Origin of the sequence: Pseudomonas sp. MF6767, assembly GCF_016405475.1 — a bacterium.
Lineage (GTDB): Bacteria > Pseudomonadota > Gammaproteobacteria > Pseudomonadales > Pseudomonadaceae > Aquipseudomonas > Aquipseudomonas paracarnis.
Genome location: NZ_JAEKCY010000002.1, coordinates 230,377 through 669,709, shown reverse-complemented (window position 1 = coordinate 669,709; position 439,333 = coordinate 230,377). Strand labels below are relative to the sequence as shown.

The 439,333-nt window shown below is 60.7% G+C and carries 348 protein-coding genes, 1 tRNA gene and 4 pseudogenes (1 of these 353 cut by a window edge); 171 read left to right on the top strand and 182 right to left on the bottom strand.

From position 1 onward, the window contains the following. On the bottom strand, positions 1–2,821 hold a 2,821-nt coding region (locus JFT58_RS06120; RefSeq protein ID WP_198834320.1), incomplete at its 3' end, for a DUF6531 domain-containing protein. Positions 2,822–3,094: 273 nt separating this feature from the next. Here JFT58_RS06120 and JFT58_RS06115 point away from each other — a divergent pair. Continuing rightward, a complete protein-coding gene (locus JFT58_RS06115; protein ID WP_034127058.1) occupies positions 3,095–4,180 on the top strand; it encodes a DUF1615 domain-containing protein in 1,086 nt (361 codons plus the stop codon). On the opposite strand, the gene JFT58_RS06110 is transcribed toward JFT58_RS06115, so the two are convergent. Beyond that, positions 4,181–4,975, bottom strand: a complete 795-nt coding sequence (locus tag JFT58_RS06110; protein WP_034127059.1) for a DUF4349 domain-containing protein — start codon at positions 4,973–4,975, stop codon at positions 4,181–4,183. A gap of 157 nt (positions 4,976–5,132) precedes the next feature. On the opposite strand from JFT58_RS06110, the gene JFT58_RS06105 reads away from it, so the two are divergent. Then, positions 5,133–5,555, top strand: coding sequence for a PaaI family thioesterase (locus JFT58_RS06105; RefSeq protein WP_054895767.1), 423 nt, complete (start codon positions 5,133–5,135; stop codon positions 5,553–5,555). Positions 5,556–5,796: 241 nt separating this feature from the next. Here JFT58_RS06105 and JFT58_RS06100 read toward each other — a convergent pair whose 3' ends face one another. From JFT58_RS06100 to JFT58_RS06090, 3 genes are read right to left on the bottom strand one after another with little or no spacing between them, the layout of a single operon-like run. Then, positions 5,797–6,978: an acetyl-CoA C-acetyltransferase gene (locus tag JFT58_RS06100; protein WP_003190325.1), complete on the bottom strand. Its 1,182-nt coding sequence runs from the start codon at positions 6,976–6,978 to the stop codon at positions 5,797–5,799. A gap of 11 nt (positions 6,979–6,989) precedes the next feature. Further along, on the bottom strand, positions 6,990–7,649 hold the full coding sequence (locus JFT58_RS06095) for a CoA transferase subunit B (RefSeq protein WP_005786928.1): 660 nt from the start codon (positions 7,647–7,649) through the stop codon (positions 6,990–6,992). 31 nt (positions 7,650–7,680) lie between these two features. Beyond that, complete coding sequence (locus tag JFT58_RS06090) at positions 7,681–8,379, bottom strand: CoA transferase subunit A (protein WP_003190329.1); 699 nt, start codon at positions 8,377–8,379, stop codon at positions 7,681–7,683. Positions 8,380–8,512: 133 nt separating this feature from the next. On the opposite strand from JFT58_RS06090, the gene JFT58_RS06085 reads away from it, so the two are divergent. Continuing rightward, positions 8,513–9,415: a LysR family transcriptional regulator gene (locus tag JFT58_RS06085; RefSeq protein ID WP_034127061.1), complete on the top strand. Its 903-nt coding sequence runs from the start codon at positions 8,513–8,515 to the stop codon at positions 9,413–9,415. A 58-nt stretch (positions 9,416–9,473) separates the two neighbouring features. Here JFT58_RS06085 and JFT58_RS06080 read toward each other — a convergent pair whose 3' ends face one another. The 6 genes from JFT58_RS06080 to JFT58_RS06055 form a co-directional block, all read right to left on the bottom strand. Then, positions 9,474–9,803, bottom strand: coding sequence for a hypothetical protein (locus tag JFT58_RS06080; RefSeq protein ID WP_003190335.1), 330 nt, complete (start codon positions 9,801–9,803; stop codon positions 9,474–9,476). Between the two features lie 597 nt (positions 9,804–10,400). Next, the gene (locus JFT58_RS06075; protein ID WP_054895766.1) at positions 10,401–11,246 is read right to left on the bottom strand and encodes an NAD-dependent protein deacetylase; all 846 of its coding nucleotides are present in this window, start codon (positions 11,244–11,246) and stop codon (positions 10,401–10,403) included. Positions 11,247–11,255: 9 nt separating this feature from the next. Beyond that, positions 11,256–11,696 carry a CBS domain-containing protein gene (locus JFT58_RS06070; RefSeq protein WP_034127063.1) on the bottom strand — a complete coding sequence of 147 codons (441 nt, stop codon included), beginning with the start codon at positions 11,694–11,696 and terminating at the stop codon, positions 11,256–11,258. A 129-nt stretch (positions 11,697–11,825) separates the two neighbouring features. After that, positions 11,826–13,775 carry a DNA topoisomerase III gene (locus JFT58_RS06065; RefSeq protein ID WP_103299670.1) on the bottom strand — a complete coding sequence of 650 codons (1,950 nt, stop codon included), beginning with the start codon at positions 13,773–13,775 and terminating at the stop codon, positions 11,826–11,828. 221 nt (positions 13,776–13,996) lie between these two features. After that, positions 13,997–15,619, bottom strand: a complete 1,623-nt coding sequence (locus JFT58_RS06060) for an MFS transporter (protein WP_054895765.1) — start codon at positions 15,617–15,619, stop codon at positions 13,997–13,999. 91 nt (positions 15,620–15,710) lie between these two features. Beyond that, positions 15,711–17,378, bottom strand: coding sequence for a GMC family oxidoreductase (locus tag JFT58_RS06055; protein WP_054895764.1), 1,668 nt, complete (start codon positions 17,376–17,378; stop codon positions 15,711–15,713). Positions 17,379–17,506: 128 nt separating this feature from the next. On the opposite strand from JFT58_RS06055, the gene JFT58_RS06050 reads away from it, so the two are divergent. After that, positions 17,507–18,400, top strand: a complete 894-nt coding sequence (locus JFT58_RS06050) for a LysR family transcriptional regulator (RefSeq protein WP_034127066.1) — start codon at positions 17,507–17,509, stop codon at positions 18,398–18,400. A 132-nt stretch (positions 18,401–18,532) separates the two neighbouring features. Here JFT58_RS06050 and JFT58_RS06045 read toward each other — a convergent pair whose 3' ends face one another. The 4 genes from JFT58_RS06045 to JFT58_RS06030 all read right to left on the bottom strand — a co-directional run bounded on the left by JFT58_RS06045 (position 18,533) and on the right by JFT58_RS06030 (position 23,575). Further along, positions 18,533–20,392, bottom strand: coding sequence for a DUF3857 domain-containing transglutaminase family protein (locus JFT58_RS06045; protein WP_054895763.1), 1,860 nt, complete (start codon positions 20,390–20,392; stop codon positions 18,533–18,535). Between the two features lie 147 nt (positions 20,393–20,539). Further along, a complete protein-coding gene (locus tag JFT58_RS06040; RefSeq protein WP_054895762.1) occupies positions 20,540–21,640 on the bottom strand; it encodes a DNA alkylation repair protein in 1,101 nt (366 codons plus the stop codon). A 19-nt stretch (positions 21,641–21,659) separates the two neighbouring features. Next, a complete protein-coding gene (locus JFT58_RS06035) occupies positions 21,660–23,006 on the bottom strand; it encodes a glutamine synthetase family protein (RefSeq protein WP_054895761.1) in 1,347 nt (448 codons plus the stop codon). Between the two features lie 11 nt (positions 23,007–23,017). Beyond that, on the bottom strand, positions 23,018–23,575 hold the full coding sequence (locus tag JFT58_RS06030; RefSeq protein ID WP_054895760.1) for a helix-turn-helix domain-containing protein: 558 nt from the start codon (positions 23,573–23,575) through the stop codon (positions 23,018–23,020). Positions 23,576–23,844: 269 nt separating this feature from the next. On the opposite strand from JFT58_RS06030, the gene JFT58_RS06025 reads away from it, so the two are divergent. The 3 genes from JFT58_RS06025 to JFT58_RS06015 all read left to right on the top strand — a co-directional run bounded on the left by JFT58_RS06025 (position 23,845) and on the right by JFT58_RS06015 (position 26,144). Then, positions 23,845–24,336, top strand: coding sequence for an REP-associated tyrosine transposase (locus JFT58_RS06025; protein ID WP_054895759.1), 492 nt, complete (start codon positions 23,845–23,847; stop codon positions 24,334–24,336). 217 nt (positions 24,337–24,553) lie between these two features. Beyond that, entirely contained in the window at positions 24,554–24,862 is a 309-nt protein-coding gene (locus JFT58_RS06020) for an RcnB family protein (protein ID WP_054895758.1), read from the top strand. Positions 24,863–24,950: 88 nt separating this feature from the next. Next, positions 24,951–26,144 carry an MFS transporter gene (locus JFT58_RS06015; protein WP_034127072.1) on the top strand — a complete coding sequence of 398 codons (1,194 nt, stop codon included), beginning with the start codon at positions 24,951–24,953 and terminating at the stop codon, positions 26,142–26,144. On the opposite strand, the gene JFT58_RS06010 is transcribed toward JFT58_RS06015, so the two are convergent. Next, entirely contained in the window at positions 26,107–26,379 is a 273-nt protein-coding gene (locus tag JFT58_RS06010; RefSeq protein ID WP_003190355.1) for a DUF1652 domain-containing protein, read from the bottom strand. The genes JFT58_RS06015 and JFT58_RS06010 overlap by 38 nt on opposite strands. Before the next feature lie 102 nt (positions 26,380–26,481). Then, the gene (locus JFT58_RS06005; RefSeq protein ID WP_014717983.1) at positions 26,482–27,978 is read right to left on the bottom strand and encodes a PAS domain S-box protein; all 1,497 of its coding nucleotides are present in this window, start codon (positions 27,976–27,978) and stop codon (positions 26,482–26,484) included. Positions 27,979–28,181: 203 nt separating this feature from the next. On the opposite strand from JFT58_RS06005, the gene JFT58_RS06000 reads away from it, so the two are divergent. The 9 genes from JFT58_RS06000 (at position 28,182) to JFT58_RS05960 (ending at position 40,389) form a co-directional block, all read left to right on the top strand. Continuing rightward, entirely contained in the window at positions 28,182–29,150 is a 969-nt protein-coding gene (locus JFT58_RS06000) for a hypothetical protein (RefSeq protein WP_054895757.1), read from the top strand. Between the two features lie 78 nt (positions 29,151–29,228). Beyond that, entirely contained in the window at positions 29,229–29,849 is a 621-nt protein-coding gene (locus JFT58_RS05995) for a transglycosylase SLT domain-containing protein (protein WP_034127075.1), read from the top strand. A 255-nt stretch (positions 29,850–30,104) separates the two neighbouring features. Continuing rightward, positions 30,105–30,449, top strand: a complete 345-nt coding sequence (locus JFT58_RS05990; protein ID WP_034127076.1) for an FKBP-type peptidyl-prolyl cis-trans isomerase — start codon at positions 30,105–30,107, stop codon at positions 30,447–30,449. A gap of 11 nt (positions 30,450–30,460) precedes the next feature. After that, positions 30,461–31,060, top strand: coding sequence for a GNAT family N-acetyltransferase (locus JFT58_RS05985; RefSeq protein WP_054895755.1), 600 nt, complete (start codon positions 30,461–30,463; stop codon positions 31,058–31,060). A 650-nt stretch (positions 31,061–31,710) separates the two neighbouring features. Beyond that, a complete protein-coding gene (mgtA, locus tag JFT58_RS05980) occupies positions 31,711–34,416 on the top strand; it encodes a magnesium-translocating P-type ATPase (protein WP_054895754.1) in 2,706 nt (901 codons plus the stop codon). Positions 34,417–34,579: 163 nt separating this feature from the next. Then, complete coding sequence (locus JFT58_RS05975; protein ID WP_003190369.1) at positions 34,580–35,296, top strand: MgtC/SapB family protein; 717 nt, start codon at positions 34,580–34,582, stop codon at positions 35,294–35,296. A 288-nt stretch (positions 35,297–35,584) separates the two neighbouring features. Continuing rightward, positions 35,585–36,211: a response regulator transcription factor gene (locus tag JFT58_RS05970; RefSeq protein WP_034127079.1), complete on the top strand. Its 627-nt coding sequence runs from the start codon at positions 35,585–35,587 to the stop codon at positions 36,209–36,211. Positions 36,212–36,217: 6 nt separating this feature from the next. Next, a complete protein-coding gene (locus tag JFT58_RS05965) occupies positions 36,218–39,832 on the top strand; it encodes a transporter substrate-binding domain-containing protein (protein WP_054895753.1) in 3,615 nt (1,204 codons plus the stop codon). 134 nt (positions 39,833–39,966) lie between these two features. Next, positions 39,967–40,389: a hypothetical protein gene (locus tag JFT58_RS05960; RefSeq protein WP_054895752.1), complete on the top strand. Its 423-nt coding sequence runs from the start codon at positions 39,967–39,969 to the stop codon at positions 40,387–40,389. A 124-nt stretch (positions 40,390–40,513) separates the two neighbouring features. On the opposite strand, the gene JFT58_RS05955 is transcribed toward JFT58_RS05960, so the two are convergent. Beyond that, complete coding sequence (locus JFT58_RS05955; protein ID WP_054895751.1) at positions 40,514–41,593, bottom strand: 3-deoxy-7-phosphoheptulonate synthase; 1,080 nt, start codon at positions 41,591–41,593, stop codon at positions 40,514–40,516. A 617-nt stretch (positions 41,594–42,210) separates the two neighbouring features. Between JFT58_RS05955 and JFT58_RS05950 the strand changes: the two genes are divergently transcribed. Both JFT58_RS05950 and JFT58_RS05945 read left to right on the top strand, forming a co-directional pair. Beyond that, entirely contained in the window at positions 42,211–42,960 is a 750-nt protein-coding gene (locus JFT58_RS05950) for a carbon-nitrogen hydrolase family protein (RefSeq protein WP_198834318.1), read from the top strand. Next, positions 42,961–43,407, top strand: a complete 447-nt coding sequence (locus JFT58_RS05945; protein ID WP_054895749.1) for a GNAT family N-acetyltransferase — start codon at positions 42,961–42,963, stop codon at positions 43,405–43,407. A gap of 35 nt (positions 43,408–43,442) precedes the next feature. On the opposite strand, the gene JFT58_RS05940 is transcribed toward JFT58_RS05945, so the two are convergent. Further along, the gene (locus tag JFT58_RS05940) at positions 43,443–43,682 is read right to left on the bottom strand and encodes a DNA-binding protein (protein ID WP_082423322.1); all 240 of its coding nucleotides are present in this window, start codon (positions 43,680–43,682) and stop codon (positions 43,443–43,445) included. An 82-nt stretch (positions 43,683–43,764) separates the two neighbouring features. Between JFT58_RS05940 and JFT58_RS05935 the strand changes: the two genes are divergently transcribed. The 5 genes from JFT58_RS05935 to JFT58_RS05915 all read left to right on the top strand — a co-directional run bounded on the left by JFT58_RS05935 (position 43,765) and on the right by JFT58_RS05915 (position 47,477). Continuing rightward, complete coding sequence (locus JFT58_RS05935; RefSeq protein ID WP_054895748.1) at positions 43,765–44,130, top strand: helix-turn-helix domain-containing protein; 366 nt, start codon at positions 43,765–43,767, stop codon at positions 44,128–44,130. Between the two features lie 151 nt (positions 44,131–44,281). After that, on the top strand, positions 44,282–44,923 hold the full coding sequence (gacA, locus tag JFT58_RS05930) for a response regulator transcription factor GacA (protein ID WP_003190387.1): 642 nt from the start codon (positions 44,282–44,284) through the stop codon (positions 44,921–44,923). A 1-nt stretch (position 44,924) separates the two neighbouring features. Further along, positions 44,925–46,748, top strand: coding sequence for an excinuclease ABC subunit UvrC (gene uvrC / locus JFT58_RS05925; protein ID WP_019821446.1), 1,824 nt, complete (start codon positions 44,925–44,927; stop codon positions 46,746–46,748). 32 nt (positions 46,749–46,780) lie between these two features. Next, entirely contained in the window at positions 46,781–47,341 is a 561-nt protein-coding gene (gene pgsA, locus JFT58_RS05920) for a CDP-diacylglycerol--glycerol-3-phosphate 3-phosphatidyltransferase (RefSeq protein WP_003190391.1), read from the top strand. A 60-nt stretch (positions 47,342–47,401) separates the two neighbouring features. Next, positions 47,402–47,477, top strand: a tRNA-Gly gene (locus tag JFT58_RS05915). 209 nt (positions 47,478–47,686) lie between these two features. On the opposite strand, the gene yecR is transcribed toward JFT58_RS05915, so the two are convergent. From yecR to JFT58_RS05895, 4 genes are all read right to left on the bottom strand, one after another. Then, the gene (gene yecR, locus JFT58_RS05910; RefSeq protein WP_054895746.1) at positions 47,687–47,989 is read right to left on the bottom strand and encodes a YecR family lipoprotein; all 303 of its coding nucleotides are present in this window, start codon (positions 47,987–47,989) and stop codon (positions 47,687–47,689) included. A gap of 74 nt (positions 47,990–48,063) precedes the next feature. Continuing rightward, entirely contained in the window at positions 48,064–48,480 is a 417-nt protein-coding gene (locus JFT58_RS05905) for a hypothetical protein (RefSeq protein WP_054895745.1), read from the bottom strand. 42 nt (positions 48,481–48,522) lie between these two features. Further along, a complete protein-coding gene (locus JFT58_RS05900; protein WP_054895744.1) occupies positions 48,523–49,131 on the bottom strand; it encodes a hypothetical protein in 609 nt (202 codons plus the stop codon). A gap of 255 nt (positions 49,132–49,386) precedes the next feature. Further along, positions 49,387–49,686: a hypothetical protein gene (locus tag JFT58_RS05895; RefSeq protein ID WP_054895743.1), complete on the bottom strand. Its 300-nt coding sequence runs from the start codon at positions 49,684–49,686 to the stop codon at positions 49,387–49,389. Positions 49,687–50,008: 322 nt separating this feature from the next. On the opposite strand from JFT58_RS05895, the gene JFT58_RS05890 reads away from it, so the two are divergent. Beyond that, the gene (locus JFT58_RS05890) at positions 50,009–50,296 is read left to right on the top strand and encodes a helix-turn-helix transcriptional regulator (RefSeq protein ID WP_140915324.1); all 288 of its coding nucleotides are present in this window, start codon (positions 50,009–50,011) and stop codon (positions 50,294–50,296) included. Positions 50,297–50,390: 94 nt separating this feature from the next. On the opposite strand, the gene JFT58_RS05885 is transcribed toward JFT58_RS05890, so the two are convergent. From JFT58_RS05885 to tssB, 16 genes are all read right to left on the bottom strand, one after another. After that, a complete protein-coding gene (locus tag JFT58_RS05885; RefSeq protein WP_181125386.1) occupies positions 50,391–50,582 on the bottom strand; it encodes a hypothetical protein in 192 nt (63 codons plus the stop codon). A 272-nt stretch (positions 50,583–50,854) separates the two neighbouring features. Next, positions 50,855–51,421, bottom strand: a complete 567-nt coding sequence (locus tag JFT58_RS05880; protein WP_318836337.1) for a DUF6708 domain-containing protein — start codon at positions 51,419–51,421, stop codon at positions 50,855–50,857. A 322-nt stretch (positions 51,422–51,743) separates the two neighbouring features. Beyond that, positions 51,744–52,253 (bottom strand): DUF6708 domain-containing protein, encoded by a 510-nt coding sequence (locus JFT58_RS05875; RefSeq protein WP_308455335.1) that lies wholly within the window; start codon positions 52,251–52,253, stop codon positions 51,744–51,746. Between the two features lie 452 nt (positions 52,254–52,705). Continuing rightward, the gene (locus tag JFT58_RS05870) at positions 52,706–56,032 is read right to left on the bottom strand and encodes a T6SS effector BTH_I2691 family protein (protein WP_054895739.1); all 3,327 of its coding nucleotides are present in this window, start codon (positions 56,030–56,032) and stop codon (positions 52,706–52,708) included. Continuing rightward, positions 56,029–56,964 (bottom strand): hypothetical protein, encoded by a 936-nt coding sequence (locus JFT58_RS05865; protein WP_054895738.1) that lies wholly within the window; start codon positions 56,962–56,964, stop codon positions 56,029–56,031. The genes JFT58_RS05870 and JFT58_RS05865 overlap by 4 nt, the downstream gene beginning before the upstream one ends. Further along, complete coding sequence (locus JFT58_RS05860; protein WP_054895737.1) at positions 56,961–58,991, bottom strand: type VI secretion system Vgr family protein; 2,031 nt, start codon at positions 58,989–58,991, stop codon at positions 56,961–56,963. Before JFT58_RS05860 ends, JFT58_RS05865 begins: the two co-directional genes overlap by 4 nt. 26 nt (positions 58,992–59,017) lie before the next feature. After that, positions 59,018–59,275, bottom strand: coding sequence for a PAAR domain-containing protein (locus JFT58_RS05855; RefSeq protein ID WP_047710546.1), 258 nt, complete (start codon positions 59,273–59,275; stop codon positions 59,018–59,020). A gap of 76 nt (positions 59,276–59,351) precedes the next feature. Beyond that, on the bottom strand, positions 59,352–59,873 hold the full coding sequence (locus tag JFT58_RS05850) for an Hcp family type VI secretion system effector (protein WP_054895736.1): 522 nt from the start codon (positions 59,871–59,873) through the stop codon (positions 59,352–59,354). 101 nt (positions 59,874–59,974) lie between these two features. Beyond that, complete coding sequence (icmH, locus tag JFT58_RS05845; RefSeq protein ID WP_054895735.1) at positions 59,975–60,781, bottom strand: type IVB secretion system protein IcmH/DotU; 807 nt, start codon at positions 60,779–60,781, stop codon at positions 59,975–59,977. After that, positions 60,774–62,120 carry a type VI secretion system baseplate subunit TssK gene (gene tssK / locus JFT58_RS05840; RefSeq protein WP_054895734.1) on the bottom strand — a complete coding sequence of 449 codons (1,347 nt, stop codon included), beginning with the start codon at positions 62,118–62,120 and terminating at the stop codon, positions 60,774–60,776. Before tssK ends, icmH begins: the two co-directional genes overlap by 8 nt. A 37-nt stretch (positions 62,121–62,157) precedes the next feature. Beyond that, positions 62,158–63,507 carry a type VI secretion system lipoprotein TssJ gene (tssJ, locus tag JFT58_RS05835; protein ID WP_054895733.1) on the bottom strand — a complete coding sequence of 450 codons (1,350 nt, stop codon included), beginning with the start codon at positions 63,505–63,507 and terminating at the stop codon, positions 62,158–62,160. Further along, the gene (tssG, locus tag JFT58_RS05830; protein WP_054895732.1) at positions 63,504–64,526 is read right to left on the bottom strand and encodes a type VI secretion system baseplate subunit TssG; all 1,023 of its coding nucleotides are present in this window, start codon (positions 64,524–64,526) and stop codon (positions 63,504–63,506) included. The genes tssJ and tssG overlap by 4 nt, the downstream gene beginning before the upstream one ends. After that, positions 64,490–66,256: a type VI secretion system baseplate subunit TssF gene (tssF, locus tag JFT58_RS05825; RefSeq protein ID WP_198834317.1), complete on the bottom strand. Its 1,767-nt coding sequence runs from the start codon at positions 66,254–66,256 to the stop codon at positions 64,490–64,492. Before tssF ends, tssG begins: the two co-directional genes overlap by 37 nt. Positions 66,257–66,263: 7 nt before the next feature. Further along, positions 66,264–66,680: a type VI secretion system baseplate subunit TssE gene (gene tssE / locus JFT58_RS05820; protein WP_054895730.1), complete on the bottom strand. Its 417-nt coding sequence runs from the start codon at positions 66,678–66,680 to the stop codon at positions 66,264–66,266. Further along, on the bottom strand, positions 66,681–68,159 hold the full coding sequence (gene tssC / locus JFT58_RS05815) for a type VI secretion system contractile sheath large subunit (protein ID WP_054895729.1): 1,479 nt from the start codon (positions 68,157–68,159) through the stop codon (positions 66,681–66,683). Between the two features lie 30 nt (positions 68,160–68,189). Further along, positions 68,190–68,693, bottom strand: a complete 504-nt coding sequence (gene tssB, locus JFT58_RS05810) for a type VI secretion system contractile sheath small subunit (protein WP_054895728.1) — start codon at positions 68,691–68,693, stop codon at positions 68,190–68,192. Between the two features lie 329 nt (positions 68,694–69,022). Between tssB and vasI the strand changes: the two genes are divergently transcribed. The 9 genes from vasI to JFT58_RS05765 are packed head-to-tail and all read left to right on the top strand — an operon-like array spanning position 69,023 to position 84,310. Beyond that, on the top strand, positions 69,023–69,694 hold the full coding sequence (gene vasI, locus JFT58_RS05805) for a type VI secretion system-associated protein VasI (protein ID WP_229999933.1): 672 nt from the start codon (positions 69,023–69,025) through the stop codon (positions 69,692–69,694). Then, a complete protein-coding gene (gene tssA / locus JFT58_RS05800) occupies positions 69,682–71,100 on the top strand; it encodes a type VI secretion system protein TssA (RefSeq protein ID WP_054895727.1) in 1,419 nt (472 codons plus the stop codon). The genes vasI and tssA overlap by 13 nt, the downstream gene beginning before the upstream one ends. Before the next feature lie 4 nt (positions 71,101–71,104). Next, entirely contained in the window at positions 71,105–73,624 is a 2,520-nt protein-coding gene (locus JFT58_RS05795) for a type VI secretion system Vgr family protein (protein ID WP_054895726.1), read from the top strand. Further along, positions 73,621–75,417, top strand: a complete 1,797-nt coding sequence (locus JFT58_RS05790; protein WP_054895725.1) for an esterase/lipase family protein — start codon at positions 73,621–73,623, stop codon at positions 75,415–75,417. Before JFT58_RS05795 ends, JFT58_RS05790 begins: the two co-directional genes overlap by 4 nt. Continuing rightward, the gene (locus JFT58_RS05785; protein WP_054895724.1) at positions 75,405–76,658 is read left to right on the top strand and encodes a T6SS immunity protein Tli4 family protein; all 1,254 of its coding nucleotides are present in this window, start codon (positions 75,405–75,407) and stop codon (positions 76,656–76,658) included. The genes JFT58_RS05790 and JFT58_RS05785 overlap by 13 nt, the downstream gene beginning before the upstream one ends. After that, positions 76,655–77,947, top strand: coding sequence for a T6SS immunity protein Tli4 family protein (locus tag JFT58_RS05780; protein WP_054895723.1), 1,293 nt, complete (start codon positions 76,655–76,657; stop codon positions 77,945–77,947). Before JFT58_RS05785 ends, JFT58_RS05780 begins: the two co-directional genes overlap by 4 nt. After that, the gene (locus JFT58_RS05775) at positions 77,944–79,263 is read left to right on the top strand and encodes a T6SS immunity protein Tli4 family protein (protein ID WP_233095383.1); all 1,320 of its coding nucleotides are present in this window, start codon (positions 77,944–77,946) and stop codon (positions 79,261–79,263) included. Before JFT58_RS05780 ends, JFT58_RS05775 begins: the two co-directional genes overlap by 4 nt. 34 nt (positions 79,264–79,297) lie before the next feature. Next, positions 79,298–82,936, top strand: coding sequence for a type VI secretion system membrane subunit TssM (tssM, locus tag JFT58_RS05770; protein WP_198834316.1), 3,639 nt, complete (start codon positions 79,298–79,300; stop codon positions 82,934–82,936). 51 nt (positions 82,937–82,987) lie between these two features. Further along, a complete protein-coding gene (locus tag JFT58_RS05765) occupies positions 82,988–84,310 on the top strand; it encodes a hypothetical protein (protein WP_054895721.1) in 1,323 nt (440 codons plus the stop codon). 129 nt (positions 84,311–84,439) lie between these two features. On the opposite strand, the gene JFT58_RS05760 is transcribed toward JFT58_RS05765, so the two are convergent. After that, positions 84,440–84,667: a hypothetical protein gene (locus JFT58_RS05760; RefSeq protein ID WP_054895720.1), complete on the bottom strand. Its 228-nt coding sequence runs from the start codon at positions 84,665–84,667 to the stop codon at positions 84,440–84,442. A 220-nt stretch (positions 84,668–84,887) separates the two neighbouring features. Beyond that, on the bottom strand, positions 84,888–85,856 hold the full coding sequence (locus JFT58_RS05755) for an AraC family transcriptional regulator (protein WP_054895719.1): 969 nt from the start codon (positions 85,854–85,856) through the stop codon (positions 84,888–84,890). A 101-nt stretch (positions 85,857–85,957) separates the two neighbouring features. On the opposite strand from JFT58_RS05755, the gene JFT58_RS05750 reads away from it, so the two are divergent. Beyond that, positions 85,958–87,208 (top strand): MFS transporter, encoded by a 1,251-nt coding sequence (locus tag JFT58_RS05750; RefSeq protein WP_054895718.1) that lies wholly within the window; start codon positions 85,958–85,960, stop codon positions 87,206–87,208. 212 nt (positions 87,209–87,420) lie between these two features. On the opposite strand, the gene JFT58_RS05745 is transcribed toward JFT58_RS05750, so the two are convergent. Both JFT58_RS05745 and JFT58_RS05740 read right to left on the bottom strand, forming a co-directional pair. Continuing rightward, the gene (locus JFT58_RS05745) at positions 87,421–87,810 is read right to left on the bottom strand and encodes a tautomerase family protein (protein ID WP_034127089.1); all 390 of its coding nucleotides are present in this window, start codon (positions 87,808–87,810) and stop codon (positions 87,421–87,423) included. A 364-nt stretch (positions 87,811–88,174) separates the two neighbouring features. Beyond that, positions 88,175–89,449 carry a glycoside hydrolase family 68 protein gene (locus JFT58_RS05740; protein ID WP_198834315.1) on the bottom strand — a complete coding sequence of 425 codons (1,275 nt, stop codon included), beginning with the start codon at positions 89,447–89,449 and terminating at the stop codon, positions 88,175–88,177. Between the two features lie 288 nt (positions 89,450–89,737). On the opposite strand from JFT58_RS05740, the gene JFT58_RS05735 reads away from it, so the two are divergent. Beyond that, complete coding sequence (locus JFT58_RS05735) at positions 89,738–89,959, top strand: PLDc N-terminal domain-containing protein (RefSeq protein ID WP_003190416.1); 222 nt, start codon at positions 89,738–89,740, stop codon at positions 89,957–89,959. 14 nt (positions 89,960–89,973) lie between these two features. After that, the gene (locus tag JFT58_RS05730; RefSeq protein WP_054895717.1) at positions 89,974–90,489 is read left to right on the top strand and encodes a hypothetical protein; all 516 of its coding nucleotides are present in this window, start codon (positions 89,974–89,976) and stop codon (positions 90,487–90,489) included. Between the two features lie 15 nt (positions 90,490–90,504). On the opposite strand, the gene JFT58_RS05725 is transcribed toward JFT58_RS05730, so the two are convergent. Further along, positions 90,505–94,650 carry a CheR family methyltransferase gene (locus JFT58_RS05725; RefSeq protein WP_054895716.1) on the bottom strand — a complete coding sequence of 1,382 codons (4,146 nt, stop codon included), beginning with the start codon at positions 94,648–94,650 and terminating at the stop codon, positions 90,505–90,507. A gap of 308 nt (positions 94,651–94,958) precedes the next feature. Between JFT58_RS05725 and JFT58_RS05720 the strand changes: the two genes are divergently transcribed. Next, positions 94,959–95,816: an SDR family oxidoreductase gene (locus tag JFT58_RS05720; protein WP_014718015.1), complete on the top strand. Its 858-nt coding sequence runs from the start codon at positions 94,959–94,961 to the stop codon at positions 95,814–95,816. A gap of 276 nt (positions 95,817–96,092) precedes the next feature. On the opposite strand, the gene JFT58_RS05715 is transcribed toward JFT58_RS05720, so the two are convergent. The 5 genes from JFT58_RS05715 to JFT58_RS05695 form a co-directional block, all read right to left on the bottom strand. Then, positions 96,093–96,332, bottom strand: a complete 240-nt coding sequence (locus tag JFT58_RS05715; RefSeq protein ID WP_054895715.1) for a hypothetical protein — start codon at positions 96,330–96,332, stop codon at positions 96,093–96,095. After that, entirely contained in the window at positions 96,329–96,586 is a 258-nt protein-coding gene (locus tag JFT58_RS05710; protein WP_003190423.1) for a DUF6555 family protein, read from the bottom strand. The genes JFT58_RS05715 and JFT58_RS05710 overlap by 4 nt, the downstream gene beginning before the upstream one ends. Before the next feature lie 102 nt (positions 96,587–96,688). Further along, complete coding sequence (locus JFT58_RS05705; RefSeq protein ID WP_054895714.1) at positions 96,689–96,970, bottom strand: hypothetical protein; 282 nt, start codon at positions 96,968–96,970, stop codon at positions 96,689–96,691. A gap of 173 nt (positions 96,971–97,143) precedes the next feature. Next, positions 97,144–98,433: an SDR family oxidoreductase gene (locus JFT58_RS05700; protein WP_054895768.1), complete on the bottom strand. Its 1,290-nt coding sequence runs from the start codon at positions 98,431–98,433 to the stop codon at positions 97,144–97,146. 80 nt (positions 98,434–98,513) lie between these two features. Beyond that, the gene (locus JFT58_RS05695; RefSeq protein ID WP_054895713.1) at positions 98,514–99,278 is read right to left on the bottom strand and encodes an OBAP family protein; all 765 of its coding nucleotides are present in this window, start codon (positions 99,276–99,278) and stop codon (positions 98,514–98,516) included. Between the two features lie 192 nt (positions 99,279–99,470). Here JFT58_RS05695 and JFT58_RS05690 point away from each other — a divergent pair, with 192 nt between their 5' ends. After that, complete coding sequence (locus tag JFT58_RS05690; protein ID WP_054895712.1) at positions 99,471–100,532, top strand: M28 family peptidase; 1,062 nt, start codon at positions 99,471–99,473, stop codon at positions 100,530–100,532. Between the two features lie 34 nt (positions 100,533–100,566). Here the strand turns inward: JFT58_RS05690 and JFT58_RS05685 are convergent, their stop codons facing one another. Beyond that, positions 100,567–100,965 (bottom strand): low affinity iron permease family protein, encoded by a 399-nt coding sequence (locus JFT58_RS05685; RefSeq protein WP_014718020.1) that lies wholly within the window; start codon positions 100,963–100,965, stop codon positions 100,567–100,569. Positions 100,966–101,087: 122 nt separating this feature from the next. On the opposite strand from JFT58_RS05685, the gene JFT58_RS05680 reads away from it, so the two are divergent. Beyond that, complete coding sequence (locus JFT58_RS05680; RefSeq protein ID WP_054895711.1) at positions 101,088–101,588, top strand: CinA family protein; 501 nt, start codon at positions 101,088–101,090, stop codon at positions 101,586–101,588. 19 nt (positions 101,589–101,607) lie between these two features. Here the strand turns inward: JFT58_RS05680 and JFT58_RS05675 are convergent, their stop codons facing one another. Continuing rightward, positions 101,608–101,886: a hypothetical protein gene (locus JFT58_RS05675; RefSeq protein WP_020303212.1), complete on the bottom strand. Its 279-nt coding sequence runs from the start codon at positions 101,884–101,886 to the stop codon at positions 101,608–101,610. 5 nt (positions 101,887–101,891) lie between these two features. Continuing rightward, positions 101,892–102,146, bottom strand: coding sequence for a hypothetical protein (locus tag JFT58_RS05670; RefSeq protein ID WP_014718023.1), 255 nt, complete (start codon positions 102,144–102,146; stop codon positions 101,892–101,894). A 192-nt stretch (positions 102,147–102,338) separates the two neighbouring features. On the opposite strand from JFT58_RS05670, the gene JFT58_RS05665 reads away from it, so the two are divergent. The 11 genes from JFT58_RS05665 to JFT58_RS05615 all read left to right on the top strand — a co-directional run bounded on the left by JFT58_RS05665 (position 102,339) and on the right by JFT58_RS05615 (position 118,044). Continuing rightward, the gene (locus tag JFT58_RS05665; protein ID WP_054895710.1) at positions 102,339–103,553 is read left to right on the top strand and encodes an EAL domain-containing response regulator; all 1,215 of its coding nucleotides are present in this window, start codon (positions 102,339–102,341) and stop codon (positions 103,551–103,553) included. Positions 103,554–103,573: 20 nt separating this feature from the next. Continuing rightward, complete coding sequence (locus JFT58_RS05660) at positions 103,574–103,996, top strand: hypothetical protein (protein ID WP_032892354.1); 423 nt, start codon at positions 103,574–103,576, stop codon at positions 103,994–103,996. 137 nt (positions 103,997–104,133) lie between these two features. Continuing rightward, on the top strand, positions 104,134–105,468 hold the full coding sequence (locus tag JFT58_RS05655) for an EAL domain-containing protein (RefSeq protein ID WP_054895709.1): 1,335 nt from the start codon (positions 104,134–104,136) through the stop codon (positions 105,466–105,468). Between the two features lie 324 nt (positions 105,469–105,792). After that, a complete protein-coding gene (locus JFT58_RS05650) occupies positions 105,793–106,458 on the top strand; it encodes a response regulator transcription factor (protein ID WP_032892352.1) in 666 nt (221 codons plus the stop codon). Between the two features lie 151 nt (positions 106,459–106,609). Continuing rightward, positions 106,610–107,275 carry a response regulator transcription factor gene (locus tag JFT58_RS05645; protein ID WP_003190442.1) on the top strand — a complete coding sequence of 222 codons (666 nt, stop codon included), beginning with the start codon at positions 106,610–106,612 and terminating at the stop codon, positions 107,273–107,275. Between the two features lie 29 nt (positions 107,276–107,304). Beyond that, positions 107,305–109,665, top strand: coding sequence for an ATP-binding protein (locus JFT58_RS05640; protein WP_054895708.1), 2,361 nt, complete (start codon positions 107,305–107,307; stop codon positions 109,663–109,665). Then, entirely contained in the window at positions 109,662–112,004 is a 2,343-nt protein-coding gene (locus JFT58_RS05635; RefSeq protein WP_054895707.1) for an ATP-binding protein, read from the top strand. The genes JFT58_RS05640 and JFT58_RS05635 overlap by 4 nt, the downstream gene beginning before the upstream one ends. A gap of 924 nt (positions 112,005–112,928) precedes the next feature. Continuing rightward, positions 112,929–113,477, top strand: coding sequence for a fimbrial protein (locus JFT58_RS05630; RefSeq protein ID WP_003190448.1), 549 nt, complete (start codon positions 112,929–112,931; stop codon positions 113,475–113,477). A 71-nt stretch (positions 113,478–113,548) separates the two neighbouring features. After that, the gene (locus tag JFT58_RS05625) at positions 113,549–114,295 is read left to right on the top strand and encodes a fimbrial biogenesis chaperone (protein WP_054895706.1); all 747 of its coding nucleotides are present in this window, start codon (positions 113,549–113,551) and stop codon (positions 114,293–114,295) included. 33 nt (positions 114,296–114,328) lie between these two features. Then, positions 114,329–116,923, top strand: coding sequence for a fimbria/pilus outer membrane usher protein (locus tag JFT58_RS05620; RefSeq protein ID WP_233095382.1), 2,595 nt, complete (start codon positions 114,329–114,331; stop codon positions 116,921–116,923). A 2-nt stretch (positions 116,924–116,925) separates the two neighbouring features. Next, positions 116,926–118,044, top strand: a complete 1,119-nt coding sequence (locus tag JFT58_RS05615; protein ID WP_229999502.1) for a fimbrial protein — start codon at positions 116,926–116,928, stop codon at positions 118,042–118,044. 68 nt (positions 118,045–118,112) lie between these two features. Here the strand turns inward: JFT58_RS05615 and JFT58_RS05610 are convergent, their stop codons facing one another. Then, positions 118,113–118,295 carry a general stress protein gene (locus JFT58_RS05610; protein ID WP_003190457.1) on the bottom strand — a complete coding sequence of 61 codons (183 nt, stop codon included), beginning with the start codon at positions 118,293–118,295 and terminating at the stop codon, positions 118,113–118,115. A gap of 320 nt (positions 118,296–118,615) precedes the next feature. Between JFT58_RS05610 and JFT58_RS05605 the strand changes: the two genes are divergently transcribed. The 4 genes from JFT58_RS05605 (at position 118,616) to JFT58_RS05590 (ending at position 122,155) form a co-directional block, all read left to right on the top strand. After that, positions 118,616–118,846: a hypothetical protein gene (locus JFT58_RS05605; RefSeq protein WP_054895704.1), complete on the top strand. Its 231-nt coding sequence runs from the start codon at positions 118,616–118,618 to the stop codon at positions 118,844–118,846. A 165-nt stretch (positions 118,847–119,011) separates the two neighbouring features. Then, positions 119,012–119,896, top strand: a complete 885-nt coding sequence (locus tag JFT58_RS05600) for a manganese catalase family protein (RefSeq protein WP_014718025.1) — start codon at positions 119,012–119,014, stop codon at positions 119,894–119,896. A gap of 63 nt (positions 119,897–119,959) precedes the next feature. Then, positions 119,960–120,469 carry a ferritin-like domain-containing protein gene (locus JFT58_RS05595; protein ID WP_019821478.1) on the top strand — a complete coding sequence of 170 codons (510 nt, stop codon included), beginning with the start codon at positions 119,960–119,962 and terminating at the stop codon, positions 120,467–120,469. Between the two features lie 108 nt (positions 120,470–120,577). Then, the gene (locus JFT58_RS05590) at positions 120,578–122,155 is read left to right on the top strand and encodes a histidine kinase famiy protein (protein ID WP_169918794.1); all 1,578 of its coding nucleotides are present in this window, start codon (positions 120,578–120,580) and stop codon (positions 122,153–122,155) included. A 214-nt stretch (positions 122,156–122,369) separates the two neighbouring features. Here the strand turns inward: JFT58_RS05590 and cyoE are convergent, their stop codons facing one another. Genes cyoE through cyoA form a run of 5 tightly spaced genes read right to left on the bottom strand, consistent with a single transcriptional unit; the run spans position 122,370 to position 127,081 of the window. Then, positions 122,370–123,266, bottom strand: a complete 897-nt coding sequence (gene cyoE, locus JFT58_RS05585; RefSeq protein WP_054895702.1) for a heme o synthase — start codon at positions 123,264–123,266, stop codon at positions 122,370–122,372. Further along, on the bottom strand, positions 123,224–123,562 hold the full coding sequence (gene cyoD, locus JFT58_RS05580; RefSeq protein WP_054895701.1) for a cytochrome o ubiquinol oxidase subunit IV: 339 nt from the start codon (positions 123,560–123,562) through the stop codon (positions 123,224–123,226). Before cyoD ends, cyoE begins: the two co-directional genes overlap by 43 nt. 1 nt (position 123,563) lies before the next feature. Then, positions 123,564–124,178 (bottom strand): cytochrome o ubiquinol oxidase subunit III, encoded by a 615-nt coding sequence (locus JFT58_RS05575; RefSeq protein ID WP_054895700.1) that lies wholly within the window; start codon positions 124,176–124,178, stop codon positions 123,564–123,566. A 3-nt stretch (positions 124,179–124,181) separates the two neighbouring features. Continuing rightward, a complete protein-coding gene (cyoB, locus tag JFT58_RS05570; RefSeq protein WP_054895699.1) occupies positions 124,182–126,155 on the bottom strand; it encodes a cytochrome o ubiquinol oxidase subunit I in 1,974 nt (657 codons plus the stop codon). 2 nt (positions 126,156–126,157) lie between these two features. Continuing rightward, positions 126,158–127,081 carry a ubiquinol oxidase subunit II gene (gene cyoA / locus JFT58_RS05565; RefSeq protein WP_014718031.1) on the bottom strand — a complete coding sequence of 308 codons (924 nt, stop codon included), beginning with the start codon at positions 127,079–127,081 and terminating at the stop codon, positions 126,158–126,160. Between the two features lie 397 nt (positions 127,082–127,478). On the opposite strand from cyoA, the gene JFT58_RS05560 reads away from it, so the two are divergent. Then, positions 127,479–127,793, top strand: coding sequence for a hypothetical protein (locus JFT58_RS05560; RefSeq protein ID WP_034127106.1), 315 nt, complete (start codon positions 127,479–127,481; stop codon positions 127,791–127,793). Positions 127,794–128,195: 402 nt separating this feature from the next. Then, on the top strand, positions 128,196–128,465 hold the full coding sequence (locus tag JFT58_RS05555) for a DUF6555 family protein (RefSeq protein ID WP_198834314.1): 270 nt from the start codon (positions 128,196–128,198) through the stop codon (positions 128,463–128,465). Between the two features lie 55 nt (positions 128,466–128,520). Here the strand turns inward: JFT58_RS05555 and JFT58_RS05550 are convergent, their stop codons facing one another. The 5 genes from JFT58_RS05550 to JFT58_RS05530 form a co-directional block, all read right to left on the bottom strand. Continuing rightward, positions 128,521–128,730 carry a hypothetical protein gene (locus JFT58_RS05550; RefSeq protein WP_019821488.1) on the bottom strand — a complete coding sequence of 70 codons (210 nt, stop codon included), beginning with the start codon at positions 128,728–128,730 and terminating at the stop codon, positions 128,521–128,523. A 211-nt stretch (positions 128,731–128,941) separates the two neighbouring features. Next, on the bottom strand, positions 128,942–129,175 hold the full coding sequence (locus JFT58_RS05545; protein ID WP_054895697.1) for a DUF2934 domain-containing protein: 234 nt from the start codon (positions 129,173–129,175) through the stop codon (positions 128,942–128,944). A 29-nt stretch (positions 129,176–129,204) separates the two neighbouring features. Beyond that, positions 129,205–129,756, bottom strand: a complete 552-nt coding sequence (locus JFT58_RS05540) for an ATP-dependent Clp protease proteolytic subunit (RefSeq protein WP_054895696.1) — start codon at positions 129,754–129,756, stop codon at positions 129,205–129,207. A 53-nt stretch (positions 129,757–129,809) separates the two neighbouring features. Continuing rightward, positions 129,810–130,160, bottom strand: coding sequence for a general stress protein (locus JFT58_RS05535; RefSeq protein WP_054895695.1), 351 nt, complete (start codon positions 130,158–130,160; stop codon positions 129,810–129,812). A gap of 328 nt (positions 130,161–130,488) precedes the next feature. Next, entirely contained in the window at positions 130,489–130,665 is a 177-nt protein-coding gene (locus tag JFT58_RS05530; protein ID WP_003190478.1) for a general stress protein, read from the bottom strand. 418 nt (positions 130,666–131,083) lie between these two features. Between JFT58_RS05530 and JFT58_RS05525 the strand changes: the two genes are divergently transcribed. Continuing rightward, positions 131,084–132,607: a sensor domain-containing diguanylate cyclase gene (locus JFT58_RS05525; RefSeq protein ID WP_054895694.1), complete on the top strand. Its 1,524-nt coding sequence runs from the start codon at positions 131,084–131,086 to the stop codon at positions 132,605–132,607. A gap of 27 nt (positions 132,608–132,634) precedes the next feature. Here the strand turns inward: JFT58_RS05525 and JFT58_RS05520 are convergent, their stop codons facing one another. Both JFT58_RS05520 and JFT58_RS05515 read right to left on the bottom strand, forming a co-directional pair. Next, positions 132,635–132,784, bottom strand: coding sequence for a hypothetical protein (locus JFT58_RS05520; RefSeq protein WP_019821496.1), 150 nt, complete (start codon positions 132,782–132,784; stop codon positions 132,635–132,637). Positions 132,785–132,984: 200 nt separating this feature from the next. After that, positions 132,985–133,440 carry a GNAT family N-acetyltransferase gene (locus JFT58_RS05515; protein ID WP_054895693.1) on the bottom strand — a complete coding sequence of 152 codons (456 nt, stop codon included), beginning with the start codon at positions 133,438–133,440 and terminating at the stop codon, positions 132,985–132,987. 267 nt (positions 133,441–133,707) lie between these two features. On the opposite strand from JFT58_RS05515, the gene JFT58_RS05510 reads away from it, so the two are divergent. Further along, the gene (locus JFT58_RS05510; protein WP_054895692.1) at positions 133,708–134,547 is read left to right on the top strand and encodes a DNA/RNA non-specific endonuclease; all 840 of its coding nucleotides are present in this window, start codon (positions 133,708–133,710) and stop codon (positions 134,545–134,547) included. Between the two features lie 3 nt (positions 134,548–134,550). Here the strand turns inward: JFT58_RS05510 and JFT58_RS05505 are convergent, their stop codons facing one another. Continuing rightward, a complete protein-coding gene (locus JFT58_RS05505) occupies positions 134,551–134,769 on the bottom strand; it encodes a hypothetical protein (RefSeq protein WP_054895691.1) in 219 nt (72 codons plus the stop codon). 234 nt (positions 134,770–135,003) lie between these two features. Between JFT58_RS05505 and JFT58_RS05500 the strand changes: the two genes are divergently transcribed. Both JFT58_RS05500 and JFT58_RS05495 read left to right on the top strand, forming a co-directional pair. Further along, positions 135,004–135,447, top strand: coding sequence for a DUF421 domain-containing protein (locus tag JFT58_RS05500; RefSeq protein ID WP_034127111.1), 444 nt, complete (start codon positions 135,004–135,006; stop codon positions 135,445–135,447). A gap of 135 nt (positions 135,448–135,582) precedes the next feature. Further along, on the top strand, positions 135,583–135,732 hold the full coding sequence (locus tag JFT58_RS05495; protein ID WP_164919367.1) for a hypothetical protein: 150 nt from the start codon (positions 135,583–135,585) through the stop codon (positions 135,730–135,732). 150 nt (positions 135,733–135,882) lie between these two features. Here JFT58_RS05495 and JFT58_RS05490 read toward each other — a convergent pair whose 3' ends face one another. The 5 genes and pseudogenes from JFT58_RS05490 to JFT58_RS05470 all read right to left on the bottom strand — a co-directional run bounded on the left by JFT58_RS05490 (position 135,883) and on the right by JFT58_RS05470 (position 141,893). Next, entirely contained in the window at positions 135,883–137,223 is a 1,341-nt protein-coding gene (locus JFT58_RS05490) for a c-type cytochrome (protein WP_054895690.1), read from the bottom strand. Positions 137,224–137,239: 16 nt separating this feature from the next. After that, positions 137,240–139,477 carry a xanthine dehydrogenase family protein molybdopterin-binding subunit gene (locus tag JFT58_RS05485; RefSeq protein ID WP_054895689.1) on the bottom strand — a complete coding sequence of 746 codons (2,238 nt, stop codon included), beginning with the start codon at positions 139,475–139,477 and terminating at the stop codon, positions 137,240–137,242. Beyond that, positions 139,477–139,935: a (2Fe-2S)-binding protein gene (locus JFT58_RS05480; RefSeq protein WP_014718046.1), complete on the bottom strand. Its 459-nt coding sequence runs from the start codon at positions 139,933–139,935 to the stop codon at positions 139,477–139,479. The genes JFT58_RS05485 and JFT58_RS05480 overlap by 1 nt, the downstream gene beginning before the upstream one ends. A gap of 757 nt (positions 139,936–140,692) precedes the next feature. After that, a pseudogene (locus JFT58_RS05475) lies at positions 140,693–140,923 on the bottom strand (ABC transporter ATP-binding protein); the annotation flags it as partial. A gap of 40 nt (positions 140,924–140,963) precedes the next feature. Beyond that, positions 140,964–141,893 carry a LysR family transcriptional regulator gene (locus tag JFT58_RS05470; RefSeq protein WP_054895687.1) on the bottom strand — a complete coding sequence of 310 codons (930 nt, stop codon included), beginning with the start codon at positions 141,891–141,893 and terminating at the stop codon, positions 140,964–140,966. Positions 141,894–142,001: 108 nt separating this feature from the next. Between JFT58_RS05470 and JFT58_RS05465 the strand changes: the two genes are divergently transcribed. Next, a complete protein-coding gene (locus JFT58_RS05465; protein ID WP_198834313.1) occupies positions 142,002–143,501 on the top strand; it encodes a CoA-acylating methylmalonate-semialdehyde dehydrogenase in 1,500 nt (499 codons plus the stop codon). Between the two features lie 96 nt (positions 143,502–143,597). On the opposite strand, the gene JFT58_RS05460 is transcribed toward JFT58_RS05465, so the two are convergent. The 3 genes from JFT58_RS05460 to JFT58_RS05450 are packed head-to-tail and all read right to left on the bottom strand — an operon-like array spanning position 143,598 to position 150,819. Next, entirely contained in the window at positions 143,598–148,562 is a 4,965-nt protein-coding gene (locus JFT58_RS05460; protein WP_054895685.1) for an RHS repeat-associated core domain-containing protein, read from the bottom strand. A 42-nt stretch (positions 148,563–148,604) separates the two neighbouring features. Beyond that, positions 148,605–149,582 carry a hypothetical protein gene (locus tag JFT58_RS05455; RefSeq protein WP_054922103.1) on the bottom strand — a complete coding sequence of 326 codons (978 nt, stop codon included), beginning with the start codon at positions 149,580–149,582 and terminating at the stop codon, positions 148,605–148,607. 43 nt (positions 149,583–149,625) lie between these two features. Continuing rightward, positions 149,626–150,819, bottom strand: a complete 1,194-nt coding sequence (locus JFT58_RS05450) for a hypothetical protein (RefSeq protein ID WP_054895683.1) — start codon at positions 150,817–150,819, stop codon at positions 149,626–149,628. Between the two features lie 260 nt (positions 150,820–151,079). Between JFT58_RS05450 and JFT58_RS05445 the strand changes: the two genes are divergently transcribed. Continuing rightward, positions 151,080–151,856 (top strand): ABC transporter substrate-binding protein, encoded by a 777-nt coding sequence (locus JFT58_RS05445; RefSeq protein ID WP_054895682.1) that lies wholly within the window; start codon positions 151,080–151,082, stop codon positions 151,854–151,856. A gap of 155 nt (positions 151,857–152,011) precedes the next feature. On the opposite strand, the gene JFT58_RS05440 is transcribed toward JFT58_RS05445, so the two are convergent. The 7 genes from JFT58_RS05440 to xylA all read right to left on the bottom strand — a co-directional run bounded on the left by JFT58_RS05440 (position 152,012) and on the right by xylA (position 160,292). Beyond that, complete coding sequence (locus tag JFT58_RS05440; RefSeq protein ID WP_054895681.1) at positions 152,012–152,638, bottom strand: helix-turn-helix transcriptional regulator; 627 nt, start codon at positions 152,636–152,638, stop codon at positions 152,012–152,014. Beyond that, positions 152,638–153,771: an NAD(P)/FAD-dependent oxidoreductase gene (locus tag JFT58_RS05435; RefSeq protein ID WP_054895680.1), complete on the bottom strand. Its 1,134-nt coding sequence runs from the start codon at positions 153,769–153,771 to the stop codon at positions 152,638–152,640. The genes JFT58_RS05440 and JFT58_RS05435 overlap by 1 nt, the downstream gene beginning before the upstream one ends. Positions 153,772–153,888: 117 nt before the next feature. Continuing rightward, positions 153,889–154,830, bottom strand: a complete 942-nt coding sequence (locus tag JFT58_RS05430; RefSeq protein WP_054895679.1) for an ornithine cyclodeaminase family protein — start codon at positions 154,828–154,830, stop codon at positions 153,889–153,891. 223 nt (positions 154,831–155,053) lie between these two features. Then, entirely contained in the window at positions 155,054–156,190 is a 1,137-nt protein-coding gene (locus JFT58_RS05425; protein ID WP_054895678.1) for a sugar ABC transporter permease, read from the bottom strand. Beyond that, the gene (gene xylG / locus JFT58_RS05420; protein WP_054895677.1) at positions 156,191–157,735 is read right to left on the bottom strand and encodes a D-xylose ABC transporter ATP-binding protein; all 1,545 of its coding nucleotides are present in this window, start codon (positions 157,733–157,735) and stop codon (positions 156,191–156,193) included. 97 nt (positions 157,736–157,832) lie between these two features. After that, the gene (gene xylF, locus JFT58_RS05415) at positions 157,833–158,831 is read right to left on the bottom strand and encodes a D-xylose ABC transporter substrate-binding protein (RefSeq protein ID WP_054895676.1); all 999 of its coding nucleotides are present in this window, start codon (positions 158,829–158,831) and stop codon (positions 157,833–157,835) included. 144 nt (positions 158,832–158,975) lie between these two features. Next, positions 158,976–160,292: a xylose isomerase gene (gene xylA, locus JFT58_RS05410; protein ID WP_054895675.1), complete on the bottom strand. Its 1,317-nt coding sequence runs from the start codon at positions 160,290–160,292 to the stop codon at positions 158,976–158,978. A 281-nt stretch (positions 160,293–160,573) separates the two neighbouring features. Between xylA and JFT58_RS05405 the strand changes: the two genes are divergently transcribed. The 3 genes from JFT58_RS05405 (at position 160,574) to JFT58_RS05395 (ending at position 163,678) form a co-directional block, all read left to right on the top strand. Next, positions 160,574–161,989 (top strand): PAAR domain-containing protein, encoded by a 1,416-nt coding sequence (locus JFT58_RS05405; RefSeq protein ID WP_054895674.1) that lies wholly within the window; start codon positions 160,574–160,576, stop codon positions 161,987–161,989. Continuing rightward, entirely contained in the window at positions 161,986–162,375 is a 390-nt protein-coding gene (locus tag JFT58_RS05400) for a hypothetical protein (protein WP_054895673.1), read from the top strand. The genes JFT58_RS05405 and JFT58_RS05400 overlap by 4 nt, the downstream gene beginning before the upstream one ends. A gap of 127 nt (positions 162,376–162,502) precedes the next feature. After that, positions 162,503–163,678 (top strand): XylR family transcriptional regulator, encoded by a 1,176-nt coding sequence (locus tag JFT58_RS05395; protein WP_034127136.1) that lies wholly within the window; start codon positions 162,503–162,505, stop codon positions 163,676–163,678. On the opposite strand, the gene JFT58_RS05390 is transcribed toward JFT58_RS05395, so the two are convergent. From JFT58_RS05390 to JFT58_RS05375, 5 genes and pseudogenes are all read right to left on the bottom strand, one after another. Next, positions 163,675–164,937 carry a carbohydrate porin gene (locus JFT58_RS05390; protein WP_054895672.1) on the bottom strand — a complete coding sequence of 421 codons (1,263 nt, stop codon included), beginning with the start codon at positions 164,935–164,937 and terminating at the stop codon, positions 163,675–163,677. The genes JFT58_RS05395 and JFT58_RS05390 overlap by 4 nt on opposite strands. 57 nt (positions 164,938–164,994) lie before the next feature. After that, a complete protein-coding gene (locus tag JFT58_RS05385; RefSeq protein WP_054895671.1) occupies positions 164,995–167,403 on the bottom strand; it encodes a glucose/quinate/shikimate family membrane-bound PQQ-dependent dehydrogenase in 2,409 nt (802 codons plus the stop codon). A gap of 290 nt (positions 167,404–167,693) precedes the next feature. Beyond that, a pseudogene (locus JFT58_RS30720) lies at positions 167,694–168,230 on the bottom strand (methyl-accepting chemotaxis protein); the annotation flags it as partial. 327 nt (positions 168,231–168,557) lie between these two features. Then, a pseudogene (locus JFT58_RS30715) lies at positions 168,558–169,637 on the bottom strand (HAMP domain-containing protein); the annotation flags it as partial. 138 nt (positions 169,638–169,775) lie between these two features. Then, entirely contained in the window at positions 169,776–170,666 is an 891-nt protein-coding gene (locus JFT58_RS05375) for a bestrophin family protein (protein ID WP_054895670.1), read from the bottom strand. 329 nt (positions 170,667–170,995) lie between these two features. Between JFT58_RS05375 and JFT58_RS05370 the strand changes: the two genes are divergently transcribed. Then, complete coding sequence (locus JFT58_RS05370) at positions 170,996–171,847, top strand: hypothetical protein (RefSeq protein WP_169918793.1); 852 nt, start codon at positions 170,996–170,998, stop codon at positions 171,845–171,847. A gap of 2 nt (positions 171,848–171,849) precedes the next feature. Continuing rightward, entirely contained in the window at positions 171,850–172,878 is a 1,029-nt protein-coding gene (locus JFT58_RS05365; RefSeq protein ID WP_169918792.1) for a GGDEF domain-containing protein, read from the top strand. Positions 172,879–173,328: 450 nt separating this feature from the next. Here the strand turns inward: JFT58_RS05365 and JFT58_RS05360 are convergent, their stop codons facing one another. After that, positions 173,329–173,628, bottom strand: a complete 300-nt coding sequence (locus JFT58_RS05360; protein ID WP_003190545.1) for an ArsR/SmtB family transcription factor — start codon at positions 173,626–173,628, stop codon at positions 173,329–173,331. Positions 173,629–173,718: 90 nt separating this feature from the next. On the opposite strand from JFT58_RS05360, the gene JFT58_RS05355 reads away from it, so the two are divergent. From JFT58_RS05355 to JFT58_RS05345, 3 genes are all read left to right on the top strand, one after another. Further along, complete coding sequence (locus JFT58_RS05355; protein WP_054895667.1) at positions 173,719–174,810, top strand: NADH:flavin oxidoreductase/NADH oxidase; 1,092 nt, start codon at positions 173,719–173,721, stop codon at positions 174,808–174,810. A 205-nt stretch (positions 174,811–175,015) separates the two neighbouring features. Further along, a complete protein-coding gene (locus JFT58_RS05350; protein WP_054922115.1) occupies positions 175,016–177,145 on the top strand; it encodes a TonB-dependent siderophore receptor in 2,130 nt (709 codons plus the stop codon). A 433-nt stretch (positions 177,146–177,578) separates the two neighbouring features. After that, complete coding sequence (locus tag JFT58_RS05345) at positions 177,579–178,178, top strand: hypothetical protein (protein ID WP_034126738.1); 600 nt, start codon at positions 177,579–177,581, stop codon at positions 178,176–178,178. A gap of 7 nt (positions 178,179–178,185) precedes the next feature. Here the strand turns inward: JFT58_RS05345 and JFT58_RS05340 are convergent, their stop codons facing one another. Together JFT58_RS05340 and JFT58_RS05335 are read right to left on the bottom strand one after the other, a co-directional pair. Continuing rightward, positions 178,186–178,908, bottom strand: a complete 723-nt coding sequence (locus JFT58_RS05340) for a FadR/GntR family transcriptional regulator (RefSeq protein ID WP_034126739.1) — start codon at positions 178,906–178,908, stop codon at positions 178,186–178,188. Between the two features lie 48 nt (positions 178,909–178,956). Further along, positions 178,957–180,693 carry an IlvD/Edd family dehydratase gene (locus JFT58_RS05335; protein ID WP_198834312.1) on the bottom strand — a complete coding sequence of 579 codons (1,737 nt, stop codon included), beginning with the start codon at positions 180,691–180,693 and terminating at the stop codon, positions 178,957–178,959. Positions 180,694–180,884: 191 nt separating this feature from the next. On the opposite strand from JFT58_RS05335, the gene JFT58_RS05330 reads away from it, so the two are divergent. The 7 genes from JFT58_RS05330 to araH all read left to right on the top strand — a co-directional run bounded on the left by JFT58_RS05330 (position 180,885) and on the right by araH (position 189,338). Beyond that, positions 180,885–182,207, top strand: a complete 1,323-nt coding sequence (locus JFT58_RS05330) for an MFS transporter (RefSeq protein ID WP_003190554.1) — start codon at positions 180,885–180,887, stop codon at positions 182,205–182,207. A gap of 16 nt (positions 182,208–182,223) precedes the next feature. Beyond that, on the top strand, positions 182,224–183,216 hold the full coding sequence (gene araD1 / locus JFT58_RS05325; RefSeq protein ID WP_054895666.1) for an AraD1 family protein: 993 nt from the start codon (positions 182,224–182,226) through the stop codon (positions 183,214–183,216). A 10-nt stretch (positions 183,217–183,226) separates the two neighbouring features. Then, on the top strand, positions 183,227–184,807 hold the full coding sequence (locus JFT58_RS05320; RefSeq protein WP_054895665.1) for an aldehyde dehydrogenase (NADP(+)): 1,581 nt from the start codon (positions 183,227–183,229) through the stop codon (positions 184,805–184,807). A 16-nt stretch (positions 184,808–184,823) separates the two neighbouring features. Next, positions 184,824–185,687, top strand: a complete 864-nt coding sequence (locus JFT58_RS05315; RefSeq protein WP_054895664.1) for an SMP-30/gluconolactonase/LRE family protein — start codon at positions 184,824–184,826, stop codon at positions 185,685–185,687. Between the two features lie 169 nt (positions 185,688–185,856). Beyond that, positions 185,857–186,861: a substrate-binding domain-containing protein gene (locus tag JFT58_RS05310; protein WP_054898570.1), complete on the top strand. Its 1,005-nt coding sequence runs from the start codon at positions 185,857–185,859 to the stop codon at positions 186,859–186,861. Next, positions 186,858–188,360, top strand: coding sequence for an L-arabinose ABC transporter ATP-binding protein AraG (gene araG, locus JFT58_RS05305; protein WP_054898569.1), 1,503 nt, complete (start codon positions 186,858–186,860; stop codon positions 188,358–188,360). The genes JFT58_RS05310 and araG overlap by 4 nt, the downstream gene beginning before the upstream one ends. Positions 188,361–188,369: 9 nt before the next feature. Beyond that, complete coding sequence (araH, locus tag JFT58_RS05300; RefSeq protein WP_054898568.1) at positions 188,370–189,338, top strand: L-arabinose ABC transporter permease AraH; 969 nt, start codon at positions 188,370–188,372, stop codon at positions 189,336–189,338. Positions 189,339–189,453: 115 nt separating this feature from the next. Here the strand turns inward: araH and JFT58_RS05295 are convergent, their stop codons facing one another. Next, on the bottom strand, positions 189,454–190,602 hold the full coding sequence (locus JFT58_RS05295; RefSeq protein WP_054898567.1) for an aldose epimerase family protein: 1,149 nt from the start codon (positions 190,600–190,602) through the stop codon (positions 189,454–189,456). A gap of 138 nt (positions 190,603–190,740) precedes the next feature. Here JFT58_RS05295 and JFT58_RS05290 point away from each other — a divergent pair, with 138 nt between their 5' ends. Continuing rightward, entirely contained in the window at positions 190,741–191,508 is a 768-nt protein-coding gene (locus JFT58_RS05290) for an SDR family NAD(P)-dependent oxidoreductase (protein ID WP_054898566.1), read from the top strand. A gap of 60 nt (positions 191,509–191,568) precedes the next feature. Here JFT58_RS05290 and mug read toward each other — a convergent pair whose 3' ends face one another. After that, positions 191,569–192,102, bottom strand: coding sequence for a G/U mismatch-specific DNA glycosylase (gene mug, locus JFT58_RS05285; protein ID WP_054898565.1), 534 nt, complete (start codon positions 192,100–192,102; stop codon positions 191,569–191,571). Between the two features lie 95 nt (positions 192,103–192,197). Between mug and yghU the strand changes: the two genes are divergently transcribed. Then, the gene (gene yghU / locus JFT58_RS05280) at positions 192,198–193,025 is read left to right on the top strand and encodes a glutathione-dependent disulfide-bond oxidoreductase (protein WP_054898564.1); all 828 of its coding nucleotides are present in this window, start codon (positions 192,198–192,200) and stop codon (positions 193,023–193,025) included. 160 nt (positions 193,026–193,185) lie between these two features. Here the strand turns inward: yghU and JFT58_RS05275 are convergent, their stop codons facing one another. The 3 genes from JFT58_RS05275 to JFT58_RS05265 are packed head-to-tail and all read right to left on the bottom strand — an operon-like array spanning position 193,186 to position 195,927. Continuing rightward, on the bottom strand, positions 193,186–194,112 hold the full coding sequence (locus JFT58_RS05275; protein ID WP_054898563.1) for a sugar ABC transporter substrate-binding protein: 927 nt from the start codon (positions 194,110–194,112) through the stop codon (positions 193,186–193,188). Between the two features lie 19 nt (positions 194,113–194,131). Further along, on the bottom strand, positions 194,132–194,911 hold the full coding sequence (locus tag JFT58_RS05270) for a TIM barrel protein (protein WP_054898562.1): 780 nt from the start codon (positions 194,909–194,911) through the stop codon (positions 194,132–194,134). Further along, the gene (locus tag JFT58_RS05265) at positions 194,911–195,927 is read right to left on the bottom strand and encodes a Gfo/Idh/MocA family oxidoreductase (RefSeq protein WP_054898561.1); all 1,017 of its coding nucleotides are present in this window, start codon (positions 195,925–195,927) and stop codon (positions 194,911–194,913) included. Before JFT58_RS05265 ends, JFT58_RS05270 begins: the two co-directional genes overlap by 1 nt. A gap of 187 nt (positions 195,928–196,114) precedes the next feature. Here JFT58_RS05265 and JFT58_RS05260 point away from each other — a divergent pair, with 187 nt between their 5' ends. Next, the gene (locus JFT58_RS05260) at positions 196,115–198,076 is read left to right on the top strand and encodes a sigma-54 interaction domain-containing protein (protein WP_054898560.1); all 1,962 of its coding nucleotides are present in this window, start codon (positions 196,115–196,117) and stop codon (positions 198,074–198,076) included. An 18-nt stretch (positions 198,077–198,094) separates the two neighbouring features. Here the strand turns inward: JFT58_RS05260 and JFT58_RS05255 are convergent, their stop codons facing one another. Continuing rightward, positions 198,095–199,144: a LacI family DNA-binding transcriptional regulator gene (locus JFT58_RS05255; protein ID WP_054898559.1), complete on the bottom strand. Its 1,050-nt coding sequence runs from the start codon at positions 199,142–199,144 to the stop codon at positions 198,095–198,097. 161 nt (positions 199,145–199,305) lie between these two features. On the opposite strand from JFT58_RS05255, the gene JFT58_RS05250 reads away from it, so the two are divergent. From JFT58_RS05250 to JFT58_RS05230, 5 genes are all read left to right on the top strand, one after another. Further along, positions 199,306–200,388, top strand: coding sequence for a fatty acid desaturase family protein (locus JFT58_RS05250; RefSeq protein WP_054898558.1), 1,083 nt, complete (start codon positions 199,306–199,308; stop codon positions 200,386–200,388). 104 nt (positions 200,389–200,492) lie between these two features. After that, positions 200,493–200,819, top strand: a complete 327-nt coding sequence (locus tag JFT58_RS05245) for a MocE family 2Fe-2S type ferredoxin (protein WP_034127287.1) — start codon at positions 200,493–200,495, stop codon at positions 200,817–200,819. Next, positions 200,816–202,015 carry an NAD(P)/FAD-dependent oxidoreductase gene (locus tag JFT58_RS05240; protein ID WP_054898557.1) on the top strand — a complete coding sequence of 400 codons (1,200 nt, stop codon included), beginning with the start codon at positions 200,816–200,818 and terminating at the stop codon, positions 202,013–202,015. Before JFT58_RS05245 ends, JFT58_RS05240 begins: the two co-directional genes overlap by 4 nt. A 2-nt stretch (positions 202,016–202,017) precedes the next feature. Continuing rightward, positions 202,018–202,836, top strand: a complete 819-nt coding sequence (locus tag JFT58_RS05235) for a sugar phosphate isomerase/epimerase family protein (RefSeq protein ID WP_054898556.1) — start codon at positions 202,018–202,020, stop codon at positions 202,834–202,836. Between the two features lie 46 nt (positions 202,837–202,882). Next, positions 202,883–203,836, top strand: coding sequence for a Dyp-type peroxidase (locus JFT58_RS05230; protein ID WP_054898555.1), 954 nt, complete (start codon positions 202,883–202,885; stop codon positions 203,834–203,836). A gap of 106 nt (positions 203,837–203,942) precedes the next feature. On the opposite strand, the gene JFT58_RS05225 is transcribed toward JFT58_RS05230, so the two are convergent. Then, complete coding sequence (locus JFT58_RS05225; RefSeq protein WP_054898554.1) at positions 203,943–204,815, bottom strand: undecaprenyl-diphosphate phosphatase; 873 nt, start codon at positions 204,813–204,815, stop codon at positions 203,943–203,945. A gap of 48 nt (positions 204,816–204,863) precedes the next feature. Between JFT58_RS05225 and JFT58_RS05220 the strand changes: the two genes are divergently transcribed. Beyond that, a complete protein-coding gene (locus JFT58_RS05220) occupies positions 204,864–205,502 on the top strand; it encodes a GNAT family N-acetyltransferase (RefSeq protein WP_054898553.1) in 639 nt (212 codons plus the stop codon). A gap of 558 nt (positions 205,503–206,060) precedes the next feature. Here the strand turns inward: JFT58_RS05220 and JFT58_RS05215 are convergent. Continuing rightward, positions 206,061–206,999, bottom strand: coding sequence for a GlxA family transcriptional regulator (locus JFT58_RS05215; protein ID WP_034127293.1), 939 nt, complete (start codon positions 206,997–206,999; stop codon positions 206,061–206,063). A 173-nt stretch (positions 207,000–207,172) separates the two neighbouring features. Between JFT58_RS05215 and JFT58_RS05210 the strand changes: the two genes are divergently transcribed. The 3 genes from JFT58_RS05210 to JFT58_RS05200 all read left to right on the top strand — a co-directional run bounded on the left by JFT58_RS05210 (position 207,173) and on the right by JFT58_RS05200 (position 209,682). Beyond that, the gene (locus tag JFT58_RS05210; RefSeq protein ID WP_054898552.1) at positions 207,173–207,802 is read left to right on the top strand and encodes a TetR/AcrR family transcriptional regulator; all 630 of its coding nucleotides are present in this window, start codon (positions 207,173–207,175) and stop codon (positions 207,800–207,802) included. Further along, positions 207,799–208,476: a type 1 glutamine amidotransferase domain-containing protein gene (locus JFT58_RS05205; protein ID WP_054898551.1), complete on the top strand. Its 678-nt coding sequence runs from the start codon at positions 207,799–207,801 to the stop codon at positions 208,474–208,476. The genes JFT58_RS05210 and JFT58_RS05205 overlap by 4 nt, the downstream gene beginning before the upstream one ends. 78 nt (positions 208,477–208,554) lie before the next feature. Continuing rightward, positions 208,555–209,682: an alkene reductase gene (locus JFT58_RS05200; protein WP_054898550.1), complete on the top strand. Its 1,128-nt coding sequence runs from the start codon at positions 208,555–208,557 to the stop codon at positions 209,680–209,682. Positions 209,683–209,806: 124 nt separating this feature from the next. Here JFT58_RS05200 and JFT58_RS05195 read toward each other — a convergent pair whose 3' ends face one another. Beyond that, entirely contained in the window at positions 209,807–210,805 is a 999-nt protein-coding gene (locus JFT58_RS05195) for an NAD(P)H-quinone oxidoreductase (protein WP_054898549.1), read from the bottom strand. A 183-nt stretch (positions 210,806–210,988) separates the two neighbouring features. Between JFT58_RS05195 and JFT58_RS05190 the strand changes: the two genes are divergently transcribed. Continuing rightward, a complete protein-coding gene (locus JFT58_RS05190; protein WP_034127298.1) occupies positions 210,989–211,375 on the top strand; it encodes a DoxX family protein in 387 nt (128 codons plus the stop codon). 150 nt (positions 211,376–211,525) lie between these two features. Here the strand turns inward: JFT58_RS05190 and JFT58_RS05185 are convergent, their stop codons facing one another. The 4 genes from JFT58_RS05185 to JFT58_RS05170 all read right to left on the bottom strand — a co-directional run bounded on the left by JFT58_RS05185 (position 211,526) and on the right by JFT58_RS05170 (position 215,706). Next, positions 211,526–212,344: an alpha/beta fold hydrolase gene (locus JFT58_RS05185; RefSeq protein ID WP_054898548.1), complete on the bottom strand. Its 819-nt coding sequence runs from the start codon at positions 212,342–212,344 to the stop codon at positions 211,526–211,528. Between the two features lie 93 nt (positions 212,345–212,437). After that, positions 212,438–213,829 (bottom strand): alginate export family protein, encoded by a 1,392-nt coding sequence (locus tag JFT58_RS05180; protein WP_054898547.1) that lies wholly within the window; start codon positions 213,827–213,829, stop codon positions 212,438–212,440. Further along, entirely contained in the window at positions 213,826–214,722 is an 897-nt protein-coding gene (locus JFT58_RS05175) for a VOC family protein (protein ID WP_054898546.1), read from the bottom strand. Before JFT58_RS05175 ends, JFT58_RS05180 begins: the two co-directional genes overlap by 4 nt. Before the next feature lie 411 nt (positions 214,723–215,133). Continuing rightward, on the bottom strand, positions 215,134–215,706 hold the full coding sequence (locus JFT58_RS05170) for a LuxR C-terminal-related transcriptional regulator (protein ID WP_003190613.1): 573 nt from the start codon (positions 215,704–215,706) through the stop codon (positions 215,134–215,136). A 130-nt stretch (positions 215,707–215,836) separates the two neighbouring features. Here JFT58_RS05170 and JFT58_RS05165 point away from each other — a divergent pair, with 130 nt between their 5' ends. The 3 genes from JFT58_RS05165 to JFT58_RS05155 are packed head-to-tail and all read left to right on the top strand — an operon-like array spanning position 215,837 to position 219,901. Then, positions 215,837–217,015: an acetyl-CoA acetyltransferase gene (locus JFT58_RS05165; protein WP_054898545.1), complete on the top strand. Its 1,179-nt coding sequence runs from the start codon at positions 215,837–215,839 to the stop codon at positions 217,013–217,015. 3 nt (positions 217,016–217,018) lie between these two features. Next, positions 217,019–218,548 carry a class I adenylate-forming enzyme family protein gene (locus JFT58_RS05160; RefSeq protein ID WP_198834311.1) on the top strand — a complete coding sequence of 510 codons (1,530 nt, stop codon included), beginning with the start codon at positions 217,019–217,021 and terminating at the stop codon, positions 218,546–218,548. Between the two features lie 33 nt (positions 218,549–218,581). Then, the gene (locus JFT58_RS05155) at positions 218,582–219,901 is read left to right on the top strand and encodes an MFS transporter (protein ID WP_034127304.1); all 1,320 of its coding nucleotides are present in this window, start codon (positions 218,582–218,584) and stop codon (positions 219,899–219,901) included. A 62-nt stretch (positions 219,902–219,963) separates the two neighbouring features. On the opposite strand, the gene JFT58_RS05150 is transcribed toward JFT58_RS05155, so the two are convergent. Further along, on the bottom strand, positions 219,964–224,520 hold the full coding sequence (locus JFT58_RS05150) for a DUF6543 domain-containing protein (RefSeq protein ID WP_140915210.1): 4,557 nt from the start codon (positions 224,518–224,520) through the stop codon (positions 219,964–219,966). 216 nt (positions 224,521–224,736) lie between these two features. Between JFT58_RS05150 and JFT58_RS05145 the strand changes: the two genes are divergently transcribed. The 3 genes from JFT58_RS05145 to JFT58_RS05135 are packed head-to-tail and all read left to right on the top strand — an operon-like array spanning position 224,737 to position 226,819. Further along, the gene (locus JFT58_RS05145) at positions 224,737–225,291 is read left to right on the top strand and encodes a histidine phosphatase family protein (protein WP_054898542.1); all 555 of its coding nucleotides are present in this window, start codon (positions 224,737–224,739) and stop codon (positions 225,289–225,291) included. A 45-nt stretch (positions 225,292–225,336) separates the two neighbouring features. Next, complete coding sequence (cobF, locus tag JFT58_RS05140; protein WP_198834310.1) at positions 225,337–226,092, top strand: precorrin-6A synthase (deacetylating); 756 nt, start codon at positions 225,337–225,339, stop codon at positions 226,090–226,092. Positions 226,093–226,102: 10 nt separating this feature from the next. Next, entirely contained in the window at positions 226,103–226,819 is a 717-nt protein-coding gene (locus JFT58_RS05135; protein ID WP_054898540.1) for an alpha/beta hydrolase, read from the top strand. 648 nt (positions 226,820–227,467) lie between these two features. Here the strand turns inward: JFT58_RS05135 and JFT58_RS05130 are convergent. Together JFT58_RS05130 and JFT58_RS05125 are read right to left on the bottom strand one after the other, a co-directional pair. Then, entirely contained in the window at positions 227,468–228,022 is a 555-nt protein-coding gene (locus tag JFT58_RS05130; RefSeq protein WP_198834309.1) for a hypothetical protein, read from the bottom strand. A 72-nt stretch (positions 228,023–228,094) separates the two neighbouring features. After that, positions 228,095–229,906, bottom strand: coding sequence for a monovalent cation:proton antiporter-2 (CPA2) family protein (locus JFT58_RS05125; protein WP_054897037.1), 1,812 nt, complete (start codon positions 229,904–229,906; stop codon positions 228,095–228,097). A gap of 427 nt (positions 229,907–230,333) precedes the next feature. Between JFT58_RS05125 and JFT58_RS05120 the strand changes: the two genes are divergently transcribed. The 5 genes from JFT58_RS05120 to JFT58_RS05100 all read left to right on the top strand — a co-directional run bounded on the left by JFT58_RS05120 (position 230,334) and on the right by JFT58_RS05100 (position 245,645). Further along, a complete protein-coding gene (locus JFT58_RS05120) occupies positions 230,334–241,721 on the top strand; it encodes an autotransporter-associated beta strand repeat-containing protein (protein ID WP_198834308.1) in 11,388 nt (3,795 codons plus the stop codon). Positions 241,722–241,933: 212 nt separating this feature from the next. After that, on the top strand, positions 241,934–242,299 hold the full coding sequence (locus JFT58_RS05115; protein ID WP_034127312.1) for a type II toxin-antitoxin system RelE/ParE family toxin: 366 nt from the start codon (positions 241,934–241,936) through the stop codon (positions 242,297–242,299). Continuing rightward, positions 242,292–242,597: an XRE family transcriptional regulator gene (locus JFT58_RS05110; protein WP_054897039.1), complete on the top strand. Its 306-nt coding sequence runs from the start codon at positions 242,292–242,294 to the stop codon at positions 242,595–242,597. The genes JFT58_RS05115 and JFT58_RS05110 overlap by 8 nt, the downstream gene beginning before the upstream one ends. Positions 242,598–242,729: 132 nt before the next feature. Next, entirely contained in the window at positions 242,730–244,283 is a 1,554-nt protein-coding gene (locus JFT58_RS05105) for a DUF726 domain-containing protein (RefSeq protein ID WP_198834307.1), read from the top strand. Positions 244,284–244,325: 42 nt separating this feature from the next. Beyond that, positions 244,326–245,645, top strand: coding sequence for an Nramp family divalent metal transporter (locus JFT58_RS05100; RefSeq protein ID WP_003191984.1), 1,320 nt, complete (start codon positions 244,326–244,328; stop codon positions 245,643–245,645). A gap of 76 nt (positions 245,646–245,721) precedes the next feature. On the opposite strand, the gene JFT58_RS05095 is transcribed toward JFT58_RS05100, so the two are convergent. Continuing rightward, positions 245,722–246,654: a LysR family transcriptional regulator gene (locus tag JFT58_RS05095; RefSeq protein WP_054897041.1), complete on the bottom strand. Its 933-nt coding sequence runs from the start codon at positions 246,652–246,654 to the stop codon at positions 245,722–245,724. Between the two features lie 119 nt (positions 246,655–246,773). On the opposite strand from JFT58_RS05095, the gene JFT58_RS05090 reads away from it, so the two are divergent. From JFT58_RS05090 to JFT58_RS05065, 6 genes are all read left to right on the top strand, one after another. Beyond that, positions 246,774–247,262, top strand: a complete 489-nt coding sequence (locus tag JFT58_RS05090) for a DMT family transporter (RefSeq protein ID WP_014718846.1) — start codon at positions 246,774–246,776, stop codon at positions 247,260–247,262. 4 nt (positions 247,263–247,266) lie between these two features. Continuing rightward, positions 247,267–247,722: a DMT family transporter gene (locus JFT58_RS05085; RefSeq protein WP_003191976.1), complete on the top strand. Its 456-nt coding sequence runs from the start codon at positions 247,267–247,269 to the stop codon at positions 247,720–247,722. 88 nt (positions 247,723–247,810) lie between these two features. After that, a complete protein-coding gene (locus JFT58_RS05080; protein WP_019816816.1) occupies positions 247,811–247,981 on the top strand; it encodes a putative metallothionein in 171 nt (56 codons plus the stop codon). A 114-nt stretch (positions 247,982–248,095) separates the two neighbouring features. Beyond that, positions 248,096–248,872 (top strand): AraC family transcriptional regulator, encoded by a 777-nt coding sequence (locus JFT58_RS05075; RefSeq protein WP_054897042.1) that lies wholly within the window; start codon positions 248,096–248,098, stop codon positions 248,870–248,872. Positions 248,873–248,941: 69 nt separating this feature from the next. After that, positions 248,942–249,115 (top strand): DUF1427 family protein, encoded by a 174-nt coding sequence (locus tag JFT58_RS05070; protein WP_014718843.1) that lies wholly within the window; start codon positions 248,942–248,944, stop codon positions 249,113–249,115. 28 nt (positions 249,116–249,143) lie between these two features. Next, entirely contained in the window at positions 249,144–250,103 is a 960-nt protein-coding gene (locus JFT58_RS05065; protein WP_054897043.1) for a quinone oxidoreductase family protein, read from the top strand. Positions 250,104–250,253: 150 nt separating this feature from the next. Here the strand turns inward: JFT58_RS05065 and JFT58_RS05060 are convergent, their stop codons facing one another. Further along, on the bottom strand, positions 250,254–251,285 hold the full coding sequence (locus tag JFT58_RS05060) for a purine-nucleoside phosphorylase (RefSeq protein WP_054897044.1): 1,032 nt from the start codon (positions 251,283–251,285) through the stop codon (positions 250,254–250,256). 14 nt (positions 251,286–251,299) lie between these two features. Further along, entirely contained in the window at positions 251,300–252,250 is a 951-nt protein-coding gene (locus JFT58_RS05055) for a nucleoside-specific channel-forming protein Tsx (RefSeq protein WP_032872109.1), read from the bottom strand. Positions 252,251–252,462: 212 nt separating this feature from the next. Here JFT58_RS05055 and JFT58_RS05050 point away from each other — a divergent pair, with 212 nt between their 5' ends. Then, the gene (locus tag JFT58_RS05050) at positions 252,463–253,275 is read left to right on the top strand and encodes an aminoglycoside phosphotransferase family protein (RefSeq protein ID WP_054897045.1); all 813 of its coding nucleotides are present in this window, start codon (positions 252,463–252,465) and stop codon (positions 253,273–253,275) included. Here JFT58_RS05050 and JFT58_RS05045 read toward each other — a convergent pair. Beyond that, positions 253,257–254,204 (bottom strand): helix-turn-helix domain-containing protein, encoded by a 948-nt coding sequence (locus tag JFT58_RS05045; protein ID WP_054897046.1) that lies wholly within the window; start codon positions 254,202–254,204, stop codon positions 253,257–253,259. The two genes, JFT58_RS05050 and JFT58_RS05045, sit on opposite strands and share 19 nt — an antisense overlap. 254 nt (positions 254,205–254,458) lie before the next feature. Between JFT58_RS05045 and JFT58_RS05040 the strand changes: the two genes are divergently transcribed. Then, on the top strand, positions 254,459–255,232 hold the full coding sequence (locus JFT58_RS05040) for an L-iditol 2-dehydrogenase (RefSeq protein ID WP_054897047.1): 774 nt from the start codon (positions 254,459–254,461) through the stop codon (positions 255,230–255,232). A 222-nt stretch (positions 255,233–255,454) separates the two neighbouring features. Then, complete coding sequence (locus JFT58_RS05035; RefSeq protein WP_054897048.1) at positions 255,455–256,102, top strand: nicotinamidase; 648 nt, start codon at positions 255,455–255,457, stop codon at positions 256,100–256,102. A 63-nt stretch (positions 256,103–256,165) separates the two neighbouring features. Here JFT58_RS05035 and JFT58_RS05030 read toward each other — a convergent pair whose 3' ends face one another. Genes JFT58_RS05030 through JFT58_RS05020 form a run of 3 tightly spaced genes read right to left on the bottom strand, consistent with a single transcriptional unit; the run spans position 256,166 to position 258,483 of the window. After that, the gene (locus JFT58_RS05030; protein ID WP_054897049.1) at positions 256,166–257,254 is read right to left on the bottom strand and encodes a DUF3396 domain-containing protein; all 1,089 of its coding nucleotides are present in this window, start codon (positions 257,252–257,254) and stop codon (positions 256,166–256,168) included. A gap of 15 nt (positions 257,255–257,269) precedes the next feature. Then, positions 257,270–257,968 (bottom strand): VRR-NUC domain-containing protein, encoded by a 699-nt coding sequence (locus tag JFT58_RS05025; RefSeq protein WP_054897050.1) that lies wholly within the window; start codon positions 257,966–257,968, stop codon positions 257,270–257,272. Beyond that, complete coding sequence (locus tag JFT58_RS05020; protein ID WP_082423389.1) at positions 257,965–258,483, bottom strand: PAAR domain-containing protein; 519 nt, start codon at positions 258,481–258,483, stop codon at positions 257,965–257,967. Before JFT58_RS05020 ends, JFT58_RS05025 begins: the two co-directional genes overlap by 4 nt. 525 nt (positions 258,484–259,008) lie before the next feature. Between JFT58_RS05020 and JFT58_RS05015 the strand changes: the two genes are divergently transcribed. Further along, positions 259,009–259,581 carry a DUF2239 family protein gene (locus JFT58_RS05015; protein WP_054897051.1) on the top strand — a complete coding sequence of 191 codons (573 nt, stop codon included), beginning with the start codon at positions 259,009–259,011 and terminating at the stop codon, positions 259,579–259,581. A 19-nt stretch (positions 259,582–259,600) separates the two neighbouring features. Continuing rightward, positions 259,601–260,956 (top strand): MATE family efflux transporter, encoded by a 1,356-nt coding sequence (locus tag JFT58_RS05010; RefSeq protein ID WP_054897052.1) that lies wholly within the window; start codon positions 259,601–259,603, stop codon positions 260,954–260,956. On the opposite strand, the gene JFT58_RS05005 is transcribed toward JFT58_RS05010, so the two are convergent. Continuing rightward, entirely contained in the window at positions 260,940–261,527 is a 588-nt protein-coding gene (locus JFT58_RS05005) for a TetR/AcrR family transcriptional regulator (protein ID WP_054897053.1), read from the bottom strand. The two genes, JFT58_RS05010 and JFT58_RS05005, sit on opposite strands and share 17 nt — an antisense overlap. 132 nt (positions 261,528–261,659) lie before the next feature. Between JFT58_RS05005 and JFT58_RS05000 the strand changes: the two genes are divergently transcribed. Next, positions 261,660–262,832 (top strand): MFS transporter, encoded by a 1,173-nt coding sequence (locus JFT58_RS05000; protein WP_054897054.1) that lies wholly within the window; start codon positions 261,660–261,662, stop codon positions 262,830–262,832. Here JFT58_RS05000 and JFT58_RS04995 read toward each other — a convergent pair whose 3' ends face one another. Next, positions 262,833–263,198, bottom strand: coding sequence for a type II toxin-antitoxin system HicB family antitoxin (locus tag JFT58_RS04995; RefSeq protein ID WP_014718824.1), 366 nt, complete (start codon positions 263,196–263,198; stop codon positions 262,833–262,835). Further along, positions 263,195–263,446 (bottom strand): type II toxin-antitoxin system HicA family toxin, encoded by a 252-nt coding sequence (locus JFT58_RS04990; RefSeq protein WP_014718823.1) that lies wholly within the window; start codon positions 263,444–263,446, stop codon positions 263,195–263,197. Before JFT58_RS04990 ends, JFT58_RS04995 begins: the two co-directional genes overlap by 4 nt. Before the next feature lie 210 nt (positions 263,447–263,656). On the opposite strand from JFT58_RS04990, the gene JFT58_RS04985 reads away from it, so the two are divergent. Further along, positions 263,657–277,690 (top strand): non-ribosomal peptide synthase/polyketide synthase, encoded by a 14,034-nt coding sequence (locus tag JFT58_RS04985; RefSeq protein WP_054897056.1) that lies wholly within the window; start codon positions 263,657–263,659, stop codon positions 277,688–277,690. A gap of 3 nt (positions 277,691–277,693) precedes the next feature. After that, positions 277,694–289,549: a non-ribosomal peptide synthetase gene (locus JFT58_RS04980; protein ID WP_198834306.1), complete on the top strand. Its 11,856-nt coding sequence runs from the start codon at positions 277,694–277,696 to the stop codon at positions 289,547–289,549. Positions 289,550–289,694: 145 nt separating this feature from the next. Here the strand turns inward: JFT58_RS04980 and JFT58_RS04975 are convergent, their stop codons facing one another. Both JFT58_RS04975 and JFT58_RS04970 read right to left on the bottom strand, forming a co-directional pair. Further along, positions 289,695–292,136 (bottom strand): TonB-dependent siderophore receptor, encoded by a 2,442-nt coding sequence (locus JFT58_RS04975; RefSeq protein WP_080757696.1) that lies wholly within the window; start codon positions 292,134–292,136, stop codon positions 289,695–289,697. A 118-nt stretch (positions 292,137–292,254) separates the two neighbouring features. Further along, on the bottom strand, positions 292,255–293,907 hold the full coding sequence (locus tag JFT58_RS04970; protein WP_034127740.1) for a cyclic peptide export ABC transporter: 1,653 nt from the start codon (positions 293,905–293,907) through the stop codon (positions 292,255–292,257). Positions 293,908–294,108: 201 nt separating this feature from the next. On the opposite strand from JFT58_RS04970, the gene JFT58_RS04965 reads away from it, so the two are divergent. Then, positions 294,109–294,936, top strand: coding sequence for a formyltransferase family protein (locus JFT58_RS04965; protein WP_054897058.1), 828 nt, complete (start codon positions 294,109–294,111; stop codon positions 294,934–294,936). A gap of 123 nt (positions 294,937–295,059) precedes the next feature. Here JFT58_RS04965 and pvdO read toward each other — a convergent pair whose 3' ends face one another. Genes pvdO through pvdM form a run of 3 tightly spaced genes read right to left on the bottom strand, consistent with a single transcriptional unit; the run spans position 295,060 to position 298,598 of the window. After that, entirely contained in the window at positions 295,060–295,932 is an 873-nt protein-coding gene (gene pvdO / locus JFT58_RS04960; protein WP_034127738.1) for a dihydropyoverdine dehydrogenase, read from the bottom strand. A 29-nt stretch (positions 295,933–295,961) separates the two neighbouring features. After that, positions 295,962–297,230, bottom strand: coding sequence for a pyoverdine-tailoring periplasmic protein PvdN (pvdN, locus tag JFT58_RS04955; RefSeq protein ID WP_054897059.1), 1,269 nt, complete (start codon positions 297,228–297,230; stop codon positions 295,962–295,964). A gap of 18 nt (positions 297,231–297,248) precedes the next feature. Next, on the bottom strand, positions 297,249–298,598 hold the full coding sequence (gene pvdM / locus JFT58_RS04950; protein ID WP_054897060.1) for a pyoverdine-tailoring dipeptidase-like protein PvdM: 1,350 nt from the start codon (positions 298,596–298,598) through the stop codon (positions 297,249–297,251). Positions 298,599–298,740: 142 nt separating this feature from the next. Between pvdM and pvdP the strand changes: the two genes are divergently transcribed. Then, the gene (gene pvdP, locus JFT58_RS04945; RefSeq protein WP_054897061.1) at positions 298,741–300,369 is read left to right on the top strand and encodes a pyoverdine maturation tyrosinase PvdP; all 1,629 of its coding nucleotides are present in this window, start codon (positions 298,741–298,743) and stop codon (positions 300,367–300,369) included. Between the two features lie 8 nt (positions 300,370–300,377). On the opposite strand, the gene JFT58_RS04940 is transcribed toward pvdP, so the two are convergent. Next, positions 300,378–300,920: a thioesterase family protein gene (locus JFT58_RS04940; RefSeq protein WP_054897062.1), complete on the bottom strand. Its 543-nt coding sequence runs from the start codon at positions 300,918–300,920 to the stop codon at positions 300,378–300,380. A 109-nt stretch (positions 300,921–301,029) separates the two neighbouring features. Here JFT58_RS04940 and JFT58_RS04935 point away from each other — a divergent pair, with 109 nt between their 5' ends. Further along, the gene (locus tag JFT58_RS04935) at positions 301,030–302,019 is read left to right on the top strand and encodes a GlxA family transcriptional regulator (RefSeq protein WP_054897063.1); all 990 of its coding nucleotides are present in this window, start codon (positions 301,030–301,032) and stop codon (positions 302,017–302,019) included. Positions 302,020–302,070: 51 nt separating this feature from the next. On the opposite strand, the gene JFT58_RS04930 is transcribed toward JFT58_RS04935, so the two are convergent. Then, positions 302,071–303,501, bottom strand: coding sequence for an aminotransferase-like domain-containing protein (locus JFT58_RS04930; protein ID WP_054897064.1), 1,431 nt, complete (start codon positions 303,499–303,501; stop codon positions 302,071–302,073). A gap of 158 nt (positions 303,502–303,659) precedes the next feature. Here JFT58_RS04930 and JFT58_RS04925 point away from each other — a divergent pair, with 158 nt between their 5' ends. The 5 genes from JFT58_RS04925 (at position 303,660) to JFT58_RS04905 (ending at position 307,858) form a co-directional block, all read left to right on the top strand. Next, positions 303,660–303,842 (top strand): rubredoxin, encoded by a 183-nt coding sequence (locus tag JFT58_RS04925; RefSeq protein WP_014718115.1) that lies wholly within the window; start codon positions 303,660–303,662, stop codon positions 303,840–303,842. A 27-nt stretch (positions 303,843–303,869) separates the two neighbouring features. Next, positions 303,870–304,739, top strand: a complete 870-nt coding sequence (locus tag JFT58_RS04920; RefSeq protein WP_034127732.1) for a sugar phosphate isomerase/epimerase family protein — start codon at positions 303,870–303,872, stop codon at positions 304,737–304,739. A 69-nt stretch (positions 304,740–304,808) separates the two neighbouring features. Next, complete coding sequence (locus JFT58_RS04915) at positions 304,809–305,441, top strand: LysE family translocator (RefSeq protein ID WP_034127731.1); 633 nt, start codon at positions 304,809–304,811, stop codon at positions 305,439–305,441. Between the two features lie 79 nt (positions 305,442–305,520). Further along, positions 305,521–306,579, top strand: a complete 1,059-nt coding sequence (locus tag JFT58_RS04910) for a diguanylate cyclase (RefSeq protein ID WP_054897065.1) — start codon at positions 305,521–305,523, stop codon at positions 306,577–306,579. A 49-nt stretch (positions 306,580–306,628) separates the two neighbouring features. Then, positions 306,629–307,858 carry a M20/M25/M40 family metallo-hydrolase gene (locus JFT58_RS04905; RefSeq protein ID WP_054897066.1) on the top strand — a complete coding sequence of 410 codons (1,230 nt, stop codon included), beginning with the start codon at positions 306,629–306,631 and terminating at the stop codon, positions 307,856–307,858. A gap of 254 nt (positions 307,859–308,112) precedes the next feature. On the opposite strand, the gene JFT58_RS04900 is transcribed toward JFT58_RS04905, so the two are convergent. From JFT58_RS04900 to JFT58_RS04885, 4 genes are all read right to left on the bottom strand, one after another. Further along, positions 308,113–308,511 (bottom strand): hypothetical protein, encoded by a 399-nt coding sequence (locus JFT58_RS04900; RefSeq protein ID WP_371264142.1) that lies wholly within the window; start codon positions 308,509–308,511, stop codon positions 308,113–308,115. A gap of 25 nt (positions 308,512–308,536) precedes the next feature. Next, complete coding sequence (locus tag JFT58_RS04895; RefSeq protein WP_373458826.1) at positions 308,537–313,339, bottom strand: RHS repeat-associated core domain-containing protein; 4,803 nt, start codon at positions 313,337–313,339, stop codon at positions 308,537–308,539. Positions 313,340–313,473: 134 nt separating this feature from the next. Beyond that, positions 313,474–316,548, bottom strand: a complete 3,075-nt coding sequence (locus tag JFT58_RS04890; protein WP_198834305.1) for an efflux RND transporter permease subunit — start codon at positions 316,546–316,548, stop codon at positions 313,474–313,476. Positions 316,549–316,550: 2 nt separating this feature from the next. Continuing rightward, positions 316,551–317,657, bottom strand: a complete 1,107-nt coding sequence (locus JFT58_RS04885) for an efflux RND transporter periplasmic adaptor subunit (protein ID WP_054896620.1) — start codon at positions 317,655–317,657, stop codon at positions 316,551–316,553. 100 nt (positions 317,658–317,757) lie between these two features. Here JFT58_RS04885 and JFT58_RS04880 point away from each other — a divergent pair, with 100 nt between their 5' ends. From JFT58_RS04880 to JFT58_RS04865, 4 genes are all read left to right on the top strand, one after another. Further along, complete coding sequence (locus JFT58_RS04880; RefSeq protein WP_054896579.1) at positions 317,758–318,963, top strand: multidrug effflux MFS transporter; 1,206 nt, start codon at positions 317,758–317,760, stop codon at positions 318,961–318,963. Between the two features lie 76 nt (positions 318,964–319,039). Next, the gene (locus tag JFT58_RS04875) at positions 319,040–319,906 is read left to right on the top strand and encodes a pirin family protein (RefSeq protein ID WP_054896578.1); all 867 of its coding nucleotides are present in this window, start codon (positions 319,040–319,042) and stop codon (positions 319,904–319,906) included. Positions 319,907–320,085: 179 nt separating this feature from the next. Next, positions 320,086–321,531 carry a mechanosensitive ion channel family protein gene (locus JFT58_RS04870; RefSeq protein ID WP_057977153.1) on the top strand — a complete coding sequence of 482 codons (1,446 nt, stop codon included), beginning with the start codon at positions 320,086–320,088 and terminating at the stop codon, positions 321,529–321,531. A 93-nt stretch (positions 321,532–321,624) separates the two neighbouring features. Then, positions 321,625–322,062: a carboxymuconolactone decarboxylase family protein gene (locus tag JFT58_RS04865; RefSeq protein ID WP_054896576.1), complete on the top strand. Its 438-nt coding sequence runs from the start codon at positions 321,625–321,627 to the stop codon at positions 322,060–322,062. 128 nt (positions 322,063–322,190) lie between these two features. Here the strand turns inward: JFT58_RS04865 and JFT58_RS04860 are convergent, their stop codons facing one another. Then, a complete protein-coding gene (locus JFT58_RS04860; RefSeq protein WP_198834304.1) occupies positions 322,191–324,353 on the bottom strand; it encodes a TonB-dependent siderophore receptor in 2,163 nt (720 codons plus the stop codon). Between the two features lie 191 nt (positions 324,354–324,544). On the opposite strand from JFT58_RS04860, the gene JFT58_RS04855 reads away from it, so the two are divergent. Continuing rightward, a complete protein-coding gene (locus tag JFT58_RS04855; RefSeq protein WP_054896574.1) occupies positions 324,545–325,324 on the top strand; it encodes an acetoin reductase in 780 nt (259 codons plus the stop codon). 42 nt (positions 325,325–325,366) lie between these two features. Here JFT58_RS04855 and JFT58_RS04850 read toward each other — a convergent pair whose 3' ends face one another. Further along, positions 325,367–327,229 (bottom strand): sigma-54-dependent Fis family transcriptional regulator, encoded by a 1,863-nt coding sequence (locus JFT58_RS04850; RefSeq protein ID WP_054896573.1) that lies wholly within the window; start codon positions 327,227–327,229, stop codon positions 325,367–325,369. Positions 327,230–327,536: 307 nt separating this feature from the next. Here JFT58_RS04850 and JFT58_RS04845 point away from each other — a divergent pair, with 307 nt between their 5' ends. From JFT58_RS04845 to JFT58_RS04835, 3 genes are read left to right on the top strand one after another with little or no spacing between them, the layout of a single operon-like run. Further along, on the top strand, positions 327,537–328,514 hold the full coding sequence (locus JFT58_RS04845) for a thiamine pyrophosphate-dependent dehydrogenase E1 component subunit alpha (RefSeq protein WP_054896572.1): 978 nt from the start codon (positions 327,537–327,539) through the stop codon (positions 328,512–328,514). Between the two features lie 37 nt (positions 328,515–328,551). Further along, positions 328,552–329,571 (top strand): alpha-ketoacid dehydrogenase subunit beta, encoded by a 1,020-nt coding sequence (locus tag JFT58_RS04840; RefSeq protein WP_054896571.1) that lies wholly within the window; start codon positions 328,552–328,554, stop codon positions 329,569–329,571. Next, positions 329,568–330,671, top strand: a complete 1,104-nt coding sequence (locus JFT58_RS04835) for an acetoin dehydrogenase dihydrolipoyllysine-residue acetyltransferase subunit (protein WP_054896570.1) — start codon at positions 329,568–329,570, stop codon at positions 330,669–330,671. The genes JFT58_RS04840 and JFT58_RS04835 overlap by 4 nt, the downstream gene beginning before the upstream one ends. A gap of 59 nt (positions 330,672–330,730) precedes the next feature. Here JFT58_RS04835 and JFT58_RS04830 read toward each other — a convergent pair whose 3' ends face one another. Beyond that, on the bottom strand, positions 330,731–331,627 hold the full coding sequence (locus JFT58_RS04830; protein ID WP_057977162.1) for a helix-turn-helix domain-containing protein: 897 nt from the start codon (positions 331,625–331,627) through the stop codon (positions 330,731–330,733). Between the two features lie 137 nt (positions 331,628–331,764). On the opposite strand from JFT58_RS04830, the gene JFT58_RS04825 reads away from it, so the two are divergent. From JFT58_RS04825 to JFT58_RS04815, 3 genes are read left to right on the top strand one after another with little or no spacing between them, the layout of a single operon-like run. Beyond that, on the top strand, positions 331,765–333,123 hold the full coding sequence (locus JFT58_RS04825; RefSeq protein WP_014718136.1) for a glutamine synthetase family protein: 1,359 nt from the start codon (positions 331,765–331,767) through the stop codon (positions 333,121–333,123). 25 nt (positions 333,124–333,148) lie between these two features. After that, a complete protein-coding gene (locus JFT58_RS04820; protein ID WP_054896568.1) occupies positions 333,149–334,237 on the top strand; it encodes a polyamine ABC transporter substrate-binding protein in 1,089 nt (362 codons plus the stop codon). Continuing rightward, the gene (locus JFT58_RS04815; RefSeq protein WP_054896567.1) at positions 334,234–335,526 is read left to right on the top strand and encodes an NAD(P)/FAD-dependent oxidoreductase; all 1,293 of its coding nucleotides are present in this window, start codon (positions 334,234–334,236) and stop codon (positions 335,524–335,526) included. The genes JFT58_RS04820 and JFT58_RS04815 overlap by 4 nt, the downstream gene beginning before the upstream one ends. A gap of 130 nt (positions 335,527–335,656) precedes the next feature. Here the strand turns inward: JFT58_RS04815 and JFT58_RS04810 are convergent, their stop codons facing one another. Next, positions 335,657–336,541 (bottom strand): LysR substrate-binding domain-containing protein, encoded by an 885-nt coding sequence (locus JFT58_RS04810; RefSeq protein ID WP_054896566.1) that lies wholly within the window; start codon positions 336,539–336,541, stop codon positions 335,657–335,659. Between the two features lie 112 nt (positions 336,542–336,653). On the opposite strand from JFT58_RS04810, the gene JFT58_RS04805 reads away from it, so the two are divergent. From JFT58_RS04805 to JFT58_RS04795, 3 genes are read left to right on the top strand one after another with little or no spacing between them, the layout of a single operon-like run. Further along, positions 336,654–337,664, top strand: coding sequence for an aldo/keto reductase (locus JFT58_RS04805; protein ID WP_054896565.1), 1,011 nt, complete (start codon positions 336,654–336,656; stop codon positions 337,662–337,664). An 11-nt stretch (positions 337,665–337,675) separates the two neighbouring features. Continuing rightward, on the top strand, positions 337,676–338,473 hold the full coding sequence (locus JFT58_RS04800; RefSeq protein ID WP_054896564.1) for an SDR family NAD(P)-dependent oxidoreductase: 798 nt from the start codon (positions 337,676–337,678) through the stop codon (positions 338,471–338,473). Positions 338,474–338,497: 24 nt separating this feature from the next. Further along, on the top strand, positions 338,498–338,908 hold the full coding sequence (locus JFT58_RS04795) for an SRPBCC family protein (protein WP_198834303.1): 411 nt from the start codon (positions 338,498–338,500) through the stop codon (positions 338,906–338,908). Positions 338,909–339,015: 107 nt separating this feature from the next. Here the strand turns inward: JFT58_RS04795 and JFT58_RS04790 are convergent, their stop codons facing one another. Continuing rightward, entirely contained in the window at positions 339,016–339,513 is a 498-nt protein-coding gene (locus tag JFT58_RS04790) for an AAA family ATPase (RefSeq protein ID WP_034125769.1), read from the bottom strand. Between the two features lie 160 nt (positions 339,514–339,673). Between JFT58_RS04790 and dapF the strand changes: the two genes are divergently transcribed. After that, positions 339,674–340,477 carry a diaminopimelate epimerase gene (dapF, locus tag JFT58_RS04785; RefSeq protein ID WP_054896562.1) on the top strand — a complete coding sequence of 268 codons (804 nt, stop codon included), beginning with the start codon at positions 339,674–339,676 and terminating at the stop codon, positions 340,475–340,477. On the opposite strand, the gene JFT58_RS04780 is transcribed toward dapF, so the two are convergent. Together JFT58_RS04780 and JFT58_RS04775 are read right to left on the bottom strand one after the other, a co-directional pair. Further along, positions 340,474–341,610: a PAS domain-containing sensor histidine kinase gene (locus JFT58_RS04780; protein WP_034125767.1), complete on the bottom strand. Its 1,137-nt coding sequence runs from the start codon at positions 341,608–341,610 to the stop codon at positions 340,474–340,476. The genes dapF and JFT58_RS04780 overlap by 4 nt on opposite strands. Continuing rightward, on the bottom strand, positions 341,600–342,415 hold the full coding sequence (locus JFT58_RS04775) for an alpha/beta fold hydrolase (RefSeq protein WP_054896561.1): 816 nt from the start codon (positions 342,413–342,415) through the stop codon (positions 341,600–341,602). The genes JFT58_RS04780 and JFT58_RS04775 overlap by 11 nt, the downstream gene beginning before the upstream one ends. 131 nt (positions 342,416–342,546) lie before the next feature. On the opposite strand from JFT58_RS04775, the gene JFT58_RS04770 reads away from it, so the two are divergent. Continuing rightward, a complete protein-coding gene (locus JFT58_RS04770; RefSeq protein ID WP_054896560.1) occupies positions 342,547–343,743 on the top strand; it encodes a TPM domain-containing protein in 1,197 nt (398 codons plus the stop codon). A 146-nt stretch (positions 343,744–343,889) separates the two neighbouring features. Here JFT58_RS04770 and JFT58_RS04765 read toward each other — a convergent pair whose 3' ends face one another. From JFT58_RS04765 to JFT58_RS04755, 3 genes are all read right to left on the bottom strand, one after another. Next, the gene (locus JFT58_RS04765; protein ID WP_127881287.1) at positions 343,890–344,456 is read right to left on the bottom strand and encodes a hypothetical protein; all 567 of its coding nucleotides are present in this window, start codon (positions 344,454–344,456) and stop codon (positions 343,890–343,892) included. 305 nt (positions 344,457–344,761) lie between these two features. Next, complete coding sequence (locus JFT58_RS04760; protein WP_054896558.1) at positions 344,762–345,274, bottom strand: GNAT family N-acetyltransferase; 513 nt, start codon at positions 345,272–345,274, stop codon at positions 344,762–344,764. Between the two features lie 221 nt (positions 345,275–345,495). Then, positions 345,496–346,911 (bottom strand): purine-cytosine permease family protein, encoded by a 1,416-nt coding sequence (locus tag JFT58_RS04755; protein ID WP_054896557.1) that lies wholly within the window; start codon positions 346,909–346,911, stop codon positions 345,496–345,498. 250 nt (positions 346,912–347,161) lie between these two features. On the opposite strand from JFT58_RS04755, the gene JFT58_RS04750 reads away from it, so the two are divergent. Next, positions 347,162–348,073, top strand: coding sequence for a LysR family transcriptional regulator (locus tag JFT58_RS04750; protein ID WP_034125760.1), 912 nt, complete (start codon positions 347,162–347,164; stop codon positions 348,071–348,073). A 30-nt stretch (positions 348,074–348,103) separates the two neighbouring features. Here the strand turns inward: JFT58_RS04750 and tkt are convergent, their stop codons facing one another. Continuing rightward, complete coding sequence (gene tkt, locus JFT58_RS04745) at positions 348,104–350,158, bottom strand: transketolase (protein ID WP_054896556.1); 2,055 nt, start codon at positions 350,156–350,158, stop codon at positions 348,104–348,106. A 175-nt stretch (positions 350,159–350,333) separates the two neighbouring features. Here tkt and JFT58_RS04740 point away from each other — a divergent pair, with 175 nt between their 5' ends. Then, positions 350,334–350,558: a YdcH family protein gene (locus JFT58_RS04740; RefSeq protein WP_054896555.1), complete on the top strand. Its 225-nt coding sequence runs from the start codon at positions 350,334–350,336 to the stop codon at positions 350,556–350,558. 796 nt (positions 350,559–351,354) lie between these two features. Here JFT58_RS04740 and hglS read toward each other — a convergent pair. Beyond that, the gene (gene hglS / locus JFT58_RS04735) at positions 351,355–352,731 is read right to left on the bottom strand and encodes a 2-oxoadipate dioxygenase/decarboxylase HglS (RefSeq protein WP_054896554.1); all 1,377 of its coding nucleotides are present in this window, start codon (positions 352,729–352,731) and stop codon (positions 351,355–351,357) included. A gap of 198 nt (positions 352,732–352,929) precedes the next feature. On the opposite strand from hglS, the gene JFT58_RS04730 reads away from it, so the two are divergent. Continuing rightward, on the top strand, positions 352,930–355,566 hold the full coding sequence (locus JFT58_RS04730) for an MGH1-like glycoside hydrolase domain-containing protein (RefSeq protein WP_054896553.1): 2,637 nt from the start codon (positions 352,930–352,932) through the stop codon (positions 355,564–355,566). A 192-nt stretch (positions 355,567–355,758) separates the two neighbouring features. Here JFT58_RS04730 and JFT58_RS04725 read toward each other — a convergent pair whose 3' ends face one another. Both JFT58_RS04725 and JFT58_RS04720 read right to left on the bottom strand, forming a co-directional pair. Beyond that, a complete protein-coding gene (locus JFT58_RS04725) occupies positions 355,759–356,073 on the bottom strand; it encodes an SCP2 sterol-binding domain-containing protein (protein ID WP_054896552.1) in 315 nt (104 codons plus the stop codon). Between the two features lie 56 nt (positions 356,074–356,129). Beyond that, entirely contained in the window at positions 356,130–356,840 is a 711-nt protein-coding gene (locus JFT58_RS04720; protein ID WP_034135852.1) for a histidine phosphatase family protein, read from the bottom strand. 194 nt (positions 356,841–357,034) lie between these two features. Here JFT58_RS04720 and sohB point away from each other — a divergent pair, with 194 nt between their 5' ends. Then, the gene (gene sohB, locus JFT58_RS04715; protein WP_014718187.1) at positions 357,035–358,060 is read left to right on the top strand and encodes a protease SohB; all 1,026 of its coding nucleotides are present in this window, start codon (positions 357,035–357,037) and stop codon (positions 358,058–358,060) included. 148 nt (positions 358,061–358,208) lie between these two features. On the opposite strand, the gene dhaL is transcribed toward sohB, so the two are convergent. From dhaL to JFT58_RS04680, 7 genes are all read right to left on the bottom strand, one after another. Then, positions 358,209–358,853, bottom strand: a complete 645-nt coding sequence (gene dhaL, locus JFT58_RS04710) for a dihydroxyacetone kinase subunit DhaL (RefSeq protein ID WP_054896551.1) — start codon at positions 358,851–358,853, stop codon at positions 358,209–358,211. 3 nt (positions 358,854–358,856) lie between these two features. Continuing rightward, positions 358,857–359,858, bottom strand: coding sequence for a dihydroxyacetone kinase subunit DhaK (locus JFT58_RS04705; protein ID WP_034125751.1), 1,002 nt, complete (start codon positions 359,856–359,858; stop codon positions 358,857–358,859). Between the two features lie 96 nt (positions 359,859–359,954). Continuing rightward, positions 359,955–361,070, bottom strand: coding sequence for an MDR/zinc-dependent alcohol dehydrogenase-like family protein (locus JFT58_RS04700; RefSeq protein ID WP_198834302.1), 1,116 nt, complete (start codon positions 361,068–361,070; stop codon positions 359,955–359,957). Between the two features lie 27 nt (positions 361,071–361,097). Then, on the bottom strand, positions 361,098–361,853 hold the full coding sequence (locus JFT58_RS04695) for an SDR family oxidoreductase (protein WP_054896550.1): 756 nt from the start codon (positions 361,851–361,853) through the stop codon (positions 361,098–361,100). Between the two features lie 121 nt (positions 361,854–361,974). Further along, complete coding sequence (locus JFT58_RS04690; RefSeq protein WP_034125748.1) at positions 361,975–362,982, bottom strand: substrate-binding domain-containing protein; 1,008 nt, start codon at positions 362,980–362,982, stop codon at positions 361,975–361,977. Positions 362,983–363,016: 34 nt separating this feature from the next. Beyond that, a complete protein-coding gene (locus JFT58_RS04685; protein ID WP_014718193.1) occupies positions 363,017–363,994 on the bottom strand; it encodes an ABC transporter permease in 978 nt (325 codons plus the stop codon). Next, complete coding sequence (locus JFT58_RS04680; protein WP_054896549.1) at positions 363,991–365,478, bottom strand: sugar ABC transporter ATP-binding protein; 1,488 nt, start codon at positions 365,476–365,478, stop codon at positions 363,991–363,993. Before JFT58_RS04680 ends, JFT58_RS04685 begins: the two co-directional genes overlap by 4 nt. A 262-nt stretch (positions 365,479–365,740) precedes the next feature. On the opposite strand from JFT58_RS04680, the gene rpiB reads away from it, so the two are divergent. From rpiB to JFT58_RS04665, 3 genes are all read left to right on the top strand, one after another. Further along, positions 365,741–366,202, top strand: a complete 462-nt coding sequence (gene rpiB / locus JFT58_RS04675) for a ribose 5-phosphate isomerase B (RefSeq protein WP_034125746.1) — start codon at positions 365,741–365,743, stop codon at positions 366,200–366,202. A gap of 63 nt (positions 366,203–366,265) precedes the next feature. Beyond that, positions 366,266–367,246 (top strand): sugar-binding transcriptional regulator, encoded by a 981-nt coding sequence (locus JFT58_RS04670; protein ID WP_034125745.1) that lies wholly within the window; start codon positions 366,266–366,268, stop codon positions 367,244–367,246. 431 nt (positions 367,247–367,677) lie between these two features. Continuing rightward, the gene (locus tag JFT58_RS04665) at positions 367,678–369,246 is read left to right on the top strand and encodes a TerC family protein (protein ID WP_034125744.1); all 1,569 of its coding nucleotides are present in this window, start codon (positions 367,678–367,680) and stop codon (positions 369,244–369,246) included. A gap of 22 nt (positions 369,247–369,268) precedes the next feature. Here JFT58_RS04665 and JFT58_RS04660 read toward each other — a convergent pair. Continuing rightward, positions 369,269–369,550, bottom strand: a pseudogene (locus tag JFT58_RS04660) (thioredoxin family protein); the annotation flags it as partial. Between the two features lie 80 nt (positions 369,551–369,630). After that, positions 369,631–369,879 carry a hypothetical protein gene (locus tag JFT58_RS04655; RefSeq protein WP_034125743.1) on the bottom strand — a complete coding sequence of 83 codons (249 nt, stop codon included), beginning with the start codon at positions 369,877–369,879 and terminating at the stop codon, positions 369,631–369,633. A 281-nt stretch (positions 369,880–370,160) separates the two neighbouring features. Between JFT58_RS04655 and JFT58_RS04650 the strand changes: the two genes are divergently transcribed. The 8 genes from JFT58_RS04650 to JFT58_RS04615 all read left to right on the top strand — a co-directional run bounded on the left by JFT58_RS04650 (position 370,161) and on the right by JFT58_RS04615 (position 376,747). Then, the gene (locus JFT58_RS04650; protein ID WP_054896548.1) at positions 370,161–371,009 is read left to right on the top strand and encodes a transporter substrate-binding domain-containing protein; all 849 of its coding nucleotides are present in this window, start codon (positions 370,161–370,163) and stop codon (positions 371,007–371,009) included. A gap of 52 nt (positions 371,010–371,061) precedes the next feature. Beyond that, entirely contained in the window at positions 371,062–371,724 is a 663-nt protein-coding gene (locus JFT58_RS04645) for an amino acid ABC transporter permease (protein WP_054896547.1), read from the top strand. 11 nt (positions 371,725–371,735) lie between these two features. Then, positions 371,736–372,398 carry an amino acid ABC transporter permease gene (locus JFT58_RS04640; protein WP_034135844.1) on the top strand — a complete coding sequence of 221 codons (663 nt, stop codon included), beginning with the start codon at positions 371,736–371,738 and terminating at the stop codon, positions 372,396–372,398. Further along, on the top strand, positions 372,395–373,177 hold the full coding sequence (locus JFT58_RS04635) for an amino acid ABC transporter ATP-binding protein (RefSeq protein ID WP_054896546.1): 783 nt from the start codon (positions 372,395–372,397) through the stop codon (positions 373,175–373,177). Before JFT58_RS04640 ends, JFT58_RS04635 begins: the two co-directional genes overlap by 4 nt. 14 nt (positions 373,178–373,191) lie before the next feature. After that, positions 373,192–373,581, top strand: a complete 390-nt coding sequence (locus JFT58_RS04630) for a RidA family protein (RefSeq protein WP_003191822.1) — start codon at positions 373,192–373,194, stop codon at positions 373,579–373,581. A 134-nt stretch (positions 373,582–373,715) separates the two neighbouring features. Further along, positions 373,716–374,480: an IclR family transcriptional regulator gene (locus JFT58_RS04625; protein WP_198834301.1), complete on the top strand. Its 765-nt coding sequence runs from the start codon at positions 373,716–373,718 to the stop codon at positions 374,478–374,480. A gap of 9 nt (positions 374,481–374,489) precedes the next feature. Beyond that, positions 374,490–375,698 carry an amino acid deaminase gene (locus JFT58_RS04620; protein WP_054896545.1) on the top strand — a complete coding sequence of 403 codons (1,209 nt, stop codon included), beginning with the start codon at positions 374,490–374,492 and terminating at the stop codon, positions 375,696–375,698. Between the two features lie 143 nt (positions 375,699–375,841). Continuing rightward, entirely contained in the window at positions 375,842–376,747 is a 906-nt protein-coding gene (locus JFT58_RS04615; RefSeq protein WP_054896619.1) for a sugar kinase, read from the top strand. Between the two features lie 129 nt (positions 376,748–376,876). On the opposite strand, the gene JFT58_RS04610 is transcribed toward JFT58_RS04615, so the two are convergent. From JFT58_RS04610 to JFT58_RS04545, 14 genes are all read right to left on the bottom strand, one after another. Continuing rightward, a complete protein-coding gene (locus JFT58_RS04610; protein ID WP_003174397.1) occupies positions 376,877–377,152 on the bottom strand; it encodes a peptidylprolyl isomerase in 276 nt (91 codons plus the stop codon). 43 nt (positions 377,153–377,195) lie between these two features. Beyond that, positions 377,196–379,733: a PAS domain-containing hybrid sensor histidine kinase/response regulator gene (locus JFT58_RS04605; protein WP_034125737.1), complete on the bottom strand. Its 2,538-nt coding sequence runs from the start codon at positions 379,731–379,733 to the stop codon at positions 377,196–377,198. A 138-nt stretch (positions 379,734–379,871) separates the two neighbouring features. Beyond that, entirely contained in the window at positions 379,872–381,827 is a 1,956-nt protein-coding gene (locus JFT58_RS04600) for an acetoacetate--CoA ligase (RefSeq protein ID WP_054896544.1), read from the bottom strand. Positions 381,828–381,954: 127 nt separating this feature from the next. Beyond that, entirely contained in the window at positions 381,955–382,728 is a 774-nt protein-coding gene (locus JFT58_RS04595; RefSeq protein WP_054896543.1) for a 3-hydroxybutyrate dehydrogenase, read from the bottom strand. A gap of 7 nt (positions 382,729–382,735) precedes the next feature. Continuing rightward, complete coding sequence (locus JFT58_RS04590) at positions 382,736–384,127, bottom strand: GntP family permease (protein WP_054896542.1); 1,392 nt, start codon at positions 384,125–384,127, stop codon at positions 382,736–382,738. 286 nt (positions 384,128–384,413) lie between these two features. Next, complete coding sequence (locus JFT58_RS04585) at positions 384,414–385,814, bottom strand: sigma-54 interaction domain-containing protein (protein WP_054896541.1); 1,401 nt, start codon at positions 385,812–385,814, stop codon at positions 384,414–384,416. A 145-nt stretch (positions 385,815–385,959) separates the two neighbouring features. After that, a complete protein-coding gene (locus tag JFT58_RS04580; RefSeq protein WP_054896540.1) occupies positions 385,960–387,531 on the bottom strand; it encodes an ABC transporter ATP-binding protein in 1,572 nt (523 codons plus the stop codon). 10 nt (positions 387,532–387,541) lie between these two features. Continuing rightward, on the bottom strand, positions 387,542–388,564 hold the full coding sequence (locus JFT58_RS04575) for an ABC transporter permease (protein WP_034125731.1): 1,023 nt from the start codon (positions 388,562–388,564) through the stop codon (positions 387,542–387,544). Further along, on the bottom strand, positions 388,564–389,622 hold the full coding sequence (locus JFT58_RS04570) for a microcin C ABC transporter permease YejB (RefSeq protein ID WP_005788805.1): 1,059 nt from the start codon (positions 389,620–389,622) through the stop codon (positions 388,564–388,566). Before JFT58_RS04570 ends, JFT58_RS04575 begins: the two co-directional genes overlap by 1 nt. Continuing rightward, a complete protein-coding gene (locus JFT58_RS04565) occupies positions 389,622–391,481 on the bottom strand; it encodes an extracellular solute-binding protein (RefSeq protein ID WP_054896539.1) in 1,860 nt (619 codons plus the stop codon). The genes JFT58_RS04570 and JFT58_RS04565 overlap by 1 nt, the downstream gene beginning before the upstream one ends. A gap of 129 nt (positions 391,482–391,610) precedes the next feature. After that, on the bottom strand, positions 391,611–391,892 hold the full coding sequence (locus JFT58_RS04560; protein WP_034125729.1) for a peptidylprolyl isomerase: 282 nt from the start codon (positions 391,890–391,892) through the stop codon (positions 391,611–391,613). A 107-nt stretch (positions 391,893–391,999) separates the two neighbouring features. Continuing rightward, positions 392,000–392,494, bottom strand: coding sequence for a DUF1543 domain-containing protein (locus tag JFT58_RS04555; protein ID WP_034125728.1), 495 nt, complete (start codon positions 392,492–392,494; stop codon positions 392,000–392,002). A gap of 144 nt (positions 392,495–392,638) precedes the next feature. Next, a complete protein-coding gene (locus JFT58_RS04550) occupies positions 392,639–393,121 on the bottom strand; it encodes a copper chaperone PCu(A)C (protein WP_054896538.1) in 483 nt (160 codons plus the stop codon). Next, the gene (locus tag JFT58_RS04545) at positions 393,121–393,729 is read right to left on the bottom strand and encodes an SCO family protein (RefSeq protein WP_034125726.1); all 609 of its coding nucleotides are present in this window, start codon (positions 393,727–393,729) and stop codon (positions 393,121–393,123) included. Before JFT58_RS04545 ends, JFT58_RS04550 begins: the two co-directional genes overlap by 1 nt. 181 nt (positions 393,730–393,910) lie before the next feature. Here JFT58_RS04545 and JFT58_RS04540 point away from each other — a divergent pair, with 181 nt between their 5' ends. From JFT58_RS04540 to JFT58_RS04530, 3 genes are all read left to right on the top strand, one after another. Next, complete coding sequence (locus tag JFT58_RS04540) at positions 393,911–394,294, top strand: DUF2946 domain-containing protein (RefSeq protein WP_054918556.1); 384 nt, start codon at positions 393,911–393,913, stop codon at positions 394,292–394,294. Positions 394,295–394,356: 62 nt separating this feature from the next. After that, positions 394,357–394,902 carry a putative natural product biosynthesis protein gene (locus JFT58_RS04535; RefSeq protein ID WP_054896537.1) on the top strand — a complete coding sequence of 182 codons (546 nt, stop codon included), beginning with the start codon at positions 394,357–394,359 and terminating at the stop codon, positions 394,900–394,902. 129 nt (positions 394,903–395,031) lie between these two features. Further along, the gene (locus tag JFT58_RS04530; RefSeq protein ID WP_054896536.1) at positions 395,032–397,926 is read left to right on the top strand and encodes an RHS repeat-associated core domain-containing protein; all 2,895 of its coding nucleotides are present in this window, start codon (positions 395,032–395,034) and stop codon (positions 397,924–397,926) included. A 54-nt stretch (positions 397,927–397,980) separates the two neighbouring features. Here JFT58_RS04530 and JFT58_RS04525 read toward each other — a convergent pair whose 3' ends face one another. The 4 genes from JFT58_RS04525 to JFT58_RS04510 all read right to left on the bottom strand — a co-directional run bounded on the left by JFT58_RS04525 (position 397,981) and on the right by JFT58_RS04510 (position 410,418). Next, positions 397,981–402,411, bottom strand: coding sequence for a SpvB/TcaC N-terminal domain-containing protein (locus JFT58_RS04525; protein ID WP_054896535.1), 4,431 nt, complete (start codon positions 402,409–402,411; stop codon positions 397,981–397,983). Next, positions 402,408–407,087 carry a neuraminidase-like domain-containing protein gene (locus tag JFT58_RS04520; protein ID WP_054896534.1) on the bottom strand — a complete coding sequence of 1,560 codons (4,680 nt, stop codon included), beginning with the start codon at positions 407,085–407,087 and terminating at the stop codon, positions 402,408–402,410. Before JFT58_RS04520 ends, JFT58_RS04525 begins: the two co-directional genes overlap by 4 nt. 34 nt (positions 407,088–407,121) lie before the next feature. Continuing rightward, a complete protein-coding gene (locus JFT58_RS04515; RefSeq protein ID WP_054896533.1) occupies positions 407,122–409,758 on the bottom strand; it encodes a Tc toxin subunit A in 2,637 nt (878 codons plus the stop codon). 183 nt (positions 409,759–409,941) lie between these two features. Further along, a complete protein-coding gene (locus JFT58_RS04510; protein WP_003191732.1) occupies positions 409,942–410,418 on the bottom strand; it encodes a hemerythrin domain-containing protein in 477 nt (158 codons plus the stop codon). Positions 410,419–410,717: 299 nt separating this feature from the next. Here JFT58_RS04510 and JFT58_RS04505 point away from each other — a divergent pair, with 299 nt between their 5' ends. Next, on the top strand, positions 410,718–410,924 hold the full coding sequence (locus JFT58_RS04505; RefSeq protein WP_003191730.1) for a hypothetical protein: 207 nt from the start codon (positions 410,718–410,720) through the stop codon (positions 410,922–410,924). Between the two features lie 238 nt (positions 410,925–411,162). Here the strand turns inward: JFT58_RS04505 and JFT58_RS04500 are convergent, their stop codons facing one another. Together JFT58_RS04500 and JFT58_RS04495 are read right to left on the bottom strand one after the other, a co-directional pair. Then, positions 411,163–411,723 (bottom strand): type 1 glutamine amidotransferase domain-containing protein, encoded by a 561-nt coding sequence (locus JFT58_RS04500; RefSeq protein ID WP_003191729.1) that lies wholly within the window; start codon positions 411,721–411,723, stop codon positions 411,163–411,165. Positions 411,724–411,753: 30 nt separating this feature from the next. After that, on the bottom strand, positions 411,754–412,257 hold the full coding sequence (locus tag JFT58_RS04495; protein ID WP_020303039.1) for a DUF4142 domain-containing protein: 504 nt from the start codon (positions 412,255–412,257) through the stop codon (positions 411,754–411,756). A 196-nt stretch (positions 412,258–412,453) separates the two neighbouring features. Between JFT58_RS04495 and JFT58_RS04490 the strand changes: the two genes are divergently transcribed. Beyond that, positions 412,454–412,663 carry a hypothetical protein gene (locus tag JFT58_RS04490; protein WP_054897760.1) on the top strand — a complete coding sequence of 70 codons (210 nt, stop codon included), beginning with the start codon at positions 412,454–412,456 and terminating at the stop codon, positions 412,661–412,663. Positions 412,664–412,840: 177 nt separating this feature from the next. Next, on the top strand, positions 412,841–413,635 hold the full coding sequence (locus JFT58_RS04485; RefSeq protein ID WP_054897761.1) for a class II aldolase/adducin family protein: 795 nt from the start codon (positions 412,841–412,843) through the stop codon (positions 413,633–413,635). A gap of 124 nt (positions 413,636–413,759) precedes the next feature. Here the strand turns inward: JFT58_RS04485 and JFT58_RS04480 are convergent, their stop codons facing one another. Then, the gene (locus JFT58_RS04480; RefSeq protein WP_054897762.1) at positions 413,760–414,605 is read right to left on the bottom strand and encodes an AraC family transcriptional regulator; all 846 of its coding nucleotides are present in this window, start codon (positions 414,603–414,605) and stop codon (positions 413,760–413,762) included. Positions 414,606–414,714: 109 nt separating this feature from the next. On the opposite strand from JFT58_RS04480, the gene JFT58_RS04475 reads away from it, so the two are divergent. From JFT58_RS04475 to glsB, 3 genes are all read left to right on the top strand, one after another. Further along, positions 414,715–415,125, top strand: coding sequence for a hypothetical protein (locus tag JFT58_RS04475; protein WP_034125714.1), 411 nt, complete (start codon positions 414,715–414,717; stop codon positions 415,123–415,125). Between the two features lie 73 nt (positions 415,126–415,198). Next, positions 415,199–415,543 (top strand): hypothetical protein, encoded by a 345-nt coding sequence (locus JFT58_RS04470; protein WP_014718790.1) that lies wholly within the window; start codon positions 415,199–415,201, stop codon positions 415,541–415,543. Positions 415,544–415,598: 55 nt separating this feature from the next. Further along, on the top strand, positions 415,599–416,507 hold the full coding sequence (glsB, locus tag JFT58_RS04465; protein ID WP_014718789.1) for a glutaminase B: 909 nt from the start codon (positions 415,599–415,601) through the stop codon (positions 416,505–416,507). Positions 416,508–416,698: 191 nt separating this feature from the next. Here the strand turns inward: glsB and mddA are convergent, their stop codons facing one another. From mddA to JFT58_RS04440, 5 genes are all read right to left on the bottom strand, one after another. Further along, positions 416,699–417,466 carry a methanethiol S-methyltransferase gene (gene mddA / locus JFT58_RS04460; protein WP_054897763.1) on the bottom strand — a complete coding sequence of 256 codons (768 nt, stop codon included), beginning with the start codon at positions 417,464–417,466 and terminating at the stop codon, positions 416,699–416,701. A 120-nt stretch (positions 417,467–417,586) separates the two neighbouring features. Next, positions 417,587–418,855: an NAD(P)/FAD-dependent oxidoreductase gene (locus JFT58_RS04455; RefSeq protein WP_054897764.1), complete on the bottom strand. Its 1,269-nt coding sequence runs from the start codon at positions 418,853–418,855 to the stop codon at positions 417,587–417,589. Beyond that, the gene (locus tag JFT58_RS04450) at positions 418,852–419,604 is read right to left on the bottom strand and encodes an amino acid ABC transporter ATP-binding protein (RefSeq protein ID WP_054897765.1); all 753 of its coding nucleotides are present in this window, start codon (positions 419,602–419,604) and stop codon (positions 418,852–418,854) included. Before JFT58_RS04450 ends, JFT58_RS04455 begins: the two co-directional genes overlap by 4 nt. Further along, the gene (locus tag JFT58_RS04445; protein WP_003191710.1) at positions 419,601–420,269 is read right to left on the bottom strand and encodes an amino acid ABC transporter permease; all 669 of its coding nucleotides are present in this window, start codon (positions 420,267–420,269) and stop codon (positions 419,601–419,603) included. Before JFT58_RS04445 ends, JFT58_RS04450 begins: the two co-directional genes overlap by 4 nt. After that, positions 420,266–421,048 (bottom strand): ABC transporter substrate-binding protein, encoded by a 783-nt coding sequence (locus tag JFT58_RS04440; RefSeq protein WP_054897767.1) that lies wholly within the window; start codon positions 421,046–421,048, stop codon positions 420,266–420,268. Before JFT58_RS04440 ends, JFT58_RS04445 begins: the two co-directional genes overlap by 4 nt. Positions 421,049–421,263: 215 nt before the next feature. Here JFT58_RS04440 and JFT58_RS04435 point away from each other — a divergent pair, with 215 nt between their 5' ends. Continuing rightward, on the top strand, positions 421,264–422,043 hold the full coding sequence (locus JFT58_RS04435; RefSeq protein WP_054897768.1) for an IclR family transcriptional regulator: 780 nt from the start codon (positions 421,264–421,266) through the stop codon (positions 422,041–422,043). A gap of 214 nt (positions 422,044–422,257) precedes the next feature. Then, positions 422,258–425,563 (top strand): ATP-binding protein, encoded by a 3,306-nt coding sequence (locus JFT58_RS04430; protein ID WP_054897769.1) that lies wholly within the window; start codon positions 422,258–422,260, stop codon positions 425,561–425,563. A 50-nt stretch (positions 425,564–425,613) separates the two neighbouring features. On the opposite strand, the gene JFT58_RS04425 is transcribed toward JFT58_RS04430, so the two are convergent. Both JFT58_RS04425 and JFT58_RS04420 read right to left on the bottom strand, forming a co-directional pair. Continuing rightward, positions 425,614–426,858: a saccharopine dehydrogenase family protein gene (locus tag JFT58_RS04425; protein ID WP_032901677.1), complete on the bottom strand. Its 1,245-nt coding sequence runs from the start codon at positions 426,856–426,858 to the stop codon at positions 425,614–425,616. A 28-nt stretch (positions 426,859–426,886) separates the two neighbouring features. Then, positions 426,887–427,984: a carboxynorspermidine decarboxylase gene (locus tag JFT58_RS04420; protein WP_005787689.1), complete on the bottom strand. Its 1,098-nt coding sequence runs from the start codon at positions 427,982–427,984 to the stop codon at positions 426,887–426,889. Between the two features lie 344 nt (positions 427,985–428,328). Between JFT58_RS04420 and metE the strand changes: the two genes are divergently transcribed. Beyond that, the gene (gene metE / locus JFT58_RS04415) at positions 428,329–430,671 is read left to right on the top strand and encodes a 5-methyltetrahydropteroyltriglutamate--homocysteine S-methyltransferase (protein ID WP_054897770.1); all 2,343 of its coding nucleotides are present in this window, start codon (positions 428,329–428,331) and stop codon (positions 430,669–430,671) included. A 77-nt stretch (positions 430,672–430,748) separates the two neighbouring features. On the opposite strand, the gene JFT58_RS04410 is transcribed toward metE, so the two are convergent. After that, entirely contained in the window at positions 430,749–431,903 is a 1,155-nt protein-coding gene (locus JFT58_RS04410; protein WP_054897771.1) for a DUF1624 domain-containing protein, read from the bottom strand. Positions 431,904–431,974: 71 nt separating this feature from the next. Here JFT58_RS04410 and JFT58_RS04405 point away from each other — a divergent pair, with 71 nt between their 5' ends. Then, on the top strand, positions 431,975–432,517 hold the full coding sequence (locus JFT58_RS04405; protein WP_054897772.1) for a DUF924 family protein: 543 nt from the start codon (positions 431,975–431,977) through the stop codon (positions 432,515–432,517). On the opposite strand, the gene JFT58_RS04400 is transcribed toward JFT58_RS04405, so the two are convergent. Continuing rightward, complete coding sequence (locus JFT58_RS04400) at positions 432,514–433,953, bottom strand: hypothetical protein (RefSeq protein ID WP_034125709.1); 1,440 nt, start codon at positions 433,951–433,953, stop codon at positions 432,514–432,516. The two genes, JFT58_RS04405 and JFT58_RS04400, sit on opposite strands and share 4 nt — an antisense overlap. A 146-nt stretch (positions 433,954–434,099) precedes the next feature. Here JFT58_RS04400 and yfcF point away from each other — a divergent pair, with 146 nt between their 5' ends. Beyond that, on the top strand, positions 434,100–434,732 hold the full coding sequence (gene yfcF / locus JFT58_RS04395; protein WP_054897773.1) for a glutathione transferase: 633 nt from the start codon (positions 434,100–434,102) through the stop codon (positions 434,730–434,732). Here yfcF and JFT58_RS04390 read toward each other — a convergent pair. Beyond that, positions 434,691–434,975 carry a hypothetical protein gene (locus JFT58_RS04390; RefSeq protein WP_034125707.1) on the bottom strand — a complete coding sequence of 95 codons (285 nt, stop codon included), beginning with the start codon at positions 434,973–434,975 and terminating at the stop codon, positions 434,691–434,693. The two genes, yfcF and JFT58_RS04390, sit on opposite strands and share 42 nt — an antisense overlap. Positions 434,976–435,112: 137 nt before the next feature. Here JFT58_RS04390 and JFT58_RS04385 point away from each other — a divergent pair, with 137 nt between their 5' ends. After that, entirely contained in the window at positions 435,113–435,757 is a 645-nt protein-coding gene (locus tag JFT58_RS04385; protein WP_054897774.1) for a hypothetical protein, read from the top strand. A gap of 46 nt (positions 435,758–435,803) precedes the next feature. Beyond that, complete coding sequence (locus JFT58_RS04380) at positions 435,804–436,145, top strand: hypothetical protein (RefSeq protein ID WP_034125705.1); 342 nt, start codon at positions 435,804–435,806, stop codon at positions 436,143–436,145. A gap of 171 nt (positions 436,146–436,316) precedes the next feature. Here JFT58_RS04380 and JFT58_RS04375 read toward each other — a convergent pair whose 3' ends face one another. Both JFT58_RS04375 and JFT58_RS04370 read right to left on the bottom strand, forming a co-directional pair. Continuing rightward, entirely contained in the window at positions 436,317–437,063 is a 747-nt protein-coding gene (locus JFT58_RS04375) for a creatininase family protein (protein ID WP_020301789.1), read from the bottom strand. 30 nt (positions 437,064–437,093) lie between these two features. Further along, positions 437,094–437,822 (bottom strand): murein L,D-transpeptidase catalytic domain family protein, encoded by a 729-nt coding sequence (locus JFT58_RS04370; protein WP_054897775.1) that lies wholly within the window; start codon positions 437,820–437,822, stop codon positions 437,094–437,096. A 39-nt stretch (positions 437,823–437,861) separates the two neighbouring features. Between JFT58_RS04370 and JFT58_RS04365 the strand changes: the two genes are divergently transcribed. After that, positions 437,862–439,333, top strand: the 5' portion of a protein-coding gene (locus JFT58_RS04365) for a L,D-transpeptidase family protein (RefSeq protein WP_054897776.1). 130 nt of this gene lie beyond the right edge of the window; 1,472 of the gene's 1,602 nt are visible here — the first part of the coding sequence; it begins with the start codon at positions 437,862–437,864; the stop codon falls past the right edge of the window.

Sequence of the window (439,333 nt, the reverse complement as noted above, 5' to 3'; positions counted from 1 at the left end):
GGTAGTCGAGTTGGTAGGTTTCGCCGGCTTCGTTTTCGATCTCGGTGAGCAGCAGCCGGGCGTTGTCGTAGCGGTACTTGACCTGGGTGCCGTCGGCGTTGAGACGGCGGCTGATCAGGTGCAGGCCGTCGGCGTATTCATAGCGGGTGACGTGGCCGAGTTCGTCGCGTTCGGCGATGATTTTGCCGTAGGGGTTGTAGCTGAATTCTCGTGTGGCGCCGCCTGGCAAGACGAGGCGAATCAGCCTGCCGACGCAGTCCCAGTGATAGTGCGTCAGCGCACCATGCTCATCCTCACAGGCAACTTGCCGCCCCAGATCGTCATAGCGATAACGCTTGATCCCACCATTGGGCAATTGCTCCTCAAGCAACTGCCCACGTTCGTTCCACACCAGTCGATGGCAACTGTGATCCGGGTACCAAACTCCAGTCAGTTGCCCGTGCTTGTTGTAGCTGTAGTCAGTAACCTCACCATCGGGATCGGTCCTACGCGTAACATCGCCTTGCTCATTACGCTCGTATTTCCAGACCGCCTCCCCACGCCTGACAACCCGTACAAAACCGTTGTCATGCTCGTAGGACGTTGGCTCATCATCCCCCGGAAACAGCGCGACCAAGCGCCCGGCATCGTCGTACTGATAGGCCGTCACCGCACCCATCGGGTCTTGCTCGACGGTCAGTCGGCCTTTGTCATCGTAAGATTTGTAATGCTGAGCGCCGTCCGGATCGATGCGCTGCACCAAGCGCGCCCGGTCGTCATGGACATAGACTTCCTGGCTACCATCGGCGTTATGCACCGTGACACGCCCGTCATCGCCCCAGGCATAGCGCGTGTCCATCTGCGAAAAACTCGCCCAATGCCGCACGCAGCGAGCCGCCTTGCCCGCGCCTTCCCACGCCCAGAAGAAACTCGCCCCACCGGCTAACTGCCGCTCGACAATGACGTGCTGATCGTCGTACCGATAACGCTCGCTTTCACCGACGGCATTGGTCGCACACACCAGTCGGCCAGCTTCGTCATAGGCGTAGGAAACGATGTTCTGCTCGGTTTCCCAAACGTAGGGCTCACGCCCTTTGGCGCGATGCACCTGGTAGTCCACCGCGACAATGCGATCCAGCTCATAACGCAACAGCAACGAGCGCCCCGCGCCGTTATCCAGCCGTTCAATCCGCCCAGAACGATCCCGGCAAAGGCGCAGCCGGTTGTCATACGCATCGCTGATGGTTGTCAGCACACCGTCGCGGAAGTGGTAGAAACGCGAGGCTTGGGCCAGCACCAGTTCATCAGGCGAGGCTCCCAAATAGATCGCCGCTTCGGCCAGGCTATTGGTGATCGCCGGCCGAGAAACGGTGGGCAAGGGCAGGGTGGTCGAGCGGTTCTCATGGTCGGTCCACACCACCGAATCGCCCGACACCACCAGCCGATGAGCCAGCGCATGGCTCCAGCCAAACCCCAATCCACACTCGGCCTCCACCGCACTGGTGCGATACAGCCGCGTCCACTCAAACGGCAAGATCCCATCCAGCGCGCTATCGGTGAGGGTCAGCAATTCCTCGCCGGTGACCATCGACACCGGGCAACCGTGGGTGACGGTTTTATCCGCAGGCGCCGCCGCATCCCCCTTCGGGTTCGACGCCACAGCCGGCACATCATCGACAGGCTCCTGACGGACCAACGTCGTGCGCTGGGTCTTGCCACGCACCATTGGCACCGGGTTCGAAACCAGCGTGTCGCCTGCCTTCAACGGCACCACTGGCGCTACCTTGACCGGCGTCGCCGCACTGCTCAGCAACACCGGTTTGGCGACTTCGACATGGGTCTCCAGCCGAGGCCCCACCACTTGCTTGGCCAGCAATTCCAACAACGCCCGTGCCCGCCCGGATTTGACGTGGCTGAGCACACCAGCCCCCAATCGCGCCACCACGCCCATCCCACCCAAGACGCGAATCAGCAGTAGATTGATCAGCACCTCACCGGTAATTTCACCCCACAGTTCCGCCATCTCTGGCGGCGGGAGCATGCGCATCCAGCTGACCAGCGCCGACAGGTAGATAAACAGTAGCGGCTCGTCACTGAGCACCAACAAGCCCTGGGCTATCGCATCACTGCCCAGGGTCAGCAGTTCGTCGAGCTCAGTTTGCGAAAGGTAGTGCAGTAGCTTTTCGCTGTTGGGCTTGAGGTCCGCCAGCAGCGCAGACAGTTCGCCAATGTTGTCCCACAGGCTGTAAAGCGCCTTGCCCAATCCACTGACAAAGGCCGCCTCCAGCAGGCGGCGCCGCTCAAGCGGGCGGGCGTCTGTGTAGTTTTTCCACTGGGCCTGGAAGGTGTCGGTCCACTCTTTGCGCAGCCGGGCTTCCAACGCTGTGATCACTGAGTGGTAGGACGTATACAGCGCCTTGAGGTGATCCTGGGAAACGTTGGGGTAGAAACTCACCCGGTATTGCTGGTTGCGATCGCACTCGGTGACTTCGAGGATGCCACTGGGGCCGATGGTCTTATGGAGGGGCTCGCCCAGCGGGCCGCCGTTTGGATCAACGCGTTGCACGATCACCGGGGTGTTGCCGATGGGTACGAACCTCGTGCTCTGGAACATATGCACCAGGGTCAAGGTACCCGTGGCCTGGCAGGTGGCGACGGTGCTGCTGGGAAACAGGGAGCGATTGACCGGGGCAACCAGCGCGACGTCATCCCCGACCTTGAACACCTGTTCGACGTCCAGCGCGGAGAAGCTCCAAAAGCTTTTGGCCCACTCGTCAAAGGTGTTCAAGCAATCGCGAAAGTCACGGAAGACGCCCTCGACGTCGACCGTTTCCACGTTCATTGGCGTCAGCGCCAGCCTGCCAATGGCCGGGTTCAAGTGGCGGCCCCGTCAACCGCACGCGTCACGAAAAAAACCATCTGCACTCCCTCGCACTGTTTGATCAGGCGAGGGACTTTGCAGAGGTTTGCCGGGGTGAGGAGTAGAGCTTATCCGGCAGTTGTGTGGGATGTTTCAGTTACTGCCACGCACTGGGTTCGGCATGCCGACGAACCCCGGTTAGACTTACCTGTCGATATCAGCACTGCCCGGCCCGTCGTTAACCAAGGAAGCCTCATGTATTCAACGCGTCTGCTGCTCTGCCTTATTCCTTTACTGGTACTGGCCGGGTGCTCAACTTCCCGTGGCCCCCAGCAGCCCGAGCGCAGTGAAGCCGAGGTGAAGGCGCAGATCGTGCGCCTGCTGCCGGCCAAGGTCGCGGACCGCAACGGCTGGGCCCAGGACATCTACACCGCGTTCGACACCCAGAAAATCTACCCCAGCACCGAAAACATCTGTGCGGTGCTGGCGGTGACCGAGCAGGAGTCCACCTATCAGGTCGACCCGCCAGTGCCGGGCATGGGCAAGATCGCCCAGGATGAAATCTTGCGCCGCGCCGGCAAGGTGCACGTGCCGGCATTCGTGGTGCGCAGCGCCTTGCAACTGCGCTCGCCCACCGGCAAAACCTACGCCGACCGTTTGAATGCCGCCCGTACGGAAAAGGACCTGAGCGCGATTTTTGACGACTTCATCAGCATGGTGCCCCTGGGCAATACGCTGTTTGGCGGGTTCAACCCGGTACACACTGCTGGCCCCATGCAGGTCAGTATCGACTTTGCGCAGAAACAGGCGCGGGGTTATCCCTACACGGTGGACGGCACGATTCGCCGCGAAGTGTTCACCCGTCGCGGCGGCATGTACTTCGGCATCGCCCACTTGCTCGGTTACCCGGTGAGCTACGATCAGCCGCTGTACCGCTTTGCCGATTTCAATGCCGGTTGGTACGCCAGCCGCAATGCCGCGTTCCAGGCCGCGGTCAGCCGTGTTTCAGGCAAAGAGCTGGCGCTGGATGGGGATTTGATCCGCTATGGCTCATTGTTGCCCGGCACCACCGAGTTGGCGGTGCGTTCACTGGGGGCGAAGTTGGATATGCGCAACCCGAGCATCCGCAGCCAACTGGAGCAGGGCGAGCAGTTGGATTTCGAGGACACCACCTTGTACAAGCGCGTCTTCGCCTTGGCTGACCAGGCGGCCGGCAAGCCGCTGCCACGGGCGATCCTGCCGGGTATTGTGCTCAAGAGCCCGAAGATCACCCGCAACCTGACCACGGCCTGGTTTGCCAAGCGCGTGGATGAGCGCTACCAGCGCTGCATGAAGCGCTGATCAACTGCGGCGCTTGACGAACCGGCGCCACAAGCCCACCCACAACCACACCACCGGGAACGCCAGGATCACGAAGGGCAGCACATAGCTGGCACGTTCCAGGGCGTCTGCGGTGCCGTTCACCAGGTTGTCTCCCAGGTTGCTGAACATCCGGGTGAACCTTGACACCTGGTTGGCGCCGTCCGAGGAGCGGAAGTTCAAGGTCATGCGGTTGGTGTCGAGGCGGCGTTGCTGGCCGGCGGCAACCTGGGCCAGTTCCTGCAGCTCGTTTTCAATGCCGGCTTGCTCTTTGCTCAGGACGATCAGGTCGCTGACGGTGATGTCCTTGCGCTTGGCCAGTTCATCGAGGCGTTGCTGCTGGGCTTGCAGGCGGTCCTGGCGACGGCGCACATCCGCCACGGCATCGGCCAGGTCTTCGGCAGTGGTGATGCGCTGGCCGAGCTTACCGCCTTCGGCCGCCAGGGCGACCATCGGTTCCACACCCGTGGGCGCGATTCGCAGGATGATCTGGCCACCCTGGCCGTCTTCGGTAATGCCAAGGATATTGCAGGCACCAAAGCGCGCCGTTTCACACGCCTCACGAGTGGCCTGCATACGCGGCGCAAGCAGGGCGCCGGGCAGGGCCAGGGTCAATTCATGCTCATAGGCCAGTTGCGCCCCGGCCTTGCCCTGTTCGCCATTGATGACGGTGGCGCGAGAGTGGTCCGTGGGGGAACAACCGGCCAAGGCCAGGCCGGCGAGCAAGATCAACAGCGGCGCGCGAAGCGGGTGGGAGTTGCCGTCCAGGTGGCGCATGGCGTTTCCTTGAAATGTGCAGGAGAAATTGGCCGAGATTAAAGCGGGTCTGGCCCATTAACGCAAAGCATTGCCCGGGATTTGCCCGGCTGATGGTGGTGGCTGTCGGGTCGGGGCTGGCGTACACCTCAGGCCTCACCCCAGGGAAGCATCCGCCATGAACGCTCAGACTGTCCCCCAAGGCTTTGTCCCGTTGCCGCGCAGCAGTCCGTTGCTGGAACTGCTCGGCCCGGCGTATTGCCGTGGCGAAGGTTTGCAATTGGAAGTCGGCTTGCGCGCCGATCATCGTCACGCCAATGGGCGCGGTACGGTACATGGCGGGGTGCTGGCGACGCTGGCCGATATCGGCATGGGGTACGCCATGGCGTTTTCCAGTGAGCCGCCGTTGCCGTTGATTACCGCCAGCATGACCGTGGATTACCTGGGCGCCGTGCAGGTAGGGGAGTGGATGGTGGTGCGTCTGGAAAGCCACAAGCGCGGACGGCAGATGGCGTTCGCCACGTTGAGTTTGCAGGTGGTGGAGCGGGTGGTGCTGCGGGCGAGCGCGGTGTTCGCGGTGCCGCAAGCTGACAGGCAGTGAGATCAAATGTGGGAGCTGGCTTGCCTGCGATAGCGGTGTGTCAGTTAGCAATGATCTGACTGATAGACCGCTATCGCAGGCAAGCCAGCTCCCACATTTTTATCGAGTTCATTCAGGGGTATCGATAAAAGAAAAGGCCTGGCTTTTCGTGGAGCCGGGCCTTTTCTATGTTGCTCTATTGGCGTGGGGCTGCTACGCAGCCCAACGGGAGCAAGCTCCCTCGCCACAATAGCGATCCGATTCAGTTGCGTTCGAGCGCCAGGGCGACACCTTGGCCGCCACCGATGCACAGCGTTGCCAAACCTTTCTTGGCATCGCGCTTGATCATTTCGTGCAGCAGGGTCACCAGTACGCGGCAGCCTGAAGCACCGATCGGGTGGCCGATGGCGATGGCGCCGCCGTTGACGTTGACCTTCTGCGCGTCCCACTCCAGCTCTTTGCCCACCGCCAGTGATTGCGCGGCGAAGGCTTCGTTGGCTTCGATCAGGTCCAGGTCAGCCAACTGCCAACCGGCCTTGTCCAGGCAGCGGCGGGTGGCCGAGACCGGGCCGATGCCCATGATGGCCGGGTCGACGCCCGCGTTGGCGTAGCTGGCGATACGCGCCAGTACGGGCAGGCCGAGTGCCTTGGCTTTGTCGGCGCTCATCAGCAGCACGGCCGCAGCGCCGTCGTTCAGGCTGGAGGCGTTGCCGGCGGTGACGCTGCCGTCTTTCTTGAACGCAGGCTTGAGCTTGGCCAGGGATTCGGCTGTGGTGCCGGCGCGGGGTTGTTCGTCCACCGCGAAGGCCACCGGGTCGCCTTTGCGCTGGGGAATCAGGATTGGCGTGATCTCATCGGCAAAGCGCCCGGCTTCGATAGCGGCCGCGGCTTTTTGCTGGGAGGCGGCGGCAAAGGCGTCCTGGGCTTCGCGGCTGATGCCGTACTTGTCCACTAGGTTCTCGGCGGTGATGCCCATGTGGTAATCGTTGAACGCATCCCACAGGCCGTCGGTAATCATGCTGTCGATCATCTTCGCGTGGCCCATGCGCAACCCGGTGCGTGCGGCAGGCAGTACGTACGGGGCCAGGCTCATGTTCTCCATGCCACCGGCAATGATCACCTCGGCGTCACCGCAACGAATGGCTTGGGCGCCCAGGTGCAAAGCCTTGAGGCCCGAACCGCAGACCTTGTTCAGGGTCAGGCTCGGCACGGCGTGGGGCAGGCCGGCAAGGATCGAAGCCTGGCGGGCCGGGTTCTGGCCGCTGCCTGCGGTGAGCACCTGGCCGAGGATCACTTCATCCACTTGCGCCGGGTCCAGGCCGGTCTGCTCCAGCAGGCGACGGATTACGGCGGCGCCCAGTTCCGGGGCCGGAATGTTCGCCAGCGAACCTTGGAAGCTGCCCACGGCGGTGCGGGTGGCAGCAACAATCACGACGTCTTGCATGGAATCTGTCCTCACTGGAAGTGCATTTCTGGAACGTGGTCCGGGACGATCAGTTTACCGGCGGTCTTGCTCACAATCTCTTCAACGCTGACGCCAGGTGCGCGTTCCTTGAGGACAAAAGCGCCATTTTCGATTTCCAGGTACGCCAGGTCCGTGAGTACACGCTTGATGCAGTTGGCACCGGTCAGCGGCAGGCTGCATTGGCTGAGCAACTTGGACTCACCGTCTTTGGATGCGTGAGTCATGATCACAATGATGTTTTCTGCGCCGGCCACCAGGTCCATGGCACCGCCCATGCCCTTGACCAGCTTGCCGGGGATCATCCACGAAGCGATGTTGCCCTGTACGTCCACTTCGAATGCGCCCAATACGGTGAGGTCGACATGCCCACCGCGAATCATCGCGAACGACTCGGCGGAAGAGAAGATCGAGGCGCCGATGCGTGCGGTGACGGTCTGCTTGCCGGCGTTGATCATGTCGGCGTCGATGGTTTCTTCGGTCGGGAACGGGCCCATGCCAAGCAGGCCGTTTTCCGATTGCAGCATCACTTCCATGCCGTCGGGGATGTAGTTGGCCACCAGGGTCGGAATGCCAATACCGAGGTTCACGTAGTAACCGTCCTGCATCTCGCGGGCAACGCGTTGAGCCATTTGTTCGCGGGTAAGCGCCATGATTGTTTCCTCTTGTTGTTCTGGACGGGGATTATTTGCGGACGGTGCGCTGTTCAATGCGCTTTTCGAAGGTGCCGCAGATGATCCGGTCGACGTAGATGCCAGGGGTGTGGATCTGCGCCGGGTCCAGCTCGCCCGGTTCAACGATTTCCTCGACTTCGACCACGGTGATCTTGCCGGCGGTGGCGGCCAGCGGGTTGAAGTTCTGGGCGGTGTGACGGTAGATAACGTTACCGAAGTGGTCGGCTTTCCAGCCTTTGACGATGGCAAAGTCGCCGGTGATGGACTCTTCCATCAGATACGGGCGACCCTTGAATTCGCGGGTCTCCTTGCCTTCGGCAACGGGGGTGCCGACGCCGGTGGCGGTAAAGAAGGCCGGGATGCCGGCACCGCCTGCGCGCATTTTTTCTGCCAGGGTGCCTTGAGGGGTAAGCACCACCTCAATCTCGCCGCTGAGCAGTTGTTTCTCGAAGAGGGCGTTTTCACCCACGTAGGAAGCGATCACTTTGCTGATCTGCTTCTGTTCCAGCAGCACGCCCAGGCCGAAGCCATCGACGCCGCAGTTGTTGGAAACCACCGTCAGGTCGCGGGTGCCTTTGCGCTTGATTTCGGCAATGAGGTTTTCCGGAATGCCACACAGGCCAAAACCACCGGAGAGTACGGTCATGCCGTCTTCCAGGCCTGCCAGCGCTTCTTCATAGGACGCCACGCGTTTATCGAAACCTGCCATATGCACCTCTTTTATTGTTTGTGGTCCAGCCAGTGAGTTGAGTGTTGCGCCAGCGGATTGATTTGTTAAGTTGTTTTTTAAGGTTGATTGATTTAGAAAACAGCATAGTCCAATCGTCGTCCGGAGCTGCGTCATGACCGTTAAACAGATGCGTGCCTTTCTCGCCGTCGCGCAAAGCCTGAGTTTTGCCGCGGCCTGCGAGCGTTTGCACCTCTCTCAATCGGCGTTGAGCTTGACCATCAAGGGCCTGGAAGAAGGCTTGGGCGGGCGCCTGTTCAGCCGTAATACCCGTAACGTCGCGCTGACCCCTGAAGGTGAGTCCCTGCTGCCCCTGGCCCGCCGGTTGATTGCCGATTGGGACAACGCCGAAGATGAACTGCGCCAGCGTTTTACCTTGCAACGCGGGCGCGTCACGGTGGCCGCTATGCCGTCGTTCGCCGGCAACCTGTTGCCGCCGATCCTGAAGATATTCCGCGCCCGTTACCCCCAGGTGAACGTGACGGTGCATGACCTGATCAATGAACAGGTGCTGGAGATGGTGCGCGACCGTCAGGTGGAACTGGGGGTGGCGTTCGAGCCGTCCGATGGTTCGTCATTGGCGTTCACGCCGTTGTACCTGGATCGCTTTGTCGCCGTGGTCCCGGGGGATTCACCCTTGGCACAGCGTGCTGAAATCGACTGGAAAGCCTTGTTGGAGCAGCCGTTCATCACCCTGCAGCGGCCTTCCACTGTGCGGGTGATGCTGGAAGAACACCTTGGCGCCTTGCAGATGAAATTGCCCGTTGCCTTGGAAAGCCATCAACTGGCGACGGTGGGCAAGATGGTTGCCAGCGGTTTGGGGGTTAGTGCAGTGCCAGCGTTATGCGCCAGGCAGATGGAGGAGGCGGGAGCCCATTGCATTACCTTGACTGGCCCGGTGATCGAGCGGCCGATTGGGGTGCTGACCAAGCCGGGGCATGAACTGTCGGCGGCGGCGCAGGTGTTGTTTGATATCTTTCGGGATGAGGCGGGGAAGGGCAGGTTTCCAACTTTTTAAATCAGTAAATACACATGTGGGAGCTGGCAAGCCAACTCCCACATTGATTGAGTACTACTTAGTAGTAACGGTCGATCACTTTAACTTGCGAGCTGTCTTTGAAAGACGCCCAGGCATTGTTAAGTGTGTCGAACACTTGCTCGATAAAGTTGCGATCAGCGGCGGCCTTCTTGCCGACATAACCCTGGCCACGGCGGTACATCTTCAGGCGTGCCGCCAGCTCACGGTTGTTACGGTCAAACTCGGCTTCTTCGGTATGGGGCGCCAGGCAGTCAATTTGCACTTCGCCCGATTTGCCAATCCACAGGATATGGTCGTCGAGTGTGTCTTTCTGCGCTGCGAACATCTCAGCCAATTCATCGATAGTTGGTTGGTTGTTCAGATTCATGTGTAAGCCCCTTGACCAGTTGGCGATCTATCAGTTGATTCGTTAATACCAGTAAGTTGTCTCCGGTCACTAAAACCGGGCGTCAGCGACGGGCTGCCGAATACGGGCAGGGTCTTGAAGCTGATGCATGTAGTCTTGCTGATGAACTGCTACGCAATGCTCTGATTGCGAAGACAAGCCGCGTTTGAGCGCCTTGTACCTGCCCCTTCCGGGGCCGGTCAGCTTCATCGATCTGCCTTGTGGGCAGTGCACATCCGGAAAAACAGCTCGGCGGTCAGACGAGCCTGTTCGAAACGCTTGTTACCAACGCTCCCGATCCGAGAGACGTCTAGATCATGCAAGGACAAAAAGGTTACGTCAACGGTTATGTAGTGATTATTTTTGCTCACTACATAAATTGCCGTGGGGACGGGGGAATGCGCGAAAACGTGACTTGGGCGTCATTTTTTGTGCGGTGGGTCGCAGGGTTTTGGTGGCGAGTTTACGCAGATCCCCTGTGGGAGCTGGCTTGCCTGCGATGGCGATGTGTCAGTGAGTACATGTTCGCCTGACACACTGCTATCGCAGGCAAGCCAGCTCCCAGATGTTGATGCGTCGCTATCTCAATCTCTCGGACAGTAAGGGTAATAGCCGCTCGCACGAGGCCTGGATCTTCACCTGCAGCAGCTCATCCCCCCGAGTTTTGCCCAAGTTGATGGCAATCACCGGCTTACCCTGTTCAACCATCGCCTTGCACAGGCGAAACGCCGAATAGGCCATCAGCGACGACCCCACCACCAACAGCCCTTCGGCATGCTCTACCGCCGTCATTGCCTTGAGCGCCGTCGCCGGCGCGACGTTTTCGCCAAAGAACACCACATCCGGTTTCAGCCGTTCGCCATTGCAGTGCGGGCAGCGGGGTACCTGGAAGTGCTGTTCAAACGCCGGATCAAGCAAGGTGTCGCCATCCGGCGCTTGCACCGCATGAACCTGTGCCATGTACGGGTTATCGACCTCCATCTGCCGCTGGATCACGTCGCGCTCGCTGCGCAGTTGGCAATCCAGGCACAGCACCCGATGCAAGCTGCCATGCAGCTCGATCACATCCTGGCTGCCGGCCTGGTCATGCAGGGTGTCGACGTTCTGCGTGATCAGCCCGCTGATATGGCCACGGTGCTGCAGCGTCGCGAGCGCCAGGTGGGCCTTGTTCGGCTGGGCAATGCGCACCCGTGGCCACCCCAGCATCGCCCGCGCCCAGTAGCGGCGCCGCGCCTCGGGAGTGGCGAGGAACTCCTGGTACATCATCGGTGGCTTGCCCCGGCGTACACCTTCCCCGTCCCGGTAATCCGGGATACCCGAAGATGTACTTATCCCTGCGCCGGTCAGCACCAGGAAACGCCGGCCGGACATGGCCCGGTGCAGAGTATCGAGGTGGTCTTCCTGATGGTCCAGCGTGTCGAGCATGGGTTCCCCCTATTCGCCGCGGATGTACTGTTCCAGTTGCTGGATCAAGGCCGCTTGTTCGGCAATTGCTTCCTTGACCAGGTCACCGATAGACAGCAGGCCCAGCAGTTTGCCGTCTTCGACCACCGGCAGGTGGCGCAGGTGACTGTCGGTCATGATGTTCATGCATTCCTCGACACTCTTGTGAGTATCCACAGTGATCACCGGCGAGCTCATCACCTCATGGACCTTGGTGGTAACTGACGAGAGGCCCTTGAGCATGATTTTACGTGCGTAATCCCGTTCACTGATGATGCCGACCACCACGTCATCCCTGACCACTGGCAAGGCACCGACGTTTTTCTCCGACATCCGCACCAGCGCTTCAAATACGGTGTGGTCCCATTTGATCGTGTGGACGTCCTGGTTTTTCTGGTCCTTGGCTTTCAGCAGTTGTGCAACGGTCTTCATGGCGGCCACTCCGGTGTTGTTGTTGGTAGTCCAGATCCCCTACAGAATCCTAGACCGAACCCGCCGGAGCAAGGGCCAATGCGGCGTTAAACCTGTCGAAAAACGTCATGTGCCAGTCTTTTTTGGTATTTATCCCGCATTTGCCGGCTTTTTTCCGCGCTTGGGGTTGGTGCCAGCTTTACGTGGGGCGGCCTTGCGCTTCTTTTTCCACGGCGTCGCACCTCGGCCAGCCGGGCTGGCGGGGCCAGTGATAGTCATGCGCATGCCGTTACAGCGTGCCACCTGCTTGCTCATCCAAGCCGCTTGCTTGGCGACGAATTCCTCCAGGCTCATTTCGCCGCTTTGCACCATGTCCAGTGCCTGTTCCCAGATGGCGGTGGTGCCGGGGTCGGCGATGGCGCGGGGCACCGCGTCGATCAGGCTGAACGCGGCCGGGGTTGCCGACAGGGCCTTGCCGTTTTTCACCAGATAACCGCGATCCAGCAAGCCCTGGATGATCCCGGCGCGGGTGGCCTCGGTGCCGATGCCAGTGGTGTCCTTGAGTTTTTGCTTGAGCAACGGGTCCTCCACCAGCTTGGCGACGTTTTTCATGGCCTTGATCAGGTCGCCTTCGGTAAAGGGCTTGGGCGGCTGGGTCCACAGGTCTTTGAGGTTGACCTTGGCCACGGCATAGTCGTGGCCCTGCACCAGCGTCGGCAAAGCTTGGGGCGCAGGCGCTTCGCGACCTTTGGCGGGTGCCAGCGCTTCGGGCAAGGCGCGTTTCCAGCCCGGTTCAATAATGACTTTGCCCACCGCGCGCAACGCCTGGCCGGCACAGTCGAAATCGGCCTGGGTGCGGTCGTATTCATGGTTGGGCAGGAACTGCGCCAGGTAGCGCGCACGAATCAGCGTATAGACCGCACGGTGCTTGCCGGTCAGTTGGCTGACCTCCTTGCCGGCTCCGGTGGGGATGATGCCGTGGTGGGCGCTGACTTTCGCGTCGTTCCAGGCCCGCGAACGGCGCCGAGGGTCGATGTGCGACATCAGCTCGTTGACCGCCGTGTCCGCACGGCCCAGCGCCGCAAGGATCTTCGGCGCTTCACTGTGCTGGCTCAATGGCAGGTAGCCGCAATCGCTGCGCGGGTAGGTGATGGCCTTGTGGGTTTCGTACAGGGATTGGGCGATATCCAGGGTTTCCTGGGCACCCAGGCCGAGCTTCTTCGAACAGATCTCCTGCAAGGTGCCGAGGTCGAAGGGCAGGGGCGCCACTTCGCGCATGCGCTCGGTACGCAGCTTCACCAGCCGCGCCGTGGCGGCGTTGAGCATGGCGTCGGCGGTGTCCCGCGCCAGTTGCGGGTTGAGGCAACGGCCCTGGTCGTCACAGGCATCCTCAGGGGCGCGCCATTGGGCGGTGAAGGTCATGTGCTCGTGGCGCAGGTCGACATCAATGGCCCAGTAGGCCACCGGCACGAAGTCGGCAATGCTGCGATCACGGTCCACCACCAGGCGCAGGGTCGGGGTTTGCACCCGGCCTACCGGGAGTACGCCCTGGTAACCGGATTGGCGCCCCAGCAGGGTAAACAGGCGGCTCATGTTCATACCTATCAGCCAGTCGGCGCGCGAGCGCCCCAGGGCCGAGTGATACAGGCTGAAGGTTTCTGCACCGGGTTTGAGCGCCGCCAAGGCCTTGCGAATGGAGGCGTCGTCAAGTGCCGACAGCCACAACCGCTGGATCGGCCCGCGGTAGCGGCAGTGTTCCACCAGTTCACGGGCGATCATCTCGCCTTCACGGTCGGCGTCGGTGGCGATCACCAGTTCCTGGGCTTCCCCCAGCAAGCGCTTGACGGCCTTGTATTGGCTGGCGGTCTTGGGCTTGACCAGCATCTTCCATTTATCCGGGACGATCGGCAGGTCTGCCAGCACCCAGCGTTTGTATTTGGCGTCGTAGGCGTCGGGCGGGGCGGTTTCCAGCAGGTGGCCGATGCACCAGGTGACCGTGACTCCATTACCCAGCCAGCACCCATCGCCACGGCGGCTGGCGCCGAGCACGGCCGCGATATCCTTGGCCTGGGAGGGTTTTTCACAGAGGTACAGCCGCATGGTCATCACATCAGATCGGGTTGATGCCTTGCAGGATGCTTATTTGAAGGGGTTTGAGCAACCATTATCTGTATGGATGTACAGCAATTTGTGTGGGTGCCATACGCCGCTGTAGGAGCGAGCTTGCTCGCGAAGGTCGTTAACGATGACGCGGGGCGCCTGGTGCCCCGCGTTGCTCTCAGGTTCTTCGCGAGCAAGCTCGCTCCTACAGGGCAGAGGTATCAGTTGTTTTCGATATCCACATGCCGGGTTTCCTTGAGGCAGAACAACCCGACGATCAGGCTCACGCCCGTCACCACCACCGGGTACCACAACCCATAGAAGATATCGCCGGTGTACACCACCAAGGCAAACGACACCGTCGGCAGAAACCCGCCAAACCAGCCGTTACCGATGTGGTAGGGCAGGGACATCGAGGTGTAGCGGATGCGCGTCGGAAACAGCTCAACCATCAGCGCTGCCAACGGCCCGTAGCACATAGCAGCGATGAAGATCAGCACCACGATCAGCACCACCACCATCAGCTTGTTGACTTGGGCCACATCTGCCGAAGACGGGTAACCGGCCAGGGCCACGGCGCCACGCAGGGCCGCTTCATCAAAGCCGTCGATACGCACATCGCCCACGCTCACTTGCACCGGGCTGCCCGCAGGGGCGGCGGCGCTGCTGTAGGGCAGACCCTGTTTGACCAGGAAGGTCTTGACCTTGTCGCACGGGCTGTCAAAACGGGCCTTGCCCACCGGGTCGAACTGGAAGGTGCAGGTGGCCGGGTCGGCCAGTACGGTGATCGGCGCCTGTCGGCTGGCCTGGTCCATTGCCGGGTTGGTGTAGTGCGCCAGGCCCTTGAAGATCGGGAAGTACAGGGCGGTCGCCAGCAGCAGGCCGAGCATCAGCACTGGCTTGCGCCCGACCTTGTCCGACAGCCAACCAAACAGGATAAAGAACGGCGCGCCAATTACCACGCTGATGATCAACAGCATATTGGCCAGGGCCGGGTCCATGCGCAGGAATTGGGTGAGGAAGAACAGCACATAAAACTGCGCCGCGTAGAAGGTCACCGCCTGCCCGCCGTTGATACTGAACAGCGCGATCAGCACCACCTTGAGGTTTTCCCATTTGCCGAAGGACTCGCGAATCGGCGCCTTGCAGGCCTTGCCTTCCTCTTTCATCTTCAAGAAAGCGGGCGATTCGTGCAGGCTCATGCGGATCCAGGTCGAGATGCCCAGCAGCACGATGGAAAACAAGAACGGAATGCGCCAGCCCCACACTTCGAACTGATCGCCGGTGAAGTAACGGCAGGCCAGCACCACCAGCAGCGACAGCAGCAGGCCGAGGGTGGCGGTGGATTGAATCCAGCTGGTGTGCAGGCCGCGCTTGCCCGGTGGCGCATGCTCGGCCACGTAGGTGGCGGCGCCACCGTACTCACCGCCCAGCGCCAGGCCCTGCAGCATGCGCAGCACAATGAGGATGATCGGCGCAGCAATGCCGATGCTGGCGTAGGTCGGCAGCAACCCGACGCAGAAGGTTGCCACGCCCATCAGGATGATGGTCACGAGGAAGGTGTATTTACGCCCGATCATATCGCCCAGGCGGCCGAACACCAGCGCACCGAATGGCCGCACTACAAAGCCTGCGGCAAAGGCCATCAAGGCAAAGATAAACGCCGTGGTGTCGTTGACCCCGGCAAAGAACTGCTTGCTGATCACCGCCGCCAGGGCGCCGTAGAGGAAAAAGTCATACCACTCGAACACCGTCCCCAAAGAGGAGGCGAAGATGACCTTTCTTGATTCGTTGGCGGTACTTGCACTGGCCGCCGAGCCCAGGGGTTGAGCATGTTCTGACATCGGGTGTCCCTCACAGTGATTATTTATTGTTGTTCCACTGTCGGCGCTGACCTCGGCGCCGGTGTTTTTCAACTTCATATAGCGTTAATGGTTACGCGGGGTGCCCTGTGGTGCGCGGTGCTGGTGGGTTTTTCGCGAGCAAGCTCGCTCCTGCAGTGTTGGGTGACAGGATCAACTGCGCGGCCTTCTCCGCGATCATCAGCGTGGGTGAGCAGGTATTGCCGGAGGTGATGCGCGGCATGATCGACGCATCCGCAATGCGCAGGCCGGGAATGCCGTGTACGCGCAGCTGGCTGTCGACCACGGCGTCTTTGTCATCGCCCATGCGGCAGGTGCCCACCGGATGGAAAATCGTGGTACCGATCCGTGCAGCGGCCTCGTGCAGTTGTTCTTCAGTTTGCAGGGCTTCGCCGGGCAGGTATTCCACCGGTTTGAACTGGCTCAGGGCCGGAGCGGCGACGATGCGCCGGGTCAGGCGAATAGCGTCGGCGGCCACGCGCAAGTCTTCGGGGTGGCTGAGGTAATTAGGCTGTATCAGCGGCGCATCCGCCGGGTTGGTCGAACGGATATCCACCCGGCCGCGACTTTGGGGGCGCAGGTCGCAGACCGACGCGGTAAATGCCGGGAAGCCGTGCAACGGTTCGCCAAAGCGTTCCAGGGACAGTGGCTGCACATGGTATTGCAGGTTGGCGGAGGTTTGCTCCGGGCCGGAGCGGGCAAACGCGCCAAGCTGGCTGGGCGCCATCGACAGCGGGCCGCTGCGGTCGTACAGGTAGCGCAGGCCCATGCCCATCTTGCCCCACAATGTGCCGGCGATCTGGTTCAGGGTGCGGGCATTTTCCAGCTTGTAGATCAGGCGCAGTTGCAGGTGATCTTGCAGGTTGCCGCCAACGCCTGGCAGCTCGTGCACCACGTTGATACCCAGCGGCTTGAGCACATGGGAAGGGCCGATCCCTGAGCGTTGCAGAATGCCCGGCGAACCCACCGAGCCGGCGCACAGTACGATCTCTTTGCGCGCCTTCCAGCTCAGTGCCTGGCCGTGTTGGCGTCCCAGTACCTGCGAGGCACGACCGTTTTCCAGTAGCACACGCTCAACCTCTACCTCAGTCAGCACGGTGAGGTTGGGGCGCTGGCGGATCGGCTTGAGGAACGCCTTGGCCGCATTCCAGCGCACACCGGCTTTCTGGTTGACCTGGAAGTAACCGCAGCCCTCGTTGTCGCCCTGGTTGAAGTCATTGATATTGGCGATGCCGCTTTGGGCAGCCGCTTCACGAAACGCATCGAGGATCGGCCACGACAGGCGCTGTTGCTCGACGCGCCACTCACCGCCCTCGTTGTGGAATTCAGAGCCGCCGGCAAAATGGTTTTCGCTCTGTTTGAACAGCGGCAGTACGTCTTTCCAAGCCCAGCCCGCGTTGCCCGCCGCCGCCCAGCCATCGTAGTCCTGGGCCTGGCCACGCATGTAGATCATGCCGTTGATGGACGAGCAGCCGCCCAGCACTTTGCCCCGTGGGTAACTCAAGGCGCGCCCCTGCAGGCCGGCTTGAGGTTGGGTCTTGAAGCACCAGTCGGTGCGTGGGTTGCCGATGCAGAACAGATAGCCGACGGGGATATGGATCCAGGGGTAGTTGTCGCGGCCACCGGCTTCCAGCAGCAGGACACGGTGAGCCGGGTTGACGGACAGACGATTGGCCAGCAGGCATCCGGCAGGGCCGGCGCCGACGACGATGTAATCGTATTCAGCAGTTGCATTGGGCATCTGGGGTCTCGCTTGTTTTTCTTATTGGGCCCATCCTAGTTGTTAGTTTTCGTCTTAAAAATGTTAGTTTTTACCCACCCGCTGTGCGTTTTTAAACAACGCCGGCGGGCCCAGGCTCTGGAGGCGATATGTTCGACTGGAATGACCTGCGGTTTTTTCTCGAGTTGCAGCGCAGTGGCCGCCTGCTCACCGCCGCCCAACGCCTGAAAACCACGCATGCCACCGTGGCGCGGCACATCGACGCCATCGAGAAAAGCCTCGGCACGGCGCTGTTCGTGCAGCACGCCCAGGGCTATGAACTGACGCCTGCCGGCGAAGCATTGCTCAAACATGCCGAAGCTATGGAAAACGTGGCACTGCTGGCCGAAGACGAGCTCACCCACTCTGCGGCGCCCCTGGGCAAGATTCGCCTTGGTGTAGCCGAAGGGCTGGGCGTGATGTTTCTGGCCGCACGCATGGGCGGGTTGTTTGAACGCTATCCAGGTTTGGAGGTGGAGCTGGTCGCGGTGCCGCGTTTCGTCAGCATCCTCAATCGCGAAGCGGAGATCAGCATTCACTTGGAACGCCCCAGCGCCGATCAACTGGTGACGCGCAAACTCACCGATTATCGTCTGGCGCTGTACGCCAGCCGTGCCTACCTGGCGCGTAACCCGCCCATCGAAAAACGTGAAGACCTCTCTGCCCATGCCTGGATCGATTATGTCGATGACCTGCTGTTCAGCCAGGAATTGAAGTTCCTCAACAGCTTCTGCCGTAGCCCCCGGGTGGTGTTCCACAGCACCAGCGTGATCGCCCAGCACCAGGCGGCGCGTTCGGGGTTGGGCATTGCGGTGTTGCCATGTTTCATGGCGGCTGGGGATGGAGAGTTGGTGCCGTTGCTACCGGCGGAGGGTATCCAGCGCAGCTATTGGATCAGTTCGCGCCGGGAGCTGCACAAGTCGGTGCGGTTGCGGGTGTTGTGGGATTATGTGGTGGAGCTGTGCGCAAGGGAGCAGGGCTTGTTGCTCGGCGAATCCCGCTGACACACACGGATTAAAATGTGGGAGCTGGCTTGCCTGCGATGGCGGTGTGTCAGTCACCGATGGGCAAGCTGACCGGCCGTCATCGCAGGCAAGCCAGCTCCCACATTTGGATCGTGGTGTGTCAGGGACAGTCTAGAGCTTTACTACCTGATGCACCTGCTCGGCACAGGCCCGGGCCTCTTCAATCATCTTTCCGAACGCATCGCTGGTGACTTCGGCATGGGTCAGCCAGCGCTTTTTCTGGCTCAGGCGATAGTGATAGCGCAGCGAGCCGTTCTCCAGTTTTCCGTCCAGGTCGAGGTTGTACCAGGGCGAGCGTACCTTGCAGCCGGGGATGGCTTTTTCCATCTTCCCGCCTGCCAGGGTGTAGGTGTAGTCATAGGTTTCAGGATTGCCCAGATAAATGTCGGCCTGTTGCCCCTGGCGGCGATAGTTGATGTAGCCCTCCCAGCGGTCTTTCAAGGACGGGTCGGTGTAGACATAGTCATTGGCCAGTTTTTCCAGGGCGCGCTGATCGTTCATGCGGGCGGTGACGCTGTAGCCGTCATTTACCACAAAGCGGGTGGGTTCGCGGGTGATCTGGCAGTCGCTGATATCGTTGCCGAAGTTGGCGCAGATGTTCTGATCGGTGGCGGTGGTGCCTTGCTGGCGGTCTGCGACGCTCAGTTGCATCAGCGGCAGGCGGCTGAAGGTAATAGTCGCCTTGACCGCGCCATCTCCCTCTTTGCCGTACTGCACCTGTTTGTCCAGGCGTATCGAGACTTCGGGGCGCTCCAGTGGGATGTGTTCTTCGCGCACCTGGCCCTGCGCATCGTTGACCAACACCCAGCGGTCCTGAATATCGGGCATGGTCTGGCCAGGGGCGAAGACCGGGTTGGTCGGGTCAAGCCACCACACCTGGCCATTCACTTCGGCACGCACGATGGCGTGGTTCGGCGCCTGGGTGCCAGGAATCAGCAGGGCATCGACCACGTCGCCACGGCTGACCCACGCGGTCTCAGCCTTGATGCCACTGGCTTTGAGCATGGCCGTCAGCAGCGTCGCCAGGTCCTTGCAGTCGCCGTAGCCGTGCTGCTCGATTTCCGCCAGGCTGAACGGCACATAGCCGCGCTCGGTCGCGCGCCAGTCACCCAGGTAGCGGTAGTGATCATTGATGTGCTGCATCATTGCCGCGACTTGCTCAGCTGGCGCCAGGCTGCGTGCGGCGGCCACGGCGGCGGCGGCTTGCGCCGGCAGGGTGGCGCCGAGGATCTGGTTGTAACGCTGGGCGAAATCACCGAAGTACGCCTGGCGGTCCACGGCGCTCCCCACTTCCAGGCGTGGGACGCGCAGTAGTGCGGCGGCGGAGGATTCATTGATGTAGTTGAGGTAGGTCGGGGCTTTTTGCACCACATCCAGGGTCTTGCCGTTGCTCGAAGGCGTTACCTTGAAACCGTCGAACAATTCACTTCGCCACTGGATCGGCCGTTCGGCGGTAAAGCGCGCCTTGAAGCGATCGCGGCGGGCTGAGCTGGGCCCGAATTTGAGCACATAGTGGAACTGGGTCATCAGCGGTTTGGCCGGGTAATGCTGGCGTACCGTGTAGCGGATCTGCGTGCCCACGCGCAGGTTGGGGAAGGCCAGGGAGGTTTGTTTGTCGCGGCTGAAGCCTTGGTCCGGGTTGGGTGCGCTGCGGGTATCGATTTGCGTGGCGGCCAGGGCGACGGGCTTGGTGCCAGGCTGGGTGGACTGAGCGCTGACCACTTCAAAGGTGTCGGCTTCGGAGTAGTCGAAGTCGATGCGCGAAAGCATTTCGCGGCCGTTGGCCTTGAGGATCGTGTAGCGGTAAGTAGTGGTGCAGTCGGTGCTGGCGTCGCGGTTGAAGTGGCAGTGCAGCTCGGTGTCACTGGCCAGCGGGGCTTCGGCTATGGGTTGCAGGGCTGCGCTGACGGAATGGGAAACCAGCCCCAGGCTGATGGCAATCAAAGGGCGGTGAAACGAAAAACGGTACATGGGCGCCTCGGGTGACACATTGAAACAGCTACCCGGCGGGTAGCGAGAAGGCGCCGGATGATAATGGATCTCAACGGCAAAGGCCAGGATTGTTCGACAATTTATAGGGCTGAAAGGCCCGTGCTAGAGCCTTTTGCTTGATTTGTGTCAAGGTTTCAGCAGTTCGAACTCTGCACTGGCCAGGCGTTCACCGTTGATCAAAACATGTATCCGATGCGTGCCGGGGTAGTGCTTGCGCGTGGTCAATTCGCGGATGTGCTGCTCGCGGTTGATGGTCTGCCGTTCGCCGGCGCCCAAGGTAAAAGCCTTGAGCTTGAACACTTTGGATGCGCTGTGGCCAGCGCTTTTTACGTAGTCGATGGCGTAGTCCACCACCAGTTTTTGCGCGTGCGTGGCGGTGGATTCCAGCTGGAATGACAGATTGATCCGCTCGCCCAATCGGATCACGGCGGGGGTGACGCTCAGTCCACGGATCGTCACCTCAGCCTTGGCTCCGGCCCCCATGATCGTCAGCGCGCGGGTGTCGCCTTGCTTGATCAAGCTGCGCAACGCATGGCGAGCGATCCAGGCGGTGTGGGCGTTGGCCAGGTTCCAGCCTTCGATCACGTTGAGCACCCAGTCGGGGTGGTCCTTGGTGATGTCATTGAGGTGGTTGGCCACCGACTTGCGCACATAGAGGCTGCTGTCGGCCCTGAGGTTATCCAGGATCGACGCACATAACTTGGGGTTGGCCTGCACGTTGGCGAGGCGAAACGACCAAGGCAGGCGAGGGCGTGAGCCTTCACTGGCCAGGCGGCGTACGTGTTCGTTGCCATCCAGCGACCATTGCTGCATCACTGCCAAGGTGCGCTCGAAGTCGTGCAGTAAGAAGTGGCGAATGGCGAACTCGGCCGAACCAAAGGTGGTGAAAAACTTCAGCGCGGCCATTGAACGTTTGAAATCACCCAGGCCATAACTCGCCACGTAATGCGCCAGGAACAGGCTGACAAAGCCGCTGTTGATGCGCGGTGCCAGAGCGTAAAGCAGCTTGAGGGTTTGCGCATAATCCAGCGGGATCACCGCGTGCAGGCTCTCGCTGACCCGGGCCATGCGTTGCATCACCGATAACTCGGCCAGCCCGACGCAAGCGTGCTGGAGAAAACCCTTGGCGTCGAACGCCGGGTACACCACAGTCATTTCGGTGGCGATGTGTTGCAGGCGTTCGATGTTGAAGATTTCCTTGAGGGCCGGGGCGGCTTGGTCGCTCATCTGCATTTCCATGGTGGGGTCAGAGAAACCAGCGATATTCTCGCGCATGGATCTCTTGTTGAAATGCCAGGTGATCCTGGCGTTTGTTCTCGCAATACACTTCGACAAATTCTGCGCCCAGCTTGTCGCGCAGTATTGGTTGCTGCTGCATGGCGCGCACGGCGTCGAGCATTTCCACCGGGAAATCGGTGCCGCTGTTGCGGTCTTCGTTCAATGGCGCGATGGGTTCGCGCTTGGCCTCAAGCCCGTGCTCCAGGCCCACCAGGATTGCCGCCAGCACCAGGTAAGGGTTGGCATCGGCGCTGGCCAGGCGGTGCTCGATCCGCAGGTTGCGCGGGTCGGACTCGGGGATACGCACACAGGCATCGCGGTCTTCAAAGCCCCAGCTCGCCCGCGTCGCAGCGTTGACCGTGCCGCCCAGGCGACGGAAGGCGTTGTGGTTGGGCGAGAAGATCGGCATGCAGTGGGGCAGCAATTCCAGGCAACCGGCTACGGCGTGGCGCAATGGCTGCTGCTGATGGGCCGCTAGCAAGTTATTGCCCGCTGCGTCGTAAAGGCTGACATGCACGTGCATGCCGCTGCCGGGAAATTGCAGATAGGGTTTGGCCATGAAGCTGGCGCGGTAACCATGCTTGAGCGCGACGCCACGGGTGCTGCGGCAGAACAGGGCGGCCCAGTCGGCGGCGCGCAGGCCGTCATCGCAGTGGCCGAAGTTGATCTCGAACTGGCCGGGGCCGATCTCGGCGGTGATCACCGTGATGTCGATGCCTTGGTCCTTGGCGGTTTGCGCCATGTCGTCGAGCACGTCGCTGAAACGCGACAGCCGTTCGATATGCAGGTTGGGCTGGTCGTCGGCATCCCCACTGAGCGGGTCGCGGGCGAATTGCGGCAGGCCGTTTTCCAGCTGTTTATCGAACAGGTAGAACTCCAGCTCAAACGCCACTACGGGATGAATGCCCTGATGCTGCAAGCGTTCCAGCACCTTGGCCAGGACTTCACGGGGTTCGAATTCGATGGGCGCTTCGGTGCCGTCCGAGGTGATGAGCATTTGCCCCAATGGCTGCGACTCCCAGTTCACCGGTTTGAGCGTGCCGGGCACCAATCGGCGATTGGCGTCCGGGTCGCCATCGTTGAAGCAGTAGTCGCCAATCTTGAACAACCCCCCCTGGACCCCCAGCAATACCGCATTCTGCGGCAGCTTCAGCGGGCTGCCGGCGGCGACTTTTTCAAGCATCTCCACGGGGTAGCGCTTGCCGTAGAAATGCCCGGGAATGTCTAGGGCGATCAGGTCGACATAGCGCACGTCGGGGTGGTTCTGGCGAAAGCTGCGTACTTCGGCCAGCAACGTGGAGGAATGGCTTTTCACGGGTGCAGCTCCTAGTTGTAAACCCACAAGACGCGGGCGGGCAGGTCGGTCAGGTTGGCGTAGCGGCAGTGGGCGAAACTGGCGAGGTGGAAACTGTCGCCTTCGTAGAGGGTGACCGCATTGGGCTCACCTTCAACCCACAGCGTCAGCTCGCCCTCCAGCACAAAACCGGCCTGCTCGGCGCGGTCGCTCATGCTTTGCTCACCGCTGTTGGCACCGGGGGCCAATAGACTATCGAGCATCGAGAATGCGCCGTGCATGCTCGGCGACACCAGGATGTCGGTGATGCCATTGGCGTAATACACCGTGCGCCGCTCGTTGGGGCGGGTGACCCAGTCCACCGCCTTGGGTTTGGGCAGGCTGTAGAAATACGTGGTGGGCACGTCGAGGGCGTGGCTGATGGCGGTCAGGTCGGCTACGGTGGGTTGCGACAACCCACGTTCCACTTGAGACAGAAAGCCCACCGAGCGCTCGATCTTTTGCGCCAATTGCGCCAGGGTGAGTTTCTTGTGCTTGCGCAAGTCATGGATCAGGGTCGCGAGGGTGGCGAGTTCTTGTTGCTGGTTCATGAAATTTAATTCGAATAATTTCATGAAAAATTACACGATTATTTTCACGCTCGCAAACCCTATGCACAAACCCTTGTGGCGAGGGAGCTTGCTCCCGCTGGGCAGCGAAGCGGCCCCAACCCATTCACCGCATGCGTTCAGTGGATGCGCGGTGTGGCTTTTTGGGGCTGCTGCGCAGCCCAGCGGGAGCAAGCTCCCTCGCCACAAAGGATTGGGAAATATGGGGAAACTGTATTGGGCAGGGACATCTCAGGTGCCTGCTAGGTTGAATGGACCATTCAACCATTCAGGGGAGCAAAGGATTGCTTCACAAGCACAACTCTCATTTGTTGCGACGTGGCCGTTATTCAGAACCTGGTCGAGCTTATTTGGTGACTGCCGTGGTTTATCAACGTCGCCCGGTATTTGCCGATCTTTACCTGGGGCGGCTATTGGTTGCCGAGCTCAAACGAGCCCATGACCTTGGACTGGTCAACTCGCTGGCTTGGGGCATTATGCCGGACCACCTTCACTGGTTATTTGAATTGCGAGGCGCGACGCTGCCTGAAGTGATGAAACGGGTGAAGTCGCGCAGCACACTGACCATCAACCGAGCCCGTCGCACGCACGGTGCTTTTTGGCAGTACGGCTATCATGATCGTGCGGTGCGGGCCGATGAAGACCTTATCAAGGCTGCTCGCTACATCATCGCCAACCCACTGCGAGCCGGACTGGTCGAGCATGTTGGCGACTACTCGCTCTGGGACGCCGCCTGGCTATAACGGTGTACCCCCCTGTGGCGAGGGAGCTTGCTCCCGCTGGGCCGCGAAGCTGCCCCAAAAAGCCCGACCGCGTACCCACTGAAAACATGCGGTGAATGGATTGGGGCCGCTGCGCAGCCCAGCGGGAGCAATCTCTGGCCACAGGGAAATACGGCTGAATGATTACGCGCCGCCGCGGTCGGAATCTGGGTACGCACCATTAATTGAAGGAGCACCCATGAAGTCGAAAACCTTAGCCGCTTGCCTGCTGGTCGCTGCCAGCTTTTCCTCCGTCAGCGCTGTAGTGCAGGCCGGCGATACCCCTCAGGAAACCGTGCAACCTTCAAACATCAACGCTCGTGATTTGAAAGAAGGCGACCGCGCTCCGGATATCCTGATGCGCAAGGAGTCGGCCATCAGCGATTGGAAAAAGCGCGGCCTGAAGCAGCCCGAAGAAGAAAGCCAGTGGGCGCGCGTAGGCGACAAGTACGTCCTGCTCAAGACCACCAACGGCACCATCCTCGAGATTACGCCAGTCAAGAAATAATCCCGCCGGGGCATCTGCTCGTTTCATGTTTCTTGCGTTAAGGTAACCGACCGCAATGGTCGCGTTACCTTTGAAGAACGAGAGCAGGATGCTTGCCACCATCAGAAACTACCCCCGCACCGTGAACCTGTTGCTGTGCGCCACGTTGCTGCTTACGCTGGCCAAGGCCATCACTTTTCCTTATCTCGTGATCTACCTCACCAGCCATTTCGCCTTGGACATTACCCAGGTCGGCCTGGTAATCGGCAGTTCGCTGATCGTCGGTTCGCTACTCAGTGTCTACGGTGGTTTCCTGGTCGACCGCATCAATAGCTATCGCCTGTTGCTCGGCTTGAGCCTGGTGTTTGTGCTGGGGTTTATCGGCACGGTGCTGGCGCAAAATATCTGGTCGTTCTATGGCTGCCTGATCCTGATCAACCTGGCCTACGCCGTCATCGATATTGCGGTGAAAGCCGGCTTCGCCAGCCTGCTGCCCGAAGACGCGCGCAGCGAAGTGTTTTCCATCAAATACACGCTTACCAATATCGGCTATGCCGTGGGGCCGTTCTTTGGCGCGATGGTGGCCAAGCTGGATATCAGCCTGCCGTTTATTCTGTCGGCGCTGTTGGGGCTGGGGTTTTTTCTGCTGTACGGGCGCTGGGGTGACCGTAACTTGGCCACGGTGGACGCCACGCAAAAGCCGCTGCCGTTCCTTGCCGTCGCCCGCGTTTTGCTGCAGGACCGTCGCCTGGTGTGCTTCACCCTCGGCGGTTTACTCAGCGCGGTGGTGTTCGGCCAGTTCACGGCCTATCTGTCGCAATACCTGGTGACCACCACGACCGCCGAATACACCTACACCGTGATCAGCGCGGTACTGACCACCAACGCCGTGCTAGTGATCGCCTTGCAGTACTTGATTGGCCGGCGCATCTCGCACCGTTACCTGAGCCAGTGGCTGATCGCTGGCTTGAGCATGTTCATGCTGGGGTTGATTGGCTTCGGGCTGTCCACCAGCGTGGTGGGCTGGGTGCTGGCGATGGCGGTGTTCACCGTCGGGGAGATCATCGTGTTTCCGGCCGAATACATGTTTATCGACCGAATTGCCCCGGACCACCTGCGGGGCATGTATTACGGGGCGCAAAACCTGTCCAACCTCGGTGCGGCGCTGGGGCCGGTGCTGTGTGGGCTGGTGTTGGCCAGCCTGCCGGCCCATTACATGTTCTACATGCTGGGGGCGTTTATCGTTGCCGGCGGGGTGTTTTATTTCATGGGAGCGGCGATAAAGGCAAATCATCCAGCGTGAGCTTGCCGACGTTGTTGCTTTGCAGCTCGTAGCGCAATTCATCCACCATTTTCGCTACTTCCTGCGGGGTCTGCAGGCGGTTGGTGCTGATGCCAGTAACCACCAGGTCGACGCGGCCGGTCTCGGCATCGTAGACCTTGAGGGTCAAGGACGCGTCCCGGCACAGGGTGAATTCGCACGTCAGCGGTGACAGGCCTTCTTCGATGCAGTTGCGCAGCTGAGAGAGGGTAAACATGCGGGTTCCTTCTAGGCATAAATACGATCCCTTGAAGGTTATTGCTTGCACCGCCGCTCAATAAGGCGAATTCGCACTAGACGCACTAGTGCATTTGCAGGGTCAGGGCTTGTTTTTCAGGCGCAAATCACCGGCAAACAGCCCGCGTTCACGAGCCCAGACGATCGCAGCACTACGGCTGTGCACCCCCAGCTTGGAATACACCGTGGCCACATGGTTACGCACGGTGTTGGGCGCCAGTTTCAGGCGCGAGGCGATTTCTTTGTCCGCCAGGCCCTCGCAGATCAGGCCCAATACATCGCGCTCGCGGGCGGTGAGGTCGGTGAAGGAAACATTCGGCAGGTTGGGGCTGTTGACGCTCTTGGCGTTGGCCAGCTTCTCGATCAGGGTCTGGCTGAACCAGGACGCGTCCTGCATGACTTCCTCGATGGCCGCCACCAGTTCCAGCTCCGAGCGTTTGCGCTCGGTGATGTTCATCAGCACCATCAGGTAGCAGGGGACGTCCTGGATAATCACGGTGTCGGCGGATACCACGCAGTCGATCACCTCGTTGCCTTTCTTGCGCACCTTGAGGTCCTGGCCTTCAAGGTTGCCGGCTTTTTCCAGGGTGGCGAACAACTGCGCGCCGGCCTGGGGGCTGTCGATGAAGTTGATGTCTTCGATGGATTTGCCGATCAATTCCTCGCTGATGTAGCCGGTGATGCTCATGAAGGCTTCGTTGATGTCTACTACCTGGCGGTTGTCGGCACTGCATACCAGGGTCGGCACGGGCGTCAGGCGGAAGGATTTGGCGAAGCGTTCTTCGCTCTGGCGCAGGGCGATCTCGGCTTTGCGCCGAGGCTCCAGGTCGGTGAAGGAAAACAGCATGCAGTCTTCCTCGTTCATGTCCAACGGTTGGCCGGCGACGATCACCAGTTTGCTGCCACCTTCGGGCAGTCTCAGTTCGGCCTGCATCTGCGGGATGGTCGCGCCTTCGCCCAGGCGCTGGATCGCCAGGTCCTTGCGCTCGGCCTGTTCCAGCACATCCAGTTCATACACAGATTTGCCGATGACCTGGTCGCGGTTGTAGCCGGTCATCTCCAGAAAACCCTGGTTGACCTTGATGTAGCGCAGGTCGCTGAGGCGACAGATCACCGCGGGCGCCGGGTTGGCGTTGAAGGTTTTCTCAAAGCGTTGCTCGGCGCTGGCCCATTCGGTGGCGTCGCTGAGGATCAGTACCAGCAACTCAGGTTCACCCTGGGCATCGGTCAGCACCAGGCTGCGCAGGCGATGTACCCAACTGCGGTGTTCGTCGTCGGCGGGTGTGACTTCCACCACCACATCGCTGAACTCTTCGCCGGCAGCCACGCGGCTGAGGGGGTAGCTGTCCAGTGGCAAGGGATGGTTGTTGCGATAGCGCAGGGCAAAGCGTTTGGCGTACGCCTCGGTATTGGCGCCCAGTTCCTTGACCTCGCTGACCCCATGCATGGTCAACGCCGCTTCATTGGCCCAGAGAATGGTCTGGTCGACCTCGGCCAGAATCACACCGTCGGACAGCCCGGAGATGATGGTTTGCAGTTGGCGGCGGTTGGTTTCTTTGGCGAGAACATCCTGGGTCATAACGTCTCCGATTAGGGCAGGGCAAGGCACATTGGGTTACGACATCCTGGCTTCAGGATAGTGCAGAGTAATTACCCACGGGGCAGTGCGAATGCACCAGACCACCTGGTGCATATGGGCCAGGACTGAACGTATGTCGTTTCGCCACACTCACACCCATCAAGGCACATTGCCTTGCTCCTCAATTTGAAAAGGACCTTTGTATGACCACTGTCTATGAAACCAATCGATCGCTGTTTCGAGTGTCGTGGAGCTCGGTATTGGCCGGTAGTGCAATCGCACTGGTCACCTACCTGGTCTTGAGTGTGTTGGGCACCGCCATTGGCGCCAGTGCCGTTGACCCGATGGAAGCGGGCAACCCGTTGAGCGGTTTTGGCACGGGTGCGGGTATCTGGTTGTTTGTATCGACTCTGGTCGCCATCGCGTTCGGCGCGTTCGTGGCCGGCCGCACCGCGCCGGATCGTGGCGGCCTGCATGGGGTGCTGACCTGGACCTTGACCACCTTGCTCACCACTTGGCTGTTGGCGGGCCTGGCTTCCAGCGTGGTCGGTACGGCCGGCAACGTGGTGGGTAAAGGTCTGTCTGCTGCGGGCAGTGGCATTGCTGCCGCCGCGCCGGGGATTGGCAATAGCATCAAGCAACAGTTGAACGAGCAGGGCATCGAGTTGGACTGGAACAGCCTGCAAGGCCAACTGGATACCTTGCTCAAGCAGAGCGGCAAGGCTGAACTGGACCCTGCCAATGTCGAGCAGAAAGCCGATCAGGCAGCTGTCGATGGCAAGCAGTCGGCTACCGATGCAGCGACCAATCCTGCCCAGGCCGGTGATGAGCTCAAGCAATGGTTCGAACGTGTGAAAGCGTCCGGCGAGCCAGCATTGAATGCAGCGGATAAAGAGGCGCTGGTCAACATCGTCGCGGCCCGCACTGGCAAGAGCAAAGAAGAAGCCACGCAGATCGTCGACAACTATGCCCAGGCTTATCAGCAAGCCATGCAAAAGGTTGATGAGCTGAAAAAGCAGGCTGAACAGAAAGCCCGTGAAGCCGGTGAAGTCGCTGCCAAGCAACTGTCCCGCGCGGCCTGGAGCACCTTGGCCATGCTGCTGTTGGGTGCGGCGTTGAGCTTCTTTATTGGTCGTATCGCGCTGACTACCCGTCGCGTGCCTTTGGCTTAAAGATGTCTGCGGCAAGGACGCCGCCGGTGTGAAGGGGTAAAATGCTGGCATTTTACCCTTATCCCACAAAGGTGACCCTTGAGCGCAGGCAAAGCCGTCGGACTGTTATTACTCACTTCCCTGTTGGCGGCGTGCGGCACCTCGCCGCCACGCACGCCCAACGACCTCTGCGGTATCTTCCGCGAAAAAGACGACTGGTACGACGCCGCCAAGGTCACGCAAAAGCGCTGGGGCGTACCGATCCAGGTGCCGTTTGCCATCATGTATCAGGAGTCGGGCTTTCGCCACGACGCCAAGACCCCGCGTAAATACCTGCTGTGGATCATCCCATGGGGCCGCGTCTCCACCGCTTCCGGCTATGCCCAGGCCAAGGATGAAGTATGGAACGACTACCGCAAAGCCACCGGCCGCAGCGGCGCTGATCGCGAAGACTTCGACGACGCGATCGACTTTATCGGCTGGTACATGGACAAGACCTACACCATCAACGGCGTCTACAAATACGATGCCTACGGCCAGTACCTGAACTACCACGAAGGCTGGGGCGGCTACCGCCAGCGCACCTATGCCAGCAAAGCCTGGCTGCCGCCGGTAGCGAGCAAGGTACAGGCGCGTTCGCAGATGTATGCGCGCCAATATGCCGGGTGCAAGGATGAGTTGGGGCGCGGGTTCTGGAGCCGGTTCTGGCATTGGTTGTAAAGGGTCGACACGGCGACCTCTGAATGCATGCAGATTCAATGTGGGAGCTGGCTTGCCTGCGAAAGCGGTCGTGCAGTCACAGGTGCATTGACTGACACACCGCCTTCGCAGGCAAGCCAGCTCCCACATTGGATTCTGACGCGGCTGTATGCATTCCAGCGAACGGTCCACCATCACGTTGGCCATTTCCCTGCACTTGCCAAACCCCTCCGATTCTGGGAAAACCCCAGCCTTTGACCCTTCAATGAGAACCCCATGAGCAACGACGAACTGCAGGTCACCGACATCCGCCTGGGCGACGGCAAAGCCGTGGTCAAGGGCGCGCTGATCACCACCCAATACACCGGCACCCTGGAAGATGGCACGGTGTTCGATTCCTCCTGGGAGCGGGGCAAACCGTTCCAGTGCGTGATCGGCACTGGCCGCGTGATCAAGGGGTGGGACCAGGGCTTGATGGGCATGCAGGTTGGCGGTGTACGCTCGTTGTATGTACCGGCGCACCTGGCCTATGGCGAGCGCTCGATGGGCGCGCATATCAAACCCAACAGTAATCTGCGCTTCGAAATTGAATTGCTGGAAGTGCTGACACGGGATGATTGAAGAGGTTGAACATGGACGTTGATCCACAGGTGTTGCCTGGCAGTTTCCTCGAAGGCATTCGGGTGGTTGAGCTGCTTGGCTGCGATGAAGCTGAGCTGCAGCAGTTTTTTGAACAGGCGCCGGTTTACTTCATCGCGGTGAATGGCGAACCGGCTACCCCGTCCGAAGCACGGGAAGAATTACGCGGCCAATTACCCGCCGGCTGGCATTGCAGCCGCCTGTACTGGCTGGGTTACCGAGATGCGCAGGGCCACCTGGTCGCCGTGGTGAATATCGCCGCGGATTTGCTCGCCACCGGGGTGTGGCACATCGGGTTGCTGCTGGTGCATGCGCGCTGGCACGGCAGCGGGCTGGCGCAGCGCTTGCACGCGGACCTTGAGGCCTGGGCGGTGGCGAAGGGCGCCCAGTGGCTGCGGCTGACGGTAGTGGTGGGCAATACCAGGGCCGAGCGTTTTTGGCCCAGACTTGGCTATGTACAGGTGCGTACCCGCGAGGGCATCACGATGGGTCGGCAGGTGAATAAGGTGTCTATCCAGGTAAAGGGTGTTGCCAGCGTGAGCATTGAAGACTACGTGGCGTTGGTTGAAAGGGATCGACCTGATACGCCATAGCCAGGGATGTACATCAATCCCAGGTAGACGCTGATCGAGCTGACGCACCGCGATCCAAATGTGGGAGCTGGCTTGCCTGCGAAGACGGCCTGACAGTCAACACAGTTGGACCGTGTACATATCCATTCCTGCGGTAACGGCTACTCAGGGTTCCGCTTTTATAGCGGCTCACTTTTGAAAAGCCGGACTGCCGGCCCAGACAAAAGTAAGCAAAACGCTCTTTCCTGAACCCATCCTGAAGAATCTTCTTATTCACCAAGCTGGCACTTTCCTACGGTTTACTCCGCCAACATCGGGGCGTAAGCTTCGCGCGTTTTCATCAATAGCGGAGACCCTCAGTGGGTGCTTGTTCGAGTGACAGTCGTCGGCCGGTTTCGGTAACCGGCCTCTACTTGGCAAGGTAACGCGCATTTTCCAGATGCCGTTGTCTCGCCTCATAAAGCGAGAAGCGGCATCCCGGCGGTGGCCAGTCCTGGCAACTGCCTGATTCCCTCTCATCGACGCTGACCAGCACCTGGGTAACGCCTGGATGCTACGGACGCGCCTGCCTGTTACGGCGGGCGGGCCAGGTTCGGCTGTGCCTGTGTGACGGGCGCGGTGTGGACGGGCAGTACCTGCACGACGGTTTTTCCTCGCGCAGGAGTTACACCATGAACCTCACTTTGCTCAAAGAGTTCTTCGCCGGTTTCCTGCGGACCCGGCATATCGCCCGGCATTTTCGCCGCCTGGCGATGCTGGAAACCGTGACCGATGCCAGCGTCAGCCGCGAAGTACCGCCCAGCCTGGCGCAGACACTGGTGGCCTCTGCCAACCGCAGCACTGTGCAATTGCTGGGCGTGCTGGGCAGCCACGCCGAGGGCTTGAGCACTCAGGAAGCCGACGCCCTGCGCGTGCAATACGGCCTTAACGAAGTCGAGCACGAACAGCCGCTGCCGTGGTGGGTGCACCTGTGGCATTGCTACAAGAATCCGTTCAACCTGCTGCTGACCCTGTTGGCGGTGATCTCTTGGCTGACCGAAGACATGAAGGCCGCCACGGTGATTTTCTCCATGGTGGTGCTCTCGACCCTGTTGCGCTTCTGGCAGGAGGCCAAGTCTAACAAGGCCGCCGACGCCTTGAAGGCCATGGTGAGCAATACCGCGACGGTGCTGCGCCGCGAGTCTGCCAAGCGCATTGAACTGCCGATCAAGCAACTGGTGCCAGGCGATCTGATTGTATTGTCGGCCGGCGACATGATCCCCGCGGACTGCCGCGTGCTTAGCGCCAAGGACTTGTTCGTCAGCCAGGCGGCGATGACCGGCGAATCCATGCCGGTGGAAAAGTTCGCCCACCAGCAGGACGCCCACACGCGCAACCCGCTGGAGCTGGAGAACATTCTGTTTATGGGCACCAACGTCGTGTCCGGCGCCGCCACGGCGGTCATCCTCGCCACCGGCAACAGCACGTATTTTGGTGCCTTGGCGCAACGCGTCACGGCGACGGACCGTGCGACCACCTCGTTCCAGCAGGGGGTCAACAAGGTCAGTTGGTTGCTGATTCGCTTTATGTTCGTGATGGCGCCGCTGGTGCTGTTCATCAACGGCTTCACCAAGGGCGACTGGACCGAGGCGTTGCTGTTCGCGCTGTCGATTGCGGTAGGCTTGACCCCGGAAATGCTGCCCATGATCGTCACCTCGACCTTGGCCAAGGGCGCGGTGTTTCTGTCGCGCAAGAAGGTCATCGTCAAGCGCCTGGACGCGATCCAGAACTTCGGCGCCATGGACGTGCTGTGCACCGACAAGACCGGCACGCTCACTCAGGACAAGATTTTCCTGGCGCGCCATGTGGACGTGTGGGGCCAGGAGTCGGACGACGTGCTGGAAATGGCCTATCTCAACAGCTACTACCAGACCGGCCTGAAAAACCTGTTGGATGTGGCCGTGCTCGAGCATGTGGACATCCATCGTGAGCTGAAAGTCGGTACCGCGTTCCACAAGGTCGACGAGATCCCATTCGACTTCAACCGCCGCCGCATGTCGGTGGTGGTGGCCGAGGAGCACCAACCGCACCTGTTGATCTGCAAAGGGGCGGTGGAGGAAATTTTGTCGGTATGCAATCGCGTGCGTCATGGTGACGTCGATGAGGCACTGACCGACGAACTGCTGGCGCGCATTCGCCAGGTGACCGCGGCCTTTAACGAAGAAGGGCTGCGGGTGGTGGCGGTAGCGGCGCAGCCGATGCCGGCAGGACGTGACACCTACACCCTGGCCGATGAAAACAACCTGACGCTGATCGGCTACGTGGCGTTTCTCGACCCGCCCAAGGAAAGCACCGCGCCCGCCCTCAAGGCCCTGAAGGCCCACGGCGTGGCGGTGAAAGTGTTGACCGGCGACAACGAACTGGTCACGGCGAAGATCTGCCGCGAAGTGGGCCTGGAGCAACAAGGCTTGCTGATGGGCAACGACATCGAGTCGATGAGCGACGCCGAACTGGCCCTGGCCGTGGAAACCACCAATGTGTTTGCCAAGCTCACGCCCAGCCACAAGGAACGCATCGTGCGGCTGCTCAAGGCCAACGGACATGTGGTCGGCTTTATGGGCGATGGCATCAACGATGCTCCGGCGCTGCGCACGGCGGATATCGGGATTTCGGTGGACAGTGCGGTGGACATCGCCAAGGAAGCGGCTGACATCATCCTGCTGGAGAAGAGCCTGATGATCCTGGAGGAGGGCGTGCTGGAAGGCCGGCGCACCTTCGCCAACATGCTCAAATACATCAAGATGACCGCCAGTTCGAACTTCGGCAACGTGTTCTCGGTGTTGGTGGCCAGTGCCTTTATCCCGTTTTTGCCGATGCTGCCGATGCACCTGCTGGTGCAAAACCTGCTGTATGACATCTCGCAGATTGCGATTCCGTTCGACAACGTCGATGACGAGATGCTTGCCACGCCGCAACGCTGGCAGCCGGGGGAAGTGGGGCGCTTCATGTTGTTTTTCGGGCCGATCAGTTCGATCTTCGACATCACCACGTTCGCACTCATGTGGTATGTGTTTGATGCCAACACTCCAGACCACCAAACGCTATTTCAATCCGGCTGGTTTGTGGTGGGGCTGCTGACCCAGACCCTGATCGTGCACATGATTCGCACGCCAAAAATCCCATTCCTGCAAAGCCGCGCAGCGCTGCCGTTGATGTTGATGACCGGCGTGATCATGGCCGTGGGGATATTCCTGCCGATGGGGCCTTTGGCGCACTACTTCAAATTGCAGGCGCTGCCGTCGCTGTACTTCGTGTTCCTGCCGGTGATTTTGCTGGCTTACATGGCGCTGACTCAGGCAGTGAAGGGCTACTACATTCGCAGGTTTGGCTGGCAGTAACAGGTTCCATGCAACATCGCAAATCCTGTGGGAGCCGGGCTTGCCCGCGATGACGGTGTATCAGTCGCCAGATTCATTGGTGGTGTACCGCTATCGCAGGCAAGCCAGCTCCTACAGGGACCTGCGAGTTACCAATGTGCCGCTGCATTCATGGAGATTTCTTATGCAGGCAATCAACAACATCAACCTCAACTCCCTGGTCGACACCGTGGTCAGCCTCAGCGCTGCGTTTATTCTCGGTGGCCTCATCGGGTTCGAGCGCCAATACCGCCAGCGCACCGCCGGCTTACGTACCAATGTGCTGGTGGCGGTGGGCGCGGCGATCTTTGTGGACATGGCCAACCGACTGGGCGGTGCGGAAGGCGCGGTGCGCGTGGTCGCTTACGTGGTGTCGGGCATCGGCTTCCTGGGGGCGGGTGTGATCATGCGGGAGGAGGGCAATGTGCGCGGGCTCAATACGGCCGCCACCCTCTGGGCTTCGGCCGCGGTGGGTGCCTGCGCCGGCGCCGACCTGATCCTCGAGGCGTTGCTGGGCACGCTGTTTGTGCTGGCGGCCAACACCTTGCTGCGGCCGATCGTCAACAACATCAATCGTCAGCCCTTGGACGTGGTGTCGGCAGAGGTCACCAATATCCTCTATGTCATTGCGCGCCGCAGTCAGCAACAGGCCGTGATGGTGTTACTGGAAGCCGAGTTGGCACGCTGCAACTACCCTGCCAGCGACGTCGACGTGCGACCGTTCGGCAGTGACGAAGTGGAAATCGAGGCCATCCTCGCCGCCACGTCGGTGGATGGCGACGAACTGGACGCGCTGGTGGCGCGCCTCTCAACGTCAACCCTGGTGGTGCAGGCCTTCTGGAGTCCTAGCACCACCGACTGATCCTGATGGGCTGGCCAGGATTGGCTAAGCTTGCATGTGGAAAAATCCTACATGTTGTCCGGATTATCCCTTCGGTTGAAACATCATTGCATTGCTAAAGTTGGGTACTTGCGGCTGTTGCGCCGTTGAGGCCCGGCGTCCGTCGCTCTGTTGAGTTAATTGAAGAGGCCAGACACTGCTTGGTTACCGCTCCAAGGAAGCAGTGCCGCTTGTCGGAACTGTCATTTCTCACAGGTACCCAGGTCCGGCGTGATGTGTAAGGGTATTTTGTCCACATAAGGAAGTTTTATGAGCAAAGCATTAATTGTGGATGACCATCCGTTTATCCGGGCAACGGTCAAACACCTCCTGCAATTGGAGGGGTTTGATGAAATTTTTCAGGCGGGGGATGGCGCTGACGCCATGCAGTTGGCGAGGGAGCAACGTCCCGAGCTGATTATCCTCGACCTGGCGATGCCTAAATTAGGCGGGTTGGAGGTTATCAGCCGCATCAAGGCGTTGGGCTTGCCGTGCAAGATTCTGGTGCTGACCTCCTACCTGGCGGTATTTTTTTCTACTCGTTGCATGCGTTCCGGTGCGATGGGGTTCGTCGCCAAGACCGGTGAGCTGGATGAGCTGCAAAAGGCTATCAAAGCGATCATGTCGGGCTACAGTTGCTTCCCCAGTTTGCCGACCAGTTCGGTGCGCCGCGATGATCTGCAAGAAACGGAACGGCAGATGATCGAGTGCTTATCGGACCGTGAGTTAACCGTGTTGCAAATGTTGGCCCTGGGGCTGGGCAACAAGGAAATTGCCGAACAGATGCTGCTCAGCCACAAGACCATCAGCACTTACAAGACTCGACTCAAGGAGAAGTTACGCATGTCTTCGGTAGTGCACTTATCCAAGTTTGCCCAGCGCAACCATCTGATCTGAATTGAGATGATCACCACCGCGTTTATAAGGTTCACCACGATCTTCTGGATGAGCCTGTTACCTCAGATCGCGGTGGCCCTGGATGAGCCCCATGCTTTGCGGCTGTTGGGGCATTCACGTATTGACACCCCGCAAGTAGCACTGGACGAGTCTGATTGGCGCTGGCTGCGCGAGCGGCGCACATTACGGATGGGGGTTTCTGCTCCCGATTACGCGCCTTTTGACTTGACCAATAACAACGACGAGCTCGAAGGTATCACCGCCGATTTTGCCGCACTGGTGGGTCAGGCCCTGCATATCTCCATAGAGGTACGGCGTTACGATACCCGCGATGAAGTGATCGAAGCCTTGAAGCAGGGGGGCGTGGATTTTCTCGGTTCCGCCAATGGCTACGAAGCGGCCGACCCGCAACTGCTTTTGTCTCGCTCCTACGCCAACGATCAACCGACCCTGGTGACTCGCAGCGGCGATAGCCAGGTGTTGAACGACGACCTGGCGGGCAAGCGCGTAGCGATGCTGTATCACTATATGCAGCCCGACGCCGTTCGGGCGTTTTACCCCCAGGCCCAATTGGAGTTGTTTGCCTCGACTTTCGAAGCCATTGGTGCCGTAGCGTTTGGTCGCGCCGACGTCTATTTGGGGGATGCTATCAGCAGCAACTATCTGATCAATCGCAATCACCTCAACAATGTACGTATGGCGGATTTTTCCGGCTTGGAAGTCAACCCGTTTGCGTTTGCCGTCGCCCGCGAAAATACACGTTTACTGCCCATTCTCAATGCCGCGCTGGAGGCGATTCCCGCCAGCGAGCAGATGGAAATCCTGCGCCGCTGGAGCGGAGGTAACCTGGGGATAATCGGCGTTGACCGGTTGCATTTGAGTGCCAGCGAACAACGCTGGGTGCAAAAGAATCCAAGGGTCAGAGTCGCGGTACTCAATGACTTTCTACCGTTATCTTTTATTGGTGATCAAGGCCAGTTCGAAGGGTTGAGTGCCGAGGTACTATCGCGTATCAGCTTGCGTACCGGCTTGAAGTTCGATGTGGTCCCGGGCGGCTCATTGCCGCGCCAGATCAATATCGTCAGTGCGGGTACGGCGGACATGCTGGCGGTCGTCACGCCTAGCGCGGAGCGTGCTGAAAAAGTGCGCTTTACCCGGCCCTACCTGACCAATCCCTTTGTGCTGGTAACCCGTAACGGTCCCCACAGCCCGCTCACGCTGGAGGACATGGTCGGCAAACGCCTGGCCATGGTGGTCGGCAATGGCCTGCATGAGGACATAGCGAAAAATTTTCCAGGTGTGATGTTTGTCGACGTGGAGAACCCCCAGCAAGCCATGGCGCTGGTGGCCAATGGTGACGCCGACGGCGCGGTCAACTCGTTGATCAGCGCACGTTATCTGATCACCCGGTATTACCGCGACCGCTTGCGTGTCAGCAGCACGGTTGGCATTGAGCCTGCACGCGTGACCTTTGGGGTAAATCGCAGTCAGTTGGAGCTGTATTCGATCCTCGACAAGGCGCTGCTGAGCATCACCCCTCAGGAAATGGACGAACTGATTGGCCAGTGGCGTAGCGAGGTCATCATCGAGGACAGCTATTGGTTGCGTTATCGTAATGTGATTCTTCAGGGCTTTGGGTTGGCGGCGTTGTTGTTGGCCATCACGCTGGGCTGGGCCATTTACCTGCGCAGCCTGATTCGCAAGCGCCTGCAGGCCGAGCGAGCGCTGAGCGATCAGATGCGGTTCATGAGCGTATTGATCGACGGCACGCCGCACCCGATTTACGTGCGTGATCGCCAAGGGCGATTGATGGCCTGCAATAACGCCTACCTCGACGTGTTTGGCTACAAACTTGAAGACGTGATCGGCAGGACCGTAGTGGAAACCGACATCGAAAACCCGCCACAGGCCCGGTCGTTTCATGACGATTACCTGCGCTTGATGGCCGGCGGCGAGCCGCAGATTCATGATCGAATCCTCAAGGTGCCCAATGGCGATGTGCTGACCATTTACCAGTGGATGCTGCCGTATCGCGACGGCGACGAGAAGGTGGTGGGCATGATTGCCGGTTGGGTAGACGTAAGCGAACGGCACCGGCTGCTCGGCCAGCTACAGGAAGCCAAGGACGATGCCGACGCCGCCAATCGCGCCAAGACGACCTTCCTGGCGACCATGAGCCACGAGATCCGCACGCCGATGAACGCCGTGATCGGCATGATCGAACTGGCCTTGAAAAATGCCGAGCAGGGACGGGTCGACCGCGATGCTCTGGAGGTGGCCTCGGTGGCTTCGCGGGGTATGTTGGAGCTGATCGGCGATATTCTCGATATAGCGCGGATCGAGTCCGGGCATTTGTCACTGACCCTGGAGCCCGCCAACCTGCATGAGTTGTTGGCGTCGGTCGCACGCGTATTCGAGGGGCTGGCCCGAGCCAAGGGGTTGGCACTGCAGGTTGAGCTGGACCCGTTGATTGACCAGGCGGTGCTGGTCGACCCGCTGCGATTCAAGCAGGTGGTCTCGAATCTGCTGAGCAATGCCATCAAGTTCACTCCCCATGGGCAGGTCAGTTTGGTCGCGCAGGCGGTGGTCGAGGGCGATCGCTTGGCCGTGCAGTTATGGGTGCAAGATACCGGCATCGGAATCAGCGTCACCGACCAGCAGCGGTTGTTCAGTGTGTTCATCCAGGGCAGCAATAACCAGCAATCGGCACGCAGCGGGTCTGGGCTGGGGTTGGTGATCAGCCGCAGCCTGTGCGAAATGATGGGCGGCCAATTGCACTTGAGTAGTGTGTTGGGGCACGGCACTCGGGTGGACGTGACGTTGACCCTGGTCATGACCGCCACGCTGCCAGCCCCGATTGAGCCTGTGCAAGAGGCTGCGCCTGAAGGGCGCGCGCTGAGCATTCTGGTGGTGGACGACTACCCGGCCAACCGCTTGCTGCTGGCCCGACAGTTGAGCTTTCTGGGCCACCGTATCATCACGGCCGAAGACGGTGTCCAAGGGCTTGAACAGTGGCGAACGGGGCAGTTCGACGGCGTCATTACCGATTGCAATATGCCGTTCAAGAACGGCTATCAGTTGGCCCAGGAGATTCGCGCACAGGAGCGTGAGCGGGGTCTGGAGCCCTGCCTGTTACTCGGGTTCACCGCCAACGCCCAGCCGGAGGAGGCCGAGCGCTGTCGGCAGGCTGGCATGGATGGCTGCCTGTTCAAGCCAACCGGGCTTGACGACTTGCGGGCGGCATTGGCGTCGCGTTCAGTTGGCACGAGCCCGCGACCCTTGGTTGCCTTCAACTTGAGCACCCTGGTTGCGCTGACCGGGGATGATCATGCCGCGCTGGTCGAATTGCTGGCGCCGTTACTCGAAAGCCTGGAGGCGGATCGTGCCTTGCTGCCACGGCTGGCAAGCCAGGCAGACTTTGCCAAGTTGCACGACCTGGCTCATCGTGCCAAGGGAGGCGCGCGGATGGTCAAGGCCAACCCATTGATCAGTGTATGTGAGGCATTGGAGGCGGCGTGTGAACAGCGGGACCGTCAGGCATTGGGACCAGCGGTTGAAAGCGTGGGTGAGGCGATCGATGTTTTGCATCATGGCTTAAGCGCTTATTGCAATCAGCCCTGACTGTGGTTGATCGCCTTTCGGAGGATTTGGGAAAGTTCTTACATGAACGGGGAATAAGCCTGATTTTTTCGTCGGCATATGTCTGGAAAATGGGCGACGCTCACTGTCGAGCACTGCCTGCCCAGGGGTTTGCCATGCCGAACAAAGCATTGACCATCCTGATTGCCGATGAACAGCATCTGCAACGCCTGTACATCGAGAAAATGCTCAACCAGTTGGGCTATTACCGGATCGTGCCGGTGCAAACGTTCGAGGAGTTACGGATTCTCACCGCTATTCCTGCCGACCCATTCGATGTGCTGATTATCAATGCGGCGCTGATGGCCCAGGCTTACGAAGCTCAGCCTCAGGTGCGTCATGTGCTGGTCTACGATCACCTGGATCTGGGTGCGCCTTGCGGTCTAACGCCGGTAATACGGGTGCGCCTGCCGGGCGTGCCGGACAACGTCAATCTTGAACATTTCATGGGCATCGTCGACCCCTCGGAGGTCTTCCACGGCCTGCGAGTGTTGCCGTGGCTGCGGGAGTTATCCCGCATGCCGGTGGCCAGGGCCTAGCCGCGTCCCTTAGGGAGCTTGCCCCCGCTGGGGCGCGAAGCGGACCCGCTTTTTGTCTAAAATGACGGGGCCTGCACCCCGTCCAGCGAGAGCAAGCTCCCTCCCGAATTTTGATTTTCACCGATCAGTCGGCTTTGCGGTGTTCCCGCAACTGCTCAGCGGCACTGCGTAACAACTGCTCGGTCCCGTCCCAACCCAGGCAACCATCGGTCACCGAAACGCCGTATTTCATCGACGCGCTCAGCGGCTGGCAGCCTTCGAACAGGTGACTCTCAAGCATCATGCCGACCAGCGAGGTATCACCTCGTAGGCGCTGCTCCAGCACGTCATTGAATACCGCCGGTTGGCGCAGCGGGTTCTTGCCGCTGTTGGCATGGCTGCAATCGACCATGATTCGCGCCGCCACCTTGGACTTGGCCAGGTCGTGCTTTACGCCGGCCACGCTTTGCGCATCGTAGTTGGGCCCACGGTGGCCGCCGCGCAGCACCAGGTGGGTGTCGGGGTTACCGGGAGTCTGGATGATCGCCGGGTGGCCCTGGCTGTCCACGCCGAAATGGCGATGCGGGTGAGAGGCTGAGCGCATCGCATCGCAGGCAATGGCGACGCCACCGTCGGTGCCGTTCTTGAAGCCCACGGGCATGCCCAGGCCGCTGGCCATTTCGCGGTGAATCTGCGACTCGGTAGTGCGTGCGCCAATGGCGACCCAAGTGAGCAGGTCATCGAAGTAGCCGGCGGCCATGGGTTGCAGCAACTCGGTGGCCACCGGCAGGCCCAGGCGCAGCATTTCACGCATCAGTTCGCGGGACAGGGTCAGGCCGGCGGCCATGTCATCGCTGCCGTCCAAGTGTGGATCGTAGGCCAAGCCTTTCCAGCCCACAGTGGTGCGCGGTTTCTCGACGTAGGCACGGATCACCAGCAGCATCTGGTCGCTGACTTCAAGCGCGAGCTTCTTCAGATTGCGCGCGTATTCCATGGCCGATTCCGGGTCGTGGATAGAGCACGGGCCGACAATCACCAGCAAGCGTGAGTCTTCGCCATTGAGGATGGCGCGCACGGCTTGGCGATGGGCGTGGACTTGTTCGTTGAGGAACGGGCTGAGCGGGAGTTGGTGCTTGAGTTCAAGAGCGCTGGGCAAACGCTGGGTCAAGGCTTCATTGGCGCTGTTGAGGGTAGAGACGGGCAAAGCGGCGACGGAGGAGTTCATATTCAAGGCTTCCTGGGCAAGCGGCGGGCGATTCCCGCACGCTTGGCCTACTGGGGTGTTCGACAATTGGCCGTATCGGCTACGTGTGTTGGCTTGCCACCACGGGGTGACCGGTCGGAGGCGGCAGGCTGTCCCGAACGGAGCTGGCTAAATCGCCATGCAGTGCAAGTGTCGTAGCGGTAATAGGTGGCGTAGTTCATGGTGTGATTCCTTTAAGTGAGCGTGAAAAACAAGTTATCAGGCGCTGAAAAAACAAAACCCCCGGTCGGGGAGCCGACCGGGGGTTTAGATTTCTCTGGTAGGCGACCCCTTGAGTAGTGGGCGCCGATTTCAGGTATCAGGCGCGCCAGTGGCTAAACCAATACCCAAAATAAAAGCCGGCCAGTGCGCTCGAACCGTTCACACGGATAGCCGACACCGAGCGCAAGGCGCTGGCAGCAGGGCAAACCTGAGTGTGGGTGAGTGGCAACATGGGGCTCTCCAAATGATGGGGGGAGCTTACTAGAGGCGTGCGGGTGGATTCAATCAGTAATTTCTATTGCGTGGTAGTACTTACCGCTATGGGGTAAGTGTGGATATGCTGATAACTCTCAACCAGTGATTGCCAGGACGCGACCATGACTGCCTTGACCCTTGCTGCGGCGCAAACCGTTTCCATCCCGGGCGATGTCGCTGCCAATATCCAGCGGCACCTGGCGTTGATGCGGGCCGCGGCTGAACAGGGCGTGCAATGCCTGGTGTTTCCAGAACTGTCACTGACGGGCTACGAGCCGTTCCTGGCGGCCGACTTGGCCATCGACCCGCAAGACGCCGTGTTGACGCCGTTGCGTGAGTTGGCGCGGGAGCTGCGGTTGACGGCTGTGGTGGGCATGCCGGTGCGTCTGGCGCCACAAACAGGTGTGCTGATCGGCGCGCTGGTGCTTGGGGCGGACGGTTCAGTAGGCGTCTACACCAAGCAGCATCTGCACCCCGGCGAAGAGCTGGCATTTGCCGCGGGGCAGGGCGGTGAGGCCCTGGAATTGGCAGAGGAGCGTATCGCATTGGCAGTGTGTGCGGACTTTTCCCAGGCCAGCCATCCACGTCAAGCGGCGGCAGCGGGCGCCACGGTGTATGCCGCCGGCGTACTGATCAGCGAGGGAGGCTACGCGGCGGACAGTGCTTTGCTTGAAGACTATGCGGCCGAGCATGGCCTGTTGGTACTGATGGCTAACCACGGTGGCCCATCTGGAGGCTGGGCTTGTGCCGGTCGCAGTGCGATCTGGACCGCCGATGGCAACTTGCTTGTTGCCGCCCCCGGTGTCGGCGACGCGTTGGTGATCGCCCGTCGCGATGGCGGGCAGTGGACCGGCCAAGTGGTTGCCCTCTGAATGAGGTTTCATTTGCGCCGGGCCACCGAGCAGCACTTGCCGTTTGCCCGCACCCTGACCCAGCAGGCCATGAGCTATTACTACCGTCAGAACGGTTTGTTGTGGTCCAACGACGGCTTCGACGTGGCCTGGGCGGGCCGCGAGAACTGGCTGATCTGCAACGATGATGGCGTCATGGGCTTTATCAGCCTGAGCCGCGACGGCAAGGCCCTGTATATCCGCGAGCTGCACCTGCTGGAATGCTGCCGCAAGCAGGGCGCGGGCACATGGGTGCTGGAGCAAATGGCGCTCAAGGCACGCGTCGAGGGCCTGGGCTTTCTACGTTTGACGGTGTTCAAGACCAACCCGGCAAGAAGGCTGTATCAGCGCCTGGGGTTGAGCATTGTCGGTGAAGAGGATGGCTTCTGGCGGATGGAGCGTGAGTGTCGCGCACTCACATCGGACTAAAACAGGCACGTCCTACAAATAAGCGCATACTGCTGTCAGCTAGTGCTTTGTTCATCGTGGGATTGAGCTTCAGGTTTATCCACGATAACGCCCTCTTTCATGCCCAGAAGTACCGCCACTTTATGGGCTTCTCCACGCCTTCCCTTTTTTCGCCCGGCGAGCACTTGATAGGTGGTTGCCGGGTCTACGCCATGCTCCCGGGCGAACGCTTGAACTGACTTTCCTTGATGTTCCAGCCAGGCCTTGGCTTGTGCAGCAGTACGGATTCCGGGCATAGTTCAAAACCGTTCAAGTTTGTTTAACGAAGTGATGGTGTGACACCTCTTGGGGTGTGCCAATTTAGGATCATACATCCAAATGAGTGGAATCGGTTCGCGCTTAAGGCAAGAAAGAGAGCGACTTGGCCTGTCGCAGAAAGTTTTTGGAGAAATTGGAGGCGTTGAAGCGAACGCCCAAGGCAAATATGAAAGCGGTGGTCGTGCACCCAAGGCCGACTATTTGTCTCGCGTCGCCGAAAAAGGTGTGGATATCCTGTACGTATTGACCGGCAGCCCAACGCCGATCCAGCTGGATAACCTGAGCAAGATCGAAGAAAAAGTGTTGGGCAATTACCGAGCGATGTTCAAGGAAGACCAGGACGCAATCCGTCGCTTGACCAGTACCTTGGCTGAGCATTCATCCGTGGTGAACGGAAAAGCCAAGTCGCACCCCCAGGATTCCTGACCTTTAGCCCAGGAAACAGTGCTGTTCGCCAGCCGGCGAACAGCCGCAGCACGTTGAATCTCTATATATATGACACTTGCAACTAGGTCTGCGCCTTGGTTTTTTGCTAAGGTGTTCAGCAACCTATAAGACCATATCGCGAGGTGTCTGCTTGATTAGGGTGCTAGTAGTCGATGACCATGATCTCGTTCGTACAGGCATTACACGAATGCTGGCTGACATCGACGGCCTGCAAGTAGTCGGCCAGGCGGAGTCGGGGGAGGAATCCCTGATCAAGGCCCGGGAGTTGAAGCCCGATGTGGTACTGATGGACGTCAAGATGCCTGGGATTGGCGGTCTTGGTGCCACGACCAAGCTATTGCGCAGCCACCCGGACATCAAGGTCGTGGTGGTCACGGTGTGCGAGGAAGACCCGTTCCCCACCCGTTTGCTGCAAGCCGGTGCCGCCGGCTACCTCACCAAGGGCGCAGGCCTGGCCGAGATGGTGCAAGCCATTCGCCTGGTATTTGCCGGCCAGCGGTATATCAGCCCGCAGATTGCCCAGCAATTGGCGATCAAGTCGTTCCAGCCCACCAGCGATTCGCCATTTGATGCGCTGTCGGAGCGGGAAATCCAGATCGCCCTGATGATCGTCGGTTGCCAGAAGGTGCAGACCATCTCTGACAAGCTGTGCCTGTCGCCCAAGACCGTCAATACCTACCGTTATCGTATCTTCGAGAAGCTTGCCATCAGCAGTGATGTTGAATTGACCCTGCTCGCAGTGCGCCACGGCATGGTGGACGCCAGCGCCTGACATGACCACACCGTTTGATCCGAGTGCCTTTCTCTCCACCTGCAGTGGCCGCCCCGGCGTGTACCGCATGTTCGACAGCGAGGCGCGCCTGCTTTACGTGGGCAAAGCCAAGAACCTGAAGAACCGTCTGGCGAGCTACTTTCGCAAGACCGGCCTTGCGCCGAAAACCGCCGCTTTGGTGGCGCGTATCGCCCAGGTCGAAACCACCATCACCGCCAATGAAACCGAGGCGCTGCTGCTTGAGCAGACGCTGATCAAGGAATGGCGGCCGCCTTACAACATCCTGCTGCGTGATGATAAATCCTACCCTTACGTGTTTTTATCGGATGGCAACTTTCCGCGCCTGAGCATTCACCGCGGGGCAAAAAAGCAAAAGGGCAAGTACTTCGGGCCTTACCCCAGCGCCGGGGCGATTCGTGAAAGCCTGAGCCTGCTGCAAAAAACCTTTTTTGTGCGTCAATGCGAAGACAGCTTCTACAAGAACCGCACCCGGCCGTGCCTGCAATATCAGATCAAGCGCTGCAAGGCGCCCTGCGTGGGCCTGGTGGAACCTTCGGAGTACGCCGAGGATGTGCGCCATTCGGTGATGTTCCTCGAAGGGCGCAGCAACGCACTCACCGATGAGCTGTCCGGGGCCATGGAGCAGGCCGCCAGCACCCTCGATTTCGAAAAGGCTGCCGAACTGCGCGACCAGATCTCCCTGCTGCGCCGTGTCCAGGACCAGCAAAGCATGGAAGGCGGCACCGGTGACGTCGACGTGATCGCCGCGTTCGTCAACCCGGGCGGCGCCTGTGTGCACCTGATCAGCGTACGAGGCGGGCGGGTATTAGGCAGCAAGAACTTCTTCCCGCAGACCGGTATCGACGAAGACGTGGCAGAGGTCATGGCCGCGTTCCTTGGCCAGTACTACGTCAGCAGCCCTGAGCGCGACCTGCCGTCTGAACTGATCGTCAACGTGGTGCACGAAGACTTCCCCACCTTGATCGAGGCCATCCACGAGCTGCGCGGCCGCGAGCTGGACATCAGCCACCGCGTACGCGGCACCCGTGCTCGCTGGCAGCAACTGGCCGTCACCAACGCTGAACAGGCCCTGGGTGCACGCCTGGCCAATCGACAGCACGTTGCCGCACGCTTCGACGCCCTGGCCGAAGTCCTCAACCTGGACGAGCCGCCCCAGCGCCTGGAGTGCTACGACATCAGCCACTCCAGCGGTGAGGCCACGGTGGCCTCCTGCGTGGTATTCGGGCCGGAAGGGCCGATCAAGGCCGACTACCGGCGCTACAACATCGAAGGCGTTACCGCCGGCGATGACTACGCCGCCATGCACCAGGCGCTCACGCGGCGTTTCAGCAAATTGAAGGACGGGGAGGGCAAATTGCCCGATATCCTGCTGGTAGACGGCGGCAAGGGCCAGTTATCCATGGCCCGTGACGTGCTCAACGAACTGGCGGTGCCGGACCTGATCCTGCTCGGTGTGGCCAAGGGCACCACGCGCAAGGCCGGTTTCGAGACGTTGTATTTGAATGATGCCGCCCATGAGTTCACGTTGAAGGGCGACTCACCCGCACTGCACCTGATTCAACAAATCCGCGACGAAGCGCACCGTTTCGCCATTACCGGCCACCGCGCCCGCCGTGGCAAAACCCGGCGAACCTCAACCCTGGAAGGGGTTGCGGGGGTTGGCCCGACGCGGCGTCGCGACTTGCTTAAACATTTTGGTGGCTTGCAGGAGCTGTCCCGTGCCAGCATTGACGAGATAGCCAAAGCACCCGGTATCAGTAAAAAGCTCGCTGAATTGATTTATGCAAACCTGCACAGCGAATAGAATGCCTTCTCACCTCGTAGCCAGTTGTGCCGATGAATATCCCTAATCTGATCACCGTTCTACGCGTCCTGCTTATCCCGATTTTCATATTGTTGTTCTATTTGCCGTATGAATGGAGCTACGTCGCCTCCAGTTCGGTATTCGCCTTCGCAGCCGCCACCGACTGGCTCGACGGCTACCTGGCGCGTCGCCTGGAACAGAGCACGCCCTTCGGCGCGTTCCTCGACCCCGTGGCCGACAAACTCATGGTGGCCGTCGCCCTGGTCCTGCTGGTGCAGGAACACGGCAACCTGTGGCTGACCCTGCCGGCCGCCGTGATCATCGGCCGCGAGATCGTCGTCTCGGCCCTGCGCGAATGGATGGCCGAAATCGGCGCCCGCGCCCACGTGGCCGTCTCCAACATGGGCAAATGGAAAACCGCTGCGCAGATGCTCGCGCTGGTGATCCTGCTGGCCAACCCGTCGGACTTCTCGTTCTGGGTCCTCACAGGCTACGCCTTGCTGCTGGTCGCCGCAGGCCTGACCCTGTGGTCCATGCTGCAATATCTGCGCGCGGCCTGGCCCCATCTGCGAACCACCGTTGAAAAGAAATAAAACTTTTTTGAATCAAGGGGTTGACGGGTGCTGAGGATTCTATAGAATGCGCATCACCAAGCGGGAATAGCTCAGTTGGTAGAGCACGACCTTGCCAAGGTCGGGGTCGCGAGTTCGAGTCTCGTTTCCCGCTCCAAGCATAAAAGAAAAAGCCACTCTAACGAGTGGCTTTTTTTTGCTTGTGATTTACGGAATAGACGCTTAGGCGTCTTTTTTGTTTGTGCGCACAACCGTAGGGGACGCGCTCAAGTTCGTATGTTACCAGATCCGCTCAGTTCGCCTGGGTCGCCAGGCCAACTACTGTTCGCTCAACTTCCCGATGCGCCTCGACGCCTTGGGAGGGTGTCACTTCTGGCACCGATAATCCTGAGTAACGGTGGTTTCCAGGCAGTGGAATTGCCCCATCGTGCGGCACACGGATTTTTGCGCGCCTGCGCGCTCAGCGCGCGCGTAGTTCCAAAACTGGCAGCGCCCCGTGGCAATCGCCAACCCTTGGGACTCCCGGATCTGCGCGTACTCAAACGGCGTCCGTACGTAGAAGAGTTGCACAAGGCCGTCGGACGGGTTGCCGCCGGTGGCCTCCCAATATTTCGGCGTTGCGCAGCCTGCAAAGAGCGGTAGGGCGATGGCGACGATGATGGATTTCATTGTCGAGGACGATCCTTCATGGAAATGACATTTGTCAGGTGTTTTTTTGTTAGCCAGCCTTAGCGTAGGTCGCCTTAAGGCGGCCCAAACTTGACCGACTGGCAGCCACTGGACAGCAGCAATTCGCCTTCATCGGCTTCAAACCCGACAATTTTTCTGTCCTGATCGACGGTGATGGAAAGGATGCAGCGATTCGGGTTATTGACGGTTGCCCAATAGTTGGTGTGCACCATCACATTGCCCTGCCTTTCCGCGCTTTGTGCCACCACCTCATTGCTGTTGTAGGACGTGTCGCGGTACCACTGCATCACCACATGCTGGTCGTCCGCGGTGCGGTCCATTTTTTTGGGTGGACCAAAGAAATTGATGGCGTCCTGCGCCGGGCGGCCTTTCCATTGGCTGCGCGCGTACATTTCCGGGACGGTGTCAAAACTGACGCAGCCGGTCTGCAGCAGTACGAGGGCCAAGGCCAATGCGCCTGTGTATTTCATGTTGATCACTCATTATTCAAGCGTGCCGGTTGGCGCCGGAGGTCATTTTTTCTCAGGTGCGCCCAAGAGGAAATTGAGGTCGCGCATCACGTCCTCGGTGCTGCTCTTCTTGGACTCAATGCGGATCGGCTGATTACCCGGCAACTGATTGAATAGGCCTTGCTGCGTGATCGCTACCAGTTGTGCGTTGTCGATGGAGCCAACGCCCATTGGCATCATGGCGTTGGACTTGCGTTTGCCTGGTGCGCAGGCGAAGTCATAGCCATGCTCCAGCCAGCTCTTGGGCACCGGCACCCAGCGTTTAGGCGCCGGCAGCACCGTGGTGGCCCCGGCGCGCAGGTAGGCGGTGGCCGAGTTCACCCTGAGCTGTCGTTGCGCGCATTGCAGCTCCAGCGTGTAGCTCACGTAGTTGGGGCTGTTGGGACTTTCGAACACCTGCACGACCGTCAGCTGTGTGTTTTGCGGGTCTTGTTGTGTGGCTTTTACCGACTGTGCATCGGCGAAGAACAGGTCTCTGTTAGGCGTGTCGCCGGTGCCAAAGATCATCCACCAATCGGTGGCCAGCGCGGGGGCTGCGCTTAGCGATAAGAGGGCGAAGGTCGAACCTGCGAGCAGGCGCTTTCGCAAACCGAGGGTGATGTTGTTGTACATGGTCAATCGACTCCTGTCGTGGACGCTGGGAGGGCCAAGGCTCAATCAAATGAGCGAGTGGGCACATCCTAGGCAGTGTCATCCGTGGGCTTCAATAACGTGGGCGCAATCAGGACGCGTCCTGCGAGTCCATGCGTTTGGTCTGTAAGAAATATCTGTCACGGACGCTTTCCATGGCATGGGGCGACCGCTGGGCGCCCGCTTGCATCTATCTGCATCACCGGTGCACGAGGTGCCCGCACCGGAGTATCGGGCTTACTTGGTGCAGGTCAGTCGCGAGTACGTCGGCGGCTCAAGCAGGATGCCCGGGGTCATGAAGGTCGAGCAGTTGAATACGCGCCCCTTTGCTGTTGTGGCTTTAAACGTCAGTTCAGCACCGCCCAGGAAGTCTTCCTTGCCTTTGGTCACCGGGCCCATGGTCAGCTCATCCGTGGAGGCGAGGCCAATCGCTTCGGCGGTGACTTTATGCATCTGCAAAACATTGGGAGTGGTGGAGCAGCCTGTTAGCAGGCTGGCCAGTGCGAGTAGTAAGAGGGGCGTCGAGGACTTGGTCATGGGTGTGGCTCCTTGCAGTGGCGGCGGCAGGGCGAGGTGCGACGTGCCGGCCGTGGGAATCTTCGAGGGGCAGGGGATTGCCCTACGGCTGCGGAGTCTAGGAGCGCACAATTGCTCTCACAATCACCTGGAAGAAATCGAGATGGAACCCACGGCAGGCTGTTCTGGGGCTGAAGGAAATCGGCTACAGCAGGCGTGGCTGTCGCGTCGGGGTGGGCTTTGCGGCATAGGAACTGGACCTGATGGACGCCATGTTTATACTCAATGAGTCCGCGTTGTGAATGGGGCGAAGAAAGATATGGCGTTACACAAGGAGCAAGGAATGGTCTTTGAGCAAGGGAAAGAAGCGTGTGCGGGGCGTCGATCAATGACGCTTAGGGCGGTCAGCGCCGAATGTTCCGGCGTGCGTCTGCGGATGTTGTTGAGGGAGTGCAAGATCTCGCCAATGGATTTCGCCCTGTTCTTGAAGGTCACCCCTCAGCGGTTGACCAATTGGTTTTCGCGGGGCATTCCACATGCGTGGCTCGATAGGATTGCACGGTTGCTGAGCGTCAATGCCCAGTGGCTGGGGACGGGACTGGGGGAGAAATTTCGGGCGACAATCGAGTAGCGATGCTCATGCGGCTGGGGGCGGCAGGCTCTTTGGCAGCGTGCCCAACACCGCAGGTACCTCATCGTTCGCAGCTCCATGCTGGCGTCATTGTTCAGGGGTGAGGGTGTTCGGAGCGGCTGGTTTCCCTGACCGCAAACATCAGGCAGCGCACCGCTTCACGATCCTGTTCCGACAAGCAACGGTAATAGCGCACCAGTCGCTCTTCCTCTCGGCTGAGCTGTCGAGGACGCAGGGGTGTACCCGGGACGGTAGGTAATGAAGGAAAAAACGAAGTATCCAGCATGATGGTAGTTCCTCATGAGATGAATGGGGACGTGGGCTTCTTGCCCTGAACAACCGAATACATAACGTTAATTGCTGAAAAGGGCTCGTCATTTTTCGTGGCTGTTAGGATTTTCAGAAGGGGCCGTCGGAAGTAATTGGCAGCGGCGTAGGAGCTATCTCTCCAGGCTGACATCCATCTTTCGATTGGCGGTTGGCGTGCGACAGCGTGCTCAAGTGTTCAATCAACCCAACTGATTCGTCCGCTGTGGGCTGATTTGCATTGACGAAGTGTCAGGAGGCTGTGCGTGACTCCAGGTCTAGTTCGGCTGGCCATCGCACTTTGGGGGCCAAGCGACGCGCGAGATTGAAGGTCACGTCTTCGTTGTTCCAGTCACGAGGTGGGCGGGGAAAAGCGGGCAGGGCTTGCGGGCCTTGTTGCATGAAGAGTTGGGCCATGGCCCAGTACATTTCGCCTTGTTGAATTTCGTGGGCGAAATGAAAGCGATCTATGACCTGATGGGTGCCAGGTTTTACCACGGCAAGGGTGACGGTTTCGATGAGACCGCCGCTGCCCATGGGGCCGTACACGCTGCAGGCTTCGGCACGCAGGTTATCCCAATCATAGACTTCGGCCCGAACGCCCCAGGCGGTGCGGCTGAAGGGGCTGAGGCCGTCGTGGTGGAAGCGGTAGACATAGACTTTGCGTCGGAAACGGTTGAAGCGGATGGGTTCGTCGCGGGGGGCTTCAACGTCCATGCGCCAGAAGTAACTTCCTAGCCATAAGCCGATGCCTATCGGGATAAGCTCCAATAATTTGGATAACAAAGACGAAGGTGTTGGAGAACTGGCGTGAATCATTATTAGGAACATTGTTAAGGACAGTGTCATTGCAAATAGGAATGCGGCACACCAAATGCCCACGCCACGCATTCTCACTGTAGCGCGTGCCAGTTCGAGATACACATCGTCAACATGATTGGGCGGATTCGAAAGTACGGGAGGATACGGCTCATTGGAGGGCGACTCGTTTGGTCCCGGCAGATCGTGCTTCCAGCCAGGAGCAGGTTTGTCGAGTAAAGGTGTTTTAAATACCATGATGAGCAGTTCCAGTTCGGGGTGATCGCCGCTTGTATCTTTAGCCGTTCGTCGTATTAAGGCTGCTTCGGTTGATGGCTTGTATTCAAGGCGCGGTGCGTGACTCCAGGTCTATTTCTGCTGGCCATCGCACTTTGGGAGCCAGGCGACGCGCGAGATTGAAGGTCACGTCTTCGTTGTTCCAGTCGCGGGGTGGGTGGGGGAAGGTGGGCAGGGCTTGCGGGCCTTGTTGCATGAACAGTTGGGCCATGGCCCAGTACATTTCGCCTTGTTGAATTTCGTGGGCGAAATGAAAACGATCAATTACCTGGTGGGTGCCAGGTTTCACCACGGCGAGGGTGACGGTTTCGATGAGACCGCCGCTGCCCATGGGGCCGTACACGCTGCAGGCTTCGGCACGTAGGTTATCCCAGTCATAGACTTCGGCCCGAACGCCCCAGGCGGTGCGGCTGAAGGGTCTGAGGCCGTCGTGGTGGAAGCGGTAGACATAGACTTTGCGTCGGAAGCGGTTGAAGCGGATGGGTTCGTCGCGGGGGGCTTCGGTGTCCATTCGCCAGAAATAGACGCCACCCCACAGTGCAGCAGTAAATGCCAAGACCAAGAAAATGCTTGGGATAATCGGTGGCGCCCCCTCCTTTGATATGTAGGCGATACACATGACGGGGGCCGCTATTGCAAGCGAGAACATAAAAGGAGTTAACCAAACACTAACCCCGCGAACCCTTAAAGTGGCACGCGCCAGTTCAAGGTACACATCGTCAACATGATTGGGCGGATTCGATAGTACGGGTGGATACGGTTCGTTGGAGGGCGATTCGTAGGGTCCCGGCAGATCGTGCTTCCAGCCAGGAGCAGGTTTGTCGAGTAAAGGTTTTTTGAATAGCATTGGAGTAGTTCCAGTAGGGGGGTGAGGGCTGCTTTTAACCTTTGGCGTTTCAAGCGGGCAGCAGGCAACCAATAAGCAGGCACACTGTTGATGATCACCAGCGATTGTTGCCATGGGAAAAGTAGGCAAATGCCCATGTCAAGTTCATCCAAGGCTGTGGTTTACAAGCTATCCATCAAGATGAGCTCGGCGTAGGCATCGTGAATGTCGCGATCGGGCCAGTAGGTTACCGACAAGGTCGCCGCTTCAATGTTGTGCCGACGGCGGTCGGGCAACAGTACAACCGCGCCTTTGATATCGTGGACCTGCGAGGTACGGGCATCGGCCAACGAGACGGTGCGAACTTCCTGCGTGGGCAGGGTGCTGTCGGCCCGGTAGTCAGGCTTGTTCGGACGTTTGGGCACAGCCAGCGCCGCTCGGCGTTCGCTGGCGGCGGTTGCCAGGGTGGGGGGATTCAACTCGCCTTCGGCCAGCACTTCGCCGCCGGTGTACTCGTTGGCCGAGCCATCGCCGTGACGATGAACCGTCAGTGACCAGCGATAGGCCGACCGGTTGGCATCGAAGAACGGCAGAACCAGGCGATATTCGACGTGCTGTTCATGGACCTGTGCGCCCACACTACCCATGGGGCCGCCCCAGCCATGCGAGCCGCTATCGACGATTCGCAAGCGGAAGTTGACGCCCGCCTCTACACCCAAGGTTGCGGCATTCAGTTCGGCGATGGCGATGTGTGCGTGTTCAGGTTTGTTCCAATGAATGGGCGGATCTTCATTGTGTTTACCGAAATAACACCGGCGTGCCCAGCGATCGAGAGGTGTTGACTCTTCCCCCTCTGCCCATTTGTACACCCCATATCCAGCTAGACCGAGAAATATGGCTATGCCAAGTGGACCGAGCAGCGTGCTGGCTGCGGTGGCGGCAGCCCAGACACCAAACCCTGAGCCAACTGCTGAAAGCAGCGTGGAGATTCCATATCCCCAAGCAGCGGAAGTATCGCCGCCCTCCCAAGTACGATTAGCAGCAAACCCCGCTCGCGTCGCATCGTACAGCCCTGCCACAGCACCAATACTCCCCCCGGCCCGTACGAATACGTTGCCCACCCGTGCAGTCGCTCTTGCTGCAGTCATCGCCTGGGCAGACAAGCTGCCCGCCTTCTGCACCTGCACCGCCCCTTTTTCCAGTGAAATACCTACAATTTCCACCCCTCCACCCAACACCCCCAAACTACTGCCATACACCGCCAACCTGGCCTCAACGGCCTTTTCGCCCATGGCTTTCTCCGCTTCCTTGAGACTTTTGTTCAGCGAGTCGCTAAGCAGGTACATCCCGCCCATCGCCATCAATAACTCGCTACTGCCGACCGCGCCACGCAGCCCGGTAAAGCCGGTGCGAACCCATCCAGCCGCCAGGTATGAGGACACCTTGACCCCCTGCAGCACCTTGCGCGCCTGCGGGTCCAGGGTGCCAACCCCGACTGCGATTTCGACTAGCGCAGCTTGGGCACCTTTGCCCAGCTGATCCACGCCGAGGTTGGCCTGGCGCATCAGGCTGTCCTGCAGCTCGGTGACCTGGCCTTCCACCCAGACGCTGAGGGTCACGCTGAGGTTGGCTATTTTGGGGTCCAGCACCGCCAGGCTGAGCAGGCCGCCCTGAATCAACGGGCGCACCTGTTTGCGCACCTTGCGGGCCTCTTCGTCGGTTTTGCCCAACTCGTCCTTGAGGCCTTCCCAAGTGCGGTCGATGGCATCCGCGGCCTTGCGTTGCAGGTTGCGCAGGTGCTCGCATTGCAGGGCGTAGTATTCACCGAGCTTCATCTTCACCTTGAGTTCGGTCAGATGAATGCCGTTGTAGAGCAGTTGGCTGGCACTGTTGAGACGCGAAACCGCCCGCCCCACGCCAGGGCCGAGTGACGGTTGCAAGCGGGCGGCAGCGGCATTGAGGGCGCCGAGAAGCTGCGCCATGGCGTGCTGTAAACGGGGGCGGACATGCTGCTTGAAGTCGTCGTTGGCGATGAGCTTGGTAAGAGTGGAGTAGAGCTTTTCGCTGTCGTTCCAGTCGCCATCACCTGTTGCATTGAAACTGGGCAACAGATCCGCCAGCAAGCCTTTGTCACGCAAGAGAAGGGCGCGGTAGATCGGGCTCTGTGGGTCGTTCAGCCATTCACTCCACAGGGAGGCGGTATGGCCGTTATCTTGAGTCGCGGGCGCTTCACTGATACCACCTTCAAGGCACAGCGCCATGGTCTGGCTGTAGGCCCGTCCTGATGGGCGGTCATTACCGTCGTAGTCATTTTGCTCGACACACACGAACAGGCTGGAGCGGCACGCTGCCGCGTAGGCGTGTGCGCTTTGGTCGATATAACGCTGATAGTTGGCCCACTCCTGCTCATACAGTTGGTGAAACAGGGCGCGGCTCTGTTCATCGTAGCGTTCCTCCAGTTTCTGGTTGTGGGCGAGTGTGCGCTTCTGGACGATTCGCTCGCGTTGCTGCTCAGGGCTGGAAAATACCGGTGGGCCATCGCCGGTCATGGGCTCGACAGACGCCGCTAGGGGCGTCTGGCCTTCTGCCTGTTCGCGATGAACTTCGCGAATGGCCAGCAGTAACTGAGAGGTCTGGTAGCGATAAGCCCGGTCCGGGTCGTTCATCCAGGCCTGGCGCTGCTGCACCCAGCGGTTGCGCGTGTCGTTGAGTTCCTGCACCAGGCCAATGATGTCATCCAGTACAAACGCGAGGACGCCTTGTTGGAGCTTGTGCTGTGGGATGGCGCTGCGCAGGAAGCCCTTCAGCGCGCCCAGGCGATGGGCGCGGCTATGGAAACCGTGCACGCTGTCGAATCTTGGCGCTGCCTCTTGCGGGGGATGCTCATAAAAACGCCAGTCGGGTTCGGTAGGGATGGGCAATGGGCTCGTCGGGTGGTGTTGGTATTCGTAAACCTGCTTGTCCACCTGCAGGTTTTCATCGGTCATGGCCAGGCCAACGCTGGCTGGGTTGTCGCGTGCGCTGGCGAGGTCGAGTGTCTGGAACCGCTCTGAAGCCTGACCGGCCTTGTAGGCGTCCAGCACGCTGGCGGGCCACGGGTCATTGGCAAAGGCCAGCCACGCTTGGGTATGTTTGTCGGTGTCGATGTTGAGGAACGAGGCCGGGCAGTCGTGGTTGGCCGCGACGCAAGCATCGGACAGCGGGGTCTCGTTGGCAGGCGGCGGTGCGTAGGGGTTGAATTGACGTAGATAACCGTCCGGGCTGATCTGGTAAGCCTGCCAGATTTTGCGATCGAGCAAGACATACAGGTAGCCGGCGCGCAAGGTGCGCAAGCCCAGGCGCGTATCGATATGCACGGTATCCGGACGCACTGGCTCATTCGGTGAGCGCGGCACCAGTGCGTGGCGCAATGGCAGGATGGGCAACCCTTTACGTTGGCAGGCTTTGCATTGATCGTTTGAAACGGCGGTTTCGGCTATAACGATGCCCAGTTGTGTGCCCAAGGTCATTGAGGTGCTCCGGCATAGGTCAGGTCCGACACTGCCCTTTGCAAGGCGATGTCGTTGTAGGGGACCAGCAGTTGGCTGAGCGGCGCTTGCCCCTGAACCGCTTGTTCAATCACGGCGCGAAAGCCGGTGTGCTGGTGCAGATGCGGATGCAGCATCAGGCGATGCAAGGCGAGTGTCAGGATGTCGTCCTCGCGGCTAAGCCCAAGCTCACGGGCTTGCTGGATATGGATATAGGCTTGTGCCGCCGCTTGGGGCGGCAGCGCAGTAGGGCCGCTCCAGCGAGCCGGGGCATACGCCAGCGGCAAGTTGAGCGCGCGACGCCAACAGTTCAGCAAGGCTGCAACCATGGGGGCGTCCTGCTGTACCGCCGTCGTGTAAGGGCCCGGAACGCTACGACGTTCGGGCCCGCCCACCAATACGCTGCCGGCACCGCTGCTGGTGGGCAGGAACCAGCGTCGAATGGGCCACCAGGGCCCCTCATTGTTGCCAAAAGTGCCAGCCAACAACTCCAGCCGAACGGGCTCATGGATCGGGAAAAATATTCGCCCTTGCTCCAAGGGCAACCACCCGAGCGAAACGATGTGGGCACTTAGCGCCTGGGATGGGGCGCTGCTACTGAGCCAGCCGCACACGTAACGCTTGTGACGATCCACCTCCTCATGAGCGCGTAAGGCAGATAGCGCCAATAGCGCCTGCGACGGTGAGCTTCCAGGTGTTGCGAGGGTCACCAGCACTGGGCAGGCCGACGGCGTATGGATCAGATCGGGCCGATGCACAGGCGTGACGGCATCGTCGCCGAGCGTTTGGCGCAATACCTCTATGCGTAATGGATCGTCTGCGGCGCAGTCGGCCAAGGGGTCGAGTAATAAATACAGGGTGGCATCGGGCGCATGCTGTTCGGCCACGAACGCCTGGACGCTGGCCGGCCTCATCGGTTTTTCTCCACACAGGCCTGACCTGTTTCGGGCTGCAGCTGCAGCTTCAGGGCTTGGCCGTTGCCTGGGTTTGTGGCGTTGACCGGGCCACGCAGGGTTATCGCTATGCCATTGAGGTGAATGCCTTGCGCGTCGAGCGTGAGGCTACCTCCCGGGCTTTGGAAGACCACACGCTCACTGGCTTGCAGTTGGTAGACCGTGGTGGTGTGGTGTATGCCTTGGCCGGCAGTTAGACGATGTTGCCCCGAGATCGTTTGCTGGCAGTGACCGCCCACTTCGCTGTGATGGTTGGCCGTTGTGGTGTCGTAGCGGTTATTGCCGACCCGCTCACTGCGATCCCGACCGACAGTTGTCTCATGGTCACGTCCCGACGAGAGCGTGTGGTCCCGGCCGATCACGTGGGACTGGTCGTTCCCGATAGTGATCTGCTCGTCATTGCCTACTTCTTCTTTGCGGTTATTACCTACAAACGTTGTGTTGTCATGTTTGACATGAACGTTCTTGTCCTTTTCGGCATGGATAAACACCTCCTGATGGCCCAACTCATCCTCAAAGCGCAGCTCGTTGAAACCTGCACCCTTATGGGTTTGGCTCTTGATGGTCATCCGCGTCTTGTGTTTGGGCAGCTCATACGGCGGCAGATTGGTCTCGCGATAGGTACGGCCTGTGGCGATGGGCTGGTCAGGATCGCCATCCAAATAGCTGATCACCAGCTCTTGACCCACACGTGGAATGGCCATGGCGCCCCAGGTCGCACCGGCCCAACCCTGCGCCACTCGAATCCAGCACGAGCTCTGATCGTCGTTTTTGTCCGCACGATCCCACGGGAATTGCACTTTCACCCGGCCCCATTCATCGCAGTAAATCTCTTCCCCTGGCGGCCCGACCACGGTGGCAATCTGCGGGCCGTCGATGCACGGTTTGTCGCGCAGCGGGGCTTTCCAGTCGGAGGTCCAGCGGATGGCGGTCGCGGTCATTACATAAGAGGTGCCGTGGTCGCTGCCGAACGCCTCTTCCTCCAAGCTGGTGTGCTGTTTGCCTTCGTGGGTGATGGCGATGGTGCGCCAGCGGTCGTTGAAGTCTTCGCGGGGATGTTCGTTGAGGTCGAACGCCAGCCCCGGTTGCAGGCGCGCGTCGTCACCGGCCAGGTGCGCCAGTTTGGCGTCATTGCGCAGGGCGGTGAGCCGAGTCTTGGTGAAGGGCTTGCCGGCGATGTCGCGTTTGTAGCGGCCGGGGTAGTCGTAACGTTCGTAGTCCTTGTGCTGATTTTTCAAGTCCTGGTCGCCGGTGGCGGTGTGCTGTTGGTCGTAGCGCGGGTGGGTGAAGGTGTAGTCGCGCTGCACCTGGCGTGCGGTGCGTACTTGTTCGGTGTAGTGGAAGCGGTTTAACGCTGGTTCCTTGGAGTCGCCACCTCCCATGGGCTGGTAGATCACCGGGCAGTCGGTGTGGGTGCCGATGGTGCCGAGGCCGCCGACGCGGTCGGTGAGCACGAGGGTGTGGCCGTCGGCGCGGTGTTCGAAGGTGTAGAGCAGGCCTTCTTCGGCGGCGAGGCGGGCGATGAAATCGAGGTCGGTTTCGCCGGCCTGTACGCAGTATTCGCGGCGTTGGTGATCGAAGCAGATTTCGCGGCGGATGTCGGTCAGCCGGTGCTCGGCAAGCACGTTGGTGATGATGTCGGGCACGGTCTGGCCCTGGAAGATGCGCCAGTTGGAGCGCAGGTCGAAACGCGCCAGGGTCGGTTCGATGACGGCGGTGTAGCGGGTGCGACGGAAGCCGGTGTCGCCCTGAGTGAATAGGCTGACAAGGCCGTGTACGTAGCGCACTGGGGTTTCGTCGCGCCAGATGGTGAACAGCCCCGCCAGGTCGAGCACGTTATTGAAGTCGATGGCCGCGTTGTGGCTTGCCAGTTCCAGTTCCAGTTTGAACGGCTGGGACAGGCCTTCTTCAAGCGAGAAGGACACCACGTCGAAGGCATCGCCTTTCAAGGGAGCGAAGGTAAAACGCAAGTCGCATTGGCGGGGCATGGGGCCTCCATTTCAATGTGTAAGTGTCAGTCGATCAACCAGCTGCTATCACCGTTTTCCAGTTTTCCATCGTGGTCGGTGGTGTCGCCAACCCGGGCCACGGCTTTTCCTTCGACGGTCATAGAGCGTGAGCCGCTGGTGATCACGGCGCCGCATCCGAGGGTGTCGCCGACACGGGCGACGGCTTTGCCATTGACGGTCATGTTGCGGGCACCGCTGTCGACGGTGGTGGGGCCACATAAAGGGCAATCATGGTCGTGTCCGACCAGTACGACGGCAGGCATAGAGCCTCCTTATAGGTTTCAAGTCAGTGAAGGCTCCGCCGCTGCGCGAGCCGCAGCGGCGGAGCCGGGTACGCGCTTAGCCCGCTGCTGCCGGCTTGCGCCAGTCGTCCGAGGCTTCGGTACCGGCTACCACATGACTCCAACTGACTTTGCGGTAGGACAGGCTGGTTTTGATCAACTGGGTGTAGTTCTGGTTGTCGCTGTCCTGGGCGTGGGGCAGCACGGTATGGATATCAACGACGGTGGCCTCTTCCAGCTTGGTGGTGAAAAAGTGCTCCTGCTTGCCATCGAGGTTGGTGCGGAACCACTTGACCTCGACGGTCGGCAGCATTTCGCCGGTGGCCAGGGCTTGATAGAGCAGTGGCGAGGCTTTGTTAAGCGAGCTGGTGAAGGTCAGCGGTTTATGCACGCGCTGTCCGGTGGGTTGGCCGCTTTGCGGGTCGGTTGGGGCACCGATTTGATGGTCGATTTCCTGGGCGAGGATTTCGTCTTCGTGACCTTCCACAAAGACGTTGCCCACCGATTCAGCGGTGAACGCGCCTTTGGTGATATGCCCTTGATTTTTGCCGTGGATGCTGATGTACGCGGGTGTTGGCATGACAAGCTCCTTGTCGCGATGATTGAGCGACCACGCGGTCGCGGTTTATGGCCGGCGGCCATGGCTTTGCAGGCGCTCGACATGAGCGCGCTGAAATTCGATTACAGGTGCAGCACCCGCTCCAGCGACACCAGCACCTGCTGGGTGATGGTGTTCAGGCGGATCGAATAGATCGTGTAGGCGACGGTCAGCACGACGGCGGCCATGGCCCACGGCGTCCACAATGGCCAGGCGCGTTTGATTCGGTAGTTGCGCGGCGCGACGTTGGTCAGCGGGTCGGTAAGGCGCTTGGGTGTTTCGCCGCGAAGAGGGCGTAGTAATCCGTGCAACTGGTCGATGATTTTCTGGATCTCTTCATCGCCCTTGGCGTGGGCGCCGTATTTGCCTTTGAGGCCGGAAATCAGGCACTGGTACATGAACTCCAGCACATGCTGGTACCTGGCTGCTTCGGGGATCATGTTGTTCATGATGGTGAAGAACTTTTCGCCGCCTCGGGTCTCGCCGTGGAACTGGCTGAGCAGCGAGCGGGCGCTCCAGGTGGAGAGCCTGCCCCAGGTGGTGCGCATGACCACCTCGTCCACCAACAGGCACAGGCTGTAGGAGTATGCCTTGAGCATGCCTGCGTCGTAGTCGAGCTGGCGGACTTCTTCCATGATCGCGGTGATCTGGTTGCTGACGCTTTGGTACAACGCAGGCACGTCATGGTGGTGGTCCAGACGGCGCAGGCGGATGACCAGACCAATCAGCGGCGTGGCGGCATCGCAAAGTGGGTTCCAGGCTACGCCGCGTATGTCGAACTCTGGATCCGCCAAGTAGGTGCGGTTGCTGACAGTGATCGATTTGCCGCTAACGTCGATGGCGCCGGAGACTTCCTCGTGACGCCATGAATCTAATGTTTCCTTATTCATCTCTCTCACTCCTGATCGCCCAGAACTGCAATTCCAGCTCCGGGAATTCACCGGCAATATGGAAACCGAACCCGCTTCCACTGCTCAGGCTTTGCCAGGCGGGGTGATGGCGGTCGAGTTCGAAGTAGCTGAAACCTGCATGGAATGGCAGGTGCCGCGGCGCCACTGGCAGCGGCCGCAGTGGAATGCCCGGCAGTTGCAGGCTGACCAGTTGCTCAAGGCCTTCGGTGGAGCTGATCTTGATCTGTCGAGGCAGTTGCTGACGCAGGGTCTCCGCCGGCAGTTCGGCGCGCACGGCAAGGATGAATTCGGCGTTGTCCAGCAGACGCTTGTCGTTCAATGCGGCGTTGCGCACACCGTACTTCTGATCGACGATCGGCAACGACACCGCGCGCGGTTGCAGCACTGTGCCCAAGGCGCGGCGCAGGGTGTGCTCCAGGACCTGGAAGGATTCGCGCAGGTTGTCGTGCTGGTAGGCCGGGTATTCCTGGGGCAGGTGGCCCTCATCGGTGAAGGTCACCAGCTCGCCGCAGGCTTGCGCCAATGCGATGTACAGCCGCTCCGGGTGAACCTGGCGTTGGCGGGCCAGGTGCTGGAACAGCGGGAACAAGCGGTTGAGGGTTTGCAGCAGGTTGAAGTCGGTGACATCGGCCACCCCCGACTGCCCCGGTGAGCCGATACGCTGGGCCAGGTTCTTGGCGCGCTCGCGCATCAACCCGGCGATTTCGCCCAGGTAGCGATGCAGTGCTGGCACGGCTTGCAAGGATAGGCTGGTGGGGTAGAAATGTTCGTCCATCACCAGGCTGCCGTCGGGGCGCTTGTCTTTGATTCTGCCCAGGGCGATGCCGGTGAAGGCGCTGCGGTCGCTGCGTTCGAGCATCAGTTGCAGGTTGGGCACGGCCAGGTCCATGCCGACCTGATCGCCGTCATCGCTGTGTGTATCGCGGATTTCCTCGCGGCGGGCGATGTAGCGGCTGTTGCCATACTGGTCGGGCCAGCGCACTTCGAGGGCGCCGTTGGACCGCAGTGGCAGCGCCAGGTAAACGATCTGGTTGACCGCGCTGCTGTCGGCGATTTCCAGCGGGGAGGGTGGCGCCAGATCGTGGGGAATATCGAAGACACTGCCGTCGGGCATGATCCCGCGTGCCAGGGTAATGGCGACTTTCCCGAAGCTCAGGTATTCGGTGTTCAGCGTCAGTTCGCTGAAGCCGTAGAGGGCGTCGTTGAGGCTGTGCAGGCGCTGATGCACGGCGGCTTCGGCGGCGCGGGCCTGTTGCTGGAAGTGCTGGGGTTTGACGAACAAACCTTCATGCCAGATGACGGGGTTGCGTGAACTCATCAGTAATTACTCGGTGCAAAGGCGGCTGAAAGGGGCGTCATCGGGTTTCTCCCTTGAGGCTGACCTGGGTGGCGTCCAGCTGCACCAGCACTGCGTACTGGCGGCCTTTGGGCTCGACGCGCAGGCGCTGTTTCCACTGGCCGACATCGCTGCTGTGGTAGTTGGCGATCACCGCGATAAAGCGGGTGTCTTCATCCAGGGCGCGCAGGTCGATGAATTTGAATTGGCCGGGCTGGAGCAGGTAGTCGTCGGCCCGAATATAGGTGCTGCCCAAGGTCTTTTTCAGGTCCTCGGCCAGGGCTTCGGGGCTGGCGTTGACCAGCAGCGAGTCATCGGTGAGTTGCAGCACCTTGAAGGCGATCGGCGTGGCGACATGCTCCAGCGCCGGGCTGCCCCATGGGGTGGTCAGGCTCACGCCCTGGGCGTCGTAAGCGCCGAGCAGCGCATCTTCGATGGGCGACATTTGCTCCGCAGGCGTGGGCTCAACGGTCAGTAACGATTGCGCTGGCACGGCTTCGTAAAGATGGTTGAGCAGGGTTTGCACTTTGTCCGTCAGCGCCTGCGGGCTGGCGGCCTGAACGTTAAGCGTGTAAGGCGAGCGGTTTTCGTCCTCTACCGGTGCGGTGCCGGTGCTGATCAGGCGCGGGTTGACGTTGTCGCTGGCGTGCAGGCTGAGAGAGTAGCGGCTGGGCTGATCGTCGGGGCCGCCGACCGGGATAGAAGGGGTCCAGATCACCTGGCCGATCTTGCCGAGCATGGTGCAGCCGCCAAGGGCCAGGCAGGCCAACAACAAGGTGCATAGGCGCAGGTTGCTGAACAGGCTGAAGCTGCGCTTGTGTGCGCGCGCGCTAATATCCGCCAGCGGTTTGGGCGGCGGCGCTTTATGCATCGCCCGCAGCGGATCGCCTTGCTCGCTTAAATCAACGGGTTGGCAAAGGCGTTCGAATTCCGGGCAAACCACAGGTGCAACTTCGGCCGGCGGAAGGTTCGTTACGTCCTCCAGGTGCCACTCCAGCAGGCCATCCGGGCGACCACTGAACAGCGCTTCGAGCGAGCGTTGTCCTGGCGCATACTCGCCAAACTGCACGGTCACTCGATAGGCGCCCACTTGCAAGAAGTCGCCATCGTTGAGTGCTACCGCACTGTCGCAACCCACCGGCAGATCATGGCCATTGACGTAGGTGCAGCCACTGCGGTCGATCACACAAAAGCGCCCCTCGACCACGCGGATATCGCAGTGGTTAGGCCGCACACTGTTCTGACGATCCACCAGACGCCAATCCGCTGCGGCACTTCCAATGCTGCCGCCCTGCGGACCAAAGCGGTGACTGGGTAGATAGCCGTGCAGCAACTGCGCGGGATTACTGATAACCAGGGTCAGCTTCATGCGCGCCCCCGAATCCGCACTACGGCGCGATGGCGTTGTTGCTGGTGCTCGATAAAGCTGGTCCAGCCCAGGTGAGTGCCACTGGCGCGTTGCAGGTTGAACGGCGGTACATCTTCTTCGCGCAGCCCCAGTTCCAGGTCGTAGGCGGTGGCATCGCGCAGCAGAAAATCCATCAACTGGCGCAAGCGCCCGAACTGATCGCCGCTGGGCAAAAACTGCCGAAAGCGTGCCTGGGTCAGGTTGGGAATCACCAGGGTGAACTTGCTGGCGCGGGTATTGCTGCGATCACCCACCACAAAGTTGCTGCCCAAGGTGCCGTTGGCTTTGCCCAGCGCCAGGCGCTGGCGTTGTGCAAAACTCACCGAGCGGGCCTCGAACTCACGGATATGCACGCCGTGCAGGTCGAAACAATGTTCGACGATACCGGACACCACCGACGGCGAGCGGCTGCGGTTGGCGATCAAGCCGGCAAAGCTCAGCAATCGGCCCCATGGCAGCGGGGTGGCGCCGCGCAGGTCATTGTCATTCAGGCCGACCATCGAGAAGACGTAACGCGAAAAACGATCAGTGGCCTCGGCCTGGAAGCGAACGTAGTAGCGGTACTTGCGCCAGCTGATGTGCAGCAGCGTCAGCAAACGATGATTGAAAAAGTCCATGAACGCGGGTCGAATGCCGCGCTCCTGAGCCTGCTCGTAGGCCAGGCGATCAAGGTAGTAACCGGGCAGTGGCGAATCCGTACCGTGCAGGCCAAAGAAGCTGGTCTGCAAGCGATAGCGCACCTCTTCGTGATCTTCCTCAATGCGTGCGGCCTCCACGACGTCGGATGCCGGAAACCCCAGCCCCGCATGGCTTTGCAGACGTACGCGACGGCGCACCGCATCACTCGGGGGCCGTGCTTCCAGGTCATCGCCATGCAAGGCGTGCAGGTGCTCCAGCAGACGGTGAAACGAATAGTTTCGCGCGTCGGCCAGCAGCAGGTCAGCTAGATCACAGGTTGTCTGCCGGTCAACAGTGGCCATTCGTAGCGCTCGTTGTTAGTGGTATTGATCACTTCCAGGCGATGGAAGGAGTTGATGCTCGCGTACAGGGCGAAGAAGTGCGAAAGCACACTGGCGAACAGGTACAGCTCGCCCTCGCAGAGAAAAGCCTTCTGGTCCAGTTTTAAGCGCGTCTGCACGCCGCGTACCGGCAGGCCTTTCATCAGCCAGTCGATGGGCGTGGTTACCGCATCCTGGATGCCGTTGAGGCGTTTGCGCGTGGCGCGGGCCTGTTGCAGATCGTGCAGTGCGGCAAAGTCATAGGCACGGATGACCGCCTTGAGCGGCTCGGCCGACAGCAATGACAGGTAGTTGAGCGACAGGTTGGAAATCAGCGTCCAGTGCAGGCTGCTGTCCAACACCGGTCGGTAGCTGCGCGTTGGCGCAATCAGATTGGTATATGTGGCAAACGAGGGGGTGGCCTCGGTAGACCGCGACACATCCCCGACACCGAGCCTCTGCGGCAGGTCGCGGTTGGTACAGGTCAATTCGATCGAAGCTGCTTCGTTTTCGCCGATATACAAGCTTTCATCGCCGCGCACAAAGGCGATGCGATGACGCAAGCCTTCACGCCCGCGGGACTCCTCGATATGCGTGCGGAAATACAGCGCCGTGCGGCCCCGGGCATGTTCGATCTCATGCTGGAACGATTCGAACGGAGTGAAGCGCCGCAATGGATCGCCTTTACGCTCCTTGTCAGCGGCGTCCCAACCGGCCACGTGGTCGACACTGAAAATTTCATACGCATCCTGGCGGTTGCCAGTGGTGCTGATACGGCGTTCCTGGCTGCGCCCATCCAGCATGATGGGCTCGGCATCGTGGCGAAATAGATTGACTGCCGGCGCGCAGAACAGGTGCAGGTCGCTGGTGCGCAGGTGTGTATTGACCGGCATCGGCCGCGAGAACTGAAATTCGAAGCGAATCTGCCCGGTGGTGACGGCCGGCCAGACCTTGGCAAGTCGGGTCAGGCTGAAAAAGTGGAAGCGCTGCGGGAACACAAAATATTCCTGCAGGATGCGGTAGCCATCGAACACATTGCGCGGGTAGGGCAGCAGTGCCTCGTTTGGGGTGAAACCGGGAAAGCCCAGATCGTCGGGGTTCAGGCGATAAGGCGTGTTGTTGATGTACAACGTGATGCTTTTAAGGTAATGGGCCAGCCATAGGTACAGGGTCAGCGCGGTGGCATTGTCGCCGCCCAAGTGAAAGTCCAGCTGGTCGCACTCAAGATTGTCGAGCGGTTGTTGGGTCAATACGTTGAGGTCAATACGCAGTGTCGAGGCTTCGCGGCTGTGGGCATCGCTGACGGCGTGTAACGCCAAGGGGTACAGATTGACGTCGGTGCAGGTGCGAAACTCGCAGGAAATGCCGTCCACTGGGTTGGCAAACAGCCGCGTCCCTTTGGGAATCACCTTGCGCTGACTGATTGCATTCGGCAGCGGTGTAAAACGGATGATGGTCGCACTGGGCAGGGGCCGCAGGTAATTGGGCCAGAGCATCTGCAACAGCGGATGGGTCAGCTCCGGCAAGTCGTCGTCGATCTTCAGCCCCAGCTTGGCGGTGAGGAAGGCAAAGCCCTCCAGCAGCCGCTCCACATCCGGGTCACCGGCCTGATCGCCAAGAAACTGCGCCAGTTGCGGGTTGTCCTCGGCAAATTCGCGGCCGAGTTCGCGCAGGTAGCGCAACTCCTCGGCAAAGCGTTGTTTCAAGTCCATCGCATCCTCATCTCACGCGGGTGTAGCCGTCGCGGCCGTGCATGGCCACTTCGATCTGCACCTGTTCTTCCTTGTGGTTGACCTGCACCTGGCAATCCAGCCGAAAGTTCAGCTCCAGCGGCAGGTCCGGGTCGGGCTGATAGCGCACGCCAGTGACCTTGATGCGCGGTTCAAACGTTTCCACCGAACGCCGGATATCAGCGCTGATGGCCAACACCAGATCACTGCTGGCCTGGGTGACGCCGTTGAAGTCGCGCAGGCCCAGTTCAGGGCTGCTTTGTGAGCAGCCCTGGCGTGAGTTGAGCACCTGCTCCAAGTGACGTTTGATCGCCTCGACACGCTGGTGTGCCTGCTCATCCGCGCAGCCTTGGCGGTAGCGCGGTGCATCGGGTTCCAGGCGTTCGAACAGGCTGGCGCCGCGCATTTATTGGGTGTCCAGCCGACCGACCAGGGAGATTTCGAAGTTGGCGCCCATGTACTTGAAGTGCGGCCGTATCGCCAACGACACCTGGTACCAGCCCGGGTTGCCCTCGACGTCCTGCACTTGGATTTTTGCGGCGCGCAAGGGGCGACGGCTGCGTACATCGGTCGACGGATTTTCCTGATCGGCGATGTACTGCTTGAGCCAGGTGTTCAGCTCGCTTTCCAGGTCCTGGCGTTCCTTCCAACTACCGATCTGCTCGCGTTGCAGCACCTTGATGTAGTGGGCCAGACGATTGACGATGAACAGGTACGGCAATTGGGTGCCGAGCTTGTAATTGGTCTGGGCTTCCTGGCCTTCGCGGGTCTTGGGGAAGTTCTTGGGTTTCTGCACCGAGTTGGCCGAAAAGAACGCTGCGTTGTCGCTGTCTTTGCGCATGGTCAGCGGGATAAAACCGGCTTCGGCCAGCTCGAATTCCTTGCGATCGGAAATCAGCACTTCAGTAGGGATCTTGGCCTGCAACTGGCCGAAGGATTCGTACAGGTGCACCGGCAGGTCATCCACCGCACCACCGGACTGCGGGCCGATGATGTTCGGGCACCAGCGGTAGCGGGCAAAGCTGTCAGTGATGCGTGAGGCCATCAGGAACGCGGTGTTGCCCCACAGGTAGTTATCGTGGTTGCCGTCGACGGTTTCGTTGTAGCCGAAGCTGCGGGCCGAATTGTCTTCAGTGCTATAGGGCGTGCGCAGCAAGAAACGCGGCAAGGTCAGGGCCAAATGGCGAGCATCCTCGGACTCGCGCAAGCCGCGCCATTTGGTGTGGCGGGGGCCGTCGAAAATATCGTTGATCTCCTTGAGGTCGGGCAGGCCCTGGAAGCCTTCGAGGTTGAACAGTTCCGGCCCGGCCGCCGACACAAACGGCGCATGGGACATGGCACCGATGGAGGCTACATAGCTGAGCAACTTGATGTCCGGCGAACTGGGACCAAAGGTGTAGTTGCCGACAATGGCACCCACCGGCTCGCCGCCGAACTGGCCGTAGCCGGCGGTGTAGACGTGCTTGTACAAGCCGCTGCGAGTGATATCGCCGGCGTTGTCGAAGTCATCCAGCAACTCCTCCTTGGTGACATGCAGCATTTCCAGCTTGATGTTTTCGCGAAAGTCCGTGCGGTCCACCAGCAGTTTCAGCCCACGCCAGGCCGATTCCAGTTGCTGGAGCTGCGGCTGATGCAGGATCACGTCCATTTGCTTGCTCAACGCGCGGTCGATCTCGGCAATCATCTGGTCGACCCGGTGCTTGTTGACCGGCTGCTCGTGATCACCGCTTTGCAGAATCTCGCTGATGAACGCAGCCACGCCTTGGCGGGCGACGGCATAGCCTTCGTGAGACGGGCGAATGGTGGTGTTGGCCAGCAGTTGATCGAGCAAGGACGGCTGTTCATCGGCGACCAGCACTTGGGCGGCGGCACTTTCCCTAGGCATGAGGGCTACTCCATATGGAAGTAAAAGAAATCAGTTATTTGGCGCGTCAAGCACCAGGTTCAGTTCACTGGCTAGGCGTTGCCGGGCGGTTTCATCGGTCAGCAGATTCTGCAAGTGCTTGCGAAAGGCGGGTACGTTGCCCATTGGTCCCTTGAGTGCGACCAGTGCTTCGCGTAACTCCAGCAACTTGTTCAGTTCGGGGACTTGGCGAGCAATGGCGTCAGGGCCGAAGTCATTGATGGTTTTGAATTGAAGTTGCACATTCAAGTCGGTGTCGTGATCGTTGTTCAGTACCGACGGGACGGCCATGTCCAAGGCAACTTTTGCTTTGGTAAGGACTTCATTGAAGGTGTCTTTATCTATCCGAATGGAGGGTCTATCTTCAAGAGCGCTTAGTTCGCCGTGGCCTTTGAAATCGCCTGTGACCAGTAACTTCAGCGGTAGCTCGACTTCGGCTTGTTGGTCGCCTGTGGCCGGCACGTACTTGATATTGATGCGTTCTTTAGGCGCGACAGAACTTTGAGACTTCGACATGGGAAAAATCCTTTTTTGAAGGTGGCGCTATTTAAAGGCCATGTTTCGTAAAAAGTCATGTCGGACGAAGTCGATTCGTTTCGTGGTCTCGAGATGTAAGAAAAATCCTCGTTTAATGTTTATTTTGTTGCGTGGAAAATTCGTACGATAGTTGGTTTGAATGTCCGAAGGGTGTGTCTGGTATTTGAGTTTTTTTGCAGAAAATTGATGTCTGTAACTTGTCTCTTGGTTATTTATATTAAGTTCATGCCAAGTTGCTGCGTTCGAAGGTGAGCGCTCGCCTTGGTTCAATAGTAAAAGTTGAATTTATTAAATCTGGGGAGGCGTTGATGCGCAAAGGATGGCAACGTTGGTGCTGGGTAGGGGGGCTATGTGCGGTGCTGGCTGCCCCGCACATACATGCGCTGCCGATGGCGCAAGATTGCCCTGCGATCGTCTCGCCCTTGAAGCGCCTGGAGTGCTTTGATCTGGCGGCCGGCACGCCCATTCATCAGCCACCTGCGCCGTCACGTGCCCTGGGCCAAGTGTTGCCGATTGTCGATCTGGTCCAACGTAATGAGGCCAAGCGCCCGCCCGAAGACCAGCGCTTTCTGTTGTCGTCATTCCCGGCGCCGGACAACGACCAGCCACCACGGCTGGTGATCTCGGCGCCGGCCTTGGGAGCACTGCCGCCAAGGCCCTATTTGGCCATCAGCTGCGAGTCGAAAATCTCGCGCCTGCAATTGGTGCTGGATGAACCGGCCAAGCCCAACAAAATACGCATTCAACTGTTCAAGGATGAGCGCCCCGTCTCCGCAGCCTATCAATGGCAAGTGCTGGACGACGCCGGCCTGGTGGTCGATGCCGGGCGCGGGCTGCAGGCGATTTCCCTGTTGCGCAATATGGGCGGTGGCCAGCGCCTGCGGCTGGAGAGCGACTATCCCAGGCTGCACGGTCTGGTATTTGATGCCGAGGGGCTGGGCGAGCTGATCGAACAGGAGCGCCAGGCATGTCGTTGGTGATCGACGTTCCGGTCGACATCGTCGAGCGGCTGCTGGCCCCCATCGACCCCGGGCAACCTGCCGGGGATTTCGATGTAGAGGACGAAACCTACCAGGCCATCGACCAGGAGATGGTCAAGCTGGGCGGCTTGCGCGAGAGCGATATCGACTGGCCCTACATCGATGAAGCCTCCCGCGACTACCTGGCGACCCAGTGCAAGCACTGGCGCATTGTCGGCCATCTGCAAGTGGTCTGGTTACGTACCCGCCAGTGGGTGCGCTGGGCCGATGCCCTCGGGCTGATTGCGGGTATGGTCAAACAGTATTGGGACAACGCCTACCCCAAACCCGGCCCCACCGGTTACTTGAACAAGCGCAAGCAGGTGCAGCGGCTGCTGGAGGACCTGGGCCAGGTGCTGCCGGCCCTGGAGCGCAGCAGTTTTGAACCGGCTTACCAAGCAGCGGCGCAACGGGCGCTGGCCAGCCTGCAACAGTGCGTCGACAGCGCCAAGCTCGACCCCGCAGCGTTGGATGCCTTGCAACGGCAGTTGGATAAATACAGCGAGCCGGCCGCGGTGAACGCGCCTGCCCGTACGCCCACCGCCAGCGGCGCTCTGGACGCAGCCTTTTTCAGCCCGCCTAAACCGCAAGCGCCCAGTAACGAACGTGAACAACGCCGTGCGGTGTTGAACATGGCCGAGCAGATCAACCAGCAAGACCCTTACGACCCTACCGGCTACCAGTTGCGCCGCTTCGGTCTGTGGTCGCATCTGCGCACCGCGCCTTCAATCGTCCGAGACCGCCGCACCGAACTGACCGCCGTGCCCAAAGACATCGTCGACGGTTATCAGGACGCGCTTAACCACAACGCCATTGAGCCGAACCTGTTACTGCGCATCGAAAAAAGCGTCTGCGCCTCGCCGTATTGGCTGCGCGGCAGTTACCTCGCCGCCCATGTCGCCTCGCGTCTGGCGATGGAAGAGGTGGCCGGCGCCATTCGCCAAACCTGCGAACGTTTTGTCTGCCGTTTACCGGCCTTGCTGGAGTTGTGCTTCAGCGACGGTACGCCGTTCGTGGATGCGCAGACCCAGGCTTGGATCACCGGCGCGGACCAGGCACAAACGGCGGGCAGCCCCGTGCAGGAATACGCTGGCCTGCGCGACGAGCTGGCCGCTCAACTCAACACTGAAGGCGTCGAGCGGGTGCTGCTGCGCCTGCAGGAACTGCACGCCGCCCATAACGCCCCGCGCCAGCGCAGCTACGCCACGGTGATTGCCGCCGACCTGCTGGCATCCCGTGGCCTGTCGTGGCTGGCGGACGACCTGTACGCCAACGTTGCACGGTTGATGCGCGAGACCACGGCGCAGGGGTGGGAGCCGGAGTTGTATCAGAAGGTGGCAACCATTATCAGTGAACGTAAGGACTAGTCACGTGCCCCGCCAAAGCGACTTGCGTTTTACCTTCGAGCCCTTGAAAGGCGACACCTTCGACGTGGTCTCTTTCAAGCTCGATGAAAGCCTGTCCAAGCCGTTCAAGCTCACCCTGGAACTGGCCAGCCACAACGCCGCCATCGAGTTCAATAACGTGCTCGACCTGGCGGGGCTGTTCACGATCTGGCGCGGCGAAGCCCCAGTGCGCTACGTGCACGGCCTGGTCAGCCTGTTCACCCAGGGCGACACCGGCTTTCGTCGCACCCGCTACACCGCGGTAGTCGAACCGACCCTGGCGCGTTTCGACCTGCGTTCCAACTGGCGCATCTTCCAGGGCCAAACCGTACCCGAGATCATCACCAACATACTTACCGAGCATCGACTGACCGACATCCGCAGCGACATCTGCTTTGAGCATCAACGACGTGAATACTGCGTACAGGCCGGAGAAACCGACCTCGCCTTCATCAGCCGCCTCGCCGCCGAAGAGGGCCTGCTCTACGCCTTCGAACACCGCGCCGACGGCCACACCCTCGTCCTCACCGACCGTGTTGGTGGCCTGGGCACCATTGGGACCCATACCGATTGCCCAGTGATCTATCAGCCAATGGCGGGCGGTGACGCCACGGAACCGGCGTTAACCCGCTTCCACTACACCGAACAGGTACGCACCGCCGTGCAGGTACAGCGCGATTACACCTTCACCCACCCGCGCTACAACCAGCAACACACCGCCAGCGGCGATCAGGAGTTGCAAAACCAGCACAAGGACTACGAACGCTACGACTATCCCGGCCGCTACAAGCGCGACATCGCCGGCAAGCCCTTCACCAAAACGCGCCTCACCGCCCTGCGCAATGACGCCAAACTGGCGCACCTGGCCGGTGACGATGCACGCCTGCAACCGGGACTGGCGTTCGACCTCAACGAGCATCCCCGCGAAGACTTCAACGACCGTTGGCGCACCATCGCCATCACCCACGAAGGCAAACAGCACACCAGCTTGCAGGAAGAGGCGTTCGGCAGCGACCAAGGCACTTCTTATGAAATGACCGCCAGCGCCATCCGCTGGACCGCCGACTGGAAAGCCCCGCTGCGTGCCAAACCCTGCATCGACGGCCCGCAGATTGCCACGGTGGTTGGGCCGCCAGGGGAAGAGATCTATTGCGACGAATGGGGCCGGGTCAAGGTGCAGTACCCGTGGGATCGTTCGGACGAAAACAACGACCACAGCTCGTGCTGGATCCGCGTCACGCAAGGCTGGGCTGGCGCTACCTGGGGCTCCATGGCCATTCCACGTGTGGGTCAAGAGCTGGTGATCAGCTATCTGGACGGTGATCCTGACCAGCCCATCGCCACGGGCCGTACTTATCGCGAGACCAATTTGCCGCCCTACGAGCTCCCTAAGCTCAACGCCGTAGCGACAACCAAAAGTCGCGAATTCAAGGGGACCCGCGCCAATGAGCTGCGCATTGACGACACCACGGCGCAAATCAGCGCGGCGTTGATGAGTGATCACGAGCACAGCGCGCTGCATCTGGGTTACCTCACTCACCCCCGCCATTACGGTGGCGGTAAACCCAGGGGGGAGGGGTTTGAGTTACGTACGGATGGGCACGGTGCGTTGCGCGCAGCAAAAGGTTTATTGCTGACTGCTGAAGCACAACTGAAGGCCGCTGCGGGCCACCTGGAGCGCCAGCAAGCCATTGAGGTGCTGCAAACCGCCCTGGCGTTGGCCAAGCAGCTAGGCAGTTCGGCGGAGGTTGCCCAAGGCATTGCCCAGGATTGGCAACCGCAACAGGCGCTCACCGAGGCCGTCAACACCCTGGGGCAGGGCGCCAATGACCAGCCCAACGTTACGGGCACTGGCGCGCAGCCCATCATCGCTCTGAGCGGGCCCGCGGGTATTGCTGCCGCCACATCCCGCAGCATTGCCATAGGCGCAGGCGAACACATCGACAGCGTCGCGCAACAGAACCTGCAACTGACCGCCGGTAAAAAAGTGGTGATTAACGCGGGCGACGAGCTAGGCCTGTTCGCCCAGGGCGGTGACATGCGCCATATCGCCCAGAACGGTCAACTGCTGCTGCAGGCCCAGCACAACAGCATCCAGGTGCAAGCAGATCAAAGCGTGGAAATCAGCGCCAGCCAGCAACACGTGCTGGTGGCGGCGGACAAACACATCACCCTGCTGTGCGGCGGGGCCTACATCAAGATGCAGGGCGGCAATATCGAGCTGGGCATGCCCGGCGATTTCATTGTGAAGGCTGCGAACAAACACTTCATTGACCCCAGCCATGCCGCGACGCAACTCAACAGCTGGCCCAGCACCTCGTTCAACGAACGCTTTCAACCCTTTTTCAACGGTCAACCCATGCGCAACCGTGCCTACGCCTTGGTTCGCAAAGACGGCGCACGCTTCGAAGGCCGCACTGATGGCGAAGGCTACGTCACCCTGCAACAGGGCATGACGCTGGAAGGGTTGACATTGGAATGGCTAGAAAACGGAGACCCCACATGACCAATAGCCCGACGACGCCCCGTGTCGCCCCCATGCACTACAACGCGCGGGGCAATCCTGTGCATACCTGGACCCTCACGCCCAGCCATATGACCGACCCGGTGCACTGCATATTGCCGCCGGATGGCGTGCTGCCGGTGATCTTTGTGCCGGGGATTATGGGGTCGAATTTGAAGAGCAAGCCGGAGAAAGGAAAGGGAAATAAGAAGACGGGTCCCATCTGGCGGTTGGATGCGGGGTTCATGGGTAAGAATATGTGGCTCGCGAAAAATTGGATTTTCAAAACAGCAGGTGAACGTCAGAAAATCCTGCACCCACTTCGTGCGGAGGTTGATAGAGACGGGGCAGTGCCTAAGCTCGCCGTAGGCACGGTCATTACCCAGCCAGAATTGGACAGGAAAAAGGCCGCCTTGGCCTTGACCAAACGTTACAGAGAGCGCGGTTGGGGCGAAGTCAGCGAAACCAGCTATCACGCGTTTCTTCTTTGGCTGGAAGAAACCCTGAATAACCAGTTCCTGCCTCACCAATGGCCGCAATTCGACGTTCGGCCTGAGCACCTGCATACCGTCGCTGTCGAGCCTGGGCCGACTCATATCACACGGCTAAAACCCGAAATTCCCATTGCTATGCCGGGATTGGGGGCAAACCTGGCGAGTCAATTGCCGTCGATTATCTCGGATGAGTTGTTAGCGCGCGGTGACTATCGAATGCCGGTGCATGCGTGTGGGTATAACTGGCTGGACTCCAACAAAATCGCTGCACAGCGCCTGGCCGAACGCATAGACGAATTGATGCACCAATACGGTCGAAACTGCCAACAAGTCATTCTGGTCACCCACTCCATGGGCGGATTGGTTGCTCGACGATGTGCGCAGCTGCCCGGCATGAGTGCCAAGATTGCCGGTGTCGTGCATGGGGTCATGCCCGCCACTGGGGCTCCGGTCGCTTATCGCCGTTGTAAGGTCGGTATGAGCGATGAAGATCCGATTGCCGGAGCAGTGATTGGTCCGACCGGCCAGGAAGTGACCGCCGTTTTTGCGCAGGCGCCTGGCGCTTTGCAGTTGTTGCCGACACAAGATTATGCCCCAGGCTGGCTGAGGTTGATTGACAACCACGGTGTTTCGGCGATGCCGCGCCAGCCTGTGAAAGACCCTTACGAAGAGATCTATCTGCGCCGCGACCGTTGGTGGGGATTACTGCGTGAAGAGTGGTTGGCACCTAAGGATGGTGATCCGATTACGTGGGAAACATTTGCGGAAAACATATTGGAAGCGAAAGAGCTTCATCAGAAAATTTCAGGCTCTTATCACCCTCAAACTTACGTCTATTACGGCAGCGAAGCTAAGTACCCCAGCTTCGAATCCATCACTTGGCAAATGGAGCGCGGGTCTCGCCTCAATGGTCCTCATGGCTCATACCCCGATAGCTTCACAGTTTCCAATCTCGAGATGCATCAAGTCAGAGATGATGGCCGCAGCCCTGTGTATGTCGGCGGCCACGAGCAACCCATACCACCCATGCGTGGCGATCCCGATGCGCCCGTCAAAACCGTGAAGACCAGTTATTGGGAACTGCATTGCAAGATGCAGGACGGCTCCGGCGACGGCACTGTGCCGGTCAGTTCGGGCAGCGCACCGATAAAACACGCGCGCAACGGTGGCGTTCGCCAGCAAATCAAGGCGCCTGGGTTCGATCATGAGGCGTCCTATGCCAACCCGTTAACGCAGCAATTCACTCTCTATTCGATTATCAAAATTGCGGCGAAAGCCAAGAGGCCTCTATGCGCCGGTTGATCATTGTTTTTGTCTGCCTGGTGCTGGGCTCCCTTACTGCATGTACTGCGCTCAAACAGCCTAGCGAGAAGGAGAAACGTAACGTGAGCGAGATGACAAGCAACATGCGCACCTGGGCCTTGGGCCGAGGTTTGATTGACTTGCCGGCCAATTGGAGTGGTGGCGGCGACGTGAAGCTCTACTACGGGCTGGGCGCCGATCATGCGTCTGTTGAAGTACGTGTGCTGGGAGAGGGCGTGACGCGGGAACGTTTTGACGCAGCTATACGTGAGCGAGCCAGTAGAATCGCGGCGGTCAAGAATGATGAGATGAACGATATACCGATGTTGGTTTCGGCCAGGGCTGATACACCGCAAAGTGCCATGTTGCAGTACTACATGCGTAAAACCCAGCGCCAGACCTTCGTCCACGAACTCCACCTGCTGGTCGATGACGCTTACGTCATGCTTCGGGCTGACTCCTTTAAAGGAAACACCGCACCGGTTGAAGCGCGCCTGTCAAAGCTGTCCAGGGAGATATTCAAAATTGCACCTGAGAAAGCCGGTGCAGGCTTTGCCCTGGGGCCGATTGTGATCCGAAGTCACCACGATCAGGAGATCGCAAGCTTTGAGTTCAGTCCGCCTGCCTCTGATATTTCGCTGGAAATTTACATCAATGCTTTATCGCCTAGTCAAACGAAGAGCATAAAGACCCGGACCGAGGAAGGCGCACGGGTTTTCCTCGCAGGTGATTATGAAAATCTGCGCACGAAGAAGATCACTCTTGCGGGAATGTCGGCGGAAGAATCCCTGATTGGCTTCAGCGACGATACTCATCGTCAACTCCTCTTCGGGGCCGAAAACTATCGTGAGGATCCATCGCTAAGTCGCCCGAGCATGAACTTTCGCATGTCGGCTGGAGGTATGAAAGCCGAACCGAGCGGCCCCGACGAACCAGAGGATTTGGTTCGCTGGACCCTGCCCGAATTCGCGAACAAAGGCTACGAACTCCCACTCTGGCAACAACCCGCCTCACCAGACCCCGTCAACCCCTCCCTCACTGACTACGAAGCCATGGCCGTGTGGGACGCAATCCTCAAATCCGTACGCATCCGCTACGGCTCGGTCGCGCCCAAGCCGGACCCGTGGGCCAACATTCGCGGGCCCAGTGCCGAAGAAGCTGCCGAAAGCAAGCGCATCCTCGATGAGTTCATTGCCAGCTTGGAAAAACGAAGGTCATTGCCAGGGGATAGCGATCAATGAATAGCGCCCACCGGCTTTCTTTTGGCCGCCTTCATCCTAAAGCCTCCCAGCTTCTTTTCATGTGCTTGACGCTCGCGTTGCTCACGGGCTGCGCCGCCTTCAAACAACCCAGTGAACAAGAGAAACAAACCGTGCACGAATTGACCAGCAACATGCGCACCTGGGCGCTGGGCCGTGGGCTGATAGATTTGCCCGCCAGCTGGACGGGGGGCGGGGATGTGAAGTTGTATTACGGGCTGGGGGCTGATCATGCATCCGTTGAAGTGCGTGTGCTGGGCGAGGGGGTGTCACAGCAACGCTTTTCCGCTGCCTTGCAGGAACGGGCCAGCAGGATCGCCGCGGTCAAAAACTATGAGATGGATGACGTATCAATGCTGGTGTCAGCCAAAGCGCAGACACCGCAAAGTGTCATGTTGCAATACTATCGGCGTCCCACACCGCGTCAGACTTTCGTTCACGAACTCCACCTGCTGGTCGATGACGTTTACGTCATGCTCCGAGCTGACTCCTTCAAGGGTAATACCGCCCCTGTTGAAGATCGTCTGTTAAAACTCTCAAAAGAGATCTTCAAAGTCACCCCTGAAACCGCAGGAGCGGGCTTTGCGCTTGGGCCGGTTGTCATTCGCAGTCATCACGACCATGAGATCGCCAGTTTCTATTTTCGCCCCCCTGCTTCAGACGTATCGCTGAACGTCTACTACAACGCCTTATCACCTGATGATGGCGAACGTTTGCATGTTCGAACCCAAAAAGATGGGAAAATATTCCTCGCAGGCGATTATGAACAACTGCGGATGGGCCAAATCACATTAGCCGGAATGCAAGCCGAAGAATCCTTGATCGGCTTCAGTGATGACACACATCGTCAAATACTGTTCGTCAGCGAGAACTATCGAGATAACCCATCCCTAAGCCGTCCAGCTGTGAGTATTCGCCTATCGGCAGGCGGAAAGAAGCGTACCGCCATAGATCCTGATAAGCCCAGGGATCTAGTGCGCTGGACCCTTCCCCAATTCGCCAACAAAGGCTACGAACTCCCACTCTGGCAACAACCCGCGTCACCAGACCCCGTCAACCCCTCGCTCACCGACTACGAAGCCATGGCCGTGTGGGACGCAATCCTCAAATCCGTACGTATCCGCTACGGCTCGGTCGTGCCCAAGCCGGACCCGTGGGCCAACATTCGCGGGCCCAGTGCCGAAGAAGCTGCCGAAAGCAAGCGCATCCTCGATGAGTTCATTGCCAGCTTGGAAAAACGTAGGTCATTACCAAGGGATAGCGATCAATGAATAGCGCCCATCGGCTTTCTTTTGGCCGCCTTCATCCTAAAGCCTCCCAGCTTCTTTTCATGTGCTTGACGATCGCGTTGCTCACGGGCTGCGCCGCCTTCAAACAACCCAGTGAACAAGAGAAACAAACCGTGCACGAATTGACCAGCAACATGCGCACCTGGGCGCTGGGCCGTGGGCTGATAGATTTGCCCGCCAACTGGACGGGGGGCGGGGATGTGAAGCTGTACTACGGATTGGGAGCTGATCACTCAAGCGTTGAGGTCTTGATCTTGGGGGAGCGCGTGACGCAGGAGCGATTTGATGCAGCCTTGAATGAGCGGTCACGTCGGATTTCGGCAGTCAAGAACTATAAGAATTCAGATGTGCCGATGCTGGTGTCGGCAAAATTTGTCTCACCCAGGGAAACGTTGCTGCAGTACTACAAGCAGGCAACGCGCCGCCAAACATTCGTTCATGAGTCTCATCTGCTGATCGATGATGTCTACGTCATGCTCAGGGCTCAATCATACGAAGGCGATACGGATCCCGTTGAAGCCCAACTCTTAAAGCTGTCGAAGGAAATCTTCAAAGTCACCCCCGAAACCGCGGGCGCGGGCTTTGCGCTTGGGCCGGTTGTCATTCGCAGTCATCACGACCATGAGATCGCCAGTTTCTATTTTCGCCCCCCTGCTTCAGACGTATCGCTGAACGTCTACTACAACGCCTTATCACCTGATGATGGAGAACGTTTGCATGTCCGAACCCAAAAAGACGGGAAAATATTCCTCGCAGGCGATTATGAACAACTGCGGATGGGCCAAATAACATTAGCCGGAATGCAAGCCGAAGAATCCCTGATCGGCTTCAGCGATGACACTCACCGTCAAATACTCTTTGTGAGCGAAAACTACCGGGACAATCCTTCGCGGGCTCGGCCTGGCATGAGCATCCGTTTGTCGGCGGGTGGCATGAAAGGAGAGCCAGTTGATCCCAACGAACCCGAAGACCTAGTGCGCTGGACCCTTCCCCAATTCGCCAACAAAGGCTACGAACTCCCACTCTGGCAACAACCCGCCTCACCAGAACCCGTCAACCCCTCCCTCACTGACTACGAAGCCATGGCCGTGTGGGACGCCATCCTCAAATCCGTACGCATCCGCTACGGCTCGGTCGCGCCCAGACCGGACCCTGAGGCCAACATTCGCGGCCCCGTGTCAAGGAGGCTGCCCAAAGCAAACGCATCCTCCATGAATTCATCGCCAGCGTTGAAAACCCAAGCCATGCCCCTGGGCGTGGTTCAGCGGGAGCAACAGGGATGCGTTCACCGTGTGTAAGCAACGAACTCTAAAAAAGCGTTAGGAGCAATTCATGAAAACAGTCTGGGGTTACCTCAAACGCTGGGGCTTGCCGGTGCTGCGCCAATTCAATCAGGCATGGCCGGTGTTGGTGCTGTTGGGCGTGATGTTCTTGCTGGTCGCCATCTGGTGGCTGGGCGCGCAGTGGACGTGGCGTGAGCGCCAACCGTTGGGCGAGTGGGCGATGCGGGTCTCGGCCAGTGTGGCGGTGATCGTGGTGCCGCTGCTCATCTGGGCGTGGCGCGTGCGCGAGCGTTATCAGCGCTTGCAGGTTGAACGCCAGCATGAGGCCGCCGTGCAAGCCGACCCTTGCTTGCCTTATATCGAGGCTCAAGAGCGGGCGTTGGACCGCAGCCTGGGCAGCCTGCTGAATAATATGGAGCGCCGCCGTTCACTGTATCAACTGCCGTGGTACCTGGTGCTCGGTGAAGAGAATGCCGGCAAGACCAGTCTGATCACCCGCTCCAACCAGAGCTTTTCGTTGTCTCATGTGACCAAGGCTGGGGTCAGGGCTCAGGAAGAGCAACTGGCCTACCCGGTGGATTGGTGGATCGGGGACGAGGCGGTGTTGATTGACCCACCGGGTGAATTTTTCAGCCACCCGGATTCACCGGCTGAAAACGTCGAGCAGCAGGGCAAGCACAAACCGGTGTTGCCTACCGGCACTCATGCGCGCCTTTGGTCGCATCTGCTTGACTGGCTGACGCGCAACCGCAGCCGTCGCGCCTTGAACGGCGTGGTGCTGGTAATTGATATACAGGCCTTGTTGGCGCAGTGTCCCGAGCAACGCAAGGCCCACGCCAACCTGCTGCGCACCCGGCTGTTTGAGCTGACGCGGCAATTGGGCACGCGCTTGCCGGTGTACGTGACGCTGAGCAAGTTCGACCTGCTTGAAGGCTTCGAAGAATTCTTCGCCAGGTTATCGCGCAGTGGTCGCGAAGACCTGCTGGGCTTCACGTTCAGCCTGGCCGCGGTGGATGATTTTGATGCCTGGCTGGCGGAACTGGCGCGCCAATATCAAGCCTTTGTCGATTGCCTCTGCGAACAGGTTTTCAACAGCACCCGGGAGGCGCGCACGTTGGATGAGTGTGATCGCTTGCAGGCGCTGATGCATCAGATGGCGGGTTTGCGCCGCGCGTTGTTTGGCTTCCTGACTGAAATGCTTGGCAGTGATCGGTTCACCACACCCGCGTTGGTGCGCGGGCTGTATTTTTCCTCGGTGTTGCAGCAGGGCACTCTGAGCAACGCTTTCATCAAAGAAGCAGGGCAGGCGTATCAACTGCCGCCACCGCCACCGGAGGTCAAACCGGCCGGTGGTACGGTCATCTATTTTGCCCAGGAACTGTTCCAGCGGGTGATCTACCCCGAAGCGGGCCTTGCAGGCGACAACATCAAGGTGGCTCGCAGCAAACGGCGGCTGTTGATCGCCGGGTTCAGCGTTGCGTGCCTGGGCTGTCTGGTGGCGATGGGTACCTGGCAGTTTTACTTCAGCATCAACCGCGACAAAGCGGCCAACGTGTTGGCCAAGAGTCAGGAGTTCAGTGAGCGAGACATCGACGCCACGGTCGACCCTACGGGGCGCAACCTGTTGCTGCCTCTGGACCAGATTCGCGATGCGGTGTTGGTCTACGGTGATTACCGTGAAGCCTGGCCATTGCTATCGGATATGGGCTTGTACCAGGGCAGGGCGATTGGCCCGACGGTGGATGAAGCCTATTTGAATCTGCTGTCCAAGCGTTTCCTGCCGGCCATTGCCAGCGGGGTGCTGGAGGCTATTAACACCGCGCCCGCCGGCAGCAACCAGCAACTGGCAGCCTTGCGCGTGTACCGCATGCTCGAAGAGCGCCCCAACCGCCGCCCAGCGATTATCGAGGAGTGGGTCGCCAAGCAATGGCAGCGTGCCTATCCGGGCCAGGGCCAACTGCAGGCCGACTTGATGAGCCACCTGGGCTACGCGCTGAAATACGCCGATGCCGACCTGCCGAACTACCGCGAGCGCATCACCCAAGTGCAGCAGCAACTGCGCCAGTTACCCATGGCCGAACGGGTCTATATGAGCCTGAAACAGGATGCCCTGGAGCGTATGCATCGGCCGCTGGACCTGCGCACTGAGGTCGGCCCGGCGTTCGATATCGTCTACCGTCCGCTAAACACCGATCAAGCCGGCAGCGGTCTGCAATTGCCGCCGCTGCTCACCGCCAAGGGTTTCAAGGACTATTTCGAACCCGGCACCAAGGGCATTATCGAGCTGGCGATGATCGACCAGTGGGTCCTTGGCGAACGACAACGCCTGGACTACTCCGACGAAGACCGCAAAGTGCTGACCCAGCGTATCCGAGCCCTGTACAGCGCCGACTACGTCGACAGCTGGCGACGTGCGCTGAACCAGTTCGCGGTCACCGACTTTGACGACCTCAGCCACGGCGTGGCGGTGCTGGAACAAGTCACCGGCCCGGCTGCGCCGCTACGGCGGCTGTTGGAAACCCTGCGTGACAACAGCGTGATCTACCCGGCCGTGCCCCTGGCTGAGGGGCAAACGCCGCTCAAGCTGGACAAGGTGCCCGAGGAGCAACAACAAGCAGCAGGGATTCGGCGCGCATTCTCAAGTCTGTCAGAGCTGATCACCGCACGAGGCGAGCAGCCGTCCTATTACGAAGAAACCCTGCGTTCGGTCAGCGCCGTCTATGACTACGCCAAAGCCGTGCACGACAACCCGGACCCCGGTAAAGCCGCCCTTAAAACCGTGCTCAACCGCTTCTCCCTGGGCGGCGCCGATCCCATCGCCAACCTGCAACGCGTCGCCGTGGGGCTGCCCGAGCCGTTGAATCAGCAGGTCAGAAAACTCGCCGACCAAACCTCGCAAGTGCTGGTGATCGCCGCCCTGCGCGAGCTGGAAAAACGCTGGGACAGTGAAATCTACAGCTTCTACCGCGAGCGTCTGGCGGGCCGCTATCCGTTCAAGGCCAGTGGCGAGGACGCCTCGCTGGAAGACTTCGAAGCCTTCTTCGGTCCGCAGGGGCGTCTACAGCAGTTCCACGACCAATACCTGAACGTGTTCCTCAAGGACAACCTCGACGCCCTGTACTCCGACAGCCTCGGCGGCTACCTGGTACGCAGCGACGTGCTGGAGCAACTGAAAACGGCCGAGCGCATCCGCGAGACCTTCTTCAACCATCGCGGCCATCTGGCCGTGCAGCTCACCATCGAACCCCTGGCCCTGAGTGCCACTCGCCTGAGCAGCATGCTCAGCGTCGACGGCCAACTGATCCCCTACCAGCACGGCGCGCCACAGCGCACCGGTCTGGTGTGGCCCAACAGCCTGGGCAACAGCAATGGCAGTCAACTGACTCTGGTGCATAGCACCGGCAACACCGCCAGCCTGAGCTACCGCGGGCCGTGGTCGTTGTTCCGGCTGCTGAGTCGCGGGCACCTAAATGGCCGTACCGACACCAGTGTGGACCTGACCTTTTCAGTCGCCGATGGGTTGATGCGTTATCGGATTGGAGCGGAGAAGGCTAATAACCCGATTACACAGCGCAGTTTTGAAGGGTTTGTATTGCCCAGGACTCTGTTGGAAGAACGTCAAATAAAGAAAAAACCGAACAAGGTCGAGAGGCTCGCCGCAACAGCTCTCACCTATGAACGCCCATAAGTCAGCGATGACTGGGTGCGAAATAATCACACGCGGAACAGGACTGCTTACATGGCAATCAAGCTGCAAATGTTGACCGAAGACCCTAAAGAAATTGAGTTGATCGAGCGCTACTGGGCTGTCGATGAGTCAGGGCAGTACCTTGAAAAAGTGAGTGCTCTGACGGACGTTATTGAAATGGCCCCAGGCGTTACACTCGCCAGCTTCGTACGGCAACGTTGCAATGCATTCGATGATAATCAGGTCTGCTCCAAGTGTGCGGAATTGATCGAAATCAAAAATCGCTCAGAGGCCAAAAAGGTCCCTCAACGGTCCACGAAGCTTTGTACGCTTTGTCAGAACGACCATGACGCCATTGCGCTTGAGGCTAAAAAGACCAAAGCCGCAGAGCTTGAACGGCAGTTGGCCGAATACGTACGCAAGCAGTTAACCCGTACGGTGGACTACTCAGCGGTCCCGGATAATCAGGTGGTGCTTCTGCTGGCGTTGGACAGGGCTGTTACCCCGAGGTTGACCAATGGCGGCTTCAGACCGGGTGATTGTCGAGGGCTGGCGCCTCGATATGTCGATGACTTCATGCTGCAATTGCGTGAGGCTGGGCTCGTCCTTGATGACCCCAGTAAAGCAAGCCCGGGCACCTACTATTGGGAGGGCGATGAGATTTGGGTGTTGAGGGACCAGGTTGTCTATCGTTTGGCGCCAGATGTCGCATCAAGGCGTGCGGACGAGGTCATTCGTAACCTGTCGGATAGGGTGTATACCGATGCTGACGGGCTGTTCAACCTGTGGCTTGATTACGCAGTCGCCGATGTCATGCGCTATCTGGGCGCTCAGTGCGAACTCTATAACCATGATCTGTCGGAACAAGAGCTGGCAGAAATCAAAAGTACTATGCGCGCAGCTTTGCATACCTACAGTGTTTCACAGCTTTGGTCGGTGGCCTGGAAGGTTGTCAGGGATGCCGCAAGTTTAGCTAACCGCGAGTACTACAATCGCCCCAAAGCGGCGGCGACCATTCCTGGAAAGATTCGGCGGAACTTGGAAAAGGTGCAGCGAGAGTCAATTGAGCTCAAGACTTGGAGCCGCCCGGAACAACATCCTGCAGGCACACTGGGAATGGTGTTAGGCGAGATTTTGGGTGTTGATGAAGATACCCCTGGCCATAGGGTCTCGTCCCTTGTTGCCTGGCTCACAGGGCAGGCGTGTTCTCCCAGCGTCGAAGCAGCGCTTGATGAACCGATACGCGAACTGATGACCTTGGCGCTGTCCCACGATGTCGGCTCTTCAGTGATGCTGCGGTTCGCGGAGTTGATTCGTGCGGGGCATGACGTTGGTTTTGCTATTGAAGAAATTGGTGAGGCGCTGCGCTCGTAAAGGGGGCAGGGTGCTCCATCTGGGGCTGCTCAATGAGGCCGCGTTCTGCCTGCCCCCCCCATGGTGGTGAACAAACCGATCGCCAGCGTTACGCTGATGGCGGGTGAACGTACCTTCATGAGGGAAAGCTCAGGCAAGGCGTGGCCGCAGTTTTTTGGTCATGCGCGCGCACCTTGTAATCTGGTTGAACTGCACGTAATGGGCTTGCGCCGTCCATTCCTCGACCAGGATCAAATACTCGGCCGGCGGATTGATCTGGCGCAGATACCCGCACAGCAGGCGTGTGCGTCGCGCGTTCATCGGCTGCTTTAATGTCAAGATGACGTTGTCTGCGGCGCGGCATTCAGTGATCTCCATGACTGAGCCTCTCATCGAGTGCTGGCGGCAAACGTGCAGGCCCAGGATCAGAGGCTGGGATTCTTGCCGCGTGGCGTTCATTCTCAGGTGAGTCGTCGCAGGCGTCTACTGTCATACTTGACAGTCCTTTAGCCGGTGTTGCACTGCCGTGACCCATTACTCGACGTAACGGGCGTTAAATGATTCAGAGGCACAGATCGTCGACTACGTGCGCTCAGCGTCAAGTAACAATGGGCTGCCTCACCTTGCGACTTAACCCCGGTGTCTTGCCCGTAATGCGTTTGAATGCGCGACTGAAAGCGGCCTGGGATGTATAGCCCAAGCGCTGTGCTACCTCTTCAATCGGCAGCCTTTCCAGGGTCAGCCACTGGCTTGCAAGCCGCATTCGTAGTTCGGTGACATAGCGCAGCGGCGTCATGCCAATCGTCACCTGGAAGCGATCCGCGAAGGCTGAGCGTGAGGTATTGCATTGCTCTGCCAACTGGGCAACGGTCCAGTCGCGGCCCGGTTGTTGATGGAGCGCTAGCAGCGCACCGGCCAAGCGTGGATCGCGCAAGGCGGCGACCAGGCCAGAGGCATTACCGCAAGCGCACTCCACCCAGCCGCGAACGACCATGGCGGCCACCACGTCGGCCAACCGCGCGAGGATGCCGGCGAAGCCCACACGTGCGGCGCTGACCTCGCGTTCCATGGTGGTCAGGATAGGCACCAGTCCAGGGTAGCGCTGGCCGCCGGCATCAATCAACATCAGGCCCGGCATCAGTTTGCCAAGGCCATGGATACTGCCCAGTTCAAACTCCATGCAACCACTGAACAAAATAGTGCTCGGCGTTGGGCTAGCATCGGTTGCGGTGTGCACCGCGCTCACGGTGTCACCGAGGGGGACGCGGTCTAGGCGTTCGATGTCCTGAACGGGTACGTCCGCATGGGAAGACAGTTGATGGGCCGCGCCATGGGAGATGAGCACGGCGTTGCCGGCAGACAGCGCGTAGGTGGTGCCGTCCGCCATTCGCAGTACCGCATTGCCGACCGCCATGAAATGGAACCAGGCATGCCCAGTTTTTTCAGCGAAGCCCAAACCGAAAGTCGGACTCGTTTGTATACGCCGGTATTCGACGCCACGCAGGCGCATGCCGCGCAACAGCTCGTTGATGAGATCCGAGGAAAGAGCAAACTGTTCTGCAGACATTGTTCAGGTGTTTTAGTCAAAAAGTAGAGGTTTTTGATCATAGATCATCCAGTTTCCGGCGCCTAGACTGCGGCCTGAAATGAAGACTGGAGATCCCTGCAATGACTGACTGTATATGTAGTGCCGTATCCAACCGCCATCCCGGCGCCTTCTCGGAGGCAGAGCCTGCGGCCCCCGCGTGGATGGCGGTCTTCTCGCTGGCAATGGGGGTGTTCGGATTACTGACCGCTGAGTACCTTCCGGCCAGTTTGTTAACACTGATGGCGACTGATCTGGGAGTGTCCGAAGCACTGGCTGGCCAGGCGGTAACGGTGACAGCAGTGGTAGCGCTGTTCGCCGGTTTGTTGGCGCCAGGCCTGACCCGCGGTATCGACCGACGTTGGGTGTTGCTGGGGTTTTCAACGCTGATGGTTGCCTCCAATCTTCTGGTCGCCGTTTCCTCCAGCTTCGCGGTGCTGTTGTTGATGCGCATCTTGCTGGGGATTGCCCTAGGCGGGTTCTGGAGCATGGCTGCGGCGGTGGCGATGCGCCTGGTGCCGAGTGCTTTGTTGCCTCGGGCGCTGTCGATCATTTTCAGCGGGATTGCTATCGGGACGGTTGTTGCCGTGCCGCTGGGCAGCTATCTGGGTGGGCTATACGGCTGGCGCAGTGCGTTCTTTGCAGCGGCGGCGGTAGGCATGGTGACCCTGGCTTTTCAGTCATTGACTTTGCCGCGCCTCGCGCCGCGCCGGCCGACACGTCTGCGCACCGTTTTCGAAGTGTTGCAGCGCCCGGGCATCGCCATGGGGATGTTCGGTTGTGTGCTGGTGCATAGCGGTCACTTTGCGATGTTCACCTATGTTCGGCCATTCCTGGAAGGCACTACCGGCATCGGCCCGCAAGGGCTGTCGCTGATGTTGCTGGGGTTCGGTGTGGCGAACTTCTTCGGCACGCTGTTGGCTGGCAGGCTGCTGGAGCACCACCCGCTGGCCACTCTGGTGTTAATGCCTGCGCTGGTCGGGGTTGCAGCACTGGCGTTGGTGCTGTTGCCACCCTCGTTGCCGGGGCAGGCGGTACTGCTGGCAATATGGGGCTTGGCCTTCGGCGGTGTGCCGGTGGCGTGGTCGAACTGGGTCGCCAGCGCGGTACCTGATCAGGCGGAAAGCGCCGGGGGCATGGTGGTGGCCTCTGTGCAGTCCGCCATCGCCACGGGCGCCGCCGCTGGCGGAGCAGTGTTCAGCCTCGGTGGCAGCGCTGGCGTATTCATAGCGGCAGCGATGCTGATGCTGCTGGCTGCGTTGCTGATTGCGCTGCGTGTCCGGGTTCCTTCTGTCCATGGCGTTCGCGAGTCCACGCCCGCATTGCACCTTTGATTCGGTTTTCCAAACTGCCTCGTTGCGCTTTGGGTGGATGTCACATTTGGCACCGATAATCCTGAGTCACGGTGGTTTCCAGGCGAAGCATAGGCGCCCCTGCGCGAGCGCATAGCAGAAAATATCCGCAAGGCGGTATCAAGGGCACCGCGGGATTGCCGTGTGGGATACTCCTTTGGGGCCCAACTCGGAGCCAGACTCCACTGAGTGCCTCAAAGCTCCCCGGTTAGAAATTGTGCCCGTCCATAACCAAAGCTCCAGTCCGCATCTGTATTGGTTACTATTGAAACCACCAGTTCGGAGGCGGCAATTCCACATTTCTCCCGCAGGCCTTTCGCTAGCAACTGATAGAACAAGACTTTGGATTCCTCAGTCCTAGGACGACTGATCACAGTGATCACCACTACATTGTCCGTTCGATCGATACCGAGCCCTGTATCTTTGACAATCAATCTACTTGGGCGATGTTCGTTGACGATTTGATACCTATCCCCTTCGGGTACTTGAAATGCCTCCACGACTGCGCAGTGGGCAGCGTCGAGCAAGGTTTTTACTTGGTCATCAGAACGCCCATCTATAAGGTCGATTTTGATCAATGGCATGTCTTGATTCTCACTAGTCAAAGGTGCGTGCATTGCAGGAAGGATTCACACGATAAAGCTTTGGACTGTTCATAAAAAGGCCATATATTAAAATTCATTGTTTTCTTTTTAGAACAATTCACTTTCAAAAACGTTGGAAATTGATCGACTTAAGCCTCATGAATCACCCGCTCATTCTCAGCGGCATCGACGTCTACGACTGGCTTTGAGGCGCTGGCCTTCAACGGGCACAGCGCGCACCCCACCTCACTGGCTACATCCTTGTAGCCAGTGAGGTGGGGTGAGTTGCATCAGACGGGATATCTCGATGCTATCCACTACGGGTTTGTCATCGAATTCAAACCCGTTGTCTTACAGCCTCCGTTTACTTGAGCGTAACGTCGAGCATCGGCGGGATGTAGCCGTAGTCATACTCCGCGACTACGAACGTTTGCTGCCCTTTGATCTTGATACCCACCGTCGGTGCCTCGGTGCCGCCGATACGGATCTGCGTGCCGGTGTCGTCGGTCGGTACGCTGTCGATGAAGGAGGTCACCAGGCCGTTGGGCATGACGCAGTGCGAGTAGGTCTGGAACGGTTGGGAGGACGGGTTGCCCAGTACCAGGCCAGAGCCGTTCAACGGCACATACGGGCCGAACAGCGAATCGGCGACGAAACCGTACACCCCGTCTGGGCCGGTTACACCGTCGGCGTAGGTGAAGGTGTGGCTGATGGTGAACAGGTAGTACTTGCCGTCCTGGAACACGAAGTGCGGGCGTTCGGTCTGGTCGTTGACGCCGACCGCGGTCAGCAGCGGTGGCAGCATTTCCCAGTCGTCGCCGTCTTCGTCGCGGGCCACGGCGATCCCGACGCAGGCGGTCTGGAAGCGCGAGTTGCCGACGTCTTCATAGCCGGGTGGCACGTCGCCGATTTCGGCTTTACCGACCTTGTGCGAACCGCGCTCGCCGGCCACGTTGCCTTCGAACAGCATGTACAGCTTGCCGTCTTTCGGGTCGCGGAATGGCCATGGATCGCGAAAGCCCCAGAAGGCGTTTTGCGCTTCGGTCTGGTACATCTTGCCGTCCGCCTCGAACAGTGGCTTGACCTTCTCGAAGCCCACCAGGCTGACGCCGTGCTCGGTGGTCACCACGCGGCCACGCACCTTGACGATGGTCGCGCCGGGCGTGACGGCGGTGTAGTACAGGTCCACTTCGCCTTGTTCGTTCAGCAGGATCGGTGTGCCAGCCCATTCGCGCACGGTGGGCGAAACCCCTTCAGCCATTACCCGGCCGCCGAGTTTCCAGTCTTTGCCGGTGCGGGAGAACCAGTAGTACATCTTTGCCCGGCCATGGCGATCGTTCCAGTCGCGGATGACGTCGTAGTTGCCATTCTGATCGAGGTATTGCGGGTCGTTCGGATGGCGATCCGCGGTGAGGGTGAAGATCACCGACCAGCCGTCGACGGAGGTGATGTTGCCGTCGATATCACGCAGCGGCATGGTGTCCCAGATAAAAACCTCGTCATTCAATACCGGGAAGTTCGCACTGACCAGCGGCTGGGTGGTGGTGGGGTCGTCCGCATGGACTTTGAGCGCATCGGCGCGGGTCCACAGGCTGGGTTGATGGGGTGTTTTGCCAAATTTCGAAGGGGTGCTTTTCATAGTAAGCCTCGTCCATGAAGGGATTCAAAATACTGTATTCATATACAGTTATTTGAATTTAGAGGACTCGTCGCTATGGGTCAAGGTTAAAAATGCAGTTGTGCATAATTCGTGCTTTTTCCAAAGCTGATACGTTTCAGCGTGTCTTGTTTAAAGAGGTTCGTTCCTGAATGAATCGGCGAAGTTGTCCGCATGATGGCGGCAAACCAAGCGCCAGGCAGAAAGCCCAAAAATAATGAACCCTGCCTGCGCCTGCGCACCCAAAGTTACATAACCTGGAGGTGCATCATGCAAACCACTTACTTCTGGATAGGCCTGGCAGTGATCCTCGTACTGCTCGACGCGTGGATCATCAACAGCATCTGGCGCAGCGATAACGCATCGGCCAGCAAGGCAGGCTGGAGTGCTGTCGTCGTGGTACTGCCGTTCCTGGGCGCCGCGATATGGGCGATTGCCGGCCCAAGGGGTGTCACCAAGGGGCCGTCTTCTCCCGAGCACAGCAAGGGCTGAGTCCGGGCCGCGCTATGAACAACCCAGACCCCGACGACTTACAGAGCCGCAACTACCCGGTACCGGAAGATATGGCCTTGCAGCGCAAGGTCTGGCGCTTTGAAAGGGTGGGTTGGTACGCGCTGCTGGTGCTGATGGGGCTGAGCCTGGCGGGCCTGTTTTCCAGCGGGCCGCTGAGCACCCGCGAAGTGCGCAGTGCCGATGGGCAGTTGCGCGTGGAGTACCAACGCTTTTTACGCAATGGCGCCTCCGATGGGCTGGTGATTCATGTGCAAGGCAAGGCGCAACAACCCCTGGAGGTCGAGCTGAGCGGTGAGCTGCTGCGCGGTTTCAATATCGAGACGCTCCAGCCGCAGCCGCTCAAGGCCAGGGCGGCCGGGGAGGGTGTAAGCGTCTGGATGCTGAGTGACAGCGCCGGCCAGGCCGTGTTGTACCTGACCTTGCGCAGCGACACGGTGGGCAGCGTGGATACCCAGGTGTCGCGACTAACAGGGGCGTCCGTGCGCTTCTCTCAGTTCATCTACCCTTGACCGTCAGCCCAAACCCTAACGGCGTGAGCGGCACAGTTTTTCGATCAAGGAGATCAACGAGTCATGGCCCACGGGTTTGCTGACATGCGCATTAAAGCCCGATTCAGTCGCCTTTTTCTGGTCATTGCCAGCGCCATAGCCCGTTAAGGCGATGGCGGGAGCCTGTCGAAGGTGGCTTACTTTGCGCAGCTTCTGCATCAGCTCATGGCCATTCATTTTAGGCATGCCGATGTCCGAAATAATCACGTCGTACTGGGCATCCCGGGCTGTTTCAAGTGCGCTTAACGGGTCGCTGAAGGCGCTCACTTGGGCGCCTTCCATTTCCAGCAGCATGTTCAGCACCTCAAGGACTTCGGCTGAATCATCGACCAGTAAAACCTTGAGGCCATTGAGGCGCTGATCTTCGTTCTGGGTAGCGCCGCTATCCAGCAGATGATCCTGCTGTTCGCACAGCGGCAACCAGATCGAAAAGGTGCAACCGAAGCCCAACCCTCGCGAATGCACGCTCACCGAACCGCCGTGGGCCTCCACCAGCTGCCGCACCAACGACAAGCCAATCCCCAGGCCTTCGCGCTGGTGAGTCTGGTGCTGGTTTTCCGCTTGCCCGAACAGGTCGAAGATTTCTTCCAGGCTTTCTTGGGCCAGGCCCGCGCCGCTGTCGATGACGTCCAGTTGCGCGCGCCCGTCCGAGCGGCTGACCACCAACTGCACCTGGCCGTCTTCGGGGGTGAATTTCAGGGCGTTGTTGACCAGGTTCCAGATCACTTGCTCGATGCGCGTGGGGTCTACGTCAACGATCAACGGGCCCGGCACCGAAGGTGTCTGAAGGCTGACCTGGCGACGATGACCGTCGGCAAGGACCACGCTGTGAATGTCCTTGAGGGTGCGAATCAGGTCGATCGGTTGCTTTTTCAGCTTCAGTTTGCCCGTGCGAACCCGGGCGACATCCAGCAGGTCGTCAATGATCCGCGCCTGGCTGGACACCGCTTCGCAGATGGTATTGACCGCCTTGATGGCCGGGCCCGCGACCTTGGTGGCTGGCAAGCGCCGCAACAGTTCGGCGTTCAGCTGGATCAGGTTCAACGGATGCTTGAGTTCGTGGGACATCACCGCGAAGAACTCATCCTTGAGATGGCTGTTGGTCTGGGTTTCCTTCAAGCGCTGATTCTGTTCGTCCTGGGTGCGTTTGTGGCCGGTAAGGTCGCGGGCAATCTTGACGTAGCCGCGCAAGCTGTCGCTCTTGAGCTGCGTCACCTCGCCACTGCAATAGAAACGGCTGCCATCCTTGCGCACATGCCAGCGTTCATCTTCGCCACGCCCATGTTCGCGGGCGGTGCGCAGTTCGCTCTCCGGCACGCCAGCGGAGCGGTCTTCCGGGGAGAAAATCAGGTCGTAGTAAGCGCCCAGCACCTCGTCCTTGGTGTAGCCGAAGATCAGTTCGGCACCGGTGTTCCAGTCGGTGATGGCGCCGTGGTCATCGAGGATGATGATGGCAAAGTCGTGGGTGCTCTCGGCAACCAGACGCATGCGCTCCTCGCCCAGGCGCAGTTCCTCTTCGGCCTGACGCCGCTTGGTGATATCAATGAAGGTCAGCACGGTGCCATCAATGTGGTCTTCACTGGAGCGGTAAGGCAGCAACCGCGCAATGTACCAGCGGTCGTCGTTGCTGCTGATTTCCCGCTCGATCAAGCTCAGGGACTCAAACACGGTGGCGGCGTCTTCGGTCATTTGCGGGTAATTGAGGCGGTGGGTGATGTCCAGCAATGAGCGTCCGGTGTCCACCGGCAACATACTGAAAATATCCGTGGCCCGTGGCGTGAACCAACGGATGCGCATGTTGCGGTCGACAAAGACCGTGGCGATGTCGGTGGACGCTATCAGGTTGGTCAGGTAGTCGTTGACCTTGTCCGTCTCTTCCACCTTGGTCTTGAGCTCGAAATTGACGGTCAGCAATTCTTCGTTGATCGACTGCAACTCTTCCTTGCTGGTTTCCAACTCCTCGGTGGCCGAGCGCAGTTCTTCGTTGACGGCCTGCATTTCTTCGTTGGAGGCCTTGAGTTCCTCGCTGGAGACTTCCGCCTGTTCGATGGTGTCCTGCAGGTGCAACTTGGTGCGTTGCAGCTCGCGCTCCAGGTTGCTCATGATCGCGTTTTCGGCCTGGCTGACGGTGTCGATGTCGGGCAGCTGTGGGTCGACGGCGGTTTCCTGGAAGATCACCAGCACGTAGTCGTTTTCGGTCGCTTCATCGCGGTAGGGGCGGGCGCTGATGTCCACCAGGAAGGGGCCTTGCTCGCGTTGGATGCGGATCTTGCGCGAAGACACCGGGCTATTCGATTGCTGGACCTGAAACAAGGTGGTGCGGATATCGAGGCGTAAATCGGGATGCACCAACGTCAGCAGGTTGTGCGTCACCTCGCCGGCCACGTAGCGCAGGAATCGACCTGCGCCTTCGCTCATGTGCAGGATATCGGCCTGCATATTCACGATAACGCTGGGCGGCGCGGCTTTTTCCAGAGCGCGCAGATGGATGTCCGCGAACGAGACCTTGCTGGGCGCCTTGGTTTCAATCGCCAGCGTCGTGGCGCTCGGGCGCAGGTAGCCGCCTCGCGGCATGGTCGGGGCGCGACGCACGGCGGACGAGCCGGCACGCACCCTGAAAATGCGGTTGCGCTTGTCCACCGGTACAAACAGGTCCAGGCAGCCGTCGGCCGACTCCGAGGAGCCGAGAAACAGGTAACCTCCGGGGCGCAACGCGAAGTGGAACATTTGCAGGATGTCGCGTTGCACTTCGCGGTCCAGGTAGATCAACAGGTTGCGGCACACGATCAGGTCGATCTGCGAAAACGGTGGGTCGGCCAACAGGCTGTGCTTGGCGAACAGTACCTTTTCGCGAATTTCCTTGCGCACCCGGTAGTGCTGGTTCTTCTCCTTGGCAAAGTACTGGCGCAACCGTTGAGGCGGTACGTCGGTGATGATCGCTTCGGGGTACACGCCGTTGCGGCCATGGGTAATGGCCCGCTCATCAATATCAGTGGCAAACACCTGCATCTTTGCACCGCTGGCGTCCAGCGCCAGTTGCTCGGCCACCAGCATCGCCAGGCTGTAGGCCTCTTCGCCGGTGGAGCATCCTGCCGACCAGATACGCACTTCCTCACGGTGCGGCACGCTGTCTTCCAGTGACTTCACCAGGTTGGGGATTACGTCTCGCTCAAGCGCTTCGAAGGCCTCGCGGTCGCGAAAGAAGTTGGTCACGCCAATCAGCATGTCGCCCAGCAAAGCCTTGGTTTCGTCCGGGTTGGCCTGGAGGAAGTTGTAATAGGTGGCGAGGTCGGGTTGGGCCGTGACCTGCAAGCGCCGCTCGATACGACGTAACACCGTGGCGCGCTTGTAATGCTTGAAGTCATGCCCGGTACTGGCGCGCAACTGGATTAGAATATCCAGCAACAGCTGCTCGGCCACGGCGGCATCGCGTTCGGTACTGGGTGGGGTGGTCTTGATCTCAGGGTCGTTGGCGGTGGGCAGCACAATCGACTGGGCATTGCGCCACAGTTCCAGCAGCTTCTGCGGCATTTCCACCACAGGCAGCACCAGGTCGACCATCTGGGTTTCGATGGCCGCCAGCGGCATGCCATCGTACTCGGCGTCTTCCGGTGCTTGTACCAGGGTGATGCCGCCTTGCTCTTTGATGCGTGACAGCCCTACCGCGCCATCTGAGCCGGTACCAGACAGGATCAGACAAAACGCGCGTTCTTTATGGGTGTCTGCCAGGTCGCGAAAAAACAGGTCGATGGCAATGTGCGGTCCACCTTCGCGCACGGAAGGTGAGACCGCGAGGTAGCCATCATTCATCTTCAAGAGCTGTGCTGGCGAGATGACGTACACGTGATTCTTTTCGATGGGCGTGGCGTCATTGACCTGCGACACCGGCATGCGGGTCGTTTCCTGAATGATCTTGCCCGCCACACTTTGATGGTCGGGCGAAAGATGCAGGATCACCACAAAGGCCATGCCGCAGTCTCTGGGCATGTGCTCGAAGAACGCTTTCACGGCTTGCAGCCCGCCCGCCGACGCGCCAATACCCACCACCGGGAAATTCAAGTTGCTGGGGGTCAGATCTTTGCGTTGCGGAACGTTGGGGGACCGCGGGGGGGCAGACTTCATAAATACCAACCTTGGATAACGGCGCACAGGAAGACGGGTGTAGAGGTAAGAACTTGAGGAACGAGGGCGAGGGCTGAACCGACAGTGAAATATAGCTGAAAACCTGCCGCCAACAAAAAATGCGTTTAGGCCACCCGGTCATTCGACCGACCACTTACACCCGGTTGAGGCGCGCAGCCTGCGGAAGGTTTAATCAAACTGACGAGTGGCCATCGCGGTAGCACGGCTGTCCGATTTTCTGAAAATCCGTCTGAACTTCGCTTCCTGGCGAACCCTCGCAAAGAGAAACCCACCCAGGAGACGTTCTGATGAACAGCTATCCAAAACCACCCTTCAACGCCCAGCAACAGCCCGTACCCGGTGAGCAGCGCAAGATGGACCCGATGCCCGATTGCGGTGAGCAGTCGTACCAAGGCTCGGGGCGGCTCGCCAATAAAATCGCCTTGGTCACCGGGGCCGACAGCGGCATCGGACGGGCCGTGGCCATTGCCTTCGCACGTGAAGGCGCGGACGTGGCGGTGTCGTATCTGGATGAACATGAAGACGCCAAGGAGACCGCACGCTGGGTCGAGGCGGCGGGTCGTCAATGCCTCTTACTGCCCGGCGACCTGGGCGATGCGGCGCAGTGCACGGCCATCGTCAACGACACCGTGGAGAAGTTCGGCCGCATCGATGTGCTGGTCAACAACGCAGCGTTCCAGATGACCTATCAATCGCTGGAAGACATCCCCGACGAGGACTGGGTGAAAACCTTCAACGTCAACATCACCGCGATGTTCCGCATCTGCAAGGCCGCACTGCCTCACATGGCCGAGGGCAGTTCGATCATCAATACCAGCTCGGTCAACTCCGATATGCCCAACCCCAGCCTGTTGCCCTATGCGGCCACCAAGGGCGCGATTGCCAACTTCACCGCCGGCCTGGCGCAGATGCTCGGCGAGCGGGGGATTCGCGTCAACAGCGTGGCACCCGGGCCTATCTGGACGCCGTTGATTGTCTCGACGATGACGCCGGACATGGTGAAAAACTTTGGCGGCAACACCCCATTGGGACGCCCAGGCCAGCCAGTGGAAGTGGCGCCGATCTATGTGCTGCTGGCGTCGGATGAAGGCAGCTACATCTCCGGCGAACGCTACGGCGTGACGGGTGGCAAGCCGATACTTTGATCAGTGATTGAGGAGGGCGGTATGAGCGAAGCCTCGAAGCACCACGAACCGAATCCTTCTGAGCGCAAGGTGCGCCCGGCGGCGGCTAAGCGAAACGATAAGTCGCAGGCACCGGCAGGCGGGCAACAGGCACAGAGGCAAGGCGGTGTCGCTCCTGGAGGGCCTTCAACAGACCCTGAGTCAGGGGCGTGAACGCGAGGGGATATACACTCGGCCTGACATCCTGATGGGTTGTCAGGCCGCTATCGCAGGCAAGCCAGCTCCCACAGGCTGACGTTAGTTGCGCTTGGAACGATGAATTCGCATCCACTCCCGATAGGCCACTGTGCGCTGCGCATCCGCACGTTTCTTCGCCTCGGTAAACCGCGCCCACGTATGCGCATCGCCGCTGTAGGACTCAATGATCTCGTACGCCAACGCATCCAATCGATCAGCTTCGAAAAACATCTCGGCATTTCGCACGACTTCGTCGTCCCGCCTGTTTGTAGTTGTATAACCAAGAGTCTGACTGTTCATCCTCTGAGGCCCTCCGCCCATTGAATCTGTGCCGCGCCACTCCAGCGCACCTGGGTAATGCCGTATTTCTCCGCCATCGGTTTGGACACACGCTTGAACGTGTGTTGCCCAAATTTGGGGATGACCGCCACACCAGCGTCACAACTGGCCCAATGCCAAGCCTCGGCATTGTCCATGCGCGGTGCGCGCACGATGAAGGACTTGGGCTCGCCGTGCAGCTGGTACTCGATAGTGAAAAGGTCGTTGTGTTTCATGAGGCCTCCTTGATACTCATGAACTACAGATATTTGACGTCAAAAAAAATTCAAATAAGTTGTCCGACAATTCGATGATTGGGCGCAGGGCGTGGACGAGACCTAATCGTCTACCGTAAAGGTGACCCATCCAGGCCCATCGGCCGGGCGTTGCAGCTCGGCGATGACCCCGCTGACAGAGGAGCCGTCGGGCAAATTGACGGTGATAAAGTTGGGATTGCCGGGCCAATCCATTGGCGTGTCAAAGTCCAAGCGCGCGATGGTCGGTTTACCGCTACTGGTCATTTGGATGTTTTTTGATTCGTTAAGGTGTTCATCTGAGGGTGTTCCAAGATGGCGCGAGGCAGTGATGACACTGGCAATACCTTGGTAGTCGTAAGACATGCTGGGTTACCTCATGTAAAGGGAACAACGAAGATCAAATGTGGGAGCGGGCTTGCTCGCGAAGACGTCCGTCGATTAAACATTGACGTGACTGATCCACCGCCTTCGCGAGCAAGCCCGCTCCCACAGAGGAGTTGTGCTTGACTGGCTGGTATTCGGGATTTGCCCCGTTTTCATTTGTGACGAGCCGAATATTTGCGCGCAACGACAACGCCGCCCACTAGCAGCGCTGCGCCTATTGCAACCATCCCATAGGGCGTACGGCGGGTTTGCCGCCAGCCGCCTTCGACACGACGTTCACCGCTTGCCGGGGTGTACAGATTGCCCGCCGACGTGGCGGCGCGCTGGCTGCGCTCCAGGCCGAGGCGGGTGAGCCAACCGGATAACCGGGCAAAGCCGGGCAGCAAAAAATGCGCGACGCGGGCCACGGTGGCAGCGCTGCCTACCGTGGTGCTGTCCCTCGGTTGCAGCGCACAGGCCACCATCGCTTGCGCGACTTTATGTGGGTCGTAGACCGGTGGCGGTGGCGTCAAGGTGTGGCCGGTAAAATTGCCGCCATCGCGAAAGCCCGGTGTGTCCATTACGGCGGGATAGATGTCGCACACATGAATATCGGGGTAATCAGTCAGCTCCCCACGCAGTGCTTCAGTCAGGCCGCGCAGGCCGTATTTACTGGCTGAGTAGGCGACGGCATAGGGCTGGGCTACCCAACTGCCCAGCGACAAGGTGTTGATCAGAATGCCGCGGTGCTGGGCTTTGAAATAGGGCCACACCACGTGGGTGCCGCGCAGGTACCCGAGCAGGTCGGTTTGCAGCACCTGTTCGTGGGCTTCCAGGGGCGTGTCCTCGAAACTGCCGACGGCGCCTACTCCGGCGTTGTTGATCCAGATATCGATGCGGCCATTGCCGAAGGCCGCCGCCTGTTCGGCAAGGGCGCGCATCTGGTCGCCCTGGGTTACATCGGTTTTAACGGCGATGGCCTCGGCGCCACGCGCAGCGCATTCCTCGACCACCTCTTCCAAGGCTTTTTCATCTCGGGCCGCCAATACCAAGCGGGTACTTTGCTCGGCAAAGGCGTGAGCAGCCGCGCGACCAATGCCACTGGAGGCGCCGGTGATCACCACGGTCTTGCCGTGCAGTTTCCCCTTGGCCTGCATGACGCCAGGCGAATCCTCGGGCACGTGGACGGGCACCGGGTGCAGTTGCAGGCGGGTACCGTCAGTCAGTATCAGGGTCAGGTTTTCGACGGTGCCAGCGACGCGGTCGGGAAACACCGGTTCGCCTGTGGCGTCGAGCTCATCATAGATAAAAGTCTGGCCTTCAAGCCATCCGACGGCCGTCATCAATTCAGGGCCTAGGTAGTACTTTCCGTCCAGGAAAAACCCGCTGAAGTTCGGTGTGCGCTCCAGGTTTTCCACGGCGTATCGCTCGCCAGGCCTCATTCCGGTTGCGGTATCAATCATCATGACATCCTCCTTTGGCTGGTCTTGGGTAGAGAAAGGCCCGCAAATGATCGTTCAATCCAAATGACTGAATGGCGGTGTCAATGTTGATGGGCCTTCAGGGTCGGGTCGGCGATCTGGATAACCGTGCCCTGGCGCCACGCGTCCGCCCCAGGGGCGATGGGCGGCGCGGGGATATCGGCGCGCGTCTTTTTCTTGTCGGCACTGTCGATGCCCAGGCGTTTATCGCGTTCGGCGACCATACGCGGGTCAGCCTGGCCGTCTGCGGTAAACCCCATCATCAACTGAGGCACGCCTAACGGCAGGCGTTTATCCAGATCGGTATGCCAGGTGTGCCAGGTCTTGCCGTAGGTGTGCACCAGCTTCTCCATCAGCGCATGTTCCGCCGCCTCAGGAATGCCCGGCGCGACCAGTTGCCCTGACTTCACTTCATGCACATGGCTATGCCACAACGCCTTTTCAGGCGCGGGCAGCGTGTTGAACTGCGCCTCGCTGATGATGTACTCCACGCCCATCAACTTGGCATCCTTGCGGTTGCCGTCGTAGATCACACACTGGATGACCTCCTCGTTGAGGATTGCGCAGTAGTGATGGGCTTCCATTTGCACATCGGGATGGCCGTTGTAGAAGTGAAAACCGTCCAGGTAGGCGTTCAGGGCATCAATCGGTGGGCGTGATTGCAGCAGGGCGGCGCCGGCTTCCAGCGTTCGGGTCGAAGGTGTTGTCGGCTTCCCAGGTGCCTCGACATTCGAACGTGAGTTGTTGCCAGCGCAGGCGCTGAGCAGGGCCAGCGTCACTGCTGCGGCCAGGGATTGGGTCACTTGATGGATGGGGTTGTCAGTCATGGTCGGCTGCCTCCTGTTGCCGGTGTGTTCATGCGCGATGATCAAAGCCAGGTTTGATCCTGTTCTCGTTGGAAAGACGCGCGTACGGGGCGTTCAAAATGCTTTGAGTTGAACACTCACTCATTCATCAGGTCGTTTTTTATAGAGGCGCTGACAGCGCAATTGCTTACCTGCCAGTGAGGTGTTCATCCCATGCACAAGACTGAAAATCCAGCGTCGACGCTGCTTACCCAATTGCTCCGGGCACGCGGGCCGGGCGGTCAGGAAGACGAGGTGCGCGCCATTTGCCTGGAAAGCCTGACGCCGTTGTGCGATGAGGCCTGGGTCGATCAGGCGGGTAATGTGGTGGGTTTGATCAAGGGCAAGCACAGCGATGCCGAGCCTGCCGGTGCGGTTAAAGTCATGGCACATATGGATGAAATCGCCATGGTGGTTAAACGCGTCGAGGCGGATGGCACGTTGCGGGTGACGGCGCTGGGTGGGGCCAACCCGGTCAACTTTGGCGTGTGCCCGGTGGATATCCTGGGGGACACACGCATCCTTCCTGGCGTGCTGTCCTTTGGCTCGATGCACGCCACCAGTAATACGGCACAAGGGGCTGATGTGCTCTCGGGCGATGTGCACTGGAACGACGTTCATGTGATCACGCGATGCACTGCCCAGGCATTAGGCGAGCACGGCATTCGGCCAGGAAGCCGTGTGGTGCTGAGCCGTCATTGGCGTGAGCCCTTCCAAGTGGGCGATGCCATTGCCGCGCATTTTCTGGATGACCGCGCCCCGATTGCTGCCGTTCTGCATACAGCCCAGCTGCTGGCTTCGCGCCGGGAGGCGTTGGCCAGGGATGTCTATCTGGTATTCACCACGCTCGAAGAGGAGTGCAATGCCGGGGCAATGTATGCCGCGTCGACGCTACCCGGCGACACCACCATCGCGGTGGAGGTGGGGCCGGTCATGCAGGAATACGGCACGCGCCTGGCCGTCGACCCGATCATCAATACGGGGGACCAGAAAGGCTATTACACCCGGGCGGTGGTCAACGACCTGGCGGCTGCCGCAGAGCGCTGCGGCTACAGCCCCCAATATGCGCTGTTGGTGGATTTCGCTTCGGATGCCAGTGCGGTCATGAGTAACGGGACCTGTGCCCGCGCCGGCTGCCTGGCCATTCCAACGGAAAATACCCATGGTTATGAATTGATTCTGGATGGGGCGGTGCAGGCCTGTGCCGCGACATTGGCCGAGTACCTTGCAGCCTGATAGACGGTGCAAGGTACGCTGACCGGCGTGGGGCTCAGATTGGGCCGCTTGGAGAATCTGTCTCCTGCCTGATTTCATCGGCCGCATTGGGTTGCCCCAGCTTGCTGTATTGCTCGCGCAATTTTTGCAACTCACGCGACCCAAGCTTATCCAGGCTCAACGCCGCATTGTGAGCTTCTTTGGTGGCACGAATCAGCTCGTCCAGTTTCAGATGAAGAATATCGTTGTCGCGGTTCTGGGTATTCTGGATCAGGAACACCATCAGGAAGGTGATGATGGTAGTGGAGGTGTTGATGATTAACTGCCAGGTGTCGTTGTAATGAAAGTAAGGCCCGGTGAGCGCCCAAACAGCAATCAAGCTGACGGCTGTCAGAAAGGTTTTTGAGCTGCCCGCCTGGTTGGAGAGTTTTTGGCAGAATTTCGCGAACTTCATGGTGCTGTCTCCTGGGGGATGTTCCTCTGTAGACCCCAGCAGAATTTCGAAATTCTTTTTTACAAATCGTTTTTTTTGACAAAAATCAATGAGCAAATCCCTCTTGCACAGGAGCACTCAGCATGTCGGTCGCTGCTTCTATCGTTGAATACCTCAAGCATCATCAGTTGGTCATCACGACGGCGGAGTCGTGTACCGCAGGCAAGATCATCACCTTGCTTTCGCAGGTCGACGGCAGCGGTTCGTGGATCGAAAGCGGGTACGTGGTGTATTCGCCAGAAGCGAAACAGCGGCTGTTGAACGTGCGTCGCTATACCATCGATACCTTCAATCTCACCAGCTGTGAGGTCGCCCAGGAAATGGCCCAAGGCGCGCTGCGCGACAGCCCCGCTGATGTGGCGGTCGCCACCACTGGCCTGCTGGGGCCGGATGGAATTGATGGCATTCCCCCAGGCACTGTCTGTTTTGCCTGGGCCTATCGAAACGGCGGGGCACTGAGTGTGTTCAGTCGCAAGGAACGCTTTATGGGTTCTCGTGAGCAGGTGCAGTTGGCCGCGTCTCTTCATGCATTGAAATGGCTGCCGCATTTTCACCAACGGGCGATGGTCGGTGAACGCGCCTAATGCTGCCAAGTGTGCGCGTTTACGGCTGCGGTTCGATGTCCATCAGCAAGTCGCCGTTGGTCAAGGATTCAGCCTCCTGCACCACGCCACGATAGGCCTGACCATTCCATTCAAAGCTAATCCAGTGGGCCTTCGGCAATAGCTTTGGCCATGGCGGTGCAAGCCGCAACTGCACGCCGGGCGCAGTGCGCACAAGTTGCCCCATGCATTCGCTGGCGAGCGTGTTCACACCGAACAGCGTGTCATGCAGGTATTGAATGTTGACCGGTTGCAGCGTTGCGTCAGTAGCGTCTGGCATATCTGTTACCCCACCGATGACAGCCAGAAAGACTGTCTGGCGATGACCATTTCTTCACGTATTTCCCGCACAAGCCGGTTGATCCCCGAAACACCGTGGTAGTGGGCGCGGTTGATGTTCGCGATGGTGAATTGGTCCATACCGTGCGCCGTTACAGTGACTGAAAGGCTGCCGTCTGCGTTGAGCGCGCACTTGACCGCGCACTTGGGAAGGCGAGCGGAAAGGGCCGTTTCGATTTCGGCTTTCGTTAGCGTATCCATGAGTTCACCGCATAAAGGACTCAGCGCGTTAAGGCTAGCTCAGAATCAGTTGGCGTAAATACTGGCAAGGTAATGGCTGCTGGGGCAGATGTTCTACCTTACATATTTCTGGCCCTTTCTAGGAGCGTTCCTAAATACGCCGGCTGAAGGTCTGCCGATAATTCGCACATCCCCACTTATGTGTGCTCTGCCATGTCCTTCCTACCTATTCGTGTTCTGGTCATCGAAGAACACCCGTTCAAGCGGCTTGTTGCCACCCAGGTGTTCCGGGAGGTCGGGTGTGAAGAGGTGGCCGCCGTTGCCGATGTCGTGGCGGCCGTTGAGTTGCTCGAGCGTACCGGGCCTGTCGATATCGCCTTGTGCAACTTGAAGGACGAGGGCGCACACGGCTTGAGGGCCATCGAAGTGCTCGGCCGTGGCCACTTGGCTAAAGCGCTCATTATGTTCAGCGCCCATGGCACGGACCTGCACGATGCAATTGATCGCATGGCAGGCCTGTTGGGCATCAGTGTATTGGGTTATGTGGACTTCCCGGTGCCAGCAAGCGCCATTGCGCCTATGCTCAGCCGCTACTTGGAGAGGATTGGCGCGCCGACAAAGCAGGCGCGCCGAAGCAGCCGGTCTGGGTTCTTGAGCAAGGCCTGCGTGGCTGGGGGTTTTTCAAGGCATGAGTTCAAGGCGTTCTTCCAGCCCAAGTTCAATTTGAGCACGGGGCACGTGCGCGGTTTTGAAGTGCTGGCGCGTTGGCAACATCCACAGTACGGCCTGTTGTATCCGGCAGATTTTTTGCCGCTGCTCGCTCAAGTTGGCGCATTGGATGAACTGTTCTTCGCGCTGTTGCAACAAGGCCTTGAGTTCTTGCAGCAGTCGGCAGAGCAGCAGCAGGTCTTATCGCTGGCATTCAACCTGGAGTCCGACCAGCTCGGTCGTGGCTCATTATTGCCGCGTCTTTGCGATTCACTCCAATCCCACGCCATTGCTGCGTGTCGTCTGACGTTTGAAATCACTGAATGCGGCCTGCTGGAAGTTTCTCCCGCCGTGCTCGACACCCTGATACGACTGCGCATGATGGGTGCCGGCCTGTCGATTGATGACTTCGGCACCGGCTATTCCTCGCTGGAGCGCCTGTGCCAGTTGCCGTTTACCGAAATCAAACTGGACGCCGCATTTACCCGCGATCTTCAAAGCAGTGCGCGCAACCGTGCCGTGGTCAGTAGCACATTGGCACTGGGCGAGGCACTGGGCATGCGAGTGGTGGTGGAGGGCGTCGAGAACGAAAACCAGCGCCAGGGATTACTGAAGCTGGGATGCAACGAGGCCCAGGGCTATCTCTGTGCTCGTCCCATGAACGCTGCGCGCGCGTTGGCCTGGCTGGCGACCCAGTTGAACTCGCGCAGCAATATTTGATGTCAATCAGGAGGGCTTTTATGTCCAATCCACGTTTGCGGATCGCGTTGGTAGATAGCGATGCCACCCGGCGAATGAGTATTGAAAAAGACCTTGGCCATTTGGGATACCACCGCGTTGTGCCTGTCGATTCCCTCAAGGTGTTGATTACGTTATTGGATAACGCAAGGGATGTATTTGATCTGTTGGTGATCAATGAAGAAACCGTGCACGCGGCGGGCGCACAGTTTAAGCAAATGCTTGAGGAGTACGCGTGTGTCAGACACTCATTGATTTATCAGGGCGTGACCCTGCAAGCGTTTCCCGATAATCCAGTCACGGCGCAACGCTGCGGCTTTATTGCCTCCGGTGTTCCGGACCGATCGATTCTGGCGCGCGTCATGGATCGGGTGGATGTGCAAATAAAACAGCGCTCGGGCAGACCGTTGCTGGAATCCAATTAATCCTGATGTGAGCTATTGCACGCTTTTCGCGGGACCCGCCACCGCCTCAGTTTTATGCTTTTAGTCCCATTCCTATTTGCTTCTTTTTAGGCACTGATAAGCTTTTTCGCTGAAACAATCTCGGGGAATTCTTTGTCATGATCTTAAATGCCGCCGTGCCTAACGAGTTCAGCGCCCTGCGCGTGATCACGTTGGCAACCGACCCTGCGTGTGTCTTGCGCCTCGCCTCTGCGTTGGGTGGCATGGGGGTCACGCCGCTGGCCACGGTCGCCTCGCTGGAGGCGCTGCAGGCGTGGTTAAGCGCGCACCGCGTGGACATCATCGTGTGCGAAATCCGCTCCGAGTGTGGCGATGGCTTGATGTTGCCAAGTGTGCTCAAAGCACTGCATGACGCGGGTACGTTAATGCAGTTTCCGAGTATTTTCTGGACCGGCGAAACCACCCTGAATGTGCAGGAAAATTTGATCGAAGCAACAGTTACACCGGCGTGCGAAGCGCCCGCTAAGCAGTTGTGGGTCAAGCACATGGGCGGCGTAGCCATCAGCGCACTGGAATCCCATTCGCGCCTGGCGCAGTCGGCGGGAATCAGCGTGCAGATCTTGCGTGACGGTGGCCCGCTGGAGCTGGGCGATGCCTTGCGCACGGTGCTGCTGACCCTCGCTCAACCGGACCCCAAGCTGCAGGCCATGACGTTTGAGTCGCTGGCTGAGGATGAAGTCATCAACGCCCTGACCACCGGCGAGGGATTGCGCTTTGTCTTTCAGCCACAGTTCGAGTTGCTGAGCCGGCGCATCGTCGGCGCTGAGGCGTTGGTGCGCTGGAAGCACCCGCGCTTTGGTGAAATTCCGCCTGCGGTGTTGATGCCGCTGGTCAACCGTCTCGGCCTGGACCTGTTGCTGTTCAGCCTGGTGGAGATGTGGACTCTGCGCGTGATGCTAGCGTTAAAGCGCGAAAACATTACGATCCCTATCGCGGTGAATGCGTCGGCCAAGACCCTGTGCACCCCCAATTTTGCCGAGCGCCTGGCCTTGCGCATGCGCCAGGCAGATCTGCCGAGCCGCTTGCTGAAAGTCGAACTGACCGAAGATGTGCAGGAGCCGGATGAGCTGCATCTTTCGGCGTCATTGACGACTATTCGCGCCAAGGGTTTTCAGGTTTCGCTGGATGACTTCGGCAGCGGCGCAGCCACTTTCAAGCTGTTGGCGAACCTGTCGTTTGATGAAATGAAAATCGACGGCTCGTTTGTGCGCGGTGTCGAGCAGCACGCCTCGTCACGCAAGGTGATCGCAGGCATTGTGAACTGGGCAGGTCTGCTTAACCTGAGCCTGGTGGCGGAGGGGATCGAGGACGAGTCCACGATCCCCCTGCTGCACCGCCTGGGTTGCCGGGTAGGGCAGGGCTATGCGCTGGCGCGCCCGATGGAAATAGACGCCTTCTTGAACTTTGTGATTGAGCGGGAAAAGAACGGCTGAGGCTGTAAAGTTTGGCGGGCAGGTAAGTATTGGAACTTGATGTGTGTAGGTCAGCTCTTGGTTTTTAGGAGTTTTCTTATATTAAGTTTTTCGCAGATCTATTAAGTTTTATACCGTTGTTATTGTGAAGAATTGGCGCATTTTTTAACTGCGATGGTGAGCCTGTGCGCGTTAAGTTATAGGGAGTGAGCGTGTGGCGTGTGATGTTCAGTTGCACGGATGTAATTGATGAAATGGATGAGTCTGAGAGGACCTTAACTTATTCAGAGTGAGGCAGCGCTGTTGTCCATTTTTTTGCACGCTATACAGAGTGTTCCGTCATTTATGAAACGCCTACAAATTGCTTTGCTGGATGATCATGCAATCGTGCGGCATGGTTTGGTCAATCGGTTGGTACAGGAACCTGATTTTGAAGTGGTGGGGGTCTACGCTCGCAGTCGTGAGTTGATGGCCGGCCTGCTGACACACCCGGCCGAGGTGTTGTTGCTCGATTTTGTGCTCGGCCCTCATGAGCTGGATGGCATCCTGCTGATCCGTGCTCTGCGGGTAAAGTACCCGGGCTGCCGAATCCTGGTGTTTTCCACTCACCATGACGCGGCCACGGTGATTCTTGCCCTGCGCGTCGGTGCCCGTGGGTTTATCGGCAAGGGTGAAGACATGAGCCAATTGATCAGCGCAGTGCGGCTGGTGGCCTCGGGCGCTGTCTACCTGAGTGCTGACATGGCCTATCGGGTGGCCGAAGCCACGGCGGTCAACTATGACGGTGAGGAGCAATCACGCGATGACGCGATGCGTTTTGTCAGCTTGTCTGCGCGGGAGCAAGAGGTGATCCGCTGTTACCTGTCGGGCATGACCATCACCGAAATTGCTGAAAAATTCAGCCGCAGTATCAAGACCATCAGTTCGCAAAAGGCCTCGGCTTTTCGCAAGTTGGGCGTGATGTCCAACAACGAGCTGTTTCGGATCAAGCACATCATCGAGAGTGTTTAACGCTAAACGCAGGCCACGCCGACGCGCGCAAAAACAGCGGTAGGCGGGCGTGCCCTTTGGCGGTTGTTGCATATACTCCTTGAAGTGCCGTAATAGCTGTCCCTGTTGTTTGACCGCGCCACCTAAGCGGGGCCAAGTGGGTTCGAATACGATGAAACCTGTACGCATTGCTCTATTGGACGACCACGCTGTTGTTCGGCATGGGCTCGCCAACACCTTGGCGGCCGAGGCCAACTTTGACGTGGTTGGCATTTATGAAAAAAGCCGCGACTTGCTCGCCGGCCTGGTCAGCGCTCCGGCTGACCTGCTGCTGCTGGATTTCTCCCTGAGCCCCGACGAGATGGATGGCGTATCGCTGATCCGCGCCTTGCGGGTCAAGTTTCCCAGTTGCCAGATCCTGGTGTTGTCCGCCCATCATGACCCGGCTACCGTGGCCCTGGCCATGCGGGTCGGTGCCCGTGGCTTTGTTGGCAAGGGCGAGGACATGACGCAAGTGGTCAAGGCCATTCGCAAGGTGGTCTCCGGCGCGGTGTACCTGAGCACCGACATGACGTATCGCCTGGCGGAAACCGTCACCAGCGAGACGCGCAAAGACCCCAGCGAAGCCTCGGATGCCCTGGTCCAGGCCGAGCTGACCAGCCGTGAGCAGGAGGTGATCCGCTGCTATCTGGCGGGCATGACCGTGAGTGAAATCGCAGAAAAATTCAATCGCAGCATCAAGACCATCAGCACCCAGAAAACCTCAGCGTTTCGCAAATTGGGGGTCACCTCGAACAATGAACTGTTCAAGCTCAATAAAATCATCGGCTCACCATGAGGCGATGGCGACCGGGTGCCCTCTTATTCATGTTGCTGATGCTGGATGCCGCGCTTGCCTGTGCGGCGCCGGTTGAGCTGACGGAGCAGGAGCGGCTGTGGATAGCGCAGCATCCGGTCCTTCGAGTGGGGGTGATGGAAAACCTGGTCCCCTTCGAGTACATGAGTAATGGCGTGCTGCAAGGGCGGCCGGTGCAGTACCTGCAATATGTGCGCGATGCCACGGGGCTTGAATTCACCTATGTGCCGGTCAAGACCCGGGCTGCACGTGAGCGCATGCTGTTGGATGGCCAGGTAGACCTGCTGTCTTCGCACTTTCGCTTTCGTGACGAGCCGCCTATCGAGGATCTTACCGCGCTGGTCTACGACACTACCGTGCCGATCATCGTGACCCGTGTCGACGACGCCGATATTTTTGACCTTGACCAGCTACAAGATAAAACGGTCGTGATCCCCGATGTGGAGTATTACGAGCAGTTGCTCAGAAAAAGGGCACCCCGAGCCACTCTGATCAAAAGCCCCCAGGCCTTGGCCATGCTGAACACCCTCCGGGACGGTGGTGCCGATGCAGTCGTGGCCTCCGAAGCCTTCTTGATGCCCTATTTGTATCGACAGTTTCAGGGCGTGCTGGAAATTTCTGGCGTGGTGGGCAGCAGCATGTTGGATGTGAACATGGCGGTGCGCACCGATAACGCCATGCTGGCCTCGATCATTGGCAAAGCCCTAGGCTCGATCAGCCCCTCACAACAGAATGCGATGTACGAGCATTGGTACCGGGACCTGGAGGTAGATGCGCCGACCCTGTGGGACATCGCCAGCCATTACTTGCATCTTTTGATCCTGGGCATGTTGGCGTTGATTGGCTTGTGTGTGCTGGTCTATCGCGGTTACCGCCAGCAGCGGCAGGCCGAGCGGAACGAGCAGGAAAAAACCATGTTCCTGGCGGTGATGGGTCACGAAATACGCTCGCCAATGAACGCCGTGCTGGCGGCCATGGAGCTGCTGTGGCACACCCGACTCAATGACCAGCAGCGCCACTTCGCGCACTTGGCCAACAGCGGCGCCAATATGCTGGTGCGCTTGCTCGATGATGTGCTGCACCGGCCGGATTCAGGGGCCAAGGCGTTACGTCTGACACTTGAGGCGACGGATGTCATCGCGCTGGTGCATGGCGTAGTGGGCTTGCATCGCCTGCGTGCGGGGGAAAAACACTTGAGTCTGAATGTGAGCGTGCAGACACCCCTGCCGTCGTTGTGGCTTGACCGTTCGCGGCTGACGCAGGTGTTTCATAACCTGTTGTCTAACGCCATCAAGTTCACCGATACCGGCGCTGTTGACATCACCCTGCGCCTGGAAGACTTGCTGGACGGTAAGCATCAGTTGCAGGTTGAAGTCCGCGACACCGGCATCGGTATGGGCGAAGCGGTGCAGGCCTCTTTGTTCCGGCCTTATGCCCAGGCGAGTCAGTCCTACAAGCGTGCGGGAGGCAGCGGCCTGGGGCTGATGATATGTCGGCAATTGGTCGATTTGATGCAAGGCTCGCTGACCCTGCGCAGCGAGCCGGGAGTGGGGACGTGTATCAACCTGTACTTGCCCGCAACCCTTGCCCCTGAGGCCGCTGAACCGACGCGAGCCCCAGCCCCAATGCCTTTGCATGTCACCGATGGTTTGCAGCTGCTGGTGGTGGAAGACACCCTGGCCAACCAGGAAGTGCTGCGGGCGCAAATCAGCGGGTTTGGTTGTGTGCCAGTGATTGCCGCCGATGCGGCCCAGGCCCGCGTGCGGTTCGCTGAGCGCGCTTACGCGTTGGTATTGATGGACTGCGACCTGCCGGATCAGGACGGCTACAGCCTGGTCTGCGAACTGCGGGCGCTCGAACAGCAATGGGGGCGAGCGCGCTGCCCGATCATTGCCATTTCCGCCTTGACCGGCGAGCAGCACCTTCAACGCTGCCTGGCGGCGGGCATGGATGGGGCGTTGAGCAAGCCCATACGTCTGGGGCAGTTGAGTGACGTGATCGAGCAGTGGTGCGGCGTCACGTTGGCGGCACCGCGTGCCAGCTTGATGGCCCCGACACTTGATCAGGCCGCTATCAACCGTGAGATGGCGGCCGACCTGGGGAGCCTGCTCAGGGCGATGGCGCTCTGTGATCGCCCTTCGGCCATCCATGTTGCCCATCGGTTACACGGCGCGGCACTGATCATCGAATGGCCGGCCCTGGCCCAGGCGGCCGCGCACATGGAGAACCTGTTGCGGGCAGAGGAGGGCTGGGGCAACCCGGTTTACGTGCACACGCTTCAGGCGTTGGTTCAGCACTGGCGTGCCGTGAGCGAGGAGACCCCGCTGGACATGCTGGCCATGGTCGCGCCGCCGCCGATGACGCAACAATGAAGGTTGTACGGTTGCGCCTGCTGCTGGGGTGGTTGCTGCTGGCAAGCGCGGGCCTGGCCGATGCGCAGGCCGACCCGCCGTCGATGACCTTGACCCAGCAAGAGCGTGACTGGATCGCCGCCAACCCCGTGCTGCGTGTCGGTGTGTTCGACAACCTGCTGCCCTTCGAGTACATCAGCGACGGCCAGTTGCGTGGGCTATCGGCCAAGTACCTGGGTTTGATTGCGGCGCGTACGGGCCTGCATTTTCAGTCGGTGGTCACCGGCAATCGTAGCGCCCGCAAGGACATGCTGATCAGCGGCGAGGTGGATATCTTGCCAACCCGGCGCCGCGACGACGATCCGGTCAAGGACCTGGGCATGCGCTATACGACGCCCTACAACACCAGTTCCACCATCCTCGTCAGCCGCTTTGGCCAACAGCCATTCGTGGACCTGGAACAACTTGCCGGCAAACGCCTGGTGATGTTGGGGCGCGAGGGGTATCAGGCGTTTTTGCAGCAGAAAGTCCCCGGCATAACGGTGATCTCCGGCCAGAACGCTGTCGACATCATGGCGATGGTCAAGGACGGTCGGGCGGATGCCGCCATCGCCTCTGAATGGTTACTGATCCCCTATCTTTCCCGGCAGTATCAGGGGGTGTTGCAAGTATCCGGGGTGGTGCCGCAATTGCACACCGGCGTGAGCATGGCGGTGCGTGACAGCGACGCGATCCTGTTGTCGATCCTGGAAAAAGTGCTGGGGTCCATCAGCAACGATGAGCGCAAAGCGATCTATGACGCCTGGTTCGATGACATGAACCTGGACATTCCGACGATCAAGGACATCGCCGAGCATTTCCAGGGTGAGTTGTGGCTGTTGCTGTCGGTGGTGCTGCTGTTGATCGCGTTCGCCTGGCAAAGCCGTCGTCAGCGCCGCCAGGCCGTGCAGAGCGAGCGGGAAAAGGCGATGTTTTTGGCGGTGGTCAGCCATGAAGTGCGTTCGCCGATGAACGCGGTGCTGGCGGCTATCGAGTTGTTGGAGCACACACCGCTGGACGAACAGCAGCGCCACTTCACTCAATTGGCCAACAGCGGCGCCAATACCTTGCTGCGGCTGGTGGATGACGTGCTGGACATTTCCAGGATGGAGGCCGGGGAACTGACCCTGACCCTGGAGCCTGTGGACCTCTGGGCCTTAGTCCAGCAGGTGGTGGAGGAGTATCGCGCCGGCGCCGAAGAAAAAGGCCTGTTGCTGACATTGAGTGGTGAACGCCCCAGCGGCCCCTTGATGCTGGAGGGCATGCGCTTGAGTCAGGTGCTGCGCAACCTGATCTCCAATGCGGTCAAGTTCACTGAGGTAGGCGGGGTGGAGGTGCAGCTCAAGGTGGTTGAATGGCCAGAGGTTCCTGTGCCGCACGTGCTGATCCGCATCATCGACAGCGGCATTGGCTTGTCACAGCAGGCGCAGGCCAGCCTGTTTCGGCCCTATGCACGGGCCAAGCACTCTTACAAACGTACCGGTGGTAGCGGGCTTGGCCTGGTGATTTGCCGTCGCCTCGTGAGGCTGATGTCGGGTGAGCTGACCCTCAACAGCACCCAAGGCGTGGGTACTGAGGTTGAAGTCAAACTGTCTGTCGAGTGGGCCAAGACCCTGGATATACCCCAGGCTGAAGCGGCGCAGGCCCAAGTGGAGGGTAACGGTGTACACGTGTTGGTGGTGCAGGCGCCTGTGACCGGCCAACAGACACTGCCTGCACACCTGCAAGCGCTAGGTTGTAGGGTGTTGCTGGCGGTTGATGGCGCCCAAGGGTTGACGCTATTCAATGTGCGACGGGTCGATATGGTATTGATCGATTGCGACTTGCCAAACAGTGAAATCGAGCCGCTGGCGGGCGCCTTTCGTGAGTTGGAGCAGGTGTTGCAGCGTGCCCATTGTCCGCTTGTAGCTGTCGCGGGCTTCAGCGATAACGAGCACCTTGAGCGTTGTTTTGATGCGGGGCTCGACGGGGTGCTGGTCAAGCCGGTTACACCGGCCAAGTTGCAGCAGATGATCGAGCTTTGGTGTGACATGCCGCAAGGTCCGCTGCCGGCAATGCCCAAGGAAGAGCCAGAGGAGGAGTCGCATATCCTGCGCACGGCCTTCAACGACTTGATCGAGGCACTGGCCTTGCGCGAGCGAAGCCAAGCGTTGCAGGCAGTTCAGCGTCTGCACGAGGCGGCGCTGGGGCTGGAGCGGGACGACCTGGTGGGCACTGTCGAAAGCCTGGGACGGCTATTGCGCGATGAGCGTGACTGGCCAGCGCAGCAGATTGCCGAGCGTCTCAGCGTGCTGCTTGGTCAAAGGCCTGCGCCAGCATAGCCTCGTTGCTGTACCCGCTCGTTCTCACAGGTGGGGCTTGCCTTAATGCCGTTCAGTTAAGCGTATATCGCCCTCTGTAGGAGCGAGCTTGCTCGCGAAAAACGTCAACGATAATGTGTGCTTCCTGAATGAGCGCGGCGCCTGTGAGTTTTTCGCGAGCAAGCTCGCTCCTACAAAATGCCTTAACTGAACGGCATTAGAGCTTGCCTGCGATAGCCATGGGTATCTATACAACTCTGTAGCGCTCAATGGTAACCACGATGCGAAGCGAGCCGCTCAGGCGGCCCCCAAATCACTGGCGGATTACGGGCACACCGCGCCTGGGCGAGGTGCCGAGTGGTGGGGCAAGAGCGTTTTGCTTGCTTTTGCGCTGTTCAAAAGGGAGCCGCCGTCAGGGCGGAACCCTAGGTGGCCGTTACCGCAGGAACGGATATGTACCCAATCCAACTGTGTTGACTGTCAGGTCGCCTTCGCGAGCAAGCCCGCTCCCACAGTTGGATCGCGGGGCGCCAGGTAAATAAGCGTCGGCTGTCAGGCCGCCACGGGTCCAGCCTAACCTCGAAGTTGTGTAGATGCTTAGGCTGCGATAACGGTGGGTCAATCAACATCTGATGATCAGAATAACGATGACCCATTATATAAGCTGGATTTAAATATACCGTTCAGGCGCGCTTTTAGGACCACTCCTATAGACGCTTTGTCTGTTGGCTTATTAAAGCCAGCCCACTATGGTGGGGGGGCTTTGTTTGTTGCTTTTAATCGCCTGTTTATAAGGTAATTTGCCCGGGTTATTTGTTTTTCAGAGCACTCCTATTTTGAAAATTAAATGCGCTGCTTACACTTCACTTCGCAACAACGCAGAAGTATTTCCCGTCCAGGGAACTTCAAAACTTAATCAAGTCTATCGTGCTCTCGGAGTTACTCATGAATTACAAAGCTCGCGCCCTCGCTGTACTGGTCGCTGCCACCGTCTCTTCTGCTGCCATGGCTTCGGACGGCAAAATTGATTTCAACGGTGAGCTGAAAGCCGAAACCTGCCAAGTGGCCGTCAATGGTGCAGCAGCTTCCGGCGCGACCACCGTCACCTTGCCAACCATCTCCACCGCTTCCTTGGCTTCCGCCGGGCAAGTAGCTGGCCAGACCGGTTTCAACATCGAACTGAGCAAGTGCTCTGCTGCGATCAAAACCGCGGCGGCGTTCTTTGAGTCGGGCGGTGGTGTTGATCCGGCCAGCGGTAATGTGAAGAACATCAGCGGTTCAGCCACCAAGGTTCAACTGCAGTTGGTGGATGCCACCAATGGCAACGCGATCAAGGCCGGCAACACGTCTCAGGTTACCTCCACCAGCCGCGTAACTGTTGACCCAACTGCCCTGACCGCTGTGCTGCCGTACGCCGTTCAGTACTACGCCCAGTCGGCTACCACGCCGGGCACCGTTGTGGGCTCCGTGACTTACTCCATCAATTATCAGTAAGTCGCAGGCTTTGGACACACGCCCTGCTCGGTATTGAAGGGCGTGCATCCAGACGGTAAAGGGATTGCTCTATGTCGTGCACACGTGCATTCAAACCACTGCTGCTGATCGGCCTGGCCACACTGATGTGTTCCCATGCATTCGCTGCAGTGGTGATTACCGGTACGCGCCTGGTCTATCCGGCGGACCAGAAAGAAATCACCGTAAAACTGAACAATAACGGCACGTTGCCCGCACTGGTCCAATCATGGATCGACACCGGCAGCGTCGAATCGACACCCACCAGCTCCAAGGCGCCGTTCCTATTGTCGCCCCCGGTGGCGCGCATTGACCCGACCAAGGGCCAAAGCTTGCGAGTGCTCTTTACCGGCGCGCCTTTGGCGCAGGACAAAGAGTCGGTGTTCTGGCTCAACGTTCTCGAAATCCCGCCCAAACCCGAGGCGGGTGCAGACCTTAATACGCTGCAAATGGCTTTCCGTTCGCGCATCAAGCTGTTCTATCGCCCGGTCGGCTTGCCTGGAAATCCCAATGAGGCGGTTGAGCAGGTGCAGTGGCAATTGGTTACGGCACGCGATGGCCAAGGCCTGGCGCTGAAGGCGTACAACCCGTCGGCGTTCCACGTCTCGCTGATCGAGTTGGACCTGGTGGCGGGTAACCAACGCTATCGCAGTGAGGACGGCATGGTCGGCCCTGGAGAAACCCGGCAGTTCGCGCTGCCCACGCTCAAGGCCAGGCCGTCGAGCCAGGCCCAGGTGGAATTCAGCGCCATCAACGATTACGGCGCGTTGGTCCCGACCCACAACACGCTGCAGCCCTGATCCATTCCTGACGTTTTTAACCGCGAGTCATCTATGTCGACCTTTTCTTGCTCCAGGCTTTTTCTGCGGGCGCGGCCTCGCTTCGCCTTGAATCCCACTGCCCTGATCCTCAAGGCATTGGCCATTGCTCCAGGCGTGTGGGGCATGCAAGGCGCACTGGCGCAAGAAGTGCAGTTTAATGACGCCTTCCTGCCCGAAGACTCGCGCAATCTTGACCTGAGTGCCTACCAGGCCGGCAACCCGGTGATGCCAGGCCAATACCGAGCCGACATCATCCTCAACGGGCAACTGAACAACCGGCAGGATATTCGCATTGACGCCCAGGCCGACGGCAGCAAGCCGGTGGTGTGTATGAACCGTGGCTTGCTTGAGCGCCAGGGTGTGCAAATGGCCAGCCTTACGCCCGAGGCCAGCACGATGCTCGACAGTCAGGCGTGCCCGGCAGTGGGGCAGGTAATCCCTGGCGCTACCGCGAACTTCTCCCCAGAGAACCAGGCGCTGGACTTGAGCATTCCCCAGGTGGCGCTCAAGCGTAATGCGCGGGGTTACGTCAGCCCGCAGTTGTGGGACCGTGGCGTGACGGCCGCCATGCTCAGCTACAACTTCAACGCCAATCGTAACCGCACCCGCAGTGGCAACTCCGATTCGGCGTTCATGGGCCTCAACGCGGGCCTGAACCTGGGGGACTGGCGCCTGCGCCACAACGCGTCCATGAGCTGGCAGTCACGTTTGGGCAGCCGGTACCAGGCTCTGGACACATACGCCCAGCGTGATATCACCGCGTTGAAAAGCCAACTGACGGTGGGTGAGTCCAACACCACCGGCGAGATCTTCGACACCTTGTCCTACCGCGGTGTGCAACTGTCCACTGACGACCGCATGCTGCCCGATTCGATGCGCGGGTATGCGCCGGTCATCCGGGGTATTGCCCGCACCAATGCGCGGGTAACCATTCGCCAGGCCGGCAATATCTTGCTGGAAACCACCGTGGCGCCCGGCGCGTTCGTGATCGATGACCTGTACTCCACCGGCTATGGTGGCGACCTCAGCGTGAGCGTGGCCGAAGCCGACGGCACTGAGCAGAACTTTATCGTGCCCTACGCCTCGGTCAGCCAGTTGCTGCGCCCCGGCACCTCGCGGTTCAGCCTCACTGCGGGTGAAACCCGCAACAACTTCGTCGACGATCAGGCGCGCCTGCTGCAAGGGACTGTGCAGTACGGCTTGAACAATACCTTCACCGGTTTTGCCGGTCTGCAATCGAGCGATGACTACACGGCGGTGCTCACCGGCCTGGCGTTCGGCACACCCATCGGTGCGATGGCCGTGGACATCACGCACGCCCAGACCGACCTGGCCGGCGGCGCTGCCAAGGGCCAGAGCATGCGGGTGTCGTACAGCAAGAATGTGCTCAGTACCGGCAGTAACTTCTCGCTGGCAGCCTATCGGTTTTCCACTCAGGACTACCTGGATTTCAGCAACGCCATCCAACTGCTGGATGCCGAGAAAAATGGCTGGGATTCGAGCATGTTCGGTCGCCCGCGCAGCCGTTTTTCGGTGACCGCCGACCAGAACCTTGGGGCTTGGGGGCAAGTCTCCATCAGCGGTTACGCGCAAAAATACTGGAATCAGCCGGGCAGTGATGTGCAGTACCAGTTCAGCTACAGCAAGCAGTTCAACCGCGTCAGCTTCAGTGTGAATGCCAACCGCAGCCGCATGGGGCTGGGCGACATGGAGAACAGCTTTTTGCTGACCATGAGCATGCCCCTGGATTTCGGCGCGTCGGGTAACACTCCGCAAATAACCGCGCAGGTGGGCCGCGATACCCAAGGCAATTACAGTGAGCAGGCCGGTATCAGCGGCACCGCCGGCCAAGACCGTCAATATGGCTATAGCGCCAATTTCGGCCATGACGGCGCCAACCACAGCAAGAGCGCCGCGCTTAACGGTCAGTACACGGGTGGGCGAGCCATGCTCAGTGCGGCACTGGGGCGTGGCGATGGCTATACCAGCGCCTCGATGGGCGCCAGCGGCACCGTGGTGGCCCATGCAGAGGGCGTGACCATGACGCCGTACCGCGGCGAAACCATGGCGGTGGTCAGTGCGCCGGGTGCCGCGGGCGCCAAGGTTTCGGGGTACCCCGGCCTGACGCTCGACAGTCGCGGCAATGCCGTGGTGCCGTACCTGCGGCCTTATGAGCTGAACGAGGTGGCCATCGACCCGATTGGCAGTTCGCTGGATGTCGAACTCAACGAGACCAGCCAACAAGTCGCCCCACGCGCTGGCGCCGTGGTGCATCTTAAATACACCACTAATCAGGGCCGTGCGGTGCTGCTCAATGTGCGCCTGGACGATGGCAGCAGCTTGCCATTTGGCGCAGGCGTGACCGACGGCGAAGGCGCCTCGGTGGGGATGGTCGGGCAGGGCGGTCTGCTCTATGCCCGGATCAAGCCAGAAACCCGCCAGTTGTTGATCAACTGGGGCAGCAAGACCCATCAACAGTGTGCCCTGATGATTCCTCCCGGCCCCGGCGAGGGCCAGCAATTGCAGCAGGTGGACGCTATTTGCGCCGCCGGCAAACAGGTCGCGGGCAGCACGCCGCCCAACAACATGCAAAAGGTACCGTTATGAACATGGGCGCTTTGATCAAACCCAGCCTAGCGCTGGCGGCACTTTGGGCGATGGCCGATACGGCCATGGCAGTGACCTGTACATATAACAACGGTATCCAGGCCGCAGTGGGCAACATGCCATTGCAGGTCTCGGCGATTACCGTTGGACGTGATGTGCCGGTGGGCGCCGAAGTCTATCGACAGCGCTTCAGCATGGCCTTGGGCCAGGCACCCGAGCTGGACTGCCGGTTTGCTCCGTTTCAACAGTGGACCGAGTTGACGGTCGAGGCGACTTCTGGCTTAGCCAATTGGTCCAGCGGCCCCTATGCCAACAAGGTCTACAGAACCCGAATTCCAGGGCTGGGGGTGGTTATCAATAGTCTCGGCGGCGTGCTGCCCAGGCAAACCAACAAATCCTGGACTGCCTGCACATCGGGCTCTCGCTGCCTGATTCCGTTTGATGGACCTTCGAACTTCGAATTGATACTGATCAAACTAGGGGAAGTAACGCCAGGTGTATTGGCGGGCAGCTCATTGCCGGTCGTGAGCCTGTTTGGCAACTTCGGCGATGCCAGGATGCAGGGTTTCAGGATGGGCATCTCCGGCAGTATCCAGATTGTCTCGCGCACCTGCAGTACGCCGGATGTTTCAGTGCCGATGGGGACGCACTTGACCAATAAGTTCACCGGGCTTAACAGCGCCACAGGGTGGACAGATTTTTCCATCAACTTGAATGATTGCCCGGCGTTCCATGGCACCTATTCCACCACCGGACCTGGCTGGCTTTCGCAAAGTGGTAATTCACCCACCGGCGTTGGCTCCGGCGGAACCCTAGCGGGTAACACCCTGCAATTTCGCATCGACTCCTCGCGCCCGGCGATCAATGCCAGTACGGGCGTGCTGAGCATTGATCCCACAGGCACAGGTAATTCGCCTGCCGCAAGCGGAGTCGGCATCCAAGTAGCGACACTAGACAGTACCCCGGTACCCCTGGGGATGAATCGGGCCAGCGGTATTAACCCACTGTCCTTCGAGTCCAGCTACAACATCCGCTTGCGTGCCCGTTATCTGCAAACCGCCAACCGAGTCACGCCAGGCCCGGCCAATGCGTCGGCGACGTTTACGATTATTTATCAGTGATGAATATGTCACTTATGTTCTGTGCGTTTGGTTTGAAGGGGCAGCCAGGCTGCCCCTCCCACCGTTACTCAAGAACCCGACTTCCGACCGCCGCCATGGCTATGCTGCCCACCTTTACGGCCGGCTTCCGAGGCTTTTTCACGGTCGTTGGCGAAGTTCCCGCCCGACGCTTGGCCGCCTTTTTTACCGGCTTCGGAGGCTTTTTCGCGATCATTGGCAAAGTTGCCCGGGTTTTTATTACCTGTAGTCATGATAGTTCTCCAGTCGCTAAGTTTGCGTTTCGTTAGTTGGCCGTTTCGCAACGGACACTTATTCCGATATTGGCTTTTTGAAAAATGTTTTACCGATTTTTCTAACCGGCGACGAACGGTAATTTCGCTGAAAAAGTTATACAGAAACTTGGTTGATGCGCCGCTTCGTATAACTTTTATTGCCGGCCAGCGCTTTGATATTAATCAGATCGAAACTGCTGGTTTAGTTAACGGTCCTGCCATTCGTCTTTTTCGTCGCACTCCAAAAAAGGGTGTGGTTCCAACGAGGTTCCTAACCTGTGAACGGGAGCTTTTCAGCCATGAAACACAACCCATCCAACCCACAGTACCGGCCGCTCGAGCATCCAGACGCACCCAATGAAGACGGTTGCGTCATCGGCACTGCCGGGCGCGACGAAGACCCCAACGCGACCACCGATTGGGACCATCCCGACAGCGCCGCAACGCCCGCTGACGCCAGCATCAAGCCCGCCAACGGTACGCCCGGCATCGACGCCGTGCCCGAGTCGGAAAACCACGGCGCCGATTGAGAGAACTGCGCTACAAGTGCCGTTTCGCTTGGCCTGCAGCGCATTACCGCTGGTCGTGAGGCGTCGGTTTATTTTGAAATTTTCCACGCGCAGGCCACTTCCCATGCAAGGTAGGCGCGCATTCCAGCAGGGCGCCTTTTTCCGTAAGCCTGAGGAGATTTGTTCATGTTTCTACATAACAAGCGACTTCAATACACCGTCCGCGTCGCCGAGCCCAATCCGGGCCTGGCCAACCTTTTGCTCGAGCAGTTTGGCGGCGCCCAAGGTGAGTTGGCCGCCGCGTCCCGTTACTTCACCCAAGCCTTGGCGGAAGACGATCCGGGGCGCAAAGATTTGCTGATGGACATCGCCACCGAAGAACTCAGCCATCTGGAGATCGTCGGCTCCATCATCGTCATGCTCAACAAGGGCGCCAAGGGGCGAATGGCCGAAGGCGTGGAAGAGGAGGGCGAGTTGTATCGTGCTCTCAATGGCGCCGGCAATGACTCGCATATCACCAGCCTGCTGTACGGGGCGGGTTCGCCTTTGACCAACTCTGCCGGCGTGCCGTGGACCGCCGCCTACATCGACACTATTGGTGAACCCACCGCAGACATGCGCTCGAATATCGCCGCCGAAGCCCGGGCCAAAATTGTCTATGAGCGGTTGATGAACGTCACCGATGACCCGGGTGTAAAAGATGCGCTGGGTTTTTTGATGACGCGGGAAATCGCTCACCAGATATCCTTCGAAAAAGCGCTGCATGCGATCCAGCCGAATTTTCCCCAGGGCAAGTTGCCGGGCAAACCGGAGTTCACCCAGGTGTACTTCAACATGTCCCAAGGCGCGGAGAACCTGCGCGGGCCCTGGAACCAGGGTGACGGTTGGGAGTTTGTGGAAAACCCACAACCGGCGGTCGATGGCGGTGACGGCACCGCCAGCGTGCAGTTGGACGCCGACGATGAAGCGGTGCTGAGCGCGATGAAAATCCGCACGCTCTCGGACCCCACCAGCGACCCCACCACCGGCGCTGACCTGGGGGCGGGCCTCAAGCCCAAGCCCGACCTTTGATTGAGAATAGCCGCACGCTGAAGGGCGTGCGGTGCTTTCGACTTTCTTGACGAGGACAACGACATGGCAACCCCACAGGAAAACCTGCTCGACTGGCTACGTGATGCCCATGCGATGGAGCAACAGGCCGAGAAAATGCTCAAGGCACAGTCCGAGCGCCTGGAGAATTACCCCCAACTCAAGGCGCGAATCGACGAGCACATTGAGGAAACCCTTGGGCAGCAGCAACTGATTGACGAATGCCTGACGCGTTTGGGAGGCAGTGCCTCGACCCTTAAAGACGTGGGCGGCAAGCTGATGGCTTTCGGTCAGGCGGTCGGTGGCTCGCTGATGAGTGACGAGGTGATCAAGGGCGCGATGGCCGGCTACGTGTTTGAAAATATGGAAGTGGCCAGCTACACGGTGCTCATCGCGGCCGCGAAGGCAGCGGGCGACGCCGAGACACAAGCGGCGTGCGAAAAGATTCTACCCCAGGAAGTCGCCATGGCTCAGTGGTTGCTCGAGCACTTGCCAGAGCTTACGCAAGCGTTTTTGCAACGCTCTGAGGCGCCTGACACACAAGCCAAGCGTTAATGACACGTGCGGTGCCCTTGGGGGGCGCCGCGTCCGCTCGGCACAAGATGGCACTGCGCAGCGTTTTCACGGTCCATGGAACACGTACCACGTATCTGGAGGTGAACCTTGGCGACAAAGAAGAAGCCTGTGGTCGACGGTATGGAATTGGCAATGCTGTCTGCCAGCCGCAAAGACCTGTTCTTTGCGGCCATGCAAGCCAGCCACAGTGCAATGATCGTGACCGACCCCGCGGGGCCTGATAATCCGATCATCTTTGCCAACCAGGCGTTCCTGACCCTGACAGGCTTTGAACTGGACGAAGTGATCGGACGTAATTGCAGGTTCTTGCAGGGGCCTCAAACCGACAAAAACGCGCTGCACCAGGTGCAGCGCGCGGTTGAGCAGCACCATGAGGCCTGTGTCGAGGTGCTCAACTACCGCAAGGATGGCTCGACCTTCTGGAACGAGCTGTTCATTTCGCCGTTGTTCAACGAACGTGGGCAACTGGTGTATTTTTTCGCATCGCAGCTGGACGTGAGCCGGCGTCACGATGCCGAACAGCGCGTGCGTCGCGCACAAGACCTGGAAGCGCTGGGGCAACTGACCGGTGGCATTGCCCATGACTTCAATAACCTGCTGCAAGTGATGATGGGTTATCTCGACTTGATCCAGCAGAGCGCCAAGCGCCCCGGTAGCGATCCGCAGCGCATCGTCAACAGTGCCAGCCGTGCCAGAGCAGCGGCGGAAAAAGCTCAGACCCTGACCCAGCAGTTGCTGGCGTTTTCGCGCAAGCAACGGCTCGACAGTCGGGTGATCAACTTGAACAGCTTGCTCAGCCGCCCCGAATTCATGGCACGTGCGCTGCAGGGCGTCGAGTTGCATGTAGAACTTGCCGAAGATCTGTGGAACTGCCGCATCGACCCTGTCCAGGCGGAGCTGGCAGTGCAGCACCTGTTATCCAATGCCCAGGATGCTTTGCGCGGGCGTGCTGACCCAGCGGTAACCGTCCAGACCTGCAACGTCCAGGTACCGGGCGATGTCGGTGCCGAGCGGGATGGGTTGACCGAGGGCTGTTACGTGAGTATTTCGGTCTCGGATAACGGCAACGGCATCGACGCAGGTATTCAGGACAAAGTCATGCAGCCGTTCTTCACCACCAAGGAAGAAGGCCAGGGCTCGGGCCTGGGGTTGTCGATGGTGTACGGCTTTGTCAAGCAATCAGGCGGCACGGCGCGGATTCATTCAGACCCGGGCATCGGTACGACGATTCGCTTGTACTTTCCTGCAGATGACAGCCAGCTGTGGGTCGAGAAGACCCCCACAGCCATCTCACCGCAAGGTAACGAACGCATCCTGATCGTGGAGGACCGGCCCGAGGTGGCCGAGTTGGCGCAGGTCATTCTGTCTGACTACGGTTACCACACGGACATCGCCCTCAATGCCGCCGAGGCGTTGGGCATGCTCAAGCAGGCGACGTATGACCTGGTGTTCAGTGACTTGATCATGCCCGGCGCGATGAATGGCGCGGCGTTGGCGCGGGAGGTGTCGCGCTTGTATCCGCACATCAGGATCTTGCTGACTACCGGCTATGCGAAAGACGCATTGGCCCGCGCGGAGATAGAGGTGCATGAGTTCGAGTTGATTCCCAAGCCGTATCAGCCTGCTGATTTGCCGCGCAAAATCCGGGCGGTGCTCGATGCCTGATCGAGCAGGCCACTGTGCCCCAAATGTGGGAGCGGGCTTGCCCCAATGCCAGTCAGTTAAGCGCAATCCCCTGTGGGAGCTGGCTTGCCTGCGATAGCGGCGGGTCAGTCAACATCAATGTTGGGTGGGCCGACGTCTTCGCGGGCAAGCCAGCTCCCACAGTTGATCTTCGTTGCTTTGAGCATTGCATCCCTCGAGGGCGCCGCCCACAAAGCTACCTCAGCACCGCCAGCGCCAGGTCAAGCGCCAGCACCAACACAATCGAAAACCCGAATATCCTGCGTGCCCAGCCGGTCGGGTCAGCGAGGCGTGTACCGCTGGCCGCGAGGGTTAGCCAATAACTCCCCAGCCCGAGCATCACCACAAAATACAACGCCGCCATCTGCGCCACCGCGCCTAGCATCAGGGCGCTGGCGAGGAAGGCCAGCATGTACGCCTGGATCTGCCGATGGGCTTGGGCCAGGCTCAACAGCGGCAGGCCTGCGGCGCGGAAATCCTCGCGGCGCATCACGGTGATGGCGTGTGAATGCGGCATCTGCCAACAACAGAACACCGCGATCAGTAGCATGGCCGTGAGGTCAAACCGCCCGGTGACCGCGCAATAGCCGATCACCGGCGGCATCGCCCCAGAGAGGCTGCCAATCAAGGTGGCCCAGTGGGAGCGTCGCTTGAGCCAGTAGGTGTAGACCCCCGCATAGATCACCAGCCCGACCATTGCCAGCCCACACGCCAGCGCATTGCTGCCGGCCCACAGCAAGCCAAAACCGCAGGTGCCCAGGACGATCCCATAGCCTGCGGCAGTGGACACGCTGATGGTGCGCAGTGCCAATGGCCGATGACAGGTGCGCACCATGCGCCGGTCGATGTCGCGGTCAATGCAGTTGTTGACGACACAGCCGCAACCGATCACCAGGGCCGTGCCGAGCAGTGTGGCAAGCCCGTGCGTCACCGAGGCCACATGCCCGCTGGCGGCGAGCAGGTAACCGCCCAGCACCGACGCCAGGTTACCGATAATAATGCCCGGCTTGGTCAGCTCGATAGCGGTATTGAACAGCCCCCGCCAGTGTTTCAGTGCGCCAGCATATTGTGATGAATACTGTCCATGATCCATAGCGAAAGCCCCACCAACAGAAGAATGATGATCGCCGAGAAAATCAGCGCAATCAGGTTCCAGCGTTGTTCTTCGGCCGTGTCCAGGTGCAGGAAGAACTTGAGGTGGACCACGATTTGTATCGCGCCCAACGCCACTACCAACCAGGCGGTGACGGTGCGCGGCAGTGACGGGAACATCACCAGGGCGAACGGAATCAGGGTGAGCAGTACTGACACCAGGAACCCGACCAGATAGGAGCGACTGCTGCCATGGCTGGTACCGGCACTGCTGTGAAGCGAGCTTTGCTTGTACATGTCACACCACCCCCAACAGATAGACCACGGTAAAGACGCAGATCCACACCACGTCCAAAAAGTGCCAGAACAGGCTCAGGCAACTGAGCCGGGTGGCGTTGGTGCTGGTCAGGCCGCGTTGCTTGACCTGGACCATCAGCACCGCCATCCAGATCAGGCCGGTGAACACGTGCGCGCCGTGGGTGCCGACGAGGGTGAAGAAGGCCGTCAGGAAGCCGCTGCGGTCCGGCCCGTAGCCTTCTTCGATCAGGTGGTGGAATTCGTTGATCTCCATGGCGATAAAGCCCGCGCCCAACACGAACGTGAGCCCCAGCCAGCGCAGCACATCGCGTTGCTTGCCGTGGTTCATGGCGAGCATGGCGTAGCCGTAGGTGATACTGCTCAACAGCAGCAGCATGGTTTCGGCCAGCACATAGGGCAGTTCGAAAATATCCATGCTCGACGGCCCGCCCGCCACGCTGTCGCGCAATACGGCGTAGCCGGCGAACAAGGTCGCGAACAGGATGCAGTCGGTCATCAGGTAGATCCAGAACCCGAACAGGCTCAGGGAACCGGCGTCTTCATGCCCTTGTTCGTGGGTATGGGCAATGTCTTTTTCCATAACGATATTGGACATGGGTCAAGCCTCCGCCAGGTCTTTGAGACGGGCCGTTTCGATGCGCGCGACTTCCTGGGCGGGCACGAAGTAATCGGTGTCTTCGTCGTAGCTGCGCACCACGAACGCGACCACCGAGGCCACCAGGCCGAACGCCGCCAACCACCAGATGTGCCACACCAACGCAAAGCTGCAGACCAGCGCAAACAGGCTGATGACCAAGCCCGACGCGGTATTGCGCGGCATATGGATGCTGCGATAGTCGGTGTGGCTCAGGGTGCTGACGCCGCGCTCCTTCATGCCCCAGTACGCGTCCAGGTCATTGACCTTGGGCTGCTCGGCGAAGTTGTACAGCGGCGGGGGAGACGCGGTGGCCCATTCCAGGGTGCGCCCGTCCCACGGATCGCCGGTGCGGTCGCGGTATTGATGACGGTTGCGGATGCTGACAAACAATTGCAAGGCTTGCGCCGCCACGCCGCAGAGGATGATTGCCACCCCCACCAGCTCCAGCAGCAGCCAGGGCCGCCACTCGGGGTTGTCGAAATGATTGAGACGGCGCGTCATGCCCATGAAACCCAGCACGTAGGAGGGCATGAACGCGAAATAAAAGCCCACCAGCCAGCACCAGAAGGCGATGCGGCCCAGCTTGTCGTTCAAGCGGAAACCGAACGCCTTGGGGAACCAATACGTCAGGCCGGCCATATAGCCGAACACCGCGCCACCGATGATCACGTTGTGAAAGTGCGCGATCAGGAACAGGCTGTTGTGCAGCAGGAAATCGGCCCCGGGCACCGCCAGCAGCACCCCGGTCATGCCGCCGATGCTGAAGGTCACGATAAAGCCCAGGGTCCACAGCATGGGCGTTTCGAAGCGCACGCGGCCGCGGTACATGGTGAACAACCAGGTGAAGATTTTCACCCCGGTCGGCACCGCGATGATCATCGTCATGATGCCGAAGAACGCGTTGACGTTGCCCCCCGCGCCCATGGTGAAAAAGTGATGCAGCCACACGATGAACGACAACACGGTGATCGCGATGGTCGCCCATACCAGCGACACGTAGCCGAACAGCCGCTTGCTGCTGAAGGTGGCGGCAATCTCGGAAAACACCCCGAACGCGGGCAGGATCAGGATGTACACCTCCGGATGCCCCCAGGCCCAGATGAGGTTCACGTACATCATCGGGTTGCCGCCGGCCTCGTTGGTGAAAAAATGCATGCCCAGATAGCGGTCCAGGGTCAGCATCAGCAGGGTGGCGGTGAGGATCGGGAATGCCGCCAGAATCAGCACCGACGTGCACAGCGCATTCCAGGTGAACACCGGCATCTTGAACAGCGTCATGCCTTCGGTGCGCATCTTCAGGATGGTGACGAAGAAATTCACCCCCGTGAGCAGCGTGCCGATACCGGATATCTGCAATGACCAGATGTAGTAATCCACGCCGACGCCGGGGCTGTAGCCCAGCTCGGATAACGGCGGATACGCGACCCAGCCGGTGCGCGCGAACTCACCAACCCCCAGCGAAATATTCACCAGCGCCGCACCCACCACGAACAGCCAGAAACTCAGGGCGTTGAGAAACGGATAAGCCACATCGCGAGCGCCGATCTGCAACGGCACGACGATATTCATCAAGCCGACCACGAAGGGCATGGCCATGAAGAAGATCATGATCACACCGTGGGCGGTGAAGATCTGGTCGTAATGTTCCGGCGGCAGGTAACCCGGCCCGCCGCTGGCGGCCATGGCTTGCTGGGTGCGCATCATGATCGCATCAGAAAACCCGCGCAGCAGCATCACCAGGGCGACGATGATGTACATGCAACCGATCTTCTTGTGGTCCACCGAGGTGAACCACTCGCGCCACAAATAACCCCACTTGCGTTTCCAGGTGATCGAGCCCACCAGCGCCACCCCGATCAGGCCGACGACGGCCAGGGTGTACATCACAATGGGTTCAGTGGTTGGGATCGCGTCCCACGACAGTTTTCCGAACATGGTTACCGCTCCTCAGCCAGCAGACTTGGGTGTTGATCGGTGCGTTGTGCAGCGTCGCTCAATGGCGAGCGCCGGGGTTTATTGGCCTTGTTCATGCCCTCGTATTTATCGACGATGTCCAGGAACAAGCGCTCCTGTACCGCCGAGTAATAGGTCACTGGGTGCTTGAGGGTCGGCTTGGCCAATTGCGCGTAAGTGCTGTGATCCAGAGAGGTGGCCGCGCCCTTGACCTTTGTCACCCAGGTTTGAAAGTCGGCAGTGCTCAGGGACAGCGTGGTGAAATGCATGTCGGAAAAACCGGGGCCGTTGTAGTTGGCGGCAATCCCTCTGAACTCACCGGTTTCGTTGGCGATCAGGTGCAACTTGGTCTGCATGCCGGCCATGGCGTAGATCTGCCCGCCGAGTGCGGGAATAAAGAACGAGGTCATGGCCGCGTCGGAGGTGACGGTGAAACTCACCGGCGTGTGCACCGGCAGGGCCAGTTCGTTGACGCTGGCGATGCCCAGGTCAGGGTAGATAAACAGCCATTTCCAGTCGGTGGCCACCACCTGCACATTGATCGGCGGGGTGTCTGACTCCAGCGGGCGATAGGGGTCGAGTGCGTGGGTGGTCTCCCAGGTCACCCACCCCAGGACGATGATGATCAGCAGGGGAACGCCCCATACCACCGCTTCGATTTTGTGTGAACTGGCCCAGCGGGGGGAGTAACGCGCTTTTTTATTGGTGGCGCGGTAGCGGTAGGCGAAGACAAACATCATCACAATCACCGGAACGACCACCAGCAGCATCAGGCCCGTAGCGAGAATAATCAGGTCGCGCTCATCGGTTGCTACTTGCCCCTTGGGGTTGAATACCACCAGGTTGCAACTGGTGAGTAAGAAGAGGCTGGTGATAGTGACCAGGCAATAACCCATCGCTCGTTTCATGCCTTGCTCCTGTATTGGAAACTTGCGTTTTGCTGTGCCGAATCTGTGCTCGCGCGTTAACTAAGCGAAGCGCTTGTTAACATCAGGAACCATCAGGTGATAAACATTCGGCAATAAGCTGCCGTCAGTAGATAAAATGCGTCTACTGTCCGGTTCTATTGGCTTTTTCTGCCGCTCTGCAGGGCGCATTTCGCCGCGCTCCCGAACATTTTGAATAGAGCCCGATGGGTTGGTTTAACAATTTGTTTCCTCGCCTGACGAACGGTTTAACAGGCGAAACGGTAAAGGGTTTTTATCGGTGCATGATGGAGGTGGCCTTGCAGAAAGTCTGAATTCTGATTAGGGATTTCAGTCGTTAGTTGATGGCCAACCCCACTAACGGTTTTGGAGAAGCGCTATGTTTATACGTGGCAACACCTATAAAGCCTGGGTCTCAAAAGCACTGGAAGAAAAATGCTTCACCCGGGAAGTCGAAAACGGCTGCCATATCGAAGTCAGGGCCCGAGAGCGGGACGATGCTGATATTGAAGTGCTGCTCTGTGTTTATACCGCGACGGGACAATGTGTGGTTGAACGCATCAAGCAGTTGCCGGGTGCCGAATGGACGGTGAATGACGCGCTCAAACGCGGTATTGATCAGGCGGAACGGATTGCCGGAGGTGAGTCCGGCCGACTGCCCTGTGCTGACGCTCACGTGCACGACGACGATTGAGTGGCTCCGCGATCTTGAATGTGGGAGCTGGCTTGCCTGCGATGACGGCCTGACAGCCGACGAGGATTTTGGTCCGACAGGCAAGCTTGGACCTCGGTTCGTCAGTTAGACAAGCGTCGGCTGCCAGGCCGTCACGGGAGCAAGCTCCCTCGCCACAGGGTGTAGCGTCGCGGCAAAATAAAAAAGCCCGCACAGAGTGCGGGCAAGACAGGAGTTTTTACCAAGAGCCTGGAGTGAACAGACTCAGTATTAAGAAACAAAAGAAGCATGAGCAGTTTTATTTTTTTAATGCGAGGCCGACGAACGGTAGTGCAACAGCAAGTGCGTGATCGTCGTCATTAAAACATTAAAATTTCTGAACCTTCGTTCTGAGCAAATAACAAAAAATCAGAAGGAGAGGTTATGAAAAATTCTTTATATGTCATCGAGTACGAATACCACTACGAGCCTAAGTCTTTCATTATAAGAGCGGAGGTGATGAATAACGCAGAGGCGTGGCATTGGGCCTGTTGCGATGCAGGCATTGGTATTATTCCCAGGTCGCGTAATGAAAAGATCAAACGCATCAGTAAACCGCTGGCCGAGCGCTACGGTCTTGAGAATGTAAGATGGCGCCCGTCTGGGAGTATCCCGTTTATTGCAAAGCCTTATGTGCCGCCGCCACCCGGATGAATGTATTTTTAATGGACGGTGTCCATGCGGGTGGCGGTAGGGGCGAGGCGCGTGTTTACTGTTTTTTGCGTCGCTCCTGCAACATGCACAACTTTTGCACGCTGCGTTGAAGTGCCTCTTTCATCAGGTCGGCTGCATAGTGTTGCTTGCAGGCCGGGCAGAGCATGTCAGAGGCCGACGACACCAGAAAGTCGGGGTCATCCAGCGTCGATTCGTAGGGTTGTTTGCATTGCAGGCAACTTCGGTTCGCTTGTAGATGGATCACATCGATTCCTCCCTGAATGAACGGCCACTCTCGATTAAGAAATGGGCGTTTTCAACTGCTAAAAAGGAAGAATTCAAACAAGCGATTAGTTGATGTTTTAATGCCAGTATCGAGAGGCGGCGGGGCGGGGATGACGCTTGGACGGCTGCCGATGTTTTAGTACCCTGGCGGGTTTATCGACAGGCGCGTCCTCACTCTCGGCTCTGTGGGTTCAGCTGTTGGGTTTTCTGCTGCGGGTTTTTTGCCCGGCGGAGGTCGCCTGGCGCTTTGATCGGTGCGGGTTGGGCGGGGTGACGCTACTTGCTATCGAGCCTGCCAGGCCGTCAGTCGGCGGGGTTGTCAGCTCCTCCCTGGCTTGTAACCAGTGCACGAAATCCTGACCGTCAGGCTTCCCTTGCTGTTCCCAAATGCGGTACGCGGTGAGTCGGATCGTTTCTTCGTCCATTGTGAGGCTCCCCTATTGAATAAAAGGTGCTAGGAGTGAATGAAGCTGCTCACGAAGTCCGCCTTGACCACGGGAAGTTCGATCCCATGGATCAAGCCGGCGGTCAGCGCTTGTTGCGGGTCGAGAATGCGTGGCGCGGCGATCAGGTACTTTTCGGTCTCCAGTTTTTCGACAGCATCGGCGGTGCGCTCGGCCACGATGCGTGCGTATAACTGCAAGTCGTAATCGAGGCTCATCGCATATTCGGACATGCGCGAGTGGTCAACCGCGCCTTGCACATGCCAGTGGAAGGGGTGGAACAGGAATTTGCTGTGCTTGCAGGCGGTTCTGCGCTCACCGGCCAGGAAGATGATATTGCCCATGGATTCCACGGTGCCGAGGTTATGGGTATGCACCGGAATCGGCAGGGACAATAAAAAGTTGTACATCGTAAAGCCGTAGCTGCATTCACCACCCATAGTAGCGATATTCAGTACCAGGCCCTGGGCATCTTGTTGTACGGCCATCGAGGCTTTTTCAATCAGTTGGCTGCACGTAGAAGCGGTGACCGGTGCGGTGAAGTTGATAATGTGTAAAGGCATGGTGTCCCTCATCAATGAAAGCAGGGGAGCACGGCTCCCCTGCATCAAGCACATCAGCTTTTGCGTCCGCCGCCGTGGCTGTGTTCGCCACCTTTACGCCCGGCTTCGGAAGCTTTTTCACGGTCGTTGGCAAAATTGCCGCCACTGTTCTGGCCGCCTTTGCTGCCCGCCTCGGCGGCGCGTTCGGGGTCATTCTTGAAATTGCCCCCGCTGTTCTGGCCGCCTTTGCTGCCGACTTCAGCGGCGCGCTCGGGATCATTCTTGAAGTTCCCGCCACTGTTTTGGCCACCTTTGCTGCCGATCTCCTGGTAGAACTCTTTGTCATGGGACGCAGAAGTGGCTTCGCCGCCTTTTTTACCGGCTTCGCTGACGCTCATCTGGCCTTGCTTGTCTTGAGTAGTCATGTTCAGTTACCTCGTCGTTATGTCGGTAATGTAACGTTCACTTCGATTGTGCTGGAAACGTGCACTTAGTGGCGTGCGTCAAGCTGCACGGTTATAAGTGCCTTTCACACAAGGGTGGCGTTTTAGATGCACTTATCGTGGCTTCGGCTTGTTCAGCAAGTTGCTGATGTTCGTAACACGCAGACGTATTAGAACGCAGGCCAGTCCTTGCTTTAGTTTGCACTTCTATAATCGGCCTGCGAGCTGGCTCGCCGCGCTGATTATCAATGGACGCACGCATGATGAATGCCCTTTGTTAACGAACGGAACAGCGGTACTGCCCGTGTGGTCAGGACTTACGTCCACCACCATGACTGTTCTGGCCGCCTTTACGCCCGGCTTCCGAGGCTTTCTCGCGGTCGTTGGCGAAGTTGCCGCCAGAGGCCTGTCCACCTTTCTTTCCCGCCTGTGATGCTTTTTCGCGATCATTGGCAAAGTTTCCAGGGTTTTTATTGCTCGTCGTCATAACAATACTCCCAGTTTTGAAATGTCGTTTCGCTAGTTGCCCGTTTATGCAACGGACATCTTTTCTGATAGGGGCAAGTGCGCAGATGTTTTGAAATTTTTTAAAAAGGGCGATGAACGGTAGAGTGGTAGATGAAACTTGTACAGCTAGGCTCAAGAAGTGCCGCTTCGTATAAGTTTTGTCGCGTCGATTGATATTGAATTAATGGCGACCTTAACGATTGGTTTAGCATTCAATACCCTGTTTGATAGTGGTCATTAAAGGCGCTGGCTCCTCTGGCCGGCGCTCAGCCGCACACTCTGTTGCTGCAGCCCGCACAGACTGCTTGTATGCTGGCACTCTGGAACCGGTTGCCCCTGTGAGTACCGACGTTCGAATGATGGCTGGAACGGAAACCGGACTTCCTTAAGGTGCTGACGTGAAGCGTGATACCCGTCTTGTGATGCTGTTGCTGTTGGTGATCGGCTGTTCCCTGACTTCGCTGACGATTTGGAAAGTCCTGTCTTCCCGCGACCGTGCGCTGGCGGAAGTGGATGTGCATGGCTTGAACCTGACCCAGGCCCTTAACACCTATACCGAAGGCATCGTGCGGCAAAGCTCGTTGCTGTTGCTGGGGCTGGTTGAGCGCCTGGAAACCGAAGGCAGTGGGCCGGTGCAAATCCAGCGAATCAGCACGCTGATCAACCTACAGCAGCCGCTGATGCCGCAGCTCAGCGGCATCACCATTTATGATCATCAGGGCCGGTGGCTGCTGTCTTCCAATCGTGCGATTCCGGAGGGCGCCAATAGCAGTGATCGGGCCTATTTCATCCACCATCGCGACGATCCGAGCGCTGAACCTTTTATTGGCCCGCCGATTCAAAGCCGCGCCAACCATGAATGGGTGGTGACCATCAGCCGCCGTTTCAACGACGCGGCCGGCAACTTCGCTGGCGTGGTCGCCGTGACCCTTGGGGTGGAAAACTTTCTGCGGGTATTCGGCAAACTCGATGTGGGCCAGGAGGGCGCCATCGGCCTGTCCTACGCCGACGGCACGTTACTGGTGCGTTACCCCTTCCGCGAGCAGGACATGGGCCGCAACTTTTCCACCTCGCCTATTTATTCCAAGTACCTCGTCGACCAGCCTGTGGGCACTGCGGCCTATACCTCCAGCCTCGACGGGGTTGAGCGGCTCTATGCCTTTCGCAAGAGCGAAACCCTGCCGCTGATCACCACGGTCGCGTTGGGCAAGCACGAAGCCCTTGCGGCGTGGCGCATCGAGGCGGCACTGTCAGCGGTCGTGGTGGCGGGGCTGTTGGGGCTGACGGGGCTGATCGGCTGGTTTCTGATCCTGGATATCCGCAGGCGTACGGCGGCGGAAGAGGCGTTGCGTGTCGCCCAGCAACAGTTGCTCGACTCCAATCGGCAATTGGCGCTATTAGCGAAAAAGGATGCGCTGACCGGCCTCGCCAACCGCCGCTGTTTTGACGAAACGCTGGCGGTGGAAGCGCGCCGGGCGCAGCGCGAGGGTACGTCACTGGCATTGCTGATGCTCGATATCGACCACTTCAAACGCTTCAACGATGCCTTTGGTCACGTCGCGGGAGATGCTTGCTTGCAGGCGGTCAGCACGTTATTGGAAACGTGCGTGCGGCGCCCGTCGGACCTGGTGGCGCGCTATGGCGGAGAAGAAATGGCGGTCATCATGCCCGCGACTGACAGTGCAGGCGCTGCGGTGGTCGCGCAACGCATTCTTTCGCGTCTACAGCAGGAGAACATCACACACCCAGGCAGCCCCTTCGGGCGCGTGAGTGTGAGTATCGGCGTTGCGACGGGCATGGGCTCACGGCTGGAGCCGGTGTTGGGTTTGGTCGAGGCGGCCGATGCAGCGCTTTACGGTGCGAAGGCGGCTGGGCGCAATGGGTTCAACGTGCATCCTGCGCACGTGGCTTCGGGCGGCTGAAACGGCTTTTACCTGGGTATGCGCGGCTCACATCCCAAGCGTCGGGATCATGAGTTCGCCGCACTCCATCAGTTGGCCAGCGGTGACTTGCAGCTGCGGGGTGGGTTTGGCCGCATAGCCTGCGATGAAGCCGGCACTTAGCAGTGCCAGGCAGAGGACGGCTTTTTTCACAAGCATGTGCGGGGTCTCGATCGGTTCAAAAGGGTGAACCACAGATTGTGCGTTCGAGAAAAGGTTCCCGCGTAGCGCAGATGGCGTTCTGCTTTCTGTAGGAGCGAGCTTGCTCGCGAAAAACCTCAACGATAACGCGTGCTCCCTGAATAAGCGCGGCGCCTGTGAGTGTTTCGCGAGCAAGCTCGCTCCTACAAAAGGTATCGTCAGCGAATGAACCTGACGTACACACGTTCAGGGTCGTTATCGTCCAGATTCTCGATCTGCCCGCTGGGAATAAAGCCGGCTTTCGTCAGCAGGGCCTGGGACGCGCCGTTGGAGGCATTGGTCGACGCGAACAGCTTGGGCGTCTTGCAGGCCGCTTCGGCCGCTGCCAGCAGACGAAGGGCGACGCCTTTGCGTTGATACAGCGGTGAAACCACCACCAGCGCTATAAACCCATGGTTGAAAAAATCGTGGGTGAGCACCAGGTAGCCGGCGCACACGTTAGCGTTGGCGGCTACCAGGCATTGCTGGCGAACCACGGCATCATAGATAAACACACGACGGCTGGCATGCTCGGTTGCGTAGGCATCCAGTGCGACCAAGGCATGCACATCGTCGGGGATGGCTTGGCGGATCAGCCAGTGTGGAGCAGCGGGAGGCAGAAGGTATTCAGCCATGGTCGTGGAGCATCCTCTGTTTAAACATTTGCCCCCACGTGCTTGATGACAGTCCCTTGTGCATTGATGACGCTATGCTATCGCCCGCTAGAGGGCGGCGTTATGGATAGCACAGTTATGGGGCGCGAAGGGGTTACGTTTGTTGGCCTGATTGCAGTCGTTGTTTAGAAATGTTTATGTGTTCCAATGGTTATCTCGACTTGCGCAGGAAGCGCATCGGCCGAGGCCATTCAGTCTTTTAACAGATTCATCCCAAGGAGTAACACCATGCAAGGAAGCACATCGCTCAAGTACCTGGCGTTTTCGTTGATCCCGTTGATGGCCGCCTGTACCACGCCCACACGCCAGTCCGCCGTCCTCCCTGCGCCACCCTTGCAGTTCGATAACTGCGCGGTTGGCTGCCCCACCGGCGGCAGCCCAGTGACGTTGAGCCGCCAGGCCTACACGTTGAACAACAACGGTTCGACCAAGTTTGCCAATTGGGTGTCCTACAAGATCACTAAAGCCACCGCGGCCAGCGGGCGTTCCCGTGACTGGCGCACCGACCCGGATATTCCAGCCGGGGAGACCCTGGACCCGGTGGATTACAACGGTGCCAACGTCGCGCTCAAAATCGACCGTGGGCATCAGGCCAACCTGGCGTCAATGGCCGGGGTGGCCGACTGGCAAACGCTCAACTACCTGTCGAACATTACCCCGCAAAAAGCCGAACTCAACCAGGGGCCGTGGGCGCGCCTGGAAGACCAGGAGCGCACTCTCAGCAAGGAGCCAGGCGTCGATCAGGTGTATGTGGCCACCGGGCCGCTGTATGAGCATTTTGTGGGCTCGTTGCCGGGTACGAACAAAGTACACACCATCCCCAGTGGCTATTGGAAAATCATCGTGGTCGGCAGTTCGCCGGAAACGGGTGTGTACGCCTCATTCGTGATGAACCAGGAAACCCCCAAAGGCGCAGACTTCTGCGATTATCAGGTCACCGTGGATCACATCGAAGAGCGCTCGGGGCTGACGTTCTGGAGCACCTTGCCGCAAGCGATGCAAGCCACGCTGAAGGCCAGGCAGGGTCAGTTGCCGAGTCGGATCGGCTGTAGCCGAACCAAAGCCTGACGCCTAGTCGGCACACACCAACGAGGGCCTGCGGCTGTTGTTCTTGCCCAGGCGCTCATGCGTGGCGACGTCTGTGGCCTGTTCACGCAGTGCGTCTTCGAGCGCTTGCAAATGCTTGGAAAGGATTTTCACCGACCCACTCGGGTTGGCGGGGTCGAAGGGGATCCGACCGTTGGCAATCAGCACCATGGCCAGTTCCCACGCGCGTTGTGAGTCGTTCATGACAGGGATTCCTTCTTCAGCGTGATCGATATAGAGCTGTGACCCGCTGCCAGCGCCCGGGTATCAACTGGGTTGCTGCCGAAATTTCGATCATTTCACCGATTCAGCGGCGCTGGAACCATCATCTTTTTAGATGGTGGCCGGGACGCGTCGAAAGAATGAACCTGAGCGGCACGGTGCTCACCTAATCCGTATGAATCGGTCGTTTCCCATTCACTGTTCCGAGGGGCAACCATGGACTCTGTACTGCGGGCTGTGGCGATTTACCTGGTGCTGCTGGTGCTGTTCAAAGTTGCCGGCAGGCGCACGCTGGCCGAGCTCACCACCTTTGACCTGGTTTTGTTGATGGTCATCGGCGAAGCCACCCAGCAGGCGTTGCTGGGCGAAGATTTCTCAATGACCAACGCCGTGCTGGTCATCGCTACCCTGATTGCCATCGACATTGGCTTCTCGCTGGCCAAGCAGCGTTCAGCCTGGTTCGCGCGGGTGCTCGATGGCGGGCCGACGGTGCTGGTCGAGCAGGGCCAGGTGCTGCATAAACGGCTCAAGCATGCGCGGCTGGACGAGGGTGACATTCTTGAGGCGGCCCGGTCCACCCAAGGGCTTGTCGAGCTCAAGCAGATCCGCTTCGCGATTCTTGAGCGCAACGGCAAGATCTCGGTGATCCCGTTTGATTGATACGCGGCCCCCATTCGTCAGCCAAGGGTCTGTTTTTTGAACGCACGCGCCTCTGTACCAGACAGATAGATCATGGGCGGACGAATGTTGCTGTCGTCACGCGGATATCACTCACTCGCCAGCAGGTGAACCTTCATGAAGAAGCTTTATATGTGCCTGGGCCTGTGCAGCGCATTCATGCTGCACGGCTGTTTTGACAACGCCGACAACGCCACTAAAGACAACAACAGTGGCACCCAGTCGTCGGTGCAGATGCAGGAAGGTAAGGCGGACGAAAATAAATAGCGCGGCCTTGTAGCCGACGCTTATCTACCTGAATGCTCATCGCCCAAATGTGCGAGCTGGCTTGCCTGCGATGTAAACACCTCGGTTCATCAGGAAAACCGAGTCGATGCATTCGCAGGCAAGCCAGCTCCCACAGTTGATCGCGACCGATCAGCGCATATGCAGGATGATCGGGCTACTGCTCGCCGGGTCGGTATGCCCACGCAACTTGCCCACGGCCTTCGCATCGACCGCACCGCCGTGGTTGCCCCAGGTACCGCGCACGTAGCTCAGCACGTCGGCGATTTCCGAGTCGGACAATTGCTCCCGGAACGCTGGCATGCGGTAGGCATCCGGCAGGCCGGCGGTGATCACGCGCTGTGAGCCATTGAGCGTGATGTTGATCGCGGACGCATCTTCCTTGGCCAGGGCCGAGGTAGCGCCGGCCAGAGGCGGCATCCAGTCGGGTTGGCCTTTGCCGTCGAGCCCATGGCAGGAGGCGCAGCGGGTGGCGTACGTGTGAGCACCGGGGACATCCGAGCGCGCCGTTACCGGCTGATATTGCCAGGGGCTGCCGTCACGCTGGGGGTCGCCGGGCAGTGACTTGAGGTAGCGAGCGATCGCGGCCAGGTCATCGTCCTGCATGAACTGCGTGGAGTTGTTGAAGGCTTCGGTCATCGAGCCATAGACCACGGCATGCTGGTTGCGACCGGTCTTGAGGAACTGCACGATCTGTTCCTCACTCCAGCGCCCCAGGCCGGTGTTGTGGTCCTGGCGCAGGCTGGGGGCGTACCAGCCGTCGAGCAGGGCACCGGCCAGGAACGGCGCGCCGGATTCGTCCAGGGCCTTTTCGTTGAACGCCAGCCCCCGTGGCGTGTGGCAACTGCCGCAGTGGCCGGGGCCTTGGACGATATAGGCGCCCCGGTTCCACAGTGCGTCCTGGCCGGGCTTGGCGGCATAGGTCGCGGTCGGTGCAAACACACCGTTCCACAGGGCGATGGGCCAACGCAGGTTGAGCGGCCAGGGAATGTCGCTGGGGATATTAGGCTGGTTGGCCGGTTGCACGCCTTTCATGAAAAACGCGTACAGCGCCTGGATGTCATCGTCGCTGAGCTTCACATAAGACGGGTAGGGCATGGCCGGATAGAGTCGTCGCCCACCCGGTGCTACGCCGTGGCGTACGGCGCGGTCGAAGTCGGCCAGGCTATAGGTGCCGATACCATGCTCGCGGTCGGGGGTGATGTTGGTGGCGTGGATCGCCCCCAGCGGTGTGGCCATTTCCAGGCCACCAGCGAATGGCTGCTTGCCGGCCAGGCTATGGCAGGCCACGCAGTCACTCACTCGCGCGACGTATTCGCCGCGACTGACCAAGGCGGGGTCGAAACTCGTGGCCTGTTGCTGTTCAAAAGGCGAGGCAGGCTCGCGGGTGACGTACCAGGCCAGCAGGCCGGCGGCGACCACGCAGGGCAGCACCAGCCACCCTGCGGTTCTTGCGAATCGGCGGTTATTCATGGGCATTCCCTGTCGGTTAGCTGAAGGTGTAACGGCTCAAAGGCAGACTGCGGATGCGTTGGCCGGTCAGCTGCGCCACGGCATTCGCCACGGCCGGGGCCACAGCCGGCAACGGCGGTTCGCCGATACCGCCCATTTTTTCTCCGCTTTCGACGATCTTCACGTGTACCTGCGCCATACGCGAAGGCGGCAGCACCGGATAAAGGTCGTAGTTGCGCGCCCTTGGCTTGCCATCCACGTATACCGCTTCCTCCAACAAGGTTTGCGACAGTCCCAAGGCCACGGCACCGTTGACTTGCGCTTGCACAATCGCCGGGTTGACGATGCTGCCCGGGTCAATCGCTTCCCAGATGTGATGAACCTTGACCTGGCCGTTCTCGATCGACACCTCGGCCACCACCGCTGCATGGGAGCCAAACGGCGAGGCCATGGCTACGCCGCGTGCACGGCGGGTGCCGTCTTCGGCGGTGTAGGGCCCACGCTTCCAACCGCCAGACAGCTCGGCGGCCGCTTGCAGCAGGGTGGTCAGGCGCGGGTTGTCGCGCAGCAGGTGCAGGCGCAGTTCATAGGGATCATGGCCGCCTTTGTCGGCCAGTTCGTCCAGGAAGGCTTCGTAGAAAAAGTCATTGAGCGAGTTACCCACCGAGCGCCAATAACCGAGCATGGCCGGGCCTTTGACGTAAATCTGCGCGATGCGTTTGTTGGGTATCGCGTAGCTCTTGCCCGACAACCCTTCCAGGGCAGTAGGGTCGATGGCGTCGCCCTGTTTGCCGGCGATGGCTTCGGTGGGGCCTTCGGTGGCGCTCACCGCTTCGATGGCTACGGGCAGGCCTTTGTCATCCAGCGCGGCGCGGAACTTGACCACGGCGACCGGGCGCAATACATCGCGCACGAATTCTTCTTCACGGCTCCAGATCAGCTTGATCGGCCGGCCCACCGCCTTTGCCAACGCGATGGCTTGCGGGTAAGGATTTGCCGAGTCATACAGGAAATGCCGGCCGAAAAAGCCGCCCAGCAGCGGCGAGTGCAGGGTGACTTGCTCAATGCTCAGACCGGTGCGCTTGGCAATGTCGGCACGGAACATATCCGGCGCCTGATTAGGCAGCCACACCTCCAGTGTGCCGTCGGGGTTAAAGCGTGCCAGGGCTGAAGGCGGTTCCAACTGGGCATGGTTGAGGTACTGGTTGTGGTAGGTGGCTTCGACGCGGGTCTTGGCGCTGGCCAGTGCACCGGCCACATCGCCTTCGTTTTCGTCATCGCGGGCCGGGCCCTGCTGGGCGGCGAGGAAGTCGCGGTACTTGTCGCTGGAGAAATCCGCTGGCATGGCCCGCACGGTGGAGTCGGCGGCGGCTTCAAGCCACTCCACCTGGATGGCTTCGACGGCCCGCTTGGCATGCCACCAACGTTCAGCTACCACAGCTACGGCGCCGGGCAGGGTGTGAACCGAATGCACGCCTTTCATGGCTTGCACCTGCGCCTGGTTGCGCAGGCTGCCCACGGTCATGCCCAGGCGTGGCGCATGCTGGACGGCGGCATGGAGCATGCCGTCGATTTTCAGGTCGATGGTGTACTGCGCCTTGCCGGTGGATTTGTCATAGGCATCCAGGCGCTTGACCGGCTTGCCGATCCAGCGGAACTGGCTCGGGTCGCGCAGGGTGATGCTGGCCGGGTCGGGCACCGGCATATCCAGGGCGGCACCTGCCAATTCGCCGTAGCCCAGGGAGCGACCGGAAGCGGCGTGCACCACGCGACCGGGCTGGGTGGTCAGCTCGCTGAGGGGTACGCGCAGTTGCTCGGCGCCGGCCTGCATCAGCATCGCGCGGGCGAGGGCGCCGAGGCGCCGCATGGTCGGGTAGCTCATGCGCACCGACATGCTGCCGCCGGTGATGCGCATGCCATTTTCCATCACCACGTAGGCTTCGCCGGGCGGGGCCGCTTCGACGATGAACGTGGCCGGGTCGGCATCCAATTCTTCACCGACGATCTGCGCCATGGCGGTGTGGGTACCTTGGCCGCCTTCCATGAAGGGGCTGAGCAGGCGCACGCTGCCGTCTGGGCGAATCTCCAGGAAGGCGGGTACCTGGGTTCCACGCTCAGCGGCCGCGCCGGTCGCGGCTTGCACGCGGGAGGTGCCCAGCGGCAAGCCGAAGCCGATCACCAGCGCGCCCACCGCGGTGCTGGCCAGGAAGCGGCGACGGGACAGGTTGATCGGTTCGCCCAGGGTAACGCCGGGAATGATCTCGGTGGTGTTCATCAGGCGGTCTCCTTCCCGGCGGCCAAGGCATCCATGGCGGCATGGATCGCGTTGTAGGTGCCGCAACGGCAGAGGTTCACCATCGCCGCGTCGATCTGCGCCTTGGTCGGCGCGGGGGTATGTTTGAGCAGCGCGGTGGCCGCCATCACCTGCCCGGACTGGCAGTAACCGCATTGCGCTACTTGATGTTCGACCCAGGCCGCCACCACACGCTTGCCCACGTCATCGGCCTCCACGGCCTCGATGGTGGTGATCTCGCGACCGACCACGCCCGCCACAGGCGTCACGCAGGCGCGCACCACATTGCCGTCCACCAGCACCGAACAGGCGCCGCACTGGGCCAGGCCGCAGCCGTATTTGGTGCCGGTCATGCCCAGGTTATCGCGGATCACCCACAACAACGGGGTGTCGGCTTCGGCATCGACCTGATAGGCCTTTTGGTTGATACGTAATTCCATGCGGGCTCACCTGCTGATCATCGGTTGGTGGTGCTTTTTCTTATCAGGGGCGTGCGCGGTGGCATGCCCTGGTGTCGCTCATGGGCGACGGGTTATGGCGGCGGGGTTGAGAACCGGTTTCATCTTGGCCACGCGCGCATGGTTGGACTCTAGACCACGGCGCAAGGGGTATCTATCCCGGTAGGCGATAAGTCGGAGGATCAGGCAAGTATTCGCGAGGATTGAGCGATAGAAGCAGTGGCTGATCCGAGATTTTGACTGATGTGCCGTGATCTTCTGTGGGAGCTGGCTTGCCTGCGATGACGCCCTGACAGCCGACGCCTATCTACCTGACACCCCAACGATCCAACTGTGGGAGCGGGCTTGCTCGCGAAGGCGGCCTGACAGGCGACACAGTTGGATTGTGTACATATCCATTGCTGTGGTAACGGCCACTTAGGGTTCCGCCTGACGGCGGGTCACTTTGGAAAAGAGCCCCAAAGTAACCAAAGGGCTCTTGCCCCACCACTCGGCACCTCGCCCAGGCTCGGTGTGCCCGAACGCAGGCTTGAATCCGTGGGCCGCCGCCACGCGCCATCCATGGCGCGGGGCGGCTAACCCGGCGTCCTGCCGGGTTACCCACGAATTCAAGCCTGCGTTCGGCCAGCGTGGTTTAACGGGGCGCCTAAGATCAAAAGCCAGATCAAGATCACAAGCAGATCAAGATCAAGAGCGGCTCGCTTCGCATCGTGGATACCCATGCTTTCGCATGGTCTATTCACACAATCCCATCAATCAGAATATGCGGCTGCCCGCGGCTGCAGCGCTCGATGGGTGCCTGTACCTGGTCGGCAAAGCGCAGTGCCTGGTTCAGATCATGCAGTGCGATAAACACAATCACCTCGCGTTTGCGCGCCAGGGTGCGCATGAAATCCAGTACTTGTACTTGGCGATGTCTATCGAGGGCGCTGGTGGGTTCGTCCATCAGCAGTACGTCTGGGTCGCGTACCTTGCAGCTGTCGGCGACGGTGGATTTTTAATCCTTGAGCCTAGCGGAACCCTCCCGAGAGCTTGTCTTTCAGGTAGCTGACCAACGCACTCACCGACTTGGGCACATGGGGCGAGTAGGGCCGTATCAGATAGATCTCATCGGCAAACGCGCCTTTGAGTGTCCAGTCCTTCAATACCTGCACCACTTTGCCAGCCGCCAGCGCCGCCTGGGCGCTGAAGTCCGGGAGCAGGGCGATGCCCAGGTGGTTGAGTGCGGCGTCGCGCAAGGCTTCGCTGTTATTGGTGGCGAAGCTGCCGGCGATGGGCACGGTGAGGCGCTCGAGGGGTTGGCTGCCGCGTTCGAAGGTCCAGGCGGGCTGGTCGGTGCCGCGTGGGTAAAACAGGCAGTTGTGGGCCGACAGGTCGCCCGGCTCGCGGGGTTCACCGTGGTGTTGCAGGTAATCATGGGTGGCGACCAGTACCGAGTTGGTGTCGCACAGTTTCCACGCCACGTGGGTTTCGGGCACCTGGAAGCCGTGGCGCACCGCCAGGTCGTAACCCTCGGCGGCCAGTGAGCTCAAGGCATCGGAGACGTCCAGTTGAATACGCACCTGGGGGTACTGCTGCAAAAAGCCGGACAGGTGCGGCACCAGTTGTTGCCGGGCGAAGGCCACGGGGGCGGTCAGGCGCACCAGCCCGCGTATTTCCCCGACCGAGTCGCGCACCGAGGAAAAACTGCGGGCGATCTGCGCATAGGCGCTGCGCACTTCGCGGGCCAATGACAGCCCTGCATCGGTCAGCCGCACGCTGCGGGTGGTGCGCGTCACCAGCCGCGTGCCGGTGGCCTTTTCCAGGTCGGAAATGCGCTGGCTCACCGCTGACTTGCTCACCCCCAGGCGCGCGGCGGCGGCGGTGTAGGTGCCTTGTTCCTCCAGCACTGACAGCCAGTGAATGTGGGTCCACAGCCCTTCGATCTCAGCCTTTTCCATGGGTGTATTGTTCGCATATAAGGACAATAAGTTCTGGATTCTGCTCTGGTTCGGAACAAAGTGAAAGCATATCGTGTGGACCAACGCTACCCACCTGGATCGACTGCCATGACTGCAACCATCGAGCACTACATCAACGACCAGCGCGTCAGCCGCGATGACCGTTATCAGGACGTCTACAACCCGGCCACCGGTGAAGTCACCGCCCGTGTGGCCCTGGCCAGCCGCCAGACCGTGGCCGAAGCCGTCGCCGCCGCCCAGGCCGCGTTTGCCGGCTGGGCCGACACCCCGCCGATCCGTCGCGCCCGCGTGTTGTTCGAGTACCTGCATCTGCTGCGCGAACGCAAGGACGACCTGGCGCGCATCATCGTCGCCGAGCACGGCAAGGTGTTCACCGATGCCCAGGGCGAAGTCGACCGTGGCATCGACATTCTCGAATTTGCCTGCGGCATTCCCAACCTGCTCAAGGGCGAACACTCCGACCAGGTCTCCCGTGGCATGGACAACTGGACGATGCGCCAGCCGTTGGGCGTGGTCGCCGGCGTGACGCCGTTCAACTTCCCGGTGATGGTACCGATGTGGATGTACCCCATCGCCATTGCGGCGGGTAACACCTTTATCCTCAAGCCCAGCCCGACTGACCCAAGCGCGTCGCTGTTCATGGCCGAGCTGCTGCATGAAGCCGGCCTGCCCAAAGGTGTGTTCAACGTGGTGCAGGGGGATAAAGAGTCGGTGGACGCGCTGATCGAACACCCGGACGTCAAGGCCGTGAGCTTCGTCGGCTCCACGCCGATTGCCCAGTACATCTACGAGAGCGGCGCCCGCAACGGCAAGCGCGTGCAAGGCCTGGGCGGGGCGAAAAACCATATGGTGGTGATGCCCGACGCCGATATCGAACGCACCGTGGACGCGCTGATGGGCGCCGCCTACGGCAGTGCCGGCGAGCGCTGCATGGCGATCTCGGTGGCGGTGCTGGTAGGCGACGTGGGTGACAAAGTCATTGCCGCCTTGACCGAACGCGCCAAATTGCTGCGCATCACCGATGGCCGCGATCTCAAAGCCGAGATGGGCCCGATCGTGTCGCGGGCCGCGCTGGAACGCATTAGTGGCTACATTGAGCAGGGTGTACAAGCGGGCGCGCAGTTGCTGCTCGATGGCCGTGACTACGTCCCCACCGAACCCGGCCTGGAAAATGGCTTCTGGCTCGGCGCGACCTTGTTCGACCACGTAACCCAGGACATGAGCATCTACCGCGAAGAAATCTTCGGCCCGGTGCTGGCCTGTGTACGGGTCAACGATTTTGCCGAGGCAGTGAAGCTGGTCAACGACCACGAGTTCGGCAACGGCGTCAGCTGCTTCACCCGCGATGGCAACATTGCTCGTGAGTTTGCGCGGCGCATCGAAGTGGGCATGGTCGGTGTCAATGTGCCGATCCCGGTGCCTATGGCCTGGCACGGGTTTGGTGGCTGGAAGAAGAGCCTGTTCGGCGACATGCATGCCTACGGCACCGAGGGTGTACGTTTTTACACCAAGCAGAAGTCGATCATGCAGCGCTGGTCGGAGAGCATCGAGCAGGGCGCGGAGTTTGCGATGCCGGTGTCGAGATAATCGGTACAGCCAAATTACTGAAATTTACCTTGGCGCCCGTTTCCGGGCGCTCCTTGCACAAGCAGGCAAGATGTTACAGCCTAGCCTTACCATTGGTCATAGGCTGTAACGTCGCCCTCCTGATTGCTGGCGTGCGGTACGCTCGATCAAGTACCACGAACTTTGTCTGTCAAGAATATCTAAGTAAAGCATGTCACGAATCTGTCCCGCAGAAAGGTACCCGTTTCTGATTTCATCAGGGGTAGGCGCAACTGCCTCGAGGACAGCTCGAGGATTGATGCCCTGCCGACGAAGACTTGATGGTAAAACACCGGGCTCGTTCCCGGCCCAGATTCGCCTCACCGCACTGATATAGTTGGGAGCACGTTCTGGTGCTACCGGTAAGGCGTGTAGTGCAGGGCGAGAGTGAGTGACCACTGCCTGATTCATTTGGCGTGAAGTAGCAGACAAGTTGGCCAAGGCTCTGCCGGGCAATTGATTGAAAATATTTTCCAGCACATGTTCCGGCATGCCGCTCAAGGTAGCATTCGGTCCGCCCCTCAGCGCTCCTCCTTGCACTTCCAACCTGGGTACCCCTCCTGCTGACTGCAGGTTTTGCTGCCAACGACCCACAAATTGACCCAGTTTCGCTGCGGCTTTCCAGGCGAGAGGCGCCAATGCGGTGACGCCTGAGGCTATTCCTGTGGCAAAGGACAGTGCACCCAGTATGGACGCGGCTTCGGAATTACCCGAAGCCTCCAGTAGAAACGAAGCGACACCGGTGGTGGTCGCTACCACTCCCAGTGCCATTGACGTTACCGCCAATGCGCCACTTGTCGTGAGTGCCGCCAGCCCACCCGCCATTACTCCGGCAACGACGGGCGCCGCTGTTCCGAATGAGGCGGCCGTCGCTAGTACGCCTATCAACAACCCTGCGCCAGCCAAGAACCATTTCCAGAAGCTATGCCCATCCGGGTCGACTCGGTTGAGCGGGTCACCGGCGCAATAGGCGTAACGGTTGAGTCCACCCCTACCGAATGGACTTTCATTGTCGGGTGCCAAGAACATCATAAGGTGAGGGTCGTAGGGTCGATAGCTGCCCAGCAAATAGCCACCTTCTACCAGTCCACGGGGCTCTCCGGCGTAGCCTAGGCGGCTTTTTCCGCTGCCCATGTCCGCCCCATGGGCGGTGTAGCGCACGCGGCGGATCTGCTGATCGTTTTCAACCTGCACCGTGCCTTGACCATCGCAGCCTGTCAGCAAGACCTCGCGTACAGCCTGGGCCATCGTATTCTGGGCAAACACGAAGGTGTCGTCGCGTAGTAACGATAATGCGTCGTCCGACCGGGAGCCGCGTGTACTGATCAGCCGATCACCCTGATAGAACCAGAGCGTCTTAACCCCATTCTGTGTAGTTTGCGTGGCTCTGCCCAGCGGGTCGTATTGATAATCGTATTGACCGTTGCCGCTGATCACTGCGCTGAGTCGCCCCTCTGCGTCCCATTTCAGCTCGCGGCCAAGACCGTCGCGTACCAGACGCCCATCGGCGTCGTACTCCAACGTCAGTGTCTGGGGGGCAGGGTAGGTATGTGTGATGGTAATGGGGCGGTCGGGGGCGGCGCAGTCGTAGGTGAACACCATGACATCGCAATTGCCGTCCGTATAGGTCGTGGTGACTTGTTCGTAGCCGTCCAGGGCGTTAAACGTGAACGTTTGCTGGCTTATAGGCTGGCCGGTGCGCGGATCTTCGGGGCCCTCAGGGCCAGTCACCGATACTTCTACCAGCCTTGCACGCGCGTCATATTGAAATACCTCTTCGCTCAGCAGGTGGTTTTCTTCCTGCCAACGGCGGCTCGCCAGTTGGTCGCGCCCTGTCCACGTCAAAGTCTGGGTCAGTTGACGATGGTTATCGCCGACCCAGGTACGTGAAACTTCCCGTTCAAACTCATCATAGTGGAGGATCTGTTTGAGAGACTGGGTAGGACCTTGTGTGATGTATTGGCTGACGCGGCCGAATGTGTCGTAGGTAATTTGCAGTTCAACAGCTCCCAGCACCTGGCGCTCCGGACGGCCGTAAACGTCATAGAACGTTTGGTGTTCTGCGCCGTTGGAATCCGTAAACGACACGTGCCGTCCCTCCAATGAGTGCGTCCAATCCGTGCTATGCACTTGACCGTCCAGGCACAACTGTTCGGACAATAAGCGCCCGTTATTGGAGTACTGCCAAGTCAATGTGCCGAAGGGGCTCTGTGCTTGTGTTATCTGGCCGGACTTGAAGTCGTATTGAAAAGTGCTGTCCTGACTATCGCCGGGCGACAGTCGGGTCAATTGATTTTCAAGCATCGGTTCATAGGCATATGCCATGGAACGACCACTGCTGCTGGTTCGAGAGGCGGGTAGCTTCTGACCCTCGTTATAGTTGAGACATTCCTTGCGGCTACCGATGGTGCGGCTGACTGGACGACCGATGCCATCATAGGTCTGCTTGCCTAGTGGCAAGGGTGTGAGGCCGATGGGTTTCAACGTAATGCTAACCGGATGATCCGCATCGCTATGCGGGGCGAATGCCCACTCAACCTCGCTGCCGTCTTGCAACCGACGGCGGGTAATACGTCCATATACATCGTAGTGCGTCTGCGTCTGCACACTGGTCTCGCCCGGCACGTTGACCGTATGGGACAAGGGACGATGAAGCCCGTCGTGGGTCCAGGTTTCACTGCGCAGTATTTCATCGTTGCGAGCAAGCGACGTCATGCTGAGCACCTCGCCGGCACTGCCGCGTACTATCCGGGTTTTCGCAGTCACCAGGCCGTCCCGGCTTTCTCGCCAAATGTCGCTTGTCAGTGTGATGGGGTTGGCTTGAGTGTGCTCGAGCGTGCCGTCCGGGTATCTGATCGTGCTCACTTGGCCCCAGTCATCGAACTCATAACTGGTGGTGAGACTCAACGACTGTTCCCTTCCGGCAAACCAGTCCTGAGTGGTCTCTTGTAACAACTGTCCTTCGACGTTATAAACGCCTCGCCAGGTTTCCCGAAAGACCTGGCCGGTGATCAGGTCGTCACGCCGCTCCTCGCGCACTCGGCGCCCGGCGCCATCGAGATAGATACGTCTTTGCTGGCCTGCCAGATCGGTTTCTTCTGCCATGACGGCGTGTTGGCGATAGCGGCCCGCGAGCACATAGCGACACGTGGCGCTGGCTTCGAACTCAGTTCCGGGTGCTACCGTGCTGCGAATGACACGACCCAGGGCGTCATATTCATAAAGGGTTTCCAAACCCTCTTCGCGATTGCTTAGCGTCAACCCCAAAAGACTGTCCCGGGTGACGTGTTCGGTTGATGTATAGCTACCGTCATGGCCGGTAACCCTAATGTGGGTCGTCAGTGCGGTGGCGGTCAGAGTCCGATGGTAATCGGTGGTGGTGATGAGTCCTTGAATCTGCGTCTGTGATTGAGTCACCTGGGCGAAGAAAGGACTGTCGACGACGGTGTCATAACGCTGGGTGGTGTGACCGATCAGAACCAGGCCATCTGCGGTGACGCTAAACGCCTCTTCCGACACGACGACCCACTGCAAGTGATCATCCGATTGGCGTCGCGGCAGCTGTTCATATCGGTAGTGCGTTTGCGTTATCGGCGCGCCGCCCGTTCCGCCAGAGTTTACGGATGCGGGCGTCACGATATGGTGTTGTATCCAGCGGACAAACATTTCCGTGTCGGCAACATCCTGCGTGCCACCCAACGGGTAATAAACCCACTGCTCCACTCGGCCATCGGCATGGCGCTGTTCAAGGGTATTACCGTAATTGTCGTAGGTTGTTTGAGAGGTCTCTTCGCGCGCATCTTGCGCGTCTTCGTAGCGCTTGGTGACTTGAGTGGGTAGCTGACACCAGGCTGGCTGAGCCTCCCAGCCCAGCGTCGGATCCTCACCATAGTCGGTGGTTGTCGTCACTGTCTTGCCGTTGCGCTGCACACGCTCTCGTGTCAGCAGATGGAATCGGTTCCAGGTCCGCTCGGTTTCTGACAGCACTAGCCCGGTGTCGCTGTGCAACGTCTCCAGGCATGTATAGCTATACGACTCGGTGCGATAGAGATTGTCTTCTCCATCACGCCAGCCTCCTGGCAGGTCGGCGCCGTTACCGAGGAAGTTGGTGCTGCCCACCCATGTATAGGTTCGCGAGTTCGCAGGTTGACCCGCCCCAGGATCATGCCGATGCGCTGTCACGCGGGGCAGCGAGGATAAAGGCGCGCCGGGTGGAAGTTGGTGGCCCTCGGTACCGGTGGCATACCACACCTCATCCTCGCTGCCCAAGGGGCCAGTCAGTCTGACGGGAAACAGCAATCCGTCGTGCTCGTCATAACTGAAGGTCCAGCGGCTGTCGTTGTCCGGCAGGATCAGTGTGCTGAGTTGGTCGCCGCTCAGGTGTAGCCTGTAGACACTTTTGGCGGCATCGTCTGGAAAAAGTTGAATCTGGAACTCGTCGATGGTGTCCCGAACAACTCGCAGCACCGCGCGCTGTTCATCGCGAATTTCAGCGAGGACATAACGCCCACTGCCATGGGGCAACCAGTCCAGAAATACCTGGCGCCCTTCAGCAGAGCGTATTTCCTGGGGCAGGGCCAAGCCGCTGTCGCCCTGAACGACCAGCCACTGGGTTTCGCCATCTTTGTACTCGACGCGAAAGCGGCGGCCGTCCGGTCCTTCCTGAATCACGCGGAAATTCAATAGCTTCTGGTCGATGAATACCAATTGACCTTGGTCGACGAATGTCGTCGCTTGACGATCGAGGCTGAAGCTTTCTCCCGTCGTCAACTGCAAGCGCCCGGCGGGCAAGTCCAGTTCAGACATTGCCAGCATCCAGCCACGCCCGAATCCAAAATCTGTGTGGGACGACAGTGGGCTGAACAGCAACCTGAACGACACGGAAGGGCCGGACTGATGATTGGCCTGGAGTTCCGGCAGGGCGATGTGGAGAGTGAGCTGGCCGGTGCGAGCATCGACGCCGTTGCTGACGTGACTCAGGAAATTACCGGCCTGTGTGTAAAGACCGCCTGTTTTCAAGTGGATTGAAGAAGCGCTGTCCATGCCCGAAACTCCTGATGATGAGAGGAGACCTGTGAGGGAAAATCACAACAACACCAACTCCAAGCGGCCAGTCGGCGTTCGGTCTTTGAATGCAATATTCAATAGGTGCTCATTGCCGTACGTGTCGATGGCGCGCAGCTGACAAGGGCCGCCTTGATTGATCGCACTTTCACTGTGGTAGGGAATATTGTTGCCGCCCTGCAGCACCACAGTCACATGCCCTCTTCTTGGACGCGCAACCGTAGTGGCAGGGGAAAACTCCGAGCCGAGTTTAATCGCTGTGTTGTAATTGACGTTGGGCTCGCCCGGTGCGGCGTATCCGACATGGGAGGCCCGCGTGACCGTGTTGTCGCGGTCAACCCATTGAATCATTCCCATGGGGCTCATACTTGTTACCGAGAGTAATTCGACCACGGGCATCTGCACATTCTTTCCAGCGAGTTGGTACTCCCAGGTGAATAAATCGCTGTTGGGGTTGCCCGCGACCAAGTCTCGATTGAACGTGTAGTTGTCAGGGATACTAAAGTGCGGAATTTCTGCCGTTCTAAGGTCGACATACGATTTGAACGTAGCATCTATTGCGGTGTTGTAAGTAACAGGCCCTTGCGCGGTGTGCTGGGTGATTTGTGCATACAATCGGACCGATGCCCCCGTGGGAGCACGGCTCAGGATATAAAAATCTTTTTGAAAGAAATTGACATTCTCAGGCTCTTTTTGAGTAGGCGGTGGGCTGACAGCGCTCGCTGGATAAGGCAGGTACTGATTTTTCGTTTGGGAATAGAACCATTCACTGCCGTCGTCACCTCCGGGTAATATTGGGAAGAGTTCGTTTTTACGGGTGGTAATACACAAGCTCTCTAATTCATCGTCAGAAATGGTCTGGCCTGTTCTGGGAGCAATGATCAATGTCACCAATACTTGTTGACGGGCGTTGGGATAGAGCAGCGCCGACAAACTGGTCAAACTTATTTCGAATCGGCTCAGCCAATTATTGGAGGCGCGGAGGGTTTGTTCAGTCATGCTATTCACCGTGAGTGTATGGGCTACTGAAATGACGTGGTATTCACGTTTCGAAGGAGTCCTGAAAGATGTTGACCGGCGCTTCCTCTATGCGAAGACTGTATCTCGTGCTGTCATTTTCTGGATCTAATAACGCCACACTTGTTTTAAATCGTTGCGAGTTACCAAAAGCGTCAAAAGTGGTAAATTCTTTAGAAGAATTTCTAACAAGGCTGTTACTTGTTGGCACCACGCCTGAAACCACGAATACCAACCTATCGGTGCTTGGCTTGAAGTAACCATTTTCTCTCAGCCATTGACCAGCTTGGTTATTCCAGTTCGAAGGGTAGGCATACCAGAGAAAGTTCGGCTTGTCGGGTTCGCGGACGCCGACCAGGAGGGAGAAGTAGGCCTTTCCAGAACCATGACGGAGATCGTATATGTTCCAAGTAAACCATTCATCGTCATGTTCAACGTGTTTAATCGCAATGGCCCTTGCGGTGCCGGGCAAGTTAAATCCGATGTAATGGTTGTAGGTATACCAATACTGGCTGTGATAACGCACTTGTTCGATTGCTTCTACCAAGCCGCCATTTCCCGCAGTGTAATAGTTCTGCGTTACTGACCTAAGATAGACGGAACTGTAGAAACGACCATTCTGCCCGGCGCCGCCATAAGACACATCCTCGTTATGGCTGGTGTAATCAACGCTCGTACCGGGTAAACGGACACGTACGGCGAATCGGTCTACTATGCCCCCGGGGTTTGCGTCATTGGTCAAGTATCGTTTAAATACTTTTCGTTGGGTTTGTGTACCGTCCGGAGAGTAAAGAGTGAGCGGTTCCGGTTTTGGCGCAGGCAAGAACTGACTCGGCGCCACGCTTTCCGGCCTGTAGGATTGCGGAGGGGGTGATGAGTCAATTTCTTGAACAGTGAAACTTTCATCAAACGGTAAATAGCCTTTTTCATGCGGGCCGGTTTTTGCAGGCCAGCGACCTCGCAGGGCGATGAACGGAATGATTTCGACCGTTGTTCCATCGGGTACGACGGTCACTTGTCCATGTTCATCTCGCGCCTCCAGCGTAATCAAAAATTCGGAAACCTGGCGCCGGTTGTTATAAAGCCGGGCGGTAGCATTTTCTCTTCCTTGAAACTGCTGCTGTTCAAGCAGCAAGTAGCTGATGGTCCTTGCGGAACCTGCGTTCATTGGGTATCCGCCGCCAGGCATGTCGATTTCAGTTAACGGAGTATCGCTCATGATTTAATCATCCAATTCCAACTGACTTAAGGTTCATCACCAAGCCCAATCAGATCGGAGAGGGGGTGCAGCGTCTACCTGTCAATATTGACAGTCGCGACGAGTGGTATATGCGCATGGCTTGCGAGAGTCGGCTGCTCTGCGTGTCAAACGTCCTGTTGATTTAAAGTACGATAAAGTCCAGTATAGATTTTGTAGTATGTATGATCTTCCGTTTTGACATTCTTGCCAAACCAACAACAACTTGCGAGAACCCCTCCATGAAGAAACGCCATCTCCTTCCCGCCCTGGCCCTGAGCCTGTTTGCCGCCAGCCACCTGCCGGCCGCCGAGAAAACCCTGCGTATTGGCATTGAGGCCGCTTACCCACCGTTCGCCTCCAAAACCGGTGACGGCAAGATCGTGGGGTTCGACTACGACATCGGCAACGCCCTGTGTGCGCAAATGAAGGTCAAGTGCGTGTGGATCGAAGGGGAGTTCGACGGGCTGATTCCGTCCCTCAAGGTCAAGAAGATCGACATGGCGTTGTCGTCCATGACCATCAACGAAGACCGCAAGAAGTCGGTGGATTTCACCCACAAGTACTACTTCACCTCGTCGCGTCTGGTGATGAAGGACGGCGCCGTGGTGGATGACCAGTACGCCAGCCTCAAGGGCAAGAACGTCGGTGTACAGCGCGCCACCACCACCGACCGGTATGCCACCGAGGTGTTCGAGCCCAAGGGCATCAACGTCAAGCGCTACAGCAATAACGAAGAAATCTACATGGACCTGGCAGCGGGGCGCCTGGATGCGATCTTTGCCGACACCATTCCCCTGAGCGACTTCCTGTCGATGCCGCGCGGGCAGGGTTATGCCTTTGTCGGCCCGGAGCTCAAAGACCCGAAATACGTGGGTGAGGGGGCTGGCATCGCAGTACGCAAGGGCAATGGCGAGTTGGTCAGCGAATTGAATGCGGCCATCGACGGCATTCGCGCCAGCGGCGAATACCAGAAGATTTCACAGCAGTACTTCAAGGCCGATATCTACGGCGACTGATGCAAAGACGCGGTCAATGTGGGAGCTGTCGAGCTTTAGCGAGGCTGCGAAAGCGATGGGTCAGGTGATGCAAATGTTGACCTTGCCGGCCCCTTCGCAGCCTCGCCGGGGCTCGACAGCTCCCACAGGGAATCGGCGCCGTGGTCAGAAAGGGCTCAACCCTTGAGTTCCTTCAAGTGCTTGTAGACCGTCGCTCGCCCCATGCCCAGCACATTGGCCACATAGTTGGAGGCGCTCTTGCCCTTGAATGCGCCTTCGGCATGCAGCGCCAGCACCAGTTCGCGTTTGTGGTCGCGGGTCAACAGGTTCAGGCTCAACTGACGCTCGCGCAGCCAGGCATGCAGGAAGGTGTTGATACGCTCCTGCCAGTCATCACGGAACAGCGCGTCCGGCTGTGCGATCAGCTTGCTTGGCGACAGGAATAAATCCAGCGCCGCCTTGGCTGTTTCGAACATTGAAATATTCAGGTTGATGCACAACACAGCCAGCCTGCGCCCTTTGTGGTCGTGCAGCACGGTGCTCAGGCTGCGGATTTTCTGGCCATCCCAGTTGAGCTTTTCGTAAGGGCCGATATTCACCTCCCTGACGTCACCGTCGAGCATGTCCTCCAGGGACGAGTCGTCACCCAGGCTGCGTTTGGACAGGTTATTGGCGATGTAATCCACGGTTTGCGTGCGCAGGTCATGCAGCACCACTTCTGCATGGGGAAAGAACAACGTGGCGATTGCATCGGCGATCGCGCGAAAGTTCTGCATGACCTTGTCTTGTTCAGCGGTGTTCATCAATGGGGCTCCAGGCGGACCGGGGAGAGCATACCAGCGTCCAGGCCGAACCGGGTCAGTGCCTCCGGCAGCGGTTCGCCGCGCACCAGAGCGGCGCTTGCCTGGCCCATGGCGGGTGAGGTCTGGATACCATAGCCGCCTTGCGCTGCCACCCAGAACAGCCCCGGTACTTGCGGGTCAAAGCCCGACAGCAAATCACCGTCCTGCACAAAACTGCGCAGCCCGGCCCAGGTGCGCGTGGGGCGGCGGATGGTCAGGGTGGTGGCTTCCTCAATCTGGTAAATGCCCATGGCAATATCCAGCTCTTCGGGTTGCACATCCTGGGGTTCTACCGGGTCGGCGTTGGCCGGTGAGCCGAGGAACATGCCGGCATCCGGTTTCATGTAGAACGCTTCGTCGAGGGCTACCAGCATCGGCCAGTCGTGGCTGTCCATGCCCTCGGGGCCGGCAAAGACAAAGGCCGAGCGGCGCTTGGGCTGCAAGCCGATGGACGCTGCGCCCGCCAGCCCGCCGATATGGTCGGCCCAGGCACCGGCGGCGTTGATGATGACCGGCGCGGTGAAGGTCGCATCCTGGGTGCGCACCTGCCACAGGCCGTCGGCGTCGCGGCTCAAGCCCAGCACATGGCTGTCGGTGCGCACTTCGCCCTGGTTGCGGCGGATACCGCGCAGGTAGCCTTGATGCAGGGCGTCGGTGTCGATGTCACAGGCGGTAGGGTCGTAGATTGCCCCGTGGACTTTTTCACGGCGCAGGATCGGCAAGCGTGCACAGGCTTCATCGACCGTCAGGCGCTGCACCTGCTCTACGGTCGCCTTGGCGCTCAGGTACTGGCTGTCGAGTTCGGCCGGGTCACCGTTGAAATCAACGGTCATTTCGCCCCGGGGCGTCAGCAGGGGATGTTCGCAGAAGCCTGCGGGTGGCTGGTCGAAGAAGGTCCGGCTGGCCAAGGTCAGCGCGCGTACTTGCGGTGTGCCGTACGCGGCGGTGTAGAGCGCTGCCGAACGCCCGGTGGAGTGATAGGCCGGGTGGTTTTCACGCTCCAGCACCAGGACCTTGCCGTGCTGCGACAACCAGAACCCGGTGGACGCGCCGGCAATGCCGCCGCCGATAATGATGAAGTCTGCCTGGCTCATGGAGATCTCCTGAAATAAGCATTGTAGGCGCGTGCGTGCTCGCGAAAAACGTTGACGATAACGCGCCGATTCTGTGTGACCGCAGTGCCTGTGAGGTCTTGGCGAGCAAGCTCGCTCCTACAGTCGATACAGGGCATTGGCCAGGGCGATGTCTTCCAGGCCCAGGCCGATGGAGCGAAAAAAGACGTGACGATCGTAGTCGGGGCGCTGGGCCATGTCGCTGAACAACTCGGGCAGGTCGCCGGCAATCGTGCGTTTGTCCCAGCCGTGCTGTTCGCTGGCGATCAGCATCTCACCGGCCGAATCCGGAGTGGTCTGGCGGTAGTCGCAGAACACGTGCATCTGGTTGAGGCAATGTGGCGGTACTTCATGGGCACGTGGCGCATTGGTGCTGATGGAGGTAATCAGCGCGGGTTTGCTCAGGCGCGAGGGGTCGATGACCGGCCCGGCGGACGAGGTGCACAGCAGGATCACATCCGCGTCTTCCAGGGCGGCCTCACAACTTGAGACGAGGCTCAGGCGCGGGTCCAGGCTTGTCAACTGCGCACGCGTCTCGGCGCTGGCGCTGCCCAGGCTTGGCGAGTACAGGCGGATCTGCTGCCAGTCGCGCAGGTTCTGCACATAACGCAGGTGCGCCTGGGCGACCTTGCCGCTGCCGATGATCGCCAGGCGTTGCGCCGCCGCCGGTGCCAGCGCATCCACTGCCAAAGCCGTGGCGGCGGCGGTGCGTGCAGTGGTCAATTCAGCGGCATCGCACAACAGCAATGGCTGGCCGCTGTGCATCGACATCAATAAGGTCCAGGCCGTCACCAAAGGGCCCTGATCACGCACGATATAGGGGGAGGTCTTGACCCCGTACACGCCGTCTCCGGCCAGTACGCCCAGGTAGTTGATGAAATCCCCGGCGCCTTGAGGAAATTCCACCAGCTGTTGCGCCGGCTGTACCGCTTGCCCGGCGGCGAGGTCGCGGAACAGTTTGCGCAGGATCGCGGGTACATCGACTTGAGCCAATAAAGTACGGGCCTGGGCCTGGTCGATGACGAGGGGCGTCGTGGACATGGGGTTCTCCGGATAAACTAATTTGTCCATTATGGACTTTTAGTTTTTATCCGCAATGACCTGAGGGAAAAATGAGATCAATGTGGGGGAGCCATGAGGATCAGATGTGGGAGCTGGCTTGCCTGCGATAGCGGTGTGTCAGTCGGTCCATCAGGTGACTGACCCGCCGCCATCGCAGGCAAGCCAGCTCCCACAGGTGATCGGTGGTGTGCTGGCGGACGAGTTATCGCCTGCCCGAGCGCGTACTCACATCCACCCACACCGCCAGCACCAGAATGCTGCCCTTCACAATCATCTGCCAGTAGCTGTCCACATCGAGCATCGACATGCCGTTGTCCAAACTTGTAATCACCAACGCGCCAAGCAACGCGCCATAGACGGTGCCCGAGCCGCCGCGCATCGACGTGCCGCCGATAAAACAGGCCGCGATGGCATCGAGTTCGCCCATGTTGCCCGCCGAGGGTGAACCCGCAGCAAGGCGCGCGGTGTTGACCAGGCCGGCCAGCGCGCACATCACCCCCATGATGCCGAAGATCCACAGTTTCACTGCTTGCACGTTGATGCCGGATAGCCGTGTGGCTTCCATATTGCTGCCTACCGCATACACGCGGCGGCCGAATACGGTCTGGCTGGTGACGTAGCTGAATACGCCGAGCAGCACCAGCAACAGCAGAACCGGCACGGGGATACCGTCGTAGCTGTTGAGGGTGGTGACGAACCCGGCGAGCACCGCGCCGATCAATACCACACGTAACACGTCGCGCACCAAAGCGTGCGCGGCCAAGCCATGCAGTGCGCGGTTGCGCCGCTGCTTCCAGGTCAGGAACAGCGTCAGTGCGAACAGCAGTACGCCAAGCCCAGCGCCCACACTGTGGGGCAAATACCCCTGGCCCACATACACCAGCGACGGCGACACCGGCGCAATAGTGGTGCCGCCGGTAATCCCCAGCAGAATCCCGCGAAACGCCAACATTCCGCCCAGGCCGACGATGAACGAGGGAATGCGCAGGTAAGCGGTCATGTAGCCGTTGGCCAGGCCGATCATCAAGCCGCACAGCGCCACCAGGCTCAGGTTGGCCAATAGCGGCACGTGATAGACCACATCCAGAATCGCCGCCAGCCCGCCCAACAGTCCGAGCAACGAGCCCACCGACAAGTCGATCTCGCCGCTGATAATCACCAGCACCATGCCGCAGGCCAATATCCCGCTGATCGACATCTGCCGCAGCAGGTTGGAGAGGTTGCGCGGGGTGAGAAAACCGCCCTCGGTCTGCCAACTGAAAAACAACCAGATGAACGCCACGGCGATCACCAGCGCGAGCATCTTGTAGCGGGTAAAAAGGTGTTTGACCTGATTCATCTACGCGGTCTTCCGATCATTAGGGTTATGGCTGAGCGCGGCGGCGAGCACCTGTTCCTGGGTGAGCCCTTCATTGATGAAATCCCCCCGCAACTGGCCGTCGCCAATCACCAGCACGCGGTTGGACACGCCGAGCACTTCGGCCAGTTCTGAGGAGACCATGATGATCGACACGCCTTCGGCGGCCAGCGCACCCATCAATTTGTAGATCTCGTACTTGGCGCCCACGTCCACCCCGCGTGTGGGTTCGTCGAGGATCAGCACCTTGGGCTGGGTCATCAGCATTTTCGCCAGCACGGCCTTTTGCTGGTTGCCGCCTGAGAGGTTGGTGATCGGCAGCGACGGGCTGGCGGTCTTGAGGTGCATGCGGCTGATCTGCTGGTCGATGCTGCCCAGTTCGGCCTCAGCGTCGATGCGGGTCATGTGCGCGTAGGTGTCGAGCACCGCCAGGGTAATGTTCTGGCCTACCCCCAGGTCGGGAATGATGCCTTGGCGCTTGCGGTCTTCGGGCACCATGCACAGCCCGGCGCGGATCGACTTGAGCGGCGTGCGCGTGTCGATCACCTGGCCGTCCAGCCATACTTCGGCGCTGTAGCGGCCGGGGTAAGCGCCGAACAGCGCCGACACCAACTCCGTGCGCCCGGCGCCCACCAAGCCGGCGATGCCAAGGATTTCACCGCGCCTGAGCACGAAGGAGATGTCGTCGACGCGCTTGCGCTTGGGGTTATCGACGTCGTAGCAGGTGACGTTACGCGCTTCGAAGATCACCTCGCCCACTTCATGGTGCTCGATGGGGAAGAGGTTGCTCATTTCGCGGCCGACCATCTGCGTGATGATCCGGGGGATGTCCATGTCTGCCATGGCGGTGGTTGCGATGTGCCTGCCGTCGCGAATTACTGCAATGGTGTCGCACACCGCCGCCACTTCATCGAGCTTGTGGGAGATGTACACGCAGGCCACGCCCTTGGCCTTCAGGCCCTTGATAATGTCCAGCAACACCTCGATTTCGCCACGGGTCAAGGCCGAGGAGGGCTCGTCAAGAATCAACAGGCGCGCCTGTTTGTTCAAGGCCTTGGCGATCTCCACCAGTTGCTGGTAGCCGCCGCCGTACTGCGACACCGGCAGCGCCACATTCATGTCCGGCACCTTGAGTTCACGCATCAACGCCTCGGCGCGGTGCAACATCGCCGGGTAGTTCATGCGCCCACCGGGCAGGGTCAGTTCGTGGCCCATGAAAATGTTCTCGGCCACCGACAGGTCGGGCACCAGGGTCAGTTCCTGATGAATGATGACAATGCCGGCCGCCTCGGTTTCGCGGATGGACTGGGCCTTGAGCGGCTGCCCATCCCAGAGGATTTCCCCCTCCCAGGTGCCGTGCGGGTACACCGCCGACAGCACCTTCATCAAGGTGGATTTACCCGCACCGTTTTCACCGCACAGGCCCACGCATTCCCCAGGCTTGACCTTGATGTCTATGCCGTTGAGAGCGTTGACACCGCCAAAGCTTTTGACGATGCCGTTCATTTGCAGCAGGTAATGCGACATGGCAATGGCTCACACAAAAGGCCGACGAAACACCGTCACTGTAGGAGCGAGCTTGCTCGCGAAAAACCCCCAGGCGACACGGGCTGCCTGCCAGGACCTACAGGCCGATCTGCTCTTTGGTATAGAAGCCGTCTTTCTCCAACACATCGATGTTGGCCTTGGTCAACGGCGTCGGCGTGAGCAAGATGGTGTCGACCTTTTTGCTGCCATTGTCATATTGCGAGCTGTAGGTCGGCTGTTCGCTGCGTGCCAGTTGCACCGAAAGCTTGGCCGCTTCGGTAGCGATCAGCTTGAGCGGTTTGTACACGGTCATGGTCTGGGTGCCGTTGATCACGCGCTTGATCGCTGCGAGGTCAGCGTCCTGGCCGGAGATTGGCACCTTGCCCGCCAGTTTCTGCGCGGCCAGGGCCTGGATCGCACCGCCGGCGGTGGCGTCGTTGGAGGCGACAATAGCGTCGATCTTGTTGTCGTTACGGGTCAGGGCGTTTTCGACAATGCTCAATGCCTCGGTGGGGTTCCATTCCTTGACCCATTGCTGGCCGACGATCTTGATATCGCCTTTGTCGATGGCCGGTTGCAGCACCTTCATCTGACCTTCGCGCAGCACCTTGGCGTTGTTGTCCGTCGGCGCGCCGCCGAGCAGGAAGTAATTGCCCTTGGGCGCCGCTTGCAACACGCCGCTGGCCTGCATCTCGCCGACTTTTTCGTTATCGAAGGAAATATAGGCGTCGATGTCGGCATTGAGGATCAGGCGATCATAGGACACCACCTTGATCCCGGCTTTCTTGGCTTCGGCCACCGCATTGGTCAGCACCGTGGCGTTGAACGGCACGATCACGATCACATCGACGCCCCGGGAGATCAGGTTTTCGATCTGGGCAATCTGCTTCTGCTCGTTGGCATCGGCAGACTGCACGAACACCTTGGCGTCGAGCTTTTCCGCAGCGGCGACAAAGTAATCACGGTCGCGGGACCAGCGCTCCAGGCGCAGGTCGTCGATGGAAAAACCGATTTTGGGGTGCGCAGGATCCGCCATCACCGGCAGGGCGAGCAGTGCCAGGGCTGCGGCGAGCAGGGCAGGTTTGAATGACTTCATGGTGGTGCGTCCTTTTATTGTTGTTGGAAAGACACTAGGTGAAGATCCTCTTTGTGGCGAGGGAGCTTGCTCCCGCTGGAGTGCGTAGCACTCCCATTTTTTGGGGCCGCTTCGCGCCCCAGCGGGAGCAATCTCTGGCCACAGTCAGGTGTAGATAAACCGATTCACAACGCCTTCAAGCATCTCCTGGCGCCCACTCACCGCCTGCGGGTTCAGCTCGTTGGCAAAGGCATGTTCAGCCAATGATTCCAGGCTGAACTCACCGGCCAACACCGCCTGGCCCAATGGCTGCTGCCAGCCGGCATAGCGTTGGTCCTTGAACTGCTGCAAGCGGTCGTCCTGCACCATCGCCGCCGCACGCTCCAGGGCCAGAGCCAGCACATCCATGGCGGCGACATGCCCGTGGAACAGGTCCACCTCGTCCAGGCTCTGGCGGCGCACCTTGGAATCGAAGTTATAGCCGCCGTTCTTGAACCCGCCAGCCTTGAGGATTTCGTAGGTGGCCAGGGTCATCTCCTCGACGCTATTGGGGAACTGGTCGGTGTCCCAACCGTTCTGCGGGTCGCCGCGGTTGGCGTCGATACTGCCGAAGATCCCCAACGACACGGCGGTGGCGATCTCATGATGAAAGCTGTGCCCGGCCAGCGTCGCGTGATTGGCCTCGATGTTAACTTTGATCTCGTGTTCCAGGCCGTACTCATGCAGGAAGCCGAACACGGTGGCGCTGTCGTAATCGTATTGGTGTTTGGTCGGCTCTTGGGGCTTGGGCTCGATCAACAGGTCACCCGTAAAGCCGATCTTGTGCTTGTGTTCAACCACCATGCGCATAAAACGCCCGAGCTGTTCGCGCTCGCGCTTGAGGTCGGTGTTGAGCAAAGTTTCATACCCTTCACGGCCACCCCACAGCACATAGTTGGCGCCCTTAAGGCGCAGCGTGGCATTCATTGCACTGAACACCTGGGCGGCGGCGAAGGCGAACACCTCTGGATCTGGGTTGCTCGCCGCCCCGGCGGCAAAACGCGGGTTGCTGAAGCAATTGGCGGTGCCCCACAGCAGCTTGATGCCAGTCTGTTCCTGATGGCGCTCCAGGTGGTCGACCATCTGCGCAAAGTGATTGCGGTACTCCTTGAGCGTGCTGCCTTCGGGCGCCACATCGGTGTCGTGAAAGCTGTAGTAGTCGATGCCCAGCTTGGAAAAAAACTCAAACGCCGCCTCGGCCTTGCCGATGGCCACCTCCATCGGATCGCCACTGCGCTGCCACGGGCGCTTGAACGTCCCCATCCCAAACATATCCGCCCCCGGCCACACAAAGGTATGCCAGTAACAGGCGGCCATGCGCAGGTGCTCCCGCATGGGCTTGCCGAGGATCAGCTTGTTGGCGTCGTAGTGACGAAACGCGAGGGCAGAGGTGCTGGCAGGGCCTTCGAAGCGCACCTTTTCGACACCGGGGAAGTACGGCATGGGTTTTTCCTTATTGTTCTGAGCGGTGTCTGGATACTAGCAATGGCACTTGGGCGGCTGATTATGAAAATCACCAAAGGGGAGTGCGATTTTGAGTGAGGGGCTGAGAACGGCTGAGGGAGTACAGGATTTAGAGAAACGTCTGACTTTACGGTGGGGATATGCCTCTTCAAGGTTTGGTGTGCCACTTGCTCGTTTACCTCGGAAGGCGTTACGCGTCAGTTTTCTTATCGGGACGAGCAGGGAAGTACGGCCAAAAAACATGGATAAGAGGCAAAAAAATGAGCGTAGGTTATTTCATTGGACTGGGTGACAAGACCACCTGCGGCGGGGAAGTGCTGGACGGTGATAAGAGAGTCAACATACATGGCCTTTTTCATGCGTGCGAAGGTGACCGAGTCACCTGCGGCAAGGATGGGCAAACTTATAAGATCGTCGGTGGCGTTTCCCACATAAACAGCCATGGTCGGCTTATGTCCGGCACTTTGGATAGTTACAGCGACTGTCCCTGTAAAGCCGAGCTGATTCCTTCGGTGTACTCGGCCACCTATGAAAACCAACATGCAGAACCGCCCATTAACCTGCGAGTAGCTCAACCAAACGCATCATCTGTAAATCGAAACACTGTAGCGCCACGTCATTCTGGTTTCGTGCCGTCCGGTCATGTTGGATCAATGGCATCCAATGGTGTGCAAGGTCAGGAGCCAGGTTTTTATATCGTGCCCAAAAGCATGACCCGCGAGGCGCTGGAAGCCACACTTTTTCCGACGCTCGACACGGCTGTAATGCGCAAGTTTCAATCGCTGAATCCCAACACAGGCTACGTCAAAGCTGGTTCGATGATCGTGCTCAGCGATCCGAAAAACACCTCCTGCTCGTATGAAGAAGCTCAACTGATGCAGGCTGCACAACACGTCAGCGCATCACTGGATGAGCTGACGCCGGACGAGGCTGACTTTCTGCATCGCCACGGTGCAGAGATCGCCGGTTTCATCGGCCAAACCTCAACCTGGCTCGGCGTCAGCGCAGTGGTGATGGAAAAACACCTGAGCAATCTGCGCGAAACGCTGCAGGCCATGGAGCGCCTGCATCAGGACAGCTATCGGCAGCACGGACACCTTAGGTCACCGCAGTTCTTCGCTGATCGTCAGCGACTTATGAATCAGTTGGATGCTCATCTGCTCAACTCCACCCGCCTGCGCGGGCAGACCACCTTGGGCGATCACCCCAAGTTGAAAACGGCCCTGGGTATATCCAGTCGCAGCTTGGTGCATCACTGGGACAAGGCGGGTGGGCCGGGGCAGATTCCGGGGTATGCCGCTCATGTGGAAGCGGTCAGCCGTGCCACGAAGTACATGAAGGCAGGGGGTTATATCGGTATTGGACTTGGGGGAGTGTCTTCGTTGCTGGCTATTGAGCAGGTATGTAACGGGGATTCTGGAGCTGCATGTGAGAGGGTTAAGTTCACTGAAGGGGGGAAATTCGCTGGAGCCACATTGGGGGGTATTTGGGGTGGAGTGACGGGTCAAATTGCGGGTGGTTCAATCTGTTTGGGGATTGGAGTGGCAACCGGCGGGCTTGGAGGGGTCGTCTGTGTCGCGGCCTTAGTCGGGGCCGGCGCCTGGGCAGGTACGACTTTCGGTGAGATGGGTGGCGATTATATTGGGGAAAAAATTTACGAGGCTTTTCAACCATGACCCGTATTGACTCTTGGTCACCCTGGGCTGCGATCATTTTTACCGGCGGGCCTTTTCTGCTCGAACTCGTGAGTATTGCGTACAGCTTGTTCCTGAGTCATCGACATTTGGATGCGATAAAAGAGGCATTGAAAAACAGTCGCTATATTTATCTTTGGGGGCCGAGCCTGGGGAGGCGCGGCTATATTTGGTCGTTGTTGGAGATGGCGAAAATCACCGGGATGATAGCGATGCCAAGGACATATATCCGCATTGGTGACTTGAGCCCTATCGATTATGAAAACTTTCCTCCGTACCTAAAACGCCTGCTGAACCTACATTTAGCAATGGTAGTTGGCACTGGCGTTTGGCTAGGAACTGTATTCATAGTTTTAAAATTTAGGTAGATAGAACGGGCCTCCCTGAGGCCCGATATGCTCAGACTGCTTCCAGGACGTGACATCGATTTGAATGTAGCTAGGCGTGCGTAGTACACAGGCCTAATCTGCACCGACCGGCCCCAGGACAAAAACAATGAAAACCCTACCGCCCGTTCACCGTATCGCCTTGCTCTTCAACGGCAGCAAAATCTACGACCGCGGCATCATCGCCGGTATCGGCAACTACCTGAGCAGCACCCGCGCATCCTGGGACCTGTTCCTGGAAGAAGATTTCCTCTGCCGCCTGCGCGGTATCGAGCGTTGGCAGGGCGATGGGATCATTGCTGACTTCGATGACCCGCTGATTGGCGAGGCGTTGGCCGGCAGTCGGGTTCCAGTGGTGGCGGTGGGTGGGTCTTATGAGGATGTGGGCAAGTACCCGAAGGGCATTCCCTATGTGGCCACCGATAACCATGCCCTGATGAAGCTGGCCTACGAGCATCTGGTGGAGGCGGGGTTGACGCGGTTTGCCTGTTTCAGCCTGCCCGAAGCCCAGGCCAATCGCTGGGCCCAGGAGCGTGAGAAAGCTTTTCGCCGCTTGATGCAGCGTGATGGCTTGCAGGTAGAGGTGTATCGCGGCCTGGGCACCAGTGCGCCGTTGTGGGACAGCGCGGTGGAGCAGCAGATTGCCTGGCTGCACAGCCTGCCCAAGCCTATCGGCATTATCGCGGTGACCGATGCCCGCGCTCGGCAATTGCTGCAAGCCTGCCTGACCGCAGGTATTGCGGTGCCGGAGGAGGTGGCGTTGATCGGCATCGACAACGACCCGCTGACCCGCACCCTCACGCGGGTGCCGCTCAGTTCGGTGATCCAGGGCACGGAGACCATGGGCCGTACCGCTGCGGCGCTGTTGCATCAGATGCTGCATGGCAAACCCTGCACGGGCACGCAGGTGCTGGTGCCGCCAGACGCCATTAACGTGCAAGCCTCCAGCCTGCATCAACCCCTGGGCAACCCTTACGTGATGCAGGCCTTGTTGTTTATCCGCCAGTACGCCTGCCAGGGTATCAAGACCGATCAGGTCGCCGCTTATGTCGGTGTTTCCCGCTCGTCCCTGGAAGCGCATTTTCGCAAGGCGCGTGGCTGCAGCGTGCATGATGAGATTTTGCGCTTCAAACTCGCCGCTGCCGCCAAGGGCCTGGAAAACCAAAGCCTTGCTATAGCCGACATTGCCGCACGCTGCGGCTTCACCTCTGCGCAGTACCTGCATACGGTGTTTCGCCGCGAATTTGGCTGTACGCCACGTCAGTATCAGCAGGGCGCGAGCTAGAACACCGCTTTGACTTGCAAACCCAGCACCAGCGCATTGTCGATGCTCTCACCGGAAAACGCCCCCGGCTCGATGATGTATTGCACATCCGGGCGCAAGGTCAGCCAAGGCGTGGCCTGGTAGCCATAACTGAGTTCGATCAATTGTTCGGCGCTGTCGATTGAGGGGTAGGACTCCCCGGCATTGAACGCGGCCAACTCTTGCACATCACGGCTGCGCGGGTTCGGCACCGCGCGGCCATAGCCCAGGGCGACGGTATCGCGCGGGCGACCTTCGAACGGCTTGTACAGCACCACGCCTGCGCCATACCACTTGGTGAACGGCGAGGCCGCTTGGCTGGCGGCAGAGTACTGGCCGAAGGCGTGCAGGCTACGGCCTTGGGATGATTGTGAGGCCCACACAGCCTGGTCGATCAAGAGGTAGTGACCGCCACGCCCGCTGACGTCCTTGTTGCTGCCAATGCGTTTTACATCGGAACTGTCGTAGTAATAACCGAGCTTGTATTCACCGGGCAGTGCGCCCGCATGCTTGTAGATAAGCTCGATGGGCACCACGGTGCCGGTGGTGTGCTTGGGCCCCAGGTGCCAGGCACGGCTTGAGTTGCCATTGCTGGACGGGTCGACATTGAACGCCGCCACGCGCAGTTGCCAGTTGGGCGAAAAGTCGTATTTCACCCGGGCACCGAGGTGCGCATTCGGGTAGTTGGCCCAGCCACTGCCGCCGGACATGTTCAGCGGATGCCCGCAGAAGCCGGCGTTCATGAAGTTGCACAGGATGCCGCTGTCCAGGCCGCCGAGATCATTGCCCATGGCCATATAGCCCAGCTTGAGGTTCAGCGCCGGGGTGAACAGCGTGCGCTCGTAGCTCAGCTCGGTGAGGCGCGTGTAGAGGCCGCCGTAGTTTTCCTGGATCGGCAGGCGGTTGCCCACCAAGTCCTCGGAGGCGCTGTTGCCGCGTCGGTCGTTGATGGTCAGCTGGATGCGGTCGCCGTTGTTGAAACCGTAGAGCTTGCCCAGGTCGAACTGCACGCCGAGCTTGATATTTTGCGAATAGCGCGCCGAACGGTGCTGGCCGCCGTGGGCGTTGTAGGCGGTCTCGCCGCTGTAGTCACCGGTAAAGCGCACACCTTGCGCGTCGAGTTCGCGGCGCAGGCCGCCCCAGTCGCCGGTCAGGGTGGTGTCGTCGGCTTGAACGGGCAGGGCGGCCGCAAAGGCCAGGCCCAGCGCCAGGCGCCAGGCGGTATGAGGAGTAGGGGTCATGGGGGATCTTTCCAAACACAAAGCGCGGTGCCGGAGCACCGCGCGAACAGAGGGCGGTTACGGCAGGGCGTAGGCGATCACGTAGTCGCCACGGTCGGTGGACTGGCGTGCGCCGCCGGCGGTGACGACGATGTATTGCTTGCCGGTTTTCGGCGACACGTAGGTCATCGGCCCACCCTGGCTGCCGACGGGCAGGCGGGCTTTCCAGATTTCATCGCCATTGCCGCTGTTGAAGGCGCGCAGGTAGAAGTCCTGGGTGCCGGCGATAAAGATCAGGCCGCCTTGGGTGGACAGCGTACCGCCCAGGGTCGGCAGGCCTACCTTGATCGGCAGGTGCATGCGGATACCCAGGGGGCCGGTGTCTTCAACGGTGCCCACCGGTACTTGCCAGGCGACCTTTTGCGTCTTCATGTCGATGGCGGTCAAGGTGCCGAATGGCGGCGCCTGGCACGGAATGCCGGCCACCGACAGGAAGCGGTTTTTGTTCACCGCGTACGGCGTGCCCTTGAGCGGCACGGCGCCCATGCCGGTGTTCAGCGCTTCCCCACCGGAAGAGGTCTGGGCCTTGTTCTGCGACGGTACCATCTGGATCCACAGGCCCAGGCGCATGTCGTTGACGAAGATAAAACCGTGCACCGGGTCGGTGGAGATGCTGCCCCAGTTCATGCCGCCCAGGGAACCGGGGAAGCTCAGGGATTTATCGGTGCCCGGCGCGGTGTACAGGCCGTCGTAGCGCATGCCCTTGAAGTCGATGCGGCACAGCAACTGGTCATACGGCGTCGCGCCCCACATGTCCGACTCGGTGAGGGTTTGCGCGCCGATCTGCGGCATGCCGACGGATTTAGGCTGGGTCAGGGAATACGGCTCGTTGGGAATGTTCGCGGCTTTTACCGGCACTTCCTGCACGTCCGTCAGCGGCTTGCCGGTGGCGCGGTCGAGCACGTAAATCTGCCCGGCCTTGGTGCCGATGACCACGGCCGGCACAGCCTTGTCGCTGCCTGGCGGGGTGAAGTCGATCAGGCTTGGCTGCATCGGCAGGTCGAAGTCCCAGAGGTCGTTGTGAACCGTCTGGTAGACCCACTTCTCGGCACCGGTGGAGGCGTCGAGTGCCAGCACCGAAGCGCCGTATTTGTGGTTGAGCTGGGTGCGCTCCACGCCGTAGATATCGGTGGAGGAGCTGCCCATCGGCAGGAAGACCGTGTTCATCAGTGGGTCGTAAGACATCGGCGCCCAGCTGTTCGGGGTGCTGCGCACGTAGGTGGCGTCGCCCGTCGGGGCCTGCTTGTCTTCAGGGTTGCCTGGGTCGAAGGCCCAGCGCATCTGACCAGTGATCACGTCAAAGCCACGGATCACGCCACCGGGCATATCGGTCTGCACGTTGTCTGCCACGCGACCGCCGACTACGACGGTGGTACCGGCCATCAGCGGCGCTGAGGACAGTTGGTAGTAGCTGTCTGGAACATTGCCCAGGCCGGCCTTGAGGTCCACCTGACCGTGGGTGCCGAAGTCTTCGCAGAACTTGCCGGTGTCGGCGTCTACGGCGATCAGGCGTGCATCAATGGTGTTGGTCAGCAGGCGACGCTGGCACTGCGCACCGGCAGGCACGCTGGCGGCCAGGACCGGCGAGCTGTCGGGCTGGGTCGGCTGGGCAATCGGCGCGCTGGCGTCGAAATACGCCATTCCCCGGCAACGCTGCCACACTGCCGATTTGGCGTTGACTTCGTTTTTCCACAGTTCTTTGCCGGTGTCGGCATCCAGCGCGATCAGGTTGTTGTGCGGGGTGCAGATAAACACTTTGTTGCCGATCTGCAGGGGCGTCAGTTGGTCTTCGGCACCGTTACCGTCGCTGATGGCCACGTCGCCGGTGTGATAGGTCCAGGCGACCTTGAGCTTGTCGATGTTGTCGCGGTTGATCTGGTCCAGCGCGGCGAAACGGCTGCCACCTTCGGTATTACCGTAGTGGGCCCAATCTTTCTGCGCATCGGCCGCAGCCACCGGGGTGACGCCCGGGCCTGCACCGGTGGGCGCAACGCTGGGGTGCGCGACAAACATATTGCCCGCTGCCACCGCCACGCCCAGCGCCAATACGGCGGCGACGCCATAGGCACCCCGCGCCGGTTTGCCGGCCAGCAACGGATACACCAGTGCGACCACCACGCCAATCACCGCAAACATGAACAGTCGCGAGAACAGCGGCCAGTATTCCAGGCCCACGTCGGCCACCGCCCACACGGCGGTAGCCACTAGAAACGCGGCGAACAACCAGGCGCCGGCAGGCTTGCAGCGGGCAATCAACAGCCCGGAGATGGCCATGACCACGCCGCCCAGCAGGAAGTACCAGGAACCTCCCAGGCTGACCAGTTTGGCGCCGCCGACGGCAAGCGCAAGGCCGAGCAGGGCGATGACGACGCCCAGGCCCAGGAGTAAGAATCTAGAGACGCCAGCGGCGCGCGATGCTCGTTTCATGTCGAATGGACTCGAGTGAGAGAGGGCAAAGACGCGATTTTAGCAAGATAAGTAACCGGTTAGTACATTTGAGTCCTGCAATAGACTGTTGCAGGTACTGCGATGATGGGCAGGGCCGCCTCTGAGTCGGCCTAGATGGACCCTGCGACGCGTACCCTGTGGCGAGGGAGCTTGCTCCCGCTGGGGCGCGAAGCGGCCCCTCTCTTAATTTAAAAGACTGGGACTGCTACGCAGTCCAGCGGGAGCAAGCTCCCTCGCCACGGTACAGCGCTGCCTTTATTGGGCGGGCATCAGAACTTGAAGCGCCCCACCAGCCCATTGAGCTGGCCGGAAATATCAGTCAGCCGCCCTGAACCGGTCTGCGCCGAATGCGCAAAGCCTTCCACCAACTGCGCGTCGGCGTGGATCTGCGCGATATGCCGGTTGATCTCTTCGGCCACCTGGTGCTGCTCTTCGGCGGCGGTGGCGATCTGAGTGTTCTGGTCGCGAATCGAGTCCACCGAGCCGCGGATCTTGTCAAAGCTGTCACGGGCCTGCTGGATGCGCTCCACGCTGGTGTTGGACACCAGCAAGCTGCCTTGCATCTGCTGGGTGACTTCCTGGGTGCGGCGGGCAAGGTTGCCCAGTAGGCTGTCGATTTCGCCGGTGGAGTCGGCGGTGCGACGCGCCAGTGCACGCACTTCATCGGCGACCACCGCAAAGCCGCGGCCCTGGTCGCCAGCGCGGGCGGCTTCGATCGCGGCGTTGAGCGCCAGCAGGTTGGTCTGTTCGGCAATCGAGCGGATGGTGTCGAGGATGGTGTTGATGTTCTGGCTGTCTTGCTCGAGCAACTGCATGGTCTGTGTGGATTTTTGCAGGTCTTCGCTGAGCTTGAGCACGCTGCCGGTGGCTTCGCCGATGTGCTGCTGGCCGGTGTGCACGTCGCGATAGCCCTCATCGGCACTCGTGGCGGCGGCGCTGCATGAGCGCGCGACTTCGTTGGCGGTGGCGACCATCTCGTTGAACGCGGTGCTCACCAGTTCCACGGCTTCGCGCTGGCGGCCGGCGGCCTGGTTCATATTGTTGGCCACGGCGCTGGTGTCGGCGGCGGCGGTTTGCAGGTCTGAGGAGGCGTTGCCGATGCGCTGCACCAGTTGCGCGATCATGCTCAGGAACTGGTTGAACCAGCCGGCCAGGCTGGCGGTTTCGTCCTTGCCTTGCACTTTGAGCTGGCGCGTGAGGTCGCCTTCACCTTCGGCGATTTCCTGCAGGCCGTCGGCCACACCGCGAATCGGACGTACGATCACACGGGCGAAACTGGCACCGACGATTGCGAACACCACGGCCAGTACGGCGGCGATCGCAGCGATCAACCACGTCAGGCGGGTGGCGCCGGCCATCACTTCGTCACGCTTGATCAGGCCGATAAAGCGCCAGCCCAAGTCTTTGGAACTGACCACGTTAGCCATGTAGGCCACGCCATCGATGCTCACCTCGGTCACGCCATCGCCGTGCTTGGCCAGTTCGGCGTAGTTCGCGCCCAGGCCCGCCAGGGGCTTGAAGTTGTGCGTGGCATCGCTGGGGTCCACCAGCACGTTGCCGTCGGCTTCCACCAGCATCAGGTAGCCGCTGTCGCCCAGCTTGATGGTGCGCACCAGCTCGGTGAGTTGCTTGAGCGACACGTCAAGGCCAACCACCCCAAGGACGTTACCCGTGGCATCCGCGACGGTGCGCACGGTGCCGATCAGCACCACATCGTCCGGGGCCCAGTAGTAGGCGCCTGTGCGCACGGTCTTGCCTGGCGCTGCAATGGCGGCCTGGTACCAGGGGCGGGTGCGCGGGTCGTATTGCGTCAGCTTGGCGTCGTCCGGCCAACTGGCGTAGCCGCCATCGCTCAGTCCCAGGGACAGGTAGGCGGTACTGGGGTGGCTTTTGGCGAACTGATCAAAAATCGCCAGCAGTTCGGTGTTGGTCGGCGTCAGCGGAATTTGCGCTGCATCGGCGCCGGCGTAGTTCTTCAGGTTCTTGGCCGCGATCACACGCGGGTCTTTGGCGACGAAGTCGACATTCTGGCTGATGCCGTCGAAAAACTGCTGCATGCCATTGTCGATCTGGCGGATCTCGCGGCCGCTGCTGTCGAGGAAGTTGGCCAGCGCACCCTCGCGCAGGTTCAGCACCACGATAATGGCGACCAGGATGACCGGCACGCACGCGATGGCCGCAAACGCCCATGTCAGCTTCTGCTTGATATTCATGACTTCACCCGCGGGTATTTATAGTTTTGGCAAGGGGAGAAAAATGGGTACTGCGTGTCGCAGGCGTTTTTGTGAGAGGCGAGGCCATGCGTACCCTCGGTATATCGGCCGAGGGAGTTGGCACTTGAGGAGGGGGAATCAGGCGATCGGGTCACCGACCAGGGCATCGCGGCGCATCGACTGCAGGTTCTTCTCGATGGTTTCGCAGATGCTTTCCATCTGGATCTGGTGTTCGCTGGAATTGAACGGGCTTTGCAGGTCGGTGCCGATGCGTTCGATGGCCAGCAGCATGAAGCCCACGACCGTGGAGGCCAACGGCGTGAACCAACCGAGCGATTCCACCAGGCCCACCGGCACGATCAGGCAGAATAACGAAATGAATAGCCGCGGGAAGTACACGTAAGGGTAGGGCAGTGGCGTGTTGGCAATCCGCTCCATGCCGCCCTGGGCGTTGGAGAGGTCCACCAGGGTCGACTCCAACCGCGCCAGGCGGATGCTGTCCAGGCGCCCGGCCTGGTATTCGCGCGCCAGCAACGAGGCCGAGCCGGTGAGGATGTCATTGGCGAAGTTATTGGTGGCGCCGTTGCGCGCAAATTCTTCGGCGGGGATAAAGGCTCGCACTTCCTCCGGGCACGGCTGGCCCTTGAGGTGCGCAGCCAGGCAATTAACGTAAGCCACGTGACGGCGCAACAGCGTCGACTTCACCGGGTTCACCTCACCAGGGGCGTCATCGAGCAGGGTCAACACTTGCCGAGCAAAACTGCGCGAGTTGTTGACCATCGCACCCCACAGCGTGCGTGCTTCCCACCAGCGGTTGTAGGCGCTGCTGTTGCGAAAACTGATCAGCACCACCAGTGCCGAGCCGAGCAAGGTCAGGGGCATCAGCGGCAAATTGATCTTGGCGGTGAGAAACAGCATGAAATCCACCGTCACCGCCACATCCCACAACAACAGCCAGAACAACGCCCAGCCCACATAGCCCATGGTCTTGATGATCAGGTGGTATTTCTTCAGAAGGGCAGCTTTCAAACGAGAACCTCGCGGCGGGCGGTTGGCAACAATCCCCTGTTACGACGCCGCCGAGGAAGGAAGGTTCGCAGTGTGCTGAATCGATTAGTCCTCTAACCGCCAGGCGGAGAGAATGTAACCAAAGGTTGCGCGTAAGTGTGTGCCACGGGGCATTTGACGGTGGAACAACTTTGGTACTGATGACGTCTTGTCCGGCAATCGCTGTACATTGCGTTCGAGGCAAAAAGCCATTAATGGCAGGAATTTTGAAGTGATTTGTTTTGGGGCCGGGCTGCAGGGATTTCGTAGCTGAGATCAGTGGCATCAAGTTGGATGATCAGGGCTCTTTCATGCGTGTCAGTTCGTTGAAGTTGGCTATGTGTAATACCGCGCAAGCGCTCGAACGTCATAAGGATTTTGAATCGTGCATGAGAGCGCATTACCACGTGCTGCTCGTGCCCTATTCGAAACGACCGTTTTTCTACAAGAGTGCCCTTAAATACAGCCGCTTGATGGTGTCGTTTGCATTATTGAGCGAATACTTTTCCACACCGCTGCCGTTGTTGGCAGAAGTTAAAGCCTTGTGCGTAACGCGCAAATATTGTTCGAAAAACAGCCTGGAATCGATTTTTTTGCTATTCCGGGCTCTGGGTTTCATGGAGGTTGCGCCGCACCCCGAAGACAGTCGCTTCAGGGTGTATGCACCCTCGGATGAAGCCTGCCGCGAAGCGCGGTTGATGCTCACCGCCCTCACGGAGTCTTTGGCGCTGCTCTATCCCGAAAGGGAAGTGTTCCGGCAGATGCGCGACTTGGATGACCGCGAGTTCCTTGCGCTCTATTTCAAGGGTTTTGCCATGATTCTCGCGGCCGAGTTGACGGTGGATGTCTTGCTGCCCGAATGTTACTGGCTGGTGAAGCGCGACGCCGGCCATCTGTTGATGCTGGCGATCTACAACGACGCCTTTGCCCCTGAGAACGACCGCGCCACCTTCCGGTCGTCTTCCTACCTAGCCTTGGCCAAGCAACTTTCCGTGTCCAAGACCCACATTATCCGTATGGTGCAGGAGGGGGTTGAAAAGGGTTATTTCAAAGCCCACTCCAAAACCCGGCTGGAAGTTCTGCCACCCTTTGCCAGCCTGGTAAAGCGGTTCATGGCCTTTTCATTTGCGATGGGCCTGCATGCTATTGAGATGGGAGCGTAAGGATGCCTGCTAACTTGAAGTTGCGGCCCAGAATGCGCAGTTTGTTGTCACCTGCGGTGACCCAAGCCGAAGGGGTAGGGATTATTGCCTGGGTCGGCATGCTCCTGATTCCTGCGGCCCTGAAGTTGAATTTTTATATGTTGGGCGTCACGGTGGGCCTGCTGATTGTTTGCCGGGTACATGCCACCACCACGAACTTTCTGCTCTGGCGAGTGCTGGGGGTCACCTATATGGTGTTGTTGTCCGTCGGCTTCGCTTATCTGATTCATATGAACAAAGAGTTGCGTATCTATGGCCTGCCGTTGGCCGTGACCCTGGTGGTGGGCAGCGCGATCTTGTTTATCAGTGTCCAGGATTACCTGGTCGATGCGCTATTGATCTGGCTGATCCTGTGGCCACCCATGCAGGCGGATATATACGTTGGCACCGAGGTATATTTGCTGCTGTTCTGCGCCGCGTCGGTGTCCATCGGGTTTATCTTGAGTTATTCCTACTTGAAGAACCTGCGTTCGGTATTGCTGGTGGAAAGCGAGTTTCGCGCTTTGGCCGAGACCGACTACCTGACGTCCATTCTCAACCGGCGCGCTTTTATGCAGAGCTTCGAGAAGTTGCTCGGTGGGGAGCAGGGCGGCTACTTCATCATGTTGGATATCGACAGTTTCAAAGAAAAAAACGACCTGTATGGCCACGACGTGGGGGACAAGATTCTGCGCGCCATGGCCCTGTGCCTGAAAAACGCCAAAGGCAGCCACAGCTTTGGACGGATCGGCGGGGAAGAGTTCGGCGTGTTACTGCAGGGCGACGATGTGGAGGTGGCCTGTGATTATGCCCTGGACTTGTTGCAGGCGATCCGCAGCAGCGTGCCTGCGCCCCACCATTACACCTGCAGTGCGGGGATGGCGCGTTTTTCGCCGGGCGACGAGTTGTCGGCCGTACTCAAGATGGCGGACAAGAACCTGTACGGCGCCAAGCGCAATGGCAAGGATTGTGTGCACCTGGACGGCGCGCTGCTGAAGGCGATCTTGTCCTGAGGCTTGGCGTCTAGTGCAAAGGTATCTGCACAACTTTCCAAGTTGCAGCAGCCAACGCTAACCACGATGCGAAGCGAGCCGCTCTTGATCTTGATCTGCTTTTGATCTTAAGCGCCCCGTTAAACCACGCTGGCGGATTACGGGCACACCGAGCCTGGGCGAGGTGCCGAGTGGTGGGGCAAGAGAACCCTAAGTAGCTGTTACCGCAGGAATGGATATGTACTCGGTATGACTGTGCCGGCTGTCAGGCCGCCTTCGCGAGCAAGCCCGCTCCCACAGTTGGATTGAGGGGTGTCAGGTAGATATGGGGCGGCTGTCGGGCCGCCATCGCAGGCAAGCCAGCTCCCACATTTGGATTGTGGGGTGTCAGGTAGGCAAGCGCCGGGTGGCAGGCCGTCACGGGAGCAAGCTCCCTCGGCACAGGCCCGGCGTCGCGCCGAAGTTATACGTCTAGTGTTGTGACAACACGCTGGCCAGCAACCCAGGGAAGCGGCTTTCCAGCTCGTCACGGCGCAACGAGTTCATATGGGTGGTGCCCACATTGCGGGTGTGCACCAGGCCGGCATCGCGCAATACCCGGAAGTGATGGGACATGCTGGACTTGGGCCGCCCCCCGTCGAGTTCGCCACAGGTGGCCTCTGGCACGTTGGCCAGGTAGCGCACGATGTCCAGGCGCACGGGGTCGCTCAAGGCGTACAGCACACGCTCAAGCGTCAATTCTTGCGGGGTAGGGTGTTTGAAGGCTCGCATGGGGCGGATCATAACAGGGGGGTAGCGTTCAATACCATAGTTCGATTACCATCGAACTATCGAATCACTCATCCCTTCCTGGAGTTCTAAATGTCGGCTTTGTTCGAACCGTTCAAACTCAAAGATGTGACCTTGCGCAATCGCATTGCTATCCCCCCGATGTGCCAATACATGGCCGACGACGGCATGGTCAACGACTGGCACCACGTCCACCTGGCTGGCATGGCCCGTGGCGGTGCCGGCCTGCTGGTGGTCGAGGCCACCGCGGTCGCCCCTGAAGGGCGCATCACCCCAGGCTGCGCCGGGATCTGGAGCGACGCCCACGCCCAGGCATTCGTGCCCATGGTCAAGGCCATCAAGGCCGCAGGTTCGGTGCCGGGCATTCAGATCGCCCACGCCGGTCGCAAAGCCAGTGCCAATCGCCCCTGGGAAGGTGATGACCACATCCCGGCTTCTGATGCCCGTAGCTGGGAAACCATCGCCCCCTCTGCCATCGCGTTTGGTGCCAATTTGCCCAACGTACCGCGTGCCATGACCCTGGAAGACATTGCCCGCGTGCAGCAGGACTTCGTCGACGCGGCCCGCCGCGCTCGCGATGCCGGCTTTGAATGGATCGAACTGCACTTTGCCCACGGCTACCTGGGCCAGAGCTTTTTCTCTGAGCATTCCAACCAGCGTACCGATGCCTACGGTGGCAGCTTCGACAACCGCAGCCGCTTCCTCCTCGAAACCCTGGCTGCGGTGCGTGAAGTCTGGCCGGAAAACCTGCCGCTCACCGCCCGGTTCGGTGTGATCGAATACGACGGCCGTGATGAGCAGACCCTCACCGAGTCCATCGAACTGGCCCGCCGTTTCAAGGACGGTGGCCTGGACCTGCTGAGCGTCAGCGTCGGCTTTACCATTCCTGACACCAACATCCCATGGGGCCCGGCCTTCATGGGCCCGATTGCTGAGCGTGTACGCCGTGAAGCCGGTATTCCGGTGACCTCGGCCTGGGGCTTCGGCACGCCGCAACTGGCGCAAGGCGCGCTGCAGGCCGGGCACCTGGACCTGGTTTCGGTGGGGCGCGCACATTTGGCTGACCCGCACTGGGCCTACTTTGCCGCGAAGGAACTGGGCGTGGACAAGTCCTCCTGGACCTTGCCGGCGCCTTACGCGCATTGGCTGGAACGCTATCGCTGAGGTATGCCTGCGCGTTGCATGAGCCACTCGATTGAGTGGCTTTTTTTCGCCTGTGGTTTTTGCGTTACCCACTGGAGACACAGCAGGTACGTGAAAAATAACAAATGAGAACCGATATCAAACGAGAATGCCTTGATATATGATGCGCGGCGAATTCTTGGCAGGTTTGCCGTCCCATCTGGCTCATTCACTAGGTTTTACACCCATGCGTCGTACCCTGATTTCCATCTGTGTGCTCCAGGCGTTTTCCCCCTTCGCGTGGGCAGAGCAGGTGCCTGCCGAGAACACCAGTATCGAGCTGCAAGCGACCAATGTCACCGCCACCGCGGACCTTGAGTCGGCCCAAGGCCCCGTGCAGGGCTACCACGCCACACGCTCAGCCAGTGCGACGCGCACCGACACCGCCATTCATGAAACCCCGCAGTCCATCAGCGTAGTGTCCAAGGACGTGGTCGAAGACCTCGGTGCAACGCGCTTGCAGGATGCCCTCGATTACGCCGGCGGCGTCGGCCGTGCCAACAATTTTGGCGGCCAGGGCCTGACCACCTTTACCGTGCGCGGCTTCACCACCGGTGAGTTCTACCGCAACGGTTTCCCGATCAACCGCGGTTACCCGAACATGCCGGACGCCAACACCATCGAGCGTCTGGAAGTACTGCGCGGCCCCGCGACTATGCTCTACGGCCGTGGCGACCCAGGCGGCACCTTCAATGTGGTGTCCAAGCAACCGCTGGCCGAACGCACCGTCACCCTGGGCAGCCAGCTCAATGACCAGGGCATGAAGCGCGGCACCCTGGATGCCTCCGGCCCGCTGGACGAGGAAGGCCGCCTGGCCTATCGCCTGAACGTAGTGGGCGAGGGCGGCGACACCTTCCGCGATCACGTCGAGACGGAACGCTACGGCGTGACGCCGGTAATCACCTGGCAGGCCACCGATGACACCAAGGTGACCTTCGAAGGCGATTTCATGCGCAACAACCACCCGCTGGACCGTGGCCTGACGCGCTTCCCCAACCAGCGCGGCACGCCCTCGCGTGATACGTTCTGGGGCGACAAGGACGCCGGCAAGCTGCACAACGACAACAACATGGCGCAGTTGCGTTTCGAGCATGCACTGAGCGACAACTGGACCCTGGGCGGCGGTTTCCAGTGGTTGGACGGCAGTTTGAAAGGCAATGCCATCGAAGCCAACGGGCCGGGCAGCCTGGGCGCTGATGGCCGCACCCTGCAACGCAACTTCAACTACCGCAAGCTGGAATGGACCGACAAGGACTATCAGCTCAACCTGACCGGGCACTTCTCCACTGGGGGCTTCGATCACACCTTGCTTACCGGTATCGAGTACGAGGACTACGACTACAAGTCGATTATCCAGCGTTCCAGCGCCGCGGCGGGTACCTATCCCATTGACATCTTTGACCCGGTGTACGGTCAACCCCGTCCGGCACTGACCCGTACGCCGACCCACGACAAAGAAAACCTCAAGACCTACGCCGCTTTTGTACAGGACCAGGTTGCTCTCACTGAACGTCTGAAAGTACTGGCCGGTGCCCGATTCGAGCGTTTCGAGCATGACTACCAGAACTATGTTGGTAAAAGCTGGCAGGCCGCCGACAACGCCGTCACCCCACGCGTGGGTGTAATCTACGACCTCACCGACACCGTCGCGGTCTATGCCGACGCCGCCCGTTCGTTCAAGCCCAACACCGGCGCCAGCCGCGAAGGCGGTGGTTTTGCGCCGGAGAAAGGCAAGTCCTACGAGATGGGTATCAAGTGGGAGGCGCTGGATCGGCAGTTGAGCGTGGATGCGGCGATCTATCAGATCGAGAAGAAGAACGTGCTGACCACCGATCCCGTGGACAATACCTTCAGTGTCGCGGCCGGCCAGGTGCGCAGTCGGGGCTTCGACCTCAATGTGGCAGGCAACCTCACGCCCGAATGGCGCGTGATCGGCGGCTACGCTTACGTAGATGCCGAAGTCACCCGTGATAACACTCTGCGCTCCGGCACTCGCTTGATGAACATCCCGCGCAACAGTTTCAGCCTGCTCAACGTCTACGAGTTCCAGGACGGCGCGCTCAAAGGCCTGGGCCTGGGCGCCGGCGGCAAGTACGTCGACCAACGCGCCGGCCAGACCGCCAATACGGCATTCTCCATGGACGCCTATACCGTGGTCGACCTGCTCGGTTACTACAAGGTCAATGAGCGTGTGCGCTTGAACCTCGATGTGAAGAACCTGTTCAACCGCGAATATGAAGAAGGCGCGTTCGGCAATATCTACGCCTACCCCGGCGCACCGCGTACCGTGCAGGTGGGCATCGCCTACACCCTGTGATGAACAGCTGCGGTACCACGCAGGGCCGGCGGCGAGAGAGATTGCTCCCGCAACGGCCCCTATCTACCTGACTCCCCAGGATCCAACTGTGGGAGCTGGCTTGCCTGCGATGACGGCCTGCCAGCCGACGCATTTCTACCTGATACCCTCGCGATCCAACTGTGGGAGCTGGCTTGCCTGCGATGACGGCCTGACAGCCGACACTTCTCTACCTGACACCCCACATTGGGAATGCGGCGCGTCAGGTGGATATGCGTCGGCTGGCAGGCCGTCGCGGGAGCAAGCTCCCTCGCCACAGGGGCCTGCATCAGCTTCCCTGTCAGGTTTGACAGTAGACACTGGCGGGCGATCGAGGGATGTTTGCTCGTAACGTGCCAGCGCAGCGGTCGGCGCTCATTGCTTTTCGAAGCCACGCTTAATAGGGATATTAAAAATGGAACGGGAACTGATCGAGAAAGCTGAAGACCTGATCAAAAAGACCAACGATGCCGAGCGTCTGTTCACCCGATACGCCACCAAGTGCTACACGTCAGCCTTGCAAAAATATGCCAAGGAGATCAGCGAAACCTCCTATACCTATCTGCTGGCCGAGCTGGCCGAAAGTTCGCTGAGTTCGGAAATTCTAGGCCGTCCAGGCGCCAATATCAGCCTGGTCAGGATCGAGATAGAGGAGGTCATGCTCGAAGCCGATGTGATCAAGAAATTGAAGCGGGCCGAAACCCATTACCTGGAAACCCTGGAATCGGTGCGCAAGTTCGAAGACCTTAAACGCTTCGAGAAAATGCAGGACACGTCCGATATCGTCCGCTCGATAAAACTCGGCGTGTCACGTTTCAATATCCTGTTTGTCATCTTGCTGATCGGTGGGTTGACCTGGGCGGCGATCAATCTGCCTAAAGAAGCCTTGGCGTTGATTTCCGCTGCGATCGGCGGCGCCATCACTCACTTGCTATCCGAGCGCCAGGCCGTGCTGGCGCTGAAAAAAGAGGGCGATAACACCTGCCCCAGGGCCAACAATAACAGTCAGGAATGACGCGGGCTCACAACGGCGTCAACACGTTCATCACCGTATCCAGCGCCACCCGCGTGTCATCCAGTTGCACCAGCGACGCATGCCGCGCACCCAGGGCATCGCGGTTCTGGATCGCCGTGAGGATCGCTTTGTGCCGAGGCAGACTCAGGCCCTGGATATCCGGGCGGCGGTTGGTGATGTTGATCGACTCGCGCAACGGCAGCGAGAGCATGTTGCACATATAGGCGAGCAGGTCGTTGCGGGTGGCGTCGGCAATCGCGCGGTGGAAGTCCAGGTCGGCCTGTAACAGGTCCTCGTGGGTCTTGGCGGTTTCCATGCCTTGGTAGGCTTGTTCGATGGTGGCGATGTCTTCGTCTGTGGCGGTGGTCGCGGCCATGGCGGCGATTTCCGGTTCGAGAATGCGGCGCACCCCGGCCAGGGTGTTGAAAAACTCGCTGTGGGGCGTGGACTGCATCAACCAGGACAGCACGTCCGGGTCGAGCAGGTGCCATTTCAAGCGTGGCCGTACCACCGCGCCCACCCGTGGCTTGGAGTACACCAGGCCCTTGGCGCTGAGCACCCGCGTGGCTTCGCGCAATACCGAGCGGCTGACCTGGTATTCCTCGCACAGCGTGGCTTCCATGGGCAAGCGTTCTTCAGGCTTGAAGCGACCGGAAACGATGTGCATGCCCAAGTCCTGAACGATCTGGGCATGCTGGCTCTTGCGCGGCTTGGGCGGCTGATGATCCATAACGACGGGGAGGCTCTGGCTTAGATTCGCCGCATCATAGCATCCCAATTAGTGGGAATGCCGTGGGACTTCTGCCCCGCGACAGCCCACCAGGAAGTCAAAGTCACAGCCTTGGTCGGCCTGCAGCACATGGTCGATATACAGCTGGCGATAGCCGCCGACGATTAGGTTCTGCGCGGGCGGCAGGTCGGCCATGCGCGCTGCCAGCTCGGCGTCTGGAATGTCCAGGTGCAGGCAGCCATTGGCGCAATCGAGTTCGATCCAGTCACCTTCCTTCACTGTCGCCAACGGCCCGCCAGCAGCGGCTTCCGGTGCCACGTGCAACACCACGGTGCCGTAGGCGGTGCCGCTCATGCGCGCATCGGAAATGCGCACCATGTCCGTCACGCCCTGGGCCAGCAGCTTGGCGGGCAGGCCCATGTTGCCGACTTCGGCCATGCCGGGGTAACCCTTGGGGCCGCAGTTCTTCATGACCAGGATCGAGTTGGCATCCACGTCCAGCTCCGGGTCGTTGATGCGTGCCTTGTACATGTCGAAGTTCTCGAACACCACGGCGCGGCCACGGTGCTGCATCAGTTCGGGGCTCGCTGCCGAAGGCTTGAGCACCGCGCCCAGGGGCGCGAGGTTGCCACGCAGCACGCAGATGCCGCCGTCGGCGCGGATCGGGTTGTCCAGCGTGCGGATCACTTCGTCCTGGCCGTAGATCGGCGAATCCTGGGTGTTCTCGCCCAGGGACTTGCCGTTGACCGTCAAGGCGTTGGGGTGGGGGATCAGATTGGCCTCACCCAGGCGACGCAGCACCGCGGGCAGGCCGCCGGCGTAGTAGAACTCTTCCATCAGAAAGCGTCCGGAGGGCTGCAGGTCGACGATGGTCGGCATACCGCGGCCGATGCGGGTCCAGTCATCCAGGTCGAGTTCGACGCCGATGCGCCCGGCGATGGCTTTCAAGTGGATCACGGCGTTGGTCGAGCCGCCGATGGCCGCGTTCACGCGGATAGCGTTTTCAAACGCCTCCTTGGTGAGGATCTTCGACAGCTTCAAGTCTTCACGCACCATCTCCACGGCGCGCATGCCCGACATGTGCGCCAATACATAGCGGCGTGCATCCACGGCCGGAATCGCCGCGTTGTGGGGCAGGGAAGTGCCCAGCGCCTCGGCCATGCAGGCCATGGTGGAGGCCGTGCCCATGGTGTTGCAGGTGCCCGCCGAACGCGACATGCCGCCCTCGGCCGCGAGGAAATCATCCAGGGTGATGGTGCCGGCCTTCACCTGTTCGCTGAGCTGCCACACTACCGTCCCCGAGCCGATGTCCTGGCCCTTGTGCTTGCCGTTGAGCATCGGCCCGCCAGTGACGACGATGGCCGGCACATCACAACTGGCCGCGCCCATCAGCAGCGCCGGGGTGGTCTTGTCGCAGCCGGTCAGCAGCACCACACCGTCAATCGGATTGCCGCGAATCGCTTCTTCCACATCCATGCTCGCCAGGTTGCGCGTGAGCATGGCGGTAGGGCGCAGGTTGGATTCGCCATTGGAAAACACCGGGAACTCCACCGGGAAGCCACCGGCCTCGATCACGCCACGCTTGACGTGCTCGGCGATCTGGCGGAAATGCGCGTTGCACGGGGTCAGCTCCGACCAGGTATTACAGATGCCGATGATCGGCTTGCCATGGAACTGATGGTCGGCAATGCCCTGGTTCTTCATCCAACTGCGGTACATGAAGCCGTTTTTGTCGGCGGTACCAAACCACTGGGCAGAGCGTAGGCCGGGCTTTTTGTCAGGCATGATCGATTCTCTTATTGTATGACTATATGTTCTATTCGTGCTTAAACATAAGCGCAAAATCGCCGCTTTGGAAGTGTTGTTTTGCAAATAGTCATACTATATAGTCGGTCTCAACTGAGGTATGGCCCTGGCGGATTTCGTCAGAGGCGTCCCCCGAGCTTCTATAAAAACAACAATCGGAGATCGACCCCATGAGCCAGGAACTGCGGCTTATTCGGCGCATCACGCTGAAACTGATTCCCTTCCTGATCCTGCTGTACCTGATCGCCTACGTGGACCGTTCCGCCGTGGGCTTCGCCAAGCTGCACATGGGCGCTGACGTGGGCATCGGTGACGCCGCGTATGGCCTCGGTGCCGGGTTGTTCTTCATTGGCTATTTCCTGTTTGAAATTCCCAGCAACCTGATGCTCGACCGCTTCGGCGCGCGGCGCTGGTTTGCGCGCATCATGATCACCTGGGGCGCCATCACCATCGGCATGGCCTTCGTGCAGGGGCCGCACAGCTTCTATGTGATGCGCTTTCTGCTGGGCGCGGCGGAGGCGGGCTTCTTTCCCGGCGTGCTGTACTACATCACCCAGTGGTTCCCGGTGCGCCATCGCGGCAAGATCCTCGGGCTGTTCATCCTCTCCCAACCTATTGCAATGATGATCACCGGCCCGGTGTCCGGCGGTTTGCTCGGCATGGACGGCATCCTTGGCCTGCATGGCTGGCAGTGGCTGTTCATCGTGATCGGCACCCCGGCGATCCTGCTGACCTGGCCGGTGCTGCGTTACCTGCCGGACGGCCCCCAGAAGGTCAACTGGATGAGCGAGGAAGAAAAAGCCTGGCTCACCGGCGAGCTGCACAAAGACCTGCAAGCCTACGGCCAGACGCGCCATGGCAACCCCTTGCATGCGCTCAAGGACAAGCGCGTGTTGCTGCTGGCGCTGTTCTACCTGCCGGTGACCCTGAGTATCTACGGCCTCGGCTTGTGGCTGCCGACCCTGATCAAGCAGTTTGGCGGCAGCGACCTCACAACCGGTTTCATCTCCGCCGTGCCCTATATCTTCGGCATCATCGGCCTGTTGATCATCCCGCGCAGTTCCGACCGCTTGAACGACCGTTACGGCCATCTCGCCGTGCTCTATGTACTGGGCGCCATCGGCCTGTTCTGCAGCGCCTGGCTCACGGTGCCAGTGCTGCAAATGGCCGCGCTGTGCCTGGCGGCGTTTGCCATGTTTTCCTGCACCGCCGTGTTCTGGACGCTGCCGGGGCGCTTCTTTGCCGGCGCCAGTGCGGCGGCCGGTATTGCCTTGATCAACTCGGTGGGCAACCTCGGCGGCTATATCGGCCCGTTCGTGATCGGTGCGCTCAAGGAGTACACCGGCAACCTGGCCTCAGGCTTGTATTTCTTATCCGGTGTGATGGTGTTCGGCTTGCTGCTGACCCTCGTGGTCTACCGCTTGCTGGAACGCAAGCACGTGCTGCCCGTCGACCAATTCGCCGCCAGCGCCCGTGGCGCCACACGTACTTAAATCCAGGAGAACCTGCATGCGTTTAGTTCAGTTCGAGTTGAGCAACGGTGAGCGCCGCGTCGGCGTGGTAGAAGGCAACCATGTACGCGAAGTGCGCGGCGCCCACAGCGTGCGTGAACTCGCGCTGGCCGCCATCAATGCCGGCGGCAAGTTGCAGCAACAGGTAGAAGCCCTCGGCCTGGGCGCCAACCATGATTACGCCGCCTTGTTGGCTGAACACAAAATCCTGCCGCCGCTGGACCACCCGGACCCGGCCCATATGCTGATCAGCGGCACTGGCCTCACCCACCTGGGCAGTGCCTCGGCCCGCGACAAGATGCACCAGCAGGCCGGCGACGACAGCGCGATGACCGACACCATGCGCATCTTCAAATGGGGCGTGGAGGGCGGCAAACCAGGCGCTGGCCAGGCCGGTGTGCAACCGGAGTGGTTCTACAAAGGCGATGGCAGCATCGTCGTGCGCCCGGGCCAGGCCTTCCCGGTGCCGCCGTTCGCCGAAGACGCCGGCGAAGAGCCGGAAATCGGCGGCCTCTATGTGATCGGCCATGACCGTAAACCCTATCGCCTAGGCTTTGCGGTGGGCAACGAGTTCTCCGACCATGTGATGGAGCGCAAGAACTACCTGTACCTGGCCCATTCCAAGCTGCGCAGTTGCAGCTATGGCCCGGAGCTGCGCGTGGGCGAGCTGCCCCAGCACTTGGCGGGCACCAGCCGCATCCTGCGCAACGGCGAAGTCATCTGGCAGAACGAATTCCTCAGCGGCGAGGCCAATATGTGCCACAGCCTGGAAAACCTCGAATACCACCACTTCAAATACAGCCAGTTCCTCAAGCCGGGTGACGTGCACATTCACTTCTTCGGCACCGCCACCTTGTCATTCGCCGACGGTATACGTACCCAGCCGGGCGATGTGTTCGAGATCAGCCAGGCTGAATTCGGCGCGCCGTTGATCAACGGTATCGGCAGCAGCGATGCGGCATTTGAACCCGGCCAAGTCACCCCCCTTTAAGGAGATCAACATGACCCAGTTCCTCGGCCACAACTACATCGGCGGCCAGCGCAGCGCCAACGGCAGCATCAAGCTGCAAAGCATCGATGCCGTCACCGGCGAAGCCTTGCCCCAGGATTTCTACCAGGCCACCGCCCAGGAAGTGGATGCCGCCGCCCAGGCCGCGGCCCAGGCTTACCCGGCCTATCGTGCCTTGAGCGCCGCGCGGCGTGCGCAGTTCCTGGATGCGGTGGCCGATGAGCTGGACGCCTTGGGCGATGATTTCGTCGAACTGGTCTGCCGCGAAACCGCCTTGCCGGCCGCACGCATCAAAGGCGAACGCGGGCGCACCAGCGGCCAGATGCGTTTGTTCGCCACCGTGCTGCGCCGTGGTGACTTCTACGGCGCGCGTATCGACAAGGCCCTGCCAGAGCGCCAGCCGCTGCCGCGCCCGGACCTGCGCCAATACCGTATCGGCCTCGGCCCGGTGGCGGTGTTCGGCGCCAGCAACTTCCCCCTGGCATTTTCCACGGCTGGCGGCGACACCGCTGCCGCGCTGGCCGCCGGCTGCCCGGTGGTGTTCAAGGCCCACAGTGGGCACATGGCGACCGCCGAGCGCGTGGCCGATGCGATCATTCGTGCTGCCGAGGCCACCGAGATGCCGGCTGGCGTGTTCAATATGATCTTTGGCGGCGGCGTCGGTGAGGCGCTGGTCAAGCATCCGGCGATCCAGGCGGTAGGCTTTACCGGCTCGCTCAAAGGCGGCCGCGCCCTCTGCGACATGGCCGCGGCGCGCCCGCAACCGATCCCGGTATTTGCCGAGATGTCGAGCATCAACCCCGTGATCGTGCTGCCCCAGGCGCTGCAAGCCCGCGCTGAAAGCATTGCCCGTGACCTGACCGCGTCGGTGGTACAAGGCTGCGGCCAGTTCTGCACCAACCCAGGCCTGGTGATCGGTATCGCCTCGCCTGCGTTCACCGCGTTCACTCAGCAGGTCGCGCAATTGATCGGCGAGCAACCGGCGCAAACCATGTTGAATGCCGGCACCCTGGGCAGCTACGGCAAGGGCCTGGAAAAACTCCGGTCTCACCCGGGCATCCAGCATCTGGCGGGCAGCGCGCAGTCGGGCAACCAGGCGCAACCGCAACTGTTCAAGGCGGATGTACGTCTGTTGATTGACGGCGATGAAGTGCTCCAGGAAGAAGTCTTCGGCCCCACCACGGTGTTCGTCGAAGTGGCCGATCAGGCCCAACTCAGCGCCGCCCTGCAGGGGCTGCACGGGCAATTGACCGCCACGCTAATCGGCGAACCGACCGACCTGCACCAGTTCGCCGAACTCACGCCCCTGCTGGAACAGAAAGTCGGGCGCATCCTGCTCAACGGTTACCCCACTGGCGTGGAGGTGTGCGATTCCATGGTTCACGGCGGGCCGTATCCGGCGACTTCCGACGCCCGTGGCACCTCGGTCGGCACTTTGGCTATCGACCGTTTCCTGCGCCCGGTGTGCTTCCAGAACTACCCTGATAGCCTGCTGCCCGACGCGTTGAAAAACGCCAACCCTTTGCGTATTCAGCGCCTGGTAAATGGCACGCCATCGCGCGAATCGCTGTAACTGATCAGGAGGCTTCATGTCGTTGAGCGCAGTCACCCCGCACCGTGCCCGGTTGGGCGAAGGGCCGTTCTGGGATGTACCGACCCAGGCCCTGTATTGGGTGGATATCGCCGCCCGCCAGGCGCTGCGTCTGATGGGGGGGCAGTTGCAGGTGTGGCAATTGCCTGAGCACGTCTCGGCGTTCATCCCCTGTCAAAGCGGTGATGCGCTGGTGACCTTGAGCAGCGGTGTGTATCGCCTGGACCTGGCCACCGAAGCCTTGACCCTGCTGTGCGTAGCCGACCCGCAAACGGGCAACCGCGGCAATGAAGCACGCTGCGATGCCCAGGGCCGGCTGTGGTTGGGCACCATGCAGAACAACATAGGCGAGCAGGGCGAAGACCTGCCGATTACCCGGCGCTCCGGTGGCTTGTTTCGCATCGATGCCGATGCGCGGGTCACGCCGTTGTTGGCGGGCCTGGGCATTCCCAACACCTTGCTTTGGAACGAGGCGGGCAGCCAGGTGCATTTCGGCGACAGCATGGACGGTACGCTCTATCAGCATTCGATCCAGGCTGACGGCCAACTCGGCGCCGCCCAGGCCTGGTTCGGGCCGCACACACGCGGCGGGCCGGATGGCTCGGCCATGGACGCCGAAGGCTACATCTGGAACGCGCGCTGGGATGGCAGTTGCCTGCTGCGGCTAACGCCTTCAGGTGAGGTGGATCGCATCATCGAACTACCGGTCAGCCGTCCCACCAGTTGCGTGTTCGGTGGGCCCGAGCTCACCACGCTGTACATCACCAGCGCGGCGAGTCCCTTGGATCACCCCCTTGATGGTGCGGTATTGGCCATTGAGGTCGACGTGCCAGGCAAGCCCTGTCACCGCTTCGCCGGATAAACCAAACGCGCTGTTGTGGCGAGGGAGCTTGCTCCCGTTCGACAGCGCAGCTGGAGCCGGCTTTTTTTGGGGGGCGCTGCGCACCCCAGCGGGAGCAAGCTCCCTCGCCACAACAGTACCCGTACACAAAACGAACATTGAAAAAAAACAACAACAAGGAGTCACCCCTATGAATCGTCGTCGTGGTTTGCGTTCCCTGTGCTGCGCCGCTGTGGCGGTCTCGGCCATGAGCTTGAGCGGCCTGTTGCTGGCCGCTGAAGAAGTGAAAATCGGTTTCTTGGTCAAGCAGGCCGAAGAGCCCTGGTTCCAGACGGAGTGGGCGTTTGCGGAAAAAGCCGCCCAGGACAAAGGCTTCAAACTCATCAAGATCGCGGTGCCGGACGGCGAGAAAACCCTCTCGGCCATCGACAGCCTGGCCGCCAACGGCGCCAAAGGCTTCGTGATCTGCCCGCCGGACGTGTCCCTGGGCCCGGCTATCGTTGCCAAGGCCAAGGTCAACGGTATGAAAGTGATGGCCGTGGATGATCGCTTTGTCGATGCCAAGGGCAACTTCATGGAAGACGTGCCGTACCTGGGCATGGCCGCGTTTGAGGTAGGCCAGAAGCAGGGCGCCGCCATGGCCGCCGAAGCGAAAAAACGTGGTTGGGACTGGAAGGACACCTACGCGGTGATCAACACCTTCAACGAGCTCGACACCGGCAAGAAGCGCACCGACGGCTCGATCAAGTCGCTGGAAGAGGCTGGCATTCCTAAAGATCACATCCTCACCGCCCCGCTGAAAACCCTCGACGTGCCAGGCAGCATGGACGCCACCAACTCGGCACTGGTCAAGCTGCCGGGTAGCGCGAAGAACCTGATCATCGGCGGCATGAACGACAACACCGTGCTCGGCGGCGTGCGCGCCACCGAAAGTGCCGGTTTCGCCGCAGCCAATGTGATTGGTATCGGCATCAATGGCACCGACGCCATCGGCGAATTGAAGAAAGCCAACAGCGGCTTCTTCGGCTCGATGCTGCCCAGCCCGCACATTGAAGGCTACAAAACCGCTGAGATGATGTACGAGTGGGTTACCCAGGGCACCGAGCCGCCGAAATACACGGCCATGGACGAAGTGACGCTGATTACCCGTGAAAACTTCCAGGCGGAACTGACCAAGATCGGGCTGTGGAAATGACCGCTGCGGCCCTGCGGTTTGAAGGCATCGGCAAGACCTTTCCCGGGGTCAAGGCGCTGGATGGCATTTGCTTCACCGCCCACCCGGGGCAGGTGCACGCGCTGATGGGTGAGAACGGCGCAGGCAAGTCGACCCTGCTGAAAATCCTCGGCGGCGCCTACATTCCGTCCAGCGGTACGGTGCAGATCGGCGCGCAGACCATGGCTTTCAAGTGCGCTGCCGACAGCATCGCCAGCGGTGTGGCGGTGATTCACCAGGAGCTACATCTGGTGCCGGAAATGAGCGTGGCCGAGAACCTGTTCCTCGGGCATTTGCCCACGCGCTTTGGCGTGGTCAACCGGAGCCTGCTGCGCAAGCAGGCCCTGGCCTGCCTCAAGGGCCTGGCCGATGAAATCGACCCCGACGAGAAACTCGGGCGCCTGTCCCTGGGCCAGCGCCAATTGGTGGAAATCGCCAAGGCGCTGTCCCGTGGCGCCCATGTGATCGCCTTTGACGAGCCGACCAGTAGCCTCTCGGCGCGGGAAATCGACCGCTTGATGGCCATCATCACGCGCCTGCGCGAGGAGGGCAAAGTAGTGCTCTACGTGTCGCACCGTATGGAAGAAGTGTTCCGTATCTGCGACGCAGTGACGGTCTTCAAGGACGGTCGCTACGTGCGTACGTTCGAGGACATGAACACGCTGACCCACGATCAACTGGTGACCTGCATGGTCGGTCGCGATATCCAGGATATCTACGATTACCGACCGCGTGAGCAGGGCGAAGTGGCGCTCAAGGTAGACGGCTTGCTCGGTCCTGGCCTGCGTGAACCGATCAGCTTTGAGGTGCGCAAGGGCGAGATCCTGGGCCTGTTCGGGCTGGTGGGCGCGGGGCGTACCGAGCTGTTTCGCCTGCTCAGTGGGTTGGAGCGCGCCAGTGCCGGCAGCCTGGAACTGTGCGGGCAAGCGCTGCAACTGCGCTCACCCCGGGACGCCATTGCCGCCGGGGTATTGCTGTGTCCGGAGGATCGCAAGAAAGAGGGCATCATCCCGCTGGGCAGCGTCGCTGAGAACATCAACATCAGCGCCCGTGGCGCCCATTCCACCTTTGGCTGGCTGTTGCGCGAAGGCTGGGAGAAAGGTAACGCCGACCGACAGATCCAGGCGATGCGGGTCAAAACGCCGAACGCGGCGCAGAAGATCCTGTACCTGTCCGGTGGCAACCAACAGAAAGCCATCCTTGGCCGCTGGTTGTCGATGCCGATGAAGGTCCTGCTGCTGGACGAGCCTACCCGGGGTATCGACATCGGCGCCAAGTCGGAGATCTACCAGATCATCCATAACCTGGCGGCCAGCGGTATAGCGGTGATCGTGGTGTCCAGCGACCTGATGGAAGTGATGGGCATCTCCGACCGCATCTTGGTGCTGTGCGAAGGCGCCCTGCGCGGCGAACAACTGCGCGAGCACGCGACTGAATCCAACCTGCTGCAACTGGCCTTGCCACGCGGCCTGGCGAACTGAGAGACGACCATGACTATCCAGAACAACGCGCTGCCCTCGGCACGCAAACCCCTCGATATGCGCGCATTGCTCGATAACTGGGCGATGCTCTTGGCGGCGGTGGGCATCTTCGTACTGTGCGCGCTGCTGATCGATAACTTCCTCTCTCCGCTCAACATGCGCGGCTTGGGCCTGGCGATTTCGACTGTCGGTATTGCCGCGTGCACCATGCTGTTCTGCCTGGCCTCGGGGCACTTCGACCTGTCGGTAGGCTCGGTGATCGCCTGCGCCGGGGTAGTTGCGGCGATTGTAATGCGCGATACCGACAGCGTGATGCTGGGCATTGGCGCAGCGCTGCTGATGGGCCTGATGGTGGGGTTGATCAATGGCATCGTGATCGCCAAGCTGCGGGTCAACGCCTTGATCACTACGCTGGCGACCATGCAGATCGTGCGCGGCCTGGCTTACATCTTTGCCGACGGCAAGGCGGTAGGCGTGTCCCAGGAGCAATTCTTCGTGTTCGGCAACGGCCAATTGTTGGGTGTGCCGGTGCCGATCCTGATCACCATTGTCTGCTTCCTGTTCTTCGGCTGGCTGCTCAACTACACCACCTATGGGCGCAACACCATGGCCATCGGCGGTAACCCGGAGGCGGCGCTGCTGGCGGGCGTGAACGTTGACCGCACCAAGATCCTGATATTTGCCGTGCACGGCCTGATTGGCGCGCTGGCGGGAGTGATCCTGGCTTCACGCATGACCTCCGGCCAGCCGATGATCGGCCAGGGCTTCGAGCTGACGGTGATCTCGGCCTGCGTGCTGGGTGGGGTGTCGCTGAGCGGCGGCATCGGCATGATCCGCCATGTGATTGCCGGGGTGTTGATTCTGGCGATCATCGAGAATGCGATGAACCTGAAGAACATCGATACCTTCTACCAGTATGTGATCCGTGGTTCGATCCTGCTATTGGCCGTGGTCATCGACCGCATGAAACAACGCTGAGCCCAGGCGCTGTGAAAAACCAATGTGGGAGCTGGCTTGCCTGCGATAGCGTTGGTTCAGGCAATAATTGTGTAGCCTGTGCCACCGCTATCGCAGGCAAGCCAGCTCCCACAATTTAATCAGCGGTGAACTTGAAAATAGTGTGTTGGGTGTAAGTCTGCCCAGGATTCAAGCGGGTCGAGGCAAAACTCGGTTGGTTAGGCGCATCCGGAAAATGCTGAGTCTCCAAAGTAAACCCACTCCAATGCTGATAGGTCTTGCCGCCTTTGCCCTTCACCGAACCGTCGAGGAAGTTGCTGGTATAAAACTGTACGCCGGGCTCTGTGGTGTAGAGCTGCAAACGCCGTCCTGATTCAGGATCATGCACCTCGGCGGCCAACTGCTTGACGTCCCCTTTGGTATCCAGCGCCCAGTTGAAGTCGAAGCCACCTTGCTTGGGCTCGGCGAATTTAAGCTGCGGATGGTCTGCCTTGATGTGCTGGCCGATGGGTGTGGGCTTCAGGAAGTCCATTGGCGTGCCCTTGACCGGCGCCAGTTCGCCGGTGGGAATCAAGGTGGCATTCACCGGTGTGTAGTGGCTGGCGTGCAAGGTGGCGACCTGCTTGAGAATGTCGCCATTGCCCGCGCCGGCCAGGTTGAAGTAGCTGTGGTTGGTGAGGTTGAGCACCGTGGGCTTGTCGGTGGTGGCGGTGTAGTCGATGTGCAGTTCGTTGTTGTCGTTGAGGCGGTAGGTGACCTCGGTCTTCAAGTTGCCCGGAAAGCCCATTTCCCCGTCCTTGGACAGGTAGGTGAGGGTGACCCCCACCGAGTCTTTGTCCTTGACCGATTTGGCTTGCCACACCTGCTTGTCGAAGCCCTGGGCGCCGCCATGCAATGAGTTGGGGCCGTCGTTGAGCGGCACCTGGTAGCGTTTGCCGTCGAGTTCGAAGGCGCCGCCGGCCAGGCGATTGCCGAAGCGGCCGATGGTGGCGCCAAAAAACGCGGTACCGCCTTGATAGCCTTGCACGTCGTCGAAGCCCAGCACCACGTCGTCGAGCTTGCCGTGTTTGTCCGGCACCTTGAGCGACTGCAGCACACCGCCGTAAGTGATCACCGTGGCTTGCATGCCGTGGCTGTTGCGCAACACGTATTGTTCGACGGCGGTGCCATCGTTGGTTTTACCGAAGGGTTTGTGTTCGCTGCTAAGGCCGGCTGCGTGCGCGCCGCCGCTGGCGATCAGCATAGACAGCGCGAGGCCGGACAGCAGGTATCGAGGGTGCTTCATGGTCGAACTTCCTTTTGTTGTTTTGCTGGAATAGTTCTACTAATTTGAGATATTTTGTCGATATGACAGCAGATTTATAGCCTTTAACGCCGTTCTTGCAAAATAAAATAAGACTAATTAAGCGGAGCACTGATTGTTATGACTACCCAGCAAGCGATTTATCCCGACCTCAAGGACAAAACCGTGCTGGTTTCCGGCGGGGCTTCGGGGATTGGCGAGTTCATGGTGCGGGCCTTCGCCGCGCAGGGTGCCAAGGTGGCGTTTGTGGACCGTGCACAGAGCCAGGGTGAACGCCTGGCGGCGCTGCTGAACTCCAAAGGGCACAGTGTCGAGTTCGAGTGCTGCGATATCACCGACGAGATCGGCTACCGTGCGGCGATCGGGCGTTTCGAGCACTCCCTGGGGCCGATCACGGTACTGGTCAACAATGCGGCGAACGATGTGCGCCACAGCCTGGAAGAAATCGACTCGCACATGTTCGACCAACTGATTGCGGTCAACCTCAAGCACGCCTTCTTTGCCGCCAAGGCGGTGGTGCCCATGATGAAGGAGGCCGGTAGCGGCTCGATCATCAACCTGGGCTCGGTGGGCTGGATGATGGCCTCGGCCGGCTACCCCGTATACGCCGCCAGCAAGGCTGCCGCTCACGGCATGACCCGAGCCCTGGCGCGTGAACTGGGGCCCAACCATATCCGCGTCAACACCTTGGTGCCGGGTTGGGTGATGACCGAAAAACAACTGACCATGTGGGTCGACGACGCCGCCAAGGAGCTCATCGCCCGCAGTCAGTGCCTGCCCGGCAGCGTGATGCCGGAACACATCGCCAACATGGCGCTGTTTTTGGCCTCGGATGCCTCGGCGATGTGCTCGGCGCAGAACTTTATCGTCGACGGCGGGTGGGTGTAGCGACGCGAACAGGGCTCTTGGTAAGGGTAACGCTTGAACGCCGGGTGCTGCCCCAGGCGTTCAGCATGGCGCTTGAGGTTGGGGCGCTTGTACAACGGCCTCGCGTAGCCGCCGATACGCCTCCACCAGTTGCTCAAGGCTGAACGCCAGGTTGCGCCCGCTGGGGTTGGGCAGCACCCATACCGAAGCGTCGCCCAGTAGCTGCGCTTGCAAACCCCAGGCGACCTCGCGCTGGCCGGTCAGTGCGCTATAGCCGGGCTTGCCGAGGAACGCGACGAAACGCGGGGCATGGCGGCGAACTTTATGTTCGAGCGCCGCAGCCGCGTCCTGGAACTCATGCCGCGCCAACTCGCCTGCACTGGCCGTTGGCCGTGCCACCAAAGTGGTCAATCCGCAACCGTAGTGCAGCAAGGTGGCGCCGTCTTGCGGGCGAATTTCATTGGGCGTGAAACCGGCCAGGTGCACGGTGCGCCAGAAACGATTGCTGCGATTGGCAAAATGCAGGCCGAGGGCTGCCGAGCCCTTGCCAGGGTTGATGCCGCAGAACAGTACGTGCAAGTGGTCGGCGAGGAGGTCGTCGAGTCGATCATTCATGCCGGATCTTCCATGCTGATAGGTGTGACGAATCATCGACCTTTGGTTTAGTCTGGAGCGCTTAGTTGATCGCAAGCGCCTCTGGAGCATTGATTATGACCGAGTACGTACCTGCCAAAGTCTGGACCTGGGACACCGAAAGCGGCGGCACCTTCGCCAGCATCAACCGGCCCATCGCCGGCGCCACTCACGAAAAGCCGCTGCCGGTGGGCAAGCACCCGCTGCAGTTATACTCCCTGGCCACGCCCAATGGGCAGAAGGTCACGATCCTGCTGGAAGAGCTGCTGGCCCTGGGGCACAGCGGCGCCGAATACGACGCCTGGCTGATCAAGATCGGCGACGGCGACCAGTTCGGCAGTGGCTTTGTGGCGGTGAACCCGAACTCGAAGATTCCTGCGCTGATGGACCACAGCGGCGCCATACCGATTCGCGTGTTCGAATCAGGCGCGATTTTGCAGTACCTGGCCGAGAAGTTTGGTGCGTTACTGCCCACGGAGCCCGTCGCACGGGCTGAATGCCTGTCGTGGCTGTTCTGGCAGATGGGCAGCGCGCCTTACCTGGGGGGCGGCTTTGGGCATTTCTATGCCTATGCGCCGAGCAAGATGGAATACCCGATCAACCGCTTCGCCATGGAGACCAAGCGCCAACTGGATGTGCTGGATAAGCGCCTGGCGGTCAGCCAATACATCGCCGGGGATGAATACACCATTGCCGATATCGCCATATGGCCTTGGTATGGTGGGTTGGTCAAAGGCCGTTTGTATGGTGCGGCAGAGTTTTTGTCGGTGCATGAATACAAGCATGTGATGCGCTGGGCGGATGCGATTGATGCGCGGCCGGCGGTGCAGCGTGGGCGGCGGGTGAACCGGGTGTCGGGGGATGATCAGTTGCCCGAGCGCCATGATGCAAGTGACCTGGATTGATACGATAACCACGTGGCGAGGGAGCTTGCTCCCGCTGGGGCGCGAAGCGGCCCCGCTCTTTGTTTAAAAAGGCTGGGACTGCTACGCAGTCCAGCGGGAGCAAGCTCCCTCGCCACAGTTGCCGCTTCTGCCTTCGATAGTATCCAGCTGATTGTTCGAGTTATTTGTAGCGCTGCTCAAACACCCCCACCTGCTCAGGCGTGATCAGCTCGAAAGGCACCCACACCTGCGCGTCAACTTGCTCGCCCTTGATCATCCGCACCGCCGCTTGTACGGCCTGGGCAGCCTGGGCCTTGGGGTCCTGGAACACTGAGCCCGCCAGCAGCCCGCGCTTGATCGCTGCCAGGCCATCGGGCAAGCCGTCGATGCCGACAATCGCAATCTCGCCCTTGGCCTTGCCCGCTTGCTGCAAGGCCATGGCCGCGCCAATCGCCATTTCATCGTTGTTGGCGACAATGGCATTGAACGGGGTGCCGGCCAGCAACCAGTTGCTGGTCAGGTCCATCCCCTTGCTGCGCTGCCATTCGGCGCTTTGTTGCTCGACGATCTTGATCCCAGGAAAGTCCTTGAGCACCTGTTTGACCCCCTCGGTGCGGGCATGGGTGGCGTTCTGCGCAAGGTCGCCCATGACGATCGCCACGTTGCCTTTGCCACCCAGTTTTTGGGCGAGGTAACGCATCTGCAATTGCCCCGCTTCGATGTCGTTGGAGGCCACGGTGACCACGCCCTCAGGCAGCGCACGCTCATCCGGGTGGCGGTTGACGTACACCAGCGGCGTCTTCGCCGTCACGGCTGCGCGGGTGATGTTGGCGGTGGCGGCGGTGTCGACCGGCAGCACGATCACCGCATCGACTTTCTGGTTGAGAAAGCCTTCGACCTGATTGAGCTGGCGCACTACATCGCCCTGGGCGTCTTCGAATTGGATCTGCACGTCCTGGTGTTTCGCTGCCGCCTCCAGGCCGGTGCGCACATAGGTCATGAAGTTATCGTCCACCCGGGCAATGCTCACGCCGATGCGATAGGCAGCGAAGGTCCACTGGCTGAACACCAACAACAGCGCGGCCACTAGTAATGAATAACGGTGCATGAGGCTGTTCCTTTTATTGTTATAGGGTGAATGCCTGACGGAAACGCTCCAGGGCCGACTCGCTGTCGCCGCTGGCCCAGCCCTCCAGGCCGACCACACCGGTGTAACCCATGGCGTGCAAGGCCCGGGCAATGGCCGGGTAGTGGATTTCGCCCGTGCCGGGCTCCTTGCGTCCAGGCACATCAGCGACCTGGATTTCGCCGATGGCGCTGCCAGCGCGCTGGATCAATTCGATCAGGTTACCTTCGCCAATCTGCGCGTGGTACAGGTCCAGGTTCATCTTCAAATGCGGGCTGCCGACGGCTTCGATCAGGGCCAGGGTGTCGTCGGCACGTGCGAACGGTGTACCTGGGTGATCGACGGCGGTGTTGAGGTTTTCCAGCAGGAATACGCGGCCGGCGTCTTCTCCCAGGCGCGCGATTTTTTCCAGGCTCTTGCAAGCGCTCAGCCACATGCGCCCGGTGGTGTGGCTGACGGGCTGCACGGGCAGGCCGCCTTCACCCAGGCCCGTGCCATGCAGATTGAGGCTGGGACAATTGAGGCGCTCGGCAATGCCCAGGGACTCACGGGCGCTGTCGAGCAATTGGCGGATGCCGTCGGGGTCGGTGAGGGTGCCGGTGAGGTAGCCGGTCATCGAGGTGAAGTCCGCGCCGGTCGCCGCCAAGGCATTGATGTCCTTGTCGGCCCAACTCCAGATTTCGGCGCTGAAGCCCAAGGCATGAATACGTTTGACCCGTTCGATGAAGGGCAGTTCGAGAAACACCATTTCGGCACTGACGGCCAATTTGAACGGCATCATTAGCGGGCTCCTTGAACGGCCACGGCCTTGCCGGTTTGGTACGACTCAATGCAGGCACGGGCAATTGCCAGGGCTGCACGCGCATCTTCACCGCTGGCCAGGGGCTTGGCGCCGCTGCGCAGGCAGTCGACAAAGTGGTTGAGCTCGGCAATGTAGGCGTCGCGCAGCAGGTCGGTGTCCATCCGCTGGGTGTCTGCCTGGATGCCCTCGGCCAGGTAGCGCACCAGGTCGCAGTCGTTAAGGCTGCCCATGCTCAGCATGCCCTTGCTGCCGAACACTTCGCCGCGCACGTCGTAGCCATACACGGCCTGGAAGCTGGCTTCGGCGGTGGCAATGGCGCCGTTGTCAAAGCGCAGGGTGACCACGGCGGTGTCGAGCAAACCTTGGCTTTTGAATTGCGGGGCAATCAGCGCGTCGGCCATCACCTGCACCTGTACCACTTCGGCCCCAGGGTTGAGGTAGCGCAAGGTGTCGAAGTCGTGGATCAGGGTTTCGAGGAAGATCACCCATTGCGGTGAGTTGGCCGGGTTGTTCAGCGCCGGGTCGCGGGTCAGCGAGCGTAGCAGCTGCGGCGTGCCAATACGTCCGGCGACGACGTCGAGGTGCGCAGTGCGAAAGCTCTTGGCGAAGCGCCGATTGAAGCCGACCTGCAAGGGCACCCGTGCATCGGCAGCGGCGGCGATGGCGCGGTCGGCTTCGTCCAGGGTAATCGCCATGGGCTTTTCGCAGAAGATACCCTTGCCGGCGCGTGCGGCGTTGATCACCAGCTCCGCGTGGCTACGGGCAGGGGCGGCGATGAGCACGCCGTCGATGTCCGGGTCGTCCAGCAGCTGTTGCGGGTCGGTGTAGGCCTTGTCCACCCCCAGTTCTGCTGCCAGGCGAGCGGCCTGGCCTGGGACGGGATCGGCGATGGCGGCGAGGCAGGCACCGGGGATGTGGCGTGCGGCGGTAAGGCCATGGAAGCTGCCCATGCGGCCGGCACCGATCAAGCCCAGGCGGATGTTCTGTGTACTCATGAAACGACCCCTCTTGTTGTTGTGGGCCCCCAGGACCGTCCTGGGTGACATTGGGGCAGGAGCAAGGCCTGTGCCAATTTATAACTGGCTGATTTATATGGGGTTATTATTTTAATTAAACAAAAAGTGTTCATGTTTGTGACATGTCTATACTGACATGTCGAAAATATGAACATGGATAACCGCAATGACCCAGGCGTTCAGTGTGCAAGACCTCGAATACCTCACGAACCTGGGGCCTGCCGCGCTGAACGACGGGCCCATTGCCGCGTTGGAACAGGCGTGGCGCCAATGCCTGGCTGGCCAAGTCGTGCGTCCCGACGGCGTACGCCAAGTCATCTGGGATTCCTGGCGACGCAGTGTCGAGGCGGGTATCGAGCCCGGTAACAGCGACTACCGCTTTGTTGCGCCTCATGCGCTGGCGGCGACCCTGGCCCACCATCGCGCCCTGATCGCCGCCGCCGCGCAGGTCATGCATGGATTGCTGGCTTACAACCCGCGTGGGCATATCAACCTCACGGATGCCGAGGGCACGACTCTGTATTTTTGCGGGCTGGACATCACCCCGGTGGGCAGTCGCTTGCTCGAATCGGTGCAAGGCACCAACTGCACCGGCCTGGCCCTGGCCGAAGATCGCCTGGTGTATGTGCTGGCTGAAGAAAATTTCGCCAGCGGCCTGCGCCAGCGCCACATGCACTGCGCCGCCGCGCCGATCAAAGATGCCCAAGGCCAGACCCTGGCCATGCTCACCCTGACCGCCGAGCCCGGCTGGTTTCATTTCCATACCCTGGGCACCGTTCAAGCGGCGGCCGAGGCGGTGTCGCGGCAGATGGCGCTGCAGGTGTTGCTGGAAGAGCAACAGGCCGTACTCGAAGTGCTCAACGAAGGCTTGGTGGTGCTCGATGAGCGTGGCTGCATCAAGGCGCTCAACCGTTATGCGCGGCAATTGTTCGGGGTAGGGCGTGAGTTGATCGGCAGTCCTTTCCAGCGCCTGGGCCGCAGTGAACTGAGCGACGCGCTGGGTGAGCCTGTGCGCGACCGCGATTGCACCTTCCACTTGCACGACGGCAGCCAACTCGCCTGCCTGGTTTCGGTATGCCCACTGGAGCAGGGTGGGGTGATTGTGTCGGTGCGCGAAAACCGCCGTATCCGCGAGATTACCCGGCGCATTATCGGCACCCAGGCCCGCTATACCTTCGAGACCATCCTGGGCACCTCGCGGGCGATACAAGACGCACTGCACTTGGGGCGTATCGCCAGTCGCAGCGAGTCCACCACCTTGATCCTCGGCGAAAGCGGCACCGGCAAGGAACTGTTTGCCCAGGCCATTCATAACGGCAGCGAGCGTTGCAACGGCCCGTTTGTGGCGGTCAACTGCGGCGCGATCCCACGGGACCTGGTGCAGAGCGAACTGTTCGGCCACGTCGAAGGCGCGTTCACCGGCTCGGCGCGGGGTGGGGCGGCAGGCAAGTTCGAACTGGCGGATGGCGGCACCATCTTCCTGGATGAAATCGGCGACATGTCCTTCGATGCCCAGGTCAGTCTGCTACGGGTTTTGCAGGAGGGTGAAATCACCCGCGTCGGGGCCAAGCAATCGCGGCAAGTCGACGTGCGCATCATCGCCGCCACCCATCGCAACCTGAGCCAGGCGGTGGCCGAGGGTGCGTTTCGTGAAGACCTTTACTACCGACTCAACGTGCTGAACCTGAGCGTGCCGCCACTGCGCATGCGCCGTGACGATATCCCATTGCTGGCGCGGCATTTCCTGCAGCGTTGTGCCCGCTCGCTACGTAAAGCGGTGCAAGGTTTCGCGCCGGATGCGTTGGCGTTGCTGTCAGCCCATGGCTGGCCGGGCAACGTGCGGGAACTGGAGAACGTCATTGAGCGGGCGACCAACCTGGCGATGGGCGAGCTGATTCAATCGACCGACTTGCCGCTGGAAACCCCGCAACGCACCACGTTGCGCGCCTACCAGCCCCAGCCCGCGCAGGATTTGAGCAGCCATGAAATGCACGCCATCGTTGCCGCGCTCACCAGCACCCGCGGCAACATTCGTCTGGCCGCACAGCAACTGGATGTGTCGCGGGGCGGTCTGTACAAAAAGATGAGTCGGTTTGGCTTGAGCGCCGCCGATTTCCGTGAGCGCTGAAACCTCAAGCCAAACCGATCAGCTGCACAGGTTTTCCGGGGTCACTATCTGCGGCGGTATATGCACGCGGTGCCTCAATGGGTCAAACCCCTCATCACTCTGCAAGCGCACCAGCAACTCCACCAGCGCCACGGCCGTCTGCCGTGGCTGCGAGTCCATCACCACATCAATCAAGCCGTTGCTCAATGCCTGACGCGACAAGGGCGTGGACTCTTGCAGGATGCAGCACAGCGTCGGGCGCTTGGGCAGTTGCGCCAGGGCATTGATCACACCGTCGCCACCACCGCCCACCACGCATAACCCACGCAAATCGGTATGGCGACTGAGCAGGTCGAGCGTGGCTTCTTCGGTGATGTCGCAGTTGTCCAGGTTGATCAGCGGCTCCAACGGCTTGAGCCCCGGCGCGTGTTCGGCCAGGTAGCTGTGCAAGCCTTCGACCCGTGCCTGATGGCCGAGGAAACGATGGCCGCCCAACAGGATGCCCACGCTGCCTTTGCGTGCGCCGCAGGTGCGCGCCAGCAGCCAGCCCATGGTGCGCCCGACCACGTGGTTGTCCTGGCCTACATAGGGTTCGGCAGCGTGTTCATGGATGTCCGAGAGCAGGGCAACCACCGGCACGCCCGCTGTGCGGATCTGCGCCAGGCAGGCGTTGATCAACGGATGGGCGAAGCTGACTACCGCGAGGGCGTCGCACTGCACGGCCAGTTGTTCGATTTGCGCGACGATGGCGGAGGGCGTGCGGTCGTTGATGTAGTCGAACTGGCAGCTCAGGTTGGCGGTGGCGTGATGCTGCGCTGCCTCGCTGATGGCGTGGGCCAACTGCGCATAAAAGGCTTGGGCTGTGCCCAGCAACAGCACGCCGAAACGGTAGGTGGGCCGACGTTCGCGAATGCGCTGGCCGATCAACCGTGCGGCGAAATAGCCCACCGCTTCGGCGGCCTGGAACACCTGTTCGGCCGTGCCGGGGTTGACCGGCGCGCGGGCGTTCAGCACGCGGTCGACGGTGGCTACGCTGAGCCCCGCATGGGCGGCAACGGTGGCGATGGTTGGGCGTTTGTTGTTGTGCATGGCAGGCCCCTTGAGCGTCTTGATAGAAAACTATCAAGCCCCGCTGGGCCTGGATGATAGCTTGATAGGGAATGGATTCAAGGCCTTGAGGGTGATTTAACCGCGCTCTATCGTTGGTTTCGCAAAGCCCCTGAAACCCACGCTTGCGGAGAACAATAACAATGCCTGGACACACCGCTCACCGCGCTCGGCGCGACTACAGCCTCACCGGCCCCGAAGCGGCCCGCGCCGCCGACAAGGGCCTGGTCTCGGCCCGTTGGTACCAGTCGCCCATCCCGCGCAATCGCATGAAAGCCCTGATGCAACGCCGTGACGGCCCGGCCTTGCGCGACACCGCCCTGTGGTTCTCGACGTTGTTGGCCACCGGTGTCGGCGGCTACTGGTTCTGGGGCACTTGGGCCTGCGTGCCATTCTTTATCGCCTACGGTGTGCTCTACGGTACGGCCTCCAACCCGCGCTGGCACGAAACCGGCCACGGCACCGCCTTCAAGACCCGCTGGATGAACGATGCGCTGTATCAGGTGGCGAGCTTCATGTGCCTCTTCGAACCCCACGTGTGGCGCTGGAGCCATGCTCGTCATCACACCGACACCATCGTCGTCGGCCGTGACCCGGAGATCGTCGAACCGCGCCCGCCAAGCTTATGGATGATGGCCCTCAGCCTGTTCAACCTGCCTCTGGCCTGGAAGACTTTCAGCGGCGTGGCCCGCCATGCGCTCGGGCGAATGAGCGCCCAGGAGCAGGACTTCATCCCCGAATCAGAGTGGCCCAAGGTGTACCGAGATGCACGTATCTGGGTCGGCCTCTACGCCCTGATCATCGGCACCGCGCTGTACCTGCACAGCTGGTTGCCGCTGATGCTGGTGGGCCTGCCCAGCCTCTATGGCGCCTGGCTCGGTTACCTGTTTGGAATCAGCCAACACGTGGGCCTGGCCGAAGATGTGCTCGACCACCGCAGTAACTGCCGCACCATCTACATGAACCGCGTGCTGCGCTTTATCTACATGAACATGAACTACCACCTCGAACATCACATGTACCCGATGGTGCCTTACCACGCGCTCAGTCAACTGCACGAAGAGATCCGCAGCGACTGCCCGCCGCCGTACGCCAACTTGTGGCAGGCCTACCAGGAAATCATTCCGACGATCTGGCGCCAGCGCAGCGACCCCGGCTATTTCGTCCAACGCCCCACCCGTGGCGAGGGAGCTTGCTCCCGCTGGGCTGCGCAGCAGCCCCAATAACCCTTCAGACCTACACCGTACAGACGAATCCAGGGCCGCTTCGCAGCCCAGCGCGAGCAAGCTCGCTCGCCACAGAGTAAGAGCCAGTCATTGGAGATAAATGTATGAACGATCAATGGATCGACGTCTGCGCCGTGGGCGAAATAGAAGCAGAAGACGTGCTGCGCTTCGACCACGGCGCGCAGACCTACGCGGTGTTCCGTTCAGCCGATAACGAATTCTTCGCCACCGCCGGCCTGTGCACCCACGAGAAAATCCACCTGGCCGACGGCCTGGTGATGGACCATGTGATCGAGTGCCCCAAGCACAACGGGCGCTTTGATTACCGCTCCGGCAAGGCCTTGGGCGCGCCGGTGTGCGTCAACCTCAAGACCTACCCCGTGCGGGTGGATGCGGGGCGGGTGCTGCTCGCCGTCACGGCCGAAGGATGAACGCCCCCCTGATCATCGTCGGCGCCGGCCATGCCGGTGGCCGTGCGGCACTGACCCTGCGTGAAGAAGGCTACAGCGGGCGCCTGATCCTGATCGGCGATGAAGCGCATCTGCCCTACGAACGGCCACCGTTGTCCAAGGGCTTGCTGCAAGGTTCGAGCGACCTGGCGCAATGCAGCCTGTGCGACAGCCAGCAGTTGGCGGCGCTCGGGGTCGAGCATATCGCCGCCAACCCGGTCAGCCGCCTGGAGCCCCAGCACCACCGGTTGCAACTGGCCAACGGCCAATGGTTGACCTATGCCGGCCTGCTGCTGGCCACCGGAGGCCGGGCGCGACGCTTGCCCCAAGAGCAGGCCAACGTGTTTTACCTGCGCACCCATGATGACGCGTTGGTCTTGCGCAATGAATTAAAGCCTGGCGCCAGGCTGGTGGTGGTCGGCGGTGGTTTTATCGGCTTGGAGGTGGCGGCGACAGCGCGGGGCCTGGGCTGCGAGGTTACGTTGTTGGAAGCCGGGCCACGGTTGGCAGGGCGGGTTTTGCCGCCGGTGATCAGTGACGCGTTGCTGGCCTTGCACCGTGAGCAGGGTGTGGATGTGCGTTTGAACGTCGCGCTGGAGTGCATCCACGTCGACGCCGTGCAACTGGTCGACGGGCAACGGCTGCCCTGCGACCTGGTGGTGGTCGGCATTGGCATGCAGCCTAACATCGAGTTGGCCGCGGCGGCGGGCTTGGAAGTCGGGCAGGGCATTCGTGTCGACGCGCAGTTGCGCACCAGTGCGGCGGATATCTACGCGGCGGGGGATGTGTGCGCGTTTCGCCTGGCGGGCCTTTATCAGCGCCAGGAAACCTGGCGCAACGCCGAAGCCCAGGGCCGTCTCGCGGCGTTGAACCTGCTAGGGCAGGAGTTGGCGTTCGAGACGATCCCGGGTTTCTGGTCCGATCAATACGCGTGGGGCTTGCACACCGTCGGGGTGATGACGGCGCTGATGGTTCGCCGGGAATTGCCAGACGGCGGCCAGCTGCTGTTCTACCTGGACGACCATCACCGTTTGCAGGGCGCCTGCAGTTGGGCCTTGGGTAACCGCGCAGCCAAGGACATCAAGCTGTGCGAGCACTTGATTACTGCCCGAATCCCGCTCAACCCGGCCAGCCTGGCCGACCCTGAGGTATCCCTGAAGCTGTTATTGCGAGGCTGACCATGCACCAGTTGTTAGTATTCCAATCGATGTGGGCCATGCAAACCGAGCCCGGCAGCCTCGAAGCGCAACTGGACCGCATCGCCGCCGCCGGTTATGACGGCATCACCGACCATTACTGGGCACCTGCATCGGTGCAGCGCCTGCACGCGGCGGCCACGGCCAGGGGCTTGCAGATTGAAGGGCAACTGTTCCCGCAATCGGTGGAAGATCTAGCCAGGGCATTGGAGGTGATCAGCCGTCACGGCTGTCACCACCTCACCTTGCAAGCCGACGTGCGCCCGCGTACCCAGGCCGAGGCGGCCAGGCTGATCGACGGCTGGCAACGCCTGGCCGAACAGGTGGACTTCCCGATCCTGCTGGAAACCCACCGTTACCGGCTCACCAACGACCTATTGTTCACCCTCGACCTGCTGGCACAGATGCCCGATCTGAAACTGCTCGCAGACCTTTCCCACTACGTGGTTGGCCGCGAGTTGCCCGAGCCCGGCAGTGTGGAAGACGACGAACAGATACGCACCATCCTGCGTCACAGCTGGGGCTTTCATGGCCGCATTGCTAGCAGCGAACAGGTGCAGGTTTGTCTGGATTTTCCCCAGCACCAACAGTGGGTCGAGCGGTTTACCGGCTGGTGGCGCTACGGGATCGAACACTGGCTGGGCCGCGCTGACAGTCCGCAGAGCTTGTCCTTCACTTGCGAGTTGGGCCCGCCACCCTATGCGATTACCGACGCACAGGGCCGCGAACTCACCGATCGCTGGGCCGAGGCGCTCAAGCTCAAAGCCCTGATTCGCCTGGTGTGGGCCAGTTGCCATCGATGATCTGCTAATCTGCGCGGGTTCACCGCCCTCAGCCTGTGGAATGCCCATGAAAACCTGCCCCGTCCGTCCCCCGCTCGAACCACAATCGGTGTGCCACCCGATCACCAGCAGCGCGATCTTCATGGTCGCCACCCTGGCGCCCGATGCGGTTGAAAACGTGCGGGCCTGGTGCGCCGACATCGCAGGCCTGGTGCGCTCGGTAGGCAAGCGCGTGCCCTCGGGCAACCTGACTTGCGTTTGCGGGTTTGGCTCGGATGCCTGGGACCGCCTGTTCGGCGCGCCGCGCCCGGCGGCCTTGCATCCGTTTCGCGAGTTCGGTGTGCAAGGGCGCAAGGCAGTGTCGACCCCCGGCGACATCCTGCTGCACATCCGTGCCGAGCAGATGGACCTGTGTTTCGAGCTGGCGACCCAGCTGATGGCGGCCCTGGGTGATAGCGTGAAGGTGGTCGATGAGGTCCAGGGCTTTCGCTACTTCGATATGCGCAGCATCATCGGTTTCGTCGACGGCACCGAGAACCCGGTGGGGCGCAAGGCCGAGGCGTTTACCCTGGTGGGCGATGAAGACCCTGAGTTCGAAGGCGGCAGCTATGTGCTGGTGCAGAAATACCTGCACAACATGACCGCGTGGAATGGGTTGACGGTGGAGGCTCAAGAGAAGGTGATCGGGCGCACCAAATTATCGGACATCGAACTGGACGAAGACGCCAAGCCGAGCAACTCCCACAGCGCCCTGACCGTCATCACCGACGAGAGCGGTGAGGAAGTGAAGATCCTGCGCGACAACATGCCCTTCGGCCGCCCAGGCGCGGGCGAATTCGGCACTTATTTCATCGGCTACGCACGTTCGCCTCAGCCTCTGGAACAGATGCTGGAAAACATGTTCGTCGGCCGCCCGGCCGGCAATTACGACCGCTTGCTCGACTTCAGCACGGCCGTGACCGGCGGCCTGTTCTTCGTGCCCTCGGCCGACTTGCTCGAAGCGCTGGCCGACCGCCAATAACCTGTAGGAGCGAGCTTGCTCGCGAAAAAACCAAGGCCACCGCGAACATACAGAGTGCCCGCGTTATCGTTGACGTTTTTCGCGAGCAAGCTCGCTCCTACAAGGGTCAGGTAAGCAGGCCGGTGCTGACGGCCACGATCAAAAACACCCCCAGCAGCGCACGGTAGATCACGAACGGCCAGGTGGAGAAACGCTCCAGAAATTTCATCAGGCCCCAGATGGCAAAAAACGCCGAGACGCTGGCCACAACCAGGCCGAAGATCAAGTGCGGCCAGGCGTGGACGGGCAGGTCGGCGCGCAGCAGCACCCACAACTCTTTCAAGCCGGCCAGGGCGATGGCCGGCAAGCCCAACAGGAAGGAAAACCGCGCTGCCTCTTCGCGTTTGAAGTTCAGGAACAGCGCTGCGGTCAACGTGGAGCCCGAACGCGATACGCCCGGTATCAACGCGCCAATCTGCGCAACTCCCACAATCAAGGCATCGCGCAGGCGCATTTGGCTCACGTCGCGTGTATGCCGGGCACGCAGTTCGGCCACTGCCAGCAGCACCGCCATCACCACGCAGGAAATGCCGATCACCATCAGCCCGCGCAAGGGTGAGTTGCACGCATTCAAGGTCGACGACAACGCCAGGCCGGCGATGCCAATCGGTACGGTTGCCAGCACAATCGCAACGGCGAGCTTGAACCAGCGGTCGTTGTAGTCGCCCCGGCGCACCGCACTGATGCTGCCGGTGGTGACCTGACGCACATCGCGCCAGAAATAGCTGACTACCGCCGCCAGCGCCGCCAATTGCATGGCCGCGGAAAACGCCGAGCCGGGGTCTTGCCAGCCGAGCAGGGCGGGCACAACGCGCATATGGGCGGTGGACGACACCGGCAGCAATTCAGTAATGCCCTGGATCACCCCAAGGATGAAGATCTGCAGGTAATCCAGGGAGGCAAAGCCCACATCCAGGCCGGCGGTACAGACGTTGGTCAAAATACGTGTCCTTGAGCAATAGGGGGAAACCGGCGAAGTTTATTCTAAATGTTTCAGGATTTCGGCCAGGGCAACCGCTATTTGCAATCGGTTCAGCTAATAGAAAGGATTCGCCAGGCCATTGGCGTGGGTAGCACTTTTGTGAACAATGGCGCCCTGCGTTTTTCCACCGAGAGCCCCATGCCTGAAACCACCGTCGAATTGATCCAGACCGGCCCTGAAGAAGCTGAACTGATCCGCAATCTTTACCAGTACTACGCCTATGAGTCTTCGGACTGGGAACAGGAAGATGTCGAGGCCGATGGGCGTTACTACATCCATGACGAACACCTGGCCCGCTACTGGAGCGACCCGCAATGGAGCGCCAACCTGTTGCTGGTAGACGGCTATATCGCCGGTTTCCTGTTGATCGAAAGCAGCGAACTGCCGGGCATCGACGCCCTGGAACTGGCTGACCTGTTCATCCTCAAGCGCTACCGCCGCAAAGGCATCGGCCGTGCCATTGCCAGCCAGGTGCTGTGCAGCGGCGCGGCCAATTGGTTGGTGCGTTTCTATGATCAGGACGAGGTGTCCCAGGCGTTCTGGCGCACCGTGCTGGATAACTTGCCGCGTCCGGTGCAGATGATTGAACTGGAGGATGATCCGCAGTTGGTGAGCTACCTGATTACCCGAGCTTCGTTGCATTGACGGGCTGGGGCTTTCTCTCGATGAGCATCGATATCCTGCGGTAACCACGATGCGAAGCGAGCCGCTCTTGATCTTGCTCTTGATCTGCTTTTGATCTTGATCTTAGGCGCCCCGTCAAACCACGCTGGCCGAACGCAGGCTTGAATTCGTGGGTAACCCGGCAGGACGCCGGGTTAGCCGCCCCGCGCCATGGATGGCGCGTGGCGGCGGCCCACGGATTCAAGCCTGTGTTCGGGCACACCGAGCCTAGGCGAGGTGCCGAGTGGTGGGGCCAGAGCCCTTTTGGTTACTTTTGGGGCTCTTTTCCAAAAGTGACCCGCTGTAAAAGCGGAACCATAAGCAGCCGTTACCCAAATAACGGATATGTACACGGTCTGATCCAAGATTCTGGTCGGCTGCCAGGCCGCCTTCGCGAGCAAGCCCGCTCCCACAGTTTTATCGCGGGGTGTCAGGTAGGTAAGTGTCGGCTGGTAGGCCGCCATCGCAGGCAAGCCAGCTCCCACATTTGGATCATGGCACTTCAGGTAGATAGGAGTCGGCTGTCAGGCCGTCACGGGCCTAGCCCGGGTTGAACAGCACCTGCTGCATCGCCTGGGGCGGCTGCCCGAAGGCCCTGAGGAACGCCTGGCGCATGCGTTCGCGATCACCAAACCCGGTTTCGCGTGCCACTACTTCCACCGGGTGGCGGCTGGTTTCCATCATTGCCCGCGCAGCTTCCACCCGCAGGGCCTCAATGGCCTTGGCCGGGGTCTGCCCGGTTTCTTCGCGAAACACCCGGCTGAACTGGCGTGGGCTGAGCCGGGCGACGTCGGCCAGTGCGTCCACCGACAAATCATGGGTGAGGTTTTCACGGGCATAGGCCAGGGCCAGCTGCACGCGGTCGGACTTGGGGTCCAGCTCCAACAAGGCCGACAGTTGCGACTGCTCGCTGCCACGGCGCTGGGCAATCACCAGTTTGCGTGCGATGCGACGGGCCAGGTCGCTGCCCAGGTCGTCCTCCACCATCGCCAGCGCCAGGTCGACCCCGGCACTCATGCCCGCACCGGTCCACACCTGGCCGTCGACAATGAACAACTTATCTTCTTCCAGGCGAATATCCGGGTAACGCTTGCGAAACGCGGGTGCGTGGATCCAGTGGGTGGTGGTGCGCTTGCCAGCCAGCAGGCCAGCCTCGGCCAGCACAAATATACCCATGCATAACGACGCCACCCGGCGCGACTGCGCGGACGCGGCCTTGACCAGTTCCAGCAGGTTGGCTTCCGGCAGGCGAAACTCCAGGTAGCCGCTGACAATCAAGGTGTCATAGCCCTCTGGGCGCAGCGCGCTGGTGTTCACCGAAAAGCCCTGGGAGGTCATCACGGCGCCGCCGCTTTCCGACACCAGGTGAAACTCATAGGCCGGCTCGCCGCGCAGCAGGTTGGCACACTCGAACACCGAGCCCAGGCTGAGGCTCAACGACTGGAAATTCGGGTAAACCATCAGCGCAACGCTGTGCATTGCATCTCTCCAAGGGGCAGGGGAGAGGCGATTGTCGGCGTGTGCCGGGCAAACGGCAACCGACTTTCGTGCGTGTCCGGAATCCTTGCGGATATGACATTGTGAGCCAATGCCGCGCTGCCTAACATGAGCCCAACGCACTAGACGACTGGTCTAATCGCAGAGGGGCAAGCATGAGCAACGCAAGCAGCAGTGCGCGGCAAGCGATTCTTGAACGGGCGCAATCCATTGTCGGGGCCAAGGGGTTTTCGGCGGTGGGCTTGAACGAGATCCTTCAAGCGGCGCAAGTGCCCAAGGGCTCGTTTTATCACTACTTCAACTCCAAAGATGCCTTTGGCGTGGTGTTACTCGATACCTATTTCGACCACTACGTCGAGGGCATGCAGCAGCTGTTCGATCAGCCGGGATTGACCCACCACGCCAAGCTGATGCGTTATTGGCAAGGCTGGATCGACAACCACACCGGCTGCACCGACGCCGGCAAATGCCTGGCCGTGAAGCTTGGGGCGGAGGTCTCCGATCTGTCAGAACCCATGCGGCTGGCGCTGCAACGCGGTACTTCGCGCACCATCGACTTGCTTGCCGTGGCCCTTCAACGCGGCGTCGAAGACGGCTCGCTCAGGTTCGAGCAGGCCCCCGAAAGCCTGGCCAGGCGTTTGTATGCGCTATGGTTGGGAACCAGCGTCATGGGCAAGATCACCCGTACCACCGCGCCGTTCACCGAGGCGCTGCTGCTGACCCAACAGTTGTTGGGCAGCCCTGAAAACCCTGTTATTCACATCGATCGAGGCACTGGAAAATGAAAGTATTAATGGTACTGACCTCTCACGACCAGCTTGGCGATACCGGGCGCAAGACCGGCTTCTGGCTCGAAGAATTCGCCGCACCTTATTACGCGTTCAAGGACGCTGGCGCCGAAGTGGTGCTGGCTTCTCCGGCCGGCGGCCAGCCGCCGTTGGACCCCAAGAGCGATGAACCGGATGCGCAAACCGAGCAGACCGAGCGCTTCGGCAAAGACCCGGCTGCGCAGCAAGCCCTGGCGACCACCGTGAAGCTGGACTCGGTCAATGCCGCCGACTTCGACACCGTGTTCTACCCAGGCGGCCACGGTCCGCTGTGGGACCTGGCGGAGTCGCCGGTGTCCATCGCGCTGATCGAAGCTTTCGAGCGGGCCGGCAAGCCCGTTGGCTTTGTGTGCCATGCACCGGGTGCCTTGCGTCACGTCAAGGCAGTTAACGGTGAGCCGTTGATCAAGGGCCGCCGCGTCACCGGGTTCTCCAATTCGGAAGAGGCCGCTGTGCAGTTGACCGAGGTCGTGCCGTTCCTGATTGAAGATGAATTCCGTAAATTGGGCGGCCTGTATGAGAAAGGCGCCGACTGGCAATCCTTCGTCATTGTCGACGGTTTGCTGGTGACTGGGCAAAACCCAGGCAGCTCCAGCGAAGTGGCCAAGGCCCTGCTGACACTCTGCGCTTAAATTAATCAACCGATCTACGCGGTGGCGACTCCCAGGAGTCGCCACGGTTTTCGTTCGTCCTGAATTTGGAATATCGCCGTGCCTGACTGCATCTTGAACACCCCGATCAAGCTGGGGCATCACCGCTTGAACAACCGTGTGGTACTGCCACCGCTGACCCGCCAGCGCAGCGCCCAGCCGGGTAATATCGCCACCGGCCTGATGGCCGAGTATTACCGTCAGCGGGCCAGTGCCGGGTTCATGGTCAGCGAGGGTACGCAGATCGAACCTCGGGGCCAGGGCTACGCCTGGACGCCCGGCATTCATACACCGGCGCAAATCGAGGGTTGGCGCAAAGTCACTGCAGCGGTGCATGCCGAGGGTGGTGTAATCTTCGCCCAGCTATGGCACGTGGGGCGGGTGTCCCATAACGCGCTGCAACCTGACGGTGGAGCCCCGGTGGGCCCGTCTGCGCTGCCGGCGTTGCAAGCCAAAGCCTTCATTGAAACCGGGCCGGGTAGGGGGGAACTGGTGCAGCCACCCGTCCCGCGTGCCTTGACCACGCTGGAAATCGAAGAGCTGGTCGGGCACTACGCCCAGGCTGCGCGCAATGCCCTGGACGCCGGGTTCGACGGCGTGGAAATTCACGCGGCCAACGGCTACCTGGTCAACCAGTTCATCTCGGCCCATTCCAACCTCCGTGAGGATGAGTACGGCGGCTCGCTGGACAATCGCCTGCGCTTGCTGCGCGAGATTGTCGAAGCGGTGTGCAAAGTGGTGGGGCCGGAACGCCTGGGCGTGCGCTTTTCGCCGCTGTTCAGTGGCACCGATCAGGACCGGGTCTACATCGGCCTGGTGGAAGAAGACCCGCACCTTACCTATATCGAAGCGATCAAAGTGCTGGAAGCGTCGGGCCTCGCCTATGTGTCCATTGCCGAGGCCGACTGGGACAACGCCCCCGACCTGCCCGACACATTTCGCCAGGCCGTGCGCGCCACCTTCAGCGGCAGGATCATCTACGCCGGGCGCTACACCGCCGAGCGCGGCGCACGGCTGGTAGAGGCCGGGTTGGCGGACTTGATCGCCTTTGGACGGCCCTTCATTGCCAACCCGGACTTGCCCCAGCGGCTGTTCAATGGCTGGCCGTTGAATGCGTTGAAGGCCGAAGGCTTGTATGGCGGGACACAGGCGGGGTATGTGGATTATCCGGTGTATGCCCAACACTAGTGTGGGACCGGGCTTGCTCGCGAAGGCGTCGGCTCAGCAAACACTTATGTTGACTGACCCACCGCTTTCGCGAGCAAGCCCGCTCCCACAGGGATCTGTAACCCCTCTGCACATCAAAAATGCCTCACTCCACTCGCAACACAATCTTGCCGATATGGTCCCCACCTTCCATCCGCGCATGGGCCTGGGCGGCGTCGGTGTAGGCGTAGACCTGGTCGATAATCGGCAGGCAGCGCCCGGCACTGAGTACCGGCCACACGTGTTCGCGCAGTTGCTGGGCAATCTCGGCCTTTTCTTCCCGCGTGCGGGCCCGCAGCAGCGAGCCGGTGATCACCGCGCGTTTGCCGAGGATGGTCAGCAGGTCGACGTCGTTGGCCTTGGCGCCACCGAGGAAGCCGAGGATCACCAGGTGGCCGTCCATGCCCAGGGCCTTGAGGTTATTGTTGAGGTACGAGGCGCCCATGATGTCGAGGATCACGTTGACGCCTTTGCCATCGGTCTGTTTGGCGATGACCTCGGCAAATGCCTGTTCGCGGTAGTTGATCGGCTCGGCACCGAGCTTGGCAATCGCCGCGCATTTGTCGGCGCTGCCCGCCGTGGCGAATGCCTGGATGCCGAATTCCTGGCAGAGCATCAACGCGGTGGTGCCGATGCCGCTGGTGCCGCCGTGGATCAAGGCGCGCTGGCCTTTGCGGGCACCGCCGAGCCCGAACAGGTTGGCCCAGACCGTAAAGAACGTTTCCGGCACGGCAGCGGCCTGAATCCAGTCCATGCCTGCGGGGATCGGCAGCGCCTGGCTGGCCGGCACCGCGCAATACTGCGCATAGCCGCCGCCATTGGTCAGGGCGCAAACCTTGTCGCCCACGCTGTATTCGTTCACGCCAGTGCCCAGCGCCACCACTTCACCGGCCACTTCCAACCCCGGAATCGGGCTCATGCCGGGCTTCATCGGGTATTTACCCGCGCGCTGCAAGGCGTCTGGGCGGTTGACCCCGGCGGCGTGCACGCGAATCAGAATCTCGCCCGGCCCGGCCACTGGCACGTCGGCGCTGCGCGGCTGCAAGACCTCGGGCCCGCCAGGGGTGGTGATTTCGATCAGGGTCATTTCTTGTGGAAGCGTCATGGAAAAGTTCCTGTAGCGATGAGCGTATGGGTTGGGACCGTAGCGCGGGGTCGGCAGTTCAGCAAGATCATGCCGGGTTCTTCGGGCAATGCAAACGCAGGCTTTCAGCACAAGCCTGCAAGTGCGTCGGCGTGGCTTCGGACACACTGGCTGCCGCTCATTTTTGACGGACACAGGTGGCGTATGAACGAAGCGAGAAATCAGGATATCGGGTTGTTGTTCCTGCGGGTCAGCGGGGCGTTGTTCCTGCTGTGGGTGCATGGGTTGCCCAAGTTGCTCCACTACAGCGAGCAATTGAAGCTGATCGAGGACCCGTTTCACTTGGGCGCCCATGTCACGTTGCTGCTGGCGATCTTTGCCGAGGTGCTGTGCCCGCTGCTGATCGTCGCGGGCGTGCTGGTGCGCCTGGCGTGCCTGCCGATCCTGGCGGTGCTGGTCATCGCGTTGCTGGTGGTGCACCCGGAGTGGACGCTGTTCGAAGGGCAGTTCGGCTGGCTGCTGTTGATCATCTTTACCAGCGTGCTGATCGCAGGGCCGGGGCGGCTGGTGCTGAGCCAGCGCTTTGCCTGAACAAAAAAGGCCGGGCTCGCCCGGCCTTCTGCCTTCTGTAGGAGCGAGCTTGCTCGCGAAAAACGCATAGGCGCCGCGTTCATTCAGCAAGCACGCGTTATCGTTGACGTTCTTCGCGAGCAAGCTCGCTCCTACAGGGGCATCAAGATGTCAACGGTTCAGGAATCCCAACAGGTCTTCATTGAGCTGTTGAGCGTGGGTCACGGCAAACCCGTGAGGCGCATCCTTGTACACCTTCAGTTGCGCGCCCTTGATCATTTCAGCAGCCACCTTGCCGGTGGTTTCGAACGGCACGATCTGGTCGCCGTCGCCATGGATCACCAGGGTCGGCACGTCGATTTTGGCCATGTCCGGGCGGAAGTCGGTTTGCGAGAACGCGGTGACGCAATCCACGGTGGATTTGAGCGACGCGAGCATGGCGATCTGCAGGGTTTGGCTGAGCACACCCTCCGAAACGTGCTGGCCTTTATTGAGACCGAAGAATGGCGTGTTGAAGTCGCTGATGAACTGCGCACGATCCTTCAACAGGCCGGCCTTGATGCCATCGAACACCTCGCCTGGCACGCCTTGGGGGTAGTCGGCTTGCTGACCGAAGATCGGCGTGACCGCGCCCAACAACACCAGGCCGGCGACACGGGCACTGCCGTGGCGGGCGATGTAGCGCGCCACGTCACCGCCACCCATGGAGAAGCCCACCAGGGTCACGTCCTGCAGGTCAAGGTGTTCGATCAACTGGGCGATATCGTCAGCGAAGGTGTCGTAGTCGTTACCGGTCCATGGCTGGTCCGAGCGGCCAAAACCACGACGGTCAAAGGCAATGGTGCGAAAGCCACGGCTGCTCAGGTATTCCATCTGGTATTCCCACATGTCCGCATCCAGCGGCCAGCCGTGGCTGAACAGCACGGGCTTACCGCTGCCCCAGTCTTTGAAGTAAATCTGGGTACCGTCTTTTGCAACGAATGTGCTCATCTGAAACTCCTTGCAGGGCTGAAAAAGGGCGGTGTGAAAACCGTCTCACTATTGCCGTAAACCTGAGCCCAGGCTTGTATGGGTGTGCTTGTCTCACCAACTGAACTTGAGCTCCATGCCCAGGTAATTGCTGTCGTGCCCACCGGCATCACGCAGGGTCTGGCCGACCGCGTAGTGCACCGCCTCGACCGCACCGCTGAGGTTGGGCGTAAAGGCGTAGTCGGTGCGCAGTTGGCCGTAGGCGCCGGTCCAGCGCTCGCCTTGGCCCGCCGTGCCAGCCACGGCCAGGTTGGGCTGGGTGTAGACGGCGTCTGCGGTGGTCTGCCGCCACAGCAGGCCGACGGCGGTTTGCACGCTGAGCTTGGCGAGGGGCTTGACGGTAATCGACGGCTTGACGTGGATCAGGTTGCTGTAGCCCGTATAGCCCGCGAGGGAAAAGTAATAGCCATTGGGGAACAGCGGGTTGAAGGTGCCGACCCGGCCGTCACCGGCCTGGCGGTCACCGGAAGCGATATCCAGTTGCAGGCCGATACGCGGCTTCCAGGCCAGCGTGTCAAAGGTGTAGCCGGTGCGGCTGCCACCGGCCCAGGCGCGAATCGTCTTGCTGCCCACCGAGCCGCGTTGCAGCATGGCTTCGACGTCCCAGTCGAACCCCTGGGCTGCGCCACCCAGGCGGGCGTCCAGCAACTGGCGCGTCTCTTCGCCGTCGGCGTCCAGGTAATGGGCGGCGCTGCGCTCGTACACGCCGTAATAGGCCGACAGCTCATTGGTGCCGCCCACCAGCCGCTCGACCCGTAGCATGTGGAAGCGCGCGTCGCTGTTGGACTTGTCGTCGAAATGCCGGCCATCCTGGTACTGCACCGGTTGGCTGGCGATCCCGATGAAGCGCCATTGCGGCGTTTCCCAGTCCGCCCACAACGCATCGAAGGACTGCCGCACATTCGGGCCGTCCCGTGACGAGATGAAACGCTGCAAGTCGAAGGCGAAATCCTGGCGGCCAGCCCGTGCCTTGAAGGTGCCAGCGCTGAAGGTCTTCACGTATTCGGCAAAGGCCAGGCGCAGGTCGACGCGGTTCTGGTCGGCACCGCCAATGGTGGTCTTGTCATAGGCCCGCACATCTTCCAACTGGGTGAACAGCCGCCAGTGTTCGTTCAGGTGCAAGTCGGCGTGCACCTGAAAGCGCTGGATCAGGTAGCGGTCACGCGGTACATCCCGCACGCCGAACCCGCTGGCGTCGTTCATCTCGAAGCGTTCACGCAAGGTGGCGCCCAACGATAAGTAGGTGAACGGGTTGGCGGCGGACAGTGGGATGTACTTGAGGTTGTCCAGCGGTTGCGTGCGCAATGCCGGGTCCTTGAGCACAGACCAGTCTTCCTGCCAGCGGTTGGCCTTGATCGCCGGGCGTACCAGCTGGTCGTCGGCCTGCACGCTGCCAGCAAGCAACGGCCACAGCACAGCCAGGCTCCAGCCTGCGTGACGAATCATTTTGCCGCGCTGAGTTGGTGGATTTCTGCGACATAACCGCCCGGGAACTCCACCAACGCACTGCGCCGACCTTTGCTGTCGAACGCCGGCACCAGCACTGTGGCGCCAGAGCCAGTGGCCTTGCCCAGGGTGGCGGCGAGGTCGTTGACCTGATAACCGGTGGTGTCATGGCCGAACGGGTAGGGCAGTTGGCCGTTGGTGACCAGCACCGCCATGCGCCCGAACGGCGATTCGATATCAACGCGGCGGTAGTGGCCGCCGGCCTGGCCGACATCAACCCCAGGGGCGTGCTTGTCGTCGCTCACTACCTTGCCGTGGGAGAAACCCAGGAACGCCTTGATAAACCGCTCGGCGCTGTCGTTGGACACATACACACGGTTTTCCGGCACGGTGTCGAAGGCGGCGTAATCCGGGGTCTTGGTGTGCCAGTAGAGCTGCATGTTCACACCGCCCGGCCATTGCACCACGGCATCACGGCCGATGGGGTCGGGGAAATCGCTGACGATTACGTCGGCGCCATTTTCCCGCGCGGCCTTGAGGGCCACGTCCATGTCCTTGACCAGATAGCCGTTGCGTTCCTGGCCGAACGGGTGAGGCACGGGGGTGGTAAAGCCGAACAACGACACGGTGCCCGCCGGGGTCTGGAGCAATTGCGAGGTGGTGCTGCTCGGCACCGGCAGCACGTTGACCACGACCTGGGGCGTGCTTTTGCCGCCGAAGGTGGCGAGGAAACTCTGGGCAAAACGGTCCACATCGGCCGGTGCCACATACACATGGCTGGTGTCGTACTGCGGCGCCACGGCCACGTTCGGGGTGGCGGCAAACGCGTTGCTCATCATCGCACTTGCCAGCAGCGTCAATGCCAGCGATACCTTGGTTGCTGTGTTACCCATGCCCGTTCTCCAGCGCTTCTGAGGGTTCGAAAGCCGTGAGGTTAGGGGGGCAGGGCGGTGGGGAATTGTATGGACGTGCTCGGTTGAACGTTTCAGCTACGCGGCCCAGACAGCCGACACCTGTCTACCTGACGCCCCTCAATCCAAATATGGAAGCTGGCTTGCCTGAGATGACGGCCAGCCAGCCGACGCTTCTCTAGCTGACACCCCACGATCAAACTGTGGGAGCTGGCTTGCCTGCGAAGGCGGCCTGACAGTCACTGCATCTATCACTGCACGACCGCTTTCGCAGGCAAGCCAGCTCCCACATTTGATCTTCGTTGCGTTGGGCATTGCGTTCGCTTAACTGTGCGGCATTGGAGCTGCCCACACATTTGGATGGCGGGGCATCGGTTAAACAGCCGTTATCGGTCAGGCCACCATAATGATCTTCGACACCAACTCCACCACCGTCTTGGCCTGCAGTTTCTTCATCAACCGCGCCCGGTGCACCTCAACGGTGCGGTGGGAGATCGCCAGGCGCAGGGCAATTTCTTTGGATTTGAACCCGTTGACGATGTGCATGGCGATTTCCCGCTCCCGGGGCGTGAGGTCGCCGGTGCCCTGGTGCATGCGGTCCAGGCGTTCGAAGTGCCAGATCATCAGCTTGAACGGGTCTTTGGGGGTGAGGGTGTAGCCGTGGGACTTGGCCCAGAACACTTCGCCATTGTGGTGCTGCATGAAGCGTTCATCGGAATAAAAGCCGTTGTCGCTGTCGAGCAGCCAATCATGGCTGCGCTTGCCGATGGCGTGGTAGTCGGCCTGGGACGGGTAGATCAGCAAGGTCAGCTGGTTGACCAGTGCGTCGCGCGTATAGCCGAACAGCTTCAGGAAAGCGTCGTTGCAGTCGAGAATCACGCGGTCGCTGGTGACGATCTGCGGGGCAGGGGACAGCTTGAACGCCAGGCGTTCGAGGTCGGGAAATTGCTGGGCTAGCGCGGTCATGGGGCATCCTGCCTCGTTGTTCAATGCCCTGGGGCGCTACTTACCCGTGTAAGTAGTTACACGAATTGGCGCACGATCAGGGGTGGGTCATTGTAAGTAAAGTCCGAATCAAGAACAGAAGAAATTGATTATGCCTGCTGATTGCGTCTCCATTGTTGCCGCTGGTCACTCCCGCTTTGGTCGCCTGGAAGGCACGACGCTGGAAGACCTGATCGTCCAGGTGACCCGCGAAGCCCTGAGCGACGCCGAGATTGACGCGTCGCAAATCGATGCGTTGTTCCTCGGCCATTTCAACTCGGGGCTGGTGCCCGACGGGTTTGCCGCCTCATTGCTATTGCAAGCCGACCCCGGGCTGCGCTTCAAACCGGCTACTCGCTGTGAAAACGCCTGTGCATCCGGCTCGGCGGCGATTCAGGCGGGGGTCAATGCGATCCTCTCCGGCAGCGCTGAGCTGGTGCTGGTGGTGGGCGCCGAGAAGATGACCCACACCAGCACTGCCGCGGTCACCCAAGCCTTGGCCGGGGCCGGCTACCAGAACGACCCGGCCGAAGCCGGCCTGAGTTTCCCCCAGTTGTTCGGCCGCGCCGCCCGCCAATACGCCGAGCGTTACCACTGCCCGCTGGGCTCGATGGCGGCCATCGCTACCAAAAACCACTCCAATGCCATGGCCAACCCGCTGGCGCAGATGCATCGGGAGATGAATTTCGAACACTGCAACAACGTGTCCCAAAGCAACCCGTTCGTGGCTGACTCCCTGCGCCTGACCGATTGCTCACTGATCAGCGATGGCGCAGCCGCGATCATCCTCGCCTCGCCCAAACGTGCGCGGGCGTTCCGTCGCGAGGTGCAAATCCGGGCGATGACCCAGGTCAACGACACCTTGCCCATCGCCCAGCGTGACATCCTCGCCTTTGAGGGCCCGCAACGCGCGATCCATGCAGCGCTGCGCGGGGCGAATGTGACCCTGGCTGACCTGAGCTTCGCCGAAGTGCACGACTGCTTCACCATTGCCGAGTTGCTGATCTATGAAGCCATGGGCCTGGCGCCCAAGGGCGAAGGCCATCGCGTGCTCGACAGCGGGGTGGTGCGCGCCGGCGGGCGCTTGCCGGTGAACCTTTCCGGCGGGCTCAAGGCCAAGGGGCACCCCGTCGGCGCCACGGGGGTGTCCATGCATGCCTTGGCGTTCCGGCAATTGACCGGCGAGCCGATTGGCCTGGCGGTGCCCAACCCGGAGTTCGGCCTGGTGTTCAACATGGGCGGCATGGCGGTGGCCAACTACGCCTCGGTCCTGCAGGCACGCCGGAGCTGAGTCATGAACATTGCCAACTGGCTGCACGACACCCAGCGTCGGGCCCCGCAACGCCCGGCATTGTTCGACGGCAGCGTGCAAGTGGCCGACTACGCCACCTTCGCCGCCCACGTGCGCCAACGCGCCGCGCACCTGGTGGAGCAGCATGGCCTGGTGCCGGGAGACGCGGTGGCGCTGCTGATGAAAAACAGCTGCGACTACCTGGAACTGCTCTACGCCATCTGGTGGATGGGCGGGGTGGCGGTGCCGATCAACGCCAAGCTGCACCCCAGCGAAGCGGCGTGGATTGCCGATAATGCCGAGGCGCGGTTGATCTTTACCGACGGCGGCCAGGTGTTTTCATCGCGGGATTTGCCCACGCATTGCACGGAATTGGACGGCCACCCGCTGCCGCCCAGCCATGGTTGGCCCAGCCTGGAACAGCCGGTGCCCCGCCAGGATCACGACCTCGCCTGGCTGTTCTATACCTCTGGCACCACCGGGCGCTCCAAGGGCGTGATGCTGTCCCACGGCAACCTGATCGCCATGTCGCTGTGCTACGCCACGGATGTCGATCAAGTGAGCGCCGACGATGCGGCGCTGTATGCCGCGCCCATGTCCCACGGCGCCGGCCTGTACAACTTCATCCATGTGCGCTGCGGCGCCCGCCATGTGGTGCCGGCCTCCCATGGCTTCGATGCCGCCGAGCTGTTCGGGTTGGCCGAGCACATGGGCCAGGTGTCGCTGTTTGCTGCGCCGACCATGGTCAAGCGCATGGTCGAACAGGCCCGGCGCCAGGATTATCACGGCGCCGGCATCAAGACCATCGTCTACGGCGGCGGCCCTATGTACCTCGCCGACCTGCGCGAAGCAGTCGACACCTTCGGCCCGCGGCTGGTGCAGATCTACGGCCAGGGCGAGAGCCCGATGACCATCAGCGTCTTGCCCCGCGCCTTGATCGCCGAGCGCCAGCGCCCCGACTGGGCCACCCTGGCCGCCTCGGTGGGCCACGCGCAAGCCTGTGTCGAGATCCGCATTCTCGATGCCGAGCACCAGCCACTGCCCACCGGCGAGCGCGGTGAAATCGCGGTGCGTGGCGCCACGGTGATGCAGGGCTACTGGCGCAACCCGCAGGCCACGCGCCAGACGCTGGTGGACGGTTGGCTGCTGACCGGCGACATCGGCTACCTCGACCCGGCCGGCTACCTGACCCTGACGGATCGCTCCAAGGACGTGATCATCAGTGGCGGCAGCAACGTGTACCCCCGTGAAGTCGAGGAAGTGCTGGCCCAGCATCCCGAGGTGTTCGAAGTGTGCGTGGTGGGCGAGCCCGACGCGCAATGGGGTGAGTCGGTGGTGGCCTTCGTGGTGACCCGCAGCGGCCAGCCGCTGGACGAAGGCGAGCTGACGACGTGGTTCCTGGCGCGCATGGCCTCGTTCAAAAAGCCGAAAAAATATGTGTGGCGCAGCGATTTGCCGAAGAACAGCTACGGCAAGATTCTCAAGACCGACTTGCGGCATTGGCTGCAAACCGCGAGTATCGCCGCGCTTTAACATGGATCGATAATCAGACAAGGAGTCCCCACGATGGGCAATCCCGCACAAGACACCGTCCGCAAGCGCCGCCGTGCGTTTCTGGGCGCCACCTCCGGCCACTTGATCGAGTGGTACGACTACGGCGTCTATGGCTTTCTCGCGGTCTATATCGGCCAGGCGTTCTTCGTCTCCGATGACCCCACCACCAGCCTGTTGGCCAGCTTTGCTGCGTTTGCGCTGAGCTTTTTTATCCGCCCTTTGGGTGGGCTGTTCTTCGGCCCGCTGGCAGACAAGATCGGCCGGCGCAAAACCCTGATCATGGCGCTGGTGATGATGACCGGCTCCACGGTGATGCTGGGCCTGTTGCCGACCTACGCCAGCCTGGGCATCGCCGCACCGATCCTGTTGATCCTGGTGCGCTGCGTGCAGGGCTTCTCGGCGGGCGGCGAAATCGGTACCGTCACCAGCTTCATCTCTGAATACGCCGGCCCCGGTCGCCGTGGCTTTGCCACCTGTTGGCTGATGGTTACCGCCGTGCTCGGCCTGCTGCTCGGTGGCGCCGTGGCCAACGGCATGACCTGGGTGCTGGGCGCCGAGGTCATGCAGGAATGGGCCTGGCGCGTACCGTTCCTGATCGCCGCGCCCCTGGGCTTTATTTCCATGTACATTCGCCTCAAGCTCGAAGACAGCCCCGAGTTCCTCGCCCTGCAACGCGCCGGGCAAACTTCGCGGGCGCCGCTGCGTGAGGTCTGGCAGTGGAAGCGGGCGATTGCCCTGGTGTTCTTTATCATCACCTTGCACAGCTCGATCTTTTACCTGGTGCTGACCTTCGCCTCGACCTACATGGCCAAGATCCTCAAGTTCGACAGCGGCACCACCTTGCTCTATGTGTTCGTCGCCAGCTTCTCGGCGGCTTTCGTGATGCCGTTTGGCGGGGCCTTTACCGATAAATACGGGCGCAAGCCGTTCCTGATGGTGATCGGCACGCTGGCGACCCTGGCGATGTTCTGGCTGTTCAAATCCGCCCCGACCGCCACCCCGGCGACCTTCTTCGCGCCGTTGATGGCGGTGGCGATTCTGTTCGGGCTGTACGCGTCGTCAACCTATGCGTTGATGAGTGAGCTGTTGCCGACGCGGATTCGCTCCACTGGGATTGCCGTGGCGTATAACGTGCCCGTCGCGGTGTTTGGCGGCAGTGCGCCGTTGATTTCCACTTGGTTGATCAAGGTGACAGGCGACATTACTTCGCCGTGGTATTTCTATGTAGCGACCGGGGTGGTGTCGTTGGTAGCGCTGGTGCTGTTGCGCAAGGAGGACTTCGTGGTCGGTGCCACGCCTAGGGTGGCGTCTGCGAAAACGGCGCTGGCCTGACGCCGTGTTTGCATCTTGGTAATCAAACGGCAGGGTTGCGTTGGCAAACCTGCCGCAACAGGCTATCGGGCTGAATTGGCTGGCAACACGTGGGCCGCGGCCAGGGCAGGGTAGGAGTAATGTGGCCGGTAATCGACAAGTTCTTGAACCATCTCAGGCTCTTTCTGGGTGCCAATATTGAATCGCAGCAGCGTTCCTGATGTCTTTTCCACCGTATTAAGGTGGTTGTTCTTGGCAAAATCCAACTTCACTTTCGAGTCAGCGAGCAACTTTATGTCGCGTGGAGAAAGCGTGGGGTATTTCGCTTTGAATTCCCGATAGTACGTTTTGAACAGGCCCGTTGGGTCTTTGCCCAAAAAATAATCCATGTGCACAGGACCTGCGAATGACTTGGTGGGTATGTTGGTCAGGTTGGAGATTTCATCACCCAGCGAGTTCGGGCCGTTTGCGCCGGAATAGCAGACGCGAAGCACAATGTTTTTATATTTGCTGAAGTCAATTTTTTCCGCACGAAGTTTATTGACGATGTCTTGCGCCGAATAGAACTTGCCGTTTGCGCCTACGACTTTCGCGGGCTCTCCGGTGGCCGGTTCAGTCCCATGTCCGAATATATTGAGTCGTGGGGCGCCTTTGTAAATATCCTCGAAGGTTTGTATGTCGCCATCGATGGCCTTGAAACCCCTCCATGGACCGCCCAACCGAATCACTTCACGTAATGCTGACTCAGGCGAAGGCGCCGCCGGTAAATCACCTACGCGTGTTTCCTGCGGTACCGTATGAATGGCCGCGACTCCAGTACGTGAGGAGGTTTGAGTGGGGTGTGCTCTTGCGAGGTGAAGCATTAACATCGCTATGTTGATGAATAAATCTGTTGCGGCTGCTTCTTTGTTTCCTTCCCTGCTCCCGGCAAGCGTCTTGATATCACTTATGATGCTGTCTGCCTGAAACGGCATACCGATTAAAAAGGCACTCTCTGGCATGAACAGAAATGCCGTATTGAGTAATAGGCCTGCCCCTTCTTTAATCCCTTCCCAGCGACTTTCCCCGTTGGATACGGCTTGGTGTTCGGCCAGCGATGTCAGCGCCCTTGAATTTGCTTCATACAAGTAGTTCATCAGTTGCCCGGTTTGCAGCTCGGACGACAGGTCGTGAGTCGCCAGTGTGGGCGGCGCAGGCGTGAACACGGGCGTATATGTCGGCATATGCGGTTCGCGAAAGCCATCGTGCCTGTAGACGGCGCGGGTTGTCTCATCAGGCAGCCAGGCAAGAATGTCTTTTTGTAGCTCCTTCTGTGTCTGGACAGACTCCATTAGCGCCTGGCGCGAAGGAAACTGCAGCAGGGGTGCGCTGGAATTCAACGGGCGATAAAGAATGTGCGGGCCGACTGTGGTGTCTTTGGGTTCGATCAGGAACATGTTTTCGACCACATCGGGCACCGCGCCGGGCAGGCGCATGAGCGCCAACGGGCGCACGGTGATTTCGTTGCCATTGACGAACTTCTTCCCTGGCGTTGGATCCAGTATTGCCTGGAGGTAACGAAAACCCATGGCGTTATCGAAGCCAGCCTCGCCTTTGGCCGTCAGTTCCAGGGCCCTCATTTTCAGTTCAATCGGGACTTGCTCGGCGAACAGCGCTTGGCGGCTGGTTTTTTTTTCAGGATCGTCGAGCAGCTCGCGCCTGACTAATTCGGGGTAGTTCTTGCCGGCATCGATTTGCTGAATCAGCTTACCCAGTTCGCCCTCTTTTCCGAGCTTGGCTAGATGAATGCCCGTCGGTTTGTGACGCACCTCCACCCGACCTTTTGGTAATCCTGAAAGGTTGCGTACAAAGGTTTCGGTGAAGGACAGGGTGGTGGTTTGGGTTGATCCGAATCCGCTGGCCGGGGCGCCATAGGGAGTGTGAAAGATGACTTCCAGATCCTTGATGTCATAGTGAAAGAGTGGAGGGTTGAGGGCTTTGATCTGTTCCTGGATATAAGTGCTAATGTCCGGAATATCACTGCCAAAGCTCTTGCCCTTGTGCCGGCGCTCGAAGCCCGCCATCTCCAGAAGCAGGTCATGGTAAATAAAGCGATTGGCATCCGAGGCGGTTTTCGACCATTCGGGACGCTTGAGCCCGGACTCTTGGGATGGTCGCGCCACGATCAGCGCGGGATCAGTGTCGGCGTTGGCGTCCCCGTTGTTAATCATGACGTTCGCTTGCAGGTAGAACGCATCAGCGTCGAAGGCTTTCAGGCTGGGCTTGTTGGTGCGGGTCGGTGGTTGCGCCTCGGGGTTTTGCTGTTCCCAGGCCTGCTGGGCAGCATCCAGGGAAGCATAAGGGGTAACCTTTCCGCTGGGTTCGCACATCAGCACTGCGAGGGTGCGATCCCCAGCCTTGCGTTCGATGAACAGGTTAGGGGTTTGAACGTTCGGGCTGTCTGGGTTGGCCGGGTCAGTGCGGACCATGAAGTGAATGGTTGTCTTGGAGTTGTCTGTGGGGTTGAGGTACCCGTGGGGAAACCTTGCTACCGTATCCAGTGTTTCGCGCTGTATGTCATTGAGACCTGGAGATTTTAAACTGGCCAGGCGCAGGTTGCTGTGCAGCAGTTGGCCGAGCATTGACCGCCGACTACCCGCGTAAATCGGGGTGACACTGAGCGCTGTGTCGGCACTCAGCCCAGGGGCCGGCTCATTGAACGGCGGCTCATTCCAATACGTGATCTTTGCCGCTCGAAGCGTTTCGTTCAGCTTGCCGGGCAACTCGCTCATAGCCTTCTGTAGCGCTGACCTATCGATAGGAAGTGCAGTACCCGCAGGTTTGCCGGTACGGGCGATCACGTCCTCGCGCGTATCGACGAATTTGCCAGCGCTGTCGAAAACCGGCGCGGCGCCTCCAGCGACATGGCTGATGATCATTTCCATCAGCGGTGTTTCAATGTGCTCACCTGGATTGTCCGGATCGGGAACGGCGAACGCCAACTGCTCCACGTCGAGGTTCAATGACGCATCGATGGCGTCCTTGAGTAATCCCGATACGACCGATTGCAACCCGGGCTCTGCGTTAAACAGACGGTGGGCGATGTCGCTCACGGGGCTGGCGACGGGCGGCTTGGCGGTGGTTACCGGCGCAGGCGCTTGAACGACAGTAGGTGTTGGAGGGGTTGTGATGCCTGCAAGTGTTTGTAGGGCTGCCTGCTGCAGTTCGCGAATCCCACGCGAGGTGTCAGCAGAAGGGTTGTTTTTTTTCAAGGAGGGGAAGCCATCGCGGATGAGCCCTGCGACTTGTTCGAGCCACTTCTGCTCTGAGCCGGTTTCCCGAGTCACGCCGTAAAAGTCCAGCATCATAGAGAGATCCAGCGCTTGCTGGGTACGAACGGGCCCCTCGTAGACCGAGCCGCTTCTCCCATATTTGCGGGCCGCGCTTGAAATGTCGGGTTCGAGGGCCGCCCATTGGGGGCAAGTCGACGTGCGCAAAACAATCGATTTACGGCTGCCGTCAGGGTTTCGTACGTAGCCTTCCAACTGGCCTGTCGGCAAGTGGATAAACAAGGATGACACCTCGAGATTATGTTCTTTCGCAAACGCCAGGAAAGCGGGGCTGGAGAAGCATTTGCCGAACGCCTCGCGTGTGTGTGCGTAGGTTGAGTCGTCAGGCACATTCAAGAAGGGGAGAAAGGTTAGCGACTGATCATCGATGCGCCTTTGATAGCCGATCCTCGTGAGGATTCTGGCACACTCCCGTGCCACTTCCCGATCAGCCGTCTCGACGCGTTCGGCGGGCGTCGGTGTGCGACTGGAGTCGGCAAGTGTGCCGCTGCGTTCAAAGGTGGCTTGGGTGATCGTCTCCTTCACGCTGCGTTGTGCTTGCCTGGCACGCAAGGTCTGTTGCGAGATGTCCAATGGCAGGGGGCCGTTGGGGATGACCAGAGAGGGGAATGTATCGGCTTGCTGGAGTGCCGCGATCACGGCCCGCGGATTGCGCGTAAGCTCGGTTCTAGCGATAGCGTAGAAGTCTCCGACCAGGTAACTGGGAGGCGTGTGTTCGCCGGTGTAGCGGAACCAGGTCGTCGACGGGGCGCCCAGCTCTCTGGCCGCTGCGGCGACGTCCGCCGATGCCTGTGACCAGCCAGGGGTGAACTCCGTGAAGCTGTTGGGGGAGCCATTGATCATGCACGTCATGGTTCCCTCTTGAGGGTTCCAGCTGAAATTGGACAGGTCGATGTGATGGGCTTTGGCAAAGGTTGCAAACGGCTCTGCCCTGAGCGCCTGGTTAAAACGTGCCCACGCTTGGCCGAAGCTGGAAAAAGGCGGAACCTGGGTGAGGGTCGGGGCGGTGAGTGACTGTCTGTTGGTTGTGAGCTCCTCAGCGACCTGGCCCATCAATGCCGCGCTGAGCTGCTGTGCCAGCTCGGCATCACTCTTTTCCACCAACGTGCTGACGTGTCCTTGAGTGAGCAGAAATTGAGGCGAACTTGGTGCGCGTCTTGAAACGGGCTCGGATCGACCAGGATTTTCCGGCTGCTGAGCGATGTCATACTTCAGCCTTTCATCCGGGTTGACCGGCCACGCAAAGGTGCCTGTTGGCGTTTGTTGCGAAGATGAGGGTGGAACATGGTTCGTGGCTGCCGGGATCGTCATGGAAGTCTCCGTCTATCGTTATGAAAAGCGCGCCTTCTGTGGCGAATTTTCGTGGCTTTTCTGTACGAAGGTGTTCCGTATCCACTTAATACGAAGGGTTACAGCCGCTGATGCGGGGAGCCGTCATGTGTCACAGTCCTTTGCCTGTTCGTTGTGACAGGTTGAAATACGCCGCCGTTTTCTCCCCGCCGCGTCCCTGAGCAGAGTGAGGTGCCTATGCAAGCAACCCGATTGACTCTCGTATGTCATGCCGTGACCCCCATGCAAAAGCAGGGGCGGTTTCCCGATGACGAGTCGTTACTGATGGATTGGCAGAATGCGCGGCTGTCACTGACGGATCGGTTCCGCAAAAGTGTGCGCCTGATATGCGGGCCCGAAGCGCGGACTCGCCAGACGGCAACGCTGTTCGGTGACCACGCCGTGGTTGAGCCCGCGTTACGCGATGGCGATTTTGGCCATTGGAAGGGGCAGGACACTGCCCAGCTTGATCGCGATGAATTGATGACTTGGCTCACCGACAGCGCCAGCGCCCCCCATGGCGGCGAGTCGGTGGAGCACATTTGCGCGCGCGTGGGCGAATGGATGAGGTCACTGGAGTGCCAACCCGGCCATGTGGTGGCCGTTACACATCCCTTGGTCATCCGCGCTGCAATGCTGTACGTCATGCAATTTCCAGTATCGATGTTCTACCTGATCGATGTCGAACCGCTGTCGCGCACCGAGCTGCGTTTCAACGCGGTCTGGCGCCTGCGCCTGGAAACTCACGCCTGATGCGTTGATCATGGCAAAATCCACGCCCCGCACTGAGAGCAACCCATGAAACGCATCCTGATCATCGGCATTGGCGCCGGCAACCCCGACTACATCACGATGCAGGCCGTGAAGGCGCTGAACCGTACCGACGTGTTCTTCCTGATGGACAAGGGCCAGAGCAAGGACAAGCTGATCGACCTGCGCCGGGAAATCTGCGACACCTATATCACCGAGCCCGGCTACCGTTTTGTCGAGGCCGACTGCCCGGAGCGTGTGCGCGGTGAAATCGACTACACCACCGCTGTGCAGGACCTCAACCGCGATAAGCAGCAGACCTTCGAACGCATGATCAACGAAGAAATGGCTGACGGTGAGGTGGGGGCGTTCCTGGCCTGGGGCGACCCGGCGCTGTACGACAGCACCATCCGCATCTTGCAGGCGACTCTTGCCAGTGGTCGCTGTGTCTTCGAGTTTGAAGTGATCCCCGGCATCACCAGCGTGCAAGCCCTGGCGGCGCAGCACAAGGTGGCGCTCAACCGTATTGGCAAGTCCATCGAAATCACCACTGGGCGCCGGTTGGCGGCGGGGCAGGCGAGTGATGCCGATACCCTGGTGGTCATGCTCGACGCCGAAGATTCCTACCGCAGTGTGGCGGATCAGGACCTGGATATTTACTGGGGCGCCTACCTGGGCACCCCGGACGAGATCCTGATCAGCGGTAAAGTGGCGCATGTGGCAGAAGAGATCGAACGGGTACGCAAGGCGGCGCGCCTGGAAAACGGCTGGATCATGGACACCTATTTGTTGCGCAAACCCTGAGGTAAACCCGATGCTCAAACAACTTGCCCTCGCCTTGGCCCTGGTGGCCGGCGCCGCTCATGCCGACTCCGGCTTGCACACCGACTTGCCTTTGTCCTACCTGGAACAGACCCAGGGTGATGCGCGCAACCAGCCGCTGGTGATCTTCCTGCATGGGTTTGGCAGCAACGAGGAAGATCTGTTTGGTATCAAGGACGCGTTGCCGTCCACCTGGACCTACCTGTCGGTGCGCGCGCCGCTGCCCGTGCAGCCGCAAGGTTATCGTTGGTTCACCAAGACCGATGAGCCTGAGTACAACGGCGAGACTGATGAACTGTTCAGCAGCGCCCGGCTGATCAAGGACTTTGTGCTCAAGGCTACCGCCAAGTACCACACCCAAAGTGATCGGGTGTTCCTGGTGGGGTTCAGCCAGGGCGCAATCATGTCTTACGAGGTGGCCTTGCGTGAACCCGAGTTGGTACGCGGTATCGCTGCGCTCAGTGGCAGCGTGCTACCGGTGCTCAGGTCTGCGCTCAAACCTGATGCGTCCATGGGCAAGCTGGCGATCTTTATCGGCCATGGCACCTTGGACCAGGCGCTGCCCTTTAGCTCGGCCACGCAGGCGAACAAGGTGCTGACGGGGTTGGGGCTCAAGCCGGAGTTTCATGAGTACCCGGGAATGAATCACACCATCAGCGAAGCGGAAGTGCAGGACTTGAAAGCCTGGCTAGAGAAAAGCCTGAAGTGAAAATGCGGTTAAAAATGTGGGAGCTGGCTTGCCTGCGATAGCCATAGGTATCTACACAACTTCGGCACGACGCTAAATCTGTGGCGAGGGAGCTTGCTCCCGTGACGGCCTGGCAGCCGACACAGATATAACTGATGCCCCGCGATCCAATGTGGGAGCTGGCTTGCCTGCGAAGACGGCCTGGCAGTCAACACAGTTGGACCGTGTACATATCCATTCCTGCGGTAACGGCCACTTAGGGTTCCGCCCTTACGGCGGCTCACTTTGCAAAAGCGGCAAAGTAAGCAAAACGCTCTTGCCCCACCACTCGGCACCTCGCCTAGGCTCGGTGTGCCCGTAATCCGCCAGTGATCTGGGGGGGCCGCCGCCACGCGCCATCCATGGCGCGGGGCGGCTAAACCGGCATCCCTGCCGGTTTACCCCCCAAATCCCTGTCGAATTCCGGCCAGCGTGGTTTAACGGGGCGCCTAAGATCAAAAGCAGATCAAGAGCGGCTCGCTTCGCATCGTGGTTACCGCTGAGCTTACAGAGTTATGTAGATACCTATGCTGCGATAGCGGTGGCTCAGTAAAAGATTCAGTGACTGACACACCGCCATCGTAGGCAAGCCCGCTCCCACATGGGTTTTGTGTTGGCTGGAAGAGGGGGCTACTTGCCGCCCGTAATCTGCTTCACCAACGCCGCATGCCCCTTCACATCATCAGCCCGGGAAATCGCCTGGATCACCAGCAAATGGTTGCCCGAACCACCCAGGAACGTGGAGTTCAAGGTCTTGCCTCCGCCTTGGGTAGCGCTGCTGTCCACCTGGCGCAGGCCCAGGCCCTTGCAGGTGAGTTTCTTCTCCCCCAGTTTCTTGAAGTCGGGCATGGCGGCGCTCTGGTCTTTGACGAAATCAGCCACGGCGCCGTCGAGGAACTTCGGGTCGTTATCCTGGATAGTTGCTCCATCGTTGCGCACGGTTTCGGCGACGATCACCACACTTTTCGTCGTTGAGTTAGCGTACAGGGTGCCTTGGGTGTCAGCGGTGCCGTCTTGCGCCGTGCCGGAGGGCAGGGTGTCGGCGCTGTAGGCTTTGGGCAGTTTGAAGGTGAACTTGCCACCCAAGGTGGAGATTGTCTGTGTGGCGGGCTTGGTGGCAGCGAACACGCTGCCGGCGGTAAGCGCTAGGGCGAGCAGCATTGCGGTTTTGGTGAACGTGGCCATGAAGCACTCCGGGGTTGAACGAAATTGCGGCGTATTCTGTCAGAAAATTCGCAATTTCGTTCATCCAGCCCATCACAGCTTGTCGGAGGATTCCTCGTCAAGCCTGTCCATTTCAAACAAGCGCGCCAGTTCCGCACGGGCTTCCTGGGCAGTTTGCATGACCTTGGCCGCGTCGTCGTATACCGCGTGTTGGGCGGCAAGTACCTGCTGGTCGTGGGTTTTGAAACGGTTGATGCGCGCATCGGCCTGGGCCTGGCTCAAACCGAGGCCGACCAGGGTACGGCGGCTCATTTCCAGGCTGGAGTAGAAGGTTTCGCGCACCGGTGAAGCGTCCAGGTCCACCAGGCGGTGTACGTGCTGGCGGTTACGCGCACGGGCGATGATCTTCATGTGCGGGTAGAGGTTGCGCACCAGCTCGGCGGTCTTGATGTTGATCTCCGGGTCGTCCATGGCGATCACGAAGAACTCCGCTTGATCGACTTTGGCGGCGTGGAGGATTTCCGGGCGTTGGGGGTCGCCGTAGAACACCGGCATGCCGCCGAAACTGCGGGTCAGCTCGATGGTTTCCACCGAGGTGTCGAGGGCGATGAACGAGATGTTCTGCGCGCGCAGGATTCGCGCCACGATCTGGCCCATCCGGCCCATGCCGGCGATGACCACGCGAGGCGCATCGCTTTCGATGGCGCGGTATTCCTCGGGCACTTCCACCGGCTTGGCCTTGGGTTTGAACAGCTTCGGGCACACCAGCAACAGCAGCGGAGTCACGGCCATGGACAGGGTGATGGTGAGCACCAGCACGTCGTACAGCTGCGGTTCGAACAGGCCCTGGTCGCGACCGATCTTGAACACCACGAAGGCGAACTCACCCCCCGCCGCCAGCACCACGCCCAGGCGCAGGGCACTTTCGCGATTGAGGTCGCCCACCATCCGCCCGACGGCGTACAGCAGCGGCAGCTTCAAGCCGATCAGCAGCAGGGTCAGGCCGATCACCACCAGTGGCGTGCTGAGCAGCAAACTGAGGTTGGCGCCCATGCCCACGCTAATGAAAAACAGCCCCAGCAGCAGGCCCTTGAATGGCTCGATCTGGGATTCCAGTTCGTGGCGGTATTCCGAATCCGCCAGCAGCAGGCCGGCGAGGAAGGCCCCCAGGGCCATGGACACGCCCACCAACTCCATCAGCCAGGCGGTGCCGATCACCACCAGCAGCGCGGTGGCGGTGGACACTTCGCGCAGGCCGGTCTTGGCCACAATGCGAAACACCGGGCGCAACAGGTAGCGCCCGCCGATGATCACCACCGCGATGCTGCCGAGGATCTGCAACACATGTTGCAGGCCCTGGGCTTCGGTGGTCGGATGATCGCTGCCGGCCAGCAACGGCACCATGGCGATCAGCGGGATGGCGGCGATGTCCTGGAACAACAGGATGGCAAAGGCCAGACGCCCGTGGGGTTGGTTGAGCTCCTTGCGTTCGGCCAGGCTTTGCAGGCCAAACGCCGTAGACGACAGCGCCAGGCCCAGGCCCAGCACGATGGCGCTGTTCCACGACTGGCCAAACAGCCATAGCGCGACCGCGCCCATCACCACACCGGTGAGCAGGACCTGGGCCAGACCGACGCCGAACACCGCCTTGCGCATCACCCACAAGCGTTTGGGCGACAGCTCCAGGCCGATGATGAACAGCAACAGCACCACGCCCAGTTCAGAGAACTGCGCCACGCTTTGCGGGTTGCCGATCAGGCCGAGAACCGACGGGCCGATGATCACACCGGCAAACAGATAGCCCAGCACCGCGCCCAATTCCAGGCGCTTGGCCAGGGGCACGGCCAGCACGGCGGCGAACAGGAACACCACGGCTGCTTGTAACAGGTTGCCTTCATGGGGCATCACGAACTCCATCGTTTACGTAGATCAACTCGGGGGGCCATTGTGGCGAGGGAGCTTGCTCCCGCTGGGCTGCGAAGCGGCCCCAAAAAACTGCGGGCGCTGCGCACCCGAGCGGGAGCAATCTCTGGCCACAAAATATTCCACAGCAGGGGAAATAGAGCGCTATTAGAGCGCTTTTTCACATTTTGAAACTTGTATTTTTGTCGCGACAGTCAATGGATGTTGGCCCTCATCCCATTCTTACGCCGGTTTTACGAAAGTATTAATACCATTTAATTCAATGGCTTTCGCGCGGGTCTACTAACGTTTCGAAAAACTGGATCAGTAGTCACCACGGTCAGGTGTTTCGAATTCGATGCGTGTGGATCGTTGAAACAAGGCGTGCACGCAGTCACGGATGAAAGGCTTGGACCACAAGGAGTAGAACGTGGATAGAAGACTTGCGACTGCCGCTTTACCTCGTGTTTCTGCACTTTCTCTCGCGATTCGCCTCGGAGTGGCCGGGCTGGTGATGGGCCTGGCAAGCCCGGATGTGTTTGCCGCCTGTAGCCCGGCAAGCCCTACGGTCGGCGCGACGGTGACCTGTACGGGCGTGCCGTCATTGCCATTGTTCCTCAACACTTTCAGCAGCGCGGTCAATAACCTGACGGTCAACGTCAATGCCGGGGCGCAACTCAACGCAACGCTGGGCGGCAAAGCACTGACCCTGACCGGCAACAACGCCACGTTGAACAACTCCGGCACCATTGACCCGGCACTCCTCGGATTGGTTTCAGTGTTGAGCGGTGGTGTGGTGATCGGCAACACGGCAGCCAGCGTGTTGAACATCACCAACAGTGCCACCGGCATCATGCGCGGTACTGGCGCGTTGCTGGGGCTGAACCTGGCCTCGTTGGATGGCATGGCCCTCAACGCCACCAACGGCGCAGGCGGCACCACCACGATCGTCAACAACGGCGTCATTGGTTCTTCCTCCTTGCTCGGCCTGTCGCTGTTCACGTCCGATACCCCGGTGGTAGCCGTGCAGGGTGGCGGGCAGGTCAATATGACCAACAACGGCGCCCTGACCGGGCGCGTGGCGTTCGAGAGCTCCACTACAGGGAACACGTTCCGCAACACCGGCACTATCTCTGGCGGCGTGTCGATGGGGACCGCCAGTACCAACACGTTTACAGCGGTCACGGGGTCGCAGGTGACCAGTGGCGGCGGCCTCGGCTTAAGCCTGGGCGGACTGATCGGCGTGAACCTGACGTTCGCGCCCACCGGCCAGGTGGACGGCGGCGCAGGCGGCAGCAACTCGCTGATCCTTGAAAACACGACGGGTGTCGGTGGTGGCAGTACGGGCACCGGCACGGCTTCAAGCGCCAACTATGTCAACTTCAACAACCTGGCCATCAACAGTGGCACCTGGACGTTGCAGGGGCCGCTGGTCAGCGGCAGCACTACGCTCAATGGGGGTGTGGCGCAATTCAATAACAACGCGACATTTGGCAGCGGTGTGCTCACGTCTAACGGCGGCGCTATCGAGGCCACTGGCAACGGCCTGACACTGGCCAACCTGATGACCCTGGGTACCGGTGGTTTAACGGTACAGGGCGCCTCGACCGGGCTGACCCTGAGTGGTGTGATCTCGGGCGCCGCGGGTGTGAGCAAAGCGGGTATCGGCGAATTGATCCTCAGTGGCGCCAATACCTTCCAGGGTGGTACCACCTTGAACGCCGGCACGCTTACATTGGGCAATGCCGCGGCGCTAGGTACCGGTGCCTTGACCGTGGCGGGTGCAGGTATTTTGCAGAGCAATGCTGCGCTGACAACCAGCAATGCGATTACCTTGAACGCGAATCTGACCGTAGACGGCGTGAACCCGCTGACCCTTGGCGGGGTTGTCAGCGGTGGTTCCGGGTTGATCAAGGAGGGCGTATCGAGCCTGGCGCTTACGGGCAACAATACTTACACCGGCGCCACGGCCCTCAACGCCGGTTCGCTGGTGGTTGGCTCCAATACTGCGCTCGGCGCCAGTGTGTTGAACGCCTCGGCGGGTACCACGCTGGATGCCAGTGCAGCAGTGAGCCTGGGCAATAACCTCAACCTGGGCGGTAACCTGACCCTTGGCGGCAGCAACGCGCTGACCCTTGGCGGTGTGGTGGCGGGCCTTGGTGGGTTGATCAAGAACGGCCCGGCGGATCTGATCCTCAATCAAGCGAACACTTACCTGGGCAACACTGCGCTGAACAGCGGCAAGCTGGTAGTTGGCGCCAGTGGTGCCTTGGGCGCGGGTACGTTGAATGCAGCCGGGGGCACGACCCTGGACGCCAGTACCAGTACGACGCTGGCCAACGCGATCAACCTGGCCGGTAACCTTGGAATCGGTGGCAGCGCCAACCTGACCCTGGGCGGCACGGTCAACGGTGCAGGCAGCCTGACCAAAGACGGCGCGGCCGGCCTGACACTCAGCGGCAGCAATAATTTCCTGGGCGGCACTACTCTGAATGCGGGCAGCCTGACCGTCGGCAGCAATACGGCGCTTGGCCTGGGCAACTTGACCGTCGGCGGCGCCGCAACCCTGGACAGCAACTCAGCGGTGGCACTGGGCAATGGCATTGTCCTCAACGCCGGGCTGATCGTCGGCGGCACCAATGGGCTGACCCTGGGCGGTGTGGTCAGCGGCGCGGGGGCGCTGATCAAGGATGGCCTGGCCAACCTGACCCTTGACGGCACCAACACGTTCACCGGTGGCACCAGCCTCAACGCCGGTACGTTGACCTTGGGCACGGCAGGCGCATTGGGCGCGGGCCCCTTGACGGTAGGCGGTGCGGCCACTCTGGATACCAGCGCGACCTTCACCCTGGGCAACGGGATTGCCTTGAATGGCGACCTGACGCTCGCGGGTAACAATGACCTGAACCTCAGCGGCGTGATCAGCGGCGCCAGTACGCTGATCAAAAATGGCTTGGCTGACCTGACCTTGAGCGGCAGTAACACTTTTACCGGGCCATTGAATATTGTCTCCGGCAGCGTCACCACCGGCAGCGCCGGTGCATTGGGCAGCACCTCCGGCGTTGATGTCAGCGCTGGCGCTGCGCTGAACCTGGGCGTCGATTCCAGCCTGGCCGGCCTCAGCGGTGCGGGTGGCGTGGCAGTCGGCGGCGGTTTGGAACTCACCGTGGGTGGCGTGAACACCAGCAGTACTTTTGACGGTGACCTCAGCGGCGCGGGCAGTTTGATCAAGGTGGGTACCGGCACGCTCACGCTCAACGGAATCAATGGCATCACCGGTAACACGGCGATCAACGCGGGCACTCTGGATGTCGATGGTTCCCTGGGCAGCGCGTCGGTCAACGTGAATACCGGCGGCACCCTCACCGGCAGTGGCTCGCTATTGGGTACGGCGAATATCAACAACGGCGGGCACCTGGCGCTGGGCAGTGGCACGACCTTGTCGGCTGGCGGCCTGAACATGAGTGCCGGGGCCAGTCTGGATGTGGCGCTTGGCGCACCGTCGCTGACCTCGCTGATGAATGTCGGTGGCAACGTGAATCTGGCCGGCGACCTTAATGTGAGCGATGCCGGTGGCTTTGGCGCCGGCGTGTATCGCTTGATCAACTACACCGGCGGCTTGACCGGCGCATTGAACGTCAACACGGTGCCGCTGGGTTATGGCCTGGGTGATCTGCTGGTACAGACCTCAGTGGGCAGCCAGGTCAACCTGGTGGTAGCGGCGCCGAATATTCGTTTCTGGGACGGCAGCAACACCCTTGCCAACGGCACTGTCGACGGTGGCAACGGCACCTGGACAGCGGGGGGCACCAACTGGACCTCGGCCGACGGCCTTTCCAACCAGACCTGGGGCGGTGGCTTTGCGGTGTTCCAAGGTGCTGCGGGGACTGTCAGCGTGAATGGCGTACAAACCATCACCGGTCTGCAATTCGTCACCGATGGCTACAGCCTGGTCAATGGCACCGGTGGGCAGTTGAGCACCGGCAGCGGCAACTTCGCCGTGCGCGTCGACCCACTGGCGACTGCCACCCTCGGCGTCGATATCACCGGCGCGGGCGTTCTGAACAAACTCGATACCGGCACGCTGGTGCTCAATGGCGCCAACAGCTACACCGGTGGCACCTTGCTCAATGGCGGTACCTTGGTGGTCGGCAGCAACACCGCGCTGGGTACTGGCGCCCTGACTGCTGCGGCGGGCACCACACTGGACAGCAACGCCTCCGTAACCCTGGGCAATAATGCGGTACTCAGCGGCAGCCTGACGGTCGGCGGCAGCAACGCATTGGCGCTCAATGGCGCCATCAGTGGCATCGGTGGTCTGGTGAAGAACGGCACGGCAGACCTGACACTCGGCGGCACCAATACCTTCCTGGGCCCTGTGGCCTTGAACGCAGGCGGGCTGATCCTGGCCAGCAATACGGCGCTGGGCGCGGGCGTGTTGAACGCCGCCGGCGGCACAACATTGGACGCCAGCACGGCGGTTACCACCACCAACGCGATCAATCTGGCTGGCAACCTGGGCATCGGCGGCACCGCTGACCTGACGCTCGGCGGCGCAATCAACGGTGCGGGCAGCCTGACCAAGGAGGGCGCGGCCAATCTGATCCTCAGCGGCGCCAACGCCTACCTGGGTGGCACCACCATGAACGCCGGTACGCTGACCTTGGGCAGTGCCACCGCCCTTGGTCTGGGCAACCTCACCGTTGGCGGCGCGGCGACCCTGGATAACACGGCAGCGCTGAGTGTGGGCAATGGCGTCGTGCTTGACGCCAACCTCGCCGTCACCGGCAGCAATGACCTGACCCTGGGTGGCCTGGTCACCGGCACGGCTGGCCTGAGCAAAGACGGCGCGGCCAACCTGACCCTCAATGGCGTCAACACCTTCCAGGGCGGCACCACCCTCAACGCCGGCACGCTGACCCTGGGCACGGCAGCGGCCCTGGGTACCGGCGCCTTGAACGTAAACGGCGCGGCCACGCTGGCTAACAGCACGCCGCTGGTATTGGCCAATGCGGTCAACCTCAACGCTGGGCTGACCGTGGGTGCTCTCAACAATAACCTGACCCTGGCCGGCGTGCTGGCCGGCAGCGGTAGCCTGGTCAAAACCGGCACGGCGGATGTGAGCCTGACCGGCACTAACACCTTCAACGGCCTGTTCGATGTGCAATCGGGCAGCCTCACCACGCTGGGCAACGGAGCACTGGGTGTCGGCGCCGGGGTCAACCTGGCGAGCGGTACGTCCTTGAACCTGGGCGGCAGCGCCAGCCTGGGCGCCCTCACGGGTACCGGGCTTGCCACAGTAGGGGCCGGCAGCACCTTGAGCGTCGGCAACAATAACCTCGACAGCACCTTCAACGGCGTCGTGGCAGGCCTCGGCAACCTGGCCAAAGACGGCACAGGCGCCTTGACCCTCGGCGGCCTCAGCGTGGTGACCGGGGACGCCCAGGTCAACGCCGGCAGCTTGCTCGTCAATGGTTCCCTGGCCAGCGCCAACGTGGCGGTGGGCAGTGGTGCCACCCTCGGTGGTACCGGTACTTTGTTGGGCAACGTGAGCATCGCCGACGGCGGCCATCTGGCCGTCAATTCCGGCGCGACCCTGACCACCGGTTCGCTGCTGCTCAATGCCAACTCCAACCTGGATGCGGGCCTCGGCGCGCCCGCCACGGGCGGCACGGCGCTGGTGCAGGTCAACGGCAACCTGACTCTGGACGGCACCCTCAACGTCACGGATATCGGCGGCTTCGGTGCGGGTATCTACCGCCTGATCGACTACACCGGCGGCCTGACCAACAACGGCCTGCTGCTGGGCAGCCTGCCGGTGAACATCCCGGCCAGCGACCTGGACCTGCAAACCGCTATCGGTAACCAGGTCAACCTGCTGGTCAACGGCAGCACCAACGTGCAGTTCTGGGACGGCAGCCAAACCACGGGCAATGGCACCATCGAAGGCGGCAGCGGCACCTGGAGTGCAGGCGCCAGCCAATGGACCGGCGTCAACGGCGCATTCAATACAGCCTGGACCCCGAACAGCTTTGCCGTGTTCCAAGGCACGGCGGGCACTGTCACGGTTGACGGCGCGCAAGCCATCACCGGTTTGCAGTTCGTCACCGATGGCTACAACCTGGCCGGCGGGGCAGCGGGCGCCTTGACCCTGTTCAACGGCGTGGGCGGCAACACCGCCGTACGTGTCGATCCCGGCGTCACTGCCACCCTGGGCGTCGCGCTCAACGGCGGCGGCACCCTGGCCAAGCTCGACACCGGCACCCTGGTGCTTAACGGTGCCAACAGCTACACCGGCGGCACCGCCCTGGATGGCGGCACGCTGGTGGTCGGCAATGACAGTGCCCTGGGCAGCGGCGCCTTGACCACCGCCAACGGCACCACCCTGGACAGCAACACCGCAGTCAGCCTGGCCAATGCGCTCAACGTCAACGGTAGCCTGACCCTCGGCGGCAGCAATGCCCTGACTCTGGCCGGCACCGTGGCGGGCACGGGCAGCCTGATCAAGAATGGCATCGCCAACCTGACCCTCAGTGGCAACAACACCTATGCCGGCCCAACCGCACTCAACGCAGGCGGCCTGATCCTGGCCTCCAACACGGCCCTGGGCAGTGGCGCCCTGAACGCGGCCGCCGGCACCACCCTCGACAGCAGCACGGCGGTCGCCCTGGCCAATACGGTCAATCTGGCCGGCAACCTGGGCATTCTAGGCACCGCCGACCTGAGCCTGAACGGCCTGGTCAGCGGTACCGGTGGGCTGACCAAAACCGGCGCGGGCGACCTCACGCTCAACGGCGCCAATGCCTACTTGGGCGGCACGCAGTTGAATGCCGGCTCCCTGACCCTGGGCAATGCGTCGGCCCTGGGCAGTGGTGCCTTGGCGGTCAATGGGGCAACCACCCTGGACACCAACACGGCGTTGGCCCTGGCCAATAACACCAGCCTGAATGCCGCGCTCACCGTCGGCGGCAGCAACGACCTGAGCCTCAACGGCGTGGTGGACGGCAGTGGTTCGTTGACCAAGGCCGGTGGCGCCAACCTGACCCTGAACGGCGCCAATACCTACAGCGGCGGCACGGCACTCAATGCCGGTACGCTGACCCTCGGCAGCACCACGGCCCTGGGCTCGGGCGCGCTGACCGTCGGCGGTGCGGCGACCCTGGCCAATAGCACGCCGCTGGTGCTGGCCAATGCGGTCAACCTCAATGGCGACCTCAGCGTCGCTGGCAGCAACAACCTGACCCTGGCCGGCGTACTCGCTGGCAATGCAGCGCTGATCAAGAATGGCGCGGCGGACCTGCTGCTGACTGGCAACAACAGCTTCAGCGGCCCACTGACCGTGGCGGCCGGCAGCGTGACCACGGCGGGTAATGGTGCGCTGGGAACCACCTCCGGCGTCACTGTCGGCAGCGGCGCGAGCCTCAACCTGGGTGGCAATGCCAACCTCAACAGCCTGGCTGGCACCGGCACGGTGCAGGTGGCGGGCGGCGCTACGCTGGCGGTGGGAGGCAGCAATCTTGATAACAGCTTTGGCGGCGCGCTCAACGGTGCCGGAAACCTGGATAAAAACGGCAGCGGGGTGCTCAACCTGAGCGGCACCAATGCCCTCAGCGGCGCGGCCAACGTCAACGGCGGTACCTTGAATGTCACAGGTTCCCTGGCCAGCGGCACGGTGGCGGTGAACAGCGGCGCAACCCTGGCCGGCAGCGGTTCATTGGCCGGCGCTGTGTCCGTGGCCGACGGTGGGCACATCGGCCTGGCCTCCGGCAGCACACTGTCGGTGGGCTCGTTGGTGCTGGGTGGCAACTCGAACCTGGATGTTGGCCTCGGCACCCCGGTGCTGGGCGGCGGCACAGGCCTGCTGAATGTCGGCGGCGACCTGACTCTGGACGGTAACCTCAATGTCACCGATATCGGCGGCTTTGGCAGCGGCGTCTACAACCTCATCAACTACACCGGGGCCTTGACCGATAACGGCCTGGCGCTCGGCACACTGCCAGGCAGTGTGGTACCGGGTGATCTGCAAGTGGAGACCGCGATCACCAGCAAGGTCAACCTGCTGGTGACTGCGCCCAACACCACCGTACAGTTCTGGGATGGCAACAGCCTGATCGGCAACGGTGCGATTGACGGCGGCAACGGCACCTGGAACGCCGGCAATACCAACTGGACCAATGTCGACGGCACCCTCAACCAGGGCTGGGTCAACAGCTTCGCGGTGTTCCAAGGCGCGGCGGGCAACGTGACGGTGGACGGCACGCAGAACATCACCGGCATGCAGTTCGTCACTGATGGCTACACCCTGGGCTCCGGCACGGCGGGCGTGCTCAACCTGGTCAATGACGGCACCGGCAACACCGCGGTGCGCGTCGACCCCAATGCCACCGCGACCCTGGGCGTGACCCTCAACGGCGCTGGCACCCTGGCCAAGCTCGACAGCGGCACCCTGGTACTCAACGGCAATAATGGCTACACCGGCGGTACCGCGCTGAATGGCGGCACCCTGGTGGTGGGTAACAACAGTGCCCTCGGCACAGGCGCTCTGACGGCGGCCGGCGGCACCACCCTGGACAGCAACGCGGCGGTCAGCCTGGCCAATGCGGCTGTACTCAACGGTGCCTTGGCGGTGGCAGGCAGCAATGCGCTGACCCTCGACGGGGTTATCAGCGGCAGCGGCAGCCTGGTGAAAAACGGTGCGGCAGCGCTGACGCTCAATGGCGTCAACAGCTACAGCGGCGGCACTGGCCTGAACGCCGGTCAATTGATCCTTGGCAATAATGCTGCCTTGGGCAGTGGTGCCTTGACGGTCGGCGGCGCGGCGCAACTGGATGGCAGCACCGACCTGCAACTGGCCAATACCCTCAACCTGGGTGGCCCGCTTACCCTGGCCGGCAGCCACGACCTGGCCCTCAACGGCGTGGTCAGCGGCAGCGGCGGCCTGGTGAAAAATGGCAACGGCGACTTGTTGCTGACCGCGGCCAACACCTACAGCGGCGGTACCACGCTCAACGGCGGCAGCACCACGGGCAACACCGCCAGCCTGCAAGGCGCTATCGTCAACAATGCGGCGTTGACCTTTGAGCAAGCCACCGACGGCACCTACACCGGCAACCTCACCGGTACCGGCGTGTTGAATAAAACCGGTACCGGTGCGTTGCTGCTCAGCGGCACTAACACCTTCACCGGCAACACCAACGTCAACACCGGCAGCCTGCTGGTCAACGGCACCTTGAACAGCGCCGCGGTACAAGTCGCCAGCGGCGCGACCCTCGGTGGCAGCGGCACCCTGGGCGGTGCGGTGAACATGGCAGACGGCTCGGTGCTCCAGGCCGGCGCCGCGACGCCGCTGTCGGTGGGTTCGCTGGGCTTGTCATCGGGCACCACCCTGGACTTCGCCCTCGGCGCGCCGGGTGCCTCCAGTACGGCGGTGAACGTGGCGGGCAACCTGACCCTGGACGGCACCCTCAACGTCAGCGATACGGGCGGCTTCGGCGTCGGCGTGTACCAACTGTTCCGCTACGGCGGCAGCTTGACCGATAACGGCCTCACCTTTGGCACCTTGCCGGTGGCACTGGGCAACCTGAGCCTGCAAACGGCGCTGGCCAACCAGCTCAACCTGGTGGTGCAAACCGCGCCAGGGCAAATCCAGTTCTGGAACGGCGGCACCACCAACCCCGATGGCACCATTACCGGTGGCAGTGGTACCTGGGGCCCGGGCACCAACTGGACTGACCCGACCGGCACCCAGGGGCAGGCGTCCACCAACCAGTTCGCGGTATTTGGCGGGCAGGGCGGCACCGTGACCGTGGTTGGCAACCAAGGCTTCACCGGCCTGCAAGTGCTGGACGCCGGCTACGTGCTGACGGCCGGCGAAGGCGGTAGCTTGAGCCCGACCAACGCGGCGGATGGCAGCCTGGCGGCGGTGCGGGTCAATTCCGGCGTGACCGCCCAGATTGATGCTCCGCTGGTGGGAACCGGCGGCATCAACAAGCTGGATGCCGGTACCTTGCTGCTGACTGGCGCCAATACCTACACCGGCGGCACCACCGTCAGTGGCGGTACGCTGGCGGGCACCACCACCAGCCTGCGTGGCAGGATCCTCAACAACGCGCGGTTGTTGTTTGCCCAACGCACCAATGGCCAGTTCAGCGGCACCTTGAGCGGCACCGGTGCGCTGATCAAGCAAGGCGCAGGCGCGCTGTTGCTGACCGGCAACCAGCCGTTCAGCGGCACCGTGGCGGTGGAAGAGGGCGTGTTGCAAGTGGGCAACGCGGCCAACCCAGGCGCCGTGCTCGGCGGCCAAGTCACCGTGGCCAACGGTGCGGGGCTGACCGGTAACGGCAGTGTCGGTTCGCTGGTCAACAACGGCTCGGTGACACCCGACAGCGGCAAACTGACCGTGGCCGGCAACTTTACCAACGCCAGCACCGGTGCGCTGAACCTGGTGATCACCCCATCCACCACCGGCTCCCTGGCCGTGGGCGGTACCGCCAACCTGGGCGGCACCTTGAATGTGGTCAACCTGGCACCCTATGCCGGCGCCACCACCTACACCCTGCTGACGGCGGGCGCAGTCAACGGTACCTTTGCCACCACCAATCTGGAGAACTTGGCGTTCCTCACTTCCGCGTTGAACTACAGCCCAACCCAAGTGGCCCTGGCGGTCAGCCGCAACGACGTCAGTTACGCCAGTGTGGCGGCCACTGGTAACCAGCGCGGCGTGGCGGCGGCGTTGGGCACAGGCACCGGAGTCGGTGGCGCAGCGGTGCAAAACGCCCTGCTTAATGGTGATGTGGCAGCGGCACGCGCGGCCTTCGACAGCTTGTCCGGCGAAATCCACGCCAGCACCGCCAGCGCCATGCTTGAAGACTCGCGTTACGTGCGTGATGCGGTCAACGAGCGCCTGCGCCAACCCGGTTGCTACCGCGAGGACGACCCGCGCAATGCCCTGGCACCCAGCGAAAACCACCTGAGCAGCGCCGGTTGTCACGGTGAGATGGTCGGCTGGATGCGCGTGCTCGGCACCTGGGGCCATATGGGCGGTGACAGCAACAGCGCCAAGCTGGACCGCAACCTCAGCGGCTTCCTGCTCGGCACCGACAAGCAAGTGGACGACGCCTGGCGCGTCGGTGTGGCCGCCGGCTACACCCGCAGCGACCTGGACGCCAAGCGCCGCAATTCCAGCGCCGATGTGGACAGCTACCACCTGATGGCCTACACCGCCTACCAGCAGGAAGCCTTCGCCGCACGCATGGGCGTGGCGTACAGCTGGCATGACGTCGAAAGCAAACGCAACGTGGCCGTCGGTGGCGAGGGCCAACGCCTCAAAGCCGATTACAAGGCACGCAGTGCGCAGGTGTTCGGTGAAGTCGGCTACACCATCCAAACCCCTAGCGTGGCCCTGGAACCGTTCGCCGGCCTGGCCTACGTCAACTACGACAGCGACACCATCAAGGAAAAAGGCGGTTCGGCAGCCCTGCGTGGCGATGCCGACCAGGACATCACCTACTCGACCCTGGGCGTGCGCATTGGCCAGACCATCACCCTGGGCAACGGCTCGAAAATCACCCCACGGGGCAGCATCGGCTGGCGCCATGCCTTCGGTGATACCAAGCCCGACGCCGACCTGAGCTTTATCAATGGCGGTGGCTCGTTCAGCACCCAAGGCGTGCCGATTGCCAAGGACAGTGCAGTGGTGGAAGCGGGGCTGGATTACCAGATCAGCCAGAACGGCAGACTGGGCCTGGGCTATTCGGGCCAACTCTCGCGTAACGACAAGGACCACGCAGTGACCGTGAGTTTCTCCCTCGGTTTTTGATCACGGCCGAGTTTTTTGAACCGCCCGAAAGGGCGGTTTTTTTTGGAAGATTTTTTGAAGAAGTACGTTGGTTCATGAAAGCAGGGCATTTATTGCTCACCGGGCAGCCTGAAGGATGTGAATACAATTTCTTCCGGAACACGGCTGGCGACCAACCGACGCCGGCCTAAAGTTATGCACTTGAGTTTATATTCCTTGGGTGGCATATTTGCATGGTCTGGGACATTGAATACACGGATGAATTCGAAGAGTGGTGGGATGGCTTGGATGCAAAGGAGCAATCGTCGGTGGCTGCCAGTGTTGATTTGCTGGGGCTGTTCGGGCCTGGGCTGCGCTTTCCCCATAGCAGCGATATCAAGGGTGCTCGGCACGGCAACCTGCGAGAGTTGCGGGTACAGCATGCAGGGCGACCTTACAGGGTGTTGTATGCCTTCGATTTTCGGCGCTGTGCAGTGTTGCTGATAGGTGGCGATAAAACCGCACAGCACCGTTGGTACCACGAGTACGTACCCTTGGCAGAGAAGCTGTACGACGTACATTTAGACTCATTGCGTAAAGAGGGCCGTGACCATGGCTAAGAAATTCGCGGAACTGAAAGCTCGCATGACACCTGAGGCGCACGCCGATGCCGAGCAGATATTTCAGCAACACGTGAAAGAAATGCCGCTGCATGAGTTGCGCAAAGCCCAGCAACTGAGCCAGGCAAGCCTGGCAAAGGCATTGAATATCAACCAGGCAGCGGTTTCGAAGATGGAGCGTCGTACTGATATGTACATCAGCACGTTGCGTGACTACATACGTGCGATGGGGGGCGAGCTGGAAATCATCGCCACTTTTCCGGATGGCCAGGTCAAAATTGACAACTTTGCCTGTTGAAGTAGCTGGGCTCTTCGCCAGATTCAGGCTATTCCAATTGTCCTGAGCGTGGCGAACGCTGGTCAGGATTCACCTTCCTTGTCGGCTCTGTTTGTTACTATCGCCATCCCTTCCGCCAGGAGTCACCGCCCCATGCAACACCAGTGGGATGAAATGCACCGCACCCGCAAACCCACGTTCGTCTTGTGTGGCGAGCCCCAGGGGGATGTGCTCAATCTCTATGTTCACGGTTATTCGGCATTCTTCAACCGTCAGCAACTGGGCAGTTTCAAGGAGCAACTGGCCGGTATCGAAGGGTCGACCAACCTGATGTTGTTCTGGCCGGCGGGGCATTTTCTGGAAAACCTGTTTGCACCGTTCAAGGACGTGCTCGCCTCGCTGCTCGGCGGTGGCGGCCTGGGCGCGGCGACGGTGGGCGTGGGCAAGGCCATTGCCTATTTTCTCGACCATTACAAAAGTGTCGAGGCACGGGTCGATGAAGTGGCCAAGACGTTATTGCCAGAGCTGGCCGGCTACCTGCACGACCAGTCGCTGCCGGTACGGCGTATCAACCTGATCGGCCACTCCCTGGGCGCGCGTATCCTGGTCAAGAGCTTGCTGGCCAGCCCCGAGATTGCTCGCGAACTGCCGCTCGATAACCTGTTGTTGATGGGCGGGGCGATTTGTACATCGAGCCCCTGGGATGATGTGTCGGCGCCGCTCAAGGGGCGGTTGATCAACTGCCACTCCAGCAAGGACTGGGCGCTGGCCATGAAACCCGATACCGAGCGTTGCATTGGCCGCTATGCGATTGACGTAACGCCCGCGCTCAAGTCCAAGGTCACCAATGTGCACCTGGCCAGCTTCGATCATGCCGCCTATTGGCCGCAGTTGAAGACGGTGGTGCAGTACACCGATTTGCTGCAGGAGCGGCGCGGCATGATCCGTGTGGACTCGCGCAGCAGTGAAGTGCGTTTTGCCGAAGCGGACGTGGACCTGTACCCGGCATTGGTGCAAGCGCGGCCGGAGGAGCTGAAGTTTCTTGCCGAACTGATGGCGCAAAAGCGCAGTGCCGCGATTGATGCCAGTGTGCGCGAGCCGTTGAAACTGGCCATTGAATTGCAGCGCATGGGCGGTGATAGCTTTATGAACCTGGCCCGTGGCCATGGCGTGGGCTATCGCCAGATTGCCGAAGATGTGGCGCAACGCCTGGGCATCAAGTTCGACCAGCCACTTGAGCACGTGGCGCTGGCAGAGATCGAAGGGCAGGTCGCAGAAACACTGATCGAGCAGTACAAGGACAAACTCAGTCGCGCTGATCGCCAGGCGTTCGAGGCCGAGCTCAAGGCGGCTGCACAAAAAGAGCAGGGGCTGTTCAACCGTTTCGATCTGGGGCGTTCGGCCACCACCGCCTTGAGCGGCACGGCGTTGGCCGGGCTGACTGGGTTTATCCTGCGGCGCGGTGCGGCCACGGCGATTCCGGTGGTGGGCCAGGCGCTGGCTGCGGCGATGTTGCTGGTCAGCGGGGTGCGAGCGTTTTCCGGCCCGGCATATTCGATCACCACCCTGGCGGTACTGGTGATCGGCGTGATTCGCCAGCGCATGGAGCGCGAGGCCCTTAACCAGGAACTGGAGCTGGTGGTGCAAGTGGTGGAAGCGTTTGACCTGCCGCGAGACACGCTGATGCGCACGGTCGCGTCCGACTGATAAGCTGCTGCTCAAGTCTTGTGTATTTGCCTGGAATACCGCGTGAAATTCAGCCTGCCGAAAATCGCTACCGCCCCGTTCTGCCCGCCGGAAGTGGCCGGCTCTGTCGCTGTTGATCCCAAGGCCTCGTTTTTTAAACGGGTGCTGATGTTCGCTGGCCCCGGCCTGTTGATCTCCATCGGCTACATGGACCCCGGCAACTGGGCAACGGCCATTGAAGCCGGTTCACGCTACGGCTACAGCCTGTTGTTTGTGGTGCTGCTGGCCAGCCTGGCGGGGATGGCGGTGCAGTGCCTGTGTTCACGGCTGGGTATCGCCACTGGCAAGGACCTGGCGCAACTGTGCCGTGAGCGCTACAGCCAGCGCTCTGCTCGTACCCAATGGGTGTTGGCGGAAATCTCCATCATCGCCACAGACCTTGCCGAAGTGCTCGGCTGCGCCCTGGCGTTTCACCTGTTGCTGGGCGTGTCGCTGACCACCGGCATTGTCATCACTGCTTTCGATACGCTGTTGATCCTGGCCCTGCAAAATCGTGGTTTTCGCCGCCTGGAAGCGATCATGCTGGCGCTGGTCGCCACCATCGGCGTGTGCTTTTTCATCGAACTGGTGCTGATCAAACCCTACTGGCCCGACGTGCTCAGTGGCTTCACTCCGTCACTGTCGGCTATCAGCGATGCGGCGCCGTTGTACTTGGCCATCGGTATTCTCGGCGCGACGGTCATGCCCCATAACCTCTACCTGCACACCTCCATCGTGCAGACCCGCCTGATCGGCAAGGACCTGGCGAGCAAACAGGACGCGGTCAAGCTGGCGCGTATCGACACCATCGGCTCCCTGGCCTTGGCGCTGTTGGTCAACGCCGCCATCCTGGTGCTGGCGGCTGCAGCCTTCTACAAGACCGGCCATACCGATGTGGTGGAGATCCAGGACGCCTATCACCTGCTCGATCCCTTGGTCGGCGGTGCTTTCGCCAGCATTCTGTTCGGTATCGCCTTGCTGGCTTCGGGCCAGAGTTCGACCTTTACCGGCACCATTGCCGGCCAAGTGATCATGGAGGGTTACCTCAACCTGCGCATACCCTGCTGGCAGCGCCGCCTGATTACCCGTGGGCTGGCGCTGATCCCGGCGTTTCTAGGTGTATGGCTGATGGGTGATGATGCCATCGGCAAGCTGCTGATTCTCAGCCAGGTGGTCCTGAGCCTGCAGTTGCCCTTTGCGCTGTACCCGCTGATCCGCATGACTGGCGACAAGCAATTGATGGGGCCATTCGTCAACCGGCTGCCCACGCGGCTGCTGGCGTGGTTTCTGTTCGCGGTGATCAGTGGGGCGAATGCGTGGTTGATCGGGCAGTGGTTGTTCTGAGCTAGGGTTGAGTCATGTGCTCGTTTTCTCAACACCGCCTTCGAACAGTTTGCGCTCCATCAGGGGGCGGTCACACTCACCGATCCCAATACGGCACCGTCCCAAAACACTCCACGAAATAGTCGATCACCGTGCGCACCTTCAATGAGAGCCTGCGGCTGCCCGGCCACAACGCGGCGATCTGTTGGGGCTCCAGGGTTGTCGCGACCTCATACTCACTCAGCACCGCCTGCAAGGTGCCGGCGCGCAGGCTTTCGCCAATCAGCCAGGACGGAAACGCCACCAGGCCCAGGCCTTGTTCGGCGGCGTGGGTGAGTGTGTCGGCGTGGTTGCCAGTGATGGGGCCGCTGACGCTGTAGGGGGTCCAATCGCCTTGGCCGCGGCGGAAGAACCAGCGCTGCTGGCCGGTGATGCCTTTGTAGGCCAGGCAGTGGTGGTGGGCCAGTTCGTCGGGGTGGCGCGGCGTGCCATGCTGGGCCAGGTAGGCGGGGCTGGCTGCGATACGAAAGCGTTGCGGCGCGAAGATGCGCGCCTGCATGCCCGAGTCATTGAGCACGCCGATACGAAACAGCAGGTCGGTGCCGTCTTGCAGCGGGTCGACGAAGGTGTCGGTCTGCTGGATATCCAGTTGCAGCTTCGGGTAGCGCCGGCACAGCCCTCCCAGCCAGGGTGAAAGGTGACGCTGGCCGAACGCCATGGGCGCGTTGATGCGCACCAGGCCGCTGGGTTCGCTGTCTTGCTCCTGCAGGGCCTGGTTAGCCGTCTCCAACTGCTCGAGTAGCAAGCGTGCGTGACGGCCCAGCAGGCGGCCGGCTTCGGTGGGGCTGACGGCACGCGTATGGCGGTAGAGCAATTGCTGGCCGACGGCCTGTTCCATCAGTTGAATCTGCCGCGAAATGGAGGAGGGCGCCAGGCTTTCGCGGCGGGCCACTTCGGAAAAGCTGCCCTGGTCCAGCACGGCCACAAACAGGCGTAGCGCCTTGAAACTCAGTTCATTCAAGCCCTGCATCGTCTCTCCAGGCTGTGCGTTTTGCGCAAAGGTGTTGTCCGCATACTCCCATTTATCGCACAGCACGGCCACCGGATAATGCGCGCCATGTTTTTCCTTTCTTGATACACGGGTGATGTATGCAGGCACGTTCTACCGAAGGCCTGGCGCAGGCCAGGCCGAGCAATAACCTTCTACGGCTGCTGCTGTTGCCGTTGGTGATTCTGGCGGGGATGGGCCTGTCGGTGGAGGCCGGGTTGCTCGGGCCATTGGGCGCGCAGGTCGGGCATTTGTGGGCGACGTTGAGCATCTTTGGCGTTGGCACGGCGATTCTGTTTTTACTGCTGCTGTTCAGCGGCCCGCAAAAGGGTCCAGCATTCACGCAACTGCCACGCTGGCAGCTGATCGGCGGGTTTCTGGGGCCGATGTACGTGGTGGTATTGACCCTGGCCACACCGCACATCGGCATCGCGATGACCATGATCGCGATCCTCTCGGGCCAAGTGGGCAAGAGTGTGTTGATCGACCACTTCGGCTGGTTCGGCACGGCGCGCAAACGGGTCAATGGCGAGCGCTGGATCGCGTTGGCGTTGATTGTGGCGGCTCTGGTTCTGATTGCACGAGGTTAAGACGATGAATCTGTTTATGTTGTTGGTGGTGGTGATTGCAGCGGGGGCGGTGCTGAGTGTGCAGGCCGCTATCAATGGGCGTCTGGGCCAGACGGTGGGGGTATTGCGCAGCAGTCTGTTGACCTTCGCGGTGGGCGCGCTGACCACGGCGCTGTTGATATTTTTCTTCGAACCGGCCCAGGCCGTCAGCCTGCTGGAGGTGCCAAAGTGGCAATTGACCGGTGCCCTGTTTGGCGTGGTGTACATGATGGTGATGGTCGGCGCAGTGCCTGTGGTCGGCACAGCCGTCGCCACGGTGGCGGTGATTGTCGGGCAACTGGGCATGGGCATGCTGATCGACAACTTTGGCTGGCTGGGCAACCCGGCGATCGAGCTGTCGGGCAGCCGTATCCTCGCCATGCTATTGCTTGCCCTGGCGTTGGTGTTCATGTACCGCAGTAATAGCCGCCGGGCCGACTGACGGCGCTGAACCATGCTTGCTTGCCCAGGGTCACTGCTTAAGGTGCGGCGCTCGCCGCATCGGACGACCATGAAAAAGGAGTCTGACCATGCCAGATCAAACCTGTGCTTGCCCTCACTGCAAATGTGTATTGGGCGCTGACGCAATAATGAAAGACGGCAAGGGCTATTGCTGCCAGGGCTGTGCCGAGCACCATGCTCATGGTGAACCCTGCGCGGCGGCGACGGGTTGCGAATGCGCCAAGTCAGCCCACGGTTGACAGGATTGACCTGCAGGCCCGGCCACCCGGTGCCTGCAGGATGAGTAAAAACAGTTCGTTTGCCGGCGACCAGTCTTTACCATGGTCACCCGACCCGATTGATGTGTACCCGCCATGGCCCTGGCCGCGCCCCCCGACCTCAGTGATCTCGCCGTTCCCGTGCAGCCGTTGGCGCGTACCTACCCGCGTGGGTTGTACGTAGAGCCGCACAGTCACGATTGGGGCCAGTTGCTCTACGCGATGAGCGGTGTGATGTGGGTCGAGACGCCCCGCGAAGCGCTGGTGGTGCCGCCCCAGCGTGCGGTGTGGTTGCCGCCGGGGGTGGAGCACGGGATTCGCGTGGTCTCCGATTTGCAGATGCGCAATATCTACCTGCGCCCGGCGTTGGCAGCGACGCTGGACAGCCAGGTGCAGGTCATAGAAGTGGGCCGCTTGTTGCGTGAGTTGATCGTGACATTGGTGGAGCAGGGCGATCACGGCGATGCGGCCTATTACGAGGCTGTCGTAGGCCTGGCCCTGTTGGAGTTGCAACGCGCACGGCGCTCGCCTATTCGCATCGCCATGCCGGTGGCGGCTGATCGTCGGCTGATCAATGCGTGCCAGGCCGTCATGACGTCGCCCTCCCTGGACATCCCGTTCGAGCAGCACGCCGAGGCCGCGGGCGCCAGCGTGCGCACCCTGGCGCGGTTGTTCCAGCAGCACCTGGGCATGGGGTTTGCCCAGTGGCGCCGTCAGGTGCAGTTGGCTACGGCGGCGGCGGAGTTGATCCAGGGCCATTCGGTGAGCGGCATAGCGCGCACCCTGGGCTATTCGCCCAGTAGCTTCAGTGACATGTTCCGACGTGAACTGGGAGTATCGCCGTCGCAGTACAGGGGTTGGCCGAAATCCTGAAGCACTTGGCCGATACCCACGGTAGACGCGCACTAGACTGAGCCCATCAATCAACCGGGCGCAGCGTTCATGAGCTATTTGATTTCCTTGGCCATCGGCCTGTTTGTCGGCGTGATCTACGGCGCGCTGGACTTCCGCTCGCCTGCACCGCCCGCTATCGCACTGGTCGGCCTGATGGGCATGCTGCTCGGCGAAAAGCTCTGGCCCATGGCGCGGCAGTTGGTCAGTGGTTGGTTGTCCTGATCCCTTTTTCCTTCCACGGATGCCCTCTATGAACGCACTGCAATTTACCGACACCGGCGACCTCGCCCACCTGCGCCTAGTGGAGGTGCCCATGCCGGTACCGTCTGCCGGCGAAGTGCTGGTCAAGGTCAACGCGGCGGGCCTGAACCCCAGCGACGTCAAAAACGTGCTTGGCCGTTTCCCCTACACCACGCTGCCACGCATCCCTGGGCGTGACTTCGCAGGCGTGGTGGTGGAAGGCCCGCAGGCATTGCTCGGCCAGGAGGTCTGGGGCACCGGTCGTGACCTGGGTTTTTTCGCTGACGGTTCCCATGCCCAATACCTGCGCGTGTCAGCCAAGGGCGTGGCGTACAAACCTACGCACTTGAGCTTTGCCCAGGCGGCCAGCCTCGGTGTGCCCTATACCACCGCCTGGGATGCCCTGGAGCGCAGCGGCGTTGGCAAGGGCACGCGCTTGCTGGTGATCGGCGCCAACGGCGCGGTCGGCAGTGCGGCGTTGGCGCTGGCGAAGATACGCGGTGCGCAGGTATTGGCGGCCGTGCGCAAGGCCGATCAGCTCGAGATGTTGCAGGCCCAAGGGCTGGAGGCGATTGCCTTGGGCAAGCCGGAGGAATTGGGCGCGCAAGTGCAGGCCGTGTTCAAGGGCGGCGCCGACGTGATCTTTGACACTACCGGTTTCTGGCTGCCTGCCGCGGTGGCGGGGCTGGCACCGTTCGGCCGCATCGCCATCATCGCCGCACCGGTTGACGGCCATGTGCAGTTACCGGCCCTGGCGCTGTACCGTAAGGGCGGGTCGGTGGTTGGGATCAACTCTTTGCTCTATAGCTGCGAACAATGCGCGGTGATGCTGGAGGCGTTTGGGCGCTTCTTTGATGAAGGCCTGTTGCCGCTGCCTACAGGGTTGCGTGAAGTGGCGTTGGCGGAGGGTGTTCAGTGCTATGCAGAAGTGAACAACGGCAGCCCAGACAAAATCATCTTCCTGCCCTGATGGATAGAAATGTGGGAGCGGGCTTGCTGTGGCGAGGGAGCTTGCTCCCGCTCGATAGCGCAGCTGGAGCCGGCTTTTTTGGGGGCGCTACGCACCCCAGCGCAAGCAAGCTTGCTCGCCACAGCAAGCCCGCTCCCACAGTGTTGATCTTTATTCGGCTTCGGGAACGCCTTTTTCCCACGCCGACCAGTTCTTCACAATCGCTTGGACCAACGGGTTGCCCGTGCGGTACAGGTTTTCCAGCGCCGGTACAAACCCACCCTGGTCCGCATACTTGAGCAGGTTGTCCACTTCGCTGTAGCCAGGGTAAGGCCGGTCAAAGTCGGAACCTGCGCGCACCACGGCCAGACGCTGGATATCCACCAAGCCTTCGCGGCTGGCGCGCAGCAGCGCTTCGTAGGTGGAGTTGTCTTCCTGTTGGGTGGTGCAGTATTCGCCTTTGTTGTCGGTGAGCAACTTGGTCCAGACTTCGGCACGTTCGCTCAACCGGGTACCGGAAAACCAGGTGTTGCCCGCCAGGGTGTCGCAGCGGGTGACTTGCGGCGGCTGGTTGGCCGGGGCGGCGGGGTAGTGTTTGCGCCAAGCGGCGGACTCTGTGCTTTCTGTCAGCTCCACCTTGTGCGACAAGGCAAACGCCTTGGCTTGCAGCTTTTGGTTGAGCTCAAACACCTCGGTCTTGTAGTCCAACGGTGGTTTTTCGTTGGGGCCCTTGGTGTTGATCCCGATATAGCCCGTCGGCCAGTCCTTGGGTGCATCCCGTGAATCCAGCTCCCACTGCGTGCCGAACTCCACCAGGTAATGAGCCCAGGCGGCGGTGCCGATGGTGCCGTGCTTGGGGCTGATACCGGCGATTCCGGCGATCAGGAAGTAACTCTGGCGCAGGTCGAACTTAGGCGACAAGGCCAGGGCCAGGGTAGACGCGGCAGCGTTGGTCTGGCCCATGCCGGTCACCAGCAGGCACACGTCTTGGGTGTTGCAGCGAATCACGGGATATTCGGCGGACAAGCCCGGAACGCGTACCTCTTGTTTAAGCTCGAGGCGGTCGATCCAGGTTTGCGCCTCGGGGGCGAACATGGTGATCAGCATCACCTTGGGTTTGATCAGTGGCGGGTTATCCGCCAGCACCACGTGAGGCAATAGGGCCAGGCCGACGGCCAGCGAGACACGGGTCAATGCGTTCATCTACAGCTCCTTGATCAGAATTGATAGCCCACGCCAGCGTAGTAACCCCAGCCGTCTGAGCGTGCGCGGAAGTTGCCTTCGCCGAAATTCAACTCGCTGCCATCCTCCCAGTTGCCGCCGTTGTGAAAGTAACGACCGACCAGGGTAAAGCGCAGGTGGGTAAACGAGTACAGCAATACGTTGGTGGCCACCAGGGAGTTGGCGGTGCGCGCCGGGTTGTCCTTGTGCAGGTCCGAGCCGAAATCGTAGTTGGTGAAACCGATGTAGGTCAGCGAGGCGCCGTTGTCGAACTTGCCGATGGGCACGATGTACTTCATCTGCGCTCGGTAGCCGTCCCAGGAATACTCATTGCTGGCGCCGTAGTTTTCCCACTGGTAGCGCCCGTAGAAATTGGCCGACAGGTTGACTCGCGAGTGGGTGTCGATATCGGTGCCCAGGCCGCTGTACAGGGTGTTGGCGCGGTTTTCCTTGCGGCTGCCGTGGTCGTAGATCCAGTCAAAGGCCACATACCATTCCTTGAATGGGCCAATTGCCAGGCTGCGTCCTGCGAGGTAGTCGATGGAGATCCGCGGTTCATGCTCCATGAACACCGGCGAGCCATGGTCCCACACACCTTTGTCATTACTGTTACCGATGGTGAGGATCTTCGGCACATCGATATAGCCGTACAACTCAAAGGGGCCCTTGCGCCCGAAGTACTCGTATTCCAGGTAGACGTCATCTTGAGGCTTGGGGCCGAAACTGATGTCTTTGCTGCCAATCAGCGTGAGGTCCTGGTTAAACCACTCGGACAGATACACGCCTTTTTTCGCCGGGGGGTTGGCTTCAGGGCTGAGGGTTTCGCCCTGTGCTGAGTCATCCACGGGCTTTTCCTGCGCCAAAATGGGTGCACTGAGTACTCCCGTAACGGCAGCCAGTAGCAACGAAACGCCAAGACCAGCACGAGGCTTTGAGGTGGGGTGCATTGAAAGTCCTTATTCTTACGCGGTTTAAACCCGATTAGACGGGGAGGAGTGAACTTGGCGGTCAAGTTCGTTCCGCAAACGTTTGCACAGGTTGTACCAACTTGGGTCAATGGCTTGAACTATCTAGAAAAAAGAGCAATTAGCCGACGCTTTGGTCAGGAAAACAGTGGGATTTCTGTCATCCTGATGCGTCACCCCTGTGGAGGAATCTGATGTTCGAACACTACCTGCGTGCCTGGGAGCTGAGTGCCGATGGAGAGCCTATCGTCACACCCGGCAGCCACCTGTTGCCGGTCCGCTGGAAGGGCGTGCCGGCGATGTTGAAAATTGCTCATACCCCTGAGGAAAAACTCGGCGGCCGCCTGCTGAGTTGGTGGGCCGGTGACGGTGCGGCACGGGTGTTCGCCCATGACCACACTGCAGTGTTAATGGAACGCGCCACGGGCCCAGGTTCCTTGATGCGCATGGCCCTCAATGGTCAGGACGACGAAGCCAGCCAGATCGCCTGCGCAACCCTGGCCCGGCTGCATGCGCCTCGTGTGTCGCCGCCCGAAGGGTTGGTTGGGCTGGATGAGTGGTTCAGATCCTTGTGGCACGCCGCCGAACAGGAGGGCGGTGCCTTACGCGACTGCGCGGCGACGGCCCGGACATTGCTGGCTGCGCAACAGGAGGTTGTGGTACTGCACGGTGATTGCCATCACGACAATATCCTCGACTTTGGCCCTCGTGGCTGGCTGGCGATTGATCCAAAGCGGGTGATGGGCGAGCGCGGTTACGATTACGCTAATCTGATCTGCAATCCGGACTTGCCGACCAGTAGCGATCCACTGCGTTTCAGCCGCCAGGTTGGGGTTATCGCCCTGGCGGCCGGCCTCTCACGTCCGCGTTTGTTGCAATGGGTGGTGGCTCATGCCGGGTTGTCTGCCGCCTGGTTTCTGGAAGACCAGGAGCGCGAGCGTGCCATGATTGAGTTGCAGGTTGCCCGTCTGGCACAGCAGGCACTGGCTCAAGGGGCGGGCGAGTAAGGCGGCGGGTGATGGGTAACCGGGGTGAATAATTGAAGTGCGGCCTGCCGCCGGTACTCACTCGGCGTCTGGTGCATTTCGATACGAAAGTGGCGATTGAAATTCGACAGGTTGGCGTAGCCCACCTCAAAGCAGATGTCCGCCACTGACATTTGGCTGTGCAACAGCAAGCGGCAGGCACGCTGCACGCGGAACTTGCGCATCAGGTCGATAAAGCCGTGGCCGGTGTTGCGCTTGAAAAACCGCGAAAAGCCGGGTTCGCTCATGTCCAGTTGCCGGGCGATGTCCGACAGGCGTACATCGCCGGTCAGTTCCCGCATCAGGTAGTCAAGCGCCTTGTTGATACGTTCGGCGCTGCGCGCATCCAGGGTCGGTGCGTAGCACGGGCTGGCCAGGGTATTGGCCTGTGCAGGCGGTGCGTTCTTCAGGGTGTCGAGCAATTGCAGGAACAGGGCCAGGCGTTGCAGCCCATGGGCGCAGCCGATGGCCTCCATCAGCCGTGCCGCGCTCGTTGCGGTCTCGCCGGTGAATTCGATGCCCCGTCGCGCCCGTGCAAACAGTGACTGTAAATCACCGAGCTCAGGCAGGGTGGTGCGCAGAGCGAGCAGGGCGGCGCCGTCGAATTGCAGCACCACATCACGCCCGTGCAGGTATTCGCCCGGGGCCAGGTCACCGATCCAGTCGTGGGGCAGGCCAGGGCCGATCAGTGCGATATGCCCGGCGCTGAATGCACCGATATAGTCGCCCGCCACCAGCTTGCCACTGCCTTGGCGGATCAGGTGGATTTCGAATTCAGGGTGGTGGTTCCAGCGTGCCAGTTCATAGGGATAGTCATGTTCGAACCAGCGAAAACCATGTTCCGGTTCGGTCAGGATCACCTCAAGCTCGGCAGGGCGATGCTCGAACAGGGTGGCGGGGCTGACGGGCATGGTGCTGCCTCTTGTGGCGGTGCAATTTTCCCAAAATACCCGCACTGGCAATCGCTGCGCTAGCCCTGGTTTCGCCTGAGGCTGATACTTTTTTGATCCTGTGCCTCAGGTTAAAAAAGTATCAGCCGCGCATTCGCCAGCCGTTTGTGAGGCGGCAGGTCAAGCTGCTGTAATCGAGGCTCCACAACAAAGGTCGGCAAGCTGTTCTCGGCGGTGTTCACCGACTACCGGCAATAACCTTTACAGGACCCCCCATGAAACGACTCGAAGGCAAAAGCGCGCTGATCACTGGATCAGCGCGAGGCATTGGCCGTGCGTTCGCCCAGGCCTACATCGCTGAAGGCGCCACCGTGGCCATCGCCGACATCAACCTGCAGCAGGCCCAGGCCACCGCCGCCGAACTGGGGCCCAAGGCTTACGCGGTGTCGATGGATGTCACCGACCAAGCCTCCATCGACGCGGCGATCGCCACGGTGGTGAGCCACGCCGGCAAGCTCGATATCCTGATCAACAACGCCGCCCTGTTCGACCTGGCCCCCATCATCGACATCACCCGCGACAGCTTTGAACGACTGTTCTCGATCAATGTCGCCGGCACCCTGTTCACCCTGCAGGCCGCAGCCCGACAGATGATCAACCAGGGGCATGGCGGCAAGATCATCAACATGGCCAGCCAGGCCGGGCGGCGAGGCGAGCCGTTGGTGGCGGTCTATTGCGCGACCAAGGCGGCGGTGATCAGCCTGACGCAATCGGCGGGCTTGAATCTCATCAAGCAGGGCATCAACGTCAATGCCATCGCCCCCGGTGTGGTGGACGGCGAGCATTGGGATGGGGTGGATGCGCTGTTCGCCAGGCATGAAGGGCTGGCGCCTGGCGAGAAGAAAAAGCGCGTAGGGGATGAGGTGCCGTTTGGGCGGATGGGCACAGCTGAAGACCTGGCTGGCATGGCGATCTTCCTGGCGTCGACGGACGCCGACTATGTGGTGGCCCAGACCTATAACGTTGATGGCGGCAATTGGCTGAACTAGCAGTTAACGCTGACCCAACTGTGGGAGCTGGCTTGCCTGCGATAGCGTTGGTGGATTCACTCCCGTCATTGCAGGCGAGCCAGCTCCCACCTTTGAACTTCAGCGTGCTTGAGAATAGGGTAAGTCAGCAACGCATCGATCCCCGCAGTAAACTGTCCCATACTTCAAGATTTCTACGCTCGCCCGGAGGCGGTCGTACGTGCAGACCACCCGAGAACGACCATGAGCCTTTCGAAAGCCGCCATCGCTTCATTTGACGTCGACGCCCAGAAGAGCTTCACGCCCTTGTGTCCCAACGAGTTGCCAGTGGCCGGTGGCGACGGCATTGGTGCCGAACTCAATTACATGGCCAGTCTCGCCGGCCACCGCATCGGCAGCAAGGACGCCCACACCCCCCACGCACCCTGGGTGGTTGCGCAGCACAGCGAGATGCTGCAACCCACCGGCCTGGCCCATGCCGATGTGACCTGGGTCAGCCACTGCGTGCCGGGTACTGAAGGGTTCACCCTGCTCGATGAATTGCCCACGCCCTATGACTACGACTACTTCATCTGGAAAGGTGTCGAGCCCGACCTGCACCCCTACGGCGCCTGTTACCACGACCTGCACGACAAACTGTCCACCGGCGTCATCGAGTACCTCAAGGCCCACGGCGTGGCCCGCGTGATTGTGGGCGGGCTGGCGCTGGACTATTGCGTCAAGACCACTGCGTTGCAGTTGCTCAAAGCCGGATTGCAAGTGGTCCTGCATTTGCCGGCGTGCCGAGGCATCAGCGAGGAGGGCGGTGTACAGGCTGTCGACGAATTGCTCAAGGCTGGTGCACACATCAGTCGCACCCGCGAAGAATTGGTCGTGGTGGTCGCGCGTTAAGCAGATTCCGGTGAGGCCATCGCCTCTGTCAGTTGGCGGTCGAGCAGGTGAATTACGCCGCGTCTATAAGCGCCCTGGCAGAGTATTTGTAGCATCCAGGCAGGGTTCGTCGCGAAGTAACTTGGCATGCCAGCTGGGGATGTCGCCTGTATCCACATCCAAGCGCTTGAGCCACTGGTCAGCCGACCAGTCCACCAGCCGCAACTCGCCGTTATGAGAGCCGCCGTGCAATGAACCCACCGTCTCGTAGCGAATGCCCTTGAGTACATGGTTCAGTATTACGTAGGCGGCCGGCTTCGGATCCTCGGCATCACCACCAAGGTAGGGGTATGCGCCGGCCTGGATCACTACGCCGCTACCGTAGTCATAGAAGGCAAAATGGCTGGAGGGTAGCTGCGTACGTAATCCTTCCAGGCCGCCAACCAACTCCAGGCGAGTTTGGTCGAGCAAGGTCAGCCAACTGACCGTCTTGATTTTTGTAGGTTTGAACTCGGGGATATTAGCCAGTAGACCGGCTGTTCCCACATCCAAACCAGGCATGCGTGCCGCCATAAAGGCTTCAGTAGGTTCGTTGCCGTCCCGGTTGGTGACGGAAAGGTTGAAGGCATGTCCCGCGTAACCCTGTTCTGGAGCCAATCGGCGTGCTGAGTCAAGGTACAAACGCAGGAAGCTGAGTGGGTTTTGCTCTTGGTACAGAAGCGGTACTGAGAACTCCAGAGTGCTTATTTCATCCCCCATCTTTGCCTTCCATCCTCGCGTACCACACACATTGAAGAGCCAAGCGCTGGCGTCATTTGATTGTTTGCCACTGAGGTAGTAGAAGCTGAGAAGGTCATCCTCATCCATTACTTCCATCATGTCGCGTAATGGCTTTGCATCGGCATAAGCTGAAAGTGGTTTACCCTGAGGAGGCTCTTCGCGCCAGACCCAAGTGAGGTAGGGCTCAGCCAAGCGCTTGAAGTCGTCAAAGCACTGGCACAGTGCCTCCCGTACCAAACGTGTGTGTGCATCCTTGAAATAAAGCGTCCCGCGCAGGCAGAGCACCGCGCCGATATAGTTCTGGCGTCCGCACTTCATGAGCAAGTGGCCGGGTATTTCCAGCAGATGTGGTTGCTTGGCAAGTTCTTCGGCCACATTGAATTCCGGTTCCATTGGCATTCCTCCGAATTAGTAAGCGGGGGTCATTGGTCGAGGGGAGCGGCCACGCGTCAGGATAAACATCATCCCCCCTGCGATGGCTGCAGCCCACCCGAGCTGCTCCACTGGCACATTGGACTGCTGACTTTGCTGGCTACAGTCGCATTCGGTAGATGTCATCTCAACAACCCTGTTTTTGTTGCCAGCAATGTTCGCATAATCCTGCGCCTGCTCCACTTTCGGTGGGTCAGGTGGAAACTTCATCTCCACCACTTGCTTGATGTTGTCCTGAGTTGGCGGCTTGCTGGCGTCCTTGACGATCACCACATCGGGCCGGCGAATCATCCCTTTCCCGGGTTTGAACGGTGGATGCTCTGGGTCGTCATTCCAATATTTGTTGATCCAGCCCGGTATCCAGCCATGAGGGCTATTCCCCGTTTGGCTGTCGAGGATTGGCCGTGGTGGTCGCTTGGTCATGTCGTAACTGACTTGCTTATACGGACTGCGCCTCTGGAGAATCTCGTCAAGCTCCCCAAGGCGCTGGGCCACGCAGGCCTGTTTGAGATGCTTGCCATCTTGGCTGATGTTGGGCGTGCCGCTGCAATAGCAAATTGCCGAGCACAGTACGTTCTTGTCTTGGGGATCGAGCTTCGGTTTCAGAATGCCCACAGGGTTAATCTTTCCGTCTGGGCTCATGCCCCCCTGAGAAAGGCTGGGTTGCCCATTCATTCTTCGCCTTCCTGCATCAAGTCAATATGGATAGACTCTGACGCAGCATGGCTAATCCACGATGTCATGCCTTCGCTATTCGTGGTGTCGAGCGCGTTCCAACCGGCACTCGACCAAACCTTTACCTTGCGGCCAACGATAGGTTTTCCGGTTTCCTGATCTATGAGTTGAAAGCGTCCAGAGTAATGGGTATTGGAACTGCCCAATGGCACCATGGGGCTGAGTGGGGGCGGTGTGAATTGATCGCCTATGATCACAGTACCCGATCCACCGATGATCACGTTGCCATGTTCACCCACACTGCCGAGCGTTGCGGCAGGTTTTCCATTGATAAAAACTGTCGATGATACGGCCGAACTGATCGGGCTCCCGCAAGCAGATGGATCACCTTGGCGCGCTGCGGGCAAACCATCGAAGAAGACGTCAGGAGAACCTTCGATGATGGAGGCGACACCATGTCCCGGAATTGGACATGTCGTAGGGTCAGTAACGCGGGCGGCGGGCTTTCCACTCATAGTGCCGAACCTCGGGAAAGTGGCTGCAGATCAAGAAAGTGCGCTGAATTAACGAGACGCTTCGCAAGCATATCAATCGCCATACTCGTTCCTTGTCTGATCGTTCGCCGGTAGTGGCGCGTGGCGTACTTTTCCTATTCCTCCGATTAACTACAAGATGCTTAACCGCGAACGGGAAGTACCTGTCAAAGAAAAGAAAAATCTCCTACATGATTGCGGGGTATTGATTCTTTACGCTCTACATTCTTATGCATTCGCAAGTAAGGGAATGACAATTGGGATATTCAAAGATGGTTCCCCGGCGCTCATCTCACTACCGGTGAGTGCATTGAGGGAGATATCAACCTGCGTCCGCTGTTTTGCTTCCATCGATGCAGGTCCGGCGATTGCTGGAGCAGGGGGACCAGAGAGGTTCACCTAGGTCGAGGTGCCACAAGCAGATCGCGCCCGCAAAAGATCCTTGCAAGTCGGCAAATTAAGCCTAATATTATCCGGGTAAAACAAATAAAATCCGGGTAATAAAAGATGACCACGCACACCCTTTCCCTCTGCACTGCGTTCGCAGGTCATCAATGCATCGCCGCGGGGACCTATGTCGATGTGGCCGAGTCCCTTGTCGCCCAGGCTTTGCCAGCCGGTAGCTTCCTGGTCTTCGATGACGCCACGGGCACTCAAGTCGATTATCCGTGGCCAGCAGGTCACGCGCCGCACCCTCCCCAGGCCGAAAGCGACGACGAGCCACCCGCAACGCCCTCGGTAGGCCGCCCGAAGTTGGGCGTCGTCGCCCGGGAAGTCACATTGCTGCCACGTCATTGGGAGTGGCTCGGCCAGCAGCGTGGTGGTGCGTCGGCTGCCTTGCGCCGGTTGGTGGATGAAGCGCGTATGGCTCATGCCAGCGCTGATCAATTGCGCCAGGCCAAGGAGGCCAGCTATCGCTTCATGAGCGCGATTGGCGGCAATCTGCCGGGCTTTGAAGACGCCTCGCGTGCGCTGTTTGCCCAGGACAGGGACGGCTTCTCGAACAGTATCGCGCACTGGCCGACGGACGTGCGCACCTACCTGGCCTGGCTGTCGCGCAATGCCTTCCCAGTCCAATAATCAAGGGGCTCAGACCTTCATGGACGTCACCCAGCAACGCCCGCTGTGGCAAATCTATCTGTTGTTCCTGGCACCGATGGTGCTGTCCAATTTCCTGCAAAGCTTTTCCGGCACCCTCAACGGCATTTACGTTGGCCAGATGCTGGGCACCCAGGCATTGGCCGCGGTGTCGGGGATGTTTCCCATCGTGTTTTTCTTTATCGCCCTGGTGATCGGCCTGGGGGCGGGCGCCTCGGTGTTGATCGGCCAGGCATGGGGCGCCCAGGAGACCGGAATGGTCAAGGTGATTACCGGTGCCACCCTGACCCTGGGCGCCTTGGTGGGCCTAGTGGCCGCCGTGCTGGGCAGCCTGTTTGCGCGCCCGGCATTGCAGGCGTTGGGCACGCCGGTGGATGTGCTCGACAATGCCGTGGGCTACGCCCAGATGATGATGTTGATCATGCCGTTGCTGCTGGTGTTCATCCTCTATACCCAACTGTTGCGTGGGGTCAGCGACACGATTTCGCCGTTGCTGGCATTGATGGTCTCGACCCTGGTGGGCTTGCTGCTGACGCCTGCGCTGATTCGCGGCTGGATCGGCCTGCCGCCCATGGGCATCCAGAGTGCGGTGTATGCGGGGCTGGTAGGTAACGCTTTGGCGATGCTGTTTCTGGTCCTGCGCCTGCGCCACAAAAAACACGTGATGGCACCAGACCGCGAGTTGCTTGCCGCCTTGCGCCTGGACCGCGTCGTCCTCGGCAAAGTCCTGCGCATCGGCCTGCCGACGGGCTTGCAGATGGTGGTGCTATCGCTGTCGGAGCTGGTCATCCTGGCCCTGGTCAACGGCCACGGTTCCCAGGCCACGGCGGCCTATGGCGCGGTGACGCAGATCGTCAACTATGTGCAGTTCCCGGCGCTGTCGATTGCCATCACCGCCTCGATCCTCGGCGCCCAGGCGATTGGCGCCGGGCGCCTGGAGCGTATCGGGCCGATCCTGCGCACGGGGCTTGTGATCAACCTGTGCCTCACCGGTGGCTTGATCGTGCTCGGCTATGGGCTGTCCCACTGGTTGCTGGGCCTGTTCATCACCGACGACAGCGCACGGGTACGGGCCGAACACCTGCTGCACATCATGCTCTGGAGCATTCTGGTATTCGGCTTCCAGGCGGTGATCGGCGGCATCATGCGCGCCAGCGGCGTGGTGCTGATGCCGGTGGCGATCTCGATCTTCTGCGTGCTTGGCGTAGAACTGCCAATGGCCTATCTGTTCAACGCCCACTTCGGATTGGAAGGAGTGTGGATGGCATTTCCGGTGACCTACCTGGCGATGCTGGTGTTGCAGATCGCCTATTACCGCCTGGTGTGGCGGCATAAGCAGATCAAACGGTTGGTGTGAGGCTCAGCCCCTGCAGGAGCAGCTTCAGGCCTTGCAAGCCTTCCTCCAGCCGTGTGCCCGGGTGTTCATCCCGGGCAATCCACAACGCGGTATTGACCAGGCTGCCGTTGATCAACTGCGCCAGTGCGTGGCTGGGTGCCGTAGGCATCAGACCCGCTTGCATCAGGGCCTCCAGCAATTGACGCAAGGATTCCACGCAGTGTTGTTGGGAGCCTGTGTCGCCCAGTACCGCCGGTGCATCCTGCAATACAATGCGCTGGATTTCCGGGTCCTGGGCCATGCGCAGATAGGCCCGGCAGCGCTCGCAAAAACCACTCCAAGGCTCTACGGCCTGCTCCGAGATGCGTTGCAAGCGCGCGTCCATCTCGCTGTCGAGTTGAGCGACCACCGCCGCCAGCAGCCCTTTTTTGTCACCAAAGTGGTGATACAGCGCACCGCGCGTCAGGCCGGCGCGGGCAGTGAAGTCATCCATCGAGGTATTGGCATAGCCTTGGGTGGCGAAGGCCCGGCGCGCGCTCGCTATCAGGCGGGCGCGGGTGTCTTCGATCATTTCAGCTCGGGCTCGGCTCATGGGCGTCTCTTGGCTAAGTGATTGACATACGTTGCGTATGCGAAGCATGATTTGCCACATACGCGCCGTATGTATTCTGCCCTGATGGTTTCAGATAGCAAGCCCAGGGCGTCGAGCAAGAGGTCAAGCAGGATGGCAAACCCCTACGCTGAATTATTCCAAGCCCCCGGTGCCCGGGCCTTTGTGCTCGCTGGCATGCTGGCACGCATGCCGATATCCATGACCGGCATCGGCCTGATCACCATGCTGTCCCAGGTGCATGGCGGCTATGGCCTGGCCGGTTCGGTGGCGGCAGTGTTTGCCCTGGCCACGGCGATTTGCGCGCCGCAAGTGTCACGTTGGGTGGACCGCTACAGCCAGGGCAGGGTGCTGCCGATTGCCGCGCTGATCGGCGGCGGGGCGCTATTGATGTTGCTGCTGTGTACGCGGTTGCAGGCGCCGAATTGGACGCTGTTTCTGTTCGCCGCGCTGGCGGGCTGCATACCCAATATGTCGGCCATGGTGCGAGCGCGCTGGACCGAGTTGTACCGTGGCCAGCCCAGGCTGCAAACCGCGTTTGCCCTGGAGTCGGTACTTGATGAGGTGTGCTTCATCATCGGCCCGCCCATTTCGGTGGGGTTGAGCGTGGCGGTGTTCCCAGAAGCCGGGCCCCTGGTGGCGGCGTTGTTGCTGGCGGTGGGCGTCACCACCTTTGTGCTGCAACGGCAAACCGAGCCACCGGTACACGCGCATCAGGGAGCACACGGTCGCTGGCTGATTGCGTCGCCGTCGGTATTGATCCTGATGATTTTGCTGCTGGCCATGGGCGTGATCGTCGGCGTGGTGGATGTGGTCAGCGTGGCCTTCGCCCAGCATCAAGGCCAGCCGGCGGCGGCGAGTATCGTGCTGTCGGTGTATGCCATTGGTTCGTGCCTGGCGGGGTTGGCCTTCGGTGCCCTCAAACTCAAGGCACCGTTGCCACGCCAGTTCCTGTACTGCGGCGTAGCCACGGCGTTGACCACCTTGCCCTTGCTGTTGGTGAGCAATATTCCCGGCTTGGCCGCTGCAATCTTTATCTCCGGGCTGTTCTTCGCGCCCACCTTGATTGTGTCGATGGCCATGGTGGAGCAGATCGTCCCGGCCAGCCGCCTTACCGAAGGCATGACCTGGCTGATCACCGGCCTGAGCATCGGCGTGGCCATTGGCGCCGCCAGTTCGGGGTGGATGATCGACCACTTTGGCGCCACCAGCGGGTTTTGGGTGGCGCTGGCGGCGGGGGCGGTGGTAGCGGGCTCGGCGGTAGTGGGTTACCGGCGGTTGGGATAGTCAGCCAATCGTCGGGCATGGCTCTGGGTAGTGATGCTGCAGAAATTCGTTCAGCGCCTGACGCGTGAGATCATTCAATGTCACTTTCTTACGGTTTGCCGCCAGGGCAGCGGCCAAATGCAAGTCATGCCCGACGCGTACGTTGAATGAACCTTTGCACGGTTTCTCCGGCGTGTGCCCCAGGCTCTGGCAGGTAGCGAGATAATCATCCACCGCGCCACGGAAGGCTGCGTCCAGTTCAGCCACAGTTTTGCCTTCATAGCTCACCAATGCCTTGATGAACAGGATTTTACCAAACAGGCAGTTGTCCTCGAGGCTGGCTTCGATGGAGCCGATGTAGCCTTTGTGTTTCAGTTGGTTGTTCACTGAATCAGTTCTCCTGATTTCAATTGTTCGATGATCTGGCGCCGAATGTAGTGTTTCAGTTCGTTGCCGGGGTGAGGCTTGTGCAGGGTGATCATTGCACTGGGGTCGCCCATGTCGAACTTGACCCGGCTTCCGGCCCCTTCAATCTGTGTGTATCCCAATCGGCGTAATAACGTGACGAGCTCAGACCAGGTAAATGCCATGTGCTCATTGAGCAGTTTGGCGAGCAGCTTTTCATTCTTGGACACGGCGTTCCCTGCGTGTAACTAAATGTAGTTGCAAAAAGTGGTGTTCGTCAATGCTAGCTCAGCTTCGTGCGGCTTCGCGGGGATTGATGTAACCCCCGATGACAGCCTGTGCGGCGCCCCCCATTCCCCCGCTAATTTTTCCCCGCCCGGTTCGTTTTATAGGGACGACGTGCCTTTGTGCTTCCCGCCTATTGCCCCGGATTCCAAGAAATGAATGCTGAAGACTCCTTGAAACTTGCTCGCCGGTTTATCGGGCTGCCCCTGGAAAAGCGCCAACTGTTCCTGCAAGCCTTGCAGAAAGAAGGCGTGGATTTTTCAAGGTTTCCGATTCCGGCAGGGGTGGAGGTGGAGGACCGCCAGGCGCTGTCCTACGCGCAGCAGCGCATGTGGTTTCTATGGCAGTTGGACCCGGCCAGCGGCGCCTACAATTTGCCCGGCGCAGTGCGCTTGAGGGGGGCGCTGAGCCTGCCAGCGCTGGAGCAAGCGTTCGCCAGCCTGGTGGCGCGTCACGAAACCTTGCGCACAGTGTTCCAGCGTCAGGCTGATGAGCGGCTGGCGCAGGTGGCGGTGGAGCCGTCGGTGACCGTCGAGCACCTGGACTTCACGGCCCTGGCCTTTGATGCACGGGAGCAGGCCGTCAACGCCGCCGCCACCCGTCAATCGCTGTTGCCGTTCGACCTGGAACACGGGCCGCTGCTGCGCGTGCAACTGCTTAAGCTTGCCGAGCAGGAACACGTGCTGCTGCTGACCCTGCACCACATCGTCTCCGACGGTTGGTCGATGAATGTGCTGATCGACGAATTCATCCGTTGCTATGACGCCCATGAGCGCAACGAAGCGCCCCAACTGCCGGCGCTGCCCATCCAGTACAGCGACTACGCCCTGTGGCAGCGCCGCTGGCTGGAAGCGGGCGAGCAGGCCCGCCAGTTGGAGTACTGGCAGGCTCGCCTGGGCGATGAACATCCGGTTCTGGAGCTGCCCACCGACCACCTGCGCCCGGCCATGCCCAGCTACCAAGGCACACGGCACAACTTCGCGATTGAGCCGGCACTGGCCGCGCAACTGCGCAGCTGCGCGCAAAAACACAACGTCACCCTGTTCATGCTGCTGCTCGGTGCTTTCAATGTGCTGTTGCACCGCTATACCGGCCAGGGCGACATTCGCGTCGGTGTGCCGATTGCCAATCGCAATCGCACCGAAGTCGAGGGGCTGATCGGTTTCTTCGTCAACACCCAAGTGTTGCGCACCGAACTGACCGGGCAAACCCGGGTTGCCGAGTTGCTGCAAGGTATCAAGGAGCATGCCCTGGGCGCCCAGGCCCATCAGGAATTGCCCTTCGAACGGCTGGTGGAAGCGCTGAAAATCGAGCGCAGCCTGAGCCACACGCCGCTGTTCCAGGTGATGTATAACCATCAGCCGGTAGTCGCCGACATCGCCTCGGTCAGCACTGCATCGGGGCTGGAATTGGCCCTGGTGGAATGGCAAGGCCGCACCACCCAGTTTGACCTGACCCTGGACACCTATGAAAAGTCCGGCACCCTGCATGCCGCGCTGACCTACGCCAATGACTTGTTCGATACGCCCACCATCGAGCGCATGGCCCGGCATTGGATCAGCCTGTTGCAGGCCATGGTGCTCGATGGCGAACAGCGCATTGGCGAATTGCCCATGCTTGACGCGGCTGAACAGCAACGGTTGGTTCACACCTGGAACCAGACCGCCGAGGCGTACCCGACCGAGCGCGGGATTCATCACCTGATCGAAGACCAGGCGCGGCGCAGCCCCGATGCTCCGGCACTGGTGTTCGGTACCACCAGTTTGACCTACGCCCAACTGGATGCGCGCGCCAACCAGTTGGCCCATGCCCTGGGCGAGCAGGGCGTAGGGCTCGACGTGCTGGTGGGTATCTGCATCGAGCGCTCCATCGAAATGGTGGTTGGCCTGCTGGCGATTCTCAAGGCCGGTGGCGCCTACGTGCCTCTCGACCCTGAGTACCCCCGGGAACGCCTGGCCTACATGATCGAAGACAGTGGCATTCAGTTGCTGCTCAGCCAGCAAAGCCTGCTGGCGTCGCTGCCCTTCGCCGGTATCCAGGTAATTGCCCTGGACCAGCCGGCGCTATGGCTCGACGGCTACAGCAGCGATTCACCGAACGTGGCCTTGCATGCCCTCAACCTGGCCTACGTGATCTACACCTCGGGCTCCACCGGCAAGCCCAAAGGCGCCGGCAATAGCCATCGCGCCTTGGTCAACCGCTTGAGCTGGATGCAACAGGCGTATGGCCTGGGCGCCAATGACGCGGTGTTGCAGAAAACCCCGTTCAGCTTTGACGTGTCGGTGTGGGAGTTCTTCTGGCCGCTGATGACCGGCGCCCGCCTGGTGGTCGCGGCGCCTGGCGAACACCGTGAACCGGCGCGCCTGATTGACACCATTGGCCGGCACGCCATTACCACCTTGCACTTCGTGCCGTCGATGTTGCAGGCGTTTATCCATGAACCGGGCGTACAGGCGTGCGCAAGCCTCACGCGCATTGTGTGCAGCGGCGAAGCCTTGCCCCTGGACGCGCAACAGCAAGTGTTCGCCAAGTTGCCCGCTGCGGCGCTGTACAACCTCTATGGCCCGACCGAGGCGGCCATCGACGTCACGCACTGGACCTGCATTGACGAAGGCGCCGATGGCGTGCCCATCGGCCGCCCCATCGCCAATCTCGGCACCTACGTGCTGGACGCGCAACTCAACCCGGTGCCGGCCGGCGTCAGTGGCGAACTCTACCTGGGCGGCGTCGGCTTGGCGCGCAGTTACCATCGGCGCCCGGCGCTCACCGCCGAACGTTTTGTACCCAGCCCCTTTGTGACAGGCGAACGCCTGTATCGCACCGGTGACCGCGTGCGCCAACGTGCCGATGGGGTAATCGAATACCTCGGCCGTCTCGATCATCAGGTCAAGTTGCGCGGCTTGCGTATCGAGCTGGGCGAAATCGAAGCACGCCTTATGCAGCATCCACACGTGCGCGAAGCCGTGGTACTGGTACAGGGCGGCAAGCAGTTGGTCGCCTATCTTGTACACGCAGGCGAGGCGCCAACGGGCCTCAAGGAATGGTTGCTCAGCAGCTTGCCGGAATACATGGTGCCGACGCATTTCATTGCGCTGCCCAAGCTGCCGGTGACCGCCAACGGCAAGCTCGACCGCAAGGCGTTGCCAGTGCCGGATGCGGCGCAGCAGCAGGCATTTGTCGCCCCCCAAGGCGACCTGCAAACAGCCCTGGCTGCCATCTGGAGCGACGTGCTGGGCGTTGAGCAGGTCGGCCAGGACGATAACTTCTTCGAGCTGGGCGGCGATTCGATCATCTCTATCCAGGTGGTCAGCCGCGCCCGTCAGGCCGGCATTCGCCTGAGCCCGCGTGACCTGTTCCAGTACCAGAACATCCGCAGCCTGGCTCTGGTGGCGCGCTTTGAGCAGGTCAGCCTGATCGACCAGGGCCCGGTCAGTGGCGAGGTGATGCTGACGCCCGTCCAACACAGTTTTTTCGACCAGCCGATCCCGGCGCGGCATCACTGGAATCAATCCTTGTTACTGGTGCCCGGTGAGGTGCTTGAGCCTGCACGGTTGGAGGCCGCGCTGGCGCGGTTGATCCAGCATCACGACGCTTTGCGCCTGCGCTTTGTGCAGCAGGCTGGCGGCTGGCAGCAGAGCCATGCTGCCTATGTCAGCGAACCGCTGTTGTGGCAATGCCAGGCCGGCACCGACGCTGAACTGGCGGCGCTGTGTGATGAAGCCCAGCGCAGCCTTGACCTTGCCCAAGGTCCACTGCTGCGCGCCGCGTTGGTGAGCATGGCCGATGGCAGCCAGCGTGTGCTGTTGGTGATCCATCACTTGGTGGTGGATGGTGTGTCCTGGCGCATCCTGCTCGAAGACCTGCAACAGGCCTACCGCGAACAGGTGCTGCCGGCAAAAACCAGTGCCTACCAGCGCTGGGCGCAACAGTTGCACCGCCACGCGCAGACCGTCGAGGAGCAACTGCCGTACTGGCAAGCCCAATCCATCGACGCCGAGCTGCCGTGTGATCACCCCGAAGGCGGCCTGCAAAACCGCCTGGGCGCCAAGCTGGAAACACGCCTTGACGCCGAGCACACCCGCCGACTGCTGCAAGACGCGCCAGCGGCCTATCGCACCCAGGTCAACGACCTGCTGTTGACCGCCCTGGCGCGGGTGATCAGCCGTTGGAGCGAGCAACCTGCTGCGCTTATCCAATTGGAAGGTCACGGCCGTGAAGATCTGTTTGACGACATCGACCTGAGCCGCACCGTCGGCTGGTTCACCAGCCTGTACCCGGTGCGCCTGCACGCCGAAGGCGAGTTGCCCGAGGCGATCAAGGCGGTCAAGGAACAACTGCGCGCCGTGCCCGACAAAGGCCTGGGCTTCGGCCTGCTGCGCTATCTGGGCGCGCAACACGCACAGGAAAGCCTTGCGAACCTTACCGCGCCGCGCATCACCTTCAACTACCTGGGCCAGTTCGACCGTCAGTTCAACGAGTCGGCACTGTTCGTGCCGGCCAGTCAGGGCAGTGGCCAGGCCCAGGATCCAGAGGCACCGCTGGCCAACTGGCTGACGCTGGAAGGTCAGGTGTATGGCGGCGAGCTGTCGTTGCAATGGGGGTTCAGCCGGGAGATGTTCGAGGCGGCAACTGTTCAAGGTCTGGCGGACGAGTACGCAGCCGAACTCAGGGTGCTGATCGAGCATTGTTGTGCCACGCCGGCAGGCCAGGTGAGCCCGTCGGATTTCCCGCTGGCACGCCTCACCCAGCAGCAACTGGATGCCTTGCCCGTGGCCGGGCCGGCGATTGCCGACCTTTATCCGCTGTCGCCGATGCAGCAAGGCATGCTGTTCCACACCCTGTTGGAACCCGAGTCCCAGGCCTACATCAACCAGTTGCGCCTCGACATCGAGGGCCTTGATTTGCTCGCCTTCGGGCGTGCCTGGCAGGCCGCACTGGACCGTCACGACATCCTGCGCAGCAGCTTCCATTGGCTGGGCCTGGACAGTGCTCATCAGCTGATCCAGCGCCAGGTCGACCTGCAACTGCAAGTGATCGAAGACCCCGACGCCGATTTCGACACCCTGGCCCAGGCCGAACGCGAACGCGGTTTTGCCCTGAATGCCGCGCCGCTGTTTCGCCTGACGCTGGCGCGCGGTGCCGGTGCGGCCTGGCACTTTATCTTCACCAGCCACCACATCCTCATGGACGGCTGGAGTAACGCGCAGTTGCTCGGTGAAGTCATCGCTCACTATGCGGGGCAGGCAGTGCCGGCGCCGCTCGGGCAGTTCCGCGATTACCTCGCCTGGCTGCAACAACAGTCCTCGGGCGAAGCGTTCTGGAAAACCGCCGTGGCGGCATTGCCGGCGCCGACCCTGCTGGCGCAAGCGTTGCGCAAGCCGATGGACGCGGTTGGCATGGCTGACCATCACGTGGCACTGGACAGCGACTTTACCCGCCGCCTCGCTGAGTTCGTACGCCAGCACAAAGTCACCCTCAATACCCTGTTGCAAGGGGCTTGGAGCCTATTGCTGCAACGCTACACCGGCCAGGACTGCGTCGCCTTCGGTGCCACCGTGGCCGGGCGTTCCGCACCGCTGCCGGGGATCGAGCAGCAACTGGGCCTGTTCATCAACACCTTGCCGATCATCAGCACAGCCTCGCCAGCCCAGTCGGCCGCGACGTGGCTCAGCGAACTGCAAGCGCTCAACCTCAGCCTGCGCGACCATGAACATGTGCCGCTCTACGACATCCAGGGCTGGGCTGGCCAGCAGGGCGCGCTGTTCGACACCTTGCTGGTGTTCGAGAACTTCCCGGTCGCCGAGGCGCTCAAGCAAGGCGCGCCGGCCGGCCTGACCTTCGGTCGCCTGCACAACCATGAGCGCACGCACTATCCATTAACCCTGGGCATCGAACTGGGCGCCAGCCTGCGCCTGGAATTCAGTTATGACCGTGCCCAATTCAGCGAGGCGCACGTGGCGCAGTTGAGCGCCAACCTGCAACACCTGCTGGCGCAATTGCTCGCAGACGCTCACATGCCGCTGGGCAACCTGCGCCTTCTCGACGCCCCAGCGCAACGGCAGATGGTCGCTCTGAGCCGCTCAGCCGCAGCGCCCCAGGCCAACGAACGCGTGCATCAGCGTATCGCAGCCCAGGCCGAGGCGACGCCAGACGCTTTGGCTGTACAGGCCGGTGACGCCAGCTTGAGTTACGCCCAGTTGAACCAGCGCGCCAACCGCCTGGCCCATCGCCTGTTGGCGCTTGGTGTCGGCCCCGGCCAACGGGTGGGCCTGGCTTCGCGGCGTGGGCCGCAGTTGATCGTCAGCCTGCTGGCAGTGCTCAAAAGCGGGGCGGCCTACGTACCGCTGGACCCTGAATACCCGGCGGAACGTTTGGCCTACATGCTCGCCGACAGCCGCCTGGACGTGCTGCTCAGCGAAACCGGCTTGCTCGCCGACTTGCCTTTGCCCCGCGGCCTGACCCGCATGGATTTCAGTGCCAGTGGCGACGAACTGACCGGCTACCCGACAACCAATCCGCCTAATCACGCGGCGGCGGCTGACCTGGCCTATGTGATCTACACCTCTGGCTCCACCGGCCAGCCCAAAGGCGTGGCCATCGACCATGCCGCCCTCGGCCAGTTCTGTGACAGCGCCACGCTGTACAGCCGACTTTGCGCCGAGGACCGCGTGTTGCAGTTTGCGACCTTCAGTTTCGATGGTTTTGTCGAGCAATGCTTCCCGCCCCTGTGTGCGGGCGCGGCGTTGATCATGCGTGGCGATGAACTCTGGGATGCCGGCCAACTGGCGCAAGAGATTGTCGAGCAGGGCGTGACCCTGGCCGATTTGCCCGCCGCCTACTGGTACCTGTTGGCGCAAGAGTGCGCCGAGCACCGTCGCTCCCTGGGCAAGCTGCGCCAGGTGCATGTGGGGGGTGAAGCCATGTCAGTGGAGGGCGTGCGTGCGTGGTACGCCGCGGGCTTGGGCAATGTGCGCCTGGTCAACACCTACGGGCCGACCGAAGCCACAGTGGTCTCCAGCGTGCATGAGTGCCAATTGGCCGATGCAAACGACGCCTACGGCGTGCCAATCGGGCAGGCGATTGCCGGGCGCGGCCTGTATGTACTCGACAGCGGTTTCGAACTGTTGGCCACCGATGGCGTGGGCGAGCTGTGCATTGGTGCCGAGGTTGGCTTGGCGCAACTCTATTTCGACCGCCCGGCGCTGACCGCCGAGCGCTTCTTGCCGGACCCGTTTTCCGCCATGCCCGGTGCGCGGCTTTATCGCAGTGGCGACTTGGCCCGGTACAACCCGGCGGGTGCGCTGGAGTACGTCGGGCGTATCGACCATCAGGTGAAGATTCGTGGCCTGCGTATCGAAATGGGCGAAATCGAAGCCAGCCTGCAAGCCTTGCCCAACGTGCGAGAAGCCGCCGTGCTTGCGCAGCCGAGCGCGACCGGCGTGCAGTTGGTGGCGTACGTGGTGCCCGCCGAAGGCCAAGCGCTGGAGGCACAGGCACTGGCGGCGCGCTTGCGCCAGACGTTGCCGGACTACATGGTGCCGGGCCATTGGGTGGTCCTCGATGCCTTGCCGTTGAACCACAACGGCAAGCTCGACCGCCGTGCGCTGCCCACACCCGACCTGAACCAGGCCAGCGCCGCCTACGTGGCGCCGCAAAGTCCATTGCAAATCCAGTTGGCGGCGATCTGGCAAGCAGTGTTGCAGGTCGAGCAGGTTGGCCTGGAAGATCACTTCTTCGAACGCGGCGGCCACTCCTTGCTGGCCACCCAAGTGATCTCCCGGGTGCGCCACGATCTCAAGCTGGAAGTGCCGTTGCGGGCCCTGTTCGAACAGCCGACGCTGGCCGCTTTCGCAGCGGCGTGCGCAGGCGTGCAGGCCGATACCGCGCCTGTGATGCAGGCGGTTGGCCGTGAGCAGCCGCTGGCGTTGTCCTTTGCCCAGGAGCGGCAGTGGTTTCTCTGGCAATTGGATCCCACCAGCGCGGCCTATCATGTGCCCAGCGCCTTGCACCTGCGCGGTGAACTCCACATCGCGGCGCTGGAGCGCGCCGTCGAGGCCCTGGTGCAGCGCCATGAACCACTGCGCACCACCTTCGTGGAGTCGGGCGAGCACACCGTGCAAGTCATCCACCCAAGCCTGGCAGTGCCGGTTGAACAACAAGAGGTCGACGCCGGCGCTATCGAGCAGGCTGTCACCGAAGAGATCCAGCGCCCGTTCGACCTGCGCAACGGCCCGCTGATGCGCGTCAAGTTGCTGATCGTCGCGCCTGATCACCATGTGCTGGTCATCACCCAGCACCACATCATCTCTGACGGCTGGTCGATGCAAGTGATGATCGACGAGTGGGTGGCGCTGTACCAAGGCGACGCAGGGTTGCCGGCCTTGCCGATCCAGTACGCCGACTACGCCCAGTGGCAGCGCGACTGGATGGCGGCTGGGGAACAACAACGCCAGCTCGATTACTGGTGCGCTCGTCTGGGGCACGAACATTCGTTGCTGGACCTGCCGCTGGACTATCCACGCCCCGCAGTGCAGAGCCATCGTGGCGCGCGCCGCCAGATTCATCTGGAGCGTGCGCTGCTGACTGAACTCAAGGCCCTGGCCCAGCGTCAGGACGTGACGCTGTTCATGCTGTTGCTGGCCTCGTTCCAGACCTTGCTGCACCGCTACAGCGGCCAGGCACAGGTGCGTGTCGGCGTACCGGTCGCCAACCGTAATCGCTTCGAAACCGAGCGACTTCTGGGCTTTTTCGTCAACACCCAGGTGCTGCAAGCTGACGTGCACGGGCAGATGCCGTTCGACCAGTTGCTGGCCCAGGTCAAGCAGCGTGCCCTGGAGGCGCAGGCCCATCAGGACCTGCCGTTCGAGCAGCTCGTGCAAGTGTTGCAGCCCGAGCGCAGCCTTAGCCATAACCCGCTGTTCCAGGTGATGTTCAACCATCAGGACAGCCTGCGTTCAGCCCCGGTACAACTGCCCGGCCTGGCTTTGCAGCCAGTGGATTGGGCCGGTCACAGCACGCAATTCGACCTGAACCTGGAAACCGAGGAGTCGGCGGACGGTCTCTGGGCCTCGCTGACTTACGCCACGGATCTGTTTGACGCGGCGACCGTGGAACGCCTGGCCGAGCATTGGCAAAACCTGCTGCGCGCGGTCCTGCAGGATGCCTCGGTGGCCTTGGACGACCTGGCGATGCTCAGCCCGTCGCAATGGCAGCACATGGTGCACGACTGGAACCGCAGCGACACCGACTACCCACGCGAACGCTGTGTACACCAGTTGTTTGAGGCCCAGGCCGCGGCGCAACCCGACGCCATCGCGCTGCATTTCAATGATGAGCGCCTGAGCTACGGCGAACTCAACCGTCGCGCCAATCGGCTCGCCCATCGTCTGATCGACATGGGCGTCGGCCCGGACGTGCTGGTTGCAGTACACGTGGAGCGTTCCCTGGACATGGTGGTTGGCTTGCTCGCGACCCTCAAGGCCGGTGGCGCCTATGTGCCGCTCGACCCGCAATTCCCGGCAGAGCGCCTGGCCTACATGCTTGAAGACAGCCGCGCCCGGGTATTGCTGACGCAACCGCACCTGCTGGGGCACCTGGCTCAGCCGCACGGCGTGCAGGTGCTGATGGTGGAGGAGGCCGGCACAGCGCAGCACAATCCCCAGGTTGCCGTGACACCGGAGCATCTGGCCTACGTGATCTACACCTCTGGCTCCACTGGCAAGCCCAAAGGGGTGATGGTTCGTCACAAGGCGCTGTGCAGCTTCACCAGCGGCATGGCCGGCACGTTGAGTATCGGCCAGGATGCGCGGCTGTTGTCGCTGACCACCTTCTCGTTCGACATCTTCGCCCTGGAGCTGTATGTGCCGCTGAGTGTCGGCGGTACCGTGGTGCTGAGCACCCAGGCAACGGCCCTCGACCCCGAGACGATCCTCGATCTGGCCCAGCGTCAGGCGGCGAATGTGCTGCAAGCCACGCCTTCGACCTGGCGCATGTTGCTCGACAGCCCACGGGCTCATTCACTGCGTGGCATCGCCTGCCTGTGCGGTGGCGAAGCGCTGCCCGTCGATTTGGCCCAGCGCATGCTCGACCTGCAAGGCCCGTTGTGGAACCTCTATGGCCCGACGGAAACCACCATCTGGTCGGCGGCTCATCGTTTGCATCAGGCATTGCCGTTCGTTGGACGGCCCATCGCCAATACCGGCTTGTTCATCCTCAATGCCGGTCTCACGCCATGCCCCCAAGGTGTGTCCGGTGAGCTGCTGATCGGCGGTGTCGGCCTGGCGCGGGGTTACCACGGGCAGCCGGCGCTGACCGCCGAACGCTTCGTGCCCAACCCGTTTGGGGCTCCGGGCGAACGCCTGTACCGTACCGGCGACCTGGCACGCTATCGGGCCGACGGCGTGGTGGAATACATCGGCCGCGTCGACCATCAGGTCAAGGTCCGGGGTTTCCGTATCGAGCTGGGTGAAATCGAAGCCTGCTTGCGTGAGTTCGACGGCGTACGCGAAGCCGTGGTGTTGGCCGATAACGACCGGCTGATCGCTTACCTGGTCAGCGCCGCGCCGCAGGCGTCGCAGGTCTATAAAACCGCGCTGCGCGAGCGCTTGCCGGACTACATGGTGCCCGCGCAGTGGCTGTTCCTCGACAGCCTGCCGCTGACCCCCAACGGCAAGCTCGACCGCAAGGCATTGCCCAAACCGGATGCCAGCCTGTCGCTCAAGGGCCATGTAGCGCCCGTCACCCCGCGTGAGCAGCAGGTAGCGGCGATCTGGGCCGAGGTACTGGAATTGCCCCGGGTGGGCCTCGACGATCATTTCTTCGAGTTGGGCGGGCATTCATTGCTGGCCACGCGGGTGGTGTCACGGGTGCGTCAGGCCCTGGCGCTGGAAGTCCCACTCAAGGCCTTGTTCGAACAGCCGCTACTGGGTGATTTCGTGCGGGCCTTGGGCGAGGAGGGCGTCACCGCGCCGGCGTTGATCAAGGCCGACCGCACGCAGCCTCTGCCGCTGTCTTATGCCCAGGAGCGCCAGTGGTTCCTCTGGCAACTGGACCCGGCCGGCGCCGCGTATCACATCCCCAGCGCCTTGCGTTTGCAAGGGCCGTTGGACCTGACCGCGCTGCAAGAGAGCTTTGATAGCTTGCTGGCTCGCCATGAAAGCCTGCGCACGTATTTCCGTCAGGACGCCACCGGCGCGGTTCAAGTCATTGACGCCCAGGGCCGGGTCGATATCGAGCAGGTCGACAGCGACTATGCCGGCCTCAAGGCGCGGGTCGCGCAGGTGGTCGCCCAGCCTTTCGACCTGCTGCGTGGGCCGCTGCTGCGGGCCACCTTGCTGCGCCTGGCCGAGGACGACCACGTGCTGGTGCTGGTGCAGCATCACATCGTTTCTGACGGCTGGTCGATGCAGTTGATGGTCGAGGAGTTGGTGCAGGCGTATGCCGCTAACAGCCAAGGCCAAGACGTGCAATTGCCGGCGCTGCCGATCCAGTACGCCGATTATGCCGTGTGGCAGCGCGGTTGGATGGAGGCGGGGGAGCAGGCGCGTCAACTGGCCTACTGGCGCGAGCTGTTGAGCGGCGAGCAACCGGTGCTGGAGTTGCCGTTCGACCATCCGCGCCCGGCACAGCCAAGCCATCGTGGCGCACGCTTGGGTATCGAGTTGCATCCGGAGTTGTTGGGCAGTTTGCGCGCACTGGCGCAGCACGCTGGCGTCACGCTGCCGATGCTGCTGCTGGCGTCTTACCAGGCGTTGCTGCATCGCTACAGCGGCCAGGAAGATGTGCGCGTGGGCGTGCCGATTGCCAACCGCAATCGCCTGGAAACCGAGGGGTTGATCGGCTTCTTCGTCAACACCCAAGTGCTCAAGGCCGATATCCACGGGCAAATGAGCACCGAGCAACTGCTGCACCAGGTGCGTCAGCGTTCCCTGGAGGCCCAGGCTCACCAGGACCTGCCGTTCGAACAGCTTGTGCAGGCATTGCAACCGGAGCGCAGCCTTAGCCTGAGCCCGTTGTTCCAAGTGTTGTTCAACCACCGTGTGAGCGCTGCCGACAGCCATCTGCATCGCCTGGCCGACCTGCACGTCGAAGTCCTGGACCTGGACGAAGGCGTGGCCCAGTTCGACCTGGCGCTGGATGTGGAAGAAAGCCAGACGGCCCTGCGTGCCTCTCTGAGTTATGCCACCGATCTGTTCGCCGTGGCGACCATCGAGCGCATGGCCGGGCATTGGCAGAACCTCTTGCGGGCAATGGTGATCGACCCACAGCAACCCATCAGCCAATTGAGCTTGCTGGGCGAGGATGAGCAACAGCAGATTCTTGAGCTGTGGAATCAGGCCGACACCGGTTTTTCAGCCGAGCGCCTGGTGCATGAATTGGTCGGCGATTGCGCCCGGCAAACCCCGGACGCAGTGGCGGTTAAATTCGATACTCAAACCCTGACTTACGGTGAACTGGATCGCCAGGCCAATCGCCTGGCCCGTGCCCTGATCGCCCGTGGTGTCGGCGCGGAAGTGCGGGTGGCCATCGCCATGCCGCGCAGTGCCGAGATCATGGTGGCGTTCCTGGCGGTGATGAAAGCCGGTGGTGTGTATGTGCCGCTGGATATCGAATACCCACGTGATCGCCTGCTGTACATGATGCAAGACAGCCGTGCGCAACTGCTGCTGACTCACAGCCGGGCGTTGCAGCAACTGCCAGTCCCCGAGGGCCTGGATACCCTCGCGATTGATCGCACCGAAGAGTGGGCCGGTTACAGCGATACGGCACCGGATGTGGCGCTGGACGGCGACAACCTCGCCTACGTGATCTACACCTCCGGCTCCACCGGTTTGCCCAAGGGCGTGGCGGTGTCACATGGTCCACTGGTAGCGCATATCATCGCCACTGGCGAGCGCTATGAAACCTCACCGGCCGATTGCGAACTGCACTTCATGTCGTTCGCTTTCGACGGCTCCCACGAAGGCTGGATGCACCCGCTGATCAACGGCGCCAGCGTGTTGATCCGTGACGACAGCCTGTGGCTGCCGGAATACACCTACGAGCAGATGCATCGCCACAACGTGACCATGGCGGTATTCCCTCCGGTGTACCTGCAACAGTTGGCCGAACATGCCGAGCGCGATGGGAACCCACCGCCAGTGCGGGTGTACTGCTTCGGTGGTGATGCCGTTGCTCAAGCCAGCTATGACCTGGCTTGGAGAGCGCTGAGACCCAAGTACTTGTTCAACGGCTATGGGCCGACGGAAACCGTGGTCACGCCGCTGCTGTGGAAGGCACGCAAGGGCGACCCTTGCGGCGCCGTCTACGCGCCCATCGGCACCTTGCTGGGCAACCGCAGCGGTTATGTATTGGACACGCAACTGAACCTGCAACCCATCGGCGTGGCCGGCGAGTTGTACCTAGGCGGCGAGGGCGTGGCGCGGGGTTATCTGGAGCGCCCGGCACTGACTGCCGAGCGTTTCGTGCCGGACCCGTTCGGCAAGCCCGGCAGTCGCGTGTATCGCAGTGGTGACCTGACTCGCGGGCGTCCGGATGGCGTAGTGGATTACCTGGGCCGTGTCGACCATCAGGTGAAGATTCGCGGTTTCCGTATCGAACTGGGGGAAATCGAAGCGCGCTTGCGTGAGCAAGCCAGTGTCGGTGAAACCGTGGTGGTCGCCCAGGAGGGGCCGACCGGCAAACAACTGGTGGCCTATGTGGTACCGGCCGACGCCAGCCTGGCCGACCAGGTTGAGTTCCGTGACGCCCTGCGTCGTGCCCTGAAAGCCGACCTGCCGGACTACATGGTGCCCAGCCACTTCGTATTCCTGGCGCAGATGCCGCTGACCCCCAACGGCAAGCTCGACCGCAAAGGCCTGCCGGTGCCGGATGCGAGCCAGATGCAGCAGCAGTACCTGGCTCCGCAAACCGAGCTTGAGCAGCAGATCGCCACAATCTGGGCCGACATCCTGCACCTGCCGCAAGTGGGCCTGAACGACAACTTCTTTGATGTCGGTGGCCACTCCTTGCTGGCGATCCAGATTACCTCGCGGGTGCAGGCCGAGCTCGGCCTGGACGTACCGTTGATGGAACTGTTCCAGACCGAATCGCTGCGCGCCTACGTGCAGGCCGCAGCCACTTTCCGCGCCGGCAGCGTGGAAGATTTTGATGACCTTCGTGACTTTTTGAGCGAACTAGAGGCGATTTGAACCATGCTTTCCAACCCTAATACCGACCTGGTGTCGCGCTTTCTTCGCTTGCCTCTGGAGCAGCGCCAGCAGTTTTACCAGCGCCTGCAAAGCCGGGGCATGAGTTTCGCTCAACTGCCGATTGCTCCCACCCGCCACGACAGCGACACACCGACGTTGTCTTACGCCCAGGAACGCCAGTGGTTCCTCTGGCAACTGGACAAGGACAGTACCGCCTACCACATCCCTGGCGCCCTGCGTTTGCACGGGCACTTGGACCTGGCAGCGTTACAACGCAGTTTCGACAGCCTGCTGGCCCGGCATGAAAGCTTGCGCACGCAATTGGTCGAGGACGATGAACGTCTGTGGCAGGCAGTGATGCCGCAGGCGCGGGTGCAGATCCAGCAGGCGCATGTCGACCAAGCGCAGTTGATGGCGCGGGTGGAAGAGGAGGTGGCGCGGCCGTTCGATTTGCACCAGGCGCCGTTGTTGCGTGTGACGCTGTTGCAACTGGCCGAGGATGAGCATGTGCTGGTGATGGTGCAGCACCACATCGTCTCCGATGGCTGGTCGATGCAGGTGATGGTGGAGGAACTGGTGCAGCTCTACGCCGCCCATAGCCAGGGCCATGACCTGCAACTCCCGGAACTGCCGATCCAGTACGCCGACTACGCGCTGTGGCAACGCGGCTGGATGGAAGCCGGGGAACAGGCGCGCCAACTCTCGTATTGGCAGGCCCTGCTGGGCGGCGAGCAACCGGTGCTGGAATTGCCGCTTGACCGCCCGCGCCCGGCGCAGCAAAGCCATCGCGGTGCAAGCCTGCAGGTGCATCTGCAACCGACGTTGGTGGCGGGCCTCAAGCGCCTGGCGCAGCAAGAGGGCGTGACCGCGTTCATGCTACTGCTGGCGTCGTTCCAAGCCCTGTTGTATCGCTACAGCGGGCAGTCGGATATCCGCATTGGCGTGCCGAACGCCAACCGTAACCGCGTCGAAACCGAGCGGCTGATCGGCTTCTTCGTCAACACCCAGGTACTCAAGGCTGACCTTGACGGGCAGATGAGCTTTGCCGAGCTGCTGCAACAAACCAAACGCCGCGCCCTCGAGGCCCAGGCTCATCAGGACCTGCCGTTCGAGCAACTGGTGGTGGCATTGCAGCCTGAACGCAGCTTGAGCCATAACCCGTTGTTCCAGGTGATGTTCAACCACCAGACCGAGGCCCAGGGCGGCCGCGAAGGCCAACAGTTGCCGGGCCTGCGTGTGGTGGAACTGGACTGGGACAGCCAGACCACCCATTTTGACCTGAGCCTGGACACCCATGAATCCGCCGACGGGCTTTGGGCCGCGCTGACCTACGCCACCGACCTGTTCGATGCCGCCACCATCGAGCGCTTGGCGCAACATTGGCAGTACCTGCTGCAGGCGGTGGTGAGTGCACCCCGCAGCCGCCTCTGCGAGCTGCCGATGGTGGGTGCCGCTGAGCAACACAGGATGCTCCAGGACTGGAACACCCCGGCTGGTGTCACCCCCTTTGAGGCTGTGCACCGGCTGTTTGAAGCCCAGGCTGATCAGCAGCCGGAACGTCAGGCCCTGGCCCTGGATGAGCAGGCCCTCAGCTACGGAGAACTGAACCGTCAGGCCAACCGCCTGGCGCATTACCTGCTGGCCCAGGGCGTCGGCCCCCAAGGGCTGGTGGGGATCGCCGTGGAGCGCTCTTTTTCCATGGTGGTCAGCTTGCTCGCGGTGCTCAAGACAGGAGCGGCCTATGTGCCGCTGGACCCTGAGTACCCCCGCGAACGCCTGGCGCATATGCTTGAGGACAGTGGTGTGGGCCTGGTGTTGACCCAATCCCACCTGCATGGGCGTCTGCCGTTGCCGGCCCGGGTGCTGGCGGTGGACATCGACCTGGTCCAGGCGCAGTTGGCGTTGTGTGCCGACAGTAATTTACCGGTTGATGTCGAGCCCCAGAGCCTTGCGTATGTGATCTACACCTCCGGCTCCACAGGCAAGCCCAAGGGGGTTGCCATCAGCCAGGCTGCACTGAGTGAGTTTGCTGGCATCGCGGCGGATTACTCGCAGCTGGTTGCCCAGGACCGAGTGCTGCAGTTTGCCACCTTGAACTTCGACGGTTTCGTCGAGCAGCTATATCCAGCCCTGACCCTCGGCGCCACCGTGGTACTGCGTGGCCCGCAGTTATGGGACGGTGCCGAGCTGTATCGGCAGATCATCGCCCAGGGCATTACCCTGGCCGACTTGCCCACGGCCTACTGGAAGCTGTTCCTGCAAGATTGCCTGGCAGCAGGCCCAAGGACCTATGGTGCTTTGCGCCAGATCCATATCGGCGGCGAAGCCATGCCGTTGGACGGCCCACTATTGTGGCAGCGCGCCGGGCTCGGCCATGTGCGCTTGCTCAATACCTACGGGCCTACCGAGGCCACCGTGGTTTCCAGCGTGCTGGACTGCACTGACCCGAGCGCCGTCGGCGCCGGCGGTGCCAGCCCCATTGGCCGGGCGCTGCCAGGGCGTGGCCTGTATGTGCTGGACCGTGACCTGAACCTGCTACCGCTGGGCGCCGTGGGTGAACTCTATATCGCCAGCGCCAATGGCTTGGCCCGTGCGTATTTGCAACGGCCAGGCCTGACCGCCGAGCGCTTTGTCGCTGATCCGTTCAGCCCATCCGGCGAGCGCCTGTACCGCACCGGCGACCTGGCGCGTTATCGCGCCGATGGTGTGGTGGAATATGTCGGGCGGGTCGATCACCAGGTCAAGGTCCGTGGCTTTCGCATAGAACTGGGTGAGATCGAAACCGTGCTGCTGGCCCAGGACAGCGTGCGTGAAGCGCTGTTGCTGGCTGCCGACAACCAACTGCTGGCCTACCTGGTGCCTGCGCAGACGCTGTCTGAAACCGAGCGCGCCGAGGTGAGCGAACAGCTGATGGCCACCTTGCGCGACCACCTGCCGGACTACATGGTGCCGGCGCACCTGATCTTCCTCGACCGCATGCCGCTCAACCCCAACGGCAAGCTGGATCGCCAGGCGCTGCCCAAGCCAGATGCCAGCGTGGAACAACAGGATTGGCGAGCGCCGGTCACCTCGTTGCAACAACAGGTGGCGGCGATCTGGGCGGCTATTCTGGGGGCCGAACGGGTGGGCTTGAACCAGCACTTCTTCGAACTGGGAGGGCATTCCCTGTTGGCAATGCAGGTGGTGTCACGCATCCGCCAGACCCTGAGCCTGGAAGTGCCGCTCAAAGCCGTGTTCGAACACCCGCGGCTGGAGGCGTTTGTCGCGGCCTTGCAAACCCAGGAGAGCACATTGCCAACGGCGCCGGCCCTACTGCCAGCCGGGCGTGTCCAGCCGTTGCCACTGTCTTACGCCCAGGAGCGACAATGGTTTCTCTGGCAACTGGAACCCCACAGCGCGGCGTATCACATTCCCAGCGCGCTGCGCCTGAAAGGGCAATTGGACCTGGCTGCGTTGCAACGCAGTTTCGATAGCTTACTGGCGCGTCATGAAAGCCTGCGCACCCATATCCGCCAGGATCACGACGGCGCGGTGCAAGTGATTGAGCCGCCAATGTCCTTGCCGATCACCCAGGCTGATGTCGATGACGCCCAGCTCAAAGCCAGGGTGCAAGCGCTGATCGCCCATCCGTTCGACCTGCAACAAGGCCCGTTGCTGCGCGTCACGCTGTTGCGCCTGGCCGCCGACGAGCATGTGTTGGTGTTGGTGCAGCATCACATCGTCTCCGATGGTTGGTCGATGCAGTTGGTGGTCGAGGAACTGGTGCAGTTGTATGCCGGTTACAGCCAAGGCCAGGACGTGCAGTTGCCGGCGCTGCCGATCCAGTATGCCGACTACGCCGTATGGCAGCGCAGCTGGATGGACGCCGGTGAGAAGCAACGTCAACTGGCCTACTGGCGTGAACTGTTGGGCGGTGAGCAGAGCGTGCTGGAGTTACCGTTCGATCACCAGCGCCCGGCTGTGCAGAGCCACCGCGGCGCGCGCCTGGCGTTCGAGCTGGCGCCCGAACTCACCCAGGGGCTCAAGGCTTTGGCCCACCAGCAGGGCGTGACCCTGTTCATGTTGTTGCTGGCATCGTTCCAGACCTTGTTGCACCGCTACAGCGGCCAGGAAGAAATACGTGTCGGCGTGCCGATTGCCAACCGCAATCGCAGCGAGACCGAGCGCTTGATTGGCTTCTTCGTCAACACCCAGGTGCTCAAGGCGGATGTGCATGGGCAAATGAGTGTCGAGCAGTTGCTGCAGCACGTTCGGCAACGCGCCCTGCAAGCCCAGGCCCACCAGGATTTGCCGTTCGAACAACTGGTGGAAGCCCTGCAACCTGAGCGTAGCCTGAGCCACAACCCGCTGTTCCAGGTCATGTTCAATCATCAGACTGACGTCGGCCAGGCTCAGGTTCAGCACCAATTGCCAGGGCTGCGGGTAGAAGGGCTGGACTGGGACAGCAAGACCGCACATTTCGACCTGGACCTGGATATTCAGGAGTCCACCGAAGGTATATGGGCCACCTTGGGTTATGCCCAGGACCTGTTCGAAGCCAGCACCGTGCAACGCATGGCGCGTCACTGGCAGAACCTGCTGCAAGGTATGGTCGCCAACCCACGGCAGCAGCTCAGCCAGTTAAGCTTGCTGGACGCGACCGAACAACAACAGATCCTGCAACTGTGGAACCGCACGGAGTCTGGCTTTTCGGCCGAGCGCCTGGTGCATCAACTGTTTGCCGATCGCGCCCGGGCAAACCCGACGGCGGTGGCGGTGAAGTTCGACGCGCAAACCCTGAGCTACGGCGAACTGGATCGCCAGGCCAACCGCCTGGCCCATGCCCTGATCGCTCGTGGCGTCGGCCCGGAAGTGCGGGTGGCCATCGCCATGCCGCGCAGTGCCGAAATCATGGTGGCGTTCCTGGCGGTGATGAAAGCCGGCGGTGTGTATGTGCCGCTGGATATCGAATACCCACGTGATCGCCTGCTGTACATGATGCAAGACAGCCGCTCGAAATTGCTGTTGACCCATTCGGCCGTGCAACACCGGTTGCCGATCCCGGACGGCCTCGACGCCTTGGCGGTGGATCAGGTGCAAGCCTGGTCGGATTACAGCGATACGGCCCCGACTGTGGCGCTGGACGGCGACAACCTCGCCTACGTGATCTACACCTCCGGTTCCACCGGTTTGCCCAAGGGCGTGGCGGTGTCACACGGCCCGCTCGTGGCGCATATCATCGCTACCGGCGAGCGCTATGAAACCTCGCCGGCCGATTGCGAGCTGCACTTCATGTCGTTCGCTTTCGACGGCTCCCACGAAGGCTGGATGCACCCGCTGATCAACGGCGCCAGCGTGTTGATCCGTGACGACAGCCTGTGGCTGCCGGAATACACCTACGAGCAGATGCATCGCCATAACGTGACCATGGCGGTGTTCCCACCGGTGTACCTGCAACAGTTGGCCGAACATGCCGAGCGCGACGGCAACCCGCCGGCGGTGCGGGTGTACTGCTTTGGCGGTGATGCGGTGGCCCAGGCCAGCTATGACCTGGCGTGGCGCGCGCTGAAACCCAAGTACCTGTTCAACGGCTACGGCCCGACGGAAACCGTGGTCACACCGCTGTTGTGGAAGGCACGCAAGGGCGACCTATGTGGCGCCGTCTACGCGCCCATCGGCACTTTGTTGGGTAACCGCAGTGGCTACGTGTTGGATGCGCAACTGAACCTGCAACCCATCGGCGTAGCCGGCGAGTTGTACCTGGGCGGCGAGGGCGTGGCCCGGGGTTATCTGGAGCGTCCGGCGTTAACCGCCGAACGCTTCGTGCCGGACCCGTTCGGCAAGCCCGGCAGTCGCGTATATCGCAGCGGCGACCTGACCCGCGGGCGTCCGGATGGCGTAGTGGATTACCTGGGGCGTGTCGATCATCAGGTGAAGATCCGCGGTTTCCGTATCGAACTGGGGGAAATCGAAGCGCGCTTGCGTGAGCAAGCCAGTGTCGGTGAAACCGTGGTGGTGGCCCAGGAGGGGCCGACCGGCAAACAACTGGTGGCCTATGTCGTACCACTGGACCCGACGCTCCTGGGTGATGCTGTCGCTCAATCAAACGGTCGCGAAACCTTGCGGCGCGCCTTGAAAACCCGCTTGCCGGACTACATGGTGCCGACGCATTTGATGTTCCTTGAGCGTATGCCGCTGACCCCCAACGGCAAGCTCGACCGCAAGGGGTTGCCGCTGCCGGATGTGAGCCAGATGCAGCAGGTGTATGTGGCGCCCGAGAGCGAGTTGGAGCAGAAGATCGCCGCGATCTGGTCCGATGTGCTACGCCTGCCACAGGTGGGCCTGCATGATAATTTCTTCGAGCTGGGCGGCGATTCGATCATTTCGATTCAACTGGTCAGCCGCGCCCGCCAGGCGGGTGTGCGTTTCACGCCCAAGGAGTTGTTCCAGCATCAGACGGTGCAGAGCCTGGCGACGGTCGCGAGGGAAGGCGACGGTGTGGTGCAGATGGATCAGTCGCCGCTGACTGGCGATTTGCTGTTGTTGCCGGTGCAACACAGTTTTTTTGCCGATGAGATTCCCCAGCGTCATCACTGGAACCAATCTGCGGTGCTGCAACCGCACCAGCCGTTGCAGGTACCGCTGTTGTTGGCCGCACTGCAGGCGTTGATCGTGCATCACGATGCCTTGCGCAGCACCTTTGTCGAGGGCGCACAGGGCTGGAGCGCGGCCTACCGTGGTCCGGATCAGCACCAGGCTGAACAAGTGCTATGGCAAACCACATTGAACAGCGTCGAAGAACTTGAGGCTTTGGGCGAAGAGGCCCAACGCAGTCTCGACTTAGGCGCAGGCCCGTTATTGCGTGCGGTGTTGGCGCAGTTGGCCGACGGTTCACAGCGCTTGTTGCTGGTGATCCATCATTTGGTGGTGGACGGTGTGTCGTGGCGCATCCTGCTTGAAGACTTGCAAAGCACGTATCAGCAACTGGCCCAAGGCGCCCCTGTGACACTGCCAGCCAAGACCAGCGCCACCCGCGCCTGGGCTGCTCGCCTGCAGACCTACGCCCACAGCCCGGCGTTACAACACGAGCTGGCTTGGTGGCAGGCGCAATTGCAGGGCAGTCCGGTCGGCTTGCCGGGCGCCGATCCACAGGCGAGCCTGAGCAACCAACTGGCCCTGAGTGTGAGCACACACCTGGATGCCACCTATACTCGGCGCTTGCTGCACGACGCGCCGAGTGCCTATCGCACCCAGATCAATGACCTGCTGTTGACTGCCCTGGCGCGAGTTATTACGCGCTGGAGCGGCGAGGCTTCGACGTTGATCCGGCTTGAAGGTCATGGCCGCGAAGATCTGTTCGATGACATCGATCTGACTCGCACTGTCGGTTGGTTCACCAGCCTTTACCCCGTGCAACTGGTACCGGCCGATTCCCTGGCTGCTTCCCTCAAGCGCATCAAGGAGCAGCTGCGAGCCGTACCCGACAAGGGCCTGGGGTTCGGTGCCCTGCGTTACCTGGGTAATGCCGCAACGCAACAGGCGTTGGCGGCCTTGCCGCAGCCACGTATCACCTTCAACTATCTGGGGCAGTTCGATGCCAGCTTCGACAGCGGCGAACAGCCAGGACTGTTCACGCCGACCGCTGATGCCAGCGGTGCCGAGCAAAGCCCGCAGGCACCTTTGGGCAACTGGCTGGAAATCAACGGTCAGGTCTATGGTGGCGAGCTGAAGTTGAACTGGAGTTTCAGCCAGGCGATGTTCGGTGAAGCAACCGTCAAATGCTTGGCCGACGACTATGCCTTGGAACTCAAGGCTCTGATTGATCATTGTTGTGAGTCGGCGCATCAGGGCGTGACGCCGTCGGACTTCCCGTTGGCGCGGTTGTCCCAGGACCAGTTGGATGGCTTGGCACTGAACGTGGCTGAGGTCGAAGACCTGTACCCATTGTCACCCATGCAGCAAGGCATGCTGTTCCAATCGCTGTACGGCGAAGGTTCGGGTGACTACATCAACCAGATGCGCATTGATGTGCAGGGCCTGGATGTGGCGCGCTTCCACCAGGCCTGGCAGGTGGCGGTGCAACGCCACGAGATCCTGCGTAGCGGTTTTGTCTGGCAGGCGGAACTTGAACAGCCTTTGCAGGTGGTCTACAAGCAGGTGCGCCTGCCGTTTATGGCGTTGGATTGGCAGACCCGTAAGGACTGCAACCAGGCCCTGGATGAGCTGGCCGAGTCGGCACGCACCCAGGGTTTTGTCCTGGAGCAGGCACCGCTGTTGAGCTTGACGCTAGTACGCACGGGGGCGACGAGCTACCACCTGATCTACACCAATCACCACATTTTGATGGATGGCTGGAGTGGTTCGCAGCTGTTCGGCGAGGTGTTGCAACAGTATGCCGGTGAGCCGCTGCCAGCGCCTACCGGGCGGTACCGCGACTACATCGCCTGGCTGCAGGCACAGGACAAAGCCGTCAGCCAGGCGTTCTGGCAGGCGCAACTGGTCAACTTGCAGGCGCCCACGCGCCTGGCCGATGCCATAGAGACTGAGGTGGATGCGGCCCAGGCGGTGAATGGCGAGCATCGCTTGAGCCTGGATGCTGCGCAAACCGAACACCTCAAAGCCTTCGCCCAACGTCACAAGGTGACCCTCAATACCCTGGTGCAAGGCGCCTGGTTGTTGCTGTTGCATCACCACACCGGGCAAGCCACCGTAGCATTCGGCGCCACGGTAGCAGGGCGTCCGGCGGAACTGCGTGGGATTGAACAGCAGGTCGGCTTGTTCATTAACACGCTGCCGGTGGTGGCGACGCCGGATGCGCAAATGTCGGTCAGCCATTGGCTGGAGCAACTTCAGCAACAGAACGTTGGCTTGCGTGAGCATGAACACACGCCGCTGTTCGAGATCCAGCGTTGGGCCGGGCTGGGTGGAGAGGCGCTGTTCGACAGTATCCTGGTGTTCGAGAACTACCCGGTGTCCGAGGCGCTGGAGCAGGGCGCACCGTCGGGGCTGCGTTTTGGCGCAGTGCACAGCCTGGAACAGACCCACTATCCATTGACCGTGTTGTTGGCTATTGGCCAGACACTGGGCTTGGAGTTCAATTACTCCCGCCACGCTTTCAGCGGCGCGCATATCCAGCGCTTGGCCGAGCACTTCCAGCAGTTGCTGCTGGCCCTGGCCAGCGACGGCAGTCAACGCCTTGGCGCGTTGCCCTCAGTGGCGCAGGCCGAGCGGCAGTGGGTATTGCATGATTGGAATGCGACTGCGGTGGATTACCCGCTGGATCAAGCGGTCCACACGCTGATCGAGGCTCAGGTGCTGCGTACACCGGATGCACCTGCCTTGATTTTCGCGGGGCAAGCCTTGAGTTACAGCGCGTTGAACGCCCGGGCCAATCGCCTGGCGCATCGCTTGATGGCGGCCGGGGTTGGCCCGGATGTGTTGGTGGGGCTGGCGGCAGAGCGCTCGGTGGAGATGGTAGTTGGCCTGTTGGCGGTGCTCAAGGCCGGTGGCGCTTATGTGCCGCTGGACCCCGAGTATCCTCGTGATCGCCTGGCCTACATGCTGCAGGACAGTGGTGTGCAACTGCTGTTGACCCAGGCTCATCTACTGGCGCAACTGCCGGTTCCCGCCGGTGTACAAACCCTGGTGCTGGAATGTGGCGATACTTGGCTGGAAACCTTCAGCAGCCACAACCCGAATATCCCGGTGCACGGCGAAAGCCTTGCCTATGTGATCTACACCTCCGGCTCCACCGGTCAGCCCAAGGGCGCTGGCAACCGCCATATCGCGCTGACCAACCGCCTGTGCTGGATGCAACAGGCATATGGGCTCACGCCGCACGACAGCGTGTTGCAGAAAACTCCGTTCAGCTTTGACGTGTCGGTGTGGGAGTTTTTCTGGCCGCTGATGACCGGCGCGCGTCTGGTAGTGGCGGCACCGGGCGATCATCGTGATCCAGCCAGGCTGGTACGGCTGATCAACGAGCAACAGGTCACCACCTTGCATTTCGTGCCTTCCATGTTGCAAGCGTTCTTGCAAGACGCGGCGGTTACTTCATGCCAGAGCCTGCAACACATCGTTTGCAGTGGGGAGGCGTTGCCTGCGGATGCCCAGCAACAGGTGTTCGTCAAATTGCCCCACGCCGGCTTGTACAACCTGTACGGCTCTACCGAAGCCGCTATCGACGTAACCCATTGGACCTGTGTCGAGGAAGGTCGCGACGCCATACCCATTGGCCGACCCATTGCCAACCTGGGCTGCTACGTGCTGGACGACAACCTGGAACCTGCACCAGTGGGTGTGCTGGGCGAACTGTATTTGGGCGGTATTGGCTTGGCGCGGGGTTATCACCGCCGTGCGGCACTTACCGCCGAGCGGTTTGTGACCGACCCGTTCGGCAGCGGCACACGTCTGTATCGCACCGGTGACCTGGCGCGTTATCGCGACGATGGCGTGATTGAATATGCCGGGCGCATCGATCACCAGGTCAAACTGCGCGGCCTGCGCATAGAGTTGGGCGAAATCGAAGCGCGCCTGCTGGAGCTCGACAATGTCCGCGAAGCCGCGGTGCTGGCGGTGGACGGTACCCACCTAGTGGGTTACCTGGTGCTGCAACAGCCCCTTGAAGAGTGGAAGGCAGGGGTGGTTGCACACCTGGCCGAGCAGTTGCCCGACTACATGGTCCCGGCGCAGTGGGTGGTACTGGCGCAGATGCCGTTGAGCCCGAACGGCAAGCTGGACCGTAAGGCGTTGCCCAAGCCAGAGGCTCACGGTGCCGCGCAATACCAGGCGCCCGTTAGCGAGATCGAGCAGCAAATCGCAGCGGTCTGGAGCGAGGTGCTGGAGGTGGAGCGCGTAGGGCTCAACGACAACTTCTTCGAGCTCGGTGGCCATTCATTGCGAGTGTTGATGCTCAAGGAGCGAATTCGCAAGGTCAGCGGCGTGAACCTGTCTGTCAGCCAACTGATGCTTAACCCTACTGTGGCGGGACAGGTCAAATGCCTGCAGGGCAATAGCCGGTCTTCGTTGATCGTCAAGCTCAACCAGCAGACGCAAGGCACGCCGTTGTTCCTGTTCCACCCAAGCTTCGGCTCGGTGCATTGCTACACCGCGATTGCCCTGGCCTTGCGCGAGCAGCGCCCGGTGTTCGGGGTCATGTGTCGTGCCTTGGCCGAAGAGGGCGCCACGGTGCCGCAATGGCAGGTAATGGTCGAAGACTACACCGCGCAATTGTTGGTGGCCCAACCCGAAGGCGCGTTCCGCGTGGGTGGCTGGTCATTGGGCGGCAACCTGGCGATGGAGGTCGCCTACGGCCTGGAGCAAGCCGGCCGAGAAGTGGAGTTTGTCGGCTGGATCGACGCTGCGCCGCCGCAATGGGTCAAACCCTATTGGGACGCAGTGGTGGTCGAGAACGCTCGCGAGATCTCAGCCAATGAGCGCCGCGCAGCGTTGCTGGGGGTTATGTTTCCTGAGTTCGCCGAGTCCATCCAACACGCCTGGCAGCAATGCCAACGGGATAGCGAGGATGAAACGGGACAATGGCGGGAATTTGTGAATTGGGCTGAACAGTCTTTGGGCGAAGCCTTCACGGTGATCAAGGATGAATTACTGCGTGGCAATGAGGCGCAGATTTCCTGGGACGTTGACCGGGCACTCAGTGAGCGTTTGCTGCAAGCTGACTTCAAGCCGATCAAGGCGCCCGTCACTTGTTGGTGGGCGTCCATGAGCCGGGCAGGGCGCTTCAAGGACCTGATCGAGCAGCAAATGGCAACGGTGATCAGCCAAGGGCGCATCGAGCGCTCAGTGATGATTGAGACCGATCATGATGGCATTATCGACAGCGCGGTGTTTATCAGCAGTTTGGTAGAGGCGTTGAGGTAAGCCGCCGCTCAATCACAAAAACCCGGATCCAGTGTCCGGGTTTTTTTATGCTCCAATCCCTCTTCGCCAGTATCTCTGCACGCCCAAAAAAAAGCCCGGTGAGCATGGGGTGCTCACCGGGCGTTTGATCGATCGACGCGTGGAATCAGAAGTCCCAGCGCGTGCTGACCATCACATTACGTGGCTCACCGTAGGCGGCCGAGTTATAGAAGCCCACGTTGGTGTAGTAAGACTTGTCGAAGATGTTGTTGAAGTTGACGGTAGCCGACAGGTTCTTGGTGACCTGGTAGCGGGTCATCAAATCCACCAACCAGTAGGACTCCTGGGTGATGTCCTGGTTTTTCTCAAGTGGCCCGTTCCAGATCTCGTTCCAACCTTTGGTCTGCCAGCGTACACCGCCACCGATGGTGAACTTGTCCAGGTCGCCCTTGAGTTTGTAGGTGGTGTTCAGGTTGACCTGATGCTCGGGTTCGAAGGTGGAGAGTTTCTTGTCGTCTTCGTCTCGTACGATCTTGTGGGTGTAGCCACCTTGAAGTTGCCAGCCTGGGCTCAACTCACCGGAAATTTCCGCTTCGTAGCCTTTGGTGACGGCCTTGGAGCTCTTGAACGCCCAGTTGTTCGGGGCAGGTGTCTGGTTGTTGTAGGCGTCATCCGAGATGGGGCGATTAGTCTCATGCACTTCGAAGTAAGCGATGCTGGTGTTGAGGCGGCCATCGAAAAACTCGCCTTTCAGGCCCAACTCGTAGTTCTGCCCTTCGTCTGGCTCCAGCAGCTTCTCGTTACGGTCCTTATAGGTGCTTTCCTGAGGTTGGAAGATATCGGTGTAGCTGGCGTATACCGAGAAGTTGTCATTGAGGTCGTAGATCACACCGGCGTAAGGAATGAACCGCCCGGTTTCCTTGTAGGAAGGGTTGTTGCCAGTCACGTGATAGTTGGCCACGCGCCCACCCAGGATCACGTTCAGGTCGTCAATCACGTTGAAACGCGCGGTCAGGTAATACCCGGTTTGACGGATAGTGTCGTCGATGTGCTGTTGGGCAGGACCGTAGATAGGCTTGGCGATATGGCCGTTCCAGTTATAGAAATCGACCTTGTTACCGCCAGGCCATTCCGGCGACCAGTACCCCTTGCCTTGCCAGCGTGAGGTGCCGATCGAGCCGCCCACCACCAGTTCATGCTCGCGGCCAAACAGGCTGAAAGGGCCGGTGGCGTAGAGGTCGGCCGAGGTGCTCTTGGTCTCGCCGGTGTATTTCTGCCCGTTGATCTCAGCGGTGCCATCGGCTGCCGGCTGGACGAATTGGATCGAACCCAGATCGGCGTGGTAGCCGTTGATCTTGTGGTCGAGCTGGAATTTGGTCACCCAGCCGTCGCCCAGGTCATGCTCGAGCATGGCAAAGGCGGTACGCGTGTTTTGCTCCCACGAGCTCCAGGTGGTGCCGTTGTTGTAGGAGCGCGGCATTTTGTTGATGCTGCCATTGGAGTTGACCAGCGGGAAGGAGCCGGACCAACTGGAACCCTGTGGAATGTTGTCCTGGTAATCGAAGCCCACCGTCAGCATGGTATCGGGAGACAGGTCGAACTCGGTGATGCCGTAGTAGGTTTCGGTCTTGCGCGAGTAGTGGTCCATAAAGGACTTCTTGTCCTGATACGCAGCCACCGCACGGCCACGGATATTGCCGCTGTCGGTCAAGGGGCCACTGACATCCACTTCGCTGCGGTAGTTGTCCCAGGAACCCGCCCCCAATTGCACATGGCCCTTGAATTCCGCGGTTGGCTTCTTGCGGATCAAGTTGATGGTCGCACCCAGGGAACCGGCACCGTTGAGCAGGCCGGTAGCGCCCTTGAGGACTTCAACACGGTCGTAGATCGCCATGTCGCTCAGGGTGTTGCCCGCCGAATAGCCGACGTTACGCACAGTCGATGGAATACCGTCGTACTGGAAACTATTGACCGAAAAACCACGGGAATAGTAGTTGGTGCGGTCGGAGTCGTAGGCGGAAACGGTGATGCCCGGCGTATGGCGCATCACGTCATCCATGTTGTTGAGGCCAAAATCCTCGATGTGCTGGCGAGTCACCACGGTGATCGACTGCGGAGTTTGCCGTGGGGTCAACGTCAAACGTGTAGCCGTGGCAATCGTGCCAGGCGTGTAGGAACCAGAACCTTCGGTGACGTTGCCCAAGTAGTTGGCGGTCACTTGCGTCGGGCTCAGCTCGAGCCCACCACCGCTGCCAGCAGCAGTGACGGTCAAGGTATTGCCGTTGAGGTTATAGGTAGTCTGGCTACCGGCCAGCAATGCAGCTATGGCCTGCTGCGGCTGCATCTTGCCCTTGACGGCGGGGCTGTTCTTGCCCTGCACATCGCCCGGGCTGTAGAGCACTTGCACATTGGTCTGGCGGCCAAATTCCTGCAGTGCGCTCCCCAGCGACTGCGCAGGAATATTCAACTCGATCTCCTGGGCCTGCACATAGCCTGCAATCGGCATCGACACAGCCAACGCCAAGGCACTGGGCAAGAGGTTGATGTTCAGGGCCCGGCGCATGGATAGCGCTTTGCTCAGGGGGCTGAGACCGAGTCGTGCTGGCATGGATGCTTTCTCTTCTATGTTTTAAGTGGGCAATTCTAAGTGTTTATTGAGGTTAGTTCTCATTACCACTAGTGAGACGTTCCTACTTCGCAAAACCGGAAAAAATTATTCCGGTACTTCATGCAGGCTCCATCTCATGCACCACCTGACCGGCACGCAGGCGCACCAGATGATCGGCGATGTCGAAATAACGATCATCGTGGCTGATCACGATGATGGTCTTGCCCAGGCGTTTGAGGTCCGGCAGCAGCTCGGTGTAGAAGATGCGGCGGAAGGCCGGGTCCTGGTCGGCGGCCCACTCGTCGAACACCAGTACCGGGCGCTCTTCCAGCCAGGCATTGACCAGGGCCAGGCGCTTGCGTTGGCCGGTGGACAGGTCAGTGGTGCTGAACACGCCGTCCTTGACGCTGACCTTGTGCGCGATTTCCAGGCGCTCAAGGTATTTGGTGGCGCTGTCCAGGGACTGGGTGGCGCTGCCTTGTACCAGGTCATCGAACAGGTAATAGTCGGAAAACACGGTGGTAAACAACTGGCGATAATCGTCGCGCTCTGGGTCGGTCACCGCTGTACCGTTGAGCAGGATCTCACCCGCCTGAGGTGGATACAGGCCCAGCAGCAGCTTGATCAGGGTGGTCTTGCCGCTACCATTCTCGCCCACGACAAACACGATATCGCCTTGCTTGATGCTCAGGTTGATCGGCCCCAGGTGGAACGGTTGGCTGCCTTCAACCGCTGGCGGGCTGTAGCTGACGCCGCGCAGTTCAAGGCTGTTGACCACAGGCTTCGGCGCTTCACTGTCGTCCATCAACAAGTGGGGCTCGGGCGAAGAAAAACGTTCCGACAGTTCGCTGATGCGCCCGAAGGCAATCTTCGCCTTGCCAACCACGGGCAAGTAACCCAGCAGGTGCTCCAACGGGCCTTTCATATACAGCAGTACCAGCACGAAGCCGGTAATCACCGTGGGGTCGGGGTTGGGGTTGTAGGCCTGCATCGCCAGGGCCAGGCCGATGACCACGAAGAACAGCATCGAGCCAAAGGTCTTGGCCAGGATATAGATGTTGACTGAACGCACCTGGATATCGCTGATGCGGTCTGCGGTTTCCTGGATGCGGTGGGTGTTCATGCGAAACCGCCGCGGACGGTGCATGCGCAGTTCCTTGGCTCCCGAAGCAATCGCATTGTAGTAACGCTGCAATTCATCTTCGTGGCTACGGGCCAGATCGAAGCCCTGGATGCCTTTGCCGCCCGCGATGAATTGCACGGCGCTGCCGATGATGATTGCGACCACCATCATCAGGAACATCGGCACGGACAGGTAAGCCAGGTAACCCAGGCATCCCAGGGTAACGGTGGCGGCGATGGCCAGGGGCGTGAAGGCAAAGGAAAAGTCGCTGATGGTGTCCACGTCGTGGGTCAGCACCGGGATCAGGCGGTGAGAGCGATATTGCTCGATCTGCCCGATGGGCGCTGACAGCACCTTTTCACCCAGGTCCTTGCGCAGGGCGGCAATGATCCGTTGCCCGACGTAGTTGGTGCCGATGTCGGAAATGATCGAGCTGACCAGCGCCACCACGCACAACGCGGCGAAGGTTAACACCACACCCTGAGTCATCCCCCCCGCCGAATGCAGGGCATTGTTAATCGTCGCCAACAGCAAGGTAATGGCCAGGCCGCCCGCCATGCCAAGGGCGACGGAGACCGTCACGATGGTGCGAAAGGGCCTGAGCAATGCGAGCAAACCTTTGAAGGCGCCGCGCTTGGGGTCGGTCATAAATACTTCCCGGAAAGTGAAAAGAGGGGGCTGGGCACACAGACCCTTACCCATGACAAACGAAGCTGTGGCGTGACTATTTAGCGCGGCGTGCCGGACGGTGGCAGTGAGCGATAAATTGCCCGGGGCCTGGTTCGTTCTTGTTCTGTAGGCGCACGTGTATCAATGCCGTGCGTGGCCCTTTGAGCGAGAGCGAAACACATGACTAAAAAGAACCTGGTGTATGTCTGGTCCCTGAGAAATGCCGCCGCCGACAAGGCGGGGCAGCCGGTGGCCTATAAAGACCACGAGCGCTATATGAAATCGGTGCTGGAGTTTCTGGTGGGCTCGCTCAACGACACGTCGCTGGGCGAGGCTTACAACCTCGTAGGCGTGGTGTATGACGACGATGAGCACAACCCGCGGGACCAGCAGTTGGTGGCGGACTACGGCTTCGCCTACCAGCCGGGTCGCCAGTGGCTGTACCCAGCGGACTTGCGTGTGCAGGGCACGTTGGTCAACGACCTGCTGCTCAGCGTGCCGTCGACCTATCGTCGCCTGCCACGAGGCAGCGCCGAACATGTCGCCGGCAAGCAGGATTTCGAGCGTCGCCTGCATGACACCCTAGTGGAGTTGAAGGCTGACATCGTGGTGCTGGATGGTTTGCTGGTGATCCTCGACGAACTGGTGCGCCCGGGTGCGACGTTTGCGCGGCGCATCATGAACATTCATCCGGGCATCACCCGTCTCGAGTCGCCTTACGAGCGCCGTGGGGCGTACGCCACCTGGAATGCGCTGTACGGCGCACGTGGGCAGGCGATCACCGACTGGGCAACCAAAGCGACTCAGGCGTGCGAGCCGTTGTATTGGACCGGTGCGTCATTCCACTACGTGGATAACGGCATCGACTCGGGAGAGGTATTCCACGACGTGCTCAAGACCCAGATTTCGCCCGAAGACACCATCCTTGAGTTGCGCTGGAACAACTTCAACAACAGCCTGTTCCCGGCGCTGCATGAAGGCTTGGAGCTGTTGGCCAAACAAGGCTGAACATGCGGGCGCGAACCCTGTAGGAGCGAGCTTGCTCGCGAAAATCTCACAGACGCCGCGTTTATTCAGAGAGCACGCGTCATCGTTGACGTTTTTCGCGAGCGAGCTCGCTCCTACAAGGTATTAGAGCTCGCGCACGACCCGAAAGCCGATCCAGTCCCCGCGCGTCTGCGGGTAGATGTTGTTGCGATTGCCCGAGCGTGAAAACACCGGCGCCTCGCCCCAGTCATTGCCGCGAATCTGGTAGGCCTCGCAGTTGGGCTCCACCCAGGCGCTGCCATCAGTTGGCGCGCCGACGTAGTTCGGATGCTCGCAATCAGCCACCCGCTCATACACATTGCCGTGCATGTCATACATGCCAAAGGCATTCGGGGGGTAGCTGCCCACGGGCGACGAATAGCTGTAGCCGTCCGCCGGGCCGTAGGTGTTGGCGTGCTGGGCGATGCTGTAGCCCTTGCCTTCGTCGAACGGGAAGGGGAACGGGCCGGTGGTGCCGGCGCGGGCGGCGTATTCACGCTGGGCTTCGCTGACCATCTGGTACGTGTGCCCGGTCTTCTTCGACAGCCAGCTCACGTACTGCTTGATGTCGTCCATGTCCATGCACACCGCCGGCTGCCGTGGCCCCTGGGGATAGCGCGGCTTGCTGGCGATGCATTCGCGGCCGGGGCGGTCGTCGCCATTGGCGATCTTGACCCCGGTCTGGCGCACGTAGCTGTCCCATTCGCCGGCGGTGACATGGAAGCGGCTCATGGCGAACGGCTTGGCGAAGGTCACCTCGTGCATCGGGCCTTCGTCAGGCTCGCGGCCCACTTCGTCGTCCGGCGTACCCATGGTGAAGGTGCCGGCGGGAAGCACCACCATTTCCGGGCAGTCCTTGCAGTCTTTGAAGACCTTGCCCGGTTGTGGGGCAGCGGCCTGGGCCAGGCCGGGCAGCAGGGCGCCGCACAGGGCGGTGAGTGCCAATGCGGTGAGCGGTTTGAGTCGGGATGGCATCATGGAGGCGTCTCGTTCAAAGGGAAAAGGGGTCATAACCGCTGGCTCAGCAGGGTCATGAAGCGCTGGATCTCATCGGAGTTGTTAAGCAGGCCCGGCGAGGTGCGAATCACCGGGCCAACGTCACGGTCCACCGCGTCCACCACCACGCGGTTTTTCATCAGGTAGGCCGCAACGGCATCGCTGTCCCGGTTCTTGATCCGAAAGAAGGTGAATCCGGCTGACAGCTCGGGGCTGCGCGGTGTCACCAGTTCGATCTGCGGGTGGGCCAGCAGTTGGTCCTTGAGTTCGGTGTTGAGGGCATGGATGCGTGCCTGCACCGGCGCCTTGCCCAGTTGCAGGTGCAGCTTGAAGGCTTCGTCGGCGGCCCAGCGATGTTCGAAGGCGTGATAGCCGCCGGGCGTCATGGTCGTGGCGAAGTTTTTGTCTTCGGAGAAGGTCGGAATCATCGGTGTGACGAATTTGTTTTCGGTCTCGCGGGCGCACACCAGGCCGGTGCCCCGCGGGCCGAACATCCACTTGTGGGTGCCAGCGATGAAGAAGTCGCAGTGCATAGCGGGGAAGTCGAGGTCTTCCACGCCGAAGCCATGCACACCATCGACGATATAAAGCAGGCGGTCCGGCTCGTCGCGGTTGCGGTTGTGTTCGTCCACCAGCTTGCCGATCTCACCGATGGGCAGTTTTACGCCGCTGCCGGATTGCACCCAGGTCATGCCCAGCACGCGGGTGTTGGGGCGAATGTTGCGTTGGATGTTGCCCAGCACTTCATCGGCCGAGACCTGATTGGGGTTTTTGAACAGGCGTATCTTGCGAACCTGGGTGTGCTCCTTGCGTACCCGGAAGTCCAGGCTGAACGCGGTGGCGTAATGCTCATGCACCGTGGTGAGGATTTCCTGGTCGGCGCGCACCTTGATCCCGCCATAGATCATCGCCAGCCCTTCGGACGTGCTGCCGGTGAGGGCGATCTGCGCTGGCGTGGCGTTCAGGTAGCGGCCGGCCCACTCGCGTACCTGGCCCTCACGCTTCCAGGTTTCCTGCAGGTCCCAGTCCATGGCCAGGCCAGGGTTGCGGTCGATCTGTTGGCGGTAGCGTTCGATGGCCTCGCGCACGGGCCTGGGGTGCGAGGCCACCAGAAAGTTGGAAAAGTGCAGGTAATTGGGGTCCTGGTTGAACAGTTGCTTCAATCCCGACCATGGGTCGTTCGTAACAGCGGCTACTGCCTGAGGCAGCAACGCGGTGCCCAGCGGCAGGCTCGCGGCAAAGACGCCGGCCTGCTTGAGAAATGTACGGCGGTCGGTCATGGACTTACTTCGTGGTGGTTAGCGATTGGCCAATGGCTTGGCGGCTTTTTGTACTTGGTCCCACACCCGCAGGAAGTTGCCTCCCCACAGCTTGGCGATATCGGCTTCGGAGTAGCCGCGCTGGATCAGTTCGGCAGTGACGTTGCGCACCTCGCCGACGTTCTCCCAGCCCTGGAGGCCGCCGCCGTCGTTGAAGTCCGAGGCAATGCCGACATGATCGATGCCGATCTTGCGCACGGTGTAGTCGATGGCGTCGCCCAGGTCCTTGAGGGTGGCCTTGGGTTCTTCCTCGAGAATGCCGTACAGCGCGCTGGCGTATTGGCCGAAGCGTTGCTCGGGCCAGGCGGCAATGATTGCATCGCCGGGCATCAGGGCCATGGCCAGGTTGGGCAGTGGCGGCAGGTCGAAGCGTGCGCGCAAGGTATTGAGCTTGTCCTGGGTCGGCTGGCTCAAGGGGCGCAGGTAGGTGGGGAAACCCACCACTTGCACCACGCCGCCGCTGTTCTTGATCAGTTGCAGCTCCTTGTCGCTGAGGTTGCGCGGGATGTCCACCGATGCCCGTGGCGCCGAGTGGGACGCCACCATCGGCGTGCGGCTCAACTGCGCGACTTGCTCCAGGGCCTTGGTCGACATCTGCGACACGTCGATGATCACCCCCAGGTCATTGAGGCGATGCACCGCTTGCTGGCCGATAGGCGACAGGCCCTCGAGGGCATCGGTGGAGTCATTGAAGAACGGCAGCGGGCGCGACGAGTCGGACCAGGCGTTATTGCCGATGTAGCTGAACCCGAACATGCGCATGCCGCGTGCGGCCCACAAGTCCAGCTGGTTGAGGTCATTGCCCAAGGGGTAGGCGTTGAGCATGCTGATAAAAATCGCGAACTTGCCTTCGCCGTGCAGGCGGCGCATATCGTCCGGTGTGTAGGCAATGCCCACCTGGTTGGGAAAGTCACGCACCATGCCGGAGATGATCTTGTAGCGCACTTCCTGCTCGTGCCGGGCCTCTTCGACAAAACCGTCGGTGGGCTTGTGTGGGGCGTTGGCGCCGTTCCAGATTTCCGGCCAGCCGAAGATCGTCAGCGCGGCGCCCGACAATCGGCCGCGGGCGGCCTTGGCCAGGTCGAACTGGCCGCTGCCATCCTTGTCGGCCTCGTTGCCCGCCGTGCCGAAATCCAGGGGCAGGGTGATGTGGCTGTCGAACGACAACAGGCGATCCTGCATTTCATTGGCCTGCTTGATCACCTCCAGCGGGTAGCCGGCGTTGCCCTTGAACCACTGATCCCAGACCAGCAAGCCAGCCCCGGCGCCGATAGCGAGGGCCAGCGGCAGGCCGATATACAGCGCCTTTTTCGAACGTGATTTTGTCATTGCCATCTCAGTCAGTTGAGGCCTTTGCTATCAGGGAAGAACGAGCGATGACGGGGGAAATTTAGGTGGCGGGGGGAGGGCGGTAAATTTCATCGGGTTGCAAACGTTCTAGCTCTGATCAAGCTGTTTCCTAAGGTAGCCAATGACAATCTCTCGACGTGGGTTCATCGCAGGCCTGGCGCTGACCGGTGCAGCCGTGCCCGCGGCCTTTTATGCCCATCGCGAGTTGACGCGGGAAGAAGAGTTTCCTATCACCCCCGGCGAAGCTACGGTCGACCTCGCTGACACCCAGGGCCAGCACCTGGCGAACACCCTGCGGGGCGTCTGGAGCCTGCGCCTGGAAGGCCGCGATGCGGGCCTTGCGGGCCTGCCGCTGCATGGCCTGGAGTTGCTGCTCGACATCGCCCCCCGTGGGCGTGGCCTGCGCGGTTACCTGGACACCGCCGAGCAGCTGCGCGCTGAAGGCGAGCCGCGCTACCGGGTCTTGGGTGATGTGCTGACGGGCGAGGGCGCCGTGCTCTATTGGCGCTTGATCGACCGCGATTCAGCCGGCGGCGTGCCGGCCTATGAATTCAAGATGACCTTGGATGAAGTCTGGGCCGATTTCGGCAATGCCGGCAGCGCCACCCTCAGCGGGCACATCCTCGACCTTGAGCGGCCCCTGGCGCTGACCGAACGCGACAACCGTTTTATCGCCCACAAACAACTGTTCCCCGAAGCCCGCCAGCGCATCGGCCTCAACCCGACCTTGCTGGCCTGGCTGATTTCTCCCGAGCACCGCCTGTTTCACCAACTGTGGCACGCCACCCGCGACCAATGGCACAAGCTCTCCGAAGAAAAACGCGAGGCCCTGCGCGGCATCGGCTGGCAACCGGGGCCCCGTGGTCAGGAACGCGACGCCCGCGGCAAGCGCAAGGACCGCAATGGTTCGGGCATCGACTTCTTCTTCATGCACCGCCACATGCTCGGCACCGCACGTTCCATGCAGGACTTGCCCTCCTGGCCGCAATTCCCCGAGCCGCAACCGCCGTTGGAGCGGGATCGCCCGGGCTTTGTGCGCTACTTCGACAACCACGACGGTTTCGCACTGCCGCCCTGTTGGTCAGCGCCAGATGACGCCGACTACACCCAGTGGGTCAGCGATATCAAGGCGGCCGAGACCTACCACAGCAACTTCCAGGTGTGGGAATCCCAATACCGCGACCCGCGCTACCTGGCCAAGTTGACCCTGGGCCAACTGGGCTCGGAAATGGAGCTGGGCCTGCACGATTGGCTGCATATGCGCTGGGCCTCGGTGCCCCGCGACCCGTCCAACGGCGCCCCGGTCCCCTTCGCCCGTGACCCCGCAGACTTTGCCGCACGTTGGTATGCGCCGGAGAACGACTTTCTGGGCGACCCGTTTTCATCCCATGTGAACCCGGTGTTCTGGCATTTCCACGGCTGGATCGATGACCGCATCGAAGACTGGTTTCGTGCCCACGAGCGCTTCAACCCAGGCGAGGTGAGCCGACTGGAAGTCAACGGCGTAGCCTGGTTTGCGCCAGGCCGCTGGGTGGAAATAGGTGACCCGTGGCTGGGCCCGGACACCCACGGCTGCAGCACCACGCCGGGGCTGCAACAGGGGCGCTCGATGGAAATGGACCCGGAGATCATGAAGCTGGCCCTGCGCATTACCTTCGGTGCCGATGAAGAGCTGCTCAAGGGGCTGTTCAAACGTGTGCCGCAGCGGCCATGGTATGCGCGGCATCTGAAACTCAAACGCGAGGCTTAGCAGGTTTTTTAAACCTGCTCTTCCTCACGCAATTGCGCACTCATCTCATCGCAACTGCGTGCCCAGTCGCTCAACCATTGCGGCATCGGCGGTGAGGTGTCGTCCAAGCCCAACTCGCGGATGAATTCGGCCGGGGGCAGGGTGCCCTTGGCGGATCGAAACAGCCCACGCATCACCACCACGCCGACCACCCGCCCATTGCTGACGAAGCGGTGCTCCATCAGGTTCCACTTGTGGTCCCAGCCGAGAATGCGGGTATGCACCTCGAATACCTCGAACAGCTTCAATTCCCGACGGAACTTGCCCCAGGTATCGCCGACTATCGGCATCGCCTTATGGCGCAGCGCCACGCGAAAGGCGCCGGTGCGCAGCACAAAATCCATGCGAGCCACATCGGCCAGGGTGAAATACCGGCCATTGGTGACATGCCGGTTCAGGTCCAGGTCCAGCGGCCAGACACGCATGCGCACCACCGTGGTAGCCAGGCCGTGAACCGGTTTGCGCCAGGGGCGGCGCAACAGCATGTGCAGTAATCGAAACCAGAGATTCATAAAAACGCCAGGCAGTTGATCAATGGCCGCACTGTACGGGGGTGGGATCGGCTAAGGTAGATGCGTAAATGACTTATTACATGCGAAAAGTGCAAGCCGGAGTTTTTACATGCATGTCACCTTGCTCCTGGCGGATCAATGTTCCGCTGCCAGTGCCACCCTGGCCATGGAAATGCTCAGTGCGGCCAATCTGTTCGCTGAAAGCCCGCCGTTTGAGGTGATGCTCGCGTCTATGGACGGCCAGCCGGTGACAGCATGGGGCGGGCAGCGCCTGCAGGTGCAGGGTTCACTGGCGCTGATCGCGCACACGGACCTGGTGCTGATTCCCGGGTTTCTCTTTACCCTCAAGGAGGCTATGCCGACGTTTGCTGCCTACGGCCCCTGGTTGCGTGAGCAGCATGGGCAGGGCGCCGTGTTGGCGTCGATGTGCACGGCGGCCTTCATGCTGGCAGAGACCGGCTTATTGCACGGCTTGCGTGCGACGACTCACTGGGCATTTGCCGGGTTCTTCCGGCGTCGATATGCCCAGGTCAGCCTGGATGAGGGGCAGATCCTTTGCGAAGACAATCGCCTGATCACGTGCGGGGGCGCTACGGCGGCGATGGACTTGATGCTGCACCTCATCCGCCGTTTCGGCTCGCCGGAGCTGGCTCATACCTGCGGCAAGTACTTGCTGATCGATGCCGGCCGCACCGAGCAGTCGGCCTACGCGATGTGGTCGCTGTCCAAAAGCCACGGTGATGCGCAGATCCTGCGTGTGCAGCATTGGTTGGAGCAGCACTTTGCGCAGTCAATGGCGATCGATGAGGTGGCCCGGCGCTTTGGTTTTGGCGTGCGTAATTTCAAGCGGCGTTTCAAGGATGCCACTGGTTGTACGCCGATTGGCTACCTGCAAACCCTGCGCCTGGAACGAGCCAAGCAGATGCTGGAGTCAACACGCATGACCCTCGCCAGCATCACGTATGCCGTGGGCTATGAGGACAGCAACTCGTTTCGGCGTCTGTTCCAGCAACGGGTGGGGATGCTGCCGGCGGCGTATCGCAAGAAGTTCCTGGTTGCCCAGGGCGACGCCTATGTACCTGAGGCACCGAGGTCCTGACTTGCCTTGATGCCGGTCAGGTAGGCAGGCGCGCTGCATCGTGGTCGTGTATCACTTTTTTGCGCGGGGATTGCTTTGTGCAACACCGTGCAGCAATAGCGCCTCAAACACCCGCTGTACCCGTGGTTCGTCGCTGTGGGCCACATTGAAGCGCATTGAGTCGCGGTGGGCCGGGTCGTAGCCGAAGAGCGCGCCAGGTGCCAGTACCATGCTGCGTTTCAGGGCCTCCTGGGCCAGGAGTTCGCCGTTCACGCCAGGCGGCAGGCGTGCCCAGATGAACATCCCGCCTTCATACGCCATGGGCAGTTCGCACCCGCAGCGCTTGAGCCATTGTTCGACGCGCCCACCGGCTTCCATCAGGCGCTGCACCATGCGTTTGCGGTGCTTGGCGTAACTGCCTTCGCTGAGCATGCGGTAGACGATCTGTTCGAACAGTTCCGAGGTGACGCCGCCGCTCATCAATTTCATGTTGGTCAGGTTGGCGGCCAGTTGCGGAGCGGCCACCACATAGCTGACGCGGGCGTTGGCGCTCAGGATTTTCGAGAACCCCGACAGGTAGGTAACCTGGTCCAGCCCGGCGACGGCGGCCAGGCGTGGTGGAGGGTTGGGGTGCAGGTCGCCGTAGAGGTCGTCCTCGACGATGTGGCAGTGGTACTGCTGGGTCAGTTGCAACAGGCGAAACGCTTGGCTGGGGCTGAAGGAGTGGCCGGTGGGGTTGTGCAACACGCTGGTGGTCAGATACAGGCTGGGGCGGTGTTCGGCCAGCAGCTGTTCGAGGGCGCTGAAGTCAAAGCCGTCGGGGCGGCGTGCAATGGTGATGACTTTGACGCCGTGCAGCGCCAGGTTGGCGTGGAAGTTGAAGTAGCACGGCGCGTCGAGCAGCACCGTGTCGCCGGGGCGTGCGAGCAGGCGCATGAGCATGTCCAGGCCCTGCACGGTATTGGGTGTGGTGATGATCTGTTCCACCGGTACCGACAAGCCTTCGCCGTGCAGTTTCTGTTGCAGCGCCTGGCGCAACGGCAACAGCCCCGCCGGCGTGCCCAGCCCGGCGATACGCAGTGACGGCGCACGCACTACGCTGCGCATGGCCTGGCGGATCGCTTCGCCATTGAGCCAATCCTCCGGCAAGTGCCCGCCACCGGGGCGCAGTTCGCCACTGGCGGTGGCCAAGGGCCGGCGCAATACGCTGAGCAGGTCTTGGGGCAATAGGTCCACCCAGGTCGCCGAGGCAGGGCGGGTGCTGTCCATCGCCACGAAGTAGCCGCGGCCCTGGCTCGAGGTGAGCAGGTGGCGACCGCGCAGGCGGTCCAGTGCCTCATTGAGAGTGAACTTGCTGACGCCGAGGACCTGGGTCAGTTCACGCACGGATGGCAGTTTGCTGCCCGGTGCCCATTCGCCATTTTCGATGGCCAGGCTGAACGCCTCGACGATCTGCTGGACCTTGGGCGTGCCTTCTACGAAAGCGATGGCGGATACAAACATGACGCGTCCTTGTGTTTGCCGGTGCTTTTACCGGTGAAGTTAGGCCGGATTAGGCACCACTTTACCTGCCTTGCGCAATGCCACTCCCCTAGACTGCGCGGCATCTCGCCTGGAGATGGCGATATTTCCTACACCTGAGCAATGGGTTTTGCATTTCCATGAAGACTTATATGTGCGCACCCTGCGGTTTTATGTACGTAGAAGAACTGGGTATTCCGGAGGACGGAATTCCCGCAGGCACCCCTTGGGAAGAGGTGCCTGAAGATTGGACATGCCCGGATTGCGGCGTGACCAAGGCCGATTTCATGGCCATCAATCTTCCTGAACGTCAATTCGCCTGACACTCCATCAACGAAAGGAATCGTCCCATGAACAGCAAACTGATCAACGCCACCGTCCCGTTCTGCACCGGTGTGGCCCACCAGAAATACCTGGGCGCCGAAAAGGGCCTGCAAACCGCCATCGAAGGTGACTGCACCCACTGGTACATCGACGGCAGCCTGTTCGGCGAAATGGTCGATGACTGGACCGAGGCGCGTATCGAGAGCCTGCAGGCGCAAATCGCGGCCACGGGGGTCAAGCCGGTTTTCCATGGCAACTTCAAGGCGCCGTTGGGCAGTGATGTCGAAGCCTTCCGTAGTGCGGCCGTGGAGTACGTCAAAAAAGAAATCGATATCGCCAGCCGCCTGGGCGCGCCGTTGATCATTCACGGTGGTTGCATCGTCGAGCCGAAAATGGTGCTGATGGCCAAGAAGGTTGCCCTGGAGCATTATCTCAAGTCGGTGCAGGAACTGGCGCGCTATGCCGAGGCCAAGGGCACGGATATCTACTTGGAGAACCTGTCCAACTATGTCAACTATCGGCCGTTCCACTACATCTTTACCCATGAAGCCGAATACGCCTTTGTGTTCGAGCGCCTGCAAGCCCATAGCAATGTGTATTTCTTCCTCGATGCCGGCCACGCCAACATCGAGAACGGCCTGCCGGCAGAAGTGGTGCGCAAATACCACCACTTGATCAAGGGCATTTCCTTCAGCAACAACAACGGCGTGCAAGACCAGCACTTCGGCATCCATGACGGCAACTGCGATTACGCCGATGTGCTGCAGGCCATTGTCGAGACCAACTGGAAGGGGCTGGTCGCGTTTGAAACCCGCAACCAGACCGCCAAGGCTGCCCTGGCTGACCTGGCGGTGATGTACCGCGACTCCCTGACCACCGAAATCGCTGTCGCCTGATCGGCCGGGGGCGAGCGCTGGCCGCGTTCGCCCTGTTGCTGCTGTTTCTCTTTATTCAAGGTGCTGGCCATGACAAGTGCGTTAACCCTGTCTTCATTTCTCTACTTTCTGTTGTTTTGCGCCACCATGACCTTCAGCCCGGGCCCCATGACGTTGCTGTTGTTGAGCCTGGGCTTGAAGGACGGCCTGCGCAGTTCGATCCCGGCGCAGGTCGGCGCCAGTGTGTCGTACCTGATTTCGATCCTGATCTTTGCCGTCGGCTTCTCGGAATTGATCAAGGGCAACCTCGCCATTACCCAGACCATCCAGTTTGTCGGGGTGGCCTACATTCTTTACCTGGCCTACAAGCAGTGGACCAGCAGTGGCGTGTCGATCAACAACGCCGACAAGGTCGAGGGGGCGCGCAGCCTGTTTGGCAAAGGGCTGTTGACCGGGTTTTCCAACCCCAAGACCATCATCATGTTCAGCGCCGTGTTCCCGCAGTTTGCCGGCGCCGGTGAACACAGTTCGGCGGCGGACATCGCCATCCTTGGCCTGACCTTCCTGCTGCTGCAATTTGCCAGCGGCTGCCTGTATTGCTATTTCGGCCAGCGCATCAAACACGTGCTGGAAAACCCCAAGCGCCGGGTGTTGTTGCAGCGAATCACGGCCGTGTTGCTGCTGGGCGTCGCCTTGATGCTGGCGCGTGGGTTTTCGCACTGAAGTATTAGCCAATAAGCGGTAGTGGCGATTTGACGTCGCCCTGATAGACTCCAGGCATTCACCCAGGATCGCCCCCACCATGCCAGCCGTCGGAGGAAAAGGACTTCCGCTCGCTTTGCGCTTGTACAAATCTCGCCTGCTGGGGCTGACGCTCGGCTTTGTATGCGTGGCGTTCGGCATGTATCCGTTGAATCCGTCCCTGTGGGTGTGGGCCTGGATGCTGATCAATGCCTTTGCGTGGCCGCACCTGGCTTTTCAATGTTCGTTGCGCTCGGCCAATACCTTGCGCAGCGAACGCCGCAGCCTGCTGTTCGATTCCTTTTGCGGTGGGTTCTGGGTTGGCGCGATGCACTTCAACCCGCTGCCCAGCGTCACCACCCTGTCGATGATGAGCATGAACAACGTCGCCATCGGCGGGCCGCGTTTCCTGTTCGCGGGTTGGGTGGCGCAGGCACTGGGGCTGGGCACCGCGTTGCTGCTGTTCACACCAGAATTTATCGCCGTGACCACCCAGGCCCAGCTGTATGCCTGCCTGCCGATCCTGATGCTGTATCCCCTGGCCCTGGGCTGGATCTGCTACCGCCAGGCCGTCACCTTGGCCCGCCACAAACGTGAACTGCTGGCCTTGAGCCGCACCGACAGCCTGTCGGGCCTGCTCAACCACGGCGCCTGGAAGGACCATCTGGACCTCGAGTTTCAACGCTGCCGCCGTGGCCCGGGCGGTGCCGCCATCGCGTTGATCGACATCGACCACTTCAAGACCATCAACGATACCTACGGCCATGTGACTGGCGATATCGTCCTGCGCCAACTGAGCAAGGTGCTGCGCCAGAACCTGCGCACTACCGACCTGGCCGGACGCTATGGCGGTGATGAGTTCTGCGTGATCCTGCCAGACATGCCCCTCAACCGTGCCACCGAGGTGATGGAGGCCTTGCGCGGTCGCTTCAACGCCTTGGCCTACGCCCAGGACCCGACACTGCGAGTGAGCCTGAGCATCGGCCTGGCGCCGTACCGGCCGAGCCACGCCGACTCCATCAGTTGGCTCAACGACGCCGACCAGGCGCTGTATGAGGCCAAAAGCAGCGGGCGCAACCGGGTCAGTTCGGTACAGGGCAGTTGGTTGCGGTCAGTTTAGTGGGGTAGGGTGGCGGGGCACCCTCCAACAAAAAAACAAGGATCGGTCCATGCTCTTCACCTTCCCGCGTACCCTGTTGGCCGCTACCCTGGCCTTGTCTTTCAGCCTGCCGGCCTACAGCGCCGAGCCTCATAAACAGATCCAGCAACAGGCCGAACAATACAAGGCCGAAGCCTTGAAGCTGCTGGAGCGCCTGGTGAATATCGACTCGGGCTCAGGCTACGAGCCGGGCCTGACCCAAGTGCGCGATATCGCCGTGGATGAGTTGAAACAGTTGGGTTTCACCATCGAATTGGTGCCGGATAAAGCCGCCAACAATAGCCATGTGGTCGCCAACCTCAAAGGCACCGGCAAGGCCAAGATCCTGCTGATGGCCCATATGGACACCGTATTCAAGGAAGGCTCGGCTGCCGAGCGCCCCTTCCATATCAAGGACGGCCGCGCCTACGGCCCCGGCGTGATGGATGACAAGGGCGGCATCGTTGCGGGCATCTATGCGCTCAAGGTCCTCAAAAGCCAGGGTTTCAAGGATTACGCGCAGATCACCTTCCTGCTCGACGCCAGCGAAGAAACCGGCTCCGACGCCGCATCCGAACTGATCCGCAACACTGCCAAGGGCCACGACGTGACCCTGAACCTGGAACCCGGCCGCCCCGCCGACGGCCTGGTGGTATGGCGCAAAGGCAGCGCCACCGCGGTGGTCGAAGTCAAAGGCAAGGCCGCCCACGCCGGCGTCGCCCCGGAACTGGGACGCAACGCCGCGATGGAAGCCGCGCACCAGATCCTGCAACTGGGCAAACTCGGCGATGAAGACAAGAAAACCACCATCAACTTCACCGTGCTCAAGTCCGGTGACCGCACTAACGTCATCCCTGACCAAGCCACCGCCAAGGCCGACGTGCGTGCGGCCTTGCCGGAAGAGTTCGACCGGATCGAGAAAGACCTGGCGCGGGTTTCAGCCAACAAATTGATCCCGGAAACCGAAGTGAAAACCAGCCTGCAGCGCGGCCTGCCACCGATGCCGCAGACCGCCGAGTCGGATAAGTTGGTAGCGATAGCCCAAGGGATTTATGGCGAACTGGGACGCAAGTTGACCATCGAAGGCAGCGGCGGCGCGGCGGATGCCAGCTTGTCCGCCGGTGTAGGCACGCCGACGCTGGATGGGTTTGGGATAGTGGGGGGCAATATTCACACGGCGGAGGAATATGCCGAGGTGGAGAGTGTGGTACCGCGGGTTTATTTGTTGAGTCGGATGATCATGGAGCTTTCCAAGCGCTGATCAGAACACTGGATGATCGAACGAAGCAGATTTGAATGGGGGAGGAATGCCCGTCCGGCAAACGCAGATCCCCTGTGGGAGCGGGCTTGCCCGCGAAGGCGGTGTGTCAGTCGCTGCATGTGTTACTGCACTACCGCTTTCGCAGGCAAGCCAGCTCCCACATTTGATCTTTGTTGATTTGAGCGTTGTGTTTGCTTGAGTAACTCGCATTGGGGCAGCCCCTCCGACATCGAGTACTGCGTTCAATGCGGAAGTCACCATGTGGAAGGGTCTTCGAGACTGGCTTTTTGAAGGTCGTCTTTCCAGACCTCGTTGGCCAGTCGATAAATGTCCGCAAAGAAACCTCGGGGGTCGTCTATTTCTGTTTCGTCCCAAGCCATTGTTATGTACTCATCATAATCGCTTTCAAATTCTTTCGAAAAGTCGAAGTCGGGTTTGTCTAGCACATCTCTAAGTGCAGCCATTAATACGAAGCGATGTCTGTATGACAAATACATAAGGTCCTTCAGAACAAAAGAAATTATGATTTTTTCTCTGTCTTTCTCATTGTTAGGGTCGTACTTCCATAGTTCTTTTCCAACTGTATCCTCAAGGTCGTATATCGATAAGGCTCCCAATATATGAGAGATATTAGGGGTGTAAGGGGTGTTCATGAATGGGCACTTCAGCATTGTCTGCTCACTTTGGGAATGCGGTAAATGGCCGAGTCGGATTGTTTCTATCAAATCTGATCTCTGCTCTGTCCATATTTTCAATGTACTTAGGGTCGTTTAAGTTTCGGTGGTTAGGCTTGTAGCCTCGTCCGGCTCCAGGTAGCTCGACTATAACCACAGGGTTACCCCTTCTATCAAAACCTGTAGGAAGTGGTGAATCGCCCTGCATCCTGCCCATGGCTTTATTTATAGCGTTAAGCTGCATCACCCAGGTTTTAAATTGAGAGCTGGAATTGATAGCTTCTCTCTCCCCAGTGGTCGGATTTGTTCCATCAATAGATCGTTGCCTTAAAGCGTTATCTGGTATCTCTGGGCTATGCTTTTCAACCGAATGCATATCATATTCCTGCTCCCAACCCAGCACTTTTCGTTTTGCATTTGCCTCTGCCAGTTCATCTATTCTCGCCTGTCGCTGAGTACGCCCCAGTTGAGGTAAAGCGGGCGCGCCTTCATTTACACTAGGCTTCGGAAGAATAGGAGGAGCGTTAGGCTTGCATTGGTCCCCTGGGCAGGTACTTAATCCTAATGGATCCACCCACCCTGTAGGGTTTGGCACATACCGGTACCCATTGATCCCCCCCGCCAACTTCACCGGATCTGGCGTCAGGTAACGACCAATATCTGGATTGTAGTAGCGATGGCGGTTGTAGTGCAGACCGCTTTCCTGATCGAAATACTGACCCTGAAAGCGCAGCGGGTTGTCGATGTTGCTTACGTCGAGCCGGGCGATCTGGCCGTAGGCGCGGTAGTGGGCGGACCAGATGATTTCGCCTTCGGGGTTGGTCAGTTCCTGCGGGGTGCCGAGGTGGTCGAGTTGGTAGTGGTAGGGCTTGGTTTCTTTTGGGCCGAAACCTTCCAACAGGGCCAATGGGCGGAAGCTGTCGGGTTCGTAGAGGTAGCTGCGATGGCGCTCTGCATGGTGTTCGGCTATCAGCTTGTCGCCTTGCCAGAAAAATTCCGTGGTTTTGCCCTCCACGGTTTTGCTGACACGCTGCCCAAACGGGTCATAGCGATAGCTGGCGGTTTCGCCGTTCGGCTTTGTGATGCTGATTAATCGATGCTGGCAGTCGTAGCGGTACTCAGTAACGAGTTGCTGGCTTTTGCCGCGCCGCTCGCGGATGAGGTTGCCGAAGGCGTCGTAGTCGTAATGGCGGTCGCCCTGGATCATCAGGCGGTTGGCCGCAACGATGTCCGGGCCGGGGCGGTCTTGCATCAGCAGGTTGCCGGCCGGGTTGTGGGCGAAGCGTTCCTGTACGTCCTGGGAGTGGTCGGCGCGGGTCAGGCGGGCGAGGGGGTCGTAGCGGTAAAGGTGTTCGCCTTTGCGGGTGTCGAGCAGGCGGGTGAGGTTGCCGGATTTGTCGTAGTCGTATTGGCGTTGGTAGAGGTGGTTTTGTTGCTGCGTTACCGCGTGGGCGTGCAGGCGGTGTTGGTCGTCGTAGTGGTAGTGGCTGAGCACTTGGCCTTGCTGGCGCTGATGCTCTCGACCGCTCTTGAATAGGTGCGAGGTAAGCACTTCACCGTTGAGTTCGACGGTGGCGAGGTGGCCGCCTTTGTCGTGGTTGAAAGTGACGCGGTTATTATCCGGCAGGCACAGGTTTTTCAGTTGCCCGCAGGCGTCGTAGCCGTAGCGCAGGGTGCCCCAGCCTTGGTGTTCGGCGGTGAGGCGGTTTTGGCGGTCGTATTCGTAGGCCAACGCCCAGTGACCGTCTTCGACGCTGAGGAGGTTGCCCTGGCGGTCGTAGGCATAGTCGACAACGCTGGCACCGGGCAGGGTTTTTCGGACGAGGCGCCCGGCGTGGTCGCGCTCGTAACGGGTGATTAGCTGACTGTTATCGTCGCCGTATTCGGTCTTCTCCAGCAGGTTGCCGTTGAGGTCGTAGGCGTAGGCGGTGCGCTGGCCGTCGAAGCCGGTTTCCTGGCGGATCAGGCCGTTGGGGTGGTAGTCGAGTTGGTAGGTTTCGCCGGCTTCGTTTTCGATCTCGGTGAGCAATAGCCGAGCGTTGTCGTAGCGGTACTTGACCTGGGTGCCGTCGGCGTTGAGACGGCGGCTGATCAGGTGCAGGCCGTCGGCGTATTCGTAGCGGGTGACGTGGCCGAGTTCGTCGCGTTCGGCGATGATTTTGCCGTAGGGGTTGTAGCTGAATTCCCTACAACCACCGCCTGGCAAGACGAGGCGAATCAGCCTGCCGACGCAGTCCCAGTGATACTGCGTCAGCGCACCATGCTCATCCTCACAGGCAACTTGCCGTCCCAGATCGTCATAGCGATAACGCTTGATCCCACCATGGGGCAATTGCTCTTCAAGCAGTTGCCCGCGTTCGTTCCACACCAGTCGATGGCAACTGTGATCCGGGTACCAAACTCCATTCAGTTGCCCGTGCTTGTTGTAGCTGTAGTCAGTAACCTCTCCATCGGGATCGGTCCTACGCGTAACATCGCCTTGCTCATTACGCTCATATTTCCAGACCGCCTCCCCACGTCTGACAACCCGTACAAAACCGTTGTCATGCTCGTAGGACGTTGGCTCATCATCCCCCGGAAACAGCGCGACCAAGCGTCCGGCGTCGTCATACTGATAGGCCGTCACCGCGCCCATCGGGTCTTGCTCGACGGTCAGCCGGCCCTGGTCGTCGTAGGATTTAAAGTGCGTGGCGCCGTCCGGATCAATCCTCTGCACCAGCCGCGCCCGCTGGTCATGGATATACACCTCCTGGCTACCATCGGCGTTATGCACCGTGACACGCCCGTCCTCGCCCCAGGCATAACGCGTGTCCATCTGCGAAAAACTCGCCCAATGCCGCACGCAGCGCGCCGCCTTGCCCGCGTGTTCCCATTCCCAATAGAAACTCGCCCCACCGGCTAACTGCCGCTCGAGAATGACGTGCTGATCGTCGTACCGATAACGCTCGCTTTCCCCGACAGCATTGGTTGCGCAGACCAGTCGTCCGTGTTCGTCGTAGGCGTAGGAAACAAGGTTCTGTTCGGTTTCCCAAACGTAGGGCTCACGCCCTTTGGCGCGATGAACCTGGTAGTCCACCGCGACGATGCGACCCAACTCATAACGCAGCAGCAACGAACGACCGGCGCCATTATCCAACCGCTCAATCCGCCCAGAACGATCCCGGCAAAGGCGCAGCCGGTTGTCATATGCATCGCTGATGGTTGTCAGTACACCGTCGCGAAAGTGATAAAAACGCGAGGCCTGGGCCAGCACCAGTTCATCAGGAGCCGAGCCTAAATAGATCGCCGCTTCGGCCAGGCTATTGGTGATCGCGGGCCGAGAATCGGTGGGCAAGGGCAGGGTAGTCGAGCGATTCTCATGATCGATCCACACCACCGAATCGCCCGACACACAAAGCCTGTGAGCCAGCGCATGGCTCCAACCAAACCCCAACCCACAATCGACCTCCACCGCGCTAGTGCGATACAGCCGCGTCCACTCAAACGGCAAAATCCCGTCCAGCGCGCCGTCGGTGAGGGTGAGCAATTCCTCGCCGGTGACCATCGACACCGGGCAGCCGTGAGTGACTGTTTTATCCGCAGGCGCCGCCGCATCGCCCTTCGGATTCGACGCCACAGTTGGCACATCATCGACAGGCTCCTGACGGACCAACGTCGTGCGCTGGGTCTTGCCGCGCACCATCGGCACCGGGTTCGAAACTAGCGTATCGCCCGCCTTCAACGGCACAGCCGGCACCGTCTTAATCGGCGTCGCCGCACTGCTCAGCAACACCGGCTTGGCCGCCTCCACATGGGTTTCCAACCGAGGCCCCGCCACCTGCTTGGCCAGCAATTCCAACAACGCCCGCGCCCGCCCGGACTTGACGCCACTAAGCACCTGAGCGCCCAGGCGCAGCTGGACCCCAATGCCTCGCGTGGCCCAGATCAGCAACAGATTGATCAAGACTTCGCCGGTGATTTCACCCAGCAGTTCGTACATGTCGGGTGGCGGCAGCATGCGTACCCAGGCCACCAGCGCCGACAGGTAGATAAACAACAGCGGCTCATCACTGAGTACCAGCAACCCCTTGGCCAGCGTGTCTTTGCCCAGCTTGAGCAGCGCATTCAGCTCGGCCTCGGACAGGTATTTCAGCAACGTTTCGCTGTTGGTCTTGAGGTTCGCGAGCAGGTCGTACAGCTCGGTGATGTTGTCCCACAGGTTATAAAGCGCGTTGCCCAGCCCGGCAGCAAAGGCCATGCCCTGTAAGGCACTGCGCTTGTAAGCCGGCGCTTTGGCAAAGTCTGCCCATCGAGGCTTGAAATACTCGGCCCATGCCGTGCGCAAATCCGCTTCCAGCCCGGCGATCACAGACTCATAGGACGCATACAGCGCCTGGACGTGAGCCTTGGAAACGTTGGGGTAAAAGGTGATTTCGTACTGTTGGTCGCGGGTACAGTCGCTGACTTCAAGAATGCCGCTGGGGCCAATGGTCCGATGCAGCGGCGCGCCTACCGGGCTGCCGTCCTGTGCAACGGCTTGCAGCCTCACGGGCGTGTTGCCGATAGGCACGAACTGCGTGCTTTCGAACAGATGCACCAGCGTCAGCCCACCCTGGGCTTTGCATTGAGCGACGGTGCGGCTGGGTTTGTCGGAAGAGATCGGCGCGACCAGTGCGACGTCTTCCCCAACCTTGAACACCTGCTCCACGCTAAGTGCCGAACCACTTAAAAAGCTGTCGGTCCACTTATCAAAGGTATTCAGGCAGGTACGCAAATCCGCGAATACGCGCTCAACCTTCGGCGCTTCGGGATCCATCGGCACCAGCATCAGGTTGGCCAGCACCGCGATCAAGAGACAGCCCCATTTATCAGGGCTCTAACGAACACCACCATCTGCAATCCCTCGCACTGTTTGATCAGTCGAGGGACTTTGCAGCGGTGGAAAGCGGAGGGGAGTAGAGCTTATCCGGCAGTTACGTGGGACGTTTCAGCAACCTTGTCGCGCAGTACCAGGCTGCACAGCGCCGGCAGGAACAACAGCGTCAACACCGTGCCTACCAGCACACCGCCAATCAGCACATAAGCCAGCGACGACCAGAACACCGAGAGCGTCAACGGAATAAACGCCAGCGCCGCCGCCAGTGCGGTCAGGATCACCGGGCGGGCACGCCGCACGGTGGCTTCGATAATGGCCTCGCGAATCGCCATGCCGTGGTCCTGGTTCTGGCGGATCTGGTCGGTGAAGATCAGCGTATTGCGCATCAGAATGCCGCCGATGCCAATCAGGCCCAGGATCGCGTTGAAGCCGAACGGCTGGTTGAACAGCAACAAGGTCGGCACTGCACCAATCAGGCCCAACGGCGCGGTAGCGAACACCATGAACATCACGCCGAACGAGCGCACCTGGAACATGATCACCGTGAGGGTGAGCAGGATCATGATCGGAAACAGCGCCGCCAGGGCCACGTTGGCCTTGGCGCTTTCCTCAACCGGGCCGCCGATGTCGATTTTGTAACCGCTGGGCAGCTTGGCGATCAGCGGTTGCAGGTCTTTGTACACCGCCATTTCCACATCGGGCGGTTGTACGCCATCGATGATGTCGGCGCGTACCTCCACGGTGGTGGCGCGGTCGCGGCGCTTGAGGATCGGTTCTTCCATCACCGCCTTGAAATGCCCGACCTGGGCCAGCGGCACCGACGTACCTGCGCTGTTGGTCAGCGTCATGTTGTTGAGGTTGGCCAGGTCTTCGCGTTGGCTGCCTTGGGCGCGGGCCACCACTGAGACGGTGCGGTTGCCTTCGCGAACTTCGGTGATCGGGTTGCCGCTGAGCAGGGCGTTGAGTTGGGACCTGACCTCGTCGGGGGTAAAACCCAGCAAGCGCAAGCGATCCTGGTCCAGCACCAGGCGATAACCGCTGGCACGCTCGCCCCATTCTAGGAAGGTGTCTCTGGTCAGCGTGTTGCCGGCCACGACCTGACGCACGTCTTCAGACAGCCCGCGCAGCACATTCAGGTCGGGCCCCGTGACGCGAAACACCACCGGGAACGGCACCGGCGGGCCGAAGACGAGCTGCGTGACCCGTACCCGCGCCGACGGAAATTCGCCTGCCGCAATGCGCTCGCGCATCCGCAGTTTCAGCGCGTCGCGGGCGCGGGAGTCCGGGGTTTGCACGATCAACTTGGCGAACGCCGGGTCGGGCATTTCAGGGTTCAACGACAGGAAAAACCGCGGTGCACCGCCGCCCACATAGGTGTCGACCATACTGGTCTGCGGCTCTTGCAACAGCGCCTTCTCCACCTGCGCCGCCACGGCTTCGGTGCTTTTGAAGGCGCTGCCGGGTGGCATATACACTTCCAGAATCAGCTCCGAGCGGTCGGAGTCCGGGAAGAACTGTTTCTTCACCACCGCCATACCCAGGCCGCACACCACGAACGCGGCCACCACCAGCCCGGTCACCAGCCAGCGCCCGCGCACGCAGGCCTCCACCAGGCTGCGCAGTGTCTGGTAGTAGCGCCCGGCATAAATCGCATCATGCCCGCCGGGCACTGGCTTGATCTGCGGCAACAACTTCACGCCCAGGTAAGGCGTGAACACCACGGCCACTAGCCAGGATGAAATCAGGGCGAAACCCACGATCCAGAAGATATTGCCGGCGTATTCACCCGCCCCGGAACGCGCAAACCCAACCGGCAGAAAACCGATGATGGTGACCAGGGTGCCGGTCAGCATCGGCGCCGCTGTTGAGCTCCAGGCGTAGGTGGCCGCGTGGATGCGGTCAAAGCCTTCTTCGAGTTTGACCACCATCATTTCGATGGCAATGATCGCGTCGTCCACCAACAGGCCCAGGGAAATAATCAATGCGCCGAGGGTCACGCGGTCGAATTCACGGCCGGTGACCAGCATGATCACGAACACGATCGACAGCGTAAGCGGCACAGCCGCCGCCACCACCAGCCCCACGCGAAAGCCCAGGGCCAATAGGCTGATCAGCATCACCACCGCCAGGGCGACGAAGAATTTGAGCATGAACTCATTCACCGCCAGGCTGATGTTTTTCGCCTGGTCGGAGACCTTGGCGAAATTCACGCCCAGGGGCAGGTCGGCCTGGATCCGCGCTTCTTCGGCTTGCAGGCTCTTGTCCAGTTCCAGGCCGTTCCAGTGCTTCTCCATGATCACGCCCAGCATCAACGCCGGGTCGCCCTGATGACGGATGCGATAACTGGGCGGGTCTTCATAACCGCGGCTCACGGTGGCCACATCGGCGATGCGCAATACGCGGCCATTGACTTGCAGGGGCACGTTCTCGATCAAGGCCAGGCTGTCGAACGCGCCGTCGATGCGGATATAAGCGCGGGCGCCCGCCGTTTCGACGAAGCCTGAGGGCGCCACGGCGTTTTGTGCGGCGAGGGCGGCGAAGATCTGTTCGGGCTTGATGCCCAGGGTTGCCAGGCGTTCATAGGAAAACTCCACAAACACGCGCTGGGCCTGCTCGCCAAGGATATTGACCTTCTTCACCCCCGGCAGGTTGAGCAAACCCTGGCGCAGTTCCTCGGCCATTTGCACCTGTTGACGGTGGGGCAGGTGTTCGGCTTCCAGGGCGTACAGCGCAAAGTACACGTCGGAATATTCATCGTTGAAAAACGGCCCGATCACGCCCTTGGGCAGGCGCGTGGCTTCGTCGCTGAGTTTTTTGCGGGTCTGGTAGAACAGCTCCTGAATCTCGCTCGGGCGCGTGGACTCCAGGAAGGTCATGCGCATCGACACAAAGCCTGGCTGGGCGATGGTCTCGACGCGATCGTAGTAGTCCAGTTCCTGCAGGCGCTTTTCCAGGCGGTCGGCTACTTGCTCCTGCATCTCCTGGGCGGTGGCGCCGGGCCAGGCGGCGGTGATGGTCATGACCTTGACGGTAAACGAAGGGTCTTCTGCGCGCCCCAGCTTGCCGAACGCGAAGACCCCGGCAACGAGGATCGCAATCAGCAAGAACAAGGTGACGGCGCGGTGCTTGACGGCCAGTTCGGAGAGGTTGATCCCGCGCATACTCATTGATCCTGCTTACGGTTGAGGGCCAGGGCCTGGGCGGGCAGCAAGCGCACCGTGTCGCCGCTGTGCAACAGGTGAGCGCCGAGGGCGACGATGGTTTGGCCGGGTGTTACGCCGCTGTCGAGCAAGGCGTCTTCCTGGCCGAGGCTGGCGACCTTCACCGGGGCAAAGCTGATCTTTTGATCATCGCCAATCAGCCATACGCCCGTGCCTTGCCCCGCATCCTGCAAGGCGCCAATCGGCACGCGGGTTTGCAGGGGCTGGCCGTTGCCTTGCAGGCGCACGGTGATGGTGGAGCCGAGGACGAAACGCTCGACCGAACCCTGCAGCACGTAACGTGCGCGGTAGGTGCGGGTGACCGGGTCGGCGCTGGCGGACAGTTCGCGCAGGGTGGCGGTCACGGCCTGGTCGGCTGCGCCAAAGGGAAACGCCAGGGCTTTTTGCGCAGCCAGGTCACGCCGGTTCTCCGGCAGGTTGACGATGGCTTCGCGGGCGCCGTCATGGGCCAGGCGCGCCACGATTTGCCCTTCGGCCACCACTTGGCCGCGATCGGCCAGCACGTCGGTGATGATGCCGTCGCCATCGGCCTTGAGGACCGAATAAGTGCGACGGTTTTCGATCTGGCTGGCATCTGATTGCGCCGCGGCCAGTTCGGCCTGGGCGACGCGCAGGTTGGTGGCCGACTGGTCGAAGATCTGCCGCGACACCGCGCCGGTGCTGGCCAGGCGCTGGTAACGGTTTTCATCGTCACGGCGCTGGCGCAGTTGGGCCTGGGCGGCGTTGACGCGGTTCTTGGCCGAGCGCAGCGCCAGTTCGAAGTCGCCGATGTCCAGCACCAACAGGGTGTCACCACGGGAGACGTGCTGGCCGGGGTCGACCTTGCGCTCGATCACCTTGCCGCTGACCCGAAAGCCCAGGTCACTTTCAGTGCGTGCCGCCACCACGCCGGTATAAGCGCTTTGCTGGGTGCCGGCTGCTTCGACCGTGGCGGCCAGCACCGGGCGCGATGTGGGCGCCTGGGCGGCGCTGTCGGCCTTGCTGTTACAACCACTGAGGACCACCAGCAGAGCCAGGGGCGTGAGAAGGCGCAGGGGGAGAGGGGGCATGACGAACTCCAGGGTGACCATAGGGCAAAAAATTATGGACATAATTTTTTGCTCATATTATGGTCGAAATATAAATTAATCCAGCCCCCGGATATTCCCCATGGCAAACGCGCCGGCACCCTCACGCAGCTTGCTGTTCTTGCTGGTTGCCCTCACCGCATTGGGTGAAGTCTCGACGCAACTGATCATCCCCGGCCTGGGTGCCATCGAGCACGCGCTGCAGGCGCCGCAAGGCTCGGCACTGATGGCGCTGTCGGCGTTCGTTGCTGCGTTTGGCCTGGGGCAGCTACTGTTCGGGCCGCTGTCGGATCGCATCGGCCGGCGGCCAGTCTTGATCGGGGGCCTGGCGCTCTACGTAGTGGCGACGCTGGCGATGCTGCTGGTCACCGACATCCAGCAGTTTATCGCCGTCCGGGTGTTGCAAGGCCTGGGCGCGTGCGCCGCGCTGGTACTAGCGCGCACCGTGGTGCGCGATGTGTGGAAAGCCGAGGCAGGCCCGGCCCTGGCGCTGACGATGATCGGCATGTTGTATGCCATCGTCGTTGCGCCGATAGCAGGGGGCTTACTGATCAAATTGCTGGGTTGGCGTGCGCCCATCGCCCTGGCGTTGGTGATCGGCAGCCTGGTGTTATTGCTGGCGCTGCTGTTCTTTCGCGAGAGCAATCATCACCTTGATCCCAGGGCCGCACACTGGCGCACCCTCGGCGGGCAGTATCTGGATCTGCTCAAGGGGCGCCAGTATCGTGCTTACGCGGTGGCCCTGGCGTGTACCTATGGCGCGATGTTTGCGGTGATCGCGGGTTCATCGGCGGTGTTTATCAATCTGCTGGGGTTCAGCAGCCTTGAGTACGGGCTCAACTTCGGGCTGATTGTGTCGATGCTGATCGTCGGCGCCACCTACACCCGGCGTAACATTCAGCGCCTGGGGCCGCAGCGCATTGTGGCGATGGGTGTGACGATGGTGGCGGTGGGCGGGGTGGCAGCCCTGGCGATTTACCTGGTGTTCGGGTTGTCGGTAGTGGGGCTGGATATTCCCATCGCCCTGCTCACGCTCGGCGGCGGCCTGGTGCTGCCGGGATCCGTTACCGGGGCCGTGATGCCCAATGCGCACCGTGCGGGTTTAGCCGCCGGGCTCATGGGATTTGCACAGATGTTCGGCGCCACGTGCAGCGGGTTGTTGCTGAGCCAGTTACGCGATGGCAGTGCCGCGCCGATGATCGTTATCCAGGCCGGGTTTGCACTGTCGGCACTGGTTGCCTTTCAACTGCTGCGCCAACGCCAGGTTAAAACGCTGTCCTATATATAGAACGATCAGGGCCATTTTTACCGGCTAGTGCTCAAGGGTGAGGCGATTTAAGGTGTACTCACTTTGGAGGTACACCATGAAAAAGCTGATTGGTATCTACACCAGCCCCCGCGCCCACTGGGTCGGCGACGGCTTCCCGGTACGCACGCTGTTTTCCTACGACACCATGGGCAAGCACATCAGCCCATTCCTGTTGCTGGATCACGCAGGTCCAGCCGAATTCACCCCGACTGAACAACGTCGCGGCGTCGGCCAGCACCCGCATCGCGGTTTTGAAACCGTGACCATCGTCTACGACGGCGAAGTCGAGCACCGCGATTCTACCGGTGCCGGCGGCAAAATCGGCCCGGGCGATGTGCAATGGATGACCGCAGCCAAAGGGATCCTGCACGAAGAGTTTCACTCCCAAGACTTCGCCCGTAGTGGCGGCGCACTGGAGATGGTGCAACTGTGGGTCAACCTGCCGGCCAAGGACAAAATGGCGGATGCCGGTTACCAGACCATCGTCGATGGCGACATTCCGGTGCTGCCATTGGCAAACGACGCCGGCCACCTGCGGCTGATCGCCGGGAAATTTGCCGGTACTCAAGGCCCGGCCCGCACCTTCACGCCGATAGACGTATGGGACTTGCGCCTCAACGCCGGTAAAGCGGTCACGCTGGACCTGCACGCCGGGCGTAACACCGCCTTGGTGGTGCTCAGCGGCACGTTGTTGATCAATGGCGAAGAAGTCGCACGCCAGGGGCAATTGGCCCTGTTCGAGCGCGACGGTAAGCAACTGACCCTGGAGTCCAACGACGACGCCAAGGTGCTGCTGCTCAGCGGCGAACCCATCGACGAGCCCATCGTCGGGCACGGTCCGTTCGTGATGAACACCGAGCAGGAGATTCACCAGGCATTTGCCGACTTTCAGTCGGGCAAATTCGGGCAGATGCACGCCTGACGGTTCACCGCCACTCCCTGTAGGAGCGAGCTTGCTCGCGAAGAACTTCAACATACCGCGTTCAATCAGACAGCACGCGTTATCGTTGTGGTTTTTCGCGAGCAAGCTCGCTCCTACATTTTGTTTCCAGGTTTCTGATTTCATGCGATCTTCTCGGCATTCGCCCTGGAGTCGCCTGGATGCCCTCATTTATCGCTGATCACCCGATGCTGTGCGCCGTGGCGTTGATCCTGATCGACATCGCCGTGTGGCGCCTTATTTCCGCCAACCTGGCTAACTGGAAACTCGCAGCGCGGCTGGTGATTTTCGCGGTGTTCAGTGCCGTGTTGTTCAACGACGGCATGAACCCCATGCAAGCGGCGCCCTATGCCGATGACACCACCTTGCATCTGGCCGCCACGGCGCTGCAGATCGGCTGGTGGTTGTTCGCCGCGCGCACCCTCACGGTATTGCTCGGCGCGGTGATGATGCAGCGGGTCGGCCATACCGGGCGTTTGTTGCAGGACCTGATGGGCGCAGTGATTTTCCTCATTGCGATCATCGCCGCCATGGCCTACGTGCTCGACCTGCCGGTCAAGGGCGTGCTGGCCACCTCCGGCGCCGTGGCGATCATCGTCGGCCTGGCCTTGCAAAGCACCCTGAGCGATGTGTTTTCCGGGATCGTCCTCAATACCACCAAGCCTTACCAGATCGATGACTGGATCTCCATCGACGGCACCGAAGGCCGTGTCACCGATATCGACTGGCGCGCCACGCGCCTGCAAACCTCCCAGGGCAGCCTGGCGGTGATCCCCAACTCCCTGGCGGCCAAGGCCAAGATCATCAACTTTTCGCGCCCGGCAGACATGTTCGGCCTGGCGGTCAGCCTGCAAGTCAGCCCCCATGCGCGCCCGCAAACCGTGATCGAAGCGCTGGAGCGTGCGATGCAGGGCTGCCGGCCGTTGCTGGCCCAGCCGGCGCCCAGCGTCGCGTTCAAGGCGTCCACCGGCAGTGGCGTGGAATATGAGATCAGCGGCTTTGTGCCGGCCATGGGCCTCAAGCGCGAAACCCGCAACCAGCTTTACGACCTGGCCTACCGGCATTTGCAGGCGGCGGGCGTGGGGCTGTTGTCCGCCACCGAAGGCAGCACGCCGCCTGCGGTGTCTGGCGCCCGTGCCTTGCTGGAGCGCTCGTCGATCTTCTCGACCTTGCGCCAGGAAGAAAAAGACACCTTCAGCCAGAACATGACCCTGCACACCTACCGCGCCGGCGAAATGATCCTGGCGGCGGGGGAGGTCAGCGATCACCTGTTTATCATCGAGTCCGGCGTGGTCTCGGTGCTGTTGATCAAGGACGGGCACAAGTTCGAGGCTGGGCGCATGGGCCCTGGGGAGGTGATCGGTGAGTCCGGCATTCTCTCCGACCAGGCGGCGCTGGCGGATTTTTCGGCCAAGACCTACTGCACACTCTACCGCATCGAAAATGAATACCTCAAGCCGTGCCTGGACGCCCGGCATGATATCGGCGAAGCCATGAAGGCGCTGCTGGACTTCCGCCGCCATGCCGCCCAGGCCCTGACCGAAGACGCGCCCGTGGTACCGGTCAAGAAGGGCTTCATCCAGTGGCTGAGGAACCGCGGTCTGTAGATTGGTCACCTGTTCTTCGCCCGGATTGGCTATTTCTCCAGAACGCTGCGCTGACTACTCTGCGCACCTATCCCAACGTTCTGGAGATTCACCATGCAAACCCGTACCGATTTCTATACCGCCTCCCCGGACGCCATGAAAGCCATGCTCGCCCTGGAAGCGGCGGTGGGCAAACTCTCCATCGAACTGCCACTGCTGGAACTGGTGCGCTTGCGCGTATCGCAGATCAACGGCTGCGCGTTCTGCCTGGACATGCACACCGCCGATGCACGCAAGGGCGGCGAAACCGAGCGGCGCCTGTACACCCTGTCGGCCTGGCGTGAAACCCCGTTCTTCACGCCGCGCGAACGTGCTGCCCTGGCCTGGGCCGAAAGCCTGACCCTGCTCAGCCACACCCACGCCCCCGACGAAGACTTCAACGCCTTGGCTGCGCAGTTCAGCCCACAGGAGCAAGTCGACCTGAGCGTCGCCATCGCCACCATCAACAGCTGGAACCGCCTGGCGGTGGGCTTTCGCAAGATGCCCAAGTAACGATCGGAGAGTTGCTGCTTTTTGTGGCGAGGGAGCTTGCTCCCGCTCGACAGCGAAGCTGGAGCCGGATTTTTAGGGGCGCTTCGCACCCCAGCGGGAGCAAGCTCCCTCGCCACAGAGTCGCAGGTTCAGAAATTTACTGAAGCACTCAGGCGCGCCGTCAGCGGTGCGCCCTGGAACAGGTAGTCATCGCCCATATACTCGCCCGCGTCGCGCCAGTAGCGCTTGTCGAACAGGTTATCGACGCTCAGGCGAAACACGGTCTCGTAGCCATCGACCTTGGTGGTGTAGCGGCTACCGACGTTGACCACCGCGTAGTCGCCCACTTCCACGTTGCCGGTGCGATTGGCAGACTTCTTGGCGCTGTATTGCACGCCGCCCAATACCGCCAGGCCGTTGACCCAGGGCAGGGCGTAGTCGGCGTACACGCTGGCGCGCAGCTTGGGCACGTTGATCGCCTGGTGGCCTTCGTATTCCGGCGTGCCGCTGCCGCTCACCCGCGCTCGGATCGCGGCCACGCTGGTGGCGATCTGCAGACGGTCGGTGGCCCAGCCGTTGGCGGACAATTCAATGCCGGTGTTTTTTTGCTGGCCCTGCTGCACGTAGTTGAACGTGCCACCTTCGGGCTTGGCGTACTGGTAAGCCTGGCGCGTCTGGAATACAGCGGCGGCGAAGCTGATACGGCGCCAGTCGTATTTCACCCCGGCTTCGATCTGGCGCGAGACGGTGGGGGCGAGTGTTTCATCGGCATTGCTTGCAAACCACGGCGCGGTGCCGCCCAGGGACAGGCCCTTGCTGTAGCTGGTGTACAGCGAAACGTTGTCCACTGGCTTGTAGATCAACGAGGCCTGGGGCAGGAACACGTACTGTTGGGTGTGGCGCGTCTGGTTGCCGGTGACGCTGTCGAAGGCTTTTTCGTCCAGGCGCACTTCACGGCCGCCGAGGATGGTTTGCCAGTGCTCGTTGAAGCGGATGCGGTCGGTGACGAACAGCCCGTACTGGCGGCTGTCGAGGTTGCGGTGGCTGTCGTTCAACGGCTTGTCGGTCGGGGGAAAGCTCGGCACCTCTTCGTTGATATTGGCGGTGCCGATGAATTCGTTGACCGACTTGCGTTTGTCGATCACTCGGCGAAACGCGCTGCTGCCAAAGGTCAGTTCATGGCCGATGCCGGCAGTGTCGAAGAGGCCGGTCATGGCCGCCTGGATTTCGTCGCCGCGGCGAGTGTCGTCCGGGCTGCGGTAGTCGTAGACGTCGTAATTGCCTTCGGGGCTGAAGTAGTTCGGCACGCTGGCGGCACTGCAACTGGCCGAACCATAGCAACCCCAGGCAAACGAGCTGTAGTCATCAATCACCACCTTGCTACGCGCCGCGCTGACACTGCCTTTCCATTGATCGCTGAAACGGTACTCGAACTTGCCGTTGAGGTTCAGCGAATCAATCCCGACCTGCTTGCCGCCCGTCTGGTGCCCCAACAGCTTCTTCGGTGAAGCACCGTGGGGCACTTCGGTGCCCCCCAGCAGTTGATACCCCGGTACCGAACGCTGTTGCTTGTTCTGGTATTCGGCGTCCAGTTGCAGCACGGCGTCGGGGCTGATGTTCCAGTCAAAGGCCAGGGACACGAAATCGCGCTGGCCGTTGGCGTGTTCCACATAGGAATTGAGGTCTTCATGGGCGACGTTGGCACGCAGGCCGAACTGCTGCTCGCTGCCAAACCAGCCGCCGACATCGGTGGCGATATAACCGCTGCCGCGATCATCGGTGGACACCGTCACCGAGCGCACATCCTGGGGGCGTTTGGTCACGTAGTTGATCACCCCGCTGGGCTCGGAAATGCCGCTCTGCAAACCCGCCAGGCCCTTGAGCACTTCCACCTGCTGCTTGTTTTCCAGCGCGACGTTCTGCTCGCCGGTGATGGTGCGCCCATTGATCTTGTAGCTGCTGGCTGCATTGAGCGAGAAGCCGCGCACCACGAAGTTTTCGTAATAGCCGATGGGCGCGTAACTGTCGCCCACCGAGGCATCGTTGCGCAGCACTTCACTGAGCAAGCGTGCCTGCTGGTCCTTGATCAGCGCGGCGTTGATCACGGTGATCGAGGCGGGGGTGTCCAACAGCGGCGCTTCATCAAAGCCGCCCACCGACGCGGTTTCACTGCGGTAGCCCGACTCATCCTGGCCCTGGACCTTTACCGTCGGCAACTCGATCTCGGCGGCCAGGCTGCTGCCGATGCCGCCACTGAGCAACAGGCCGAGGGCGAAACGTGAAGTGACGACGGGGCGAAAACGCAAAACCATGGGTAAAGGCCTTAAAGCGCTGGGCGGGGGGCGCCTAAGCTAGGCATAAGCGCGGCCTTTTACAAGCTTTCGCGCAAGGTTCGCACGGCGAGACAACCCGTCTCAGCTCCGATGCCGATCCTGTTGCGGCTCGACAGCCAGGCGCCGGCTTGCGATAGACAAGGCTCCCCTCATCGTTTCAGGAGATTGTCATGGGTATCGCAGGTAAAGTCGCGCTGGTCACCGGCGCCGGGCAGGGCATAGGCCGGGCTATTGCCATGCGCCTTGCACAGGACGGCGCCGATGTCGCGTTGGTGGACATTGACGGCGCCAAGCTCAACGCCGTGGCCGCCGAAATCGTCGCCACCGGCCGCAAAGCCTCTGTGTTCATCGCTGATGTATCCAGACGCGAACAGGTGACGGCTGCGGTAGAGCATGCCCACCATACGCTGGGCGGATTCGACATCATCGTCAATAACGCCGGAGTGGCGCAGATCGACTCATTGCTCGATGTCAGCCCGCAGCAGGTCGAGCGCACCCTGGATATCAACGTCAAGGGCGTGCTTTGGGGGATCCAGGCGGCCGCCAACAAATTCAAGGCGCTCAAGCAGAAGGGCAAGATCATCAATGCTTGTTCAATCGCAGGGCATGAAGGCTTTGCGTTGTTAGGGGTCTACTCGGCGAGCAAATTCGCGGTGCGCGCCTTGACCCAGGCGGCGGCCAAGGAACTGGCGAGCGCGGGTATCACGGTAAACGCCTATTGCCCCGGTGTGGTGGGCACCGATATGTGGGTTGAGATCGACAAGCGCATGGCCGAGATTACCGGGGCGCAGGTGGGCGCAACCTACAAGCAGTACGTGGATGGCATCGCCTTGGGCCGTGCGCAAACGCCGGAGGATGTGGCGGGGTTTGTGGCATTTCTGGCAGGCCCGGACGCAGATTATATGACCGGGCAGGCGCCGTTGATCGACGGTGGCCTGGTCTACCGCTGACAGCGTGGGTCGACTCGCCTGCGTGGGTGTCGACCCCTTGTATCAGTGGGTTTTGCCGGGCATATCAATACCCAGCTGGTTCACGCGTCGGTACAGGGTTGCCCTTGAAATCCCCAGGGCCTGTGCCGCAGGTGAGGGTTTCCAGCGATGGCGAATCAACGCATCCAGAACCATTTGACGCTCGGGGCTGGCGCTCTGTTCGGCCAGCCCTTGAGGCTGCTCGCCCCGGATATCAATCGGCAAATCCGCCACTTGCAGCGTAGTCCCTTCGCACACCGCACAGGCGTACGCCAGCACATGCCGCAGTTGCCGCACATTGCCCGGCCACGCATAACCCAGCAGCAATTGCAGTGCGGCCTGGCCGATGCCCAACGACACGCCACTGTTACGCGCCTCTTGCTCCAACAGCCGATTGATCAGGGCCAGCTTATCGGTGCGTTCGCGCAACGGTGGCAGGCAGAAACGCGCACAACCCAGGCGAAAGTACAGGTCTTCACGGAATCGGCCCGCGCTGACCAGCGCCGCCAAATCGCGGTGGCTGGCGCAGATCACCTGAATGTTCACCACGCGGGTTTTCGCTGCGCCCAACGGCGCGACTTCACCCTCGGCCAGCACCCTCAGCAACCGTGTCTGCAACGCCAGCGGCATATCGCCGATTTCGTCGAGGAACAACGTACCGCCGTCGGCTTTCAGTAGCAGCCCGCTCATGCCTTTGCTGGACGCTCCGGTGAAGGCGCCGGGCGAATAGCCGAACAGCTCGCTTTCAATCAGGCTTTCGGGAATCGCCGCGCAGTTCACCGCCACAAACGGCCCGTCCCGGCGCGTGCTGTGCTCATGCAACTGGCGGGCGAAGACTTCTTTGCCGACGCCGGTTTCACCTTGCACCAGCACGGGCAGGTTGCGGTCCTTGACCCGCGCAGCCAAGCGCAGGTGCTCCTGGATCCGCGGGTCGACTTGAGTCTCTGGCAGCGCCCGAACCGAGGGGCGTCGGGGTGCATTGACCCTCACGTGTACCGCGTCGGGCTTGCCCAGCCAGTGCAACTGCCGGGTTGACTGATCAGTGGCTGCACGCAATGCATCCACATCGAACACTTCGCCGATATGCTCAGGCAGCTGGCCAAAGCGCAAGCGCAGGGCTTGACGCGCCTTGCTGTTCAAGGCGTGCAGACGTCCGTCCTGGTCCCAGGCCAGCAGCAGGTCGGGTTGGCTGTCGACAAAGCCTGGAGTGCTATGGGCTTGTAACACCCAGTGCTGCCGGGCGCTGTGCATGAAAAAAGCGTTTTCGATGGCCTGGGCGCTCTGCGCCACCATCTGCCGTATCAGGTGCTGGCTGCCGCGGTCATCCGGCGACTTGAGCGCCGAGACATCCAGCACACCCAACAGGTGGCCCTGCGGGTCGAAGATGGGCGCAGCCGAACACGTCAGGCCGATAAACGCTGCGCGAAAGTGATCACGCTTGTGCACCGTCACCGCTGTTTTACTGGTCAGCACCGTGGCCACGCCGCAGGTGCCTTCCTCGGCTTCCGACCAGCAGGTGCCCAGGTAAAGACCGGCCTTGCGGCAGTCGGTGCGAATGTTCGCATCGACACGGTGATCAATGGTCTGGCCCTGGGCGTCGGTGAGCATCACGCAGTAGTCGGCATGGCGCACGCGATGGTGCAACTGTGCGACTTCTTCGCCGGCGATGCGCATGAACAGCTCGGCGCGCTCGCGGCATTCCTTGAGCAAGGGTTCGCTGAGGATACGTGGACCTTGCAGGGAGCCGGGGTCCAGGCGGTGTTGCTCCATGGACCGCCGCCACGAATCGAAGATCAGCGACGGCACGGGCGCCTGGGGCAGGCGCTCGGCATTGCGGACCACGCGACTGACACAGTCGACATGCTCCCTGGAGTTCATGGCGAGCATAAAGCCTCCGGTTCTCAAGCTTTGTTGTTATGCGCGTCATTAAGCGCGCATGTGCGCCGACGGACAAGGGCACCCTGACCAACGCCTGCATTGAGACGCTGCGTCTCATGCCGCTGAGACTCAAGGGTCGAACTGCGTGGTTGCGTCTCACATTTAGTCGACCACTTGCCTGGGCATCGCTGTGTGGCACGGCTCTGGATCAAGGCTTTGCCAGGTTTTCTCGACGGTTGGCACAAGCTGTGCTGAACAGCTTGGCACTGGCCGCAGCCAGTTTTTTGTGCGTCGAGACAACCTGGAGAACAACAAGATGTCCACCCACCTGTGCACCGATCAGTTACTGCATGCCTACACCGTGATGCGCACCATCCGCGATTTCGAAGAACGCCTGCATGTGGAGTTCGCCACCGGCGAGATCCCCGGTTTCGTTCACCTGTATGCCGGCCAGGAAGCCTGCGCCGCTGGCGTCATGGCGCACCTCAATGACGATGATTGCATCGCGTCCAACCACCGCGGCCACGGACACTGCATCGCCAAGGGCGTCGACGTGTTCGGCATGATGGCCGAAATCTATGGCAAGAAAACCGGCGTGTGCGGCGGCAAGGGCGGCTCCATGCACATCGCCGACCAAGAGAAAGGCATGCTCGGCGCCAACGGCATTGTCGGTGCCGGCGCACCGTTGGCCGCGGGGGCGGCGCTGGCTGCCAAGCTCAAGGGGTGCCAGGGCGTGGCAGTGGCATTTTTTGGCGACGGTGGCTCCAACGAAGGTGCCGTGTTCGAAGCGATGAACCTGGCGTCGATCATGCAGCTGCCGTGTCTGTTTGTCGCCGAAAACAACGGTTATGCCGAGGCCACTGGCGCCGGTTGGTCGGTGGCCTGCAAAGACATCGCCGAGCGCGCCGCCGGGTTTGGTATGCCGGGGGTGATCGTCGACGGCAATGATTTTTTCGCGGTGCATGAAGCGCTCGGCGTTGCTGTGGAGCGGGCGCGCCAAGGCGACGGGCCAACGCTGGTCGAGGTCAAGCTCAGCCGTTTCTATGGGCACTTCGAGGGCGATGCGCAAACCTATCGCGGCGCTGACGAAGTGAAAAACCTGCGTGAAAACGCCGATTGCCTGGCCTTGTTCCGTCAGCGCTGCCATGCCGAAGGCTGGCTGGATGCAGCGCAGTTCGAGCGCATCGACGGTGAAGTGGCGCAATTGATCGAAGACGCCGTACGCCTGGCCAAAACCGATCCCAAGCCCCAGGCCGCCGACCTGCTAAGCGACGTTTACGTGGCCTACCGCTGATACCAACCCTATAAAAACAAGACGTGGAGAGAATCTAATGGCTCGTAAAATCAGCTATCAGCAGGCGATCAATGAGGCCTTGGCTCAAGAGATGGGCCGTGACCAGAGCGTATTCATCATCGGTCAGGATGTGGCCGGTGGCACCGGTTCCCCCGGTGAGCAGGACGCATGGGGCGGCGTGCTCGGCGTGACCAAGGGCTTGCACCCGCAATTTCCCGGGCGCGTGCTGGACGCACCGTTGTCTGAGGTCGGCTACGTGGGCATGGCGGTGGGCGCCGCTACCCGTGGCATGCGCCCAGTGTGCGAATTGATGTTCGTCGACTTCATCGGCTGCTGCCTGGACCAGTTGCTCAACCAGGCTGCCAAGTTCCGCTATATGTTCGGTGGCAAAACCACTACACCGCTGGTGATCCGTGCCATGTACGGCGCCGGTTTGCGGGCGGCTGCCCAGCATTCGCAAATGCTCACCTCCATGTGGACGCATATCCCCGGCCTCAAGGTGGTATGCCCGGCCACGCCCTACGACGCCAAGGGCATGTTGATCCAGGCAATCCGCGACAATGACCCGGTGATTTTCCTGGAGCACAAAATGCTCTACGGCATGCAGGGCGACGTACCGCAAGAGCTGTACACGGTCCCGTTTGGCGAAGCCAACTTTGTGCGTGAGGGCAAGGATGTGACGCTGGTGACCTACGGCCGCATGCTGCATATCGCCCTGGAGGCTGCGGCCAACCTGGCGCGTCAAGGCATTGATTGTGAAGTGCTGGACCTGCGCACCACCAGCCCGCTGGATGAAGACAGCATCCTTGAAAGCGTCGAGAAAACCGGGCGCCTGGTGGTGATCGACGAATCCAACCCGCGCTGCTCGGTCGCCACCGACATCAGTGCCCTGGTGGCCCAGCGGGGGTTCGCTTTCCTGCGCGCTCCCATCGAGATGGTCACCGCGCCGCACACCCCGGTGCCGTTTTCCGATGCTCTGGAAGACCTGTACATCCCCAACGCCGCGAAGATCGAGGCCGCCGTGATGAAGATCGCCGACAAGAGGACTTCCGCATGATTCATACCCTGACCATGCCCAAATGGGGCCTGTCGATGACCGAGGGTCGCATCGATGTCTGGCTCAAACAACCCGGCGACCGAGTGGAAAAGGGCGAGGAAGTGCTGGACGTGGAGACCGACAAGATCTCCAGCAGTGTCGAGGCGCCTTTTAGCGGCGTGCTGCGTCGGGTACTGGCGCTCAGTGATGAAACCCTGCCGGTGGGCGCTCTACTGGGAATTGTGGTGGAGGGCGAGGCGACAGAGGCTGAAATCGATAGCGTGATCGAACGCTTCAACGCCGGGTTCGTCTCCAGTGCCGCCGAAGCCGAAGAGGCCGGCCCCAGCGCACAAAAAGTCGAGGTAGGCGGGCGCTTGCTGCGTTATCTGGACATGGGCGAGGGCGGCACGCCGCTGGTGTTGGTGCACGGCTTCGGGGGCGATCTGAACAACTGGCTGTTCAATCAACCGGCCCTGGCCGCCGAACGCCGGGTGATTGCCCTGGACCTGCCGGGGCACGGGGAGTCGGGCAAGTCTCTGCAAACGGGAGACGCTGCCGAACTCAGTCATGCCGTACTGGCATTGCTCGACCACCTGGCGCTCGACCGTGTGCATTTGGCCGGCCACTCCATGGGTGGGCTGGTGACCCTCACCGTCGCCAGCCTGGCGCCTGCACGTATCGCCTCCATCACCTTGATCGCCAGCGCCGGTCTGGGTGCCGATATCAACGGCGATTACCTGCGAGGTTTTGTCGAAGCCAACAACCGTAACGCGCTCAAGCCGCCATTGACTCAACTGTTCAGTAACCCTGCGCTGGTGACGCGGCAGATGCTGGAGGACATGCTCAAATTCAAGCGCCTGGAAGGGGTGGATCAAGCGTTGCGCCAGCTCGATCACAGGCTGTTCGATGGCGGGCGGCAGATGCTGGATCTTCGCAGCGAGGTGGGCCGCCAGCCGAGCCTGGTGATCTGGGGCAGTGACGACGCGATCATCCCGGCAAGTCACGCCCAAGGGCTGCAGGCTCAGGTGCATGTATTGCCGGGGCAGGGGCATATGGTGCAGCTGGAGGCGGCGGAGCAGGTCAATCAACTGATCTCCACTTTTTTGAACGCGCAGCCCTGATTGAGGTTCAAGGGAGGGACGGTTTGGTCTGTCCCTCCCACAAGGTCAAGCGTGTTTTTTCAGCTGGAGCGTTTCAGGGTTTCGCTGGGCAGCTCCTGAAAAAGCGCCCGGTAGCTGTTTGAAAACCGCCCCAAATGCCAGAACGACCAATTCATCGCGACCTCGGCCACCGTGGTGTCGGTCGTGCTCAGCAACTCCCGCCGCGCCCCGTTCAACCGACGCAACCTTAACCACTGCGCCGGGCTCATCCCCGTGTAGGTCTTGAACCCTTGCTGCAATTGGCGCAACGGCACACCCGCAATCTGCGCCAGTTCCAACAGGTTGGCGGTTTCATCCGGTGCATCCGCCGCCCATTCGCCGATGCGCGCCATCAATTGGCGTTCTTCATTGCGCTTTTGCAATGAACTGCCGTCCAGGCACACGCAGGCGTTATCGAGGATAAACAGGCAGTCGTCGAGCAGTTGCTGGGTGAGGGCATCGCGGCTGATGGGGTCGGTCAGTGCCGACAGGCGCGTAAGGGTGCCGCTCAGCCAGCGAGTGAACAGCGCATTTTGCCGACAGGTCAGCGGTGCCATGAACAAGCCTTCGAGTTTGGCTATATCCAGGCCCTGGCGCTGGACGAACTGCGGGCCGAACACCACTGCCACTTCGCGGTAGTTTACCGGGGTGATCCAGGTGTTGCGGCTTTCGCCATTGAGCAGGTACAGCGCGTTGTCACTGGCGTCGAAACAAAACGCCAGGGCGCCGGCAGGTGCGTTGAAATGCTGCTCCACCCGGGTGTTCATGCACTCTTCGTACACCTGCACCCCGTGCAGGTCGAGGTAGCGCACCCGCCCGGCAAAATGCCCGGGGGACATCTGCTGGTACTGCTGCACCCAGCCGGGTGTCGCACTGCATTGGGCGGCCACATCGCCGGTGGCGAAGGCCTGTACGCGCAAAGCGGTTGCCTGTGTCATGGTGATCCGTGCGCACTCTATTGGTGCGTTGTGCCGCGTGCAAAGTGGATAGATGCCGTTTCAAGGCTGGCCCAAGATAGACCTCAATGCGCTGGGAGTACAAGCCGGCGTCGCATCCCACCCAAGACGAGGTCCTTATGAACGCCCCCTTCGATCAGCTGTCCACCTGGCTGAAAGAACACAAGATTACCGAAGTCGAATGCGTGATCAGTGACTTGACTGGCATCGCACGCGGCAAGATCGCACCCACCAACAAGTTCCTGCATGAGCGAGGCATGCGCCTGCCGGAAAGTGTGTTGCTGCAAACGGTAACCGGGGACTTTGTCGACGACGATATCTATTACGACCTGCTGGACCCGGCCGATATCGACATGATCTGCCGCCCGGTCGCCAACGCCACTTACGTGGTGCCGTGGGCCATCGAACCCACCGCCATCGTGATCCACGACACCTTCGACAAACAGGGCAACCCCATCGAACTGTCGCCGCGCAATGTGTTGAAGAAAGTCCTGCAGCTCTACACCGACCAAGGCTGGCAGCCGATTGTCGCGCCGGAAATGGAGTTCTACCTGACCCAGCGCTGCGAAGATCCGGACCTGCCGTTGAAAACTCCCATCGGCCGCTCGGGCCGTGCCGAAACCGGGCGCCAGTCGTTCTCGATCGATGCCGCCAACGAATTCGACCCGCTGTTCGAAGATGTCTATGACTGGTGCGAAGCCCAGGGCCTGGACCTGGATACGCTGATCCACGAAGACGGCCCCGCGCAGATGGAAATCAACTTCCGTCATGGCGACGCCCTGGACCTGGCCGACCAGATCACGGTGTTCAAGCGCACCTTGCGCGAGGCCGCGCTCAAGCACAACGTGGCCGCCACCTTTATGGCCAAGCCGGTGGCCGACGAACCCGGCAGTGCCATGCACCTGCACCAGAGCGTGGTGGAGATTGCCACCGGCAAACCGGTGTTCGTCGATGCCGACGGCAACATGAGCCCGTTGTTCCTGCATCACATCGGCGGCTTGCAGAAGTACATCCCCAAGCTGTTGCCGATGTTCGCGCCCAATGTGAACTCGTTCCGCCGCTTCCTGCCCGATACCTCGGCGCCGGTCAACGTCGAATGGGGCGAAGAGAACCGCACCGTCGGCTTGCGCGTGCCCACTTCCAGCCCGGAGGCGATGCGCGTGGAAAACCGCCTGCCGGGCGCCGATGCCAATCCTTACCTGGCGATTGCTGCCAGCTTGTTGTGTGGCTACCTGGGCATGATCGAGCACATCGAACCCAGTGCCCCGGTGGAAGGCCGCGCCTATGAACGCCGCAACCTGCGCCTGCCGTTCACCCTCGAAGATGCGCTGGCGCGCATGGAGGATTGCGACACGGTCAAGCAGTACCTGGGGGAGAAGTTCGTGCGCGGCTATGTCGCGGTCAAGCGTGCCGAGCATGAGAATTTCAAGCGGGTGATCAGTTCGTGGGAGCGTGAGTTCCTGCTGTTGAGCGTCTGAAAACAAGCATAAGAGGGGTGACGATATGCGTCTTGTGAACAAGCTTCTTCCACTGGCCCTGGTCGCGGCGTTCAGCAGTGCCGGCCAGGCGGCGCCGACGGTGAGTGTCTACAACTGGACCGATTACATTGGCGAGACCACCTTGGCGGACTTCCAGGCCAAGACCGGCATCAAGGTGATCTACGATGTGTTCGACTCCAACGAAACCCTGGAGGGCAAGTTGCTGGCCGGGCGCACCGGGTATGACGTGGTGGTGCCGTCCAACCATTTCCTGGCACGCCAGGTGAAGGCCGGTGCGTTTCTCAAGCTTGACCGTGCGCAGTTGCCCAACTTCAAAAACCTGGACCCCAAGCTGCTGAAGTTACTGGAACAGAACGACCCCGGTAATGCGCACTCGGTGCCATACCTGTGGGGCACCAATGGCATTGGCTACAACGTCGACAAGGTCAAGCAAGTGCTGGGTATCGACCGCATCGATTCGTGGGCGGTGCTGTTTGAACCGGAAAATATCAAGAAGCTGCATGAGTGCGGCGTGGCCTTCCTCGATTCAGCGGATGAGCTGTTCCCGGCGATCCTCAACTACATGGGCAAGGACCCACGCAGCGAGAATGCCGAGGACTACAAGCAGGCCGAAGCCAAGCTGCTGACGCTGCGGCCGTACATCACCTATTTCCACTCTTCCAAGTACATCTCGGATCTGGCCAACGGCAATATCTGCGTGGCCTTCGGTTATTCCGGCGACGTGTTCCAGGCCGCCAACCGCGCCAAGGAAGCCAAGAACGGGGTGAACATTGCGTACTCGATCCCCAAGGAAGGCTCCAACCTGTGGTTCGACCTGTTGGCGATTCCGGCCGATGCGAGCAACCCTAAAGAAGCCCATGCGTTCATCAACGACCTGCTTGAGCCTGAGGTGATTGCCAAGGTCAGCACCTCGGTGGGCTATGCCAACGCCAACCCGGCCGCCAAGCCGTTCATGCCTGCGGAGCTGGTGAACAATCCTGAGGTGTACCCGCCCCAGGACGTACTCGACAAACTCTATATCTCCACCACGCCTACGCCGGCGACCATGCGCGTGATGACCCGCGCCTGGAGCAAAGTGAAGTCCAACCGATGATGCAGTCCAATGAACATGCCCCGTCCTATTACCGCGCTTCGGCGAATGCCATGGTGCAGCGGCCCGCACTTGAGGCAGACCTGAGCGCCGATGTGTGTGTGATCGGCGGCGGTTTCACCGGGGTCAACACCGCCATTGAACTGGCCCAGCGCGGGCTTTCGGTGGTGCTGCTGGAAGCGCGCTGCATCGGTTGGGGCGCAAGCGGGCGCAACGGTGGGCAATTGATCCGTGGCATTGGCCATGATGTCTCCGGGTTCGCCAAATACGTGGGCGAGGAGGGCGTGCGCTATATGGAGCGGGCCGGTATCGACTCGGTTGCCCTGGTGGGCCAGCGCATTGCCGAGCACGGCATCGACTGTGACCTGCGCTGGGGCTTTTGCGAACTCGCCAATACTCCGGCGCAGTTCGCGGCGTTCAAGGGCGAACAGGCGCACCTGGCGGCCGTGGGGTATGCCCATGAAACGCGGCTGGTCGGCCCACAAGACATGGCACAGGTGGTGGGCTCTGCTATGTATGCCGGCGGCCTGGTCGACATGGGTTCCGGGCATCTGCACCCGCTCAACCTGATATTGGGTGAAGCGCAGGCGGCTGAGGCCCTCGGGGTGCGTATCTTTGAGCACAGCCCGGTGCTGGAACTGATCCATGGCGAAACGGTGCGGGTGCGCTGCACAGGCGGAAGCGTGCGCGCAGCCAACCTGGTGCTGGCATGCAATGCCCATCTTGAAGAGCTGGAGCCGCGCTTGAGCGGCAAGGTACTGCCGGCGGGAAGCTACATCATCGCCACCGAGCCTCTGCCTGAGCCCGTGGCCCAGCAGTTGATCCCACAGAACCTGGCGCTGTGCGACCAGAAAGTCGGCCTGGATTACTACCGGCTGACCGCCGACCGGCGTCTGTTGTTCGGTGGCGCCTGCCACTACTCGGGGCGCGACCCCCAGGACATCGCCGCGTACATGCGCCCGAAAATGCTCAAGGTGTTCCCGCAGTTGGCCAACACGGCTATCGAATTCCAGTGGGGCGGCAAGATCGGCATTACTGCCAACCGTTTTCCCCAGGTCGGGCGCCTCAAGCAGTACCCCAACGTGTTCTATGCGCAAGGCTATTCCGGTCACGGCTTGAACGTGACGCACTGGTGCGCACGGTTGCTGGCCGAAGGGATACACGCGGGTGCAAGCCAGGGCCTGGATATTTTCAGCCAGGTGCCGCACATGACCTTTCCCGGTGGCAAGGCGCTGCGCTCGCCACTGCTGGCGTTGGGGATGTTGTGGTATCGGTTGCGCGAAGCACTCTGATTGATCGTTCCCACGCTCTGCGTGGGAACGCCGCCGCGGACGCTCCGCGTCCCGCCGTTTAGTGACGCGGAGCGTCATGGGATGCATTCCCACGCGGAGCGTGGGAACGATCACCGGAGCGTGGGAACGATCAGTCGGTCAGCACTTTGCGAAAGGTTTCCACCAACGGCCTCAAGTTGACGCGGTGCCAGGCCGCCCACAGCGGTGTGGTGTAGGCCAGCCACGGCAGTTCGCGCAATACCACGCCCGGTGGAGCGTTGCGGCTCAGGCCCTTTTGCACCATCGCCACCCCTAGCTCCGACGCGACCAGGCCCAATGCAGTAAAGGGCTCGCTGGCCTCCATGGGGATCTGCGGGGTGAAACCGGCGCGGATACAGGCGGCGACGAAATCATCGGCCGGGTTGGCGCCAGGTTTGCGCTGCACGCCGATCCATTGTTGGTCGGCCAGGTGTTCGGGCAACAGTTCAGGGTGTTGAACCAGCGGATGCTGTTCGGGCAGGGCCAGCAGCATCGGGTCATCGAGGACTTGCCAGGCGGTCAGGTCCGGGTCGTCGGCGGCAGGTGGTTCGCCCACCAGGGCGATGTCCAGGCTGCGTTGGCGCAAACCTTCGAGTTGTTCCAGGGAGGGCAGGTTATACAGCTTGATATGCACGGCGGGCCGGTCGTCGCGCAGTATGCGCAAGGCATTGGGCAAGACACCGGCGTGCATGGCGTTCTCGATATAACCGATGCACAAACCGCCTTCTTCACCACGGCCCAGGCGCTTGCCCAGGGACTCCAGGCGGTTGGCGTGGGTCAGCAGGGCCTTGGTTTCGGCCAGGAAAGTCTGGCCGTCGCGGGTCAGGCGGATACGCTGCTGGCTGCGTTCGAACAGGCTAAGGCCCAGGCGCTCCTCGAGTTGGGCGATCTGCCGACTCAGGGGCGATTGGGAAATGTGCAAGCGCTCGGCGGCGCGGCCGACGTGTTCTTCTTCGGCCACCACTTCGAAGTAGCGCAACTGGCGTAGATCAATCATGTAAGACCTGCAAGGACTCAAGTTGGTCGCAGTATGTCTTGGACGGTCTGATCTGCGCAATCTAGCCTCTGCTCAACGGTCACAGCGACCTCGCACCGATTGAGGAACCACCATGAGCTTGAAAGACACACTGCCCGGCGTACTGGGCTTTGGCACCGCCCCCTTGGGCAATATGTTTCGCGCTATCCCCGAAGAAGAAGCCCAGGCCACCGTCGAGGCCGCCTGGAGCCACGGCGTGCGTTACTTCGATACCGCGCCGTTCTACGGCTCGGGCCTGTCGGAAATCCGCTTGGGCCAGGCCCTGTCCAACTATCACCGCGATGACTACGTGCTCAGCACCAAGGTTGGCCGGGTAATTCTCGATGAAGTCGAAGAAACCGCCCGTGACCTTGGGGAAAAAAGCGGCGTATTCGAACACGGCCGGCCCAATAAAATAATCAATGACTACAGCGCCGACGCCACCCTGCGCTCCATTGAAGACAGCCTGACACGCCTGCAAACCGATCGCCTGGACATCGTGTGGGTTCACGACATCGCCCAGGATTTTTACGGCGACCAATGGCTGGAATACTTCAACCAGGCCCGCACTGGTGCCTTCAAAGTACTCACCCGTTTGCGCGAGCAAGGAGTGATCAAGGCCTGGGGGCTGGGCGTCAATCGTGTCGAGCCTTGCGAGTTGACCCTGGACCTGGCCGAAGCCCAGCCCGACGGCTTTCTGCTGGCGGGTCGCTATACGCTGCTGGACCACGACCGCGCCTTGCAGCGCCTGATGGACGCGGCCCACGCCCTGCAGGTGGAGATCGTCGTCGGTGGCCCGTACAGCTCCGGCATCCTCGCTGGCGGTGCGCATTTTGAATACCAGCAAGCCAGCCCGGCGATCATTGCCAAGGTCGAGCAGATCAAGGCAATTGCCCAGACGTTTGGCGTCAGTATCAAGGCCGCTGCGCTACAGTTCTCACTGGCGCATCCGGCGGTGGCGGCGGTGATTCCCGGTGCCAGTCGTCCGGGGCGGATTGCCGAAGACGTCGCGGCGTTGTCTGAGCAGATTCCAGCAGCCTTCTGGCAAGCGTTGCGCGGGGCCCGCTTGATCTCGGACCGTGCACCTTTGCCTCTCTCACGTTAAGGAGCTTGAGCATGAAGATTGATGTAAGCGGCAAAGTGGCTATTGTCAGCGGCAGCACCGCCGGTATCGGCCTGGGCATCAGCCAGGCCCTGGCGCAATCCGGCGCCACGGTGGTGGTGATCGGGCGTGATGCAGGCAAGGTGGACGACGCCTTGGCGAGCATTCGCCAGGCGATTCCCGCTGCTCAACTGCGTGGTTTAGTGGCCGACCTCGGGACCGTTGAAGGCGCACAGAAACTCTTCGCCGCCGAACCCCGCGCCGACATTCTGGTCAACAACCTGGGCATCTTCGACGCGGTGGATTTCTTCGACGCGCCGGACAGTGAGTGGGCGCGCTTCTATGAGGTCAATGTGATCTCCGGCGTGCGCCTGGCGCGGCATTATGTGCCGGGTATGGTCGAGCAGGGCTGGGGTCGGGTGATCTTCGTGTCGTCGGAATCTGGCGTGGCGACGCCGGCTGACATGATCAACTACGGAGTGACCAAAAGCGCCAACCTGGCGGTGTCCCACGGAGTGGCCAAGCGCCTGGCGGGTACTGGGGTGACGGTGAATGCTATCTTGCCGGGGCCGACCTTTACCGATGGCCTGGAACACATGCTCAAGGACGCCACGGCCGAATCCGGGCGCAGTGCCCGAGACGAAGCAGATGTGTTTGTGCGCCATGCGCGGCCCACCTCGATCATCCAGCGTGCGGCCAATGTGGATGAAGTGGCGAACCTGGTGGCGTACATTGCTTCACCGCTGTCTTCGGCGACGACCGGTGCCGCGCTGCGGGTCGACGGTGGCGTTGTCGACAGCATGGCAATCTGATTTTTCCTGACTGGAGTATTGATTGTGGCAACAGCTTCTTCTGTGATTGAAATTGCGGTATCGGCCGACCAGGTCTGGCAACTGATTAGCGGCTTCAACAGCCTGCCCGACTGGCTGCCTTTTATTGCCAAGAGCGAGCCGAGCGAGGGTGGCCGTGTGCGTCACCTGACCGCCGCTGACGGCGGCACGATTGTCGAGCGCTTACAGACTTTCGACAACGTTGCGCGCACCTACAGCTACACCATTGAAGCGTCGCCGTTTCCGGTGAGTGCTTACCTGTCGACCTTGCAGGTGGAAGCGTTGACGGAGACCTCGGCGAAAGTGACCTGGTCCGGCGTGTTCACGCCGGCAGCGGGCACCACCGATGCGCAAGTCGAGGAATTGTTTGCCGGTATTTACGAAGGCGGGCTTGAGGCGCTGCGCGGTAACTTCTAAAGATTGTGGCGAGGGAGCTTGCTCCCGCTGGACTGCGTAGCAGTCCCACAAAGAGCGGGGCCGCTTCGCGCCCCAGCGGGAGCAAGCTCCCTCGCCACAGGTGGGGTTTAGCCTATATGGAGCAAGGCTGCCGCGACAGCCTCTGCCGGCGTCATCTGCGCCGTATCCAGCCTGAACGGTGGTACCTCCCAGCGTTCATACTCATGCACCTGTACCGATTCCCAGGTCGGTGGCACCAGCCCCGGAATATCGCCCACACGCCCTTCGACTCGGCGCCGATGCGCCTGCTGATCGGTACACACTACCTCGATATTGATCAGTGCCACGCCGGCCGCTGTCGCCACCGCTTGCCAGGCATCGCGGCTTTCCTTCACCGGGTTCACACAATCGGCGATTACCCGCTGTCCCAGGCGCAGGTTACTCAGCGCCAGCGCATTCGCCACACCGTAGCCACTGGCCCCCACATCGCCCGCCAACACCGCAGCCTCCCGCAGCGCCTGCTCAATCACATCAATACGCAGGTAAACCGCGCCCAACTGTCGCGCCAGCTCCCTGGCAATCGTGGTCTTGCCACTGCCAGGCAAGCCGCTGAATACAATAAGCATGACCCATCAACCCCATATGTAGGAGCGAGCTTGCTCGCGAAAAACGCCAACAAAACGCGTACTGCCTGAATAAACGCGGTGCCTGTGAGTTTTTCGCGAGCAAGCTCGCTCCTACAGTGGTATTAGAACCGCGTGATTCATTTCACCCACAGGAGCGCCCATGACCCTGCCGTTCGTGAAGATGCACGCCCACGGCGATGACTTCATTATCATCGACCGCCGTGGCGAGGATAACCCCATTAATGCGCAGATTGCCCGCCATCTGCGTAACCGCCGCACCGGCATCGGTTTCAATCAACTGGCGGTGGTGCTCGACTGTGAGCAGGCCGCCGCGCGCGTTCAGTTCTGGAACCCCGACGGAACACGCCTGCAAACCTGCGGCAGCGCGACTCGTGGCGTGGCCGATCGCCTGATGCATGAGGCAGGTGCCGAGACGATTGTGCTGCTTAGCGACCGCGGTTTGCTGACATGCACACGTGCTGATGGGCAGCGGGTGTCGGTGGACATGGGCGCACCCTCGCTGGGCTGGGCGTCGGTACCCTTGGCCAAGGCGATGGACACCTGCGTGTTGCCTATCGACGGCCAGCCGGCAGCGTGCAGCATGGGCAACCCGCATTGCACGTTTTTTGTAGAGGATGTGACTGCGCTCGATATTGAGGCCATGGGCTTGGCCCTGGAAGTTCACCCGCTGTTTCCGGCCAGGACCAATGTGCATTTCGTGCAAGTGCTGGACCGCGGCCATATCCGCCTGCGTATCTGGGAGCGTGGCGGCGGTGTGCCGCTGGGGTCCGGCTCATGCTGTTGCGGGGCGGTCGTCAGCGGCATCCGGCGAGGGCTGCTCGATGAGCGTGTGGAAGTCCAGTGCGACGGTGGCGCGGTCACGGTGCAATGGGACGGGCAGGGCGGCGTGATATTGACCGGCCGTGTCGAGCCGATCATGCAGGGCACCGCGTACCTGGACTAGAACTTCACGGTAAACGTGGTGCCGGCACTCGCACAGGAACTCACCGCCACGTCGCCGCCATGTACTTTGGCCAGTTCGCGCACGATATACAGGCCCAGGCCTACGCTACGCACGTCGCTGCCTTGGTCGGTGCCGCGGGTCATGGGTTCGAACAACCCGGCCAGCAGGGTTTGCGGAATCGCCGGGCCGTGGTTGTGCACCGCAACCGCGCAGGTGTTGTCGCCCAGGCGTGAGGTGATGGTAATCGGCTGCAGCAAGTCGCCATAGGCCACGCTGTTGGCCACCAGGTTACCGATCATCTGTTGCACACGGTCGGCGTCCAGGCAGGCGTCGCCCTGGCCCTCGGCGTGATGCACCAGCGTGGCCTTGGGGAAGGCCACCCGCAGTTCGTCGACGCTGCGATGAATAACGCCATGCAGGTCCAGCGGTTGCGGCTTGATGGTAATGCCCTGGCCGACCCGGGCCTGGGTGAAGTCCAGCAGGTCGGCGATCATGCGATGGGCGCGTTCGGAAGACTGGCCGATGTGCCCCAGTAGCTGGCGCTCCTTGGCCGTGCGCTCGCCGCGCTGGAGAAAGTCGGCGGCCATGCGGATCGCAGTCAGAGGGTTTTTCAGGTCGTGGCTGACAATCGCCACCATCTGTTCGGCAAACAACGCCCGGCGCTGGGCAATGGCATAGGCCTCGCTCAGCTCGGCCTGGGCCTGTTGCAGGGCCAGTTCCGTGGCGGTTTTTTCCTGCAGCAGGGCTTCGGCCTGCTTGCGCGCATTGAGCAGTTCGCGCTCGTACTTGTCACGGTCGGTGGTGCCGAACAGCGCCAGGTCATACACCACGCCGTCCGGCTGCTGGCGCTGGTTGGCATTGAGCAAGACCGTGACTTTGTGCCCGTTGCAATGGCGGATGTCGAGCTTCACCTCGGTGACGCTGCCGTGCATGCGCAGCATTGGCGCCAGGTGCGTCTGGTAGAAAATCCGCCCGCCCATGGCCAGCAGGTCCTGGAAACGCCGGCCCAGCAGTTGGGCCGCCGTGAAGCCCAGCCAATCGCACAAGCGTGGGTTGACGTGCAGGATCGTGCCATCTTCCTGGGTCACCGCCAGGGCACAGGCCGCGCTGTCAAACAGCGGGTCAACGGGCATCGGCAGCCGCCCAAGGGGCCAGGAACCGGTCCATCGCCGCGGCACACGCCTGGGGGGCGCTCATATGCGGGCAATGGCCGACATTCTCGACCAGGCAATAAGTGCTGTTAGGTAATACGGTGTGCAGGTATTCACCCACGGCCACGGGGGCGATCAGGTCGTCGGTCGATTGCAGGATCAGCACCGGGGTGGTCAGGCCGAACACATCCTGGCGGTTATCCGACAGGAAGGTCACGCGGGCGAACTGCTTGGCGATGTCCGGCTCGGTGCGACAGAAGCTGTCGGTGAGCACCTCGCTCAGGTGCGGCTGCGTCGGGGCGCCCATGATCACCGGGGCCATGGCGCTGGACCAGCCAAGGTAGTTGCTGTCGAGGGTGTCGAGCAGGTCGTCGATGTCATCGTGCTTGAAACCGCCGACATACTCCTCAGTATCGATATAGCGCGGCGATGGGCCAATCATCACATGCGCGGCAATGCGTTCCGGGATGAAACGATCAGCGAGAGTGCCGATCATCGAGCTCACCGAGTGGCCCACTAGAATCACCGGGCCTTGGGCGTAGGCGTCGATAATCTCGTTCAGGTCATGGGCATAGCCATCCAGGCGGCTGTATTTGGCTTTGTCGAACGCACTCAAGTCCGACAGGCCGGCGCCAACCAGGTCATACAGCACCACGCGAAAGCGGTCGAGAAAGTGCGGCGCCAGGGCATCCCACATGGCCTGGTTGCAACCGAAACCGTGGGAAAACACCAGGGTCGAGGGACCGTTGCCCATCACATGTACATTGTTGCGGTGACTTAGGTCCATGGGCGTCCCGTAGATGGCTTATTGCTATGCAGCTGATCGGCAGTTTAGATAGTCGCAGGCCCTGGGTCACGCGTTTGCACGCAGATAAGGTAAAGTCGGCGCCTTCAGGGAGAGACTTCAGGTAACCATACATGATCGTGCTTGTGCGGCAATCGGTGTTCAGCCTACTGGCCCTGGTATTTTCCAGCCTGTTGATCACCGCTCATGCGGACACCTCGCCGATTGGGGTAGCCCTTGATCAGCGGGTCATTGACCTGACAAACACCCTCGACTCGGGCACCGCCCAGCGCCTCAAGCAACAACTGGCTGACCTTGAACAACGCAAAGGCGCGCAAGTGGCGGTATTGCTGGTGCCAACCACCGGCAGCGCCGATATCGAAGGCTACGCCAACCAGCTGTTTCGTGCCTGGAAACTGGGACGCAAGGACGTCAACGACGGCATCCTGCTGGTGGTGGCCAAGGACGACCGCAAGGTACGTATCGAGGTGGGCTACGGCCTGGAAGGCATCGTCACCGACCTGCTGGCCCATCGTATTATTGAAGAACAGATCACCCCGGCGTTTCGCCAGGGCGATTTTGCCGGCGGTGTGCAACAGGGGGTGGACGCCCTGACCGTGCTGGTGGACGGCGGTGACCTGCCGCAACTGGCGGGAGCCGGGATCAACCCCCAATTCATGGCATTGTTGGCGGCGCTTATCCTGGGCGGCTTGGGCGGCGTGGCGATTGCAGCCGGCAAGCTGCATTGGCGCAAGGCGTTGATCGCCGCCGTGGCGGCCACGCTGTTGTTGACGCTGCTGGCGGGCGGTTGGGAGTGGCCGATGTTCCTGTTTGTCGTGCCGCTGACGCTGTTGATAGGCGGCGCGATATTCGGCGCGCTGTGGCAGGTGCGTACGCTGTTTTACTGTGTGATCGGGCTGCTGGCTTACAGCCTCGGGTTGGTTATGGCAAACCAGTACGTGGATGTCAGTTTCATCCATTGGCTGCTGTGGCCATTGGGCGTCTTGGTGGTGCTGGGGTTGTACCTGGTACTGCTGCTGATCATGAGAGAGACATGGCGCACCAGCCGCGCCGGTTTTATCGTGCGGCTGCTGGCGGCGGTAGTGGTGTACGTGGTGGCAGGATGGGTGATTGACGGCGGCCGCGACGGCTGGCTGCTGGCGTTTCCTATCGCATCGTTTGTCGCGCTGATTATCTTTGGCAAGGTTGGCGAGGGGGCTGGATCTGGCTCGGGCGGTGGCTCCGGTTCAAGTTCCAGCAGTTCTAGCAGCAGCTCGTCCGGTGGTGGTGGTGGTTCCAGTGGCGGTGGTGGGGCTTCCGGCAGTTGGTGACTCGCTGGCGGATGCCCACGCTTTCGCACCCCACCCATGGCAAGCGCGTGTTTGGCAATACCATGGGGAGGCGCAACGGCTTGGATAGCAAACAGTCGTTTGCACTGTTACGCCTTGACCCAACCGCCCTTGCCGCCGGATTTGATTTAGGAATCTATGGGGGCGCGATTGGCGACGCTCGGAGCGTCGTCGATGACCTTTTGGTCCGCAGGCAGGTAACCGTGATCAAACCGATGGGGAAGAGGGGGGATCTGCGCGTCGTCGATGACCTTTTTGTCCGAAGGCAGGCAGAGGTGATCAAACCGACGGGGAAGAGGGTGGATCTGCGCGTCGTCGATGACCTTTTTGTCCGAAGGCAGGAAGATCTGATCAAACCGATGGGGAAGAGGGTGGAACTGCGCGTCGTCGATGACCTTTTTGTCCGAAGGCACGAAGTGGTGATCAAACCGATGGGGAAGAGGATGGACCTGAGCGACGTGGATGGCTTTTTTGTCCGAAGGCAGGAAGAGGCGATCAAACCGATTGCGATTGGCGTAGGCCCGATATTCGTCGCCGACGCTCTTCCAGCCGCACTTGCCATCGGACACTTCTGCATCATCGCCAACCCTGTTTTCTTCCAAGGGGTTGTACCTGGGTTTATCGTTATCGATCTTGTTTGCGTCAACAGGTTGATGGGTCGGGATGGATGGGGTGAAGCCACTGATTGAAGACACGATTACACCTCTGTGATAGCCAGGAAGATGCCCCGCCGGGGCAGGGTCCTGGCGGGGTGTTTCGCAGGCTACAGCGCCCGGAACCTTCACTCAATGTGGCCTGTTTCGCGTGAATGTAAGCGTGTGAAACCCCTGTGTGGTTAGCTCATACAGCGGGAGAAGTTGCTGTAGGCACAATCTGAGATAACGCTTTGCAGCGTCAGGCTTGACGTCAGACAGCACAGACAAATCCAGGATTTTTACCTGTTGAAAAGCATTCGTTCCCTGCACGGCTTTTCGGCAGTTTCATGCCTTGCAACACACAATCACAACTGCGACGGTGTGGCTTTCAACGCCATCACCATTTCATGCCACGCCATCCCACCGTGATCCGACGGCGAAGGGCGCACGTAGGTATAGCCCATGCGGGTGTACAACGGCACATGCTGTTGCTTGCACATTAGATGAATCGTCTGCTTGCCCAGTGTTCCCATGCGCTGCACGAACGCGGTCATCAGTTTTTTTGCATAGCCTTTGCCTTGATGGGCCGGGTCGACCACTACCGACATGATCACCACATTCGGCGCCTCGACGTCATGGCCCACCAACTCCTTGAAAGCCTCGTCCGACATTACCACCTCATGGGCACAGCCCGAGTTGATGAACCCCACCACTGCGCCATCTTCCTCCAGTATCAGAAATCCCTCGGGATACTGCGCGATGCGCGTGGCGATCTTTTCAAGCGTTGCGGCTTCGTCGCCTTCGTAAGCGGTGGTTTCAATGTGAAAGCAGCGTGCGGCGTCGGTGGGCAGGGCGTTGCGCAGGGTGAGAGTGGGCATGGGCGGTTCCAGGGATGTTCAGTGAAAGGCCACATCATAGAGAAACATCGGGCCTATGGCACCGCACAGCCATTCATCACCCCTTGTAGGAGCGAGCTTGCTCGCGAAAAACGTCAACGATAACGCGCGCCTCCTGGATGAACGCGGCGCCTGCGAGTTTTCGCGAGCAAGCGCGCTCCTACACGTTGTAAGGGTAGGGCAGGCGCGACCGAGAGTCTGTATCAAACCCCTCCCACCAACTTGCCACTGTCCATCCGGCGCTTATACGCACTGTCCCGACTCGCCAACCAGAAGTACAACGGCGAGGTCACCGCCAGCCCCACCACCCACGACAAGTCCGCGCCGTTGATGTGCTGCGAAATCGGCCCGACGTACAGCGGCGTGTTCATGAACGGAATCTGCACCGCGATCCCCACCGCATAGGCCAGCAGCGCTTGCGGGTTGTACTTGCCGTAGATGCCGCCATCTACACGGAAGATCGAGGCGATGTCGTATTGGCCTTTATGAATGGCGTAGAAGTCGATCAGGTTGATCGCCGTCCAGGGCACCAGCACCACGAGCAGCACCAGCACCATGTCGACGAAGTGGCCGATGAAGTCTTGGGAGGCAAACACCGCCGCAATCGAACAGGCGGCCAGCACGATGATGGAGATCACCGCACGGCTTTTCGCGGTCGGGATCCAGCGGTAGGCGAAGGTCTGTACCAGGGTGATGATCGACAGCACCGCGCCGTACAGGTTGAGGGCGTTGTGGCTGATCACGCTGAGCAGGAACAGCACCAGCATCAACGGGCCGATGGCGCCGGTGGCGAGTTTGACGGCGTCCATGGTGTCCATGCCTACCGGCGTGGCGAGCACTGCCACGGCGCCGAAGATGAACGCCAGGCTCGACCCCAGCGCCGAGCCCAGGTAGGTGGTCCAGAAGGTGGCGGCTACCGGCACGTCGGCTGGCAGGTAGCGCGAATAGTCCGACACGTAGGGCGCAAAGGCGATCTGCCATAGCGCGGCCAGGGAAACGGTGGCCAGCCAGCCGGATATATTGAAGCTGCCACGGGTGAGGAAATCCGTGGTCTGCACATGGGTGAAGATGTAGCCAAAGCCCAGCACGATGCCGGCGCCCAGTACCCAGGTGCCGATTCGATTGAGTACGTGGATGAAGCGATAGCCGATGATGCCGATGATCCCGGAACCAATGGCACCGATAACGATGCCCACCGGTACAGGTACGACGTCCACCACGCCGTGCAGGGATTTACCGGCCAGCACAATGTTGGAGGCGAAGAAGCCGATGTACATCACCCCGGCAATCACCACCACCAGCAACGCGCCGAGGGAGCCGAACTGAGCACGGCTCTGGATCATCTGCGGGATGCCCATCTGCGGGCCCTGGGCTGAGTGCAATGCCATCAACACACCGCCGACCAAATGGCCGACAAGAATGGCGACAATGCCCCACACCAGGTTGAGGTGGAACAGTTGCACACCCAGTGCGCCAGTGACGATCGGCAACGGCGCGATGTTGCCGCCGAACCACAGGGTGAACAGGTCTCTTACCTTTCCATGGCGATCTTCCGGGGGCACGTATCCAATCGTGTGTTTTTCGATGAGCGGGGCGGAGGATGTTGCAGTGGTGACCATGACGAGCTCCAAGGCAAGGTGAGTACGTGGACGTACTTCGCTATGCGCTGCACGGGCGGCGCTTTGTTGTTGGAGTGATCATCTGTAATGGGCGCAGGCAGGTAAATTAGTAAGTTTGTTGCTATAGACCTTAAAAAAAATATCTCACGTGGTTTTATGCTCCGGTATGTTGCATGGGCTTCAATGGCTTGAAAAACCGGTGTATCTGCGCACCTGTTTGGGGCGAAAACCCACGTTTATGGAGGTGCCGATGGCTGCCTACAACCTGCGCCAGCTCAGATATTTTGTGACCACGGCCGAATGCGGCAGCGTCGCCGAGGCGTCGCGCAAGCTGTATATCGCCCAGCCGTCGGTGTCCACGGCGATCAAACAGCTGGAAGACAGCTTTGGCGTGCAGCTGTTTATCCGCCACCACGCCCAGGGCGTTTCCCTTACGCCCAGTGGCGCGCGCTTTTATCGCAAGGCGTTGGAGCTGTTGCGGGTGGCCCATGAGTTCGAGCAGAACGCCCTGGCGGATAATGACGTGGTGGCCGGGCAGATCGACATCGGCTGCTTTGAAACCGTGGCGCCGTTGTACCTGCCACGCTTGATCGCCGGCTTCAAGGCACGCTGGCCAGGGGTGGAGATCCGCATCCGCGATGGCGAGCAGCAGGAATTGGTGCAGGCGCTGACCGCAGGCAGTATCGACGTGGCGATGTTGTTTGAGCACGACCTGGGCGGCACCATCGAGACCACGCCGCTGATGCCGCCCCAACAGCCCTATGCGCTGCTGCCGGCCGATCACCGCTTCGCCCAGCAGGCCAGGGTGTCCCTGGCCGACCTGGTGCTGGAGCCAATGATTTTGCTGGACGTGTTGCCCAGCCGTACCTACTTCGTGAGCATCTTCGAAGAGCGCGGGCTGACCCCGAATATCGTATTCAGCTCGCCCTCCATCGAAATGGTGCGGGGCATGGTGGGGCGCGGGTTCGGGTTCTCGATCCTGGTGACCAAACCCTTCAGCGAGTACACCTATGATGGGCAGAAGGTGGTGTGCATTCCCTTGGCGGAAACGGTCACGGGGTCCGGGTTGTCGGCCGTGTGGTTGCGCCGTGCACCGCTGACCAAGCCGGTGCAATTGTTTGTCGACTATTGCCGTGAAGAACTTGCGCGGTTACTGGCGTGACTGCGAACCAGCCCCGCGCGCTTATGCGGGTCAGTGCTCGGCCAACTGGACCTGTTGCTTGGCCAGCTTCACCACATTGTCCAGGGTAAACCCGAATTTCTCCTGCAACTTTGCCAGCGGTGCCGAGGCGCCAAAGCTGTTCATCACCACCTTGGCGCCGGTCTGCCCGACATAGCGGTCCCAGCCCAAGGGACCTGCCTGTTCCACCACCACGCGGGCTTTCACTGCGGGCGGCAACACGCTGTCGCGGTAGGCTTGATCCTGGTCTTCAAACAGCTCCCAACTGGGCATCGATACCACGCTGGCGGCAATGCCTTCACCTTTGAGCTGCTCATACGCGGCGACCGCCAGGCTGACTTCGCTGCCTGTTCCTATCAGGATGACCTCAGGCTCTTGCGCACTGGCCAGCACGTAGGCACCTTTGGCCGCACCGCAGGCCGCCGCGTACTGGGTGCGATCCAGGGTGGGCAGCGGCTGGCGTGACAGCACGACACAGCTGGGCCGATGAGTCTGGGCCAAGGCGACTTTCCACAATTCCAGCGTTTCATTGGCATCGCCCGGGCGCAAGGTCAACAGCCCCGGCGTGGCCCGCAGTTGGGTGAGGTGTTCGATAGGCTGATGGGTCGGTCCATCCTCGCCGACGCCGATGGAGTCATGGGTAAACACGAAGATCACGGGTAATTCCATGATCGCCGCCAGGCGGATCGGCGGTTTCATGTAATCGCTGAATACCAGGAAGGTCGAGGTATACGGGCGCAGGTAGGATAGCGCCATGCCGTTGGCGATTGCGCCCATGGCGTGTTCGCGGATACCGAAGTGCAGGTTGCGCCCGCTGTAATCATCCGCGCTGAAACGCCCGGCGTCGTCGAAGGTGAGGTTGGTCTTGGTCGAGGGCGACAAATCCGCCGAGCCGCCCAGCAGCCAGGGGATCTGTTGGGCGAAGGCATTCAACACTTCGCCGCCTGAGGCACGGCTGGCGACGCCTTTGGCATCGGCGGCAAAGTCTGGCAGGTGCGCTTGCCATTGCTCGGGCATTTCCCCGGCGCGCATGCGTTGCAGTTCATCGGCCCGTTGCGGCTCGAGGGAGGCCAGGGTCTGGTTCCATTCGGCGTACAACGGCTCGGCACGTTCGTAAAGGGCATCGCGCAACACTGTGCGAGCCTCTTGCGGCACCAGCAAGCTCGAATCCTGCGGCCAGCCATAGGCGGCCTTGGTCAGGCGAATTTCATCGTCCCCCAACGGCTCCCCATGGGCAGCAGCGGTATTGTGTTTGTGCGGTGAGCCGTAGCCGATCACGCTGTCCACGACGATCAAGGTGGGCGCGCCGGTGTTGGCCTTGAAGGTTTCCAGCGCCACGCACAAGGCCTGCAAGTCATTGGCGTCAGTGACATGCACGGTGTGCCAGCCATACGCCTGGAAGCGTTGGAGCACGTCTTCACTGAACGCCAGCTCAGTGTGGCCCTCGATGCTGATGGTGTTGTTGTCATAGATCCAGCACAGGTTATCGAGCTTCAAGTGCCCGGCCAGGGACGCGGCTTCGCTGCTGATGCCTTCCATCATGTCGCCGTCACCGCACAGGGTGTAGACGTCGTAGTCAAACAGCACCTGGCCGTCGCGGTTGAAGCGCTGAGCCAGCCAACGCTCAGCCATGGCCATGCCCACGCTGTTGGCGCAGCCCTGGCCCAACGGGCCCGTGGTGGTTTCTACGCCTGTGGTCATGCGGTACTCGGGGTGGCCAGGGGTCTTGGAGCCCATCTGCCGGAACTGCTTGATATCCTCGAGGCTGACGGCCGGTTGGCCGGAGCGCTTGCCGTGGGCGTCGATCTCTACCACCCCGGCCAGGTGCAATAGCGAATACAGCAACATCGAGGCATGCCCCACCGACAACACAAAACGGTCACGGTTGGGCCAGTCGGGATGTTCGGGGTGATAACGCAGGAAGCGACTCCACAGTGTGTACCCCACGGGCGCCAGGCCCATGGGCGTGCCAGGGTGACCCGAATTGGCCTTCTGCACGGCATCCATGGCCAGGGTGCGTAGGGTATTGATGCATTGGGTGTCGGCAGCAGTGGCAACGTGATTCATAAAACCGTTCTCCCTGGGGTGGCGATCTACAGTGGAGGGCAGGGCGGGGCAAAGGTTTGATCCCATCGCGTGCGCCGCGACGAACGGGTCGTTCTTGACTTCAAACATGACAAGGCTTGTTGGAATGGGCTAGCTTCAAGGGCGTAGACCATCGATCAATCTGTGGAGGTACGCCATGCCAGTGAAACACGACCTGTATCAGGACTTGGGATTGAGCAAGGAAGACGTTCACAAGCGCAGGGCGCAAGACAACCGGTTGGACTCACTGCTCACTCAATACGACGACGCCGACGCCAAGGTGCTAAAAGCGGAAAAAGCCAGTGCCAGCGATGAAGAGGTGGAGAACCTGAAGAAGAAGCGGCTGTTGATCAAAGACGAAATTGCGCAGCGGCTGGGTTAAGCAAACCCGTAACCTGTGGCGAGGGAGCTTGCTCCCGTTCGGCTGCGCAGCCGCCGCCGATGGGGGCGCTTCGCACCCCAGCGGGAGCAAGCTCCCTCGCCACACACACACACGGAATGTGCACATTTGTTCAGAATTGTCTGGAGGACAAGTGTCGCTTCTCTCCTTATGATGCCCCCGTCCACTCGGCTCTGGGGCTTGTTGCGGCGCAAGGATTGCGTTGTTTGAGCCGGGTGGGCATCCTCAGAATTCATGCAACACAGGGCCGAATCGGTCGGCTGCAAATGCCGTCTGTGGGAGCTGGCTTGCCTGCGATGGCGGCCTCCCAGCCGACGCCTACCTACCTGACACACCGCGATCCAACTGTGGGAGCGGGCTTGCTCGCGAAGGCGGCCTGACAGGCGACGCAGGTATACCGGGTGTATATCCATTCCTGCGGTAACGGCCACTTAGGGTTCCGCTTTTACAGCGGCTCACTTTTGAAAAGCCGGAATGCCGGCCCAGACAAAAGTAAGCAAAAGGCTCTTGCCCCACCACTCGGCACCTCGCTTAGGCTCGGTGTGCCCGTAATCCTCCAGTGATTTGGGGGGCCGCCGCCACGCGCCATCCATGGCGCGGGGCGGCTAAACCCGCATCCCTGCCGGTTTACCCCCCAAATCCCTGTCGAATTCCGGCCAGCGTGGTTTGACGGGGCGCTTAAGATCAAGATCAAAAGCAGATCAAGATCAAAAGCGGCTCGCTTCGCATCGTGGTTACCATCAACGCCGTGACGCTTGGCGTTCGGTCTTGCATCCAGTCATTTCAACAGCGTTTCAACGCATATATCCATGGAACGCTGCTGCGTCTGCTCATACAACTGCAACTCATCAATCGTCCTGCGCCCCAGCGCCTGTTCGAAGGCATCTCGGTTGGAGTTGCCCGCGTAGTGACTCTGCGCCCCATCCCCCAGGTTTGACTGGAAGATCCCCGCCGCACTGACCGGCAAAAAGTCCTCATACACCAACGGCTCCACCGCCACATGACCGGCACCGACCAGCGCCTCCAATGTGCGCGGCTGATCGGCCTGGGCGCGTGCCGTCAGGCCTTTATCGGTGACGAAGTAGCGAAAATACGCCAAGCCCTGCTCGCGCATCTGCGGGTAGTTATCGGGGAAGGCGTGGAAGTGCTGTTCCATCAATTGCACATAGCGCTCGGCGTTGGCCTCATTGGGGAATGTGCCGAGTTCGTCGCGGGCGGCGTTCAGCAGTTGGTCGTACAGGGCGCGGCCTTTAGGGGTAAGTGCGACGCCGCGCTGTTCGATTTCGCCGAAGCGTGCGCTGTGGCTGCCGTGGGCATCGGTGAAGGCGATGGGTTCGTCCAGGGCCTTGAAGCTGGTCTGGCGCAGCAGGATCGGACATTGGCGCCGAGGTGGGCCTTCGATCACGGCTTTGGGAGTGATGCCTTTGCCGGGCATCGCCGCCTGCACCTGGTCGATGTCCAGGGTGCGTGGCGTCAGGTGGTTGATGTGCGGGCCTTTGAACGCGACGACGTCGGCGATAAGGCGGTGCTGGTCGCTCAGTTGCTGATATTGGGCGCCGGTGACGGTGGCAGTGTGGTGCCAGCGGAACGTCTCCAGGGCCTGGCGGATAAAGGCCTCGGCATCGCTGGCATTCAAGCCGCCTTGGGTCTCTGCCTGGTCGATCAATGCCAAGGCCTCGCCGGTGAAGATCGAGCGCTTGGCCAGGGCGCTTTCGGCGAAGGCGCGCAGGTCGGGGTTTTCGATCAGTTCCAGGCGCAGCAATGAGGTGAACACGCGAAACGGGCTGGTTTGCAGCGCATGTTCATGCACGGCGCGAAAGGCGGTGGAGTGAACAGGCACGCCAGCGGGGGTGAGGTCGTAGTACCCCACCGGTTGCATGCCCATCACCGCGAACAAACGGCTGATGGTTGCCAGTTCCGCAGCGGTGCCCAAGCGGATGGCGCCGTGGCGTTCCATGCCCAGGCGCTGGATTTCGCCGGTACGTTTGAGCTGGTGCGCCAGGCCCGGTTCGCTGTCGAGCACATGTGCATTGGTCTCGGCCACCAACTCCAGCAACGCCCCATATAATGGAACTTCATCTCGATACATGTCAGACATGGCCTTTGAAAAGCCCTTGCGGATCTCGTCGGCGCTGACATGTGCAGTGGTGTGCATAAAAAAATTCCTGATGACTGGAACGATGAAAGTGGCCTTTGCCTGATTTTGTTGAGCGGCCGGCCGGCTTGCAAACGAAGATTCCTCTGGACTTCATTCTGCAAATGAATGAGTTGACCCTGCGTCCAAGTCTTCATGTGCAAGCGGGCGTCATTGGGCTCTACACTGCGCTCCACTGTGTAGGTGAAGGAGGACCCAATGACGGCCAAACCCGCAACCAACCTGCTGGACACCCTCGAAGGCCAGCGCCTGGCAACGCCAGGCGCCGAGCAGTGGCGCGACTGGGGCCCGTACCTGAGTGAACGCCAATGGGGCACGGTGCGCGAAGACTACAGCGCCGACGGTGACGCCTGGGCCTACTTCCCTCATGAGCATGCACGCAGCCGCGCCTATCGATGGGGCGAGGATGGATTGGCCGGTTTCAGTGACAAGGCTCAACGCTGGTGCCTGGGCCTGGCGCTGTGGAACGAGCGTGACGCAATCCTCAAGGAACGTCTGTTCGGCCTCGACAACGCCGAAGGCAACCACGGTGAAGACGTCAAGGAACTGTACTTTTTCGTCGATGGCGTGCCGAGCCATGCCTACATGCGCATGCTCTACAAATATCCCCATGCGGCCTTTCCCTACGCTGACCTGATCGCCGAAAACGCCCGTCGTGGGCTGGCGGATGCCGAGTATGAAATCCTTGATACCGGTGTGTTCGCAGACAACCACTACTGCGACGTCAGTGTCGAATACGCCAAGCATCAGCCCGACGATATTTTCATGCGCGTCACCGTGCATAACCGTTCGGACCAACCCACACGCCTGCAGGTGCTGCCCCAGCTCTGGGCGCGCAATGACTGGAGCTGGACCTTCGATGCACCCAAGCCCAGCTTGAGGTTGGACGGCGAGCGGGTTCTGGCGCGTCATCATGAACTCGATGATCGCCACCTCAGTGCCTGGGGCCAGGACGGGTTGCAGTGGCTGTTCTGCGAAAACCAAACCAATCGGCCCAAACTGGACGGGCAACCGGCGCCGGGGCCATTTAAGGATGGCATTAATGATTACGTGGTGGGCGGGGTTGGGTCGGCCGTTCGCCGGGACGCCGGCACCAAGGTGGCCGCGCATTTCACCCTTGAACTGGCGGGCCAGGAAAGCAAAATCCTCTACCTGCGTTTTGCGCCTTTGGACGCGCCCGATGTCAATGCGCGCAAGCTATTCGAACAGCGCCGCCAGGAGGCCGATGACTTCTACGCGGTCTTGCAACAGGGCCTTGCCGATGACGATGCGCGCAATGTGCAACGCCAGGCCCTGGCCGGCCTGCTGTGGTCCAAGCAACTGTACTATTTCGACGTGAACCAGTGGCTTGACGGCGACCCGGCCCAGCCCGCGCCACCGCCCGAGCGTCTGCTTATCCGCAATACCCATTGGCGGCACCTGAGCAACTTCGACATCTTGTCCATGCCCGACACTTGGGAATACCCCTGGTATGCCTCCTGGGATCAAGGCTTCCAGGCGGTGGCCATCGCGCTGATCGACCCCGGTTACGCCAAGCAACAGCTGTTGCTGCTGGTAAAGGACCGCTTCATGCACCCCAACGGCCAATTGCCGGCCTACGAATGGCGCTTTGACGACGCCAACCCGCCCGTGCACGCCTGGGCCAGCTGGCGCGTATATCAGCAGGACAAGGCGTTGACCGGCGTGGGCGACATGGATTTCCTGGAGCGGATCTTTCACAAACTGCTGCTGAATTTCTCCTGGTGGGTCAACCGCAAGGACGCCGAGGGCCGCAACCTGTTCCAGGGCGGTTTTCTGGGCCTGGACAATATCGCCTTGTTCGACCGCTCGGCCACGTTGCCGCCGGGTTACCAGTTGGACCAGGCCGATGGCACCGCCTGGGTGGCGGCCTATGCCCTGGACCTGATGCGCATCGGCTTGGAGTTGGCCAAGCGCAATGTGGTGTACGTGGACATTGCCGTGAAGTTTTTCGAGCATTTCCTCTACATCGCCGGCGCTATCAACCGCGTCGATGACAGCGCCGAAGGCTTGTGGGATGAGCAGGACCAGTTTTTCTACGACGTACTGCACCGTCCTGATGGCCAGAGCGAACCGGTGCGCCTGCGCTCCATCGTCGGGTTAATGCCGCTGTTCGCGGTGCTTGTGCTGGAACAGCGCGAGCACGAGGGCCTGGAAGGCTTGCGCGAGCGCCTGCTGGGCTTTATGCATCATCGGCCGGACCTGGCCAGGTTGGTTTCGCGCTGGACCGAACCGGGGCAGGGCAACCGCCTGTTGCTGGCGCTGCTGCGCGGTGAACGCACCAAGGATTTGCTGCGACGCATGCTGGATGACCAGGAGTTCTTGTCGGCCTTTGGCGTGCGCGCCCTATCCAAGGCGTTCGCCGAGCAGCCCCTGGCGTTGAAGATGAATGGCGACACCTTGTGCGCCAGTTACCAACCCGGTGAATCCGACTCACGCTTGTACGGCGGCAACTCCAATTGGCGCGGGCCGCTGTGGATGCCGGTCAATTACATGCTGATTGAATCGTTGCGCGAATTTCATCGCTATTACGCGGAGCATTTTTCCGTGGAGTACCCGACGGGCAGTGGGTATCTGGCGTCACTCGAGGAAGTGGCTGACAGCCTCAGCGAGCGGCTGACGCGGCTGTTTCTCAAAGATGAAAACGGTGTGCGGCCGTCGATGGCGGGGTATGCGCAGTTGCAGGAAGACCCGGCCAGTCGTGACCTGGTGTTGTTCCATGAGTATTTTCATGGTGAGACAGGGCGAGGGTTGGGGGCTTCACACCAGACCGGGTGGAGCGCGTTGGTGGCGTTGTTGCTACAGCCAAAAACCTGAGCAGTCCTACGGATTTGCTTTTCTGTGGGAGCTGGCTTGCCTGCGATACAGGCACCGCGGTGCGTCCGGCAAATGGAGTAGATGCCAGCGCAGGCAAGCCAGCTCCCACAGGGGATCTTCATTCACCGCGAGAATGCAGGCAAAAAAATCCCGCCTGGGGAGGCGGGATCAGGATTCAGGGTTACCCGTGAATCAGGAAGGGAACAGCTCGCTCAGCTTCATCGCCAGCATCATGTCGCCTTCGGTGCGCAGCTTGCCGCCCATGAACGCTTGCATGCCGTCGGTGGAGCCGTCGACGATGCCTTCCAGGGTCTCGCTGTCCATCACCAGGGTGACCTGCGCGTTAGGGTTTTCGCCTTCTTTGAGCTCGCAGGTCTTGTCCTTGACCACCAGCGAGAAATTCTTGCTGTCGTCGATACGGAAACCGAACACCAGGTCCAAGCCTTCGGCAGCGCTTGGGTTGAATTTGGCTTTCATTGCTTCTACTGCTTTAGCTACGTCAGTCATGGTTTCGATCCTTAAGGGTAGAGTCCAGTGACCTTGGGGTCACGGTTGGCCGCAGTTCATCGGAAAGTGATGAGCTGCGGCGCCTTCAACAGTTGCAAGTGGGCGTGACTGTTGAAGGAAGCCAGTGCCACCTCGCGACCACGGAACTTCAGTTGGTTGAGCGAGGTGTTAACAATTTGCCAGTTCATTTCGAAGGCCTGGGCGGCAGGCATTCGGGTAATCAGGTGGAGCAGGGCGGTGATGGTGCCGCCGGAGGTGAATACGGCGATTTTGTCGGTGTGGTTGGCGGCTTCAAGGATCCGCTGCAAACCACCCTGGACCCGCTCGACAAACCCCAGCCAGCTTTCCAGCCCGGGCGGATCATAGGTGCCGGCCAGCCAGCGTTCGATGATCAGGGCGAAAATGCGTTGGAACTCGCTGCGGTTCTGCGGGCCATTGCGCAGGATGTGCACGGCATCCGGCTCACTGCTGAGCAGGTCGGGTAACAGGCCGCGAATGATTGCCTCGCCGTCGAACTCGTTGAACGCGCTGTCTGTTTCCAATGCCGGAACCGGCAAGCCCAGGGCGCTGTACTGGTCGAACGTGGCGCTGGCAGTGTGCTGCTGGCGACGCAGGTCGCCGGCGATGCAGCGGTCAAACGCAATGCCCAGGTCTGCCAGGTGGCGACCGAGCACTTGCGCTTGTTCCACGCCAATGGGCGAGAGGACGTCATAGTCGTCTGCACCGAAGGAAGCCTGGCCATGTCGAATCAGATAAATGCTGCCCACGTCCGTTTTCCCGGTACGTTGAAAGTCTGGCGAGGTTATGAGGATGCCTGCGAGCTGTCAATGAAAAAACATACGCTTGTTTTAAAAGCGCGTTGGAGCCCACCTGCTGGCGGTTTGATCACTGGCTCCTTCGCAGTGGCGTCGGTATGCTGAGGCCATCCGCGCCTGGCGCAGTGCATTTTTTAAGGAGACATATGGATTTTTTGGCCGAATACGCGAGCTTTCTGGCGAAGACCGTCACCCTGGTGGTCGCTATTCTGGTGGTACTGATCAGCTTTGCAGCACTGCGCAGCAAAGGTCGTCGTAAATCCGCCGGCCAATTGCAGGTCAGCAAGCTGAATGATTTCTACAAGGGCTTGCGTGAGCGCCTGGAGTCCAGCCTGCTCGACAAGGACCAGCTCAAGGCCCTGCGCAAGTCCGAAAGCAAAGCTGAAAAGAAGAAAGACAAGAAGAAGCCCGAGCCCAAGCCACGGGTATTCGTGCTGGATTTCGACGGTGACATCAAGGCTTCGGCCACCGAAAGCCTGCGCCATGAAATCACCGCACTGCTGAGCCTGGCGACGCCCAAGGACGAAGTGGTGCTACGCCTGGAAAGCGGCGGCGGCATGGTGCACAGCTATGGCCTGGCCTCTTCGCAACTGGCGCGTATCCGCCAGGCCGGCGTGCCGTTGACCGTGTGCATCGACAAAGTCGCGGCGAGCGGCGGCTACATGATGGCGTGCATCGGCGAGAAGATCATCAGTGCACCCTTCGCCATTCTCGGTTCCATTGGCGTGGTGGCGCAGTTGCCCAACGTCAATCGCCTGCTTAAAAAGCACGACATCGACTTTGAAGTGCTGACCGCCGGTGAATACAAGCGCACGCTCACTGTGTTCGGCGAAAACACCGAGAAGGGCCGGGAGAAGTTCCAGGAAGACCTGGACATCACGCATCAGCTGTTCAAGAACTTCGTCTCGCGTTACCGCCCGCAGTTGGCGATTGACGAGGTGGCCACTGGCGAAGTGTGGTTGGGGGTTGCCGCTCTCGACAAACAACTGGTTGATGAGCTGCAAACCAGCGATGAATACCTGGCCACCAAGGCCAAGACCGCCGAAGTGTTCCACCTGCACTATGCCGAGCGTAAGAGCCTGCAGGAGCGTGTGGGCCTGGCGGCCAGCGGCTCGGTGGACCGGGTGCTGTTGACCTGGTGGAGCCGCTTGACCCAGCAGCGGTTCTGGTAAGCCAGTACTGAAAACCAGGTAATCCCCTGTCGATCGTTCCCACGCGGAGCGTGGGAATGCCTCCAGTGACGCTCTGCGTCACCCTGGCGTAGGTGGGACGCGGAGCGTCCAAGGCTGCATTCCCACGCGGAGCGTGGGAACGCTCATGTCAGGTCAAACGGGGTTTAATCGAGTCCGCCAACTGCGTAAGGATCAGGCAGCACGATACGGCCCCGGCATCCAGAACGCCGAGGGAGCGCTCACCCAAACGACTCGCTCGGCCAATCTTGGCCACCAGGTCCTTGGTCGAATCCCTCCCCTGAGAAGCAGCGCTTTTCATCGCGTCGAGTGCATCGCTGAAAGAACGCGCCGCTGCATGCGCCCGTTCAAAGGCTTCCACCGCCGGGATCAACGTGTCCATCAAGCACTTGTCGCCCACGCCCGCTTCGGTGATGTCCTGCAACGAGGTCAAGCCGCCGCGCAGCAGGTGGGCGAAGGTGGCGGCGTCGATGTCTTCACTGCCGCGCACTTCGTCGGCCATGCCGATAAACAGGCTGCCATACAAGGGCCCCATGGAGCCGCCGATGCCTTCCATCAGGCTCAGGGTCAGTTCATCCAGGGCTTCGGCCAGGGTCAGTTGGCGGCCTTCGATCGTGCGGCCGCAATGGGCAAAGCCCTTGGCCATGTTGATGCCATGGTCGCCATCGCCTATAGCGCCGTCGACTTCGCTGAGGTACTCCCGGTTTGCCACGATCACGCTGACCAGGTCGGCGACAATGGCGCTACCGTCATGGGTGGAAAAATGCTCGCTCATGGTTCACTCCGCCTGGGTCATGCCGATGGAGCGGCAGGGTTGGTCGATCAAGGTTTTCAGCTCGGCGTCGAGGCCGAGCAGGGTCAAGGTCACGCCCATCATCTCCAGGGACGTGAAGTAGTTGCCCACGTAGCAACGGTGAATCTTCAAACCTTTGGCCTTGAGCTGTTTTTCCACCTCTGCGTAGAAAATATACAACTCCATCACCGGGGTGGCGCCCAGGCCTGAGACCAGCACCACCACGCTGTCGTCCTGGCTGAAATCGCGGTCGGCGAGGATCGGCGCCAGCATGCGCTCGGCCATGGCGGCGGCCGGTTCAATCGGGATGACTTCGATGCCCGGTTCGCCATGATGGCCGATACCCAGCTCCATCTGGCCGTCGGGAATCTGGAAGTTCGGCTTGCCCACCGCGGCGATCGTGCAGGGCGTAAGGCCGATACCAATCGAGCGGCAGTGGTCGACGGTTTTCTGCGCCACCCGAATCACGCCGTCCAGGTCGTAATGCTGGGCAGCGGCGGCACCGCCGATCTTCCACATGAAGATCTCCCCGGCCACGCCGCGACGCTTGGCAATATCGGCCTTTGGCGCGGAGGCCACGTCGTCGTTGGCGACCACGGTGCGGATGCGCATGTCTTTGCTGGCGGCCATTTTCATTGCCAGCTTCACGTTCATGTTGTCGCCGGCGTAGTTGCCGTACAGACAGGCCACGCCTGCGCCATGGTCGGCGGCGCGGAAGGCGTCGAAAAAGCTTTTGGCGGTGGGCGAGGAAAAAATCTCGCCGACGGCCACCGCATCCACCAGGCCCGGGCCAACATAGCCGAGGAACGCCGGTTCATGCCCGGAGCCGCCGCCGGTGACAATGCCGACGCGGCCCTGGGCGGACGGTCTGGCCCGGACAATGACCCGTGGGTTGCTTTCGTACTGGCGCAGTTCGGGGTGCGCGACCAGGATGCCGCGCAGCATGTCTTCGACCACTTGGTCGGGATCGTTGATGACTCGATTCATAACGCGGGTTCCTGTGTTCTTGTTCTAAGGGGCGACACCCTTCCATTGTGGGAGCAGGCAAGCCAGCTCCCACAGGGTTTTGTGTTGTTACTGAGATCAGGGTTCGAGCACAACCTTCAGCGATTTATCGCCGCGTTCCATCACTGCAAAGGCTTCCTTGAAGTCCGCCAGCGCAAACTTGTGGGTCACCACGTCGCGCATATCGATCTTGCGGTTGCCGATAAAGTCTATGGCCCTTGGGTACATATACGGCCCCAGGTGCGAGCCGAGGATATCCAGCTCCTTGCGGTCACCGATGATCGACCAATCCACCGTGGCCTCGTCATTGAACACGCTGAATTCCACAAAGCGTCCCAGCTTGCGCAGCATCGCCAGGCCTTGGTTCACCGCCTTGTGATGCCCGGTCGCCTCGATATAAATGTCGCAGCCGTAGCCATCGGTGATTTCGCGGATCTTCGCCAACACATCCACCTCGGCCGGGTTCCACACTTCATCGGCGCCCAGGCGCAGGGCGAGGGCGGCGCGTTCGGGTTTCATGTCCAGCACGATGAGTTTTTTCGGGTTGCGCAACCGCACCGCGCCGATGATGCCCAGGCCCAGGGTGCCGGCGCCGGCGACCACCACGATGTCGTCATGGTCGACGTTGGCGCGTTCCGCCGCGTGTAGCGAGCAGGCCAGGGGTTCGATCAGGATCGCTTCATCGGGGGCGATGGATTCCGGTACTTTGTGGATGATGCCTTCCTTGGTGAAGATCATGTATTGGGCCATGGCGCCCTGCACATTGTTCTGGAAGCCATACAGGTCGTGCTTCTGGCACATCCAGTACTGGCCGTGGTTGCAAAAGCGGCAGCCCCAGCACGGCACGATCTGCTCGGAGATCACCCGGTCGCCCACGGCCACGCCGCGCTTCTCGGCGCCTGGGCCAAGGGCGACCACGCGGCACACGAACTCATGCCCGGGGATCATCGGTGGCTTCACGTAGCGCGGTTGTTCGGTATCGCCCCAGAACGACGGCGCGCCGCGATAGGTCTTGATATCGCCCATGCAAATGCCGCACAGCTCGACTTTGGTCAGGATCTCGTCGGGGCCGGGTGTGGGCACGTCGACGGTTTCCAGGCGGTAATCTTCGGGACCGTGGCAGACCACAGCCTGCATGGTTTTCGGGATGCTCGGGGCGAGTTGTTCAGGTGTGCGTTCGGTGACGGTGGACATGACAAAACCTCACGACATAACGATGAATTACTGAATGCTGTAGCCGCCGTCGATCACCATGTTGGCACCGGTGATCATCTGCGCGGCATCACTGAGCAGGTACAACGCCAGCCCGGCGATTTCTTCCGGCTGGGCAAAGCGACCTGCCGGAATCTGCAATTTGGCCCGCTCACCCACCTCGCCCGCCCAGGCTTTTTTGCCCAGGGCGGTTTCGACGATGGTCGGGGAGATGGCGTTGACGTTGATCTGCGGCGCCCACTCCATGGCCAATACTTTGGTCATGCCGACGATGGCGGCTTTGCTGGCGCAGTAGGCGACGTGACGGTCCAGGCCAATCACGGCAGCCTGGGACGCCAGGTTGACGATGCGCCCGCTGCCCTGGGCGATCATGTGCCTGGCGCAGGCCTGAGCCATGAAAAAACTGGCCTTGAGGTTGATGTCCAAGGTGGTGTCCCAGGCGCTTTCGCTGACGTCGATGGCCTTGTCCAGCAGCACCACGCCTGCGCTGTTGATCAGGTAATCCAGGCGCTGGAAATGCGCGAACACCTTGTCGACGGTCGGTTGTATCTGGTCGATCCTCCCGAGGTCGACGGCAATGCCAAGGTGCCCGGCACCCAGGCTGGCGGCCACCTCGACCACGGCCGGATCGCGGTCCAGCAGCGCCACCCTTGCGCCGCGTTCCGCCAGCAAGGTAGCGCAGGCCAGGCCGATGCCGGCGGCGCCACCGGTGATCACCGCGCAACGGCCGCTGAGGTCGAAGGCTTGGTTCCAGAAACCAGACATGAATGACTCCTCGTTCCCACGCTCTGCGTGGGAATGCCGCGTGGAACGCTCTGCGTTCCGATGTTAAGTGACGCGGAGCGTCACGGGATGCGTTCCCACGCGGAGCGTGGGAACGATCAAACTACTTACCGCCGCTGACTTGCTTGTACAGCGCGTCCGCATTGGCATTGGTCACCGGCACCCACGGCAGAATGTAATTCTTGGCCGTGCCGTCACCCCATTTCACGTCTTTGGCATAGCGCTCCCAGATCACCGATTGTGGCTTGTAGTCCTTGCCGGCCAGGGCGCGCAACGCTACGTCCAGCGCGCCTTGGGACTGGGCCTGGGCATCCTGGAGGAAGGTGGTGACTTCGTCCTTTTTCGCCGCCTGGATCGCATCCGGCATGCCGTCGATAGAGGTCACAGGCACATCCTTGGAGGTGAGGCCATGGGACTTCAGCGCCTGCACGGCGCCCAGGGCCATGTCGTCATTCTGGGCGATCACGCCATTGATGCCCTTGGGGTGGGCGTTGAGCCAGTCTTCGGTGAGCGTCATGGCCTGGGCGCGGTCCCAGTTGGCGGTTTTCTTTTCGATGATCTTGATGTCCGGGTGTTTGCCCAGCACTTCCAGCTCGCCTTTTTCCCGGTCGATCTGCGCCGACTGGCCAATCGGGCCCTGGATGATCACCACGTTGCCTTTGCCATTGAGCTTGTCGACCATGGCCTGGGCCTGCAGGCGGCCGCCTTCCACGTCGTCGTTACCCACATACGGCACGCTGGCATCGGCTACTTTCGTATTGGAGGCGATGACCACCACGTCGTTGCTCATGGCGGCCTTGACGGTACCGACGCCGGCCTTGGTATCAATCGGTACGAACAGAATCGCGTCGTAGCGTTGGGTCACCATGTTTTCGATCTGGTTGTTCTGGGTCAGGGCGTCGTAGTTGCCGTCGAACACGGTCAACTGCACGGTGCCATCCTTGACGGCCGGATGTTCCTTGAGCTCGCGGACCCAGTTCTGCATGAACTGACCCTTGAGGCCATAGACGGCTGCGCCGATCTTGTAGGTCTTGCCGTCGGCGGCCAGGGCGATACTGCTGGCGAGCAGGGAGAGGGCCGCCGCAGCGGCCAGGGTGGTACCCAGTTTCATAAGTAGAACTCCAGTTATTGTTATGGGTCGTTCTTCAGCGTTTCTTCTTGCGCCACACGTCGATCAGTACTGCAAACACGATGATCAGGCCCTTGGCGACCTGCTGGTAATAGGAGGACACGCCGAGCAGGTTCAGGCCGTTGTTGATCACGCCGATCAACAGTGCCCCGAACAAGGTGCCGACAATGCTGCCGGTACCGCCGGACAAACTGGTGCCACCGATCACCACCGCGGCAATCGCGTCCAACTCATAGGAAACCCCGGCCTGGGGCAGGGCAGAGGTGGTGCGTGCCGACAGCACCACGCCGGCCAACCCGGCGAGCAGGCCCGAGACCACGTACACCGAGAACATCACCTTGCGCACGCCAATGCCCGATGTGCGCGCGCTTTTTTCATTGCCGCCCACCGCGTACACATAACGGCCGTAGGTGGTGTAGCGCAGCACCATCCAGAAAATAAGCGCGACCACGGCGAAGATGATGATCGGCACGCCCACCGGGCCGACCTTGCCGATGCCCAGGGCCAGGTAGGCGTCGGGCAGGTCGGTGATCGGGCTGCCGTCGTTGAGAATAAAGGTCATGCCCCGGGCGATGCTGAGCATGCCGAGGGTGGCCACGAACGGCGGGATCGACAGGTTGGCGATCATGAAACCATTGACCACCCCGAGCATCGCGCCGGCAAACATCCCCGCGCTGACCGCCGCCAACAGGCCATAACCCTGGGTGGCGACCATGGCGCTGCACAACCCGGCGAACGCCAGGATCGACCCCACCGACAGGTCGATGCCCTTGGTCAGGATCACATAGGTCATGCCCACGGCGAGAATGCCGTTGATGGAGGTCTGGCGCAGGATGTCCATCCAGTTGCGCCAGGTCATGAAGTATTCGCTGGAAAACGCCATCACCACGCACAGCAGGATAAACACCAGCGGCAGGCCGAAGCGGTCGAGGGACAGGCGCAGGCGGTTGCGCGGCGCGGCAGTAACGGGAGCAACGATGGTTTTGGCATTCATGAGGCAAGACTCAACAAGGCTTCCTGGGAAAGGGCGGTGTCGGTGCTGATAGTGACCAGCCGGCCGCCTTTGAAGACGGCGATGCGGTCGCTCAAGTGCAGCAGTTCCGGTGCTTCCGACGACACCACAATGGCTGCGCCACCGGCGCGCACGAACTGGTCGAGCAGGTGGTAGATCTCCTGTTTGGCGCCTTCGTCGATGCCGCGGGTGGGTTCATCGCAGAGCAGGCATACCGGCTCGGTGGACAGGCATTTGGCGAGCACCACCTTTTGCTGGTTGCCGCCGCTCATTGATGCCACCGGCAGCTCCAGGGAGCTGGTCTTGATCTGCAAGCGCTTGACCATCTCCTCGGCCAGTTGCGCTTCTTTACGTGCGTTGATCAGCGACCAACTCGACAAGCGCTTATAGGCCGACAGTGCAATGTTCGACAGGATGCTGCCGGTCAGCACCAGGCCGCTGTCCTTGCGGTCTTCGGTAACCAGCGACATGCCGGCGTCGATGGTCGCCTTGGGCTGCCCGATGGGCATGGGCTTGCCTCGCAAGGTAACGCTGCCGGAATCCGCCACGGTCAGGCCGTAGATGCAATTGAGGAATTCACTGCGCCCGGAGCCCATCAACCCATAAATGCCGAGGATCTCGCCACGGCGCAGTTGCAGGCTGATGTCGTGGAACTCACCGTTGCGGCTCAGGTTGTCGACTTGCAGGCAGGTGCTGGCCGCACATTCGCGGCCCGCCTTGTGGTCGATGCGCGTCAGTTCCTGGCCGACAATGCCGCGCACCAGGTGGTCGCGGTCGATATCGGCCATGCGCCCGCTTTCGACAAAGGCGCCATCACGGAAGATGCTGTAGTCATCGGCGATCTGCGCCAGTTCGCTCAGTCGATGGGACACGTACACGATGCCGGCGCCGCGCGCGGTAAGGCGGCGAATCGCCTTGAACAGGGTTTCGGCCTCGCGCTCGCCGATGGCCGAGGTGGGCTCGTCCATGATCATCACCTGGCAGTCATGGCTGAACGCCTTGGCGATTTCCACCAATTGCATCTGCGCCACGCTCAAGCGGTGCATGGGGCTGGTGGCGTCGACGTCGAACTCCAGGCTTTCGAGCAGTTCACGGGTACGGCGGTTGAGGGCCTTGCTGTCGACGATGCAACCGGCGCGGCGCGGTTCGCGGCCCAGCCAGATGTTTTCGGCGACGGTCATGTAGGGGATGGGTTCGAGCTCCTGGGTGATCATTGCGATCCCCGCCGCCAAGGCTTCACTCGGGCGATTGAACTGCACCGGTGCGCCGTTGAGCAGAATGCTGCCGGCGTCACGCTGGGTGATGCCCATCAGGATGCTCAGGAAGGTTGACTTGCCGGCACCGTTGCCGCCGCACAGGGCGTGGACGCTGCCGGCGCGCAGAGAAAGGCGCCCGTCGCGCAGGGCTGGTACCCCGGCGTAAGCCTTGGCGACGTGTTCAGCCTGGAGCAGTAATGGCGTGGCCATCGGCGTGTCCTCGTGCTGTGAATTCTTATTAGGTCGCACAGTCATGTTTCGCTGTGATCATATGTGTATCAAATGAAATTCTGATCAGTCAATCTCTTTCACTTAAAAGGTGTGATTCTCATCTTTGACGCGGTTATTGCCTTGGTATAGGGCTTTGACTGGCAGGTCAGTTAAATCTCGCTTGACAGTAAGGGGTGAATGCTTGCGAAATGGGTGAGAGATATTTCACTAAGTGATCATTTGATCAGTGGAGTTTGGCGCCATGAACACACCTTTCCCGGTGGCTATCGGATGTGATGAAGCGGGTTTTGAGCTCAAAGAGTTGTTGAAGCGCCATATCGAGGCGTTGGGATACCCGGTGACCGACTTCGGTACGCATTCAACGGTGCCGGTGCTGTACCCGGACATCGCCCTGGCCGTGGCCACCGCCATCAATGCCGGGCAACAGCGCCTCGGCGTGCTGGTATGCGGCACCGGCATAGGCATGGCCATCTCGGCCAACAAGGTGCTGGGTATCCGTGCGGCCCAGGCCCATGACACCTACTCGGCGGAGCGGGCGCGCAAGAGTAACGATGCGCAAATCCTCTCCATCGGTGCGCGGGTCATCGGTGCGGAGTTGGCCAAAAGCATCGTCAGTGCGTTTTTGGCCTCGGAGTTCGAAGCGGCGCGGTCCGGGGCCAAGGTCGAACGCATCAATGCGATCGAGCGCGATGGGCATCAGTAGTGGACGGCGCGGGGCAAGAGTCGGGAGAATGCGCCTTTGACGCCGAAACGGAAGCCCGTCCCCATGAGTGACAGTACCCAGCGCATGGCCAGTGATATCGATCAGATGACCGAAGTGGCGATGCTCTATTACCTTGAGAACGTCACTCAGGAGGCCATTGCCAAGCGCTTTGACCTGTCGCGGGCCAAAGTCAGCCGCCTGCTCAAGCGTGCTCGGGATGAAGGGATCGTCGAGGTGCGCGTGTTGCAGCACCCGGCGATGAACAACGAGCTGGAGCGGGCGCTGGTGGAGCGCTTCAAGCTCGACCGCGCCTTGATCGCAGTCGACCACAGCGACCCCGACACCCAGCGCTCGGCGGTCGCCAGCCTGGTCGCCAACTACCTCAACAAGACCCTGAGTGATGGGATGATCGTTGCCGTGGGCATGGGGCGTAACGTCGGCGCGGTGGCCGATAACGTGTTTCTGCCGGTGACCCGCAACTGCACTTTCGTGTGTGCCATCGGCGGTTCGCTCAAGGCCGGCGAATACATGAACCCTGACCACATCTGCCGACGCCTGGCCCTGCGCTTTGGTGGCGAAAGTGAAAGCCTGTACGCCCCGGCGCTGGTGGCCAACCCGGAACTGCGCGGGGTGCTGATCAACAACGACACGGTGCGTTCGACCCTTGACCGCGCCCGCCGTGCCGATATCGCCCTGATCGGCATCGGCGACATGAGCGAGAACAGCAACATGGTGCGCATGGGCTGGTTCTCGCCCCAGGAAATCGCCCAGGCGCGGTTGTCTGGCACCGTGGGCGACATGATGGGCTATGACTTTATCGACATTCACGGCCAGCCGGCGGTCAACGCCATCCAGGGGCGCGTGATCGGGTTGACGGTGCAGGAGCTGTTTCGCATCCCGGATGTGGTGGCGATTGCCAGCGAGAACACCAAGGCGGCGGCGACCTTGGGGGCGTTGCGTTCGGGGGTGATCAATACGCTGGCGACCACCGTCACCAATGCCCACACCATCCTGGCGCTGGACGATGCCACTCGTAAAACCTGATACAGATCGTTCCCACGCTCCAGCGTGGGAACGCATCCTGTGACGCTCCGCGTCATCCTTGCGCGGGTGGGACGCGGAGCGTCACAGGCGGCATTCCCACGCAGAGCGTGGGAACGATCATGCATCGAGGTGCCGGCATCGCAGGCCAGCTCCCACAAGAGTTGCTGTGCTTCTGATGGGGTTTACAGGTTTTGTAATAGTTTTGCGTTGTGGGAAATTTGTATTTCGAATGTAGGATTCAAGTCCTTTTGTCATTTCAGGACTTGCATGAACACCCTCTCGGAGCCTCCCAGTCGTCTTTCCCCAAGACAACCGCTGTCGCTGTTCCCGCTGAAGCACCCCGTATTCCGTCAACTAACCTTGTCCCGGTCGCATGACCGCACTTTGCCGTGCCCGGCGTTCTGAACACTTTAAAGACAGAGAATTTATAAATGGAATGGTTAGCGGATCCTACGGCCTGGCTCGGCCTTGCGACCTTGATTGTGCTGGAACTGGTGCTGGGTATCGACAACCTGGTGTTTATCGCGATCCTGGCGGACAAGTTGCCGCCGGAGCAGCGTGACCGTGCACGGTTGATCGGCTTGTCCTTGGCGCTATTGATGCGCCTGGGCCTGTTGGCGAGTATTTCCTGGTTGGTGACCCTGACCCAGCCGCTGTTCGAGGTGTTCGACAAGAGCTTCTCCGGCCGTGACCTGATCATGCTGTTTGGTGGTGTGTTCCTGTTGTTCAAGGCCACCATGGAATTGCATGAGCGCCTTGAAGGCCATGTGGCGCAGCACAAGGGCAGTGTGGCTTACGCAATGTTCTGGCCTATTGTCGCGCAGATCGTGGTGCTGGATGCGGTGTTCTCCCTCGACGCGGTGATTACCGCCGTGGGCATGGTCGACGAGCTGGCGGTGATGATGATCGCCGTGATCGTGTCCATCGGCCTGATGATCGTGGCGAGCAAGCCGCTGACCCGTTTCGTCAATGCGCATCCGACCGTGATCATGCTGTGCCTGGGCTTCTTGATGATGATCGGCTTCGCCCTGACCGCCGAAGGCTTGGGCTTCCATATTCCCAAGGGCTACCTGTACGCGGCTATTGGCTTCTCGATTCTGATCGAGGTGTTCAACCAGATCGCCCGAGCCCGTCGCAAGAAGTCGGCGCAGGGCGTGTTGCCGGTGCGTGAGCGTACCGCCCATGCGGTGATGCGCTTGTTGGGCGGCCGCAGCCTGGCGGTGGAAGAGGTGGGTGAAGACGTGGCTGATCTGCTGGGCGAGCCGGATGCTGCGCAGGGTCCGCTGTTTGACCGACGCGAACGGGTGATGATCAGCGGCGTGCTGCAACTGGCCGAGCGGCCGATTCGCACCCTGATGACGCCAAGGGCCAAGGTTGATTGCATCGACCTGGCGGATGACCCCGAGACGATCCGTCTGAAACTGATGCACTCGTCCTACTCGCGTCTGCCGTTGATCCGTAACGGTGCGGTGGATGAGCCCCTGGGTTTTGTGCACAAGAAGGAGTTACTCAAGGAGTACCTGGCGGGCAACGAGCCGAACCTGGAACACCTGGCGCGTCGGGCGATCAACCTGCTGGACAGTTTTTCGATCCTCAATGCCCTGGAGCAAATGCGCCAGGAGTCCACTCACATCGCTTTCGTGATCAACGAATTCGGCGACTTCATGGGCGTATTGAGCATGACGGATATTCTGGAATCCATCGCCGGTGAATTGCCCGATGCTAGCGAAATCGAAGGGCCCGATATTGTCGAGCAAGGCGATGGCTTCCGTGCCAATGGCGCCTTGAACCTCAACCTGGTGCGTCAACGCACGGGCTTCAAGGCGGTGACGACCGAGGATTATCAAACCCTGGCAGGTTTGGTGATGAGCCTGCTTGACCGCCTGCCGGTGGTGGGCGATAGCCTGGAACATGAAGGCTGGCGTTTGACCGTGGCTGAAGTGGAGGAGCGTCGAGTGACGCAAGTGCACTTGCACCCTTGCTCAGGTCATAACGGCTGAAGATGTCCTTCACGTACTGCTCTTGTTCTTCAAGGGGGCCCAAACCTTTGTGTTGTTCCACCAGGGCGCCCTTGCGATAGATCAGCAGCGTCGGGGTGCCTGACACGTCAGGGTGCCTCGGCGTATGGGCGCAATCGAGTACCAGGCTCACGACCCAGGGATGCTGCCAGGCGTGCTGTTCGAACAAGGAGCCTGCCTGCGCGCAAGCGGGGCAGTGCTCTGATACAAACAGGAGGAACACCGGGCGCGGTGTATTCAGTACGCGTTCGAACGCTTTGGCGCTGGAAATGATGCGGGTGGCCATTCCCATGGTGATCTCCCTTCAAGCCGCGTGGGTGTTTGCCAACGCTAAGCCCGTGGCTTATCACCGTCTACTGTCAACCTTCACAGGTCTGCCTCGCGCTCTATGCGCTCCCTGGCCTTGCGGGCCTGGCTCGCGCACTTCTCGTATTCCTCATTGTCGCGGGAGGCCTTGGCCCGGCGATAGCCATGGTGATTCTGGGCGGTGTAGTCGGTGCTGAAGGCTTCCTTGAGTTTCTGCAGTTCTTCCTTGCATTCACGGCGGTCGCTACTGGCCAGGGCGTTGCCAGCCACCCCGAGCAAAAGCACGGGCAAGATATATCGCAGTTTCATCAGTCAGGTTCCATGTAAGGGCGAGCAAGCACGCTCTTAGAGGTTAGCCCAGGCGTTCGGTATTGGTGCGCAGTAACAGGGTTTGAGGTCTTGCGTAGCAAAGCGTTTTTACTCACAGGCAGGCGCCGTATTCCCGTCAGGCCGCTATCTGACTGATCCACAAGGCATTTGCGGGGCGCATGTCTTTCCATGAGCACCTATGGCACACTTTCTGCTGTCTATTCCGTTGTTACATACCAAGTTCCGGTATAGCGGAATACACCCTCCCTGGAGTGCTTGTCATGCATCACCGACCTTCCGTATTCAAAGCGTGTGTTTTTCTCGTCGCTGCATCGGCTTCCCTCGCCAGCGTGGTGCAGGCGGCGGACAGCAAGCTCGATGATGTGCTCAAGCGTGGGCACTTGATCGTAGGTACAGGCAGTACCAATGCGCCGTGGCACTTCCAGGGAGCGGATGGCAAGTTGCAGGGGTTTGATATCGACATCGGCCGCATCGTGGCCAAAGGCTTGTTCAATGACCCGAGCAAGGTGGAGTTTGTGGTGCAATCGTCCGATGCACGTATTCCCAACCTGCTCACCGACAAGGTCGACATGAGCTGCCAGTTCATCACCGTTACCGCCAGCCGTGCGCAGCAGGTGGCCTTTACCCTGCCGTACTACCGGGAAGGCGTCGGCCTGCTGTTGCCCAATAACAGCAAATACAAGGAAATCGAAGACCTGCAGGCGGCGGGCGACGACGTCACCGTGGCTGTGCTGCAGAACGTGTATGCCGAAGAGTTGGTGCACCAGGCACTGCCCAAGGCCAAGGTCGATCAGTACGACAGCGTTGACCTGATGTACCAGGCCGTGAACTCAGGCCGCGCCGATGCTGCTGCCACCGACCAGTCCTCGGTCAAATACCTGATGGTGCAGAACCCTGGCCGCTACCGCAGCCCCACCTACGCCTGGAGCCCGCAAACCTATGCCTGCGCGGTCAAGCGCGGCGACCAGGACTGGCTGAATTTCGTCAACACCGCGCTGCACGAAGCCATGACCGGTGTGGAATTCCCCACCTACAAAGCCTCGTTCAAGCAGTGGTTCGGCGTGGAACTGCCAGAACCGGCGATTGGTTTTCCCGTGGAATTCAAGTGACCCGCAACAACAGGGGCGTGCCTGAACACGCCCCCTTCAGGTGCTGCTGACCATGAACTATCAGTTGAACTTTGCCGCCGTCTGGCGTGATTTCGACACCTTGCTGGCGGGGCTCGGCCTGGGGCTGCAGTTGGCGTTGCTGTCGATCGCCATCGGCTGCGTGATCGGCCTGTTGATGGCGTTTGCCATGCTTTCCAGGTACCGCGCGTTGCGTATTATTGCCTCGGTGTATGTCACCGTGGTGCGCAACACCCCGATCCTGGTGTTGATCCTGTTGATCTACTTCGCCTTGCCCTCCCTGGGCATTCGGCTGGATAAGATTCCCTCGTTCATCATCACCCTGTCGCTGTATGCCGGTGCCTATCTCACCGAGGTATTCCGCGCAGGCCTGGTGAATATTCCCAAGGGCTTGCGGGAAGCCGGCCTGGCCATCGGCCTGGGGGAGTGGCGGATTCGCGCTTACATCACCGTGCCGGTGATGCTGCGCAACGTGTTGCCGGCACTCTCGAACAACTTCATCTCGCTGTTCAAGGACACCTCCCTGGCCGCCGCGATCGCGGTGCCGGAGCTGACCTATTACGCCCGCAAGATCAACGTCGAAAGCTACCGGGTGATTGAAACCTGGCTGGTCACGACCGCGCTCTACGTGGCTGCCTGTTACCTGATTGCCATGCTGCTCCGTTACCTGGAACAGCGTTTGGCTATCCGTCGTTAAGGAAGGGCCTCATGTACGAATCCCCCAGTTGGCTGCATGAATTGTGGATCGCCCGCGAGACCCTCTGGGCCGGCTTTCAGGCCAGCGTGGCGGTCTCGGCGCTGGCGATTGTCTTTGGCACCCTGATCGGCATCGTCGCCGGGTTGATCCTGACCTACGGCAAGTTCTGGATGCGTGCGCCGTTCCGTCTGTATGTCGATTTGATCCGTGGCACGCCGGTGTTTGTGCTGGTGTTGGCATGTTTCTACATGCTGCCGGCCCTTGGCTGGCAAATCAGTGCGTTCCAGGCCGGTGCTGTCGGGCTCACCTTGTTCTGTGGCTCCCATGTATCGGAAATCGTGCGCGGCGCGCTGCAGGCCATTCCCCGTGGGCAATTGGAAGCGGGCAAGGCGATTGGCCTGACGTTCTATCAGTCCCTGGGCTATGTGCTGCTGCCCCAGGCGCTGCGGCAGATCTTGCCGACCTGGGTGAACTCCTCTACGGAAATCGTCAAGGCTTCCACCTTGCTGTCGGTGATCGGTGTGGCCGAATTGCTGCTCAGTACCCAGCAGGTGATCGCGCGCACCTTCATGACCCTGGAGTTCTACCTGTTCGCCGGTTTTCTGTTCTTTGTCATCAACTACGCCATCGAATTATTCGGGCGCTACATTGAAAAGCGGGTGGCCTTGCCATGAACCAAGCTCAAACCAACCCAGCGCTGCTGGACATTCGTGGCCTGCGTAAACAATACGGCCAGGTGGAAGTGCTCAAGGGCGTCGACCTGTCCATGCAGCGCGGCAATGTGGTGACGTTGATCGGCTCCAGCGGCTCGGGCAAGACCACCTTGCTGCGCTGCGTGAACCTGCTGGAAGAGTTCCAGGGCGGGCAGATCACCCTGGATGGCGAGTCCATCGGCTACAGCGATGTCGGCGGCAAGCGTGTACGCCACCCGGAGCGAGTGATCGCCCAGCACCGCGCAATGACCGGCATGGCGTTCCAGCAATTCAACCTGTTCCCGCACCTGACCGCGCTGCAGAACGTCACCCTCGGCTTGCTCAAGGTCAATAAAATGGGCAAGGATGAAGCGGTAGCGCTGGCCGAAAAATGGCTGGACCGCGTCGGCCTGCTGGAGCGCCGCAACCACTTTCCCGGCCAATTGTCCGGCGGCCAGCAACAGCGCGTGGCCATTGCCCGGGCCATTGCCATGAACCCCAGCCTGATGCTGTTCGACGAAGTCACCTCGGCCCTCGACCCGGAGTTGGTGGGCGAAGTGCTCAGCGTGATCAAGGGGTTGGCGGAGGAGGGCATGACCATGTTGTTGGTCACCCACGAGATGCGCTTTGCCTATGAGGTCTCGGACCAGATCGTCTTCATGAACCAGGGCCGCATTGAAGAGCAGGGCAGTGCGAAGGACATCTTCGAACGGCCGCAGTCGCCGCGCCTGGCAGAATTTCTCAAGAACATTCGTTTTTAACAAGGAGCAACTTTATGAGCATTACTCGTTACGGCACCGGCAGCACCGCAGGTGGCGGCCAGCCACGTCCGTTCGCCCGCGCGGTGGAAGCCGATGGCTGGCTGTACGTGTCGGGCCAGGTGCCTGCGGTGGACGGTGAAATCATCAATGGCGGCATCATCGAGCAAACCCGCCAGACGATGCGCAACGTGGTGGCTATCCTCGAAGAAGCCGGCTACGAACTCAAGGATGTGGTGCGGGTGGGCGTATGGTTGGAAGACCCACGGGACTTCTGGAGTTTCAACAAGGTATTCGGCGAATACTTCACCCCGGAGCACGCACCGGCGCGCGCCTGTGTTCAGGCCAATATGATGGTCGATTGCAAGGTCGAGATCGATTGCGTGGCCTACAAGAAAAAGGCCTAACTGATCATTCCCACGCTCTGCGTGGTAATACCGCCTTGGACGCTCTGCGTCCGCGCATGTGACGCAAAGCGTCACCGCATGCATTCCCACGCAGAGCGTGGGAACGATCATCTGGAACGGGACCGAGTACTGCCATGACCGAAGACACCATCAAACGCCGCGCCAAAGGCCTGGACCGTGCGTTCGATATCCTCGATTTTCTCAAGGAAATCGGCCAACCCCTGCGCCCGAATGATATTGCCAGCGGCATTGGCAGCCCCAAATCCACGGTCTACGAACTGGTGGCGTCGTTGCTGGAGCGGCGCATCCTGGAGACCGTGGGCAAGGACGGCCACGTGTATCTGGGGCGCCAGCTGTATTTCCTCGGCCAGGCACACTTGCGTCACTTCGACCTGACCCGCGAGGCCGACCACGCCTTGCAGGAGATCGTCAGCCAGACCCACGAAACCGCGCAGATGTGCCTGCTCAACGGGCGCAAATACACGGTGGCGCTGATGCGCGAGGGCCAGCGGCATTTCCGTATTTCTTCGGACATCGGGGAAAACGCGCCCATTCCGTGGACTGCCTCGGGACGCTTGTTGCTGGGGCATTTGAGCGATCAGCAGATCGTCGACCTGATCGATCCCGACGATTTCATCCTGCCGGATGGCCTGCGCCTGCCGCTGGACACCTTTCTGGCGCAGATCCGCCAGGCCAGCCTGGATGGTTTCTTCTCCTTCGACAGTGTGGCCGACACCTTCACCCACTGCTTTGCCGCCCCGGTGCGCGATGCCCAGGGCATCAGCATCGCGACCCTGTGCATCGTCGCCCCCCGGGCTGATGCGAGCAAAAACTACCATGACTATCGCCGGGTACTGATCGACAGTGCCAACAGCCTGGCCCGGCGCACCAACGAATAGGAGTTTTCCATGTCTGCCCTCAATGCCGTTGAAAAAGGGGCCGCCGCCGTCGGTGCCCATTTGGTTCGCGATGTCAGCCTGCCTGCCCTGGTGCTGCACCGTGACGCCCTGGAACATAACATCCGCTGGATGCAGGACTTTGTCCGCAGCAGCGGCGCCGAGCTGGCGCCCCACGGCAAGACCAGCATGATGCCCGCGCTGTTCCAGCGCCAGATCGCCGCCGGTGCCTGGGGCATCACCCTGGCTACCGCCGTGCAGACCCGCGCCGCCTACGCCAGCGGCGTGCGTCGCGTGCTGATGGCCAACCAACTGGTGGGCGCGGCGAACATGGCCTTGATCGCGGACCTGCTGGCCGACAAGGATTTTGACTTCCATTGTATGGTCGATCACCCGGACAACGTCGCCGACCTGGGCCTGTTCTTCGCCGCCCGTGGCCAGCGCCTCAACGTGATGATCGAGTACGGCGTGGTCGGTGGCCGGTGCGGCTGCCGCAGCGAGCAGCAAGTGCGCGACCTGGCCAAGGCGATCCAGGCCCAGCCGGCATTGGCCCTCACCGGTATCGAGGGTTACGAAGGCGTGATCCACGGCGAGCACGCCATCAGCGGTATCCGCGCCTTCGCCGCCAGCCTGGTGAGCCTGGCGGTGGAACTGCAAGACAGCGGCCTGTTCGACCTGCCCAAGCCGATCATCACCGCATCGGGCTCGGCCTGGTACGACCTGATCGCCGAGTCGTTCGAAACGCAAAACGCCGCCGGCCGTTTCCTCAGCGTGTTGCGCCCTGGCAGTTACGTGGCCCACGACCATGGCATCTATAAAGAGGCGCAGTGCTGCGTACTCGAACGCCGCAGCGACCTCAACGAGGGCCTGCGCCCGGCAATGGAAGTCTGGGCGCATGTGCAGTCGCTGCCGGAGCCTGGTTTTGCGGTGGTTGCCCTGGGCAAGCGCGACGTGGCCTACGACGCCGGTTTGCCAGTGCCGCTCAAGCGCTACAGGGCCGGGATCGTGCCGGCGCAAGGTGATGATGTGAGCGGGTGCAAGGTCACGGCGGTAATGGACCAGCATGCGTTCATGACTGTGGCGCCGGAGGTTGAATTGCGTATTGGCGACATCATTTCCTTTGGTACGTCCCACCCTTGCCTGACCTTTGATAAATGGCAGGTGGGGTGCCTGGTGGACGAGCAGTTGCAGGTGGTCGAGTCTCTGCATACCTGCTTCTAGACCGAGTCGCGGCTATCGCAGCGATGCGGCGACCCGACAAGCCAGCTCCCACAGTGACCGCGTTTTAACTGAAGGAATGCAGTCGAATGTGGGAGTCGGGCTTGCCCGCGATGGGGCCCTCCAGCACACCTGAGAACTTTGCCATGAACACCCACCCCCGCACCGCCCTCATCGGCGAATGCATGATCGAACTGCAACACCGCGCCGACGGCAGCCTGCACCAGAGCTTCGGCGGTGACACCTTGAACACCGCGGTGTACCTGCGCCGCGAGCTGGGCGATGCCGGCAGCGTTGACTACGTCACCGCCCTGGGCGATGACAGCTTCAGCGATGCCATGTGTGATCATTGGCACGCCGAAGGCCTTGGCCTGGACAGGGTCCAGCGTCTGCCTGGGCGCCTGCCGGGCTTGTATTGCATCCAGACCGACGCCCAGGGCGAACGTAAATTCCTCTACTGGCGCAACGAGGCGGCCGTGCGCGACTGCTTCACCACGCCTGCCGCCGAGCCGGTTCTGGCGGCCCTGCCGGGCTATGATGTGGTGTATTTCAGCGGCATTACCTTGGCCGTGCTGGGAGACATCGGGCGTGAGCGTTTACTGCAGGCGCTGATCGAAGCCCGCCTGCGCGGCGCCAGGGTGGTGTTCGATAACAATTACCGGCCCCGGTTGTGGGCCGATGTGCAAACGGCTCGTGAAGCGTATCGCAGGGTGGTGGCCGAGGTGGACATTGCCTTGCTCACCGAGGATGACGAACGCGCGTTGTTTGGTTATGAGGATAGCGAGCAGGTGTTCGCGGCGTACCCGTCGATTGCAGAAGTGGTGCTCAAGCGGGGAGCGGATGCGTGCCTGATTCGTTGCGCGGGCGAGCGCTTTGCGGTGCCGTCGTTGAAAGTGGAGAAGGTGGTGGACACCACGGCGGCGGGGGATTCGTTCAGTGCGGCGTATTTGGCCTGTCGGCTCAAGGGTGGCTCGCCCCAAGACGCCGCACTGGCGGGGCATCGGTTGGCAAGCCGGGTGATTCAGGTGCCCGGGGCGCTGATACCGAGATGATCACTGATCGTTCCCACGCTCTGCGTGGGAGCGCAGCCCGGGACGCTCCGCGTCCCAGAAGCGGACGCAGAGCGTCCAGTGAGGCATTCCCACGCAGAGCGTGGGAACGATCGGACTGAAGCCATCCACTCAATCGCGGTAAAACACCTGCACCAGGTGATAGCCAAACTTGCTCTTGATCGGCCCATGCACCACCTTCACCGGTTTCTTGAAGATCACCGCATCAATCGCCCCCACCATCTGCCCGGGCCGCACTTCGCCCAGGTCACCACCGCGTTTGCCCGACGGGCAGGTGGAGTACTTCTTGGCCAGCACATCAAAGGCTTCGCCCTTGGCAATGCGCTGCTTGAGTTGTTCGGCTTCTTCGCTGGTTTTCACCAGGATATGACGGGCTTGGGCTTTCATGGGGCTCTACCAGCTGTGCGACGGCGCGCGATTATGCCTGAACTCAGGCCTCGACGCCGATCATGCTACGGATTTTGTTGGCCAACAGGTCAATGGAAAAAGGCTTGGCGACCATGTCCATGCCGTCCTCCAGGAACCCCTGGCGCTCGGCGGCTTTCTCGGCATAACCGGTCATGAACAGCACGCGCAGGCCGGGACGATGCTGACGGGCGATTTCCGCCAGTTGTCGGCCGTTCATGCCGGGCAAGCCAACGTCGGTCACCAGCAAGTCCACACGCAAATCCGACTCCAGCAACGGCAGCGCCGCACGGGCATCCGCCGCCTGGTGCGCGGTGTAGCCCAGTTCGTCGAGCACATTGACCACCAGCATGCGCACCGCCGGGTCGTCCTCGACCACCACCACCGCTTCACCGGCCAGGGCCACGGGCGCTTCGGTCAGGCTGGCGGGCAGGCTGCTTTCCAGCGCCGTGCCATACAAACGCGGCAGGTACAGGCGCACGCAGGTGCCCTGGCCCGGTTCGCTCTGGATGGTCACGTGGCCGCCGGATTGCTGGGCAAAGCCGTAGATCATCGACAACCCAAGGCCAGTGCCTTGGCCGATGGGCTTGGTGGTAAAGAACGGGTCGAACGCCTTGGCGAGGATTTTCGGCGCCATGCCGCTGCCGTTGTCGCTCACACCAAGCATCACATAGTCGCCGGCCTTGACCGGTTCCAGGGTGGTGATGTCGGTGCCGTCCAGGTAACTGTTGGCGGTTTCGATCAGCAGCTCGCCGCCGTCGGGCATGGCGTCGCGGGCGTTGATCACCAGGTTGAGCAGGGCGTTTTCCAACTGGCTGGCGTCGGTGTTCACCGGCCAGATGTCCTTGCCCAGTTGTACCTTGAGTTCGATATGCGCGCCCTTGGTGCGCCGGAACAGGTCTTCCAGGGACGCCACCAGTTGGTTGGGGTCGGTGGGGCGACGGTCCAGCGACTGGCGTCGCGAGAACGCCAGCAGCCGGTGGGTGAGGGCGGCGGCGCGATGGGCGGAGGACACGGCGGCATCGGCAAAACGGCCGATATCGTCGCTGCGTCCGGCGGCAATGTAACGCTGCATCAGGTCGAGGCTGCCGATGATGCCGGTGAGCATGTTGTTGAAGTCATGGGCGATACCGCCGGTGAGCTGGCCGACCGCTTCCATCTTCTGCGCATGGCGCAGGGCATCTTCGGCACGCTCGCGCTCGAACATCTCGTTCTGCAGGCGCTGGTTGGCCTCGGCCAGCGCCTGGGTGCGCTGGGCCACGCGTTCTTCAAGGTTCTCGTTGAGGTGGCGCAGGGCCTCTTCGGTGAGCTTGCGTTCGGTCTCGTCGATCACAAAGATGTAGAAACCATTCACCGAGCCGTCACTGCTAAACCGCGGCAGGTACTTCATCAGCGCATGGCGGGGGCGGCCATCGCGATGAGGCGTCACCGTCATGAAGCTGCACGCCTTGCCCTTGAGCGCGGCGGCGATCTTGTCTGCGCGCCCGGCATACACCTCGTCGCCGAGCACTTCGCGGATGGTCTTGCCGTACAGCTCCTGGGGCGTCTTGCCATACCACTCGAGGTAAGCGCTGTTGTTGAGGCGAAAGCGCTGTTCGTGGTCAACGTAGCCGATCAACACCGGCATGGCGTTGATGATCAGTTGCAGCTCGGTCTGGCTCTGGCGCAAGGCCTGCTCGGTGTTTTTGCGCTCGGTGAGGTCCAGCGCGGCGCCGAGGAACCGCGCCGGCCGGCCCTGTTGATCCTTGTAGCAGCGGCCACGGGCGAACACCCAGCGCACCTGGCCATCGGCCTGTTGCAGGCGGTATTCCTCGGCGTACTCGGTGCCATGGGTGATGCAATGCTTGATGCTGCGCGTCACTGTGCCCCGGTCTTCGGGATGCACGCCGTGCAGGTAGGCGCTGATGGGCAGCAGGCTTGAATCGTTGGGGTCGACGCCATGCAGGTAGGCGAAATGGGCGTCGGCGATGAAGCGGTCTTCACCGATATCCCAGTCCCAGGTACCCACCGCGTCGGTGGCCGCCAACGCGAGTTGCAGGCGTTGCTCGGTGTTGTGCTGGGCCTTGAGGCTTGCTTCGGAGCGCTGTTGCAGTTCGAGGGTTTTGCTGCGTCGCTCATTGGTTTCAATGGCCGTGACCAGAATGCCGGCTACCCGGCAGCTTTCATCGCGCACCGGGCTGTAGGTCAGATCCAGCCAGATTTCGGTATCGCAGCCCTGGCGGTGCAGCACAAAGCGTTGCTCGCTGAAGGTACGCACCTGGCCGCCGAGCACGGCGTCGTACACCGGCGCGGCGAAGCTTTCAAGCTCAGGCCAAGTGTGGTGCGCCGGCTGGCCCAGGGCGCCGGGGTGCTTGCTGCCAATCAGGTGTGCAAAGCCATCGTTATAGAGTTGCGTGAGGTGCGGGCCCCACAGCAGTACCATCGGCATGGGCGAATGCACGACGATATCAACGGCAGTGCGCAGGCTTTGCGGCCACTCACTGGCCTCACCGAGTGGGCTTTGCGCCCAGTCCAGCCGCTTGATCAACGCAGCGGCTTCGCTACCGGTGGATGTTCCATTCATAAAAAGCCCTGAGCATGACGCTTTGAAAAATGACAACACCCATTATCCCAAGGAGCGGCAACGGGTGGCTACCCCGGAAAAATAGCATGCCTTGAGGGTTTTTCTTCAAAACGCTGCGTCAGCGCTGAAACCTTTCATCTAATAAGCCAGCTCAGCTCTGTCGCGAAATTGCTCCAGTGCCTGGGGGTTGGCCAGGGCATCGGTGTTTTTCACCGGCTCTCCATGCACCACGTTGCGCACCGCCAATTCGACGATTTTGCCACTGATGGTGCGGGGGATATCCGTGACAGCGAGGATCTTGGTCGGCACATGGCGCGGTGTGGTGTTGGCACGAATCACCTGGCGGATCTGCTGTTGCAGCGCCTCGTCCAGTTCAATTCCGTCATCCAGGCGCACAAACAGCACCACGCGCACGTCGTCCTGCCAGCGTTGACCGATGGCGAGGCTTTCCAGCACCTGCGGGACCTTTTCCACCTGGCGATAAATCTCGGCGGTGCCAATGCGCACGCCGCCGGGGTTGAGCACCGCATCGGAACGCCCGTGGATCAACAGGCTGCCGTTGGCGCGTTGCTCGGCATAGTCACCCTGGGCCCATACACCGGGGAACTGACTGAAATACGAAGCGCGCAGTTTCTGCTGCTGCGGGTCGTTCCACAGTCCGATGGGCATGGCAGGGAAATGCCGAGTGCACACCAGTTCGCCTTTCTCTCCGATCAGGGGCCGGCCCTGGTCGTCCCACACTTCGATGGCCATGGCCAGGCTCTTGCACTGCATCTCACCACGCCGTACCGGCAGCACCGGGTTGCCGATCACAAAGCAGGAGACAATGTCGGTGCCACCGGACATCGAGGACAGGCACAGCTCAGCCTTGATCTCGCGGTACACGTAGTCGTAACTCTGGGGCGACAGCGGCGAGCCGGTCGAAATCAGACCCTTGAGGCTGCCCAGGTCGTGGCTCAGGCGCGGCTGCAACCCGGACTTTTCCAGGGTGGCGAGGAATTTGGGGCTGGTGCCGAACACGCTGATTTTTTCCGCATCGATCAGGTCGATCAAACGTTCGGGGCCGGGGTGGAACGGCGAGCCGTCGTACAGCACCGCGGTGGCGCCGATCGCCAGCACCGACACCAGCCAGTTCCACATCATCCAGCCGCAGGTGGTGTAATAGAACAGGCAGTCCTCGCGGTTCAGGTCGGCATGCAGGCCGTGTTCCTTGAGGTGCGTCAGCAATACGCCGCCAGTGCCGTGGATGATGCACTTGGGGATGCCGGTGGTGCCGCTGGAATAAAGGATATACAACGGGTGATCGAACGGCACCGCGACAAATTCCGGTTCGCCGCCGGCTTGATAGAAGTCGTCCCACAGCGCGACGTGGGCGTGGGTGGTGTAGTCCCCAGCCTGCGCTTCGGGCTTGGCGTAAGGCACGATGATCAGCTGTTGCAGGGAGGGCAGGCGTTCTAGGATCTCATTGAGCTTGGCGCTCTGGTCGATGCGCTTGCCGGCATAGCGGTAGCCCGCGCAGGTGATCAGCACCTTGGGCTCGATCTGGCCGAAGCGGTCGATGACGCCTTGGGTGCCGAAGTCTGGCGAGGAGCACGACCAGATCGCACCGAGGCTGGTGGTGGCGAGCATGCCAACCAGGGTTTGCCAGGTATTGGGCATACACGCGGCCACCCGGTCACCTATGCCGACCCCGGCCGCCCGCAGGCTTTTTTGCAGGCCGGCAACCTGTTCCGCCAGTTGCGCATAGCTCAATTGTTCACGTTGGCCGTCTTCGCTGACAGCCACCACCGCAGGATGATCGTCGCGCCGGCGCAACAGGTGTTCGGCGAAGTTCAGGGTGGCGCCGGGAAACCATTGGGCGCTGGGCATCTCGATGTCTTCGATCAGCGTGACGCTGGATGGGCTGCGAAACTGCACGTCGAAGAACGCGACAATCGCCTGCCAGAAATCCGGGCGCTGGTCGATGCTCCATTGGTGCAGGGCGGGGTAGTCGTCGAGCTGCACGCCGTGCCGTTGGTTGATGAAGCGGCGGAACTGATCCATGCGCGTGGTGGCGATGCGTTCCGGGGAGGGTTGCCAGAGGATCTCGGACATAAGCTGCCTCTTCTCGTTCCCACGCTTCGCGTGGGAATGCCTGACTGGACGCTCTGCGTCCGCTTTTGGGGCGCGGAGCGCCCCGGTCTGCGTGCCCACGCAGAGCGTGGGAACGGTCATCACGGGTTTACTGGGCCAGCCAGCCACCGTCGATGTTCCAGGCCGCGCCGCGCACCTGGGCGCCGGCTTCACTGCACAAGAACAACACCAGTTCCCCCAGTTGCGACGGCGTCACAAACTCCAGCGACGGCTGTTTCTCTGCCAACAGATCCTGCTGCGCTTGCTGTGGGTCGACCCCAGTGGCCACGCGATCATCAATCTGCTTCTGCACCAGCGGCGTCAGCACCCAGCCCGGGCAGATGGCGTTGCAGGTGACATTGCTGGTGGCGGTTTCCAGGCCCACCACCTTGGTGAGGCCGATCACCCCATGTTTGGCCGCCACATACGCCGCCTTGCCCACTGAGCCGACTTGCCCATGCACCGAGGCGATATTGACGATGCGCCCCCAGCCCTTGGCCTTCATGCCCGGCAAGCTCAGGCGTGTGCTGTGGAACACCGAGGACAGGTTGATGGCGATGATCGAATCCCAGCGCTCCACAGGGAAGTCTTCTACCGCTGCCACATGCTGGATACCGGCATTGTTGACCAGGATGTCCACGCCACCGAACTCGCGCTCGGCGTAGGCGAGCATGTCGGCGATCTGCGTGGGGTCGCTGACGTCTGCCGGGTGATGCCCGACCTTGCCGCCAAACGCCTGCACCTGGGCGATCACCGCGCTGGCGTCGCCAAAGCCGTTGAGAATCAGGTTGGCGCCGGCCTTGGCCAGGCTCAGGGCAATCCCCAAGCCGATGCCGCTGGTGGAGCCGGTGACCAGGGCGGTCTTGCCATTCAAAGTTGTCATGAAAACCTCACACAATGCCGGTGGCGTAGAAAGTACCGATCACCACGAACACCGCAAGGGTCTTGATGATCGTAATGCCAAAAATGTCCTTGTAGGCTTCGCGGTGGGTCAACCCGGTGACCGCCAGCAGGGTGATCACTGCGCCGTTGTGGGGCAGGGTGTCCATGCCGCCGCTGGCCATGGCCGCGACCCGGTGCAGCACCTCAAGGGGGATATTGGCCGCGTGGGCGGCTGCAATGAAGCTCTCGGACATCGCGGCGAGGGCGATGCTCATGCCGCCGGAAGCGGAGCCGGTGATACCGGCCAGCAAGGTCACGGTGATCGCTTCGTTGACCAGCGGGTTGGGGATGCCCTTGAGCCAGTCCGCCAGTACCAGAAAGCCTGGCAGCGAGGCGATTACTGCGCCAAAGCCGTATTCCGAGGCGGTGTTCATCGCCGCAAGCAATGCACCGCTTACCGCGCTTTTACTGCCTTCGGCCAGCTTGCTCTTGATCGCCGAGAAGCCGAACACCAGCACCACGATAATTCCCACCAGCAATGCCGCCTGCACCGCCCAGATCGCGGTGAGCTTGGCGATTTCGGTGGTCACCGGCGCGCTCATGCCCGGCAGGCTGAGGCTGTGGGTCTTGCCGTACCACTGCGGGATCCAGTGGGTGAACAACAGGTTCATCACCCCCACCAGGATCAGCGGCGACAGCGCGACCCATGGGTTGGGCAAGGCAAGGTTGTCGGCGGTTTCCGGCTCATTGCGCAACTCGGTGCCATAGCCTTCACCGGCACGCTGGGCCTTGTTGCGCTGGCGTGCGAGGTAGAGCATGCCGGCGCAAAACACGAAGATCGTGCCGATCAGCCCCAGCCACGGCGCCGCCCAGGCGGTGGTGTTGAAGAAGGTGCTGGGGATGATGTTCTGGATCTGCGGAGTGCCGGGCAGGGCGTCCATGGTGAACGAGAACGCACCGAGGGCGATGGTCGCTGGGATCAGGCGCTTGGGGATATTGCTCTGGCGGAACATCTCGGCGGCAAACGGGTACACCGCAAACACCACCACGAACAGCGACACGCCACCGTAGGTGAGCAGGGCGCAGACCAGCACAATCACCAGCATCGCCTGGCGCGTGCCGAGCAAGCGGATCGCAGCGGCCACGATCGAGCGCGAAAACCCCGACAGCTCAATGAGCTTGCCGAACACCGCACCGAGCAGGAATACCGGGAAATACAGCTTGATAAAACCGACCATCTTTTCCATGAACACCCCGGTAAAGGCAGGTGCGACGGCGGACGGGTCAGTGAGCAGCACCGCGCCAAGGGCGGCGATGGGGGCGAACAGGATAACGCTATAGCCACGGTAGGCGGCCAGCATCAGCAGCGCGAGCGCGGCCAGGGCAATGATCACACTCATGGTGTGTCTCCATCGGATTGTTATTGTTGTGGGTGAGGCTGTGGGAGGAAGCTATAGCGAGATGTGTGCCAGATTTATAACTTGTTGATATATATAGATTTATTTACTTTTTAACGACGGTTTTCCAGAAGGCAGTCTCAATCGAGAGACGAGTGGAGATCCCTTGTGGGAGCTGGCTTGCCTGCGATAGCGGTGTAACAGTGCCATATTCCCTAGCTGAACCAACGCTATCGCAGGCAAGCCAGCTCCCACACAGGATTGTCTCCATAGTGGGAATCTAGTCTCTTTAATGAGACTGGGTTATTCCAAGAGCCAGCATTTTTTTATACAACGTTGACCGCCCAAGCCCCAACCGCTTGGCTGCCTCTACCACATTCCCTTCACACGCCGTGAGCGCGGCTGCGATCACCTGCCGATCTAACCGTTCCCGTGCCGCACTGAATGTCTCTTCTTCCATCGACACCAGCGCACGGCGTTCAACCGGCGTAAAAGTGCCAATCGCTGTGCGTATCTCCTCGGCATTCAACACCAAGTCATCACTCAGCAACGCCGCCCGCTCCAGCACATTGCGCAGCTCGCGGATATTGCCCGGCCAGGCATGTTGGGCCAACAGCGCCAGGGCATCGCGGTCCAGTTCGTGCTGGCTGCGCAACTCCTCAAGGATCGCCTCGCTCAGCGCCGGAATATCCTCCAGCCGTTCACGCAGCGGCGGCACCTGGATCGGCAGCACGTTGAGGCGGTAATACAGATCGGCGCGAAACTCGCCACGCTTGATCGCCGCTTCCAAGTCCATGGACGTCGCGGCAATCACCCGCACATCGCTGTGCAGCATCTCGTTGGAGCCCACCGGTTCGAATTCCTTTTCCTGCAACACCCGCAGCAATTTGCTTTGCAGTGGCAGCGGCATGTCGCCGATTTCATCGAGAAACAACGTGCCGCCCTGGGCAATCTGGAACTTGCCGGGGCGACCCTTGCGGTCGGCACCGGTAAAGGCGCCGGGTGCGGTGCCGAAGAATTCGGCTTCAAGCAGATCATGGGGGATCGCCGCGCTGTTGACGCTCACAAAGGCTTTGTGCGCCCGTGGCGATGCGCCGTGAATGGCCTGGGCCAGCAGCTCCTTGCCGGTGCCGGTCTCCCCGAGCAGCAATACCGGCGAATCGGCACTCGCACTGCGCCGCGCCCGGCGCTTGACCTCAAGGCTGGCGGCGCTGGTGCCGATAAAGTGCGCGAAGTTGTATTTGCTTTGCCGCGAACGCAGCAGCGAGCGCGTGGAGGCCAGCTCCTGCTGCATGCTCAGGTAGCGCTCGATCAGCGGCGACAGGTTGCGCAGTTCATCGAACAGCGCAAACCCAATCGCGCCGATCACCGCCCCGGCCTCGTCGTGGATCGGCAGGCGCATCACCACCAGCGGGCCTTTGGGAGTGTCCTGGATATCCAGCAGGATCGGCCGGTCGTTGCGCACCACCTGGCGCAGCAGGCTGTTGGAAATCACCTGCTCGCAAGGCTGGCCGATGGCTTGGTCGGCGCTCTTGAGGCCAAAACGCTTGGCGTAACGCTCGTTCATCCACACGATGTTCGCATCGCGGTCGACGATGACTGTGCCCTCGCTGGACTGCTCGATGATCTCGAACAGCGACTGGATGGCCAGGCCGCGAACCTGTTGGTAGTCCTTGAGGCTGGTACTCATGGGTACAGAATCCTGTTAATGATCGTTCCCACGCTCTGCGTGGGAATGTCTACCGTGACGCTCTGCGTCACTCGGCGTAGGGCCAAGACACGACGCGGAGCGTCTCGGGTTGTGTTCCCACGCAGAGCGTGGGAACAATCTCACCTCACAAAGGGATGTGCGCTGCTGCCAGCAGTTCTTTGGTGTACGGGTGTTGGGGCGATTCGAACACATCATGGCTCGCGCCACGCTCCACCACCTTGCCATCCTTGACCACGATCATGTCATGGGCCATGGCCCGCACCACCGCCAGGTCATGGCTGATAAACAGGTAGGTCAGGCCGTATTTGTCCTGCAGTTCGCGCAGCAGCGCCACCACTTGTTTCTGCACTGTACGGTCGAGGGCCGAGGTCGGTTCGTCGAGCAGCATCAGCGCTGGCTTGAGTACAAGGGCGCGGGCAATGGCGATGCGTTGGCGCTGGCCACCGGAAAACTCATGGGGGTAGCGATGTCGGCTGGCAGGGTCGAGGCCCACGTCCTTGAGCACCTGTATGACTTGCGCGTCACGCTCGGCCAGGCTGCACGGCGCGTGTACTTCCAGGCCCTCGCTGATGATCTGCTGCACCGACATGCGCGGGCTGAGGCTGCCATAGGGGTCCTGGAACACCACCTGCATCTGCTTGCGCCATGGGCGCATCTGCTGATGGTTGAGCGGGTCCAGGGCCTCACCCTGGAAGCGAATGCCGCCGCTGGAGTCGAGCAAGCGCAGGATCGCCTGGCCCAGGGTGGACTTGCCGGAACCGGACTCGCCGACAATCCCCAGGGTTTTGCCGCGCTGCACGCTGAGGCTGATGCCGTCCACCGCGCGCAGGTAGGTCTTGGCCCGGAACAGCCCGCCACCGAGGGGGAATTGCACGCTCAGGTCATCCACTTCCAGTACCGTCTCACGGGGCTCGCTGCACAGCACATCGCCCGAGGGCTCGGCGTCCAGCAGCAGGCGGCTGTAGGGATGCTGCGGTGCGGTGAACAAGGCCTGGCAGTCAGCCTGCTCGACGATTTCGCCGGCACGCATCACACAGACCCGCTGGGCGATACTGCGCACCAGGTTGAGGTCATGGCTGATCAGCAGCAGCGACATGCCCAGGCGTTGTTGCAAGGACTTGAGCAGCAGCAGGATCTTGCGCTGCACCGTCACGTCCAGCGCCGTGGTGGGCTCGTCGGCAATCAGCAGTTCGGGCTCGCAGGCCAGGGCCATGGCGATCATCACCCGCTGGCGCTGGCCGCCGGACAATTGATGGGGGTAGGCCTTGAGCCGTTCCTGGGGTTTCTGGATGCCCACCAGTTCCAGCAGTTCGAGGATGCGCGCCTGCGCCGCCTTGCCGCCCAGGCCCTTGTGCAGCAGCAGGGTTTCGCCGATCTGCTTTTCGATGCTGTGCAGCGGGTTGAGGGAGGTCATCGGCTCCTGGAAGATCATGGCAATGCGGTTGCCGCGCAATTTTTGCAAGGTACTCGGTGAGGCGCCGATCAGTTCCTGGCCGCGATACTTGATGGAACCCAGGGTTTCGGTGCCGGCTTGCGGCAGCAGTTGCAGGATCGAATGGGCCGTCACCGACTTGCCCGAGCCCGACTCGCCCACCAACGCCAGGCACTCGCCAGGGCGCACGTCCAGGCTCAGGTTGCGCACGACGGTCTGGCCGTTGAAGGCGACGCACAGGTCGCGGATTTCGATCAGGTTCATACGCAGTCACTCATGAGCGGGGGTCGAAGGCATCACGCAGTGCCTCGCCGATAAACACCAGCAACGACAGAATCAGCGCCAGGGTGAAAAACGCCGTCAAGCCCAGCCACGGCGCTTGCAGGTTCTGCTTGCCCTGGCCGATCAGCTCGCCCAGGGAGGCGCTGCCGGCGGGCATGCCGAAGCCAAGGAAATCCAGAGCGCTCAAGGTGGATATCGCCCCGGTCAAGATAAATGGCAAATAGCTGAGGGTCGCGGTCATGGCGTTGGGCAGGATGTGCCGGCGAATGATCTTGCCGTCGCCCAGGCCCAGGGCGCGTGCGGCCTTGACGTACTCCAGGTTGCGCCCACGCAGGAACTCGGCGCGCACCACGTCCACCAGGGCCAACCAGGAAAACAGCGCCATGATCCCCAGCAACCACCAGAAGTTCGGCTCCACAAACCCCGACAGGATAATCAGCAGATACAGCACCGGCAGGCCAGACCACACCTCGAGGATGCGCTGGCCGAGCAAGTCCACCCAGCCACCGTAGTACCCCTGCAACGCCCCGGCGGCAATGCCAATGACGGCGCTGATGGCGGTCAGGGCCAGGGCAAACAGGATCGACACCCGTGCACCAAAGATCACCCGGGCCAACACATCGCGGGACTGGTCATCGGTGCCCAGCCAGTTCACCGCCGACGGCGGGCTCGGGGCAGGGCGGGAGAGTTCGTAGTTGGGCGTGTCATCGCTGAACGGAATCGGCGGGAACAGCATCCAGCCGCCATCCTGCTTGATCAGCTTTTGCACGTAGTCACTGCGGTAGTCCGCCTGGAACGGCAACTGCCCACCGAACTGCTGCTCGGTGTAGCGCTTGAACACCGGAAAATACAGCTCGTTCTTGAAACTGAGCACCAGGGGCTTGTCATTGGCGATCAACTCGCCGCCCAGGGTCAGGATAAACAGGCCGATAAACAGCCACAGCGACCACCAGCCACGGCGGTTTTTCTTGAAGCGCTCGAAGCGTCGGCGGGCCACGGGGGAGAGGTTGAGCATCAGGCGTTCCTCGCGGCGAAGTCGATACGCGGGTCCACCAGGGTGTAGCAGAGGTCACCGATGAGTTTTATCAAGAGGCCGAACAGGGTGAAGATAAACAGCGAGCCGAACACCACCGGGTAGTCGCGGGACACGGCCGCCTCGTAGCTCATGCGGCCCAGGCCATCGAGGGAGAAGATCACCTCGATCAGCAGCGAACCGGCAAAGAACACGCTGATAAACGCTTGGGGAATCCCCGAGATCACCAGCAACATCGCATTGCGGAACACGTGACCGTACAGCACCCGGCGTTCGCTCAAACCCTTGGCGCGGGCGGTGACCACGTACTGGCGGGTAATTTCATTGAGGAACGAGTTCTTGGTCAGGATGGTCAAGGTGGCAAAGCCGCCGATCACCAGCGCCGTTACTGGCAGTACCAGGTGCCAGAAATAGTCGGCGATTTTGCCCACGGTGCTCAGTTCGGCGAAGTTTTCCGAGACCAGCCCGCGTACCGGGAACCAGTTCAGCGAGGTGCCGCCCGCGAACACCACGATCAGGAACATCGCAAACAGGAACGCCGGCATCGCGTAACCGATGACGATGGCCGTGCTGCTCCACATATCAAAGCTGCTGCCATGGCGCACGGCCTTGCGTATGCCCAGCGGGATCGACACCAGGTAGGTGATCAGCGTGGCCCACAGGCCAAGGGAAATCGTGACGGGCATCTTTTCCAGGATCAGGTCAGTCACCGTCGCGCCACGAAAGAAGCTGTTGCCGAAGTCCAGTTGGGCATAGTTCTTGAGCATCAACCACAGGCGTTCCGGCGCGGATTTGTCGAAGCCGTATTGTTTCTCGATGTCCTTGATCAGCTTCGGGTCCAGGCCGCGGCTGGCTCGCGAGCCGCTGATGCCTTCGCCGGATGCGCCGGCTACACCACCGCCGCCAATGCCTTGCAAGTGGGCGATGGCTTGCTCCACCGGCCCGCCGGGCGCGGCCTGCACGATTACGAAGTTCACCAGCAGGATGATCACCAGCGTCGGGATGATCAGCAGCAGGCGCCGTACGATATAGGCAAACATCAGTGGGCCTCTCCGCGTTTTTTCAACTCAGCCTGCATTTGTTCGTTCGTCAGCGGGGTGGGGCTGACTTCCCACCAGGTTTCCAAGGCTTCGTCGTTCTTCGCCTCGATGGCCGGGCGCCCGAAACGGTTCCACCATGCGGCGGAGGTGCCCGGTGGGTAATAGTTGGGGATCCACAGGTAATTCCATTGCAGTACGCGGTCCAGGGCGTGGGCATAGGTGAGCATCTTCGCCTGGGTGTCGGCCTTGACCAGGCCATGGATCAGCGTATCGACGGCCGGGTCCTTGAGTACGATGTAGTTGTTGGCGCCCGAATCGAACGCGGCGGCAGAGCCGAAATAGTTGTACAGCTCCATGCCGGGCGAGGTGGTGACTGGGAAACCCGTGACGATCATGTCGTAGTCGCGGGCCATCAGTCGGTTGACGTATTGCGAGGAGTCGATGCGGCGGATGTTCAGGGTAATGCCGATCTGCGCCAGGTTGCGTTTGTAGGGCAGCAACAGGCGTTCGAGGCCGTTCTGGACGTTGAGGAAGGTGAATTCCAGTGGCTCGCCCTGGGCATTGACGAGTTTGTCGCCCACAGGTTTCCAGCCGGCGTCTTCCAGCAGGGCCAAGGCTTGCAACTGTTTGTCGCGGATCATGCCACTGCCATCGGTGACCGGGGCCTTGAACACCTGGGTGAACACCTCGTCGGGAATCTGCCCGCGCAGGGGTTCGAGGATCGCCAGTTCTTGCGGGGTGGGCAACTGGCTGGCGGCCAGCGGGCTATTGGAAAAATAGCTCTGCTGTCGGATGTACAGGTTGCGCATCATCTGCCGGTTGGCCCATTCAAAATCCCACAGCATCGCCAGGGCCTGGCGCACGCGGCGATCCTTGAATATCGGTTTTTGCACGTTGAACACATAGCCCTGGGCCGGCTGCGGCATCTCCTTGGCCAGGTGCGCGCGCTGCAGGCGGCCATCGTCCAGGGCCGGGCCGTTGTAGCCGATGGAGTAACCGGTGGCGGAGAATTCACGGTTGAAATCATAGGCGCCGCCGCGTAGCACTTGTCGCGCTACTTCGGTGTCGCCGAAGTACTCCAGGCTCAGGTGATCGAAGTTGTACAGGCCGCGGCTGACCGGCAAGTCCTTGCCCCACCAGTCGGGGTCACGGGTGAAGGTGATGGTACTGCCGGAGTCGATCTTGCTGACCTTGTAAGGGCCGCTGCCCAGTGGCGCTTCGTAGCCACCGCCGTTGGCAAAGTCGCGGGTCTTCCACCAGTGCTCGGGGAACACCGGCAAGGTAGCGATATCCAGGGGCAGGGTACGGTTTTCGTTGCTGGAAAAGTCAAAGCGCACCTGGCGCTCACCTTCGACCTCGACGTGCTTCACGTCGGCAAATAGCGTGCGAAAGCGCAAGCTGCCTTGGGTCATCAGCACGTCAAAGCTGTAGCGCACGTCTTGCGCGGTGATGGGCTTGCCATCGGCAAAGCGCGCCTTGGGGTTCAGGTAGAAGCGCAGTGACAGGCCATCGTCGGCGCGCTCCATCTTTTGCGCCACCAGGCCGTAGACGGTGTAAGGCTCATCCAGCGAGCGCAACGCCAAGGGCGCATACACCCAGCCGTCGACCTGGGATACGCCGATGCCTTTGTCGATATACGGCAGCACATGGTCAAACCGCCCCACCTCCAGCGCGGAACGCCGCAGGCTGCCGCCCTTGGGAGCGTTGGGGTTGGCATAGTCGAAATGGCTGAAACCTTCGGCGTATTTGGCGGGCTCGCCGTACACCGTCAGGTAGGTTTGCGGGGCTGCGATCACCGCAGTGCTGGCCATTAGCAAGGCCAGGGTGGAACAGAGCAGAGATGAAAAAGCCAATCGCATTATCAGCCTTGAGCGCCGGGTAAGAGTCATAAGGATTTGTACGCTAACGGCCTGGGCATCGCCAGTCATCAGATGCACAACGGCCCACCAAAGGGCGGGCCGTTGTTTATAGCATCAGCGCGGATTGAATCAATCCTGGCGGCTGGTGACTTCCAGCAGGTGGTAGCCGAACTGAGTCTTCACCGGGCCTTGCACGGTGTTGACCGGGGCACTGAAGACCACGGTGTCGAATTCTTTGACCATCTGGCCTGGGCCGAACGAACCGAGGTCACCGCCCTGGCGGCTGGATGGGCAGCTGGAGTTGGCTTTAGCGATTTCTGCGAAATCAGCGCCGCCTTCGATTTGGGCCTTGAGTTCGTTGCACTTGTCTTCAGAGGCAACGAGGATGTGACGGGCGGTGGCTTTGGCCATGGTGAGTAACTCCTAGAGTAAAAAACGGTGAGCGTACCGGATTCAGGCGGTTATTTCTCGGCAAAGTTCCACTGGGTTTCAGCCGGCACTGTTTTCGCCGTGAGGATTCAAGGCAGCACAAGGTAGTCGTTGCGCTGCACGATCGGGCGGTGCGCCGCTTGCACCAGGTGGATATAGCGGCCGTCCACCAGGTCGATGGGCAGGCAGTCGTCGATATCCAGCACCGCGTCGGTGTGGGCCTGGGACCAGTGGCTGAGCATCTGCTGCTTGCCTTTGCCCATGGCCTCCTTTTTGTTACGGGCGACCACAAGTAGGTAGTGATGGGACTCGCCAAAGCTATTGGCTTCGTAACCGCCCAGGTTGATGAAGTACAGGCGGAGTGCATCGCCGTGGGGCGCCAGGTGGCTCAGTTCAACCTTCCAGCCGTCGACGCCATCGACGGCCATCCATGAATCGATGTGTACGCCTTTGGGGCTGCCGAACCAGGCGTCGCGTAATTGCGGGTAGGTGGCTTGCAGGGTGTCCGCCACGGCGAACACCACATCGTGTACTTCGATCCTGGCCCGCGGGTGCTTGCCCCCGAGCATGACGACAAACAGCATTACCGATGATTCCTGGGGAGGGCGGCCTGACAGCCTATCTGATCACTCCCGGCAATCAAACTGTGGGAGATTCTATGGATGAGGGGCAACCCTCAACCAACGTTACCGGGGAGCAGAGCAAGAGCTGCAGGCTTGTTTGCGCAATCAATGCATCTTGCTATGGTCCATCTTGCTGTGGTCCATGCCATCCAGCCCACGCGCCGTTGCCTTCACTTCGACGGCCTGCTTTTCACCCTTGGCATCTTCTACCGTAAGGGTCAGTGGTACCTGGTCGCCTTCCTTGATCTGGCCGGTCAGGCCCATCAACATGACGTGGTAGCCGTTGGGGTCGAGCTTGACGGCTTTGCCGGCAGGCAGGGCCACCGAGCCCACCGGGCCCATGCGCATGACATCGTCCTTCATGCTCATCTCATGAATCTGCACGTCCTTGGCCACTGGCGATGCCACGCTCAACAGTTTGCTGTCGCTGTCGGCTGTGAGGGTCATGAAGGCGCCACTGGACGGTTGGCCCACTACGGAGGCGCGTACCCAGGCGTCAGTGACTTGTACCTGGGCACTGGCGTGGGCAGCGAGGCCCAGCAGGGTTAGACCGAGGGTGAGACGCTTGAGGTGTTGAACGGCAGTCATTAGCAGACCTCCATGACGGTGAGCAGGTCTTCTGCGCACTCTTGAGCGGTAAGGGATGCCTGCAAGCCAAGGCGCAGGTTGCCACGGGTGTCGAACACGAAACTGGTGGCGGTGTGGGAGAGGGTATAGGTGTCGCCGGCGGGGATCTTTTCATAAAAGATCCCGAACTCCTTGGCGGCCACGGCGATTTCTTCCGGGGTGCCGTAGAGCGCTTCGAAGCTTGGGTCGAAGGCCTTGACGTAGTTGTCGAGAATTTCGGGGGTGTCGCGCTCGGGGTCCAGGGTGATGAACACCACCTGCATGATCTTGCCATCGCGGCCCATCAGCTTCTTGGCCTGGGCGGCGCGGGCCAGGGCTGTCGGGCAGACGGCCGGGCACTGGGTGAAGCCGAAGAACACCACCGGCATCAGGCCGCGGTACGAGCTCAGGGTGACGGTTTCGCCGTCGGTGTTCTTGAGCTTGAAGGTGCGGCCCATGATCTTGTCACTGAGGTCCTTGCCGTACTTGAAGTTCAGCTTGGGGCTGTAGTCACAGCCGCCCAGCAGGCTGCCCAGACCCAATAGGCCCATGCCGGTCAGCACTTTGCGGCGGGTGAATAACGTACTCATCAACTGTGCATCCTGTGAAACGCCTGTAGGGCCGTGGAGCTGCTCCGCCAGGCTTTGAAAAGGAGTAACGAGAAGGGTGCAGAGTCTAGCAACCCTGGCCGGCGCGCGTAATCTGCGACGTTCTGCCACAGGGGCGCGTCGCATTTCTTTCTTTTATGGCTTCGGTGGTAGAGTCGCCGCCATGAAATTGCGCCACTCTGACCGCTCACTGATCGCCTGGGCCCTGTACTTCTGCGTGCTGATGAACCTGTTCGCCTGCGGTTTGGGGCATGGCCAGATGATGGGGCAGCAGCTCAACGGCATCGGCGGGCTGTTCTGTTCGGTGGACGGCGGTCAGTCGCCAATTTCCGACAAAGGGTTGGCGAACCCGTCCTCCAGCAACATCTCGAACTACTTTGCCTGCCCGGTGTGCAACGCGGTTACCGTTGCCCTGGTGTTTCTGATCGGCCTAGCCTGGCTGCTCGGCCTCACCCAAGCCCCGCGTGTCGCCCATGAGCGGCGCAATAAGGCGCCGCCGCGCTATTCCTGGCCCTCGGCCAACCCCCGCGCTTCTCCCGCATCCTGACGTGTGCCTTGGGCTTCCTGTAACCAGGAGGCATTCTCTCGTCACGATTGTGAGAACACTCTATGAACCCTCAATTGCCTGCCGGCGCCGGCCGCCTGGTCAGCAAGGCGTCGCGGCGCCTGCGTGCGCAACCGGCGCTGTCTGATTACCCGAGTAATTCGCGCTGCTTCGTGCACCTGGATGCACGCCTGCTGCCTCACTGGCATACCTTGTTCGACATCTGCCCGGCGTTGCTCAAGCTCGACCCACCGGAGGGCTTGAACCTGTTTCGCGCCTTCATGACCTGGGCCTATCGCAACCAGCCGCCGCTGGACTGGACGTACCATCTGAACGTATGCCGCTGGTTGCTGAGTTCGACGTACCGCACGCAGGTCGATGAGGAGCCGATCGAGGCCTTCATGGCCGCCGCTGCTGCGCGCTGGGTGCTGACGGATGACAGCCCGGCGGCAGGCATTGTCTTGAGCTGGCGCGATTGCACCCTGTTCGACTGGAAGGGCCACCCTTCGATAGCCGCGCCGCGACCGGCATTGCCGCCGCCCGCCTGGGATTTTGCCTGGTCCCCGTTGGGTGCCCAAGGTGCTTTCAGCGGTTGGCTGCCGGTGCCATGAAGCGCCGCGTCCGGTAAGCCTCACGACACCCTCGGAAGCGCCGCACACTGCGCAGCGTGCGGAGCCCGCAGGCTGGCACCGGCTTGATGACTAGGCTCTAGGCTTCTTTGGTTTCCAGGTCATCAGGTTATGTCTTCTTTGCATCACAACACGCCCGCGCTGACGGTGGTCGACCCGCGAGGGTTGACCGTGCGCAGCGTGGCGTACCATCGCAATACCGCGCAGCAATCACCCAGCGCGCAGGTCACGCGGCAGGTGTTCGACGCTCGCGGCCTGTTGCAGCAACAGTGGGACCCCAGGCTGTTCGAGTTGCACGCTGCCGATCCCGACGTGCGGCCCAATCTGTCTCATCGTTATAGCTTGAGCGGGCAAGTGCTGAGCACCGACAGCGTGGATGCGGGCCGTCAGACGCGCTTGCTCGGCAGCGGCGGCCAGGTCGTGCAACAGTGGGACAGTCGAGGCACGCGCCAGCGGTTCGAATACGACCCGTTGCTGCGCCCCGTCGCGGTATTCGAGCGCGCGGAGGAGGCGGCGGCTGAACGCTGTGTCGAGCGCATGAGTTACGCGGGCATGACGTCCACGGAGGCGGCTCGCAATCGCTGTGGGCGCATGATTCGTCACGATGACCCGGCAGGCACGTTGCTCGTTGAGCGCTACGACGTGCAAGGCAACATCACCGAGCAAACCCGGCGCCTGTGCACGTCGCACACCGCGCCCGACTGGCCGCTGCCCGTGAGTGAGCGGGATGCACAGTTGCAAGCCCAGACCTTCACCACCACCTGGCAGCACGATGCGCTGGGGCAACGCCTGGAGCAGGTCGACGCGCGCGGCAATCGCCAGCAATCTCAATACGGTGTCGACGGCCAATTGACGAAAAGCGAGATCCTGTTCAAAAGCGGAGCGCGCAAGACCCTGGTGGATCAACGCAGCGTCAACGCCTCGGGCCAGGTGTTGAGCGAACGCTTGGGTAATGGCGTGCTCAGCGTTGCCGAGTATTCGGACACCGATGGACGTTTGACACGCTTGAGCGCCCACCTCAAGGATTCGGCAGGCAAGCGACTGCAAGACCTCTTCTACAGCTACGACCGGGTCGGCAATGTGTTGCGCATCCGCGATGCGGCGCAGCCGACCCGCTGGGCCAGCAACGTGCAGGTGGAGGCAGTAAGCACATTCGAATACGACAGCCTGTCGCGATTGATCAAGGCCACCGGTCGTGAAAACGCGCGCAATACTGGCGCATCCGCACTGCCGGGGCGAATCACGTTCGGCGCCACAGACGACAATCTCTGGGGCAACTACACCCGCCACTATGCCTACGACTCGGCCAGTAACCTGACGCAGATGCGCCATGTGCCCAGCACCGGCAGCGGTTATACCCAACGGATGCAGGTGGGCGAACACAGCAATCACAGCGTGATTGCCCGCGAGGGCGCAAAGGCGCCGGGCCTGGGCAACGGCTTCGACCAACGTGGCAATCTCCAGGCACTGGCGCCTGGTCAGGCGTTGACCTGGAATGGGCGCAACCAGTTGGTTCGCGTTGCGCAGGTGCTGCGTGACAATGGCGAACATGACGATGAGGTGTATCTGTATGACGGCACCGGCCAGCGAGTCATCAAGCGTCGCGTGGCACATGGCAAGACGCAGACTCACACCCATGAAGTGCTTTATCTGCCAGGGCTGGAGCTGCATCGCCACGGGCCGGATGGCGAGTGGTTGAACGTGGTGCTTGCTCCGGGCGGGCGGCATTCGGTCAGAGGGCTGCAGTGGGAGCAGCAGCGCCCCGACGAGATGCAGGACGAGCAACTGCGGTTCAGCCTCGACGATCATTTGGGCAGCGGCACTCTGGAGCTGGACGAGGCAGCCGGCCTGTTGAGCCAGGAAAGTTATTACCCCTTCGGCGCAACTGCCTGGTGGGCGGCAAAAAGTGCCTTGGAGGCGAACTATAAAACCCGACGTTATTCGGGCAAGGAGCGCGACGCCAGCGGGCTGTATTACTACGGCTTCAGGTACTACGCGCCGTGGTTGTTGCGGTGGATCAGCGCTGACCCGGCGGGGGATGTGGATGGGTTGAACCTGTATGCGATGGTGGGGAACAACCCCATGGGTTATGTAGACGAAGACGGTTTGCAGCGCCGCTCGATGCTGGAGGTGGTGACGGTTCTGCTCCTGGTGTTGTTGATCGGGCACGGAGTAGGGGTAGAGATAGGCTATAGGGCTGAACTGGCTTATTTCGGGCTGATTTCAGGTGTGGTGGGCGTGGCGCTTTACGCGCTTCAGCGATTAGGCACCACTGACGTTCAGCGCAGAGCGTTCTATGAGCAGTCCGTAACGGTCGGTGCGCAAGAGCTGGGCCGCCGACAGGGCGCTACCGAACATGAAGTCAGCGAGTTGGCGGACTTTTTCCTGGAACACCGTCTGGCTACCGCTGACACTAAAAGTCTGTCCTACGGGCTGACCCCGGCAGCGCGGGGCGGTCTCTATGGGTACGTTGGGCCCACCGAGCATCGGGACCGGGCTGAAACAGCCTCACGAACGGAGCGTAACCCTAGCTTTACGCTTGCCAGGTTGGGGTTTGTAGGTATAGAACTGCGCGCCCCGGCACGCAAAGTGGGCGCCAGCCCGCTGCCAGCGGCTGGGCTGACCCACACCGAAGTACAACCGCAAACCAGGGTCACGAGCGTGGGCCGCAGAGGCTCCGCTTCTGAGGTGCCCGCCGCGCAGCCGGTAAGCCCGGGACCTTCCTCCGGGCTGGTGCCTGAGCCCCTCGAGATTGACGTCACACCTATTCAGAATGAATTACATGGCCCGGGAGGTGAAATTCTCAGAAGGGTGATTGATCGGCTGGAAGACCGCACACTGGATTTTCATACCGGCCATGCCATGGCGGGTGGGCAGAATGTCCGCAGTTTTGACTTGCCGCGTTATCGCGGGCAGCGCGGTCGTGGCGCCTATCGGGTGATGATCCAGCACATCAGTGGGCTTAACTATCGGGCGGTCAGGGTGATGGACCCTCACCGCCGTTAATACGCGCAACGTCAGGCCAAGGAGCGCGGGCCGTGTAACGGCCCGGCTCTGTTGTCAGGCCGGCGCGTGCGTGTCGTTTTCGTCTTCAGCGATGCTGTACCAGGCGTGGTAGGTCTGGCGCCGCGTGTCGCCATTGGCATTGAGCACGCGTACCGGGCGCCCCAACGCGTCATGAAAGTGCTGCTCGCTGGGACGCAAGGTGTTGAAGGCCGCATCGTCGATATAGCCGGCACGGTCGGCAAAGTAAGGTCGCCAGGTGCGCGCCAGGCAACCCTGATTGTCATACTCCACACGGCCGCTGATCCGCCAACGGCGAGTGGCATCGGTTGGCTCGGCACCCGCGCTCAACATACCGGCGTCATCGACTGCAAAGGCCGGGCCCGGTTGCGCCTTTTCCTGGGTTTGCCGCACGCGGCCAAAGCCGTCGCTGAAGGCGAGGGCTACCTGGATCTGCGCCGTTTGCGACGTGCCTTGCCAACGGTCGGCGTGCAGTACCACGACGTGCACCGGCACTTGCCTGGCCGCCTGAATCAGGCGCTTGAGGGTTTGATGATGGGGGAGCGTAGCGCTCAGGCTGTTCAGGCGTGCCAACGCCGAGGCACGAATATGCCCGCTGGGCAGCAGGTAACCGTTGCTTACCCATTGCGCCTGGATGCTGGCGGGTGGAATGCGCCCCATCCAACTGAACACGTCGTAGAAGCACGCGCTTTGAGCGTTGAGCAACGCCGCCTTCGGATCAGCCAGGGCCTGCGCCGGGCCCGTATCGGGCGTGCGGATGAAGGGCGTAGGGGCGTCATGGCCGACGGGCTTTCCTTGCTCCTCACCCTTGAGGCCGGTCGCCAGCAGCTGCCCGTGGGCGTCGTAGTGCGCGTAGCGTTGTGTACGCTGTGCGTCAGTCACCGTCACCGGCAGGCCAAGGCGGTAGTCGTACTGCGCCTGGGTCGTGCAGCCGTCCGCCAATTGCACTTTGATGATGTACAGCCCATAGCGGTCGTACTCGGACTGCGTGAACCCATGGCTCAGGCTCGCCTGATGCCGACGAGGCCGATAGAACATTTCGGCCTGGCCGTAGCGGGTGTAACCCTGGCCGAGGGACCACAGGGTGATGGCCTCGTCCTGCCCGGGGTCCGGTGACAGGAACGCGGCCATGGCCCGATAGTGCTGTGCACTGAGCGTAGCAGTGACAGTGCGGCCCTCATATACCTCCAGCGCTTGCTGATCGAGTTCGGCCGTCTCGATATAGGCAGGCAGCGCCTGAAAACTCGCGGTGCCGGCCGGCAAGGGTTCGGTGTGCTCCGCCACGCAGTAGTGCTGCACCGACAGCCCCCCCAGCCTGCGTTCGGCCGCTGTTCCCAATGGATCGGACGGGCCCTGCGCGATGAAGTGTTCATAGCTTATTTTTTCAATCGCTAACGCCTCTTTGCTCAGCACCAGCACGTTGCTTCGTTGCTGGTAGGGCAAGTGCAAGCGCCAGCGCTGCGCGGCGTCCAGGTGAATGAAGCGGGCGCGGGTTTCGTTGAGGTAATACGTCTGCTGCGCTGAGTCGTGTGCGTCACGCCACCACTGCTGCTGGTGGGCTGGCCCGGGCGGTGGGGAGTCGCTGGCTGTCCTGCGACGGGCATAGTCGACCACCACGCTGTGCAGATTGCCGGCGTAGCGGTCCCAGCGCAGATTGAGGATGTGCCGGCAGCACGGGTCGTCCGGTTGGCGCTCGTAGCGACAGGTCAGCGACTCCAGCAACAGTGGCAGCAGCACCGCCGGTTCGCCGGCCTTGGCCGACGGGCTTAATTGCCGTATGAGATAGCGCTGTTGCTGCACCGAATACGGCACTGCCTGTGGTGGCGAATCGGCGGCGGCATAAACCTCTTCCCGCAGCAGGCTCCCCGCCAATGCACGCTGCATCGCGCGGCGGGTGGTTGCGACGGGCGTGGCGATCAGCGTGTCTCCCGTGCGCCCGGCCTCCAACTGGCCCAGCAGGGTTGGCCCCAGCGCGGGCGCCTGTGGGTCGCCCGGGTAAAAAGCCTCCTGCGAGGGCTCAAAGGTGTGGAACCAGCGTTTGGTCAACACCCCAGGCTGCGCATCGGCCGTAGGGGGTTGCTCGGTGTGCAACACCAGGCCAAAGCCGAGGAACTGGCGCTCCTCACGGTCATAGCAGGCTTGCCGGTAACGAAAATACTGGGTGGAGCGGTTGCCGCTGACCAGGTCCTTTTGCTGTTGCCGCTTGACCACCTGCACTGGGAACGCAAGGCTACTGCCTTGGGGCACTCCCAGGGTTTGCCAGTGCTGTTTTTCGTCGAGCCATTCCTGGGCGCTGCTGCGGTAGCTCAGCTGGGTGGTGGCCCCCCGGTTGTTGAGCGTGGCGGTTAACAAATACGGTTTGAGACTGACGAAGTCATACCGCCAGTGCTGGGGGGTCATGTGCGGCACGCTCAGGATCAGGCTGGAACAGCCCAGGCCTTGAAGGTCGGCAAAGCTGACCTGGCACGTCGCGTCATGTCGCACGCCCTCGGGCCAAGGCAATGTCAGTGGCTCCGATGCCAGCCCGCTGCCGGCGCGGTTCATATAGATCTGTACGTGTTCAGGCGCCAGGTAAATCAGGTCCACCGCGCCTGAACCATCCAGGTCGGCGAGGCGAATATGGGCGGCATCGAAGCTGGCGTGGTCGAACGCCAGTGTGGCGAAGACAAACCCTTTGCCGAAGCGTCCACGGCCGAGGTTGGGCCAGCATTTGATTTCGTTATGGCGGATACGCACCAGGTGTTGTTGGCCGCTGCCCAGGGGGTCGCAAAAGGCGATCAATTCAGCCGGCGAATGGCTGAGGGTGGGTAGCCCCTCATCGTCGGGCGCATGGCGCACCTCCTGGCCAGGATCAAACCCGCCGTCCTGGCGCTGAGCATACAGGCGCACGCTACGGCTGCCGATCAAGGCCAGGTCCAGCCTCCCACTGCCCATCAGGTCGGCCAGTTGCCCGTGGGGATGGAAAAACTCCTGGGGCATCGACGCAAAAGGCACGAAACCCGACCATTGCCGCTGCGAGTCGAGGCTGAAAAAACCACTCAGCCCCGGTTGCGCCACCACCCATTCCAGATGCCCATCGCCGTCAAGATCCGCCAGTGCCTGGCGCGTGGCTTGGACGGTATCGGCGAGGGGGATGCGTGGCAGGGCCTGCCATGGACCATAGATCAGCGCATTGCTGCTGGCTGTGCCGGGGGCCCTGAGCGGCTCGCGGTAATACCAGCTTTTATCGGTGCGGTGCAGGATGCCCGGCAAACCGTCGCGGTACAGGTCCACCAGTTGATAATGCTGCCCATCGTTGACGCCCGCCATGGCGTCGAACGCTTGGTAGCGCGCGGCGTCCAGCGTCGGCACGAAGGCGCTGTAGGCCAGTTCCAGGGGCGGCCAGGCACTGGCGTTCCCCTGGGCGTCAAAGGCCTGGTTGTGCACGGCGTTCAGGCAACTGCCGATGGCGTGGCGATGGGTGTACTCCAGCAACAGACGCCGCGTCAGCACCGGCTCGGCGCCCAGGCTCGGCTCGTCGGGGAAGTAATGAAACATCAGCACTTGCTGGCACCGCCGCAGGGTGCCGAGTTCAAAGCCATAGGCATAACTGCTGATCGGGTCGTTGCGGACCGGCCAGGCGTGTTGTTCGGCATAGGTCGGCACTTGGCTCAGGCCAGCGTGGCGTTCACCATAATCCAGCAGCAGTTCGAAGTGCCATTGCTTGTCAGCGAGGGCGTCCGCGCGCCACAGCGCCAGGTGCTCAAGGGGCTTGAGGTTGCCGTAGCACACCCGCGCCAGATAACGCTGGGCGCGATAGTCCCTGGCGGCGCTTGGCGGCTGGTTGTCGTGTTTGTAGTGGTAATAGATCTGCTCACCCAGGGGGTTGAGGCTTTCCTGCAACAGCCATTGGGCAACACGTAGATCGTCGTTCGGGTCTGCACAGCGCGCGATCAGAGTCTTGCCGAACAGGTGCACGCAGCCGTCGGCCCCCTGAACCAACCAGAACCCGGCCTTGTCGCTGTCGCAAGACCAATGCTCGATACGGTCGAAGCGCGCTTCTATCACCGGAAAATAGCGCACCACTCGGTGGGGTTCGTCCAGGACCAGGCCGTTATAGTGGTCCCAGGTCGTGGCCTGAATTTCGCCGTCGGCATCACGCTCAGGGATCATGTCGATGCCTTGGGGGCTGATGAAACGGTCGTCATCACCGTAGGCCGGTACGCCTTTGCGGGTATCACGACTGATGGCGCCTGCCGACATCGCCCAGCCGAGGCCGAAGGGCCCGTTGCCTAGGGCGCTGCGATAACCCAGGCTCAGGGCCGGCGTGAAGCCACGGCCAGGCGAAATCGGCAAGGGCACCTCCAGGCACGCCTCACCCCGTGTGCCCACGGCGCCCCATTGCGCGCCGGGGCCCTGGATGGCGCCACCGCCCTTGGGCAGCGCCGGAATCTTCGGTTCCAAGAGTTCGGGCGGCTGCACGCTCATCGTTGACCTCCGGTGTTTTTAGCGGTGTAGCGCAGGTGCACGATGATATCGGTGAGGGATTCGAGCAGAGCGTTTTGCCGGGCATGGTTGGGAAAGGTCAGTTGCCAGGTGGAGATCGCTCCTGTGTATTCGAACGGCAGGTAACGCTCGTCGCTGTCGAAGTTCAAGGTGAACAATCCGCTGTCGTTGAGCCCGCTGGACAGGGCGATTTGCTGTTTGGCGCGCAGGTCTTTTTTTACCGCGGCTTCGGTGTGTCTGGTCGCGGGGGTGACGTGCGTGGTATTGGCGGTTTGGGTCAGGATGGCCTTGATGTCTTCATAGGGGCCCAGCGTGGCGGGCAGGGACACACTGACGTGCTTGATACGCCGCAGGTAATGGCCTGGGTAGTCGTCGTCAAACAGCTTGAGGGTCAGTTCAAAGGTCAAGGTGCCGGTTTTTACCAGGTCGGCTTTAAGCGCGGCCCAGGGCATGTCGCGCGTGGCCATCGGGTCTTGGCTGTGCAGATGGCGCAGCGACACGGTTTTAGTGATCTCCAGCAAACGTTCGTTGTGGGTGACGTAGGCGTTACTCATGCTCAGTAGATTTTGCTTGAGCGCTTCGCCGGCGCTGAAGCCGCGATATTGATGGGTCCAATGCTGGGTTTGAATGAAGTGCTTGTCCCACTGAGCCCGTTCTTCCTGCCAGCAGGCCTCGGCCGCCAGGCACAGCGACAGGGTCGAGTCATAGGCTTGGTAGTAGAAAGTGGAAAGTTGGCCATTGAGCCATTGATACAGTTGGGCGTTGGTAAAGCGTTTGCCGAGCTGGTCGTACAGGCTTCGTGCCTGGGTCAGGCTGGTCTGGGCCAGGCCCAGTTGCAAGCGGGTATGGGCTTGCTGTTCGGTATAAGCCTGCAGTTGGGCGTCGACCTGGGCCAGCTCAAGGCGTGCCTGTTCCAGCGAATGGGCCCACTCGGCGGCGCGCCTGGCAAACAGGTCGGTGCGGTCCAGGTGGGCAGCGTTGGCGCGCTTTTCATTGGCAATGCCTTGGGACGCCGCGTGCAGGGCGTGAAAAGCGCCCTCGTAGCGCACGCCGCCGTTGGAGGTGCCAAAAATATTCGGTATCAGCATCGCCAGCCCCGCGCCGGCTTGTGCCACGGCGGCAGCGGTGTCCCAGCGCGCACTGTCCTGGTACTCCTGGGTGGCCTGGGCCTCGGCCGGGCTGATGCCTCGCTTGAGCTGCTGTTCGAAGAACGCCACCCGCGCTTCGACCATGCGGCGTCCTGCCAACAGCGCCTCCTGGTTCCTCGCATCGAACTGTACGGCCTGGGCCTGTTGCTCGACGGCCAGCCTCGCCAAGTCCCAGGCTTGCTGCTGCTGGGTTTCCAGGTACTGGGCCTGCTCTTTGCGTTCGAACAACGACAGTAAGGTCGTCCCCAACTGGATCAGGTTGTCGACCGCTTGCAAGGCGTGTCCCAGCAGCACCTGGAAGCGATAGTGCGCGGCATGGGCGGTGCGCAGCGACGGGCGCAGGCTGGCGCCGACCGCCCCTTGCTGGTACGCGGCAAGCAGCGTTTGAGGCGTCAGGGTCGCGGCGTACAGCGGCAGACTCAAGGGTTTGCCGGTCAGATCCAGGTGATGGCGCAGGTTGTGCAGGCGAGATTCGATCTTGTCCCAGCGCAGCAGCAGATCAGGGCTCAGGGACCGACACAGCCGCGAGGTGCCCGCAGGTACTGTCGTGCTGTCGAGCGTGGAAGGATTTTGCAGTTTGTCCAGGGTCGTGGCTGCCCAGGGATCGACCGGGTTGAGCGGCGGCCTTGGCCCGAGCAAGCCCTTGACGCGGATGTACCACAACTTGGCGTCGGCCAGGCCGTCACGGGTCATTTGCCGGTAGGCCGCATCCCCGCGATTGAGCAGGATGTCGACGTACAGCAGGTACAGCGCCTGACGAAAATGTACCGCGCTGCTTGTCGCCAATGGGTGGGACACGGACGAGACGTCGTGGCGTTGTGGCGCACTGGTAAGCAGCGCAGGCAGGCGCCAGAACCCGGATGGGTGTACGGGATCGAACACGTAGCGTATCCACGTTTCGGCCTCGGCGTATTGTTGCTCCTGGTTCAGGCGTTGTGCCAACAGCCAGGGCAGGTAAAGAAACAACTCCCAGTAATAGGTGCCATGGGGGCCGTGAAAGTCCAGGGGACTGGGCTTTTTCTCGCTTGGCAATGGCGGCTCGCGCCAGGCATCCGGCGCCAACGCAAACAGCTCATGCAAACCTGCGCCCGCGGTTTTTGCCAGCAGCCCGGCCACGCAGGTGTTGGTGCGTATGGGCGCTCGTTTGTTTTCAGGCTTATCGAGAGACTCGATAGTGGACCCGTTGAAGTCGATGAACTCTGCCGTGCCAAAGGGCGGGGTAGTGAGTCGCCGGATAAACGGAGCCAGTGGAATGATGGGGGTGCTGTTATCGGGCGGCAGGGTGAAAGTCGCGGTTTTCAGCGCGTAGCCCAGGATGATGGGGTCGGGGTAATGCACATCGCTTTCCAGTAGCAACACGCCGTGAATCAGCGTCAATGTGGAAGCCGTCGTGTCAGTGGAGTCCTCGTCGTAGGGGTGCAAAGTCGAGGGGGAGAGTTCGATCTGCGCCTCAAGCGTGTGCGTTTCGGAGAGTTCAGTGAACGTGTCGCGCAGGGTGCGCCGAGAGGCGTCTGCCAGGCCGACGAGTACCGTGTTATTGCGATGAGGGCTTTCCGGTAAAGCGCTGTCTCCCTGTCTGGGATACATCAACACGGGTTTGTACAGGCGTTGTTTCTGCTGGACCTGGACCTTGTCCAGTACCAAGTCGTAGGCATGGCTGCTGGACTCCGCTTGATTGTTGTAGAACGAGAGAATGACGGTATAGGTGGCGTCCGGCGTATTGAAAAAATAATCGAAGGCTTCTTGGCTAATGCGTTGGTCGCGCAGATTGAATGTCGCGCTTTTCGGGGTTTCTTGATCTTTTTCAATCTGCGGCAGGGTAAAGGTCGTCGGCTGATTCGCTGCATTTTTTATGAATTGGGCATAGCTGACGCCGGTCTCGTTGCACTTGAGGGTCAAGTCGATGCGCACGTTGGAGAAGGTTGCCAGCCTGGCGCTCTCCAGGAAAATCTCGGCGGTGGGGCCTAACGCCAGCATCTCGTTCTGGGCAGGACCGCTGCTGCTGAGGGTGATGGTCAAATTGGCCATTGCGTCTGCCTTGCTGAACCTGACAGTGCGGTGCGGTTCGAAGCGTTTCGCCAGGCGGGTGGTGACCTCCAGTACTGACGTCGTTCGGTTGAACCGGATATCGCTCTCAGCCGAAAGACTGCGGATATGCTGTTGATTGTCTTCGTAATTCCAGCCATGGGTGGTGCCATGGGGCGCATTGTTGGTCAGGGAGTGAACTTTGACCTGGACCGTTTCGGGCGCCCTGAATTGAAATCTTGACCTGTTGTGGTGCCCGAACAGGGCCTGGTACCGCCCGGCCAGTTCAGACTCTTTATGCCAGGAGAACATCCGCCGAGTGCTGCCCAGGGTTTCCAGCCAATGGACGTTGAAGTGCTGATCCAGCCGTACCGCTTGAAAGAAATGCCGATGCACGCCGTTGTGCGAGGAAGCCGTTTGATGGTTCGGCTGTGCGCTCAGGCCCAGGAACAGTGACGGCGGTTGGCTTTTTGAATCGAGTACGGCGATGGACGCAGTGGCACTCATCAGGTCTTCCGAGCTCAATTCGTCAAGGCCCTGTGCAAGGCTGTATTCCTGAATGCAGGCCTGCGGCACGCTCCAACTGTCATCCAGTTTTTTATAGGAAAAGTACAAGCGCAACTGTAGATAGGTGGTCTTTATCCGGGTTTCCAGCCGTTGTTGGTATTCCCTCTCCGATTCGACATCACCTCGTCCAATCGGGGTGATGTCCCTCGACGAGGACGTCGGGTTGATGCATTGGGCCCACACCACGAAGAGGCGCCCGTTGAACACCACCGGGCGAATCGTCTGTTCGGGGACGTTATCGTCAATCGACAGCGGGATCTTTTGCCAGGAGGACCAGGCTGGCGGAGTGGCCGCGTCGCCCGAGGCCATTTTCAGCGTGCGCCAGTAATAGGTGTTTTCCGGACTGGACTTGCCGGTGAAGTAATAAGTGCTGCTGGCAAAGCTGTCTTTATCACCGTCGATATAACCATTGAGGGTCTTGATGTTGGCAAGTGCTTCGAAGCGGCTGAGGTAACTGTGGACGGCTGTCTGCAGCGGCGCAGGCTCGATGCGAAATTGGTTGAGCTGGTTCTCCAGTTGCCTGAAGTTGTCGCTTTTGTCATGGCGCAATGCAGGGCTCAGGTAGGTGGCCGGGTAGTGCTGGAGTTGCTGGTGGGCACGCCACAGTGAATAGGACAGCAACTGGTCTCGCCACTCGGTCTGCTCGTCAGCGCTCATGCCCTGTTCGTCGTAGCCGGGCTCCAGGCCCAGGTAAATGCCTGTGATGTACTGCTGCAGGCTGGCAATGGCGCTGGCGACACGGGTGGTGGGCACCGTATGGCTGACCTGGGGGTCGAGCAGCCAATAGGTATAGACATCGTCTACGGTCTTGACGGTATCGGCCACCGCCGTGTCTTCAGGCAGCACGCTGTTGAGGTAGAACCCCAGCATCGCGTCGCGCAGGTGTTCGTTGAGGTGTTGGGTGAGGGTGTCAGACATGGTCATTCCTTGAACCAGGCGAAATACAACGGGGTTAGGGGGTTGTGGCGATCAATGCCGAGCCAACGTGTTGCCAGTCTTCATTCATCAAGGTGGCATGCAGGTCGGCAGCCTTGAGCAAGGCGCTGGCGGAGAGGCCGGTGAGCCTGACGGCTTCATGGCAACGCAGGAGCCAGTCCAGGTCGGCCAGGGTCTTCACCTGTTTGGCAGGCAGGGATTCAACGAGCAGGTTGATTTCATCGACATCCCACTTGAGCAATGCGGCCAGTTGCGAGGTGCAAGCCCCATTGTCAGTTATGGCGGAGCCTTCGACGGAGGATGAATTGGCGCACTGTAAATAGGCGAGCACGCTGTCCTGGGCCAGCCCGTAGGTGCTGAGGCAATGGGCAAAGCGTTGCAGCAGGTACAGCGTGCTCAGCGTCAGCTTGAGCAGCGAGGCCGCGGTGTGGTCCGGGCTCAGCCAGTGCGGATGGAGCACGAAGGCCTGCAAGGCCTCACGACTCACTGCCAGCCCCAAGGACACTTCGGCATCCGGCAGGCTCAGCAATACATTTTTGTGCAGCTCCGTGGTGGATTCGGCAGTGGCGGTTCGGGCAATTTGTCGAACCACGAGTTTGCGCCATTGCAGGTACGCGGCGGGGTCACCGGCAAGGTGTGAGGGAGCGTTGAGCAGCGTGTCGATTTTTGCTTTCAGCGGCTGCATTTGTTGGTAGAACGCGCCCAGCTTCTTGGTCACTGCCTGTTTGGCATCGCTGTGCAGAGCCGTGTTGCGTTCTGGGTCGAGGCTCAGGGTCTGGGCTTCGATAAGCTGCACCAGCCCATTGGGCAGTTCTTTGGGCGGCGCGGGCTTGAGCAGCGGTTGGCTGTGCAGCAGCCCTTGTACGATGAGGGCATGCCAGGCAATGGGCGCCGCTTTGGTGTCAGGCTCGGGCTGGGGCAATGACAGGTCAGCGAGGTCTTCTTGCGCCAACAGGCCATGGCGGGTCAATTCGACCACCTCATCGAGTTGGGTGATGTACGTCTGCACGTGGGGCGGTGGGGATTGGGCATCCAATAGCAATTGGCGGCGAAGCTGATCAACCGTTTGACCCGTGTCGTTGAGCCAGCGGACCAGCCAGTCCATTTGCATCAGCACATCGAGCAGGTCGGCAGGGGCATTGACGCCGGAGCGACGCAGGCTCGGGTTGACCAGTTGTGCGGTGTAATCCTTACCGCCCAGCAGCGCCGCCACATGGTAGCTGTCGAGCACTGACAGCCCGAACAATCGCGCGATACGGGTTTGGCGATACAGCGCGCTATAAAACGTAAGCGTTGGGCAAGAAGCGGGTAGATGCAGGCGGGCCTGCTTGATCAGCCAGTGCAACGAGGCCGGGGTGTCGCTCAGGTGCAGGCCGGTGCAGAGCTGGTGGCGCAGGGTTGTCGGGATTTCCTCCCTCAAGGCCAGGGTCGGCCTGTCCAGGGTCAATGCCTGGCCTGGCAACGGGCCGGGATTGAACAGCTGGTCGTACAGCGACAGACGAGTGCCGGGTGCCCACACCGGTATCTCATCCAGCACGGCGGCAAAGGCTTGCAATGACAGGCTGTAGCGGCGCTCCAGATAGCGATAGACGCCCAGTGCGCGCAGGGTATTGTCGTTGGCGGGCTGCGCCGGGTCGCCCTCGTGTTCACGCCGCACCACGCTCGTCGACAGGGCGTCGAGTGCGTCGAAGGGCAATTGCGTCCAGCGTTGCAGGCGGATCATTCGGTGCAGGCGCTGATAACGTTCCCATGAGGTATTGAGCAGGCGCGCACCATCCTTGTCCTGCGCATTGATCGACAGGGGCGACTGGGTCGCGCCGGCCTCGGTGATCGGCCCGTTCACGTACGCGGCACCGTTGTGCAGGCGCAGCTTGGCCGGCGGCGTTGGCAGGGCGCTTGCCAGAACATTGCTCGACAGCACCGGCACATACTTGCCGCAGGCCAGTAGCGCTTCGGTCTGATCGGCGGTGAGTCCGGTTTTCTGCAACCAGTGGGACAACTCCTCAAGGGGCTGCTCCTGGGTACCATAGTGCTGGGTAAAAAAATCTTCTGCCTGTACGTCTCCCGTTCTTATTAACAAAGGCTCGATCAATAACACCTGCTGGGCAGGGCTCAGCCCGGACAGCAAACGTTGCGCTTCATAGGCCTCGTGCCGGACCACGCCGTAAGTGTTTTGCGCGCGCTGGCTGGTGGGCAGCTTGAGGCTGATGCGGTAACTGAGTTCGCCCAATTGTGGCTTGCCGCCGGACAAACCGAGCCAGCACTGGCGATGCGCGCGTTCGAACGGCAGCACGAAGGGGAAGCGTTGCCTGCCGAGCACCTCATCAAGGGAGCGGCCGCGGTATTCACGGCGGGTTTGTTTGAGATGAGCGTCGATCTGGCGGGACAGGGTTTCGTTGATCATCGAGAGTTGAGGAATCACAGCGCTGAGGCCGCGTTCGTCCAGGGGCAGTGTCTTGAGTTCGGGGCGTCGCCGGTCGAGGGTGATCTTGGGCTGTTTGCCTTTACCGCTTTTTTCCAGCGCTTGGGCAAACAGGTATAACGCCTTCAGGTAGGCGATCGGGGAGTCGATTGCCGCCATGGAAGAGGCCGAACACAGCAGGTGCCAGTCCTCTTTGAACAGGTGGGTATAGGTGGGGGAGTGCGTGTCCATTGTGATGAATCTCCTGAAAGCCCCCGGCCACTGCCAAGGGCAATGGCACGCTAGCATGGGGCGCCAGGCCGGCTCGGTCGGCCGGATCGCTGAGTGAGCGAGGAGAAATCATCGGTGCAAATCGATAGCGCGACAGGGCCTGTGGGTCACTGTCGCGCGAACCTTGCTGCGAGGAGGTAGCCGTTACGCCGCCAGCGGTTTTTTCGCCATGGCTTTTTTGTGCGCGGCCTTCATCGCTTCCATCTCGGCTCCCAGCTCTTCGAGCAGCGCTTTACCCAGCAGTTTCTTGGCCTGAGGGAACATCTCGGTTTCTTCTTCTTCGATATGGTGCTCAAGCAACTCCTTGACCACTTTGACGCGACCGGAAAACTCGGTGGACGAGGGGTCGGTTTTCTTCAAGTCCGGCAGTACCAGCGAGTCGACGGTACGGTGCTCTTCCTTGGCTTCGTGGTACATGATGTCCTGTTCCTTGCCACCAGCTTTCCTGAACGCGGGGTAGAGGATCTCTTCTTCGAGTTGGGTATGCAGGGTGATCTCCATTTCGAGTTTGGCCAACAACTCGGTACGCTTTTTTACCCCGCGTTCAGTGGATTCGCTTAACTGGGTCAGCAGGGTCTTGACGCGTTCATGGTCGGCTTTGAGCAGGTCGATGGCATTCATAGGTAACCTCACGGGGGGTATGCGGGCGTGTCGAAGTGCACGCCTCGTGGTGAGGAAGGTTGCATCAGGCGTACCAACTTTTATGGTTAAAAATTATCTTGTAAATCAGTTGGTTGTATTTTTTTGTGTGCTTGGAGATCGTGCAGCTTGCATGGTCGGGCCGCGTTGAGATTGCACAACGCACAACCGGTTGCTGACGCTCCAGCGCAACGGGCGGCCATAAAGTGTGGCCAGGAAAATTCTAATGGAACCCTTGGGGCATCTGCTTGACCTAACGCTTAGACTTCAGGAGGTGAATCATGCAAATTGAATATATCTGGATCGTATTGGCGGTGGTTCTGCTGCTCTTGGAACTCTGGGCGATCAATATCGTTTTGCGCAGCACTGGCGGATGGGAGACCAAGGGGTTGTGGGTCGTGGTGCTGGTGTTCGTGCCGTTGCTGGGGTTGATTGCGTGGGCGATGTTCGGACCCAAGCGTGAAATGGCGCAGCAGCGTAAAAGCTGAAGCGGTAAGTGATAAAAAAACAGGCGCCCATGGGGCTAATGCCAGTCAGTTAAGACAGAATCGGTAACTGTGGCGAGGGAGCTTGCTCCCGCTGGGGCGCGAAGCGGCCCCAAAAATGGGACTGCTACGCAGTCCAGCGGGAGCAAGCTCCCTCGCCACAAGTCACTGGTTGTCTGCTCGAGCTCTTAACTGACTGGCATTAGCCCATGGGGCGCCTGTTTTCATTGCGGTCAACCGATCAGCCGCCGACGGCCTTGGCAATCGCCTCATTGAACGCCGGTAGATCGTCCGGCGTACGCGAGGTGATCAAGGTCCAGCCATTGGCCTGGCACTCTTTAACCTCGGCATCCACCACGCCGGCAGCGCCGGCGTTTTCAAGGTCGATGCGCACGCTTTTATAGGCGGTCAGGGTTTTGCCCTTGACCACGCCAGCGTCGATCAGGGTCCATGGCCCGTGGCAGATCGCCGCGATGGTCTTGCCGGCCTGCACGAACTCATTGATCAAGCGCAGCGCGGCGGCATCCTGGCGCAGTGTATCGGCATTCACTGTACCGCCCGGGATGACCAGCGCATCGAAGTCGGCGCTGACAACATCCGACAGTTGCACGTCGGATTCCACGGTCTGGTCTTTTTCCGTGTCGCCGACAAATGTCTGGGTTGTGCCCCCTTTGCTGGAGGCGTGCGTTACGGTCGCGCCGTAGCCACGCAGCGTCTCCAGAGGCTTGAGCAACTCGTCGCGCTCGATGCCGGTGTTGGAGGTGATGACGAGGATGTGCTTGCCGTTGAGTTGTGAGCTCATGGTCGAGTGTCTCCTTGGGTCATGGATGGATTAATGGGCGTATTTGGTTTGCAGTTCCTTGGCCATTTTCAGGTGGGCTTCAAGGGTGGGCAGGGTCTTGGTGGCGAAGGCTTTCAGCTCGGGATTGTCCGAGGAGGCCGCTTCTTTCTTGAACAGTTCGACGGTTTTTTCATGGGCCGCTACCTGGTTGTTGGCATAGGCCTTGTCGAAGGATTCATCGCGCATTTCCAGGATGGCTTTCTTCGCCTGGTCGGTGAGCGCAGCGTCATCGGGTACTTCGATATCGAGTTTTTTCGCTAGGGCCATCAGTTCCTGATTGGCCTTGGTATGGTCTGTGACCATATGCTGGGCGAAGGTCTTTACGTCCGCCGAGCTGCTTTTTTCCAGGGCCAGCTTGCCCGCTTCCACCTCGGTGATACCGCCCTCGGCGGCGTTGTCGACAAAGTCGTTGGAGGTCGCCGCCATCGCGGTGGAAATCGAGCCTGCAATCAGCATGAAGGTAAGGCCCATCGGTTTCATCAGTCGAGTTTTCATGGTGTCTCTCCTTGGAAATGGCGGGATGCCGTTACCTGACTGTTGAATCGAGAGGCGGGTAAAAGGTTTAAAATTTTTTGCGCTTTTTTGCCCAGCGGTGAGGCGAGGCAATTGACTTGAACCAATCCGGATTCGCAGGGTTCTGCTGCATAGGGCCGCCATCTCAGGGGCCTGCCACTGCCAGGAGGATTGCACTGTGACTGATCGTAAAACCGCCGATAAAACCCCCGACCCCGTCAGCTCTGAAGACGCGCAAAAAGGTAATGCCGAGACCACAAAAGGGCAGACGCTTGAACCTGCGAACCCCAAGACTGAAACCATCGACAAAGTCGTGACGCCGACCTCGATCAAGGACATTGAACGGCAAACGGATGCAATCAACGAGAAACTCAACAACGGGCGTTGAACCTGCTGAGTTGATCGGTGGAAAAGGAACGAGATCCTGTGGCGGCCTGAAAGCTGCCACTGCTATTTTTTATAAAAAAATATAATAATTAGCTTAGATTAAAATGTGCTTTTTATTATTTATGACCATCCCCTAGTCTTGCCTGGAAGTCCCTTAGGTCATCCAGGAAGATTTGCCATGAGTAGCGTCACGCCGATTTCCAGTGTCTTGAGCAATGTGCGCCAGCGGGTCACACCGCAAGAGTGGGAGGTGCGGGTCAAGTTGGCCGCGGCCTACCGACTGGCGGCGTTGTACAAGTGGACCGATCATATCTACACGCATTTCTCGGCGCGGGTGCCAGGGGCCGAGGCGCATTTCCTGATCAATGCTTTCGGGCTGTTGTTCGACGAAATCAGCGCCTCCAACCTGGTCAAGGTCGATCTGGACGGCACCCTTGTCGATGACCCTACGGGCCTGGGGATCAACTACGCCGGCTATGTGATCCACAGCGCCATCCACGGCGCACGCCATGATTTGCAAGCGGTGCTGCACACCCACACCCGCGACGGTATTGCGGTGTCGGCGCAGAAGCAGGGGTTGTTGCCGATCTCCCAGCACGCTATCGCATTCTCGGGGCGTGTGGCTTACCACGGTTACGAAGGCGTGGCGCTGGACCTGGACGAGCGTGAACGGCTGGTGGCGGATTTGGGCGACAAGAGTGTGATGATCCTGCGTAACCACGGCTTGTTGACGGGCGGCGTCAGCGTCGAGCATGCCTTCCAGCAACTACAAAGCCTGGAGCGGGCCTGCAACATCCAGATTGCGGCACAGGCAGCGGGGAATGCCGAGTTGATCTTCCCACCGGCTGACGTGGTGGCCAAGGTCGAGCAGCAGGCCAAGGTGTTCAGCAATGGCGAAGGCCCGGGCGTGGCGCGGCATTGGAATGCGCTGGTGCGCCAGCTTGAGCGTACCGATACCGACTACAAGAACTGAGTCGGGTGGATTGTTCCCACGCTCTGCGTGGGAACACAGCCCAGGATGCTCTGCGTCCCTAAGCGTGACGCGGAGCGGCACACGAGGCATTCCCACGCAGAGCGTGGGAACGATCATCAAAACCTCACGTCAAGGCGATAGTTGACACGTTGCTGTGCGGCCCGACGGTACTGGCTCGGTCTGCCAGGTAACGCGCCGGCGGTTGGCCCATGGCCTTGCGGAACATGGTGATAAACCCGCTGGCATTTTCATAACCCAGGTCCAGCGCCACGCTCTGCACACTCTCGCCGTTAGCCAGGCGCTGCAGTGAAAGGATTACATGCAACTGCCGGCGCCAGCGACCGAAGCTCAGGCCGATCTCTTCCAGCAGCAGGCGGGTCATGCTGCGTTCGCTCATGCCGATGCGCACGGCCCATTCGCCCAGGGTCGATTTGTCGCCGGGGTTGGCCAATAAGCTGGTGGCCAGCCGATGCAAGCGAGGGTCCTGGGGCATGGGCAAATGCAGGGCCTCGAGGGGGGCCAAGGCCAACTCGTCGAGTAACGTCGCCACCAGCCGGCCCGGGGCGCCGTCTTCGTCGTAGAGCTGCGGGAAGCTGACCGCCTTGCCGATCAATTCGTGCAGCAATGGCGACACCGACAGCGTGCAACATTGCCGGGGCAGGGCGCTGGCGGCGTCCGGGCTGATCAACAGGCAATATACATCTGCTTCGCCAGCGCCACGGGCCGCGTGGGTCACACCGCCGGGAATCCACAATGCGCATTGCGGCGGCACGATCCAGATACCCGCCTCGATCACACAATGCACCACGCCGCGCAAGGTGTAGATCAATTGCCCGTGTTGATGGTGGTGAGGGATATGTTCCCAGCGTTCGGACGTACTCGAGGCGCCCACTGCAACAATCGAGCGAGGGATCGCGGCGGCGTCCCGGACCCGGCAGGGGTCGTATTGGTCGAGGCGGTGATGAACCATGCTGATAACTGCCTTGGCTGGATTGCGAAATATTCTGGCTATTCTATGCAATGCTGTCCAGCGTCATGCGCCCTATGATGAGAACCAATCTCATCAAAGGAGCTTTGCCATGCGACTCGACAGTTCAACTTTCCCGGTGGTGAAAATCTTTTTCGACGCGCCTAGCGAGGGAGCGCCGGAAGACGCCTTCCTGACATTCGAACGTCTGCTGGCGCGTGAGCAGCCCTTCTTGCTGCTGCACGAAAAGGCCGTGGATGAGAACAATCACGAACACGCCCACGAAGAGCGCAAGCGCGCTTCTATCTGGATGAAGAAAAACAAGGCTGCCTTGCGCGCTTACGTCAAAGGCATGATCCAGGTGGAGCCCAGCGCTGCCAAGCGCCTGGCCCTCAAGCCCTTTGCCGTGACGTTCGGCAAGGCCTGGGGTTACCCGCTGCTGGTGGTGGAGTCCAAGGATCGCGCCTGGGCGTTGGCCCAGGATGTGCTGGATGCAGAAGTGTCGGATGTGGCGTATTTCTGAGCCTGGCCAAAGCTCGACAGCGTCCACAATTGAACTACCTTGATTGACGAGCCTTCCCACTCGGTACTCAAGCATGCGCACTTTATGGACGCGGTACCTGGCGTTGCTGGAAAACGACCTGAGCACGCAGATTTTCGACAATGTTAAAAACCTGTTGGTCTGCGCGTTGTTGTTTGCGGCGGGGACCAACGCGCTGGTGGGACCACGCGAGTTGCTGATCGGTATCTTCGCCTCCAGCGTCGCGGGCTGGGGCTTGATTGTGCTGTCCACGGTGCTGATGCTGTTGAACGTCAGCGACGGCATCCGCCGCCTGGCCAAGTTGCGTTATCACTTGGCGTTGCAACTGTTGTTGATCCTGATCTACGTGGTGATTGCCGAGCGGGTGGTAGAGATTGTGTGGGTGTTGCGCGCCCATTGACGTATCCTCCGCGCCTCGTTTACCACTGATTCGAACAAAGATGACAGGACAAGCTATGCAGGCGCTGCTGGAGTCGATCCTCGACGAAGTGCGCCCCTTGATCGGCCTCGGCAAAGTCGCCGATTACATTCCCGCGCTGGCCGACGTGCCCGCCAACCAACTCGGCATCGCGGTATACGGCAACGACGGCACGGCCTACTGCGCTGGAGATGCAGACACGCTGTTTTCGGTGCAAAGCATTTCCAAGGTCTTCAGCCTGGTGCAGGCCATCGACCATGGCGGCGAATCCATCTGGGAGCGCTTGGGCCACGAGCCCTCGGGGCAGCCGTTCAACTCCATGGTGCAGCTGGAATTCGAGCGTGGCCGCCCGCGCAACCCCTTTATCAACGCTGGCGCGCTGGTGATCTGCGACATCAACCAGTCACGCTTCGCCGTGCCGATTCTGTCGATGCGCGACTTTGTACGGCGCCTGTCGGGCAACCCGCAGATCCTGGTCAACAGCGTCGTGGCCGAATCTGAAGCCCAGCATGGTGCGCGCAATGCGGCCATGGCCTACCTGATGAAGTCGTTCGGCAACTTTCATAACGATGTGGACGCGGTGCTGCACAGCTACTTCAACTATTGCGCGTTGCAGATGAGCTGCCTGGACCTGGCCCGAGCGTTCAGCTTCCTGGCCAATGAAGGCGTGAGTGCCCACAGTGGCGAGCAGGTGCTGACGGCGCGCCAGACCAAGCAAGTGAACTCGATCATGGCCACCAGCGGGCTGTATGACGAGGCGGGCAATTTTGCATACCGCGTGGGCCTGCCGGGCAAGAGCGGGGTCGGCGGCGGGATTGTCGCGGTGGTGCCGGGGCAGTTCACGGTATGCGTGTGGTCGCCGGAGCTGAACGCAGCGGGTAATTCGCTGGCGGGGATGAAGGCGTTGGAATTGTTGAGTGAGCGGATTGGGTGGTCGGTGTTTTGAACTCGGTCCCCCTGTGGGAGCTGGCTTGCCTGCGATAGCGGTTTTTCAGTGCTGGATGTGCTGGCTGACACAGCGCCATCGATCACTGTAGGAGCGAGCTTGCTCGCGAAAAACGCCCAGGCTCTGCGGTCATCCAGGTTGCCCGCGTCATCGTTGACGATCTTCGCGAGCAAGCTCGCTCCTACAGTAGGTCAGTCGCGGGGCCTGTTGAGACGCGGCACGATCATGCCCACCTCACTCTGATAGCGCCGATACCGTTCACCAAACAGCGCCACTAAATCCCGCTCTTCGAAACGGGCGCCAATGAACAGATACACCGACATCCCCAGCGCAAACAGCAGATGCCCCACGGTCATATGCGGCGTTGCCCAAAAGGCGATCAGGAAGCCCAGGTACAGCGGATGACGCACGACTTTGTAGAGCATCGGCGTCCTGAATGTCGGGCCCGATTGTGGGGCGTTGCGCCAGCGATCAATGGCCTGTTTCAGCCCGAACAACTCGAAGTGACTGATCAAGCAGGTTGCCAGCACCACGATGCCCCAGCCCAGCCAGAACAGGCCGGTCAGCAGTGCCTTGGCCCAGGCGGCGTCAACCTCCCAAACGGTCTGTGTAATGGGCCGCCACTGCCAGAACAGCAGCGCGAGCATCAGGCTGGAGAGCAACACATAGGTGGAGCGCTCTACCGCTGCCGGGGCGAAGATTGCCAGCCAGCGCTTGAAGCGTTTACGTGCCATGGCGCTGTGCGGGATGCCGAACACCATGATCAATGACGCGTTGATCAGGAGTGCCTGCGCCCAGTCGATGCGCGCGCTGGAGTCGATGTGTTTGGGTACGACCACAGCCCCCACGAAGCCCATCATGTAAAGCAAGGTGAATAAGAAAACCAGGTAGCAGCAGGTGCTATAGGCCAGGCCGGCCAAGCGTGCCGTGAGGGTGTTTGAAGAGGTCTGCCGTTTCATGGACGATTCCTTTCGCACATGGTGAATGGGTGAGCCAGTCGATGGCTGGCTCGCTCAGACTAACGGCATTCAAGTAGGCAGTAACCTGTTGGAATTGACAGTTGCAAGAGCGATTGGCGATTAACCGACGTTCAACCGATCCAACAAGCTATACCAGGCCACGCCTGCGCCAATGTAGAACCGCTGCAAGCGATGCAATGGCAAGCGCTGCAAGGGCGTTATCGGGTAGGCGAAGTCGGCCGTGCTGTCGCATAGCCGCCCAGCCAATTGCTGACCCAGGCTGGTACACAACGCGATCCCGCGCCCATTGCAACCCAACGCCAAGGTGAGCCCCGGCGCCGGTTCGTGGACATGGGGCATGAAGTCCCGCGTGATCGCGATGCGGCCGGCCCAGCGGTAGTCGAATTCCAATGGCCCCAGTTGCGGAAACAGCAATGCCAGGGAGCGCTCCAGGTGGGCAAAATCGGCCGGCCCGGTGGGGTCGTTGAACAGACCGCGGCCGCCCATCAGCAGGCGTCCATACGCGTCTTTGCGAAAATACAGTAGCAAGCGTTGCGCGGTCGACACGGTCTCCTGCCCTGGCAAAATGCTTTCGGCTGCGCGGCCACTCAATGGCTTGGTGGCGACGATAAAACTATTGGCCGCGAGAATGCTCTGGGCCATGCCTGGCCATAAGTGATCGCTGTAGCCATTGGTGGCCAGCACCACTTGATCTGCCGTGACCTGCGCGCCGCCGGCTGTCTGCAATTGCCAAACCGAGCCCTGGCGCTGCAAGCCTGTCACCGCACTGTGGCCATGCACCCGTGCGCCGGCCGCCAACGCCGCTGCCACCAACCCGCGGGCATACGCCAAGGGTTGAATGGCCCCGGCACGTCCATCCAGCCAGCCGCCGGCAAACGCCGAGCTGCCCATGCGTGACGCCACCGCAGTGGCGTCCAGGCGCCGTACTGGCACGCCGCGTCGGGCCCATTGTTCGGCCCGTGCATGTAACCCGGCCACCGCCTTTTCACTGTACGACACCTGCATCCAACCCTTGCGCACCGGCGCGCAATCGATGCCATGGCGTTCGATCAGCTTGAACACCAGGTCCGCTGACTTCGACACCGTGGCGATCAACGGCTCGGCGCGTTCCGGCCCGTACTTCTGTACCAGCTGCTGCGGGTCATATTTGAGCGTGGGGTTGACCTGCCCACCGTTGCGCCCCGAGGCGCCCCAGCCTGGCTCATGAGCCTCCAGCACACACACGCACACGCCACGCTCTGCCAAGTGCAGCGCCGTCGATAAACCGGTATAGCCGGCTCCGACAATCGCCACGTCGACCTTCACCGACTCGTTCAATGCCGGTGTTGGCACCACTGACGGCGCAGTCGCCGACCACAACGACTTCATGGCAGGCTCCGCGTGTTGCCTGTGGGGTGCAGCACGCGCCGCAGGAAGTCCTGGGTACGCGCATGCTGCGGGTTGCCCAGCACCTGTTCGGCGGGGCCGCTTTCGACTATGTAACCGCCGTGCAGGAAGCACACGCGGTCGGCCACTTCGCGGGCAAAGCCCATTTCGTGGGTGACCACGATCATGGTCATGCCTTCATCGGCCAGGGTGCGCATTACCGCCAGCACATCGCCGACCAGTTCCGGGTCGAGGGCCGAGGTGGGTTCGTCGAACAACATGGCGTCGGGTTTCATCGCCAGGGCGCGGGCGATGGCAACGCGTTGCTGCTGGCCGCCGGAAAGTTGTTCGGGGTAGGCGTCGGCCTTGGCGCTCAGGCCGACTTTTTCCAACAGCACAAGGGCTTCTTCGTGGACTTGGCGGGGCGGTTCGCCTTTGACGTACACCGGGCCTTCCATTACGTTTTCCAGCACCGTGCGATGGGGGAACAAGTTGAAGCGCTGGAACACCATGCCCATGCGGCTGCGCAGAGCGTGTACGGTCTTGCTGCCACGTTGTACGGTTTCGCCGAACACGTTGATATGCCCGCCGTCGTAGGCTTCCAAGGCGTTGATGCAGCGCAGCAGGGTGGATTTGCCCGACCCGGAGGGGCCGATCAGGCACACCACTTCGCCCTTGGCCACGTCAAGGTCGACGCCGTGCAGGACGCGGTGATCACCGTAGTGTTTTTGCAACTGGCGAATCTCGATCATGCTTTTTTCCTCCGGCCCAGGTACTGCTCCATGCGACGCAGGCCATACACCAGTGGCAGGCTCATCAACAGGTAGAGCAGGGCGACCAGGGTGTAGACGGTCATGTTCTGGAAGGTCGACGAGGCGATCAGTTGGCCCTGGCGCGTCATCTCGGCGACGGTGATGGTCGACACCAGTGACGAGTCCTTGAGCATCATCACCAGGGTGTTGCCGTAGGGCGGCAGGGCGATGCGAAAGGCCTGGGGCAGAATCACACGGCGCATCATCAGCCCCGTGCGCATCCCTAAGGCTTCGGCGGCTTCACGTTGGCCTTGTTCGACGGCGATGATGCCGGTGCGGAAGTTCTCCGCCTGGTACGCCGAGTAGGCGATGCCCATACCGATCACTCCGGCATAAAACGCGGTGAGATGGATGCCCATGTCTGGCAGCACGAAGTAGATGTAGAACAGCTGCACGATAATCGGCAGCCCCCGGATTACGTTGATGATGGTGCTGGCGGTCCAGGACAGCGCGCGAATCGGCGACAGCTTGAGCAGTGCCAGCACCAAGCCGAGGGCGCTGCTGAGCAGGAACGACAGCACGGTGATCTGGATCGTCACCCAGGCGCCTTGCAGCAGGATCGGCAGGAAGTCCTGGGCGTTCTGCAGGAACTCAGCCAGGTTCATGGGCGCTCCTGGGCGTCCAGCCCCCATTTCTTGAGGATGCTGTCCAGCGTGCCGTCGGCCTTGATACTGGCGATGGCGGTGTTCAGGCGCTCAAGGGTTGCGGCATCGCCCTTGCGCACCACCAGGCACACTTCGCCGACGTTAGTGGGCTTGTAGTCAGGCGCCAGTTTCACGCCTTTGAACAGCTTTTGACGGATCTGGTAGGCCACCACCGGCTGGTCACCCACGGCGGCCTTGATGCGGCCCAGGGACAGGTCGCGAACCATCTCACCGATGGAGTCGTAGGTGCGGATCTCCTTGAAGATGCCCAGCTTGTTCAGTTGGTCGTAGAAGATTGTGCCGGCTTGCACGCCGACGACCTGGCCTTTGAGCGGCATCAGGTCAGGGTAGGCGGCATCGTCGTCGGCGCTGATGATCAGCCCTTCACCATAGGCGTAAACCGGGGCGCTGAAGTCGACCACTTGGGTACGCTCCGGGGTCTTGAGCATGCCGGCGGAAATAAAGTCCAGCTTGCCGGACGTCAGGGACGGGATCAGCGCGGCAAAGTTGGTCTGCTCGATCTGGCTGCTGAACCCGCCGGCCTTGCCGACGGCTTCGGTCACGTCGACCATCACGCCCTGGATGCTGTTGCTCTTGATATCCAGGAAGGTAAACGGCGAACCACTGGCGGTTGCACCGACTTTGTACGAGGACGCACTGCCTGCGTGCGCGACACTGATGCAGAGCGTGGCGCACAGGCCGAAGGCAAGGCGGCGGAACAAGGGCGAAAGACTGTTCATCGGGTTACTCCAGACGGAAAACGGAAAGCCAGTACCGCAAGCGGCTGTCGATAAAATCGCAAGCTCTATGCCATTTCGAATCAAATAAATCGCAAACGATGATAAAAATATTGGAAAATGAACCGGTCGTATCGATATACGATATTTAATGGTCATTAATCTAGTTTTAAGGTAGAAATATCACCACGCCTGAGCCACCTGCCCGCGAGTTCGCCATGCCCGAAGACCGCAACAGTTTGCACAACCAATCCCTAGAAAAAGGCCTGTCTGTGCTCAAGGCTTTCAGCGCACAGCGCCGTAGCATGAGCCTTGCAGAGGTGGCAGAGGCCGCTGGCATGACCAAAAGCTCGGCCCAGCGCATGGTGTTTACCCTCGAAAGCCTGGGTTACCTTCGGAAACACTCGCGCACACGCCATTACCAACTCACCCCTCGGGTATTGGAGTTGGGCTTCAGTTACCTGGATGCGCATTCGTTGATTGAAGTGGCCAACCCGTTCTTGTCCGAGTTGACCCGATTGACCGGCGAGACGTCGTGCCTTACCGAGCCGGCGGGCTACGACATGACGTACATCGCGCGCTTTGTCAGCGCAGGGTTCGTGCCGGTGCACATGCCGATTGGCTCACGGGTGCCGATGTATTGCACGGCGTCGGGGCGGGCGTATTTGAGTGCGTTGCCGCAGGAGGAGGCGTTGGCGTTGATCGAGAACAGCCAGCGAGTGGCGCATACCAGCCGCACCCTGACTGACGTCGAGGCGATCATGGCCTCCTTGGAGCAGGTGAGGGCGCAGGGCTATGCGGTGAACACTCAGGAACTGTTCCTCGGCGACATGACCATCGGCGCGCCAGTGCTGGGTGGCAATGGCCGGCCCGTGGCCGCAGTGCATGTAGTGGCGCCGACCAGTCGCTGGAGCAGGGCGGATTCTGAGCAACAGTTGGCGCCTGCGCTTTTGCAGTGCTCCAGAGCATTGAGTAACTCTGCGCGTAATCTCGAATAACAAAAGTCTGGGCTGACCTGTGTTTTATCGCCCCTGTTTTTGCGCAAGCCACCTTTGGTCAACAGAGTCCAAGACGTTCCTGCAAGTGATTTTGCATTGATAGCCTTTTGCCAACTGGTAGTCTTTCATATCCTGACTAATCAAGTAGAATTCTCGGCGTTTGTCACGTCTCGATCATGCAAGACCTTTTTTGTTGTACGCCTTGGAGGCTTGTTTGAAAGGATTTCCTATCGACCTTGATCGTCTCAAGGGCTTGGCCGCCACCCGGGGTGGGCGTGTAGCGTTGGCCGGGTTCGAGTATCAGCGTGCCTTTGCGACATTACGAATGGTATCCATGCTGATTGGTCACGTCGTCAAAGGATCTAGTACGCAAATTCCGGCGTGGATACGTTATGAGTGGGCGGAAGATATCGACGAGTTGGACACCAATGGTGGTGTCACCTTGTGGCAATGCAAGCAAGGTAACGATTGGACCGAACCCGCAAAATTGGCCAAAGTTTTTTCCGGTTTTGCGCCTAAGTGGTTATGGACAGCGGACACGCAGCGCGAGCGCCTGAATCTGCGCCTTGTGACCAACGACGTTGCCTACGCTGAGTTTCGCGACTTGCCAGGAGCATTGAAAAAAAAGACTGAAGTGTATGCGCATTTTTTGAACGCTGTTCGGGAGACTGCCGGAAAGGGCAGCGATCTTGCGCAGTGGCAAGATGAGGCTCAAGCGTTCGGCCTTAGAAAATTGTTCAATGAGATGTGGTCAGCAACGCAGGTTCTGTTTGTGCCCGATGAAGCAGCCGCGAGTACGGCAGCACTGTGGCCAGCCGAAGATGATGCTGTGAATGCATTGGCCAGGGCGCACTGGCTGGCACCGGATCAAAACCCCCAGGACGTTATTCACTGCTTGCATGCATTGCTGGGACTTGCGCCTTCGAACACCGGTCTCGGCGGGCAGATTGACCGATTGACTACCACTCCGCTGGGCATCAGGCCGATTGATGTTAACGATCGGCTCGACCCTTTCCGTCGAGAACATGTGAGCTCAAGCTTGTTCCTGCCATTGATTGACCGCACCGCGCTGCAGCAATTGCGAAAACTCCCCCAGAAGCGATATGTCGCACGTCGGCCGGAATGGAAGGATGTGGTGCACGGTAGTGACGCTACCATAGGTTTTTTTGAGCGCAGCATTACATCCGATGTTGTTGATGGTCTGCGCAACGCATTGAACGATTGCCTCCAGTCTCAAGAGAAACTGCGCTTGCAGTTGCTGGTCGGTGCGCCAGGTAGCGGCAAAAGCACGCTGGCTATACGTGCAGCGGCACAGTTGGTAGACGAAGGCGTCTGTACTGCTATCGACGCTCGTTTTGCAGTGAATGACGAAGAAGAAGTCCTTGCGGTGGTCGCTACGTTGCAAGGGCGGCAGGATCCCAAGCGGGCCTTGTTGCTGGTGCTGGATGACCCGCTAGGTGTTGCCAGCCTTTGGCCACGTGTGCTGGACAAATTGTCCAAGTTGCGACCGAGAATGGTGGTGTTGGCCGCGACACCTGAGTTTTTGCTGGATCGATATAGTCAGCAACTAAGCAGTTTGCGCTTATTGCCTCCCAGGCGAGTGGAGCGCCCTGACTGCTCCGAGCGTCTAACGCTGGCCCGCTTTTATCCAAAGTCGGATATGACGGAGCTATCATCGGGTAATGAGGAACTGCTGGTGTTAACGATGCTAGCCGCCACTAATACCCCGTTCGATGAGATCATCGATGGGCTATGGGACAACTTGGCAGAAGGTGCTCGATTGCCACGGACAGTCCTGGGGCGTGAGCTACCGTGGCAAGTAGCAGCACTTTGGCTGGTGGTGTTCTTTAATCGCGCCTACGGTGCGTGCCCGCTACTTCTACTTAAGGCATTTCTGGCTCCGTGGTTTCGTGATGACGAAGAAGTGGGTGAGCGGCTGGCACAAATGAAAAGTGCTCACGGTTGGGGGGTGTTTCAGATCGAGGAATCACCTGCGAGTTTCGCCTCCCAAGGCGGTGTGGTTCGTACCATGCATACACTGGTTGCACAAGCTGCCTGGGATCGGCGACCTGCCGCCAGTTGGTCGGTGACCGAGTCTATCGCGAAGGCCAGCTTGCGTTTTCCAATGGCGGCACGGCCTCTGGCGCAAGCGCTGGTAGCACTTCATGAGTTTTCTGCGGCGGAGGCTAAACCGTTGCTCACCGCAGTGGCCAATGCCTGGTGTGCCGCCGATGTAGTCACGCTGGAAACGCGTTACCTGTGTGAGCTTTGTTGGATATGGAAACGTAGTGCGGTGCCAATGCCGCCCTGTATCAATGGGGCGTTACTGCACCGAATAGCGTTGAATGATGAGCAGAGTTGGTTGGCGGCTTACCACGTCCTTTATCTGGGCTCCACGACACAGGTACGCAGTTTGTCCCATGCGTTGCCCTATCGGGACGTGCTGGACTCAGCCGATTTTTTTATCGAGCAGAGTCGCGCAATGGCTCTGTGCAGCGCACTTGTAGATCAGCCTACGCTGCAGGCAAGGTTGCTGGATCACATCTGGTGTGCTTTCGACGACACCAAAGGCGCGAGAATCAGCAGCAATTTTCTCAACTGGATGATGATTCATGGTGGCGCCTGGTCGGTTGTCTCACGCAAAGACGTCATTCGTGCTTGGATCGCACAACACCCTGACGACACTCACGTGCGTGTCGCCTTTATGATGCACCTTAAGCGACTCACTCCGGCTGATTGCACTGCGACGCTCAATGATTTGCGTCGATGGTTAGCCGAACACCCCGAGGATATGGATGTACGCAATAGTTTTCTGGCCCATCTTGGCAAATTCAGTGAGATCGACCAGGCTGCCATTCTAGACGACTACGTGAGCTGGCTTGCCGTTCACCCTAACGATTCAAATGTACGTAATGGTTTTCTCAAGCACATCGACAAGCTCAGTGTTGCGGAGCAGATATTGGTGCTTGATGCTTATTGGGAATGGCTGGCCGACCATCCTGAAGATACGAATGTGCGCGCCGCTTTTCTAAGTCATGTACACAAGTTCAGCGAAGAGAAACAGGCGTTTATTTTCAGTGAGTATTCCGAATGGCTGACTCGTCACTCTGATGACACCAACGTACGTTCAGCTTTGCTGAAATGTTTGCACCAGCATGCACACCACACGTTGCCGAAAGTTATTGAGCAGACACTTGCCGGGCTAAGCTACGAGACACGAGACTTCCACCCTGCTGGAGCCGTGCTTCTGGCTGTGGGGGGGCTTGGCGTAGAGCATCTGCAGCTTATTGTTCGCTGGCTTCAATGGCTTGCACAGGTGCTTGAACGCTACAAAGGGATTAAGTCAGCAGCATTTTTCATGAGGGGCTCTCTCACCAACGTTCTCGAGCAGGCACGTGGGCATGCGCAAAGCGATGAATGCCCTGAGCATGACAGGGTATACGCATTACAAGCCATTGAGCATTTGGAGAACTCAATCCGACAGTGGAGAGAGTCTGTCGGTCGACCCGTGACAGCATGAAAAAAATGCGCCCCTGAGGGCGCATTTTTTGCTCGGTCAGCTATGGCCTATCAGGCCGTCGCATCCCAGGCCCGATCACCGTTCTCGTCTTTGATCCGAGTCGGTAAGCCCATCACATCCAGCGCCTTGAGGAACGGCTCGGCCGGTAGTTCCTCGACGTTGGCCATATGCTTCACATCCCACTCGCCACGCGCCACCAGCAGCGCAGCGGCTACCGGTGGTACGCCTGCGGTGTAGGAGATGCCCTGGCTGTCGGTCTCGGCATAGGCCTCTTCGTGATCAGCCACGTTGTAGATGAACATCTCACGCGGTTGGCCATCCTTGGTGCCTTTGACCAGGTCACCGATGCAGGTCTTGCCGGTGTAGCCCGGGGCGAGCGAAGACGGGTCGGGCAGCACGGCCTTGACCACTTTCAACGGCACCACTTCCAGGCCTTCGGCGGTCTTGACCGGCTGTTCGGAAAGCAGGCCGAGGTTTTTCAGCACGGTGAACACGTTGATGTAGTGTTCGCCGAAGCTCATCCAGAAACGCACGTTGGGCACGTCGAGGTTTTTCGACAGCGAGTGCACTTCATCGTGGCCGGTGAGGTAGAGGTTCTGCGAACCGACTACCGGCAGGTCGTCGGTGCGTTTGACTTCGAACATGGTGTTGCTGGTCCACTGGCTGTTCTGCCAGCTCCACACCTGCCCGGTGAATTCGCGGAAGTTGATTTCCGGATCGAAATTGGTGGCGAAGTATTTGCCATGGGAGCCGGCATTGACGTCGAGAATGTCGATCGAATCAATGCGGTCGAAATGCTGTTGCTGCGCCAGCGCGGCATACGCGTTGACGACACCTGGGTCGAAGCCCACGCCAAGGATGGCGGTGATGTTCTTCTGTTTGCACTCTTGCAGGTGGTTCCACTCGTAGTTGCCGTACCACGGCGGGGTCTCGCAGACCTTGCCCGGCTCTTCGTGGATGGCGGTGTCGAGGTAAGCCACGCCCGTGTCGATGCAGGCACGCAGTACCGACATGTTGAGGAAGGCGGAGCCGACGTTGATGACGATCTGCGAATCAGTCTCGCGGATCAGGGCCTTGGTCGCTTCCACGTCCAGGGCGTTCAGCGCGAAGGCTTGGATATCGGCGGGAACCTTGAGGCTACCCTTGGCCTTGACGCTGTCGATGATGGCCTGGCATTTGGAGATGTTGCGCGACGCGATAGCAATACGACCGAGTTCGTCGTTGTGCTGCGCGCACTTGTGGGCCACCACCTTGGCGACACCTCCTGCACCAATGATAAGAACGTTCTTTTTCAATTGCTTTATCTCTCCTTTATCCGCCAGCTCAGGACAGGCTGGACAGGTAGTCGTCGTAACCAAATTCACGAACCACCTCGACTGTACCGTCGAGTTGTTTCACTACGATGGACGGCATTTTCAGGCCGTTGAACCAGTTTTTCTTGACCATGGTGTAGCCTGCGGTGTCGATGAACGACAGCCGATCGCCGATGGCCAGCGGACGATCAAATTGATACTCGCCGAAGATGTCCCCGGCCAGGCAGGATTTGCCGCACACCATGTAGGTGTGTTCACCCTCGCTCGGCGCCAGTTTGGCGTTGAGGCGGTAGATCAGCAGGTCCAGCAGGTGGGCTTCGATGGAGCTGTCGACCACGGCGAGATTCTTGCCGTTGTAGAGAGTGTCGAGCACGGTGACTTCCAGGGAGGCGCTGTTGGTGATCGCCGCTTCGCCGGGTTCCAGGTAGACCTGCACGCCGTACTTCTCGGAGAACGCTTTGAGCCGTGCGCAGAATGCATCCAGTGCATAGCCTTCGCCGGTGAAATGGATGCCGCCGCCGAGGCTGACCCACTTGACCTTGTGCAGCAGTTCACCGAAGCGTTCCTCGATGGTGCCGAGCATCTTGTCGAACAGGCTGAAGTCACCGTTCTCGCAGTTGTTGTGGAACATGAAACCGGAGATCTGATCGATCACGCCATCGATCTTCACCGGGTCCCACTCGCCCAGGCGGCTGAACGGGCGCGCCGGGTCGGCCAGCAGGTAGTCAGAGCTGCTCACCTGCGGGTTCACACGCAGGCCGCGGGTCTTGCCTTCGCTGCGTTCGGCAAAACGCTGCAGCTGGCTGATGGAGTTGAAGATGATCTTGTCGCAGTTCTCGAGCATCTCTTCGATTTCATCGTCGGCCCAGGCCACGCTGTAGGCGTGCGCTTCACCTTCGAACTTCTGGCGACCGAGCTTGAGCTCATACAGCGACGACGAGGTGGTGCCGTCCATGTATTGCTGCATCAAGTCGAATACCGACCAGGTGGCAAAGCACTTGAGCGCCAGCAGAGCCTTGGCGCCGGACTGTTCGCGCACGTAGGCAATCTTCTGCATGTTGACCAGAAGCTTCTGTTTATCGATGAGGTAGTACGGCGTTTTGATCATTTTTGAGAGCCTGCGGCGGTGCCTGCCAAAAAAGGACACGCATTGTGCCCGCACTTGGAACAGATCGAAAGGTTAGCCGGCGGATTTTGCGCGCCACGTTAAGCATAGGGCGTAAGTATGACCGTTCATAAGAATCATGCCGCCTCCTGTGGGAGCGCTCGAGCCTCAGCGAGGCCGCGATGACGGCGCCCCTGGCACCCCACACATCAACAATAGCGCCGCGAATATCCTGCTTACCTGAACATGAGTAAATCTTGTGATGATCTAGAACAGAATGAGTTTGTCTCAAGACGCCCCTCTGCCGACAATGACCGCCATTAATCACACCATCGGAGTTGTAAGTCATGGCAGTCGCTCATTCCCTCGGGTTTCCACGCATTGGACGCGATCGTGAACTGAAAAAAGCGCAGGAAGCGTTCTGGAAGGGTGAGCTCGACGAAGCCGGCCTGCGCGCCGTTGGCCGTGATTTGCGCAGCACCCACTGGGCGCTGCAACAGCAAGCCGGTATCGACCTGTTGCCGGTCGGTGATTTCGCCTGGTACGACCAGGTGCTGACCCATTCGTTGATGTTCGGTGTGGTCCCTGAGCGGTTCCGCCCGGCGGATGGCCAGGCCACGTTGCATACCTTGTTCGCCATGGCCCGTAGCGTCAGTGACAGCTGCTGCGGCGGTGCCCATGCCCAGGAGATGACCAAGTGGTTCGACACCAACTATCACTACCTGGTGCCGGAGTTCAGCGTCGATCAGCAATTCCACCTGGCGTGGGACCAACTCTTCGAAGAGGTCCAGGAAGCCCTCGACCTGGGGCACAGCGTCAAGCCCGTGGTGATCGGCCCGCTGACCTATTTGTGGCTGGGCAAGGCCAAGGGCGCTGACTTCGACAAGCTCGACCTGCTCGAGCGACTGCTGCCGCTGTATGGCCAGATATTCCAGCGCCTGGCCGAATTGGGCGTTGAGTGGGTGCAGATCGACGAGCCAATCCTGGCGCTCGATCTGCCTCAGGATTGGAAGAACGCTTTCGAGCGCGCCTATAACCTGATCCAGCGCGACCCGCTGAAAAAATTGGTGGCCACTTACTTCGGCGGCCTGGAAGAAAACCTTGGCCTGGCTGCCAACCTTCCGGTGGATGGCCTGCATATCGACCTGGTGCGTGCGCCGGACCAGTACCCGACCATTCTCGACCGCCTGCCAGCGTACAAGGTGCTGTCCCTGGGCGTGGTCAACGGCCGAAACGTGTGGCGTTGCGACCTGGAAAAAGCCCTGGCCACCTTGCAGCATGCCCATGAGAAGTTGGGCGATCGCCTGTGGGTCGCGCCGTCCTGCTCGCTGCTGCACAGCCCGGTGGACCTGGAGCGGGAAGATCAGTTGGGTGCCGAACTGAAAAGCTGGCTGGCCTTCGCCGTGCAGAAGTGCGCGGAAGTGGCGCTACTGGCCAAGGCCGTCGATCAGCCCGAAGCCCCTGGCGTACTCACCGCCCTGGCTGCGAGCCGCGCGGTGCAGGCAGCTCGTGCTGCATCGCCACGCATTCACAAGCCTGCCGTTCAAGCTCGTGTAGCGGCCATCACTGCACGGGACAGCCAGCGCCAGTCGCCGTTTGCCCAGCGCATCGAAAAGCAACGGGCCGGCCTTAACTTGCCGCTGTTCCCGACCACCACCATCGGCTCGTTCCCACAGACCGCGTCGATCCGCCTGGCGCGTCAGTCGTACAGGGCGGGCAAGTTGAGCCACGCCGAATACGTCGAAGCCATGCACAGTGAGATCAAGCACGCTGTCGAGGTGCAGGAAAATCTCGGCCTGGATGTGTTGGTGCACGGTGAAGCCGAGCGTAACGACATGGTCGAGTACTTCGCCGAACAACTGGATGGCTACGCGTTCACCCGGTTCGGCTGGGTGCAGAGCTATGGTTCGCGCTGTGTGAAACCCGCAGTGATTGTCGGTGACCTGAGCCGCCCGAACGCCATGACCGTGGAGTGGATTCGCTATGCCCAAGGCCTCACCGACAAGGTGATGAAGGGCATGCTCACAGGCCCGGTGACCATGTTGATGTGGTCGTTCCCACGGGAAGACCTGAGCCGCGAAGTGCAGGCCCGGCAACTGGCCCTGGCGATTCGTGACGAAGTGGTGGACCTGGAAGCGGCCGGCATCAAGATCGTGCAGATCGACGAAGCGGCTTTTCGTGAGGGCTTGCCGTTGTGCCAGGCGCAGTGGCAGCACTACCTGGACTGGGCGACTGAGGTGTTTCGTTTGTGCGCGAGTGGCGTGGGCGATGAAACCCAGATCCACACCCACATGTGCTACAGCGAGTTCAACGATGTGATCGAGTCCATCGCCGCCATGGATGCCGACGTGATCACCATCGAGACCTCACGCTCGGACATGGAGCTGCTCGACGCGTTCGAAGCCTTCGCCTACCCGAATGAGATCGGCCCGGGGGTCTACGACATCCACTCGCCACGGGTGCCGGATGCCTCGGAAATGGCCAACTTGCTGCGCAAGGCCGCCAAGCGGATTCCGGCAGAGCGCTTATGGGTGAACCCCGATTGCGGCTTGAAGACGCGGGGCTGGCCGGAGACCGAGGCGGCGCTCATTCATATGGTCACCGCCGCTCGGCAACTGCGTGCTGAGTCAAACTGTAGGAGCGAGCTTGCTCGCGAAAAACGCCAACGATTACGCGTAGCTTCTGAATGAACGTGGCGCCTGTGAGTTTTTCGCGAGCAAGCTCGCTCCTACAAGGGGAGGGGGCAATATTCGCCCCCTGCATCAGGTCAGAGGTATTTGAGCCACGCCAGGTCCCGCCGCCGTGCTTTCAGGCCGGCGAACCAACGCACGGGCAAGTACAGGGCAATCGGCAACAGCAGCGCTGCCAACCACACCGCACCGATATCGTCGAAGCCAAAGTAAGTGCCATGGTTGAGGCCAAACAGCGCAACGCAGGCTACATAGAGGATTTTCAATACATAGAGGTGCAACAGATAAAAGAACATCGGCGCCGCGCCGAACACCGCCAGCACGCCGATCCAGCGCTTATGCCCGGCGCGTTCAAACGCCAGCAGCAACAGCAAGCCAATCCCCAGGGTCAACGCCAGGAACAACAGCGAAGGCGGGTACTTGGTGATATTGAAAAAGCTCATCAGCGTCAGCACGCTGCTGTCATACGCCTGCCAAGGCTGCTCGCCATAGCCGTTGAGCGCTCGCAACAACCCAAAGCCCACCAACGCGCCCACCCCTGCGACCAGTAAATAACGCTGACGCACAGCCGGCAGCGTGGCATTGGCAAACCATGGCCCGAGGCCGTAACCCAGGGCAATCACACCGATCCATGGCAGCACCGGGTAGGTGGTGCGCAGGCGCAGGTTTTCAGAGACTTCAATCCAGGTGCGTTCATGCAGGATGGCCCACGGCACATGCAACATCGAACCCGCTGCGAAGTGCAGCCCATCGAGCAGGTTGTGCCCGGCGATAATCACCAGCGCCAAGCCGATCAGCCAGGCACGCGGTAGCCAGACCAACGCGGCGAGGGCGATCATGCTGATGCCGATGGCCCAGATCACTTGCATGTAGATCACGCTGGGCGGCAGTTGGAAGGTCCACGCGAAGTTGACCAGGGTGAATTCCAGCACCACCAGGAACAGCCCGCGCTTGAACAAGAATGCCGACACGTCGCGACGACCTTGATATTTCTGACCGTACAGCCAAGCCGACAAACCGGTGAGCAGCACAAACACCGGCGCACACAAGTGAGCCAGGGTGCGGCTGAAAAACAACGCAGGCTCGGTGCTGTCTATGCTCATGGGGTCGCTGACCTGGCGGTGCAGCAGGAAGGTTTCACGCACGTGGTCCAGCAACATGAACAGGATCACCAGGCCGCGCAGGGCGTCGATGGACAGCAGGCGTTTGCGTAAAGTCATAGCGTCAGTCATAAGTTAAGGATCACACGCAGGCAAAATATTGACGTTATTCTATAACATTAAGCGAGGCGCTGATGACAAGCATGACCCCACACTCGGCCGAAGCTGTAATCGCGTTCTGGAAACAGGCGGGGCCCAAGCGTTGGTTCGCCAAGGACGAGGGGTTCGATAGGGACTTTCGCGATAGATTCAACGCGGCTCATATGCAGGCTGCACGGCGTGAACTCGAAGGTTGGTTGACCACGGCGGATGGCGCGCTGGCGTTATTGATTCTGCTGGATCAGTACCCGCGCAACGCCTTTCGCGGCACGGCGCATATGTTCGCCACCGACCCGCTGGCGCGGTTTTATGCGCGAAAGATGGTGGACGCGGGATTGGATCAACAGGTTGAACCTCAGTTGCGCGCGTTCTGCTATTTGCCTTTTGAACATTCGGAAGACCCGCAGGACCAGCAACGCTCCCTGGCCCTGAACCAGCAGTTGGATGCCAGCACCTACCACTGGGCCAAGGAGCATGCCGACATCATCGAGCGGTTCGGGCGGTTTCCCCATCGTAATGGGGTGTTGGGCAGGGCGAGCACCGATGAAGAACTCGCCTTCCTCAAGGCCGGTGGCTTCGCCGGTTAGGCGTGTTCTGGCGCCAGGCTCTGCTGGGTGGCGACACGGCGAAACCGCCGCACGCCCTTGAGGTCTATCGCCCACCGCAACGCTTCAGTGGCTGAAGGACGCGGGCCTTGGGTGATCGCCTGTTCATCCTGGCCCAGTGCGTCGAGGTAACCCTGGGCACCGCCGCGTTCGCTCCAATAGTGAGTATGGCTGAGCCAGGACTTGGCCAGCCAGCCTTTGCCGTTGCCCACGGTCACCGGCAAGTCCAGCACGCCGCCGCCCATCACGGGCTTGACCGGGCCGCTGACGATGTCGCCGAACAGGCCGAAGGGGGCAGGGAAGTACAGGTTGGTCCAGCGCGTGACGGCAAAGGCTGCGGCGTGGTGCAGGTAGTGCGGGGTGAAGGGCTTTTGGCCGAGCATCAGCGGTTGGCGGGCGTTGTAGCCGTAGCCTTGGGTGTCTTCGGTCGGCGGGCAGGCCGGGGCTTCGCGGCGTCCCATGCGCTGTTTGAAGTCACTGACGCTGCGGCCCAGCAACAGGCTGGCGTGGGCCATCGGGCTGCCGACCGTGACTAGGTCGGTGATGCGCCAGGGGTTGCCCAGGCCGCGCTGTTCGGCAAAAGCTTCGGTCTGTTGCTGACGAAAATTCAACAGGCTGCTTAGGCTGCCGTCCAGCAAGGCGCCGGCTGCGGGCAGGGCCTCCTTGACCACCGGTTGCAGCGGTTCGCGGTTGGCATAACGGGCTGCCAGCTCACGGTTGCTGGGGGTCAGTTGGGTCAGTTTGTCGTGGTACTCATGCCAGAGGTAGCCGACGATGTCATAGGCAATCACGCTGCCCAAACTGTGGCCCACGACGATGATGCGCTCGTAGTCACCCTGATTGTGCAGAGCGCGCAGCAGGTCGACACCATCAGCACGGATCTGCTCGCGCACCATCACGTTTTGCGGGTTGGGGCTGAGGTAGCGTGCGGCGTCTCCCAGGTAGGCCAGCGCCGAATAGCGCAGCGCCAGTCCCATGGCCGCGAGCAGCAGGGGGATCAGCGCGAAGGGGTTGTCGCTGGGGGGCAATTGGCCCCAGGCCGTGGCCAATGTACCGCTGGCAACCAGCAGCAATAACACCAGCACCGTCCAGCGCGTGCTGCGCCAGATCGGCACGATGGCCTCGGGAATGTCGCGACGCGGGCGCTTGAAGATGTCCCACAGCCAGCCCAGCAGATGGCCGAACTTGGTGCCCTGCATCTTGTGGGCCCAGTAGTACTCATAGAAATCCGTCGAGGTACGGCCCGAGGCCTTCAGTACGCGCAGGTCGAAGTTGCGCGACAGCCGATCCGGCTTGCTCCAGTACAGAGGTGTGCCATCGGGGGTGTCCGTGGGGATCATCGCCTCGACAAAGCCGCGCAAGGTGTCCATTGGGCGCTGTTCGCCGATGCCGTGGATAACCACAACTGCTTGTTTCATGTGCTGTTCCTTCCTTGAAAATCAGCGTGAGCCATAATATTGCCACTAGCCGCGCTATTCCTGCCAGGAATGCCCCCATAAAAACCCTGCATTGTCTTTATCGGCCCTGATCTCGTAGCGTGATGCCTCACACCAGGAGATTGTCCATGAGCCAAGGCCCGCTGCACCTCTACGTTGATTCGCTGTTCACCAGCCCCTATGCCATGTCGGTGTTTGTCGCCTTGCGCGAAAAAGGCCTGGCGTTCGAGACCCTCACCCTGGACCTCGATGCCGGGCAGAACCAGGCGGCAGATTACGTCCAACGCTCCCTGACCCAGCGAGTGCCGACCCTGGTAGACGGTGATTTTGCGCTGTCGGAGTCTTCGGCCATCACCGAGTACCTGGACCAGGCCTACCCTGAGACCCGCGTGTACCCGGCGGATGTGCAGCAGCGGGCGAGGGCGCGACAGGTTCAAGCGTGGTTGCGCAGCGACCTGCTGCCGATTCGCCAGGAGCGCTCGACGCTGGTGGTGTTCTGCGGGCAGAAGAGGCCGCCGTTGTCAGCAGAGGCTCAAGCCGCCGCGACCAAGTTGATCACCGCGGCGCAAGCCTTGCTGGCGGATAACCGCGAGTACCTGTGCGGCCAGTGGTCGATTGCCGATGTGGACCTGGCGGTGATGCTCAATCGCCTGATCCTCAACGGTGACGCCATGCCAGCGCAGCTGGTGACCTACGCGCAACGCCAGTGGCAGCGGCCGTCAGTGCGCGAGTGGGTCGAGCTGCGACGGCCCGCGCTCTAGCTCTGCCTGCTGGGCAACGCGCCGGTCGAGGTCTTCCCAATCGGCCATGCCCAACACGCGCATGGTGTTCAAACCACGCAAGTAGCCGCGCAGTTGCTCGGCGCTGGCGCTGCCTTTTGCGGCGTCGGCGTGTGAGTCCAGCAGCACGGTTTCGTACTCGACCAGGTAGTCGGCGACTCGCTCGCGAAACTCTGGCAGGACTGCCTCGCGGATACGATCGAAGATTTTCTGGTAGGGCTTCATGGCGGGTCCTTATAGATTTTATGGGCGGCCTGACACTATCGGTTCAAATGATAGTCACCATCAAGGATCACAAGTTCTGTTTTTTCGCCAAACGCGCAGAATCTGCACATCGAGACGCAGCCCAAGGAAAATGCGCGATGAGGACGATTATCCAGTTGGCTTTGATGGCCCTGATGCTGGGCACCGCGGTCATGACCACCCCGGCGATGGCCGATGACGTGCGTACAGGCCATTTGCTGCCACTGGTGGGTAGCGTAGACTCTCTGCAGCGTGCCCAGTCGGTGGGGGTGTTGTTCAGCGAAAACACCCGCGACAACCTCAGCTACCTTGAACGCTACCACGCCATGGCGCTGAACGGCGCCAAGGATGCCCTGGATGGGCGGATTCGCGAGGCGTTCGTCAACAGCTCCGACCCGGAACTGGCGATCGACTGGTTGATGCACTCGTTGCAGGGCACTTTTTTCTCGGTGACGGTTTATAGCAGCCTGGATGCCCTGGTGCAGGCGCACCCGGATGTGGTGGTGGTGCTCGATACCCATAACCAATTGCTGACCCAGCGTAATGACCGGGTCGAAGCACGCTTTGTCGCACGCTTCTACGACGCGAACCTGCAGTTTATCGCCAAGGCCGAAGGCTCGGTGGACAAGCACGTGCCGTCAGTGTGGGTGCACGACAAGGCGGCGCCGGAGATTGCTGCACTGATCGAGCAACAACGCGATGTACAGCAAGATGCCCTGAAGCAGTTCGATGCGTCGCTCAAGGCCCTGGTTCGCGCAGGTTGACCCGCGAATGGTTGTGAACCCTATTTGGTTATTTTCAGGAATGTTTATGCGCTCTTTCTTCGCCCCGGCCCTGGCTTGTGCTTCGTTATTGCTGACCGGCTGTATCACGGCGCCAAATGCCCCATCACTGACCCTGCAAACCAACAAGACCCCCGACGGCTATGTGCAATGCGTGTTGCCCAAGCTGGAAAAGCACGGCATCACCTCGACCGTCACCCAGAACTCGCGCCACGCCAAGGTGCTGCTGACCAGCAAGATTGCCGCCGATGATGTGCTGGAGGCCTACAAGTCCCAGGACGGCACCAAGGTCTTCCTGTACGAGCGCAAGCCGCTGGCTTCGGCGATCAAGCCATCGCGGCTGGAGCAGGCCGCACAGGATTGCAGATAAACCCAGGCACAACGCAAATCCAAAGGTGGGCGGGGGCAACTTCTGACACCCTGTAGGAGCGAGCTTGCTCGCGAAAGACGTCAACGGTAACGCGCGCCCCCTGAATAAACGCGGCGCCTATGATTTTTTCGCGAGCAAGCTCGCTCCTACAGGGTATTGGCCCCATTTGGATCAGGGTTTGGCTTCGTTGCTGAAGCTGTCGACAGTCTTGACCAATCCCTGCGCCGCCAATGCCACCAACTCACCGCCTTTCTCCACAGTAGCCAACGCCGGGTCCGAGCCCATGCGGCCGTCAGGGAAGCGCGCCCGGAAGTCCAGGGCCTCGCGGATCGGGCCGGTGTTGGCAATTCGTGGTGAGTAGTCGGCAGACTTGATCGCGTCCGGATACGCCCACTGCGTCACAGCAATTTCCGACGGCGTGGCGTGGCTGCCATGCCCGACCGGGAATTGACGCTGGGCCAGGTCAGTGACGCCTTCCAGGTCCCACCAGTTCACGAGCTTCAGCGCGAACCCGGCCGGGCGGCGGGCGAAGCTGGCTTCGGCGTACAGCTCGGAGAACGCCGCTTCAATCGTGGCGATGTTGCCGCCGTGGCCGTTCAGGAACAGGATCTTTTCGAAACCATGCCCGGCCAACGAGCGCACCCAGTCGCCAATTGCGGCGATAAAGGTGGAAGGGCGCAGGGAGATGGTGCCGGGAAAGCCCAGGTGGTGTTGAGCCATGCCGATATTGAAGGTCGGGCCGACCAGGATATCGGCGTGCTTCTGGGCGTGGTGGGCGATGATCTCCGGGCACATCCAGTCCGTGCCCAGCAGGCCGGTGGGGCCATGTTGCTCGTTGGAACCGATGGGAATCACCACCGTGCGGCTGCGTTCCAGGAACTGCCCGATTTCGATCCAGGTGGAGGTGTGTAGAAGCATGCGACGCTCTCTTTTATCTATGGGGACAGGCTATCCGCCACGGATTGTACGACTACTCGCCACCTGTTGGGGTTTGCAATTGAGGTAGGTCGACGACTTCAACCAGCGCTGGTCGGGGTACCACGAAAACATGAACTGCCCGTCCTTGAGCTTGTCCACCACTTGACGGGCAACTTGCGGGCGCACGGCCGGGCAACCCTGGCTGCGGCCGATGCGGCCTTCGCGCTTGCTCCATAAGGGGCTGACGTAGTCGGCGGCATGAATCACGATGGCGCGGTCGCGGGCCTGGTCATTGAAACCGGGTTCCAGACCGTCCATGCGCAGCGAGTAGCCATGGGCGCCCAGGTAGCTTTCCTGGGTGCGGAACAACCCCAGGCTCGACTGGTGGCTGCCCTCGAGGTTGGAGAACTGGGTAGCGAAGTTTTCCCCGGACTTGGCGCCGTGGGCCACCAGGTCGCGTAATACCAGGGTCTTTTTGCGCAGGTCGAAGATCCACAGGCGACGGGCGGTCGAGGGCTGGGAGTAGTCAATAACCGCTAGGCGATCGGAACGTTCCTCGCCGTTATTGACCGCGCACTGTACGGCGCTCAGGGCGCTTTTCAGCACGGTGGGATTGAGTTCTGGAGCCGAGCGCGCCAGGCTGCTATACAGGGAAGGAGAGGTGCCATTGGCGGCGAGCGCAACATTGCTCAATAAAGCCAGGCACCCAGTGATCAAGCCCAGGCTGGATAGCCTGAGCAGGCGTATAAAAGTCAGCATCTACAGTCGAGTCCCCGCTGTGGAGTGGAGCTAAGTCAATTGTTCAAAAAACACGCATGTTACTTGAGCATTTGCCTGCTCGTTGCACCATTGGTCGCTACAGCCGAAACGCTGCCGGTGGAGCCATTGCCCGTCACCACCCCTGCACCGGTCGCGCTGGCGCCACTGCAACAGGCGTTGGCGCAGTTGACCAGTGTCTGCCCGCACCTTGCGCCGCGTATCGATGCTGCCGCGTTGGTGCGCCTGCAAGCCTTTTACCAGCAGCAGGGCGATGCCCCGCTATGGTCGGCTGACGAACGCCGGCAAGCCTTGCACAGCCAGTTGCTGATGCTTGCCGACGATGGCCTGGACCCCACCCACTATAGCTTGCCTGCGGCGGATGCCACGGCCAACGTGCTGTGCAGCGATATCGCCAACAGCCAGCAGTACCTGCAAGCCCTGCAGGATTTGCATTACGGGCGTCTACAGCAATCGCGCTTTGAGCCTCTATGGCATTCACAGCCGCCCAGTGGCGATCCTAATGCCGAGGTACTGGCGTTCGCCGCCACCGGCCTGCAAGACATGGCCCAAGCCTTCGATCAGGCGCGGCCCAGCGCTGATTTGTATCGCAGCCTGCGCAATGCCTACGCCGGCGTGCGCCAGCAACCGCTGCCCCATTGGGACCCGGTCGCCGAGGGCGCGTTGTTGCGCCCGGGGATGAACGACCCCCGCGTGCCGGAACTGGCGCGGCGCCTGCACAGCGGTGGCTACCTGGCCCAGTTGCCCAGTGGCAACGGCAAGCAATACCAGGGCGAACTGGTCAAAGCGGTGAAAGCGTTCCAGCTCAGCCACTCGTTGCAGGCCGACGGCGTGGTCGGCGCCGGCACCGTGGCCGAACTCAATATCAGCCCGGCGGTGCGTCGTGAACAGCTGCGCATCAACCTGGAGCGCTTCCGCTGGCTGGCCCAGGACCTGGAGCCTGAAGGTGTCGTGGTCAATGTGGCCGCCGCACAACTGAGCGTGTATCAGAGCGGCATCCCGGTGTGGCAAACCCGCCTGCAAGTAGGCCGTGCCGAACGCCAGACACCACTGCTCAAGTCGCGCATCACTCGGCTGACCCTCAACCCCACCTGGACCATCCCGCCGACCATCATGCGTGAGGACAAGCTGCCCGCCATCCGTCTCAACCCTGAATACCTGCGCCAGCAGAACCTGCAGGTGCTCGACGCCGAAGGTCACCCATTGACCCCCGACCAAGTCGACTGGGCACGCCCCGGCAATATCCTGCTGCGCCAGCAGGCCGGCCCGCGTAACCCGCTGGGCAAGATTGTGATGCGCTTTCCCAATCCGTATTCGGTGTACCTGCATGACACCCCCAGCCAGCCCTTGTTCACCAAGGGCCCACGGGCGTTCAGTTCGGGATGCGTGCGGGTCGAGCAACCGTTGTTATTGCGCGATCTGCTCGTAACGCCCGCCGAACGCACCCGCACCGATGAGCTGCTGGCGACCGGCGAAACCCATGAATTCAGGCT

Excerpts from the sequence above, each read along its gene's own strand:
- JFT58_RS05190 (WP_034127298.1), top strand. The coding sequence starts at position 210,989 with ATGAACGAAGCGAGAAATCAGGATATCGGGTTGTTGTTCCTGCGGGTC.
- JFT58_RS04930 (WP_054897064.1), bottom strand. The coding sequence starts at position 303,501 with ATGTTTGTATCCGCCATCGCTTTCGTAGAAGGCACGCCCAAGGTCCAG.
- JFT58_RS05640 (WP_054895708.1), top strand. The coding sequence starts at position 107,305 with ATGTTGCTGATGCTGGATGCCGCGCTTGCCTGTGCGGCGCCGGTTGAG.
- tkt (WP_054896556.1), bottom strand. The coding sequence starts at position 350,158 with ATGAATCACGTTGCCACTGCTGCCGACACCCAATGCATCAATACCCTA.
- JFT58_RS04435 (WP_054897768.1), top strand. The coding sequence starts at position 421,264 with ATGCCCGAAGACCGCAACAGTTTGCACAACCAATCCCTAGAAAAAGGC.
- JFT58_RS05680 (WP_054895711.1), top strand. The coding sequence starts at position 101,088 with ATGTCGGTCGCTGCTTCTATCGTTGAATACCTCAAGCATCATCAGTTG.
- JFT58_RS04635 (WP_054896546.1), top strand. The coding sequence starts at position 372,395 with ATGAACCAAGCTCAAACCAACCCAGCGCTGCTGGACATTCGTGGCCTG.
- JFT58_RS05610 (WP_003190457.1), bottom strand. The coding sequence starts at position 118,295 with ATGACTACAGGTAATAAAAACCCGGGCAACTTTGCCAATGATCGCGAA.
- JFT58_RS05195 (WP_054898549.1), bottom strand. The coding sequence starts at position 210,805 with ATGACGCTTCCACAAGAAATGACCCTGATCGAAATCACCACCCCTGGC.
- JFT58_RS06070 (WP_034127063.1), bottom strand. The coding sequence starts at position 11,696 with ATGAAGACCGTTGCACAACTGCTGAAAGCCAAGGACCAGAAAAACCAG.
- JFT58_RS05650 (WP_032892352.1), top strand. The coding sequence starts at position 105,793 with ATGAAACGCCTACAAATTGCTTTGCTGGATGATCATGCAATCGTGCGG.
- JFT58_RS05455 (WP_054922103.1), bottom strand. The coding sequence starts at position 149,582 with ATGACTGAACAAACCCTCCGCGCCTCCAATAATTGGCTGAGCCGATTC.
- JFT58_RS04615 (WP_054896619.1), top strand. The coding sequence starts at position 375,842 with ATGAACACCCACCCCCGCACCGCCCTCATCGGCGAATGCATGATCGAA.
- vasI (WP_229999933.1), top strand. The coding sequence starts at position 69,023 with ATGCGCAAAGGATGGCAACGTTGGTGCTGGGTAGGGGGGCTATGTGCG.
- JFT58_RS05855 (WP_047710546.1), bottom strand. The coding sequence starts at position 59,275 with ATGCCTGCCGTCGTACTGGTCGGACACGACCATGATTGCCCTTTATGT.
- JFT58_RS04800 (WP_054896564.1), top strand. The coding sequence starts at position 337,676 with ATGAAGATTGATGTAAGCGGCAAAGTGGCTATTGTCAGCGGCAGCACC.
- JFT58_RS05710 (WP_003190423.1), bottom strand. The coding sequence starts at position 96,586 with ATGAAACACAACGACCTTTTCACTATCGAGTACCAGCTGCACGGCGAG.
- JFT58_RS04740 (WP_054896555.1), top strand. The coding sequence starts at position 350,334 with ATGCCAGTGAAACACGACCTGTATCAGGACTTGGGATTGAGCAAGGAA.
- JFT58_RS05270 (WP_054898562.1), bottom strand. The coding sequence starts at position 194,911 with ATGATGCCGTTCAAATTGGCCGTCAGTGCCGAAATGGTGTTTCTCGAA.
- JFT58_RS06045 (WP_054895763.1), bottom strand. The coding sequence starts at position 20,392 with ATGTACCGTTTTTCGTTTCACCGCCCTTTGATTGCCATCAGCCTGGGG.
- araD1 (WP_054895666.1), top strand. The coding sequence starts at position 182,224 with ATGCGTTTAGTTCAGTTCGAGTTGAGCAACGGTGAGCGCCGCGTCGGC.
- JFT58_RS04875 (WP_054896578.1), top strand. The coding sequence starts at position 319,040 with ATGAAAAAGCTGATTGGTATCTACACCAGCCCCCGCGCCCACTGGGTC.
- tssM (WP_198834316.1), top strand. The coding sequence starts at position 79,298 with ATGAAAACAGTCTGGGGTTACCTCAAACGCTGGGGCTTGCCGGTGCTG.
- JFT58_RS05185 (WP_054898548.1), bottom strand. The coding sequence starts at position 212,344 with ATGAGCACATTCGTTGCAAAAGACGGTACCCAGATTTACTTCAAAGAC.
- JFT58_RS05235 (WP_054898556.1), top strand. The coding sequence starts at position 202,018 with ATGCACCAGTTGTTAGTATTCCAATCGATGTGGGCCATGCAAACCGAG.
- JFT58_RS04905 (WP_054897066.1), top strand. The coding sequence starts at position 306,629 with ATGCTCTTCACCTTCCCGCGTACCCTGTTGGCCGCTACCCTGGCCTTG.
- JFT58_RS05860 (WP_054895737.1), bottom strand. The coding sequence starts at position 58,991 with ATGCCCCGCCAATGCGACTTGCGTTTTACCTTCGCTCCCTTGAAAGGC.
- JFT58_RS04520 (WP_054896534.1), bottom strand. The coding sequence starts at position 407,087 with ATGTCTGACACCCTCACCCAACACCTCAACGAACACCTGCGCGACGCG.
- JFT58_RS04575 (WP_034125731.1), bottom strand. The coding sequence starts at position 388,564 with ATGCTCAACCTCTCCCCCGTGGCCCGCCGACGCTTCGAGCGCTTCAAG.
- JFT58_RS05880 (WP_318836337.1), bottom strand. The coding sequence starts at position 51,421 with ATGATTCACGCCAGTTCTCCAACACCTTCGTCTTTGTTATCCAAATTA.
- JFT58_RS04570 (WP_005788805.1), bottom strand. The coding sequence starts at position 389,622 with ATGTTTGCCTATATCGTACGGCGCCTGCTGCTGATCATCCCGACGCTG.
- JFT58_RS05615 (WP_229999502.1), top strand. The coding sequence starts at position 116,926 with ATGGGCGCTTTGATCAAACCCAGCCTAGCGCTGGCGGCACTTTGGGCG.
- JFT58_RS05765 (WP_054895721.1), top strand. The coding sequence starts at position 82,988 with ATGGCAATCAAGCTGCAAATGTTGACCGAAGACCCTAAAGAAATTGAG.
- JFT58_RS05275 (WP_054898563.1), bottom strand. The coding sequence starts at position 194,112 with ATGCACCGTTATTCATTACTAGTGGCCGCGCTGTTGTTGGTGTTCAGC.
- xylA (WP_054895675.1), bottom strand. The coding sequence starts at position 160,292 with ATGCCGTACTTCCCCGGTGTCGAAAAGGTGCGCTTCGAAGGCCCTGCC.
- JFT58_RS05245 (WP_034127287.1), top strand. The coding sequence starts at position 200,493 with ATGAACGATCAATGGATCGACGTCTGCGCCGTGGGCGAAATAGAAGCA.
- JFT58_RS05885 (WP_181125386.1), bottom strand. The coding sequence starts at position 50,582 with ATGCTGGATACTTCGTTTTTTCCTTCATTACCTACCGTCCCGGGTACA.
- glsB (WP_014718789.1), top strand. The coding sequence starts at position 415,599 with ATGCAGGCGCTGCTGGAGTCGATCCTCGACGAAGTGCGCCCCTTGATC.
- JFT58_RS05340 (WP_034126739.1), bottom strand. The coding sequence starts at position 178,908 with ATGGATCATCAGCCGCCCAAGCCGCGCAAGAGCCAGCATGCCCAGATC.
- JFT58_RS05725 (WP_054895716.1), bottom strand. The coding sequence starts at position 94,650 with ATGAAGTCTGCCCCCCCGCGGTCCCCCAACGTTCCGCAACGCAAAGAT.
- JFT58_RS05695 (WP_054895713.1), bottom strand. The coding sequence starts at position 99,278 with ATGACTGACAACCCCATCCATCAAGTGACCCAATCCCTGGCCGCAGCA.
- JFT58_RS04500 (WP_003191729.1), bottom strand. The coding sequence starts at position 411,723 with ATGAGCTCACAACTCAACGGCAAGCACATCCTCGTCATCACCTCCAAC.
- JFT58_RS05165 (WP_054898545.1), top strand. The coding sequence starts at position 215,837 with ATGCCTGCTGATTGCGTCTCCATTGTTGCCGCTGGTCACTCCCGCTTT.
- JFT58_RS04850 (WP_054896573.1), bottom strand. The coding sequence starts at position 327,229 with ATGCTCGCCATGAACTCCAGGGAGCATGTCGACTGTGTCAGTCGCGTG.
- JFT58_RS04820 (WP_054896568.1), top strand. The coding sequence starts at position 333,149 with ATGCGTCTTGTGAACAAGCTTCTTCCACTGGCCCTGGTCGCGGCGTTC.
- JFT58_RS05955 (WP_054895751.1), bottom strand. The coding sequence starts at position 41,593 with ATGAACTCCTCCGTCGCCGCTTTGCCCGTCTCTACCCTCAACAGCGCC.
- JFT58_RS05015 (WP_054897051.1), top strand. The coding sequence starts at position 259,009 with ATGACCACGCACACCCTTTCCCTCTGCACTGCGTTCGCAGGTCATCAA.
- sohB (WP_014718187.1), top strand. The coding sequence starts at position 357,035 with ATGGATTTTTTGGCCGAATACGCGAGCTTTCTGGCGAAGACCGTCACC.
- JFT58_RS04790 (WP_034125769.1), bottom strand. The coding sequence starts at position 339,513 with ATGCTTATTGTATTCAGCGGCTTGCCTGGCAGTGGCAAGACCACGATT.
- JFT58_RS06050 (WP_034127066.1), top strand. The coding sequence starts at position 17,507 with ATGTTCGACTGGAATGACCTGCGGTTTTTTCTCGAGTTGCAGCGCAGT.
- JFT58_RS04970 (WP_034127740.1), bottom strand. The coding sequence starts at position 293,907 with ATGACCGACCCCAAGCGCGGCGCCTTCAAAGGTTTGCTCGCATTGCTC.
- JFT58_RS05350 (WP_054922115.1), top strand. The coding sequence starts at position 175,016 with ATGCGTCGTACCCTGATTTCCATCTGTGTGCTCCAGGCGTTTTCCCCC.
- metE (WP_054897770.1), top strand. The coding sequence starts at position 428,329 with ATGGCAGTCGCTCATTCCCTCGGGTTTCCACGCATTGGACGCGATCGT.
- JFT58_RS04585 (WP_054896541.1), bottom strand. The coding sequence starts at position 385,814 with ATGAGTACCAGCCTCAAGGACTACCAACAGGTTCGCGGCCTGGCCATC.
- JFT58_RS04985 (WP_054897056.1), top strand. The coding sequence starts at position 263,657 with ATGAATGCTGAAGACTCCTTGAAACTTGCTCGCCGGTTTATCGGGCTG.
- JFT58_RS05025 (WP_054897050.1), bottom strand. The coding sequence starts at position 257,968 with ATGAATGGGCAACCCAGCCTTTCTCAGGGGGGCATGAGCCCAGACGGA.
- JFT58_RS05600 (WP_014718025.1), top strand. The coding sequence starts at position 119,012 with ATGTTTCTACATAACAAGCGACTTCAATACACCGTCCGCGTCGCCGAG.
- JFT58_RS05990 (WP_034127076.1), top strand. The coding sequence starts at position 30,105 with ATGAGCAACGACGAACTGCAGGTCACCGACATCCGCCTGGGCGACGGC.
- rpiB (WP_034125746.1), top strand. The coding sequence starts at position 365,741 with ATGAACACACCTTTCCCGGTGGCTATCGGATGTGATGAAGCGGGTTTT.
- JFT58_RS05560 (WP_034127106.1), top strand. The coding sequence starts at position 127,479 with ATGTTTATACGTGGCAACACCTATAAAGCCTGGGTCTCAAAAGCACTG.
- JFT58_RS04925 (WP_014718115.1), top strand. The coding sequence starts at position 303,660 with ATGAAGACTTATATGTGCGCACCCTGCGGTTTTATGTACGTAGAAGAA.
- JFT58_RS04620 (WP_054896545.1), top strand. The coding sequence starts at position 374,490 with ATGTCTGCCCTCAATGCCGTTGAAAAAGGGGCCGCCGCCGTCGGTGCC.
- JFT58_RS05965 (WP_054895753.1), top strand. The coding sequence starts at position 36,218 with ATGATCACCACCGCGTTTATAAGGTTCACCACGATCTTCTGGATGAGC.
- JFT58_RS06010 (WP_003190355.1), bottom strand. The coding sequence starts at position 26,379 with ATGTTTACCCTCTCTCAGCTGCGCAACTGCATCGAAGAAGGCCTGTCA.
- cyoB (WP_054895699.1), bottom strand. The coding sequence starts at position 126,155 with ATGTTCGGAAAACTGTCGTGGGACGCGATCCCAACCACTGAACCCATT.
- uvrC (WP_019821446.1), top strand. The coding sequence starts at position 44,925 with ATGACCACACCGTTTGATCCGAGTGCCTTTCTCTCCACCTGCAGTGGC.
- JFT58_RS05780 (WP_054895723.1), top strand. The coding sequence starts at position 76,655 with ATGAATAGCGCCCACCGGCTTTCTTTTGGCCGCCTTCATCCTAAAGCC.
- JFT58_RS04410 (WP_054897771.1), bottom strand. The coding sequence starts at position 431,903 with ATGACTGACGCTATGACTTTACGCAAACGCCTGCTGTCCATCGACGCC.
- JFT58_RS05035 (WP_054897048.1), top strand. The coding sequence starts at position 255,455 with ATGAGCCTTTCGAAAGCCGCCATCGCTTCATTTGACGTCGACGCCCAG.
- JFT58_RS05495 (WP_164919367.1), top strand. The coding sequence starts at position 135,583 with ATGAAGAAGCTTTATATGTGCCTGGGCCTGTGCAGCGCATTCATGCTG.
- JFT58_RS05620 (WP_233095382.1), top strand. The coding sequence starts at position 114,329 with ATGTCGACCTTTTCTTGCTCCAGGCTTTTTCTGCGGGCGCGGCCTCGC.
- JFT58_RS05520 (WP_019821496.1), bottom strand. The coding sequence starts at position 132,784 with ATGCTTGTGAAAAAAGCCGTCCTCTGCCTGGCACTGCTAAGTGCCGGC.
- JFT58_RS05660 (WP_032892354.1), top strand. The coding sequence starts at position 103,574 with ATGTCCAATCCACGTTTGCGGATCGCGTTGGTAGATAGCGATGCCACC.
- pvdO (WP_034127738.1), bottom strand. The coding sequence starts at position 295,932 with ATGATGCCATCCCGACTCAAACCGCTCACCGCATTGGCACTCACCGCC.
- JFT58_RS04880 (WP_054896579.1), top strand. The coding sequence starts at position 317,758 with ATGGCAAACGCGCCGGCACCCTCACGCAGCTTGCTGTTCTTGCTGGTT.
- JFT58_RS05150 (WP_140915210.1), bottom strand. The coding sequence starts at position 224,520 with ATGACGATCCCGGCAGCCACGAACCATGTTCCACCCTCATCTTCGCAA.
- cyoD (WP_054895701.1), bottom strand. The coding sequence starts at position 123,562 with ATGTACAAGCAAAGCTCGCTTCACAGCAGTGCCGGTACCAGCCATGGC.
- JFT58_RS04845 (WP_054896572.1), top strand. The coding sequence starts at position 327,537 with ATGTCCACCCACCTGTGCACCGATCAGTTACTGCATGCCTACACCGTG.
- pvdM (WP_054897060.1), bottom strand. The coding sequence starts at position 298,598 with ATGACAAAATCACGTTCGAAAAAGGCGCTGTATATCGGCCTGCCGCTG.
- JFT58_RS05260 (WP_054898560.1), top strand. The coding sequence starts at position 196,115 with ATGACCCAGGCGTTCAGTGTGCAAGACCTCGAATACCTCACGAACCTG.
- JFT58_RS06095 (WP_005786928.1), bottom strand. The coding sequence starts at position 7,649 with ATGGCGCTTACCCGCGAACAAATGGCTCAACGCGTTGCCCGCGAGATG.
- JFT58_RS05760 (WP_054895720.1), bottom strand. The coding sequence starts at position 84,667 with ATGGAGATCACTGAATGCCGCGCCGCAGACAACGTCATCTTGACATTA.
- tssA (WP_054895727.1), top strand. The coding sequence starts at position 69,682 with ATGTCGTTGGTGATCGACGTTCCGGTCGACATCGTCGAGCGGCTGCTG.
- JFT58_RS05625 (WP_054895706.1), top strand. The coding sequence starts at position 113,549 with ATGTCGTGCACACGTGCATTCAAACCACTGCTGCTGATCGGCCTGGCC.
- JFT58_RS06060 (WP_054895765.1), bottom strand. The coding sequence starts at position 15,619 with ATGTCAGAACATGCTCAACCCCTGGGCTCGGCGGCCAGTGCAAGTACC.
- JFT58_RS05065 (WP_054897043.1), top strand. The coding sequence starts at position 249,144 with ATGAACGCACTGCAATTTACCGACACCGGCGACCTCGCCCACCTGCGC.
- JFT58_RS04910 (WP_054897065.1), top strand. The coding sequence starts at position 305,521 with ATGCCAGCCGTCGGAGGAAAAGGACTTCCGCTCGCTTTGCGCTTGTAC.
- pgsA (WP_003190391.1), top strand. The coding sequence starts at position 46,781 with ATGAATATCCCTAATCTGATCACCGTTCTACGCGTCCTGCTTATCCCG.
- JFT58_RS04610 (WP_003174397.1), bottom strand. The coding sequence starts at position 377,152 with ATGAAAGCCCAAGCCCGTCATATCCTGGTGAAAACCAGCGAAGAAGCC.
- JFT58_RS05460 (WP_054895685.1), bottom strand. The coding sequence starts at position 148,562 with ATGGACAGCGCTTCTTCAATCCACTTGAAAACAGGCGGTCTTTACACA.
- JFT58_RS05095 (WP_054897041.1), bottom strand. The coding sequence starts at position 246,654 with ATGCAGGGCTTGAATGAACTGAGTTTCAAGGCGCTACGCCTGTTTGTG.
- JFT58_RS04475 (WP_034125714.1), top strand. The coding sequence starts at position 414,715 with ATGCGACTCGACAGTTCAACTTTCCCGGTGGTGAAAATCTTTTTCGAC.
- JFT58_RS05515 (WP_054895693.1), bottom strand. The coding sequence starts at position 133,440 with ATGGCTGAATACCTTCTGCCTCCCGCTGCTCCACACTGGCTGATCCGC.
- JFT58_RS04725 (WP_054896552.1), bottom strand. The coding sequence starts at position 356,073 with ATGACTGACGTAGCTAAAGCAGTAGAAGCAATGAAAGCCAAATTCAAC.
- JFT58_RS05000 (WP_054897054.1), top strand. The coding sequence starts at position 261,660 with ATGGCAAACCCCTACGCTGAATTATTCCAAGCCCCCGGTGCCCGGGCC.
- JFT58_RS04470 (WP_014718790.1), top strand. The coding sequence starts at position 415,199 with ATGCGCACTTTATGGACGCGGTACCTGGCGTTGCTGGAAAACGACCTG.
- JFT58_RS04600 (WP_054896544.1), bottom strand. The coding sequence starts at position 381,827 with ATGTCCGAGATCCTCTGGCAACCCTCCCCGGAACGCATCGCCACCACG.
- JFT58_RS04780 (WP_034125767.1), bottom strand. The coding sequence starts at position 341,610 with ATGCCCGTTGACCCGCTGTTTGACAGCGCGGCCTGTGCCCTGGCGGTG.
- JFT58_RS04760 (WP_054896558.1), bottom strand. The coding sequence starts at position 345,274 with ATGCCCACTCTCACCCTGCGCAACGCCCTGCCCACCGACGCCGCACGC.
- JFT58_RS05110 (WP_054897039.1), top strand. The coding sequence starts at position 242,292 with ATGGCTAAGAAATTCGCGGAACTGAAAGCTCGCATGACACCTGAGGCG.
- JFT58_RS04965 (WP_054897058.1), top strand. The coding sequence starts at position 294,109 with ATGACTAAAAAGAACCTGGTGTATGTCTGGTCCCTGAGAAATGCCGCC.
- JFT58_RS05715 (WP_054895715.1), bottom strand. The coding sequence starts at position 96,332 with ATGAACAGTCAGACTCTTGGTTATACAACTACAAACAGGCGGGACGAC.
- JFT58_RS04535 (WP_054896537.1), top strand. The coding sequence starts at position 394,357 with ATGAACCCTCAATTGCCTGCCGGCGCCGGCCGCCTGGTCAGCAAGGCG.
- JFT58_RS05685 (WP_014718020.1), bottom strand. The coding sequence starts at position 100,965 with ATGAAGTTCGCGAAATTCTGCCAAAAACTCTCCAACCAGGCGGGCAGC.
- JFT58_RS05865 (WP_054895738.1), bottom strand. The coding sequence starts at position 56,964 with ATGAGGCCGGCCAGCGTCCAGGCGTTCGTGGCCGAACAGCATGCGCCC.
- mgtA (WP_054895754.1), top strand. The coding sequence starts at position 31,711 with ATGAACCTCACTTTGCTCAAAGAGTTCTTCGCCGGTTTCCTGCGGACC.
- JFT58_RS05295 (WP_054898567.1), bottom strand. The coding sequence starts at position 190,602 with ATGAAGCACCCTCGATACCTGCTGTCCGGCCTCGCGCTGTCTATGCTG.
- JFT58_RS05940 (WP_082423322.1), bottom strand. The coding sequence starts at position 43,682 with ATGCCCGGAATCCGTACTGCTGCACAAGCCAAGGCCTGGCTGGAACAT.
- JFT58_RS05675 (WP_020303212.1), bottom strand. The coding sequence starts at position 101,886 with ATGCCAGACGCTACTGACGCAACGCTGCAACCGGTCAACATTCAATAC.
- pvdN (WP_054897059.1), bottom strand. The coding sequence starts at position 297,230 with ATGACCGACCGCCGTACATTTCTCAAGCAGGCCGGCGTCTTTGCCGCG.
- JFT58_RS05555 (WP_198834314.1), top strand. The coding sequence starts at position 128,196 with ATGAAAAATTCTTTATATGTCATCGAGTACGAATACCACTACGAGCCT.
- tssK (WP_054895734.1), bottom strand. The coding sequence starts at position 62,120 with ATGAGTTCACGCAACCCCGTCATCTGGCATGAAGGTTTGTTCGTCAAA.
- JFT58_RS05180 (WP_054898547.1), bottom strand. The coding sequence starts at position 213,829 with ATGATTCGTCACGCAGGCTGGAGCCTGGCTGTGCTGTGGCCGTTGCTT.
- JFT58_RS05445 (WP_054895682.1), top strand. The coding sequence starts at position 151,080 with ATGAAGAAACGCCATCTCCTTCCCGCCCTGGCCCTGAGCCTGTTTGCC.
- JFT58_RS05385 (WP_054895671.1), bottom strand. The coding sequence starts at position 167,403 with ATGAAACGAGCATCGCGCGCCGCTGGCGTCTCTAGATTCTTACTCCTG.
- JFT58_RS05050 (WP_054897045.1), top strand. The coding sequence starts at position 252,463 with ATGTTCGAACACTACCTGCGTGCCTGGGAGCTGAGTGCCGATGGAGAG.
- JFT58_RS05240 (WP_054898557.1), top strand. The coding sequence starts at position 200,816 with ATGAACGCCCCCCTGATCATCGTCGGCGCCGGCCATGCCGGTGGCCGT.
- JFT58_RS05205 (WP_054898551.1), top strand. The coding sequence starts at position 207,799 with ATGAAAGTATTAATGGTACTGACCTCTCACGACCAGCTTGGCGATACC.
- JFT58_RS04560 (WP_034125729.1), bottom strand. The coding sequence starts at position 391,892 with ATGGCCAAAGCCACCGCCCGTCACATCCTCGTTGCCTCTGAAGACAAG.
- JFT58_RS05055 (WP_032872109.1), bottom strand. The coding sequence starts at position 252,250 with ATGCACCCCACCTCAAAGCCTCGTGCTGGTCTTGGCGTTTCGTTGCTA.
- JFT58_RS05465 (WP_198834313.1), top strand. The coding sequence starts at position 142,002 with ATGACTGCAACCATCGAGCACTACATCAACGACCAGCGCGTCAGCCGC.
- JFT58_RS05130 (WP_198834309.1), bottom strand. The coding sequence starts at position 228,022 with ATGGCCACGTTCACCAAAACCGCAATGCTGCTCGCCCTAGCGCTTACC.
- JFT58_RS04495 (WP_020303039.1), bottom strand. The coding sequence starts at position 412,257 with ATGAAAACTCGACTGATGAAACCGATGGGCCTTACCTTCATGCTGATT.
- JFT58_RS05400 (WP_054895673.1), top strand. The coding sequence starts at position 161,986 with ATGACCCGTATTGACTCTTGGTCACCCTGGGCTGCGATCATTTTTACC.
- JFT58_RS05700 (WP_054895768.1), bottom strand. The coding sequence starts at position 98,433 with ATGATTGATACCGCAACCGGAATGAGGCCTGGCGAGCGATACGCCGTG.
- mddA (WP_054897763.1), bottom strand. The coding sequence starts at position 417,466 with ATGAAACGGCAGACCTCTTCAAACACCCTCACGGCACGCTTGGCCGGC.
- JFT58_RS04730 (WP_054896553.1), top strand. The coding sequence starts at position 352,930 with ATGACGGCCAAACCCGCAACCAACCTGCTGGACACCCTCGAAGGCCAG.
- JFT58_RS04815 (WP_054896567.1), top strand. The coding sequence starts at position 334,234 with ATGATGCAGTCCAATGAACATGCCCCGTCCTATTACCGCGCTTCGGCG.
- JFT58_RS04515 (WP_054896533.1), bottom strand. The coding sequence starts at position 409,758 with ATGGACACGCACTCCCCCACCTATACCCACCTGTTCAAAGAGGACTGG.
- JFT58_RS04980 (WP_198834306.1), top strand. The coding sequence starts at position 277,694 with ATGCTTTCCAACCCTAATACCGACCTGGTGTCGCGCTTTCTTCGCTTG.
- JFT58_RS06030 (WP_054895760.1), bottom strand. The coding sequence starts at position 23,575 with ATGAACCAGCAACAAGAACTCGCCACCCTCGCGACCCTGATCCATGAC.
- JFT58_RS04645 (WP_054896547.1), top strand. The coding sequence starts at position 371,062 with ATGAACTATCAGTTGAACTTTGCCGCCGTCTGGCGTGATTTCGACACC.
- JFT58_RS04860 (WP_198834304.1), bottom strand. The coding sequence starts at position 324,353 with ATGGTTTTGCGTTTTCGCCCCGTCGTCACTTCACGTTTCGCCCTCGGC.
- JFT58_RS05535 (WP_054895695.1), bottom strand. The coding sequence starts at position 130,160 with ATGACTACTCAAGACAAGCAAGGCCAGATGAGCGTCAGCGAAGCCGGT.
- JFT58_RS05490 (WP_054895690.1), bottom strand. The coding sequence starts at position 137,223 with ATGAATAACCGCCGATTCGCAAGAACCGCAGGGTGGCTGGTGCTGCCC.
- JFT58_RS05785 (WP_054895724.1), top strand. The coding sequence starts at position 75,405 with ATGCGCCGGTTGATCATTGTTTTTGTCTGCCTGGTGCTGGGCTCCCTT.
- dhaL (WP_054896551.1), bottom strand. The coding sequence starts at position 358,853 with ATGAGCGAGCATTTTTCCACCCATGACGGTAGCGCCATTGTCGCCGAC.
- JFT58_RS04810 (WP_054896566.1), bottom strand. The coding sequence starts at position 336,541 with ATGATTGATCTACGCCAGTTGCGCTACTTCGAAGTGGTGGCCGAAGAA.
- JFT58_RS04855 (WP_054896574.1), top strand. The coding sequence starts at position 324,545 with ATGGGTATCGCAGGTAAAGTCGCGCTGGTCACCGGCGCCGGGCAGGGC.
- JFT58_RS04900 (WP_371264142.1), bottom strand. The coding sequence starts at position 308,511 with ATGAACACCCCTTACACCCCTAATATCTCTCATATATTGGGAGCCTTA.
- JFT58_RS05175 (WP_054898546.1), bottom strand. The coding sequence starts at position 214,722 with ATGGGTAACACAGCAACCAAGGTATCGCTGGCATTGACGCTGCTGGCA.
- JFT58_RS04400 (WP_034125709.1), bottom strand. The coding sequence starts at position 433,953 with ATGAAACAAGCAGTTGTGGTTATCCACGGCATCGGCGAACAGCGCCCA.
- JFT58_RS04510 (WP_003191732.1), bottom strand. The coding sequence starts at position 410,418 with ATGAATGCCATCGACCTGCTCAAAGCCGACCATGAACGCGTCAAGACC.
- JFT58_RS05070 (WP_014718843.1), top strand. The coding sequence starts at position 248,942 with ATGAGCTATTTGATTTCCTTGGCCATCGGCCTGTTTGTCGGCGTGATC.
- JFT58_RS05435 (WP_054895680.1), bottom strand. The coding sequence starts at position 153,771 with ATGAGCCAGGCAGACTTCATCATTATCGGCGGCGGCATTGCCGGCGCG.
- JFT58_RS05170 (WP_003190613.1), bottom strand. The coding sequence starts at position 215,706 with ATGACCGCGCTAGCCCAGCAATTTCCCGACCTCGAACGCCTGGCGTTC.
- tssB (WP_054895728.1), bottom strand. The coding sequence starts at position 68,693 with ATGTCGAAGTCTCAAAGTTCTGTCGCGCCTAAAGAACGCATCAATATC.
- pvdP (WP_054897061.1), top strand. The coding sequence starts at position 298,741 with ATGACAATCTCTCGACGTGGGTTCATCGCAGGCCTGGCGCTGACCGGT.
- JFT58_RS05255 (WP_054898559.1), bottom strand. The coding sequence starts at position 199,144 with ATGCACAACAACAAACGCCCAACCATCGCCACCGTTGCCGCCCATGCG.
- JFT58_RS05020 (WP_082423389.1), bottom strand. The coding sequence starts at position 258,483 with ATGAGTGGAAAGCCCGCCGCCCGCGTTACTGACCCTACGACATGTCCA.
- JFT58_RS04380 (WP_034125705.1), top strand. The coding sequence starts at position 435,804 with ATGCGCTCTTTCTTCGCCCCGGCCCTGGCTTGTGCTTCGTTATTGCTG.
- JFT58_RS04750 (WP_034125760.1), top strand. The coding sequence starts at position 347,162 with ATGGCTGCCTACAACCTGCGCCAGCTCAGATATTTTGTGACCACGGCC.
- JFT58_RS04580 (WP_054896540.1), bottom strand. The coding sequence starts at position 387,531 with ATGAACCTGATCGAAATCCGCGACCTGTGCGTCGCCTTCAACGGCCAG.
- JFT58_RS05575 (WP_054895700.1), bottom strand. The coding sequence starts at position 124,178 with ATGTCCAATATCGTTATGGAAAAAGACATTGCCCATACCCACGAACAA.
- JFT58_RS06110 (WP_034127059.1), bottom strand. The coding sequence starts at position 4,975 with ATGCGCCACCTGGACGGCAACTCCCACCCGCTTCGCGCGCCGCTGTTG.
- JFT58_RS04830 (WP_057977162.1), bottom strand. The coding sequence starts at position 331,627 with ATGACACAGGCAACCGCTTTGCGCGTACAGGCCTTCGCCACCGGCGAT.
- JFT58_RS05970 (WP_034127079.1), top strand. The coding sequence starts at position 35,585 with ATGAGCAAAGCATTAATTGTGGATGACCATCCGTTTATCCGGGCAACG.
- JFT58_RS05540 (WP_054895696.1), bottom strand. The coding sequence starts at position 129,756 with ATGCCTTTACACATTATCAACTTCACCGCACCGGTCACCGCTTCTACG.
- JFT58_RS05500 (WP_034127111.1), top strand. The coding sequence starts at position 135,004 with ATGGACTCTGTACTGCGGGCTGTGGCGATTTACCTGGTGCTGCTGGTG.
- JFT58_RS05215 (WP_034127293.1), bottom strand. The coding sequence starts at position 206,999 with ATGCACAGCGTTGCGCTGATGGTTTACCCGAATTTCCAGTCGTTGAGC.
- JFT58_RS05085 (WP_003191976.1), top strand. The coding sequence starts at position 247,267 with ATGAATCTGTTTATGTTGTTGGTGGTGGTGATTGCAGCGGGGGCGGTG.
- JFT58_RS05750 (WP_054895718.1), top strand. The coding sequence starts at position 85,958 with ATGACTGACTGTATATGTAGTGCCGTATCCAACCGCCATCCCGGCGCC.
- JFT58_RS05390 (WP_054895672.1), bottom strand. The coding sequence starts at position 164,937 with ATGACCCCTACTCCTCATACCGCCTGGCGCCTGGCGCTGGGCCTGGCC.
- JFT58_RS05985 (WP_054895755.1), top strand. The coding sequence starts at position 30,461 with ATGGACGTTGATCCACAGGTGTTGCCTGGCAGTTTCCTCGAAGGCATT.
- JFT58_RS05530 (WP_003190478.1), bottom strand. The coding sequence starts at position 130,665 with ATGACGACGAGCAATAAAAACCCTGGAAACTTTGCCAATGATCGCGAA.
- JFT58_RS05595 (WP_019821478.1), top strand. The coding sequence starts at position 119,960 with ATGGCAACCCCACAGGAAAACCTGCTCGACTGGCTACGTGATGCCCAT.
- JFT58_RS05060 (WP_054897044.1), bottom strand. The coding sequence starts at position 251,285 with ATGAACGCATTGACCCGTGTCTCGCTGGCCGTCGGCCTGGCCCTATTG.
- tssE (WP_054895730.1), bottom strand. The coding sequence starts at position 66,680 with ATGCGCGGCGCCAGCCTGTTCGAACGCCTGGAACCCGATGCACCGCGC.
- JFT58_RS05505 (WP_054895691.1), bottom strand. The coding sequence starts at position 134,769 with ATGAACGACTCACAACGCGCGTGGGAACTGGCCATGGTGCTGATTGCC.
- JFT58_RS05480 (WP_014718046.1), bottom strand. The coding sequence starts at position 139,935 with ATGGAATTACGTATCAACCAAAAGGCCTATCAGGTCGATGCCGAAGCC.
- JFT58_RS05485 (WP_054895689.1), bottom strand. The coding sequence starts at position 139,477 with ATGAACACCACCGAGATCATTCCCGGCGTTACCCTGGGCGAACCGATC.
- JFT58_RS05335 (WP_198834312.1), bottom strand. The coding sequence starts at position 180,693 with ATGCCTGACAAAAAGCCCGGCCTACGCTCTGCCCAGTGGTTTGGTACC.
- JFT58_RS05310 (WP_054898570.1), top strand. The coding sequence starts at position 185,857 with ATGAATCGTCGTCGTGGTTTGCGTTCCCTGTGCTGCGCCGCTGTGGCG.
- JFT58_RS04705 (WP_034125751.1), bottom strand. The coding sequence starts at position 359,858 with ATGAATCGAGTCATCAACGATCCCGACCAAGTGGTCGAAGACATGCTG.
- JFT58_RS05080 (WP_019816816.1), top strand. The coding sequence starts at position 247,811 with ATGCCAGATCAAACCTGTGCTTGCCCTCACTGCAAATGTGTATTGGGC.
- JFT58_RS05440 (WP_054895681.1), bottom strand. The coding sequence starts at position 152,638 with ATGAACACCGCTGAACAAGACAAGGTCATGCAGAACTTTCGCGCGATC.
- JFT58_RS05735 (WP_003190416.1), top strand. The coding sequence starts at position 89,738 with ATGCAAACCACTTACTTCTGGATAGGCCTGGCAGTGATCCTCGTACTG.
- JFT58_RS05705 (WP_054895714.1), bottom strand. The coding sequence starts at position 96,970 with ATGTCTTACGACTACCAAGGTATTGCCAGTGTCATCACTGCCTCGCGC.
- JFT58_RS05670 (WP_014718023.1), bottom strand. The coding sequence starts at position 102,146 with ATGGATACGCTAACGAAAGCCGAAATCGAAACGGCCCTTTCCGCTCGC.
- JFT58_RS04700 (WP_198834302.1), bottom strand. The coding sequence starts at position 361,070 with ATGTCCACCGTCACCGAACGCACACCTGAACAACTCGCCCCGAGCATC.
- hglS (WP_054896554.1), bottom strand. The coding sequence starts at position 352,731 with ATGCACACCACTGCACATGTCAGCGCCGACGAGATCCGCAAGGGCTTT.
- JFT58_RS04370 (WP_054897775.1), bottom strand. The coding sequence starts at position 437,822 with ATGCTGACTTTTATACGCCTGCTCAGGCTATCCAGCCTGGGCTTGATC.
- JFT58_RS05330 (WP_003190554.1), top strand. The coding sequence starts at position 180,885 with ATGAGCCAGGAACTGCGGCTTATTCGGCGCATCACGCTGAAACTGATT.
- JFT58_RS04590 (WP_054896542.1), bottom strand. The coding sequence starts at position 384,127 with ATGAGTGTGATCATTGCCCTGGCCGCGCTCGCGCTGCTGATGCTGGCC.
- JFT58_RS04650 (WP_054896548.1), top strand. The coding sequence starts at position 370,161 with ATGCATCACCGACCTTCCGTATTCAAAGCGTGTGTTTTTCTCGTCGCT.
- JFT58_RS05090 (WP_014718846.1), top strand. The coding sequence starts at position 246,774 with ATGCAGGCACGTTCTACCGAAGGCCTGGCGCAGGCCAGGCCGAGCAAT.
- JFT58_RS05850 (WP_054895736.1), bottom strand. The coding sequence starts at position 59,873 with ATGCCAACACCCGCGTACATCAGCATCCACGGCAAAAATCAAGGGCAT.
- tssJ (WP_054895733.1), bottom strand. The coding sequence starts at position 63,507 with ATGAAGCTGACCCTGGTTATCAGTAATCCCGCGCAGTTGCTGCACGGC.
- JFT58_RS04550 (WP_054896538.1), bottom strand. The coding sequence starts at position 393,121 with ATGACTGCCGTTCAACACCTCAAGCGTCTCACCCTCGGTCTAACCCTG.
- cyoE (WP_054895702.1), bottom strand. The coding sequence starts at position 123,266 with ATGGATCATGGACAGTATTCATCACAATATGCTGGCGCACTGAAACAC.
- JFT58_RS05945 (WP_054895749.1), top strand. The coding sequence starts at position 42,961 with ATGAGGTTTCATTTGCGCCGGGCCACCGAGCAGCACTTGCCGTTTGCC.
- JFT58_RS04775 (WP_054896561.1), bottom strand. The coding sequence starts at position 342,415 with ATGGACCTAAGTCACCGCAACAATGTACATGTGATGGGCAACGGTCCC.
- JFT58_RS04895 (WP_373458826.1), bottom strand. The coding sequence starts at position 313,339 with ATGCTGGTGCCGATGGATCCCGAAGCGCCGAAGGTTGAGCGCGTATTC.
- tssC (WP_054895729.1), bottom strand. The coding sequence starts at position 68,159 with ATGCCTAGGGAAAGTGCCGCCGCCCAAGTGCTGGTCGCCGATGAACAG.
- JFT58_RS05470 (WP_054895687.1), bottom strand. The coding sequence starts at position 141,893 with ATGGAAAAGGCTGAGATCGAAGGGCTGTGGACCCACATTCACTGGCTG.
- JFT58_RS05895 (WP_054895743.1), bottom strand. The coding sequence starts at position 49,686 with ATGACCAAGTCCTCGACGCCCCTCTTACTACTCGCACTGGCCAGCCTG.
- tssF (WP_198834317.1), bottom strand. The coding sequence starts at position 66,256 with ATGGACTTGAAACAACGCTTTGCCGAGGAGTTGCGCTACCTGCGCGAA.
- JFT58_RS04870 (WP_057977153.1), top strand. The coding sequence starts at position 320,086 with ATGCCCTCATTTATCGCTGATCACCCGATGCTGTGCGCCGTGGCGTTG.
- JFT58_RS05890 (WP_140915324.1), top strand. The coding sequence starts at position 50,009 with ATGGTCTTTGAGCAAGGGAAAGAAGCGTGTGCGGGGCGTCGATCAATG.
- JFT58_RS05135 (WP_054898540.1), top strand. The coding sequence starts at position 226,103 with ATGCTCAAACAACTTGCCCTCGCCTTGGCCCTGGTGGCCGGCGCCGCT.
- JFT58_RS06020 (WP_054895758.1), top strand. The coding sequence starts at position 24,554 with ATGAAGTCGAAAACCTTAGCCGCTTGCCTGCTGGTCGCTGCCAGCTTT.
- JFT58_RS04625 (WP_198834301.1), top strand. The coding sequence starts at position 373,716 with ATGACCGAAGACACCATCAAACGCCGCGCCAAAGGCCTGGACCGTGCG.
- JFT58_RS05160 (WP_198834311.1), top strand. The coding sequence starts at position 217,019 with ATGAACATTGCCAACTGGCTGCACGACACCCAGCGTCGGGCCCCGCAA.
- JFT58_RS04940 (WP_054897062.1), bottom strand. The coding sequence starts at position 300,920 with ATGAATCTCTGGTTTCGATTACTGCACATGCTGTTGCGCCGCCCCTGG.
- JFT58_RS06015 (WP_034127072.1), top strand. The coding sequence starts at position 24,951 with ATGCTTGCCACCATCAGAAACTACCCCCGCACCGTGAACCTGTTGCTG.
- JFT58_RS05355 (WP_054895667.1), top strand. The coding sequence starts at position 173,719 with ATGTCGGCTTTGTTCGAACCGTTCAAACTCAAAGATGTGACCTTGCGC.
- JFT58_RS05030 (WP_054897049.1), bottom strand. The coding sequence starts at position 257,254 with ATGGAACCGGAATTCAATGTGGCCGAAGAACTTGCCAAGCAACCACAT.
- JFT58_RS05740 (WP_198834315.1), bottom strand. The coding sequence starts at position 89,449 with ATGAAAAGCACCCCTTCGAAATTTGGCAAAACACCCCATCAACCCAGC.
- JFT58_RS04485 (WP_054897761.1), top strand. The coding sequence starts at position 412,841 with ATGAGTAGCGTCACGCCGATTTCCAGTGTCTTGAGCAATGTGCGCCAG.
- JFT58_RS05105 (WP_198834307.1), top strand. The coding sequence starts at position 242,730 with ATGCAACACCAGTGGGATGAAATGCACCGCACCCGCAAACCCACGTTC.
- JFT58_RS05605 (WP_054895704.1), top strand. The coding sequence starts at position 118,616 with ATGAAACACAACCCATCCAACCCACAGTACCGGCCGCTCGAGCATCCA.
- JFT58_RS04825 (WP_014718136.1), top strand. The coding sequence starts at position 331,765 with ATGAACGCCCCCTTCGATCAGCTGTCCACCTGGCTGAAAGAACACAAG.
- JFT58_RS05720 (WP_014718015.1), top strand. The coding sequence starts at position 94,959 with ATGAACAGCTATCCAAAACCACCCTTCAACGCCCAGCAACAGCCCGTA.
- yecR (WP_054895746.1), bottom strand. The coding sequence starts at position 47,989 with ATGAAATCCATCATCGTCGCCATCGCCCTACCGCTCTTTGCAGGCTGC.
- dapF (WP_054896562.1), top strand. The coding sequence starts at position 339,674 with ATGACCCTGCCGTTCGTGAAGATGCACGCCCACGGCGATGACTTCATT.
- JFT58_RS05730 (WP_054895717.1), top strand. The coding sequence starts at position 89,974 with ATGAACAACCCAGACCCCGACGACTTACAGAGCCGCAACTACCCGGTA.
- JFT58_RS05210 (WP_054898552.1), top strand. The coding sequence starts at position 207,173 with ATGAGCAACGCAAGCAGCAGTGCGCGGCAAGCGATTCTTGAACGGGCG.
- JFT58_RS04375 (WP_020301789.1), bottom strand. The coding sequence starts at position 437,063 with ATGCTTCTACACACCTCCACCTGGATCGAAATCGGGCAGTTCCTGGAA.
- JFT58_RS04690 (WP_034125748.1), bottom strand. The coding sequence starts at position 362,982 with ATGAAACTGGGTACCACCCTGGCCGCTGCGGCGGCCCTCTCCCTGCTC.
- JFT58_RS06115 (WP_034127058.1), top strand. The coding sequence starts at position 3,095 with ATGTATTCAACGCGTCTGCTGCTCTGCCTTATTCCTTTACTGGTACTG.
- JFT58_RS06065 (WP_103299670.1), bottom strand. The coding sequence starts at position 13,775 with ATGCGGCTGTACCTCTGTGAAAAACCCTCCCAGGCCAAGGATATCGCG.
- JFT58_RS05145 (WP_054898542.1), top strand. The coding sequence starts at position 224,737 with ATGCAAGCAACCCGATTGACTCTCGTATGTCATGCCGTGACCCCCATG.
- JFT58_RS05290 (WP_054898566.1), top strand. The coding sequence starts at position 190,741 with ATGACTACCCAGCAAGCGATTTATCCCGACCTCAAGGACAAAACCGTG.
- JFT58_RS04890 (WP_198834305.1), bottom strand. The coding sequence starts at position 316,548 with ATGCGCGGGATCAACCTCTCCGAACTGGCCGTCAAGCACCGCGCCGTC.
- JFT58_RS06025 (WP_054895759.1), top strand. The coding sequence starts at position 23,845 with ATGGACCATTCAACCATTCAGGGGAGCAAAGGATTGCTTCACAAGCAC.
- JFT58_RS05405 (WP_054895674.1), top strand. The coding sequence starts at position 160,574 with ATGAGCGTAGGTTATTTCATTGGACTGGGTGACAAGACCACCTGCGGC.
- tssG (WP_054895732.1), bottom strand. The coding sequence starts at position 64,526 with ATGGCCACTGTTGACCGGCAGACAACCTGTGATCTAGCTGACCTGCTG.
- JFT58_RS05655 (WP_054895709.1), top strand. The coding sequence starts at position 104,134 with ATGATCTTAAATGCCGCCGTGCCTAACGAGTTCAGCGCCCTGCGCGTG.
- xylF (WP_054895676.1), bottom strand. The coding sequence starts at position 158,831 with ATGAAGTCATTCAAACCTGCCCTGCTCGCCGCAGCCCTGGCACTGCTC.
- JFT58_RS06090 (WP_003190329.1), bottom strand. The coding sequence starts at position 8,379 with ATGGCAGGTTTCGATAAACGCGTGGCGTCCTATGAAGAAGCGCTGGCA.
- JFT58_RS05905 (WP_054895745.1), bottom strand. The coding sequence starts at position 48,480 with ATGAAATACACAGGCGCATTGGCCTTGGCCCTCGTACTGCTGCAGACC.
- JFT58_RS04680 (WP_054896549.1), bottom strand. The coding sequence starts at position 365,478 with ATGGCCACGCCATTACTGCTCCAGGCTGAACACGTCGCCAAGGCTTAC.
- JFT58_RS04440 (WP_054897767.1), bottom strand. The coding sequence starts at position 421,048 with ATGAACAGTCTTTCGCCCTTGTTCCGCCGCCTTGCCTTCGGCCTGTGC.
- JFT58_RS04445 (WP_003191710.1), bottom strand. The coding sequence starts at position 420,269 with ATGAACCTGGCTGAGTTCCTGCAGAACGCCCAGGACTTCCTGCCGATC.
- JFT58_RS06000 (WP_054895757.1), top strand. The coding sequence starts at position 28,182 with ATGACCACTGTCTATGAAACCAATCGATCGCTGTTTCGAGTGTCGTGG.
- JFT58_RS04665 (WP_034125744.1), top strand. The coding sequence starts at position 367,678 with ATGGAATGGTTAGCGGATCCTACGGCCTGGCTCGGCCTTGCGACCTTG.
- JFT58_RS05900 (WP_054895744.1), bottom strand. The coding sequence starts at position 49,131 with ATGTACAACAACATCACCCTCGGTTTGCGAAAGCGCCTGCTCGCAGGT.
- JFT58_RS04405 (WP_054897772.1), top strand. The coding sequence starts at position 431,975 with ATGACCCCACACTCGGCCGAAGCTGTAATCGCGTTCTGGAAACAGGCG.
- JFT58_RS05790 (WP_054895725.1), top strand. The coding sequence starts at position 73,621 with ATGACCAATAGCCCGACGACGCCCCGTGTCGCCCCCATGCACTACAAC.
- JFT58_RS04505 (WP_003191730.1), top strand. The coding sequence starts at position 410,718 with ATGCAAATTGAATATATCTGGATCGTATTGGCGGTGGTTCTGCTGCTC.
- JFT58_RS05115 (WP_034127312.1), top strand. The coding sequence starts at position 241,934 with ATGGTCTGGGACATTGAATACACGGATGAATTCGAAGAGTGGTGGGAT.
- JFT58_RS05365 (WP_169918792.1), top strand. The coding sequence starts at position 171,850 with ATGCCTGCTAACTTGAAGTTGCGGCCCAGAATGCGCAGTTTGTTGTCA.
- araG (WP_054898569.1), top strand. The coding sequence starts at position 186,858 with ATGACCGCTGCGGCCCTGCGGTTTGAAGGCATCGGCAAGACCTTTCCC.
- JFT58_RS04840 (WP_054896571.1), top strand. The coding sequence starts at position 328,552 with ATGGCTCGTAAAATCAGCTATCAGCAGGCGATCAATGAGGCCTTGGCT.
- JFT58_RS04525 (WP_054896535.1), bottom strand. The coding sequence starts at position 402,411 with ATGAGCGTGCAGCCGCCCGAACTCTTGGAACCGAAGATTCCGGCGCTG.
- JFT58_RS04920 (WP_034127732.1), top strand. The coding sequence starts at position 303,870 with ATGAACAGCAAACTGATCAACGCCACCGTCCCGTTCTGCACCGGTGTG.
- JFT58_RS05075 (WP_054897042.1), top strand. The coding sequence starts at position 248,096 with ATGGCCCTGGCCGCGCCCCCCGACCTCAGTGATCTCGCCGTTCCCGTG.
- xylG (WP_054895677.1), bottom strand. The coding sequence starts at position 157,735 with ATGTCGCATTACCTGCTGCAAATGAACGGCATCGTCAAAAGCTTTGGC.
- JFT58_RS05975 (WP_003190369.1), top strand. The coding sequence starts at position 34,580 with ATGCAGGCAATCAACAACATCAACCTCAACTCCCTGGTCGACACCGTG.
- JFT58_RS04540 (WP_054918556.1), top strand. The coding sequence starts at position 393,911 with ATGAAATTGCGCCACTCTGACCGCTCACTGATCGCCTGGGCCCTGTAC.
- yghU (WP_054898564.1), top strand. The coding sequence starts at position 192,198 with ATGACCGAGTACGTACCTGCCAAAGTCTGGACCTGGGACACCGAAAGC.
- JFT58_RS05755 (WP_054895719.1), bottom strand. The coding sequence starts at position 85,856 with ATGTCTGCAGAACAGTTTGCTCTTTCCTCGGATCTCATCAACGAGCTG.
- cobF (WP_198834310.1), top strand. The coding sequence starts at position 225,337 with ATGAAACGCATCCTGATCATCGGCATTGGCGCCGGCAACCCCGACTAC.
- JFT58_RS04770 (WP_054896560.1), top strand. The coding sequence starts at position 342,547 with ATGATCGTGCTTGTGCGGCAATCGGTGTTCAGCCTACTGGCCCTGGTA.
- mug (WP_054898565.1), bottom strand. The coding sequence starts at position 192,102 with ATGAATGATCGACTCGACGACCTCCTCGCCGACCACTTGCACGTACTG.
- JFT58_RS04935 (WP_054897063.1), top strand. The coding sequence starts at position 301,030 with ATGCATGTCACCTTGCTCCTGGCGGATCAATGTTCCGCTGCCAGTGCC.
- JFT58_RS04450 (WP_054897765.1), bottom strand. The coding sequence starts at position 419,604 with ATGATCGAGATTCGCCAGTTGCAAAAACACTACGGTGATCACCGCGTC.
- JFT58_RS05635 (WP_054895707.1), top strand. The coding sequence starts at position 109,662 with ATGAAGGTTGTACGGTTGCGCCTGCTGCTGGGGTGGTTGCTGCTGGCA.
- JFT58_RS06075 (WP_054895766.1), bottom strand. The coding sequence starts at position 11,246 with ATGCTCGACACGCTGGACCATCAGGAAGACCACCTCGATACTCTGCAC.
- JFT58_RS04975 (WP_080757696.1), bottom strand. The coding sequence starts at position 292,136 with ATGCCAGCACGACTCGGTCTCAGCCCCCTGAGCAAAGCGCTATCCATG.
- JFT58_RS04915 (WP_034127731.1), top strand. The coding sequence starts at position 304,809 with ATGACAAGTGCGTTAACCCTGTCTTCATTTCTCTACTTTCTGTTGTTT.
- JFT58_RS05775 (WP_233095383.1), top strand. The coding sequence starts at position 77,944 with ATGAATAGCGCCCATCGGCTTTCTTTTGGCCGCCTTCATCCTAAAGCC.
- JFT58_RS05745 (WP_034127089.1), bottom strand. The coding sequence starts at position 87,810 with ATGCCATTGATCAAAATCGACCTTATAGATGGGCGTTCTGATGACCAA.
- JFT58_RS05370 (WP_169918793.1), top strand. The coding sequence starts at position 170,996 with ATGCGTGTCAGTTCGTTGAAGTTGGCTATGTGTAATACCGCGCAAGCG.
- JFT58_RS06005 (WP_014717983.1), bottom strand. The coding sequence starts at position 27,978 with ATGACCCAGGATGTTCTCGCCAAAGAAACCAACCGCCGCCAACTGCAA.
- JFT58_RS05220 (WP_054898553.1), top strand. The coding sequence starts at position 204,864 with ATGTTTCAGGATTTCGGCCAGGGCAACCGCTATTTGCAATCGGTTCAG.
- JFT58_RS05010 (WP_054897052.1), top strand. The coding sequence starts at position 259,601 with ATGGACGTCACCCAGCAACGCCCGCTGTGGCAAATCTATCTGTTGTTC.
- JFT58_RS04390 (WP_034125707.1), bottom strand. The coding sequence starts at position 434,975 with ATGAAGCCCTACCAGAAAATCTTCGATCGTATCCGCGAGGCAGTCCTG.
- JFT58_RS05125 (WP_054897037.1), bottom strand. The coding sequence starts at position 229,906 with ATGCCCCATGAAGGCAACCTGTTACAAGCAGCCGTGGTGTTCCTGTTC.
- araH (WP_054898568.1), top strand. The coding sequence starts at position 188,370 with ATGACTATCCAGAACAACGCGCTGCCCTCGGCACGCAAACCCCTCGAT.
- JFT58_RS05665 (WP_054895710.1), top strand. The coding sequence starts at position 102,339 with ATGTCCTTCCTACCTATTCGTGTTCTGGTCATCGAAGAACACCCGTTC.
- JFT58_RS04885 (WP_054896620.1), bottom strand. The coding sequence starts at position 317,657 with ATGCCCCCTCTCCCCCTGCGCCTTCTCACGCCCCTGGCTCTGCTGGTG.
- JFT58_RS04385 (WP_054897774.1), top strand. The coding sequence starts at position 435,113 with ATGAGGACGATTATCCAGTTGGCTTTGATGGCCCTGATGCTGGGCACC.
- JFT58_RS04420 (WP_005787689.1), bottom strand. The coding sequence starts at position 427,984 with ATGATCAAAACGCCGTACTACCTCATCGATAAACAGAAGCTTCTGGTC.
- JFT58_RS05315 (WP_054895664.1), top strand. The coding sequence starts at position 184,824 with ATGTCGTTGAGCGCAGTCACCCCGCACCGTGCCCGGTTGGGCGAAGGG.
- JFT58_RS05005 (WP_054897053.1), bottom strand. The coding sequence starts at position 261,527 with ATGAGCCGAGCCCGAGCTGAAATGATCGAAGACACCCGCGCCCGCCTG.
- JFT58_RS05345 (WP_034126738.1), top strand. The coding sequence starts at position 177,579 with ATGGAACGGGAACTGATCGAGAAAGCTGAAGACCTGATCAAAAAGACC.
- JFT58_RS04555 (WP_034125728.1), bottom strand. The coding sequence starts at position 392,494 with ATGCTGTTTGTCGTCATGCTCGGGGGCAAGCACCCGCGGGCCAGGATC.
- JFT58_RS05935 (WP_054895748.1), top strand. The coding sequence starts at position 43,765 with ATGAGTGGAATCGGTTCGCGCTTAAGGCAAGAAAGAGAGCGACTTGGC.
- JFT58_RS05360 (WP_003190545.1), bottom strand. The coding sequence starts at position 173,628 with ATGCGAGCCTTCAAACACCCTACCCCGCAAGAATTGACGCTTGAGCGT.
- JFT58_RS05425 (WP_054895678.1), bottom strand. The coding sequence starts at position 156,190 with ATGAATCAGGTCAAACACCTTTTTACCCGCTACAAGATGCTCGCGCTG.
- JFT58_RS05450 (WP_054895683.1), bottom strand. The coding sequence starts at position 150,819 with ATGAGCGATACTCCGTTAACTGAAATCGACATGCCTGGCGGCGGATAC.
- JFT58_RS06055 (WP_054895764.1), bottom strand. The coding sequence starts at position 17,378 with ATGCCCAATGCAACTGCTGAATACGATTACATCGTCGTCGGCGCCGGC.
- JFT58_RS04685 (WP_014718193.1), bottom strand. The coding sequence starts at position 363,994 with ATGAATGCCAAAACCATCGTTGCTCCCGTTACTGCCGCGCCGCGCAAC.
- JFT58_RS05960 (WP_054895752.1), top strand. The coding sequence starts at position 39,967 with ATGCCGAACAAAGCATTGACCATCCTGATTGCCGATGAACAGCATCTG.
- JFT58_RS05950 (WP_198834318.1), top strand. The coding sequence starts at position 42,211 with ATGACTGCCTTGACCCTTGCTGCGGCGCAAACCGTTTCCATCCCGGGC.
- JFT58_RS06080 (WP_003190335.1), bottom strand. The coding sequence starts at position 9,803 with ATGAATCTGAACAACCAACCAACTATCGATGAATTGGCTGAGATGTTC.
- icmH (WP_054895735.1), bottom strand. The coding sequence starts at position 60,781 with ATGAATAAGGAAACATTAGATTCATGGCGTCACGAGGAAGTCTCCGGC.
- JFT58_RS04695 (WP_054896550.1), bottom strand. The coding sequence starts at position 361,853 with ATGTCTGGTTTCTGGAACCAAGCCTTCGACCTCAGCGGCCGTTGCGCG.
- JFT58_RS05645 (WP_003190442.1), top strand. The coding sequence starts at position 106,610 with ATGAAACCTGTACGCATTGCTCTATTGGACGACCACGCTGTTGTTCGG.
- JFT58_RS04455 (WP_054897764.1), bottom strand. The coding sequence starts at position 418,855 with ATGAAGTCGTTGTGGTCGGCGACTGCGCCGTCAGTGGTGCCAACACCG.
- JFT58_RS06040 (WP_054895762.1), bottom strand. The coding sequence starts at position 21,640 with ATGAGCGACCAAGCCGCCCCGGCCCTCAAGGAAATCTTCAACATCGAA.
- JFT58_RS04865 (WP_054896576.1), top strand. The coding sequence starts at position 321,625 with ATGCAAACCCGTACCGATTTCTATACCGCCTCCCCGGACGCCATGAAA.
- JFT58_RS05870 (WP_054895739.1), bottom strand. The coding sequence starts at position 56,032 with ATGACCTTGGGCACACAACTGGGCATCGTTATAGCCGAAACCGCCGTT.
- JFT58_RS04565 (WP_054896539.1), bottom strand. The coding sequence starts at position 391,481 with ATGCGATTGGCTTTTTCATCTCTGCTCTGTTCCACCCTGGCCTTGCTA.
- JFT58_RS05230 (WP_054898555.1), top strand. The coding sequence starts at position 202,883 with ATGAAAACCTGCCCCGTCCGTCCCCCGCTCGAACCACAATCGGTGTGC.
- JFT58_RS05320 (WP_054895665.1), top strand. The coding sequence starts at position 183,227 with ATGACCCAGTTCCTCGGCCACAACTACATCGGCGGCCAGCGCAGCGCC.
- cyoA (WP_014718031.1), bottom strand. The coding sequence starts at position 127,081 with ATGAAACGAGCGATGGGTTATTGCCTGGTCACTATCACCAGCCTCTTC.
- JFT58_RS06085 (WP_034127061.1), top strand. The coding sequence starts at position 8,513 with ATGACCGTTAAACAGATGCGTGCCTTTCTCGCCGTCGCGCAAAGCCTG.
- yfcF (WP_054897773.1), top strand. The coding sequence starts at position 434,100 with ATGAGCCAAGGCCCGCTGCACCTCTACGTTGATTCGCTGTTCACCAGC.
- JFT58_RS04835 (WP_054896570.1), top strand. The coding sequence starts at position 329,568 with ATGATTCATACCCTGACCATGCCCAAATGGGGCCTGTCGATGACCGAG.
- JFT58_RS04530 (WP_054896536.1), top strand. The coding sequence starts at position 395,032 with ATGTCTTCTTTGCATCACAACACGCCCGCGCTGACGGTGGTCGACCCG.
- JFT58_RS05045 (WP_054897046.1), bottom strand. The coding sequence starts at position 254,204 with ATGCCCGTCAGCCCCGCCACCCTGTTCGAGCATCGCCCTGCCGAGCTT.
- JFT58_RS04630 (WP_003191822.1), top strand. The coding sequence starts at position 373,192 with ATGAGCATTACTCGTTACGGCACCGGCAGCACCGCAGGTGGCGGCCAG.
- JFT58_RS04655 (WP_034125743.1), bottom strand. The coding sequence starts at position 369,879 with ATGAAACTGCGATATATCTTGCCCGTGCTTTTGCTCGGGGTGGCTGGC.
- JFT58_RS04480 (WP_054897762.1), bottom strand. The coding sequence starts at position 414,605 with ATGGTTCATCACCGCCTCGACCAATACGACCCCTGCCGGGTCCGGGAC.
- JFT58_RS04805 (WP_054896565.1), top strand. The coding sequence starts at position 336,654 with ATGAGCTTGAAAGACACACTGCCCGGCGTACTGGGCTTTGGCACCGCC.
- JFT58_RS04605 (WP_034125737.1), bottom strand. The coding sequence starts at position 379,733 with ATGAATGGAACATCCACCGGTAGCGAAGCCGCTGCGTTGATCAAGCGG.
- JFT58_RS05395 (WP_034127136.1), top strand. The coding sequence starts at position 162,503 with ATGAAAACCCTACCGCCCGTTCACCGTATCGCCTTGCTCTTCAACGGC.
- JFT58_RS05430 (WP_054895679.1), bottom strand. The coding sequence starts at position 154,830 with ATGTCCACGACGCCCCTCGTCATCGACCAGGCCCAGGCCCGTACTTTA.
- JFT58_RS04545 (WP_034125726.1), bottom strand. The coding sequence starts at position 393,729 with ATGAGTACGTTATTCACCCGCCGCAAAGTGCTGACCGGCATGGGCCTA.
- JFT58_RS06100 (WP_003190325.1), bottom strand. The coding sequence starts at position 6,978 with ATGCAAGACGTCGTGATTGTTGCTGCCACCCGCACCGCCGTGGGCAGC.
- JFT58_RS05630 (WP_003190448.1), top strand. The coding sequence starts at position 112,929 with ATGAATTACAAAGCTCGCGCCCTCGCTGTACTGGTCGCTGCCACCGTC.
- JFT58_RS05250 (WP_054898558.1), top strand. The coding sequence starts at position 199,306 with ATGCCTGGACACACCGCTCACCGCGCTCGGCGCGACTACAGCCTCACC.
- JFT58_RS05265 (WP_054898561.1), bottom strand. The coding sequence starts at position 195,927 with ATGAGTACACAGAACATCCGCCTGGGCTTGATCGGTGCCGGCCGCATG.
- JFT58_RS04640 (WP_034135844.1), top strand. The coding sequence starts at position 371,736 with ATGTACGAATCCCCCAGTTGGCTGCATGAATTGTGGATCGCCCGCGAG.
- JFT58_RS05545 (WP_054895697.1), bottom strand. The coding sequence starts at position 129,175 with ATGGACGAAGAAACGATCCGACTCACCGCGTACCGCATTTGGGAACAG.
- JFT58_RS05510 (WP_054895692.1), top strand. The coding sequence starts at position 133,708 with ATGCAAGGAAGCACATCGCTCAAGTACCTGGCGTTTTCGTTGATCCCG.
- JFT58_RS04595 (WP_054896543.1), bottom strand. The coding sequence starts at position 382,728 with ATGACAACTTTGAATGGCAAGACCGCCCTGGTCACCGGCTCCACCAGC.
- JFT58_RS05155 (WP_034127304.1), top strand. The coding sequence starts at position 218,582 with ATGGGCAATCCCGCACAAGACACCGTCCGCAAGCGCCGCCGTGCGTTT.
- JFT58_RS04755 (WP_054896557.1), bottom strand. The coding sequence starts at position 346,911 with ATGGTCACCACTGCAACATCCTCCGCCCCGCTCATCGAAAAACACACG.
- JFT58_RS05690 (WP_054895712.1), top strand. The coding sequence starts at position 99,471 with ATGCACAAGACTGAAAATCCAGCGTCGACGCTGCTTACCCAATTGCTC.
- JFT58_RS04670 (WP_034125745.1), top strand. The coding sequence starts at position 366,266 with ATGAGTGACAGTACCCAGCGCATGGCCAGTGATATCGATCAGATGACC.
- JFT58_RS05040 (WP_054897047.1), top strand. The coding sequence starts at position 254,459 with ATGAAACGACTCGAAGGCAAAAGCGCGCTGATCACTGGATCAGCGCGA.
- JFT58_RS06105 (WP_054895767.1), top strand. The coding sequence starts at position 5,133 with ATGAACGCTCAGACTGTCCCCCAAGGCTTTGTCCCGTTGCCGCGCAGC.